The 461,373-nt window shown below is 44.4% G+C and carries 405 protein-coding genes, 4 tRNA genes, 3 pseudogenes, 3 riboswitches and 1 other annotated feature (2 of these 416 running past the window's edge); of the genes and pseudogenes, 75 read left to right on the top strand and 337 right to left on the bottom strand.

What is annotated here, in order from left to right; translation table 11 throughout:
* From BLHYD_RS07770 to BLHYD_RS07750, 5 genes are all read right to left on the bottom strand, one after another.
* A protein-coding gene (locus tag BLHYD_RS07770) for a hypothetical protein (RefSeq protein ID WP_005945408.1) crosses the window boundary here: on the bottom strand, positions 1-580 show its 5' portion. 191 nt of this gene lie to the left of the window's left edge; 580 of the gene's 771 nt are visible here — the first part of the coding sequence; it begins with the start codon at positions 578-580; its stop codon lies beyond the left edge, outside the window.
* Positions 581-628: 48 nt separating this feature from the next.
* On the bottom strand, positions 629-1,663 hold the full coding sequence (locus BLHYD_RS07765) for a DUF6077 domain-containing protein (protein WP_005945405.1): 1,035 nt from the start codon (positions 1,661-1,663) through the stop codon (positions 629-631).
* A 143-nt stretch (positions 1,664-1,806) separates the two neighbouring features.
* Positions 1,807-3,495, bottom strand: a complete 1,689-nt coding sequence (locus BLHYD_RS07760) for a [FeFe] hydrogenase, group A (protein WP_005945399.1) — start codon at positions 3,493-3,495, stop codon at positions 1,807-1,809.
* Between the two features lie 15 nt (positions 3,496-3,510).
* On the bottom strand, positions 3,511-5,382 hold the full coding sequence (locus tag BLHYD_RS07755) for an NADH-quinone oxidoreductase subunit NuoF (protein WP_005945396.1): 1,872 nt from the start codon (positions 5,380-5,382) through the stop codon (positions 3,511-3,513).
* Positions 5,379-5,858, bottom strand: a complete 480-nt coding sequence (locus BLHYD_RS07750; protein ID WP_021844740.1) for a complex I 24 kDa subunit family protein — start codon at positions 5,856-5,858, stop codon at positions 5,379-5,381. The genes BLHYD_RS07755 and BLHYD_RS07750 overlap by 4 nt, the downstream gene beginning before the upstream one ends.
* Before the next feature lie 409 nt (positions 5,859-6,267).
* Between BLHYD_RS07750 and BLHYD_RS07745 the strand changes: the two genes are divergently transcribed.
* On the top strand, positions 6,268-7,773 hold the full coding sequence (locus tag BLHYD_RS07745) for a 4Fe-4S dicluster domain-containing protein (protein ID WP_005945386.1): 1,506 nt from the start codon (positions 6,268-6,270) through the stop codon (positions 7,771-7,773).
* A 93-nt stretch (positions 7,774-7,866) separates the two neighbouring features.
* On the opposite strand, the gene BLHYD_RS07740 is transcribed toward BLHYD_RS07745, so the two are convergent.
* The 22 genes from BLHYD_RS07740 to BLHYD_RS07635 form a co-directional block, all read right to left on the bottom strand.
* Positions 7,867-9,039: a SpoIIE family protein phosphatase gene (locus tag BLHYD_RS07740; RefSeq protein WP_005945383.1), complete on the bottom strand. Its 1,173-nt coding sequence runs from the start codon at positions 9,037-9,039 to the stop codon at positions 7,867-7,869.
* The gene (locus tag BLHYD_RS07735) at positions 8,999-10,753 is read right to left on the bottom strand and encodes a [Fe-Fe] hydrogenase large subunit C-terminal domain-containing protein (protein WP_005945380.1); all 1,755 of its coding nucleotides are present in this window, start codon (positions 10,751-10,753) and stop codon (positions 8,999-9,001) included. Before BLHYD_RS07735 ends, BLHYD_RS07740 begins: the two co-directional genes overlap by 41 nt.
* A gap of 44 nt (positions 10,754-10,797) precedes the next feature.
* Positions 10,798-12,543, bottom strand: a complete 1,746-nt coding sequence (locus tag BLHYD_RS07730) for an NADH-dependent [FeFe] hydrogenase, group A6 (protein WP_005945377.1) — start codon at positions 12,541-12,543, stop codon at positions 10,798-10,800.
* Between the two features lie 15 nt (positions 12,544-12,558).
* On the bottom strand, positions 12,559-14,457 hold the full coding sequence (gene nuoF / locus BLHYD_RS07725) for an NADH-quinone oxidoreductase subunit NuoF (protein WP_081447101.1): 1,899 nt from the start codon (positions 14,455-14,457) through the stop codon (positions 12,559-12,561).
* A gap of 25 nt (positions 14,458-14,482) precedes the next feature.
* Entirely contained in the window at positions 14,483-14,977 is a 495-nt protein-coding gene (gene nuoE, locus BLHYD_RS07720; protein ID WP_005945372.1) for an NADH-quinone oxidoreductase subunit NuoE, read from the bottom strand.
* A gap of 632 nt (positions 14,978-15,609) precedes the next feature.
* On the bottom strand, positions 15,610-16,455 hold the full coding sequence (locus BLHYD_RS07715) for a CehA/McbA family metallohydrolase (RefSeq protein WP_005945366.1): 846 nt from the start codon (positions 16,453-16,455) through the stop codon (positions 15,610-15,612).
* Positions 16,456-16,473: 18 nt separating this feature from the next.
* Complete coding sequence (locus BLHYD_RS07710; RefSeq protein ID WP_005945364.1) at positions 16,474-17,586, bottom strand: glucosaminidase domain-containing protein; 1,113 nt, start codon at positions 17,584-17,586, stop codon at positions 16,474-16,476.
* Positions 17,587-17,915: 329 nt separating this feature from the next.
* Entirely contained in the window at positions 17,916-18,770 is an 855-nt protein-coding gene (locus BLHYD_RS07705; RefSeq protein ID WP_005945359.1) for a bifunctional 5,10-methylenetetrahydrofolate dehydrogenase/5,10-methenyltetrahydrofolate cyclohydrolase, read from the bottom strand.
* Positions 18,771-18,788: 18 nt separating this feature from the next.
* A complete protein-coding gene (locus BLHYD_RS07700; protein WP_021844734.1) occupies positions 18,789-19,418 on the bottom strand; it encodes a cyclodeaminase/cyclohydrolase family protein in 630 nt (209 codons plus the stop codon).
* Between the two features lie 72 nt (positions 19,419-19,490).
* Entirely contained in the window at positions 19,491-21,176 is a 1,686-nt protein-coding gene (locus BLHYD_RS07695) for a formate--tetrahydrofolate ligase (RefSeq protein WP_322141402.1), read from the bottom strand.
* A 113-nt stretch (positions 21,177-21,289) separates the two neighbouring features.
* Entirely contained in the window at positions 21,290-21,952 is a 663-nt protein-coding gene (locus tag BLHYD_RS07690) for a DUF3786 domain-containing protein (protein WP_005945353.1), read from the bottom strand.
* Between the two features lie 43 nt (positions 21,953-21,995).
* Positions 21,996-23,924, bottom strand: coding sequence for a corrinoid activation/regeneration protein AcsV (acsV, locus tag BLHYD_RS07685; protein ID WP_005945350.1), 1,929 nt, complete (start codon positions 23,922-23,924; stop codon positions 21,996-21,998).
* A gap of 657 nt (positions 23,925-24,581) precedes the next feature.
* Positions 24,582-25,370, bottom strand: a complete 789-nt coding sequence (gene acsE, locus BLHYD_RS07680) for a carbon monoxide dehydrogenase/acetyl-CoA synthase methytransferase subunit (protein ID WP_005945347.1) — start codon at positions 25,368-25,370, stop codon at positions 24,582-24,584.
* 36 nt (positions 25,371-25,406) lie between these two features.
* The gene (gene acsC, locus BLHYD_RS07675; RefSeq protein ID WP_021844524.1) at positions 25,407-26,753 is read right to left on the bottom strand and encodes an acetyl-CoA decarbonylase/synthase complex subunit gamma; all 1,347 of its coding nucleotides are present in this window, start codon (positions 26,751-26,753) and stop codon (positions 25,407-25,409) included.
* Between the two features lie 27 nt (positions 26,754-26,780).
* Positions 26,781-27,722 (bottom strand): acetyl-CoA decarbonylase/synthase complex subunit delta, encoded by a 942-nt coding sequence (gene acsD / locus BLHYD_RS07670; protein WP_021844525.1) that lies wholly within the window; start codon positions 27,720-27,722, stop codon positions 26,781-26,783.
* A gap of 77 nt (positions 27,723-27,799) precedes the next feature.
* The gene (gene acsB, locus BLHYD_RS07665; protein ID WP_005945338.1) at positions 27,800-29,926 is read right to left on the bottom strand and encodes an acetyl-CoA decarbonylase/synthase complex subunit alpha/beta; all 2,127 of its coding nucleotides are present in this window, start codon (positions 29,924-29,926) and stop codon (positions 27,800-27,802) included.
* 295 nt (positions 29,927-30,221) lie between these two features.
* The gene (gene acsB, locus BLHYD_RS07660) at positions 30,222-32,351 is read right to left on the bottom strand and encodes an acetyl-CoA decarbonylase/synthase complex subunit alpha/beta (protein WP_040350265.1); all 2,130 of its coding nucleotides are present in this window, start codon (positions 32,349-32,351) and stop codon (positions 30,222-30,224) included.
* A gap of 24 nt (positions 32,352-32,375) precedes the next feature.
* Entirely contained in the window at positions 32,376-33,140 is a 765-nt protein-coding gene (locus BLHYD_RS07655; RefSeq protein WP_005945333.1) for an ATP-binding protein, read from the bottom strand.
* 58 nt (positions 33,141-33,198) lie between these two features.
* On the bottom strand, positions 33,199-35,091 hold the full coding sequence (cooS, locus tag BLHYD_RS07650) for an anaerobic carbon-monoxide dehydrogenase catalytic subunit (protein WP_005945329.1): 1,893 nt from the start codon (positions 35,089-35,091) through the stop codon (positions 33,199-33,201).
* Positions 35,092-35,274: 183 nt separating this feature from the next.
* A complete protein-coding gene (locus BLHYD_RS07645) occupies positions 35,275-36,045 on the bottom strand; it encodes an ATP-binding protein (RefSeq protein WP_005945325.1) in 771 nt (256 codons plus the stop codon).
* 402 nt (positions 36,046-36,447) lie between these two features.
* The gene (locus tag BLHYD_RS07640; protein WP_005945316.1) at positions 36,448-36,630 is read right to left on the bottom strand and encodes a CooT family nickel-binding protein; all 183 of its coding nucleotides are present in this window, start codon (positions 36,628-36,630) and stop codon (positions 36,448-36,450) included.
* Positions 36,631-36,642: 12 nt separating this feature from the next.
* Positions 36,643-36,954 carry a DUF8180 domain-containing protein gene (locus BLHYD_RS07635; RefSeq protein ID WP_005945312.1) on the bottom strand — a complete coding sequence of 104 codons (312 nt, stop codon included), beginning with the start codon at positions 36,952-36,954 and terminating at the stop codon, positions 36,643-36,645.
* 366 nt (positions 36,955-37,320) lie between these two features.
* Between BLHYD_RS07635 and BLHYD_RS07630 the strand changes: the two genes are divergently transcribed.
* A complete protein-coding gene (locus BLHYD_RS07630) occupies positions 37,321-38,148 on the top strand; it encodes an aldo/keto reductase (protein WP_005945308.1) in 828 nt (275 codons plus the stop codon).
* Between the two features lie 111 nt (positions 38,149-38,259).
* On the opposite strand, the gene BLHYD_RS07625 is transcribed toward BLHYD_RS07630, so the two are convergent.
* From BLHYD_RS07625 to BLHYD_RS07610, 4 genes are read right to left on the bottom strand one after another with little or no spacing between them, the layout of a single operon-like run.
* A complete protein-coding gene (locus tag BLHYD_RS07625; protein ID WP_021844529.1) occupies positions 38,260-39,276 on the bottom strand; it encodes an NAD(P)H-dependent glycerol-3-phosphate dehydrogenase in 1,017 nt (338 codons plus the stop codon).
* Between the two features lie 11 nt (positions 39,277-39,287).
* Positions 39,288-39,938, bottom strand: a complete 651-nt coding sequence (gene plsY / locus BLHYD_RS07620; RefSeq protein ID WP_040350345.1) for a glycerol-3-phosphate 1-O-acyltransferase PlsY — start codon at positions 39,936-39,938, stop codon at positions 39,288-39,290.
* A complete protein-coding gene (gene der, locus BLHYD_RS07615) occupies positions 39,938-41,263 on the bottom strand; it encodes a ribosome biogenesis GTPase Der (protein ID WP_005945300.1) in 1,326 nt (441 codons plus the stop codon). The genes plsY and der overlap by 1 nt, the downstream gene beginning before the upstream one ends.
* Positions 41,226-42,608 carry a DUF512 domain-containing protein gene (locus BLHYD_RS07610; protein WP_005945297.1) on the bottom strand — a complete coding sequence of 461 codons (1,383 nt, stop codon included), beginning with the start codon at positions 42,606-42,608 and terminating at the stop codon, positions 41,226-41,228. Before BLHYD_RS07610 ends, der begins: the two co-directional genes overlap by 38 nt.
* A 187-nt stretch (positions 42,609-42,795) precedes the next feature.
* Here BLHYD_RS07610 and BLHYD_RS07605 point away from each other — a divergent pair, with 187 nt between their 5' ends.
* Complete coding sequence (locus BLHYD_RS07605; RefSeq protein WP_005945294.1) at positions 42,796-43,968, top strand: ribose-phosphate pyrophosphokinase; 1,173 nt, start codon at positions 42,796-42,798, stop codon at positions 43,966-43,968.
* 136 nt (positions 43,969-44,104) lie between these two features.
* Here the strand turns inward: BLHYD_RS07605 and pgeF are convergent, their stop codons facing one another.
* Genes pgeF through BLHYD_RS07590 form a run of 3 tightly spaced genes read right to left on the bottom strand, consistent with a single transcriptional unit; the run spans position 44,105 to position 46,094 of the window.
* A complete protein-coding gene (gene pgeF / locus BLHYD_RS07600) occupies positions 44,105-44,953 on the bottom strand; it encodes a peptidoglycan editing factor PgeF (protein WP_005945291.1) in 849 nt (282 codons plus the stop codon).
* Between the two features lie 21 nt (positions 44,954-44,974).
* The gene (locus tag BLHYD_RS07595; protein ID WP_005945289.1) at positions 44,975-45,328 is read right to left on the bottom strand and encodes a YraN family protein; all 354 of its coding nucleotides are present in this window, start codon (positions 45,326-45,328) and stop codon (positions 44,975-44,977) included.
* Positions 45,329-45,338: 10 nt separating this feature from the next.
* Positions 45,339-46,094: a ribonuclease HII gene (locus tag BLHYD_RS07590; protein ID WP_005945286.1), complete on the bottom strand. Its 756-nt coding sequence runs from the start codon at positions 46,092-46,094 to the stop codon at positions 45,339-45,341.
* 221 nt (positions 46,095-46,315) lie between these two features.
* On the opposite strand from BLHYD_RS07590, the gene BLHYD_RS07585 reads away from it, so the two are divergent.
* A complete protein-coding gene (locus BLHYD_RS07585) occupies positions 46,316-46,705 on the top strand; it encodes an FHA domain-containing protein (RefSeq protein WP_050769845.1) in 390 nt (129 codons plus the stop codon).
* A gap of 255 nt (positions 46,706-46,960) precedes the next feature.
* Here the strand turns inward: BLHYD_RS07585 and BLHYD_RS07580 are convergent, their stop codons facing one another.
* From BLHYD_RS07580 to ylxM, 11 genes are all read right to left on the bottom strand, one after another.
* Positions 46,961-48,583, bottom strand: a complete 1,623-nt coding sequence (locus BLHYD_RS07580) for a Na+/H+ antiporter NhaC family protein (protein WP_005945276.1) — start codon at positions 48,581-48,583, stop codon at positions 46,961-46,963.
* A gap of 200 nt (positions 48,584-48,783) precedes the next feature.
* Positions 48,784-48,955, bottom strand: a riboswitch (Lysine riboswitch).
* Positions 48,956-49,089: 134 nt separating this feature from the next.
* Entirely contained in the window at positions 49,090-49,932 is an 843-nt protein-coding gene (gene ylqF / locus BLHYD_RS07575) for a ribosome biogenesis GTPase YlqF (RefSeq protein WP_005945273.1), read from the bottom strand.
* Positions 49,933-49,936: 4 nt separating this feature from the next.
* Positions 49,937-50,536, bottom strand: a complete 600-nt coding sequence (gene lepB / locus BLHYD_RS07570) for a signal peptidase I (RefSeq protein WP_040350342.1) — start codon at positions 50,534-50,536, stop codon at positions 49,937-49,939.
* Between the two features lie 265 nt (positions 50,537-50,801).
* Positions 50,802-51,149 (bottom strand): 50S ribosomal protein L19, encoded by a 348-nt coding sequence (gene rplS, locus BLHYD_RS07565; RefSeq protein ID WP_005945266.1) that lies wholly within the window; start codon positions 51,147-51,149, stop codon positions 50,802-50,804.
* Between the two features lie 121 nt (positions 51,150-51,270).
* Complete coding sequence (locus BLHYD_RS07560; protein WP_005945263.1) at positions 51,271-52,050, bottom strand: ZIP family metal transporter; 780 nt, start codon at positions 52,048-52,050, stop codon at positions 51,271-51,273.
* A gap of 78 nt (positions 52,051-52,128) precedes the next feature.
* Complete coding sequence (gene trmD / locus BLHYD_RS07555; RefSeq protein ID WP_021844535.1) at positions 52,129-52,866, bottom strand: tRNA (guanosine(37)-N1)-methyltransferase TrmD; 738 nt, start codon at positions 52,864-52,866, stop codon at positions 52,129-52,131.
* 25 nt (positions 52,867-52,891) lie between these two features.
* Positions 52,892-53,398 (bottom strand): ribosome maturation factor RimM, encoded by a 507-nt coding sequence (gene rimM, locus BLHYD_RS07550; RefSeq protein ID WP_005945257.1) that lies wholly within the window; start codon positions 53,396-53,398, stop codon positions 52,892-52,894.
* An 89-nt stretch (positions 53,399-53,487) separates the two neighbouring features.
* The gene (locus tag BLHYD_RS07545) at positions 53,488-53,718 is read right to left on the bottom strand and encodes a KH domain-containing protein (protein WP_005945253.1); all 231 of its coding nucleotides are present in this window, start codon (positions 53,716-53,718) and stop codon (positions 53,488-53,490) included.
* A 56-nt stretch (positions 53,719-53,774) separates the two neighbouring features.
* Positions 53,775-54,020, bottom strand: coding sequence for a 30S ribosomal protein S16 (gene rpsP / locus BLHYD_RS07540; protein WP_005945251.1), 246 nt, complete (start codon positions 54,018-54,020; stop codon positions 53,775-53,777).
* A gap of 49 nt (positions 54,021-54,069) precedes the next feature.
* A complete protein-coding gene (gene ffh / locus BLHYD_RS07535) occupies positions 54,070-55,419 on the bottom strand; it encodes a signal recognition particle protein (protein WP_005945248.1) in 1,350 nt (449 codons plus the stop codon).
* Between the two features lie 3 nt (positions 55,420-55,422).
* Positions 55,423-55,746 (bottom strand): YlxM family DNA-binding protein, encoded by a 324-nt coding sequence (gene ylxM, locus BLHYD_RS07530; protein WP_005945245.1) that lies wholly within the window; start codon positions 55,744-55,746, stop codon positions 55,423-55,425.
* Positions 55,747-55,868: 122 nt separating this feature from the next.
* Here ylxM and BLHYD_RS07525 point away from each other — a divergent pair, with 122 nt between their 5' ends.
* A complete protein-coding gene (locus BLHYD_RS07525) occupies positions 55,869-56,975 on the top strand; it encodes a DUF362 domain-containing protein (RefSeq protein ID WP_005945243.1) in 1,107 nt (368 codons plus the stop codon).
* Positions 56,976-57,070: 95 nt separating this feature from the next.
* Here the strand turns inward: BLHYD_RS07525 and BLHYD_RS07520 are convergent, their stop codons facing one another.
* From BLHYD_RS07520 to pta, 23 genes are all read right to left on the bottom strand, one after another.
* The gene (locus BLHYD_RS07520) at positions 57,071-57,865 is read right to left on the bottom strand and encodes a DeoR/GlpR family DNA-binding transcription regulator (protein WP_005945240.1); all 795 of its coding nucleotides are present in this window, start codon (positions 57,863-57,865) and stop codon (positions 57,071-57,073) included.
* 170 nt (positions 57,866-58,035) lie between these two features.
* Entirely contained in the window at positions 58,036-58,977 is a 942-nt protein-coding gene (locus BLHYD_RS07515) for a 6-phosphofructokinase (protein ID WP_005945237.1), read from the bottom strand.
* An 18-nt stretch (positions 58,978-58,995) separates the two neighbouring features.
* Positions 58,996-59,856, bottom strand: a complete 861-nt coding sequence (locus BLHYD_RS07510; RefSeq protein WP_005945234.1) for a class II fructose-bisphosphate aldolase — start codon at positions 59,854-59,856, stop codon at positions 58,996-58,998.
* Positions 59,857-59,886: 30 nt separating this feature from the next.
* Positions 59,887-60,855, bottom strand: coding sequence for an ROK family protein (locus BLHYD_RS07505; protein WP_005945231.1), 969 nt, complete (start codon positions 60,853-60,855; stop codon positions 59,887-59,889).
* A gap of 21 nt (positions 60,856-60,876) precedes the next feature.
* Complete coding sequence (locus BLHYD_RS07500; RefSeq protein WP_005945228.1) at positions 60,877-61,863, bottom strand: ABC transporter permease; 987 nt, start codon at positions 61,861-61,863, stop codon at positions 60,877-60,879.
* 44 nt (positions 61,864-61,907) lie between these two features.
* On the bottom strand, positions 61,908-63,407 hold the full coding sequence (locus BLHYD_RS07495) for a sugar ABC transporter ATP-binding protein (protein ID WP_005945225.1): 1,500 nt from the start codon (positions 63,405-63,407) through the stop codon (positions 61,908-61,910).
* Positions 63,408-63,591: 184 nt separating this feature from the next.
* Entirely contained in the window at positions 63,592-64,587 is a 996-nt protein-coding gene (locus BLHYD_RS07490; protein WP_005945222.1) for a substrate-binding domain-containing protein, read from the bottom strand.
* A gap of 293 nt (positions 64,588-64,880) precedes the next feature.
* Positions 64,881-65,813: a 1-phosphofructokinase family hexose kinase gene (locus BLHYD_RS07485; protein WP_021844551.1), complete on the bottom strand. Its 933-nt coding sequence runs from the start codon at positions 65,811-65,813 to the stop codon at positions 64,881-64,883.
* Positions 65,814-65,816: 3 nt separating this feature from the next.
* Positions 65,817-66,461: a dihydroxyacetone kinase subunit DhaL gene (gene dhaL / locus BLHYD_RS07480; protein WP_005945213.1), complete on the bottom strand. Its 645-nt coding sequence runs from the start codon at positions 66,459-66,461 to the stop codon at positions 65,817-65,819.
* A gap of 60 nt (positions 66,462-66,521) precedes the next feature.
* Positions 66,522-67,520, bottom strand: a complete 999-nt coding sequence (locus tag BLHYD_RS07475) for a dihydroxyacetone kinase subunit DhaK (protein ID WP_005945210.1) — start codon at positions 67,518-67,520, stop codon at positions 66,522-66,524.
* Between the two features lie 627 nt (positions 67,521-68,147).
* The gene (ilvA, locus tag BLHYD_RS07470) at positions 68,148-69,359 is read right to left on the bottom strand and encodes a threonine ammonia-lyase (RefSeq protein WP_005945202.1); all 1,212 of its coding nucleotides are present in this window, start codon (positions 69,357-69,359) and stop codon (positions 68,148-68,150) included.
* Between the two features lie 33 nt (positions 69,360-69,392).
* Positions 69,393-70,334, bottom strand: coding sequence for a signal recognition particle-docking protein FtsY (ftsY, locus tag BLHYD_RS07465; RefSeq protein WP_005945199.1), 942 nt, complete (start codon positions 70,332-70,334; stop codon positions 69,393-69,395).
* 10 nt (positions 70,335-70,344) lie between these two features.
* Positions 70,345-73,905, bottom strand: coding sequence for a chromosome segregation protein SMC (smc, locus tag BLHYD_RS07460; RefSeq protein ID WP_005945196.1), 3,561 nt, complete (start codon positions 73,903-73,905; stop codon positions 70,345-70,347).
* Positions 73,886-74,599: a ribonuclease III gene (rnc, locus tag BLHYD_RS07455; RefSeq protein WP_040350339.1), complete on the bottom strand. Its 714-nt coding sequence runs from the start codon at positions 74,597-74,599 to the stop codon at positions 73,886-73,888. The genes smc and rnc overlap by 20 nt, the downstream gene beginning before the upstream one ends.
* Positions 74,600-74,707: 108 nt before the next feature.
* On the bottom strand, positions 74,708-74,935 hold the full coding sequence (gene acpP, locus BLHYD_RS07450; protein WP_005945191.1) for an acyl carrier protein: 228 nt from the start codon (positions 74,933-74,935) through the stop codon (positions 74,708-74,710).
* A gap of 18 nt (positions 74,936-74,953) precedes the next feature.
* Positions 74,954-75,961, bottom strand: a complete 1,008-nt coding sequence (gene plsX, locus BLHYD_RS07445; RefSeq protein WP_005945188.1) for a phosphate acyltransferase PlsX — start codon at positions 75,959-75,961, stop codon at positions 74,954-74,956.
* Between the two features lie 100 nt (positions 75,962-76,061).
* The gene (locus BLHYD_RS07440; protein WP_005945185.1) at positions 76,062-78,290 is read right to left on the bottom strand and encodes a polysaccharide pyruvyl transferase family protein; all 2,229 of its coding nucleotides are present in this window, start codon (positions 78,288-78,290) and stop codon (positions 76,062-76,064) included.
* The gene (locus tag BLHYD_RS07435; RefSeq protein ID WP_055165388.1) at positions 78,287-81,211 is read right to left on the bottom strand and encodes a bifunctional glycosyltransferase/CDP-glycerol:glycerophosphate glycerophosphotransferase; all 2,925 of its coding nucleotides are present in this window, start codon (positions 81,209-81,211) and stop codon (positions 78,287-78,289) included. The genes BLHYD_RS07440 and BLHYD_RS07435 overlap by 4 nt, the downstream gene beginning before the upstream one ends.
* A gap of 130 nt (positions 81,212-81,341) precedes the next feature.
* Positions 81,342-82,388: a glycosyltransferase family 2 protein gene (locus BLHYD_RS07430; protein ID WP_005945176.1), complete on the bottom strand. Its 1,047-nt coding sequence runs from the start codon at positions 82,386-82,388 to the stop codon at positions 81,342-81,344.
* A gap of 379 nt (positions 82,389-82,767) precedes the next feature.
* A complete protein-coding gene (rpmF, locus tag BLHYD_RS07425; protein WP_005945169.1) occupies positions 82,768-82,953 on the bottom strand; it encodes a 50S ribosomal protein L32 in 186 nt (61 codons plus the stop codon).
* A 3-nt stretch (positions 82,954-82,956) separates the two neighbouring features.
* Positions 82,957-83,484 (bottom strand): YceD family protein, encoded by a 528-nt coding sequence (locus tag BLHYD_RS07420; protein WP_005945165.1) that lies wholly within the window; start codon positions 83,482-83,484, stop codon positions 82,957-82,959.
* 58 nt (positions 83,485-83,542) lie between these two features.
* A complete protein-coding gene (locus BLHYD_RS07415; RefSeq protein ID WP_040350264.1) occupies positions 83,543-84,739 on the bottom strand; it encodes an acetate/propionate family kinase in 1,197 nt (398 codons plus the stop codon).
* A 29-nt stretch (positions 84,740-84,768) separates the two neighbouring features.
* A complete protein-coding gene (gene pta / locus BLHYD_RS07410) occupies positions 84,769-85,764 on the bottom strand; it encodes a phosphate acetyltransferase (RefSeq protein ID WP_040350334.1) in 996 nt (331 codons plus the stop codon).
* Positions 85,765-85,908: 144 nt separating this feature from the next.
* Here pta and BLHYD_RS07405 point away from each other — a divergent pair, with 144 nt between their 5' ends.
* Positions 85,909-87,144 (top strand): tRNA(Met) cytidine acetate ligase, encoded by a 1,236-nt coding sequence (locus BLHYD_RS07405; RefSeq protein ID WP_005945157.1) that lies wholly within the window; start codon positions 85,909-85,911, stop codon positions 87,142-87,144.
* Positions 87,145-87,459: 315 nt separating this feature from the next.
* Here the strand turns inward: BLHYD_RS07405 and surE are convergent, their stop codons facing one another.
* From surE to BLHYD_RS07340, 13 genes are all read right to left on the bottom strand, one after another.
* Positions 87,460-88,257, bottom strand: a complete 798-nt coding sequence (surE, locus tag BLHYD_RS07400) for a 5'/3'-nucleotidase SurE (RefSeq protein WP_005945151.1) — start codon at positions 88,255-88,257, stop codon at positions 87,460-87,462.
* A gap of 25 nt (positions 88,258-88,282) precedes the next feature.
* Positions 88,283-89,713, bottom strand: coding sequence for an FGGY-family carbohydrate kinase (locus BLHYD_RS07395; RefSeq protein ID WP_021844495.1), 1,431 nt, complete (start codon positions 89,711-89,713; stop codon positions 88,283-88,285).
* 21 nt (positions 89,714-89,734) lie between these two features.
* On the bottom strand, positions 89,735-90,520 hold the full coding sequence (locus tag BLHYD_RS07390) for an SDR family oxidoreductase (RefSeq protein ID WP_021844494.1): 786 nt from the start codon (positions 90,518-90,520) through the stop codon (positions 89,735-89,737).
* 214 nt (positions 90,521-90,734) lie between these two features.
* Entirely contained in the window at positions 90,735-91,619 is an 885-nt protein-coding gene (locus BLHYD_RS07385; RefSeq protein WP_005945139.1) for a damage-control phosphatase ARMT1 family protein, read from the bottom strand.
* A gap of 12 nt (positions 91,620-91,631) precedes the next feature.
* Positions 91,632-92,201 (bottom strand): glycerol-3-phosphate responsive antiterminator, encoded by a 570-nt coding sequence (locus BLHYD_RS07380; protein ID WP_005945136.1) that lies wholly within the window; start codon positions 92,199-92,201, stop codon positions 91,632-91,634.
* A 2-nt stretch (positions 92,202-92,203) separates the two neighbouring features.
* Positions 92,204-93,811, bottom strand: coding sequence for a BCCT family transporter (locus BLHYD_RS07375; protein WP_021844493.1), 1,608 nt, complete (start codon positions 93,809-93,811; stop codon positions 92,204-92,206).
* Positions 93,765-94,322 (bottom strand): hypothetical protein, encoded by a 558-nt coding sequence (locus BLHYD_RS07370; protein WP_005945132.1) that lies wholly within the window; start codon positions 94,320-94,322, stop codon positions 93,765-93,767. The genes BLHYD_RS07375 and BLHYD_RS07370 overlap by 47 nt, the downstream gene beginning before the upstream one ends.
* Entirely contained in the window at positions 94,316-95,302 is a 987-nt protein-coding gene (locus tag BLHYD_RS07365; protein ID WP_005945130.1) for an electron transfer flavoprotein subunit alpha/FixB family protein, read from the bottom strand. The genes BLHYD_RS07370 and BLHYD_RS07365 overlap by 7 nt, the downstream gene beginning before the upstream one ends.
* Before the next feature lies 1 nt (position 95,303).
* Positions 95,304-96,098, bottom strand: coding sequence for an electron transfer flavoprotein subunit beta/FixA family protein (locus tag BLHYD_RS07360; protein WP_040350262.1), 795 nt, complete (start codon positions 96,096-96,098; stop codon positions 95,304-95,306).
* Positions 96,099-96,101: 3 nt separating this feature from the next.
* Positions 96,102-97,511 carry an FAD-binding oxidoreductase gene (locus BLHYD_RS07355; RefSeq protein ID WP_021844489.1) on the bottom strand — a complete coding sequence of 470 codons (1,410 nt, stop codon included), beginning with the start codon at positions 97,509-97,511 and terminating at the stop codon, positions 96,102-96,104.
* Positions 97,512-97,513: 2 nt separating this feature from the next.
* Entirely contained in the window at positions 97,514-98,434 is a 921-nt protein-coding gene (locus BLHYD_RS07350; protein ID WP_021844488.1) for an electron transfer flavoprotein subunit alpha/FixB family protein, read from the bottom strand.
* Positions 98,431-99,249, bottom strand: coding sequence for an electron transfer flavoprotein subunit beta/FixA family protein (locus tag BLHYD_RS07345; RefSeq protein ID WP_005945115.1), 819 nt, complete (start codon positions 99,247-99,249; stop codon positions 98,431-98,433). The genes BLHYD_RS07350 and BLHYD_RS07345 overlap by 4 nt, the downstream gene beginning before the upstream one ends.
* A complete protein-coding gene (locus tag BLHYD_RS07340; protein WP_005945112.1) occupies positions 99,250-100,707 on the bottom strand; it encodes an FAD-binding oxidoreductase in 1,458 nt (485 codons plus the stop codon).
* A gap of 740 nt (positions 100,708-101,447) precedes the next feature.
* Here BLHYD_RS07340 and BLHYD_RS07335 point away from each other — a divergent pair.
* The gene (locus BLHYD_RS07335; RefSeq protein WP_021844487.1) at positions 101,448-102,695 is read left to right on the top strand and encodes an MFS transporter; all 1,248 of its coding nucleotides are present in this window, start codon (positions 101,448-101,450) and stop codon (positions 102,693-102,695) included.
* An 88-nt stretch (positions 102,696-102,783) separates the two neighbouring features.
* On the opposite strand, the gene BLHYD_RS07330 is transcribed toward BLHYD_RS07335, so the two are convergent.
* From BLHYD_RS07330 to BLHYD_RS07290, 9 genes are all read right to left on the bottom strand, one after another.
* Positions 102,784-103,557 (bottom strand): ABC transporter ATP-binding protein, encoded by a 774-nt coding sequence (locus tag BLHYD_RS07330; protein ID WP_005945105.1) that lies wholly within the window; start codon positions 103,555-103,557, stop codon positions 102,784-102,786.
* Positions 103,550-104,428, bottom strand: coding sequence for an ABC transporter permease (locus tag BLHYD_RS07325; RefSeq protein ID WP_021844522.1), 879 nt, complete (start codon positions 104,426-104,428; stop codon positions 103,550-103,552). The genes BLHYD_RS07330 and BLHYD_RS07325 overlap by 8 nt, the downstream gene beginning before the upstream one ends.
* A gap of 130 nt (positions 104,429-104,558) precedes the next feature.
* Entirely contained in the window at positions 104,559-105,575 is a 1,017-nt protein-coding gene (locus BLHYD_RS07320) for an ABC transporter substrate-binding protein (protein ID WP_021844523.1), read from the bottom strand.
* Between the two features lie 139 nt (positions 105,576-105,714).
* Positions 105,715-105,958, bottom strand: a binding site (T-box leader).
* Positions 105,959-106,321: 363 nt separating this feature from the next.
* Positions 106,322-107,686 (bottom strand): PFL family protein, encoded by a 1,365-nt coding sequence (locus BLHYD_RS07315; RefSeq protein ID WP_040350261.1) that lies wholly within the window; start codon positions 107,684-107,686, stop codon positions 106,322-106,324.
* An 11-nt stretch (positions 107,687-107,697) separates the two neighbouring features.
* A complete protein-coding gene (locus BLHYD_RS07310; protein ID WP_005945096.1) occupies positions 107,698-107,970 on the bottom strand; it encodes an ACT domain-containing protein in 273 nt (90 codons plus the stop codon).
* A gap of 9 nt (positions 107,971-107,979) precedes the next feature.
* Positions 107,980-108,777, bottom strand: coding sequence for an MBL fold metallo-hydrolase (locus BLHYD_RS07305; protein ID WP_005945094.1), 798 nt, complete (start codon positions 108,775-108,777; stop codon positions 107,980-107,982).
* On the bottom strand, positions 108,764-109,363 hold the full coding sequence (gene coaE, locus BLHYD_RS07300; RefSeq protein WP_005945091.1) for a dephospho-CoA kinase: 600 nt from the start codon (positions 109,361-109,363) through the stop codon (positions 108,764-108,766). The genes BLHYD_RS07305 and coaE overlap by 14 nt, the downstream gene beginning before the upstream one ends.
* Entirely contained in the window at positions 109,364-111,997 is a 2,634-nt protein-coding gene (polA, locus tag BLHYD_RS07295; protein WP_040350260.1) for a DNA polymerase I, read from the bottom strand.
* A gap of 54 nt (positions 111,998-112,051) precedes the next feature.
* The gene (locus BLHYD_RS07290) at positions 112,052-112,414 is read right to left on the bottom strand and encodes an anti-sigma factor family protein (protein ID WP_021844415.1); all 363 of its coding nucleotides are present in this window, start codon (positions 112,412-112,414) and stop codon (positions 112,052-112,054) included.
* A gap of 159 nt (positions 112,415-112,573) precedes the next feature.
* Here BLHYD_RS07290 and BLHYD_RS07285 point away from each other — a divergent pair, with 159 nt between their 5' ends.
* Positions 112,574-112,990: an acyl-CoA thioesterase gene (locus tag BLHYD_RS07285; protein ID WP_005945084.1), complete on the top strand. Its 417-nt coding sequence runs from the start codon at positions 112,574-112,576 to the stop codon at positions 112,988-112,990.
* 183 nt (positions 112,991-113,173) lie between these two features.
* Here BLHYD_RS07285 and BLHYD_RS07280 read toward each other — a convergent pair whose 3' ends face one another.
* From BLHYD_RS07280 to BLHYD_RS07265, 4 genes are all read right to left on the bottom strand, one after another.
* Positions 113,174-114,439: a DNA polymerase Y family protein gene (locus tag BLHYD_RS07280; protein ID WP_021844414.1), complete on the bottom strand. Its 1,266-nt coding sequence runs from the start codon at positions 114,437-114,439 to the stop codon at positions 113,174-113,176.
* 59 nt (positions 114,440-114,498) lie between these two features.
* Positions 114,499-114,792, bottom strand: coding sequence for a DUF2325 domain-containing protein (locus BLHYD_RS07275; protein WP_005945078.1), 294 nt, complete (start codon positions 114,790-114,792; stop codon positions 114,499-114,501).
* A 335-nt stretch (positions 114,793-115,127) separates the two neighbouring features.
* Complete coding sequence (locus BLHYD_RS07270) at positions 115,128-115,892, bottom strand: DeoR/GlpR family DNA-binding transcription regulator (protein WP_005945076.1); 765 nt, start codon at positions 115,890-115,892, stop codon at positions 115,128-115,130.
* Positions 115,893-115,910: 18 nt separating this feature from the next.
* Positions 115,911-116,921, bottom strand: coding sequence for a LacI family DNA-binding transcriptional regulator (locus tag BLHYD_RS07265; RefSeq protein WP_005945073.1), 1,011 nt, complete (start codon positions 116,919-116,921; stop codon positions 115,911-115,913).
* 273 nt (positions 116,922-117,194) lie between these two features.
* Here BLHYD_RS07265 and BLHYD_RS07260 point away from each other — a divergent pair.
* A tRNA-Leu gene (locus BLHYD_RS07260) sits at positions 117,195-117,278 on the top strand.
* 129 nt (positions 117,279-117,407) lie between these two features.
* On the opposite strand, the gene BLHYD_RS07255 is transcribed toward BLHYD_RS07260, so the two are convergent.
* The 12 genes from BLHYD_RS07255 to hemA form a co-directional block, all read right to left on the bottom strand.
* Complete coding sequence (locus tag BLHYD_RS07255; protein ID WP_021844413.1) at positions 117,408-117,770, bottom strand: VOC family protein; 363 nt, start codon at positions 117,768-117,770, stop codon at positions 117,408-117,410.
* Positions 117,771-117,964: 194 nt separating this feature from the next.
* Positions 117,965-119,248, bottom strand: coding sequence for a diaminopimelate decarboxylase (locus BLHYD_RS07250; protein ID WP_005945066.1), 1,284 nt, complete (start codon positions 119,246-119,248; stop codon positions 117,965-117,967).
* Between the two features lie 25 nt (positions 119,249-119,273).
* The gene (pyk, locus tag BLHYD_RS07245) at positions 119,274-120,710 is read right to left on the bottom strand and encodes a pyruvate kinase (protein WP_005945063.1); all 1,437 of its coding nucleotides are present in this window, start codon (positions 120,708-120,710) and stop codon (positions 119,274-119,276) included.
* A 25-nt stretch (positions 120,711-120,735) separates the two neighbouring features.
* A complete protein-coding gene (locus BLHYD_RS07240) occupies positions 120,736-121,575 on the bottom strand; it encodes a rhomboid family intramembrane serine protease (RefSeq protein ID WP_005945060.1) in 840 nt (279 codons plus the stop codon).
* Positions 121,576-121,602: 27 nt separating this feature from the next.
* Positions 121,603-122,544 carry a magnesium transporter CorA family protein gene (locus BLHYD_RS07235; RefSeq protein WP_040350259.1) on the bottom strand — a complete coding sequence of 314 codons (942 nt, stop codon included), beginning with the start codon at positions 122,542-122,544 and terminating at the stop codon, positions 121,603-121,605.
* Between the two features lie 221 nt (positions 122,545-122,765).
* Positions 122,766-123,833, bottom strand: a complete 1,068-nt coding sequence (locus tag BLHYD_RS07230) for a lactonase family protein (RefSeq protein ID WP_040350258.1) — start codon at positions 123,831-123,833, stop codon at positions 122,766-122,768.
* Positions 123,834-123,914: 81 nt separating this feature from the next.
* Positions 123,915-125,213 carry a glutamate-1-semialdehyde 2,1-aminomutase gene (gene hemL, locus BLHYD_RS07225; protein WP_260784514.1) on the bottom strand — a complete coding sequence of 433 codons (1,299 nt, stop codon included), beginning with the start codon at positions 125,211-125,213 and terminating at the stop codon, positions 123,915-123,917.
* Positions 125,213-126,196: a porphobilinogen synthase gene (hemB, locus tag BLHYD_RS07220; RefSeq protein WP_081447100.1), complete on the bottom strand. Its 984-nt coding sequence runs from the start codon at positions 126,194-126,196 to the stop codon at positions 125,213-125,215. The genes hemL and hemB overlap by 1 nt, the downstream gene beginning before the upstream one ends.
* Positions 126,156-127,703 (bottom strand): uroporphyrinogen-III C-methyltransferase, encoded by a 1,548-nt coding sequence (cobA, locus tag BLHYD_RS07215; RefSeq protein ID WP_055165358.1) that lies wholly within the window; start codon positions 127,701-127,703, stop codon positions 126,156-126,158. The genes hemB and cobA overlap by 41 nt, the downstream gene beginning before the upstream one ends.
* Positions 127,704-128,579, bottom strand: a complete 876-nt coding sequence (hemC, locus tag BLHYD_RS07210) for a hydroxymethylbilane synthase (RefSeq protein ID WP_005945035.1) — start codon at positions 128,577-128,579, stop codon at positions 127,704-127,706. It abuts the gene before it with no gap.
* Positions 128,576-129,043: a precorrin-2 dehydrogenase/sirohydrochlorin ferrochelatase family protein gene (locus BLHYD_RS07205; protein WP_005945032.1), complete on the bottom strand. Its 468-nt coding sequence runs from the start codon at positions 129,041-129,043 to the stop codon at positions 128,576-128,578. Before BLHYD_RS07205 ends, hemC begins: the two co-directional genes overlap by 4 nt.
* Positions 129,033-130,262 carry a glutamyl-tRNA reductase gene (gene hemA, locus BLHYD_RS07200; RefSeq protein WP_040350256.1) on the bottom strand — a complete coding sequence of 410 codons (1,230 nt, stop codon included), beginning with the start codon at positions 130,260-130,262 and terminating at the stop codon, positions 129,033-129,035. Before hemA ends, BLHYD_RS07205 begins: the two co-directional genes overlap by 11 nt.
* A 239-nt stretch (positions 130,263-130,501) precedes the next feature.
* Positions 130,502-130,675, top strand: a riboswitch (cobalamin riboswitch).
* 171 nt (positions 130,676-130,846) lie between these two features.
* Between hemA and BLHYD_RS07195 the strand changes: the two genes are divergently transcribed.
* From BLHYD_RS07195 to BLHYD_RS07175, 5 genes are read left to right on the top strand one after another with little or no spacing between them, the layout of a single operon-like run.
* Complete coding sequence (locus tag BLHYD_RS07195; RefSeq protein WP_005945025.1) at positions 130,847-131,593, top strand: energy-coupling factor ABC transporter permease; 747 nt, start codon at positions 130,847-130,849, stop codon at positions 131,591-131,593.
* Position 131,594: 1 nt separating this feature from the next.
* The gene (locus BLHYD_RS07190; protein WP_005945022.1) at positions 131,595-131,897 is read left to right on the top strand and encodes an energy-coupling factor ABC transporter substrate-binding protein; all 303 of its coding nucleotides are present in this window, start codon (positions 131,595-131,597) and stop codon (positions 131,895-131,897) included.
* Positions 131,898-131,925: 28 nt separating this feature from the next.
* On the top strand, positions 131,926-132,699 hold the full coding sequence (cbiQ, locus tag BLHYD_RS07185; protein WP_005945019.1) for a cobalt ECF transporter T component CbiQ: 774 nt from the start codon (positions 131,926-131,928) through the stop codon (positions 132,697-132,699).
* A 15-nt stretch (positions 132,700-132,714) separates the two neighbouring features.
* Positions 132,715-133,560 carry an energy-coupling factor ABC transporter ATP-binding protein gene (locus tag BLHYD_RS07180; RefSeq protein ID WP_005945016.1) on the top strand — a complete coding sequence of 282 codons (846 nt, stop codon included), beginning with the start codon at positions 132,715-132,717 and terminating at the stop codon, positions 133,558-133,560.
* A gap of 53 nt (positions 133,561-133,613) precedes the next feature.
* Positions 133,614-134,405: a sirohydrochlorin cobaltochelatase gene (locus tag BLHYD_RS07175; RefSeq protein ID WP_005945013.1), complete on the top strand. Its 792-nt coding sequence runs from the start codon at positions 133,614-133,616 to the stop codon at positions 134,403-134,405.
* A gap of 78 nt (positions 134,406-134,483) precedes the next feature.
* Here the strand turns inward: BLHYD_RS07175 and BLHYD_RS07170 are convergent, their stop codons facing one another.
* From BLHYD_RS07170 to cbiD, 11 genes are all read right to left on the bottom strand, one after another.
* On the bottom strand, positions 134,484-135,122 hold the full coding sequence (locus BLHYD_RS07170; RefSeq protein ID WP_005945009.1) for a precorrin-8X methylmutase: 639 nt from the start codon (positions 135,120-135,122) through the stop codon (positions 134,484-134,486).
* Between the two features lie 4 nt (positions 135,123-135,126).
* Complete coding sequence (locus tag BLHYD_RS07165; protein WP_005945006.1) at positions 135,127-136,641, bottom strand: cobyric acid synthase; 1,515 nt, start codon at positions 136,639-136,641, stop codon at positions 135,127-135,129.
* An 80-nt stretch (positions 136,642-136,721) separates the two neighbouring features.
* On the bottom strand, positions 136,722-137,759 hold the full coding sequence (cobD, locus tag BLHYD_RS07160; RefSeq protein WP_005945003.1) for a threonine-phosphate decarboxylase CobD: 1,038 nt from the start codon (positions 137,757-137,759) through the stop codon (positions 136,722-136,724).
* Between the two features lie 19 nt (positions 137,760-137,778).
* On the bottom strand, positions 137,779-138,750 hold the full coding sequence (gene cbiB / locus BLHYD_RS07155) for an adenosylcobinamide-phosphate synthase CbiB (RefSeq protein ID WP_005945000.1): 972 nt from the start codon (positions 138,748-138,750) through the stop codon (positions 137,779-137,781).
* Complete coding sequence (locus BLHYD_RS07150) at positions 138,738-140,168, bottom strand: cobyrinate a,c-diamide synthase (RefSeq protein ID WP_005944997.1); 1,431 nt, start codon at positions 140,166-140,168, stop codon at positions 138,738-138,740. Before BLHYD_RS07150 ends, cbiB begins: the two co-directional genes overlap by 13 nt.
* Positions 140,165-142,141 (bottom strand): bifunctional cobalt-precorrin-7 (C(5))-methyltransferase/cobalt-precorrin-6B (C(15))-methyltransferase, encoded by a 1,977-nt coding sequence (locus BLHYD_RS07145; RefSeq protein ID WP_005944994.1) that lies wholly within the window; start codon positions 142,139-142,141, stop codon positions 140,165-140,167. Before BLHYD_RS07145 ends, BLHYD_RS07150 begins: the two co-directional genes overlap by 4 nt.
* A complete protein-coding gene (cobJ, locus tag BLHYD_RS07140; protein WP_005944991.1) occupies positions 142,134-142,865 on the bottom strand; it encodes a precorrin-3B C(17)-methyltransferase in 732 nt (243 codons plus the stop codon). Before cobJ ends, BLHYD_RS07145 begins: the two co-directional genes overlap by 8 nt.
* Positions 142,858-143,907, bottom strand: coding sequence for a cobalt-precorrin 5A hydrolase (locus tag BLHYD_RS07135; RefSeq protein WP_005944988.1), 1,050 nt, complete (start codon positions 143,905-143,907; stop codon positions 142,858-142,860). The genes cobJ and BLHYD_RS07135 overlap by 8 nt, the downstream gene beginning before the upstream one ends.
* Complete coding sequence (cobM, locus tag BLHYD_RS07130) at positions 143,904-144,674, bottom strand: precorrin-4 C(11)-methyltransferase (RefSeq protein ID WP_005944986.1); 771 nt, start codon at positions 144,672-144,674, stop codon at positions 143,904-143,906. The genes BLHYD_RS07135 and cobM overlap by 4 nt, the downstream gene beginning before the upstream one ends.
* A gap of 3 nt (positions 144,675-144,677) precedes the next feature.
* Positions 144,678-145,367 (bottom strand): precorrin-2 C(20)-methyltransferase, encoded by a 690-nt coding sequence (gene cobI / locus BLHYD_RS07125; RefSeq protein WP_005944984.1) that lies wholly within the window; start codon positions 145,365-145,367, stop codon positions 144,678-144,680.
* A 19-nt stretch (positions 145,368-145,386) separates the two neighbouring features.
* On the bottom strand, positions 145,387-146,577 hold the full coding sequence (gene cbiD / locus BLHYD_RS07120; RefSeq protein ID WP_005944981.1) for a cobalt-precorrin-5B (C(1))-methyltransferase CbiD: 1,191 nt from the start codon (positions 146,575-146,577) through the stop codon (positions 145,387-145,389).
* An 819-nt stretch (positions 146,578-147,396) separates the two neighbouring features.
* Positions 147,397-147,503: riboswitch (TPP riboswitch) on the top strand.
* A gap of 430 nt (positions 147,504-147,933) precedes the next feature.
* Here cbiD and thiW point away from each other — a divergent pair.
* From thiW to thiD, 4 genes and pseudogenes are all read left to right on the top strand, one after another.
* A complete protein-coding gene (thiW, locus tag BLHYD_RS07115; RefSeq protein ID WP_005944975.1) occupies positions 147,934-148,452 on the top strand; it encodes an energy coupling factor transporter S component ThiW in 519 nt (172 codons plus the stop codon).
* A complete protein-coding gene (thiM, locus tag BLHYD_RS07110; RefSeq protein ID WP_040350255.1) occupies positions 148,445-149,269 on the top strand; it encodes a hydroxyethylthiazole kinase in 825 nt (274 codons plus the stop codon). The genes thiW and thiM overlap by 8 nt, the downstream gene beginning before the upstream one ends.
* Positions 149,256-149,816 (top strand): annotated as a pseudogene (thiE, locus tag BLHYD_RS17445) (thiamine phosphate synthase); the annotation flags it as partial. The gene thiM and the pseudogene thiE, both read left to right, overlap by 14 nt.
* A gap of 105 nt (positions 149,817-149,921) precedes the next feature.
* Positions 149,922-150,716 (top strand): bifunctional hydroxymethylpyrimidine kinase/phosphomethylpyrimidine kinase, encoded by a 795-nt coding sequence (thiD, locus tag BLHYD_RS17440; RefSeq protein WP_050769857.1) that lies wholly within the window; start codon positions 149,922-149,924, stop codon positions 150,714-150,716.
* Positions 150,717-150,803: 87 nt separating this feature from the next.
* Here thiD and BLHYD_RS07100 read toward each other — a convergent pair whose 3' ends face one another.
* Positions 150,804-151,223 (bottom strand): PPC domain-containing DNA-binding protein, encoded by a 420-nt coding sequence (locus tag BLHYD_RS07100; protein WP_005944967.1) that lies wholly within the window; start codon positions 151,221-151,223, stop codon positions 150,804-150,806.
* A gap of 260 nt (positions 151,224-151,483) precedes the next feature.
* Between BLHYD_RS07100 and BLHYD_RS07095 the strand changes: the two genes are divergently transcribed.
* Entirely contained in the window at positions 151,484-152,590 is a 1,107-nt protein-coding gene (locus BLHYD_RS07095) for an endonuclease/exonuclease/phosphatase family protein (protein WP_005944964.1), read from the top strand.
* A gap of 127 nt (positions 152,591-152,717) precedes the next feature.
* On the opposite strand, the gene BLHYD_RS07090 is transcribed toward BLHYD_RS07095, so the two are convergent.
* Together BLHYD_RS07090 and BLHYD_RS07085 are read right to left on the bottom strand one after the other, a co-directional pair.
* Entirely contained in the window at positions 152,718-153,140 is a 423-nt protein-coding gene (locus BLHYD_RS07090; RefSeq protein WP_005944962.1) for a C-GCAxxG-C-C family protein, read from the bottom strand.
* Between the two features lie 58 nt (positions 153,141-153,198).
* Positions 153,199-154,287 carry a DUF362 domain-containing protein gene (locus tag BLHYD_RS07085; protein ID WP_005944960.1) on the bottom strand — a complete coding sequence of 363 codons (1,089 nt, stop codon included), beginning with the start codon at positions 154,285-154,287 and terminating at the stop codon, positions 153,199-153,201.
* A gap of 231 nt (positions 154,288-154,518) precedes the next feature.
* Here BLHYD_RS07085 and BLHYD_RS07080 point away from each other — a divergent pair, with 231 nt between their 5' ends.
* A complete protein-coding gene (locus BLHYD_RS07080; protein WP_021844566.1) occupies positions 154,519-154,911 on the top strand; it encodes a phosphate-starvation-inducible PsiE family protein in 393 nt (130 codons plus the stop codon).
* Positions 154,912-154,979: 68 nt separating this feature from the next.
* Here BLHYD_RS07080 and BLHYD_RS07075 read toward each other — a convergent pair whose 3' ends face one another.
* The 4 genes from BLHYD_RS07075 to BLHYD_RS07060 form a co-directional block, all read right to left on the bottom strand.
* Entirely contained in the window at positions 154,980-155,873 is an 894-nt protein-coding gene (locus BLHYD_RS07075; protein WP_021844567.1) for a substrate-binding domain-containing protein, read from the bottom strand.
* A 163-nt stretch (positions 155,874-156,036) separates the two neighbouring features.
* On the bottom strand, positions 156,037-157,056 hold the full coding sequence (gene galE, locus BLHYD_RS07070) for a UDP-glucose 4-epimerase GalE (protein WP_005944951.1): 1,020 nt from the start codon (positions 157,054-157,056) through the stop codon (positions 156,037-156,039).
* Positions 157,057-157,084: 28 nt separating this feature from the next.
* Positions 157,085-158,197, bottom strand: a complete 1,113-nt coding sequence (locus tag BLHYD_RS07065; RefSeq protein WP_040350254.1) for a phosphotransferase enzyme family protein — start codon at positions 158,195-158,197, stop codon at positions 157,085-157,087.
* A gap of 5 nt (positions 158,198-158,202) precedes the next feature.
* Positions 158,203-159,126, bottom strand: a complete 924-nt coding sequence (locus BLHYD_RS07060; RefSeq protein ID WP_005944945.1) for a nucleotidyltransferase family protein — start codon at positions 159,124-159,126, stop codon at positions 158,203-158,205.
* 217 nt (positions 159,127-159,343) lie between these two features.
* Here BLHYD_RS07060 and BLHYD_RS07055 point away from each other — a divergent pair, with 217 nt between their 5' ends.
* Complete coding sequence (locus BLHYD_RS07055) at positions 159,344-160,279, top strand: AraC family transcriptional regulator (RefSeq protein ID WP_040350253.1); 936 nt, start codon at positions 159,344-159,346, stop codon at positions 160,277-160,279.
* A gap of 85 nt (positions 160,280-160,364) precedes the next feature.
* Complete coding sequence (locus BLHYD_RS07050; protein WP_005944937.1) at positions 160,365-161,825, top strand: arylsulfatase; 1,461 nt, start codon at positions 160,365-160,367, stop codon at positions 161,823-161,825.
* A gap of 50 nt (positions 161,826-161,875) precedes the next feature.
* Here BLHYD_RS07050 and BLHYD_RS07045 read toward each other — a convergent pair whose 3' ends face one another.
* From BLHYD_RS07045 to BLHYD_RS07025, 5 genes are all read right to left on the bottom strand, one after another.
* Positions 161,876-162,994 carry an anaerobic sulfatase maturase gene (locus BLHYD_RS07045; RefSeq protein WP_040350252.1) on the bottom strand — a complete coding sequence of 373 codons (1,119 nt, stop codon included), beginning with the start codon at positions 162,992-162,994 and terminating at the stop codon, positions 161,876-161,878.
* Positions 162,995-163,145: 151 nt separating this feature from the next.
* The gene (locus BLHYD_RS07040) at positions 163,146-163,313 is read right to left on the bottom strand and encodes a DUF6903 family protein (RefSeq protein WP_005944931.1); all 168 of its coding nucleotides are present in this window, start codon (positions 163,311-163,313) and stop codon (positions 163,146-163,148) included.
* Positions 163,314-163,326: 13 nt separating this feature from the next.
* Positions 163,327-164,196: a carbohydrate ABC transporter permease gene (locus BLHYD_RS07035; protein WP_005944928.1), complete on the bottom strand. Its 870-nt coding sequence runs from the start codon at positions 164,194-164,196 to the stop codon at positions 163,327-163,329.
* Between the two features lie 20 nt (positions 164,197-164,216).
* Positions 164,217-165,107, bottom strand: coding sequence for a carbohydrate ABC transporter permease (locus BLHYD_RS07030; protein ID WP_005944926.1), 891 nt, complete (start codon positions 165,105-165,107; stop codon positions 164,217-164,219).
* A gap of 78 nt (positions 165,108-165,185) precedes the next feature.
* Positions 165,186-166,586 (bottom strand): carbohydrate ABC transporter substrate-binding protein, encoded by a 1,401-nt coding sequence (locus BLHYD_RS07025; protein WP_040350251.1) that lies wholly within the window; start codon positions 166,584-166,586, stop codon positions 165,186-165,188.
* Between the two features lie 468 nt (positions 166,587-167,054).
* Here BLHYD_RS07025 and BLHYD_RS07020 point away from each other — a divergent pair, with 468 nt between their 5' ends.
* Complete coding sequence (locus BLHYD_RS07020) at positions 167,055-167,891, top strand: AraC family transcriptional regulator (protein WP_005944921.1); 837 nt, start codon at positions 167,055-167,057, stop codon at positions 167,889-167,891.
* Between the two features lie 61 nt (positions 167,892-167,952).
* Here BLHYD_RS07020 and gnpA read toward each other — a convergent pair whose 3' ends face one another.
* A complete protein-coding gene (gnpA, locus tag BLHYD_RS07015) occupies positions 167,953-170,121 on the bottom strand; it encodes a 1,3-beta-galactosyl-N-acetylhexosamine phosphorylase (RefSeq protein WP_005944919.1) in 2,169 nt (722 codons plus the stop codon).
* 483 nt (positions 170,122-170,604) lie between these two features.
* Positions 170,605-171,477: an AraC family transcriptional regulator gene (locus BLHYD_RS07010; protein WP_021845930.1), complete on the bottom strand. Its 873-nt coding sequence runs from the start codon at positions 171,475-171,477 to the stop codon at positions 170,605-170,607.
* A 222-nt stretch (positions 171,478-171,699) separates the two neighbouring features.
* Between BLHYD_RS07010 and BLHYD_RS07005 the strand changes: the two genes are divergently transcribed.
* From BLHYD_RS07005 to BLHYD_RS06995, 3 genes are read left to right on the top strand one after another with little or no spacing between them, the layout of a single operon-like run.
* A complete protein-coding gene (locus BLHYD_RS07005; RefSeq protein WP_005944907.1) occupies positions 171,700-172,341 on the top strand; it encodes a bifunctional 4-hydroxy-2-oxoglutarate aldolase/2-dehydro-3-deoxy-phosphogluconate aldolase in 642 nt (213 codons plus the stop codon).
* 1 nt (position 172,342) lies between these two features.
* Entirely contained in the window at positions 172,343-173,368 is a 1,026-nt protein-coding gene (locus BLHYD_RS07000) for a sugar kinase (protein WP_005944904.1), read from the top strand.
* Positions 173,369-173,385: 17 nt separating this feature from the next.
* A complete protein-coding gene (locus BLHYD_RS06995; protein ID WP_005944901.1) occupies positions 173,386-174,408 on the top strand; it encodes a sugar kinase in 1,023 nt (340 codons plus the stop codon).
* Positions 174,409-174,502: 94 nt separating this feature from the next.
* On the opposite strand, the gene BLHYD_RS06990 is transcribed toward BLHYD_RS06995, so the two are convergent.
* From BLHYD_RS06990 to uxaC, 8 genes are all read right to left on the bottom strand, one after another.
* Positions 174,503-175,897: an aspartate aminotransferase family protein gene (locus BLHYD_RS06990; RefSeq protein WP_005944898.1), complete on the bottom strand. Its 1,395-nt coding sequence runs from the start codon at positions 175,895-175,897 to the stop codon at positions 174,503-174,505.
* A gap of 24 nt (positions 175,898-175,921) precedes the next feature.
* A complete protein-coding gene (locus tag BLHYD_RS06985; protein WP_005944896.1) occupies positions 175,922-177,199 on the bottom strand; it encodes a nickel pincer cofactor-dependent isomerase, group 22 in 1,278 nt (425 codons plus the stop codon).
* An 18-nt stretch (positions 177,200-177,217) separates the two neighbouring features.
* Positions 177,218-178,123, bottom strand: a complete 906-nt coding sequence (locus tag BLHYD_RS06980; RefSeq protein WP_005944893.1) for an acetamidase/formamidase family protein — start codon at positions 178,121-178,123, stop codon at positions 177,218-177,220.
* 18 nt (positions 178,124-178,141) lie between these two features.
* Positions 178,142-179,647 carry a sugar ABC transporter ATP-binding protein gene (locus tag BLHYD_RS06975; RefSeq protein ID WP_005944889.1) on the bottom strand — a complete coding sequence of 502 codons (1,506 nt, stop codon included), beginning with the start codon at positions 179,645-179,647 and terminating at the stop codon, positions 178,142-178,144.
* 12 nt (positions 179,648-179,659) lie between these two features.
* Positions 179,660-180,622 (bottom strand): ABC transporter permease, encoded by a 963-nt coding sequence (locus tag BLHYD_RS06970; protein WP_005944886.1) that lies wholly within the window; start codon positions 180,620-180,622, stop codon positions 179,660-179,662.
* Positions 180,623-180,667: 45 nt separating this feature from the next.
* Positions 180,668-181,702, bottom strand: a complete 1,035-nt coding sequence (locus BLHYD_RS06965) for a sugar ABC transporter substrate-binding protein (RefSeq protein ID WP_005944884.1) — start codon at positions 181,700-181,702, stop codon at positions 180,668-180,670.
* Between the two features lie 212 nt (positions 181,703-181,914).
* Positions 181,915-182,514, bottom strand: a complete 600-nt coding sequence (locus tag BLHYD_RS06960; RefSeq protein ID WP_005944882.1) for a GntR family transcriptional regulator — start codon at positions 182,512-182,514, stop codon at positions 181,915-181,917.
* A 165-nt stretch (positions 182,515-182,679) separates the two neighbouring features.
* Positions 182,680-184,095, bottom strand: coding sequence for a glucuronate isomerase (uxaC, locus tag BLHYD_RS06955; RefSeq protein ID WP_005944879.1), 1,416 nt, complete (start codon positions 184,093-184,095; stop codon positions 182,680-182,682).
* Between the two features lie 298 nt (positions 184,096-184,393).
* On the opposite strand from uxaC, the gene uxuA reads away from it, so the two are divergent.
* Both uxuA and BLHYD_RS06945 read left to right on the top strand, forming a co-directional pair.
* Positions 184,394-185,467, top strand: a complete 1,074-nt coding sequence (gene uxuA, locus BLHYD_RS06950; protein WP_005944874.1) for a mannonate dehydratase — start codon at positions 184,394-184,396, stop codon at positions 185,465-185,467.
* A complete protein-coding gene (locus BLHYD_RS06945) occupies positions 185,464-187,077 on the top strand; it encodes a mannitol dehydrogenase family protein (RefSeq protein WP_005944871.1) in 1,614 nt (537 codons plus the stop codon). Before uxuA ends, BLHYD_RS06945 begins: the two co-directional genes overlap by 4 nt.
* A 274-nt stretch (positions 187,078-187,351) precedes the next feature.
* Here the strand turns inward: BLHYD_RS06945 and ppdK are convergent, their stop codons facing one another.
* The 11 genes from ppdK to BLHYD_RS06890 form a co-directional block, all read right to left on the bottom strand.
* The gene (gene ppdK / locus BLHYD_RS06940) at positions 187,352-189,976 is read right to left on the bottom strand and encodes a pyruvate, phosphate dikinase (RefSeq protein ID WP_005944868.1); all 2,625 of its coding nucleotides are present in this window, start codon (positions 189,974-189,976) and stop codon (positions 187,352-187,354) included.
* Positions 189,977-190,177: 201 nt separating this feature from the next.
* Positions 190,178-191,425, bottom strand: coding sequence for a 6-phosphofructokinase (locus BLHYD_RS06935; RefSeq protein ID WP_005944865.1), 1,248 nt, complete (start codon positions 191,423-191,425; stop codon positions 190,178-190,180).
* A 154-nt stretch (positions 191,426-191,579) separates the two neighbouring features.
* Complete coding sequence (locus BLHYD_RS06930) at positions 191,580-192,974, bottom strand: glycine--tRNA ligase (protein WP_005944863.1); 1,395 nt, start codon at positions 192,972-192,974, stop codon at positions 191,580-191,582.
* 156 nt (positions 192,975-193,130) lie between these two features.
* Complete coding sequence (recO, locus tag BLHYD_RS06925) at positions 193,131-193,883, bottom strand: DNA repair protein RecO (RefSeq protein WP_005944860.1); 753 nt, start codon at positions 193,881-193,883, stop codon at positions 193,131-193,133.
* 30 nt (positions 193,884-193,913) lie between these two features.
* Positions 193,914-194,819 carry a GTPase Era gene (gene era, locus BLHYD_RS06920; RefSeq protein WP_005944857.1) on the bottom strand — a complete coding sequence of 302 codons (906 nt, stop codon included), beginning with the start codon at positions 194,817-194,819 and terminating at the stop codon, positions 193,914-193,916.
* A gap of 16 nt (positions 194,820-194,835) precedes the next feature.
* The gene (locus BLHYD_RS06915; protein ID WP_005944854.1) at positions 194,836-197,754 is read right to left on the bottom strand and encodes an insulinase family protein; all 2,919 of its coding nucleotides are present in this window, start codon (positions 197,752-197,754) and stop codon (positions 194,836-194,838) included.
* A gap of 1 nt (position 197,755) precedes the next feature.
* Positions 197,756-198,346, bottom strand: a complete 591-nt coding sequence (locus BLHYD_RS06910; RefSeq protein ID WP_005944851.1) for a DUF6553 family protein — start codon at positions 198,344-198,346, stop codon at positions 197,756-197,758.
* Between the two features lie 13 nt (positions 198,347-198,359).
* Positions 198,360-199,472, bottom strand: coding sequence for a UDP-galactopyranose mutase (glf, locus tag BLHYD_RS06905; protein ID WP_055165434.1), 1,113 nt, complete (start codon positions 199,470-199,472; stop codon positions 198,360-198,362).
* A gap of 454 nt (positions 199,473-199,926) precedes the next feature.
* Positions 199,927-200,121 carry an EamA family transporter gene (locus tag BLHYD_RS06900; RefSeq protein WP_005944843.1) on the bottom strand — a complete coding sequence of 65 codons (195 nt, stop codon included), beginning with the start codon at positions 200,119-200,121 and terminating at the stop codon, positions 199,927-199,929.
* Positions 200,111-200,956, bottom strand: coding sequence for a helix-turn-helix domain-containing protein (locus tag BLHYD_RS06895; RefSeq protein ID WP_040350250.1), 846 nt, complete (start codon positions 200,954-200,956; stop codon positions 200,111-200,113). The genes BLHYD_RS06900 and BLHYD_RS06895 overlap by 11 nt, the downstream gene beginning before the upstream one ends.
* Positions 200,957-201,318: 362 nt before the next feature.
* Positions 201,319-201,846, bottom strand: a complete 528-nt coding sequence (locus BLHYD_RS06890; RefSeq protein ID WP_005944833.1) for a nitroreductase family protein — start codon at positions 201,844-201,846, stop codon at positions 201,319-201,321.
* A 153-nt stretch (positions 201,847-201,999) separates the two neighbouring features.
* Between BLHYD_RS06890 and BLHYD_RS06885 the strand changes: the two genes are divergently transcribed.
* Entirely contained in the window at positions 202,000-202,353 is a 354-nt protein-coding gene (locus BLHYD_RS06885; protein WP_021845947.1) for a winged helix-turn-helix transcriptional regulator, read from the top strand.
* Positions 202,354-202,675: 322 nt separating this feature from the next.
* On the opposite strand, the pseudogene BLHYD_RS17435 reads toward BLHYD_RS06885, so the two are convergent.
* The 6 genes and pseudogenes from BLHYD_RS17435 to BLHYD_RS06855 all read right to left on the bottom strand — a co-directional run.
* A pseudogene (locus BLHYD_RS17435) lies at positions 202,676-203,228 on the bottom strand (group II intron reverse transcriptase/maturase); the annotation flags it as partial.
* Positions 203,229-203,536: 308 nt separating this feature from the next.
* Positions 203,537-205,084, bottom strand: a complete 1,548-nt coding sequence (gene putP / locus BLHYD_RS06875) for a sodium/proline symporter PutP (RefSeq protein ID WP_021845948.1) — start codon at positions 205,082-205,084, stop codon at positions 203,537-203,539.
* A gap of 211 nt (positions 205,085-205,295) precedes the next feature.
* Positions 205,296-205,832: a DUF5662 family protein gene (locus BLHYD_RS06870; protein ID WP_005944811.1), complete on the bottom strand. Its 537-nt coding sequence runs from the start codon at positions 205,830-205,832 to the stop codon at positions 205,296-205,298.
* Positions 205,833-205,844: 12 nt separating this feature from the next.
* Positions 205,845-207,707 carry a Type II secretory pathway, pullulanase PulA and related glycosidase gene (locus BLHYD_RS06865; RefSeq protein WP_148391232.1) on the bottom strand — a complete coding sequence of 621 codons (1,863 nt, stop codon included), beginning with the start codon at positions 207,705-207,707 and terminating at the stop codon, positions 205,845-205,847.
* Between the two features lie 18 nt (positions 207,708-207,725).
* Positions 207,726-208,481, bottom strand: a complete 756-nt coding sequence (locus BLHYD_RS06860) for an exodeoxyribonuclease III (protein ID WP_005944802.1) — start codon at positions 208,479-208,481, stop codon at positions 207,726-207,728.
* Complete coding sequence (locus tag BLHYD_RS06855) at positions 208,478-210,106, bottom strand: ClC family H(+)/Cl(-) exchange transporter (RefSeq protein ID WP_081447108.1); 1,629 nt, start codon at positions 210,104-210,106, stop codon at positions 208,478-208,480. The genes BLHYD_RS06860 and BLHYD_RS06855 overlap by 4 nt, the downstream gene beginning before the upstream one ends.
* 231 nt (positions 210,107-210,337) lie before the next feature.
* Here BLHYD_RS06855 and BLHYD_RS06850 point away from each other — a divergent pair, with 231 nt between their 5' ends.
* A complete protein-coding gene (locus BLHYD_RS06850; protein WP_021845951.1) occupies positions 210,338-210,730 on the top strand; it encodes a DUF1292 domain-containing protein in 393 nt (130 codons plus the stop codon).
* 59 nt (positions 210,731-210,789) lie between these two features.
* Here BLHYD_RS06850 and BLHYD_RS06845 read toward each other — a convergent pair whose 3' ends face one another.
* From BLHYD_RS06845 to BLHYD_RS06800, 10 genes are all read right to left on the bottom strand, one after another.
* Complete coding sequence (locus tag BLHYD_RS06845) at positions 210,790-212,391, bottom strand: xylulokinase (RefSeq protein WP_005944791.1); 1,602 nt, start codon at positions 212,389-212,391, stop codon at positions 210,790-210,792.
* A 14-nt stretch (positions 212,392-212,405) separates the two neighbouring features.
* Positions 212,406-213,572 carry a pyridoxal phosphate-dependent aminotransferase gene (locus BLHYD_RS06840; RefSeq protein WP_005944788.1) on the bottom strand — a complete coding sequence of 389 codons (1,167 nt, stop codon included), beginning with the start codon at positions 213,570-213,572 and terminating at the stop codon, positions 212,406-212,408.
* Between the two features lie 28 nt (positions 213,573-213,600).
* Entirely contained in the window at positions 213,601-215,391 is a 1,791-nt protein-coding gene (locus BLHYD_RS06835) for an L-fucose isomerase (protein ID WP_005944785.1), read from the bottom strand.
* 234 nt (positions 215,392-215,625) lie between these two features.
* Positions 215,626-216,606 (bottom strand): dihydrodipicolinate synthase family protein, encoded by a 981-nt coding sequence (locus BLHYD_RS06830; RefSeq protein ID WP_196795154.1) that lies wholly within the window; start codon positions 216,604-216,606, stop codon positions 215,626-215,628.
* 47 nt (positions 216,607-216,653) lie between these two features.
* Positions 216,654-217,358 (bottom strand): ABC transporter ATP-binding protein, encoded by a 705-nt coding sequence (locus tag BLHYD_RS06825; protein WP_005944780.1) that lies wholly within the window; start codon positions 217,356-217,358, stop codon positions 216,654-216,656.
* Positions 217,355-218,128: an ABC transporter ATP-binding protein gene (locus BLHYD_RS06820; RefSeq protein WP_005944777.1), complete on the bottom strand. Its 774-nt coding sequence runs from the start codon at positions 218,126-218,128 to the stop codon at positions 217,355-217,357. Before BLHYD_RS06820 ends, BLHYD_RS06825 begins: the two co-directional genes overlap by 4 nt.
* Complete coding sequence (locus BLHYD_RS06815; protein ID WP_005944775.1) at positions 218,125-219,153, bottom strand: branched-chain amino acid ABC transporter permease; 1,029 nt, start codon at positions 219,151-219,153, stop codon at positions 218,125-218,127. The genes BLHYD_RS06820 and BLHYD_RS06815 overlap by 4 nt, the downstream gene beginning before the upstream one ends.
* Positions 219,154-219,162: 9 nt before the next feature.
* Positions 219,163-220,062: a branched-chain amino acid ABC transporter permease gene (locus tag BLHYD_RS06810; protein WP_005944772.1), complete on the bottom strand. Its 900-nt coding sequence runs from the start codon at positions 220,060-220,062 to the stop codon at positions 219,163-219,165.
* A 99-nt stretch (positions 220,063-220,161) separates the two neighbouring features.
* The gene (locus tag BLHYD_RS06805) at positions 220,162-221,328 is read right to left on the bottom strand and encodes an ABC transporter substrate-binding protein (protein ID WP_260784516.1); all 1,167 of its coding nucleotides are present in this window, start codon (positions 221,326-221,328) and stop codon (positions 220,162-220,164) included.
* Between the two features lie 173 nt (positions 221,329-221,501).
* On the bottom strand, positions 221,502-222,239 hold the full coding sequence (locus tag BLHYD_RS06800) for a FadR/GntR family transcriptional regulator (protein WP_005946547.1): 738 nt from the start codon (positions 222,237-222,239) through the stop codon (positions 221,502-221,504).
* Between the two features lie 493 nt (positions 222,240-222,732).
* On the opposite strand from BLHYD_RS06800, the gene dapA (BLHYD_RS06795) reads away from it, so the two are divergent.
* Positions 222,733-223,659, top strand: coding sequence for a 4-hydroxy-tetrahydrodipicolinate synthase (gene dapA / locus BLHYD_RS06795; protein WP_021845960.1), 927 nt, complete (start codon positions 222,733-222,735; stop codon positions 223,657-223,659).
* An 84-nt stretch (positions 223,660-223,743) separates the two neighbouring features.
* Here dapA (BLHYD_RS06795) and fabV read toward each other — a convergent pair whose 3' ends face one another.
* The 18 genes from fabV to BLHYD_RS06705 all read right to left on the bottom strand — a co-directional run bounded on the left by fabV (position 223,744) and on the right by BLHYD_RS06705 (position 244,160).
* The gene (fabV, locus tag BLHYD_RS06790) at positions 223,744-224,925 is read right to left on the bottom strand and encodes an enoyl-ACP reductase FabV (protein WP_005946544.1); all 1,182 of its coding nucleotides are present in this window, start codon (positions 224,923-224,925) and stop codon (positions 223,744-223,746) included.
* A gap of 261 nt (positions 224,926-225,186) precedes the next feature.
* Complete coding sequence (locus tag BLHYD_RS06785) at positions 225,187-225,699, bottom strand: dCTP deaminase/dUTPase family protein (RefSeq protein WP_005946543.1); 513 nt, start codon at positions 225,697-225,699, stop codon at positions 225,187-225,189.
* 12 nt (positions 225,700-225,711) lie between these two features.
* A complete protein-coding gene (nrdG, locus tag BLHYD_RS06780) occupies positions 225,712-226,203 on the bottom strand; it encodes an anaerobic ribonucleoside-triphosphate reductase activating protein (RefSeq protein WP_005946542.1) in 492 nt (163 codons plus the stop codon).
* A gap of 209 nt (positions 226,204-226,412) precedes the next feature.
* Positions 226,413-228,509, bottom strand: coding sequence for a polyribonucleotide nucleotidyltransferase (locus BLHYD_RS06775; protein WP_040350417.1), 2,097 nt, complete (start codon positions 228,507-228,509; stop codon positions 226,413-226,415).
* Positions 228,510-228,675: 166 nt separating this feature from the next.
* On the bottom strand, positions 228,676-228,942 hold the full coding sequence (gene rpsO / locus BLHYD_RS06770; RefSeq protein ID WP_005946539.1) for a 30S ribosomal protein S15: 267 nt from the start codon (positions 228,940-228,942) through the stop codon (positions 228,676-228,678).
* 133 nt (positions 228,943-229,075) lie between these two features.
* Positions 229,076-230,740: a Na/Pi cotransporter family protein gene (locus BLHYD_RS06765; protein ID WP_005946537.1), complete on the bottom strand. Its 1,665-nt coding sequence runs from the start codon at positions 230,738-230,740 to the stop codon at positions 229,076-229,078.
* A 38-nt stretch (positions 230,741-230,778) separates the two neighbouring features.
* Positions 230,779-231,693: a bifunctional riboflavin kinase/FAD synthetase gene (locus BLHYD_RS06760; RefSeq protein WP_021845964.1), complete on the bottom strand. Its 915-nt coding sequence runs from the start codon at positions 231,691-231,693 to the stop codon at positions 230,779-230,781.
* 17 nt (positions 231,694-231,710) lie between these two features.
* Positions 231,711-232,595, bottom strand: coding sequence for a tRNA pseudouridine(55) synthase TruB (gene truB, locus BLHYD_RS06755; RefSeq protein WP_005946534.1), 885 nt, complete (start codon positions 232,593-232,595; stop codon positions 231,711-231,713).
* A 5-nt stretch (positions 232,596-232,600) separates the two neighbouring features.
* Positions 232,601-233,557, bottom strand: a complete 957-nt coding sequence (locus BLHYD_RS06750) for a DHH family phosphoesterase (RefSeq protein ID WP_005946532.1) — start codon at positions 233,555-233,557, stop codon at positions 232,601-232,603.
* An 11-nt stretch (positions 233,558-233,568) separates the two neighbouring features.
* Positions 233,569-233,949, bottom strand: coding sequence for a 30S ribosome-binding factor RbfA (rbfA, locus tag BLHYD_RS06745; RefSeq protein ID WP_005946529.1), 381 nt, complete (start codon positions 233,947-233,949; stop codon positions 233,569-233,571).
* 14 nt (positions 233,950-233,963) lie between these two features.
* On the bottom strand, positions 233,964-236,630 hold the full coding sequence (gene infB / locus BLHYD_RS06740) for a translation initiation factor IF-2 (protein ID WP_005946527.1): 2,667 nt from the start codon (positions 236,628-236,630) through the stop codon (positions 233,964-233,966).
* A gap of 17 nt (positions 236,631-236,647) precedes the next feature.
* The gene (locus BLHYD_RS06735; RefSeq protein WP_005946524.1) at positions 236,648-236,965 is read right to left on the bottom strand and encodes a L7Ae/L30e/S12e/Gadd45 family ribosomal protein; all 318 of its coding nucleotides are present in this window, start codon (positions 236,963-236,965) and stop codon (positions 236,648-236,650) included.
* The gene (rnpM, locus tag BLHYD_RS06730) at positions 236,952-237,230 is read right to left on the bottom strand and encodes an RNase P modulator RnpM (protein ID WP_005946522.1); all 279 of its coding nucleotides are present in this window, start codon (positions 237,228-237,230) and stop codon (positions 236,952-236,954) included. Before rnpM ends, BLHYD_RS06735 begins: the two co-directional genes overlap by 14 nt.
* Positions 237,214-238,431, bottom strand: a complete 1,218-nt coding sequence (gene nusA / locus BLHYD_RS06725) for a transcription termination factor NusA (protein ID WP_005946520.1) — start codon at positions 238,429-238,431, stop codon at positions 237,214-237,216. Before nusA ends, rnpM begins: the two co-directional genes overlap by 17 nt.
* 20 nt (positions 238,432-238,451) lie before the next feature.
* Entirely contained in the window at positions 238,452-238,919 is a 468-nt protein-coding gene (gene rimP / locus BLHYD_RS06720; RefSeq protein WP_005946518.1) for a ribosome maturation factor RimP, read from the bottom strand.
* A gap of 130 nt (positions 238,920-239,049) precedes the next feature.
* Complete coding sequence (locus BLHYD_RS06715) at positions 239,050-241,296, bottom strand: DNA gyrase/topoisomerase IV subunit A (RefSeq protein WP_005946516.1); 2,247 nt, start codon at positions 241,294-241,296, stop codon at positions 239,050-239,052.
* A gap of 11 nt (positions 241,297-241,307) precedes the next feature.
* Positions 241,308-243,233: a DNA gyrase/topoisomerase IV subunit B gene (locus BLHYD_RS06710; protein WP_005946514.1), complete on the bottom strand. Its 1,926-nt coding sequence runs from the start codon at positions 243,231-243,233 to the stop codon at positions 241,308-241,310.
* Between the two features lie 90 nt (positions 243,234-243,323).
* The gene (locus tag BLHYD_RS06705; RefSeq protein ID WP_005946512.1) at positions 243,324-244,160 is read right to left on the bottom strand and encodes a PHP domain-containing protein; all 837 of its coding nucleotides are present in this window, start codon (positions 244,158-244,160) and stop codon (positions 243,324-243,326) included.
* Positions 244,161-244,402: 242 nt separating this feature from the next.
* On the opposite strand from BLHYD_RS06705, the gene BLHYD_RS06700 reads away from it, so the two are divergent.
* Positions 244,403-244,474 (top strand) — tRNA-Glu (locus tag BLHYD_RS06700).
* A 256-nt stretch (positions 244,475-244,730) separates the two neighbouring features.
* Entirely contained in the window at positions 244,731-245,066 is a 336-nt protein-coding gene (locus BLHYD_RS06695) for a hypothetical protein (RefSeq protein ID WP_005946510.1), read from the top strand.
* A gap of 279 nt (positions 245,067-245,345) precedes the next feature.
* On the opposite strand, the gene BLHYD_RS06690 is transcribed toward BLHYD_RS06695, so the two are convergent.
* Together BLHYD_RS06690 and BLHYD_RS06685 are read right to left on the bottom strand one after the other, a co-directional pair.
* Positions 245,346-245,561 carry a helix-turn-helix domain-containing protein gene (locus BLHYD_RS06690; protein WP_005946508.1) on the bottom strand — a complete coding sequence of 72 codons (216 nt, stop codon included), beginning with the start codon at positions 245,559-245,561 and terminating at the stop codon, positions 245,346-245,348.
* Positions 245,562-245,571: 10 nt separating this feature from the next.
* Complete coding sequence (locus BLHYD_RS06685) at positions 245,572-246,069, bottom strand: hypothetical protein (RefSeq protein WP_021845970.1); 498 nt, start codon at positions 246,067-246,069, stop codon at positions 245,572-245,574.
* A gap of 348 nt (positions 246,070-246,417) precedes the next feature.
* On the opposite strand from BLHYD_RS06685, the gene BLHYD_RS06680 reads away from it, so the two are divergent.
* A tRNA-Glu gene (locus BLHYD_RS06680) sits at positions 246,418-246,489 on the top strand.
* 207 nt (positions 246,490-246,696) lie between these two features.
* Here the strand turns inward: BLHYD_RS06680 and BLHYD_RS06675 are convergent.
* The 6 genes from BLHYD_RS06675 to BLHYD_RS06650 all read right to left on the bottom strand — a co-directional run bounded on the left by BLHYD_RS06675 (position 246,697) and on the right by BLHYD_RS06650 (position 253,668).
* On the bottom strand, positions 246,697-247,242 hold the full coding sequence (locus tag BLHYD_RS06675) for a RidA family protein (protein WP_021845971.1): 546 nt from the start codon (positions 247,240-247,242) through the stop codon (positions 246,697-246,699).
* A 29-nt stretch (positions 247,243-247,271) separates the two neighbouring features.
* Positions 247,272-248,456, bottom strand: a complete 1,185-nt coding sequence (locus BLHYD_RS06670) for an aminotransferase class V-fold PLP-dependent enzyme (protein WP_005946502.1) — start codon at positions 248,454-248,456, stop codon at positions 247,272-247,274.
* Positions 248,457-248,479: 23 nt separating this feature from the next.
* Positions 248,480-249,847 carry an APC family permease gene (locus BLHYD_RS06665; protein WP_005946500.1) on the bottom strand — a complete coding sequence of 456 codons (1,368 nt, stop codon included), beginning with the start codon at positions 249,845-249,847 and terminating at the stop codon, positions 248,480-248,482.
* Between the two features lie 318 nt (positions 249,848-250,165).
* Positions 250,166-251,617 carry a Na+/H+ antiporter NhaC family protein gene (locus BLHYD_RS06660; protein ID WP_005946499.1) on the bottom strand — a complete coding sequence of 484 codons (1,452 nt, stop codon included), beginning with the start codon at positions 251,615-251,617 and terminating at the stop codon, positions 250,166-250,168.
* 64 nt (positions 251,618-251,681) lie between these two features.
* On the bottom strand, positions 251,682-252,458 hold the full coding sequence (locus BLHYD_RS06655) for an HpcH/HpaI aldolase family protein (RefSeq protein WP_005946496.1): 777 nt from the start codon (positions 252,456-252,458) through the stop codon (positions 251,682-251,684).
* Between the two features lie 4 nt (positions 252,459-252,462).
* Complete coding sequence (locus BLHYD_RS06650) at positions 252,463-253,668, bottom strand: aminotransferase-like domain-containing protein (RefSeq protein ID WP_005946494.1); 1,206 nt, start codon at positions 253,666-253,668, stop codon at positions 252,463-252,465.
* 347 nt (positions 253,669-254,015) lie between these two features.
* On the opposite strand from BLHYD_RS06650, the gene BLHYD_RS06645 reads away from it, so the two are divergent.
* Positions 254,016-254,927 carry a LysR family transcriptional regulator gene (locus BLHYD_RS06645; RefSeq protein ID WP_021845975.1) on the top strand — a complete coding sequence of 304 codons (912 nt, stop codon included), beginning with the start codon at positions 254,016-254,018 and terminating at the stop codon, positions 254,925-254,927.
* Positions 254,928-255,108: 181 nt separating this feature from the next.
* Here the strand turns inward: BLHYD_RS06645 and BLHYD_RS06640 are convergent, their stop codons facing one another.
* The 7 genes from BLHYD_RS06640 to BLHYD_RS06610 form a co-directional block, all read right to left on the bottom strand.
* The gene (locus BLHYD_RS06640; RefSeq protein ID WP_040350413.1) at positions 255,109-255,732 is read right to left on the bottom strand and encodes a helix-turn-helix transcriptional regulator; all 624 of its coding nucleotides are present in this window, start codon (positions 255,730-255,732) and stop codon (positions 255,109-255,111) included.
* 103 nt (positions 255,733-255,835) lie between these two features.
* Positions 255,836-256,339 (bottom strand): NUDIX hydrolase, encoded by a 504-nt coding sequence (locus BLHYD_RS06635; RefSeq protein ID WP_005946488.1) that lies wholly within the window; start codon positions 256,337-256,339, stop codon positions 255,836-255,838.
* A 173-nt stretch (positions 256,340-256,512) separates the two neighbouring features.
* Entirely contained in the window at positions 256,513-257,019 is a 507-nt protein-coding gene (locus BLHYD_RS06630; RefSeq protein ID WP_005946486.1) for a DNA-deoxyinosine glycosylase, read from the bottom strand.
* Positions 257,020-259,173: an RNA degradosome polyphosphate kinase gene (locus BLHYD_RS06625; protein ID WP_005946484.1), complete on the bottom strand. Its 2,154-nt coding sequence runs from the start codon at positions 259,171-259,173 to the stop codon at positions 257,020-257,022. It abuts the gene before it with no gap.
* A 15-nt stretch (positions 259,174-259,188) separates the two neighbouring features.
* Positions 259,189-260,724, bottom strand: coding sequence for a Ppx/GppA phosphatase family protein (locus BLHYD_RS06620; protein ID WP_005946482.1), 1,536 nt, complete (start codon positions 260,722-260,724; stop codon positions 259,189-259,191).
* Between the two features lie 18 nt (positions 260,725-260,742).
* Positions 260,743-262,041: an ATP-binding protein gene (locus BLHYD_RS06615; RefSeq protein ID WP_005946480.1), complete on the bottom strand. Its 1,299-nt coding sequence runs from the start codon at positions 262,039-262,041 to the stop codon at positions 260,743-260,745.
* Positions 262,038-263,339 carry a bifunctional folylpolyglutamate synthase/dihydrofolate synthase gene (locus tag BLHYD_RS06610; RefSeq protein WP_005946478.1) on the bottom strand — a complete coding sequence of 434 codons (1,302 nt, stop codon included), beginning with the start codon at positions 263,337-263,339 and terminating at the stop codon, positions 262,038-262,040. Before BLHYD_RS06610 ends, BLHYD_RS06615 begins: the two co-directional genes overlap by 4 nt.
* Positions 263,340-263,577: 238 nt before the next feature.
* Between BLHYD_RS06610 and BLHYD_RS06605 the strand changes: the two genes are divergently transcribed.
* From BLHYD_RS06605 to BLHYD_RS06595, 3 genes are all read left to right on the top strand, one after another.
* Complete coding sequence (locus BLHYD_RS06605; protein WP_005946477.1) at positions 263,578-263,979, top strand: putative ABC transporter permease; 402 nt, start codon at positions 263,578-263,580, stop codon at positions 263,977-263,979.
* A 192-nt stretch (positions 263,980-264,171) separates the two neighbouring features.
* Complete coding sequence (pyrB, locus tag BLHYD_RS06600) at positions 264,172-265,092, top strand: aspartate carbamoyltransferase (RefSeq protein WP_040350311.1); 921 nt, start codon at positions 264,172-264,174, stop codon at positions 265,090-265,092.
* Entirely contained in the window at positions 265,086-265,523 is a 438-nt protein-coding gene (locus BLHYD_RS06595; RefSeq protein WP_005946473.1) for an aspartate carbamoyltransferase regulatory subunit, read from the top strand. The genes pyrB and BLHYD_RS06595 overlap by 7 nt, the downstream gene beginning before the upstream one ends.
* A gap of 87 nt (positions 265,524-265,610) precedes the next feature.
* Here the strand turns inward: BLHYD_RS06595 and BLHYD_RS06590 are convergent, their stop codons facing one another.
* The 21 genes from BLHYD_RS06590 to rluF form a co-directional block, all read right to left on the bottom strand.
* Complete coding sequence (locus tag BLHYD_RS06590) at positions 265,611-266,381, bottom strand: type III pantothenate kinase (RefSeq protein ID WP_005946471.1); 771 nt, start codon at positions 266,379-266,381, stop codon at positions 265,611-265,613.
* Between the two features lies 1 nt (position 266,382).
* A complete protein-coding gene (locus tag BLHYD_RS06585) occupies positions 266,383-267,051 on the bottom strand; it encodes an ECF transporter S component (protein ID WP_005946469.1) in 669 nt (222 codons plus the stop codon).
* A gap of 144 nt (positions 267,052-267,195) precedes the next feature.
* Positions 267,196-268,389 (bottom strand): bifunctional phosphopantothenoylcysteine decarboxylase/phosphopantothenate--cysteine ligase CoaBC, encoded by a 1,194-nt coding sequence (gene coaBC, locus BLHYD_RS06580; RefSeq protein ID WP_005946467.1) that lies wholly within the window; start codon positions 268,387-268,389, stop codon positions 267,196-267,198.
* A 136-nt stretch (positions 268,390-268,525) separates the two neighbouring features.
* On the bottom strand, positions 268,526-269,509 hold the full coding sequence (locus BLHYD_RS06575) for a hypothetical protein (RefSeq protein WP_005946465.1): 984 nt from the start codon (positions 269,507-269,509) through the stop codon (positions 268,526-268,528).
* Between the two features lie 40 nt (positions 269,510-269,549).
* Entirely contained in the window at positions 269,550-270,230 is a 681-nt protein-coding gene (locus BLHYD_RS06570) for a TM7S3/TM198-like domain-containing protein (RefSeq protein ID WP_005946463.1), read from the bottom strand.
* Between the two features lie 219 nt (positions 270,231-270,449).
* Positions 270,450-271,631: a transglutaminase domain-containing protein gene (locus BLHYD_RS06565; RefSeq protein ID WP_242648374.1), complete on the bottom strand. Its 1,182-nt coding sequence runs from the start codon at positions 271,629-271,631 to the stop codon at positions 270,450-270,452.
* Positions 271,632-271,800: 169 nt separating this feature from the next.
* Positions 271,801-272,763: a beta-ketoacyl-ACP synthase III gene (locus BLHYD_RS06560; protein ID WP_005946460.1), complete on the bottom strand. Its 963-nt coding sequence runs from the start codon at positions 272,761-272,763 to the stop codon at positions 271,801-271,803.
* 130 nt (positions 272,764-272,893) lie between these two features.
* Positions 272,894-274,684, bottom strand: coding sequence for a C40 family peptidase (locus BLHYD_RS06555; protein ID WP_005946458.1), 1,791 nt, complete (start codon positions 274,682-274,684; stop codon positions 272,894-272,896).
* Positions 274,685-275,014: 330 nt separating this feature from the next.
* A complete protein-coding gene (locus BLHYD_RS06550; RefSeq protein ID WP_005946456.1) occupies positions 275,015-276,229 on the bottom strand; it encodes an LL-diaminopimelate aminotransferase in 1,215 nt (404 codons plus the stop codon).
* A gap of 281 nt (positions 276,230-276,510) precedes the next feature.
* The gene (locus tag BLHYD_RS06545; protein WP_005946454.1) at positions 276,511-278,127 is read right to left on the bottom strand and encodes a CTP synthase; all 1,617 of its coding nucleotides are present in this window, start codon (positions 278,125-278,127) and stop codon (positions 276,511-276,513) included.
* A 204-nt stretch (positions 278,128-278,331) separates the two neighbouring features.
* Entirely contained in the window at positions 278,332-278,529 is a 198-nt protein-coding gene (locus tag BLHYD_RS06540) for a FeoB-associated Cys-rich membrane protein (protein WP_005946452.1), read from the bottom strand.
* A gap of 2 nt (positions 278,530-278,531) precedes the next feature.
* Positions 278,532-279,209 carry a YoaK family protein gene (locus BLHYD_RS06535; protein WP_005946450.1) on the bottom strand — a complete coding sequence of 226 codons (678 nt, stop codon included), beginning with the start codon at positions 279,207-279,209 and terminating at the stop codon, positions 278,532-278,534.
* Between the two features lie 21 nt (positions 279,210-279,230).
* The gene (locus tag BLHYD_RS06530; protein WP_005946449.1) at positions 279,231-280,631 is read right to left on the bottom strand and encodes a hypothetical protein; all 1,401 of its coding nucleotides are present in this window, start codon (positions 280,629-280,631) and stop codon (positions 279,231-279,233) included.
* Between the two features lie 39 nt (positions 280,632-280,670).
* Positions 280,671-281,855 (bottom strand): NAD(P)/FAD-dependent oxidoreductase, encoded by a 1,185-nt coding sequence (locus BLHYD_RS06525; RefSeq protein ID WP_005946447.1) that lies wholly within the window; start codon positions 281,853-281,855, stop codon positions 280,671-280,673.
* Positions 281,848-282,123: a (2Fe-2S)-binding protein gene (locus BLHYD_RS06520; protein ID WP_005946445.1), complete on the bottom strand. Its 276-nt coding sequence runs from the start codon at positions 282,121-282,123 to the stop codon at positions 281,848-281,850. The genes BLHYD_RS06525 and BLHYD_RS06520 overlap by 8 nt, the downstream gene beginning before the upstream one ends.
* Complete coding sequence (locus BLHYD_RS06515; protein WP_005946443.1) at positions 282,120-282,641, bottom strand: 4Fe-4S binding protein; 522 nt, start codon at positions 282,639-282,641, stop codon at positions 282,120-282,122. The genes BLHYD_RS06520 and BLHYD_RS06515 overlap by 4 nt, the downstream gene beginning before the upstream one ends.
* A complete protein-coding gene (locus tag BLHYD_RS06510; RefSeq protein ID WP_005946441.1) occupies positions 282,638-283,756 on the bottom strand; it encodes an NAD(P)/FAD-dependent oxidoreductase in 1,119 nt (372 codons plus the stop codon). The genes BLHYD_RS06515 and BLHYD_RS06510 overlap by 4 nt, the downstream gene beginning before the upstream one ends.
* The gene (locus BLHYD_RS06505) at positions 283,753-284,082 is read right to left on the bottom strand and encodes a (2Fe-2S)-binding protein (RefSeq protein WP_005946439.1); all 330 of its coding nucleotides are present in this window, start codon (positions 284,080-284,082) and stop codon (positions 283,753-283,755) included. Before BLHYD_RS06505 ends, BLHYD_RS06510 begins: the two co-directional genes overlap by 4 nt.
* Positions 284,083-284,257: 175 nt before the next feature.
* Complete coding sequence (metA, locus tag BLHYD_RS06500; protein ID WP_005946437.1) at positions 284,258-285,202, bottom strand: homoserine O-acetyltransferase MetA; 945 nt, start codon at positions 285,200-285,202, stop codon at positions 284,258-284,260.
* Positions 285,203-285,345: 143 nt separating this feature from the next.
* Positions 285,346-287,301, bottom strand: a complete 1,956-nt coding sequence (ligA, locus tag BLHYD_RS06495; RefSeq protein WP_021845992.1) for an NAD-dependent DNA ligase LigA — start codon at positions 287,299-287,301, stop codon at positions 285,346-285,348.
* The gene (gene rluF, locus BLHYD_RS06490) at positions 287,252-288,040 is read right to left on the bottom strand and encodes a 23S rRNA pseudouridine(2604) synthase RluF (RefSeq protein WP_005946433.1); all 789 of its coding nucleotides are present in this window, start codon (positions 288,038-288,040) and stop codon (positions 287,252-287,254) included. The genes ligA and rluF overlap by 50 nt, the downstream gene beginning before the upstream one ends.
* A gap of 453 nt (positions 288,041-288,493) precedes the next feature.
* On the opposite strand from rluF, the gene BLHYD_RS06485 reads away from it, so the two are divergent.
* Positions 288,494-289,801, top strand: coding sequence for a polysaccharide deacetylase family protein (locus BLHYD_RS06485; protein WP_055165241.1), 1,308 nt, complete (start codon positions 288,494-288,496; stop codon positions 289,799-289,801).
* Between the two features lie 172 nt (positions 289,802-289,973).
* Here BLHYD_RS06485 and BLHYD_RS06480 read toward each other — a convergent pair whose 3' ends face one another.
* The 11 genes from BLHYD_RS06480 to nrdR form a co-directional block, all read right to left on the bottom strand.
* Positions 289,974-290,870: an SH3 domain-containing protein gene (locus tag BLHYD_RS06480; protein WP_021845995.1), complete on the bottom strand. Its 897-nt coding sequence runs from the start codon at positions 290,868-290,870 to the stop codon at positions 289,974-289,976.
* Between the two features lie 52 nt (positions 290,871-290,922).
* Positions 290,923-290,994: transfer RNA gene (locus tag BLHYD_RS06475), tRNA-Arg, on the bottom strand.
* A 240-nt stretch (positions 290,995-291,234) separates the two neighbouring features.
* A complete protein-coding gene (locus tag BLHYD_RS06470) occupies positions 291,235-291,828 on the bottom strand; it encodes a DUF5688 family protein (RefSeq protein ID WP_005946425.1) in 594 nt (197 codons plus the stop codon).
* A gap of 292 nt (positions 291,829-292,120) precedes the next feature.
* Positions 292,121-292,678 (bottom strand): elongation factor P, encoded by a 558-nt coding sequence (gene efp, locus BLHYD_RS06465; RefSeq protein ID WP_005946423.1) that lies wholly within the window; start codon positions 292,676-292,678, stop codon positions 292,121-292,123.
* A 48-nt stretch (positions 292,679-292,726) separates the two neighbouring features.
* Positions 292,727-293,260 carry a shikimate kinase gene (locus BLHYD_RS06460; protein ID WP_021845996.1) on the bottom strand — a complete coding sequence of 178 codons (534 nt, stop codon included), beginning with the start codon at positions 293,258-293,260 and terminating at the stop codon, positions 292,727-292,729.
* A 51-nt stretch (positions 293,261-293,311) separates the two neighbouring features.
* On the bottom strand, positions 293,312-293,809 hold the full coding sequence (locus BLHYD_RS06455) for a YqeG family HAD IIIA-type phosphatase (RefSeq protein WP_005946420.1): 498 nt from the start codon (positions 293,807-293,809) through the stop codon (positions 293,312-293,314).
* Positions 293,810-293,826: 17 nt separating this feature from the next.
* Entirely contained in the window at positions 293,827-295,188 is a 1,362-nt protein-coding gene (locus BLHYD_RS06450) for a citrate/2-methylcitrate synthase (protein WP_005946418.1), read from the bottom strand.
* Between the two features lie 120 nt (positions 295,189-295,308).
* The gene (locus BLHYD_RS06445; RefSeq protein WP_050769854.1) at positions 295,309-295,740 is read right to left on the bottom strand and encodes a DUF2752 domain-containing protein; all 432 of its coding nucleotides are present in this window, start codon (positions 295,738-295,740) and stop codon (positions 295,309-295,311) included.
* Between the two features lie 11 nt (positions 295,741-295,751).
* On the bottom strand, positions 295,752-296,969 hold the full coding sequence (locus tag BLHYD_RS06440) for an aminotransferase class I/II-fold pyridoxal phosphate-dependent enzyme (protein WP_005946414.1): 1,218 nt from the start codon (positions 296,967-296,969) through the stop codon (positions 295,752-295,754).
* 30 nt (positions 296,970-296,999) lie between these two features.
* Positions 297,000-298,325: a Na+/H+ antiporter NhaC family protein gene (locus tag BLHYD_RS06435; RefSeq protein ID WP_005946412.1), complete on the bottom strand. Its 1,326-nt coding sequence runs from the start codon at positions 298,323-298,325 to the stop codon at positions 297,000-297,002.
* Positions 298,326-298,339: 14 nt separating this feature from the next.
* Positions 298,340-298,801 (bottom strand): transcriptional regulator NrdR, encoded by a 462-nt coding sequence (nrdR, locus tag BLHYD_RS06430; protein WP_021845999.1) that lies wholly within the window; start codon positions 298,799-298,801, stop codon positions 298,340-298,342.
* Between the two features lie 236 nt (positions 298,802-299,037).
* Here nrdR and BLHYD_RS06425 point away from each other — a divergent pair, with 236 nt between their 5' ends.
* The gene (locus tag BLHYD_RS06425) at positions 299,038-299,295 is read left to right on the top strand and encodes a YlmC/YmxH family sporulation protein (protein ID WP_005946409.1); all 258 of its coding nucleotides are present in this window, start codon (positions 299,038-299,040) and stop codon (positions 299,293-299,295) included.
* A 30-nt stretch (positions 299,296-299,325) separates the two neighbouring features.
* On the opposite strand, the gene BLHYD_RS06420 is transcribed toward BLHYD_RS06425, so the two are convergent.
* From BLHYD_RS06420 to thyA, 7 genes are all read right to left on the bottom strand, one after another.
* Entirely contained in the window at positions 299,326-301,278 is a 1,953-nt protein-coding gene (locus BLHYD_RS06420; protein ID WP_021846000.1) for a fructose-bisphosphatase class III, read from the bottom strand.
* Positions 301,279-301,332: 54 nt separating this feature from the next.
* Entirely contained in the window at positions 301,333-305,727 is a 4,395-nt protein-coding gene (locus BLHYD_RS06415) for a PolC-type DNA polymerase III (protein ID WP_005946405.1), read from the bottom strand.
* Positions 305,728-305,736: 9 nt separating this feature from the next.
* Entirely contained in the window at positions 305,737-306,792 is a 1,056-nt protein-coding gene (ispG, locus tag BLHYD_RS06410) for a flavodoxin-dependent (E)-4-hydroxy-3-methylbut-2-enyl-diphosphate synthase (protein WP_005946403.1), read from the bottom strand.
* A gap of 23 nt (positions 306,793-306,815) precedes the next feature.
* Positions 306,816-307,961 (bottom strand): toxic anion resistance protein, encoded by a 1,146-nt coding sequence (locus BLHYD_RS06405; RefSeq protein WP_005946401.1) that lies wholly within the window; start codon positions 307,959-307,961, stop codon positions 306,816-306,818.
* A 17-nt stretch (positions 307,962-307,978) separates the two neighbouring features.
* Positions 307,979-309,196, bottom strand: a complete 1,218-nt coding sequence (locus BLHYD_RS06400) for a 5-bromo-4-chloroindolyl phosphate hydrolysis family protein (protein ID WP_005946399.1) — start codon at positions 309,194-309,196, stop codon at positions 307,979-307,981.
* Positions 309,197-309,560: 364 nt separating this feature from the next.
* Positions 309,561-310,055: a dihydrofolate reductase gene (locus tag BLHYD_RS06395; protein ID WP_005946395.1), complete on the bottom strand. Its 495-nt coding sequence runs from the start codon at positions 310,053-310,055 to the stop codon at positions 309,561-309,563.
* A gap of 15 nt (positions 310,056-310,070) precedes the next feature.
* Positions 310,071-310,919, bottom strand: a complete 849-nt coding sequence (thyA, locus tag BLHYD_RS06390; RefSeq protein ID WP_021846005.1) for a thymidylate synthase — start codon at positions 310,917-310,919, stop codon at positions 310,071-310,073.
* Between the two features lie 277 nt (positions 310,920-311,196).
* Here thyA and BLHYD_RS06385 point away from each other — a divergent pair, with 277 nt between their 5' ends.
* A complete protein-coding gene (locus BLHYD_RS06385; RefSeq protein WP_242648372.1) occupies positions 311,197-311,718 on the top strand; it encodes a VanZ family protein in 522 nt (173 codons plus the stop codon).
* 40 nt (positions 311,719-311,758) lie between these two features.
* Here BLHYD_RS06385 and BLHYD_RS06380 read toward each other — a convergent pair whose 3' ends face one another.
* The 9 genes from BLHYD_RS06380 to BLHYD_RS06340 form a co-directional block, all read right to left on the bottom strand.
* Positions 311,759-312,472, bottom strand: a complete 714-nt coding sequence (locus tag BLHYD_RS06380) for a M15 family metallopeptidase (protein WP_040350405.1) — start codon at positions 312,470-312,472, stop codon at positions 311,759-311,761.
* A gap of 115 nt (positions 312,473-312,587) precedes the next feature.
* Positions 312,588-313,577, bottom strand: coding sequence for an ABC transporter permease (locus tag BLHYD_RS06375; protein ID WP_260784517.1), 990 nt, complete (start codon positions 313,575-313,577; stop codon positions 312,588-312,590).
* Positions 313,574-314,926, bottom strand: coding sequence for an efflux RND transporter periplasmic adaptor subunit (locus BLHYD_RS06370; RefSeq protein ID WP_005946368.1), 1,353 nt, complete (start codon positions 314,924-314,926; stop codon positions 313,574-313,576). The genes BLHYD_RS06375 and BLHYD_RS06370 overlap by 4 nt, the downstream gene beginning before the upstream one ends.
* A gap of 3 nt (positions 314,927-314,929) precedes the next feature.
* Positions 314,930-315,766: a carbohydrate ABC transporter permease gene (locus tag BLHYD_RS06365; protein ID WP_005946366.1), complete on the bottom strand. Its 837-nt coding sequence runs from the start codon at positions 315,764-315,766 to the stop codon at positions 314,930-314,932.
* On the bottom strand, positions 315,763-316,659 hold the full coding sequence (locus tag BLHYD_RS06360; protein ID WP_260784518.1) for a carbohydrate ABC transporter permease: 897 nt from the start codon (positions 316,657-316,659) through the stop codon (positions 315,763-315,765). Before BLHYD_RS06360 ends, BLHYD_RS06365 begins: the two co-directional genes overlap by 4 nt.
* Positions 316,641-316,781, bottom strand: coding sequence for a hypothetical protein (locus tag BLHYD_RS06355; RefSeq protein ID WP_005953693.1), 141 nt, complete (start codon positions 316,779-316,781; stop codon positions 316,641-316,643). Before BLHYD_RS06355 ends, BLHYD_RS06360 begins: the two co-directional genes overlap by 19 nt.
* Before the next feature lie 793 nt (positions 316,782-317,574).
* Positions 317,575-317,985, bottom strand: a complete 411-nt coding sequence (locus tag BLHYD_RS06350) for a PaaI family thioesterase (RefSeq protein WP_005946109.1) — start codon at positions 317,983-317,985, stop codon at positions 317,575-317,577.
* Positions 317,986-318,006: 21 nt separating this feature from the next.
* Complete coding sequence (locus tag BLHYD_RS06345) at positions 318,007-319,251, bottom strand: ATP-binding protein (RefSeq protein WP_005946108.1); 1,245 nt, start codon at positions 319,249-319,251, stop codon at positions 318,007-318,009.
* On the bottom strand, positions 319,251-319,964 hold the full coding sequence (locus BLHYD_RS06340; RefSeq protein ID WP_021846011.1) for a LytR/AlgR family response regulator transcription factor: 714 nt from the start codon (positions 319,962-319,964) through the stop codon (positions 319,251-319,253). Before BLHYD_RS06340 ends, BLHYD_RS06345 begins: the two co-directional genes overlap by 1 nt.
* 260 nt (positions 319,965-320,224) lie before the next feature.
* Here BLHYD_RS06340 and BLHYD_RS06335 point away from each other — a divergent pair, with 260 nt between their 5' ends.
* A complete protein-coding gene (locus BLHYD_RS06335; protein ID WP_005946105.1) occupies positions 320,225-320,971 on the top strand; it encodes an ABC transporter ATP-binding protein in 747 nt (248 codons plus the stop codon).
* Complete coding sequence (locus tag BLHYD_RS06330; protein ID WP_005946103.1) at positions 320,968-323,076, top strand: FtsX-like permease family protein; 2,109 nt, start codon at positions 320,968-320,970, stop codon at positions 323,074-323,076. The genes BLHYD_RS06335 and BLHYD_RS06330 overlap by 4 nt, the downstream gene beginning before the upstream one ends.
* 101 nt (positions 323,077-323,177) lie before the next feature.
* Here BLHYD_RS06330 and BLHYD_RS06325 read toward each other — a convergent pair whose 3' ends face one another.
* From BLHYD_RS06325 to BLHYD_RS06295, 7 genes are all read right to left on the bottom strand, one after another.
* Positions 323,178-323,927, bottom strand: coding sequence for an HAD family hydrolase (locus tag BLHYD_RS06325; RefSeq protein ID WP_005946100.1), 750 nt, complete (start codon positions 323,925-323,927; stop codon positions 323,178-323,180).
* 1 nt (position 323,928) lies between these two features.
* Positions 323,929-326,589 (bottom strand): calcium-translocating P-type ATPase, PMCA-type, encoded by a 2,661-nt coding sequence (locus BLHYD_RS06320; protein ID WP_005946098.1) that lies wholly within the window; start codon positions 326,587-326,589, stop codon positions 323,929-323,931.
* Between the two features lie 128 nt (positions 326,590-326,717).
* Entirely contained in the window at positions 326,718-327,308 is a 591-nt protein-coding gene (locus tag BLHYD_RS06315) for a TerD family protein (RefSeq protein WP_005946095.1), read from the bottom strand.
* Between the two features lie 9 nt (positions 327,309-327,317).
* On the bottom strand, positions 327,318-327,899 hold the full coding sequence (locus BLHYD_RS06310; protein WP_005946092.1) for a TerD family protein: 582 nt from the start codon (positions 327,897-327,899) through the stop codon (positions 327,318-327,320).
* A 15-nt stretch (positions 327,900-327,914) separates the two neighbouring features.
* Positions 327,915-328,496 (bottom strand): TerD family protein, encoded by a 582-nt coding sequence (locus tag BLHYD_RS06305; RefSeq protein WP_005946089.1) that lies wholly within the window; start codon positions 328,494-328,496, stop codon positions 327,915-327,917.
* A 105-nt stretch (positions 328,497-328,601) separates the two neighbouring features.
* Positions 328,602-329,747, bottom strand: a complete 1,146-nt coding sequence (locus BLHYD_RS06300; protein ID WP_021846018.1) for a toxic anion resistance protein — start codon at positions 329,745-329,747, stop codon at positions 328,602-328,604.
* A gap of 44 nt (positions 329,748-329,791) precedes the next feature.
* Positions 329,792-332,065 carry a YceG family protein gene (locus BLHYD_RS06295; protein WP_040350387.1) on the bottom strand — a complete coding sequence of 758 codons (2,274 nt, stop codon included), beginning with the start codon at positions 332,063-332,065 and terminating at the stop codon, positions 329,792-329,794.
* 380 nt (positions 332,066-332,445) lie between these two features.
* Here BLHYD_RS06295 and BLHYD_RS06290 point away from each other — a divergent pair, with 380 nt between their 5' ends.
* Entirely contained in the window at positions 332,446-333,426 is a 981-nt protein-coding gene (locus BLHYD_RS06290) for an HpcH/HpaI aldolase/citrate lyase family protein (protein WP_005946081.1), read from the top strand.
* A gap of 97 nt (positions 333,427-333,523) precedes the next feature.
* Here the strand turns inward: BLHYD_RS06290 and BLHYD_RS06285 are convergent, their stop codons facing one another.
* The 18 genes from BLHYD_RS06285 to BLHYD_RS06200 all read right to left on the bottom strand — a co-directional run bounded on the left by BLHYD_RS06285 (position 333,524) and on the right by BLHYD_RS06200 (position 349,454).
* The gene (locus BLHYD_RS06285) at positions 333,524-334,573 is read right to left on the bottom strand and encodes a cysteine protease StiP family protein (RefSeq protein ID WP_005946077.1); all 1,050 of its coding nucleotides are present in this window, start codon (positions 334,571-334,573) and stop codon (positions 333,524-333,526) included.
* Positions 334,570-335,679 carry a phosphoribosyltransferase domain-containing protein gene (locus BLHYD_RS06280; protein WP_005946075.1) on the bottom strand — a complete coding sequence of 370 codons (1,110 nt, stop codon included), beginning with the start codon at positions 335,677-335,679 and terminating at the stop codon, positions 334,570-334,572. The genes BLHYD_RS06285 and BLHYD_RS06280 overlap by 4 nt, the downstream gene beginning before the upstream one ends.
* A gap of 47 nt (positions 335,680-335,726) precedes the next feature.
* Positions 335,727-336,422, bottom strand: coding sequence for a 7-cyano-7-deazaguanine synthase QueC (queC, locus tag BLHYD_RS06275; RefSeq protein WP_005946073.1), 696 nt, complete (start codon positions 336,420-336,422; stop codon positions 335,727-335,729).
* A 12-nt stretch (positions 336,423-336,434) separates the two neighbouring features.
* Positions 336,435-336,932, bottom strand: a complete 498-nt coding sequence (queF, locus tag BLHYD_RS06270; protein WP_040350386.1) for a preQ(1) synthase — start codon at positions 336,930-336,932, stop codon at positions 336,435-336,437.
* A 35-nt stretch (positions 336,933-336,967) separates the two neighbouring features.
* Positions 336,968-337,474, bottom strand: coding sequence for a QueT transporter family protein (locus tag BLHYD_RS06265; RefSeq protein WP_005946070.1), 507 nt, complete (start codon positions 337,472-337,474; stop codon positions 336,968-336,970).
* 192 nt (positions 337,475-337,666) lie between these two features.
* On the bottom strand, positions 337,667-338,419 hold the full coding sequence (locus BLHYD_RS06260; protein WP_005946066.1) for a tyrosine-protein phosphatase: 753 nt from the start codon (positions 338,417-338,419) through the stop codon (positions 337,667-337,669).
* Entirely contained in the window at positions 338,416-339,276 is an 861-nt protein-coding gene (locus BLHYD_RS06255; RefSeq protein WP_155799523.1) for an immunoglobulin-like domain-containing protein, read from the bottom strand. The genes BLHYD_RS06260 and BLHYD_RS06255 overlap by 4 nt, the downstream gene beginning before the upstream one ends.
* The gene (locus tag BLHYD_RS06250) at positions 339,257-340,717 is read right to left on the bottom strand and encodes a polysaccharide biosynthesis tyrosine autokinase (RefSeq protein WP_040350292.1); all 1,461 of its coding nucleotides are present in this window, start codon (positions 340,715-340,717) and stop codon (positions 339,257-339,259) included. The genes BLHYD_RS06255 and BLHYD_RS06250 overlap by 20 nt, the downstream gene beginning before the upstream one ends.
* A gap of 2 nt (positions 340,718-340,719) precedes the next feature.
* Positions 340,720-342,138 carry a tyrosine-protein kinase domain-containing protein gene (locus tag BLHYD_RS06245; RefSeq protein WP_005946061.1) on the bottom strand — a complete coding sequence of 473 codons (1,419 nt, stop codon included), beginning with the start codon at positions 342,136-342,138 and terminating at the stop codon, positions 340,720-340,722.
* A gap of 12 nt (positions 342,139-342,150) precedes the next feature.
* The gene (locus tag BLHYD_RS06240; protein WP_005946059.1) at positions 342,151-342,972 is read right to left on the bottom strand and encodes an immunoglobulin-like domain-containing protein; all 822 of its coding nucleotides are present in this window, start codon (positions 342,970-342,972) and stop codon (positions 342,151-342,153) included.
* 42 nt (positions 342,973-343,014) lie between these two features.
* Positions 343,015-344,826, bottom strand: coding sequence for an ABC transporter ATP-binding protein (locus tag BLHYD_RS06235; protein WP_005946057.1), 1,812 nt, complete (start codon positions 344,824-344,826; stop codon positions 343,015-343,017).
* A complete protein-coding gene (locus tag BLHYD_RS06230; RefSeq protein ID WP_155799522.1) occupies positions 344,804-345,523 on the bottom strand; it encodes a hypothetical protein in 720 nt (239 codons plus the stop codon). Before BLHYD_RS06230 ends, BLHYD_RS06235 begins: the two co-directional genes overlap by 23 nt.
* 91 nt (positions 345,524-345,614) lie before the next feature.
* The gene (locus BLHYD_RS06225) at positions 345,615-345,974 is read right to left on the bottom strand and encodes a hypothetical protein (protein ID WP_005946053.1); all 360 of its coding nucleotides are present in this window, start codon (positions 345,972-345,974) and stop codon (positions 345,615-345,617) included.
* A complete protein-coding gene (locus BLHYD_RS06220; protein WP_005946052.1) occupies positions 345,956-347,050 on the bottom strand; it encodes a radical SAM protein in 1,095 nt (364 codons plus the stop codon). Before BLHYD_RS06220 ends, BLHYD_RS06225 begins: the two co-directional genes overlap by 19 nt.
* Complete coding sequence (locus BLHYD_RS06215; protein ID WP_005946050.1) at positions 347,047-347,367, bottom strand: PqqD family protein; 321 nt, start codon at positions 347,365-347,367, stop codon at positions 347,047-347,049. The genes BLHYD_RS06220 and BLHYD_RS06215 overlap by 4 nt, the downstream gene beginning before the upstream one ends.
* A complete protein-coding gene (locus BLHYD_RS06210; RefSeq protein ID WP_005946048.1) occupies positions 347,364-348,740 on the bottom strand; it encodes a sensor histidine kinase in 1,377 nt (458 codons plus the stop codon). The genes BLHYD_RS06215 and BLHYD_RS06210 overlap by 4 nt, the downstream gene beginning before the upstream one ends.
* Positions 348,741-348,750: 10 nt before the next feature.
* A complete protein-coding gene (locus BLHYD_RS06205; RefSeq protein WP_005946046.1) occupies positions 348,751-349,284 on the bottom strand; it encodes a LytR/AlgR family response regulator transcription factor in 534 nt (177 codons plus the stop codon).
* Positions 349,285-349,301: 17 nt separating this feature from the next.
* A complete protein-coding gene (locus tag BLHYD_RS06200; RefSeq protein WP_005946044.1) occupies positions 349,302-349,454 on the bottom strand; it encodes a hypothetical protein in 153 nt (50 codons plus the stop codon).
* A 210-nt stretch (positions 349,455-349,664) separates the two neighbouring features.
* Here BLHYD_RS06200 and BLHYD_RS06195 point away from each other — a divergent pair, with 210 nt between their 5' ends.
* Together BLHYD_RS06195 and BLHYD_RS06190 are read left to right on the top strand one after the other, a co-directional pair.
* Positions 349,665-351,134, top strand: coding sequence for an LCP family protein (locus tag BLHYD_RS06195; RefSeq protein WP_040350291.1), 1,470 nt, complete (start codon positions 349,665-349,667; stop codon positions 351,132-351,134).
* Between the two features lie 24 nt (positions 351,135-351,158).
* Complete coding sequence (locus BLHYD_RS06190) at positions 351,159-352,409, top strand: nucleotidyltransferase domain-containing protein (protein ID WP_260784519.1); 1,251 nt, start codon at positions 351,159-351,161, stop codon at positions 352,407-352,409.
* Positions 352,410-352,996: 587 nt separating this feature from the next.
* Here the strand turns inward: BLHYD_RS06190 and BLHYD_RS06185 are convergent.
* The 3 genes from BLHYD_RS06185 to BLHYD_RS06180 all read right to left on the bottom strand — a co-directional run bounded on the left by BLHYD_RS06185 (position 352,997) and on the right by BLHYD_RS06180 (position 354,998).
* Complete coding sequence (locus BLHYD_RS06185; RefSeq protein ID WP_021846033.1) at positions 352,997-353,842, bottom strand: ADP-ribosylglycohydrolase family protein; 846 nt, start codon at positions 353,840-353,842, stop codon at positions 352,997-352,999.
* A 254-nt stretch (positions 353,843-354,096) separates the two neighbouring features.
* Positions 354,097-354,246 carry a hypothetical protein gene (locus BLHYD_RS17515; RefSeq protein ID WP_416387549.1) on the bottom strand — a complete coding sequence of 50 codons (150 nt, stop codon included), beginning with the start codon at positions 354,244-354,246 and terminating at the stop codon, positions 354,097-354,099.
* Between the two features lie 173 nt (positions 354,247-354,419).
* Positions 354,420-354,998: a VanZ family protein gene (locus BLHYD_RS06180; protein ID WP_005945468.1), complete on the bottom strand. Its 579-nt coding sequence runs from the start codon at positions 354,996-354,998 to the stop codon at positions 354,420-354,422.
* Between the two features lie 479 nt (positions 354,999-355,477).
* Between BLHYD_RS06180 and BLHYD_RS06175 the strand changes: the two genes are divergently transcribed.
* The 6 genes from BLHYD_RS06175 to BLHYD_RS06150 all read left to right on the top strand — a co-directional run bounded on the left by BLHYD_RS06175 (position 355,478) and on the right by BLHYD_RS06150 (position 362,233).
* Complete coding sequence (locus tag BLHYD_RS06175; RefSeq protein ID WP_005945465.1) at positions 355,478-356,623, top strand: glycosyltransferase family 4 protein; 1,146 nt, start codon at positions 355,478-355,480, stop codon at positions 356,621-356,623.
* Between the two features lie 165 nt (positions 356,624-356,788).
* Positions 356,789-357,535 carry a CDP-alcohol phosphatidyltransferase family protein gene (locus BLHYD_RS06170; RefSeq protein WP_021846042.1) on the top strand — a complete coding sequence of 249 codons (747 nt, stop codon included), beginning with the start codon at positions 356,789-356,791 and terminating at the stop codon, positions 357,533-357,535.
* A gap of 96 nt (positions 357,536-357,631) precedes the next feature.
* The gene (locus tag BLHYD_RS06165) at positions 357,632-358,600 is read left to right on the top strand and encodes a glycosyltransferase family 2 protein (RefSeq protein ID WP_005944764.1); all 969 of its coding nucleotides are present in this window, start codon (positions 357,632-357,634) and stop codon (positions 358,598-358,600) included.
* 48 nt (positions 358,601-358,648) lie between these two features.
* Positions 358,649-359,581, top strand: a complete 933-nt coding sequence (locus BLHYD_RS06160; protein WP_005944761.1) for an alpha-1,2-fucosyltransferase — start codon at positions 358,649-358,651, stop codon at positions 359,579-359,581.
* A 78-nt stretch (positions 359,582-359,659) separates the two neighbouring features.
* Complete coding sequence (locus BLHYD_RS06155) at positions 359,660-361,117, top strand: oligosaccharide flippase family protein (protein WP_005944759.1); 1,458 nt, start codon at positions 359,660-359,662, stop codon at positions 361,115-361,117.
* 18 nt (positions 361,118-361,135) lie between these two features.
* Positions 361,136-362,233 carry an EpsG family protein gene (locus BLHYD_RS06150; RefSeq protein WP_021846040.1) on the top strand — a complete coding sequence of 366 codons (1,098 nt, stop codon included), beginning with the start codon at positions 361,136-361,138 and terminating at the stop codon, positions 362,231-362,233.
* A 164-nt stretch (positions 362,234-362,397) separates the two neighbouring features.
* Here the strand turns inward: BLHYD_RS06150 and BLHYD_RS06145 are convergent, their stop codons facing one another.
* The 12 genes from BLHYD_RS06145 to cps2T all read right to left on the bottom strand — a co-directional run bounded on the left by BLHYD_RS06145 (position 362,398) and on the right by cps2T (position 374,957).
* Positions 362,398-363,846 (bottom strand): lipopolysaccharide biosynthesis protein, encoded by a 1,449-nt coding sequence (locus tag BLHYD_RS06145; RefSeq protein ID WP_005944754.1) that lies wholly within the window; start codon positions 363,844-363,846, stop codon positions 362,398-362,400.
* Between the two features lie 12 nt (positions 363,847-363,858).
* Positions 363,859-363,984 (bottom strand): 4Fe-4S binding protein, encoded by a 126-nt coding sequence (locus BLHYD_RS17430; protein WP_242648377.1) that lies wholly within the window; start codon positions 363,982-363,984, stop codon positions 363,859-363,861.
* A 102-nt stretch (positions 363,985-364,086) separates the two neighbouring features.
* Positions 364,087-365,031, bottom strand: a complete 945-nt coding sequence (locus tag BLHYD_RS06135) for a Coenzyme F420 hydrogenase/dehydrogenase, beta subunit C-terminal domain (RefSeq protein ID WP_005944752.1) — start codon at positions 365,029-365,031, stop codon at positions 364,087-364,089.
* Complete coding sequence (locus BLHYD_RS06130) at positions 365,028-366,026, bottom strand: ATP-grasp fold amidoligase family protein (RefSeq protein ID WP_005944751.1); 999 nt, start codon at positions 366,024-366,026, stop codon at positions 365,028-365,030. Before BLHYD_RS06130 ends, BLHYD_RS06135 begins: the two co-directional genes overlap by 4 nt.
* Before the next feature lies 1 nt (position 366,027).
* Positions 366,028-367,128, bottom strand: a complete 1,101-nt coding sequence (locus BLHYD_RS06125; RefSeq protein WP_005944750.1) for a polysaccharide pyruvyl transferase family protein — start codon at positions 367,126-367,128, stop codon at positions 366,028-366,030.
* A gap of 29 nt (positions 367,129-367,157) precedes the next feature.
* Positions 367,158-368,477, bottom strand: coding sequence for an O-antigen ligase family protein (locus BLHYD_RS06120; RefSeq protein WP_242648376.1), 1,320 nt, complete (start codon positions 368,475-368,477; stop codon positions 367,158-367,160).
* Positions 368,478-368,535: 58 nt separating this feature from the next.
* Entirely contained in the window at positions 368,536-369,378 is an 843-nt protein-coding gene (locus tag BLHYD_RS06115) for a glycosyltransferase family 2 protein (protein WP_005944748.1), read from the bottom strand.
* Between the two features lie 29 nt (positions 369,379-369,407).
* A complete protein-coding gene (locus BLHYD_RS06110) occupies positions 369,408-370,646 on the bottom strand; it encodes a nucleotide sugar dehydrogenase (protein ID WP_005944747.1) in 1,239 nt (412 codons plus the stop codon).
* A gap of 21 nt (positions 370,647-370,667) precedes the next feature.
* Positions 370,668-371,807: a glycosyltransferase WbsX family protein gene (locus tag BLHYD_RS06105; RefSeq protein WP_005944746.1), complete on the bottom strand. Its 1,140-nt coding sequence runs from the start codon at positions 371,805-371,807 to the stop codon at positions 370,668-370,670.
* A 60-nt stretch (positions 371,808-371,867) separates the two neighbouring features.
* The gene (locus tag BLHYD_RS06100) at positions 371,868-372,818 is read right to left on the bottom strand and encodes a capsular polysaccharide synthesis protein (protein ID WP_005944745.1); all 951 of its coding nucleotides are present in this window, start codon (positions 372,816-372,818) and stop codon (positions 371,868-371,870) included.
* A 29-nt stretch (positions 372,819-372,847) separates the two neighbouring features.
* Entirely contained in the window at positions 372,848-373,696 is an 849-nt protein-coding gene (locus BLHYD_RS06095; RefSeq protein ID WP_005944744.1) for a LicD family protein, read from the bottom strand.
* Between the two features lie 13 nt (positions 373,697-373,709).
* Positions 373,710-374,957: a beta 1-4 rhamnosyltransferase Cps2T gene (gene cps2T / locus BLHYD_RS06090; RefSeq protein ID WP_005944743.1), complete on the bottom strand. Its 1,248-nt coding sequence runs from the start codon at positions 374,955-374,957 to the stop codon at positions 373,710-373,712.
* Positions 374,958-375,221: 264 nt separating this feature from the next.
* On the opposite strand from cps2T, the gene BLHYD_RS06085 reads away from it, so the two are divergent.
* Positions 375,222-375,680 (top strand): helix-turn-helix transcriptional regulator, encoded by a 459-nt coding sequence (locus BLHYD_RS06085; protein ID WP_021846062.1) that lies wholly within the window; start codon positions 375,222-375,224, stop codon positions 375,678-375,680.
* A gap of 3 nt (positions 375,681-375,683) precedes the next feature.
* Complete coding sequence (locus BLHYD_RS06080; protein WP_005944741.1) at positions 375,684-376,589, top strand: HipA domain-containing protein; 906 nt, start codon at positions 375,684-375,686, stop codon at positions 376,587-376,589.
* A gap of 679 nt (positions 376,590-377,268) precedes the next feature.
* Here the strand turns inward: BLHYD_RS06080 and BLHYD_RS06075 are convergent.
* Positions 377,269-377,697: a hypothetical protein gene (locus BLHYD_RS06075; protein ID WP_005944740.1), complete on the bottom strand. Its 429-nt coding sequence runs from the start codon at positions 377,695-377,697 to the stop codon at positions 377,269-377,271.
* A 2,417-nt stretch (positions 377,698-380,114) separates the two neighbouring features.
* On the opposite strand from BLHYD_RS06075, the gene BLHYD_RS06065 reads away from it, so the two are divergent.
* From BLHYD_RS06065 to BLHYD_RS06020, 10 genes are all read left to right on the top strand, one after another.
* The gene (locus tag BLHYD_RS06065; protein WP_005944736.1) at positions 380,115-381,371 is read left to right on the top strand and encodes a nucleotide sugar dehydrogenase; all 1,257 of its coding nucleotides are present in this window, start codon (positions 380,115-380,117) and stop codon (positions 381,369-381,371) included.
* Positions 381,372-381,391: 20 nt separating this feature from the next.
* Complete coding sequence (locus BLHYD_RS06060) at positions 381,392-382,159, top strand: glycosyltransferase family 2 protein (protein WP_005944735.1); 768 nt, start codon at positions 381,392-381,394, stop codon at positions 382,157-382,159.
* Between the two features lie 14 nt (positions 382,160-382,173).
* Positions 382,174-383,046, top strand: a complete 873-nt coding sequence (locus BLHYD_RS06055; RefSeq protein WP_005944734.1) for an ATP-grasp fold amidoligase family protein — start codon at positions 382,174-382,176, stop codon at positions 383,044-383,046.
* A gap of 77 nt (positions 383,047-383,123) precedes the next feature.
* Complete coding sequence (locus BLHYD_RS06050) at positions 383,124-384,176, top strand: glycosyltransferase family 4 protein (protein ID WP_005944732.1); 1,053 nt, start codon at positions 383,124-383,126, stop codon at positions 384,174-384,176.
* Between the two features lie 42 nt (positions 384,177-384,218).
* Positions 384,219-385,385, top strand: coding sequence for a glycosyltransferase (locus tag BLHYD_RS06045; protein ID WP_005944730.1), 1,167 nt, complete (start codon positions 384,219-384,221; stop codon positions 385,383-385,385).
* Between the two features lie 14 nt (positions 385,386-385,399).
* On the top strand, positions 385,400-386,542 hold the full coding sequence (locus BLHYD_RS06040; RefSeq protein ID WP_005944728.1) for a polysaccharide pyruvyl transferase family protein: 1,143 nt from the start codon (positions 385,400-385,402) through the stop codon (positions 386,540-386,542).
* Positions 386,517-387,863: an O-antigen ligase family protein gene (locus BLHYD_RS06035; RefSeq protein ID WP_040350247.1), complete on the top strand. Its 1,347-nt coding sequence runs from the start codon at positions 386,517-386,519 to the stop codon at positions 387,861-387,863. The genes BLHYD_RS06040 and BLHYD_RS06035 overlap by 26 nt, the downstream gene beginning before the upstream one ends.
* The gene (locus BLHYD_RS06030) at positions 387,841-388,371 is read left to right on the top strand and encodes an acyltransferase (protein ID WP_005944724.1); all 531 of its coding nucleotides are present in this window, start codon (positions 387,841-387,843) and stop codon (positions 388,369-388,371) included. The genes BLHYD_RS06035 and BLHYD_RS06030 overlap by 23 nt, the downstream gene beginning before the upstream one ends.
* A gap of 15 nt (positions 388,372-388,386) precedes the next feature.
* Entirely contained in the window at positions 388,387-389,574 is a 1,188-nt protein-coding gene (locus tag BLHYD_RS06025; RefSeq protein WP_005944722.1) for a Coenzyme F420 hydrogenase/dehydrogenase, beta subunit C-terminal domain, read from the top strand.
* A gap of 17 nt (positions 389,575-389,591) precedes the next feature.
* On the top strand, positions 389,592-391,016 hold the full coding sequence (locus tag BLHYD_RS06020) for a lipopolysaccharide biosynthesis protein (protein WP_005944720.1): 1,425 nt from the start codon (positions 389,592-389,594) through the stop codon (positions 391,014-391,016).
* A gap of 438 nt (positions 391,017-391,454) precedes the next feature.
* Here BLHYD_RS06020 and BLHYD_RS06015 read toward each other — a convergent pair whose 3' ends face one another.
* The 13 genes from BLHYD_RS06015 to BLHYD_RS05955 form a co-directional block, all read right to left on the bottom strand.
* Positions 391,455-392,918 (bottom strand): oligosaccharide flippase family protein, encoded by a 1,464-nt coding sequence (locus BLHYD_RS06015; protein WP_040350246.1) that lies wholly within the window; start codon positions 392,916-392,918, stop codon positions 391,455-391,457.
* Between the two features lie 14 nt (positions 392,919-392,932).
* On the bottom strand, positions 392,933-394,150 hold the full coding sequence (locus BLHYD_RS06010; RefSeq protein WP_005944716.1) for an O-antigen ligase family protein: 1,218 nt from the start codon (positions 394,148-394,150) through the stop codon (positions 392,933-392,935).
* A gap of 24 nt (positions 394,151-394,174) precedes the next feature.
* Complete coding sequence (locus BLHYD_RS06005) at positions 394,175-395,116, bottom strand: GT-D fold domain-containing glycosyltransferase (RefSeq protein ID WP_005944714.1); 942 nt, start codon at positions 395,114-395,116, stop codon at positions 394,175-394,177.
* Positions 395,117-395,128: 12 nt separating this feature from the next.
* The gene (locus BLHYD_RS06000) at positions 395,129-395,875 is read right to left on the bottom strand and encodes an acyltransferase (protein WP_005944712.1); all 747 of its coding nucleotides are present in this window, start codon (positions 395,873-395,875) and stop codon (positions 395,129-395,131) included.
* Positions 395,872-396,924, bottom strand: a complete 1,053-nt coding sequence (locus BLHYD_RS05995) for a glycosyltransferase family 2 protein (RefSeq protein ID WP_005944711.1) — start codon at positions 396,922-396,924, stop codon at positions 395,872-395,874. Before BLHYD_RS05995 ends, BLHYD_RS06000 begins: the two co-directional genes overlap by 4 nt.
* Before the next feature lie 27 nt (positions 396,925-396,951).
* Entirely contained in the window at positions 396,952-397,998 is a 1,047-nt protein-coding gene (locus BLHYD_RS05990) for a glycosyltransferase (RefSeq protein WP_196795153.1), read from the bottom strand.
* 15 nt (positions 397,999-398,013) lie between these two features.
* Entirely contained in the window at positions 398,014-399,432 is a 1,419-nt protein-coding gene (locus BLHYD_RS05985; protein WP_005944707.1) for a phenylacetate--CoA ligase family protein, read from the bottom strand.
* A 60-nt stretch (positions 399,433-399,492) separates the two neighbouring features.
* Positions 399,493-401,397, bottom strand: coding sequence for an alginate lyase family protein (locus tag BLHYD_RS05980; RefSeq protein WP_005944705.1), 1,905 nt, complete (start codon positions 401,395-401,397; stop codon positions 399,493-399,495).
* An 11-nt stretch (positions 401,398-401,408) separates the two neighbouring features.
* On the bottom strand, positions 401,409-402,506 hold the full coding sequence (gene wecB, locus BLHYD_RS05975) for a non-hydrolyzing UDP-N-acetylglucosamine 2-epimerase (protein WP_005944704.1): 1,098 nt from the start codon (positions 402,504-402,506) through the stop codon (positions 401,409-401,411).
* Positions 402,460-402,678 (bottom strand): serine O-acetyltransferase, encoded by a 219-nt coding sequence (locus tag BLHYD_RS17510; RefSeq protein WP_005944702.1) that lies wholly within the window; start codon positions 402,676-402,678, stop codon positions 402,460-402,462. Before BLHYD_RS17510 ends, wecB begins: the two co-directional genes overlap by 47 nt.
* Before the next feature lie 273 nt (positions 402,679-402,951).
* Positions 402,952-404,175 (bottom strand): nucleotide sugar dehydrogenase, encoded by a 1,224-nt coding sequence (locus BLHYD_RS05965; protein ID WP_005944700.1) that lies wholly within the window; start codon positions 404,173-404,175, stop codon positions 402,952-402,954.
* The gene (locus tag BLHYD_RS05960; protein WP_005944698.1) at positions 404,172-404,951 is read right to left on the bottom strand and encodes a WecB/TagA/CpsF family glycosyltransferase; all 780 of its coding nucleotides are present in this window, start codon (positions 404,949-404,951) and stop codon (positions 404,172-404,174) included. Before BLHYD_RS05960 ends, BLHYD_RS05965 begins: the two co-directional genes overlap by 4 nt.
* Before the next feature lie 474 nt (positions 404,952-405,425).
* A complete protein-coding gene (locus tag BLHYD_RS05955; protein WP_005944695.1) occupies positions 405,426-406,853 on the bottom strand; it encodes a sugar transferase in 1,428 nt (475 codons plus the stop codon).
* Positions 406,854-407,265: 412 nt separating this feature from the next.
* On the opposite strand from BLHYD_RS05955, the gene BLHYD_RS05950 reads away from it, so the two are divergent.
* Positions 407,266-407,943: a response regulator transcription factor gene (locus tag BLHYD_RS05950; protein ID WP_005944693.1), complete on the top strand. Its 678-nt coding sequence runs from the start codon at positions 407,266-407,268 to the stop codon at positions 407,941-407,943.
* A 214-nt stretch (positions 407,944-408,157) separates the two neighbouring features.
* Here BLHYD_RS05950 and BLHYD_RS05945 read toward each other — a convergent pair whose 3' ends face one another.
* Complete coding sequence (locus BLHYD_RS05945; RefSeq protein WP_005944689.1) at positions 408,158-410,458, bottom strand: extracellular solute-binding protein; 2,301 nt, start codon at positions 410,456-410,458, stop codon at positions 408,158-408,160.
* Positions 410,459-410,804: 346 nt separating this feature from the next.
* Between BLHYD_RS05945 and BLHYD_RS05940 the strand changes: the two genes are divergently transcribed.
* A complete protein-coding gene (locus tag BLHYD_RS05940; protein ID WP_005944687.1) occupies positions 410,805-412,100 on the top strand; it encodes a sensor histidine kinase in 1,296 nt (431 codons plus the stop codon).
* A gap of 311 nt (positions 412,101-412,411) precedes the next feature.
* On the opposite strand, the gene BLHYD_RS05935 is transcribed toward BLHYD_RS05940, so the two are convergent.
* The 4 genes from BLHYD_RS05935 to BLHYD_RS05920 all read right to left on the bottom strand — a co-directional run bounded on the left by BLHYD_RS05935 (position 412,412) and on the right by BLHYD_RS05920 (position 417,917).
* A complete protein-coding gene (locus BLHYD_RS05935; RefSeq protein WP_005944683.1) occupies positions 412,412-413,665 on the bottom strand; it encodes an ABC transporter permease in 1,254 nt (417 codons plus the stop codon).
* Between the two features lie 78 nt (positions 413,666-413,743).
* The gene (locus BLHYD_RS05930; RefSeq protein WP_005944681.1) at positions 413,744-415,714 is read right to left on the bottom strand and encodes a biotin/lipoyl-binding protein; all 1,971 of its coding nucleotides are present in this window, start codon (positions 415,712-415,714) and stop codon (positions 413,744-413,746) included.
* Entirely contained in the window at positions 415,711-416,391 is a 681-nt protein-coding gene (locus BLHYD_RS05925) for an ABC transporter ATP-binding protein (RefSeq protein WP_005944679.1), read from the bottom strand. Before BLHYD_RS05925 ends, BLHYD_RS05930 begins: the two co-directional genes overlap by 4 nt.
* Before the next feature lie 5 nt (positions 416,392-416,396).
* On the bottom strand, positions 416,397-417,917 hold the full coding sequence (locus BLHYD_RS05920) for an efflux RND transporter periplasmic adaptor subunit (protein WP_005944677.1): 1,521 nt from the start codon (positions 417,915-417,917) through the stop codon (positions 416,397-416,399).
* Between the two features lie 259 nt (positions 417,918-418,176).
* On the opposite strand from BLHYD_RS05920, the gene BLHYD_RS05915 reads away from it, so the two are divergent.
* Positions 418,177-419,382 carry a hypothetical protein gene (locus tag BLHYD_RS05915; protein ID WP_005944672.1) on the top strand — a complete coding sequence of 402 codons (1,206 nt, stop codon included), beginning with the start codon at positions 418,177-418,179 and terminating at the stop codon, positions 419,380-419,382.
* A 68-nt stretch (positions 419,383-419,450) separates the two neighbouring features.
* Here the strand turns inward: BLHYD_RS05915 and aspS are convergent, their stop codons facing one another.
* The 13 genes from aspS to BLHYD_RS05850 form a co-directional block, all read right to left on the bottom strand.
* The gene (gene aspS / locus BLHYD_RS05910; protein WP_005944670.1) at positions 419,451-421,250 is read right to left on the bottom strand and encodes an aspartate--tRNA ligase; all 1,800 of its coding nucleotides are present in this window, start codon (positions 421,248-421,250) and stop codon (positions 419,451-419,453) included.
* A 44-nt stretch (positions 421,251-421,294) separates the two neighbouring features.
* Positions 421,295-422,554 (bottom strand): histidine--tRNA ligase, encoded by a 1,260-nt coding sequence (gene hisS / locus BLHYD_RS05905; protein ID WP_021846097.1) that lies wholly within the window; start codon positions 422,552-422,554, stop codon positions 421,295-421,297.
* Positions 422,555-422,600: 46 nt separating this feature from the next.
* Positions 422,601-423,149 carry an HD-GYP domain-containing protein gene (locus BLHYD_RS05900; protein ID WP_005944666.1) on the bottom strand — a complete coding sequence of 183 codons (549 nt, stop codon included), beginning with the start codon at positions 423,147-423,149 and terminating at the stop codon, positions 422,601-422,603.
* A gap of 13 nt (positions 423,150-423,162) precedes the next feature.
* A complete protein-coding gene (hemZ, locus tag BLHYD_RS05895; RefSeq protein ID WP_005944664.1) occupies positions 423,163-424,647 on the bottom strand; it encodes a coproporphyrinogen dehydrogenase HemZ in 1,485 nt (494 codons plus the stop codon).
* On the bottom strand, positions 424,619-425,248 hold the full coding sequence (locus BLHYD_RS05890; RefSeq protein ID WP_005944662.1) for an MBL fold metallo-hydrolase: 630 nt from the start codon (positions 425,246-425,248) through the stop codon (positions 424,619-424,621). The genes hemZ and BLHYD_RS05890 overlap by 29 nt, the downstream gene beginning before the upstream one ends.
* A 10-nt stretch (positions 425,249-425,258) precedes the next feature.
* On the bottom strand, positions 425,259-427,568 hold the full coding sequence (locus tag BLHYD_RS05885; RefSeq protein WP_005944659.1) for a RelA/SpoT family protein: 2,310 nt from the start codon (positions 427,566-427,568) through the stop codon (positions 425,259-425,261).
* Positions 427,569-427,588: 20 nt separating this feature from the next.
* Positions 427,589-428,113 (bottom strand): adenine phosphoribosyltransferase, encoded by a 525-nt coding sequence (locus BLHYD_RS05880; protein WP_040350245.1) that lies wholly within the window; start codon positions 428,111-428,113, stop codon positions 427,589-427,591.
* A 141-nt stretch (positions 428,114-428,254) separates the two neighbouring features.
* Entirely contained in the window at positions 428,255-429,973 is a 1,719-nt protein-coding gene (recJ, locus tag BLHYD_RS05875) for a single-stranded-DNA-specific exonuclease RecJ (protein WP_260784520.1), read from the bottom strand.
* A 110-nt stretch (positions 429,974-430,083) separates the two neighbouring features.
* Positions 430,084-432,342 carry a protein translocase subunit SecDF gene (locus BLHYD_RS05870; RefSeq protein WP_005944653.1) on the bottom strand — a complete coding sequence of 753 codons (2,259 nt, stop codon included), beginning with the start codon at positions 432,340-432,342 and terminating at the stop codon, positions 430,084-430,086.
* 24 nt (positions 432,343-432,366) lie between these two features.
* The gene (gene scfB, locus BLHYD_RS05865) at positions 432,367-433,731 is read right to left on the bottom strand and encodes a thioether cross-link-forming SCIFF peptide maturase (protein ID WP_005944652.1); all 1,365 of its coding nucleotides are present in this window, start codon (positions 433,729-433,731) and stop codon (positions 432,367-432,369) included.
* A 725-nt stretch (positions 433,732-434,456) separates the two neighbouring features.
* Positions 434,457-434,597, bottom strand: a complete 141-nt coding sequence (scfA, locus tag BLHYD_RS05860) for a six-cysteine ranthipeptide SCIFF (RefSeq protein ID WP_005944645.1) — start codon at positions 434,595-434,597, stop codon at positions 434,457-434,459.
* Between the two features lie 121 nt (positions 434,598-434,718).
* Positions 434,719-435,069: a TIGR04086 family membrane protein gene (locus tag BLHYD_RS05855; protein WP_021846105.1), complete on the bottom strand. Its 351-nt coding sequence runs from the start codon at positions 435,067-435,069 to the stop codon at positions 434,719-434,721.
* A 56-nt stretch (positions 435,070-435,125) separates the two neighbouring features.
* Positions 435,126-436,790, bottom strand: a complete 1,665-nt coding sequence (locus BLHYD_RS05850) for a hypothetical protein (protein ID WP_040350244.1) — start codon at positions 436,788-436,790, stop codon at positions 435,126-435,128.
* A gap of 196 nt (positions 436,791-436,986) precedes the next feature.
* On the opposite strand from BLHYD_RS05850, the gene BLHYD_RS05845 reads away from it, so the two are divergent.
* On the top strand, positions 436,987-438,267 hold the full coding sequence (locus BLHYD_RS05845; RefSeq protein ID WP_021846107.1) for an HlyC/CorC family transporter: 1,281 nt from the start codon (positions 436,987-436,989) through the stop codon (positions 438,265-438,267).
* 83 nt (positions 438,268-438,350) lie between these two features.
* On the opposite strand, the gene BLHYD_RS05840 is transcribed toward BLHYD_RS05845, so the two are convergent.
* From BLHYD_RS05840 to BLHYD_RS05830, 3 genes are all read right to left on the bottom strand, one after another.
* On the bottom strand, positions 438,351-438,941 hold the full coding sequence (locus tag BLHYD_RS05840; protein ID WP_005944635.1) for a YdcF family protein: 591 nt from the start codon (positions 438,939-438,941) through the stop codon (positions 438,351-438,353).
* Positions 438,942-438,993: 52 nt separating this feature from the next.
* The gene (locus BLHYD_RS05835; RefSeq protein WP_005944633.1) at positions 438,994-439,767 is read right to left on the bottom strand and encodes an N-acetylmuramoyl-L-alanine amidase; all 774 of its coding nucleotides are present in this window, start codon (positions 439,765-439,767) and stop codon (positions 438,994-438,996) included.
* A 77-nt stretch (positions 439,768-439,844) separates the two neighbouring features.
* Positions 439,845-442,034: a DNA topoisomerase III gene (locus tag BLHYD_RS05830; RefSeq protein ID WP_005944631.1), complete on the bottom strand. Its 2,190-nt coding sequence runs from the start codon at positions 442,032-442,034 to the stop codon at positions 439,845-439,847.
* 232 nt (positions 442,035-442,266) lie between these two features.
* On the opposite strand from BLHYD_RS05830, the gene BLHYD_RS05825 reads away from it, so the two are divergent.
* Genes BLHYD_RS05825 through BLHYD_RS05815 form a run of 3 tightly spaced genes read left to right on the top strand, consistent with a single transcriptional unit; the run spans position 442,267 to position 444,734 of the window.
* On the top strand, positions 442,267-443,034 hold the full coding sequence (locus BLHYD_RS05825; protein ID WP_040350243.1) for a sugar phosphate isomerase/epimerase family protein: 768 nt from the start codon (positions 442,267-442,269) through the stop codon (positions 443,032-443,034).
* Positions 443,035-443,089: 55 nt separating this feature from the next.
* Positions 443,090-444,016: a diacylglycerol/lipid kinase family protein gene (locus BLHYD_RS05820; protein WP_005944626.1), complete on the top strand. Its 927-nt coding sequence runs from the start codon at positions 443,090-443,092 to the stop codon at positions 444,014-444,016.
* A gap of 52 nt (positions 444,017-444,068) precedes the next feature.
* A complete protein-coding gene (locus BLHYD_RS05815; RefSeq protein ID WP_005944624.1) occupies positions 444,069-444,734 on the top strand; it encodes a phosphatase PAP2 family protein in 666 nt (221 codons plus the stop codon).
* Between the two features lie 45 nt (positions 444,735-444,779).
* Here BLHYD_RS05815 and BLHYD_RS05810 read toward each other — a convergent pair whose 3' ends face one another.
* From BLHYD_RS05810 to sfsA, 3 genes are read right to left on the bottom strand one after another with little or no spacing between them, the layout of a single operon-like run.
* Entirely contained in the window at positions 444,780-445,796 is a 1,017-nt protein-coding gene (locus BLHYD_RS05810; RefSeq protein ID WP_005944622.1) for a glycosyltransferase family 2 protein, read from the bottom strand.
* Positions 445,793-446,857, bottom strand: a complete 1,065-nt coding sequence (mutY, locus tag BLHYD_RS05805) for an A/G-specific adenine glycosylase (protein WP_005944620.1) — start codon at positions 446,855-446,857, stop codon at positions 445,793-445,795. The genes BLHYD_RS05810 and mutY overlap by 4 nt, the downstream gene beginning before the upstream one ends.
* Before the next feature lie 10 nt (positions 446,858-446,867).
* The gene (sfsA, locus tag BLHYD_RS05800; protein ID WP_005944618.1) at positions 446,868-447,557 is read right to left on the bottom strand and encodes a DNA/RNA nuclease SfsA; all 690 of its coding nucleotides are present in this window, start codon (positions 447,555-447,557) and stop codon (positions 446,868-446,870) included.
* A gap of 296 nt (positions 447,558-447,853) precedes the next feature.
* Between sfsA and BLHYD_RS05795 the strand changes: the two genes are divergently transcribed.
* A complete protein-coding gene (locus BLHYD_RS05795; RefSeq protein ID WP_005944616.1) occupies positions 447,854-448,477 on the top strand; it encodes an HAD family hydrolase in 624 nt (207 codons plus the stop codon).
* Positions 448,478-448,548: 71 nt separating this feature from the next.
* Here BLHYD_RS05795 and BLHYD_RS05790 read toward each other — a convergent pair whose 3' ends face one another.
* The 5 genes from BLHYD_RS05790 to BLHYD_RS05775 form a co-directional block, all read right to left on the bottom strand.
* Positions 448,549-450,435, bottom strand: a complete 1,887-nt coding sequence (locus BLHYD_RS05790; RefSeq protein ID WP_005944614.1) for a L,D-transpeptidase family protein — start codon at positions 450,433-450,435, stop codon at positions 448,549-448,551.
* Positions 450,436-450,743: 308 nt separating this feature from the next.
* A complete protein-coding gene (gene brnQ / locus BLHYD_RS05785; RefSeq protein WP_005944612.1) occupies positions 450,744-452,033 on the bottom strand; it encodes a branched-chain amino acid transport system II carrier protein in 1,290 nt (429 codons plus the stop codon).
* 243 nt (positions 452,034-452,276) lie between these two features.
* Positions 452,277-452,567, bottom strand: a complete 291-nt coding sequence (locus BLHYD_RS05780) for a hypothetical protein (protein ID WP_021846114.1) — start codon at positions 452,565-452,567, stop codon at positions 452,277-452,279.
* Entirely contained in the window at positions 452,557-452,637 is an 81-nt protein-coding gene (locus tag BLHYD_RS17505) for a hypothetical protein (protein ID WP_412657357.1), read from the bottom strand. The genes BLHYD_RS05780 and BLHYD_RS17505 overlap by 11 nt, the downstream gene beginning before the upstream one ends.
* Before the next feature lie 29 nt (positions 452,638-452,666).
* Complete coding sequence (locus BLHYD_RS05775; RefSeq protein ID WP_005944608.1) at positions 452,667-452,837, bottom strand: hypothetical protein; 171 nt, start codon at positions 452,835-452,837, stop codon at positions 452,667-452,669.
* Between the two features lie 385 nt (positions 452,838-453,222).
* Between BLHYD_RS05775 and BLHYD_RS17500 the strand changes: the two are divergent.
* Together BLHYD_RS17500 and BLHYD_RS05770 are read left to right on the top strand one after the other, a co-directional pair.
* Positions 453,223-453,288 (top strand): annotated as a pseudogene (locus BLHYD_RS17500) (hypothetical protein); the annotation flags it as partial.
* Positions 453,289-453,314: 26 nt separating this feature from the next.
* A complete protein-coding gene (locus tag BLHYD_RS05770; RefSeq protein WP_005944604.1) occupies positions 453,315-454,004 on the top strand; it encodes a Fic family protein in 690 nt (229 codons plus the stop codon).
* Between the two features lie 123 nt (positions 454,005-454,127).
* On the opposite strand, the gene BLHYD_RS05765 is transcribed toward BLHYD_RS05770, so the two are convergent.
* Positions 454,128-454,550 (bottom strand): DUF6483 family protein, encoded by a 423-nt coding sequence (locus BLHYD_RS05765; protein ID WP_005944602.1) that lies wholly within the window; start codon positions 454,548-454,550, stop codon positions 454,128-454,130.
* A 283-nt stretch (positions 454,551-454,833) separates the two neighbouring features.
* Here BLHYD_RS05765 and BLHYD_RS05760 point away from each other — a divergent pair, with 283 nt between their 5' ends.
* Positions 454,834-455,706, top strand: coding sequence for a YitT family protein (locus BLHYD_RS05760; RefSeq protein ID WP_005944599.1), 873 nt, complete (start codon positions 454,834-454,836; stop codon positions 455,704-455,706).
* Between the two features lie 67 nt (positions 455,707-455,773).
* Here the strand turns inward: BLHYD_RS05760 and BLHYD_RS05755 are convergent, their stop codons facing one another.
* The 6 genes from BLHYD_RS05755 to pdxA form a co-directional block, all read right to left on the bottom strand.
* Positions 455,774-456,652 (bottom strand): MBL fold metallo-hydrolase, encoded by an 879-nt coding sequence (locus BLHYD_RS05755; RefSeq protein ID WP_040350242.1) that lies wholly within the window; start codon positions 456,650-456,652, stop codon positions 455,774-455,776.
* Between the two features lie 127 nt (positions 456,653-456,779).
* Positions 456,780-458,111: an SLC13 family permease gene (locus BLHYD_RS05750; RefSeq protein ID WP_005944595.1), complete on the bottom strand. Its 1,332-nt coding sequence runs from the start codon at positions 458,109-458,111 to the stop codon at positions 456,780-456,782.
* Between the two features lie 30 nt (positions 458,112-458,141).
* Entirely contained in the window at positions 458,142-459,131 is a 990-nt protein-coding gene (locus tag BLHYD_RS05745) for a hydroxyacid dehydrogenase (protein WP_005944593.1), read from the bottom strand.
* A gap of 27 nt (positions 459,132-459,158) precedes the next feature.
* Complete coding sequence (gene dapA / locus BLHYD_RS05740; RefSeq protein ID WP_005944591.1) at positions 459,159-460,067, bottom strand: 4-hydroxy-tetrahydrodipicolinate synthase; 909 nt, start codon at positions 460,065-460,067, stop codon at positions 459,159-459,161.
* A 21-nt stretch (positions 460,068-460,088) separates the two neighbouring features.
* Positions 460,089-461,342, bottom strand: coding sequence for a four-carbon acid sugar kinase family protein (locus BLHYD_RS05735; protein ID WP_005944589.1), 1,254 nt, complete (start codon positions 461,340-461,342; stop codon positions 460,089-460,091).
* Between the two features lie 18 nt (positions 461,343-461,360).
* Positions 461,361-461,373, bottom strand: partial view of a 4-hydroxythreonine-4-phosphate dehydrogenase PdxA gene (gene pdxA / locus BLHYD_RS05730; protein WP_005944587.1) — the 3' portion only. 1,031 nt of this gene lie beyond the right edge of the window; the window shows 13 of its 1,044 coding nt (coding positions 1,032-1,044); the start codon falls outside the window, past its right edge; the stop codon is at positions 461,361-461,363.

Raw genomic sequence — 461,373 nt, 5'->3', positions numbered from 1 at the left:
TCCTCTTGTACCATCCTCCGGCACCCTTTCCTCCCCTGCCATAGGGCATTCGGATTCCCGCGTCATATACCCTCACATAAGTGGCGATAGACTCTGTAGTCGCCATTCGTATCTCCCCATCAGGCTGATCCTGACGCAGAAGATCGCAAATTCTCTCCACTTGCTCCGGTACTTCCTCAGCGTTGGCTGACAGCTCATAAGCCCCATGAAAATATACATTTCTCCCGCAAAATACAATCGCCACTGCCAGCAATGCCACTATAAAACCATTCGCAAACCCTCCCTGAAACTTCTGCACGAATGAAGTACACGCCGCCGCAATCAAAAACATCGCTGGCAACAGCCAGAGTACTCTCCAGTACACCATTTCTCCGATACAAGCACTGATGACTTTTGCAGTATACGGAAAAAAGTACAAAAACAAGAATACCACTGTATATCCCGCCAAGGCTTTTCGATTCTTTCTCTCTCCCGGAAAAAGTAAAAGATATAGAAAACTGACAGCGGTCAGAATACTTCCGTAACCCTCACCCCAATAAGACTGCCAAGTTTCCGCCGATATCCGCAACATTTCCTCCATCTTCTCGCCCCCTCATTGCAACCATACTCCTTCTTTTTCTGTCGACTCTCAACCTTTTAGGACTAGTAAAATGTAAACCATCCCTAAGAGCAGGCACGGCAGAATACACAAGAAAGCCTTGCCGACTCTCATCCATTTCCACTCCAAAACTCCGTATAAAAACGCAAAAATCCCCACCATGACCGGCACTAGCATAATTCCCATACTTGAGGCCAGGCATGCCGCCATACAAAAAAATCCTAAAACCCACCAGGAAATCTCCCGTGTCGCCTCTCGAAAAAGCTCCAAACAAAGATAAAAGATCACCGGCAATAACACTGACGCCAAAAATGCTTTTCCTTGCCAAATCCGTACTAAAAAAAAGGTAGACGAAGTGTACACGCTATAGTAAAAACTCATCTGAATTAATGCACAGAATAGCAAAAACTGCCCCTGGGCCCTCGTATTCTTTTGAAATAACGTTTTACCCAGCAGATAATAAGCTGTATAGGCCAATACATAAAAAATAATCGGAAAAATTCTGTGGGCCATGACAGCAGGATGTATCCCTGTCAATTCACTCATTACAGATAGATAAATGGGAAACGGCGACAATATATAGCGAGTGGGTATTCCCTGATATTCCCCTCCCGTATAAGGATTGATCTGATACAGAGAATCCTCTTGCAGCGTCGTCGTCGCAGTCCCCACATAGAATGCATCGTCTGCATCCATATGTGCTCCAAATACGGACACGGCAATTTGAAACGCGATGACCAGCAACGCTATCCAAAAATAGATTGTGGAGATCTTCGCAGACTTAAAAAAAAGCAAAAGCTGCACTTTTCTTCCCACAATACTTCTGACAATTCCCCAAAGAGCCGCTCCTACTGCGACCACCACCCAAATCCACACTAGCCGATGAAATGGCTGTCTAAGGAAAGTCATCGTCAAAATCAGCAACTCAGACACAGCAAACAATAAGCCATACCCAAACAAAAAAGCTGCTGCCCAGATATTCTCTTTTCTATGTTTTGTAAAGATCAGCCCAGCTGCCGTTGGGACGATTCCTCCCCAAAGCAGCGTCTGCAGACAACTCGCCATATTCTTCTTTCCTCACTTCTTACTTCTGCACGATTTTACCATAAAACCCCATTCCGAGACAAGACAGAATTTACTGCCTCCCACCACACCAAAAAGGCGGGGCAATTTTTCATTGCCCCGCTTTTTTACTTTTCCAACTACTATCAATAACTATCGTTGTGCAATAATTCGTGTTCTTTTCCCTTCAGCAGACCATTGTACAGCTCCAGCACCAGAGGATTTTCATCAGACTTTTTGATAATCATCGTGTTGTCCGCATTATATAACCCTTTGGCTCTGGCTGCTTTGGTCCTCTCGCCGGCTCTGGTCGGCTGGCCACCACCCATGATACATCCACGTCTACAAGCCATAACCTCGATGAGATGATACTCTTTCTCACCGGATTTCACCTGTTCCATTACTGTGCGTGCATTGCCCAAGCCGTTAACTACGCAAATTTTCACTTCCATACCATTGTAAGGTACGGAGAACTCTTTGATTCCCTCTTCCCCTCGTACGCCGCAGGAAGCAATATTCTCAATCGTAGTCTTGCTGTGGTCTGGATTCAGGCGTCTTAACACTGCCTCGGTCACACCGCCGGTGACTCCAAAAATCACACCGCCACCAGAACCAAATCCAAATGGCATATCACAGGCTTCTGGCTCCGCAGCCGCAAAATCAATTCCTGAAGTCCGAATCATTCGAATTAGCTCTGTGGTCGTGATCACAATATCCGTGTCCTTTTCCCCTTTTGTATAGCTGTTTGGACGTTCTGCTTCCATTTTCTTTGCGGTACAAGGCATAATAGATACCATTACAGTCTTCTTTCCCTGTGCATTTTGCGGATCACGGAAATATTCTTTGATCACCGCTGATAACATTCCCTGAGGTGAACGGCAGGTGGACACGTTCTTCACATATTCAGGATACTGGTCTGTCACAAATTTCACCCATGCCGGACAGCAGGAAGTCATCAGCGGCAGATTCTCTCCTTTTTGAACTCTATTCAGAAACTCAGCAGACTCTTCCATGATTGTCAAGTCCGCGCTGAAACTGGTATCATACACTTCATCAAATCCCATCCGATGCAGCACATTTACAATCTTACCCATCACGCTTCTGCCCTTCGGCAATCCAAAGTAATCTCCCACGGCTACCCGGACAGCCGGCGCGATCTGAGCGACCACCCGAACATTCTCATCATTCAGCGCTTCCCAGACAGAACCAGTATTGGTACGGATGGAAATCGCCCCTGTCGGACAGTATACCCGGCATTGACCACAATTGACACAATCTGTCTCGCTGATTTTCTTGTCAAATGCCGGCATCACCATAGCCTCCGTTCCTCGGAAAGCAAAGCCAATACAGCCAATTCCCTGAATCTCTGAACAGGCTCTGACACAGTTTCCACAGAGAATACACTTGTTCGGATCTCTGACAATCGAAGGAGAACTGAAATCCAGCTCTCTTTGCTCTCTGGTATTCTCAAAGCGAACTTGTTTGACACCCAGACGGTGTGCTAGCTCTTGAAGCACACATTCCCCGCTTTTTACGCAGGTTGTACAGTCACGGCAGTGAGCTGCCAACAATAATTCCACAATCAATTTTCGATATTTTCTCAATTTTCCTGTGTTGGTATGAATCACCATTCCATCCCTGGGCTCCTCAGAGCAAGACGCAAACATTTTGCCTCTGCCGTCTTCCACTGTACACAGACGACAGGCTCCGAAAGTAGACAGTTCGGAATGATAACACAGAGTCGGTATATTAATTCCAGCTTTCCGAATCACGGAAAGCACATTTTTCTCATCGGTAAATTCAATCTTTCTACCGTCAATCGTCATTGTTCCCATTCTGTTCCCTCCTTCTTACGCTTCCACATAGACTGCGTCGAACGCACAGTTGTCCTTACAGTTGCCACACTTGATACACAGATCATTGTTAATCGTGTAAGGATGCTTCCGGGCACCGGTAATCGCCCCGGTCGGACAATTCTTCGCACACTTGCCGCAGCCCTTACAGAATTCAGGATTAATATGGAACTGACGCAGTGCTGTACAGACTTTTGCACGACATTTCTTATTTATGATATGCTCCTCATACTCCTCGCGGAAACGCTTCAGTGTACTGATGACGGGCAGCGGAGCACTCTTGCCGAGACCACAAAGAGCCATGCTGCGCACCATCTCCGCCAGCTCCTCTAGCTGGTCCAAATCCTTTAGCTCGCCTTTGCCTTCCACAATTCTCTCCAGAATTTCCAGCATACGTTTCGTCCCCTCACGACAAGGAACACATTTTCCACAGCTCTCACGCTGGGTAAAGCTCATAAAGAAACGCGCCACCTCAACCATACAGGTGTTCTCATCCATGACAACCAAGCCGCCGGAACCCATAATCGCATCAAATTTTTTCACCGCGTCAAAATCCAATGGCTGGTCGAGATGTTCTTCCGTCAGACATCCCCCTGAAGGACCTCCAATCTGCACTCCCTTGAAGGCTGCACCACTTTTTAAACCTCCGCCGATATCATAGATAATATGGCGCAGAGTCGTTCCCATAGGCACCTCGATCAGACCCGTCGTCTCAATAGAGCCAGTCAAGGAGAACGTCTTTGTTCCGGGGCTTTTCTCTGTTCCAATCGTGCGGAACCAATCTGCACCTTCCAAAATAATCTTTGGAACATTGGCATAGGTCTCCACGTTGTTGAGAACGGTCGGCTTCTCCCACAAGCCCTTTTCTACCGTACGAGGCGGTTTTACACGCGGCATACCACGGTTTCCTTCAATGGAAGCAGTCAGAGCGGAACCTTCTCCGCAGACGAAAGCTCCCGCACCACGGTTGATATGTAAATGGAATGAAAAGTCTGTGCCTAAAATATGATCTCCTAATAACCCATACTCTTCCGCCTGCCTCATGGCCTTTTTCAGTCTGGCCACAGAAAGAGGATATTCGGCACGCACATAGATATATCCTTCCTGTGCTCCCACTGCATAGGCAGCAATTGTCATTCCCTCAATCATCTTATAGGGATCGCCTTCCATCACGGAGCCATCCATAAAAGCTCCCGGATCTCCCTCATCTCCATTACAGACCACATATCTGGTTTTCTCAGGCTGCCCTGCCACCTGTTTCCATTTCTTTCCGGCAGGAAATCCTGCTCCACCTCGTCCGCGAAGCCCTGATTTATCCACTTCATCAATTACGGTCTCAGGAGTCATCTCAAATAGCGCTTTGGACAGTGCAGAAAATCCCCCAATCGCAATGTACTCGTCAATGGACTCAGCGTCAATATTTCCGCAGTTTTCCAGCACGATTCTCGTCTGGAGCTTCAAAAACGGAATGTCCTGCGGATGCTCATAAATATTTTCACCATGGCTGTAAAACAGACGTTCAATCGGAAGTCCGGCCATAATTGTCTTTTCCACAATCTCCCGACAGTCTTCCGGCTGTACCTTTACATACTGGTAATTATAAGGCTCAATCCGCATCAAAGGCCCTAATTCACAAAGTCCCTGACATCCGGTCTTTACTACACCCAGATGAGGAAGATCTTTTTGCATTTCGATTTTCACGCCTTCCAAATCTTTGCACAGCAGACTCATCTCATCATAAATTTTCTGCGCACCGGAAGCCATACAGCCGGTACCTGAACAGACAAGAACCCGACAAGTATAAGACTGAATCGAAGCCTGCGCTTCCTCTCTTTTTTTCAACAAATCTTCTCTACAGGTTATACTCATTTTTTCTCACCTCTCAATTCTTCCAACATCTCCAAAGCCTTCTCCGGTGACATTTTAGGATGGACAACATCATTCACATTTAATGCCGGCGCAAGTCCGCAAGCTCCCAGACAGGAGACGGTCTCCACCGTAAACATCATATCGTCTGTCGTATGCTTTTTGTGGCTTAATCCCAGTTCTTTCATCAAAGCCTCTTTTACAGGCATGGACTTCCTCACATGACAGGCGGTACCGTCACAGACCTTAATCACATACTTGCCCTTCGGCTCAAAAGAAAAGTTTTCATAAAACGTAGCGACGCTGTACGCTTTCGCTTCCTTCACACCGATCTCCTTGGCCACATACGTCAGCAGTTCCCCGGGAAGATAGCGATACTCTGCCTGGATGTCCTGCATAATTGGGATTAGTGAGGACTCTTTGCGTCCGTATTCCTCAATAATCTCGTCTGCTTTTTTGTAGTAGGATTGGTCTAACATTCTTTTCCCTCCTTGTAAAAAATTCATAAATCAGTGCCATTTTTTTGCATTCATGAACCTTCTGTCTATTGTAGAATTTTCACATATCCTTGTTAATAATGATACAATAAATTTACGTTTTTCACAAGATTTTCCGTCAGTTTTTTTCTGTTCTTTCATGGCGAAAACCCGCTAAAATCAAGGGCTTCCGCGTTTGTATCAAAAAAAGTACAATTCATTTTTATTAACGATCCTGTTAAAATAATGATTAATAAATGATGTTTTATTAACAATTTCGTTATAAAAATATCATGATCTCAGGTCCTCTCCTACGCTTTGTTTGCAACAAAAAACTTGCATAGTATTTCTGTATCCGTTAAGATTAGATTAAGAGTGCGTAAACGGAAAAAAGGAGTGAAATGATACGATTATGAGAGGCTTAAACACACCAGTCAAACAAATACGCCGGCAAATTTTTACAGAAATTGCTAAAATCGGTTTTTATTCCACAGATGAAAATTTAATTCACGATATCGAAGCAATCCCATACAAGATAGTCGAAGAAGAAGCAAAATACCGCGACAGCATCTACCGTGAGCGAGCAGTAGCCAGCGAGAGAGTGCGTCTTGCCATGGGCATGTCTTTAAGGCCCGAAAACCGTGCCGTTCATCTCACGGAAGGAATCGAGGCCAGCAATATTGACGAAAAATACTATGAGCCGCCGCTCATGCAGGTGATTCCTTCCGCCTGTGCAGCCTGCGCTCCCAACAAATATGAAGTCAGCAATATCTGCAAGGGCTGTGTTGCCCACCCATGCATGCTGATTTGTCCAAAAGGTGCCATATCTATGGTAGACGGATACTCTCACATTGACCAGACCAAATGTATCAAATGTGGCAAATGTAAATCTGTGTGTCCCTATGACGCGATCTCTCACAAAACCCGTCCTTGTGAGAGAGCCTGCGGTGTCAACGCAATTACCAGTGACCAGCAGGGACGAGCTACCATCCTCAATGACAAATGTGTTTCCTGTGGTATGTGTATGGTGAGCTGTCCTTTCGGCGCCATATCGGACAAATCTCAGATTTTCCAGCTTGCCCATGCGCTGCGGGAAGGGACTGAAATCATCGCTGAGGTAGCCCCCGCCTATATCGGACAGTTCGGAGAGAAAGTCACACCCCGAAAATTCCGGTCAGGTCTTATGGCCCTGGGCTTTTGCGATGTATATGAAGTAGCTTTGGGCGCTGATATCGGCGCCATCACGGAGGCCCATCACTACGCAAAAGAAGTGGCTACCGGCAATCTGCCTTTCCTTTTGACCTCCTGCTGTCCTTCCTGGATTATGATGACTCAAAAATTCTTTCCTGATATGCAGGACAACATTTCCCGGGAGCTGACTCCCATGGTTGCCACAGCCAGAAGTATCAAGAAAGAACACCCTAACGCAAAGGTGGTCTTTATCGGTCCGTGTGCCTCCAAAAAATTGGAAGCCTCCCGTACCAATATCCGCAGTGATGTGGATTTCGTGATTACTTTTGAGGAGTTGGCCGCTATGTTCGATGCCAAAGAAATCAATTTGGAAGCTTTTGAAGGGGAGGCTTCCTTGCACAATGCCACGGGAGCTGGCCGCGGATATGCGGTAGCGGGTGGAGTGGCAGGCGCAATCGAATCCTGCCTAAAAGAATACTATCCCGACATCTCAGTCCACATTGAGCACGCTGAAAGCCTGGCGGAGTGCAAAAAGGTTCTGACTCTCGCCAAGGCCGGTAAATTAAAAGGCTGTATGATTGAAGGTATGGCCTGCCCAGGCGGCTGTATGGGCGGCGCCGGTACCAACGCAGACATCAAAAAATCTTCGAGAGCTCTGGCAAAGCATGTGGCCGCATCTACCAGAAAAATCCCTCCCAAAGAACTGGAAGATATTCAGCTAAACTGATTACTGAGGAACATTTAAGGTTTACTGCAACATAAAAACGCCTGAGAGGTACCGCGGACAAATATCCCGCGGATGCCATCTCAGGCCGTTTTTTTAATAATATTGAACCGTAACCGTCTTTCCCATCTTTTCCATTGTCTCTTTGATCTGGGTCACAAGATTCTTTCTCACACTAATGTCAAAAGAAAGTTCTGAGTTCTGGTAAGCCTGGTTCGCCACAGTCCCCACCAATAGGTGAAGCTGTGTACACTCTTCGATCAAGGTTTTCGCCAACTTTGACGCTCCATTGTCCTGGTCCAACTCACGGAAAAACTCCTCATCAAATTCAGACCGTTCAAACTTCTGCAGCAGCTTCAAAGTCCCTGCCAAGGTCAGAGCACCCTCTGTCACCAGATCGATTCCTTCTATGGATGCCGTAGGAGGAATGAACGGGTCCGCATAGTTCACGTGGGTGACAATCTCTTTTCTCAGAATTCTGGCCGTGAGATTGGCAGAACTTCCCCCGGAGATAATCTTTTTCCCTTCGGATTCCATCAAATCCCGCACCATCCTCTCATCATCCTTCTCGTCCGCTGGCGGTCCGGTCAGAAGATTGACAATCTGCGCTTTTCTGGTTCTAACCACCACAACTGTAGTGTCATCTCTCGGACGTTGTTCGTACAAATCATTGCATGCCCCTGAGAGCATACTCACCAGACGGGACGCAGACATGGTATTTCTGGTACAGCGCAAGGTATACTCCGCCATACTCTCCCAAGTCCACCCATAGTTCAGCAGTTCCCCAGCTCCCGCGAAGATTACGCCGTCACTCATCAGTACAAAACAGTCATTTTCCTTCGCCTGGAACCGATATTCCTTGATTTTTTTCCCATCTATGATCTGTTCCTCGGCTTCATAGGCTACGATCTTTCTGTCTCTTATAAAGACACAGGAGGGATTGTCGTACTCCACCAGATAGGCCTGGCCATCCCGGTAAATCTGAAGAATTGAGAAAGTGGCGTAGGCCACATTTCTCTCTTGACAGATGGGCAGAGTTTTTGCGATGGTCTCCACACAGGACGCAATACTTGCTCCTTTTAAGAGCATCGTGGCCAGAATCTGAGAAGTCAGCGTGGCTAGAATATTGGCCTTTACTCCACTTCCCATACCATCTGCTAAAATCACAATATCGGAGTCCTTCGTCCTGACAATCTTTACCATATCCCCGCACAGCTCTTCCCCATGCTTATTCAGACTTTTCCAAGCAATGTCCGTTCCGAATGACATCCTGCGCCTCCTCCCCATCGTCCAGAATAGAATCCCTGAGCTTTGACAGCGTAACTTTCGTCTCCGCCGTAGTCTCCCCCAGCAGTCCAGCAATCTGCTGGGCAACTCTCATCTGCTTGTCGATGACATCCTGTGCCATCTCCACCGTCTCCAATTTTAATTTAAGATTTTTCACCTTATTAATTTCATCTTTTGAGACATCCTGGAACATCACCAGCAGAGACGCAGATTTTTCCACATAGATAATAATCTCCAAAGCCCAAATTCCCAGAGATTCCATCTTAACCTTTTTGTTGATAATATTCCTTCTAGTGTTCAGGACTTTTTCCACATCCTGCACATCTATGTATTCATACAGATAACTCTTTAGGATTTCTTCCCTGGAAATCTCAAGTACCTCCTGGCACTTCTTGCTGCACTCCATAATCTTCATATGCCTGTCAGTCAGAAAAATATAATTGGGAGTCTCGTCTATGATTACATTTGCCATGGACTCTGCCTTTGTGACCGCATAGGGAAGGCACATATCCAGCTCTGCCTTTCCATAGTAGACAGCCACTGCTTTGTCCCGACAGGTGGGATAGCCACAGGCTCCGCAGTTCAGCTCATCCTGCGGTGTGTACTTTCCTGTTCTTCTCAAAATTCTGTCTATCTCTACTTTGGTAGGTTCCTGGACGGGTATCTGCAAAGAAGAAAACTGTTTTTCCATGGGGACCTTCCAGTCTTCAAACACGAAGGGGCTTCGATGCCTCACCTGTCTCTGAATCTGCAAAGTGGGTACCACCCAGTTTTTATTTTTGGCGCTGCTGACCGGTCCTTTGACACAGCCTCCTTCACAGATATTCACCTCAATGAAACAGTGGTTCAGCTCCTGTCTCCTCATGGCCTCAAATAACTCCATACAGGAAGTCATGCCATCCACAGACAGCCACTGATAGACGCTTTGGTTCACCTCAGCTTTCACAGATGCCAGAATTCCTCCTTCCACAGGATAGAGCCGATTCACCATGGGGTTTGGATTGTCCATAGGAAGATCAGGACATTGAGCCATTTCCATCTCTTCTTGCGCCATCCATTCCAGTAGCTCTTCAAAGGTCAGAACTGCGTCTACTGCGAAAGCAACCCTTTCGTCCCCTTCCGCCTCTTGCTTCTTTGCAATACAGGGCCCGAGAAAGATCACCCGAGTGTCCCTCCCATAGATCTCTTTGATCAATCTCCCGTGAGCAATCATAGGAGAGACCACAGGCATCAGATACGGAGTGAGCTCAGGATAATACTTTTCCACCAAATTGTTGGCGCTGGGACAGCAAGTAGTTATCAAGTTCGCCATCTTTCCTTCTCTTATGAGCCTACCATACTCTGCCGTCACATACGCAGCTCCCTCTGCCGTCTCTCTCACCTGGTGAAAGCCCAGTTTTTTCAGAGCTCCCACCACCTGTCCCGGTTTTTCAAAAGGCAGCAACCCCAAATAAGAAGGCGCTATGGACACAACTGTTTTTTCTCCTCTCCGTATAAATCCCTGAATACGGTCCAGATCACTGGCAAAGGTTTTCGCGTTTTGAGGACAGACTTCGAGACAATGCCCACAGTAGATACATTCCTCCTCTATGATTCTGGCCTGCTGATTCTGAACAGATATCGCTTTTACCTCACAATTTCTCACACACTTATAACAGTGTCTACAGCTTGCATCTTTGAAGTTGATAACCTTCATCTTTGCTACCCATCCTTTTCCTTGTTTATAAAATATCCGCTTTCCTATTCGTTAACCACACGTTTTATATAGGATGTGTGCAGAATTTTATGCGCCTTGTGGCTTCCAGGTTCTCCCAGATATTCCGCGTACAGTTTTTGAATTGACGGATTCTCATGGGACTTTCTCAACGCTTTCTGTGTATCGTTTTGGTATAAAACTTTTGCCCTCAGTGCGCGTATATCCTGGAAATTGCGTACCTCAGCCGGTACCTGCGGCTGTCCGCCTCCATTGACACATCCGCCTGGACAAGCCATAATCTCAATAAAATGATAATCTGCTTCTCCCCTACGAATCTTCTCTAATATTTCCCTAGCATTTGCTAGACCAGAAGCTACTGCTACTTTTACTTCCAGGCCATTTACAAGATAAGATGCCTCCTTAATTCCCTCAGTCCCGCGGACTTCCTCGAAATCCAAGCTTCCTAAGGTCTCCCCGGTCAGAGTCTCCACTGCTGTGCGCAGAGCTGCTTCCATAACACCACCTGTAGCTCCGAAAATCACACCTGCTCCTGTGGACTCACCCAACGGATCATCAAACGTCTCCTCCGGAAGATTTACAAAATTGATACCGCAGCGTTTAATCAGACGTGCCAGCTCCCTGGTCGTAATCGCAATGTCTACATCTGGAACACCAGCTGCCGACTGATCTGGACGGCCAATCTCAAACTTTTTGGCAGTACACGGCATCACGCTGACACATACGATTTTCTCTGGATCCAGGCCCATCTTCTCTGCAAAATAAGTCTTTGTGACTGCTCCAAACATCTGCTGAGGAGACTTACAGCTTGAAAGATGGTCCAACAAATCTGGAAAATAATGTTCACAGTATTTCACCCACCCCGGAGAGCAGGAAGTAATCAATGGGAGAACACCTCCGTTTTGCACTCGGTTCAGGAACTCATGAGCTTCTTCCATGATTGTCAAATCTGCACTGAAATCTGTGTCAAAGACTTTGTCAAATCCCATTCTACGAAGTGCGGCTGCCATTTTTCCTTCCACATCCGTTCCAATGGGATATCCAAATTCCTCGCCTAAAGCTGCCCGAACCGACGGAGCTGTCTGAACGACTACATATTTTTCAGGGTCCGCAATCGCCGCCAGCACCTGATCTGTATAGTCCTTCTCCTGAAGTGCTCCGGTAGGACATACTGCAATGCACTGCCCACAGGATACACAACTAGTCTCACCTAATCCCATTCCATATGGCGAACCGATATAGGTAGAAAATCCGCGCTCATTCGCACCTATCACCCCGATTCCCTGAACTTTGTCGCATACAGCAGTACAACGACGGCAGAGAATACATTTGCTGTTGTCCCGAATCATATGTGCCGCAGAATCATCAATCTCGGATGGTGTTCTCTCACCCTCGTAGTAGGTCTCGTCGGTCACGTTCAGTTCCCGGCACAGATTCTGAAGCTCGCAATTCCCGCTTCTGACGCAAGAAAGACATTTTCTATCATGATTAGATAACAGAAGTTGCAACGTTTTCCTCCTGGATTCCAACACCTTCGGTGTGTTCGTCCACACTTCCATTCCATTGCTAACCGGATGCATACATGCTGCCACCAGTGTCTTAGCTCCCTTTACTTCAACCACGCAGATACGGCATGCCCCAATCTCATTGATTTCCTTCAAAAAACATAAAGTAGGAATCTGGATATCTGCCAGATGCGCCGCCTCCAAAATAGTGGCTCCTTTTGGAGCTTCTACTTCTATACCGTTAATCTTTAATCTAATACTGTCCATAACTGGCCTCCTCCCTTATTCCTTGTAAATCGCACCAAAACGGCATTTTTCCATACACGCCCCACACTTGACACACTTATTCGGGTCTATGGTATGAGGTTCTTTGACCTTTCCGATGACGGCGTCATTCGGACAGGTTCTCGCACACAGGGTACAGCCTTTGCATTTATCTGGATCGATCTTATAGACGAGAAGGTCCTTGCAGACTCCAGCCGGACATTTCTTATCTACAATATGGGCAATATACTCATCCCGGAAATAGTGAAGTGTAGAAAGTACCGGATTCGGTGCTGTCTGTCCTAGCGCACACAGAGCATTGTCTTTGATATAATAACATAGCTCCTCCAGCTTATCTAAATCTTCCATCGTCGCGTTTCCTGAAGTAATTTTATCCAACATCTCCAGTAGCCGCTTTGTTCCTAGACGACAAGGAGAACATTTACCGCAGGACTCATCCACAGTAAAATTCAGGAAGAATTTAGCAATGTCCACCATACAAGTCTCCTCATCCATGACAATCAGCCCGCCGGACCCCATCATAGATCCGATGGCCATCAAGTTCTCATAGTCGATAGGAACATCCAAATGTTCTGCTGGAATACAACCACCGGAAGGCCCCCCTGTCTGTGCAGCCTTAAATTTCTTGCCTCCTGGAATTCCACCGCCGATTTCTTCCACAATCTCTCTTAACGTGGTCCCCATCGGCACTTCCACCAACCCGGTATTGTGAATCTTTCCGCCCAGGGCAAACACTTTGGTTCCTTTCGATTTCTCCGTTCCAAAGGAAGAAAACCACTCTGCTCCATTCATGATAATCTGAGGCACATTTGCCCAGGTCTCTACATTGTTCAAAATCGTAGGCTTCTCGAACAAACCTTTGACTGCTGGAAACGGCGGGCGGGGCCGAGGCTCTCCTCGATGGCCCTCGATAGATGTCATCAAAGCGGTCTCCTCGCCGCAGACAAAGGCTCCTGCCCCAAGACGCAGTTCGATGTCGAAGTCAAAGCCCGTATTAAATAGATTTTTACCCAACAGCCCCATTTCTCTGGCCTGCTTGATTGCAATGTTCAGACGTTCCACTGCAATTGGATACTCCGCACGCACATATATGTAACCCTGGGTTGCCCCAATCGCGTATCCAGCAATCGCCATCGCTTCTAATACCACATGAGGATCTCCTTCCAACACAGAACGATCCATGAACGCGCCGGGATCTCCCTCATCTGCATTACAGCAGACATATTTTTGATCTGCATCATTGTCTTTGGCAAACTGCCATTTTCTTCCGGTAGGGAACCCTGCTCCACCTCTTCCTCTCAATCCGCTGGCTGTAATCACCTCGATGACATCTTCTGGAGACATGGTGGTCAAAACTTTTCCGAGTGCCTCATAGCCTCCAGTCCCAATGTACTCCTCAATCTTTTCTGGATTGATCACACCACAGTTTCTCAAAGCAACACGCTTTTGCTTTTTATAAAAAGGAGTGTCCTGTAAAGGGAGCACCATATTTCCTTTCACAGTCTCACTATACAGATATTTTGTATCCACCTTGCCATGGAGCAGATGCTGTTCCACGATCTCCGGAATCTCTTCCTCTTTTACCATGGAATAAAAGGCCCCTTCTGGGTATACAATCATAATCGGCCCTAATGCACACAGTCCAAAACATCCGGTCATTACCACAGAGACATCCTCTTCTAGCCCCTGTTTCTTAATTTCTTCTTTTAGTCTCTCGATTACTCTGCGGCTTCCAGAAGAAGTACAACCGGTACCTCCGCACACTAGAACCGCTTTCTTTTTATGGCCTATTCCTTCTTCTGCTTTCACCTCAATTTTGTGAGACGCATGCATACGAAGGTCCAGAATTTCTTTATACTGTTCTCGAATTTCTTTCAATTCATCCAAAGATTTCATCTTACCCCTCCAATCCTCTGTGTATTTACTCATATTTCGCCAAAATATCGTCGATATCGTCCACAGTCAGCCTCCCATAGACCTCATCATTGATCATCATGACAGGTGCCAGTCCGCAGGCTCCCACACAGCGGCAGGCATCCAGTGAAAATTTTCCGTCAGGAGTACACTCGCCTCCCACAATCCCCAATTTTTCCATCAATTTATTATAGATATCACCCGAGCCTTTTACATAACATGCTGTTCCAAGACAGACAGAAATACGATATTTCCCCTTTGGATTCAGCGTAAACTGTGAATAAAAAGTTGCCACCCCATAAATTTTTTCCATTGGAATCTGTGTCTCATCAGAAATAATTTTCATGACTTCTTTGGGAAGATATCCGTAAATGTCCTGAGCTTTCTGCAAAATCGGCATTAAAGCGCCTTTTTCTTCTTTCATTTCCTCAATTACTTTTCTCAACGCCTCTTCCTGTTCCTCGGTCCCAGAAAAAGCAACCGTTGTCTTTTTATTTGGCATCGCCTAACCTCCTCCTTGTTATGTTGTTAACAATATTGTTATTAAATTATCGAGTCTATTGCATTTTAACATATACTTTCAAATAATTCTAGTTAGCTTTTCAATTTTGTTTATATTTTCCTCTTATTTTTATTAACTATCAATAGTATACAAAAATTTCAGAATATTTTTGTCAATTCCTTATAACATAAAACGTATGATCTTTTATTTTCTACTTCCATTCGTCAATTAAAAGTCATTTTAAATAAAAATGTCTATTTATCAACTTTTTTCTATTATTAAGTTTTACTTTATAGTCACGCGTATAGTTTTCTAAATAATGAAATATGGATAAATTTTTAACATTAATTATTTATTCTCTATTTTCACTTAATTTTTAAAACCAAGAGGAATTTTATCTATTACTAATTTTTTCCAAATTTCTTCAATAAAAACCTTGTTACAGCATACGCATATTGAACGGAGTGTTTGTATAAGAAGAACTTTCACACTCTATTGTGACAAGGTTTTTCCTGTTAAATAAAAAAACTGCCACCGCATTAAGAGTCCAAACCCCTGAAAACTTCCTTTTCAGAGCTCCAACTCCTAACGCAGCAGCAGGCTTTTCAATCATGTCGCATTTCTCTAACAAACTATGAATCTTCTATTTTTTTCTGAATCTTCTCTTTCTTTTCTTTCTCCTTCTGCGTACTCAGCATATTCAGCCAGAAAATCTTTTCCAGATTCATCCGGCGGGTATGAGACTTCAACAAAGCCAGCCCGCGGTTATACACCTTCCATACCCCTCCTAGCGGAACCACTCTGAGAATAACATTTTTCTCCTTCGGCTCCCTCTCCTGTCCCCCGCATCCAACAACATAGCCGTTCTTTATAGCATAAATCAAATCGTCGTTATTTCGCACGGGGTAGGCAATATCCGTGTAGGCTGTCCCCACATAAGCGTCTCTATGGGCATCTGAACCGCCTAGTCCGGGCTTTTTATACTTCACTGTCATAGCCCTGGCCTTGGCATTGGACTCTGGCAGCTCACAAGTATTAAACGCTTCGATAAAATCAAACTCTTCCGCCAGACTCTTATCTCTTTCCATTTTCTTTGAACACATCGCACTCAAAAATTTCGCGCCGTAGGGGTGCGCAGGTCCTAAAATCCCGCCATACTGATGTACAATCCGTATCAACATATGCACTGGTAGTCCCCTCACCTCAAGAATTCGAAGATGAATTCTCTTCGGCATAATGACAATGATATGTCCTGCATCCAAAGTATCATATTCAATGCCCTTGAGCACTACAAAATCCGACCTAACTTTTCTTTGTCGTCTCAATTTCACCCAAGCTCGATATCCATTGTAGGAATTGTGATCTGTAACCAACATTCCTTGAAATCCCTTCTGCTTTAGTATTCTCACATACTCCTCAATGTCTATCTTGCTGTCTAGAGATCCATTTTTCGTATGACAGTGCATGTCAAATCTCATATTACCCCAGCTTTCTTCTTATTTAATTGCTTTCAAATCAGAAATTATTCTCAGCAGCTTAGCGCCATAGTCGGCTCCCGCTGCCCATCCTCCACCATAGGGATTCTCCTGTATTCCCAACCACTCCACATAGGGTGCCGTCTCTCGGGTCACCAGGTCAAATCTTTCGTCTACACATTCTTCGTTTAATTTATCGCTGGACGCATATGCTTTTAAATGCTGTACCTGTGCCCGCAGTCCTGTCTGAACATCCGGAAAATAGATTCCCTTCACTCCACCTCCCGTAGTGCCCAAGCCGGCGAAATTAAACTGTTCTACCTGTGAATCTCCTCGAAACTGCAACCAGCCAGTCTCCAACATAGACTGAGCAAAGGCTACCTCTGCCCGCACCCCTTCTTTTTCACACTCTTCGTACAAAATCTCACAGAATTCCTCTATGGTAGACGCACCGCCGTTTCCTAGTGCCTCTGAAGGATATTCGACAGACTGAGAATTATATTCTTTCACCATCTGTTCCACCGTTGCCGTAGAATTTCCCATAATCGTATAGTAGCCCAGCTCATTATTCGTGGCATCATCTACGAATGCGCTTTGACCATTGGCCGAGACGCTTGCTTCAGACTTTTCTTCTTTCTCATTCTCTTTTTCATCTTCCCTCTTTAGTGCTACTTCTTCCTCACTAATCAGAAACGCAGTCTTCCCCAGATAGATGCTGGATTTGTCTTCTTTTTTCGCATAGGCTTTCACTTCATATGCCACATCTGTCTTCAGCTCTGTTTCATCGAGAGAAATCTGAAAAATTTCCTGTGACTTTTTCTTTCCCTTATACCATTTTCCCTTGTCATCTATTTGGTCTCTCTGAATCAGGTGAAAAGTCACCTTCTCTACATCCCCAGGTATATTAGGCACAGCTGCACTGATATGACAAATGTCTTCATCCTTCTCGTCCAAAGCAGCACTGATTAGAATCTGGTCCTTCGTCTCCTCAAAGGCTTCATAGTCTTTTTCCAGATCGCTTTCCTCAGAAATCTCAGCCGTCTGCTGCACTGACTTCACACCTGCCCACGTGGGAGTCGCCATACAGAGCACACCCACCAACAACATGATTTTCCAAAATTTACTTTTATGCATAACTATTCCGTCCTTTATTCATTGATTGTCTCTGTAAAGTTTCCATTTCTAGTATACCATCTCTATCAAAGAAATCCAAGTGCTGAAAAAACAAAGTAGGCAAGTCCGGCAGCCGTCTGCTTGTGCGAACACAACAAGAGTCTCCGCTCTGCTACGGTCCGTGCTAGACGCGTGCCCCCGGCACGCAGCACCACTTGCCGGGCTTTTCACGCAAAAAGAGGCTGCACACCAACTTTTAGTCTGGTATGTAGCCTCTGATTCTTTTTCCAACACAGTCAGCGGACTGTTCTTAGTATATGCCCGCTCTCTCAATAAAATACAAAAAGAAATTATTCTCCGGCTTTTCTCATGGCAGCTTCCACAACATGGCCTACCAATACAGAAGTCGTAACACTTCCTACTCCACCTGGCACTGGAGTAATCGCATCTACGACCGGCTCTACTGCTGGGAAATCAACATCTCCGCAGAGTTTACCTTCCGCATTTACGTTAATGCCGACATCAATAACAGTCTGACCTGCACGCGCATAATCCGCACCCACAACTCCTGCACGTCCGGCTGCCACAATCAGAATATCCGCTTCTTTTGCAACTGCAGGCATATCCACCGTTTTCGTATGACAGATAGTCACCGTTGCATTTTTCTTAACCAGCATCATTGCCGCAGGTTTTCCAACTACAAGACTTCTTCCAATTACTACTGCTTTCTTTCCGGTGCAGTCAATTCCATAGTGATCCAGAATTTCCATACAAGCCTGAGGTGTGCAAGGCGGAAAACCTACTTTCTTTCCAGTGAACACGCCAGACATAGAGCCATCTGTCATACAGTCAACATCTTTTGCAGGATCCAGGGCATTCTCGATCACAGACTGATTTAAGTGTTTCGGCAGTGGACGGAACAGCAATACGCCGTGAATATGGTCGTCCTTATTTACTTTATCAATCGTAGCCAACAGTTCATCCTGTGATACGTCCGCTGGAAGTAAAATCTTCTCACAAGCAACCCCTAGAGTCTCACAACGCTTGGTAGCTCCTTTTTCGTAGGAGATATCACTGCCATTCTCACCTACACGAATAATACACAGAGTCGGGTTAATCCCTTTTCCCTGTAACTTTGCAACGTCCGCTTTGATTCTCTCATTGAGAGCTGCGGTTACTTCTTTTCCTAATAACTGTTTTGCCATGATATGTAATCCCTCCGCTTATTTTAATCTGGACAGAACACTGTCAAAAGTCTCATCCGCAATCTTTGTATATTTTTCAAGCATTGCATCTGCTTTTTTGTTTAGCTCTTCTGCATATGCCCTGTCTGCCATAGATTTTGTATTAATATATACATTCAGGCTAGCACCTTTTAAGGCCGCTTTACAAAAAGCTGCACCCACACCAGCATCACTGATCGCCAAAGTGGAGCCTTTTGCACCAAATTCTACAATCAATTCAATCGCCTCGCAGCATTTTTCCATAATTTCCATCGGCACAGAGCATGCTTCCTTCAGGACAATCTCCATTACTCTTGCCTTCTCTGCCTTCTCCTCTTCTGTATTCTTTGGCATGCCATAAGCTTTAGAAAGGGGTTCAAATACTTCCGCATCTCTCTCGATCAGACGTAAGAAATCTTTCTGAAGCTGATCGCATTTTGCTTTCAGCTCCCACATCTCATCCTCTACATCCGCATATTTTTTCTTGCCCACAGTCAGGCTTCCCACCATGTTTCCAAGAGCAGTTCCCACTGCTGCGACCAAAGCAGACGCTCCGCCGCCGCCTGGTACCGGCGCTTTAGAAGCCAGCACTTCCACAAACTCTGTACAGGTACTTGTTGAAAATCCCATTGTCTTCGTCTCCTTTTGTTTCATATTGAATAAGGGGATGCTGCGGTTCAAGCCCGCAACATCCCAACATATTTAGAACAATCCGCTAATCTTTCCAGTCTCGTCCACGTCGATTCTCTCAGCAGCCGGTACCTTTGGCAGACCAGGCATTGTCATGATCTCTCCGGTCAGGGCTACGATGAATCCTGCTCCAGCAGAGATCTTCAGGTTACGTACCGTCACCTCAAAGTCGGTCGGCGCTCCCAGTTTCGTCTGATCGTCTGTCAGGCTGTACTGTGTTTTTGCCACACAAATCGGGCAGTTTCCATAGCCCAGCGCTTCCAGTTCTTTTGCCTGCTTCTGAGCGTTTGCAGTCAGCACAACTCTCTTTCCTCCGTAGATCTTCTGTACGATCTGGTTCAGTTTGTCCTCAATGCTTCCTTCCAGCTCATAGGAGTAGGTGAAGTCGTTCGGCTCTTCTACCAGTCTGATGACTTCCTCTGCCAGTTTCACGCCGCCTTCGCCGCCTTTTGCCCATACCTCAGACAGCGCTACGTTTACGCCCAGCTCACGGCACTTGCTCTCTACCAGGTCTAACTCTGCCTTGGTATCGGTTGGGAATGCGTTGATCGCTACCACACACGGCAGTTTGTATACATTTTTAATGTTGCTTACGTGTTTCAGCAGGTTTGGAAGTCCTTTCTCCAGTGCTTCCAGGTTCTCGTTGTTCAGATCTGCCTTCGGTACTCCTCCGTTGTATTTCAGTGCACGTACAGTTGCCACGATTACCACTGCACTTGGCTTCAGTCCTGCCATACGGCACTTGATGTCCAGGAACTTCTCAGCACCTAAGTCTGCGCCGAATCCTGCCTCAGTGATCGCGTAATCGCCCAGTCTCAGTGCCATTTTTGTTGCGATGACAGAGTTACAGCCGTGTGCGATGTTTGCGAATGGTCCGCCGTGTACGATTGCCGGTACATGCTCCAGGGTCTGTACCAAGTTTGGCTTCAGGGCATCTTTTAACAGCGCGCACATTGCTCCCTGTGCGTTTAAGTCGCCTGCGGTTACCGGTTTCTGCTCGGAAGCTTTTCCGTAAGTATATCCTACAACGATTCTTGCCAGTCTATTTTTCAGGTCGTTGATATCGCTTGCCAGACACAGAACTGCCATGATCTCGGAGGCAACGGTGATGTCATAGCCGTCCTCACGTGGCATTCCGTTGGTCTTTCCGCCCAGGCCGTCTACCACGAAACGAAGCTGACGGTCGTTCATGTCCACACATCTTTTCCAGGTGATCTTTCTCGGGTCAATATTTAAAGCGTTGCCCTGATAGATATGGTTGTCGATCATAGCAGCCAGCAGGTTATTTGCAGCTCCGATGGCATGGAAGTCACCGGTAAAATGCAGGTTGATGTCCTCCATTGGAACAACCTGAGCGTATCCGCCGCCGGCAGCGCCGCCTTTTACGCCGAAGACCGGTCCTAAGGACGGCTCACGCAGAGCAACCATAACGTTCTTTCCTAATTTCTGAAGTCCGTCAGCCAGACCTACAGTCGTGGTGGTCTTTCCTTCTCCGGCTGGAGTCGGATTGATAGCGGTTACCAGAACGAGTTTGCCGTCTTTGCCTTCGGTCTCTTTTAACAGATTATAGTCGATTTTTGCTTTGTACTTTCCGTACTGCTCCAGATATTTGTCATCGATCCCAGCCTTCTCAGCAATCTTGGTGATCGGTTCCATTGTGCACTCCTGTGCGATTTCGATGTCACTTTTGAATCCCATAATTAGTTTACCTCCTTTAACTTGCGCGTAACAGCACTTCTATGTAAAAGCAGGGCTTTGCCTGCATTTACGCTTACTCACCACAACAGAAAACTTCGGTTTTCCACTGTCTGCTAGAGAATTTTTCCTATCTCCTTCATTGTCCCAATGGTCACATCTCCCACGACAGCCATATCTTCTGCGGAAAAAGAAGTGGGAAAGTTATCAGAAAACAGAATCTGAGACGATGGAGGGAACTCTTCATCCCCTTCCCACAAAATAAACTGGACGAAATAGTTTTTTACCAACTCAACCTCGTAAGAACAGTCTCCAAATTTTGTTTTCCTTGCCTGCATCCGCTCCATGGTCTTTTCAAATTGCTCCAAACGGTTCCCATAAGAAAATGCCAGCCGTTTGATGCATCTACCGTCGAATTGCCGCAGATAAACTTCTCCCCACGGCATCTCCCGGTAAGTCTTATAAGCGCCACTAGGTGTAGAATCCACTGCTTCCAACAGATAACGAATCACCAAAATCTTTGCGTAGATCATTTCCTCCAGCGGATAATATCCAACAGAGTCGTCTAGATGCGACACCTGAAAATCCGGCCAACTGATCTCATAAGTACTGCCCAGAAAATAAACAGTCAACACCTTTCGCGTCTCATCATAAGGAAGATTTAACCGACGGCTAATCTCCTCAGGGTCCGCCTTTTGATAAGCCTCTGTGTAATGTTCCCAGGGCATCCTCTCCTTGCTGTCTTTCTCATATCCCAAATCGTTTAAGTCAAAAGCCATGTGAATAATCTCCTTTTATCGTTGTCTGTACCCATTCCTGTCCTCATCTCTGCTTGACATTTGGAAACAAACCTGTGTCTGTATGCGGTATGAAACAGGAGCCCACAAACTCATCCATGTAAGTCGGCACTGTACTCAATTCCATGTACGTCATATTAGACGCCAATTCATAAGTTTTCTTCTCTGCCTTCGTGGACAACAACATAACATAAGCTCCGCTCAGAGACGAATTTCCAATATAGTGGAATTTATCCAACGGTACATCCGGAAACATACCAATATTAACAGCATTCTCCATATTGATTCCGCTACCAATGCCACCGGCCACATACACATGATCAATCATAGACACATCAAAATCCAGGGAACCAAGCATCGTGCGGATTGCTGAGAAAATTGCTCCCTTTGCACGGATAAAATTGTCAATATCTACTTCCGTAATCTCTACATCCTTCACGGAACCTGCCTCTTCTTCAAAGGCAATCACATAGCTTCCCATTCCATACTGATCGTGGCGAATGCGTTTTCCTTCTCGTATAAATTTTCCTTTCGGGTCTATGATGCCACACATATAGAGCTCACTGATGATATCAATAATCCCTGAACCACACAAACCAATAGGCTTCGTTCCTGGTTCTCCTACAATCTTGTAAGTGGGCTCCATGGTCTCTTTGTCGATAGTACAAGCCTCAATTGCTCCATCTGTTGCCCGCATTCCACAGCTAATATCTCCACCCTCAAATGCCGGGCCTGCTGAACAGGCACAACTCATCATAAAGTCAGAGTTTCCAAATACAAGCTCTCCATTCGTTCCCAAATCTATAAAAAGTGAAAACTCGGGTTTATTCCAAATCATACTGACCAAAGTACCGGCAGTGATATCTCCGCCCACATAACTTCCGATATTAGGCGCTACGATTATATGTGCATCCGGGTTAATCGCAATCCCCACATCTGAAGCAAACAGTGAATTTGTCTTGAAAAATGCTGGTATGTATGGTTCCATGCGCAGCGGATCCGCGTTAATGCCCGCAAACAGATGATTCATCGTACTATTAGCTGCTACACACATACGATAAATGGAGTTTCTGGATATACCTGCCTTTTTGCACATTTCCTGAATCATCGGATTGATTGTATCGTCGATAACTGCCCTCTGGAGTCTATTCGTGCCGCCTGGCTTCTGCTGCTCGATGATACGATTGATAACATCAGCCCCATAGCGAATTTGTCCGTTTCCAGCAGATGCCTTAGCCAAAATCTCTCCATTTTCCATATTGATAATCAACGCTGAAACTGTCGTGGTACCAATATCAATCGCCAAACCACCGATTAAAACATCCTCATCCTTACCAAAAATATCATAGACAAACATGTCATCTGGAGTCGTACGCACCACACATTTTACTGCGAAATCATTGTCTCTAAGCACATTCGGTAGCTTACGCAAAACAGAATATGGTATACGAACCCTGGATATATTCAAATATTTTCTCAGAGCTCTCATTAATCTTTCATTGTCAGGCATTGTATCATCCAGACTAGGCGGACTCATTTTTACATCCACCACATCTAAGCTGTTCGTCAGTTCTATACCTGCCAGTTCAATGTCACTCTTCACATTCTCAAAAATGGCTATTTCCCCTTTAGAGCTTAAATCTGCCACCTTCATTCTGCTCTTATAAGCCGAGGCAATATCGGGAACCAGCACAGTCACATCCGCACAGACCGTACTCACACAGGCAAGACGCCATCCCTCCTGATACTCCTCCTCACTGATATGAAGGGTCTTCTTTGAATCCAGCTCTCCGCTCTTTAGCTGCACTCGACATTTTCCACAGGAAGCATTTCCGGAACATGGCGCGTCGATAGCCACGTTGGCCTCTCTGGCAATCTCCAGAAGATTATCTCCTGTGTTTGCAAATGTTTCAACTACATTCCCGTCTTCGAATGCAAACGTTACCTTGTACATTGGGCAACCACCTTTCTCCTATCTTTCCTATAAGTCTGAGCTCAAACCTAAATCCCTTTTCAGCTATCAAAATAGCCCTTTTCTCGCTTCTGAGATCATCTTCAGGAATTCAAAAAATTGACAGAAAATATACAATCTTTCCTCGAAAAAACCTATCATTTTAGAATTGAAACGTCAATTTCCTACTTCTGGATTTCTGCTCATCCTTAACTGCCACATCTAAAATATATCATAAAGTTAAAAAATCGTCAATCAAATCACGGAGTTTTTCTGGCAAATTGCATAAAAATTTTGTTAATTTTATTGATTACCTATTCAAAATTTATTTTATAATAATTTTGTTATATTTTTCATTATCATGTTAAATAGTTCACAATGCTGTAATTTAGCACAAAGTGGGAAAGCCCACTTCAACTCCCCATCCCATCAATCTTTGAGGGGCGCGTCCCACTTTGCGCGCCGCCGCAACACCGCCTCGCGGTGAAATTCCTTATTGCGGCGTGCGCATCCTTAGCGGAGCGTTTTTGTAATAGGAAAGAGCTTTCACGATTCACCATGACAAGATCTTTCCTATTACAAAAAATCCCCTGCCTGAAAAAAACAGACAAGGGACTTTCTTACGCTTGAACACAAATCATTTTAGATAAACAAATTTTATTAGATCTCCAGATAAGAATCTGCGTACAGATTGTTATTCTTGATGATATCACAAGACTTAACAGTCTCCATCAGACGAAGATCGTTCGGATTTACGATTGCAGAAGTCAAGCCCTGCATCATAGCCATGGCAATCATCGCAGCGTCCATAATCGGACGAATATGTTTCGGCATACCGTTGGAATTATTGGAAAGACCACCGGTACTCTTCATGCCCATATCAGAGATCATTTTGATGAACTCGAGAATCTCCATCTGCTTGTCCTGCATTCCCTTGGTAACCAGGAATAGCGGGTCAAACCACATATCATTCTCCACGTCCATTCCATGCTCCATTCCGCGCTCCATCAACGTCTGCATATACATCATACGTTCGTCATTGTCTTTCGCGATTCCCTCGCCGTTGCAAAGAGCGATGACAATAGCGTCATTTGCAGCCGCCAAGTCCACATACTGAATTCTTCCTGACGCATCCGCGGAGTTAACAATCGGTTTTCCTTTATCACGATTGTATACGGAAATACCTGCCTCAATCGCAGCTGCATTGGCAGTATCCAATGCCAGCGGAACGTTGTCAAAATTGCTCTGAAGGAGCTGTACTGCCCATTTCATCAGATCTTCTCCGTCATTCTCAGCCGGTCCGATATTTACATCCAGATATGTAGCACCTGCGTCAAGCTGCTGTTTTGCTCTTAAGAGGATTGGTTCTGGATCTCTCTCGGTAAACGCCTTATTTACAGCAGGTGCTGTCGCTGAAAGTCTCTCCCCAATTACTACAAATTTTGCCATACTCGTTCTCCTTTACATTTCTTAGTTTTTATTCGATTAAGCCTGCATATCCTTCAAAAACTTGACTAACTGCACGGCTTCTCTCGGTCCAACAATTACTTCCCAGCCTGGAAGCTTTGCCTCGATATCCCCCTTCAGAACTGCCACTTTTCCTGGAATCACCAGTTTTCTGCATTTCACCTTAGGCTCTACTTCTTCCTGGATAAATTTCGCTATTGTGCCTCCAGAGAACTTGCCGGCTGCCCAGGATGTCAGAACAGACAGTCCACCTGCATCGCTGACAGTCAGGTTACACGGTACGCCGGAACGCTCCAGCTCACCGGAAACAACGAAGTAAGTCAAAGCAAAGTCAACCGTTGTCAGAACCAGAGAATTCTCATCTGCTCCGTTGATCGGATAAATACCAGGCTCTACCTTCATTGGCTTCTGAGGATCGGTAAATACATTCTGACGCAAGCCAAACAGCGCAAGCGCCTCTGCGTAGGTCATCTCTTCCATCACAATGACAGAACCATATTTCATAGTAAACATAGATGCCAGCGCTGCCTGTGCAAACTTATCTCCTCTAGCAATCTTAACCAGATTTACAATAGATGGATAACCAAAAGTTCTGTCTCCATCCTGGATAGCAGCACGTCTTACCAGTACTGCGTTCGCAAAAGTATCCTTAGCATTCTCTCCAGTTACATCCAATACCAGGTTCTTATTTCCAGCTTTCTCCAGTGCTGCTACTGTGTCATACAGCTCATTCAAATCTTTGCCAGAAACACCCAACACAACGCCTGCCTCAGTGGCAACTGCATTCATCGCCTCATAGTTGGAAGCATTTGCACCGTTTAACACCGGTTTGCTGTCTTTGCATACAGCCAAAGCTGCTTTGGCAATCTCAGGGTCTTCACATCCCAGAACCAAAGTTCTTCCCAATGCAGCTGCTTTCTCTACTAACGCAGTATATTTCGCAGCATCTGCACCTTCACCGCAGTTCACGTAGATCAGTTCTACATGCATTCTCTCGCCGATACGCTCGTAATCAACCTTCGGAATCTCAGCCAGTTTTGCTTCCACAGCTGCGTCATCCATATCTGTGCAAAGAGCAACTGCATATCTGGTCTTGCTCACAAAAGTCTTCTCATGTCTGAACAGAACAGTCTCTCCGCCCAGGCTGTACTCATTGTCGCCAACTCCGATTTTAATTGTCTTCATTGGCGGAGCAGTCGCCTCAGACAGCGCATCCAACGCATCCTGAGACATATGCGGACAAGCGGAAATATCCATTGCACCCTGAGCCACTTTCATGGAAAAAGCCATACAAGTAGGGCATCCGCACTCCTTACAGTTTTTCTTCGGGGTCATTTTAAAAATCTGAATACCATTCAGTGCCATAACTCTATCCTCCTATTATCTTCTCTATTACGCAAGTGCTTTGATCATTGCTGCAATGGTTTTTACAGACTGAGGATGTCTCAGAATCACTGCATCAGAACCTGCTGCCAGGTCTGCTGCTGCTGTGATTACTTCCATGCATACTGCACGGTCATCCTGAGCTCCCCATTCCGGCATATCCGCTTCAGAAGCCATTGCTTCTTTTACGCCATATGTCTCTGAAGAAACCGGTGTGATAATAGGCATCTGGAGCATTGCATCGTTCTGGGACAACGCAGCACCTTTGATACGGTCCATGGTGGATACCACGTACTCATATCCGTATCCTGCTGTCGCGGAACCTACGTTCATCACGATCTTCTCTGGTTTTACACCCAACTGTGTGGTAACTACATTCAACTGTTTTGCAAGGTTGATATCTACTGCTGACTCAGCGCCGACGATCTGGTCATAAGCCAGTCCCGCTGCCGCTCCGATCGCTTTGTAGTTCTCCTCTTTCTCAGAAAGCAGAAGCACATTTCTTCCCTGAAGAACATCTGCCACCTTCGGAAGAAGTTCAGCATCTTTCTCAACATTCTTACATCCTTCTACCACCAGTGGAGCGTCCACAGCGTTTGCTACTTCTTTTACCACTTCGATCAGCTCATCTATGGACTTGTCTGCTCCGTTTGGATCTCCGCCTTCCAAAGACAGAACCAGGAAGTCTGCTCCTTCCATCTCTACTGCTTTTTTGGCAATCTCAGCCATCGTGCTGGCACCTTCATAGTAAGCTTTGATACCATCGCACATACCTTCCATTCCCATATCAGAAATCTCAACGCCTACTTTTGGCGCGTTCTCCGTAGGAGCATCGAAAGTATAAAACGGAAATGTACTTTCTCCACCCAGAGTAACTGTCTTGTCTCCGCTTCCGATGGTAACAGTGTTAATCTTTGCATTAAACTTATGTGGTTTCTGATTAAACGGCATCTCTCGTTAGCCTCCTTATAAAATATTATGTATGGGATACACCTGGACACAGCATACCCCTAGTTACAACAATTATACTACATCATAGGTTCCATTGACAAGGCGGGATGATTATGTTCCGTTAAAAATGCAACGAGCGTTTCTGGGTCTGTCGCTACAGTCTCATCCCCTACTATATCGGTGAAATTGTCAATGCCATAGAGCTCTTTCGCTGTCTTATTCAAGCGGTCCGCAACCGTCTCTTTCAACTCTTTGGGCATCCACACAATTCTCTCAATACCGCCTTCCGCTTTCATAAATTTCTTTGAGGCAATAAAATGTTTTCCATGTCCCATAAAACCTGGAGTCTGGACTCCGCCACCGGTCATGGAAGCCATTTCCGGGAAAGTCATTCCCAGAGGTGTCATCCCCGCATACTCTCTATTGGCAATCACCACACCGTTGGAAAATGGCTCAATACCACAGATACACTCAAAGCATCCGCAGGAAGTCATAGGATCCTGCATAATGGAGTATAAAGTAACCTTCTCTAGTGCGCCTTGAGAATATTTCTGAACTGCCTCATTGACATCCTCATACGCACCCAGATTCTCATCAATCGGACGTTCTTTCGTGATAACCTGGCATGGACCGTTGGGGTCCAGTTCGTTCGTCGCCTTCGCGTCCAGCCATGATACCGCGCCGCACAGCCCTAGTCTCTCCGGTGTCACTACGCAGACATGAGAAGGAGAAAATGCCTGACACAAAATACAGCTATAGTACACATCCACGGATTCATCCGTCAGAGAGTCCAGTCTGGCATCTCTCTTATTGAAAGTGGGCACGGCCACCTCATGACGAATGCGGGTACACTCAGCCGGATCTGTATAAATTTTCACCTGGCACTTATCCACGACAGCTTCAAATTCATTCATCACCTGTGCGTAAAGTACCTCTCCGATATGTTTTGCACGGAATCCTGCCTCATAAGCTTCCTTACTGATTCGAATCCGGAACATATCTCTTTGTCCGGTATGATAAACACCTTCGATACAATTAATATAATTGTGGAATTTTCTCTCAATGACAGATTCAAAATCTGACTGCATCTTTCTTCCTGCTACTTCCACTACATAGGCCAGACTATGTTTGCTGCCCACTTCAAATGCATCCACATCTGGACCGATGAGCTCGATTTTGTGGTCTTCAATCTCATCCATCTCTTTTGTCTGAACCAACTCGCAGCAGTCTACACGGGAGCCGTCAAATTCTACCTGCATATCTCCGCGACGAATAATCTCGCCTTCAAACGCAGAAGCAAATGCCACCGGAATATCAATCTGTGTAATCTTAATCTTGATATTTCTAGCTTCTAAGGATACCTTGTTAAAACTCGAAACCTCTGATTCCGCAATCAACGCTCCCGGCACTTCCACGATATTTTCATCTTCATTGGATATCACAGGGAATCCCAATTTGATCGCTCCTGCCCCTGCAGCCAGAATCACATCATCAACAGGCTTAAAAGCATTGACAAATGCTGGTACTCTCTGCGAGGTATACTCAATCAGCGCCCCTGCATCCCCAGGCTGCACATTGCCGAATATTAAAGCCGCACGCAGCGCTACAGATACTACGTGGATCACAGATGTCACATCATACCCCAAAGGCACAATTCTAACATTGTATCCCATCTTTAACCCAAGATCCCTGGCTTGATCTATAATTCCTCCGACCAAAGTAACTAAAATGCCCTGTTTCTGATAGCTCTTAATCAGCTCCACACCTTCCTGGGCTGTCGGAGCTGCTCCTAAGATTACCGCCACTCCCGGAATGTCCCCGGTTACCAACGGAACACCCATCTCACGGATAATAGAATCCGCCAAATGGCCATAGCAGGGTTCTTCATATGGCTGCGCGCCATCCAGGTATTTCAATGCCTCAATAAACTCCGCACACAGAGCCGTTGCAACACCCGACATCAATGCGTCTTCCAGCTCATGTTCTCTGGTCATCAGAGATTTGACAACTTTCAGAGCTTCTTGCAGCTCTCCAAGCGTTTTAATTTTCACGCCTGTAACTGCATAATAACAAGGCAGACAATAAGCCGTATGCGGAAATCCCACTGCCTTGTCTGCACCATGCTGCTCCACCGCGCCGTTCACAGCATTTTCTGTTAATCCAAAAACTACGTCATTTCCATTGAAGATTCTGTTGATTAACATTCCTTTACATCTCCCATTTCATAATCTATGCAGGCAAACCGCCGTCTTAAAGGTGCGACTTTAAATACGCGATCAGCCCTACATACCTTAGGTATACGAAAAATCCATCATCGACAGCTTTTTCCATATACTCAGCTATGCAGAACGTCTACACATCGCAGACTATTCTACATACTAAAGTATGCAAAAACACACCTTTTATCCGGGGAATAGATTCCCCGGATAAACTGGTGTATAATTGCCGCAGTATTATTGGCAGAAGCAATCATCTGCACATTCTCTGCAAATCTATTTTTTACATCATTGGCTCCAGGCCAAGCGCTGGATGTCCTTTTTCTGTCAGGAAAGCTACCAGAGTCTCCGGATCTTCAGCAACTGTCTCATCGCCAATCATATCCGTGAAGTTATCAATTCCATAGAGCTCTTTTGCTGTCGCGTTCAGTCTGTCAGCGACAAATTCCTTCAGTTCTTTAGGCATCCAAACAATACGCTCAATACCACCCTCTGCCTTCATAAACTTCTTAGATCCGATAAAGTGTTTTCCATGTCCCATGAATCCTGGAGTCTGAACACCACCACCAGTCATAGAAGCCATCTCCGGGAAGGTCATTCCCAGAGGAGTCATGCCTGCATACTCACGGTTTGCGATTACCACACCGTTGGAGAATGGCTCAATACCACAGATACACTCAAAGCATCCGCAAGAAGTCATTGGGTCCTGCATAATGGAGTACAGAGTAACCTTCTCCAAAGCTCCCTGAGAATATTTCTGTACTGCCTCATTGACATCCTCATATGCACCCAGCTCCTCGTCAATGACACGCTCTTTGGTAATCTCCTGGCAAGGTCCGTTCGGGTCTAACTGATGGGTAGCCTTTGCATCCAGCCATGACACTGCTCCGCACAGTCCCAGACGCTCTGGTGTAACCACACACACATGGGATGGGGAGAATGCCTGACACAGAATACAGCTATAGTATACGTCTACAGACTCATCGGTCAGAGTAGCAAGACGGTCATCACGTTTGTTAAAGATCGGAATCGCCACTTCATGACGAATTCTGGTACATTCAGCCGGATCTGTGTAGATCACAACTTCACATTTATCTACAACCGCGTCAAATTCATTCTTAACCTGGCTGTACAGAACCTCTCCGATATGTTTGATCTTGAATCCAGCTGCAAAAGCATCTTTGCTGATACGGATTCTCTGCATGTCTCTCTGTCCGGTGTGGTATACACCCTCGATGCAGTTGATGTAGTTGTGGAATTTACGCTCGATAACCGGCTCGAAATCCGGCTGCATATTCTTTCCTGCAACTTTCACCACATAGGCAATGGAATTCTTGCTTCCAAGCTCCATGTCGTCTACTTCCGGTCCCACTACAGTGATCTTGTGATCTTCGATCTCTGTCATCTCACAAGTATGTACCAACTCTGCACAGTCCACACGGGAACCATCAAACTCTACCTGCATATCACCACGGCGGATAATCTCACCCTCAAATGCAGATGCGAAAGCAACTGGGATATCCACATTGGTGATCTTGATCTTAATGTCACGTGCTTCCAGAGAAGTAGCATTGAACTCTTCCACTTTCGGCTGCTTGATCAAGCTCTTCGGCACAGATGGTGTGTAATCCATATCGTTGGTCACAACCGGGAAGCCGTAGTAGATCGCTCCTGCACCACAAGCAACCGTCTTCTCATCCAAAGGAGCAAATGCATTTACGAATGCACGGAAACGATTGAAGGTGTACTCCTGAAGTCCCTTCTTATCTCCTGGCTGAATATTACCGAAAATCATAGCTGTTCTGCACGCAGCAGATACTGCATGACATACAGAAGAAATATTCTCGCCAATCGGGAAGACACGTACATTAAATCCGGTCTTATAGTTTGCTTCTTTCAACTGCTCAATAATTCCACCCACTAAGCAGACAAAGTTACCCTGAGACTGATAGCTCTTAACCAGGGCACAAGCCTCTTCTACCGTCGGAGCTGCATTGATAATAACTGCGATTCCTGGAATATCTCCGGTTACCAGCGGCACACCCAACTCACGAATCTGGGCATCTGTCATGTGACCCAGATATGGAGCCTCATATGGCTGAGCACCATCAATATATTTCATAGCCTCAATCAGCTCTGCTGACAAAGCAGTGGCTACACCAGACATAAATCCGTCATGAAGACGTCTCTCTCTGGTCATAATGCTCTTAATATATGTAAGAGCTTCTTTCGCCTCTTTCAAATTTGTGATTTTAGTACCTGTCTCCGCATAGTAACAAGCCAATGTATAAGCGGTATCCGGGAATCCAACTGCCTTGTCTTCTCCATACTTCGCAATGGCTTCGTTGACTGCCTGTTCTGCTTCTGCATACATGCTGTCATTTCCGTTAAATACGATATCAAATAAAAGCACTGTCATACCTCCTAATATATAAGATCACTGACGATCTATCTTCTCTTTGATTTTTCTAATTTCATCCGTTACGGTTTCACTGAAATCATAAGGGGATTTCCCCTGTCTATCCGCATCCATGACCTCTGTATTATAATGAATGATTCCCAGCAGATCTTCCGCTGGAATTTTATTCCGGATGAACTCTTCATCCTCCGCATTGCGCACTTTGTTGGCTACAACGCGCACCTGAGCCACTCCCAAATCGCTGGCAAGGCGTTTCACATTCTTATAGGTCTGAACACTCCTGGCTCCTGGCTCAATCACCACGATGAACTGGTCCATTCCCTCTGTCGTTCCTCGCCCCATATGCTCTAACCCGGCTTCCATGTCCAAAATCACCACGTCATCCCGGTGCAGAACCAAATTATTGATGATTCTCTTGAGCATCACATGCTCGGGACACACACAGCCAGCTCCGCCAGTCTCCACAGTCCCCAGCACTAACAGTTTCACACCATTACAGGTCTTTCCGTAAGTGTCCGGAATATCATCTACCTTCGGATTCAGCAGATAAAAGCTGTTGTCGGGCTTTGCCTGAGTTCTCTCCTCTACCAGCTTTCTCATTCTGGAGATCGGAACAATACTGTCTAAAGTCTCCTCATCAAATCCAAGAGCCAGGCCTAGATTTGCATCAGGATCTACGTCCGCTGCCAACACATGCTTTTCTTCAGCCGCGTACAGTCGCGCCAAAGTCGCTGCAAATGTCGTCTTACCTACTCCACCTTTACCGGTTACTGCAATTTTCATAATTGTTCGCCTCTCAGTTCATTATAATCAGTCATCTGAAGTTTGAGTTTTCTCTGGATTAAATTCCCAGAGCTGTTCTCTTCTCCTCGATTCTCTCAATCATCATATCGCCCAGCTTGTCGATATCATGCTCTACTGTGTAGCATGCCTCTACCCAGTCAGTCAAACCGCCTTTTAACAGACCGTCAACTTCCTCGGAACCATACGCATAAGGCTCAACTCCGAGGTAAGTATCAATACCGGTACCAACAACATAGTTACCGATAGATACCGCTTTTTCTGACATCCATTCTGGAGCACAGCCTACCAACGGAATCTGTGAAATGTTCCAGCCAGAATCCTTCGCGATGCGAGCTGCCAAAACCATCATACGGCTGATATCTACGCAAGATCCCATATGCAGTACAGGCGGAATATCTACCAATTCGCAGACACGCTTCAGACCAGCACCGCACAGATCTTTTGCTCTCTTATCCATCAGACCAGCTTTGGCAGCAGCCTGTGCAGAACAGCCGGAAACAACCAGAATAATATCGTTCGCAATCAGTTTCTTCATCAGTTCAATGTGTGCAGCGTCAGGACGAACCTTCGGGTTATTACATCCTACCATAGCCACTGCTCCACGCAGAACGCCCGCTTTCACACAGTCAACCAGAGGCATCATGGTACCAGTCTCATCCACGTGAGTATTAGTAACACCGTCCAGCTTCTTCTCGATCTGCTCCACAGAGTATCCTACAACTGCTTTCTGTTTCATATCCGGGATATGTACCAGCTCTGGCTTTCTGTTCTTAAAGTTCTCAATCGCCATCTTCACAATCTGTTTTGCGTTCTCGCCTGCGGTCTTCGCATTAAAGCGAATAAAGTCGGAATCTGGCATCTGCGCAACCGGAGAAGTTGTGATAAATTTAGTATGGAAGCATTTGCTCAGCGGTCCCAATGCAGGGAAAATACACTGTACGTCTACGACAATTGCCTCACAAGCTCCTGTCAAGACTACGTTTTCCTGCTGTAAAAAGTTACCAGCCATCGGGATACCACGACGCATTGCAACCTCGTTGGAAGTACAGCATACACCGGACACGGTAATTCCCTGTGCACCCATGGACTTCGCGTAATCAATCATCTCTTTGCTGTCTGCATATTCACAGATCATCTCAGACAGAGACGGATCATGTCCATGAACTACAATGTTTACATTCTCAGCAACCATAACGCCCAGGTTTGCTTCTGTCTCAACTTCTCTTGGAGTTCCGAACAGTACGTCAGAGAACTCCGTTCCCATCATAGAACCACCCCAACCGTCAGACAGTCCTGCTCTCAGAGACTGACGAATCAGTGCTTCCGGTTTTGAAGAACATCCCATGTGAGTCATATGCAGAGCGCAGGATACCTCACGGTCAATGGCACGCGGACGAATTTCCTCTCTGTCCCAAATTTCCTGTGTATGTTCTGGTGCTCTCTTGGTGAATACCTGATAACCAAATGGTTTACCATATTCCATCAGACCAGCTTCTGCCACCTCATGAGCTACATCATAGATGTCTCTTCCTTCGGTCTCAACACCGAACTCTGCCGCCAGACGCAGCAATTTCTCAGGATCTTTTACTTTGTAGTTTCCATCCGCAGCCGCCTCGTGCAGAGTATGCGCGATCTCACGTCCATGGTCAGAATGGGTAGCAGAACCACCTGCTGTAAAGCGAAGATAGTTTCTTCCTACAATACCATGCACATCACATCCGCAGATACCACGCGGTGCTTTTTTGGTGATACGGCAAGGACCCATAGAACAAATTCTACAGCAGACACCAGACTCACCAAATTTACAGTGTGGAGTTTGATTTTTTACACGCAATTGCCAGGAGTCTGCACCCACTTTGGCACCTGTCTCCAGCAATCGCTCAGTCGCCGCTTCAAATTCTTCCACTGTAGTTAGTTTGAATTCACTCATTATTGACCTCCTTCTTAAATGTACATTTAATTTGTACTTAATTATGATTTAGAGTAAATCTATCATAGAAAAACCCACGCAGAAGGCATCCCATCCTCCCCCACGGGTTATTTCTTCCAGAACACAGGGCTGCCACGCAAGTAATGTCTTCCAATTTGCTTCACGCAGCAGCCCCTAATGATCTTAAAGACCCAGATTGTCTACAATTTCCCGCAACGCTTTCTTAACAGGAGAATCCTCCGGCAATTCCACCAATGGTTTTCCTGCGCAGTCATATTCATATACGGTCTCGTCCTGCGGAACTACCCCTAAGAGATTCAGTCCCTGTTTTTCAATTTCTTCTCTTGTTCCTTCGTTGAGTTCCCCTCCGGGAGCTCGATTAATAATCAGTCCCACCTGATTCGGACGCATGTCGCATTCTTTAATCAACTGAGCAATTCTTCCGACCGCCTGAACACCTCTTCTAGAACAGTCACTGACTAAAATTGCGGTCTGCATATTCGGCAAAACACCTCTGCTGATATGCTCCATTCCAGCTTCATTATCCACTACCATATAGGGATAATGATTCTGATACTTGGCAAGCTGGGCACTCAAAAGTCCATTCACATAACAGTAGCAACCTTTCCCCTGGGTTCTGCCCATCACCAATAGATCAAAGTCATCATCCTCCACCAACGCATTGTTAAAACGAATTTCCGCATAATCTGCCTTACTCATCCCTGCCGGTATCGGTGTGTTTTTGTCCATCTCCGATCTCTCGATTTCTTCACGGACCTCACCAAGAGTCGTCTCAACTTCTACTCCAAGAACTTCATTTAAATTGGAGTTTGCATCAGCATCCACAGCAAGAATTGGCCCTTTGCCTTTCTGCCCTAAATACTGAATCAGAAGACCACATAAACTAGTCTTTCCAACGCCGCCTTTTCCTGCGACAGCAATTACATGTGCCATAAAAACGGGCACCTCCTAAATTTTTATTTTCTCAGTCTGCCTCAGTGGCCAGACCAAAACTATAATATCAAAATGTGCAAGAAAGGCTGCCAACGGCAGACTCCTCACATACTAATTACACTAAGGTACGAACACCCGATTGATCGATAATATCGGATACATCTTTCCACTGATTCAGCACATACAGATGAATCCCATTCATCCCCAGCGCACGGTATTCATCAGTCTAGTGAAAAACTTCAAAAGAAAGAAGCATCTTCTATCTCATAAGTTCTGATAATTTTACTGCTGCCATAACAATATACCTCCATTTTCTTTTCCGTCCTCAGCCGTTTGCACAGCCAAAGCGCATCTGTCTCAGACATCTGCCTATCAGATTCAAAATGCAGGATATCTCTCTACCTATTTGCAGCTTATTTTAACAATGCTGTTCGCCAGGTCCACCATCAGGATCTTTCCTTCTACAACAGTCTCCTGACCCATGATATCCCGCAGAATCAGCTTGTCACCCTCAACATCAATGCGACTGGTATTCTTTAAGATAACAGAGTCATCATCAGTTTTATACACAGTTGCCAAACACATATTTCATGCCTCCTATTTCCCCAGTTCTTCTTTTACCAAAGTAAGTGCCAACCCTAAACGCATGTTTCCTTTCTGAAAATCAGCAACTGCTTCCTTTATCGTCTTCGCAGCCGCGTCCATTCCCAATTTCAAGAGATTCTCTGCCATCTGATCTAACTCTGCCGCATGCTGTTCATTGTGCTGCTGCATATAGGTCAAAAGAGCAAGTGTCTCATTCTTGCAATCACCACCCTGACAATTCCCACAATGTCCGTGGTCATGATGATGCTCGTGGTCATGTCCGTGGGGAACCATATTGCCGTTCTCATCTTTTACCAAATGCATAGGTTTCTCCTTTCTAAGACTGTCCTCCTGTGAAATACAGTCTGATACATGATAAGAAATTATCAATTTCCTTCATTATACAACGATTCCTCTGTTTTAGCAAGGAATTATTCATAGATATTTCTATAATTCTTGGTTATTTAAGGCAAATTTTATACATTTTACCATAGATTGTATGAATTTTTAACAGGATTGATATATTATTAACATTATTTTACAGTTATAATTTCCTCTCACCAATGACAAATTTCATTTTGTTAAGTATTTTTATTTCCTTGTAGCACTTTTTTAATACTTTTCCTGTACATATTTCACAATTCTATGATATACTATTGCCGGTAATATTAGGAAGGGAGGCTTACATAAATGCGAAAAACTGTATTCTTAAATACCGATAGAGAAATGCCCTTATTGGGTTTAGGCGTATATAAAGCTACTGGTGAAAACGAAGTCGAACAAGCCATCTGCCATGCAGCCAAAGCAGGCTACCGCCTCATCGATACTGCTTCCGCCTACGCCAATGAAGATGGTGTAGGGAGAGGAATTGCACAATGCGGAGTTCCTCGAAAAGACTTATTTATCACCACTAAAATCTGGAACAATGCCCAGCGTCTAGGGGACGTAGAAGGAGCCTTCAAGAGAAGCCTAGAACGGCTGCAGTTGGATTATGTGGATCTCTACTTAATTCACTGGCCAGTCCCGGGATGTTTCCTCAATACCTGGAAAGAAATGGAAAAACTTTTGGAATCTGGCCGCGCACAGTCCATCGGCGTCAGCAACTTTGACATCCGTCACCTAGAAGAACTAGCCAAATATTCTGATATCATTCCTGCAGTAAATCAGATTGAATTCCATCCTTACTGGTATCAAAAGGAACTCTTGGAATACTGCAAAGATCGTGGAATTCAAGTACAGGCTTACGCGCCTTTAGCCAGAGGCGCCTACATGGATAACGATATTATGTGCGTCCTAGCCACAAAGTACGCAAAGACCCCTGCGCAGATCGGACTTCGCTGGTCCCTCCAAAAAGGTGTCGCGGTCATCCCAAAATCTACCAATCCAGAGCGTATCCAGGACAATAGCGAGATCTTTGACTTTGAGTTGGAAGAGGAGGACATGGCAATCATAGATACTTTGAATCAAAATCTCAGAACCGCAGGAATACCAGAGGACTTACGCGATGTTCCTTTCTAAAAAATAAGATTTTCTTAAAAGGACAAGTTTCTCCATCTCGAGAAACTTGTCCTTTTTAATAAAAATTGAAATCTATCTGCGCCCACACAAAGCGCGTAGCCTAAATAAACTTTACTCCTCATTCCAGGAGATCACTGGTGCCTCCACTTTCTTATCTCTGAGCATCAAATCCATAACCGCAGCCTTTGCAGACTTGCCCTCAAACAAAACTTTGTTGACTTCCTCTACAATCGGCATCTCCACCTGATATTTCTCAGCCAATTGTTTTGCTGCTTTCGCGGAGTATACGCCTTCCACAACCATTTGCACTTCTTTCATGGCTTCTTCCATCGTATAACCTTGTCCCATCAAATACCCAGCCTTGCGGTTTCTACTGTGGACACTGGCACAAGTCACAATCAAATCTCCCATGCCTGATAACCCGTATAAAGTCTCAAATCTGGCACCCATCTGAATGCCCAGCCTCGCAATTTCAGCGATTCCACGAGTGATAAGCGCAGCTTTCGTGTTATCCCCGTAGCCCAGACCATCCGCAGTGCCGGCTGCCAGAGCTATTACATTTTTTAGGGAACCTCCTAACTCCACACCTAGAATATCCGGCGAGGTATAAACGCGGAACACAGGACTCATGAAGATGCCCTGCAAATACTCAGCCGTTTTTCTGCTCCGGGCACTAACCACACAGGTAGTCGGAAGTCCACGTCCTACTTCTTCGGCATGACTAGGCCCTGACAACACTGCCACATCAGCTTGAGGAATTTCCTGCTCGATAATTTCACTCAAAGTCATCAATGTGCTTTCCTCAATTCCTTTCGCCACATTGACAAGAATCTGTCCGTCTCTCACTAGTTCTCGCATACTGTGGGCCGTACTTCTGGTAAACGGAGACGGAACTGCCAAAATCAGCACATCCCGGTCTTTGACAGAATAAGACAAATCAGAAGTAATCTCCATCTCATCCGGTAGCTTTACTCCAGGCAGTTTCGACTCATGCTGTCGCTTTTGCTGAAGCATCTTCACCTCGTCTTCTATAATTGACCACAGAATTACCTCATGTCCATTGTTGTGCAGCAACAATGACAATGCCGTCCCCCAGCTTCCAGCTCCTAATACACTAATTTTTGCCACTTTTATCACCTCTATGCTTTCTTTCCTTTTTTCAGGAATATTTTATTTTCATTACCATTTAGTAGACGCCTAATGTTTTGTCTATGTCGAAAGATCGCCAATGCAGTCAGACAGGCAAGCACTCCATCCATCTCCCACACCCGCGCTGTTTCCATACCATAATAGCCCAGCCAGCCAAAGATGCTCATAACAATCAGCGCAACCAAATAGGCGCTGATAGAACACAGAGAAACGTAATGTGTGGTAAAATAAAGCGTAAAAAACACCACAGCGCAGATCACAAACACGCGCCAGTCCAACGCAAGCACCAGCCCAACGGATGCCGCGACCCCTTTTCCGCCCCGAAAATTCAAATAGATCGGAAAGTTGTGTCCCAAAATACACCCAGCACCCGCATACATACTCAGCAAAGGCAAGATGTCTGCGTGATCTCCTCTATAGAGGATACGCACCACCCAGATTGCCAAAACACATTTTAAACAATCCCCCAGCAAAGTGAGCGCTCCTGCCTTTTTTCCCATCGTTCGAAGGGCATTTGTCGTTCCAGCATTGCCGCTGCCGTGTTCCCGGATATCCATATGATTTGCTCTTCCATACAAATAAGATGTCTGAAACAGCCCAAATAAATAACCGATTGCCACACAGATTACTCGTTCCAAAATCACTTCTTCTCTCCTCTTTCCCTCACTATAAATTTTAATGGAGTACCGCGAAAACCAAACGCCTCGCGGATCCGATTTTCCAGATACCTGGTATATGAAAAATGCATAAGCTCCTTGTCATTTACAAAAATCACAAAGGTTGGAGGTCTGACAGAGACCTGGGTCATATAAAAGATTTTCAGTCGTTTTCCTCTGTCTGACGGCGGCTGCTGCATCGCCATTGCCTCCGTCAATATCTCATTGAGAACCCCTGTCTGAATGCGGAGCGTCTGATTTTCCACTACCATATCAATGGTCTCAAACAGACGCTGCAGACGAAGCCCCGTCTTGGCAGAGATGAAGATCAGCTCCGCGTAAGGCATATATGCCAAGGTATTGCGGATTTTATCGGTATACCGATAGATCGTCTTGTCATTCTTTTCCACGGCATCCCACTTATTCACTGCTATGATGACACCTTTTCCCTTTTCATGAGCAATTCCCGCTATCTTCGCGTCCTGTTCTGTAACTCCTTCCACACCGTCAATCATAATCACTACGACATTTGCCCGCTCCACCGCAGTCACCGTGCGGATGACACTGTACCGCTCAATTTCCTCTTTGATCTTTCCTTTTCTGCGCAGGCCTGCGGTGTCAATGAAAACATATTCTCTGCCCTGCCATTTTACTTTCGTGTCAATAGCATCCCGGGTCGTTCCCGCTATATCTGAGACAATCACACGCTCTTCTCCCACCAGTTTATTGATCAGAGAAGATTTTCCCACATTCGGCTTTCCTACCACCGCAATCTTTGGAATCTCATCCTCCTCATCTTCTCCGGCATGTTCGGGAAAATGCTTTACAATTTCATCTAACATATCCCCTAGACCAAGCCGCGACGACGCTGAGACCGGAATTGGCTCACCGATTCCCAGATTATAAAACTCATAGACATCCATCATAAATTTTTCAAAACTGTCCACTTTATTTACCACCAATACCACCGGTTTGGTGCTTCTGCGGAGCATATCTGCCACCTTCGCGTCTGCGTCTACCATGCCCTGGCGCACATCCACAAGAAAAACGATTACATCAGCGGTGTCAATGGCAATCTGTGCCTGCTCGCGCATCTGCGACAAAATAATATCGTTGCTGTCCGGCTCAATCCCTCCCGTATCAATCATCGTAAACGATTTGTCCAACCAAGTCACTTCTGCATAGATTCGGTCTCTAGTCACACCCGGCGTATCTTTGACAATCGAGATGTTTTCCCCGGCCAACACATTAAACAATGTGGATTTACCCACATTAGGCCTCCCAACAATTGCCACAACTGGTTTGCTCATAGATTTGTCTCCTTTTATGTTCCTTATTTTGGGGCGGTTCCAAAACTGCTTCCAAAAAATCTTCCCCGCCGCTGTCAACCACTACAATGGGCACTTTAAGCTTTCTTTCCAATTCTCCGACAGTCATGTCATCCAAAAAGACATCTTCCCCCATACGGAACATATTGCACGAAAGTAACAGCTTTTCACCTAAATCTTTTTTTGCCAATTGCCTGTACAAGTCCTGTCCCGTCAAAAGCCCAGAAACGGTAATCTTTTCCCCAAAGAAATCATTTCTCAGTCCAAAAACCGTCACTTCTACCTGGGGGTACTTTTTCTGAACCATATTTACATACTCTCGAATAAACGGTTCTGCTAAAAGTCCCGTCGCAATCGAGGCATGTACTTTCCGTGAGTCTCCTTGCCTCTCCTTAAGTCCTGCCTTGATCTCTTCTTCCAGTAGCCGGAGCATACCCACTCCGTTTTCCAATTGAGGATATCCGTCATAATTCTCCTGAGACGGGAGCTGACGCCCGGCCAATATATACCACTCATCGGAGGCATGCACAAAATGGGAGCCACCTTTGTTCCACATTTTCGCCTGCCAGCGTTCTATCATCTCCAACACCTCTTCTGCATCCTCCCGATCAAACGCCTGTAAAGGATACAACCCATCCCGGTATTTTGTCAAGCCCACTGGAACCACAGACACACTTTGAAGTACAGGAAAATATTCGCTTAAATCCGACAGGCTTTTCTCCAACTCCTGTCCGTCATTGATGCCTTTACACAGCACAATCTGACCATTCATCGCAATGTTTCCCTCATACAGTCTGCGCACCTTTTCTAGTGCTTTGCCAGCAAAACGGTTGTGCAACAATTGGCAACGAAGCTGAGGATTCGTGGTCTGAAATGAGATATTAATGGGCTCTAGGCGGTACTGAAGAATGCGATCAATATCATGGTCACTCATATTCGTCAGTGTCACGTAGTTTCCCTGTAAAAAAGACAGTCTAGAATCATCATCCTTAAAATACAGCGTCTTTCGCATTCCTTTCGGCATCTGGTCAATAAAGCAGAAAATACATTTGTTAGAACAGGAACGATACTCATCCATCAACCCATTTTCAAACTCCATGCCTAAATCATCTTCAAACTCTTTTTCAACCTCCAAAACCCACTCTTCTCCGTCGGCTTTTTGAATCAGTAACTCCACGTACTCTTCATTCATAAGATACTGATAATCGAAGATATCCTCCACCGGCGTCTGATTTACTTCCAGCAGAATATCCCCTTCTTCTAACCCTAGTTCTTCGGCAATACTACCGGGAATCACAGAAGAAATGATATGTTTTCTATTTTTCATCTCAATTTAGCTCCTCCAAATTCTTCTTAATCATACCAATTTTAGACCTAAAAAGCAATAAATTCCTTGACGGTCGCAAGCTCGAATGTTATAAATATATTAGTTTGAGTACTTAATGCAAAGCGGGCAAACCACAAAGCTTGCTGTCTGTACAAATACAAAGGAAGGTTATAAGCGGAGGTAAATTATGCCGAACATTGAATTATTGGAAAAGTCGATTCCCGTGGCGCCTATCAAAATCGCCGCTCTCGCCGGATGCCAGGATCTGGCCCGAGAAGTCGACTCCAAACTGGTGCGTTTCCGAAAAGAACTGGCGGACCACAATCAGTCAGGTGTCAACTTGCAAGGTTACAGCGCCAACTCTTTCTTGATTGATTGTGAATGTCCTCGTTTTGGTACCGGAGAAGGAAAGGGATTCATCAAAGAGTCCGTGCGCGGAGTTGATCTATTTATCATGGTAGACATCACAAATTACAGTCTCACCTATACCGTCTGCGGACATGAAAATCATATGTCCCCTGACAACCATTACCAAGATTTAAAACGCATTATCTCAGCAGCTACTGGTAAAGCGCATCGAATCAATGTAATCATGCCTTTCTTATATGAAGGCCGTCAACACAAACGCAATAAACGAGAATCTTTAGACTGTGCGCTAGCACTGAAAGAGCTCAGTGATATGGGAGTCTCCAATATCATTACCTTTGACGCTCACGACCCAAGAGTGCAGAATTCCATTCCACTGAAAGGGTTTGACAATTTCTTCCCTACTTATCAGTTTCTGAAAGCGCTTCTGAGACATGTGCCCGATTTCAGAGCAGACAACGATCACCTGATGATTATCAGCCCCGATGAAGGTGCAATGTCGAGAGCTGTTTACTTCTCCAGTATTTTGGGTGTGGATATGGGAATGTTCTACAAACGCCGGGATTATTCCATCATCGTCAACGGCAAGAATCCCATCGTCGCCCATGAATTCCTAGGTGATTCTGTGGAGGGAAAAGATGTCCTGGTTATTGATGACATGATTTCTTCTGGCGGAAGTATGTTGGACGTGGCAAAACAGTTAAAAGAACGCCACGCGAACCGTGTATTCGTCTGCACAACTTATGGACTGTTCACAGACGGACTAGACAAATTCGACGAATATTATGAGAAAGGTTATATCGACCGAGTAATCACCACAAATCTCAATTATCGCGACCCAGAATTACTCACAAAACCTTATTACATCGAAGCAAATATGAGTAAATACCTGGCAAGCATCATCGACATTATCAATCACGATGTATCTGTAGAAAAAGTCAGATCCAGTAACGACAAGATTATCAGACTCATGGAAAAAGCAAGAAAAATTTAATTTTCAGCAAAGTCCACCGTTGACTCCCCTGAAAATAGAAAAACGCGGAACCCCGAAGAGGCTCCGCGTTTTTTCATATGATCGGTAAAACTTTGTCACACTAATGTACGAAAATTTGTTTCTATTTATTCTCCAACTATAGAAGCTCCAAAAAAGCCGCCAGATTCCCTCTCTGTCCCTTTGACGCGCGATGGGAAAACAAAAAGCTTGGATTACAGCACGTACACAGACCCGGGGTTAAAATTCTTTCCTGAGAAACCCCTGCCTCTAAAAGAATCTGCCGATTTGCCTCCCAGAGATCTAACTGATATTTTCCATTTTCTTTGATGTCATAGAGTTTCTCCCAAAGACCTTCAGAAAAATTCTGCCGAAACTGTTCAATCACATCCTCACTCACTTCGTAACAAGACCGGCAGATGGACGGCCCTATAGCCACCGTCAAATCCTCCGGCCTGGTGCCGTATTCCTGGGTCATCTTTTCCACAGTAATCTGTCCAATCCTGCCTACGGTGCCTCTCCACCCCGAGTGCGACAGACCAATCGCTTTTCGCACAGGGTCCACAAAATACAGCGGCACGCAGTCCGCATAAAAAGTAGTCAGAACAACTCCTGGCACATTCGTTACCATGCCGTCCACATCATGGAATTTTCTCTCCCTGACAATTCCATTTCCTCTATCTTCTTCTGTGATCTTTCTCACATTGGTGGTATGCGTCTGGTTAGAAGTCACCATGTTTTCATACCGAAATCCTATCGCCTGAGCGATTCTCTTAAAATTCTCCTCCACATTTTCACGCTGGTCTCCTCTTCCGAAGCCCAGATTCATGGATTTCCAAATTCCCTTACTAGTTCCACCCAACCTTGTAGAAAACCCATGACGTACAATTTTCAGCCCTTCCAATGCAGGGTAGCTCAGATAAACTACCCCTCCCTTCTCCCTCACCTCAATGTTATGAGGCAAAGCTCCCTTCCACTTAATCTCCATGATATCTCCTCTACTCTCTATTCATCCAATATACTCGAATGCATCTTGAATCCACTGAATTTGACCATCACATATGCCTACCACGTCAAAACGACAAGGTACCTCTTTGTCTCTGTAGGTCTGATACAGATACCAAGCAGCTGTCCGGCTGATCTTTCGCTGTTTTTCCAAAGTCACTGCTTCCAGCGGATTTCCGCAACCACTGCCCTTGCGATATTTCACTTCCACAAACACCAGATAATCGCCATCCCAAACAATCAAATCAATTTCACCTCTCGGACACCGATAATTTTTCTGCACCAGCCAGCATCCTTGCTTAAGCAGATAGTCTAGAGCTTTCTTCTCATATATCGCCCCAGTTTCTCTCTGATTCATACGATCTTCCTCATATAAAATGGGTAATAAAACTTTTTCTGTGAATCGGAGACGGCCCATATTTTTTCAAAGCTTCAATGTGAGCCGCCGCACCATATCCTTTATGGGACGCAAAACCGTATTCTGGCATTAACCGATCATACTCCACCATCAGCCGGTCCCTGGTCACCTTAGCAACGATACTAGCTGCCGCTATACTTGCGCTCTTAGCGTCTCCCTTAATGATCGGCACCTGAGGACAACTTACCCCAGGAATTGTCACTGCATCGTTTAGTAGTATCTGAGGCTTGATCTTCAATTTCTGAATTGCCTCACGCATGGCTTCATAGGTGGCTTGTAGAATATTGATCTCATCAATTCTCTGTGGACTGGCGTATCCCACGCCCACAGCGACCGCCTCTTCTACAATCTGCCGGTACAGCTCCTCTCTTCTCGCCGCAGACAGTTTTTTTGAATCATTAAGGTAGAGAATCCCACAGTTTTTCTGCAAAATCACCGCACCTGCTACCACTGGACCCGCCAGAGGGCCTCTTCCCGCCTCATCGATTCCACAGATGTATCCCAGATGCTCATACTCTCTCTCATAGGCAAACATCCCGTACATCCTTTGCCTCTCCGCCTCCAAAGCCTCCATCTTCCTTTGACAGCGCGTTACCAAAGCAGCTACTCCCTTTCTCCCGTCATCTTTATACTTCTCACACAGAGATGGCCAGGATTCCTCCCTGCTTTCCTCAAACTCTGCCCGTATCTCCTGTATTTTTTTCATACTTTTTCTCCTTCTGATCCCCTTCGTCAGTCCTCTGTCGTGTGGACTCTATTATATCCTAGTCCGCACCTGGACGCAACTGTCGTTCTGTCAGGATATCGCCATTTTCTTCTATATCTGAACAGCCGCTTAACCTGTTTCCTACAGAAATTCTCCTTGATTCCCATACATAACTTCTGTATACTAAAAAAAACAGATACTTACAGAAAGAAGGTAGTCCTATGTATTGTCCTCATTGCGGAGCTATGCTAGAGGAGGAAGGATTCTTTTGTCCCTTTTGCGGAGAATCTCTTCAAGAAGAACAAACGCCGGACATGACTCAGAATTTCCAGGAACCTTTCCGACCTTTGCCGAAGGCACAGTGGATGATAGGACGCAGCAGAACCTGTGATTTTGTAATCCCGGCCATCCGGGTCTCCAGACAGCATTGTCTGCTCACCCGGATGCCGGACGGCCTCTTTATCATAGAAGACCTCTCATCCACAAACGGTACTTTTATCAACGGGATACGCTTAAAAGAGCCTACCCCTCTCTATCCAGGAGATCAAATATCCCTGGCTGACACACATCTGACTTTTCAGGTCGACCAAGGACTCCCCGTCCTTTTTTGAGAACTAAGTAGGCAAGCCCTCTTCAACTCTCCCATCCACTCAATCTTTGAGGGTGCATCCCACTTTGCTCGCCGCCGCAATATCACCTTGCGGTGCACTACCCTATTGCGGCGTGCGCATCCTTAGCGGAGCGTTTATGTTATGGGAAAAACTTTTACGCATTAGCGTAACAAACTCTTTCCTACAACATAAAAATCTCCTAGAGCAAAAGAACGCCAGTCACATTATGTGCCTGACGTTCTTCTTTTTTATCATTTATGCACTCTGCTTCTTTACCAACATCTTAATCACAAACAAAGTGCCCAACATCAGGATGATTCCTGCTGGGAGTGCAATCCAAGCTGTTTTTACAAATCCTGCGATCACATAGGTGATGAAAGAAATCGCTGCTGCCGTAACCGCATACGGAAGCTGAGTAGATACATGATTCACATGATTGCACCGACCTCCGGCTGATGCCATAATTGTAGTATCCGAAATCGGAGAACAATGGTCTCCACAAACTGCTCCAGCCATACAAGCAGAAATAGAGATAATCATCATCTGCGGGTCTGTATTCTCAAATACAGCTACCACAATCGGAATTAAAATTCCGAAAGTTCCCCAAGAAGTTCCTGTCGCAAAAGCCAAGCCACAGCCTACCAAGAAGATAATCGCTGGAAGGAAATTCATGAGACTTCCTGCACAGCTTTCCATCACTCCTGCCACATACTCCGCAGCTCCCAGACTGTCTGTCATAGATTTCAATGACCATGCAAAGGTCAAGATTAAAATAGCCGGAACCATAGCCTTAAATCCCTCTGGAAGACAGGCCATGCAGTCTTTAAAACTCAATACTCTGCGGACCATATACAAGATAATCGTAACCACAATTCCAAAAAAGCTTCCCAACGTCAATCCAACAGAAGCGTCACTGTTAGAGAAAGCAGTTACAAAATCACTGCCTGAGAAAAAGCCTCCTGTATAAATCATCCCGATAACACAGCAGACAATCAGAGTAATGATAGGAATTAGCAAATCTATCACTTTTCCATTTTCATTCTCCGATTCCGCGCCTGCCTCCTCGTAAGGACGGTCAGGAGTTGTATAGATATCTCCTTTTTTTGCATTTGCCTCGTGAACCGCCATAGGACCGTATTCTACACGCATTAAAACCATCGAGATCATCATGACAATTGTCAAAAGCGCATAAAAGTTATATGGAATCGCATGGATAAAAATGGAAAAACCATCCTCCCCTTCCACAAAGCCAGTCACTGCTGCGGCCCAAGATGAAATCGGCGCAATGATGCAGACCGGTGCTGCCGTCGCGTCAATTAAGTAGGAAAGCTTCGCCCTAGACACATTGAACTTATCCGTCACAGGTCTCATCACGCTTCCCACAGTCAAACAGTTAAAATAATCGTCGATAAAAATCAGCACTCCTAACAAAACTGTCGCTAGCTGAGCACCTTCGCGATTTTTAATCTTTTTAGCAGCCCAGCGGCCAAAAGCTGCGGACCCACCCGCCTTATTCATCAAGCATACGATAGCTCCAAGCACAACCAAGAACACCAAAATTCCTACATTGTAACTATCTGAGAGAACACTGATAATTCCGCCCTGAAAAATATGAGTCACCGTTCCCTCAAACTGAAAACCGGAATAAAATAAAGCTCCCACAAGAATTCCGATAAACAGTGAACTATATACCTCCTTAGTAATCAGGGCCAGCACAATCGCCACAATCGGCGGAACCAACGCCCAGAAAGTCGCATACATCGCCGGCTGATAAGTTTCCGCCTCACTTGCCGCAAAAACGTTGACAGCGCTTAAAACTGTCAAAAGCAAAATTGCTAACAGAGAAAATACATATTTCTTTTTTCTAATCACTCTCATCCCTCTTCTCCTTTTCCTTAGTTTTCAAATAAGAATCCGTTCATCCCAGCAAACCACTCTCAGAGGAATCCTATAACGATCGGATAGGAAAAGCCTTTCTTCCCTGTCCTGCGCGATACTACAGCCAGGCTTATCGCGCAAAAGACCATAAGCTACACCTGTACGGAATGCGCTTATGGTCTCATTTTATAGACATCTCAAAACCTGATAGCGCTCCACAAACTGTGACAGTACGCCATATTTTCTATGACGTCCCAGAGCTGCAACACCCGGACCGGCGTCAAAACTCTTCGGCGGTTTTTCCTTTCCTCTAAAACGGCGATCCGGCCATTGCTTTAGAGTACTGATAAAACCCGCACCTCTATCTAAGATTATACAGAATCTTATTCTATTTTTTACAGTTACTAAAACTGCATTTTTTACATTTTATCACCTTTTTCGCCTTATGGATAGTACCTTTTTTACTTTTTTTCATTTCTTCTTCCAGATACTAATCCGGCATATTTCTAACTTGGCATCTCCAACGTAATTCTGCCGATTTTTCCGCTGCGAAATTCATCCAGCAAAATTCCCGCTGCCTTACTGTAGTCAAGCTCCTGGCCCCGCAGCAGACAGTTTCTGTTCTTTGCCACTTGCTCTAAAACTTCTACATCGCTGCCCTTCTCTTCAAGCTGGTAACGCTCTGCCAGAACACCGGGATAAGCTTCCCGTAAATAGTGTATCAGACTTAAAGACAGCTCATCCAGATTTAAGATATCATCTTTAATAGAACCGATCACTGCCAGGCGGACTCCCACCTCCTGATCTTCAAATTTAGGCCACAAAATCCCCGGTGTATCCAAAAGCTCCACATTCTTATTCAGTCGAATCCATTGTTTTCCTTTAGTCACGCCCGGCTTATTTCCGGTCTTTGTACATGCTTTTCCTGCAAATGTATTGATAAAAGTAGATTTTCCAACATTGGGAATTCCCACTACCATGGCACGAACCGGACGATTCTTGATTCCCCTGCGCCGGTCTCTCTCTATCTTTTCTTTGCACGCCACCTGAATCAAGCCGTTTATAGCCTTCACTCCAGCTCCCGAGCGCGCATTAATTTTATGGACATGAAATCCCTGTGCCTTGAAATAGGCCTCCCACTGACTATTTCCTTTTTCATCTGCCAGATCTGATTTATTCAGTAAAATTAGACGAGATTTATTTTTTCCTAACTCATCGATATCTGGATTTCTGCTACTCAATGGAATTCTGGCGTCCACCAATTCAACAATCAAATCAATCAGCTTGATGTCCTCCTGCATCATCCTTTTTGCCTTAGTCATATGACCAGGATACCACTGTACATTCATACTTCTACTCCTTCACAAAACCTATCTGTTTCCATGGGGAATTGACAAACCACAACTTTCCTTCTATGTACTTCTTATTTACGTTTCCAATGTCAGCATACCGACTGTCCTCACTGTTATTGCGGTTATCTCCTAACACAAAGTATTCTCCGGACTGCAACGTTACTCCATCCTTTGCCAATCCTTCATTCTCTATCTCTTCCAATCCTCGTCCCTCCCGGTATAGCTCACCGTCAATATAAATCTGTCCATCTTTGATTCGAATCGTCTCACCAGGAAGGCCAATCACTCTGCGGATATGCAAAGCTGCATCATCACTGGCATTGGTCCGAAAAACTATGATATCTCCACGTTTGGGCGAGCCAACTTTATAGGCAACCTTATTTACAAAAAATTTCTGCCCTACTGTATAATTCGGTTCCATGGAGCTTTCCTGCATTGTGACTGACTGAAAGAAAAAAATCGCGACCACCGCCGCAAATACCAGCACAACGACGATCTGAAAAATCCAAATCAATATTCCCCTCAACTTGGGATCAATATTCTTTTTCTTTATGACCTCATACCGCTCTCTTATGTTTTTCAATACTTTTTTTCTATTCATCTCATCCTCTTCGCATACCATTTTGCTCATAACAAAGTGGGCAATCCCACTTCAACTTCTCTTTCCCTTCTATCTTTGAGGGGCGCACCCCACTTTGCGCCGCCGCAACACCGCTATGCGGTGAAATTCCTCATTGCTGCGTGCGCATCCTTAGCGAAGCGTTCATACAATAGGAAAGAACTTTCACGAATTAGCGTGACAAGGTATTTCCTATTATATAAGAAAAACAGGGGACCGATAAACAGCCCCCTGAACCATGCACTTATTATTTTACCATCTCTTTTACCTTTGCAGCTTTTCCTACACGGTCTCTCAAGTAGTAAAGTTTTGCACGTCTTACTTTACCATGTCTTACAACTTCCACTTTCACCACATGCGGAGAATGCAGAGGCCAAGTTTTTTCAACACCAATTCCGTTGGAGTTCTTTCTCACGGTAAAAGTAGCACGGTTGCTTCCGCCTTGTTTCTTCAGAACAGTTCCCTCGAACACCTGAATTCTCTCGCGGTTACCTTCCTTGATCAGCGCATGCACACGTACAGTGTCTCCTACGCCAAATTCTGGTGCATCTGCTTTCAACTGAGCAGCTTCAATGTTTTTGATAATCTCGTTCATTTTTTCTCTCCTTATTCTGTGGATGTTCTTAATACATTTTCGTAACAGAGGACCATCTCTTTATTCACAACGTATGTTATTATACAATATTTTTTTTCGATTGACAAGTTTTTTTTGAGTTTTATCCAAGGGCCACATCTAAAATCATCATCAGCACGAATCCCACTGCAAAACTGATGGTTCCCACATTACTGTGTTTCCCCACACTCGCTTCAGGAATCAATTCCTCTACCACAACATAGATCATTGCCCCCGCCGCAAATGACAACAGATAAGGTAACACAGGCGTCACGTAAGAAGCTATCAGCACCGTGATTCCTCCAAAAATTGGCTCTACAATGCCTGACAAAGCACCGTAGGTAAAAGCTCTTTTTTTGCTCAGTCCCTCTTCACTCCTAAGCGGCATAGAAATAATTGCCCCTTCAGGAAAGTTCTGAATTGCAATTCCGATCGCCAATGCAAAAGCTCCCATTACAGTAATCTCAGGCTCAGAGGACAGCATCCCCGCAAAGACCACTCCAACTGCCATCCCTTCCGGTACATTGTGAAGAGTCACTGCCAACACCAGCATTGTCGTTTTTCTCATATTACAATGAATCCCTTCCGCACATTCACTTCCCATATGCAGATGGGGAACGATCTCATCCATCAGCAGCAAAAATCCTATGCCTAACAAGAATCCAATCGCAGCCGGTATAAAGGCAAACTTTCCCTTATCAACAACCATATCCATCGCCGGAATCAGCAAAGACCACACAGATGCCGCAACCATGACCCCTGACGCAAAGCCCAACAGGCCCTTTTTCACCAACGGCCCCAACTGCTTTTTTAGAAAAAATACACAGCCTGCTCCTGCAGTTGTGCCCACAAACGGAATTAACAGTCCTAATATAATGCTCATCCTTCTTCCTCTCTCCTGCCTTTCCTTTACTGTACCTTACCATAACATAGTTTCTCAACAATACACATTTCTATTCTCTTACTCGTCTTTCACCTCCTGTTCTCTCAGCCATCGCCTCTCCTTCTCAGTTAGTTCAGCTTTTTTTAATAAATCTGGCCTGTGCTTTGCCGTGCGCAAAATGGACTGTTCCCTCCGCCACTGGTCCACATTTTTATGGTGGCCCGACAAAAGCACGGAAGGGACCTTACACCCATGCCATTCCTCTGGCCGGCTATACTGGGGATATTCCAACAGATTTTCAGAAAAAGATTCTGTCTCCCCAGACTCCTGATTGCTTAAAACTCCCGGAACCATACGGGAAATCGCATCAATCATCACCATGGACGGAAGTTCCCCGCCTGTCAGCACATAGTCTCCAATAGATACCTGATCTGTCACGATCTCCTCCAAAACACGCTCGTCAATCCCTTCATAATGACCACACAGGAAAATCAGTTCCTCCTCTTTTGCCAATTCCCGAGCTAACTCCTGATCGAAAACTCGGCCCTGAGGAGTCAGGTAGATCACTCGCGGACACTTTCCCGTCTGATCGCATACAGCCTTATATGCTTGATACACAGGTTCCGCTTGCATCACCATTCCTGCTCCTCCCCCATAAGGATAGTCATCCACCTTCTGGTGCTTGTTAAAGGCATAATCCCGGATGTTCACCGCCTCCAGCGACAAAATCCCTTTGGCAATCGCCCTTCCTATGATACTGGTATTCAACCCCTGCCTAATCATTTCAGGAAACAGGGTGAGTACATGGTAATTCATCCTCATTCTCCTCGTCTTTTACTACCTAAATTAATCCTTTCATCAGATGAATCCTCATCTGATTACGCTCCACTTCCACCTGGAGAACACACTCTTTAATCGCCGGGAGTAATACCTCCTGCCCTTCCTCGGTCCGTACCACATAGACATCGTTGGCGCCGGTCTCAATCACATCCTCTAGTCTACCAAAATACTTTCCGTCCTCTAATACCACATCCATCCCAAGCAGGTCTGCAATGTAGTACTCATCTTCACTTAGAGGTACCGCCTGTTCTCTGGGAATCCAGAGGCTCTTTCCTTTATATTTCTCAATATCGTTAATATTATCAAAGCCTTTGAATTTTAAAATCGCAAATTGCTTAAAGAATTTCACACCTTCGATCTCCAAGGTGAGTCTCTCCTTGCCGGTATCCAAAATCACAGAATCCAAGTCCAAAAAGCGCTCTTTCTCATTGGTGGTAGGAAAAACCTTTACTTCTCCTCTCACCCCATGCGTGGAAGAAATCACGCCTACCTGCAAAAATGCTTCCATCTTCCTATTCTCCTATTCCAAAAACTAAAGAAGGAGCCCTGCACAATGGCACTGCTCCTTATCGCAACCTGAACTGTCACAATTATTCTTTACTGCAGGATGTCCACAATCACCTTTTTCGGACTCTTAGAAGACGCAGCTTTCACCACGGTACGGATTGCCTTTGCAATCCTCCCCTGCCTTCCGATCACTTTACCCATGTCGGAAGCGCCCACCTTCAATTCCACCACAATGGCATCCTCTTTTTCAGTCTCCGTCACAACGACCTCATCAGGATTTTCTACGAGTGATTTCGCAATTACTTCTACAAGTTCTTTCATCACACACCTCCAATTCTCTAGCGTCAACCAGAGAAATCTTTCCTATCCCGTTGTGATTATTTCTCAATACCAGCTAATTTAAAAATTTTGCTAACTACTTCTGTAGGCTGAGCGCCTGCTGCCAACCATTTTTTAGCTGCTTCTTCGTCTACCTTATATGCACTTGGCTCCAGATTCGGATCGTAGGTTCCGATCTCCTCGATACATTTTCCATCTCTTTTGGAACGGGAATCTGCCACAACAATTCTATAGAAAGGAGCCTTTTTCTGTCCCATTCTTCTCAATCTGATTTTTACTGCCATTTTACATTACCTCCATTGTTTATTTTTCATTTTGTATTCTTTATCTATGTTAAAAGGGAAGCCGAAAGCCGCCTCTTTTACCACCTCTGCCGCCCATCATTCCTGGCATTTGCTTCATCATCTTTTTCGTCTGCTCAAATTGCTTCACCAGTCGGTTTACCTCGCTAATATCGACACCGGAACCTCTCGCAATCCTCTGTTTTCTCGAGACATTCAAGATCGCGGGATTCGCCCGCTCCTGGGGAGTCATGGACAAAATCATTGCTTCTTTCCGAGCTAAATCCTTCTCGTCAATCATCCCCTCAATATCTTTTAGTTTATTGCCTCCGATACCCGGGAGCATATTCAGGATACTGGAAATTCCACCCATATTTTTCATCTGATTCATGCTCTCCAGATAATCGTCAAATCCAAACTCAGCCTTTTTGAATTTCTTTTCCATCTCTCGGGCTTTCTCTTCGTCGATGGATGCCTCCACCTTCTCAATCAGGCTCATCACATCGCCCATACCCAGAATTCTAGAAGCCATACGATCAGGATAGAACTGTTCCAAATCCGAAAGCTTCTCGCCCATACCTACGAAATAAATCGGCTTTCCGCTGACTGCCTTGATGGAGAGTGCTGCTCCGCCTCGGGTATCACCGTCCATCTTTGTCAGAATTACCCCATCAATTCCCACTTTCTCAGCAAAAGCAGAAGCAACATTCACCGCATCCTGGCCGGTCATCGCATCCACCACCAGAATTGTCGCATCCACATCTACTTGTGCCTTGATCTCTTCTAGCTCGCGCATCATATCTTCATCAATATGCAGCCGACCCGCAGTATCGATAATCACCAGATTCTGCTGGTTATTCTTCGCATGTTCCACCGCTGCTTTTGCGATATCCACAGGATGGTTCTTATCTCCCATGGAAAAGACTTCCACTCCCTGCTTCTCGCCATTTACCTGAAGCTGGGTAATCGCCGCAGGACGATAGACATCACAGGCCACGAGCAGAGGCTTCTTTCCCTTTGATTTCATCTTTCCAGCCAGCTTCGCCGCCGTGGTTGTCTTACCTGCTCCTTGCAATCCGGCCATCATCCAGATCGTAATCTCTTTTCCCTGCTTGGAAGGAATCTCTGTGGTCTCGCTTCCCATCAGATTGACCATCTCTTCATTCACGATCTTGATTACCATCTGTCCTGGATTCAGACCATTCATGACATCCTGGCCTACTGCTCTTTCCTGAACTGATTTAATAAACTGCTTTACGACCTTAAAATTGACATCCGCTTCTAGCAGCGCCATCTTCACTTCTCTTAACGCTGTCTTTACATCTGCTTCTGTCAGCCGACCCTTACTTCTCAGATTTTTGAATACATTTTGCAGTTTTTCTGTCAGACTTTCAAATGCCATCTATCATAACTCCTCTAATATTTCATTGGAAATCTTTGCGATATCTTCTGCTCCATACTTCTCCGTCAAAAGATGAATCTGATGTACTTTTCTGCGAATATGAAGGAATTTTTCTACAAGATGTAGCTTCTTCTCATACTCCTCCAAAGTTTTATTACATCTTTTTATCATGTCAAAAACTCCCTGCCGAGAAATCCCAAGCTCCTGTGCCACTTCACTGAGAGAGTAGTCCTCCAGCACGACAGACTCGTACACCTGCCGCTGCCGCTTTGTGAGCAATTCCCCATAAAAATCATATAGGAATGTCTGTTTTACGAATTCTTCCATCAGTCATCACCTTGGTTATCATAGCGCACAAGCTTTCTATTGTCAAGTACTTTTTCTTGACGTTTCAAAAAACCTATAGTATGATAGAAACGGTTTTAAGAAACAGAAGGAGGATGTAAACGATGAACAAATCGAAAGTATATTACACCAATCTCAGAGTCAAACCTGGCGACAGCTTGCTAATGAAATTAGAACGTCTAATACGCGCGGCTGGAATCGACACCATCGATTTCGCCGGAAAATTTACAGCTATTAAAATACACTTCGGCGAACCTGGTAATCTGGCCTACCTACGCCCCAACTACGCAAAAGCAGTGGCAGATGTAGTCAAATCCCTCGGCGGTAAACCTTTTTTGACCGACTGCAACACTCTATATGTGAGGGCCAGAAAGGACGCTTTGGAACACATGGAAAGTGCTTACACAAATGGTTTTTCTCCTTTCTCGACTGGATGCCATATCATCATCGCCGATGGTCTGAAGGGAACTGACGAGGTCTATGTACCGGTCAAGGGCGGTGAATACGTAAAAGAAGCGAAAATCGGACGCGCAGTCATGGATGCCGACGTATTCCTTACCCTCTCCCATTTCAAAGGACATGAATGCACCGGTTTTGGCGGAGCTCTGAAAAACATCGGTATGGGCTGCGGTTCCCGCGCCGGAAAAATGGAAATGCACAGTGCAGGCAAACCTCATGTAAATCAAAAGCTGTGTATCGGCTGCAAAAAATGTGCTCAAATCTGTGCTCATGATGCTCCGGAATTTAAGGACCTCAAAGCTGCCATTAACCATGATAAGTGTGTCGGCTGTGGCCGTTGTCTTGGTGTCTGTCCTAAGGATGCTATCTGTCCCGCCTCAGATGAATCCAATGACATCCTCAACTGTAAAATTGCCGAATATACCAAAGCTGTCATCGAAGATCGCCCTAATTTTCACATCAATCTCGTCGTCGACGTGAGCCCTTACTGCGATTGCCACGCTGAAAATGATGCAGCCATCGTACCGGATGTGGGATTTTTTGCTTCTTTTGACCCTGTAGCTCTGGATGTGGCTTGTGCAGACGCTGTAAATGCACAGCCTGCTATCTCTGACTCCTGCTTAGGGGAAGCCCCAAAAGAAGAAGACCACTTTCATGCCGTCTCTCCATCTACCAACTGGAAAAGCTGCATGGAACACGCTGTAAAACTTGGCATTGGAAATATGGAATATGAACTGATCCAAGTAAAATAAGTAAAAATAGCACCGCTACACAGTAAGATCTCTTCCTGAGCAGGTGTATTCATAATGGATGTTTTATAACAAAAATAGAGCCGTATTGTACGGCCCTATTTTTTTTCAACACTTTCTCCGTCATCTGCAACAATAAAATTTACATTCTCCTCATAAGGAGTATAATCCATAGATTTTCTTCGTTTATCCGTAATCAGATAGTCGACCTTACCCTCAAAATCTGCAATTTTAGCCAGATAAGAAACAGAGAATTTCGAGTGATCTGCCAACACAAACACCTGTTTTGCACTCTGAATCATCTCTACCTTCACTGCTGCCTCTGCAAAGTTGGTAATAGAATAACCATATCCTACTTCCACTCCGTTCACTCCCAGAAAAGTTTTGTCTACTCTCAGATTCCGTATCGTGTTCTCCGCTATATTCCCCACCGAAGAGTCAATCTCATACTTCACTACACCGCCCACATGCACAACAGTAATATCTTTTCGTTTAGCTAAAACGTTCACTACACTGAACGCATTCGTCAACACCGTGAGACCTTTTTTATTACCAGCAGCAATCAGTTTACACAATTCCAATACGGTACTAGAACCATCCATCAAAATCGTATCTAAGTCATCCACGTACTCATATGCCTTTTGAGCAATCAATCGTTTTTCCTCAATTCGTTCCACTGACAATTCACTGATCACATAATTAATTCCCGCAGGATATAGGGCCACTGCCCCACCATGGGTTCTTCGTATTTTCTTCTCATTTTGTAATTCATCCAGATCTCGGCGGACCGTAGCTTCTGTAATCTGCAATTCCTTACTCAGTTCTGAAACTCTGACTGCCTTTTTCTCGTTAATAATATTACAAATAAAGTTTTTCCGCTCCTCTGCTAACATGATAAATCACTCCAATACTCGTCCCATTTTCAAGATTCAAAGATACTTTGTTACAAATTAAAGTGGGCAAACCCGCTTCTTTTTATTTTACCACAACACAAACTACAGAACAACATTTCTTGTTACGAAAAGGGGCTGTCACTGAAAGGTAACAGCCCCTGAAATCATTCTTACAATTCAAACCAATCAAACTGCTTTTTATTAGAAGCCATCTGGATATCCATATAAGAATATTCGCCATTCTTATAGACCACATACTTGTTGGATATCCCCTGTGCAACCGCATTTACCGCATATTTTGCAAAACCAGCGGCATGAATTCGGTCTGTCGCAGTGGGAACACCGCCTCTTTGCGTAAAACCTAAGAGATTACACTTGACGTTTAGCCCCAGCTTTTCTCTCACATAGTTCGCCGCCTCAATCGTCTGATAAGTTCCCTCGGCAAAAGTCACCAATACATAGTCCTTCTTTGGATTTTCCATCAGTTTCTTGACCTTTCGGCAAATCTCCTCATTACTCATCGGTTTTTCCACCAGAACACTGAAATCCGCCATTCCCATCAAGACAGAACTGTGTGCAAGATAACCGTCCCATGCCCCCAGAGTTTCCACAAAAAATACTCTTCCCGGCATCGCAAGCCCGGTGTCTGTCATACCATCAATATAACGCACCTGCGTATTCAAAGCAGTGTCAAATCCAAGCGTATAATCGCTACCATAAATATTGTTGTCTATCGTCCCTGGAATTCCGATAATATTAATAGAGGAATCCACCTCATGGAGTTTCAGTGCCCCATTAAAAGAGCCATCTCCACCTATGACAATCAATGCATCGATTTCATTTTCCTTAAGATTCGCCACCAGCTTTTCCTGCCAGCTTCTCTCTTTTAACTCTGGAAAACGCCCAGTTCTCAGGATCGTTCCTCCCTGCTTATACCATCCGGTCACATCCTCTGGAAAAAGTTCTATGTAGTCCTCATCTCTGATTCCCAGAAAACCTCTGCGGTATCCGTATACTTTATATCCCAGAGCTGTGGCATTCTTCACCACCTGAGCCACACAGGGATTCATCCCCGGTGAATCACCACCGCTTGTTATCACAGCTATGTTCATCTTATGCCTCCGCTAAAATTAGAATGCTTTATTCGCACTTCCGAAGATATCAATCTTACCTTCCACTACTTTTGCACAAGCATCTTTTACCGGACCAACATATTTTCTCGGATCGAACTCACTTTCTGGATTTGCTGCAACTGCTGCACGTACTGCATTGGAATAAGTCGCTTTTAACTCTGTTCCTACGTTAATCTTGCTCATACCCATCTGCACACATTTCTTGAAATCTTCAACTGGAACACCAGAACCTCCATGCAGTACCAGCGGGCAATCTGTAATCTCAACGATCTTCTGCAATCTCGGGAAATCCAACTTCGGCTCACTCTTGTAAAAACCATGAACCGTTCCGATCGCAACTGCCAAGGCATCAATGCCAGTCTCGCTCACAAATCTTGGAACATCATCTGGATCTGTAAATGCCGCAGAAGCATCCTCAACCACGATATTTTCTTCTTTTCCGCCTACTTTGCCCAGCTCTGCCTCTACGGAGCAGCCATACTGTTTTGCAAAATCAACAATCATTTTAGAATCTGCAATATTATCTTCATAACTCTTCGCGGAAGCATCTACCATGACAGAAGTAAATCCACATTTGATTGCCTCTTTGATCAGATCATAATCTGTCGCATGGTCTAAGTGCAAGCAAACTGGAATATCAACAGACTCTGCCATTCCCTTTACCATTCCTGCCACCTGATGCAGTCCGATATATTTTACAGCTCCCATAGAAGCCATCAAAATAACTGGAGAGTTCTTTGCAACTGCACCATTGATAATTCCTTGTGCGTCTTCATAGCCATTGAAGTTAAATCCTCCAACTGCGTAATGTCCTGCTCTTGTACCTGCTAAGATTTCTTTTAATGTTACTAATGCCATAATTTTCTCTCCTCTTCTCTCATCATTGCGTTAATGATTAAGTTTATCTTTGATCAGATGGTAAGCACCGTAAAGAACAACGCGATCATTCATAACAGAATAACGAATCGAATCATCCTCTACCGGCTGCAAACAGCGGCTTCGAATCACTCTCATCATCTCATCGTGGTAGAACGCCTTTGCCTTCGTGACACCACCACCCAGAACCAACACCTCCGGGTCGTACAGGTTGAAAAGATTGGAAATTCCCACACCTAGATAATAGGCCTGCTGTTTAAAAAATGCCAGCGCATAGGTATCTCCTTTTTCAGCAGCTTCTGTCAGCAGCCGTCCCTCTATCTTTTTCGGGTCATGCTGTGCCAGTTCGAACACCATACTTTTCTTACCTGCCGCCATGTCCTCCCGCATCCGGCGGTTCATTGCCGTTCCAGATGCATAGAGTTCAAAACAACCTTTTCCACCGCAAGGACAATCCAGCCCTTCCGGATCAATGGACATATGTCCCACCTCTCCGGCTCCGTCATGCTTGCCATGATAGATTTCGCCGTTAATGACTAGTCCGCCGCCGCATCCAGTGCTGACTGTCATATACATGACATTGTCCAATCCTTTTGCCACTCCGCAGCGCTGCTCTGCCAACGCGCCTAAATTTCCGTCGTTGTCCAGTGCAACAGGAAGCTGAAAATCATGGGACAGACGTTCCACCAACGGAAAGTTCTTCCACCGCATCAACGGTGCATGGATGATAATCCCTTTTCTGGAATCCAAAGGTCCCGGACATCCCACACCGATCCCCAACACGTCTTTTAAATCCACTTGGAATCTCTCGACAATATGGTCCAAAACACCTCTGGTATTCTGATATACTGCCTCCTTCCCCTCAAAAGTAGGAGACTTGGAGACATAGGTATAGTCATCTACAATCTTTCCATCTTCCGTGAACAAAGCACCTGTCGTCTTTGTCCCACCGATATCCATAATCAGATAATATTTACTCATCGTCACACGTCTTTCTCTCGATTAGTTTTTGCCCTTATTCTGCTGTGCCATATCCAGAATTACTGCCAACAAAATGATGATACCGATTACGACCTTCTGCCAATAGGAAGAGATCTGCATCAGGTTCATACCATTATTGATTACCGCGATGACAGCCGCTCCGAACATTGCACGCGCTACCGAACCGCTTCCACCTGTCAATGAAGTTCCGCCCAATACCGTGGACGCAATCGCGTACATCTCATACGCATCACCTCCGGCCGGCTGACCATTCTGCAATTTTGAAGCCATCAGCACACCGCCCATAGCTGCCGTGATACCGCAGAGCATATGACAGATCAAAGTCACTTTTGGTACATTGATACCACTCAAGTGTGCTACGTTTGGATTACTTCCGCAGGCATACACATGACGTCCAAACACAGTTTTTGACAGAATGATATGCATAATCGCCACAATAATAATCGTGAAGATCACTCCCACAGGAATAATACCATTGGGCATACCCTCTGTCTTGATCAGACGGTTTGCTCCTAAGAAAGCAAAGCTGTTGGGAAGACCATACACAGGCTGACCGCCAGACACGATATAGGCAAGACCCCTAGCAATACTCAACATTGCCAGTGTAGCAATCATCGGTACTACTTTAAATTTTGCAATCATCAATCCATTGAACCCACCAATGATAGCACCCATCACAAGACCTGTCAATATTAGAACTGCCAGAGCAGTCGGAATTCCCATGTTTGGGAAAAACTTCAATCCCACCAAAGCAGCACAGACACCAGACAGACCAACCACGGAACCGACGGAAATATCAATTCCACCTAAGATAATTACATACACCAGACCAGACGCCAACAGAGCGTTGATACACATCTGGGACAATACGTTAATAATATTCTGGGGAGTAATAAAAGTCGGATTTCCTACCCCAAAACCAATACACAATAAAATCAACACAACGATCACGACGTTCTCGCTGATCCACTTCTTTACTTTATCCATCTTTCTATTCCTTTCTCTGTGTATATTCTATATCAAATATCGTCTCAGCTCGCGTCGCTGGTGATACTGGCCAGACCGATGATCGATTGCTCATTGGCCTCCTCACGGGTCAGCTCGCCGCTGATTTTACCTTCCCGCATCACAATCACGCGGTCAGCAACTCCTAAAATCTCCGGCATTTCAGAGGAAATCATGATAATGCATCCTCCATTGTCTACGAATTCATTCATCAACGTATAGAACTCAGATCTTGCATTTACGTCGATACCACGGGTAGGTTCGTCCAAAATCAAAATCTTAGAATCCGCCACCAGCCATTTTGCAAGAATTACTTTCTGCTGATTACCTCCAGACAGAGTATTCAGTATTGTATGAATATTCGGAGCTTTGATCTTCAGCTTTTTCATATAATCTTCGCTGACTTCGGTCTCCCATTTATCATCCAAAAATCCACCCTTCCTACAGTGGTTTGGTAGACTCGGTAATGCAATGTTTTCTTTGATCTTTTTCTTCAGCAACAAACCGGTGCGGCGACGGTCTTCCGTTACCAGACCGATATTCAAAGCAATAGCCTCTCTCGGATTATGAATCTGAACCTCTTTGCCTTCCACGAAGATTTTGCCGGAATCAATCTTTGTTGCTCCAAAGATCGCTTCCATAACCTCTGTACGTCCTGCACCTACTAGACCAGAAAAGCCCACGATCTCACCTGCATAAGCAGTAAAGGAGATATTCTCAAACACACCCTTCTGACAGAGATTCTCGACTCTGAGCATTTCCCTTCCGCGGGTATGCTCCTCTTTATTATAGTAGTCACCCATCTCGCGGCCTACCATGCTGGCCACGATATCTTTCTCCGTCACGTCCGCCACCATCATAGTATCTACTTTACATCCATCTCGAAGTACTGTCACACGCTCACAGATTTCTGTCAGCTCTTTCAGTCGATGAGTGATGTAAATAATCGCTACGTTCTTCTCCTTGAGCATTTTCACTTGAGTAAACAATGCATCAATTTCTTTTTCCGACAGAGATGAAGTAGGCTCATCCATAATAACCACTTTAGAATTCTTTGTGATTACTTTGGCGATCTCAATCATCTGCTGTTGAGCTGCATTTAACCTACCTGCAAGTGCCGTAGCTTTCAGATCAACTTTCATGAAATCCAAAACTTCCTGGGCATCTCTCTCCATTTTCTTGCGGTCTAACAGACCATTTTTCTTCTTCGGCTCGCATCCCAAGAAGATATTTTCTGCCACAGATAGGTGGTTTGCAATACTAAGCTCCTGATGAATAACAGTAATGCCTGCATCAATCGCTTGACCCGGAGTGTGAAAATCCATTTTCTTTCCTTCTAGAATTACCTCACCCTCTGTAGGTGTATATACACCGGAAATGATCTTTATCAAAGTGGATTTACCGGCACCGTTTTCACCAACCAGTGTATGTACTTCACCCGGGTAAAAATCGGCCGTTACATCCGTCAGAGCTTTTACGCCGGGGAAAACTTTACTAATATGTTTTACTTGTAAAATCGGCTCCATATTTTCTTCCTTTTCTATAATTTTTTCATGCTACATTCAGGGAATCTTCAAAATATATACCCAAGCAGGTTCCCCCACTTGGGTATATTGATTACTACGCCAGAAACCTGTACTGAGAACACAAATCCAGTGTTCTGTGCCTAATGATCCAGCCTTTCACTCTTCAGAGTATCTCGGCACTCAATTACATCTCGTCAGCTACGTTGCTGGCATCAATTACATATGGGTCAATCGGAATCTCAGCAGCGTCAACTTTACCCTCATCCAGGTATTTCTGCATCTGCTCAACGATTGTCTCACCAATCAGAGTTGGATTCTGAGCGATCTCAGATACCCACCATTTTCCATTTCCTTCGGTATCAGAGATTGCCTCCTTTGCCTCTGGGTTGCCGTCGAAACCGATAATCTTACAGTCAGAGCCCGCTGCTTTGATTGCAGCCAGAGCACCTGTAGCTGCCGGGTCTCCTACGCAGAATACCGCAGCCATATCCGGGTTAGCAGTCAACATATTTTCCATGATCTCCTGAGCCTTATTGGCATCACCCTGGTAGTCATTGTCATAAACTACAGTACGATCTTCGTCTTTCAGAACATCCAGCGCACCGTTCTGTCTGTCCAGGCAGGAAGAAGCAGTCGGATAGCAAATGATACCTACGGTATCTCCATCTTCACTGTATTTCAACAGCTCCTGGCCTCCCAACTGTCCACCTTTATAGTTATCAGTACCAACGAAACAATTGATCGCTTCGGAATCTGTACTACAGTCGAAAGTAAACATCGCAACACCCTCAGCGTCAGCATTCTCAATTGCAGGTTTTACACCAGCAGCGTCATTACAAGAAAGAGCGATTGCCTCACATCCCTGAGCAGTCAGATCCTGAACTTTATTTGTAGCAATGTTCGGGTCCAACTCTGCATCTGTCACGATTGCTTCCATACCCAGCTCTTTTGCCTTGCTCTCAATGCCGTCACGAATTGTCTGATAAAATACATGCTCGAAAGAACCTACTACAAATCCGCACTTATGGCTTCCGCTGCCTGCATCTGCTGATTCTTCAGTTTTTTCTGTGGTTTCTGCATCTGCACTGGTATCTGCGGAATCATTTCCGCCGCCACATCCCACGAACAAAGTAGATACCATTGCTGTGCAAAGAATTGCACTGAGTAATTTTTTCTTCATTATTTTGTTTCCTCCCTTATATAGTGTTCGTACACATTTTGTACATATTCACAGTATAGCACAGAATGTTCGTTTGTCAATTCGTTTATGTTCATTTCTATTTGATTCTTATTGATTTTGTCGTTTTTTCTAAATTAGATGCTCACTTTTTATCTAATATGCACAATAATTTTTCGTTTATTTTCGGTTTTTCGTGTTTCAAATTTTGTTTTTGTTCATTTTGAATATTCAGACAAATGGTTTCTTCCTGTCTTTCATCTATCAATTATGAATATTTTGTAAATCCAAAAACTTTACCTGATCTTTTCCACCTTCACAATTTCTCTAAAATATTCAAAATTTTCTTTCGTACACAGCTGTGTTCCCTCGCGAACCAAAGAACCTTGAGCCACCGACACCCCATACCGAAGCATCGTTCCTAAATCTCTTCCTTCTTCCATAGCAATACACATACCTGCCACCAGAGAATCCCCGGCCCCGGCTGTGCTCTTTACATCAATAGGAGTAGGCTTGCAGATATAGGCTTCCTGGCTGTTTACAATCATCGCTCCATCTCCTCCCATGGACAGACAGACAATCTCAACACCCTGGGCAATAATCTTGTCACAGATCTCCAAGATAGCTTTCTGTTCCTTGGTCTTCAGTCCAAAAGCCATCTGAAATTCATAGAGATTCGGCTTAATTAGATAGGGGTTTGCCTTTAGTCCTTCTAGCATCAAATCTCCTTCCGCATCCAAAATGCATTTTACTCTTCTTTCATTGGCGCGCTGAATCAGCTTATAATAGTAATCCTTTTCCACACCCTGGGGCACACTGCCCGTAATCACTAAGATGTCCAGCTCTCCCAGCACACTGTCCAAGAACTTATCAAAACGCTTCAGTGCTTCCTCCGAGACAAAGTCTCCTTTTTGGTTTAGTTCTGTTGTGACTTTCGTCTTCGTGTCATATACTTTATTGTTCTCTCGTAGCGTTCCTGGAACCACTAAGCTCTCGTAGCAAACGCCCAGCTGCTCTAGCGTCTCTCGAAATTCTTCACTCCCATTGGCATACTCCAATCCTAAAGTGCGCACCGGTACCCCAATCTGTGTCAAAGCAATGGAAATATTTACACCTTTTCCTGAGGGGTCCGCCCTTTTTTCCGTCACACGGTTCATTCCCCCATATGTAAAATCACTGATTGTCAAAGTTTTGTCCATGCATGGATTCATCGTAATTGTTCCAATCATCTCTCACGCCTCCTTGGAAATATTCTCGTTCACCCAGTCTGACATTGCCTGGAAAATCAAGTACACAGACGTAGCCCCCGCATCCTGAAGACCGATGGCTTTCTCTCCATAATATTTCGCACGCCCAAAACGAGCCTTACACTCCTTCGTGTATTCCATACCTCGCTTCGCTTCCGCTGCCGCGTATGCGAACCCTTCATGAAGACTTTTTCCCTCCTCTGCTGCCTTTTTTAGCCCAAGGCATGCCGGTTCCAAAGCGTCTATCATGGTCTTGTCTCCCACCTGGGCCTTTCCTCTTTTTTTCAGCGCGTTCAAGGATTTCACATATATATTCGCGAAATCCTCCAGTACAAATTCTTTTTTCTCCGGATAATTTACAATTCCGCTGATAAATACCGTGCCAAACAGCACTCCCGACGCTCCTCCCATCACACAGAGCATGGTCATGCCGATCGCGTGGAACACTTCATTGACATAAGTATAAGTCTTATTTTCTAGCTCCTGATATACCCCTTTAAAGCCGATGGCCATGCCGATACCATGGTCTCCATCTCCAATCTTATTGTCGATCTCTGTGAGAAATTCCTCGCTGGCCACCATCTTTTCCGCCACACAGAGAAACATCTGCTGAACCTGTCTTGCGTTCATGTTCTGACTCCTTTCTTCAATTCATCTATCTTCCGTTTTATCTGCCCCCAGACACACTCCTTAAAGTTCTTCCCTGTGATACAATGGAGTGTCTATCCTTCGGTTATAGTAGGGAATCAACTCATCATCCAGCCTCATCACAGAGATGGAAAAACCACCCGTTCCCTGAGGGCAAAAGATATTGTTCCACTCTGTGTGATAGACCTCGATTCCGTGACTTTGGGTGTATGCTTTGATCTCTCCGGCAGTGATTAACATTTCCAACTGACTGGTAAAGCCAAATCCATTCAAAAGAATCGCTATTTTTTCTCCGCTCTTATAATCTAAATCTCGAATTAGCATATCCATCATAGTCTCTACAATATGCTGAGCGGTTCCTAATTTTTCTCTTAGAATTCCTGGCTCTCCGTTAAAGCCCATGCCATACTCGATGACCCCATCTTCCATCTCGCACATAGCCTTTCCATTCTGAGGCATGTAGCCTGGAGAAGTGGTCACACTGATTGTACGGATATGATCAATCGCCTTTTGGGTAATCCGAGCAGTCTCATCCAGATCACAGCCCATTTCAGAGGCAGCTCCCGCCATTTTCACAGCCAGAGCAATTCCCGCGATTCCTCTCCTGTTTGTGATGTCATCTGGATCGCTGGCCAAATCATCATTGATAAACACGCAACGTGTGTGAATATTCTCCAACTCCGCCAGCTCTCCCACCAGCTCAAAATTCAACAAATCTCCCATATGATTGGTCCCTACATAGAGTATCCCTTTCTCATTATATACGGCTTTGCTCACATCTAAGATTGATTTCGCCGGAGGCGCAGCGTATACATTTCCTGTGGAAACTGCATCCGCCATTCCTTCTCCCACATATCCTAAACACCAGGGTTCGTTTCCGCCACCACCACCTACGATGACAGACACTTTCTCCTGCTGATTCTTTTTCACCATACCACCGAAGGTTCCTGGTACCATCTCATAGTCTTTTCCGTACAGGTAGAGGTAACCTTCCATAATATCTCTGGTAATGGTATCCGGATCATTAATGATTTTGTTCATTTTTCATTCCCCGCTTTCCTGCTATTTGACATTTTTGTATATGTTCATTATAGCTCCTGTTTGTTCTATTTTCAATTACATTTTATCTTATTTTTTCGTTTTTGTTCATTTTAAACCAATTTCCACTCTATTTTTTGTTTGTATTTTTTCGTTTTATATCTGAAAAGTGGAACGTCTCTGTTAGAACAAAGTGGGCAAGTCCACTTCAACTCCCCCATCCCCTCAATCTTTGAGAGGCTCGTCCCACTTTGCGCGCCGCCGCAACACCGCCTTGCGGTGTACTACCTTTTTGCGGCGTGCGCATCCTTAGCGGAGCGTTTATGTAATAGGAAATGGTTTTCACGCATTAGCGTGATAAGGTCTTTCCTATAACAGAACAAAGTGGGCAAGCCTACTTCAGCTCCCTCATCCCCTCAATCTTTGAGGGGCTCGTCCCACTTTGCGCGCCGCGCAACACCGCTTTGCGGTGAAATTCCTCATTGCGGCGTGTGCATCCTGCCCGGAGGGCTTTTTATTGCATAGGGAACGAAGTTTCCTATGCAATAGGAAAGAACTTTCACGCTCAGCGTGGCAAAGTCTTTCCTATAACAGAAAAAAGCCTGGATAATCCAGACTTTTCTCCTCTATTTATAAATTAGCAGTCACCATCTGCATTTCATACCCTGCTGCTTTCAGAGCCTTCATGATCTGCTGCTTGTGCTCAGTTCCAAATGCTTCCATGGTAATTTTTAACTCCACTGCAGCATTTCGATTCGTACTGACGAACTGATTATGATCCAATTTGATAATATTTCCCTGCTGATTGGCAATCACCGTAGCCACTCTCACCAGCTCTCCGGCCCGATCAGGCAAACGCACTGACACAGTGAAAATTCGATCTCTTTGAATTAGTCCATGTTGGACTACCGAAGACATGGTAATCACATCCATATTGCCTCCGCTGAGAATCGAGACAATCTTCTTGTTTTTCACATTCAGATGTTTCAACGCTGCCACAGTTAACAATCCTGAATTTTCCACGATCATCTTATGGTTCTCCACCATATCTAAAAACGCGGCGATCAATTCATCATCATTGACTGTGATGATATCATCTATGTTCTCTTGAACATATGGAAAGATCAGATCTCCTGGAGTTTGAACTGCTGTTCCATCTGCAATGGTACTTACATGGGGAAGAGTCGTCACCTCTTCATTTTTCAAGGATACCTGCATACAATTCGCCCCTGACGGCTCCACTCCAATCACTTTGATGTGGAAATTCAAAAGTTTCGCCAAAGTCGAAACACCCGCTGCCAAACCGCCGCCACCGATAGGCACTAAAATATAGTCCACCAAGGGGAGCTCCTGTATAATCTCCATGGCAATCGTCCCCTGTCCAGTAGCCACTGCCAAATCGTTAAACGGATGAATGAAGGTATATCCCTCTTGGTCTGCCAGTTCCAGAGCATGGGCACAGGCTTCGTCATAAACATCACCGTAGAGAATCACCTCTGCTCCATAACTTTTGGTGCGCTCTACCTTAATCAAAGGTGTTGTGGTAGGCATTACAATCACGGCCTTTACCCCATAACATTTAGCGGCATAGGCCACCCCCTGCGCATGGTTGCCAGCTGAGGCAGTAATCAGTCCCTTTTGGCGCTCTTCCTCCGACAGCGTACTAATTTTATAGTACGCTCCTCTAAGCTTGTAAGCACCAGTCAGCTGCATGTTCTCCGGTTTAAAATAGACTTTGTTTCCTGTCTGTCTGCTGAAATAATCACTGTACACCAGCTTTGTCTGCTGAATTACCTGGTGTACTACTTCTGACGCCTCTTCAAATTTTTCTACTGTAAGCATTAATGTCTTTTCCCCCTATATTTTTTTCATGTATTATCCTTCGCTGTCCTTCACGTCAAACAGTGCATTGACAAAGGATTCCGCATTAAATTTTTCCAAATCTTCAATACTCTCTCCTACGCCAATGTATTTTACTGGAATATCCAATTCCGAGTGAATCGCGACAGCAATTCCCCCTTTGGCCGTTCCGTCCAGCTTCGTCAAAATGATACCGGTGACTTTCGCCACCTCCGCAAACTGCCTCGCCTGCGCCAAAGCATTCTGCCCTGTCGTCCCGTCCAACACTACAAGAGTTTCCAGATAGGCTTCCGGATATTCTTTCTCCAAAATCCGATAAATCTTTCTCAGTTCTTCCATCAGATTTTTTTTGTTGTGCAGCCGCCCTGCCGTATCACAGAGCAGAATATCTGCGTTTCTGGCCTTTGCTGCCGCCACTGCATCAAACACCACAGAGGCAGGGTCTGCCCCTGGCTGTCCTCCAATCAACTCCACGCCGGCCCGGTTCGCCCACTGTATAAGCTGCTCCCCAGCCGCCGCACGGAACGTATCAGCCGCAGCTAAGATCACTTTTTTCCCTTGATCTTTTAGTTTACCCGCCAGCTTTCCCACAGAAGTCGTCTTTCCCACCCCATTGACTCCAATCACCAGAATCACGGATTTGCGGTTCTCAAACTCATACTCTGTATTTCCCACAGTCATCTCCTGCTTGATGCTGTCGATCAGCAGCTTTTTGCACTCCGCAGGGTCTTTAATTCTCTTTTCCTCCACTTGCTTTTTCAGATTTTCTATAATCGATGTGGTGGCGTTGATTCCCAAATCCCCCATGATGAGAATTTCCTCAATTTCCTCATAAAAATCCTCATCTATGCTGGAAAAACCGCTGAAAATCGAGTCAATGCCAGAGACGATGTTAGCTCTTGTCTTAGACAAACCGCTCACCAACCTCTTAAAAAAACCTTTCTTTTCTTCTCCCATCGCTTTCCTCCTATTTGTCCAGATCTTTTTCCACCAGATCTACCGACACCAAAGTAGAAACACCTTTTTCTTGCATGGTTATACCATATAACCGGTCTGCTGCTCCCATAGTGCCGCGTCTATGTGTAATTATAATAAACTGCGTGTTTTTCGTCAACTTTTTCAGATAACCGGCAAATCGGCCCACATTGGAGTCATCCAAAGCCGCCTCAATTTCATCCAAAAGACAAAAAGGCGAAGGTTTCAAATTTTGAATTGCAAACAGCAACGCAATCGCCGTGAGAGCTTTCTCTCCACCTGACAACTGCATCATATTTTGAAGTTTTTTCCCGGGCGGCTGAGAGATAATCCGAATCCCAGCTTCCAAAATATCTTCCTCTTCCATCAGCTCTAGCGTACCTTTGCCGCCGCCAAACAGATCTTTAAACGCCTTGTCAAACTCTCTTTGTATTTCCTTAAATTTCTCAGCGAACTGTCTGCGCATCCCTTCATCTAATTCCTGGATAATTCCTTGAAGTGTGGCCTCTGCCTGAACCAAATCCTTATATTGATCTGACAGAAACGTATGCCTCTCCTTCAGTTCTTTGTAATCCTCAATGGCATTGACATTGACGGTGCCTAGTTTTCGTATCTTCTCCTTGATCACTGCGATCTCTTTCTTGACGGCGGCGGCGGATATCTCCTCCTGCTGACGGTAAGAATAGGCACTGTTGGGTGTGATCTCATATTCCTCCCACATATAAGCGATCTTTTGCTCCTGGGACTCTTCTAACTTCTCTAGCTGCTGATTGAGCCTGAAAACCTCTTTGTCCAACAAATTCATCTGCCCTGACAGCTCATCCCGCTTCTCAAAGAAAGATTTATGTACAGCCATCGTGTCCTCTTTTTCTTTCAAGCATCCATCCATCACAGCTTTTTGGCTTTCCTCACTTTGCCGGGTCTGAACGATCGTCTCACGTATCTTTTGGATATTCTTTTCTTTTTCCTCTATATCCAGGGCATCCCCAGCCAGATGTTCCTCCACCTCTTTTAATTCCGATGCCAATCTGTTCAGTTCTTCTTCCACACGAGAAATATTCCTGGCAGCAAAATCCTTCTTCTGTCCCAGAGCAGAAGCCTCCATGCGAATCTCCTCCAAGCATCGGCTGACGGAAGCTTCTTCTTCCTGCCACCGTTCCAGCTGCTTTTGACGTATCTCGATAAACTCCTCCAATTTTTTTTCGTCCTGTTTGGACTCTTCCAGCTTAGCGGCAATCGCACTCTTATTCTCCTCCACCTCTTTGATCTGTTGGAGAATATCTCCGCCTTCCTGCCTGATCTGTTCATAACCCCGGGAAATTTCCCGTTGTTTTTCTTCTTTCTGCTGAATTTCCATCCGCACAGTGTTTTCCAGCAGACACTGTTCCTGCATCAGTTCTTTTAACCCGGCCAGCTCATCTCGAAGCTGATTTCTCCGCTCACGGCTGCCTTCCATCGTTTTTTGGAGATCCTTCATCTCTTCTTTCAGCCGTTCCACACAAGCTTGCAGCTCTTCGATCTCTCTCCTTCGTCCCAGAAGATTGCTGTTGTTTCGAAAGGCGCCTCCTGTCATAGAACCCCCAGGGTTTAAGGATTCTCCCTCAATAGTCACCATTCTCAGACTGTGACGGTACTTTTTCCCGATGGCAATCGCATGGTCGATATGGTCTACCACCAAGGTCCTTCCTAAAAGATAACTGGCCAGATTCTCATAGCCTTTTCCCACCGTCACCAAATCACTGGCAATTCCCAGCACGCCGGGCTCTGCAAGCGCTTCCCTCGGACCAAAGCTGCCTCTGCCGCCAATACTGGTCAGCGGCAGAAAGGTAGCCCGTCCATAGCGATTCTTCTTTAAGAAAGCAATCATCTGTTTTGCCGTCTGCTCATGATCAGTCACAATATTTTGAATACTGCCTCCCAAAGCTGTCTCGATGGCTATCTCGTAATCCTTCTCCACCTGAATCAGGTCTGCCACAACGCCTTGAATACCCGGCACGCGCCTCTTCTGCTCCATCACACGTCGAATACTGTTGCCATAGCCGTCGTAACGCTCTGTCAGATTCATCAGGGATTCCAGTCTCGACGCCTCTCTGTGGTAAGTGGCATTCCCCACCTCTAGCTGTCTCTTTTGATTCTCCAAGTTTTCCTGCAGTGCCTTCAGTTCAGAATTTTTCTTCTCCTGTTCCTGCTGGTAATTTTGAATCTTTTTTTCAATCTCCTGATACTGAACTCTTGCCCGGGTCAGCTCCTTGTCCTGCTGTGCTTCCTCACTTTTCAAAGCCAGTTTCTGCTGATTTAGCTGCGCTCTTCGGATGTTGATCTGCTCTAGCATGGTGTCAAACCGCTGTACCTTCCCCTTGGTATTGGCTCTGCTGTTCAACACCTCAATAATCTCATTCTTTCCTTCTTCCACAGCCTTGACACAAGCCTCGATCTGATCTGCCATCTGGCGCAGGCGCACTTCTTCTTTCAACTGCCTTTCTTGAATCTGTACAAACTCACCTTTTAGACTAGAACGCTCCTGCTGATAACTCTCTAACTCACATTGGCGTTTTTCCGTGTCCGACAATATGGAAATTTTTCTGGACTTGTAGTGCTCTTCATTTTGCTTTGCTCCGTGAATCTGTTCTTTGAGCACCTCTACCTGCCCTTCCAGCTGCTGCCTTCTCAGAGCATCCTGCTGTGTCTCCTCTCGGATTTGCTCAATCCGGGTATTCAATTTTTGCAGTTTCTGTTCTAGTTCCTCGTACTCTTCCTTTACCTGACCATAAGACTCTTGTGTCTTTTGAAGCTGCTCTTCTGTCAGGGATTTCTTCTGTTTTTTTTCCTGAAGCTGCTCGTCAATCTCTTCCATCTCCAGCAAGAAAAGTCCGGCTTCCTTTTCCTTCAACCTGGATTTTTGTTCCAAATAAATCTTGGCAGTCTCAGACTGCCTCTCCAATGGTCCTAATTGCCGGTCTAGCTCACTTAAAATATCTGTGACCCTCACCAGATTCTGTTTTTCTTCCTCCAGCTTCTTCAGAGTCGTATTTTTCCTTCTCTTAAATTTTACGATTCCCGCCGCCTCATCGAACAGTTCCCTTCTCTCCTCAGGTTTTCCACTCAGGATCTTATCAATCTGTCCCTGCCCAATGATAGAATACCCTTCTTTTCCAATTCCGGTATCATAAAAAAGCTCCTGAATATCTTTCAGACGACAACTGCTCCCGTTCATCAGATACTCGCTCTCACCAGAACGGTACAGCCTTCTGGTGACTGTAACCTCCTTGTAGTCCACGGGGAGTTTTCTGTCTCCATTATCCAAAGTGATCGACACGGAAGCATAACTCAAAGGTTTACGATTCTCTGTACCTGAAAAGATGACATCCTGCATGTTTCCGCCTCGAAGCTGCTTTGCACTCTGTTCACCCAGAACCCATCTGACCGCATCTCCCACGTTACTCTTTCCACTGCCATTCGGCCCGACAATTCCTGTAATCCCATTGTGGAATTCAAAATTTATCTTCTGGGCAAAAGACTTAAACCCATATACCTCAATGTTTTTTAGATACATACTTCACCTTCGTTTTTCTCAGCGCCATCACCGCCTGATAAGCCGCTGCCTGCTCTGCCGCTTTTTTTGTATGTCCTTGTCCCACACCCAACACTTCCTGTTTCACTCTGACCTCCACAGTAAAAATCTTGTTGTGGTCTGGCCCATCCTCCCGAATCAGCTGGTAAGATACCGGATTATTTCCATGCTCTTGCACAATCTCCTGCAAGATAGTCTTGCTATCGTAAAAGAGCTGTTTATGTTCCATATCATTCAGCACATGCTTTAAGATAAACTCTTTCGCACTAGCAAGTCCACCGTCCAGATATATAGCGCCTATGACCGCCTCCAAAGCATCCGATACAATGGAATCTCTCTTTCTCCCGCCAGTGTTCTCCTCCCCATGTCCTAAAAGCAGATAGTTGTCCAGACGAATCTCCCTGGCGCACAGCGCAAGCGTTGGCTCACAGACCATACTTGCCCGTTTCTTTGTCAACTCCCCCTCCTGGAGAATGGGAAATTTCTGATACAAAAATTCACTGCTGATTACCTCGAGCACCGCATCCCCCAAAAATTCCAGTCTCTCATTACACCCCAATTTTCCCATGTTTTTCTCATTGGAATAAGAACTATGTGTAACGGCTTGCTTGAGCAGATTGATATCCCGAAATTGATATCCCAACTCTTTTTCTAATTCTTTTAAAGTCTCTGTCATTTTCATTTTAATCCCTCTCATAAAACGTGGGGCTTTACAGCATGTCCATCCATGCGGCAAGCCCCTTAACTCTCAACATTCTAAATACCGTACTCTTTGGCGGCACTGTCACATCACATTCTTGATTGCCTCTGCCGCATCTCCCACTGTGACAATCCGCTCAGCAGCGTCATTGTCTATCTCCACATCAAACTCTTCTTCGATTCCCATGATAATCTGAAAAATATCCAGAGAATCCGCTCCCAAATCGTCCACAAAAGTGGTATCCTCTGTGATTTCCGCAGTGTCTACATTCAGAACATCCGCAATAATCATCTTAAGTTTTTCAAGTTCCACTCTTTCCTATCTCCCTTCTTAGATATCATTGATATGCTCTTGAATTTTTTCATTGATCTGTTGTTCTTTAAATTGAAGGCACTGAAAAATTGCGTTTTTTTGCTCCACCGCAACCGCGCTTCCATGAGTCTTCACCACCAAGCCTCTTAGTCCTAAAAGCGGTGCCCCCCCATGTTCACTGGCATCAAAAGTTTTTAGAGTTTCTTTCAGTGCCGGTTTTACCAACAATGCTCCAATTTTACTGCGCAAATTTGTCATCAACCCCTGCTTAATCTGAGAAATCAGAGTACTCCCGACTCCTTCGTACAACTTCAGAATCACGTTTCCCACGAAAGCTTCACAGACAATCACATCCGCATAGCCGTCTGGGATATCCCTCGCTTCGATACTGCCGATAAAGTTAATTCCTCTGCATTCTTTGAGCAGCGGAAACGTCTCCTTGACCAAGGCATTTCCTTTCTCTTCCTCTGCTCCATTGTTCACAATAGCCACCCGGGGATTCTGAATCCCCACGACATTCTCCATGTAAATAGAGCCCATCTTCGCGAATTGAACAAGATGAGAGGAACGTGCATCTACGTTGGCGCCACAGTCAATCAACAGAGAAACTCCCTTCTTGGTAGGCAACAGTGGTGCCAACGGCGGACGTTCTACCCCTTTAATTCTGCCCACGATCACCTGACCGCCCACCAGAATCGCTCCACTGCTCCCTGAAGACACAAATGCGTCGGCTTCTCCCTGGCGCACCATTTGCATTCCGACCACAATGGAAGAATCTTTCTTTTTGCGGATGGCCATCACTGGCGGTTCCGCGGTTTCAATAACCTCCGAGGTATGAACAATCTGAATCTTCTCCCCCGGATACTCATACTTTGACAACTCCTGTTCGATGAGCTCCCGCTTACCTGTCAGGATAACCTGTATATTGTCTTTCTCCCGCACAGCCGCCACAGCCGCTTTCACCGGCTCAGCCGGTGCAAAGTCTCCACCCATGGCATCCATAACTATTTTCACTGGCTCTGACATCTTATCCCTCCTGTCATTTGTTGATCTTCTCCGAAGGTTTTTCACTCTTCCCAGATACTCTATCCCACATGATACTAGAGATAAGATCAAAAATCAATATTTAATTCTTTAAGTCATTATACTCTCTCAAAAGAGAGTTAATTGGTTTCTCATCCATCAGGTCAAAAATCTCATCCCGAATACTGTGATATGGCGACGGACAACGGTGATTTTTGGCAAAGACATCCTGCATACTGCTCTGCCGGACATCAAATTTATCTGAAATCGCTTTCCAAAGCTCTTCACCCTTCTTGTTATGCATAAGAACACAGCTCGCCCCTTTATCATCAAAAAGCTCCGGCATCAGATACTGAATTCCCCAGAAATCTCCGATTGTCAGATCTCCCTTCCTGTGATCATAGACATACTCACAGTGATTACAGCACTCCCGAGAAATATAATCATTCAAAAATGCCCTGAAATAGTTATTCTTCCTTGCATTCACTCTCAGAACCTGGCCATTCTCAAACTTTACCACCAGCTGTGTGCGGTGAATCAGCCACCCTGTCTCACTTTTATCTCGAAAAGTCACATCAACGATTCTCGATTTAAATTTATTCTCAAGGTAATCCAGATATTTTCTGAGAATCTTAGGCGAGGGAGCTGCATGGCAGAGAATCTCACAGACATACAAATTCTCGTAGGGCTTTCGAAGATAAGATTGAAGTGCCGCGCACTCACACGGAAGCCCACTATACAATACGGTCTCTCCTCTGTCCAATAAGTCTTTGATCCTTGGCCAAATATCCTTCAACTCGCTTTTCACATATTTTGAGCCACGAAAAGCCATCGCTTCCTCTATCGTATGGGCAATATCCGCCACAGCCCTCATCTGCTCATCCCAGCGGACTCCAACCACATAGCCACTCTTCTCTTCGATGATATATCTGGCCAACTCAGGGAAAACTCCACCGGATGAGCTCTCGATTCTAGCAGACATATCTTTATTCACAGCCCCATAGACCTTTGGCTGCAAAATCTCCTGCGGGAAATGCTCCGCCAGCCGAATACAGACTTTCTGGCACAAACCGCAGGAAATACATTTTTCATGGTCAACTGAAGGGTAGTAAAAACCCTCCTCATCCGTTTCCATGGAAATTGCATCCTTAGGACAGATCTCCTTGCAGGCATAACAGCCGTAGCACTCTTCTTTCAAAATTCCCGTCGGACAATCTACCTTTTCTTTATCCGGCTCTAATAACCCAAGAGATTCCCCCAGATACTGACGGGAATCTTTTCTCAATTTGGCAATCCTTGCCCGAAGTTCCTCCACGTTTCGAATCTGAAACTTCTCCATGTCATAGAACTCTTTTTCATCCCAGACAATGTGATCTTCCATTCTCAGATTTCTCAGCAAATCCACCGTACGACTTCCTGTGTCTGAATGTAAAAGCGAGATGAACGGTTTTTCGTAGATCAGAGAAAACACTGTGCCATGGAAGGAATTTGTGATTACATACTCCGCATTGGACACCAAACCGATGAACTCACCCGGAGTCGCCGTATAGCAGCTCTCCACTTCATTGACAAATTTTTCTACCGGTCTCCTCTGCACGATGGGATACCCCAACGTTTTAGAAACCCGATTCGCCAGTTTTTTTACCTCCTGGTTCTCTTCCATCATGTAGACCAAAATATACTTTTCTTTTCTCCGCTCGTCCACCCGTATCTCGTCATAGTCTTCTCTGCGAAGTAAAAATGTAGGGTCTGCCACCACCTTCACCGGCACTTTGGACAGTTTTTCGATCGCCGGTGTCGTACTGACCTCCCGCAGAGAAACTGCGGCGTAATCTTTCAGCGCGTTTTTGATCTGCTCTTTGTAAGCTGGAAGCACATAGTTCTTTCCCACACTGGCTCCGTAGGATATCTTTCTGGATCCTTCCGGAGCAAATTCCAGGTAATAGGCAGGATCATAACCGCCGATATGAGAACTGTTCCACACCTGATCGCTGCCGGTAATATAGGCATCCAACTTGGGAGGATTTTTCTCCAGTTCTTCATAAGTCTTGTAATCTCCAGCCAAAGTCAAATTCTTTTTCAGAAAGGCAGAATACCGCTGAAAACGTACCAGCCGTTCCGGCGCTGTCAGCTTCAAATACCAGTACCGTTTCGTCCGGTCAAAGCCGCTCTTTCCCTCATAAGGATCGTATAGACTATCAATTACCTTAGGATGATAGTTGATCACGCAGGACTCTGCACCCAACTGCCGCAAAGCCTTCTGCAAAGCCCAGGTCTGCAAAGTCGCACCGAAGTTAAAAGCACTGTGAAAAGTCACAACTCCTACTTTCATCGCTCTTCCTCCCTCCAGATTTCTTCAAAGTCAGCTCTTCCATCACAGACAACAATGTTAGAATCCTTTTTCAGTCCTTTTTTCTTTGCCAGTTCCTCAGATAGGACCACTCTCTCAAAATCAGCTCTTCGCTTCAGCAGATAATCTACCTGCCTGCGAAAGCTCTCATCCGTATTGTACAATCCTTCCTGTCTTCCAAGGCAGAGAATCCTGTGATCTGATGTACAGCGCAAAATCCAGTACAGACGCTTTGTCCTACAGGAGAGAATCACCAGTTTGTCAAACTCATAGCTTCCATATATCTTCTGGTATTCTCTCAGAGCCAGTCTGTTCGTCAATTTTGCCAGAGGGCCTTTATCGATATCATAGCGAAATACAATTTGACTGGCAATCAGCTCCAAAATCGTGTAATTTGCTTTGATCTCAATGGGGAAATAATAGATTCTAGGATCCAGCTCTGACAGCACAGAACTTGTCTGTCTCATGACATACCCTGGAAACGAAAGATAGTACTCTCTTCGTTCTCCATCTCTTTGCACCTGAGCATTCAATTCTTTCACCAAAGCTCTGTCCACCGCTCTTTGGGTAAAGACAAGCACTTTCTCTTTTCCATTATTTGAGATTTTCTGTACCGGCAGCTCACCTCTCACACCTCGAATCCACTCGTCACAGACCATAACCGCATTGTCCTTTCTGTCATAAGGACAGAATTTTGCTCTGAACTCAGACAGATCATATTCTGGCTCCCTGAGAAGCTTCTGAAGCCTTGTGACACCCTTCGCCTGAGGCAGACCTATTTCGTCCAAGTCCACATACAGACCACGATCTTTTAAGTATTCCTCTTTGTCATAGACAAACAGGATAATCTTTTTGTTGGAGACCGCATAATCAAACATGATGCTAGAATAATCCGTCACAAGTGCATCACTGGCATTCAGAAAATCATAAGTCTCATACCGAGATGGAAATTCCTTAATGTGAGCAAATCCTTCCAGATTGATTCCTTCCTTCACATACGGATGCAACTTCACATAAAAAATCTGGTCCTCACCTAAAATCTTATCCAACTTCATCAAATGCTGGACCAGGATCTGAATCTGCTTGGCATTTTCCTTCTTATGCAGCATTCCCCGCCAGGTTGGCATATAGACGACAACCTGTTTGTCCTCAAGTCCCATTTCCTTTCGAATCTGCTCATATCTCTCTGTGGAGAAAAATGCCACATTTCTGGGATACCCCCAGGTGAGAATTTTTCCCGGATAAATATGTTCGATCATATAATCCCGCAGGAAGATATCTCTAGAAAATTCCTGCTGATACAGAAGATAATCCGCGATGAAAAAGTTTCTCTGAACATTTCCCAGTCCATACTCCCGATTCGGGACAATACGTCCCATCGCTTTGAGAGGAGTCCCATGCCAAGTATTCAGATAAACCTGGTTTTCACGTTTAATATAATAAGGCGGAAAACTAGTGTCTGTAATCAAAAATTTAGCCGTCGCTAACAACCTTTTGTATGTCTTCGTGCCTGTCTTTACAAACATGCAGTGTTTCATATCATATTGAAGAAGCACTTCCCTGTATTTTGGAATATACTCCTCTTTCATCGAGACATAAACCGGATACATTTTATATTTCGGATCTTTCAGTTCCTTAAGAATCTGGAACATATTTCCTGCAAGGTCTTCTCCATGCTTAGACTCTATCAAAATTGTCTTGTCATCTACCTTGTGACGAAGCAGATATGCCGTATAATACCGGTAGCTCAAAACACTCAGCTTTTTTTTCACAATTTTCGGCGCACGTTTTTTCACCTGAAGACATTTTGATACAAGATAAGCTAATTTTTCATCTGAACCCCAAAATCCCTTCCAGATCTCCTTCACCTTTCTCCGATGAGAGTGCACTCTGAGCCACTTCTTTTTTCTTTTCATTCCCTTTCCATCCGTCTGCCTCACAAAATTCAGCATTTTCTTGCGCGTATCACAGACTCTCAGAAAGTCTTTCATCTCTTTTGTCATGGAATAAATCACATAGCGATTCTCAGACCAGGAGGGAAACTCCTTATCTAAAAAGTCAAAAATCTCGTTGATCAGCCGTACCTGCAAATCCAGTTTTCCGGTCTCCTTAAAACGTTTGAAAGTCAGAAAGCGGTAATAACAGTGCCGCACACAGATGTATTCAATCTCCTCTCGGTATATTTCCAAAAGTTCTCTTTGACGCGCATAGTCCACCAACAGCTTCAAAGATGTGACAATGTCCAGCGTCTCCTCTGTGAGAGTACTCAAAAACCCTCCCCTTATCCGATAGTTATACAGGCACTTGCGGACCACTCCCATAGACTGGGCACTCATAGAAAGCATATGAGCCACGGGCAAATCCTCAAAACGAATGCCTTCTGGGAATCCGCCGATTTGCGCAAACAACTCCCTGCGGATTAACTTATCCCAAGGAAACGGTGAGATTTTTGTCATCTCATATTTCCGATCAATCAGTTTAAAATTCTGGTTCCATGGCAGTGTGATATTTTCCTTGCGTATTCCGTCTTGTTCGTTGTACCGCGCAAAAAAAACCAAGTCATTCTCATCTCTCTTCGCCTTTGCGTACAAAAGCTCACAAGTCTCCCGCTCAATATAATCATCGCTGTCCACAAACAGCAGATATTCGCCTGCTGATTTGGAAAAGCCATAATTTCTCGCATGGCTGACTCCTTGATTCTCTATAGAAAAAACCTTCACTTTTTTAGGATATGCCTTCTGATACTCCTCTAAAATTGCAAGACTTCCGTCAGGACTTCCATCATTCACTGCAATGATCTCAATCTCTTCTAGAGTCTGATTCACCAAGCTGTCCATACACTGTCTCAAGTATTGCTCCACATTGTACACTGGAACAATAATACTTATTTTATATGACTCCATAGTTCCTCCAACAATTATTTCATTCTCCCCAACTCTTTCGATTCTCTGCCGTCTTCTTCGTAGACAGAATCTTTATCAAAGTTCCACTATTAAATATACCACACTTGTAATCTTTTCGCAATCTTTCGTATTAATTCCGTAATAAATACGGGAAATACCGCACCCAGACCCAAAGTTTTTTTCGCAAAATGGACTTTCCATCTGTTTTTTGAACAAATTTCATCATCAACTTAGGCCGCTCACACACAAACAAAAAGTGTTTCATTCCCACCGCCATCTTTCTTCGAACATAGGGATTTTCTCTCCATTTGGGAAACTCCGATTCCAAAAAGTCATAGACCAATTGAACCAGGCGCATTTGCAAATCCAGTTTTCCTTTCTCTGTGAATTTTCTAAGATTCACAAACCGATAACAGCAGTGCCGTACACAGATGTATTCCACCTCTTGGTGGTACTCCTGATATAACCCCTTGTCCTTCAAAAAATTGACTAAAATTTTCAGAGCTGTCACAATATCTAAAGTATGCTCTGTCAATGTGTTCAAAAACCCCGCCTGCACCCGGTAGTGATATAAGCACTCCGAGACCACTCCGATCTTCCTCGCGCTGACAGCCAACATATGAGCTACGGGCAAATCCTCAAAACGGATTCCTTCCGGAAATCCGCCAATCTCCTGAAACAATTCCCTTCGAATTAACTTATCCCATGGAAACGGCGACAAGCGTGCCATTTCCTCCTTGTATTCTCTCAAGGAAAAATCCTCCACTACCGGCAGGTACAATTTTTCCGTCTCTCCGCCTTCTCTCAGATTATAGCGCCCAAACAAAACCAAATCGTTGTCGTGGAGCTTCGCATGCTCATAGAGCTTTTGACAGGCATTTTTCTCCAGATAATCATCGCTGTCCACGAACAGAAGATACTCCCCTTTTGCCTTGGAAACCCCATAGTTTCTCGCATGGCTGACTCCCTGATTTTCTATGGAGAATACGTTCACTTTTTCCGGATCTCTGTCCCTGTATTCCTGCAGAATCGCTAGACTATTGTCTGGACTCCCGTCATTCACTGCGATGATCTCAATCTCCTCTAGCGTCTGTCCAACCAGACTGTCCATACATTGTCCCAAATATTGTTCCACTTTATACACCGGCACAATAATACTTACCTTGCAAGTATCCATACACTCCCTCCGTCACCATCCTGTTTTTATACAAAAACATTCATTTAATCCTAAATATACCACGAGTGTCCACTCTCTGTAAACCGGCAGCTTCTTACTCTTTGCGGTGAGATTCCTTATTGCGGCGTGCGCATCCATAGCGAAGCGTTTATATAATCGAAAAGACCTTTTGCGCATTAGCACGACAAGGCCTTTCCGATTACATAAAAAAGAATCCTGCTTGCAGGATTCTCCGCCTGCGGCGGGACGAAAGCACCAGCCTCCACTCCGCCGCAGTGCGATCCACGCGGATCGTTTTATTTTTTCATTGGAACGCAGTTTCCTATGAAAAATAAAATAGACCTCACAGTCATTCCTGCAAGGTCTATCACTTTACAATTTAAGCCTCATCCATTTTAATGATCTCTCTCTTGTTGTAAGAACCACAAGCTTTGCAGACTCTGTGAGGCATCATCAGAGCGCCACATTTGCTGCATTTTACCAAATTCGGAGCACTCATTTTCCAGTTTGCTCTTCTTTTATCTCTTCTCGCTCTGGAAGTTTTATTCTTTGGACAGATGGACATAGGTTACACCTCCTTAAACTTGCTAAATATATCACTGATAGCCGCCATACGCGGATCCAGACTGCCTTTTTCACAATCACATTCTCCGTGATTGAGGTTCTGACCACATTTGCTGCAGATTCCCTTACAGTCTTCCTTACACAAAACCTTCAAAGGCCATTGAATTAGGATCTCATCACAGACTAGACGGTCTCCGTCAAGATCCATACCTGTGATATAGTCACTTTCATCTAAGTTCTTTATCCGATCTTCCTCCGATTGCTTCATATCCAGCTTTCGCTCGATCTCAAGGGAAAACTTCCAGTCTACTGCTTCCAGACAACGGCTACAAGGAATCCGGACCACTACATCGGTCCTACCCTTCAGCTCCAATACCTTATCACCGGTATTGACAATCATCAGCTGCAACGGCTTCTGTTCCACAACCTTATAAGTATCTCCTACGGCAACAATCGTCTCCAACGCAAGAGGAATCTCTGTCTTCAGACATTTCCCCTCCTGAGATACAATATCTGACAAATGAACTAGCATAATAGTCTCCTAATCACACCTAATGAATTATATCGGTTTCTTCGGCTTTTGTCAACCATTATTTTACAAGCGCCAGCGTTTCTCTGGCAATTGCCAGCTCTTCATTGGTCGGAATCAACATCACTTTTACTTTAGAGTCTGCTGTGGAAATCACCGTCTCTTTTCCTCTCACATTGTTGGCCTCATCGTCAATTTTGACTCCCAGATATCCCAAAGCGTCACAGATCAGTTTTCTGGCCTGAATGTCATTCTCACCCACACCTGCTGTGAATGCGATCGCGTCAACTCCATTCATGACGGCAACGTAAGCTCCGATATACTTGATTACACGATAGCGGAACGCTTCCAGAGCCACCTCAGCCAGATGATTTCCTTCTTTTCCTGCTTTCTCCACATCACGGAAGTCACTGGATACACCGCCGCTCATTCCCAGAATACCGGATTTCTTATTCAGGATATTCAGCACTTCGTTTACATCTTTATTCTCATGGTTGCAGATAAACTGTACTACCGCTGGGTCCACATCACCGCTTCTGGTACCCATAATCAGACCTTCCAAAGGTGTCAGGCCCATGCTGGTATCCACACATTTTCCGCCGATGGAAGCAGAAATACTTGCCCCATTTCCCAGATGGCACACGATAACCTTCGCATTCTCTGGATCCAGCCCGCCGAATTTAATCGCCTCACCAGACACAAATTTATGGCTGGTTCCGTGGAAGCCGTATCTGCGGATGGAATACTTCTCATAGTACTCTGTAGGAATCGCGTACATATAAGCTTTCTCCGGCATGGACATACCAAAGGCCGTGTCAAATACAGCCACATTCTTCTTTCCTGGCATAGCTGCCTCGCTGGCCTCGATTCCAATCAAGTTCGCCGGGTTGTGCAGAGGCCCCAGATCAAAGAACTCGCGGATTACTCTCTTAACATCATCATTTACAACGATGGAATCGCTGTACACAGTACCACCGTGCAGTACACGGTGTCCGATGGCTGAAATCTCATCTGTGCTCTGAATCACGCCATGCTCAGCGTCCTGCAAAGCATCCATCACCAGCTCCACGGCAACCTGATGGTCTTTCATCGGTTTTTCCACCACATACTCATCTTTTCCTGTCGGCTTATGAGTCAGCTTAGAACCATCAATGCCGATTCTCTCACACAGTCCTTTCGCCAGCACACTCTCATTGTCCATATCAATCAACTGGTATTTCAGGGAAGAACTTCCACAGTTCAGTACTAAAATTTTCATCTCTTTAATTCTCCTTCTTTGGGGTTCTATTACTGGTTCTGACACTGCACAGCTGTGATTGCCGTAACACCTACGATATCACTTGCAGAGCATCCTCTGGACAGATCGTTGACCGGAGCTGCGATTCCCTGAGTCATCGGACCGTAAGCTTCTGCTTTTGCCAGTCTCTGTACAAGCTTGTATCCAATATTTCCTGCATCCAGATCTGGGAAGATCAATACGTTCGCTTGTCCCGCAACCTGGCTGTTCGGTGCCTTAGAGGCTCCCACAGAAGGAACAATTGCCGCGTCAAGCTGCAATTCGCCGTCCAGCATCAACTCCGGAGCAGTCTCTTTCGCGATCTTCACTGCCTCAACAACCTTATCAACATCCGCATGTTTCGCACTGCCCATGGAAGAATGTGACAGCATAGCCACCTTTGGCTCTTTACCCACCAGCATCTTGAAGCTCTCCGCAGAAGACACTGCGATCGCTGCCAGCTCTTCAGAAGTAGGATTCTGATTCAGTCCACAGTCACCAAATACGAAAGTTCCATTCTCACCGTACTCACAGTTCGGTACTTCCATCAGGAAAAACGCAGATACCAATTTTGTTCCTGGTTTTGTCTTCAGAATCTGCAAGCTTGGTCTCAAAGTGTCTGCGGTAGAATGGCACGCACCGGATACCATTCCGTCTGCATCTCCCATCTTTACCATCATAACACCATAATACGTTCTCTGATTCAGCATGATTTCTCTCGCCTGCTCCTGAGTCATACCCTTTTTCTGTCTCAATTCTACCAGTTTATCAATATAAGCCTGGGTTTTATCACTGGTTGCAGGGTCTACAATGATAGCTCCTGCGATATCCAGATCAGCTGCATCTTTTTTGATCTGTTCTTCGTTACCTATCAAAACCACATTCGCCAATCCTTCTTTCAAAATTGTAGCGGTAGCTTCTAAGACTCTTCTGTCCTCGCTCTCTGGAAGAACAATTGTCTTCTTGTCAGCTCTTGCTTTTTCTTTAATTACGTCAATAAATCCCATGATTAATTGGCCCCTTTCGTATTTATTCACTTTTCTCATGGTCAAACCACCATCATTGCCCTAATTATACCCCCTGCGCCCTTGTATTTCAAGCATTTCAGTGGTAGAATACGGGGTATTAGACTGTATTTTTTGAGGTGCAATATGAAGAAAACCGCAGGAATCATTGCAGAGTACAACCCTATCCATCGTGGTCATCAATATCACATCCAGCAGACACGCCTTCTCACCCAGGCAGACTATATCATCGTAGCCATGAGCGGTGATTACGTCCAACGCGGAACTCCTGCTGTCTTTGACAAATATCATCGAACTCGGATGGCATTGTTGTCTGGGGCTGACCTGGTGGTGGAGCTTCCCGTCTGTTATGCTACCGCAAGCGCGGAATATTTCGCCCTGGGCGGTATTTGGACCTTAGATAGCCTGGGTATCGTCACAGATCTGTGCTTCGGAAGTGAGTCAGGAGATCTGGCTTCCCTTCTCGCACTGGCAAAACTTCTCTCCCACGAACCAGAGGATTATCAGACCCTGCTTCGCGCCTGCTTAAAAAAAGGGGTTTCCTTTCCTGTTGCAAGAAGAGAAGCTCTTTTGTCTTATATAAATACCTATCCTGATCTTCCAAAAAGCCAATGGAATAAGCTCTTAGAATCCCCCAACAACATCCTGGGAATCGAATACCTAAAAGCACTGAACCGTCTGCACAGCTCCATCCACCCCCACACCGTTCTGAGAGACGGCGCCTGCTATCATGAGACACAGTTGCCGGATTCTTCCATATTTACGTCTGCATCAGCACTGCGCCGCGCCCTCGCAGACTCTGCTCCTTTTAAGCAGTTAGCCCCCTATCTTCCCAGCGATTGCCGGACTTATTTTCAACAAATTCTTGCATCTGGCGAATTGCTCTGGACAGACGATTTCTCTTTGCTGCTGCATATGAGGCTCATTCAGGAAAACGCGGATTCTCTCACATGCTATGTAGATGTAACTCCTGAACTTGCCAACCGCATCGAAAACCGCAAGACAGAATACCGCTCTTTTTCCCAGTTCACCGAACTGCTCAAAACAAAAGAACTGACTCACACCAGGATTCAAAGAGCTCTACTGCACATTCTGCTGGGAATCACTGAGCTCTCCTTTCCACCCTACATCCGTCTTCTCGGAGTCCGCAAGGAAAGCCGTGAGCTGCTCTCTCTGATTCAAAAGCACAGTTCAGTTCCTGTCTGCGCGGGAACCGGCCGTGCGCTTCGCGATCTTCCTGCTTCCAGTTATGGACTAATACGCCAGCAGCTCTACCCTTCCGAGCTCTACCAAAGCGTCCTGAGCCACAAGATCAATGCCCCTTACGTCCCTGAGCATTCTAGGCCTTTGATTGTACTTTAAAAAAGAATCCTGCCCCGCTGGATTCTTCGCCTGCACGTATTAGCCTGACAAGGCTTTTCCAATGACAGAACAAAGTGGGCAAGCCCACTTCAACTCCCCCATCCCCTCAATCTTTGAGGGGCGCAGTCCCACTTTGCGCGCCGCCGCAACACCGCCTTGCGGTGCACTACCTTATTGCGGCGTGTGCATTCTTAGCGGAGCGTTTTTGTAATAGGAAGGAGCTTTCACGCATTAGCGTGACAAGGTCTTTCCTATTACATAAAAAAACAGCCAGTCTGGACATTTTCCTGGCCAAACTGACTGTTTAAATTTCACTTAGATCTTAACCTTGTCCACCGGAAGAGACATGACTGTACTCAGAGCTGTAACTGAAATAATTCGCTCTTTATATACCGCATAGATATCGCTGTCTCTCTCGAGAAGCTCTTCATTTACACATTTTCGAGCCTGAAGCTCATAAGGCTTTGTCCGGTCTCTGTCCCCTGGAGCACAAAATTCAAAATAATTCTGCCTGCTCTGGGTCGTAATTCGATATTTTTCGGCGTCCTGAATTCCAGCCGGAATATTGATATTCAGCACATCCATACCGTCTCGTCCTAAGTTCTTCAATGCCCATCCCGCCCATTTTTCTACCACGGCCTGAGGCACTGTCCAGTCATATTCCTGAAAATCTTCGCTACGCTGAATGGACAAGTCCGCCTGAACGGATACTGCGACCGCAGGTACTTTCTGGCTGCTGGCTTCAAAAGCTGCTCCTAAAGTACCGCTACAAGTAAGCGTCATTCCCAGATTTTCTCCATAGTTAATACCACTGACACATAAATCCGGTTTTCTCGGCGACAATTCCAAAATTCCATAGGCTGCTGCATACGCGGGAGAACCGTGAATCGCATACGCTGGGACCTGGAAATGGTCCACTTCATAGGGAACTTCCTCAATAATACCTAAATCTTCTGTTCTCGGAAAGGCTCTCCCCATGCCTGTCTGCTGCCGGCAGGGAGCTGCCACGATCACATCCGCATACTTTAGCACCCCTCTGACAGCCGCCTTCAGTCCTGGCGATGCGATTCCATCATCATTGGTGACTAAAACCAAAGGTCTTTGCTTCTCCATAGCCCCTCCTCGGCAGCCCGCCGTTTTACTCAAAAATCTCGTAGGTTTTCTTCAATATTTCATCCGTATGCCTGGTAATATCCGTATAGATCGGAAGTATCTTCTGATACAATTTGTGATTCTCTTCATTCGGCAAAAAGCTGTCTTTGATTTTCACCATATTATCCACAGCTTCCTCAAAAGTAGCATACGCGCCGCTGGCAACGGCAGCACAAATTGCTGATCCCAGACCAGCGGCTCCGTTCACCACATTTCTCACCATCTTGATTCCGAACACATCTGCGAAAATCTGCATAAACAGGTCGCTGTTAGAACCACCTCCCGTGATGATCACCTGATCTAAAGACACGCCCATCTCCTGTGTCATGTCATCCACATGACGCTTCATCGTCATTGCAACAGCTTCCAGAATTGAACGATACATATGTCCTCTGTCAGACCGTCCGTCAAATCCGATCATCATGCCTTTTTTATAGCGGGCATCCACAGGCGCCAGCCAATCCAAAACTGTCATCAAGCCATCACTGCCTACCGGCACAGACTCTGCTTCTTTGCTCAATAATTCTTCCGGAGACATTCCCTGTTCAGCAGCCGCCTTCGCAAAACCGTCCCCTAAAATATCCCTGAACCAGCTAACCGTCCACATTCCTCTGCGGATTCCATTGCTGTCATAGAGATATTTGTTTGGCATACAAGAAAATTTCGGCCACACAGCCTTCGTATCTCTCAGATATTCTTTTCCCTCCATCATCGCAGCAGTATAGGTTCCTAAAGATACACAAGCCGTCTTATCACCCATGCAACCAGTACCCAATCCTTCTACTGCCTTGTCATTGGAAGTCGCCACCACTGGAAGTCCTTTTGGAAAACCTGTCGCTTGCGCTGCCTCATCCGTCACATATCCCAGAATATCTCCCGGCATCACTAGGTCAAACAGCATTTCCCTCGGCATCCCAGTCTGCTTATAAGCTTCCGGGTCCTTGGACCAATTCCAGGTATCTACATCCACCGGCCATCCGCCCTCATAGTTTGCCACAGTGTCTTTTTTCTCACCAGTCAGACGGTAGGTGATATAACCGGAGGAGGCCACTACATATCTGACATCCGGGTTTGAATGTTCATAGGGCTGGGAGACACGCACATCCATCCAGCTCAAAGCCGGCTGCGCGAGACTTCCGTCTTCCTTCAGGTAGGCACGACAATACCGAATGGTACACAGGCCAATCCCTAAGATATCTTCTGGATTCCCCTGAAATTTCGCCATACATTTCTTACTGGCTTTGCAGATCGCATCCCACCAGTCATCATCTGGATGCTCCACATAGCCGGGACGAGGAAGATGATAAGGCCGCAGAGGATGCTTGTCTTCGCAGACGATGTTCCCCTTTAAGTCAAAGATCAATATTTTAGCACTCTGGGAACCTTCATCAATCCCGATTACATATTTCTCGCTCATCTCGCTGTCCTCTCCTTCAAATTATCTTACCAAGTATCCGCCGTCTACGACCACTACCGTACCATTCACATAGTCGGAGGCATGGCTGGCCAGGAATACTGTCGTCCCCATCAAATCCTGTCTCTCACCCCAACGGTCAGCCGGAATATGTTCTTTGATCTTAATGAATTTCTCATCGTTTGCACTGCCAGTACCGGTAGTCATTTTGGTCTGGAAATATCCTGGTGCGATACCGTTTACACAAATTCCATATTTCCCCAGCTCATCCGCATAGGCTTTGGTCAGTCCCATCAGACCCGCTTTCATCGCCGCATAGGCCGGTGAGCCTAAACCGCCTAAGAAGGAGAACAGTGAGCAGATGTTGATGATTTTTCCGCTCCTTTGAGGAATCATATATTTGGCCACTGCATGGCTCAGATCAAATGCTCCTGTCAAGTTGATCGCAATCATCGGATCCCACTCTTTTCTTCCAAAGTCGAGCACATCCGCAATCTTGCAGATACCCGCACAGTTCACCAAAATATCAATCTTGCCGTAGGTCTCCACGCACTTTTCCGCAATTTTATCGCACATACCATCTTCTGTCAGGTCTCCCTGCATAAAAGTATATTTCACACCACAATCTTCAATCAATTTCCTGGTTGTCCCGTCATCATCCACATAAGCAAACGCGAAAATATTTGCTCCCGCTTTCGCAAGAGCTAACGCGAAAGCCTGTCCTAAACCACTGTTTCCTCCTGTGACAATCGCATTTTTACCTTTCAGACTAAAAAAATCCATAGAAAATTCATTAATATCGTAGCCCATTTCTCGTACCTCCATGTTTGATCTTATTTTTGAGAGCGTTTTGGCTTCTGCGCAGCATGCCAGAATTTTTGCTTTTTTACATAAAAAAAGAGCAACTTCCATTCTTGAAAATAGAAGTTACTCTCTCTCGCGCTCTTTAAGTAACTGTCATTAGTATAAATCCTAATCCAGTCCTTGTCAACCTGTACAATTTATCAAAATACTAAAACTTTTTTTATGTATATTGCACAATTCTCTTTTCATGGACAATCACTGGCGAAAAACGAGGAACCTGAAATTTTTTCACAAACAAATCACACTTGCACAAAAACAGATAGTAGACATTCAGGCCGCAGCCGTGGAGACTCTCGAAATTCCCCTGTCCTTTCGCGATACATACGTCCGCCTGAAGCAGTGCTTCCCTCGCCTGGGAACTGATCTCTTCCATGGAGGTCCCGGGAATCTTCGTCCCATTGGAGATCACCTGAAAGCTTTTGTCCAGGTTCACAAAAGCAGCATCCTCCTCTGCGGCGTCATTGAGAATCGCCCCACCTCTTACCAATACAGTGATATCCAGCTGTTGGTTTTGCTCTTTTATGATCTGAAGCCACAGGCTGTCCAGGACAATCTCTCCTGCATTGTCCGTCACATATACCAGCCTTTTCGCCCTAGCAATGTCTTCCTTGAGTCGGCGCGCTTCCACTTCGTCCACGGTGATCTCCTGACACTTTCCCAACAGCTCGTCCAGTTTCTCTTCACTCACGGTATCCATAGCTCCAAAGTCGATATAGTTCCCTGTCAGCGCATAGCGCAAGCCAGTCATAAACGGCTCCTTCGAACCGTCGATCTCCCCCTTAATGTCGTGGGAACGGCGCAACAGCTCCTGGTTATACTGCCTTTTCGGTCCCTCATAGGCGTCGGAAATCCCCACGTTCGCGTCCAAAATCCCCATCATATCCGCCATCAAGATAGGAGCCGACACTTCTTCGTCAGCTCTAGAAAAACCACCGTATATCTCCTTCATCAGACGCACTGCCTTTTCCTGTGGAACCTGATACTGTTCCAGCAAAGACATCGCCTTTTTTGCGCAGCACAAAAAACACTGCTGATCAACCTTCATCCCCTCATCTCCTTAACAGTCCCATAAATCCTTATTCGTCGTAGATACCGCTACCGCTCCGATTTTTAGCGCTTCCATGATATCCTGCTTGTCCAGAACCAAACCGCTGGCCACAATCGGCTTATCCACATCTTCCATGAGATAGCCCATTGCCTTGGTCAGACCGGCCGGCATGAACTCTACCACATCAGGCCCCGCGAGGCGAATGTGTTTTTCCACATTCCTATAAGTCAGAACATCCATAATATAAAACCGCTGAATCGTCAGAAATCCTAACTCATTGGCATGGGATATCAAATTTGATTTCATGCTGATAATCCCGTCAGGATGTACATACTTGTCCATGAAATCCAGTGCAATTTCTTTCGTCGCCAGCCCTCCGACCAAATCCACATGGACAATTGCTTTCTTGCCGGTCTCTTTGATTCTGGCAACAATGTCCGTGATGTTGCAGATATCCCCATAGAGTACATAGATCAACGGACTTTCCGTCCGCAGTGCTATTTCCAGCCTTTCTTCGCTGTTAACCGCCGGAATGACTGGAGAGATTTCCGTCGCTTCTAAAAAAAAGTCTTTTGTCATAATCACCCTTCTTTATTATGTACTGGAAGACGTTCAGACTCAATAGGCCTTCCGTCCTCTGTGTAATCCTCCTTAAATGTATCATACTTTGAAGGGTTTTTGCAAATTTTTAATAATCCTACAATCATAATGATCATCAAAAACATGGTGGGGAAACCACCCAAATTGGATGCAGCCTTGATTCCATCAATCCCCGCAAAGCTGATAAGAATCCAAGTCATCACTGCTATTGAGACTCCCCAGACCACTTTCAGCCAAGAAGGCGCCTCCTGCTCTCCGTCCGTGATTCCGTACGTACACAGCCCTGCCATCGCATTTGTGTTGGAGTCCGACGCAGTCACAAACGAGATAAAGACAATGAACAGGTAAAAGACAATCAGAACCGTAGACAGAGGCATCTGATTGAAAACCTCATAGACCACAGATTCCGTTCCCTGTGTCTGCATGATTTCATAAAATCCTTCACCATTCAACTCATAATAGATCGAGGAGCTGGCAAAAACTCCCATCCACAACGTGCTGAACAAAGCAGGAATCACAAAGTTGCACTTGATAGCGTCTCTGATTGTATAACCCCGCAGAATTTTGGCCAGGAAAATTGCCGTAATCGGCGTCCAGGACAGCCAATTGCACCAGTAGAACACCGGCCAGGATCTGGCCCAGCTCTCCCCAAAAATCTCCCCGGTACTAAGACTCATGGGCAGAAAATCACGAAGGTATTGCCCATAGGATTCCACGGAAAAATTCAGCATAAACGCGGTCGGCCCAAAGATGAGCAAAAAACCCAGCAAGATAATATAGACCTTCGCATTGATGCTTGACAAGACCCTGATTCCTTTCATAATACCGGACACACTGGAAATCACAAAGGTAGTCACGATGACCACGATGATAATCCCCCATAAAAACGGGGCGCTCTTAATCCCAAAAACCTTCTGCACTCCTCCTGCAATGGTCAAAGTACCTGTGCCCAGAGAAGAAGCCATGCCCGCAACTAACGAAAACAGACAAATCACATCAATCAAGTTATTAAAGCGGGCTGCTTTTGGCCCAAAGGCTGGAATCAGCACAGACCCCACGGAATATTTCTGTCTCATATTATAAAAAACAAAGGCAAAAATCAGCGTTGCCGTGGTATAGATCGCATAAGGAGACCAGGTCCATTCCAAAAACATCGTTTTCATGGCAAAAACCGCCGCGCCCGCGCTCCCTGCCTCGACGCCCTCAAAAGCCGCCGGCTCGTACAGATGATACATCGGTTCCGCGCAAGCCCAAAAGAGAATTCCCGCAGCGATCGTCGTACACAGGGTAATCCACACCAGATTGATGTAAGACATGATCGGCCTGGCCTTCCTGCCGCCGATCCTCACCTTTGCAAGAGGCGAAAAATATACGATAATCACAGTTGCTACGCAGGCAACTGTAGTCAGGTTAAATGCCCAGGTAAAATTGCTCAAAATCCAGTTCGTCACAGCGTTCAGTCCTGCCAAAAAAGCCTCCTCGTTTGTCAAACTGACTGCCACCATCGCGGCCAGGGCCAGCCACGGCGGAAAAAACACGATTTTATTTAACTTCAGGTTCACCGTCTTTTCTATATTTGGTTTTTCCATACACTTTCTCCTTCCCTGTGATAATATTCCGATACCTGCATTCTCCAGCTTTTTTTAAAGCTTCCAATGCCTCCTCTTCTTCCATCGGTATCACTCTTTTGGGGATACAGAAAACCTCTTTGTCCACTTTTATCGTATAGACATGCTCCGAATTTAGCATTTCCCATCTTCTATCTTTCAATGGATAAAACGTCCAATCCTTACCCGCACAGATACCATTCTTTCTGATCTCGACTCCATAGATACCCTTTTTCTTTGCTAAACGGCAGGCCCGTCTTCTTCTCACAATCCTCAAAAGATAGGAGTTACAAAACAGTAGAATTACCACCGGAACAGCACACATCATCAGGTAAAATCTATCAGGCTTCCTGGCATAGGCAAATACAAGCCCCAGAGCAATCACAGTCAGAAGTAACTGATTCCATTTTTGGAATATCCCGACGCGCCACTGAGCACTTATCCAAGCTTCCTCGATTTCCTCCGGTCTTAGCTGATAGGTGATTTTCAACATATCCCCCCTTGTCTGAGAAGCTTTGGCACAACCTCATACAAATCTGCACAGATCGGATCGTGGGCAATCTGAAAAATCCTCGCTTCAGGGTCCGTGTTCACGGCGACAATATGGTGCGTGTTTCTCATCCCTGCCATAAACTGAACCGTTCCGGACACGCCGAACGTAAACATGTAATCCGGGTGAACCGTGTTCCCCGACAGTCCGATCTGATCTTTGGGCTGCATCCAGCCTTTTTCCACCAGAGCTCTGCTACTAGCCAGCCTCCCACCCAAGCTCTCAGCCAACTTTCTCAAAAGTTCCAAATCTTCTCTCTTTTTTACTCCACGTCCCGCGACCACCAAAAGCCGCGCGTCCGTGATATGGTCCCCCTGGTCCAAAACTTCCTCTGTAAGGACTTTCATCCTGCCCTCAGTCCCATTCTCAGTGTCCAGCTGGAACTGACAGATCTCTCCTGGAAATTCCTCTCTCTCCATCACACCTGGACGTACCGTCGCGAACTGAGGCCTAGCTGTTTCTGTCACAATTTTTGCCATCAGATTTCCACCGAAGGCAGGGCGAATCTGTACCAAGCAGCCGTCTTCTTCCATCTCCAGCTTTGTACAGTCAGCTGTCAGTCCGGTTCGAAAGCGCACGGCAAGTCTGGGGGCTAATGCCCTCCCCTCCATCGTACCTCCCATCAGCACAGTGCCTGGACAAAGCCTGCGAATGTACATTTCAAAAATCCTCGCGTATTCCTCAGACTGATAAATCTGAGAAGTCTGACACAGGATTACTTTCTGTGCACCACAGTTTTTCAGCAGGGAGACTCCTTGATGAATTTCTTTTCCAATCCCCACCGCATATACTGGCTCCTTGCTGATCTTAGATAATCTTCTCGCCTCGCTCAGAAGTTCATAACTCACCGGATGAAAAGCTTCTCCCTCCCATTCCAGATAAACTAGGATTCCTCTCCATGTCTTTTGCCCAACTTTTTCCATGTCAATTCCTCCCCTTCTGATACTCGTTTAAAATTTCCCGAATACAGACAGCGGCCTCCTGTCCTTCCATCTTACGCACCTCTTTGCGCTCTACTTTACTGGGCGGAAAAATTTTCCGAACTTTGGTGGCCGACCCCTTCAAGCCATAATGAGTTCTGTCCTGATCGGCCATCTCCTGAAGCGTAATCTTAATGATCTCTTTTTTTCGGCTGGCCATCCGAAGTTTCAACGAAGGCATACGAGGAGTCACACTGTCTTTTTCCACAGACAACAGACAGGGATAGGTGCTGAAAAGCTTTCTTTTCACTCTCTCCGTCTGCTGCCAGAACACGATGCCATCCTTCTCGGCGCTTTCGATCTGACATACCCAGTTGCAATGAGGCAATCCCATCCACTCTGCCAACTCCCCGCTTACCTGCGCAGTATCTCCATCCGTAGTCTGACGCCCACAGAGTATCAGCTCAAACTCCCCCTGGGACCGAATGGCCTGCATCAGAGTATAGGAAGTCGCCAGCACGTCTGAGCCAGCAAAGGCCGAATCACAGATCAGACAACCATAATCCGCTCCTCTTGCAAATGCTTCTCTTAACACTTGCTCTGCACCGGACGGTCCCATGGTGAACACTGTGATCTCGCCTCCGACGGCTTCACGGATTTGAAGGCCTGTCTCTAGGGCAGCCATGTCATAGGCATTGACTACAGCCTCCAACCCACTGCGAAGCAACACCCCCGTCTTTGGGTCCATGTTTCCCTCTGAATAGGCCGGAACCTGCTTCATACACACCGCTATCCGCATTTCCTATTCCTCCCTGTCCAAAACGTCTTCCCGATTCATCAAAAATTCTGGGTCATAGAGCCGCTTTAATTCACGGCATAAATTCTCCCGTTCCGGATAAAGGCCCCGAAGAATTGTCTTTTTCAATTTTCCGACCCCGTGTTCTCCCACTGCTTTTCCTCTCTCGCTCACACAGTTTTGAGCCCATGTACGCAGCAGTTCGCAGGCTTTTTGATACTCCTGCTCCGTCTGAGGGAACAAATTCACATGGAGATGACCGGACTCTAAATGTCCGAAAACAGCACTTTCTATAGAAGTTTGCGCCAGCTCCTGCCGGTAAAACTTCAAAAGCTTCGAGAATTCTCTTCCCTCCCAGATAAAATCTGTGGACAGTTTGGTAATCTCTGGTGTCTCTTTGCGATTTGCCTCCACTCTCAAATTCGCGGACTCTGCCGCCGCATGGCGAAACGCCCTCAGCTTTTCTACCTCTGCTTCTCCGGACAAAGCCCAGGCCACATCTGGATCGCTGCCATGTTCTGCTGCCAATTCCATCAAATCTGCTGCCAACTCTTCCATACAGTCAGAGGAACCTTCCAATTCCAAGTATATCATACCGTCAAAGTCTTCGTCTACATCCGGTAACTCCCGAATTTTAGCCATATCCTGTTTTCTTCGCTGAATCATTTTGATGGTATCACGGTCCAAATACTCCTTCAAACTCAGATGCGCCTCCTGATTTTCCCATTTCCTACCATTAAGCGCATCTGAAAAATCCGCCAGCTCTTCCTCCTTCTCAAAGAAAAAGCAAATTCCCCAGACATCCTCCGGTTTCTTCACCAGTCTTAAAGTGAGCGCGGTAAACACCCCTGCTAAGCCTTCAAGCCCTAGCAAACTCTCTAACTTTTGTGCATCTTTTTCTCGGTCAAATTCCACGATCTCTCCGCCAGCACAGGCCATTCTCACCTTCGCAATGTACTGACTGCTCTTCCCATACCAATATCCATTGGGTCCCTGGGCCGACGTGGCCGCCACTCCTCCAACTGTGGCGGATTCCTCCGTGGGCTGCACTGGCCAAAAGACTTTTTCTTTTCCAAACAGCCGAAGAACTTCTTTCTTCAAATCCATAAGCGGAATTCCCGGTTCCACGGTGATATAGATCTCTCCTGTACTGCATTTCTCCCAGTCTAGTACCCGGTTCATCCGAGACAGATTTAAAATATGGCCTCCATGCGGTACCGCACCTCCCACAATTCCGGTCTTTCCACCTTGAATCGTGACAGGAATTTTCCGTTCTTTCATCTGACGCAGTATCTGGCACACTTGCTCTTCGCTCTCTGGAAAAGAAATGCTATCCGCATATCCTCGATACTTGGACTCGTCGATCAGAAATTCTTCGTATTTCTCACCCATACTTTCAATCAAATTTTTCTCCATCTTCACTTCTCCATCATACGTTCCAATTCTCTCATAACCTCCATACAATCTCCCTGTATGGATACGTCTGCCTTTTTCAAAAGCTCAGCTTTCTCGTCCGTATTCACTGCCACAATAAAATCGCTCTTCTCGATACCGGTATAAAATGCCGGTGCTCCACTGGCTCCAACTGCAATACAGATCTTTGGCTTCGTCAACGCTCCCGAGACTCCCACCAGCCGGTCCATAGGTGCCCACGCTGACATGGCTACCGGTCGACTCACACCGAAATCTGCTCCGATTTTTTTTGCAATTTTCTCCATCTCCTGCACCTGCTCCTTGGAACCTGCTCCTCGCCCCGCGGCCACTAAAAACGAAGTGTCTTCTAAGCCCGCCTCATCTGGTATCTTCTCTACAGAATACTCTTGTAAAGTTCCAGACAACTCACAGAACTCTAAAATCGGTTCCGTCTGTGATTCCAAAATTTCCCCGAGGACTCCTCCCGGAGCCAGGGAGAGACAGCAAGGCGTCTTATTTACAGAAAAAGTTCCTGTCATATGATTGGAGTAGACGGATTTTTCTATATATTTCCTTCCGTCTTTTTCATAATAACTTTTTACCTTTGTCGCACTGACTCCTTTTTTCCGATAGGCCAGCCGGACCGCCAGCTCCTCTCCGGCATATCCGGAATCAAAAATAATCAGTTCCGCGTCTCCCGACTTCTCTTCCAAAACAGGAAGTAACGCTTGCGGATCATAAACTTCACAGGAAATCACAGTAACTTTTCTCGCAGGCAACTTTTTCAGCGCATCTTCCGAAAAGTCACTCCTACACAGAAAGATTAGATTTTCAAACGCCTTTCCCGCGAAAAAACCGGACATCTCCTCTAGTCGCCTTTGGTACCGCTCGCAAAAACCATTGATCACAATCACCGGCTCTCTCATAACCTCTCCAACCTCTCTTTTAGATACTCCTCATACAAAAGCTTTACTTTCTCTCGAATATCCTCGCCTTCAATCCTTTGTCCGTCCCGCTCCTGTCTCATCGGCTCTAAAGCCTCTAATGTAATACCCTCCCTGTCTGTCTGGTCCTGAATTCCCAGTTCTTCCCAGGAAAGATATTCGATGGGTCTTCTTCCTCTTTTCATCCGGTCTTTTAAAGTCGGAACCCTCAGATAGGAACAGGGAGCATTCCCCACAGAAAAGACACAAGGAAGAGTCACCACCTGTGTAACTTTCCCCTGATCCTGCATACTTGTTACCCTCAGATGTCCTTCATCCACCAGTTCCATCTGAATCACTTGTGTCACACAGGGCCAGCCTAATTTTTCCGCCGTCAAAAGAGGCGTCTTTCCATTATTTCCGTCAGAGCTTACACTTCCCATGACTACTGCGTCCACCTCGCAAGCCCTTCTCACATACGCTGCAATCACTTCCGCCGTCCAATCCGGCCAAAAGCGCAGTTCTTTTTTTTCTTCCTCGATCCGAATCGCCCTCTCATACCCCAGTGCATACAACGTACTGAGATAGGAGTCCGCATTTTTTTTGCCCACAGTCAATGCCCACAAGTTCACCAATGAGCAAAAGCCTTCTGACAAATCAGAAAGCTTCAGCAACATTTCCAATGAACTCTCGTCAAAGCAATTCCAGATTGGCCGCACATAACTTAAGTCCACGGACAGGGAGTCATCAACCTCCCAGTCCGTGCTGTCTATCGCCTCCATATCTGGAACAATCTTAAAACACGCTAGTAAGTTCATCTATTTCCTCAGCGGAATCAAAGTTCCCATATTCATAATGCCGTTCGGATCAAATGCCTGTTTCAATGTCTTAAGCATATAGTAGGAAGAACCGTATTCCTGGGTCACATAGTGGGCTCTTGCTTTCCCCAGGCCGTGATGATGGACAATAGATCCGCCATATTTCAATACCTGCTCACAAATAATCTGATTAATCGGATTGTGATATTTATTGATCTCTTCTTCCGGTGCACAGTCTACCACATTGTAGTAATAACAGAAATACATATTCGTACCATTGATGTAGCTATGTGAAGAATGTCCTCCGATCATTGTGATATCCGGTATCTCGTTCGCAATTCTCTCACAAGAAGTCTTATAAATCTCATAGATGCAATCCCAACATCCTGAAACCTCTGTGGTGATACCAATATTCTTGGTCTCCTTAATCTCAATGGCCTCCTGGGCAATGTTTTCCGGCCCCCAGTTCAAGCCTACATACCATTTCTCGATCAATTTGGGATCTACCACTTCCAACTCTGGATGCTTAGACATCAACTCTTCGATTCCGTCACGGATTGCCGCCGTAATACTAGCAGGTCCCTCTGCCATCCAGATCAAAATCGCTTTGTCCGGCTCCAACCAACCACTGAAATGCTGCTGTGCATCTGCTGCATCGTACAGACGCGCAAAGGATGGTTTATATCCTGCAACCATAACCTCTCTGAGACAGTCAAAGCCTAGTTTCATCTGAGAATCATCCAGCTTATAAGCGATATAACGATTATTCTGAGGCAAATATGGGAACAACTTCATGGTCACTTCGGTGATAAAGCACAACGCTCCTTCATTTCCGCAAATGATATGACGGATATCTGGACCTGCTGCACGTCTCGGAATGTTCTTAATCCGGCAGATCTTTCCATTTGGGAAAACTGCTTCTAAGCCTACAATCATGTCTTCAATTCCGCCATAGAGTGTGGAGAACTGTCCGATACTTCTGGTTGCCACCAGGCCTCCCAACTGTGCCAGCGGTTTAGACTGCGGGGAATGTCCTGTGGTCAATCCACGCTCTCTAAGCATGTCGTCCAGGGACTGAAGTGGCACACCACACTGACAGGTAACTTGCATATTATACTCGTCTACCTTCAGGATTTTATTCATATGAGAACCGTCAATGACAACGGAATCCTTCAACGCCGTCTCCAAACCGCCCTCAATCGCTGAATGTCCAGTTCTCGGCACAACGTTAATCTCATTGTCATTGGCAAACTGCAATACCTCAGAGACCTCCTGTGCAGACTCTACATAGATCACAGCAGCCGGGATAGGCTGTGTATATACTTCCATCACTTGCTCATATTTACGATAACGGTCTAAGCTACTCTCTCTTAAAACCTGCTCATCCGTAATTACTCTGTCTTCACCCAGGATTTTTTTTAATCCCTCTACAATTTCCTCTCTACCAATAATTGCCATAACAAAAAACTCCTTTCTCTTTTATCTTGGTTATAGCATAACGCGGCTCACTTTCGCGCCATTGCAGCACTGCTCTGCGGTGAAATATCTCTTTAGGCGTGCGCGTCCAGCGGAACGTTTATAGCGAGGCATTTACTTTATAGGGACAAGCCCTCTCACAGCAGCTTACTAAGTCCTTCCCTGTAAAATAAAAAAAGAGAAAAGAAACTCTATGCATTTATAGACACAAACGCATATCGTTACTTTTCTCTCCTCACTCTTTTGTAACTGCGAACAGTATATCCGATTTTTTAGTCTGTGTCAATTATATAATTCTCCCATTTTTGCAGCATAATTTTTATACATTTTCTACAAGTTTCATGTTATCTCTTCCTTTTCTACCTATTTAATTATCTTTTGTGCATGTTTCCATATACTCAGAATTTTTTCATTTTTCTCCTATTTTCTAGTATATTTCACAAACCACCTCTGACTTTTTTAGATAATATATACAAGATTTCAATTTTTCCTTTAAATGAATTGACAAAATTTTATAATTATTTTATGATTACCTCAGTTACAAGAGCGAAGAGAGAAGTAACGCCGTATGGCTTGCTTCTCTTTTTTCTTTGTCTTCTTTTTCACAAAGGAGATTTTTCAAAAGTAAACAGCCCAAAATACAAGTCTTGCTGCAGCGTCTTATATTTTTCTTCTGTTTCTTTCTGATGAACAACAAAATACGTACATATGGAGGTTTTATTATGAATCAGTCATTCGTAAAAAAATATGGTACGCTTCTGCTTCTGGCAGCGGGAGCCGGTATCATTTTTCAGCTACCCTATATCCGTGAAACTTTTTATCCCCAGATTCAAGCGGCAATGAATCTATCCAATGCGCAGATGGGTCTTCTCTCATCCGGCTATGCCACAGTCGCTCTTTTGTCCTATTTTATCGGCGGTATTGTCGCAGATAGATTTTCCGCCAGAAAACTTTTGACGTTTTCTTTTCTGGCGACAGGCGCCCTAGGGCTTTGGTTTTCCACCTTCCCCAGTTACAATGTAGCCCGCGTTATCTTCGTGCTAATGGGTATCTCCACGATCATCACCTATTGGTCTGCCTGCATCAAAGCCACCCGTATGCTCGGAACCCCTGAAGAACAGGGCCGTCTTTTCGGTTTACAGGAAGGACTTCGAGGAATATTAAACGCACTTTTGGTCTTCGGCATGACTGCCGCTTATAGCTTCTTCGCTGTCAAAAGCGAAACTCTCGGCACTTCCATGGCCATCAAAGTTTGCTCGATCACCGTCATCATTATCGGAATCCTAAACTTTATCTTTATTGAAGACACCAAAAAAGAAGAAAACACAGAGAGCTTAGGTAGTGTTGTCAAAGGTATGTTCAAAGCTCTTACCATTCCTCGCGTATGGGTATTGGTAGCCATTATTTTCACTGCTTATAGCGTCTATGGTCTGATCGGTTACGTAAACACCTACGCTGTGCAGTATTATGACCTCTCCGCCGCAATGGGCTCCACTTTAGGTGGTATCCGTTATCTACTCCAAGGCGTAGGCGGTATCATCGGTGGATTCTTAGCCGACAGACTGCACTCTCGAATTAAGGTGATCGCTGGCGGTTGTATTCTGCTCGCCATCTCATTCGGTCTGTTTATTGTTCTTCCGGTAAAAGCCAGCTTACTGGTAGCAGTCATCATCAATTTCTTCTTCGGATTGATCTTCATCTATGCAGTCAGAAGTCAGTATTTCGCTGTGCATGATGACGCAGGCATTCCTCTGGAGATGAGCGGACGTGTGTCTGGAATCGCTTCCGCTTTGGGATTTGCTCCTGATCTTTTCCTGTACACGCTGGTCGGCGGCTGGATGGACACCTACGGAGCTGCTGGATTTAAGATGACCTGGGCCTACGCAGTCGTAGCGTCTCTGCTGTGCGTGGTGATGGCCTTTGTCCTGTCCAGAATCATCAAGAAAAACGCTTCCAAAGCAAACGCTTGATAAAAAAAGATTCTGCGCTAAGTTTTTTCTTACAGTCACAAACGGGCGATATCCCTTCCGGATGATCGCCCGCTTTCTTTTTATCCCACTAATTTCCACACTCAATACTGATCTGTGTGAAACGCTCTAAGATATCGTCTACCGTCAATTTACTTTTCTCTTCTCCCGCCTTGTCCACCACGCATTCTCCCTGGTGCATCATCAACAGACGATCCCCATACTCCACAGCATAGCGTAGATTGTGAGTGACCATAATCGTCGTCAGCTTCTTTTCTCTGACCACCTTATCCGTAAGTTCCATGATTAGATCTGCCGTCTTAGGGTCCAAGGCCGCCGTATGCTCATCCAAAATCAAAAACTCTATGGGAGTCATCGTGGACATCAGCAACGCCATCGCCTGGCGCTGCCCTCCTGACAAGGAGCCCACCTTCACATCCATCTTGTCTTCTAGTCCCAGATTCAGCTGCCGAAGCTGATCCCGGTAAAAACCAATTCTCTTCCGGTTAATTCCCCTGCGCAGACCAAAAGACTTGCCCTTGTTGTCAGCCAGACACATATTTTCCAAAATTGTCATGCTGGGACAAGTCCCCATCGCCGGATTCTGATAGACTCTTCCGATCTTAGAATTCCTGCGGAATTCTTTCTGTTTGGTAATCTCTTCTTCGTCAATAAAAATAGCGCCTGCCTCGATGGGAATACTTCCGCAGATAATATTCAACATCGAAGTCTTTCCGGAGCCGTTGCTTCCGACCACCGAGACGAACTGCCCTTGTTCGATTTCCAGATTGAAGTTCTCAAACAGACACATCTCATTTACTGTGCCCGGATTATAGTATTTATGAATTCCGCTCAATCTAAGCATTTCCCTTCACCTTCTTCTTTCTCTCCATACTCAGCACCAAAACCACCAGGAAAAGTATCGCTGTAATCAGTTTCATATCCTGCGGCTCGAAATTACGAATTGCAACTGCCACGCAGGCTTTGTACAGGACAGAACCTATAATCACTGCTGTTGTCGCTTTGAGCAGACTTAAATTTTTAAAAATACTGGTTCCAATAATCACACTGGCCAGGCCAATCACAATCGCCCCCGTACCCATGGAAACCTCAAACACTCTCTCTTCCTGGCAGAAAATACTTCCTGATAAGGCAATCAGACCGTTGGAAAGCGCCAGCCCCATAATCTTGACATTTCCCTGATCCTTTGCCAGTGAAGTCACAAGAGTAGAGTTATCTCCCACGGCCCGCAGTAAGAAACCGGACTTTGTATTCATATAAAGGTCTAAAAGTATCTTTGTGACCACCACCAGCACGATCACAATCAGCAAAGTGCGGTACGGCTTGATCGCCCCTGGCAGCATATCCAGAAAATCATTGTGAAAGATACTGTCCTTTGAGAAAATCGGCACATTGGACGTTCCTGCAATCCTCAGATTGATGGTCCAAAGAGCTGTCATCATGATAATACCCGACAGAAGGTCCCGAACCTTGCATTTCACATGAATCAGCCCTGTACAGCAACCTGCAGCCGCTCCCGCTGCAAACGACACCAACAAGGCAAGATACGGGTTCATACCTCTGCTGATCATCGCCGCACTGATGGCTGCCCCAAGAGGGAAACTTCCATCTGTGGTCAGATCAGGAAAATCCAATATTTTGTAAGTAATATACACGCCCAGTCCCAATATCCCGTAGATCAGGCCCTGCTCTAAAATTGATATGATAAAATCCATTTCAACTATTTCCTCCATTCATTTTCACAGACGGCAGGCTGCCGCATAGGAAAATTTTTCATCTCACCTCATGCGACAGCCTTTTTGCTCCCGAAATACCCTTTTCAGTCTGTGAGCTTCTCTTTGACACTCAGCTCTCTGAAATTGCATCAAATACTTCTGCCTCATCCGCAAATCCATCTGGAATCTCAATTCCCAACTTTTTGGCAACCTCCGTATTCAGATAACGCTTGCTTCCTTCAATGGTCTCGTAGGCCATTTCCGACGCTTTTTTCTCACCTTTCAAAACCTGAGCCGCCATCTTGCCGGTCTGCTTTCCAAGCTCTACATAGTCCAGACCTTCCGCTGCCAGACAGCCGATTTTTACCTGTTCAATCTCACTTCCAAACACCGGAATTTTCTTGTCATTTGCTTTTTCCAAAATAGTCGGAAGAGAGCTTACCACTGTATTATCCGTCAGATTCGTCAGACAGTCTACCTTCTCCAAAAGACCATCCGCCGCCAAAGAGATATCCGCTGTTGTGGTAACACCTGCGGTCTCCAGGGTAAATCCATACTCTCCCACCAATTTCTCGTATTCCGCGATCGTAGATTCTGAATTCTTCTCGCTGGTGGTATATAAAATTCCAATCGTCTTTGCGTCCGGCAAAAGCTCACGAATCATTTTAAGCTGTGCCTCCACCGGCAGCTTGTCGCTGGTTCCAGTGACTTCACCTACCGGCATTCCCTCTTCATCTACAAGTTCTGCCGCTGCTGGGTCGTTAACCGCCGTATAAATCACCGGAGTCTCACTGTCCATCGCCGCATTGAAAGCACTCTGAGCGCTGGAAGTAGCGATTGCGCAGATTAAATCTACTTTGTCCGCCACAAAATTGTTGGCAATCTGTGCGTCTGTACCCATATCAGCCGCCGCGTTCTTATATTCCACGGTGAGATTTTTTCCCTCTTCGATGCCTTCCTCTTTCAGCCCTTCCAAAAATCCTTCCCGGCAATTATCCAAAGAGCCATGTTCCGCAAACTGTTCAATTCCGATGGTATAAGATGCTTTTGCGCCATCTTCACTCCCGGAAGAGCTTCCCGCGCATCCTGCCAGTAAACCTGCTGTCATTGTCATCCCTAAAATTACCGCTGCAATTCTTTTTTTCATTTTTTTCTCTCCTTTTTCTACTAATAATTGTGCTTTCAAAGGCAGTTTGCCAGCCTTCGAAATAGTGTTAGTAAGAAAGGAGTTCCATTGTTCTGAGTGCTATCCGCTCCCTATGCAATAAAAAACGCCTCAAGCTCCTGCTTGAGACGGTAATAATTTCTTATTATCGCGGTACCACTCAAATTGACAAATGTCCTCTTTCTCATGTACTAACATACATTCCGCCTTGATAACGGGTACGGCTCCCGTCAGCGCCTACTCTTCAAAAATTTCAGGCTGCCCTCGAAAGGCCATTCATCTGCCGGCTCCATACGACAATCCCACCACCTGCCGCTCTCTGTGATTTCATCCGATAGACTACTCTTCTTTCTCAACGGTTTCTCTCTGGTTAGTACTTTACTATAAAAATTGGGATTTGTCAATCACCTAGCGAAAAAATCGTTGCTGTTCAAATCTCCAATATCCCGCGAGGTGTTTTTGTACATTTTGTGCAAAAATCCCGAGACATACTCGCGCCAAACCGCTGTTTACAGCAGTTTGTGTGCATCGCGAAGCGTGTTACTGTTCACAGACTGCAAGTGAGTGAACAGTAACAAAAATCCCCTTCCGGGGGCCTTAATAGTATCTGCTCGTTCCTTTTGTAACGAGCAGCAGCGAAAAAATCCCCTTCCGGGGCCTATAATAGTATCTGCTCGTTCCTTTTGTAACGAGCAGCAGCGAAAAAATCCCCTTCCGGGGATTTTTTCTTAGTTTTTGAAGCTGTGGATGGGGGCGGGGATACGGCCGCCGCGGTTTACAAAATTCTCACAGGAAAACCGGTTGACCGGCATAATCGGCGCATAGCCAAGAAGGCCTCCAAATTCCACAATCTCTCCCACATCTTTTCCAATCACAGGAATCACGCGTACCGCCGTGGTCTTCTGATTCACCATTCCAATGGCAGCCTCATCGGCAATGATGCCGGAGATTGTAGATGCCGGCGTATCTCCTGGAATTGCGATCATATCCAGGCCCACAGAGCACACACAGGTCATTGCCTCTAATTTTTCCAAAGTCAGAGCCCCGGCATTGACAGAGTCAATCATCCCCTGGTCTTCGCTGACAGGAATGAACGCACCGCTGAGTCCTCCTACTGCGGATGACGCCATGACTCCGCCTTTTTTAACCTGGTCGTTCAGTAAGGCCAACGCGGCTGTCGTGCCCGGCGCTCCCGCATACTCCACGCCGATCTCACGCAGAATATCGGCGACACTGTCTCCGATGGCCGGTGTCGGCGCCAGAGACAAATCAATAATTCCAAAAGGCACCTCCAACCTCTTAGAAGCCTCCTGGGCTACCAACTGCCCCACTCTCGTAACCTTAAAGGCGGTCTTTTTAATCGTCTCACACAGAGTCTCAAAATCTGCGCCTCTTACCTTCTCCAACGCAGTTTTCACCACGCCAGGACCACTGACGCCCACATTGATGATAGTATCAGCCTCTGTGACCCCATGAAAGGCCCCTGCCATAAATGGATTGTCATCCGGAGCGTTACAAAAGACCACCAGCTTTGCACAGCCAAGAGAGTCCTTCTCCTTCGTGGCCTTCGCAGTCTCCAAAATCATCTCTCCCATCAGTTTCACAGCGTCCATATTGATACCCGTCTTTGTAGAGCCCACATTCACGGAACTGCACACTCTCTCCGTACAGGCCAAGGCCTGAGGAATGGAACGGATCAACAGTTCCTCCGCCGGAGTCATTCCTTTTGAAACCAGGGCAGAATATCCGCCGATAAAATTCACCCCTACTTCCTTAGCCGCCCTGTCCAGAGTTCTAGCCAAAGTCACATAATCCTCGGAAGTCTTACATGCCGCACTTCCCACCAACGCAATCGGGGTGACAGAAATTCTCTTATTCACAATCGGTATGCCGTATTCCGTCTCTATCTCTTCTCCGGTAGCTACCAGATGCCTTGCCTTCTTTGTGATCTTCTCATAAACTTTTCGATTGACCTCAGTCAAATCTGAATCCATACAGTCCATCAGGCTGATTCCCATTGTGATCGTACGCACATCCAGATTTTCCTGATCGATCATCTTATTTGTCTCGTTTACCTCAAAAATATTTATCATCGTCATTCTCCTCAGATTCGGTGCATCATATTAAAAATGTCTTCATGCTGACAACGGATCACCACGCCGATTTCCTTTCCCAGCTCCTCTAGTTCGCCGGAGAGTTCTCCTATGTCTTTGCTGGATGCGCTTGTGTCTGTAATCATCATCATATTAAAATATCCCTGCACAATTGTCTGACTGATGTCCAAAATATTTACTCCGTTTTCCGCCAGATAGGTGCAAACTTTGGCGATGATACCTACTCTGTCATTGCCGACAACTGTTATAATTGTTTTTTTCATAATGTCCTCCTAAATCGTAATTAGCTCTGATACCTGTTCCCTGCTGGCCACCTGTATCCGAAAATCCTTTGACTGATAGGGATTGTCCCCCATAGTCACTTCCTGGCAGACCGTCTCGTAGGCCAGCTGTTCGTAGTTGTTCTCCTTACTTAAGTGTCCTAGAAAAACTGCCTTCAGGCGATCATGGAGCAGTCGGCACAATAACTGCCCTGCATTTTCATTGGATAGGTGTCCCTGGTTTCCCAGTATTCTCCGCTTCAAGTAGTAAGGGTAGCTTCCTACCTGAAGCATCCTCACATCGTGGTTTGCCTCCAACAAAAGGGCATCCAATTTTTGAAGATTTCTCACTGTATAATCGTCATAAGTACCCATATCTGTGGCAATTCCCACGGACTGTTCCTTACAGTTCAGGCGATAACCCACCGGCTGAGCCGCGTCGTGGGAAATATGAAACGGCCGTACTGTCAAATCTTTAATCTGGAATTCCTCGTCTTCTTGAATCTCATGAAAAAGCCCTTCCGGCATTCTCCCTACGGAGGCCATCTCCTGAATCGCCTCTATGGTTCCCCGAGTGGCGTAAATCGGCAGATGATATTTCCGAGACATCACTCCTAGACCTTTCATGTGATCGGAATGCTCATGGGTAATCAAGATACCGTCCATATCTCTCACATCCATATCAATGGAACGAAGCCCCTCCTCAATCCTCTTCTTGCTGATTCCCACGTCCACCAGAACATGGGCACAGTCACTTCCCACATAGATGCAGTTGCCGCTGCTTCCGCTGGCTATACTACAGAGTCTCATAGCTATGTATCCTTTCTTCGATCTGGCGGCAGGTAAATTCCAAATCTCCATTGTTCTCCACTACATAATTGCAGTGCGAACGAAAAAAATCGTCCGCCATCTGATTGGAAAAAATACCGTCTATTTTTTCCTTCGAGTACCCTCTGGAACTCATCAGACGCTGCCTGCGCACCGACTCATCTGCATAAATATACCACAAATCATCACAAATTGCATCATAATGATCTTCAAAAAGCAAGGCAACTTCCAAAAAAAAGTAACTATACCCCTGCTCTCTCGACTGAGTAATTCGTGAGAGAATCTCCTTCTTCACTGCTGGATGGACAATCTTATTTAAAGCCTCCAGCTTTCCTTTGTCAGCAAATACCACAGCAGCCACCTTCGCTCTGTCAATGCTACCATCCTTTCGCTGGACCCTTTCTCCAAACAGCTTTAAAATAGGGCCGCAACACGGCCCGCCCGGGGCCATAACCTCATGCCCCACTAAATCTGCCTGGACTACCTGCGCTCCTTTTCTCTTACTCAAGTAAGACAAAACTGTACTCTTTCCCGCGCCCACTCCGCCTGTAATTCCTATGACTTTCATCTATTTCGCCTCATACCAATTCTTTCCTGTGTGCATATCTACTTCCAGAGCCACGTCCAGAGACGCCGCTTGACGCATCTCTTCCAGAAGAATCTCTGACACCTGCTCTAGCTCCTCTTCCCAAGTCTCAATCAGCAATTCATCGTGAACCTGCAAAATCAGCTTCGATCTCAATCCTTCCTGTCTCAGCCTAGAATAGACGCGATTCATGGCAATTTTAATAATATCCGCCGCAGTGCCCTGAATCGGAGAATTCATCGCGATTCTCTCTCCAAATGAACGCTGCATAAAGTTACTAGACTTCAGCTCAGGAATCGGGCGCCTGCGACCAAACATCGTGGTCACATAGCCATCTTCCTTCCCCTTCTTTACAAGTCCATCCAAAAAGCCCTTGATCTTCGGATAAGTAGAAAAATACCGTTCAATATAGTCCGCTGCTTCTTTTCTGGTAATACTCAAATCCTGACTCAGCCCAAAGGAACTGATGCCATAGACGATTCCAAAGTTAACCGCTTTTGCGTTTCTCCTCTGTAAATCTGTCACTTCCTCAAAGGGGGTATGAAACACTTGAGAAGCAGTCAATCGGTGAATGTCCTGGGCCTCCCGGTAAGCCTGAATCAGTTTCTCATCCCCAGACATATGAGCCAGCACACGCAACTCAATTTGAGAATAGTCCGCATCCAAAAAGATACACCCTTCTCTCGGCACGAACACTTTCCGAATCAGTCTTCCCAATTCCATCCGAATCGGTATATTCTGTAAATTTGGTTCCGTGCTGCTGATTCTTCCTGTGGCGGTGATCGTCTGATGAAAAGTGGAGTGAATCCGGCCATCCTCCCCGATATATCCTGCCAATCCGTCTGCATAAGTGGACTTCAACTTTGTAAGCTGTCGGTACTCCAAAATATCACGCACAATCGGATGTTTCGGTGCAAGCTTATCCAGCACGTCCGCCGCCGTGGAATAACCGGTCTTCGTCTTTTTACCTCCAGGCAGCTTCATTTTCTCAAAGAGAATGGCCCCCAACTGTTTTGGAGAGTTAATGTTAAAATCCTCGCCTGCCTGTCCACAAATCTGCTTCTCCAGCTCACCAATTCGCACCTGAAGCTGCTCTCCGTAGACTCGAAGCGCCTCTCCCTCCACCTGAATCCCTTCTTTTTCCATGGAATTCAGAGTAAACACCAACGGCATCTCAATCTCCTGAAAAATCCTCTCCATACCTGCCTCTCGCAGAGCCTCTTCCAGCGGAGCTTTCACAGCCAGCGCCACATAAGCCATAAAACAACCCAGCCGCTTCATCTCTTCCGGCTTCTCCGCCAGGGCATCCTTGTCCCCTTTCTTGCCAACCACCTCCTGGCGTCCTGGGAAAATCTGCCCCAGATATTCCTTGCCGATATCCTCGTAGTCGTAGGCCGTCTTCAGAGGATTGAGAAGATAAGCCGCCACTTCCGCACCAAAAGTCTGCGTCCAGGTTTCCACGTTCACATATTTCAGAAGAACTTTCACATGAAAAGCTGCAATCTGTGTCTGCTTTGCCACCTGCGCCAGCTTGTCCGCCAGGTACTCTCCGCTCACAAAGCCTGATACCTCCACATAATAGATCTCCTCCCGAGAGACAGCAATCGCCACTCCCAAAAGATCCCCTTCCTCCGCAAAGATCTGCACACCAACCACTTCCTGGGCTTTAGCTTTTTCAAAAATCGTTTCCGCTCCTTGCAGATCTTCGCAGAAAAAAAAGTTTTTTTCCAAAGCATTTTCCTGGGGTTCGCACGCAAATCTTTGAAGCAGATTTTTAAATTCCAGTCTCTGAAACATCTCATAGGCTCTCTGGGTGTACAGTTCGCCTAGCTTGGCCTGATCATAGTCAAAGGATACCGGGCTGTCTGTATGGATAGTCGCCAATGCCTTGCTCATCTGCGCCAGATCATAGTGATCTCTCAGAGACTCTTTCGCCTTATTGGGCTTGATCTCCTCCACATGCGCATAGGCATTCTCCACGTTCTCATAGGCCAACAGAATCTTCGTCGCCGTCTTTTCCCCTACCCCTGGAATTCCAGGAATATTGTCTGAGGAATCCCCCATCAACGCTTTTAAATCAATGATCTGTTCCGGTCTGAGTTGATATTTCTCTATGACTTCCTGCGTGTGATAATTTTCAATCACCGTCTGCCCTTTCGTCGTCTTTGGAATCCGAATCAACACGTGATCTGTGGCAAGCTGCAACAAATCTCTGTCCCCGGACAGAATCGTCACTTCCATCCCTCTTTGTTCACTTCGTCTGCCTAACGTGCCAAGCAGATCATCCGCCTCGTACCCTTCCAAAGAAACGATAGGAATTTCCATAGCCTCAAGAACCTCTTTCATCAGCGGCACCTGTTCCCTCAATTCTTCTGGCATCGCCTTTCGTGTTCCCTTATACGCCTCATACATCTGGTGACGAAATGTGGGCGCATGAAGATCAAAAGCCACTGCCAGATACTGCGGCTTCTCCTCCTCTAAAATCCGAAACAGAATATTGAGAAATCCATAAACCGCCCCTGTGTGCTTTCCTTCTGAGTTTGTCAAGTCAGGAAGTCCATAAAACGCCCTGTTTAAAATACTGTGTCCGTCAATCAATAAAATTTTTTCACTCATCATTTATATCCAGCCTTTCGTTTTTAAGGAAGTTACTAAATGCCTCCAAGGCGTTCAAACTAAAATTTTGATATGCCCCAGCTGCACGGCGGTAAAAATCAACAATCCCATCACCACCAACAGAAAGAACACCAGCAGGAGCAGGCGCAAAACCTTCTGAATTTTCTTTCTATGTACATAAAGCTCACGGTTATGCAAATCCTGCTTCAGCATCTTGTACATATCCAGCGTCACATTATTTTCTTCGTTCTCATCTTCCAAATGCTGGATAGCAAAATGAACGATATAGTAAGTCTCCAGCTCTTCATAACAGGACGAACAGGAGCGTACATGATCGATAAACTCCTCCAATTGATCTAGCGGTAAGGTCCGATTGATATATGCGTTGACCAAGCTCTCCGCTGTTCTGCAATCCATAGCGGTCTCCTCCTTATGGACTCTATTATATCCAAATCCCCCAAAAAAAGAAAGCATCATCTGAAAAAATATGATACAATAGAAACAATTTGATTGTTGGCTGAAATCCATTTCAGAAGTTTTTCACACCTAATTTTAATAGATAAGGAGTAGATTGCTATGAAAAAATGTGTCTGGAAACATAAGGTTCAATACTATGAGACCGATCAAATGAAAGTTGTACACCATTCCAATTATATTCGCTGGTTCGAAGAGGCAAGAGTCGCCTTCCTAGAAGAAATCGGCTGTCCCTACGACTTAATGGAAGAAAAAGGAATTATCAGCCCTGTCTTGGAAGTCACTTGCCAATACAAAGAAATGGTCCGCTTTGGCGACACGGTGGAGATTTCCGCCTGGATTTCCTCCTTCAACGGCATCAAATTCTGCCTTTCCTATGAGATTCATAATATAAAAGATGGAAGTCTGTGTACATCTGGCACCAGCAAACATTGTTTTATAAGTCCAGAGGGAAAACTGCTCTCCTTAAAACGGGAGAACCCAAAGCTCTACGAACATCTAAAACAACTCACTGAATAACTTCAACTTCCCCTTAGCGGAGCGTTTTTGTTATAGGAAAAGGCTTTGACACATTAGCATGACAAGGTCTTTCCTATGACATAAAAATCCTCCTGGATTCTTCACAGATTCAATCCAGGAGGCCGTATATGATTCACTGCTGCTCCCCGATAAATACTCAGGGTGCCTTGTCAAATTTGTCTTTTATTCTATATGAATTTTGCTGTAGTCAACCTTTCTCTTTTCCCGTGTTGCTCTCCCGCACATATGGTCAATCGGGCTTTCCACAAACACCGCCCTTTTCACAGAATCTACCCCGTATCTCTCTCGAATTCTGTCAATCGCCGCATCCAACCTTTCCTGTTTCTCATAATCGCTTCTGTCAAATAAATTCAGCTGACGTGCCTCCTGCTGGTCTCTTAGATGTGACGTGTGAATTCCCAGAAGCCGAATTGGTTGTCCATTCCAAAGCTCCTCAAACAGCTCACAGGCCGCCCGATGAATCTCACTGGTGATATCTGTGGCAAACTCCATGGTCTTTTGATGACTGACTGTACAAAGCTGAAAATCTTTAATCTGCACCGAAATCACTTCGGCTTTTCTTCCGTCTCTGCGTAGTCTGGACGCTACAGTCTCCGCCAAGGACAACAAAATCATCTTTGCAGTGGAAGCATCCGTCACATCAAACGGTATTGTTGTGGAATTACCGTATCCCTTCATCTGAGGCGGCTCTTCTTCCACCAAAGAGACATCCTTTCCATTTGCAAAACTCCAAATTACTTCCCCATGTTTTTTCAAATGTTTTCTTAAAATCTGCAAGTCTGTTTCAGCCAAATCCCCAATCGTATGAATTCCCAAAGTATCCAGCTTTTTCTCCGTCGCTCTCCCCACAAAAAACAATTCTGACACAGGAAGCGGCCACATCTTCTCCTGTATCTCCGAGACAAACAACGTATGAACCTTATCCGGTTTTTCAAAATCAGAGGCCATTTTTGCCAGCAGCTTATTGCTGGAAATTCCGATGTTTACCGTAAAGCCCAATTCCTGACGAATGCGGTCTTTCATCTTCTTTGCCGCCTGTCTGGGTTCTCCCCACAGACATCTTGTCCCTGTCATATCCACAAATGCTTCATCAATGGAATATTGCTCCACACACGGAGAGTATTCTCTCAATATCTTCAAAAAAGCCTGAGAGCACCTCTGGTATAAGGGATAGTTCGCAGGAACCAATTCCAGATTCGGACACTTTTTTCTAGCTTCCAAAATGCTCTCTCCGGTACGAACCCCGTACTTTTTAGCCCCTATGGACTTTGCCAAAATAATGCCTCTGCGCGAGGCAACATCTCCGCCTACCGCACACACTTTTTTTCGGAGATCCACCTTGCCACCTAGGACCTCCATTCGATAGACAGCCTCCCAGCTCAAAAATGCTGAATTCACATCTATGTGAAAAATCACTTTATCGAACATATTTTCTCCACCTTCTGTCTCATTATACAGAAAGTGTTTAAAAAATTCAAGTTTAGATTTTACGCTGTAACCGCTCCCATCTGACACTCTAAAATATCGATAAGAGCGGTACCACTGCTGGTATGGCACCGAACTACCTGGGCCTTGCTTCTCTTCGCCTCATCCAAGGCACATTTCACCATTTTATGGGAAACTGTATTCGTAAACAGAATAAACAAATCCGGACTACCCATCTGCTTATTCAGCTGAGCCGACATTTGCGTAAACACTTTCGCTTTGCAGTTATACTTTTTACAAATTCTTTTGTATTGGCAGACCATACGGTCATGTCCTCCCACAATTACTACGCTCATATACACCCTCCTTTAAGTTAGTTATTACTAACTATTGATGTTTAAAACAACAGGCGGCATCCATCGCGAACCGCCTATTACTGTAAATACCTTTGCGCACGGAAAACTTGTCAAAAACACACTTCCCGCTCGGGATACCAGTCGCGTCCGGTATCCGCCCAGTTCTATTTTTGATTTATGTCTTCAAGTATCCTAAAATTAGTATTAACCGCTCCACCGCTTCTCACACGTTTTCAACTATAGATTCTCGTTTTTTAGTTAGTCGCCATTAACTATCTATAAGTTAGCATTATCTAAGTCATTTGTCAAGATAAACTGGATAAAAATACCTACAATTACAATGCCGTCACCAGCTTAACTTTTTTGCTGTAAGGAGTATAGTCCAGTTTTGGCGTATGACAGTCCGTAATCAGATAATCTACCCCTTCTAACGAATCTGTCACTTTTGCCAGATACTCAGAGGAAAAACTACTGTGCTCTGCCAGTACAAAAACTTGCTCTGCACTCTCCATCATCACATGTTTCATGGAGGCCTCAGCGAAATCCAGTACAGAACAACCATAACGAGGTTCCACACCCTGTACACTGAATATCGCTTTGTTCACCCTCAAAGAACGGATTACATTCTCTGCAATCGTTCCCACGCTGATACAACTACCAGAATTGACATTTCCTCCCACATGTATCAATACAAGATCTCCGTCCTTCAAACTTTCCACAACCTGGAAAGAATTCGTGACCACAGTGATTCCCCTTTTCTTACCGGTTTTTAAAAGGCCGCAAAGCTCCAATACGCTCTCCGAGCCATCCAAAAGAAGAGTATCCCCCTCCCTCAAAAAACTATAGACTGCCTCCGCCATAGCTCTGTACGCCCGCCTCTTTTCCTCTTGCCGCTGTTCCTTTTTCTTATCCGCTTTGAAAGAGACTGAGACAGCTCCTCCGTGAGTTCTCAACACTTTTTTCTCATTTTGAAGCTCTGAGAGATCTCGTCTCACGGTTGCTTCCGTAGTATGCAGACGGCGGCTCAGTTCTGAAACCCTGACCCTTTTCTTTTCATTGACAATTTTACAAATTAATTCTCTGCGCTCCGTTGCAAGCATTTTAAACCTCCAAAACTCTTATCCCCCATTATATGCCTGGCAGGATTTCCTGATCTTCAAAGACGGTTCTAAGATTATTCTATTCTGTCCCCGTTCTTTCTCCTGAAAAAGCATTTTCGCTGCTCTTCTGCCTATCTCGTATCCTGGCTGGGCAATGGTAGTCAGAGAAATCTGTGGAAATCCCGCGAAATCAATATCATCACACCCAATCACAGATACATCTTCTGGCACGCGATAACCGTCATGGTACAATGCTTCCATCACCCCGATGGCCATCATGTCATTCGCAGCCGCAATCGCAGTCGGAAGCTTTCCCCGACGAATCAGTCTCTGCGTCTGTTCATAGCCTGATTCTCTTGGAAGAGGGCACATAATCACCCGTTCTTCTATATCTGTGTATCCCTGTTCTTCCAGTACTTTCCGGAACCCTTGAACCCTTCTGCATATTCCCTGATTTTTTTCATCGCCGCCCATATACAATATTTCCCTGTGTCCCAGACTCAGCAGATATTCCGCCACACACCTTCCAATGGAGTAATCATCAGAAGCTACACATCTCTCTCCATATTCCGAGGTATCCGCACACACAAAGACCAGAGGAATATCTTGACAGAGCTCTTTGATCTTCGTCAAATTGTCCACTGACAGAGGACTAACAATCAATCCCTCGACCCTCTGCTCTAGCATTGTCTTCACCAAATTCAGCTCTTTGCCTTCCTGATATCTAGATTGAGCCAGAATCATACACCGACCGTTTCCATTAAGGTAATCTTCCGCCCCGTCCACCACCCGATCTACAAACTGGTTGTCCATGTCTGGAATAATCATGCCAACACAATTAGAGCGGTTCGTCACCAATCCCCTTGCGATTCCATCCGGAATGTAGTTCATCTGTCTAGCCAATTCGTGAATCCTTTTTCGAGTCTCAATATTGATTTCCCGGTGATTATTTAAAGCTCTCGACACAGTCGCATGAGATACCCCTGCTTCCCTAGCGATATCCCGAATCGTCACCCTACTTTTTCCCATCTCGTTCCCTTCCAGTCGGAATGTACCAACTTTTAAATTTTATGAAACTCTTACGTACTTTATCTCACATTTTATTGTTTTTTCTTATTGTACACGTTTTAAATAAGTATGTCAATTAAAATACCTTGCGGGATAATTTTGCGCAAAAATCAGCTCCAAAAATATCAGATAATTGATAGCATTTTGTTAAATGTTTACGAAAATAAAAAAATTAAAAAAACGCTTGCAAAGATACAGCAATTATGGTATTATAATTCTCGGTTCAAGAAATACGCCGGCGTGTCGGAATTGGCAGACGAGGCAGACTCAAAATCTGTTGTTGGCAACAACGTATGGGTTCAAGTCCCATCGCCGGCAGTAAAAAATCCGAGTTTTAAAAAAACTCGGATTTTTTTATGTGCAGGCTGCAATACTGAAGTAGGATTACCCACTCTCTTCTATAATAGGGAAGACCTTGTCACGCTAATGTGTGAAAGTTCTTTCCTATTACATCGGAGTTCCCACCTCTATCAAATTTCCGTCCAGGTCGTAAAATCGAATTACTTTTTGTCCCCAGCTGTGTGTCATAAGCCTGTTGACATATTTAACCGAAGGATACAGCCTTTCGAGCTTTTGGACAAAGGCCTCTATATCACGTTCTTCAAAATATAGTTCACAGGAATGATTCTCTGGAATGATCTCCTTTTGGAGAAACTCTCTCCAAATTTTTTCTTCTTGGAGTACGAGGCCCTCCGTTAAAATCATATTGCCATCGTTGTCCAGCACCATGTCGAGCCCAAACAAATCATGATAAAATTGCTTTGATTTTTCGATGTCCTTTACAACAATCAACACATTTCTCAGTTTCATCCGCATTCACCTCCAAAATTCAAAGTCGATAAAATGACAAAACACCAGACCCGACTTCGTCCCCTCAAGCTTGAGAAGAGCAGCCCATTTTTAACAGCTTAAGGCCATGTCTCGCTGAATTTCCAGCGGCCATGGCCTTAACAACAACCTCCCGGCGGTGTCAGAGAAAACTGCCCAAAGTTTAATTATCTACTCTATTTTTCAGCATCCTCCGTCAGCTTTTCGTAAATCGGAAAACAGTCAAAGGTAGCAAAATAATCCTGCGGCTTCTCAGCTCTGCGAATCATCTGATAGCTGCCGTCCTCCTTCAACAAAATCTCGGCGGATCTCAGTTTTCCGTTGTAATTATATCCCATGGAAAATCCATGTGCACCGGCATCGTGCAGAAACAGAAGATCTCCCATCTCGATCTTTGGAAGCTTCCGGTCGATTGCAAATTTATCATTGTTCTCACACAGAGACCCTGTCACATCATAAGTATGATCGCAAGGTGCATCCTCTTTTCCCATGACCGTGATATGATGATAAGCTCCATACATCGCAGGACGCATCAGGTTTGCCGCACAGGCGTCACAGCCGATGTATTCCTTATAAGTATGTTTCTCATGAATGGCCGTCGTCACCAGAGCACCGTACGGGCCCATCATAAAACGCCCCAGCTCCGTATACAAAGCGACATCACCCATTCCTGCCGGAACCAGAACCTCCTCGTAGACTTTGCGCACACCCTCTCCGATAACACGGATATCGTTGGCTGTCTGATCTGGGCGATAAGGAATGCCGATTCCTCCCGACAAATTGATGAAGGTAATCTTCGCACCGGTCTCTTCCTTCAATTTTACAGCCACCTCAAACAGCACTTTTGCTAGAGTCGGATAGTAGTCATTGGTCACTGTGTTGCTCGCCAAGAAAGCGTGAATTCCAAATTCCTGCGCCCCTTTACTCTTTAGAATCTTAAATGCCTCGAAAATCTGCTCCGTAGTCATCCCGTACTTCGCATCCCCGGGATTATCCATAATATCATTGCTGATTTTGAACAATCCGCCTGGATTATAGCGGCAGCTAATTTTTTTTGGAATGCTCCCTGTCACTTTTTCCAGAAAATCAATATGCGTGATATCATCCAGATTAATAATCGCCCCGATCTTTCTGGCATACTCATACTCATTGGCAGGCGTCGCATTGGAGGAAAACATAATATCGTCCCCTTTGCAGCCCAAAGCTTTCGCCATCATGAGCTCAGTCAGCGAAGAGCAGTCACAGCCACAACCATACTCCTGAAGAATCTGAATTAGATATGGATTTGGTGTAGCTTTTACTGCGAAGTACTCTTTATATCCCTTGTTCCACGCAAAGGCCTCTTTTAGAGCCTTCGCATTTTCACGGATTCCTTTTTCGTCATAGAGATGAAAGGGTGTCGGATATTCCTTTGTGATCTCTTTTAATTTCTCCAATGTTACAAATGGTTTTTTCTTCATATCTCAGATCTCCTCTTTCGACGTATTATTTTGCCTCCACAATGTGAAGCATATTGGTCACGAAGCCCTCACCGGTTCTCACATTTGTGGCCGGATCTCCGCAGGTGAAAACCACCAGCTCACCTTTCTCAACCAGACCATTTTGACGGACGACCCCCATAGACTGGGCAATGATATGCTCCGTGGTCTCTCTCTGATACCCTCTGAGCGGGCAGATTCCCCAATACAGCTGAAGCTGATGCTGTACCACCTCGTTAGGCGTAACCGCATAGATGGGAACATCCGGACGGAAATTAGAGATCAGCTTCGCGGTCTCCCCAGACATTGTGGGCGTCACAATACATTTTGCTGACAAATCATGAGCTGCGTTTACCGCCGCATAACCCACTGCGCTGGATACCATCTTACCGAGAAACATTTTCCTGTCACGAACAAACCTGCGGTGACTCACATAAGGCTCTGTGGTCTCAGCGATCTCCACCATGGTTCTCAACGCCACAACCGGATACGCACCGGCAGCCGTCTCCCCGGACAGCATGATCGCATCTGTCCCGTCGTAGATTGCATTCGCCACATCAGCCACTTCCGCCCGAGTAGGACGCGGATTTCGAATCATGGAGTCCAGCATCTGGGTCGCCGTGATGACCGGCACATAATTCTCATTACATTTTCGGATGATTTGCTTTTGAATATGTGGAACCTGACTGGACGGAATCTCTACTCCCAAATCCCCTCTGGCCACCATAATGCCGTCTACTTCCTGAATAATCTCGTCAATATTGTCTACACCTTCCGCATTCTCTATCTTTGCGATAATCCCGATATGTCCACCGTTGTTTTCGTTCAGTAGTTCACGAATCTCACGGATGACCTCTCCATTTCTCACAAAAGACGCCGCTATATAGTCAAATCCCTGAGAAATTCCAAAGAGAATGTCTTCTTTGTCCTTCTCGGTAATCCCGGGCAGGCGCACTTTCACATTCGGCACATTGACTCCCTTATGCTCTCCCAGCTCTCCACCATTTTCAACCCGGCAGACAATATCTTTATCTATAATCTTTTCTACTCTAAGACCAATCAGACCATCATCAATGAGAATAGTCCTTCCAGGCTCCACATCTTCACAGAGCCCTTTGTAAGAAATGGCCACCTTCTTCTCATCTCCCACATAGTCGCCAAGTGTCAGGACAAACTCTTCTCCCTTTTTCAGAGTCACTTTTTTTCCGTCTTTCAAAAGTCCAGTCCTGATTTCCGGCCCCTTTGTATCCAAAACAGTGGCAATTGGCAGACTAAGCTCATCTCTGACTGTCTTCAACCGATTCATCCGGCCTTTGTGTTCTTCGTGGTCTCCATGGGAAAAGTTAAATCTGGCAATATCCATTCCATTCTTTACCAACTCTTCCAGGACATCCTCCTTGTCCGTTGCCGGTCCCAAAGTACAAATGATCTTCGTTCTTTTCATTTTCTAATCCCTTTCTTCTACCCTCTCATTTCACATGTTCATGTGTATACAGATGATCTTGACAGTACTCATAATTTCCATTGCACTTTGAACAGAAACGAAACTCCAAATTCTCTCCGTCCCGCTCCGTCCTACCACAAACTGCACATTTGTGTTTTGTGATCGTCGTCACCTTCGTCGGGTTGACTGCTTTTTTAAACTCCTGCCTGCGCTTGACTTCTTTGGGATGATAACGCTGTATATCCCGTGTAGATAAAAAGAAGATGATAAAGTTTAGCAGAGAAGCCACAATCGGAACTGCCATCTGCCAGACACCCATCCTCACATAGTTGAAGATATCGTATCCTATCATCGCCACATAGACAAAAGCCATCCACTTCATCTTAATTGGAATTACAAAGTACAGCAGCACCCGCATATCCGGATAGGAAACCGCAAATGCCAGGAGAATAGACATACTGATATAATATGTTGAAAACATTCCGGCAAAGAGTACATAGCCTCCCTCAATGAAATACAGAAGAAAAGCACCGATCACGGTAAATAGCAGTCCTGAAAATATATACAACGTATACCGGAATGTTCCCCAGGTACGCTCCAGCGTCGTTCCGAGGGAATAATAAAACATCAGCATAATCAGCACAAAAAGAATATTAGACATTCCCGGCGGGACTAATACCCAAGTAATCAACCTCCAGATCTGACCCTGCAAAATCAGCCCAGGTTCCAGATAAAGATAGGATATCAGCGAGGTCTTTGTCATGCTGAGCAGATATCCTATCACATAACACACAAGAATATAGTTGGTCAAATGCGGAATTCCAAATCGTCCAAATTTACGCTCTAATTTGTTAATGATCTTCATAAGTCTCCTTTTTGTAAATTCATATTCCTAGAAAAATTTCTTTTTCGACAATATCAAGGCAGCTACAAGGCTGATAATCACAGACGCTAGAATAATAATCAAAAATCCCCAATGGCTGTCGGCAAAGGGCATACCAGATATCTTCACATTCATGCCGTAAGCACTGAATACAATCGTCGGAATAGACATTACGATGGTGATAACAGCTAATGCCTTCATCACAATGTTCAGGTTATTGGAGATAACCGATGCAAACGTCCCCATCATGCCATTTAAGATGCCACTGTATATGTTAGCCATCTCCATAGCCTGCTTATTCTCGATGATGACATCCTCTAAAAGATCTGTGTCGTCAGGATATTTCTTAATAGACTCTACCTTCAACAGTTTTTCTAACACTACCTCGTTGGACCTCAAAGACGTGCTGAAGTATACCAGAGATTTCTCCAATTCCAGTAATTCCATCAGCTCTCGGTTTCTCGTGGACTTATGCAGTTTCTCTTCTATCTGCTCACTTTTCTTATCTATAATACGCAGATAGCGCAGATACATACTCGCGTTCCTGTGGAGAATCTGCAAGATAAACCGAGTTTTCATATAAGTATAAAAACTCCTTACCCGCCCTTCCATAAAACGTGTCAAAACTGGCGTGTCTTCCAGACACACCGTGATAATCATATCTTCACTCACGATAATACCCAGAGGAATCGTGCCGTACCAGTCTTTCTCGTTTCGCTCTTCAATCATAGGAACATCCACCAAAATCAAAGTGTAGGTGTCTTCCACCTCGATACGAGAACGTTCTTCCTCATCCAAAGGGGCACGAAGATCGTCCACTTCTATCTGAAACCGCTCTGAAAGCTCAAAAATTTCAGTTGCCGTAGGATTTGTCAATGCAATCCAGCATCCCTCCTCAGGTTCCTCCACTTGATGGATTGCACCGTCTACCGTCTTAAAAATCCGAATCACAACGCTCACTTCCTTTCTTCTCGCTTCCAGTTCGCTGTCCTTGTCTTTTTGCAGAAATCATTTTCATTATAGTTTCTGCCCTATCATTTGTCAATTCTTTCCCCCTCCTTCCCCGGCAATCTTTACCTTTTCTTTACAAACCAGGACAGAGCATTTCTCTGAGAAGGCTTTTCCATAACAGAAAAAGGAGAATCCCTTCTTTCGAGATTCTCCTCTCCCATTTATTCCTCCGGTACCTGGATGATGCTGATACAGTTGGGGGTCTCCACCTTCAGAGGCCTTCCATGCATCACCAAGATGTCCTTTTCATAGTCTACAGTAAACATCGTGATGCTGTTGCTAGCATGATTCGCGACGGCAATATGTCTGCCGTCCGGAAAAATCGCCAAATCCTTCGGGTAATCTCCACTGATGGGGAGCACAAACCTTTTCTCTAGCATCCCACTTTCCTCATCAATTTTAAACATGGATACCGCATTCTCTCCGGCCGTAGAACAGAAAATATGCTTTCCATCTGCTGTCATCGCAAAACCTGAAGCCGCATCATGCACTGCGTCTTGCGCTCCATTCTCTGACAAAGTACTTATCACTTGAATTTCCTCGAACTGCGGGTCTTTTCCGCTTCCGTCATAGGTGTAGACCCGAATCTCATTACTCAGCTCAAACAGAATGTAGGCAAATCTCCCGTCTTTACTGAAACGAATATTTCTAGGTCCAGACTCTCTTGTACACCGCAAAATATCCGCCAACATCAATTTCTTTGTTCTCGGCTCAATCCGATACAGTTTCACTTGGTCAATTCCGTTATCCACAGCACACAGATACTGATTGTCTTTCGTCGGCCGCACACAGTTTACATGCGGTCGAAAATTTCTCTCTGCCACGCTTCCCAATCCACGATGGAACACCCCATCCAGCACCTTTCCCAGCCGTCCGTCCGGAAGGATTTCAACCAAAGTCACTTTTCCATCGTGATAACCGCCCACAAACAGATAGTTGCCGCTGTAATCGGTGGATAAAAAGCATCCCCTCATACCCTCAATGTCCACACTGTTCAGACGTTCCAAATCTCCATTGCCGTCACGCTTAAATACAGCCACACCGTCATCTTCTATGGAATACAGATATTTTAAATTCCGGGACACTGACACATAGGAAGAATTGCTGACCTCCACCTCGTTGCGCGGAGTCAGGATTCCATTTTCTACATCTACATCATATACATTCAATCCCTTGCTGCTTCCATGGACGTAGGTTCCCACATATGCCACGTATTTTTTCTTATTCACCGAACAACCTCCCCGTTTCTGATATCGAGCGTCTATCTTCTGCCGCTCACTTAAAGACATTTTATCACAAATGACTTCTGACTACAATCTTTTTGTCTGCGCAAACCTCACCACATAGCTCTCCACCGCATCCAAGGTCCTCCTCAAGTCCTCTTCTCCGTGTGCTGCTGACAAGAACATCGCCTCAAACTGCGACGGCGCAAGATGAATCCCTCTGCTTAACATATACTTAAAATATTCCGCAAAAGCACTCGTGTCCGACGACTTTGCCGACTCATAATTCACCACATCCTCTTGTGTAAAAAAGACACTTCCCAAAGACCCAAGCCAGTTCACCTTACAGGGTGCCTGATATTTTTTCAGAATCTCTTGAATCCCTTCATAGAGCTTCCGTCCCCTTTCTTCTAACTGTGTATAGATCTCAGGATGCTCCTTCAGCAATTTTAACTGTGTCAAACCAGCCGTCATCGCGATGGGATTTCCGCTCAATGTCCCTGCCTGATAGACTTTTCCCACTGGAGCAATCAATTCCATAATCTCTCTTCGTCCCCCGTAGGCCCCCACCGGCATCCCGGCGCCGATGATCTTTCCGTAAGTCACCAAATCAGGGCACACACCGAAATATTCAGCAGCACCACCAAAGGCCAAACGAAATCCAGTGATCACCTCGTCAAAAATCAGAAGCACTCCATTCCCATCACAGAGTTTTCTCAAACCTTCCAGAAATCCTGGAATCGGTGGTACCACTCCCATATTTGCTCCCACCGGCTCCACAATCACAGCAGCCACCTGGCCCTGGTTGGATTCCAGCAAGGTCTCCACACTGGACAGATCATTGTAAATCGCTGTCATAGTATCTTCCGTACAGCCTTTCGGCACACCGGCACTGTCTGGAACTCCACTATTCATCACCCCGGAGCCTGCGCTCACCAGCATAGCGTCGCTGTGTCCATGATAACAGCCTGCAAATTTTATGATCTTAGTTCTCCCAGTAAACCCTCTCGCCACCCGGATAGCGCTCATAACTGCCTCCGTACCTGAGTTTACCATTCGAATCATCTCAATGTGCGGGATATTTTCACAGATGAATTCCGCCATCTCCACCTCAATCTGGGTGGCACAGCCAAAACTCAACCCTTTTTCGCAGGCTTTGGCCACGGCCTCCCGAATCTCCGGCCGGTTATGTCCCAGAATCATCGGACCCCAGGAGTCGATATAGTCAATGTATTCATGGCCATCCACATCATAGATATGGCTGCCTTCCGCCCGGTCTATGAACCGCGGAGTCTCCCCGATGGCACCGTAAGCACGTACCGGACTGTTCACTCCGCCCGGAATTCTCTTTACTGCCCGCTCAAATAACCGCTCCGATTTCGTCATCAGCCAATCCTCCCTTCTTCCATAAATCTGGCCAATTCCTTCGCAAAATAGGTCAGATAGATTCCTGCGCCGGCACGGTAAGTTCCCACTGCCATCTCGCAGATAATCTTATCTTCCTCAATCCAGCCCATCTTAGACGCAGCCTTGACCATCGCGTATTCTCCGCTGACACTGTAGGCTGCAATTGGAACACAGGTTGCCTTCGAGATCTCTGACACCAGATCTAAATAGGACAGCGCTGGCTTCACCATCAGAATATCCGCTCCTTCTTCTACATCGGTCAGGGCCTCTTTCATCGCTTCCCTACGATTGTGATAATCCATCTGATAACTCTTTCGGTCCCCAAAGGAAGGCGCAGAGCCTGCCGCATCACGAAACGGACCGTAGAACGCAGAAGCGTATTTTACTGCATAAGACATAATCGGCGTCTCTTTATATCCGCTGGCATCCAGCGTCCGTCGGATTGCCCCTACCCTGCCATCCATCATATCGGAAGGAGCGACCATATCCGCGCCAGCCTGCACATGGGACAGCGCAGTCTTAGACAGCAGCTCCAGCGTGGCGTCATTTTCCACCTCATGGCCGCACAGCACTCCGCAGTGTCCGTGTGAAGTATACTCGCACATGCAGACATCTGTGATGTAGTAGAGGTCCGGAACCTGCTTTTTCGCCTCCCGCAGAGCTCTCTGAACAATGCCGTCTTCCGCGTACGCTTGGCTGCCCATCTCATCCTTGTGTTCAGGAATTCCAAATAACATCACGCTGCTGACTCCCGCCTCTGCGATCTCTTCCAGCGCATAAGGAAGCTGATCCACGCTGTAGCGGAACTGTCCCTCCATCGATGGAATCTCCTCTTTGATATTCTTCCCATCTTTCACAAAAATAGGATAAATCAGAGAAGATTTGTCCATTCTGGTCTCACGCACCATTTTTCTCAGTGTCTCATTTCCCCTCAATCGCCGGGGACGTCTCGTCATCTCCATCTTTTTTTCCTTCTTTCATCTGTATTACTAAATCTACCAGACTGTCCATGGTAGCCTGCTTTGCCATATAAGTTTTCATGCCATACGCATCTGCTGCCGCCTTCGTCTGCTTTCCAATGCAGGCTGCTCTCACTTTCGCATAATCCAGTCCAGGAGTGCCTTCCACAAATCCTTTTACCGTGGACGCACTGGTAAAAACTGCACACTGAATTTTTCCATTTTCAAACTCATCCACCTCCTGGATAATTTTACTTCTGGCGTAATGCGTATCATAGGTAGGCACATCGTCCACCTTCGCTCCCACTGTCTTTAAAGACTCTATCAGACTTTGATTGCCCCTGCTCGCCCTGGGAATCAAAACCCTTTCTCCTGCCTGTACCTGACGGGACAATGCTATTCCTAAAGCCTCACCATCATAGATTTCCGGCATCAAATCCACAAAAAGTCCTCTCTCTTCCAAGGCTTTCTTTGTCCCAGAGCCGATCGCCGCGATTTTTGCCCTTCCCAGACAACGGATATCACAGCCTGCCTCTCTCATCTGCTCAAAAAAGACTTTCACTCCTGTCGGACTGGTAAAAACCACCCAGCCATACACATCCAATTCTCCCAAAGCCCTCTTAAGACGACTTTGATCTTCACAGGGACGGGTCTCAATCGCAGGCAGCTCCAGTACCTCCGCCCCCTTTCGGCGCAACTTCTCTGACATGGCGGAGATCAAATCCTTCGGCCTGGTCACCAGTACTTTCCACCCTGCCAACGGAAGCTCTTCATACCAGGAAAAACGCTTTGCCAACTCGCAGACTTTTCCCACCACGATGATCGCCGGTGTCTCAATTCCCTGACGCTTCACCTGCTCTGGTAAAGTCTCCACTGTGGCCACAATGCGCCTTTGCCCCGCCGTCGTCCCTTTCTGTAAAATTGCAGCCGGCATATCCGGCTCCATTCCAGCTTTCAAAAGCCCCTGACAGATATCTTCCAGAGCTGTCACCCCCATCAGAAAGACCAAGGTCCCCTTCGTGTGCACCAGCGCCTGGAAGTCGATATCATATTCCATTCCTTTTTTCTTATGTCCCGTGATAATATGGAGGGAAGAAGTGAAATCTCTGTGGGTCACCGGTATCCCATTGTAAGCTGGAACTGCCAGCGGTGAAGTCACACCTGGCACCACCTCATAGGGAATATGATGAGCTTTCAAAAGCTCTAGTTCTTCGCCTCCCCTTCCAAATAAAAACGGATCTCCGCCCTTTAGGCGAACCACTCGGAATCCTTTCTGTGCCTCCTTTAGAAGCACTTGATTGATTTGCTCCTGAGGCATCGTGTGATTTCCTGCTCTTTTTCCCACATTGATGCAGCGCGCCTGTTCCGGTATCATCGAGAGAACTCCTTGACCTACCAGACTGTCGTAGACCACTACCTCTGCCTCTCTTAGCACTCTTTCTCCTTTTAGGGTAAACAGTCCGATGTCTCCTGGGCCTGCTCCCACAAGCCATACTTTTCCTACTGCCATCTATTCATATCTCCCTTTCATCCGTTTCGCCAGCTCAACCCCCAACATCTTGGCCTGGGAAGTCTCTCCCGCGATCTGTTCTTTATGCCACTGTCCCGTTAGATCATGATAGTAAAGTCCTGTCATCTGAAGCCTTTCTCCCTGGCAGACCGCGTGAGCCGCCACCGGGGAAGAACAGCCGCCGTCTAGCCAACGGACAAATGCACGCTCCGCCAGCGCCTCTGCCTGGGCCTGCCGGTCATTGTACGCTCCCAGATAGGAATAATCCTGACCTGCCTTTCCCTGAACTGCAAGAATTCCCTGACCTGCCGCCGGAAGCATTTCTTCTACTGTGAAATAACGACTGATTCTCCCCTGAAGTCCCAATCGCTTCACTCCTGCCGCTGCCAGCACCAGAGCGCTGTACTGGCCCGAGTCCAGTTTTTCCAGCCTGGTCAATACATTTCCTCGAACACTTTTGCACTCTGCCTCTGGGAATAATTTTTTGAGCTGAATGCATCTGCGCAGGCTGGAACTTCCAATAGGCTTAGATAAGTCCAGTTCTTTCTCTCCCTGGGGCAAAATCAACACATCCCTGGGATCTTCCCTCTTAGAATAAGCCACCACCGGAAGATCCTGCGCTACCTCCATCGGAAGATCTTTCAAGCTATGTACAGACAGATCGCTTCTGCCATCCAGCAAAGCTCTATCCAGCTCCTTGACAAACAGACCTTTTCCCCCTATCTGATCTAAGGTCCTGTCTAAAATAATATCTCCCGTCGTCTTCATTGTGATAATCTGTGCATCCAGACCCTGAGCTCTCAGATAATTCTGGACAAGTTCACTTTGAATCACTGCGAGTTTGCTCTCCCGGCTCCCAATTCTGATTGTATTCATATATCTTCCTCCATCAATACTTTCTCAATAGCTTCCCGCACTCTTCTCGCTTTTTGATGATCCAACCCACTGGCATTGATACCAATCACCATCTCCTTATATCTCACAATACCAGGAAAATAGAAATCACACTTTTCCTTATCGCTGGCCACATTTACATAGATTCCCTCTTCCTTACAAATACGGTAAATATCATCATTGACTCTGCGGTCATCTGTGGCCGCAATCACCATATAGGCATCTGAAAGATCAGATCTTCTGCACTTTCGGTTTATCCAGGCTACTGCGCCCGCCTTAGACAGATCTTCCAACTCCTGAGTCACCTTAGGGGATACCACTCGAATCTCTCTTGTAAACTGGCTCAGGGCCTTTACCCTACGGGTCGCAATTTTTCCGCCTCCCACTACTACTGCCAATTTTCCTTCCAAATTTACATACAACGGAAAAAAGCTTTTACTCTTCATACAATTTCTCCAGTCCAGCCACACACTCCAAAAACGCCTCCTGCTCCAAGGCATCTCTCAGTCCAAATATCATCTTATTGACTACTTTGCCCGCAGCAGTGTCAATTACCTGTGTCAACCGCTCCCTATCGGAATCCTCCATAGGCGTATTTTTAAGAATCTTTGCAATTCTCAGATTTAAATCGTGAACTGCCTCTGCTTTGATCTCCTGAATACGCGGAATCACGTCTCGTCCATCCAGCCACTGATAGAATTCCTCCATCATTTCATGGACAATCGCTCCCGCTTTTTGCATACTTTCTTGCTGCTCCTCGCAGGCTGCTTCCATCTTAAAACTATCCATATCATACAGAGTCACCTGTGAAAGCTGCGCCAGCGCAGGTTCCACATCTCTCGGTACTGCAAGATCAATGAGAATCACTGGATGTCCCAATTCTATTCCTTCAAACAGCTCTCGGCGCAACGTGTAATTAGGGCTGGCCGTAGCACTGACTACCAAGTCACATTTTGGCAGATATTCCATTCTCTCTCCATAATTAATGCGCTTGCATCCCATCGGTATATTCACGACACCGCTGCGATACTGGCGAACAGTCACCGTCACATCTGCACCGTTTTCTCTCAGAGTCTGAGCGGTAATCTTTCCCATCTCACCATTTCCAATAACCATACAGGTCTTTCCCTTGACCTCATAGCCTTTTTCTCTTAGGCAGGCAATCGCCTGATGAATCACAGAGAGATTGCCTCTAGAAAATGCAACTTCTGTCTTAATCTTTTTCCCGGCAGTGATCGCCATACGAAACAACACTTCCAGCACACTATCCGTAGTAAAATGCTCTCTCGCCAAAGACAGGGCATCTTTTACCTGGGTCAGAATCTGATCCTCCCCTAAAATCTGTGATTTTAATCCGCTGGTCAAATAGAATAAATGTTCCACGGCCTCTGCGTCTTTTCTTTCAGTAAAACAATCTCTGTACTGTCCCGCCGGAACTTCTTTTATCTTACAAAGACTGGCATAGAGATCCCCCTCCCAGTCTTCGGCAGTGCTGACCCACACCTCCATGCGGTTGCAGGTTGATAAAATAATGCAGCCTGATATCTCATTCTCCTGAAGCAATTCTTCCATAGCACTGCTGGCATCCTTCTTTGTAAATGCAAATTTAGCCCGAATATCCACAGGTGCCATACTGTGATCAATTCCGATCATGGAAATACTCATAGTTCTTCTTCCCCTAACTTTCCTTTGTCTTTCTCATAAGACTTCTTCTGATCTTATTTCGCTTTTTTTATCATATCATAACCCCATTCAATGTCAATTCTATGGTTTCTTTTTTTCAAAAAATTCTCCCTCACAAACTTGGATCTGTCAGGAAAAATCATCTGTGAATAGCTGTAAAACGTTTAAAAAAACACTGTATAATAGTTGACAATTCATAATCGAAAGCCTATAATAAATTTCGGCAATTTCTTGTATATGGTCCTTAAACAGGATAAATGGGAAAAGAGTGCAAATCTCTTACGGTCACGCCGCTGTAAAGGAGGAGCGTTCCCCACAATCCACTGGTTCGCCGGGAAGGAGGGGAAATCGCAGAGATTCCTAAGTCAGAATACCGCCATATACAAGCTTCGCACATGGTTACGAACGATGACCTGGTGCTTATGTTTCTTCTGCCAAAAGAGAAGGAACCGCTGCGCCTGTCTGTCGCTCAGACAGGCTTTTTGTATATCAAAAGCGACTGACGACAGCTCTTATGCCAGCCCTGTGCCTTTGTCTTACTTCATTTAAAGAAAGGGGAACTAAAAATGACCAAAAAACAAAAAAAGATTGTATTGCTATCCACAATCTTTGCCTTGACTTTCGGAATTACTCCCGCAGTCAGCGCCATGCATATCATGGAGGGATATCTTCCCGGCACCTACTGTATCGCCTGGGGTATCCTGTGTATTCCTTTCCTGGCAGCAGGCTTTTTCTCCATGAAAAAGACAGTGGCTGCTAACTCCCGGCTACTGCCGCTTCTAGCGATGGCCGGCGCTTTTGTGTTCGTGATTTCTTCACTGAAAATTCCGTCTGTGACTGGGAGCTGCTCCCACATGACAGGAACCGGATTAGGTGCCATTCTTTTTGGACCATCCGCTGTCAGCATCCTGGGCATTATCGTCTTACTTTTCCAGGCTATCCTGCTGGCTCACGGCGGGCTGACTACCTTAGGAGCAAACACATTTTCCATGGCTGTCGCAGGCCCGTTTGTCTCTTACGGAGTCTTCCTTCTCTGCAAAAAAGCCAATGTAAATCGAAAAGTCAGCGTCTTTTTAGCAGCCACTTTGGGAGATCTGTTTACCTACTGTGTAACCGCTATCCAGATGGCTTTCGCTCACCACGCGGATACTAGCATTGCAGGCGCTATGGGAAAATTTTTGACAGTATTTGCACCAACACAGATACCTTTGGCAATCATCGAAGGAATTTTGACGGTTCTGATTATCTCCGCGTTGGAGACCTATGCAAAACCGGAGCTGCGTTCCATCGGATTTTTAAAGGAGGTGCACTGATATGAAAAAATCGACGGTGCTCATTTTAATTATTGTTGTCATTCTCATGGCTTTTATTCCACTGTTTGCCATGCCTGATAAGGAGTTCGGCGGTTCTGACGATGCGGGAAGCGTTGTTGTCGAAGAAGTCGACTCTAGCTATACACCATGGTTTGAACCAATCTTTGAAAAAGCTCTCGGTCATGAACTTCCCGGAGAAGTCGAAAGCCTGCTGTTTTGTCTTCAGACAGGTATCGGCGTGGGTGTGATCGCTTTTGTCATGGGCAGATATGTAGAACGGAAAAAATGGCTCAGAGAAGAATAATTTCTGTATCCCGGCGAAAGGAGTACTTATGATTGCCATCGATCAGCTATGTTACCGCTCTAAACTTAGATATCACAATGCCGGAGAAAAATTTGCATTTACAACCCTGACCCTTTTATTTTGTGTGGTCAGTCGTTCTGTTGTAATTGCTGGAATTGTCCTGGTAACGACAGGGATTCTCACCATATACAAGGGTGGAATCCCTTTTTTCCGTTATCTGAAATTCCTCACAGTCCCTCTAGTCTTCCTGATTCTGAGTACTGTGGCCATCGTCTTAAATGTCTCAAAGACACCGTCAGATCTCTTCGCTCTTTCCATTGGAAGCTGGTATTTGACCGGCAGCAAAGCTTCCTTATTATATGCAGTACAATTGATTTTGACTGCACTGGCAAGTGTCTCTTGTCTGTACTTTTTTTCATTTAGTACTCCTATCACAGATTTTATCCATGTATTGCAGAAACTGCACTGTCCTCGGTTAATCATCGAACTCATGCTTCTGATCTATCGATTTATTTTTATACTTATGGAGATATCCTCGGCAATCACAACCGCCCAGAACTCTCGTCTGGGCAATAAGGATTTCATCACCTCATGCAAATCCTTCGGTTTCATGGCCTCAGCTCTCCTAATCCGGGCAATCAAAAAATCCAATCTTCTCTACGATGCCATGGAATCCCGTTGTTATGACGGAACCATCCGCGTACTTCATGAGAATTTTCCGCCCAAAAGACGTGAAATCCTCTATATCTTACTGTTTGAAACATTTTTACTTGCAGTCACTGTGATTTTGCGGCTGCGATAAGAAAGGCAAACCCATATGAAAGATATTATACTAAAAGCCCAAGAACTGTATTTCTCCTACGATGACGAAAACACCCATTCTCTGAACGGACTTTCCCTCGAAATTCAGCGAGGAAAAAAAGTCGCCTTTATGGGAGCGAACGGCTCAGGAAAATCCACATTCTTTCTGTGCTGCAATGGTATCCACCGCCCCAGCAGCGGTACCCTTTTTGTAGATGGAAAACCCATAGACTACTCTAAAAAAGGACTGTTGGACCTGCGCCAAAAAGTAGGGATTGTCTTTCAAGACCCAGACAACCAGCTTTTCTCAGCCAGCGTCTATCAGGAAATTTCTTTTGGTATTCTGAATCTGGGAATCTCAGAAGAAGAGGCACAAAAAGAAGTGGAAAAAGTCATCGCAGATCTGGAAATCACTCCTTTCAGACACAAACCCACCCATGCCCTAAGCGGCGGTCAAAAAAAGCAGGTTTCGATTGCGGACATTTTGGTTATGCATCCGCAAATCATCATTCTAGACGAACCTGCCGCAGCCCTTGATCCAAAACACACCCAAAAAGTCAATCATATCGTTGACGAAATGACACAGCAGGGAATCACAGTCCTAATGTCCACCCACGATGTGGACTACGCATACCAGTGGGCCGATCAGATCTTTCTATTCAAAGATGGACGAGTACTCTCACAGGGAACTCCCACGGAAGTCTTTGCCGATCAGAACGCCCTAGAAGAGACGAATCTGCATCAGCCAACTGTGATGAAACTCTATTTTCGACTCTGTGAAAAAGGCATTCTTGACCCGTCTTTCCCGGTTCCGAAAAATTTACAAGAACTGGAGCAATATATTGAAAATATTCATCTGTAATCATAGAAAAACACGACACACATCAAAATTTCACAAAGGAGGAACACTCAAACATGAATCAATCAAAAAAACAGGCCATTTTAGTGGTAAGTTTTGGAACTTCCTATAATGCAACCAGAAAGGTCACAATCGACGCCATCGAAGGCGATATCGCAAAAGCTTATCCAGAATATCAGATTTACCGTGCCTGGACCAGCAAAATGATCATCGCAAAGCTTAAAAAACGAGACCAAACTCATATCTTTACAGTCAAAGAAGCCATGGAGAAAATGGCCGAAGATGGAATCACAGATGTAATCGTTCAACCCACCCATGTCATCAATGGCATCGAAAATGACCAAATGAAAGAAGACGCCCTCTCCTGCCGCAGTCAATTTCACTCTATCCGATTCGGCGCTCCGCTTTTGACCACAGAAGAAGACAACCGAGCAGTGATTCAAGCTATCGCTCAGGAATTTTCTGAGCTTCAAGAAGACGAAGTGCTGGTATTCATGGGACACGGTACCACTCACTACGCTAACTCTGTCTACGCTGCTTTGGACTACATGTTCAAAGACCTCGGACACAAAAACATTTTCCTGGGAACTGTCGAGGCTTATCCAAGTATGCAGTCCCTGCTCCGTATGGTTAAAGAGTACAGCCCCAAAAAAGTCATCTTAGCCCCATTTATGATCGTCGCCGGAGACCATGCCCGCAACGATCTGGCCGGAGACGACCCGGAATCCTGGCTCTGTCAGTTCCAGGAATGCGGCTTCGAGGTCATGCCCGTTCTGAAAGGTCTCGGACAGTATTCCGCAGTGCGTCAAATGTTCATTGACCACATAAGAGAAGCTCTGGAACACTGATTTTTCCTGTTATAGGAAAGCCCACTTTGTTCTAAAAACCGGCATCGCAGCCTTCTAAAAACAGCGATGCCGGTTTTTCTATCTCCGGTTATCGATCATATACAGCAGTGCATTGCAGATGCAGGCTGCGATGTTGCTTCCGCCCTTTCGGCCTCTCGCCACAATATAGGGAGCCTGAGTCTGCATGATTAACTCCTTGGACTGTACTACGTTGACGAAGCCCACGGGAACACCGATCACCAGTTTTGGATGGATTTTCCCCTCGCGTATCATCTCATAGAGATGAATCAGCGCGGTAGGAGCGTTTCCAATGGCAAAAATCAAATCCTCACCCATAGCCGCCGCTTTTTCCATGCTGGCCACAGCCCGGGTGGTGCCGTTTTTCTTCGCTGTCTGGGCCACATCCTCATCGGACATAAAACAGTACACCTGACCGCCGTATCTGGCAAGCGCCTTCTTATTGATTCCGGATTTTGCCATCTGTGTGTCCGTCACAATGCTGGCTCCACCCTTGATCGCTTCTAAGGCTTTCTCCACGACCCCTTCCGAAAAGCACAGATTTTTCGCATAGTCGAAATCCGCACTGGTATGGATACACCGCTTTACAATCAGTTCTGTACCCGGAGCCAGCACCGTATTCCCCAATTCTTCTGTGATGATCTCAAAACTTCTGGCCTCGATCTCCATGGGTTTTACATTTTCCAGTTCTACCTTCATACGCTCACTCCTCTACTCCCGCATTTAAAATCTCATAAATTTTTTCCATATCCAGATGTTTTCTCAGGCCATCGGCCAGAAGATCGTACTGAGTCTCCTTAAACGCCGCGAAATCCACACCGGTCATCTCAGACACATCGACACCTTTCGCCTTGCCGATGGCTTCCATCAATCCTTTGGTGACTTCCTCCCGGTCAAAAATTCCGTGGATATAGGTTCCATAGACATTCCCGGCACACAGACCGTCCACCTTTTTCGCTCCGGTCACCTGGTCGGTAATCCTGGACATACACGCCGTCTCTTCTCTGGGAACGCTCTCTCCCATGTGAATCTCATAGCCCTCTAACGGCACGCCGGACATTTCTTTTAATACGCCTGTGAGCTCACAGAGCTGTCCGCAGACACGGGTTCGAGTCTTCGCCTCCTCGAATACGGTGTCCATCGGCAAAAGCCCCATACCTTCGATCTGGCCGCCTGCTTCCACATGGTGAGGGTCTGAGAGCGTCTGCCCAAGCATCTGATACCCTCCGCAGACTCCAAAAATGACCTTCCCCTTGGCTGCCTCCTTCAGAATCGCGGCCTCCAATCCGTTTTGGCGCATCCAAAGCAGATCTTCCATCGTGTTCTTTGTACCCGGAAGCAAAATCATATCCGGGTTTTTCAGTTCACGGACATGTCTCACATAGCGCAGGGACACTCCCGGAATACTCTCTAGAGGATTGAAATCCGTAAAATTGGAAATTCTCGGAAGCCGAATCACCGCCAAATCTATCAATCCCACTTCCCGGTTTCCCTCAAAACGCTCCGTCAAGCTGTCCTCATCCTCCACCTGGATGTCCAAGTAAGGCGCCACACCTACTACGGGAATTCCAGCCTTTTGCTCCAACATTTCGATACCTGGGTCCAAAATCGTCTTGTCTCCCCGGAACTTATTGACAATCAAGCCTTTCACCAGCTTTTTTTCCTCTTCCTCCAGAAGCATCACCGTGCCAATCAACTGGGCAAACACCCCGCCCCGGTCGATGTCTCCCACCAGTAGCACCGGAGCCTTCGCCCGTTTTGCCATTCCCATGTTCACGATGTCCTCGTCTTTTAGGTTAATCTCCGCAGGGCTCCCCGCCCCCTCGATGACAATGATGTCATTTTGGGCGGCCAGTTCCTCATAGGCTTCCATCACCTTGGGAAACAGCTGGTGTTTAAATTTGAAATAATCCCGGGCGCTCATCGTTCCCAGAACTTCCCCGTTTACGATCACCTGGGACCCCACGTCGTTGGTGGGCTTTAGCAGAATCGGATTCATCTTCACCGAAGGGGCGATTCCCGCCGCCTCTGCCTGCATCACCTGAGCCCGTCCCATCTCCAGCCCCTCTTCCGTGATAAAAGAATTCAGTGCCATATTCTGGGATTTAAACGGAGCCACCCGGTATCCGTCCTGCTTAAAAATTCTGCACAGCCCGGCAGCCAGCAGACTCTTTCCCGCATTGGACATCGTACCCTGCACCATAATTGCTTTTGCCATTTCTTCTCTTCCCTTCCGTCATACTTTTCTAACCGTCATTCCTCTCCTGTATCTGAGGTCCTGCGTCTACTGCTACCGTTTCACAGGTATAGTTCCCCTAGCGCCTTCAAAAGCCTGTCATTCTCTTGGGGCATCTTTACCGCCACCCGGTAATAGCCCTTGGAAAGTCCGGTATAGTTACTACAGTCTCGAATTAGAATCCCTTTGTCCAGGCACTTCTCCCACAAATCCTTGGGGCCCTCAAAGAAGAGATAATTTGCCTGGGAGTCATAAGTCTTTATCCCCAGCTTTTGAAACTCCTGTTTCATTCGCTCGATCTCTTGAAAGACGATCTGACGGCCGCGGCGGACGTAGTCTTCTTCCTTAAGAGCCGCAATTCCTGCTTTCTGTGCAATCACCGACAGATTCCAAGGCTGGGTCATTCTTCCCATTCTCTCCAACAGGTCCAAGTTCTGACACAAACCGTATCCCAGGCGCACTCCCGCCATGGCATATCTCTTGGTGAATGCTTTGAGCAAAAACAGATGGGGGTTCTCAGATAACTCTTCTTTCAGAGAATACTTCTTTGGTTCCTTTACAAAATCCAAAAAGCATTCATCCACCACCAGCATGGTCTGGTGCTTGTCACAGATATCCAGAACTCTCTCCAGAAATTCTCTCTCCAACAAGAGCCCTGTGGGATTGTTGGGGTTGCACAGAAATACCACATCCACCTGGGGCGTCAATCTGTCAAAAAAATCGGACTGCGGCTGAAAGCTGCATTCCCTCTTTAATCCGTAATAGTCTACCCGGCATCCCAGATTTTCCAATGCCTGCTCATATTCCGCAAAAGTAGGGGCCAAGACCAGGGCCTGTCTCGGTCTCAAAGCCAAAATCAGCGTATAGATCAGCTCTGCCGCCCCGTTTCCGCAGATCACCTGCTCCTTGTTCACCTGTTCGTACTGTGCGATCGCCTTTTTCAGACTCTCGTATCCCACCTGGGGATAGTTTACCAGCTCATCCAGACTGTCCGCCACTGCCTGCCTCACTTTGCCAGGAGTTCCCAAAGGGTTGCAGTTCGCGGAAAAATCCACGCATCCTTGATGGTGGTAGACATCTCCGCCATGTATATGTTTCATAGATTATTTCCTCTCATTTCTAAGCTAAAATCAGCCCCAGCACCGCAAACCTCGCCAGAGCAAAGATCAAAAGTCCTAGGCCTGCGGTGACATACAAAAGCCGATTTGATCTGGGAATGTCTTCTCTCTCAATGGGCCTGACCGAATCCCCAATCGTGGGCTTCTCATACAATTTCCCAAAATAGTATGCGTTTCCCGCCAGCTGCACGCCCAGAGCTCCGGCCATCACAGCTTCTGTCTGCGCGGAGTTCGGACTCGCGTGGTTTCTCCGGTCCCTCAGATAAATCTTCTTTGCGTTCTTTCCGTCAAAACCGGCCAGAAAGCTGGCCGCCACCATCAGCCAGCCACTGATTCTGGCCGGCACATAGTTGGCCGCATCGTCCAGCTTCGCCGCGCATCTGCCAAAATTTAAGTATTTCTCATTCTTATACCCCACCATGGAATCCATCGTATTGATTCCCTTGTACAAGAACATCAGCGGCACACCGCCGATAGCCATATAAAGCATGGGGGCAATCACTCCATCCGAGGTATTCTCCGCCACAGTTTCCACAGTGGCCTTGATAACTCCTTCCTCGCTCAAAGCCTTGGTATCCCGTCCCACAATCATGGAGACTGCATACCGGCCGTCCTCTAAGGTTCCCGTCGAAAGTGCCTCATAGACTTTCATGCTCTCTGTCTTCAAAGACTTCGTCGCCAGCATCTGATAACACCAAAAGGTTTCCACCGCCAGACCTGCCCAAAAATTCCACTGGTACAAAAGCAGCAAAACCGCCATAGGAATGGCGCCGCAGGCCAGAAGCACCAGAAGCACCAGTGCTATTCCTGCCGCTCTCTCCCCTGCCCCTGTCTTTGGAAACCAACGCCTTAGCTTCTTCTCCCAAAACGCTATCCATTTGCCGATCGCGCATACTGGATGATATAGCCACCGCGGGTCTCCCAGCCCCAAGTCCGCCAAAAAGCCTGCGCAAAGGGCGATCACTCCTGCCATTTTCTTTTCTCTCCTTTCGCCCCCATAGGATTTTCACACCTTCGTCTGGCCTGCGTTTTCCCACACTGCTTTAAGAAAGCCGCTGCCACCTGAGGGCTGCCGCAGTAATACAGATGGGGAAATCCGCACAGCTGGCTGTCCGTCCCATGCATGCACCTCCAGCCCCGGCTGCCAACCGGCTTTTGCGCCTGAAAATCACAGCCGCAGTTCTCCGAATCAAAGTAATGAAATTCATGGGCGCGTATCGTTCCTAAGTCTTCTCCTAACACCGGATGTTCTGCCCTTAGATTCACATAGCCAAACCGGTTCAGCTTCGGCGTCCGGTAGGCCGAACCTTCAAAGGCCCCTGCCATGGGATAGAATTTTCCATCCATTCCTTCCATCTGCTCATGCAGATACATAAAGCCTCCGCACTCGGCCAGACAGGGAAGCCCCTTCTTCAGCCAGTCTCCGATTTCTCTGCGCATACTCTGGTTTTCCGACAGTTCCTTTGCGTAGAGCTCCGGGTAACCGCCGTACAGCAAAAGCCCATCCAAATCCTCGGGCAGATGGCTGTCGTGAAGGGGCGAAAACTCCACCAGTTTTGCCCCCATGCTTTCCAAAAGACGCAGGTTATCTTCGTAGACAAAGCAAAAAGCCTCGTCTCTTGCCAGCCCCAGGCGCACCGGCCATTCAAGCTGAAACCCAAAAATCTGCGCCTCCTCCGTCAGATCAGAAGGGGGTAAATCCTGTGCCTGACCGGCCAGCTTTAGAATCCCATCCAAGTCCAAAGTCTCTTCCAGCACCTGTGCCAGCTTCTGCAGCTTTTTTTGCAGGTCCTGTACCTCCTCAGGCATCACAAGCCCCAGATGGCGGCTCTCAATCCGGCACTCCTCCACCTTGGGGACATAGCCGTAAGCCCGGATGCCCAGCTCTTCCTCCACCAGTTTTTTCATTCTTGGATAGAGCATCGGAGACATCTGGTTAAAAATCACACCCTGTATCTGGCTGTCTGCCCGGTATTCCAGAAATCCTTTCAGATAGGCGGCCAAAGACACGCTCATCCCTCTGGAATTGACAATCAGTATCACCGGCGTCTTCGTCTCCCGCGCAAGATCATAGGCACTGGCCTGGGTGGTGATGCCGCCTACACCGTCATAGTAGCCCATCACGCCCTCCATCACGGCCAGCTCCATCCCTCTCATATTCTCCTGCAGCAGCCAGCGCACGGTGTCGCCGCCAGCAAAAAAAGTGTCCAGGTTCCGGGATTTTGCCCCGATCACCTTACTGTGAAACATGGGATCTATGTAATCCGGCCCGCATTTAAAAGAGGCCGTCTGAATTCCCCGGTTTTTCATCGCCTGCAAAAGTCCGCAGGTAATCAACGTCTTTCCGCTGCCGCTGGCTCCCGCGGCCAGCAAAATTCTGGGTATCTTCATAGCTGCTCTCCTTTATGGCAGGTAATGATGTAGATGGGATTTTCTCCCATCATCATGTGATACCGGCCTAGATTTTTGGAACGGGACACGGCGACCTGCACCAAATCCGTACATTCCAGCTGCCATTCTTTGATTACGCGAAGAGCTTCAGAGACCGTCTCCAGCGTAATACAGTTGATCACCATCCGCACCCTGGGATTCTTCTCCAATAAGCATTTTACAATCTCACCCAGGTTTCCTGAAGAACCTCCGATGAACGCATGGGTGGGAGGTTCCAAAGCTTCCATAGCCTCCGGCGCCGTCCCCTCCACAATGGTCAGGTGATCCACCCGAAATTTTTTCTTGTTTTCCCAAAGAAGGCGAACCGCCTCTGGGTTCTTCTCGATGGCATAGACCCGGCCCAAGGGCGCGCGAAGGGCCATTTCCACAGATACCGAACCTGTGCCTGCTCCCACATCGTAACAGATGGAATCCTCCCTCAGCATCAGTTTTCCCAGGGAGACACAGCGCACCTCCGCCTTAGTCATGGGCGCTTTTCCCCGCAGAAAAGCCTCGTCCGGCAGGCCATGAGTGCTGCACCCGGCATCTGCCCAGGGATTTTCCACGCAGACTACGCTCAGCGGGTCAGAGGAGTACTCCAAAAGCTCCCCGGCCCTGGCCGAAAAAATTTTTTCATCCGGATAAGACAGGCGTTCGCCCACATGGAGCACCGCTTGGGAAAGTCCGTACTCTGTCAGGCTGCGGGCCAGCATTTTGACACTGTCCCCTCTTCCCAGAATCGCGAAAACCTTCCGGTGCCTCTGAATCTGAGCCAACAAATTGCAGTCTCTTCCATGGGCACTGACAATCTTCGCATCGTCCCAAGACAAGCCAATCTTAGCCATAAAATACACTACGGAAGAAATTCCACAGATCACTTCCACCTCAGCCTGTTCCCTCAAAAGCTCCAGAAGCTTTCTGGCACCGCTGTAAAAGCCCACATCTCCGGACAAAGCCACCACAATCCTCTCAAATTCTGGATGTCCCTTCAAATACTCGCAGATTTTATCGGCGCGGTATTCATAGCAGACAGCTTTTCCAGGCTGCATGGCCGCTTCCGCCATTCGGCGGGCTCCCACGATCAGGTCGGCCTCCTGGCAGGCCCGCCGGCCTTCCACCGTCATCGTCTCAGGACTTCCCATGCCGATGCCCAGAAGCGTTACCTTCTGGCGGACAGACAGGTGAAATCTCTTGGCCAGCTTCTGCTTCACCAAAAACACGTCGTCGCCCTCTTCCTCCCGGGGTCGGCCAATCACCACCAGGGTAGCTTTTGCCTGCATGGCCGCCTCGTATTTCTCCCAAAAACCGCCTGCGGTCCCGGAATCCTTCGTCACCAGATACCTGCACTCATACTGGCGCAGCATTGCCAGGTTCATCTGCGTGGAGAAAGGTCCCTGCATACCGATCAGATGCTTTCCCTCCACGCCTAGCGCCGCGCAGTCCGCAATCACCGACGGCAGGCTGAGCACCCTGGCATAGATTCTCTCCTGGTAATCCGAAAGGGCGGTAAAAGCTCTCAGCTCCTTGCTTCCAGTGGTCAAGAGAATATTTCCCTGCGTCCTCTCCAGGTAAGCCACGGCTTCTCCCGCGGATTCCACATAGACGGCTCCGTTCTCATAAACGCTTCTGCCCCGCAGCAGGCGCTGGTAGTCGCAAGCAGTCTGCACACAGGCTGTTTTGATATTCTTCGTGACCTCCACCGCATAGGGATGGGTCGCGTCGACGACCAATTCCGGTCTCTCCTCTTTTAAAAGTTTTTTCATCTCTTCCTGGTCCAGTCGTCCGGCCTGGACTTTCAGATATTCCGATTCCCTTAGCGCGCGGGCCCCGTATTCCGTGGCCACACAGGATAATACAGAAACCTTTTTCTCAGACAGCCATCTGGAAATCTCATACCCTTCTGTAGTCCCTGCAAACACTATGACTTTATACATTCCGATAACCTCTTGGCGTCACCATTTTTCCATTCAGATTCCGGGTCTGGGAATTTCCCACGAACACCGTCGTGAACATGTCTGTCTGTGTGTCCCGAAGCTCCCTCAAAGTCAGAATCCGTCCCTGCTCTCCTTCTCTGCCGATCTGGGATACCAGCCCGCAGACGGTATCTCCCGATTTATACCGAAGCATCAAATCGCAGGCCTTCTGCAGATAGTCATGCCTTTTTTTGCTGGATGGATTGTACAGGCAGATCACAAAATCCGCCTCGGAAGCATGCAGCAATCTCGCCTCAATCTTCTCCCAGGGAGTCAGCAGGTCACTTAAACTGATCAGACAAAAATCATGAATCAAAGGAGCTCCCAGCACAGACGCTCCGCCTGTAGCCGCGGTCACGCCGGAGACGATCTCCAGCTCCACCTCAGGGTAATTCACACCCACCTCGTACATCAGTCCGGCCATCCCATAGACCCCTGCGTCACCGCTGCAGATCATCGCCACTTTCTTCCCTTTTTTCGCCTCCTCAAAGGCCATCACACACCGGTCCACCTCTTTTTTCATCGGTGTCGTGAGAAATTCTTTTCCTGCAAAATGTTCTTTCACCAAATCCACATAGACGGTGTAGCCAATGATCACATCACAGTTTTTCAAAACCTCTGCCGCCTTGACTGTCATCAGTTCATAGGCTCCCGGTCCAATTCCAACTACCCAAATCTTACTCAAAACGTATCCTCCAATCTGGAAGAGCCAGTGCACAGGTCACACCGTCCTCCGCTGTTTTCCTCTGTATCAAACGGCCTGCATTTCCTGCCTTTGCCGCGCTTCTCTCACAGACACTGTCCACACCTGTGATTCCTCTCACAAATTCTGACGAGGTGAACTCTCCCGGCACTGTCAAAAGCTCCTCCCTGGTATAGGTCTCATAGGGAAGATCTGCGCTTTCACACCACTGCTGGATTCCCTCTTCCTCGGCTTTCAGGCAGATGCTCGCTGCACGGCCCAGAGCCTGCGGCCAGATTCCCGCCTGCTGCACAGCCTTTCTCACTCCCCGTTCAATGGCCTGCGTGTCCTTTCCTTTTTTGCAGCCCAAGCCGACAGCGACGATCTTAGGAACTAAATACACGGTCTGCGCAAAGGGCTTGCAGTCCTTTCGCACCGTCACCGCCGCACCGATAGCCGGATTTTTTGACGGAGCCTCTTCTCTTGCCAGAACCATGCCCTCTGGCAATTCACCCTCCCAGGGAAAATCGCTGTAAAAGCCCACCGGTTCCCCGGCCAGCAAGGCAGCAGAAAATGCCTTTGCAGCCGTCATAGGAAAGATCGCGCAGTCGTTTTTCTTTGCAAACACATCCACCGCAAACTTCCCGTGCAGATCTGTAGCCGTGGTGACTACAGCATTTGCTCCCAAAATCTGTGCCGTCTCTTTCGCCAGCTCGTTAGCGCCGCCCAGATGACCGGAGAGCAAGGCAACCACATACTGCCCGCACTCATCCACAGTCAGTACCGCCGGGTCTGTCTTCTTACTCTTTATGAAAGGAGCGATGCTGCGCACAGCAATCCCGCAGGCCCCCACAAAGCAGATGGCCTCGCAGTCCGCGAATCTTTGCCGGGTCCACTCCTTCAGAGGAAGCTCTAAGGAGTCCGGCAGATAGACACTCTTGACGGCGGTCTTAACCTGCCAGCCGCAGCTCTTGAAATGCTCACGGATTCTCTCTGCCAGCACACAGCCTGTCAGGCTGAAGCTGATTACTGCCAGTGTTCTCATTGTTCTTTCTGCTTCTTCCCTTCTCTGAATTCTGTGGTAAATTCCGGGTGATATAAAAGGGAACGGTCATAGTGACTGGCGTTTGCCGCCTCCCCGATAATCATCAACGCAGTCTTCGTAATCTGATTTTCCTTCGCGGTCTGAGCCAAGGTACCTACGGTACAGACAAATTTCTTCTCATCCTCCCAGGTGGCCTTGTAGACGATGGCCGCCGGGGTATCCGCCGTATAACCGCCCTCGATCAGACGCCGGCTCAGCTCTTCCAACATACCGGTACTCAAAAAGATCACCATCGTTGCCTGATGGGCCGCAAAGGATTCAATGCTCTCTTTTTCCGGCACTGGAGTTCTGCCGGCCATCCTGGTGATAATCACGCTCTGAGAAATATCCGGAAGTGTATATTCCAGATTCAGCGCAGCAGCAGCTCCACAAAAAGAGCTGACACCGGGACAGGAATCATAGGAAATTCCCATTCGGTCCAGTTCGTCCATCTGCTCTCGAATTGCCCCGTAGATACAGGGGTCTCCTGTGTGAAGACGGACCGTCACCTTTCCCGCTTGTTCTGCCTGTTCCATCACCTCTAGAACCTCCTCTAGAGTCATCTTCGCACTGTTATATACCTGACATCCCTCTTTCGCGTAGTCCAAAAGCTGTGGATTCACCAGAGAACCTGCGTAGATAATCACATCTGCCTGTTCCAAATAGGTTTTTCCCCGCAGCGTGATTAAATCCGGCGCCCCAGGACCCGCTCCCACAAAATGTACCATTCTTTACTCTCCTTTCTCTTTGGCAATAATCAGGGAATAATAGCCTGCGTCATCAGGAATCTCCTGAGCGCTCCGGTAAATCTGTTCCCCTTCCATTCCGCAGTTTTCAATCATCACAACGGTCTCTCCTCGCCTTAAAAGCTCTTCTCTTACCTGTCCGATCTTCTTGCCGGCTTTCATCAACACCTTGGTTCCCGGCAGCTTCAGCGCTTCCTCGATCTGATAGGAGGCTGGAATTACATGGAGCGGCTCTGCCTTCTCCACTAATCCTATGTTCAATCTCGCCGCCACCGCGCAAAACGACGTAATGCCGCTGACAATCTCTGCCTCAAAGCCCATGGCCAAAATCCTTTTATGTACATAGAGATAAGTCGCGTAGACGGTAGGGTCACCCAGAGTCAAAAATGCCACGGATTTGCCTTCTCTTAATTTCTCCGCGATCTGGGAAGCCCCCAGTCGATGGCTCTCCTCCAATCTCTCACTGTCTTTCGTCATGGGAAAGTCAATCGGCAAAACCTCCTTGTTTTCGATCTGTGGATAAGCCTGTCTGGCGATTTTATAGGCCACACTCTCTTCTTTTTTCTTTCCCGGCACCGCAATAATCTCACTTTCCTTGATGCGACGCAGCGCCTTCAAGGTCAAAAGCTCCGGGTCTCCCGGTCCCACTCCTAAACCGTACAATTTTCCTACCATAGTGATTCTCCTTGTTCTTTTATTGATGTTGAGAACAACATTCTCCCTTAGTACCTCTTATCTTTTCTATCAGATATCCGGCATCTCTCGTCTGTCCCAGATACCCATGGACATTGGAAAAAATCACCGCTCCCAGGGTAATCTGCTCGTAAGAACGATGGTCCAGATAAAACTGAATTTTCTCTAGCACCACAGCCATGGTCCGATGCAAGTATCCTCCTTGTTCCAACAGCGCAAGCGCTTCGTCGGTGGTACCACACTCCAAAATTTCTCTCACTAGTTCCAGACCGGCTCCCGCACGCACTGCGCTGGCGGCCAGAACCTCCATCCTGCCATCTGCACTGTGAGAATGCGTATTCATAATCCCTGCCGCCACCTTGATAAATTTTCCAATATGGGCCACAAAGAGAATTCCCTTTACCCCCAAAGAAACTGCCATGTCAATGGTCTCTCCCACATAATTGCTGCACTTCATATTTCTCTCAAAAGGCAAATCCATGTGGCCCCGCAGATAATCAGCTCCATAGTTGCCCGGCGTCACCAGCAGGTATTCCTCCCCGGACTGATGCTTCATCTTCATCTCCACCTGAATACTGGAAATCAGCGCCGCCTCACTCATGGGTTCTACAATGCCGCTGGTTCCAAGAATGGAGATTCCACCTTCGATTCCAAGCCTGGGGTTAAAGGTTTTCTTAGCGATCTCCTTTCCCTGGGGTACGGAAATGGTCACCGTCAGTCCCCCCTCATAATCCCATTCACTGCAGACTGCTTCCGTTTCCCTTTGTATCATCGCCCGGGGAACCTTATTGATCGCTGGGCTTCCCACCGGCTGTTCCAGGCCAGGCTTTGTGACCCTGCCCACGCCAGCTCCTCCTTCCAGCAAGAATCTGCCCTCTAAATTTTTTTGGACCTTTGCGTACACTAAAATTCCATTGGTGGTGTCCGGGTCGTCTCCGCCGTCTTTTCTGACGGCGCACTGAGCGCAGCCTTCTTCTAGCTGAACCTCTTCCAGCTTCAGATGCAGCAGGATTCCCTTTGGCGTCATCAAATCCACCTGGGAAAGCTTTCTCTGCCCCAGCAGCATAGAAGCCGCTCCTTTAGCGGCGGCGGCAGCGCAGGAGCCCGTCGTATAGCCATATTTCATCTTCTTATTGTTTTTCATTACATAGTAATCTTCCAGCCCTGTCTTCCAGGTCTTTTCCTCGTCCATAGACCATCGCTCCTTCCCGTCCAGATTGTAATATAAAAATTTTCATGCATCCTTCCCGGAGCGTTTCTGTTATAGGAAAATTCTTTCCAGTGACAATGCAAAGTGAGCAAGCCTATTTCCGTTTCCTTCTTCCCTCAGTCTTAAAGGAAGCTGCTCGCTTTGCGCTCCGCCGCAGACCGCCTTGCGGTGATATTCCTCATTGCGGCGTGTGCATCCTTCGCGGAGCGTTTCTATGTATAGGAAAATTTTTTCCAGTGACAATGCAAAGTGAGCAAGCCTGATTCCGTTTCCTTCTTCCCTCAGTCTTAAAGGAAGCTGCTCGCTTTGCGCTCCGCCGCAGACCGCCTTGCGGTGATATTCCTCATTGCGGCGTGTGCATCCTTCGCGGAGCGTTTCTATGTATAGGAAAATTTTTTCCTATACATAGAAAAAGGGCAATGCAAAACAGAGCTCCTGTCTCCTCCGCTTTGTTTTACATAGCCCTTACTCTCAAAATCACTGCGGCATCCGCACTCACAGCCGCAGAAATTCTGCTCAGATATTCTTACTGAATCCATTGCCTATTATATAGATTTCCCTCTGAAAAGTCAACCGAATGCCCATGTTTTAAAGGAAAAAGCATGCAGCAAATTACAGTTCAGATCTTCCACATCCCAAGACATACTCTCGCCAAACTGCTGCTTACAATGGTTTGTGTGCATCGCGAAGTATGTTACTGCTCACGAATTGTAAGTGAGTGAACGGTACCAATCGTTCCCCGCCCGACTATATATTTTTCAGAATACTTGCAAAAATCAAAATACAAGTGTATAATGTGGTTAATAAAAACAGGGGAGCTTGTACTTACAGGCTGAGAGGAAGTTTTGAACTTCGACCCTTTACCTGATGCGGATAATGCCGCCGTAGGAAGTCATGAACGAGAGATTTTTTACAGGAGGCATTCGACAATGCCTCCTGTTTTTCTGATATAGGAAAATTCTTTCCTATATCAGAAACGCTCCGCTAAAGATGCATACTCGCACAAGAGGTAATCACCGTAGGTGGCTGTGCTCGGCGTGTAAAGTAAAATGCACCCTCAAGATTGAGGGGATGGGGAGCTGACGTGGGTTTGCCCACTTTATACAGTTCAAGGAAAGGAGGTATTTTCACGGTCAATCCGTGACAGATTGAGGGGGAGCGCCCTGAATCTTGTATGACAGCGATGGGAAGCCGTGTTCCGGCGTGAGAGGAAGCCAGCAAGCTTCGACCGACCTTCCAAGGTTTTTCCATTTTCTCGGGAAAACCGTACTGAATTTTTGTGCAGGGAAGTGTCGGAAATATCGGCTGTTTTCTCTGTACCGCAAAGGAGCATCTTAAATGAAAACAAAAAATACTACAAGAAAGTTAATGTTGTCTGCCATGTTTGCATGTCTAGCCTACGTGTTAAACACCTTTGTCTACTTTCCAGCAATGGCACCTTTCCAGCATTTCGTGGATGTGTTGGCGGCCGTGTTTGTAGGCCCTTGGTATGGCTGCGCCAGCGCGTTTTTATGCGGAGCTTTACGTATGATGTCTGGACGTACCATTCAGGCAATCACCGGAGCAATCTTTGGCCCCATCATCGGCGGTCTACTCTATCGGAAAACCAAAAAGATTTACCTCGCCTATGTGGGAGAAATCATCGGCACTGGTATCTGCGGCGCACTGGCGTCCTACCCACTGATGAAATGGTTCTATGGCCTAGATCTTCAAAATTGGTACTACTACATCCCTTTTTATACCCCCGCCGCTGTGGTCGGCGGAGCGATGGGCGTCGCCGTCCTGCTTCTTTTAAGACGCAGCGGTGTCTTTCGCAGAATGCTCAGTGAATTGAATGGAGGCAACGATCATGTATGACTTTATCACCCCTCTGCACTGTGTGAGACAGAACCAACCTCTGATACAGTGCATCACAAATTTTGTAACTGTCAACGACTGTGCCAATATCATCCTTGCTACAGGCGGTTCCCCGTCTATGTCCCAGGACATCCGTGAGGTGGAAGAATCCGTATCAGGGGCTGACGCCCTGGTCTGTAACCTAGGAGCCATCGACTTTACCGCTTCCATGGTTGCAGCTGGAAAAAAAGCCAATCAATTGAAAAAGCCCGTCATCCTCGACCCAGTGGCCGCGGGCACAACCCAGCTTCGCCGGGAAGCATCCCGTACCCTGCTAGAACAGGTGCACTTTTCTGTCATCCGAGGAAATGCCTCTGAGATTCGCTTTCTATCCGGCCAGCAGTCCAGCGGAAGCGGCGTAGACGTAAGCCCAAAGGACGCTGCCACCATAGACAATCTTCCCGATGTCCTGGAAATGACTAGGTCCCTGGCACGAAAGGCAGGCAGCGTCATCGTCCTCTCCGGAGCGCTGGATGTTATCTCCGACGGGACGCGCAGTGTCGTCCTGCATAATGGCTGCCCGACCATGGCCCGCATCACCGGAAGCGGCTGTATGCTGACCGCCTTGATCGGTGCGTTCTGCGCGGCGACACCTGAAGATCTCTTCTGCGCGGCAGTTTCCGCGACGGCGGCAATGGGAGTCTGTGGAGAATTGGCAGAAAAAAGAAGACTCACGAACCAGACAGGAAATGCCACGTTCCGCACCGATCTCATTGACGCAATGTTCAACTTAACTGAAATACAGCTCAGGGAGGGAATTCACTATGAACTTTTCTAAAGAAGAAATCCGGCATTCCATGCTGCTCTACGCGATCACGGACCGCACATGGTTAAAAGAAGGGGAGACGCTGACATCCATCTGCGAGGACGTATTGAAGCATGGAGCGACTTTTTTGCAGATCAGAGAGAAAGATTTAGAACCGTCGGCTTTTCAAAAAGAAGCATTAGAACTAAAAGCTCTGTGCGCCAAATACCAAGTCCCCTTCGTGGTCAATGACAGTGTAGAGATCGCGCTGGCCATCGACGCAGACGGCGTCCATGTAGGGCAAGGTGATATCCAGGGTAAAAATCTGCGCGCTCTCATTGGAAAAGATAAAATCCTGGGAATCTCTGCGGCTACGGTAGCAGAAGCCGTCGCTGCCCAGGCCGCTGGAGCCGATTATATCGGTGTCGGCGCCGTATTTGGAACCAGCACAAAGAAAAACGCCCGCAATCTGTCCGTGGAAAAGCTAAGGGAAATCTGTGCTGCTGTCACGATTCCAGTGGTGGCCATCGGCGGCATCCATGCCTTGAATCTGCGAAAACTTTCCGGCAGTCAGGTAGACGGCGTTGCTGTGATCTCTGCGATATTCTCCTCGGACAACCCGGGAAAAGCGACCTCAGACCTACTAAGCTTAGCCAGACAGCTAGTACAACCTACCCCTCGCCTGATGAGGACGGCGCTTTCCATCGCCGGCAGTGACTGTAGCGGAGGCGCCGGTATTCAGGCAGACTTAAAAACTATGACCATGAACGGTGTATATGCCATGAGTGCCATCACCGCTCTCACGGCCCAAAATACAACCAAAGTGGAAAAAATTGTAGAAACCAGCCCCGATTTTCTCAAATCACAGTTGGACATGATTTTCACAGATATCTTCCCGGACGCCGTAAAAATCGGAATGTTGCCCAATGCCAGACTCATAGAGGTCCTCGCAGAAAGGTTGCGGTTTTATCAGGCCAAACACATCGTGCTAGATCCTGTCATGGTCGCCACCTCCGGTTCCATTCTGATGGAGACCAGCGCAGTCTTAACCCTAAAAAAAGAGCTACTTCCCCTAGCAGAGCTGGTGACTCCTAATATCCCAGAAGCCGAAATCCTTAGCGAGAGGAAAATCACAACCCCAGAAGAAATAGAAGCTGCCGCCGAATTTATCGGCAAAACCTACCACTGTGCAGTCCTGATCAAAGGCGGACACAGCGTCAACACTGCCAACGATTTGCTCTGGGCAGATGGCCAGATGGAATGGTTCTACGGCAGATGCATTCCAAATCCCAACACCCATGGAACTGGCTGCACGCTTTCTAGCGCCATCGCCGCGAATCTCGCCAAGGGCTATTCTCTGTCGACTTCTGTCCAACGTGCAAAGAAATATCTCTCCGGCGCTTTATCTGCAATGCTGGATTTGGGCGCTGGCAGCGGCCCCATGAATCACGCCTTTTGTCTGACGGGAGAATTCTCCTGATTGCCGTCTTTCCTAAACCCAAGAGGGACAGGTACACCTCCTGGTATCCCTGTCCCTCCTGTATAAATGGAATTCTATTCTGCTTTCTTAAAACTCAAACAGATTCAATCCAACACTGTCGCTGAATTTTCTGCCGACACTTCCCGGAATCACCTGAAGAATAATCTCTGCCGTGGCACTGACCACTGCCCGGTTCAGATGGCCGCCGTATACGTTTCCCTTACTGTCACCTGCACTCAAATGTGCATGCAGATACACTTTCCCTTCTTTCCGAGTGAGGGTCCCTGTCAGGGATACAATCTCCAACGCTCCCTCAAACTGATTGGCATGGTACTCTTTCGTCACCGTGTCAAATACCCCTGTGGTCAGCTCTTTGACCGCGCCCAGTCCACTGATCGTTGCAAGCTGAATTTCTTCCTTGGCGGCAACCTCCGTCAGCTTTTCACAGACTTCCTCCTCTGGGTCCAGTCTTAAAACAATCGTATTTTCAAAACGTCTGTATTCCATAACTTTTCTCCTCTCTTAACTATTTTTTCGTCCCGTCCTTTGCGGACACAAAAACCTTATGGCCTCGGAAAGTATCATACCACAGAAACGGCTCCGTGTCATGGACTCAGTTTGGGGTTGATCCAGTTCCTATCATTACACACTCTCACCTTTTGTGAGCCCTGAATTTTTCGAAATTTTTTCTTAGAACCATCAGAGGTTTATCTTGTTGAATCTCACCGGGTATGATAGAGTATAAGTAGAAGTTATCGGAGGTTTTTATGAAAACAAAACGTATCAGTATCCGCATTTTGATCGGAGTTTTATTCTTCCTGCTGCTCTGCGTGGGAGGATATCTTCTATATCTGGAAGTCACCTACTACCGAATCGACGACGAGGTCTCCCTAAAGACCCAGAACAACCGCCACACCGACCAGCTTCAAGCCGGACAGTCCTACACCCTGACCACCTACAACATCGGTTTCGGAGCTTATGAACCCACCTACTCCTTTTTCATGGACACAGGAAAGATGAAAGACGGAGACAAGACTCGGGGCAAATACTCCCGGGCCTACAGTCGGGAACGAGAGCTGGCCAACACCAAGGGTAGTATTCGCACACTGATGAATTTAGACTGTGACTTTTATTTCGTCCAAGAGGCGGATGTAAAAGCCACCAGAAGCTATGAGGTCAATCAGGTGCAGATGCTCCAGAATTCTTTAAAAGACTATGGCTCTATTTACACCAGTGCCTTCCACTCCGCCTACTTGTTCTACCCTCTGACAGAACCTCACGGCAAGACGGAAAGCGGATTGGTCACGTTCAGCCGTTACCCCGTCACCAAAAATATCCGCTATCAGTTTCCTGTCACAAAGAATCCGATCGTAAAATTCACTGATCTGGACCGCTGTTTCACCGCCTCCTATCTAAAAGTAGATACCAAACGAGATTTAGTCCTCGTAAATTTACATATGTCCGCCTATGACAAAGGCGGTGTTATCCGTCAGAAACAGTTAAAACGTCTCAATGAATTCCTGAAGTCCGAGGCAGAAGAAGGAAATTACGTCATCGCCGGCGGAGATTTCAATCACGATATCGCCGGAAGCAAAGATCTCTATGAGTCTGGTCAGGAAATTCCAGAGTGGATATACCAACTCTCTGACTCCGATCTGGCTGAGGGCTATTCTTTTGTGATCCCTGAAAATCTGGGTGAGGTTGCCAGTTGCCGAGGCGCTGATATCCCCTACCAAAAGAATGTGACCTACACCGCCGTGGTAGATGGTTTTCTCGTCTCCGACAATGTAAAGGCCACCAGCACTGTAATCAGTACCGGATTCGCCTACTCGGACCACCAGCCGGTGAAATTGACTTTCTCTTTACTGCCTTAGGAACGAGAACTCTACTACACTGCAAAATACCCAGCGATCACGCATGGAAACGCGTAACCGCTGGGTATTTTATCTCTTTCGATATACTAATTTTACAATTTCACCTTTTTCAGAGTCTCTAACCTTCTTACTCTTTTATCAGCTCCGCTTCTTTTAACACTTCCTCCAAAATCACCACAGCATCTTCAATGCATCCATCGCAGCTTCGAAGCGGTGTCCCTGTCTGAGCACCTTTGAGTTCCTCACAGATCGTTGACTGATTCTTCTCCTGAAATTTGCTGAGCAAAACCTTAGACAATTTGTAAGTTTGAGCCTTACTCTTACACTGCTCCTTTCCCTCACTTCTTAAAAGTCCCGCCACTGCGCAGGCTCCTGAGATGGCACCGCAGGTCCCTTTCATGCCGCCCATGCCACCACCAAAAGCCTCGGTCACACGAAACAAGGTGTCCTCATCCATCTGCACCACATCACAGAAGGAACAGGCTACTGCCTGCGCACAGTTATATCCTTTTTTGTGAAGTTCCATTGCCTTTTCTACTCTCTTTGTCATCCTCTTACTCTCCTTTTCTTTTGAATTTTTGTAACTGTAAAAACTGAACTGCTATGAATTATCTCTCCAGGAACTCCTTTAGAAAGTCATAAATCTGATTTTCTGTGGGCGGACAACCCTCTAGACTGTGCCGAAATTTCCTGGTACAATTTCCGATTCCCAGCTCCCCGGTTTTCCCACGATACCCCTGACCAATGCAGATTTTCTCCCGAAGCATAGAAAACTTTCCTTCCTCTCTCAGCCGATCCAAGGCAGGAATCAAATAGCCATAGCAGGCGCTACAGGATTCCACTTCCTCAACCGCGTCTCGCAGCTCTACAATTTTTCTGGCATAGGGCAGTTCTTCCTCCACCTCCTGGCAAGAATGCAGAACTAGCTTTGACAAATCCGCACTGCCCACTCCCAAATCCTGAGCCAAGCCGACATAAGGCACCTCTTCCAGACGATAGTGCATCTTCTCACAGACATAGGCATCGCAGAGAACTGGATCCCTAGCCGTCAGAATCCGGTCACAGACCACAGGATTTCCACCGTCCTCAAAGTCCAGATCTCCACAGATATGGTCTACCACAATAAAATCCTGATGAATGCCACAGTTCAGGTGCGCAATGGGCGCATGAAGACCCATAGAATGAAATCTTCTCTTTTCCGAGTTTGGAATCAGTCCTTTCAGGTTCTTCAGTGCACAGGTGATCTTCGTCTGACAGTGCCCCTTCCAGACCGGAACATTGACGAGAAATTCGATTTTCCTCACACTGTCACAGAGATTCAGTTTCATTCCCCGACATTCCTCTTGGTAAGAACCATCCTTTTGCGTGTCCCAAAATTCCACACCATACCTCTCACACAGACTCCGATAACCACAGATTTCCAGCGCGTCACTAGTCCGATCTCCAACCCAGGAACCTTCCAGAATTACCATTCTTTGAAAACCATTCTCCTGAAGATACTCCAAAATCCCTGCGACGATTTCCGGGTGGGTAGTCGCTCCGTAAGAAGCCTCACTAGGAGAAACCAGATTAGGCTTAATACCCACCAGAGTATCCTTGGATGGTATCAGTTCCGCCAGCTCTGAGGTTCTTAAAATTTTCTTAGTCATCTCTTTATAGTCTTTTCCATAGATGACACAAATCTCGTTTTTTTCCATTCACTCTACCTCAAACGTGTTCACTTTTTTTCATTATACGTCTCCAATCTTTTCTTGTAAATCTATTTTGGCGACAAATTCCGGCAATCCACTAACACAATTTCTTTCTATATTAGAACTGCCGTACAACCAGATGAACATATAACTAATTTTTCATAGCGCATCTATAAAATATATGATATACTTCTAAGCGTACAGTTTTATCCACAAATCAATCATCAGGAGGTAACTGTGAAACGTTTAAAAAAATCTCATGAATACATGTATAAAATCACCCATGTCGGTGAGCTTTTGCTCGCTATTGTCATTCTCATCGCTATTATCATATCTGGCGTCTCCCTGGTATTAGAGCTGACACAGTTTTCATTCACCCATTTAGACATCTCAGCATTCACTCAATTTCTCGCCAACGGGCTCTCATTGGCTGTGGGAATCGAGTTCGTAAAAATGCTCTGTAAGTACACGCCGGAGACTGTAGTGGAAATTCTAATGTTTGCAATCGCAAGACAGATGATCGTAGAACATCTACAGTTGTCACAGATGTTTATCGGTGTCTGTGCCATCGCTGTATTGTGCGCAGTTCGCAAATATCTGATCTCTGTATCAAAAGATTCCGAATCATAACCAAAGAGGACAGGTTCATCTTCAATTTCCTATTAAAACAGACCTCTCAGCTAAGAGAGGTCTGCTATTTACTGCTTCTTTTCTTTTTCCAATTCACTCCACTCAGAGAGCTCTCCACCGTAGATCGCTTTTAACTGTTCCATATGGATATTTTCTAGAGGATTCTCGCGGTTGACCGCAATCCCAATTCCATCCTTTGCGATCCTCTCATAATTGAACACCTCTTTTTCATAGTATTCTAATTCTCTAGAGACCATCGCAAAATCACATTCGCCTTTCAATAAGTCCAAAACTCCCTGCTCGGAGTCCGACGCCTCCACTTCTACCACTGCGTTGGGATTTTCCTCCATATAACCTTCTGCCAGCTTTTTCAACAACGGTGCCATTGATGTGGAACCGTGGACTTTTACAGTTCCCTTCGGCCGTTCTGTCAGAAATATCTCAGATTTTCCAACAGGTACGAATTCCTCAGCCACAATATCCTGCCCCACTCCAGCCACATAATTCAGAAAGTCCTGCTCTGCCTCCTTTAGTTTTTCCGAGTGTGCCAAGTAAAACGATCTGCTCAAATCATACTTTCCACTGGCAATATTCTCTTCACTGAGCTTAACTCCCCCTAAATCCAGCAGTTTCACCTCCGACAACTGATCGCCTAAACTGCCGTAAGAGACATAACCGATTCCGCCTTTAGTCTCCCCCACCTTTCTTAAAACTTCGTCGGAAGACTTCGCAGTATCCACATCCTCCCTGATCAGGTCTTGATATTCTCTCCCGCTGCTTTTCTCTCTCAACCCTGTCAAATCCGCAAACACAGTCCGGGTACCGGAGCCTTTTTCTCTGGTAATCACAGAAATCTCTCCCATCTCAGAGAGTCCCTCTACTTCTTTTACTGTTTTTTCAGACGCACATGCTGTCAAAGTCATAACTACACAGACAGCTACCAACATCCACCATCTCTTCATCTTGTCCTCCCAATTTATCACCTTTCGAACCTGTCTTTTCAACAGAATTCCCTTTTCATATTCTAGCATTTCGGTGTAAAATCTCGGTAAAGTCAAGATATAATCTGCGTAAAATTACAATTTTTATAGCTGCCCCGACACGTCTACTCAAAACTGGCTGCTTCTATTTCCTGTATCCGTCCGGATTTTGACTCTGCCATCTCCAGGAGTCTTCACACATCTCTTCCAGTCCTCTCTTTGCCGTCCAGTTCAGCTCCTTCGCTGCTTTAGAAGCGTCACAGTAACAAGTAGCGATATCTCCTGCACGGCGCGGCTTGATCTCATAAGGAATCTCTTTGCCGCAGGCTTTTCCAAAGGCTTTCACCATATCCAACACAGAATAGCCGTTTCCAGTTCCCAAATTATAGACAGACACACCTGCCTTTTCTCTAAGTTTCTCCACTGCGCGTACATGACCAACCGCCAAGTCTACCACGTGAATATAGTCTCTAACTCCGGTACCATCCGGGGTATCGTAATCATTGCCAAACACTCCCAGACGTTCTAACTTACCGATCGCTACCTGAGTAATGTAAGGAATCAAATTGTTGGGAATTCCCTTGGGGTCCTCACCGATTTTTCCGCTCTTATGAGCTCCAATAGGATTAAAATATCGAAGCAGCACCACATTCCACTCCGGGTCTGCCGTGTGCAGATCTGTCAAAATCTGTTCTAGCATCCACTTCGTCCAGCCGTACGGATTCGTGCAGACACCTTTCGGGCACTCTTCTGTGATCGGAATAAAAGCTGGGTCTCCGTACACAGTCGCAGATGAACTGAAAATAATGTTTTTCACACCGTGATTTCTCATGGTATTACATAGAACTAACGTGCCTGCAATATTATTCTCATAGTACTCAATCGGTTTTTCCACAGACTCGCCGACAGCTTTCAAGCCTGCAAAGTGAATGACGGCCTCTGTCTCATTTTCCTTGTCAAAAATCTCATTCATAGCCTTCTCATCCCGAATGTCCGCCTCATAAAATCTCACCTGCTTTCCAGTGATCTCTTCCACTCTTTTTAAGGATTCTCTGGATGAGTTATACAGGTTGTCCACCACCGCGACATCATATCCTGCGTCCAAGAGCTCCACACATGTATGACTTCCAATAAAGCCGGCTCCTCCGGTCACTAAAATAGACATATCTCAATTTCCTCCTGTCAAATTTTTCTTATTGATATTTTTTTACAATCTGCTGCATCATATCCCACTTTCGTTCCATGTCCTCCACCAACTTAAATTGTGTTCGGCACCGGTCCAAATTGTGCTCCTCTCGATGAATCTTAAAGTAATGGTCCCCTTCCAGATAGTCCGTCAAAAATCTCATACCGCACTCGAAGGTCATTACCTTTGCCCCCATAGGTAGAAGCTCCACTTCCCTTGGGGTAAGCCTGCCTGCACAGCCCTCTAGAAAACCTTTTACATAGATCTCAAACAGTTCCATGCTACAGGACACCTTACTCAAATCCTGCTCGTCTTCCGCGGCAGTGCTGGCTCCGAATCTAATGGAATCACCGAAATCATTCATAGCAAGTCCCGGCATTACCGTATCCAGGTCAATGACACAGATTCCCTTCCCGGTGCAATTGTCAATCATGATATTGTTCAGCTTTGTGTCATTGTGGGTCACTCTTAGAGGAAGCTCTCCTTTTTCCTGCAAGTCAGAAAAAATATTTGCTACCTCCTCATGGGCCAGTACAAACTCAATTTCCTTTTGAACCTTCGCTGCGCGTCCACACACATCTTTTTTCACTGCCTCACGGAAAGTCTGAAATCTAGCCTTCGTGTCATGGAAGCCCTGGATAGTTTCATGTAGAGTCCCCGCCGGATAATCTGAGAGAAGTCTCTGAAAATTGCCAAATGCAACCGCGCTCTGGTAAAAATCTTCCGGTTTCTCCACCTGGTCATAGCTGGTTGCGTCTGTAATAAAGATATAGGAACGCCAATAATCCCCTTTGGAATCGATATAATAAGGCTTCTCCCCCACCGTTGGAATCAAATTCAGAGTCTCTCTATCAGGATCGCCGCCATTTTCTATAATTTTTTCCCGAAGATAGGAAGTCACGCCGATGATGTTCTCCATCAGTTCTTCCGGTTTCGTGAAAATTTGCTTGTTCATTCTCTGCAAGATGACTTTCATTCTTCCCATAGAGGCAATCTCAAAAGTCAGCAGATAAGTATCATTAATGTGACCGCTTCCATACGGTCTTGTATCAATTAACGTTCCTTCAAACTTAAAATTCTGAATCGCTTCTTCTACCTGCCTATTTGCCACACGTTCCATGCGCCTTAATCCTCCCATAATTTCTGCGGGTAAACCCCTGCGTCTTTCAATGCCTGAATCGCTGCTACCACAATCGGTTTGTCCTCCTTATAGGTCACACCGTACCATTTATCCTCCGACTCCAAAACTGTCACAGAAGCCCGATCTTTTTTCAGAAGCTCACTCACTACAGACGGAAGAAAATACTCGCACTTTAGAGGGTTCTCCTTTAGCCCTTGTTCCAAAAATGCTGGGAATCCAGCTTGAATCTCATCCAAAATGCTTCTGGTAAAACCCCACATATTCATAGATACCAGAGTGTCCCCGTCCACAGTCACCCAGGATTGTCCGTCATCCTCAGAGTATGCAATCTGACCATCCCGCTTCTCGATTCTGGTTCTCTCGTGAATTCCCACCAGTTGTCTGTCTTCATTGATATCACAGATTCCTCTAGCCACATGTCCATTATCAGTCACAGTATTTTTCAGCCGATAGCCCACCATCGTGTAGCGGAATTTCTCATCATCCTCATGGGTAGTCAGATAGCGATAAATCGTCTCAAATGCATGACGTCCATAATAGTCATCTGCGTTGATTACCGCAAAAGGCCCGTCCACCTCATCAATCGCACTGAGTACCGCATGGGCAGTTCCCCAGGGTTTCACACGTCCCTCCGGGACAGAAAATCCCGCCGGCAAGCTCTGCAAATCCTGAAACGCGTAGGACACATCCATAATCTTTTCCATACGGTTTCCCACCGCTTCTTTGAAATCGGCCTCATTCTCTCTCTTGATGATGAAAACGACTTTCTCAAAGCCCGCACGCTTTGCGTCAAACATCGAAAAGTCCATAATAATGTGGCCTTCTTTGTCCACCGGATCAATCTGTTTTAATCCACCGTATCTGCTGCCCATTCCTGCTGCCATAATCACCAACACTGGTTTATTCATATCTGCACTCTCCTTTTTATTGACTCTTTGTCCTTTGGGTTTTCGTTTGATCTGAGATCATTGTAAAATATCCTGCTGAAAAAATCTTTGTCTTATACTCTATTTCATTTGCACAATCTGCATTTTCGCTTTGCATTTTCAGCATAGATAAGCTATGATATAGATAAATAGTATCTATACTTTGACAACACAGACTAGCAAAAACGAGGTATCTCTTATGAATTATCAAGGTATTCCCCTTCAAAAAGAATTTCAGATTGAGGAGCTGTTTTCTCTTCATTACTTTGAATACATGAGCACTTTTTCTTTTCCCGGGGAAACACATGATTTCTGGGAATTTGTATGCGTCGATAAAGGAGAAGTAACCATCGGCGCCGATAACCACACCTATGTACTCCGAAAAGGAGAGATCGCCTTTCATGAACCTAATGAATTTCACTGGGTCAAGGCAAATGGAAATATTGCCCCTAACTTGATCGTGATCTCCTTCTCCTGCACAAGCTTGTGTATGGATTTTTTTCGAAAAAAAATTCTACAAGTGGACGATCTAGAGAGAGGAATCCTGGCGCGTCTGATTGCAGAAGCCGGCGAATTTCTAAAAGGCAGGCTGGATGACCCCTATCAGACCGTTTTAGAGAGAAATCCCTCGGCATCAACGATGTCCGGTCAGCTCATTCAGCTATACCTGGAACAGCTGTTGATCAATCTCTATCGCAGATACACGGTACTCTCCAAACCGGCCTCCTCTTTTCAATCCCTGGAAAATACTGTCCGGGAAAATACTGACACTGAGATCTTTGCCCAGGTCACGAATTATCTGAGCCAAAATCTAAATTCCCGCGTCACAATCGAAAAGATCTGTCATGACAATCTAATTGGTCGGTCACAACTCCAAAAAATTTTTCAGAGAAAAACTGGTCTTGGTATTATCGAATACTTTTCCAGAATGAAGATTGACACTGCCAAACAGCTGATTCGCAGTGAACAGATGAATTTCACCCAGATCTCAGAAAAACTCGGCTATGCTTCCATCCATTACTTTTCAAGACAGTTTAAAAAGGTAACTGGAATGACTCCGTCGGAATATGCCTCTTCCATAAAGGCTATCGCAGACCGAAAGCAGGAACGTTTTTTTGACTCTCCTCATCTTTAAAGTCACCCAAAACAGTCAAGCCCTCTTTGAAATACCTGACCGCTGCATCACGATTTCTTATCATTAAAACAAGGAGATAACGTATATGAAACAGCCAAATATCATTTTAATTATGACAGACCAGCTTCGAGGAGATTGTCTGGGGTATGCCGGTCATCCAGACGTAAAGACCCCTTATCTGGATACTCTGGCCGCCAAAGGCGTATCTTTTGACCGTGCTTACAGCGCCTGCCCCAGCTGCATCGCCGCCAGGGCCGCTCTGCATACCGGAATGGAGCAGTCCCACCATGGCCGTGTGGGCTATGAAGACAATATTCCCTGGAATTACTCTCACACTCTGGCGGGAGAACTCTCCAAAGCAGGATATTATACCCAATGTGTAGGGAAAATGCACGTACACCCTCTTAGAAATTATCTGGGCTTTCACAATGTGGAGCTCCATGACGGTTATCTTCACGCCGCCAGATATGGAAGCGTTCCCTACCGGGAATCTCAATTCGTGGCAGACGATTATTTTTACTGGCTCAAACAGGAGCTGGGCGTGACCACGGATGTGACAGACACCGGAATCGACTGCAACAGTTATCTGGCACGTCCCTGGATGCATGAAGAAAAGTATCACCCCACCAACTGGGTGACCGAGCGCAGCCTGGATTTCCTGAGGAGAAGAGACCCCCGTCAGCCGTTTTTCCTGATGGCTTCCTATCTCCGTCCTCATCCCCCATTTGACGCGCCCCAGTATTACTTCGACCTGTACAAAAGCAAAGCGCTGCAGCCTCCTTTTGTGGGGGATTGGGAGACAGATGAATTTTTGAAACGAGACGGCCGCATTTTCGACTCTAAGACCGGGCCTCTCGATCCTGAACTGGTCCGTGAAGCCCAGATCGGCTACTATGCCTGCATTACTCACCTGGACCACCAGATCGGCCGCCTCATCATGGCACTGGTTGAACAAGAGTTATATGACGACTCAGTTATTCTCTTCACCGCAGATCACGGAGAAGAACTTTGCGACCACCATATGTTCCGCAAATCCCGGCCCTATGAGGGCAGCTGCCGTATCCCGCTGATTATCAGCGCCGGCAAAAATGTCCTTCCCCTGCTGAAAGCCTCTGAGACCTGCCATGCAGTGACGGAACTGAGAGATGTAATGCCCACTCTTTTGTCCATTGCGGGGAGAGAGATTCCAGATACCGTGGACGGTTTCAACCTACTGACGCTCACAGAAAATCCCAAAAATTCCATACGTACATGGCTTCACGGAGAGCATTCCTATGGGGACTTTTCCAATCACTGGATCGTCACCGAAACTGACAAGTACATCTGGCATTCGCAAACCGGACAGGAACAATATTTCTGCCTGGAAAACGATCCTCACGAACTCAGAGACCGTATCAAAGATTCCGACTGCCGGGAACGAGTACGTATTCTGCGCGGCCATCTTATTGAATCCCTCAAAGGCCGCCCTGAGAAATTCACAGACGGGGAAAAGCTCATAGCTGGCCGTCCTTATCTCCCTACCCTTTCCTCAGCTACAGCCAGATAATGGGAAAGCCTTTTAAAACGAAATTCAGGAGACGCATCTGCGTCTCCTGATTATCTCTTTCCCATTCTTGAGACCAGCCATTCCAGTCGTTCAACAGCATATTCGAAAAATTCCTGGTATGCCTCACAATAATAATTTCTCCGCCTCTCCCCCTCATCCACACAGTCTCTTCTGCATCCGCCTCTGCACAGAGGATACCATCTGCACCTTCCGCAGCGTTCGTCTCTCCGGTCAGCCGACTCAAAAAAGCTCCCTGGTCGTTCCTCCTGCGCTTCCTCTCGTAACCTGGCAAAATCCGTCTCCAGAATGTTTCCCATATAATACTCGTCCAGCGCATAAAAATCACAAGGATATACACTTCCATCCGCCTCAATCACATTCTGAAGGCTACATCTGCCGTACATGGCGCAGGCTTCCGGCTGTTCCCCTCTAAGTATGTCTAAATAGTTGGAAAACTGCCGTATATAGATAGGTTTTCCCATTCTCTGATCTTCAAACCATAAATCAAAAAGCTTTTTCATAGCCTGCGCATACAATTTCGGCCCCAAAGAATATTCCTGCTCTCCTCTGACATCTCCAATAGAGTCTAAGCACGGAATATACTGCTGATACCAAAACCCTTTTCTGCAAAAGAAGCGGTAAATAGCCTCCGCCCGTTCTGCCGTCTGCCTGTTCAGAACACACAGTACATGAAATGGTACCTGCATCCGCTGTAGCTTCCTCACATTTTCAAATACGGAGTGAAAAGTTCCCTCTCCGCCGCTGTCCTTGCGATTGGCATCATGAGTGTTTCGAACCCCATCCAGGGAAACTCCGACTAAAAAATGATTTTCTCTAAGGAAACCAACCCAACTTTCATCCAAACGGCAGGCATTTGTCTGAATAGAGTAATATATCTGCTGTTCCCGCCCTTTTCGGGTATTTACCAACTCCACAAATTCTCGGTAAAAATCCAGGCCAGCTAGCGTAGGTTCCCCGCCCTGGAACGCAAACGTGCAAGTATCCGCAAATTCCAGAGCTTTCTCAATCACCGCCAAAGCTACCTCTCTCTTCATATATCCTGCGTTCTCTGTTTTTCTGTGAGCTGCCTCATCCCTATAAAAACAATAAGTACATTTAATATCACATGCTGATGATACCGGTTTCAGCAAAACCTGTAATGTTTTCAATCTTCACCTCCGAAAACATCTCCGTCATACCTGTTTTCAATTCTGATATATAAATATACCCCTCCTGCCGCAGACTGCTCTGACTTTAGTCAGACAGCCTGCCGCAGAAGAGGTATAACCGATAAGTCGTTCAGATCCTTCTAAACATTGACTACTTATATTTACGGTTGTAGACAAAAAGCAAAGTCAACAAGCCCACCAGCCCCACAAGTTCCATAGCCAGGCCCGTCGCACTGATATTTTTCTGCCCCACAAGGACAAGAGCGAGGCAAACAACAAACACAACCAGCATGATAACATTTCTGATCACAGGATTCATTATTATTTCCCTCCTATCCTTTTAATCCGCCAAGAGTCATTCCCTCTGTCAGCTGCTTCTGAACACAGATATACAGAATCAATACTGGGAGCATTACAACCACCAGTCCGGCATACATAATACCATAATTTGTCGCAGTTCTCTCCACTGCCATCAGATTCTTTAAGCCCATTGCTAACGTCCCGTGTTCATCCATCAGAGTATATGCAATGATATATTCATTCCAGAATGCCAGGAAACTGAACAGAATCACGGTAATGATGCTCGGCTTTGCCATAGGGATCATAATCTTTGTCATTGTCTTAAAGTATCCGCAGCCATCGATATATGCCGCTTCTTCAAAGCCTTTTGGCAAAGTACGGAAATAGCTGCTGAGCAGGTAAATTGTAAACGGCAGATGCGTCGATGCGTAAATCAGCGCCAATAAAAATCGGTTGTCCAAGAAAATTTCCACATGAAACATTCTGTTCGCATCGCTGAGCATCAGGAAAATCGGAACTACTATATAGTTCACATTGATGAATAGTCCTGCCATAAATGCCAGATTTAAAATTTTTCTCCCTTTAAACTCAAAACGCGACAGCGCGTAAGAAGCCGGCAGCGCAATAATCAGCAACAAAATTAAAGCCGTAGCCGTCACCAGCACTGAGTTTAAGAAGAATTCCCCCATCTGCGCATCCCGGAAAGCCACAATAAAGTTCTGATAGAAAAATTGTTTCGGCAGCGCCCAAGGGTTTACATCCGCTCCAATAAATTCCGCATTTTTCTTTACGCTTGCCATAAACACCCAGGCCACCGGCACTATGATCGATATTGCCAATGCAAGGAGAGCTACGTAGATGAACACTTTGTAGAGAATTCGGCTTGCGTTGTTCTTTTTCATACTTCTTTACACTCCCCTTTCTAAAACTCTAAGACTTCTCTGTCTGTAATTCGATTCACAATTGCCGCCAGAGCAAATGAGAAGATAAATACGACAACACCAATCGCCATACCATATCCATACACGCCTGCTCCGTAGGCCTGTTTGTACATGTAGTTCAAAAATACTTCTGTCTTTCCATTCGGCCCGCCATTTGTCATAATCTGTACAAACAGGAAGCTTAAATTTATCGTACTGATAATATAGAAAGTTAAAGTCGTTCGAATATTCGTCCAGATCAGAGGCAGAGTAACTTTGAAGAAAGTCTGGATTTCTGTGGAGCCGTCCAAAGAAGCAGCCTCATACAAATCCTCAGGAATCGCCGCCATACTAGCCATGTACATAACCATGTAATATCCAATCGCCTGCCATACCAGGGCAAAAATAACAGAATACAATACAATTTTCGGATCGCCCATCCACTGATGAGCCAGTCCATCCAGATGAATAGCCCTTAAAAAGGTATTCAAAAGACCATTACTCGGGTCATAGATTGCTCCGAAAATACCTGCAATTACCACGATACTCAAAATATTGGGAATATAAAAGATAACTCGGAAAATGTTTTTTCCCTTGAAATTTCCTCTTGACAATAGTGCCGCAAAAAGTACAGCCAGGAAAATTGTACAAATTGTCACCATTACGATGATAACAATGGAGTTTTGCATTGCCTCCAGGAAATTTCTGTCTCCCAGCAGAGTTTTAAAATTCTGCATCCCCACAAATTCTTTTTTGTTTGTAATACCTCCCATTCGAAACAAAGACATACGGAATACGTTGACCGTCGGAATGAACATAAACAGTATTACTAAGATCACTGCTGGAGCTACACACCCAAAAACAAATCTTCCCTGTGACCGTTTTCTATTCATTGGTTTTCCCCTTTCTTTTAAAAACGGTGAGTTATGATAACTCACCGTTTTCTGCGCCCACTGATTATAACTGTCTGCCTACTCCAGTGCAGCCGCACATTTCTCCCAGGTCTCCACCAACTGTTTCTGCCAGTCGTCAACCGTCATCTCTCCAGTATTGATGGATTCAACAGGGCTGTAAACTGCTTTCTTCATATCCAGTCCTTCGATTGGCTGAGTAGTTGCCCATTTTCCAGTAACTGCAACCACATCGTCTGCCGTAGATGCTTCATAGCAGTCTTTTGTTGTTCCTTCTGGCAATTTCTCAGCCGCACCTTTTACAGGAGCCACAATCGGCGCTGCAGTCGTCTCGCCAGTCTCCTTATTTGTCGTCGTATTGTTCAGCAGAATATCAACTACTGTATCAGAATACATAAATTTCACAAACTCTTTTGCCAAATCTATATTTTCCGCATCAGCCGGAATCCACATCTGCTCAGTGAACGTATAGACAGCCTGTGTGGTGTCTCCTTCCCACTTCGGCGCCGGCATCATACCCCACTCATAATCATCCGGTGTGGAAGCTGCCATCTCTCCGATTACCCAGTTACCGTTCGGCATAAACAAAGCTTTTCCGTCAATGACATTTTGCTGATTAATCTTAAATCCACCGTCAGCATTTGCATTTGCAACGGTGTCCGCCTGTGTATAATCCGGAGTCACCAATTTTCCAAGCGTATCCAACACCTTTCTTCCTTCGTCGGAAGTCCAGGTATTCTCATCATAAGTAAGAGCTGCATTGTAGAAATCAATTCCGCCTGCCTGCTCTAACATGGAATACATGGTAGCATCAAAATAGCCAGACTGCGGGAATGTAAACAGCGCAATTCCGTCTTCCTTCGCCTGATCTCCCAGAGCAAAGAACTCGTCCCAAGTAGTGGGGAGTTCATATTTCTTGCCCTCGCCAATCAAATTCTTATTATACCAAAAACCAGTTGGCGTATAGAAAATCGGTGCAAGGTAAATGCTTCCGTCCCCATATGGCTGAGCATCTGTGCCTTCTAAAATACCATCAATCAGTTTTCCTTTCAACTCATCATCAAATACGTCCGAGATATCGGCCACTGCTTTTTCTTTCAGCATTGTCTCAGTAAAGCCGCTCTCCTGTCCCAGGTTATAATATACAACGTCTGGAACTTCCCCATTTCGGATCTCTTTTGTCAAATCCTGGTCCAGCTGAGAAGACATTTCCAACTCAACGGTAACTCCCTCATTTTCTTCCTCAAAGGCAGTCTTAATATCTTCCCAAATCTGCGTTCCATTTCCTCCCTCGAAAGCTGCAACCTTCAAAACCTGTCCATCGCCGCTGCCATCCGCCTCACTGCCGGTATCACCGCTGCCGCTGCTGCTGTCGCCGCCGCCGCATGCTGCCAAACCGGTAACTGTCATTGCAGATACGAGAGATAAAGCAAGCAATCTCTTAACAACTCTCCTCTTCATATATTTTCCTCCTGTTCTTTGATACATTCATCATAAATCATTTCTAATCAGTTTTCCACACGGATATTGGCTTTTCTTTTATATATCTTGCTATTTTATCGGAAATATTTTATATTTTAAAACATTTTTCGGCAATAATGTTTGATACTTTCCCATGAATCATCTTCACCCCTTATACATTATACACAAATTTTTTAGTTATTTTCCCTCCGCAGATGTATATATTCTTGGCTTAGTAATTCTCTCATATCCAACACATTTTTTACTAACTTTGTTTTTTTAACCTGAAACATGACATTTACCGCAGACAAAAGTTACCTTCTCCTCATTTTAGAAACACCAAAACCACGATTCCCAACCTCTCAGAGAAATACTTCTATTATTTGTACATATGTATTGTCTTTTTCAATAAATCTATACTATAATAATAGTTAATATCTTTTATCTAACTGTTTTAAGGAGGTATACATGAGCTATCGTCATTACTCCATCAAAGATACCGATATCCCCAAACTAAACACACGGCTTTTATCCATCTCCTTAGTTAAGGATGACAAAGATTGGAATAGCGTATTTCACACCCATCATTTCACTGAACTTTTTTACGTTGTCAGTGGAGAAGGAAAATTTCTGTTTCGCAATGAAACTCACCATATTAAAACTGGAGACTTGGTAATCATCCCACCTTATCTGGAACACACTGAGCAGTCTGTCAAAGGTAAATCTTTGGAATATTATGTAATCGGTATTGATAAAATTTCATTCCTAGCTGAGAACGGGCAGACTGGTATTCAGGCATTCTGCAATTTTCGAGACCAATCCTCAGTCTCTGACATATTCGCCCAAATGCTCTACGAGATGCGCAACGATGACTATGGGTCCGAAATCATCTGCCAAAATTTGTTAGAAATCCTGATTTTGAGAATCATCCGCTCCCAGCGCTTGATTCCCATCTCAATCAATTCTGAGCGTATGACGAAAGAATGTGCGCAAATCAAGGAATATCTGGACACTAATTACACTGAGCGCATTACGTTAGACACCCTGACTAGTCTAACCCATATGAATAAATACTATATGGCTCATTCCTTTGCAAAATACGCTGGCCTCTCACCCATACAGTATTTAAACCGACGCCGGCTAAAAATCGCCTGTACTCTGTTAAGAGATACCGATCACTCTGTTTCCGATATTGCTTCATCTACCGGTTTCTCTTCCCAGTCTTACTTTACTCAGAGCTTCCGCAAATATTATGGAATGACTCCCCTTCAATACCGGCAACAAAATGCCGAAACATCTGTCTGAAAACTAAAAAAATATCTGCCAAAAGGACACCAGGAGATATCTCCGGTGTCCTTTTTCTCAACTAAATCTCATACCATATAATCTCATTGGCATCTAAATCCAGCTCAAAGCTACTGCCGTCACCTTTATAGACAGTCGTACTCTGGGGTTCATAGGTATTGTTTACCACACAGTACTTTCCGTTTTTCACATAGGCGTGTACTTCCACATTGTAGTTGCTGCTGAACCACTTATGCAGATCTTTCTCATCATGTGATGACCAGATAATGGACCGGTACAAAAGCCGGCTATTCTCAAAACTGTAAGGAAGTCCGCTGATGTAGACGCAGCGTCCTTTTCCAAACTCATTAACCGCAAGCTGCACCTCTTTGTCTTTCTGCTTTAAGATCATCGTCCCTTCGTAGGCATAGACGTTTTTCTTTCCTTCGCCGAAATCAATCTCGCCCTTGCAGTCCTCAGTGATAAAGTGCTCGTGCTCCTCCCAGTTATATTTATCCATATTCAGTGTGAAGCCGTTTTCCTCCTCCACACCCATAATAGTCGCAAGCTGGAAGAAGTGACCCTCATACTGATGCGCAGCAGGCTCTCCTACACCGATAAAGCCTCCGCCGTTATACACGAACCGCTTAACCGCTGTGATAATCCTCTCGTCCGTCCAGTTTTCACCGCCCGTATATGCTGTGTCCGCGTCGCCCACGTTCAAAATCACGTCAATATCATCCAAAATCTCCGGATTTTCCCGGATATCGTCAAAGCTGATAAACTTCACGTCGAAAGGTGCCCCACTCAGCGCCTCGATCACACCTGCATAGGAGTAATTCTGTTTGTAATAGATTGCGTGATGAACCATATGGTTTCCCCAGGCACGCATTTTTCCCCAGCAGTTTAAGACTGCCACCTTCTTAATGCAGTACGGCGTCGTTCCCTTGATATTCTCATACAGTGTTCGGAACTCTTTGCATACGCTCTCCACATAGTCGATAAACTCCGGAAATTCCATCGCCAGCTTCAGATATCCGCCGTATCCGATACGGTCAATGGGTTTTCGAAGGATTGCCCTTCTGGCAGTCACCCAGTTTACCTTTGCCTCCTTTACCGGATCTCCGCCCTCATGGAAGGTATCCGGGAAGAAGTAAGGCAGGAATCTTCCCTCTGTATACTTCACTCCTTCAATGTCGCTGATCAGCCGCAGGGTACAGCCATTTCCCACGCTGCCCACAACGGCGTCCAGACCGATCTCCTTGAACTCGTCCATGAAAGGCTCCATTCCAATCCAGTGGTCTCCCAGGAACATCATCGCCTCTTTCTTGCACTCGTGGGTGATATCCACCATCTCCTTAGCCAGCTTTGCGACCTCTCTCCTCTGAAATGCCTGGAAATCCTGAAATTCCTTGGAAGGAATCCGGTACGTATTGTTCATATAACCCTGATCGATGATAAATTCCGGACGGAATTTATACCCTACTTCCTTCTCAAACTGCTCCAGAATATAAGGGCTCACAGATGCCGAATAACCATACCAGTCCACATATTTCTCACGGGCCAGCTCATCAAAAATCAGCGTAAATTGATGGAAAAATGTGGTAAACCGAAGCACGTCCACATGTGGGTTGTCCTCAATATATTTTCTGAGTCTCTCCATAGAATATGCATGAGTCTTTGGCTGACGCACATCAAAGGTGATCTGTTTTTCAAAATTGGTCCAACCGTTGGTCACAGCGTTGTACATGTGCACCGGGTCCCACATAATGTACGCCAAAAAGCTCACCGTATAGTCATGGAACTCTTTCGCGCCGCCGATCACCACATCCCCGCTGGCTGAATCATAACGCCACTGACTGACAGGAAGCACCTCTCCTGTCGTCCGGTCGATGACTTCCCACCATCTTGTGATATCATCCCGGTCGTTCACCTTCAGCATATCCGGATAGAGATGATTCATCAAGTGTATTCTCAGCTCACCCCCCACTGCTGTGTAAAAAGGAGTCATAATGTACATCTGCTGAATCTCATCCGGGTTCGCCTTTGCCCATGCATTGTCTTTTCTCGTGGTGTAATAAGTGGAATACACCTTTGCATTCACATTTTTCAATTCTTCCGGGTAATCTGTGCCGTCACAGTCACGAATCGCGTCCGCTCCCCAGCGTTTCACCAATTCCAAAGTCTCTTTCACCACGTCCACATCTGTCGGTATTGTCACTCTCCCGCTCGTACATTCTCTCACAGCCATTCTCCTTTCTCGATGTGAAATTTCCGTTCCTCATATATAACCCATCATACGTAAAAACATTTCCTGCGTCAATTTTCATATTGCTGTCATTTTTATGATTCTTGCTAAGATACTGTATAAGCTCCCGGACAGCGGCTGTGCATTCTGGCAAGCAAGTTTGCCAGGACGTACAGACATTGGACGGGGCAACAGGTATGAACACGCAGGCGTATGCGTCGCAGTGTGAATACCTGTCAGGATTGCGGGAGTGCAACGCACGGAGCAATCCGCTGCTTATAGCTCCCGGACAGCGGCTGTGCATTCTGGCAAGCAAGCTTGCCAGGACGCACAGACATTGGACAGGGCAACAGGTATGAACACTCAGACATATACGCCGGAGCGCGAATACCTGTCAGGATTGCGGAAGTGCAACGCACGGAGCAATCCGCAGCTTATACCTTTGGGGAGGCGCCGCCGACAGGCGACATGAGGGTTGAGTGATAACTACTCTGTCCGCTGCATCGTTTCCCGGTACTCTCTTGGCGACATGCCAAATTCTCTCCGGAATGCTCGGTAAAAACAGGAATAGTCCTGAAATCCCAGACGCCGGCACAGCTGCGTAAGATTCTCCTCCCCTGCCATCGCCTCTTTACAAGCCAACAGCCGTTTCTTCAAAATGTACTGGCAGACGGACACCCCTGTATTTTCCTTAAAAACATGTGCGATGTGATATTTGCTGAGAAAGAAGACAGAGGCAAGCTTTTCTAGAGACAGCTCCTCTCCTAGATGCTCTTCAATATACCACAAAAGATTTTGGTACAGGCTCTCCCCTTCCCGCCTCCGTTTGGGATTTTCCGTCTCACTGCCCAATCTATTTAAAATCAGCAGCAAATCTCTGACACAGATGGTAACCTGCTCCTCTTTTCCAAATCTCTCTGAATGCAGTTCTTCTATCAACCGAAATACCTTGGACTGAATTCCGTGAAATGCTATCACATCGTTGTGGAATCTGTATTTTTTATTCTCTGTCGCCTGACGCACCAGATAGCCGTAGGACAGCGATTGGTCTATCAGGCTTTTTAGATAGCTAGATCCTACCCAAAACACAAAACGACTGTACGTTTCCTTAGGCTCTTCCACCCTCGCGTAATGGGATACACCGGGAGGAATCACCACCACATCTCCTTTTTTCAGTGAAATGGGTTCCCCTTCTATCACCATGGAGACCTTTCCCTCCAAAAAGAGATAAAATTCACAGTAAGAATGTGTATGATTTTCAATCTTCTTTACACACCGGTCGCTGTAATAGTAAATTTCAAAGTCCTCTGAGAGCATATATTGGCGTGTGCTGAATTTCGTCTTCAGAGATTCTCGCAATAAAATCTTCCTTTCTTTGTCATTTTTTCTTTATTATTCCATATTATGAAACCATATTTTTCCTTTTTAATTCCACAAAATATCATTTATATACAAATTATTTCCTTTATTTTCAACATATTTCCCATTGACTTTTCATTTTTATCAAATATACTTATAATATACCCAATCGCATTTTCAAATATTTGTTTCATATTATAAAACTATAAGAGGAGGTATTTCATGAATCAACTACTGGAAAAAATCAAGGAATTTGGAATCGTTCCTGTGGTCGTGCTGGATAACGCAAAGGACGCCATACCACTGGCGCAGGCTCTTTGCGATGGCGGACTGCCCTGTGCGGAGATCACCTTTCGTACCGATGCCGCTGAAGATTCCATACGGATTCTGGCAAAAGAATTCCCACATATGCTCATCGGAGCAGGTACTGTCCTGACGACTGAACAGGTAGACCGCGCCGTCTTAGCCGGCGCAAAATTTATCGTCAGTCCTGGTTTGAACTCGAAAATCATCTGCCACTGTGCTAAAAAGAACATACCGATCATCCCTGGCTGCTCCACTCCTAGCGATGTGGAACAAGCCATAGAGCATGACTTGGATGTGGTAAAATTTTTTCCCGCTCAGCAAGCTGGCGGGCTCGCCTACATCAAAGCCATCGCCGCTCCCTACGTGGGAATGAAGTTTATGCCGACCGGAGGAATCAATGCTCAAAACGTAAAAGAATATCTTACATATGACCGGGTGCTAGCATGCGGCGGCAGCTGGATGGTCAAAAATGATCTGATTCAGGCAGGTAACTTTGATAAAATCAAGGCTCTCACAAAAGAAGCTATAGAAATCGTAAAAGAAAGCAGAGGTAACTAACATGAAGAAAAAAATCATTACATTTGGAGAAATAATGTTACGCCTGGCTCCTGAAGGCTATCACCGTTTCATTCAAGCCGACTCCTTTGGCGCTACTTACGGCGGAGGTGAGGCGAATGTGGCCGTCTCTCTTGCCAACTATGGTTTTGATGCTAGATTCGTCACTAAGCTTCCGAATCATGAAATTGGGCAGGCGGCCGTCAACTCCTTGAGAAAATATGGAGTAGATACCACCCATATCGTCCGCGGCGGTGATCGGATTGGAATCTATTTTTTAGAAAAAGGGGCCTCCCAACGCCCCTCTAAGGTGATCTATGACCGAGCGAATTCTTCCATCTCCACAGCCACTTCCTCTGATTTCGACTGGGAAGAAATTTTTCACGACGCAGATTGGTTTCATTTTACCGGAATCACTCCTGCTTTGAGCGACAGCGCTGCCGCTACCTGCCTGGATGCCTGCAAAGCAGCCAAAGAAGCTGGCGTGACCATCTCCTGTGACCTAAATTACAGGAACAAATTATGGTCAAAGGAAAAAGCCCGTCAAATTATGGGGGAGCTCTGCCAATATGTGGATGTCTGCATCGCCAATGAGGAGGACGCCGCCGATGTCTTCGAAATCCGGGCAGCAGACACAGATGTCTCAAAAGGTGCGGTTTCCCGGGAGGGATACAAGGATGTGGCAAGGCAGCTCATGGAGCGATTCCATTTCTCCAGGGTCGCCATCACCCTTAGAGAATCACTTTCGGCCAGCGACAATAACTGGTCCGCGATGTTATATGACGCAGAACGCTTCTGCTTCAGCAAAAAATACCAGATGCACATCGTAGACCGTGTGGGAGGCGGCGACAGCTTCGGTGCCGGCCTCATCTGTGCACTCTTAAACGGTTGTTCTTCTCAGGAAGCAGTCGATTTCGCAGCAGCGGCATCCTGCTTGAAACATTCTATAGAGGGAGACTTTAATCTGGTCTCTGCCGATGAAGTTCAAAAACTGGCAGGTGGAGATGGCTCCGGTCGGGTTCAGCGATAAACTCAGGAGGTATCGTCATGAACAAAAGGTTTGATCTTCTTGCCCTGGGGGAAGTTTTGCTGAGGCTCTCTCCCCAGGGCGGGGAGCGCCTCACGCAAGGCGAAACTTTAAACAAACAAGTCGGGGGTGCAGAACTAAATGTAGTCTCCGGTGCCTCTTTGTTGGGACTGCATACAGGAATCATCTCAAAACTTCCAGCCAACAGCATTGGCATTTATGCCAAAAATAAAATCCGTTTTTGCGGTGTCAGCGATGACTACCTGGCATACGACAACTCCTCTGATGCACGTTTAGGAGTCTACTACTATGAAAACGGTTCTTTTCCCAGAAAACCCGGCATCGTCTATGACCGGCTACACACGTCTTTTCAAAAGATCTCCGTCTTTGATTTCTCAGAGCGCCTGTATTCCTCAGCCAGATGTTTTCATACCAGCGGCATTACCCTCGCTTTAAGCCAGCTTTGCCAGGACACCGCCATAGAAATGATTCGTCTCTTCAAAGAACACGGGGCACTCATCTCCTTCGATGTAAATTACCGCCAAAATCTGTGGTCCGGTTTCCAGGCCAAAACCTGCATTCAACAGATTCTCCCTCTGGTAGACATCTTTTTTTGTTCTGAAGACACAGCTCGTCTGACCTTCGACAAAAAAGGGGACACGAAATCCATCCTCAAAAGCTTCACCCAAGACTACCCCATCTCCATCGTCGCGTCCACAAAGAGAGTAGTCCACAGTCCCCGTTTCCATACCTTTGGTTCCGTCATCTATGATTCCCGCACAGATACCTTCTATGAAGAGGAACCTTATCGGAACATCGAAGTGATTGACCGAGTCGGCAGCGGCGACGCCTACATATCCGGTGTTCTCTACGGTCTGCTCAGTGAACCCCAAAGCTGTCAGCGTGCCTTAGAAATTGGAAACGCGGTAAGCGCTTTGAAAAACACTGTTTTTGGCGACCTGCCCTCCTTTACCCCTCAGGAGATTGACTCCGTCATCCAAGCCCACAAGACTCCAGAGGTACAGTCTGAGATGAATCGTTGAATCCGAAAAAACCTCCCTGCGGCAGATTCTTTGATCTTTTCATTTATCTGCCGCAGGGAGGAAAATCCTATCGCATTTCCAATTGTTTTTGTTTCTATCCCAGCACTTCGCTTACTGCTTCCTCAAAGGTGTCCAAACCTTCCCTTAGAATTTCTTCTGAAATCATCAAAGGGGGACACACTTTAATCGTTGCGCCGCTTCCCACTGGTGCAAAAAACAGTAAGCCTTTCTCAAAAGACCTCTCCACCACATCACAAGCGGTTTCACAGTCCATCTCCTTTGTCCCCGGTTTTGTGAAAATCACAGCCCATGCCAGTCCGACCCCGCAGACAAAACCAATATGATCTGGATATCTTCTCTGAATTTCTCTCAGTTTTTTCTCGCACACCTCTCCCATTTTTGCAGCATTCTCCACCAGTCCATGGCCAACAATATAATTCATACTTGCCAATGCAGCTGCTGAACACACAGGATTTCCCGTATGCGTGCTAGTCATCTGATTCGGTCCATATAGATTCATCACATCTGATCTTCCCACAACACAGGACAGCGGAAGGGAACTGCTGATGCCTTTTCCGCAACAAATTAAATCCGGTGTCACCTCAGCATGCAAAAAGCCAAACATTTTTCCAGTACGTCCAAATCCCGCCTGAACTTCATCAAAAATTAATAAAATATCGTGTTCTGTACAGAACTTTCTCAGTCTTTGCACAAATCCTTTCGGCATCAGCTGACACCATCCCCCCTGGAAGGTCTCTGTCATGACGCCGGCGATCTCCTTCGGGTTCACCCCAGCATCCTCTAGGCTTTTCAGAAACATGGCAAAACACCGATCATCCGAATAATCCTCATCCTTCTCGTCTGCCCATTGATATTTAAAAGCGTTTGGAAAAGGAACCTGCAGGATATCTTTATCCAAATTTTTAATCCAAGCTTTTCCCGCCGGACTTCCTCCCGCTTGCTGCGAGCCCATCGTCCTGCCGTGAAAAGCATCCTCAAACGTCACAATTTTAATCTTAGTATCGCTTTTTAAAGCTCCATATGTACGCGCCAGCTTAATGGCACACTCGGTACTCTCCGCACCCGTAGTCAAAAGAAATACTCGGTTATCCGGAATCGGAACCAGCTCAGAGATTCGCATCTCTAGCCTCCCTCTTTGTTCCGTCGGGAAGCAGTAACTGTGCAAAAGCCCATGTTCCACCGTCTCTAAAATTGCCTTTTGTACTTCTGGATTACAGTGCCCGGCATTCGTCACGACTACTCCAGACGAAAAATCAATCCAACAATTCCCTGATTTATCGTACACCTGACACCCCTTTGCTGCATCCCAAACAATCACTGGCTGCCCGCTCATGGATACTGGCTCACACGTTCTCATCCGACGCACCAAACTTGTAGACTCTGGATTCGGAATCTGTGTCTTGATTTTCCTATATTTTGTATCAACTAGTTTTACATTTCTTGGTTCCAATGAAAATTGTCTCCCCATAGTCAATCACTCCTTTCTGCTTTCTCACCATAGATTCCCTTTTTCATCAAAGGGCAGTTCCATTAACTCCGTCATCACTTCCATATAGGGATGTTTTTCCACCTCTGGAATCAAAGCTTCCGAAACCCAAATTTCCCCCATATGCAAAGTATCTTTGATTCTGATCACCCGCGGACGTTCCTTATCGTTGTCGCCGCAGTACTTCAGGCAAGCGCCAATCGCCTCTCTATCATTCTTCAGTATCAGAGGAATTCGAAAAGGAGAAAACGTCGTAGAAGTAAGCGCATTGGGATATGACGCCTCAAGATCACATTTTTCAAAAGCCCTACGTGTCGTTGTATCGCCATATCCAATTCCTACCATCTGCCCATGGCTATCCTCGGAGATATCCAAAACAGCCATCTTTTTTGCGTTCATTCCCCCACTCACATAAGGGTTGCAAAATCTCCCCGTAATATTCGGGTCCATCCCATCTCCGGAGATATCCTTTCCTACCTGATCGACAATCAGCAAATCCACATCCTCAATATAGCTTTTTGCCATCAACCTTTTGGCCTCCTCTAGCAACGGTGGTTCCTTTCCCTCAATCTCTTCCCTGGGCATTACCTCGATCTGCGCGGTCTCATCGTAAGCATTCTCTATAATTGCAAAACCAAACAGGATTGGCGCATGTTCTATAATCGCCTTTCCAAACAGCGGGATGTTATGAGCCATATGCTTAGGACCGCTTCTGTGAAATACCTCAGCACCATGCTGTTTTCCAAGCCCTATGACCATCATCTTCATCACACCGCTCTCATATGGCCCTCGAAAATCTGTATGAGGTTTTATTCTGCCAACGACAATAATTCCATCTGCCCCAGCAGCATTCTTGTCAATGTAAACTTCCTGCCCTTCTTGCGTATATCCAATTTTAACCACTTCCATGGAAGATTTAATGGGAGCTTGACAGTACTCTTCTGTCACGCCGTATCCTTCAATAATCTCTCTTTGTCCTTCTGCAGTAGCACCCCCATGACTTCCCATTGCAGGTATGATAAACGGATGCGCTCCTAATTCTTTTGTGCATACGCAAATTTCCCTTATAATTTCTTTCAAATTTGCGATTTTGCGGCTTCCACAGGTCACAGCTACAGACATGCCTGGTTTTACCATTTTCCGTATTTTTTGTTGAAAATACAGCTCTCGAACCCGCGCCGCCGGATTCTCAACCAACGGCCGTGGAAAATTTTGTCTTACTTTTGCCATCTTTGGAATATACGCGTCCTGAAGTAAGATGCTCACTACGCTCTTTTCTTTCATCTTCCACTCTCCCAAATCTTAAAACCTGATATCTCCGGCAATTGATTTTGGCATCCCAAATCTAGCGGTCTGCTTAGGATCTACGATCTGGCAAATCTCAATATTTCCCACAATTCCCATCATCATGAGCCATTCGATTTTATCCAAACCCGCGCCTCTCTTAATCAGAAATTCTGCCATAGCCTCTAACGCCAATGGATTGGCCTCATCAATGTCTTCACCCGAAGTCAGGACATACCAACAGTCTTCTGTCTCCAAAACCGGCCACTGTTCCTGTCTGCCCGGAATCACCTCGATAGTAACCGTGATCTTAGCCGGGCATTCCAGGGAAGCTAGGACCTCCCCGTCTCCTTGCAGAGCATGAACGTCACCCATCCCCAAAAGTGCACCTTCTACCGCAACCGGCAAATACAGAGTAGTCCCTTTATTGATATACTTGCAGTCCATGTTGCCACCGTAAGTTCCAGGAGTACTAGTTGGCGCCGCATCCCCCTTAGGAGTAACTGCCAGGACACCTACCATAGGTTTTACGGGGATTTTCACCTTACCGCCAAAAAACTCAGCAATGCCATCAATAATAGGAACTTTTACCGTCTCTTCTTTCTCAAAATACTTCCCCAGCACGCCGAATTCTTCTGCGATCAAAGCCATCGTACCATACCGATCCGTCAGCTCAATATCATCGATATGCACCTTCAGTGTATCTCCTGGCTTTGCGCCATCCACATATACCGGCCCATTGGAAGGGTTGATAATAACTCCCTTTTTCAGCAGATCACTCTTTACAACCGACTCATCGGTAAGCAGATTCTGAAAACAATCCTCCGATTCAAACTGAATCTGATCGCCGGACTTCACATGCATAACCGGTTCTTCCGCTTCATCGTAATAAAAAAATTTATGTTTGATATCTACTTTTTTCATACCACCGTTCTCCTTTTTTCAATTCACCATGGAGTTCAACAATCGTGTCTTCTCCGTAGAACGCTCCTGGTTGTCATATTCTTTTGTCACCCTGCCTTTTTTCAATACTAGAATTCTGTCGCTTAAATTGATCAGTTCCTCCAGCTCATCCGATATCAGAAGAATTGCTGTTCCTTCCTCTGCCAGCTCATGAATCAGCTCATAGATTTCTTTCTTAGCCCCCACATCTACTCCTCGTGTGGGCTGGTCCAAAATCAATACAGCCGGTCTGACACTCAGCCATTTACCCATGACCGCTTTTTGCTGGTTGCCTCCGCTCAGAGAGGTAATCTCCTGATTCATAGAGTGGCAGACAATCCCCATATACGATTTCATCTGCTCTGCTTTTTTCCTAGCAGCCTGATAATTGATAAACCGGCCGTGCAGATGATTGTTATAGTCGATCAGGCAGATATTGTCGTAGATACTTCTCTTTAAAATCATCCCTTCTGTTTTCCTATCTTCTGGAATCAAAGCCATTCCCAGTTTCACGGCCTGCCTTGGGGATTTTACCGTGACATCCTTCCCAGAAAACTTCATACTGCCGCTTTCCTTTGGCATTGCGCCGAAAATCAGCTTTGCCAGTTCGCTCCTGCCTGCGCCCACGACTCCTGCAATCCCAAGTACTTCTCCGCTTCGCACAGACAAAGACACATTTTGTACAATTCCTCCTTTTTGAGAAAAGTCCTGTATAGTTAAGATTTCATCTCCAGGAGGATTCTTTCGAAAGAATTTTTTTCCTATATCTGTCTTCTTTCCAACCATCCATTCCACCAGCTTATTCTGTGTGCACGCTTCAATCCGTTCACTGGTAATCATCTGTCCGTCCCGCAAAACACTGACCGTGTCGCAGACTCGAAAGATTTCCTCTAAATAATGTGAAATATAGATGATACTCTTGCCCATCTCTTTTAATTTTTGAATTTCCGCAAACAACTTTTCCGTCTCAGAATGAGACAAGGAAGAGGTCGGTTCGTCCATAATGATGATCTCTGCTCCCATGGACACGCAGCGGGCCACCAAAATCAATTGTTGTTTTGCTGGTGAAAGCTTTCCTACCTGGACATCCGCCTGGATGTCAAATTTTAGGCTGTCCAACAGTTCTTGAGCCTCCTGATACATGCTGTGCCGGTCCAAGGAGATCTTTCCGGTTCCCATTTTTTCCCGTCCGAGATAAATATTGCTGCACACATCCAGGTTTGTCACCAAATCTAATTCCTGATGTATCATGGCAATTCCTTTATTTTGAGCATCCCATGGATCTTTGAATTTTACCTTGCTTCCACGGATATACAACTCACCTTCATAGTTCGTGTAAACTCCATCTAAAATCTTCATCAGGGTGGATTTCCCGGCGCCATTCGCGCCGATTAATCCGTGTACCTCACCTTTTCTCACATTGAGATTTACTTCTTTTAGTACCTTATTTGCGCCGAATGCCTTAGACACCTGTACAACCTGCAGTATGTAGTCAGATTCTGCCATCGAAATACCCCCTTACTCTTTCCGTGTATTGGAAAAACGGTCGATTCCAACAGCTACAATGATAATCAAGCCCGTCACCGCCTTCTGCCAGTAACTGGATACCCCCATAAGCTGCAAAATATTTAAGATCAGTCCCATGATGATCGCTCCAACCGCAGAACCGACAATATTTCCTTTACCGCCGTCAATCGCCATTCCACCAATGATACAGGAAGCAATAACCGTCATCTCATAACCATCTGCCGCATCTGCTGTAGCCATTAAAACCCTAGTGTTCAAAATCAAACCTGCTATTGCACACAGAAATCCTTCCAGTGTAAAAGCTATAATCTTCATTTTATCGGTATCGATTCCAGACAGCCAGGACGCATTCTCACTTCCACCGATTGCATATAAGTACTGTCCCAACCTTGTATACTTCAACACTGAGTACATCACAATCAGCGCAATTAGCCAAATCAGTGCCGCTACTGGAACCACCCCGATTTTTCCCATACCGATCACATTGTATTCGCTGGGTACCCCCTGAATAGGGACCCCGCCAGTGATGATATAAACTGCCCCTCTCGCAATAGACATCATTCCAAGCGTCGTCACAAAATATCCGATTTTTCCCTTTGTGATAATCAGTCCATTGATGAGCCCTAAACCGGCTCCCGTGGCAAGTCCCCCAAACAGGCCTGCCACAAATCCATAATCCCGAAACAGCGGTGTCGCTATGACGCCTACCAAAGCCACAATGGAGCCGGCTGAGAGATCAATTGCCCCCGTAAGAATCACACATCCCATTCCCAAAGCCATAATCCCATAGATGGCATTTTGATTTAGAATATTCAGCACATTATTGACAGAGCGAAACGCCGGTGAGATGACAAATCCCACTGCAAACATTCCCAGCATTACAAAAAACATTGTGATTTCACGCCGATTTTTGCTTATTTTAAATCGCTTCCGTATACTTGCATGTTCACTCATATTCTCTATTCCTTCCTCTTATTTGTCAGCCCTTCTTTGCTCTGTTTACCAAGCAGGATCATATTCATCCACATTATCCTTGTACACAATCGGAAGCTCTGTAAAGGTATTTTCCTCTATACCGTCACTACCTTCTGTAAAATACTGATACACGGTCTCCATTGCAAGTACCCCCTGGTCATAAGGAGCCTGAATAACACTGCCATACATGAGGCCCTGGCTGATATAGTCTTTCACCTCTTCCGGATAATCAAAGCCAATCACTTTTTCATACAATTCTGTTCTGCCTGCATCTTTGATCGCATCACAAGCACCAATCGCTGAGTACGGGTCCTGAGCCACCACAGCGTCTATCTCCCCTTCCGCGTATTTTGTCAGGAAATTCTGCATCACCGTAATTGCCTGAGTCTGATCTTGATTGGACGCCTGCATATCCACAATCTCAATCCCCGGGGCATTCTCAGCCAAATAATCTTCTAAGCCTGCCTGCCTTTGCGTGCACATAGAAGTTCCGAGTGTTCCTTGAATCAACACAACCTTGCCACTATCTCCTAAGAGCTGAGCCAACAGCTCTCCTTGCTTCTGGCCTCCGCTGTAATCATCGGCTCCTACATAGGTAATCATATCCACCCCTACATCTTTGGCGCTCTCGGCACTCAGCATACGGTTCACCGTCATGAATGGAATCCCCGCATCATTTACTTTCTTAGCCGCTGGTATCAAAGATTCTAGCTGCGTAGGCATCATGATAATCATATCCACACCTTGCTGAATAAATGTCTCCACCTGATTCACCTGCGTGTTGGTATCATCATTCGCATCTTGAATCTTCAAAGTAATATTATATTTCTCAGCAGTCTCTTCCATACCGGCATTTAACCTTGCAAAAAATGGAACTGCATTGTTCGGCGTAGCCACTCCGACTGTCCATCCCTCCTCGTCACTTTCTGTATCCTCTGTCTTTGCTGAACCCGCGTTCTCATCTGTCTGTGCAGAAGAATCCCCAGAACTACCACACCCCAACAAAGTTCCAGCTACTAAAGCCGTCGATAACACCATTGCTAAAATACGCTTTTTCATAAGTAAATAACCTCCTTTGTTTATGTATGTATCACCTGGATATGAAAAAACTCAGATAATACATAGCTTCTCTCTTTTCGTTCCTTTTATACTATCCGCACCCATATATGAATAAAATCACCGATCTAATATCTGATATATCAGATATCTCAAAAAAATAAATAAAACCTCCCTTTCCCCCTTTCAAAGCAATTTTAATATCACCACTTTTGTTAACTTATCGAAAGTTCCACTCTGTCTAAATGTTTAGCCAGAGCACGAATGGTTCCCTCCTGGTCATTTGAAAAAATGTTTCTCAGAATATCTAGATGTTCTTCTCTAGAAACAAGTATATCCTCCATACTGCTGTCTCGAATCATAACCATCGCGAACAGCGGTTTTAAACGTATATACTCTCTTTTTAAGAATGCATTGGGAATTCCCAAAACAAATTCACTGTGCAGAGCTAAATCAGACTCCTGATATTTGATATTACTGAATTTATCTCCTTCATTCTCATAAATCACGTCATAAATCTCGCGTAGTCTGTCTAAATTTAAATATGAAAAATAGTTTTTTCGAGTTCTGGAAATATCCAGCATCTCCTGATTCGTAAAATCTCGGACAAAAAAACCTACTCTCGCCTTATTGAGTACAATTCCGTTGTTCGTCAGCTCTCTCAGCGCCAACCTCACAGGCATCACACTAATTCCATTATCCTCTGCAATTTGCTTTGTTGGAATCTGTTCTCCTGGGAGATACTCCTTATTCAGTATTTTCTTCCAGATCAAATCATAACATTGATCTGTGATACTCTCTGTATGAATACTCACGTTTTTCTCCTAACACAAATTTTATTTTCTTAGATATCATATCTGATATTTCACATGTTAGCAGCAAAAAGCAGAGTTGTCAATTTATTTTTCCAATAACTTTATTTTTTGTCGATATTTTCTAATATTTTTCTGTGAATTATGGATAAATAGGAGAAAAATTCTTTATATTGTATTCAAATTGAAGCCAAAATATCTCACTGCATTTTTACAGCAGATATCTCTGACAATCCTATTAAGATGCCTCTTATCTCTAGGGCACTCTCCATCTTCTACCCACTTTCCTAATAGATTACACAAAATTCTTCGGAAGTATTCATGCCTCACATAAGACAGAAAGCTTCTGGAATCGGTAAGCATACCCACAAAATTTCCCAAACTCCCTAAATTTGCAAAGACCTCGAGCTGCTTCTCAATCCCCGCTTTGCAGTCATGAAACCACCAGGCCGCTCCTAATTGCACTTTCTGAGACAAAAATGGCTCTGAAAAACAGCTCACAGCCGCACCTATCATTTCATAGTCAGCTGAGTTCAAACAATAGATCAACATCCGCGGCAAATTTCCCCTTATGTTCAGTTCATCCAAAAAACCGATCACGTGTTTGGAAGAAACCTCATTATTGATACAGTCAAAGCCAGTATCTGCCCCCAATCTCTGAAACTCTCGCGTATTGCTGTTTCTATGACACCCCAGATGAAGCTGCATTGTCCAATTTCTCTTTTGGTACTGCGATGCAAAAAATGAGAGCAACTCCATCTTATATTTCATAATTTCTTCCTCGGCGATACTTTCTCCGCGCAGCCTTTTTTTTAACACGGCTTCCACTTCCTCTCTCGACTGCCTTACACAGTAAATATTTTCCATTCCGTGATCTGCAAGCTTACATCCAAACTCCTGAAAATAATCCATTCTTTTCTCGGCTGCTGACTTCAAATCAGCGACTGACTGAATCTTCACCTCACTGAGCTGTTCCAGCTTCTCTATATACTGCAAAAAACCATCTTTTTCAATCTCCAACAGTCTGTCCGGCCGCCAGGTAGGCAGAACTTGGGTTACAAACTGTGTATCCTCTCTCAATTCCCTATGCCATCTCAGAGAGTCCGTAGGATCGTCCGTTGTACAGATGAGTGCTACCCGAGATTGCTTAATCAGCTCCCTCGCCCCTATTTCTCCTCGAGACAGCTTTTGACTACAAAAGTCCCAGACCTCTTTTCGATTCTCTGTGTTCAGCACTCCATAATATCCAAAATATCGCTGTAACTCCAAATGGCACCAGTGATACAGCGGATTTCCCACACTTCGTTCCAACGTCTCCACCCACTTTTCAAACTTTTCCCAGTCACTCGCCTTCCCCGTAATATATCTTTCCTCTACCCCACTCATCCGCATCAGACGCCATTTATAATGATCTTCCTTGAGCCAAAGCTGCGTCAGATTCTGAAATTTTTGATTCTGAGCGATCTCCCTTGGGTTCACATGACAATGGTAATCTATAATCGGAAGTTTAGCGGCGCACTCATGGTATAGTTCCTTAGCGGTATCCGTCTGCAACAAAAAATCCTGATCCATAAACAGTCTCATCCCTCTCTCCTCTCTTTTATCCAATCTTTTTTCTATAGGATATCACAGAAAGTCCCCTGATAAAACGACTCTGGTCCACTCCTAAAAAAACAGCAACATTTGCAATCTTCGACACAATCCTATCCCTTTGCTTTTTCGCCGCAAAACGTATAATAAGATTCAAATTACCGATATATGTGTCAGTTTGTCAGTTTTTTTCTGTTCACTCTGGCTCGCTAAAACGGCAGGGCATATAACACTGCCCTGCCGCCGTACCCAAAAATCGCACAATAAGAAGAAAAGGAGACATGAATCATCTATGGAAATGACATTGAGATGGTACGGCAGTAAATTTGATACCGTTACCTTAAAACAAATCAGACAGATTCCCGGTGTCACCGGCGTCATCACCACCTTATATGACACCTCTCCCGGTGAAATCTGGAGCCGTGAACGCATTCGCTCGCTAAAAAAAGAAATTGAAACCTCCGGTCTGCACATTTCCGGCATTGAAAGTGTCAATGTACACGACGCCATCAAAGCAGGCTGTTCAGACAGAGACTTCTATATTGACAATTATATCCAAACACTGGAAAACCTTGGCCTAGAAGACCTTCACCTGGTCTGTTATAATTTCATGCCTGTGTTTGATTGGACCCGGACAGAATTGGCCCGTGTAAGAGACGACGGTTCCACTGTCTTAGCCTACACCCAGGAGGCCGTCGATGCACTTAAGCCAGAGGAAATGTTTCATTCCATCTCCAATCATACCAATGGAGCTGTCATGCCGGGTTGGGAACCTGAGCGTATGGAACATATCAAAGAACTGTTCTCACTCTATCAAAATATAAATGAGGAACAGCTATTTCAAAATCTCCAATACTTTCTAGAGAGAGTCATGCCCGTCTGCGACAAATACCAGATTAATCTGGCGATACACCCCGATGATCCTGCATGGAGTGTATTCGGACTTCCTCGAATTATCACAAACAAAGAAAATATCCTTCGTATGCTGAAAGCAGTGGATAATCCTCATAACGGCGTGACCTTTTGTTCTGGTTCCTATGGAACCAATCTGGAAAATGATCTTCCGGATATGATACGTTCATTCAAAGGCCGCATTCACTTTGCACACGTGAGAAATCTGAAATTTCATTCTCCCACAAATTTCGAGGAAGCTGCCCATCTGTCCTCTGATGGCACTTTTGATATGTATGAAATCATGAAGGCCCTATATGAAACTGGTTTTTCCGGTCCAATACGTCCGGACCATGGACGCATGATCTGGGACGAGGTAGCCATGCCCGGATATGGACTCTATGACCGTGCTCTAGGAGCCGCGTATTTAAATGGCCTCTGGGAAGCCATTGAGAAAGGAGCTGGCAGTATATGAAATTAGACAAACTGGGACTGAGCTTTTACAAAGACTGGGAAGAAAAGGGATACTCACTTCCTGAATATGATCGTGAAGCTGTCGCCGAATATACACATGAGCATCCTCAGTGGATTCATTTTGGTGCAGGAAATATCTTCCGCGCCTTCCAGGCCAATCTTGCGCAGACTCTTTTGAATCGCGGCGCTATCCACACCGGACTGATTGTCGCAGAAGGATATGACTACGAAATTATCGAAAACATGTACCACCCCCACGATGGGCTCAGTATCCTAGTCACTTTAAAGGCCAATGGAACTATAGAAAAAACAGTAATCGGCAGTATTGTAGAAGCTCTCACTTTAGATTCCGATCACTTCAAAGAATTCCAACGGCTGCAAGATATTTTCAAAAAAGAGACCCTTCAGTTTGCCAGTTTTACAATCACAGAAAAGGGGTATAACTTAAAAGACAACAGTGGAAATTTCCTGCCATCCGTTTTACAAGACATGGAACACGGCCCTAATCTGCCAAAAAGTTATATAGGAAAAATCACCGCTCTTTTGTACGCCCGGTTTCTCGCGGGTCAAAGCCCCCTTGCCATGGTAAGTATGGATAACTGTTCCCACAATGGAACCAAACTGTATCGTGCCGTACGTGCATTTGCTCAGAGATGGACCGATTTAAATTTCACAGAAAAAGAATTTCTCTCTTACATTGACACGCCTCAAAAGGTATCTTTCCCCTGGACCATGATCGACAAAATTACACCTCGTCCTGATCTTTCTATCAAAAAACTGCTCACAAAAGACGGTATCGAAGATCTAGAACCTTTCATCACTGGTAAAAATACCTACATCGCGCCGTTTGTGAACGCGGAGGAAAGTGAATATCTCGTCATAGAAGATAGCTTTCCTAATGGCCGGCCATCCCTTGAAAAAAGTGGCGTAGTCTTTGCCAGTCGAGAAACTGTAGACAAAGTTGAAAAAATGAAAGTATGCACCTGTCTCAATCCGCTGCACACTGCCCTAGCCATCTTCGGCTGCCTACTGGGCTATGAACTCATCTCCACAGAGATGAAAGACTCTACCTTGCGCAGACTCGTGGAAGGAATCGGTTATCGCGAAGGACTCCCTGTCGCGGTAGACCCTGAGATCTTAAATCCACAAGAATTCCTGGACACCGTTTTAACCATCAGAATCCCCAATCCTTTTATGCCCGATACGCCACAGCGTATCATGACAGATACTTCTCAGAAATTAGCGGTTCGTTTTGGAGAAACCATAAAAGCTTACGCCAATTCTCCAGATCTCTCTGTGTCTGACTTAAAACTAATCCCTCTCGTTCTGGCAGGTTGGCTCCGTTATCTCATGGCTATCGATGACAACGGCCTTCCCTTTCAACTAAGCCCAGACCCCATGCTGGATACTCTGTGTCCCTATTTATCCGGCGTGACACTTGGCTCGAAATTTCAAGCCAAAAAACTTTTGGAACCTATATTGAAAAGTCAGCAGATCTTCGGCGTCGACCTTTTCGAGATCGAAATGGCAGACCTTGTCTCCACCTATTTTGAAGAAATGACCTCTAGCACAGGGGCAGTTCGAAGAACCTTGGAAAAATATGTCCAATGACATAGAATCTTTCATGCGCCACCAAGCGCACCACCAAAAAACCCCAGAGCCAACACTTTCGTATTGTCTCTGGGGTCTTTCAACCGTTGGAACACATTTACACGTCACTCACCTTTCGGTTCGTGAATCCAGGAACCCACGCAATTCTCTCTGCGAATCGCGTGGTAGCGAGTTATCACTCACCTTTCGGTTCGTGAATCCAGGAACCCACGCAATTCTCTCTGCGAATCGCATGGTAGCGAGTTATCACTCACCTTTCGGTTCGTGATAACTCTTATTTATTATTCAAAGCTGCCTGGGCTGCTGCCAGTCTTGCGATCGGCACACGGAATGGAGAGCAAGATACATAGTCCAAGCCAATCTTATGGCAGAACTCTACGGAGCTTGGGTCTCCGCCGTGCTCACCGCAGATACCGATGTGCAGGTTCGGATTTACTGGTTTTCCTAACTGGATAGCCATCTCCATCAGCTTGCCTACGCCAGTCTGATCTAATTTTGCAAATGGGTCGTTCTCGAAGATCTTAGCGTCATAGTAAGCATCCAGGAATTTTCCTGCATCGTCACGGGAGAAGCCATAGGTCATCTGAGTCAAGTCGTTGGTTCCGAAGCAGAAGAAGTCAGCCTCTTTTGCAACGTCGTCTGCGGTCAGACACGCTCTCGGAATCTCGATCATGGTACCCACTTCATATTTCAAGTCGCTTCCTGCTGCTGCGATCTCTGCGTCAGCAACTTCCACAACCACTTTCTTCACAGTTTTCAGCTCTTTTGCATCGCCTACCAGCGGAATCATGATCTCTGGGCACATATCCCATTCTGGATGTGCTTTCTGAACATTGATTGCAGCGCGGATGACAGCCTTCGTCTGCATTTTCGCGATCTCTGGATAAGTAACCGCCAGACGGCAGCCACGATGACCCATCATCGGGTTAAACTCGTGCAGAGAATCAATGATTGTCTTAATCTGCTCTACTGTCTTGCCCTGAGCCTTCGCCAGCTTCTCAATATCCTCTTCCTCTGTAGGAACAAACTCATGCAGAGGCGGATCCAGGAAACGAATGGTAACTGGGTTACCTTCCAGAGCCTCATACAGCTTCTCGAAGTCTCCCTGCTGTACCGGAAGAATCTTCTCCAGAGCAGCCTCTCTCTCCTCAACGGTATCCGCACAGATCATCTCACGGAACGCGTCGATTCTATCACCCTCGAAGAACATATGCTCGGTACGGCAAAGGCCGATTCCCTCTGCGCCCAGCTCACGAGCTTTCTTAGCGTCAGCAGGAGTGTCTGCATTGGTACGAACTTTCAGAGTTCTGTATTTGTCTGCCCAAGCCATAATTCTTTCGAACTCACCAGCGATGGTAGCGTCAACCGTATCAATGACACCGTCATAGATTTTACCGGTGGAACCGTCGATGGACAGCCAGTCTCCCTCGTGGAATTCTTTTCCAGCCAGAGTAAATTTCTTGTTTGCCTCATCCATAGCGATCTCAGAGCAACCAGATACACAGCAGGTACCCATACCACGGGCAACTACGGCTGCATGGGAAGTCATACCACCGCGTACAGTCAGAATACCCTGGGAAGCTTTCATACCTTCGATGTCTTCTGGAGAGGTCTCAAGACGAACCAGAACAACCTTCTCGCCTCTTGCAGCCCACTCTTTTGCATCCTCTGCTGTGAAGACAATCTTACCACATGCAGCTCCTGGTGAAGCAGCCAGAGCTTTCGCGATCGGCTCCGCCTTCTTCAGAGCTTCTGCGTCGAACTGCGGATGCAGCAGAGTGTCCAGGTTACGAGGATCAATCATGGTAACTGCCTTCTCCTCGGTAATCATTCCCTCATCAACCAGGTCGCAGGCAATTTTCAGAGCTGCCTTTGCAGTTCTCTTACCATTACGTGTCTGCAGCATATACAGTTTTCTGTCCTCGATGGTGAACTCCATATCCTGCATATCTCTATAGTGATCTTCCAGTTTATGGCAGATACCTACGAACTGATCGTATACTTCCGGCATAACCTCTTTCAACTGGTCGATTTTCTGCGGTGTACGAACACCAGCAACTACGTCCTCACCCTGAGCGTTCATCAGGAACTCGCCCATCAGGTGCTTCTCACCGGTAGCTGGGTCACGGGTAAACGCGACACCGGTACCAGAAGTCTCACCCATGTTACCGAATGCCATCATCTGTACATTTACAGCGGTTCCCCAGGAATATGGAATGTCGTTGTCACGACGATATACATTTGCTCTTGGGTTGTCCCAGGAACGGAATACGGCTTTGATCGCCTCCATCAACTGCATCTTCGGATCAGTCGGGAAGTCCTCGCCGATTTTTTCTTTGTATTCAGCCTTGAACTGGTCTGCCAGATTCTTCAGGTCCTCTGCGGTCAGGTCAACGTCCTGAGTCACACCTTTTTCTGCTTTCATCTTGTCGATTAACTCTTCGAAGTATTTTTTACCTACTTCCATTACAACATCAGAGAACATCTGGATAAATCTTCTGTAGCAGTCCCAAGCCCAACGTGGATTGCCAGATTTAGCTGCCAGAACCTCTACAACTTCCTCATTCAGACCCAGATTCAGAATAGTATCCATCATACCAGGCATAGAAGCTCTCGCACCAGAACGAACGGAAACAAGCAGTGGATTTTCTTTGTCACCGAATTTCTTTCCGGTAACCTCTTCCATCTTTGTAATTGCTTCCATGATCTGGCCCATGATCTCATCGTTGATCTTTCTACCATCTTCGTAGTACTGGGTACAAGCTTCAGTGGTGATGGTAAAGCCCTGCGGTACCGGAAGACCCAGGTTGGTCATCTCAGCCAGGTTTGCACCTTTTCCACCAAGCAGGTTTCTCATGGTAGCATTACCTTCTGTAAACATATAAACCCATTTTGCCATTTTACATTTCCTCCTGTTATTTGTCTTTACACATGAATATTTTTTGCACATCCCTATTTTAAAGATTCACATCTAAATAGTCAAGGGCAAATATACCAAAAAAAGGGAGAATTCTTCAGTAATTCTCCCTTTTTACCAATTAACAAATTATTTCGAACTTTTACTGTACCTTAAAATGCACTTTGCCTGAAAACCCTTGTTTTATTTTCTTTTCAGCACCAAATGCCGAGGCAGACCATTTACCATAATTGGCTGATAGTCCCCCTGAATCAGAGGCTTCACATAGTCAATAAAATCCTTGGTCACATAAGTCGCATCCCGGTTCATCCAGTTTCTCGGCACCAGCTTCTCCTCATTGGCGATTCTGTGTACGTCGTAAATTCCAGTCGCACTCATATATGGGTCATCCGACACACGGTCAATCACCACCATTTTTCCAGTGTCCCCTTCGTCTGCCGCCTTGACCGCAGCTCCGCCTACCATAAACGCCTCATCGATATCCACACGGGAGGCCATATGCGAAGCACTTCTTTGCAGAGTGGATAATTCTACCCCTCTGGTCTTGCAGCCTAGCTCTGCTCCCAGGAAATTGGCCAGATACGCAGCGGTTCCCTGAAGCTGTTTATGGCCAAAGGCATCCACATAATCACCCACGCTTCCCAGCTCACAGACGTAGCGCCCATCCTCCAGCTTAATGCCTTCCGAGACTGCCACCACAATGGAGGTCTTCTTTTTTAACAGCTCTCTCACCTTTGCGAGGAACTTGTCAATATGAAACGGAACCTCCGGCAAATAAATCAAATCTGGGCCGTCACAGTCCTCAGACTTTGCCAGGGCTGTCGCTCCTGTCAGCCATCCCGCGTTTCTACCCATGACTTCTATGATGGTAACCATATTCTTCTTGTAGGTCAGCCCCTGTGCATCCCGAATCACCTCTTTTGTGGAAGCACCAATGTACTTCGCCGCACTTCCAAAACCAGGTGTGTGATCAGTGAGTGCCAGGTCATTGTCGATGGTTTTCGGAACTCCCAGAAATTTCTGTTTCTGTCCGGTCAGTATCGCGTAATCCGACAACTTCTTGATGGTATCCATGGAATCATTGCCGCCGATGTAGATGAAAGCCTCTATCCTCAGCCGGTTTAAGATCTCAAAAATTTTCTCATAGATCTCACGGTTTTCATGAATCTCAGGAAGCTTATAGCGACAGGATCCCAAAAACGCAGACGGCGTCCTTTTCAGCAGCTCAATGTCCAACTCCGAGTGAATTTGCGTGGATAAGTCCACATACTGTTCATCCAATAGCCCCTGAATCCCATGAAGCATGCCATAGACTTTGTGAAACCCACGCTCAATCGCATTTTTGTACACACCGGCAAGGCTGGAATTGATGACCGAGGTCGGCCCCCCTGACTGCCCCACAATAATATTTCTCTTCTTAGCTGCTGCCATAAAATCCCCTCCTCAATTTTTATATGTACTCCCGGAATTCCGAACACAGAGAAATTACGGAAGTATATTTACTTCAAATTGTCTGTCTCCCTCCAAACATCCTGTACTTGAAAATCCACAGCCCACAAATACCCTAAAGTACAGCTTACGACACCTAGAACACAAATTTATCCGCAAAATAAGCGTCTAGTTCCTCAATTTTGACGCGCACCTGCTCCATGGTATCTCGGTCTCTCACAGTCACTGAGCCGTCCTCCTCGGAATCAAAATCGTAGGTCACACAGAAAGGTGTTCCGATCTCGTCCTGTCTACGGTAACGTTTCCCGATATTTCCCCGGTCGTCATACTCACAGTTATACTTTTTGGACAACTGCTCATAAATCTTGAGCGCACCTTCATTCAGTTTCTTAGACAGTGGCAACACGCCAATCTTCACCGGTGCCAGAACCGGATGGAAATGAAGAACCGTACGTACATCATTTTTCTCCTCGTCCAAAACCTCCTCATCATAAGCACTGCACAGGAAAGCCAAAACCATTCGGTCTGCTCCCAAGGAGGGCTCAATGACATAAGGAATATATCTCTGTTTCTTCTCATCGTCAAAATAAGTCAGATCTTCCCCTGAAACATTCTGGTGCTGAGTCAGATCGTAATCCGTACGGTCCGCGATTCCCCACAGCTCACCCCAGCCAAATGGGAACAGAAATTCCACATCCGTGGTAGCCTTGCTGTAGAAGGACAGCTCTTCCTTCTCGTGATCACGATAGCGCACTTCATCCTCCTTCAGTCCCAGAGAACTCAGCCAATCTAAGCAAAACTTCTTCCAGTATGCAAACCACTCCAAATCCGTATCCGGTTCACAGAAAAATTCCAGCTCCATCTGCTCAAACTCTCTGGTACGGAACGTAAAGTTACCGGGAGTAATCTCATTTCGGAAGGATTTTCCAATCTGGCCGATTCCGAAAGGCAGTTTTTTTCTGGAAGTTCTCTGAACATTCTTAAAGTTCACAAAAATGCCCTGAGCAGTCTCTGGTCTCAAATATACGGTATTCTTGGCATCCTCAGTAACACCCTGGAACGTCTTAAACATCAGGTTGAACTGGCGAATGTCCGTGAAATTGTGCTTGCCGCAGGTGGGGCAGGGCACGTTGTGTTCCTTGATAAAATCCATCATCTGTTCCTGAGACCAGGCATCCACGCTGCCCTCCAACTCAATCCCCTTCTCGGCACTATAGTCTTCGATCAGCTTGTCAGCCCGAAAACGCTCATGACATTCCTTACAGTCCATCAATGGGTCTGAAAAGCCGCCCAGATGTCCAGAAGCCACCCAGGTCTGCGGGTTCATTAAGATCGCGCAGTCCACACCCACATTGTAGGGGGATTCCTGAATAAATTTCTGCCACCAAGCTTTTTTTACATTATTTTTCAGCTCCACGCCCAGGTTTCCGTAATCCCAGGTATTTGCCAGGCCGCCATAAATCTCAGAACCCGGGTACACAAATCCTCTCGCTTTCGCCAGAGCCACAATCTTTTCCATCGTCTTTTCCATAGTCTGAATTCTCCTAATATTTTTCTTACTTGCAGTTTTCCTGCCTTACATGCCTAAAATTATACCGTTCTGCAGTTACTTTTTCAAGAGTCAAATAGCCCCCTGAAGCATCAATCTTCAAGGGGCATGCCCACTGTCTATCTAGAATTCGCATCCTCAGTCCATCTGACTCATCAGCTTTAGAATCTCCAGACTCTTAAATCTTTTCTCTGTATTTCTCTGTACATAAGTATGTACCAGCTTTCCCAGTGCTCTTTGCACCTTGTCACTGACAGTAAAAGTATACAGTTTTGCCAAAGGCACCGTAGCAATATACTGAAGCGTATACCGGACACTCTCATCCACATAACTCAAATCCGAAGCTGTCTGGCGGCAGTTATGACACACCATCCCGTGAAGACTCTGGGAAAAATACGTGAGTTCTTCCTCCCTGCTGCAGCTGACACACTGAAAAATCTGCGGATACTCCCCTTGAATGACCAGCAACCGAAATTCATAGATACTTCTGACCAATTCATCAGGAATCTTCGGATTCAACAGCGCTTTCAGACTCACATAGAGTAAATTCACTGTCTCATGGGCATCCACGCCCTCTCTTCCATAGTAATCCGCCAGCTCTAGAAAATAAAATCCAAAATAGATTCCTGGCTGTTCCTGGGCTAGTTCTGTGAAATAATGGCTGGGAGCGGCCTGATTCACAGTGTAGCTGCTTCTGCCTTCATACAGGGTAAAGCTTCCCAAAACAAACGGATTCGCGGCCGCCAGCAACGGACTATTCGGTCTTCTAGCTCCCTTGGCAAAGGCCGAGATCTTTCCTCTCTCCCTCGTCAACAAAACCAGGCGCTTGTCATACTCTCCCACCGGAATCGCCGAGATTACCATCCCCTGCACTGTCACCAAATCACTCATAACTTTCTCTTTCCACAGACAAAAGGACGCCTAAAGTTCTTTTTTGTCATATCCAAAATTTTTAATCAGAAAATCGCTGTCACGCCAATCTCTCTTTACCTTCACCCAGAGTTTCAAATTTACCTTGCTGTCCAGCATTTTTTCCAATTCATAGCGGGCGTTGCTGCCAATCTTCTTCAGCATCGCTCCCTGCTTTCCGATAATGATTCCCTTATGAGAATCTTTCTCACAGATAATCGTCGCATCAATGTCAATCAGGTTCCCGCTGCCTCTGTCTTTCATTCGGTCGATAGCGACGGCAATTCCGTGGGGAATCTCCGCGTCCAGCGCATGCAGAGATTTCTCACGGATAATCTCCGCGGCGATCTGGCGCACAGGCTGATCTGTCACTGTGTCCTCATCATAGTACTGAGGTCCATAGGGAAGATACTTAAAAATACAGTTCATGATATCCCCTGTGTTCCTATTCCGAAGAGCCGAAATTGGAATAATCTCATCAAACTCATAGAGTCTCCGGTAGACATCTATCGCTTGTAAAATCTCTCCTTTTTCCACGGTATCCACTTTATTGATAATCAGTATCACAGGAAGGTGCAACTCCTGAAGCTGCTGAGCAATACGACGTTCCCCCGCTCCCACGAAGGTCGTCGGTTCCACCAGCCATAAGATCACGTCCACCTCTTTGAGTGTCCGCTCTGCCACCTGGACCATATACTCACCCAGCTTATTTTTAGCCTTGTGTATTCCCGGTGTGTCCAAAAATACCACCTGTCCCTCAGGTGAGGTATACACCGTCTGAATACGATTTCTGGTAGTCTGAGGTTTTTTTGAGGTGATTGCGATTTTTTGGCCAATCAGATGGTTCATCAGCGTGGATTTTCCCACGTTTGGCCGTCCGATCAGCGCCACAAAACCCGATTTATAGTTCTCGTTCATAGATACTCCTTGTATTTTACGATATTAGATGCTTTACTTCCTGGAAGACGTCTTTTTCTCTCTCAATCGCTTCCTCACTGCCCACCACACAGATCTGATTCTGTGACAAAATTGCCTCTACGATAGGCGCCAAGGCCTGAATATCCTCCACTGTCGCATCTAAAATCTGCTCTCTTTCTCTTTGCACCATCTCCTGCGTGGTGCCGGTATAATAGGCCGTCCTAGAGACAGCCCCCTTCATCTGAGGAGTCTTTGGGGCATCCTTCGCACTGATAGTCCCAATAATATATTTAGTCATATTTCTCTCATCACATTGAAAACCGCGGATATACGCTGGAATTCCCTGATAGATCTCTAAAGTATTCTTCAGGTTCGGGTCGCGGTAAGAGACAAAGTATCCCTCACCATTTCGCTTAAATCCACTCATACAGCCATAGGCTCCACCCTTCACACGGACATTCATCCACAGATACTCATAACTCAACGCCACCTTCAGAATACTCAACGCTCCTGTGTATTCCAGTCCTGCTTTCTTAAAATTGCCCGTCTGGGCCACATACTGAACCTGTCCCGCAGTCTTAAAGCCTTCGTTTTTCTTTGCGCACGCAGCACAAAAGCCTGGTTTTTCCACAGGTTCTGTATAAAGTTTTTTCTTCAGGTTATAAACCTGCTCTGTCACCACCATTTTCTGGTCAGCCTGTGCTGTGAAACTCACTTTTAAATTTTCAGGACGGAAAATACATCTAAGAAGCTGCTTCAGATTTTCTACAGTCTGCTCTTTTCTCTGGTCAAAATTCTTCTCTAAATTCTCCAAAAAGTGCACATAAGAAATACCCGCAATCTGCTCCTGGAACCATGCCATCGGTGAATCATAGGAGGTGGCCCGGAGTACAGCCGTTCCGTGCCCATTGCTGACCAAGCTTGCCTCACCTCTAGATTTTCCCTGAGCAATAATCTCATAAAGCCGTTTAGTATCCTCCAGATTTGAGCCAAACAAAATTTCCTGAATCATTTGAAACACAAACGGAATCTGCGAATATAGTGCTTTGGCCCGTACACCAAACATGGGGAGATATCCCAGTGGAGCATCGCTGTTCTCATACACTTCAATACCACAGTTGATTCCCCCGCTTCCTGCGTTGATTTCATTGAAAAGCTCTCCGTAGGTATAATTCTGCGTGTCCACATAACCCAAAACATTTTTCAGCAGGCTGACATAGGGCAGAAGCTCCTGAGATATTCCCGCCAAATCAAACTGCAAATCCAAGTACCCAATCCCATTCGTCTGGATATCGTGCCACAAAAGCAGGGTATCCTCCACGTAACACTCCTCATTGAAAAAGTGTCCCGCTTCTCTTCCTATATCAGTTCTCGACAACATCGGTATGCATTTCAAGGCTTCCGGCAGTTCAGAAGCTTCCTGATATTCTTTGAGTTCTCTGGTTTTTCTCACCAAATCCTCGATCTCATCCTGAGTAAGCTGCGCCTTGTAAGCCGCCAGTTTCTCTGCCGTCTGATGGTCTTTTTCCTGCGTAAGTCCCTTTTTAGGCACCAACATCAAAGAGGAGCCATGGGTATTGTCCAATAAATATTTCTGTATTAGCCCTTCAAAATATCCTGTCTGAGTCTCCCCTTTCAGGCTCTCATACACCGCCCGCCTTTGAACCGCGTCAAACGGCTGTCCCGGCTCATACAGCCAGGTCTCCAGGATATCCAGCCCATAAATCAGCCCCTTAGGAAATGACGCATAATCGGCCTCCAGATAGCGGAATTCATAGAAATTAATTCCGGCCTCCAGAGCTTTCGGGTCAATTCCATCTCTGACGATCTGCTCTAAAGTCTCGCGGATGATACGCTGAAAGTCTTCCATCTTCTCAGGATCACTAGACTTTGCAATCACTGAAAAATAGGGTTGATAAATCCCATCCTCATAAGAACCATAGATATCTTTTCCAATATTTGCATCCAACAACGCTTTTTTCAACGGTGCTCCCGGTGCACTCAACAGCGCATAGTCCAAAATTTCAAAAGCTGTACACAATTTTGCATCCAGGGCAGTTCCCACCACACGGTTGAATGACAGATAGGTATTTTCCCTCTCCTCTTCATTCTCCGCAATCGGATATTTTTCTGTCAGACTTTTCACCTCTGAAAACTCTTTCTGAAGAGGAATTTCAGAATCTACCTTCAACTCCTCGTATTTGGACAGATACTCCTCGTCCAAGAAACGCAGCTTCTCCTCAAAGTCCATATTTCCATAAAAGTAAATAAAGCTGTTGGATGGATGGTAGTAAGTTCTGTGAAAATCCAAAAACTGTTCATAGGTCAGTTCTGGAATATGCTCAGGGTCTCCCCCGGACTCCCACCCATAGGTCGTGTCTGGAAACAGGGAATCCATAATTTTTCTTTCCAGCACTTCGTCTGAAGAAGAGAACGCCCCTTTCATCTCATTATAGACAACCCCGTTATAAGTCAGCTCATCTTCCGGTTTTTCCAGCTTATAGCTCCATCCTTCCTGGCGAAAGATCTCCGGACGCTCATAGATCATCGGAGAAAAAACCGCGTCCAGATAAACATGCACAAGATTTTGGAAATCCTGGTCGTTACAGCTCGCCACAGGATAGCAGGTCTTATCTGGATAAGTCATCGCATTCAAAAATGTATTCAAAGACCCCTTAACCAGTTCCACAAAGGGGTCCTTCAGTGGAAAGTTCTTGGAACCGCACAGCACGCTGTGCTCCAAAATATGCGCCACACCAGTACTGTCTGAGGGACGCGTACGGAAAGAAATATTGAAGACCTTATTCTCATCGTCATTGGCAATCACCAGCACATGTGCTTTGCTCTTCACGTGTTGAAGAAGGTAGCCCGTAGAGTGAATATCTTCCAGCTTTTCTTCCCGCAACAATTGGTACTTCTTTTCATAATCTTTCATGCTATTCCTCCTCTGAGCTTCTCTTGGATACTTCTTTTTCAGCCTCCTTAGCCGCGCTCAACATCAGTTCCAAAGGTTTTGGTATTTCCACCACCTTAGGCAGATCTTCATACAATTTTTTTAAGTCCTTTGACACCTTATCCTGTACTCTGCCCTCTTTCATCGGCATCATTCCCAGAATCATCGAAGTGTAATTTCTGTCTGAAAAACAAAGCTTCACGTACAGACGTGCCGTGTGCAGACATTCTTGAAAAAGAAGCATCCGGCTTTGCTCACTCTGGTCATAGAACTGGAAAAATCCCAATTCTTCCAACTCTCTTTCCAATCTCTTCTGCGTTTTTTTTACAGAAAAACGTCCAGGTGGATTCTCTGCCAGATATCTCAGGTCCATCCACAGCTTCAAATAACCGTCTGCCCGTCCGCTCTTTCCGTTTTCTCTAGCTTTGGCATATCGCAATTTCCAGATCTGAAGCCTGATCTCGTCCGCCTCCGGGTCTGACTGCGTCTCCATCGCCACGTTTAAAATCTGCCTTCTTCTCGCCGGACTGCTTTCGACATAATAATCTCTAAGCTCTCTTCTGTCCTCTTCCATCTCAACTCTCCTGTTAGTTCTCGTAAGTAGTCTCACTTTCAGCCAACGCCAATGCCTCCTCAATCACCTGGTCCATATCCATATAGCGGTACAAGCCCAGTCTTCCGCCAAAGAGCACATTTTTCTCTTCTAGAGCTTTCTTTTGGTACTCCGCGAAAATCTCATTGTTCTTAGGATCATTCACTGGATAATACGGCTCTTTTCCTCTCACCCAGGTATCGGGATATTCTCTTGTGACCACCGTCTTCTCCTGCCTTCCAAACTCAAAGTGTTTATGCTCAATGCTTCTGGTATAAGGAATTTCATAGTCTGTGTAATTCAAAACCGCATTTCCCTGATAATTCTCCATCTCCAATATTTCGTCTTCAAAGCGTAAGGACCGGTATTCCAGCTCTCCAAAGCAATAGTCATAGTATTGATCGATCATTCCGGTAAACACAACTTTCTCCGCTTGCTTCACCAGCTCTTCTCTGTGCTTAAAAAAGTCTGTCTTCAGGCATACCTGCACTCCCTCCAACAACTTTTTCACGATCTTCGTATATCCTCCAATGGGAATTCCCTGATAAGGGTCTTTAAAATAGTTGTTGTCAAAAGTATACCTCACCGGTAACCTTTTTATGATAAACGCGGGCAACTCTTTGCACTCTCTGCCCCACTGCTTTCTAGTATATCCATCCACCAGCTTTTCATAGATGTCTTTTCCCACCAGTGCCAGTGCCTGTTCCTCCAAATTATGGGGATGCACAATGTGCATCTGGGAAATCTGCTCTTGAATTTTGGCCTTGGCCTGAGCCGGTGTCTTCACTCCCCAGAGCTGATAAAAGGTGTTCATATTAAAAGGCAAATTATACAATTCATCTTTGTACACTGCAACCGGTGAGTTGACAAAGTGATTAAATTTTGCAAACTGGTTTACATATTTCCAGACTCTCTCATTGGAGGTATGAAAAATATGTGCCCCATATCTGTGTACCTGAATACCTTCTATCTCTTCTGTATATATATTTCCCCCAATATGTTCCCTCTTATCAATGACCAGGCAAGTTTTTCCTACCTTTCTCACTTCATGGGCAAAAACCGCACCGAACAACCCCGCGCCGACAATCAGATAATCATATTTTTTCATCGTCATCCCGTCCTTTCCGTGAAAAAATTTTTCGTCGATGCTACCTATTATAGCAGATTCTCTTGGAAAAAAATACCCCCAAAGGAAATCCACCCAGCTAGCCGCTCGACTCCTCAGAAATTTCCCCCTTTTTTCAAACAGTACGTGATTTAAATCCAAAAAATATACGTTACTTAACTCATCTCTGGAATTGGAAAGGTTGACTCTGCCGAAATTCTTGCTGAAATCGATTCTGTCAAGACGTCACTCTTTTGGAGAACAAAAAAACGGCGGCCTTGATCTTCTCAAAACTGCCGCCGACCATTGCAAAGGTTCGTTTAATTGTTGCAAGGAGACGAAAGTGATATCAAATCACTCTCGTCTGATAAAATTTTTTCCAGATCTCCTTTTCCATATTTTCCAACAAATAGTATACACAAATCCCGCAAAAACCGGTTGCCGCAAAGGTAAGTTCCTATTTTGCGGTTGTTTCTTTTATACAGTAAGGATAGACAATCAAAAGAACCAAAAAACCCATGACAAAGCGGAAAAACAGAATTCCTACAGACTGAACGTCTACCAACAAAACTTTTGTTGAAATAAAGATGATTCCCCAAATCAGGATGGTCAATAAAACTGCCAAATACCCGATTGTCTTTTTATACTCCATCTGAAGTTCCTCTCAACCCCTGTTTTTCTAAAAATATATCCCGATAAATGCCAGGGGCCAAACCAATGAAGCTATTAAAATAGTTTGTAAAATGACTTTGATCGGAAAAACCTGTCTGTAATGCTGCGTCAATCGGTGCTATGCCCTGTTCCAATAATTTTCTCGCGGCTCCAATGCGGATATTCTCAAGGTAACGATATGGGGTAACCCCCTTTGATTTGGTAAATGCCCGTAGCAATGTGGATTTACTCAGCCCTACCTGGCGGCATATCTGATCTAAATAAATATGCTCTGTAAAATGTTGATTGATATAAGCACAGGCCCATTCAATTTCATCCCGGCACTCCGGAATACAGTTTTCAAAAGGCTGACCATATTTTTGAATTAACAAGGACAAAAGCAAAAGCAAATCTTCTTCTTTTTCAAATTCCACGGAACCATTCATCACCATTTCGTGAAGCGGACACAAGTAACAGGTTACTTCTTCATCATAAATGACATTCCTCGAAAAACCAGGAAGCTCTCGTTTCCCAGTCACTTCCTCGGCTAAGTTCAACATAGTTTTTTTTGAGATATTAAATCCCCGATAGTCCAGCGTGCCGTCGTCACTCTGGATACAGGAATGGCTATCACCAGGATTAAACAAGACAACATTTCCCCGGTTAATGGTATATTCTCTATTTTTACAGGAAAGACAGCGTTCTCCCTCTTCCACAAAACCAATCACATAATATTCGTGAAAATGATTTGGAAACGGCTGCACAATTCCCTCAAAACGATAGGCTTCTATTCTCAAATCATCGTCATAGACCACAGTTCTAATCTCTTTTCTCATGTGCATTTCCTCCTTGCTATTTCCTATTTTATCATCTGATTTTTCAAAAAGCTTGTAAAATATCTTCATCTTACAGACCTAACAGAAAATACAGTCACCTGTCTACGCATTTAAACGAGTAGAAATCCCATCGGAACAGACTGCTAAATACGTAAGATAATCTTTCTAACTCCGGTATTCCCGACTCATCTGCGGTATGCTAAACAAAGAAAAAAGTCATAGATAGAATAGCCATGGACGAAGATATGGAGCAGCACCTTATCTTGAAACTTCAGGAAGAACTGCCACACTTCCTATTTGGAATAAGTAAAACAGTGTGGGACACAGATGCTGTACAACATCTTTTTTATTGTGTAGTGGATTTAAAGTTCTTCAAATGATACTGTCGCAGACAACGGAAGCCTCATTTTATTATGGCGATTGGAAGGAAGAACTGTTTCGTGACTCGTATCAGCATAGCCGATAGCAAGAATATTAATAGGTTCAAGGTTCGACGGGAGATTAAATTCTGTCTTCAATACGCTTGGCTTAAAATAACACACCCAAACACTTCCCAAACCCAAATCCGTAGCCTCCATCATCATGTGATCCGTAATAATACTTGCATCAATATCCGTCAGCTTTTTTCCGTCAAATGGACGTGTCCAAGTTTTTTCAATATCACTACAAACAATAATTGCCAATGGTGCGCCATAAATGTTAGCAGCCTTTCCAATTTTACTGAGCCCATTCTCACTTTGAACTACAATTAAGTGCTGCGGCTGACAATTTCCACCTGTTGGTGCAACATGAGCCGCCTCTAAAATTGCATTTAATTTTTCCTTCTCGACTTTTTGTTTTGTGTAAGCCCGTACACTGTACCTTTTCTTTGCAAGAGTCAAAAAATCCATGATATAATTATCCTTTCTAAAACTATGAATTTTAGGAAGCCTTGATAACCTTGCCCTCCTATGCTATAATTTTATCAATTATTTACAAAAAGACAAGAATGTACTTTTTTGTAATATAGTATCTAAAAAGATAGTGTGGAGGAAAAGACTACAATGAAATGTCCCAATACCTTTAATTGTCCTGTGGAAGCAACACTTGATTTAATCGGTGGAAAATATAAAGCTCTTATTTTGTGGCATTTAATTGATACCACTTTGCGTTTTAATGAAATTGGAAAACTTATTCCACAGGCTACCCCAAAAATGCTCACTCAACAACTTCGAGAATTAGAAAATGATAGTTTAATTATCCGGACAGTTTATCCTGTTGTCCCCCCAAAAGTTGAATATTCTCTTAGTGATTTTGGAAAAAGTATTATACCTATACTAGACGCTATGTGCAAATGGGGAGAAAATTACCTGAATGGCCTTGATAACAAATCTGATTGTAATGATAAAAAGAAATAATAGTTTATAAATCAAAAATCAGTGGCAGGCTTCTCAATATAAAATCTTAATACAAGATTGTATATAGTTGTGTCCAATCGAGTAAGAGAGAGTAGCTAGCTCCCGTCCTCTCACAACACCGTGCGTACCGTTTGGTACATGACAGTTTCAATAGTTAACGTACACAGACTGATAGTCTGCAACTAACTCATAAAGCCCCAATTTATGAGTCTTTCTTATTTAAGGCCCAGTTGACTGCTTTATTTCTAGCGTTAAACCAGTATCCTTTGCGGTCATAGGCTATCTTTGCCGCATCAGGCTGTCTACTCCCAGTCTGATGAGTTTTCTCATCCTTGTCTTCGGTAGTTTCCAGATACACATTCGCTAACAGTGGGAACAGCTTCCCTCCTTACGGGGAGCCTTCCTCCATCTCTTTTACAACTCCATCACTCCTCTTTTCAGGTATCGCTTTACCATTTGTATGATTCTTATATCATTTACCTGTTTTCTCAGCAGTATCGTATGATTCAGCATATCAAAGTACTTCCTCAGGTCAAACACAACTGCCCTCGTATATCCCTGTTCCATATACTCTTTCATACTGTCAATGGCGTCTTTACCCCACACCCCGGACAATAGCCAAAGCGGTTGGTTTCCTTTAGCCACAGCAGTTCCGCTTCGATGGTCATTCCATTGATACCCGGCGCTCTCTTGTTTACCTTCACTCTTTTGTAAGCCCTGTTCAGGTTGTCCTTGTCCAGCATCTTACCTAAGATGTCCGAATCTGTACTGTCCCTTTCCTTCCATATCCGGTTGAATGAGCGGTGCGCTCTCACATACTCTTTGCGTTCTGCGCTATCTCTTTGTGAGCAGCTCTCCTTGTTTTCTGTATCCATCTGCCGCATTTACTATACATGATTCCGTGTAGATACCGGGCTTCATCTTGTGTGGCAGACTTCCCCTCACGCACAGCCTTTAATGCGATTTCTGTCCGTCAGACCAGAGGTTTACCCGTGGGTTACTAAATTCCCACATCCAGCTTCCTTCAGATTCCACCTCACGATGGACACCCTTGTTTTCAGTTATTCTTTCCCGCTACCGGACAGACTTGGGACTTACACCTTTAAAAAACGTGCGCCAAAAGTCCGCCACTATGAAAAGGACGAGGAATTATCCCCGTCCTTTTTGAAATATGAATATACGTCTATTTCTGATTTTTCATCGCCTTTACTCTATCAAACTCATCCAAAATTTCCTGATCGGGTGCCTTCGTCGCCAGACTGAACACTACAATCATTAAGACACTGATGAGGAAACCTACTGCCAGTGAGTACACCCCTGTGGCAACTCCCAAAGTCTCACCATGAACCAGAGGTAAATAATCCCACACCAGAACTGTAACTCCACCTGAAACAATACCCGCAATGCCTCCAGCCAAATTCGTTCTTCTCCAAAATAGAGACAGCAGGACAATTGGACCGAAAGCAGAACCCAGCCCTGCCCACGCATTGGACACTAATCCCATAATACTGCTGTCCGGATTCCAGGCAATCAAAAAAGCCAAAACCGCTACAACCACTACCGTGGCACGGCTGATCTTCATAATCGTACTGTTTTCGGCATCTTTTTTAATAAAATTGTGGTAGATATCCTCGGCCACAGAAGATGCAGTCACCAACAGCTGAGAATCCGCCGTAGACATAATTGCCGCCAAAATACCACACAGGAAAATTCCGCCAATAAATGGAAGTGCATAGTCGACCGTAAAAATCTTCGTGATCATCTCAATAAATACGTTTTCGTTGGAAACCGCCCCTTCTGTTCCCAAGATCGTGGGATAGAGATACGCACGTCCCAAGACACCGATGGTCACTGCTGCGGTCAAAGACAGAGCCACCCAGGTAATTGCAATTACTCTGGATTTTTTTAGCTCTTTTTCATCCCTCACTGCCATAAAACGAGTCAGAATATGCGGCATACCACAGTATCCCAATCCCCAGGCCAGTTGGGAAAAAATCTCAACGGGAGTAAAGTTTCTCTCACCATTTGTCATCATATTTAGGAAAGACGCCGCTCCGCCTTCCACTCCGCTTTGATTCAATATCTCAGAGATATTTCCATGCATCACACAATAGGCCACGATCGGAACTGTCAGAAGCCCGATCAGCATCAAAGTTCCCTGTATAAAGTCTGTCACACAGACTGCCATAAAACCACCCATAAAGGTATAGGCTAAAATTACAATTGCCCCAATCGCCAGCGCGATATGGTAATCTACATGAAATACAGAATTAAACAATTTGCCACCAGCAGCCAGCGCAGACGCCGTGTATACCAAGAAAAAGATTACAATCACAATCGACGACACCAGCAATAAAATTCTCTTTTTATCGCGAAACCGATTTTCAAAGTATGCTGGTATTGTCAGTGAATTGTTCGCCACAATCGTATAGCGGCGTAGTCTAGACGAAATACAGACCCAGTTAAACACGGTACCTAAAAACAATCCCACAGCAATCCATGCCTGACCGGTTCCCATCGCATAGACCGCACCCGGAAGTCCCATCAAAAGCCAGCCGCTCATGTCAGAAGCCTGAGCAGACAAGGCTGCGACCCATCCACTGAGTCCACGCCCTCCCAAAAAATACTCCTCCGTATTATTAGACCGCTTCATATAGACCGCGCCTACGACAATCATCATAAGCAGATAAGCCACGAAAGCGGACAAAATTATGACTGTTGTACTGTTCAAAAAATCTCCTCCCTTTTTTATAGTATCTCACTCCACAAAGCTTTTATCTGCGGCGGGCTATATTGACACCCTCTTTTCCCCTTGCCACAGCGCAGTTCCCGTGGAACGTTTTATTATGAATCGAATAGGGGAAGAATTTCTTCCCCTATTCGACAGTAAAATAATTTCTTTCATACTTTAACATACCCGACTGTGATCGCGCAAGGAAAATTCATCTTCTTTTTAGATATACTCGCCTGATATAATCCAAAGTCTTTTTTTCCCCGTGGTCTGCCAATATCCTCAGCATGGCTTCCAGATCTCTTTTCGTCTCTGGATGGATAAACCACAGTTTTTCTTTGCTTTTCAGATAGTATTTCAAAGGCTCCTGATCTGTATAGGCATCTCCCAGATAATTTCTTGAAGCACTAATCCGGTCCACCACCATCTCCGCCACATATTTCTTCGGCATTTTTGCTCCCATGATTACGTGCTCTCCATCTAAAGAGTAGTCCACCCAGTGTTCATAATGGTGCTTATTTCTCCCTTTGTGGTGCAGCCACGCCAGAGAAACCCCTCGGTCCTCCCTCTCCGCGTTGTTGGGACTACGGTTCCCCTGATAATATTTACAGCCCACCAGAAATTCTGTGGGAGAATACTTGGACAAATCATGCAAAAGCCCCTGTTTGTACAAGCCTATCCGAAAACAATATTTCATCACCAGCAGTTTATGCCTTGTAATTGTCTTAAAATGCAGCCATGGATGCATCCTCTCTGCCTCCTATTTTCCAATCAATATCAGAATTCTTCTCGGTTTTACAGTAAAAACCCTTCTCTCCTTCAGTTTTTTCTCTTCTCCCTCTGGCAAAAATCCACAAGATTCCGTATCCGAGGTGTCTGCCGCCAGATACCACTGTATCTCTTCTGGGATGTTGGGAAGCGCAAATTCCTGAGATTCCCAGTGAAAATTATAAGCGACATAGAGAAATTTCACAGTTTCTCCAGGAGCATAATCCCCACAGTACAACACGCCTACACTGCGGCTAGTACTCTCCATTTTACAGTACCACGCCCTCTGGCTGTGATAGGAGATATCTGGAAAACCATAAGAGCGATAATCACTGCCCTGCAATGGTTCTGCGCAGTGCAGTATTGGATGCCTTCTGCGAAAAGCAATGGCTTCCTTTACGAACTCCAAAAGTCTGGAATTTTTCCTACAAGCCCCCCAATCTACCCAACCTATAGGATTATCCTGACAGTAAGCATTGTTGTTGCCTTCCTGAGAATTTCCAAACTCATCTCCTCCATAGATCATCGGAGTCCCCTGGGAAAGCAGCAATAAAAGATACGCATTCCGAATTTGCTGCATCCTCAGTTGGCGCACTGCTTTGCGCCTGGTAGGACCTTCCACTCCACAGTTCCAGGAATAATTATAGCCGGTTCCATCCTCATTATCCTCACCGTTCGCCTCATTATGCCGATAATCATAGGACACCATATCCATCATCGTGAATCCATCCTGACTCGCCATATAGTGAATCACACCATGGGCAGACGGATTCTCCCGAATCAGTCCAAGAGCCGCAGGGAGCATATCTTCATCGCTTTTCAGCAGTCGCCGCATGGTCTGTTCAAAACCATAATGGGAAACCGCCACATTGCGCAGTTTCGGCGGTCCATCTGGATAGACGGCATGATTGTCAAACCCTCCCACAATCAGCTTTGTGTTCCTCAACATAGGATCTCTAAGAATCATATCTGGCCATACACCTTCCCCTAACAGATGAAAGCCATCCACATGGTAATTCCACTTCCAAAAACGCAGAACCTCCAGCACTGCAACAGGATTCACTTCTTTAGGAAAAAAGAATTCCATAATCAGCTCAATCCCAGCGTCGTGGAGGCTACGCACCAGCCTTTGAAATTCTAAAATTGGATTAGCAGACGATGCATAGGAGGATTTTGGCGCAAAATAGTACCCTGCTGTATAGCCCCAGAAATTCAGCCGCCCCCATTCCTGACGCATTCGAATCATTTTCCCATTCTCCAAAGCAGCAGGTACAGGGATTTCCCAGAACTCATAAGCCGGCATGATCTCCAACCCATTGATTCCCAGTTCTTTCAAATAAGGAATCTTTTCCGACAGTCCCCGAAAAGTTCCCTTATACCGTCCTTTCAATTTTGGGCTGCGTGTATATCCCCTCACATGCACTTTATACAAAATCATTTCTTCATAGGGAATCTGTGGACTACGGTCTCCCTCCCAGATCTGTTGCGAACCATCCCAGAACCCACAGCGCACTTGATGGGGGTTCTTTTCGGACAACGATTCCGCGAATTTTTCTTTTCCCACAATCTTCCTGGCATATGGGTCTGGAACCACCACACCGTCGATCTTATAATTATATTCATAACCCCTGGCATTAAACCCTGGCAAAAACACCGCAGCAATATCTCCGGTCCGAAACTGGTCGGAAAGTACAATCTCCTGCTCCGGCAGTTCCTCTCCCCTGCGGTACAAAAGCAAAGAGGCTCTTTTCTCCTGAGGTACTTCCACCGCGAAATTATACCCGCCGTCCTGTTTGACTGCTCCTAGTGTCTTTGGCACTCCGGCTTTTATCGGTCGTTCTTTTCTGTCTATCACCTTGTGCACGCTCCTTCCTTACAGTGTAATGTCCAGCTCCACCGGGCAGTGGTCGGACCCTAGCACCTGTGTGTGAATCTTTGCATCCACCATTTTCTCCCGCAGAGACGAAGAAACCAGGAAATAGTCAATTCTCCACCCCGCGTTTTTTTCTCTCGCCCGAAAACGGTAAGACCACCAGGAATAAATTCCTTCCTGATCTGGGTAAAAATACCGAAAAGTATCAATAAATCCACTCTCCAACACCTTGGTAAAGCAAGCTCTCTCTTCATCGGTAAATCCCGCGTTTTTCCGGTTCGTCTTCGGATTTTTCAAATCAATCTCCTGGTGAGCTACATTTAAATCCCCGCACCAGACAACAGGTTTTCTCTCTTCTAGTTTTGTCAGATATTCCAGAAAATCTCTCTCCCAGTCCATCCGGTAAGACAATCTGGCCAGCTCATTTTGGGAATTCGGCGTATAGACTGTGACAAAATAAAAGTCCTCATACTCAAGAGTAATCACTCTTCCCTCCTGGTCATGTTCTTCTATTCCAATTCCGTAGCTTACCGACAGAGGTTCTCTCTTCGCAAATATTGCCGTCCCTGAGTAGCCTTTTCTCACCGCCGAATTCCAGTACTGATGGTATCCCGGCAGCGTCAACTCCACCTGTCCCTCCTGACACTTCGTCTCCTGAATACAGAAGATATCCGCGTTGGCCTCCTGAAAATACTCCTCAAAACCTTTTTTTAGACAAGCTCGAATCCCATTCACATTCCAAGATATAAATTTCATTTATGCCCTCCTCCGGCTGTATTTTTCTTCTTTCTTTCCCACCACTCTTTTTGCGGTTTTGTCTCAGCCTTATGATAACACAGCTGAACCATCTCGTCATAGACTTTTCCTTCACATCTGGCAGGGGTCATCACCACCAGTGTATCACTGGGAAGAAGATAGGTATCCCCATTCGGCAAAACCTCCCTCTCCCCTCGCTGAAGCGCCACAATCAGACTGTCCTTCGGCCATTCGATCTCCTTAATCTTATTGTCCGCCGCTCGTGAACCGTGACGAATTACAAATTCCATCAGAACTCTCTCCGCCCCAGCAGGAGGTTCCTCGACACCTCGTCTTTTCAACAAGCTGTTCAGCAGACTCTCATAAATCGGTTCAGATTTCAGCAGCGTTGCCACCACATAGGCTACAATGGACACAATAGCCAGAGAGAGCATTTGACTGAGAGAGCCCGTCATCTCAAAAATTAAAATGATCCCCGTCATAGGCGCCCGGACTATAGCTGTGAAATATCCTGCCATCGCCAGGATGATAAAATTACTGATGTACTCTGGACTCATGCCAAAATACTGAACTCCCGCTGTGGCAAAAATTGTGCCGATCATAGAACCCAACACCAGAAGCGGAAAAAAAATCCCTCCTGGCGCTCCAGACCCAAAACTGCATAATGAGAACAAAAACTTCAGCGCTAACAACGCCACCAACACTCCCAAAGCCCTCTGCCCGTCAGCCAAGTCCATCACTAAATCATGACCACTGCCCAAAAGCTCCGGCAATGTAAAGCCGATCACCCCAGCCATCAAAAATGGAATAAACAGTCTCGTCGTCTCATTCAGGTGGGGAATGGACTGAAAGATCTGCTGTACCTTCAACGTCGTCTTGTTATAAAAGACACCCAGCAGTCCCAGTATCAGCCCCAACAACAGCAGCGCCCAGTAATACTGTACCGGCAGCTCCTGGCTCAATTGAAAACGAAAGACTGGCTCAAACCCTAAAAACTGTGCGGAAATAAAATCTGCCGTCACAGAAGAACACATCGCAGATACCAGCAAAGATACCGAAAAACTCTTATGAAGCTCCTCCAAAGAAAACATCACTCCTGCCAGCGGAGCATGAAACGCAGCCGACAAGCCGGCACTCGCTCCACAGGTCAGCAAAAATTTTTCTTCTGTAATCCCTCTCTTCGTCAACCTGGAAACCCCTTTTCCCGCCATGGCTCCCAACTGTATGGAAGGACCTTCCCGCCCCAGAGAAAGTCCTGCCATCAAAGAGAGAAAGCCTCCTGCGAACTTAGCCGCAATCACCCGCCACCAACACTGGCGTAACTTTCCCACCATTTCTCCTTCCAACTGCGGAATCCCGCTGCCTGAGATCAATGGCTCCCATCTCAGCAGCCTCCCCACAATCAGGGCAAGCAACAATAGTATCAGAAACCACAGAACAATCGTGACCGGAGATCTCTTCATAAAATTTAAGATCTCCGCTAACCACTCATCTGCATATTTTAGCGCCACACGGTACAATAAAACGACCACCCCGCTGACCGCTCCCACGGCTATGCCTTCCCCAATCAGCACAACAGGCAAAAATTCCGTCCGCTTCAGCGCGTTGGGCGTACTGTTCTTCAACCTTAATTCCTCCCTCTGCTTTGCACTTTCTGGCATCTCGCCATCTCAAAACACCAGAATACTGAAAGTATATTGTATTTTCATTATACGCAAGTCCCATAAAAAAGCCAAGGTAAAATTTTTCATTCGGTTGATTTTGCGCCCGCTTTCTGTTAAAGTTATAGACAGCTAGGAATTCTGAAATATACCAGAATCAGAACTTCTAAATACTACAAAGCGAGGATAAACGATATGGATTTAGAAAAACACTCAGCGGCCTGCTCTGCAAGCGACTGTGCTTCCTGCTCTTCTTGTTCCTCTTGCTCTTCTTGTGAACCTCAAGATGCCGGCGGATACAACACCGTCCTTTTGCCAATGGAGGACGGCCGGGAAGTGCCCTGTGCCATTCTGACTGTATTCAGTGTAGAGACCAATGAATATATCGCCCTTCTTCCTCTGGAAGAGGACGGCAAAAATCATAACGGAGAAGTCTACCTATATAAATTCTCCCGCACGGAGAACGGTGATCCAATCATGGACAACATCGAGGACGACGACGAATATACCGCTGCCGCTGAAAAATTTGATGAGATTCTCACAAATGCCAGAAAAGCAGAGATGGCCAACGCACCGTTGGAGGACTAACATAAAACCCGCACAGACCTCAGTCTTTACGACATCCAAGGTCTGCGCGGGTTTTTCTCTCAACACAGATGGTCGACAGCAGCTCTCTCTATTTTCAGTCCCTCTCGGTATCTCTCCATAAATCTCTCAAACGCTTCCACTTCTCTTTCCTTTGGCCAGATGTATGTTTCCTTTGCCTTGACAAAAACTTCTCCGTCCAGAAACTGCTCTAAGGTCTGCTTGTTAGCTCCCCGGACCAGGTAATCCGCCAACAATGCAATTCCCCAGGCTCCGCCCTCACCAGCCGTCTCCATCACCGACACCGGTGTATCTAAGGCCGCCGCTAACATACGCTGTCCCACATCCTTAGTCTTAAAAAAACCACCGTGTCCCAAAATGTATCTCACTGGAATCCGTTCTTTTTTTAACAGGATATCCATCCCTGTCTTCAAAACCGCCAAGGAGGTGTACAGGTGCACTTTCATAAAATTAGCCAGATCAAACCGACTATCTGGTTTTCTCACAAAGAGAGGTCTCCCTTGTTCCAGCCCTGTGACGTGTTCTCCTGACAGATAATTGCAAGCCATGAGATCTCCGCAGCTCTCATCCCCCTCTAAGGCCTTCCGGTACAACCTGCCGTAGAGTTCCTCTTTTGTGACATTCATTCCCATAAGGTTGGCGAACTCCGCAAAAATCTGAATCCAGGCGTTGAGATCCGACGTACAGTTATTACAGTGAGCCATCGCCACTGGCTTTCCATCCGGAGTGCTTACTAAGTCTAATTCCCGATATACGAAAGACAACTCCTCTTCTAACACCACCATCCCAAAGGCAGAGGTTCCCGCCGACACATTTCCTGTGTGTCCTGCCACACTGTTGGTGGCCGTCATACCTGTTCCGGCATCTCCCTCCGGCGGACACATTGGAATCCCTGCCTCCAATCTTCCTGTCACATCCAAAAGTCTAACACCTGTCTCGGTAAGTCTTCCTGCCTCCTGTCCTGCCAGCAGCACTCTCGGCAGCAGCTCTTTCGTTCTCCACGGATATCCTCTATCTGCAATCAGAACATCAAATTGTGTCAGCATTTTCTGACTGTAGTCCTTGGTCTTCGGATCTATGGGCATCATCCCCGCCGCGTCACCAATCCCTAAAACCTTCTGTCCTGTGAGACACCAGTGAACATAGCCTGAGAGCGTCGTGAGAAAACGAATCCTCGCTGCATGCTCCTCTCCATTTAAAATAGCTTGGTATAGATGGGCAATACTCCACCTCTGGGGAATGTTGTACTGAAACAATTCGGTCAACTCTGCCGCCGCCCTTTCGGTCATTGTATTTCTCCAGGTCCGAAAAGGGGTCAGCAGCTCTCCATTCCTGCCAAAAGCTAGATACCCGTGCATCATAGCACTGACCCCCATCGCTGCCAGACGACTAAGCTTTACCCCATACTTTTCCTCTACATCTTTGGAAAGATCTTGATAACACTTTTGAAGCCCCTGCCACACCGAGGAAAGCTCATAGGTCCAGACGCCATTCACAAATTGATTCTCCCAGGCATATTCCCCCTGAGCAATCGGCTCCCTATCCTCTCCGATTAACACTGCTTTTATCCGGGTGGAGCCAAGCTCAATGCCGAGCACCGCCCTTCCTTTCGAAATCCAAGCTGTTGTCTCTTCCCTATTCATATCTGCCTATCACCTCACTGACGCAGACTCTTTACAAAAGTCTCAAACCGTTCTAGCCCCTCTTCGATGGTTTTCTCAGAAACCGCAAAAGAGAACCTCAGAAAGCCTTCTCCGTCCTCACCGAAAGCGGTCCCCGGTACCACGGCCAAGCCTACCTCATCCATCATCCGCTCCACCAATTCATCGGAAGGCACTCCCAGCTCTTTCACATTGGCAAACGCATAGAAGGTTCCCTTAGGCGGAACACAACTCACTCCCGAAATCCTATTCAGCCCTTTTACAAGAATCTCTCTGCGCTTTGCATACTGTTCTAGCATTCTGCCTGTTACTACTTGGTCCATGTTAAGAGCCGCTAAAGCCGCATATTGTGCCGGAACATTGCAGCAGGAGGTCTCCAGCTCATGAAGCTTCACCATAACCTGCATCAAAGCTGCCGGGGCCATCATAAATCCCACTCTCCACCCAGTCATCGCATAGGATTTTGAAAAGCTGTTTATGATAATGGTCCTCTCTTTCATCTCCGGAAGAGAAGCAATACTGATATGCTCATTTCCATCATAGACCAATTTTTCGTACACCTCGTCAGACAGTACCCACAAATCAAATTCCTTCGCAACTTTCGCCACCATCTCCAAGGTGGACCGCCCAGCCATGCCTCCTGTCGGGTTACAAGGAGAGTTCAAAATGAGGATACGGCTGTTGGGCGTGATCGATCTGCGCAGATTTTCTTCTGTGTACTGAAACCCGTCCTTCTCATGGACTTTGCAAATCACTGCCTTGCCATGGTTTAAAGTGGTAAGCATAGGATAAGGAGTCCACTGAGGCCCAGGCATAATCACCTCGTCTCCTGGCTCAACGATCGCTTGAAGCGCCAGATAAATAGCCTCCGTTCCCCCGTTTGTAACCATGAGCTCTGTCTCTGGATTCACCGTCAGATGTTGATCCTCATAAAATTTTTTCGCCAGCTGCTGCCGAAGTGGAAAAATCCCGGCATTGTGAACATAATGGGTATTCCCCATCAAAGCGGCCTGGTACGCTGCCTCAATAATCGTCTGGTCCGTGTCAAAATCCGGCTCTCCCACCGTGAACTTCACCCAGTCGTCATGTCCCAAAGATTTGTTAAAAACTCTTCTGATTTTTGAGCTGGGCGTTTGAGACGCCCGCCTGCTAATTTTCGGCATTTCTCTACTCTCCTCTCTCCCTCATAACCTATGCTTTATAAAGAGGTCCGAACGCCTCACACGCCCGGTAATCTGCCCCTTCTAATTCCTGAGTTCCAAAAGCCGCCCAGACCGCAGGGCGGAAAATACGCTCCTTCTCCACGTTATGCATGGAAACCGGTATCCTGAGCATAGACGCCAGAGTAATCAGCCGGTCTCCCACATGGCCATAACAGAAAGCCCCGTGGTTCGCTCCCCAGTTAGACATGACAGAATACACATCTGTAAAAGCGCCTTCCCCAGTAAGCTTCGGCGCAAACCAGGTAGTTGGCCAAGTGGGGTCCGTCCTCTTGTCCAAAATGTCATGTACTTTCTTAGAAAGCTGACAGGTATATCCTTCCGCAAGCTGCATCACCGGTCCGACTCCATGTACAAGATTAATTCTCGCCATGGTCACCGGCATCTGTCCCTTCGTCCCGCCGATGAAATGACTGGAAAAGCCGCCTCCTCGGAAATAGAAGAGGTCCGCTGGACACCAGTCTGTGGCTTCTAGGCAAGCTTTCGCTTCCTCATCCGTCATCTGATAGAAAGGTTTTATCATTGGTGTGCCGTCTTTATCCAAGACTGCGCCTGTACCCTCCAAAGCTGCCGCTCCTGAATTAATCAGATGGATAATTCCATCCTTCGCGTACCCTTCTAGCTTCTCTCCCGTGACCCGTTCTACCGCCTCTGGGCTCCAGTAGGTGCGAACATCGGCAAAGATTCCAGGGCAGTCTGTCAACAGGTGTTCAAAAAGCATCGTGATTGCATTCAGAGTATCGTTCTCCGTGGCAATCACATAGGACTCTCTAAGTCCATTCCAGTCAAACTGGCTGTTCAGCATCGCCTCCAAAAAATCAAAGTTTGGCCTGAAATCTGTCCACTGGCGCTGTCCCTGAATTCCGGCGGCAATCGCGTTGTGCCCGCAGGACTCCTCGATAAATCCCATCTTCGCCAGCTTAGGATTTCCCACCATCAAGTCTCTGACGATCAGCATATTCTTGACCACAAATTCCCACCAGGCTTCGTAGCCTTCTTTATTCGGCCGCAGTTCTTCTGGATTTTTGTCCCATCCCTGTGTACAGTTTTCTTTCGTCCAGGCCAAAGCTCTCTCGAACTCCTCCGGATCATAGATTCCCTGTTCCATGCGCCGCAGAATCTCGGATTCATCCACAGACTCTGAGCGCAGGCCCAGATACTGCTGCATGAAATCTTGATTCAGGATGGAACCGCCGATTCCCATACACACAGAACCGATCTGTAGATAACTGTTCCCACGCATGGCTTTCGCCGCAACCGCTGCCTTTGCAAATAGCAAAATTTTCTTTGAGACATCCTCCGGTATCTCAGTATCCGTACAGTCCTGCACATTACGTCCATAGATTCCAAACGCAGGCAAGCCTTTCTGTCCGTGAACTGCCAGGACCGCGGCCAAAAATACCGCCCCAGGCCGTTCCGTCCCATTAAATCCCCAGACGGCTTTGATGGTCTGAGGGGTCTGGTCCATCACCTCCGTACCATAGCACCAGCATGGGGTGACTGTCAGCGTCACTTCCACTCCCTCCCGCTCAAATTGATTCTGGCATCTAGCCGCTTCTTTGACCCCTCCGATGGTGGTATCTGCGATTACCACCTCGATCGGCTCACCATTTGGATACCGCAGCTGCCCTTGTATCAACTCTTTGGCAGCCAACGCCATCTTCATAGTCTGTTCTTCCAGACTCTCACGAATCCCTTTTCTGCGCCCATCAATCACAGGGCGGATGCCGATTTTCGGAAAATCTATCTGGTATCTGTTCATTCTTCTCTTCCTTTCTGTCACTGAATAACAAAGTGAGCAAGCCCACTTTAGCTCCCCATCCCCTCAATCTTTGAGGGGTACAGTCCATTTTGCGCTCCGCCTCACGCCGCTATGTGGTGAACTACTTTATTGCGGCGTGCGCATCCTTGGCGAAGCGTTTTTGTTCCATAGGAACTCAATTTCCTACGAAATAAAAAGAATCCTGCCCCGCTGTCTTTCCTATAACATAAAGATTCAAATCCATCCGCATCGTTCCATGACTGCTCTTAATTCGTCGATTTCCGGTCCCGTCAAGTTTTCCAGAGGTTCTCTGACTACACCGCCCGGCAGGCCCCGAAGCTCCATGGCACATTTTAATACGGACTGGTACAGCGCAGTCGCCCGACCGCCGATCTCCGGGTCATTGGTGGACGGAATGTTTCTTCTGGCAACACAGTCCGCAATGAACTCATGGTAAGGAATCACACAGTCCATCAACCGGTTCGCCTCCTGAAACTCCTTTTTCTGGCAAGCATCGTAAAAGGCGAAAATCAATTCCGGCGCCAATAGCATCAATTCCGTCACCATAGCTGGACAACCAAAGGGGGCTTCATACATATAGTTCAGATGCCCAATTCCACAGCACACCTTAAACTCCTTGGAGTCTGTCTTTGCTCTCATCCAATAATATTTTTCAATGGTCGTAGCGTTCTCCTTGGACGCAATGATGTTGGGAAGCTTAGAAAGCCGTCCCATAATGTGTGGTGGTACGAACATCTTCGAAGTGGAAGGGTTGTTATAGATCATGATTCCGATATCCAAAGCCTCAGCAATCATGGAGAAATGCCGGTAAAGCCCCTCATCCGTGACCTGCATATAATAAGGATTCGAGACCAGAGCACAGTCAATTCCCAGTTCCTGCGCTCTTTTACTGATGTCGACAGTCAGCCTCGTCGCCGCGCGGCCAGTTCCTGCGATCACGGGAGCTCTTCCGTTCACAGTCTTGACCACCGCGTCAATCATTTGCAGCGTCTCTTCATCCGTCATCGCATAAAATTCCGAGGTGCTCCCTGCGATCATAATCGCCCCATCATGGCCCTTTAACTGCTGGCAGGCATACTCTGCCGTCTCTCTCATTGCCCCCAAATCCAACGACTCATCCCTGTTAAAATGAGTGGGAAGCAGGCTGATTACACCTTTTGTCTGTTCAAACATTTGTTGATAAGATAAGCTCATTCTTCCATACTCCTTTTTTAATCTCTGTCTTTTTTGTGTCTTTGTACTCAGCATCCTAGATAAGCTTCCTTGATGGAAGGGTCCGCCAATAGTTTTTTCGCATCCCCACTCTTCGTCACCTTTCCGGTCTCCAACACATAAGCCCGGTGAGCCGTCGCCAATGCCATCTGCGCATTTTGTTCCACTAAGAGAACCGTCCTGCCCTGCTCATTAATCCGTCTGATTACTGCAAAAATTTCATTCACCACAATGGGCGCCAGTCCCATAGACGGTTCATCCAAAAGCACCAAAGACGAAGTCGTCATCAGCGCGCGGCCCACGGCAAGCATCTGCTGCTCGCCCCCAGAGAGAGTTCCTGCTGGCTGCGTCCGTCTCTCCTTCAGCCGCGGAAAAATATCATAGACATTTTCTAAACTCTCCTTCACTCCCTCCTTGCGGCGCTGCGCAGCCATCATCAAATTGTCGTACACCGACAGCTCTGTAAAGATTCTGCGTCCCTCCGGCACATGGGCAATTCCTTTTTGTGCCGTGATATAGGCTTTCTGGCGAATAATCTCCTTTCCTTCAAAAAAAATGGACCCGCCTTTTGCCCGTTCCAGTCCCGTGATCGTGCGCAGAATCGTAGTCTTTCCCGCTCCATTGGCTCCAATCAGCGCCACAATTTCTCCTTCATTCACCTCAAAACTAACGCCGCGCACTGCATTGATCGCCCCATAGGAGACCGACAAATTTTCTACTTTTAGTTTTATCACTGTCCACTCTCCCCCTTTCCCAAATAGGCCTCAATGACATAGGGGTTCTTTTGAATCTCCTCCGGAGCTCCTTCCGCGATGGTTTCCCCAAAATCCAAAACCTTGATTCTCTCAGCGATTTTCATCACCATGCTCATGTGATGTTCGATCAAAAGCACTGTAATATCAAACTTCTGCCTTACCTGAGCAATCACATTCATCACGTCCTCAATCTCCACCTGATTCATTCCCGCTGCCGGTTCATCCAAAAATAAAATCTTTGGGTCAGTACCCAATGCACGGATGATCTCTAGTTTTCTCTGTTCCCCATAAGGCAGGTTCCCTGCCTGAAGGCCGCTGATCTTTTCCATGTGAAACAGCTCTAGCAGCTCCGACGCTTTTTCCTCAATCATCTGTTCTTCCCTTCTGTATTTCTGGGTACGGAAAATCGCGTCTGCAAACCCATAGGTGGTCTTGCACTTCATAGCCACCTTTACATTGTCCAGCACACTCAACTTGCCAAACAGACGGATATTTTGGAAAGTTCGGGCTACTCCCATCGCGCTGATTTCATGGGGCTGTTTTTTTAAGATCGACTGACCTTCGATCAAAATGTCCCCGTCTGTGGGTTTATAGATTCCGGTCAGCATATTAAAGCTTGTAGTCTTTCCCGCCCCATTTGGCCCAATGATCGCCACAAGTTCTCCCTGCTCCAATGTGAGGTTAAAGTCGTTGACCGCTCTTAGACCACCAAAGGTAATTCCCACATTTTTTGCCTCCAAAACACTCATCGCTGTGTTGCCTCCTTCTTCCTTTTCCGTAACCTTGACCACAAAGATCGATCTTTGCCCGTAAATGTCTGGATTCCCAAAAACTTCAGTTCTCTTCCTCCACTGATTCCGTAAGGACGCCAGATAATCACATACAGCAATACTAAGGCATAGATCACCAATCTCCAATCATCCAGGAATCTTAATAGCTCTGGCAGTAGCGTCATCAAAAACGCTCCAGCAGCAGCTCCTGTGATGGTCCCCACGCCTCCAGCGTACAGATATACCAGAAGATCTGTGGATTTTGAATAGGCGAAGGTATCCGGGCTGATAAACATCAACAGATGAGCAAACAGACCGCCGCCGATTCCAGCCCAGAAAGCTGAAAAAGTAAACGCAATGGTCTTATATTTTCTTGCATCCGTCCCCATGGCCTCCGCCGCAATCTCATTTTCCCGTATCGCCAGACAGGAACGACCATAAGTGGATTTTATAAAATTCCTGGACGAGTACACTGCCAACAGCACCACCAGAAACACCCAGGTGAAATTGGTAATCTTTGGAATGCCGATCATTCCCCTCGCTCCTCCTACATAATCAATCAGCCGAATCACAGAACGGATAATCTCACCAAATCCCAAGGTGACAATCGCCAGATAATCTCCTTTTACCTTTAAAGTAGGACGCGCGATCAAAAAACCTCCACCTGCGGCAACAAGACCGCCGCCGATCAGTGCCAGCAGCAGAATCCCATTTGCCAGGAAATCTTTAGACGAAATTTCCAAAGCCGACATAAGCGTCGTGGAGATCACCGCAGCTACATAGGCACCGACAGCCATAAATCCCGCATGTCCGATAGAGAACAGCCCTGTGACCCCATTTACCAGATTCAGACTCAGCGTAACAATGATGTTCACCCCCGCCAGCATGATGACTTGAAGCAAGTAATTGTTTATCACTCCGGTATAGTTTAAGATAAGTACCAACAAATACAGACCAATAAAAATCAGGTACTCTCGTTTCATCCATCCTTTTACTCTACTCATATGGCCACCTCACACTTTTTCTGTAACAGTAGTTCCCAGTAAACCTGCTGGTCTGTACAGAAGAACCAGGATTAAAATCACAAAGGACGCCCCGTAGGAAATACTCGAGTCAAAGGACTGTAACATAACCTCGATCATTCCCAGCAAAAGACCACCTAGCATAGCTCCTTTGATGTTTCCGATTCCACCAAGCACTGCTGAGATAAATGCCTTATTTCCAATGGTCGTAGCCATATAGACATGGATAGAAGGATAGACACTGGCATAGAGAATTCCGCAGACTGCCGCCAGAGCGGAGCCAATGCAAAAAGTGATGGAGATCACCTTGTTCACATTGATTCCCATAAGTGCGGAGGCATCCTTATCACAGGAGACTGCCACCATCTGTTTTCCGATAGCAGTCTTGGAGACCAAAAACTGCATAAACGCCATCAGCACGCAGGACACACCGATCACGACGATCTGAATCGCTGAGACAGTGATTGGCCCCAAAGAGAGGCTTCCCGACGTAAACATGACAGGAAATGCCTGAGGAGTCGGCCCTACTGCCGGAATACAGCGCAGGAAATTTTGTAGAAACATACTGACGCCAATGGCTGCAACCAGACTTGACAGAGTCGGCCGATTACGCAGAGGCTTGTACGCCACCCGTTCCACGAAAACCCCAATCAAGCCGACAATTGCCATTGTCAGCAGTGCGATAAGAATAGACAACCACAACACGACACCGGAGCTTGTCAGCCACTGACAGAGAAACAGAGCTGTAAATGCCCCTAACATCATAAAATCCGCATGTGCCAGGTTAATCATTTTGATAATTCCATAGACCAGTGTATAGCCGATTGCCAGCAGGGCATAGATACTGCCCACCTGAAGGCCATACACTAAAAGCTGCACGACTTGTACCATAAATCATACCTCCCGCGTCTTCGCTGCCGTTGACTTTTCTTCAACAGACTGCCAGCAGCAGCGAGAATTTTTTTTGCCACACAGATATTTTTCAGGCAACTATTCCTTCTGCTCTGCGGCGATCGTCGTCACGTATTCTCCGACTCCACCTTGATACTGAAGAATCACAGCCCCTTTTTCTGGGTCTCCGTTCTCATCCATCGTGACTCTACCTGATGGCAGAACCATATCTGTTTCAAATAGGGCATCCCGCAAAGCGGAGCCCTCGAAGGTCTCGATTTTGGTAAGTGCATCTAGAACAATATGTAAAGCTTCATACGCCAAGGTCGCGTGGGACCCTGGATTCTCACCGGCTACTTCATTGTAAGCCTCAACCCAGGACTGAGCCGCCTCGCTGCTGTCCGAACTGCTGAACGGAGCCACATAGTAGGCGCCTTCCACCATATCTTCTCCGGCTACCTCCACCAGCGTATTCAAATCCCAGGAATCTCCGCCCAGGAACGAAGCTGTAATTCCCATCTGACGGGCCTGCTGTATCTGAAGGGGAAGCTCACCCACCTGGTTGGGCAAAAACAAGACTTCCGGTTTTTTTGCAGCGATGTTGATAAGCTGAGCATTGAAGTCTTTTACATCGGCTCCAGCATACTGCTCGATAGCCACAACTTCACCGCCCTTCGCCTCGAATTCCTCTACAAAGGCGTCTTTCAAATATTTCGAGTAAGCATCTGCATTGCTGAACAAGACCGCCGCTGTCTTTGCCTTCAATTCAGAAATCGCAAACGACGCGGCAACTTTTCCTTGAAAATCGTCCACATAGCAGGCACGGAAAATGTAGTCTCCGACGTTTGTCACCTCTTCATTGGTGGCAAAAACTGCCACTGTAGGCACTTCCGCCTCCTGAGCTACCGGGCATGCTGCCAGTGCACTAGAGCTCTCATTGGGACCGACAATCGCAGTACAATCATAGTCATCAATAAACTTTCTATAAACATTCGTGCAGGTGTCAGCCTTTGCCTCAGTGTCCTCGAGAACAATCTCCACCTTCACTGGTTTTCCCATAATCTCAATACACCCATCATTTTCGGCTAACTCATTTTCCACCACTTTAATCGCGTTTTTCTGGTACTGTCCCACAAGTGCATTCTCCCCTGAAAGTGTCCCTGCGAACCCAATTTTCACCACATCTGGAGTCTCGTTCGTCCCGCAGGCTGCCGCATTCAGCATTAGAACCGCACATAACGCAATCCCCACCAGTTTTTTCTTCATGTCATTCTCCTCCCATCTTTTCAGACTCCTTCCAGACTTAAACAAAGCAGACAAGCCCACTTCGGCTCCTTGCTGCCTGTTCACAGCCTGTAAAGCATCTTTTTCTCGTAAATTTGCTGCTTCACCGGCTTTTCGTGCCCATCTCCGAGGAAGAATGACGATCACTGTCTACGTTATTTTGTTACATCCACCTCACTGCTTTCTCTCTCGTCCCCGCTCTTCTCCGCCGCCGCTGCAATGTCGGCCAAAGACCCGTCGATGTGTTCCTCCACCGCCTGTACTCCTGCGCCGAGGTCTCTTTCCTCCAATGCCTGAATAATTTTGCCGTGGGGAACCAGCGCATGAATCGCGTTTTCAGAAATTCCAAAGGACTTTCTGCGATATGGACGCAATGCCTTTGCAATGATGCGGTTCATCTCGATCAGCAGAGAATTTCCGCTGACGCGCGCCAGCTCCATGTGGAATTTCTCATCTAGGACAGACATTTTTTCCGCGTCTCCCCTCATGATCGCATTTTCAAACGCATTGTGAATCTGTTTGATTCTCTCAATATCCTCGTCAGTTCTACGCATAATCGCATACCTGATATTCATGACCTCCACGGTACAGCGGACCTCAAAAAAATCATTCAGCTGCGATTTTCGAAGCGCAAACCACTCTTCGACACTCTCTTTGGTCTCCACATTGGTGGCGATGACATAGGAGCCACTTCCATGCCGTGTCTCGATATAGCCCTTGGCCCGGACGATACTGATCGCCTCCCGGAGCGTTGACCGGCTCACCTCAAACATCTGACACAGCTCTTTCTCTGTAGGAAGCTTATCTCCTATGGAATACACCCCATCTTTGATACGCTGTATCAACTCTCCCGCCACATTATCAATTACATTGATTTCTCTCTCTTTTTTCATCAGTATCCCACTCTCCAATCCGTACAATGTTATAAGCTATTCCTCCGGAACCTGTCTTTTTCATAGGTTCCGGTAACTTTTATATGAGTAATCATATCACATCACACTTAATTGTCAATGTTATCTGATGATTTTCTTGAAAACCAAAAATGTTATCCGATGACTGTGTCTATTATAGGACGACCACGGAATTCTTGCAACAGATGTCTTTTATTCTCTTGCGTTTCGATGTTTCTGACAAAAAAGCGTTTTAACTTTTGTATGTTTTCTATAATTAACAAAATTCATATAAATATTTTCTGTTTTGAGCAGAAAATTAATCGTGATATTTCATAAGAAATGTAAACTTGTTTTATGAAAAAGTAACTATTGATTTTTCTTTTTTCTTGATATATCATAAATTCATCTGATGAATATTAAAAATTCATCAATCAATTTATCAAATGCCCTCTCAGAAAGAGAGTGCCTAAAACTCAAAAGGAGGAAATGAAACATGACAAGAGAAGAATTCACTAAGAAATATGGAAAGGTATTGGTACCTGTTCTCACACCTTACGATGAAAATGAAAAGGTCAATTATGAGGCCTATGCACAGCTCATCCATTATCTGATTGAGACAGGCTCCTGTGATTCCGTCATTGTGACCGGTACCACCGGCGAAGCATCCCTGCTCACCTTTGACGAACGCGTGAAACTGATGGAGACTGCTCTGAAAGCCGCCGACGGACGTGTTCCTGTCATCGCCGGCACCGGATGTGCTTCCACAAAAGAAACCATCGCACTGACAAAAGCGGCTGAAAAGCTGGGAATCGAGCTGGCTATGGTTGTTTGCCCATTCTACAATAAGCCTACCATGGACGGAGTTTACACCCACTTCAAAGCAGTGGCTGAAAGTACCACCTGCAAAATCATGCTATACAACATCCCTATTTTCGTAGGTATCAATATGGAGGCGGAAGTGGTACACGAACTGGCCAAAATTGACAACATCATCGGCATCAAAGACGAAGCCGGGGTAAATCCCACTCAGGTGACAGACTTCCTGCTGGCCACCCGCGATGTGAATCCAGAATTCGTGGTCTTCAACGGCGACGATATCATGCTGCTACCCACCATCATCCAGGGTGCCATGGGTATTGTCACCGGAGGCGCTCATATCTTCGGAAAAGAGATTCGTGAAATATTCAAAGCCTTCGAGGAGGGACGAAACGAGGATGCCAAAAACAGCTTCGAACCGTTGTATCGCTTCTGCAAGTCCTGCGGACAAAACGGAAGAATCCTCCCTAACTCCATCCTTAGACCTGCTGTGGAAAAAGTCTCAGGTGTCAAGATCGGCCCTAGCCGCCGCCCTTTGGCTCCCGCTACAGAAGAGGAATTGGAAGTGACCTTAGGAATTTTAAAGGAGATCGGAAAGCTCTAAACTTCAATCGAATGGGAGAAAGTTTTCTTTCTTATTACAAAAAGGACAGTCCTTTTCCAGACTGTCCTCTTTCTCGATACAGATTCAATTTTCTTCTAAACTCGGAATTCTCACGTCCACATCCACGTCTTGGCTGTAATCCACCTGTTCAAAGCGAAATCCGAACATCTTGTAGAAGTCCTCCCAATATCCGTCGATATCGGAGACCTCTTTCAGATTTTCCGTTGACATCATTGCCCAGACCTTCATCACCTCAGCCTGCACTTTCTCGTCCAACTCCCAATCGTCCATGCGAATCCTTCCTTCTTGGTCCACCGGCATGGGATTCTCCAAAAGCTTTGTGCGGAATAGACGGTCCATTTGCCGAATGCAATCCTCATGGCTACCCTGCTCCTTCATGATCTTATAGAGAATTGACAGGTACAAGGGCACAATCGGAATCGCTGAACTCGCCTGCGTCACCAGAGCTTTATTTACTGAGACCACCGCTGTGACCCCATTCAGCTCCTGGTTCATCTTCTCAGCAGTCTTCTGCAAATGATTCTTTGCCTGCCCGATGGTTCCATGAGTATATATCGGATAAGTCAGTTCAGGGCCAATATAGGAATAAGCCACTGTCTTTGCATTTTCCGCCAAAACACCTGCCTTTTGAAGCACTTTTATCCAGTCCTCCCAATCTTCTCCGCCCATGACTTTTATGGTTCCTTCGATCTCTTTGTCTGTGGCCGGCTCTACACTCTTCGTCACGATTTCATTGGTTCTAAGATCAATACTCTTTTCCGTAAAAGGGCTGCCTACCGTCTTCAGTGTGGAAGAATAGGTAACTCCATCTGCCGATCTCCTAGGCGCCGCTAGACTGTAGACCACCAAGTCCACCTGTCCCAAATCTCTGCGGATGATATCAATCGCCTGTTTCTTCACCTCAGCAGAAAACGCGTCTCCGTTGATGGACTTCGCATAGAGACCGTCCTGCGTTGCAAATTTCTCAAAAGCCGCGGTGTTGTACCAGCCTGCCGTCGCCGTTCTCTTGCCACTGGCCGGGCGTTCAAACATAATCCCCAGAGTCGCCGCCTGACATCCAAAGGCTGCCGTGATGCGGGATGCCAGCCCATAGCCCGTGGATGCTCCGATCACCAACACCTTCTTAGGCCCCGCTTTCGGCCCTTGAGCTTTTACATAGGCAATCTGCTCTCTCACATTTTCCTCACATCCTGCCGGATGCGCCGTCGTACAAATATATTCCCTAACTTTTGGTTCCACTATCATCCTTTATCCCTCCCGGATTATTACTTTGAATACCAAACTATTTTAGCAAAAGGAAAAAGTTTTTTCAAGAACTTTCCCAAAATCCATTTCAGTAACCGTAACAGGTCAGCCAGCGCCATTCGTAAAACCGTGCTGCGTGCTTATCTTGGCTGACGCCACTGTTTTTCTCATAAAAAGGCGCTCAGTTTATACAGATGTCTGCTCACAAAAATATACAAGTATGTTTCCCGTACACTGTATGGCTGAACTGTTACCAGCAGCCTACTTTGTCGTGCTTCCCAGGCCGCCATTTCTTATATCCGTCACATCATCGTCAAAGGTAATACCATATTCCACGAAGATTCCCTGCATGAAGCCTGTCCCAGCCTTCAACGCTACCGTCCTCTCCTCGTTCGTATCATTGGTCAGTTTCGCGAAGATATGCCCTTCATTGTCTGAATAAAAATAATCACTGTCAATAATTCCCACCGTATTGTTCATCTGAAGACGAAATTTAAATCCCAAGCCGCTTCTAGGGTAACATTTCAAAACCCAGTTTGGTTCCATCTCCACGCGAATTCCTGTGGGAATCTTCACAGTCTCCCCCGGCTGCAAAGTAAAATCCACCGGTGAAAAAAAATCATATCCGGCAGAACCCGACGTAGCTCTCTGAGGCAGCCTAATATCTCCGTAGATTTTCTGAACCTCTTCTTCCTGCACTTCCCCAAAAGTATCCTTCCAGTCCTCCAGAAACCTCTTCTCACTCACCTTATGAAATCTTCCGACTCTCTTCATTCACAGCCTCCTCTATTCTTCCTGAAGTACAATTTTACCTTCTTTTAAAGTGGACGGAACATCTATCACTTTCTGATTGCTGCTGCCCCTCCAAGGCAGTGTGATATCTTTCTGAGCTGAGATAAATTTCCCATCCACCACGACATCCAAATAATTCACAATCTCCAAATCTACAATCTCTTTCCAGAGATAACCGGTATACAGCCAGATCGTCTTCTCTGGATATCTCTGCCGTATTTCCCTAGCTAAAGCTGTCACCTCCCGAATATTGGCGGGATGTAGAGGGTCCCCTCCACTAAAAGTAATCCCAGAGATATAGGCCTTATCCAACTCCTGAAAAATCTCTTTCTTTTCTTCCTCCGTAAACGGCAATCCACCTTGGGGGTCCCAAGTAATGGGATTCTGGCAATCTTTGCAGCCATGACTACAACCCGCCACCCACAAGACGACCCGAAGTCCGTCGCCGTTTAGCATATCATCTTTGGTTATGTTGTGATATCTCATGATTCATCTCCTAAAAAGACTCTTTCTGAAATCTAATGACGATTTGAGCGCATCCTCAGCCGAATGTTTTAGGTTACAAAAATGAACTATCATGCATCAGTATGACAAGATCTTTCCTATAACCCAAAAAGGGAAGTCCAGGGACTGCCGCCCTGTATAACTCCCCTTTTATATGCTGAAACACCAATGCCAACATTTACGATAAAGAATTACGCCTCTTCCTTTGGCACATCCTTCATACTGAAACTGAATCTGCCCATCTTGTCCTTGCCCAGACATACGACTTTTACCTTATCACCCAAAGTCAATACATCCTCCACGCGATTAATCCGCTCTTTACAGATCTTAGAAATGTGTACCATTCCCTCTTTTCCAGGAGCAAACTCTACAAATGCACCAAATTCCTTAATGCTTACCACTTTACCCGTAAATACCTGTCCAGCCTCAAAATCCGTGGTGATTACCTTAATCAGACGAACGGCCTCGTCCATATCTTTTTGATTCAAACCACAGACAGACACAGCGCCGTCATCGGTAATATCAATCTTCACGCCAGTCTCATCAATAATCGTGTTGATGGTTTTTCCTCTCTGCCCAACCACATCGCCGATTTTCTGGGGATCAATCTGGATCTGCACAATCTTCGGCGCATAAGGCCCAACACTGGTTCGCGGCTCATGGATACATTTTTCCATAACTTCCGTCAATATATACTCCCTTGCCTCTTTTGTCCGGCGAATCGCTTCCTCAACAATCGGTCTAGTCAGACCATGAATTTTGATATCCATCTGAATGGCAGTGATACCGTCATGAGTACCTGCCACCTTAAAGTCCATGTCACCAAAGAAGTCTTCCAGCCCTTGAATGTCCGTCAGCACTAGATAATCGTCATCCGTCTCTCCCGTAACCAGACCTGCGGAAATTCCTGCAACCGGTTTTCTGATTGGCACGCCAGCCGCCATCAAAGACATCGTAGACGCACAGATACTCGCCTGAGAAGTTGAGCCGTTGGACTCAAAAGTCTCAGAAACCGTACGGATTGCATACGGAAACTCTTCCTCTGTCGGAAGCACCGGAACCAAAGCACGCTCTGCCAGAGCTCCATGTCCGATCTCACGGCGTCCCGGACCACGGGACGGTTTTGTCTCACCCACAGAGTAGGAAGGGAAGTTATAGTGATGCATATAGCGCTTAGAAGTCTCAAATTCATCCAGGCCATCCAATCTCTGAGCCTCGGACAGCGGCGCCAATGTGGTCACCGTGCAGATCTGCGTCTGACCGCGTGTGAACATCGCAGAACCATGAACTCTCGGAATAATATCCACCTCCGCCGCCAACGGACGAATCTCGTTAATTGCTCTGCCATCAGGACGCTTGTGGTCTTTTAAAATCATCTTGCGCACAGTCTTCTTCTGATACTGATAGATTGCCTCCCCGAGGACTTCCAGCCACTCCTCGTTGTCGGCAAATTTTTCTTCTAATTTATCCGTAATTTGACGGATGTTCTCATCGCGAATCTGCTTCTCATCGGCAAATACCGCAACTTCCATCTCTTCCGGAGGCACAATCTCCTTGATTGCCTGGAACAGTTCTTCCGGAACCGCACAGCTCTCATAACTATGCTTCTCTTTTCCGCACTCTTCTACAATTTTGTCGATAAACTTAATAATCTCCTGGTTCACATCGTGTGCCAGATAGATCGCCTCGATCATTTTATCTTCTGGAAGCTCATTAGCTCCAGCTTCGATCATAATCACCTTTTCTCTGGTGGAAGCTACCGTTAACTGTAAATCAGAAATTTTTTTCTGTGCCAGGCTGGGATTGATGATAAATTCTCCGTCCAAAAGTCCCACCTGCGTGGTCGCACAAGGACCATCAAATGGAATATCTGAGATACAAGTGCTGATTGCAGACCCTAACATAGCTGGAATCTCAGGATTACACTCTGGATCTACAGACATCACCATATTACTCAACGTCACATCGTTGCGGTAATCTTTCGGAAACAACGGACGCATGGGACGGTCAATTACCCTCGAAGTCAGGACAGCATGTTCGCTGGCCTTTCCCTCTCTTTTGTTAAACCCACCTGGAATTTTGCCCACAGCATACATTTTCTCCTCATACTCCACGCTCAGAGGAAAGAAGTCGATTCCCTCTCTCGGCTTATCAGACGCCGTCGCGGTGGAGAGCACTGTGGTATCTCCGTAGTGCATCAGCGCAGCACCGTTAGCCTGTTTTGCAACTCTGCCAATATCCACAGTCAAGGTCCTGCCTGCTAATTCCATTGAAAAACTTTTGTACATGTTCTCTTCTCCTTTTCTAAAACTGCCGACAGAAGTCCGAAACAACTGAAAAATCCACATCCATTTCCTAAAAGATATAGCCTTTTCAGTAGTCTCGGAAATTACTTCCGTCTTTGCGCTAAAGGGGCGGATAAAATACATCCGCCCCCTGCCTTACGTCTTACTCTTATTTTCTTAAACCTAATCTCTCGATTAAAGCACGATATCTCTCGATATCTTTTTCTTTCAGGTAAGCCAACAGTCCACGTCTCTGTCCGACCATTTTCAGAAGACCTCTTCTGGAATGATGGTCTTTGTGATGCTCTTTTAAGTGTTCTGTCAGTTCCTCGATTCTCGCTGTCAGAATAGCAACCTGTACCTCTGGTGAACCTGTGTCACCTTCGCTTCTTGCATATTCTTTCATAATTGCTGCTTTCTTTTCTTTTGAAATCATTTTGATTTCCTCCTCATAAATATTTTCTAATCGCCATGCACTAAGAGGTGGTCGGAGTGTCCAGTCTCTGAATGCGGGCTAAACTCGTACTATCCGAGTATACCATAGCTCACAGAATCTGTAAACAATTTTTTTAACCGGCCGCTGTCGCATTTTTCTGCATCTCATCTGGGTCTTTCTCCAACAGGGAAAACGCAATGTTTGTAGCATGGTCAGACACACGCTCCAGACCGGAAATAATATCTGAAAAAATCATTCCCGCAGACGGCGTACACTCATTTCTCGTCAGACGCTGTACATGATTCTCCTGAAACATACGTTCCATCTCGTCCACTTGATTTTCCAAATCTAAAATCTCCTGCATATGTTCTTGATTATTATTGGAGAACATATCTAAAGCATAGGCCGTCACCTTAATCACCAAATCCAGCATCTCTCCCATCTCTTTTTGAGCCTGAGGACTAAACACAATATTCTGAGACTTTCTCATAGCCGCGGCTTCCGCCACATTTTCTGCATGGTCTCCAATCCTCTCAATGTCATTGGCCACATGGAACAAACCTCCGATACTCTTTGCGTCGTCCACTGGGAGAGTCGTCTGGTTCAGTTTCACCAGATAATCTGTGATTGCATGGTTGAGATAGTCAATATTCTTCTCAACCTTGCAAACTTCCTGAATTTCATCCTCATCCAGAGTAATCAAAGAGTTCATTGCTCTTTGCAAATTGGTAACTGCCATGTTGCCCATGTGTTCTAGCTCTCTGGTGGCATCAAACACAGCTGTAGCCGGAGAGAGAATAGATTTCGCTCCGATAAATTGTAGGCCATAGTTGTCTTCTTTCGGCTGCGCATTTTTATGTTTCTTCTCCGGCAGGATATAATGCGTCAAATGCACAATCTGTTTCACAAAAGGAGCCAGAATAATAACTTCCGTAATCTTAATCAACGTATGCGCATTCGCTACCTCACGTCCCGGATTATGTCCTGAAATATTCTGAATAAATGCAGTAATCGGCTCTAGAGCAACCGTCAACACAAGGAAGATGATGATGGTCCCTATAATATTGAATAAAAGATGAATCAACGCTGTCCGCTTCGCATCCCTCTTTCCGTTCAGACTCGCTAACATCGCTGAGACACATGAACCGATGTTGCATCCCAAAATGATAAAAAAGCAAATACGAATGTCCAATAGCCCCTGGTTAGCTAACAGCAGCACAATTCCTACAGTCGCAGATGAACTCTGTAAAACTGCTGTCACTACAATTCCCACTAAAATCGCCAGATAATGATTCGTCAGAGAACTCATGGTCTCTAAGACTACTGGATCTGTTTTCAATGTAGACATGGAGCTGGACATGGTGGTCATCCCCATGAACAGAACTCCAAATCCCAGAATTACCATTCCTATGTTCTGTATCTTTTGTCTTTTACAGAACATATACATCACAACGCCTGCGATCACGAACAGTGGCGCTAGCGCTGAGAGGTTAAAAGAAATCAACTGGGAAGTAACTGTTGTTCCAATGTTTGCACCCATGATGACACCTGCTGCCTGATACAGGTTCATCAGCCCGGAATTCACAAAGCTGACCGTCATGACTGTCGCCGCGCTGGATGACTGGATAACTGCCGTAAAAAACGTTCCCACAAGGATTCCTCTAATTGTATTTTTTGTAAAGAATTCCAAAATACTTCTCATTTTGGCCCCGGCTGCTTTCTCTAAGCCATCACTCATCAGCTTCATGCCAAACAGAAAAAGCCCTAAGCCTCCCATTAATCCAAGTAATATTTCCATTCTTATACTTTCTCCTTGATGTATATCTGTTTCACAGCCTAACAGTCGACATTTTTCGAAGTCTCTTCAAAGTAGTTCTGAGCTTTCTCAATGTCTGCCATCAACTGCGCTTTTAATTTTTCTAAAGAATCAAACCTTCTTTCAGGCCGCAAAAATTTCAAGAATGATACCACTGATTTCTGCCCATATAGGTTCTGGTCACAGTGAAACAGATAAGTTTCCACTCCCAAAAACTCTTCAGCCCCGACTGTCGGTTTATAACCTACATTGGTTATCCCATGGAATTGCTGATCTCCAAATCTGGATTTCGTAATATAGACGCCATTAGGCGGCATCAGCTTTTCCTTCGGCGGAACCAGATTGGTCGTAGGCATCAATTTTCGGTGTCCAAGCCCACGGCCATGAAGAACCTCTCCGGTAGTGGAAAAGTATTCTCCCAACAGCTCGGCGACCTTTTCCACCTTTCCCTCGTTCAATTGTTCTCTCACATAGGTACTGCTAATCTTTCGTTTCCCATCTGTCTCATCTGGAATCACTTCCACCTGAAAATCATACTGCTGCCCCATTTTCTGCAACAACTGAGCATTTCCTTTTCGCTCATATCCGAATCGGAAATCCTGTCCCACGGCTAGAAAACCCACATGAAGCCTGTCTACTAGAATCTCCTTCACAAAAACTTCTGGCAACATATGCCGCAGCCTCTCATTCAAAGGACATTCCAAAAAGAGGTCAACTCCCATGGTCTCTAGTTTTGCCCTTCTTTCCTCGTGGCTTAGTATCATTCGATTACTCTGATCAAATGCGAATACTACCGCACTCAGTCCCTGTTCTTTTTTCTCCAAAACTCTTTGTATTAATTTTTGGTGTCCCCGATGTAGACCGTCAAATTTGCCCAATGTCACTGCACACCGTAAGACTTGGGGTATCTTTTCTATGTTCTTCTGATAGTCCATAATAACTCCTGTCATTTTCAAGGATAAAACATCTTGACAGGATAATAACGCTTCCTGTCCTCTCTCCACTGGTAAATCCCAATGAAAACGCCATGGCTGTCACACATGCGAATCTGTCCTTGAAAGTATCTCCCCAGGTCACTGACCGAGACCGGATTTCCATTGTGAACACATTTATCCAAACTCTCCGGACAGCAGATTCTCAAAAGCCCCTGGAACATCTCTTCCACCGGAACCACCTCCTGTTCCAGTGTTCCCTCCCGGGCCAGCCTTTCCACCTGTGCTAGCGTCAGACTGTCCTCCAGATAAAAGGTTCCGACTCTTGTGCGAGTCAGCTCCTGCATACAACCGCCACAGCCCAGCTTTTCACCAATGTCATGGCATAGGGTCCGTATATAGGTCCCTTTAGAACAAGTCACTTTCATCTCCACCAGTGGTAACTCTATTCTCAGAATCTCTATCTCATAAAAATAGACTTCCCGAGCCTTTCTTTCTACTTCCCGTCCCTCCCGGGCCAGCTCATAGAGTTTTCTTCCATTGACCTTCAGTGCGGAATACATGGGAGGAAGCTGCATCTGTTTTCCCTCAAACTCCTCAATCACTTCCCTGACCTGTTCCTCAGTCACGTCAACGCTTCGTTCTCTCAAAACCTTCCCCGTGTGATCCTGGGTATCTGTGGTAACTCCCAGGCGTAGGACTGCCCGATAAGTTTTATCCTCGTCTGAGAGAAATTCACAGATTTTTGTACCTTTTCCCAGACACACGGGAAGCACACCCACAGCATCAGGGTCAAGGGTACCTGTATGGCCGATTTTTTTCTGTCTGAGAACCCCTCTTAGTTTTGCTACCACATCATGAGAAGTAAAGCCTCTCTCCTTATAGATATTGATTACGCCGTCCATAGTCCTTACTCTCCCGAGAGCTGTCTTTCCACATGCTGGCTTACATTGTTAATCACATCATAGAGAGTTCCCTGCATCTCAAACCCTGCCGCATACATGTGGCCGCCGCCACCAAAATACACGGCGATCTTGCTGACATCCACATTTCCGTTGGAACGCAGACTCACCTTAAAGCTCTGGCTGGCATACTCATATAGGAACATGGCCGCCGCCACGCCCTTAGTCAGACGAAGCTGGCTGACGATTCCATCTAGGTCTTTGGAGGTAATTCCGTAAAAATCCATATCCTTGTGCTTTAGATATCCTATGATGAAGGCTCCATCCATAATCAAAATGCTCTCAGCCAGAACCCTTCCCATTACCTGATTTTGGACATAGGTCTTTTCATAAAAAGAGCTCTCGATAATCCGCTTAAAATCCAGGCCGGTTTCCATCAGACATGCAGCGATTCTCATCGTTCTCGGCGTTGTGGAGGAATACTGAAATACACCGGTATCATGAATCATCCCAGTATACAGTGCCTCCGCAATTGGACGCGTCACCTTCTCAGGCTCCAAAAGTGTGTAGAGCACCTCACAAGCCGACCCCACATCACCTTCAATATGATTGATTTTCGCAAAGCCTGGATTGCTGACATGGTGGTCAATACACAGGGTATTTTTTGCTTTCTCAAAACATGTGCCTGCTAAAGCTAAACGGTCTAAGCTGCTGACATCCAAAGTAATGAATAAATCATATTCTTTTTCACCAGAACACTCCGTCCGTATTTCATCCATGCCGGACAGATAAGAAAACACCTCCCTCGGACGGTCTAGATAAACATCCGCCTCAATCTGAGGATACCATTCTTTTAGATACAGATACAGTCCCATACAGCTTCCCACACAGTCTCCGTCTGGTCTGACATGCCCGGCGATTCCCACTGTCTTAATATTCTCTAAGATATCTGCAATTCTATTCATAATACTTACCTTTATTCCTCTATCTCCGTCCCAGAAGCATCCTTTTTTGCCACCTCATCGATCAGCTTTGACATATGAACTCCATATTCAATGGACTGATCTAAGAGAAAACGAATTTCTGGCGTGTTGCGCAGATTCAGATTTCTGGCTAGCTGCCGGCGCACATAGCTCTCCGCACTTTTTAAGCCGACCATGGTCTCTTCCTGCGCTTCCTGATTTCCCAACACACTGATGTATGCCTTACAGGTCTTCAAATCCGGTGCCACCTCCACCGCCATGACCGAAGTCATAGGGTGGATTCTGGGATCTTTGATTTCATTTCGGATAATGTTGCTGAGCTCTCTGAGCACCTCGGTATTGACACGGGTATTTTTTATGCTGTTCTTTCTCATAGTCACTCAATCCCCTATCTTGGTACTTCCACCATAATGTATGCTTCTACCTGGTCTTCCTCTTTGATATCATTGAAGTCTTCAAATACCAGACCACACTCGTAGCCTGCCTTTACTTCTTTTACATCGTCCTTGAAACGTTTCAGAGAGGCCAAAGCTCCCTCATAAATCTGCTCGCCTTCCCGTTTGATGCGAATCTTGCAGGCTCTCTGGAAGATTCCATCTAGCACATAGCTTCCCGCGATGGTTCCCACTCCGGACGCCTTAAAGGTCTGGCGTACTTCCGCATGACCGATCACTTTCTCCTCATAAATTGGGTCCAGCATTCCCTTCATAGCGGCTTCCACATCCTCAATCGCCTGATAAATGACGCGGTACAGTCGAAGATCTACGCCTTCCTGCTCTGCCAACTGCTTCGCCAAAGCGTCTGGACGCACGTTAAATCCAATTACAATTGCATTAGAAGTCGCCGCCAAAGTGACATCTGACTCATTGATGGCACCCACGCCGCCGTGGATGACCTTCACCACAACTTCTTCATTGGACAGCTTGGTCAGACTCTGTTTTACTGCCTCCACAGAACCTTGCACATCGGCTTTAACGATGATTGGAAGCTCTTTTAAATTGCCCGCCTGAATCTGACTGAACAGATCATCCAAAGACAATTTCGCCTTCGTGTCTTCCAGCAGACGATTTTTGTTCTCAGATACAAAGGTACTGGCAAAGTTTTTCGCCTCTTTATCGCTGTCAAAGGACACCAGGATTTCTCCTGCGTTGGGCACATCAGAAAGTCCTAAAATCTCCACCGGCGTGGATGGTCCGGCCTCTTTCACACGGCGGCCCTTGTCATCCATCATCGCGCGTACTTTACCGGAAGACGCTCCGGCTGCGATGAAATCGCCCACATGCAGAGTACCCTTCTGCACCAGAATCGTAGCAACCGGTCCTTTTCCTTTATCCAGCTCTGCCTCAATGACCAACCCTCTCGCCGCACGTTTTGGATTTGCTTTCAGTTCGCAGACCTCCGCAGTGAGCAGTATCATCTCTAGCAAATTGTCAATTCCTTCCCCTGTGTGAGCAGACACCGGTACAAAAATCGTACTTCCGCCCCAATCCTCTGGAATCAATTCATACTCTGACAGCTCCTGTTTTACACGCTCTACATTCGCGCTTGGCTTGTCGATTTTATTGATCGCTACAATGATTTCGATTCCCGCCGCTTTCGCATGGCTGATTGCCTCCACTGTCTGAGGCATCACTCCATCATCTGCCGCCACCACTAAGATAGCGATATCTGTGGCATTGGCGCCACGCATCCTCATCGCTGTAAAAGCCTCATGTCCCGGCGTATCCAGGAAGGTGATCTTCTGTCCGTTGATCTTTACCACATAGGCTCCAATATGCTGTGTGATTCCACCGGCTTCTCTGTCAGTTACATTGGTGTTTCGGATTGCATCCAACAGGGAAGTCTTACCGTGGTCTACGTGTCCCATAACACAGACTACCGGCGGACGTGACTGCAGCGTAGTCTCATCTTCCTCTTCCTCTTTTAGCAGCTCCTCGATCACATCGACTTTCTCTTCCTGCTCCGCGATGATATCGTATTCTAAAGCAATCTCCTGAGCTTTTTCAAAATCAATCTCATGGTTTACTGTCACCATGATTCCTTCCAAAAACAGCTTTTTGACAATAACGGAAGGCTGCATTTTCATCTTCTCTGCCAATTCCCGGATGGTAAGCTTCTCTGGAAGCGTAATCTCCTTGATCTCCGGCTTTTTCTCCTCCGGCTTTTGCTGAGGCGTCGGTTTCTGCAGAGCTTTTGGAAGACGCATATTCGGTCTTTTTCCGCCCTGATTTGGCCTGCGGCTGCTCTTATCGTAATCTTTTTTCTTATTATCTCTCTTATTGTCTCTGTCTCTCTTGCCTTCCTTAGACGGCTTCGTCATCTCAGCTACAAAGACATCCTGCTCCTGGCGTTTTACAGGTCTTCCACCGCTGCGGCTCTGCGGTCTTCCCTGGCTTTCCTGGCGGTTATTCGGTCGTTCCTGGAAAGAACGGCCGGAGCTGTTTCCTCCATTTCTGCCCTGCGGTCTTCCCTGCCCTTCCTGACGGCCGCCTTGACGGTCCTGGGAACGGTTACTGCTATTATTATTTCTGTTCTGCGGCCTTCCCTGGCCCTCCTGGCGTCCGCCTTGACGACTCTGTGCAGGACGGCCTTCACCGTTTCTGGGTGCGCCTCCTTGATTATTGTTTCCTCTAAAATTATTTTCCCGGTTTTCCGCTGCCCTTTCTCCCTGAGGCTTTCCTACAGCCGCATTCTGGGCCGGTCGATTTGAATTCTGCGGTCTTCCTTGTCCCGGTCTTCTGTCGCCTTTCTTGCGCTCGCCCTGCTTTCTCCTGCCGCCGTCGCTGGCATTTTGCGCGTGGTAAACACGGATAATATTTTTCTTTTTCTTCGGAGTCTCCTCCTGCTTGTTTAAGTTCTTTTCGTTATTTGGTGATTCCACTTTTTGTTCCTTTCCTGTCATCTTAAATTTTTCTCTGATTTTCTCTGCCTGTGTATCTTCCACATTGCTCATATGGCTCTTTACATCAACGCCAATTCCTTTCAGCGCGTCCATAACCTCTCGATTCGTCCGCTCCAGTTTCTTGGCCAACTCATGCACTCTTATTTTTGCCATGCCGGACTCACTCCCTCCTAATATTTCGGGTCATCCTTCGTGATCTTCAAAATTGCGCCTGCAAAATTTTCATCCAACACTGCCAGACTGGCACGATACTCTTTACCCATACAATGGCCAAGTTCCTCCTTTGTATGGCTCACTTCGAAAGGTACCTGGTAATACGCGCACATATTTCGAAATTTCTTTTTCGTATTGTCAGACGCGTCCTCGGCAATCACTACCAGTTTTGCCTGACCGCTTCTTACCGCCTTCTCCGTAGAGAACTCACCGCTGACCACCTTTCTGGCTTTTGTTGCAAGGCCGATCAGAGATTTTATCTTATTTTTGTTCAATCTCTTCGAACTCCTTCTCGAGTCTTTCATAGACTTCCTGGGGAATCTCTGTCTTCAGCGAACGCTCCAGCCCCTTATTCTTCCTGGCCTTTTCCAGACATTCCAGACTATAGCACAAATATGCGCCCCGGCCGTTTTTGCGTCCCGTCGTGTCCAGCAGGATCTCCCCTTCTCCAGTCTTCAGCACCCGCATCATTTCTTTCTTATTCTTCATCTCCCTGCATCCAGTACACTGGCGCATGGGCACTTTACCTCTCGTCTTCATCTTCCCCGGTCTCCTTTTCGTAACCGTATTCATTCAGATCAAGAACTTCCCCGTCTTCGCTCAGCTCTTCTGCTGGCCTAGCAAACTCTTCCGCTTCTTCTGACTCTTCGAACTCTTCATACTCATCCTCATATTCATCGTCTTCATAGTCATAGAAGTCTCCTGCCTCCTTGGCCTGAGTTTCACTCTTAATGTCGATCTTAAATCCTGTCAGTCTGGCTGCCAAGCGCGCATTCTGTCCTTCTTTTCCGATTGCCAATGAAAGTTGGTAATCCGGCACCACAACCAGAGCCGTCTTCTCATCCGGGTCCGCCATCACGGCGATAACCTTCGCAGGACTCAGAGCATTTTCAATCAAGATCGCAGGATTCTCACTCCAATTGATGATATCAATTTTCTCTCCTCGAAGCTCACTGACAATCGCATTCACTCTCGCCCCGTTCATTCCGACACAAGCTCCCACCGGATCTACGTCCGGATCGTTGGACCACACTGCAATCTTAGTTCTAGAACCAGCTTCCCGGGCAATACTCTTGATCTCCACAATTCCCTCTCTCACCTCAGCCACCTCTGACTCAAAAAGTCTCTTTACCAGCTCAGGGTGTGTCCTGGACACCAAGATTCTCGGACCTTTCGGCGTATCCTTTACTTCCAGGATATAAACTTTGATTCTCTCTGTCGGATGGAACACCTCTGTCTTAACCTGCTCGTTCTCGTTGAGAAGAGCATCCGCTTTTCCCAGATTGATACTCACATTCTTGCCCAGATTTCTCTGAACAATACCCGTAACCACATCCTTCTCTTTGCCGTAATACTGGTTGTAGAGTACCTTTCGTTCCTCCTCGCGGATCTTCTGAAGAATCACATTTTTGGCATTCTGGGTAGCAATACGGCCAAATTCTTTGGAGTTAATCGGCACTTTAATCACATCGCCGACTTCTGCCCTGGCGCTGATCTTCAACGCGTTCTCCAGGGAAATCTCCATCACGGGATCTTCTACCTGCTCCACCACTGTACGCTCTGCGTACACACTGAAATCACAAGTTTGAGGGTCAATGCTGACCTTGACATTGTCCGCCTTTCCATAGTGATTCTTACAGGCCTGGATTAAGGATTGCTCAATCGCATCCAACAAAGTGTCTTTGCTGATGTTCTTTTCTTTCTCCAAAATCTCCAATGCTCCCAATAACTCTGTGTTCATTTTTCTTTTTTCCTCCTAAACTAAAAATCAATGGCCAGGCGGATTAGGGCGATCTCTTTTTTTTCGAAGGTCCTCCTGGTCTTATCTTGTTCTTCAATGGTCACACTATTATTATCATATGCAAGCAAAATACCATAAAATTCTTTTTGTTTATCGATGGGGCGATAAGTTCTGATCTCCAGCTCCTTCCCCATGCTTCTGGCATAGTCCTTCTCTTTCTTTAAAGGACGTCCAAGTCCCGGGGAACTCACTTCCAGAATATAACTGTCTTCAATAAAATCCGCCTCATCCAGTAGATCGCTGAACGCACGGCTGATCAATTCACAGTCGTCTACGGTGATTCCTCCTTCTTTGTCAATATACACTCTGAGATACCAGTTTCCGGCTTCCTTGACATACTCTACATCCACCAGCTCAAATCGCTGAGCTTCCACTAGAGGGAGTATCATCTCCTCTGCTCTTTGCTCATAGACTTCTTTTCTGCTCAATTTCTCACCACCTATCTTTCCCTCTCACATAAAAGAGTGGACCTCTCGGTCCACTCCTACGTTGTCAGTCTCATTTACATCTTATTCATTGTAACACCAACGGACCAGAAAATCAAGCAGCATTTTCCAGCTATGCACGACTCTTGGTGCCCTTGGTGTCTCTCTTCGCCAGACGTAGTCTATTCAGCGTAAGTTTCTTTTCCTTATACTCAATCGTATACTCCGTATGTCCTTCCAACAAATAGGCATGTTCCAGTTGGTCTTGCTCTCCTAAGCGCATTCCCCTCACGCCGATGGCCCCTTTTTTCTTCTCGGGAACCTCCTGCTTCAGAAAACGTAGAAAATACCCTTGTGTGCTTTGCAAAACAACATACTCCATGGCATCTGAAGGAGCTACAAAAATCACCTTGTCGCCCTCTGTCAGCTTCGTGGCCATAATCGTCCGCTTGGTCACATCGAACTCCTGTCCGCTCACCTGCTTCAGCATGGCTTTCTGTGTCGCAAACAAAAGCTGAGAGTGCTTCAGCTCCTCCATACCCGCCACGTAGAGAATCTGTTCCTCCTGGCTGTTATAGTTGCTCAGATTATCCACTGGAACCCCCTTATCTCGGAACTTCACCAGTGGAATATCCAAGACCTTGACTGCGTGCATCCTTCCTGCATCCGTAAAAATACAGATCCGGTCCGTGTTCATGCAGGAAAACAGATACTTACTCTCGCTGCAGGCATTCTCCTTATTCCTCTCATAAGTCTGCCGGTCTATGGTTTTCACATAACCAAAACGGTCCATCAGGAACCACACTTCCATCTCCTCGATCTTTTTCTCCTCAAAGACCGCTTCCTGCGCATTTTCCAGAGCGGTCCTGCGCTTCCTTCCAAACTCTTTTTTCACCGCGTCCAGCTCATTCATGATCGCCTGAGCCATGGAATCATAGTTATTCAGCAAGTCCTCATACTTGGCTATGTGCTCTAGCGTAGCCTCATGCTCCTTCAACAAAGCTTCCATCTCCAGACCAATCAGACGGTACAGCCGCATCTCTAGGATTGCCGTGGCCTGGCGCTCTGTGAATCGAAGCTGAGCCGCCGCTTTCTGGCTTGCCTTGGACTTAAAACGAATCCCTTCCGTCTCACCAGTGGTCAGACATTTCTTCACCTGCTGCTGATTCTTGCTGCCTCTCAGAATTTCGATAATTAAGTCGATGACATCTACCGCCTTCATCAGTCCCTCTTGGACCTCTTTCTTTTCCAGCTCCTTGTCCAACAAAGTCCGGTACTTCCGATTGGCAATCTCAAACTGAAATTCCACATGGTGTTCCACCACCTGCTTTAAGCTCAGCGTCTCCGGCCTTCCATCTGCCACCGCCAGCATGTTCACTCCGAAGGTGTCCTCCAAACGAGTCTTCTTATACAGCATATTGACCAGGTTGTCCACATCCGTATCCCGGCGCAGCTCCAGCACAATGCGAATTCCCTCTTTGGAGGATTGATTGGAAATGTCTAAGATATCAGTCGTCTTCTTGGACTCCACCAAGGTGGCCACATCATTGAGAAATTTTCCGATGTTGGCGCCGATCATGGTATAAGGAATCTCTGTGATAACCAGGTGGAGTCTGCCTCCCTTGGCTTTTTCTATCTCCACCTTTCCTCTCAGACGAATCTTTCCGCTCCCAGTCTCGTAGATTTTTCTCAGCTCATCCTGATTTACTACGATTCCTCCCGTGGGAAAATCCGGCCCTTTGATGTAGCGCATCAGCCCTTTCGTGGTGATGTCGTTATTCTTCATGTAAGCCTTGACCCCGTCGATCACCTCCCCCAGATTATGGGGCGGGATGCTGGTAGCCATTCCCACGGCGATTCCGTCCGCTCCGTTGACAAGCAGATTGGGAATCTTCACAGGCAGCACTTCCGGTTCCTTCTCCGTCTCATCGAAATTTGGTATAAAATCTACCACGTTTTTGTCCAGGTCAGCCAGATAGACCTCCTGAGTCAGCTTTTGAAGCCGTGCCTCTGTATATCGCATGGCAGCCGCTCCATCTCCCTCGATGGAACCGAAATTTCCATGGCCATCCACCAAAGTCTGGCCTTTTTTGAACTCCTGGGCCATAACCACCAAAGCTTCATAAATCGAGCTGTCCCCATGGGGATGATACTTACCCATGGTATCTCCCACGATTCTCGCACACTTACGGTAAGGCCGGTCATAACGTATTCCCAGTTCATACATATCGTACAACGTTCTTCTCTGTACCGGTTTTAAACCATCCCGGACATCTGGAAGCGCTCTGGCGATGATGACGCTCATGGCATAGTCAATATATGATTTCTGCATAATCTCCGCATAATCTGTGCGGATAATCTGATCGTTTTTCTCTTGCATCTGTCACCCTCCTATACATCCAACTGGGCGTCCTGAGCGTGTTCATAGATAAACGCCTTGCGGGGCGGCACTTCCGTCCCCATCAGCACCTCCGTCACGCTGGAAGCCAGCCGTGCGTCCTCGATCTCCACCCGGCGCAGAATTCTCGTCTGGGGATTTAAGGTTGTCTCCCAGAGCTGCTGCGCATCCATCTCTCCGAGTCCCTTGTATCTTTGCAGTGTAAAAGTCCCGCTCTTGTGGGTCTTTCGATATCTCTCCAATGCCTTATCATCATACAAATATTCTTCCGCCCCTTTCTTCGGCATCACCTTATACAGAGGCGGCATCGCAATATATACATGACCCTCATAGATCAATTCCGGCATAAAACGATAGAACAACGTCAGCAAAAGCGTGGAGATATGAGCTCCGTCCACATCTGCATCTGCCATAATAATAATCTTGTCATACCGCAGCTTCGTGATATCGAAATCATTTCCATACCCTTCGGAGAAACCACAGCCAAAAGCATTAATCATCGTCTTGATCTCCGCATTTGCCAAGACCTTATCGATCGTGGCCTTTTCCACATTCAAAATTTTGCCCCTTATGGGCAAAATCGCCTGGTAATTCCGATCACGGGCTGTCTTCGCGGACCCACCAGCAGAATCTCCCTCCACAATGAAGATTTCACAGACAGAAGGGTCTTTCTTCTCGCAGTTGGCCAGCTTTCCATTGGAGTCAAAGGAATACTTCTGTTTGGACAACAGATTCGTCTTTGCTCTCTCTTCGGTCTTTCGAATCTTCGCGGCCTTCTCCGCACAGGAGAGAACTGCTTTTAACTCCTCTAAGTTCCGATCAAAATATAAAACTAGCTGTTCTCCCAAAACCTTCCCAGTCACCCGGGCTGCATCCTGATTGTCTAGTTTCGTCTTGGTCTGTCCTTCAAATCTAGGAGCAGGATGCTTAATGGAAACTACCGCCGTCATACCGTTTCGGATATCCGCCCCGGTAAAGTTGCTGTCCTTCTCCTTTAAAACGCCCAATTCCCTAGCATAAGTATTCATCACACTGGTAAACGTCGTCTTAAATCCTGTCAGGTGTGTTCCTCCTTCTGCGTTATATATATTGTTGCAAAATCCCAACACATTTTCATGAAATTCATTGGTAAACTGAAAGGCAGCCTCCACGGAAATGCCTTCTGACTCCCCTTTCAGAAACACAGGTTTGTGCAGTACTTCTTTGCTCTGATTCAATTCCCGGATAAATCCCACGATCCCTTCCGGCTCATGGTAAACCACCTTTTGTGCCGTCTCTGCACGCGAATCTTCAAACTCTATCGTGAGGGCAGGATTCAGATAAGCGGTCTCATGCAGACGGCTTTTGACCTCCGTGGCAGAAAACCGGGTCTTTTCAAAGATCTCTGGGTCTGGTGAAAAATTCACGCAGGTCCCCGTCTCTTTCGTCTTTCCGATTCGGGGCAGCAATCCGTTTTCCAACTCAATGGTCGGTATTCCTCTCTCATAATGATCGTGGTGAATATAACCGTCCCTGCTGATTTTTATATCTAAATAAGTCGACAGCGCATTTACTACAGAAGAACCTACTCCGTGAAGACCGCCGCTTGTTTTATAGGCAGAATCATCAAATTTTCCTCCCGCGTGGAGCGTGGTAAACACCAGTCGTTCCGCGGACATTCCTTTCTCATGGAGATCCACCGGAATCCCCCTGCCGTTGTCAGACACCGTACAGGAACCATCTTTCTCCAACACGACCCGTATATGACTGCAGTATCCTGCCAAATGCTCATCTACTGCGTTGTCAACAATCTCATAGATTAGATGATTTAATCCTTTGCGAGATACACTTCCGATATACATTCCCGGTCTTTTTCGAACAGCCTCTAAGCCCTCCAGAACGGATATGCTGGCCGCATCGTAAGTATTCTTTTTTGCCATTTTTTCAATCCTTTCTTTCTATCCGGCACAATCCCTGGCCTTCGATAACTGTTCCATATTATAACAACATTTTCCTTTAAAATGCAAATCCTATCTCTTTAAATTTTCCCAAATCTCATAAGGGATGCTTAAGTTTCCTTTTCCGCACCCCATCTCAATCCCCGGTTTGTTGGCTCCATGATAGTCAGACCCCCCTGTGATCTTTAACCCATGTCTTTTAGCCAATGCACGCATCTGTCCTTCATCATTCCACCGATTCTGTGAATAAATCGCTTCAATACCGTCCAAACCAAAAATTTTCAGCTCTTTAACCAGATTCTCCAATTTTTCCTTAGCCATTCCATAAATCAATGGATGAGCCAGCACTGCATACCCACCGTTTTCTTTAATCAAACGCACTGCCTGGACCGGAGTCACCTTTTCCCTGGGGACGAAACAGCAGGCATGGTCTCCCAGATACCGATCAAAAGCCTCCTGGTTCGAACCGACCAATCCTTCCTCCTTCAGATAGCGGGCAAAATGCGCCCGTGTCACCACCGCCCCGGGAAACTTCTTCTCCAAAGCTTCCTGGCTGATGGGAAGTCCCTTTTCCTGCATTTTTTGGATAATCTTCTCATTGCGCCTCTCTCGAGAAGTCTTGAAATATTCCAGCTGTTCCTGAAAGCTTCGGTCCTCCGGGCAGATTCCCAGACCTAATATATGCACATCCTTCCCTTGATAAGAGGTGGAAAACTCGATTCCCGGAATCACCTCCAAGCCAGTGCCCCTTGCCGCCTCCGCCGCCAACGGGATTCCCTCTGTCGTATCGTGATCTGTCAGTGCAAAAGCTCTCAGGCCTTTTTCCAGGGCTATCCTTACCAGCTCCTGCGGAGTGTAGGTCCCATCTGAGTAATTCGAGTGAACATGAAGATCTATCTTTCCTCTCATTTTTCGTCTTCCTTCCTGCGGCACGCTTCTTCTCTCCACCGCTTTGTCTTTTCCTTTGCTTTCTCACATCTGAGAGCATTCACACACCACTAAAGCTTTGTGCAGCGCTGCAAATCCGCCTGTGTCTTAAGCAAAAATTTTCGAGACACAGAGCCCGATATGACAAAACATGTAATTTTTTGAAAAAAGTACTTGCATATTATAAAAGAATGTAGTATTATATGCAAGTACCGTTGATACGGGGTCTGTTGGTCAAGTGGTCAAGACGCTGCCCTCTCACGGCAGAATCAGGGGTTCGACTCCCCTACAGACTGTTTTCAGAGCTCTTGGAGATCAAGAGCTCTTTTTCGTTTGATAGGAAAGACCTTACTACGCTGATGTGTGAAAATGCCTCCCTATTACACCAAAAATAACAGACAGATAAAGATTCCTCAAAATTTCTAAAAGCGCAATAATATGGGATAATATCCCTAAATATCACAAAATCAATCCGAGGAAACTAGGAACCCTCGGGCTTGCTTCAAGAAAATGAACTATCCAGTGATTTAAACCTTTTAGGGGAGAATGTCAATGACTAACAAACTGAAACGTAAAAAAAAGTCAAAATCAAAGAGTTCTTCATGGGGAAGTGCAATAAAATCTTTTCTCAAAGAATTCTTCTTAAACGATGTCAACGGTTGTTACATGGAATATGACGAAAATCTGACAAAAGAAGGAAAACGTAAAAAAACTCTAATATGGGCAGTTATTTTTATTACTGCCGGGCTATATTTAATTTCTCTGCCTTTCGGACGGCGAAGACTCTATGCAGAATATCCTTTCTTAACATTAATAATAGAAATCACTGCAATCGCCATCTTAATCCTTGGAATCTTAAAATTAAAGCACACAAGTCATCATTCATAGTTTTAGATTCAAGTGTAAACTAAAATTTGAAAAATCTTTTATTAATAAATTTTATATCTAATTTTTGATGATCCGCATAAACACTATACTTTCAAGCATTTTGAAATATAAAAAACATTCATTTTACCACGAATTTACCACAATTGAATGAGCCTTGATATGACTTATAAAATAACACTCAAAAGACATCATTACACCTAAATGATGTCTTTTTAAAAAGCAGTCCATCCTAAGACTAACTGCTTTGTGTGTATGGATATGAAGTTGTAAAATTGTATTTTATTCTTCTATGTCTTTCTGATATTCCAATATATCCCCAGGCTGACAATCCAGTGCCTTGCAAATAGCATTTAACGTGGAAAAACGTATTGCACTCACTTTTCCTGTTTTAATTTTAGATAAATTTATATTTGCAATCCCCACCTGCTCTGCTAAATCTTTCAAGCTGATTTTTCTATCTGCCATTACCCTGTCTAATCTTAATATAATAGCCATAGCTCTACTCCTACAATGTCTCATCAATTTCTTTTTGTAAACTGCAACCATATTTGAATATCAACGTGATACTTCTAAAAATTAAAACTACAAATATGCCCTCTATAATTGATAAAAAGCTAATAGGATAATATGGATACAAAGGACAAACCATAGAAGCAAAAGTAAAAATAACAATTATATTGATACATTTTGTTGTATTGGCAGTAAATGGGGACTCCTGCTTTGATATACAATAAAATAATTTTTTTGAATACCTAATAGCCAGAAATATACAACTGCATTTTATAATAAAGCAAACTAAGAAAGCAACCCATTCGCTAAACACTAATTCCATTTCTGCATTTATTATTTGTTTTGCTAAATATCCAGGACGTGTAATCTGGCTTAATAATGTACCGCCTAAAAGTATTACAGCTCCAATATCCACAATAATTGCAATTATACTGGCAACATTGAAGATAACGGATATAAAATGTGTTGTTTTTTTTAATGTATTCTCGTTCATAATACATATCTCCTTTCTGATTATGCCATGATTATACATTTCAAATATATGTTTGTCAACCATAAATATACGATAAACATATATTTATATATTTTTTAGATGAATACAGAAAATGTACGAAAGTATAAAAGTAATTCATTAAATTACTTTATGAAAAAGATCTATGAAAGACAGCACCTAATTCAAAACCTACAACGTTTCCACTGCTTTGTCTTGTTATGGAAGGAAAACGAATCGCCTCTCAAAAAGTAACTAAATATTCAAAATATATATACTTTATATTTTTTTAAAAAAGTACTTGCAATTTGTAAAAAGATCGTGTATGATATGCAAGTACTGTTGATACAGGGTCTGTTGGTCAAGTGGTCAAGACGCTGCCCTCTCACGGCAGAATCAGGGGTTCGACTCCCCTACAGACTGTTTTCGAGTTCTTGGGAACCAAGAACTCTTTTTTATGTCATAAGAAAGACCGCAGGTATTCACCTGCGATCTGATTCCGCGTAATTTACATAGTCTGTGTTGGCGTATTATCCGCAACAGCTTATTCACTGACAATGGAAAGATACTCATCCAGCCTGATTTCTTCTAAGCCTGCAATCATTTCCGCAAATGTAAAGCAAGCGATTCTCACTCCCTCACTTTCACAATCATTTCTACCTCCAGAGGAAGCCCAAACGGCAATACATTCGTCCCCAGAGCAGTTCTGGCATGGCGTCCCCGGTCCCCCAAAACCTCCACAAATAAATCTGAAACCCCGTTAATCACTTTTGGTTGCTCATAATAGTCATCTGTACTAGAGACAAAGCCTTGTACCTTTACAATCTGCTCTAAGCGCTCCCAATCCCCGTTCAGTTCTCTCTTCAAGGACGCCAGCAGCACAATTCCTGCTTCCCGGGCTGCCGCATAGCCCTGTTCTGTCGTCAGATTCTCTCCCAGGCGGCCAGTCACCGTGGCCTTGCCGTCTTTTAAAGGACCGGCTCCCGAAAAGAACCAAAGTGTCCCGGCTTTTTGGACGCTCACATAATTTGCCATTGGCGAAGGCCCTGCTGATAGTTCGATTTTCAGTTCTTTCAATTTTTTCTCTACATCCATCTTTTTCACCGACAGGAAGATGTCTTCCCATCTCACTCCTTCTTTATTTTGCCGCAGGATAGATATTTCTCGCTCTCTCACTTGAAGTATTTTCCCGCCAATCTTTTATTTTATTCTCTACAACCTTGAATCGCCTGACACAAGGCTTTTACATCCTCCCAGTTGTTATAGTAGTGAAAGCTAATACGCATACTCCGGTCCGCCCCATACAGGGCGCCATCCTGAACATGAGCCGCGACACGCGCCTTATCGAGCTTCTCCTGGTCCACCTGTAGTTCTTTAGACAATAACACCACTACAATCGTGGAACGGTTTTTTCTCTCATATTTATTCCACACAGACACTCCAGGAATTTTTTCCAGCGCTTCACAGGCTTTCTCTACGAAGTCCAGCATATAGTTCTCCAGACGTTTTCCACCCAGATTCAGGTAGTGCTCCGCCACCATCCCGAGAGCGAAAATTCCAGAAACGGTGGGATATCCCTGCTCGTATGCACCGGCGTCTCTTCGAAGCACCAAATGTTCCTTCGACGTATTAAACCGGTCCACATCTGACATCCATCCTGCTCCCCAATGGTGCAGATGCTCTCTCAATTTCGGATGAATATACGCATATCCCAAACCACTGTAGTGCATCATCCACTTATAATCATTTCCCACTAAAAAATCTATCTGGTCCCTTTCCACGTCCACAGATAAAATTCCCAGGGCCTGTACCCCGTCGACGGCAAACCAAATTCCCTTCCTGCGGCACCATGCTCCAATCTCAGCGGCATCGACGCGAAATCCCGTCGTACTCTCCACATAGTTTACTGAGACTGCCTTTGTACATGAATCGCATTTTTCAAACAGCATCTGGGGAGTTACAACCCCTTTAATTGGTTTGACATACCGAAGCTCTACTCCATAATTTTCTTGAAGCTGCCACGCATAACGGGTTCCAATCCATCCGCCCTCTGCCAAAACCACGTTATCCCCACTTTTCAGTCCAATCCCATTTACAAACAAATTAAACATTTGAGAAGAGTTATTACCGAATGCAAGATCTTCCGGGAACGCATTGATCATTTTAGCCAAATTTTCTTTTGCCTCAGCAATCATCGTAAGAGTCCCTTTTCCTTCGCCCCATCTGGAATCTCCGCCGATCAAATACCTATCGTCCTGGTATTTTTTTACCCCTTCATACACATAATCTGGAATCAGGCCAGTACCAGCAGTCTCCAAATAAGCTGTATTTTGCAAAACAGGAAATCTCGCTCTTTCTCTTTCCAACTGTTCCAGAAAATTTTTCTCCATTTTTTATTCCTCCAAACTGTTGTTCACAGAGATTTTTCTCTCTCCATCCAACGCTCATACGGTTTTTTCAATTCTCCAATCAAATCGTAATTTTCTTTCTGTCTCAGATAGCGAACCCGCACAAAAAAATAGACATATCCCAGAAGATAGACTGCTGCCGTCAGAGCAATCTCCTGTATTCCGAGAGTTTTCACCATCTCCACACACAGATAGATACAGATTAGGAAAGTAATCACCGACAACGCTGTCGCCACCTTACTGGACATTCTCACACTGGAATTGTCACAGCTTTTTGGATATTTTTTGTAGGCAAAGATCGGAGAGATAGTATTAGGCAGCTCTCCGATGGTATTCGTCAGAGAAAATACAGTCATCACCACACCAAAAGTCGCGCCCGTAGCACAGATTCCAATAGAAATTGCTGATACAATCAGCAAACTCCAATAGGGCACTCCATACTTATTCTTCTTAGATAACACCTCTGGATAAATACGGTTTCTGGACGAAAAATCAAAAACCGCTACACAGGCCAATGCGACAGGAATCAAAGAAGTGATAATCCCCGCAATCGGTCCTCCCACGATAAAGAAAATCATCAGTTCAGGTGACAAAAAATGTCTGGCCACCTGTGCCAGAGATTCCAGATTCGCGTAGGGCACCACTCCTAACGTGACTACCGCCATCAAAATATACGTCAGACATACCAATACTGGACACACAATCAAAGTAATCGGCACATTTCTGCCCGGGTTTTTTACATCATCTGCAAGCTCCGCACAGGAACTGGCACCAGACAAAGAAGAAGTCAACACTCCTGCTGCCGCGCTGACAGCACTCACGGAAATTCCCGGTTTGATCACAGACATAAAACTGATATTCTCCGGGTTTAAATGAGGAAGACCGCAGACTATGTACACAGCAATCGCTGCCAACAGAATTATCACGATGATATTGCCCACAGATATCGTAGACTTATTTCCAAACCAGGCCAAAACCGCAAATGCCGCTAAAAGGCATACACTGACTGTTGTACTGCTAAGAGGACACCCAGGAAACAATTCCTGAAAGTATGTCGCAAACAAAACACCAAACAACGCTACCATAGTAGGCTGCAAAAACGCATTGACCGAAATCAGAGCCCCTACATAGGGATGCATCAGTTTCGTAGCATGCATAAAGGTAGATGCGCTGGTAGGTAGAGCCGCAATCGTATACATCCTTGTAATTGACCTGAGAATAATCACAATGGCCGCTAAAATCAACGCATAGACAATACCACCCCCTGTGGTGCTGATGATCTCTGGCAGAGAGCCAAAGATTCCTGAACCCACGATACAACCGATTCCCATTAAAATGCAACCAGTCAAACCGATTTTCTTCTTTTCTTTCACTATAGTCCCTCCTCTTTTTGTAAGCCTTAGACGTTTTCCGCACAAGATTTTTTCATCTCAATTACGGTTGCAATTTATTATGGCATAAATTAAACAATTAGTCAATTTGTTTTTTACATATTGTTTAATCATATGCTTATTCATTTTTCCAGAAAGAATAAGAATCTTATAAAACCTTCCAGAATATATGACATAATAAATTCCCTCCAGGTAAACAAGTAAAATCATTTAAACTTGTTTATCTAGAGGGAAACTTATCAGATATTAACCAATACCCTTTTATACCTATGATATTCTTTCTTATTTTTCACGGAATTTTTATTTTTTAGTTCTTCTCATAACTTCGCCATTTTCACCTTCATACTCCCGGCCCCATCCAGTAAAAATTGAAACTAGAAATACTAATGGAAAGACAATGCAGAAAAACATATATGGAGGAAGAGACAACGGACTCACCGTTCCAATAAAAGAATATTCCTCACAAACACTATTTACTGCTCCCATAGCCAATATGATAAACAAGCTTGAGAAAGGATTCATAATCGGTAAAGACGAAGTAAAGGCAGCAATTAAATTAGCTCTACGATAAGGATGCAATTTTGCCTTTTTCCCTAGTTCATTGCCTATGGTTCCAAACATTAGACAAGCCGGTCCATTTGCCGAGCCAATCAAAAGACCAGTAAGTGCTGAACCAAACGAAATAATTAACTCTGTTCCGACTACTGATCCTGCTGCTTTGCTGTTTGACAATTTTTCTACCATAGCACCCATCATACCGCATTTTTTCAAAATTCCTATCATTCCAACCAACGCATATACAAATAGGATTGTTCCGACTACATTATTTATACCATCAATGATAAACCCACCTAAAACGCCATCGGATACAGTCAAAATATCTGCTGGTGTCATAATTCCAGTAATCAGGCCTACCACCGTTCCGCTAATAATCCCCACGGTAGCTGCCAGAAAAATATTTCTGGTCTTAAACGCAAATGCCAAAAGCAAGACCATCGGTATCAACATAAACAGTCCGCGCGGGTTCGAATACTTGGCCATCAGGTCTTCTTCCATCACCCCGATCGTCCCGTTAGAACCAAAGATAAAGAACAAAGCCATCGTAATCACAAAAGCAGTCAGGGAATACTTCAGTCTCGCTTTTACAACCCCGCCGATATCTGGTCTGCCGCTTCGGTTTGCGTATTCTTGAGTCTGAGACGACGCAATCGTTACATCCGAAACCGGTCCGATCGAATCGCCAAACAAAGCTCCACTGATTACTGCCCCAATAAATACCGGTATATTGGCGTTCATAATCGCTGCCACTGGCATTAAAATTGGGATCATTGTCAGAATCGTGCTAACTGAAGATCCAGTGGACGTAGCAATAATCGCTGTAATAATAAACGTGAAAACGCAAATTGTGCTCCCTCCTATATGAATAATATCCCCAAGCCAGATAAACCCTTCGGTAATCTGCCCTCTCGACATCATTTTTCCGAAAATCCCGACAACAACCAAAATCAGTGCCAAAGTATTTCCTAATTCGTCTGACATTCCAGAGATAACGGCATTCCAGTAGTTCTCCACACCCTTTGCAAAGAAACTTCCCAAAATCAATGCTACAAAACTTCCCAGAGCCAAAGCAATGGTATCATAACACCCTGCAAACCCAAAAAAGTAAATCGCAAATATAATCGACAGTATCAATGGCACTAAACTCATTCCTTTACCACCATGAAACTCTAATTTATCGCTACTTTCGCCCATATTTATCCTCCTGTTCACTATACTTCAGACTGCATGTTTTTGAAATCTTTTCCCTCTCCATGCTTTATATAGATTCCTTCAAATTTTCTACAATTGTCCGGTATCCTTCTATTAAAACTGTGGAGTCAATAGTGTGAGCAATTCCATCAAAACCTTTTTCCATATATTTTTTTGCATCCGCAAGATTCCTCGTAAATATGAAAGTCAGTTTACTTGCTTTTTTACATGCTCTTAAAATGCGCTCAATTGCAGCTGTAAAATCTGGATGGTCAAATTGCGCAGGTATTCCCATTGCAATAGACAAATCAAACGGCCCTATAAAGATACCGTCGATACCTTCTATTTCTACCACATCTTCAATGATATTCAAACATTCTACCGTCTCGCACTGAGGAAGAACCAGCAATTGTTCATTGGACGTTTCCATAAACTCTCGAATATCTTTCGCCCATTCCTTGTAACCAAAGCCGCAACCGCGTCCTTTAATAAACCCTCGGTTTCCAACCGGCGAGAATTTTGCCAAATTCACCAGACTTTTCATCTCATCCATAGTTCTGAGACAGGGGACAATCAGCCCTTTTGCCCCAATATCGGCAGCTCTTTGAATTTCTTTATGAGAAACATCTGCAATACGCATCAGTGGAGTCAAACGCACATTTTCTGCTGCCCGTATCAAATTCATCGCCGTCTCCGTGTCAAAAGGTCCATGCTCCGTATCCACAATCACAAAATCTAATCCCGTATAACCCAAGCATTCCATTGCACTCATATTTCCCATTGTAAAAAAAGTTCCGAGCACCTTCCCCTGATTGTTTATTTTCTCTTTTAGCTGATTTTTCATAATTTTATCTCTCCTCCTGCAAAAACTCTCCCAATTTTTTTACGTTTTCGCGAATTACTTCTTGCTCAAGACCACTGAAATTCATACGCATACAGTTTCTTCCTGCGCCTTCTGGTGCCCCCTCTGAATAAAATGCACTTCCGATTCCATAGCATATATTCAGCTCTTTTGCAATTCTCGACGCCAGCTCCGTCGCATCAATCGATTTTGGAAGTTCCACCCATACATAGTACCCACCATCAGGACAGGTATGTTTCGTTCTTTCTGGGAAATACGCGTCAATGCTCTCCAGCATAACATCCCTTCTTCCGCGATAAATATCACAGATTCTCTTCAGATGATCTGGATAATATCCTTTTTTGAAAAACTCTGTACAGATCGCCTGAGCTATCGTATTGGTACAGGTATCTGTCCCCAGTTTAATGTCGCTTAATCTGCGGATCATCTCGTCACTGGCCACCAAATATCCCAATCGGCTGCCCGGAGAGAAGATTTTTGAAAAACTGTTGGCAAAGACTGTATGCCCTGTGGTATCAAAGGCTTTAATCGGCAGCAAATGTTCGCCGCTATAACGAATCTCACGATAAGGATCATCTTCCAGAATAACGACGTCATATTTGCTTCCCAATTCAGCCAGACGTCTTCTTCTCTCCAAAGACATGGTAATTCCCGTAGGATTCTGGAATGTTGGGATCGTATACACCATCTTAGGTCGATACTTTTTTATCTTTTCTTCTACATCTTCCAGAACCATCCCGTCATCATCCATCACACATGGAACCACTTTTGCCTGAAACATTTTAAAAATCATAGTAGTGTGTACAAAAGTTGGTGTTTCCACCAAGATCACATCTCCTGGATCAATCAACAACTGGCACAGAAGATTCATCGGCTGAATTCCGCCGCTTGTAATCATAACGTTCTCTGCCTTCGTGTGAAGGCCTCTAGGTGTAAGCAGTTCCTCACACACCATTTCTCTCAAACTAGGAAATCCAACTGCCGAGCCATATTTTACCGATTCATAGCCCTTTGCACTTTTCTGGAAAACATCCTGTGAGATTTCACGCAAAGCATCGAATGGATAAGCTTCTTTAGCCGGCGCTCCCGCTGCAAAAGAAATGATGTCGTTGCTGGTTAAATTTCCAGTCAAAGAATCCAACTTTTTTGCTTCTTCCTCCATCACGTACACTCGCTTCGCATATTTCGTCATCTCAATACCTCCTCTTCATAATCGTCCGTATTTTTATTGCAGATGTTTTCTTGGGCCCATAATACATCTGTGTTGTAGATAGATTAAGTTTAAGTTATCTCTTTCTTCTTGTAAAACGCAATTTCCAATAAGATAAGTTGAAAAACCATTCATCTTGTTTTCTTTTTTCCACATATTTTTTGTAATAAATTTTCTCCATTATCAAGAAATCCTTTTAAACAAATCCAAAACTTTTCTTGCCGCAGTTCATCTTAATATGAATACAATTTCATTTTAATAATCTTTACATGTCAAATTTCTTCAAGTACAATAAACTAAAGGAGAAGTGATACGGGATACCCTAAAATTTGATCTGTATCACAACACGTGATATGTCTCTATATTCCTGGCAGATTTTTCTTGAAGTCGTAAACTATAAAAGTTTTGTAAAAGCCGCACGCGCACTCAATCTCACTCCTTCTGCAGTCAGTCATATGATCGCCAAAATGGAAGACGACTACGGCTACCCGTTATTCATTCGAAACAGGAACAGTATTGAACTCACCTCAAATGGCAAAATTCTTCTGCCCCATGTGAGAAATCTTCTGCAATGCAATGATACTTTAACACAAGAAATTTTTAGTCTCAAAAACACAAATTCCGGCGTGGTTCGTATTGCTTCTTTTAACAGTACGACACAATTATGGCTCACGGCAATCTTAAAAGAATTTTATAAAAAATATCCGGAAATCAAAGTCATCGTCCGCCAGTCCGGGGATCTCAAGATAAAGAAATGGATTGACCGGGGAGAAGTAGACCTTGCGATCACGCCCTCCAGTGTGATACACGATAACACCTTTTTCCCACTGCATAAAACACCTCTTGTATGCATGGCTCCTAAAGACTATTTCCCCCTAAACGGGAAAACTATCACAATAGAGGACTTAAAGACGCTTCCGATTATTCTTCAATCGGAAGGATATGATACCGAGCCCCTAAAATATCTGCTCGACAATGGTCTTTCCATTGATTCTAACTTCCGTATTGAGTCAGACGACGCCTGCCGAGCTTTGGTTGAACACGGCTTTGGATTTTGCATCACTCCTAAAACAGCTGCTTTATGTAACTCTCAAAACATAAATATCTTTTCTCTTGTTCCTGTCTCTTATCGAACCATCGGCCTTGTCACCGTCTATCCAAAATACATTTCTCCTGCAGCAAAATTATTGCGCCAACAGATTTTTCAGTTTATCTCTGACTCAGATTTGATGAACGTATAATTAGTACTACTCACTTAACGTAATATAAACTTTAAAAATTTATTTTTATAATTGCTGCTTTTTATTCAAAAAAATCACAAAAAAAGTCCATACTTTTCCTGACAGAATTGTATGGATCTTTTTATCACTTTTTAATTATTTTTATCTGTTTCATTCTTTTTCTGTTCTATTTTAAGAAACTCTACGGCTCCAATTGATTCAGATAATTATATACTGTATACCTGGTCACTCCCATTCTATTTGAAATGTAAGGAACTGCTTTATAAAACTCAAATGCATTTTTCTCTTTCAACAACTTCACCAATCGCAGCCTTTCTGCTTTATTCATGGTTTTTGCTGATTTTCCCATAAGCTCCTCACACCCATCGAAAATTTCCTGAAGGCTCCCCTGAACCTCCTCAGTCACCGCTTTTTCTAAATCTGATCTGACATGTAAGAGATCTTCCTGAATTTTTACCGCCTGATAAAGCTCTGTGAAGTCAAAATTCACACCCAGCGCGTAGTGATAGTCTTCTCCTTTCAGCAAAAAAGTAGAAGACTTAATTCTGCGCCCTTTTTTACTGATTACCAGATGATTTACCAAATCATGCTTCAGGTCCAAAATGGTCTCCTCCTCAGACACTGCACCGTAGACATCTTCCTTAGATCCCACTTGACGCCCCGTCACATGGCCGTGATAGATTGCCAAAATTGGATGATTTTTCTGCGACATATCTTGAATCAGCGCCTCACAAGAATTCCCAAAAGTCTCCGCAATCCCTTCTGCCACTCTACATAAAAATTCCAATGCCTGCTCTTTTTCCATAACTGCTCCCTTTTTCTTCATAAACTAAGAAGAAGCCGCCGCTTTAGACTCTCTTTTGCAACAGCTTCCTCCTATCTTCGCGAAATATTCTCAAAAAAACCTATTACACCAGTGTTTTTTCATAAGAAAACACGTCCTCGTAATAATTTAACATAGGCATCAAACACCCTTCCCGTGCGCACTTACGAATCTCATTTTCATTCATCCAGCGCGCAGCTACCACTTCTTCTGGCTGTAAAACCAAAGGTCCCTCTTGGTCATATTGAAACAGCCAGACATCGTAGAATACTTTGTGGGACTCCTGGCATTCTGACTTGAACAACACCCCTTTGTCTCGGTCCAGGGTCACACCAAGCTCCTCTTTTACCTCCCGCATGGCTCCCGTAAGGCTGTCCTCTCCTGCGATCACAGCCCCACCCGTACATTCCCACATCAGTGGAAAAGATTTTTTTGGGTGTCTTTGAGACATCAGGTATCTTCCTTCTCTGTCTCGAATCCACACATGAATGATAATATGTAAGTACCCCTCTGGAACCGGCTTCCCCCGCTCATGAAACCGGCCTGTCTTTTGTCTGAATTTGTCATACAGATCCCATAATTCTGTCATAACCTTCCTCCGTCTGTGACGATTTACTTTTCATCTCTAGTTTAGTCCTTTTTTTCGCTCTTTTCAATCGTTTACTTGAAAATCTTTTGCTGCAAAAGCAACACTTCTGCCATAACAGCTCCGATTAGCTGCTGCGCAGCTTATATCGCCGCATATTCGACTGAATAGTTACGTTACAAAAAAGGAAAAATTTCTCTGCCCCACTCCTCGGTCAGTTGTTCCAAACGCCAAACCGCGTTTGCTGGACTTGTGGAAGGCAGACAAACTGCCTCCACCCCCGTGGCTTTCTGGCAATACTTTTTATAAAGACGATAGGCAGTTGTTCCATTGGTAAAGATTTTCTCCACCTCAGAGTCCCTTAAAATTCTGTCGATATCGGCTGGAACCACATTCCGTATACTGCTGTCACTGGAACCTTTAATCTGACAGCTTTGCACTACATCCCAGATGGCAATATGGTGATTCAACAACAATTCTTTCTTATCAGAAATTGTCTGGGGCAGCCTCTCCTTAGTCAGCGCAGCCATCACTTTCCAAAATCGATTTTGAGGATGGTGATAATAAAACTGCCCTTCTCTGGATTTCACAGAGGGAAAAGTACCTAAAATCAGCACCTTCGATTTTTCATTGTAGATTGGCTCAAATTCATGATATACCTGCTGAAAACTGTTTTTGCACATCTAAACTTCCTCTTCCCCCATCTGAGCAGGTTCTGCTGGGATAAAAATTTTGAGCCTATCTTTTTTTCCAGGGTCTTTCGCCTGTTCCTGTGCCTCTGTGCAGAATTCCTGCTGCGAATTTATCAGCACCTTTCCTCTCCGGTCAGGCTTTATATAAGTGCCGTCTGGCTGCAGTATATGGGCTTTTCGGTTGTCAGCGAGCTCCACATCCAGGATATGAATGACTTCTCTTTTGATCTTTTCATCTTCCACAGGAAACACAATCTCAACTCTTCGGTCTAAGTTCCTAGGCATCCAATCCGCACTTCCCATGAAAACTTCTTCCGCCCCATTGTTATAAAAATAGAAAATTCTGCTGTGCTCCAAAAAATCGCCTACAATGGACCTCACTGTGATATTCTCACTCACACCTGGAATTCCCACTTTTAGACAACAGATTCCACGAATGATCAATTCAATTTTTACCCCACAGGCAGAGGCATGATAGAGAGCCTCCATAATCTTAGGGTCACACAGAGAGTTCATCTTCGCCATAATCCTGGCTTCTTTCCCCTCTTTCGCATGGTTTGCCTCCAACTCTATCATTTTCAAAAATCGGTCTTTCATCCACAGAGGAGCTACGATCAGCTTATTCCAGTATTTCGGTTCGGAATAGCCGGACAGCATGTTAAAGACTGCCGTAGCGTCCTCCCCGATTCTGGCATCGCAGGTAAAAATTCCGCAGTCCGTATATAGTTTTGCTGTGGAATCATTATAGTTTCCAGTTCCCAGGTGGACGTAACGACGAATGCCGTTTTCCTCCCGACGCACCACCAGAGTAATTTTACTGTGAGTTTTCAGACCGACCAATCCATAAATCACATGGCAGCCGGCTTTTTCCAGTTTTTTAGCCCAAACGATGTTATTTTCCTCATCAAACCGCGCTTTCAGCTCAACCAACACGGAGACCTGCTTTCCATTTTCCGCCGCCTGAGCCAGAGCCGCCACGATGGGTGAATGACCACTGACCCTGTAAAGGGTCTGCTTAATTGCCAACACACTGGGGTCTTTCGCCGCCTGCTGAACGAATTTTACAACGGGGTCAAAACTCATGTACGGATGATGGACAAACACATCCCCTTCTCTGATACGGTCAAAGATACTCTCATAGCCTCGAAATGCAGCCACAGGAGCAGGCGTATACCCTGACGCCTTGTAATCTTCAAAACCGTCCAATCCATACAGCTTCATCAACACTGTCAAGTCTAATGGGCCAGGAATTGTGAAGATGTCCTCTTCTTTGATCTCGAACTCTGACTTCAAGATTTTCAGCAGCCGGCTGTCCATCTTTTCCTCCACTTCCAGCCGGATTACCTCTCCCCATTGACGTTTTTTCAGCTGCTTTTGAATCTCCACCAGAAGATCTTCCGCCTCGTCCTCATCAATACTCAAATCCGCGTTTCTCATAATTCGATAAGGGTGGGCACAGACCACATCATTGTTCAAAAATAGTTTTCCGATGTTGCGCTCGATCAGTTCTTCCAGAAAAATAACACTCTGTTTGTCATTTTTTCCGCCTGGAATTAGAACCACTCTAGGAAGCACGGAAGGCACCTGAACGGTGGCAAATTCTAAAATCTTTTCCTCTTTTTTCCTGTCCTTTTTCGCAATCAGAGCACCAATATTCAATGTCTTATTCCGAATCAACGGAAATGGTCTGGAGGAATCCATCGCCATAGGTGTGAGTACCGGATAGACGTTTTCTTCAAAATACTGATCCACATATTCTTTCTGCGCGTCCGTCAGCATTTCGTGTTCTTCAATCACATGAAGCCCTGCCTTCTTCAGTGTAGGAAGCAAAGACCGATTATAAGTACTATACTGAACCTGTACCAACTCATGTGTCTTCTCGCTGATACTTCTCAGTTGTTCTCTGGGAGTCAGCCCCGAAATGTCCGCTTTCGTGTACTTTGCATGAACCTGATCTTTCAAAGAAGCCACACGAACCATATAGAACTCATCCAAATTTGACGAGGTGATACTCAAAAACTTCAATCGTTCAAACAGAGGCAAAGTCTTATCCCTAGCTTCGCTGAGCACCCTCTCATTAAATTTAATCCAGCTCAGTTCCCGGTTCACGTAGTATTCCGGTTTCTCATAACTTTTCACGTCCATCTGAATGCTCCTCCCTTACATTTTTCTTTTGCGTTTCATCACTGGACGAATTCCAAATATCATCTCAAAGAAATCCAGCTTGTCCTTCAAAAGCCCCAGTTCCAAACTGAAATCTTTGTTGGAGTCCACAATCAACTGTAACTCGTTCTCTTTGATTACCGCCTTGATCGTCTTCACTTTTTGATAGTGGCTGCGGTCCATCGCGTTTGCCAGTCTCAAGATTGCCACCAACTTTGCCACCAACAGATAACTCTGCCTGTCCAGACCTTCCAAACGGTTAATCTCCTCAAAACTCGCAAACTCTTCCTGATTATAGAGTACCGTGTTCGCAATAATTTTTTGTTCCCGCTGTGACAGTCCGATAATCTCTGTAGACATGACAATGTGATAGGAGCACTCCGCTACATTCGTCATACTGATATATTTTCCACAGTCATGAAGAAGCACTGCGATCTGTAAAAGAAGTCTCTCTCTTGGTCCCAGTCCATGCACCCTTTTCAACCCGTCAAATACCGCCAGAGCTACACTTGTGGTACCCTGAATATGACTTTTCCCGCTGGAATAACGCTTTCCAATATTTCTGGCTGATACCAATATGTCATTTTCAAAATTGTGCTTTGACTTAATGATTTTGTGTTTCTCACCGTAATCATAGGCAATTCCATCTGCCAAACTGATGCCTGGCGCCCACAGCGCTTCGGCTCCCAAAATATCAATAATATTTTTATAGATGACGACCATGGGCACCACAAGAGTTGCGTACTCTGACGGTATATTCATCTCCATCGCCAGAGAATCAGCAGTCTTATGGACAATCTGTTCATAGCGGCGATTGAATTCTTCTTTCGTAATAATCCGGTCTGCCAGCTCTTCCCGAAAAATAATATCCTGCAAAAAGTCTCCCAGAAGAATCACATTTTGAATATTTCGTTCTTTCAAATACAGTCTTTGGAATACCAACAGCTCATTTCGGATAAATTCCTCTACCAGACGGTCATAATGTGTGGTCTCTTTTTCCAATTCCCGAAGCCTTTCGCGAATCCGCAGACTACCTATCCTAAGATTCTGCGTTGTCACTAAAGTATCTTTGTCAAAGAGTGATACCTGGGTATTTCCACCACCTACATCCACAATCGCGGTGCCTTTTTGGATAATCTTCTTAAAACCTGCCTCAATGGCAGCAATAGATTTGTATCCCAAAAAGTGCTGCTCTGAACCGCTCAATATTTCAATCTGTATTCCCGTTCTCCGGTACACCTGTTCCAGAATGATGTTGGGGTTTTCCACCGCACGAAATGCACTAGTCGCACAGGCACGGTATTCCTCCACTTGATATTCCTTCATAATCTCTCGAAATCCATCAATTACCCTACACAGCTCCTGGATTGTCCGGTTTTCGATTTTCCCCTGACTGTAGGCATATTTCCCTAAATCCAACCGATAGCGGACATGATTGATTTCCCGAAGTCCGTACTTTTTGGACATCTCAAAAATCTTCATGCTCACTTCATAAGATCCAAGGTCTATGGCTGCAAAAGTTCGAATGGCCATTCGTCGCATCTCTCCTCTCTATTTTTGCTGTCCCAGTAGATAGTCTATAAACTGCTGTGCAGTCCGTCCTGTCAGTCCTCCATGCTGTAGCTCCCACCTGTTTGCCTCCAAAAGCAAGTCTTCTTCCGGCATTTCAATTTTATAGCGCGAAGCCAAAACTTTTACAATGTTTTGAAACTCTTTCTTGTCCGGAGCTCCAAAGTAAATGGTCACACCAAACCGATACACCAAAGAAAGTTTTTCCTGGACAGTATCTGAGGAATGCAAATCTTCTTCATCCATTCTTTCTAGTTTATCTCCCACACGTTCCCGAACGAGATGACGGCGGTTTGAGGTAGCATAAATCAAAATATTTTCTGGTTTTTTTTCTAATCCACCTTCGATCACCGCTTTCAGATATTTATACTCAACTTCAAACTCTTCAAAAGACAAATCATCCATATAGATGATAAACTTGTAGTTACGATTTTTGATCTGTGAAATGATTTCGTTTAAATCCTTAAATTGATGCTTGTACACCTCAATGATTCGTAATCCCTGATCATAGTACTGATTCAGAATTCCTTTGATGCTGGAAGACTTCCCAGTCCCTGCATCTCCGAACAGCAGACAGTTATTCGCTTTCCTGCCCTGAACGAAAGCCTCCGTATTGTCGATCAGCTTTTTCTTGGCAATCTCATAACCCACCAAATCATCCAAATGGACATGCGCTATCTTTGTGATCGGTTCAATCACCGCTCTTCCATTCTCATCATGGCCTACCCGAAAGGCTTTGTGAAGTCCTAATTTTCCCACACCAAACTCCCGGTAAAAGGCCACCATGTCTTCCATAAACTCTCCGGCGCTTCGTGTGTTTCCCAATTTTCTGCTCAAGTCACAGATTCGGTCCCGAATTCTTTTATTAAACAGTTTGCTGTTCTCGTTGATATTTTCATAGCCGGACAAAAGCTGGCTATAGATTCCTCCAAATGTCTGGTCAAACACTGAAAAATTATAGTCGAACAACTCTTTAAAGATCTCGAAATCATGAAGCGCGATCTGATTGATAGTTCCTTCCACCGGGCCCACAATCTCGCTGGAGGTACTAAAGGCATTCTCATGGTTGACCAATAAAAAGGTAAGATAATTGTGCCAAAGATTTCCCGAAAAGCCGTAAGCTCCTGCCAACTCAATCAGCTGATTGACACAACTGAAAAATTCTTTTTTACAGAATCCCAATTCTTCTTTACTCTCTAAGTCCATCAGTTCTGTCATCTGTTCCAGGACTTCTCCATGTTCAAAATTTCTGTAAAGTATACATTCATTTACCCTTGTCATCTTTCTCCCTCATCATCTGTTCTCTCTCTTACAATCCGTGTGATCTCCCCCAGATACGACAAAGAACCAAAAGCGACAATCACATCCTGTGGACCTGCCACCTCATATGCTCTTTTGACTGCCTCTGTCAAATCTGAGACTGCCTCCACCCGGTCATGATATTTTCCTGCATCCTCTGCCAGCTCTCGTGCACTTAGAGCTCTCTGGGAATTCGGCGTCTGTACCGTAAAGATTCCCTTAGCGTAAGGCGCTGTAATCCGAAGCACTTCATCATAATCTTTGTCCCGAAACATTCCCACAATGTAGTAAATATTTTTATGGGAGAAATATTGGCAAATCGACTCTTCCAATCTACGGGCCGCATCCGGATTATGGGCGCCATCTACCACAAACAGAGGTGACTGACCTATGACAGTAAAGCGGCCTCCCCAACGGGTATTCGACAAACCTCTGGAAACCGCCTCTTTTGGAATCTCATATCCCATCTTTCGCAATTGTGTCACAGCTGTTAAAGCCAGCACTGCATTATCTATCTGGTAGACTCCTGCCAAAGAAACCTCATAATTTTCGCCTTCCCATTGAAAAGTCTGTCCAAAACAAGAGGTTTCCTTTACTTTCAATGTCTTAGTATCAACCCATATAAGTTCGGAATGTTTTTTTTGACATTCCTGCTCAATAACCTCTCTCGCCTCCGCCTTCTGACACGAGCAGACCGTCACACAACCTTCTTTGATTATCCCTGCTTTTACTGCTGCAATCTCAGACAACGTGTTTCCCAAAAAACTCATGTGGTCTAACCCGATGGGAGTCAACACGGCCATTCTCGTATTTCTCACCACATTGGTCGCGTCCGTGGCTCCTCCCATTCCGGTCTCTAATACGACAAAATCACATTTTTCTTCCCGGAAAAACAAAAAAGCCACGGCTGTCTCAATCTCAAAAGGCGTCGGATGTGGACGCCCCTGCGCTGCCATCTCTTCCGCGACGGCGGCGACTTTCGTCAGATGCCGGGCAAATGCCTCTTTGCTGATTTTCTTTTCTCCTATCGACATCCGCTCCCTGTAGGAATAGATCGTGGGAGAAATATATTTTCCCACTTTATAACCTGCCTCCTGCAATATCGTGGACAGATAGGCTATTGTAGAACCTTTTCCGTTGGTTCCTGCCACATGAATCACATTTAAATCTTCCTGAGGATTTCCCAGTTTTTGCGTCAATTCTTCAATGTTCTCTAAGCCCAACACCCGGCCGTAACACTCGACCTGATCAATGTAGGCTCTGCTCTGTTTATAGTTCATAAATGCCTCCAAATTGGTCTTCCTTTTACTTCAGTATATTATACGAGACTTTATTTTTCAAGGAGCAAGCAGGTAACAACAGCCTACAGAGTGTAAAATTTTTGTAATATCAAATAATTCCAAGTCAGAATAACCTCTTATCCATATAGTCCTGATTATGTATAGAAACCAAGTCTGTGGAAATACTTTGTACTGCATACTTTTTACTACATCACAGAAATCTACAAAGAGGTGCTCTATGAAAAATCAATTTTTACTTTGCGGCGGTATTGGATGGTGTCTGGAAATCTTATGGACCGGACTTCACAGCCTGCAAAAAGGAGAATCCACTTTATGCGGAACTTCCTCAATCTGGATGTTTCCCATTTATGGGCTTGCCTTCGTCATCGGTCCAATCTCCCAGCATCTAACCAGACTTCCATTTTTTTTAAGAGGGACTTTATACACAGCTGGAATTTATTTTATTGAGTACACCAGTGGTACTCTCCTTCGACATTTTCATGCCTGTCCTTGGGATTACAGCAATTCCCGTTGTCATTACAAAGGACTTATTCGGCTAGATTATGCTCCCCTTTGGTTCTGCACAGGGCTTTTCTACGAAAAGGTACTGAATATTGGAACAAACAGGGAATCTTTCTAAATCTTCTTTTTTCCTTGAAAAATAATCCCAAGTATTATATGATGGAGATCAGGGAACTGCCTTGCTTTTTAAGGCAAAAATATGTGACAGTCTAGCCATACAGCAGGGCAAACACATCAATGTACATTGTTTGATTTGCTCTGATCCATGGAAATGCTGTGACAAATCATACAATCCATCAGGAGGTAATACATGAGACATATAATGAGTCCCTTAGACTTGTCCGTCGAGGAACTAGATCAACTCCTTGACCTGGCAAATGATATTGAAAAAAGCCCTGAAAAATACGCACATGCCTGTGCAGGCAAAAAGCTAGCCACTTTATTTTATGAACCCAGTACCCGTACCCGTCTGAGTTTTGAAGCAGCAATGTTGAACTTAGGCGGCAGTGTTCTTGGTTTCTCCAGCGCTGATTCCAGCTCCGCTGCCAAAGGCGAAAGTGTCGCTGACACAATTCGCGTCACATCCTGTTACGCAGACATCTGCGCTATGCGTCATCCGAAAGAGGGAGCTCCTCTCGTCGCTTCGATGGCATCTTCTATTCCCGTTATCAATGCCGGAGACGGCGGTCATCAACATCCCACCCAGACTTTAACCGATCTGTTGACCATTCGTTCCCTCAAAGGACATCTGGGCAATCTGACCATCGGTCTGTGCGGAGATTTGAAGTTCGGCCGTACTGTTCACTCACTGATTCAAGCACTCGTTCGTTATCCGAACGTGAAATTCATCCTGATTTCCCCAGAAGAGCTTCGTCTGCCAGGTTACATCCGCGATGGTGTACTAAAAAAGCAGGATATCCCTTACGAGGAAGTGGAACGTTTAGAAGACGCTCTTCCGAATCTGGACCTGCTGTACATGACTCGCGTGCAAAAGGAACGCTTCTTCAACGAAGAAGACTATGTTCGCATGAAAGATTTCTACATATTGGACAAAGCCAAGATGGAGCTGGCCAAACCAGATATGTACATCCTTCACCCACTTCCTAGAGTCAATGAAATCGCAGTCGAGGTGGATGATGACCCCCGGGCCGCGTATTTTAAGCAGGCTCAGTACGGTGTCTATGTCCGCATGGCTCTGATTCTCATGTTATTGGAGGTGAAAGTATGTTAAACGTAGGTGCATTAAAAGAAGGTTATGTACTAGACCATATCAAAGCTGGAAAAAGTATGACAATCTATCACGATTTGAAATTAGATAAATTAGACTGCACGGTCGCAATTATCAAAAATGCCCGCAGCAATAAGATGGGAAAAAAAGACATCATCAAGGTAGAATGTCCCATCGACAAGCTGGATTTAGACATTCTGGGTTTTATCGACCACAATATCACCGTAAATATCATCAAGGATGAGAAAATTGTGGAGAAAAAAGAGCTGCGTCTACCGAAACAGGTTGTCAACGTAATCAAGTGCAAAAACCCCAGATGTATCACCTCCATCGAGCAGGGACTAGACCAGATCTTCGTTCTCTCTGACGAGGAGAACGAGACCTACCGCTGCAAATACTGTGAGGAAAAATACCGGGGCAGCCGCAGAAAATAAATTTTCTTTTACCACGCAAAAGGGCGGATCTGAATCAAAAACAGATCCGCCCTCTTTACATATGTCTGAACGCCTCATCTTCACCGGTTATGAGTTCCGGTTCTTGTCGTATATGATCTTCAGCCCCTTTAGGAGCAAATCATCATCTAAAATAATGTTCTGGCGGCAGTGCGGTACTATGTTTTTCGCAAGCCCTCCTGTCGCTACCACAGTCGCTTTCTCGCCTAGCTCTTCTTCAATCCGAGTGACCACTCCATCCAGACCTGCGGCGCTGCTGTAAATTACGCCGCTTTTCATACACTCGATTGTGTTCTTGCCAATGATGTGGCGTGGTGCCTCCAGGCTGATGCCATGCAACTGAGAAGCTCTGGCTGTCAGAGCATCCAGAGATACCCCCACACCCGGCAGAATCATACCACCGATATAGTTCTTCTTTCCATCTACCACGCAAACTGTCGTAGCCGTCCCCATATCAATTAAGATCAATGGAACCGGATACTCTGCAATGCCGGCCACAGCCGCCGCTACCAGATCACTTCCAAGCTGTGCTGGGTTGTCCATCAAAATATTCAGCCCGGTTTTTACCCCAGGACCCACAACGAGGATCTTTTTACGAAGAATCTTTTCCGCTGCGAGATTGATGATGCTGGTAATCTGCGGAACTACGGAACACACAATCCCGCCTTCGATATCTCTTCGATGAATTTTATAGATATCCAGCACATTTTTCAGATCAATAGCATATTCCAGCTCCGTTTTCGTTCTCACTGTGGCAAGGCGCTCAACAAAATAAGTTTTTTCATCGTCAATACACCCCACCACAATATTTGTATTTCCCACATCAATGACTAATATCATGTTACACTCCTAATTTTGCTCTCACATTTTTATTCAGTAATACTCTTCCAATCAGCACTGTGATGATACCTGCTACAATTGCTTCAGGCACCCCGTTGATACCGATGACTGAAAGAATAAATCCATACACAGCGCTGGCCGCCACCCCATTCGCAGAAGCGTATGCATCCCGAAAAAACACAAAGATCAAATTCATCACCAGCAAAGTATTGACCAACGCCCCGCTGATTCCCGCCAGTGCTAAACCTGCTGTGGATGCCTTTTCTTCTCTCTGCAATTTTTTCACTCCACGATACACATAAAAAGGAATCACACCTACTAGAATTCTAGGGACAAAACAGATAATCATACTCCCGACTCCACCGCTGTACTCACCCAGGGAATAAAATGGCGTGAAAACAAAAGAAGTCACTGTCGGATTTATCGTGTTATTGATAAAGCTGGTCAATCCAAATACAAATCCAAGCCCAGCCCCCTTTTTCGGCCCCAACAGCAGCGAACCGATAATCACCGGTATATGAATAATGGTTGCACGAGTAAATCCCAGCGGGATATACCCTAGAAATGGTGTAAAGGCCATCAGTACAATCAGTGCAGCGAAAAGTGCCACCTGTGCCATGCCCTTTGTCTTGGATACACGAGCGTATCCTGTTACTGTGTTGTTTTTCATTTTTTCCTCCTTGTTACTATTCTCACACAGAGATACAATACAATGAGTTTTCCAGTTTCTCTACCCTCAGTGGGAAAGGGTAGCGTTTATGTTATAGGAAATATCTTCTCACGCTAATGCGTGAAATGCTTTCTCCCAAAACATCTACACTGACATAGATAAAATCTTATCCAGGATATGATCGGCTGCCTCCTCCTTGCTCATAAGTTGGAGTGAGACTTCCTCATCCTTCGTAATCAATGTGACCACATTCGTGTCCCCGGAGAATCCTGCCCCTTCCACCTTGAGGTTATTCGCGACCACCATATCCAGGTTCTTTTTCTCCAATTTTTTCCGCGAATTGGCCACCATATTTTCTGTCTCCATGGAAAACCCACAGAGAAATTGTCCTTCTTTTTTATTCTCCCCCAGAAATTTCAAAATGTCATCTGTCTTCTCCATTTCCAAGCTCATCTGGGTATCTGATTTTTTAATTTTCTCTTCTTTTACCTCTCTCGGTCGATAGTCTGCCACAGCCGCCGCTTTGATAATAATGTCCTGCTCCCCGGCCAGAGCTGTCACAGCCTCGAACATTTCCCGGGCAGTCGTCACTTCTATCAAATCAACAAATCTCGGCTTTGGCAAGTTGGTTGGTCCTGTCACCAAAGTGACTTTTGCCCCTCTTTGCATACATACCTTGGCTATCGCATATCCCATCTTTCCAGTGGAATGATTCGTCACATAACGCACCGGGTCGATGGCCTCCTGAGTTGGACCTGCTGTCACTAGGATTTTCTTGCCGAGCAGATCTTTTTTTCTGGCAACTGCTCTGTAAATATATTCCAGAAGCACCTGAGGCTCTTCCATTTTTCCTGCTCCTTTAGCCCCGCATGCCAGATAGCCCACAGCCGGCTGCACAATCTCATAATGGTATTTTTCCAGAATTTTCAAATTATCCTGAACTACCGGATTCTCAAACATATTCGTATTCATCGCCGGCGCCAAAATCTTCGGACATTTACAGGCCATCACTGTGGTTGTTAGCATGTCGTCTGCAATCCCGTGAGCAAGTTTTCCGATCACATTCGCACTGGCCGGAGCAATCATCACTAAATCTGCCCTCGATGCAAGAGCTACATGCTCCACCTGAAATTCAAAATTCCGGTCAAAGGTATCCACCAGACACTTATTGCCGGTCAAAGACTCAAATGTGATGGGATTGATGAAATTCGTGGCATTTTGTGTCATCAACACATGCACCGTAGCGCGCTGTTTCTTTAACGCACTGGCCAGATAAGCAATTTTATAAGCGGCGATGCTTCCGCTCACTCCCAATAATATGGTTTTTCCTTCTAACATAGTAAGTTCTCCTTCTTGGGACAGTTCTCGTCACTGCTACTATCTTTTTCAAGACAGCCATCTTTATCCATTATAAAAAAACAAGCGCCGAAAAGCAACTACATTTTATAAACCTCCAAGGTATCAACATAACCGTTCAGCAGATATAAATTCCATCTCCACCCATATATTGTTCCCGGTCCAAAGTCTCCTGCCAACACAGTTGTTGAATACAATCTTCCAGACCATTCTCCCCGTCTCTGACACAACTCAAAAGTTTTCGTGATATCCCCACGCGCAAAACCCTGTTTTTCTCAGCCTCGCCTCCCGAAAACAGCGGTATCTCTGTCACGATTCCATCTTCATAGAATTTTTTATCTCTGCGATAATTCTGCCTTTCTCCTTCCTTGGAAAACAACTGGCACACACACTGGTAATAGGCTCTAAGATAGCTCTTCCTCTCAAAATCTACGGATACCTGTCTGCTTTTTTCCAGATAAGATTTTCCTGGAATCTGAACCGCCGCATTCAGATATCCTCCATCATAGTAAGTCATACAAACTGCTTGGATTTCCGGTTTGCCTCCGCTGATTGCCTGAAAGTCGCAGACTTCCCTGCATCCGATTTTCATCGCGTTTCGACTGTTTTGACTGCGCCCTTTGACAGACCAGACTCGATAGCCATTTTCAGTCAGTTTCGCGCCGATCATGTCATTCCGATTACTTCCCGGAGAGTTTAAATATCTCCCATCTGCCTGTCTGATTGCTGACAAATGTGTCAAATAGTCTGTCTGAAACAGCCGTCTAGCAATCATCTTTGTGAGAGCTGTCCCCAGATAATAATGTATCAGGCTTTTCTCTGAGGAATCCAAATGCGCGATTCTGCCTGATTTTTTCAGAGTGTCTTTCTGCACTTCTAGTGCCATCTCTAACAGATATATCCGGTATGCCAACTCATATCTGCGCTTTTGGCAGTCATCCCCTGGAAGTCTCTGCTGGGGAAGAGAGCTCATCACAATCTCATGGAGCAGTTCCAAATTAGAAAAACTCAGTTCTGTCAAATTTCTAGGTGACTCTTCCTCGCCTTCCCCCTGTCGAATATCCACATATAGCTTATAATCTCGTTTCTCGGTCAGCAACATTTTCTTTTCCTCTTCTCGTATTGTTTGATCTGTCCGTCTATCACCACTGTTCGATTCTCTCGTCCTGCTCCTTCCTTTTTCTTTGACGTCGTCCTAGCTCCTGGTCATCGTCCTCATCCTCATCATCCTTGTCATCACCACTGTGAAGATTTGTAAGTACCTGGAATATCAATCCCAACACCGCGATTCCAATCCCCAGAAATCTTCCAGAAAAAGTATCTCCTAGCTGTAACAGGGGAACTATTGCAGCCCCCGCTGCCAGTCCTCCCTGGATGGATGTGGTGACGATTACAATGGGCTTTACAAAGACCACACCCAAAGCGCCGATTCCCACACTGACCAAAAGGCAGATAAAGAAGACTACGGAACTGCGGGGATGAATGACATAGATACAAATTGCCAGACCAACACCTGCACACAGCAGGAAAATTCCCGCCTTATAAATGTAAAAAGCCAGCCCAGCTAGAATCAACGCAGCAACGCCGGCGATAATCACCGATACAATAGGATCCGCGTGCAAAAAACGGTAGCCTGCTAACAGACCTCCGATACCACCCACGGCCAATCCCACTACTGTCACCCACAGACGCAGAAGCTTATATCCTAAAAAACAATTGAGCAGACCTAACACTGCCACCACGATTAGAAAGCTCTTTCCAATCTGTTCTAGATGCTGCAGTAAATCTCCCAGTTTCAACATAATCTGCATCATATCTTCCATACTTTTTCCCCCTTTAGATCCTATCTGCTTTGCTTAATCGCCAAGAGTACTAGAACCTCAACCTACTTATCTATGACATAAATTTCAATTCTACTCGCAGGATTCTCCGCCTGCGGCGGGGGCACAAAGTGCCATCTTCCACTCCGCCGCAGTGCGATCCACGCGGAACGTTCATGTTATAAAAAAGGAGTTTTACGCATTAGCGTGACAATGTCTTTCCTATAACATAAAATAAATCGTGTTAAAATCCTCCAGGACTCCATAGTGATACTCTATCTGTTGCATACCGTAATAACTCATGTAATACTGAGCAATCTGCTCCACAGCTTTCCCTTCAATCAAGTCTGCAATTGCCTCCTCATAGGACTGCCTGGAACGAAATTTAAATTGAATCATGTCGCTCCCCTGGTCTATCTGCTGACACGCATATTGATAGATCGCCTCACTGTCGTACGCCTCAAAACAGCTACCATTTCTCACATAATAATTATACTCTGTGTCCACACAGTCCGGCAAACTAAATTCTGTGTGGATCTGTGCCATACTCTCGTATTCTTCTGGAAAGGGGCACAGATAATCATAGAGTACCATATCCTTTACAGTTTCTGCTTCCTCTGACTGAAGAAAATCCGGCTGATCTCCATTTGTCGCATCCAGATAATAATAGGTTCCATTGAGATTGGCAATATTCCACGCATGGCCGTCAGGAGATTCCTGGGTATCTCCCGTCACATACAGACATTCTACTCCCAGACGTTCCAAGAGATATTGCACTGCCCCGGCATAACCTGCACATACAGCCTGATGATCTCGAAACACCCCTGCAAGACTTTGATCGTCCTCAGAATATCCGTAATTCGTATTCAATATTACATATTCATATACTGCTTTCGCCTTTTCATAGTCCCCTGCGTTTTCCAGTAGGCCTCCCGCCACTGTCTGGTAAGCAGCTTCCATCTCACTCTCCACGGCAGGAATCTCGTCTTGTCCAATCTGATATCCTGGTTCAAATACTGTATAGGTGGAATAGACTGTTTTATAGGTAGTCTCCCGATTGTGAATCCAAAAAACTTCTGGGTGATCTCTGAGAATTGCGTGGTACGTCTTATCAATAGCTTCATTGTCAGCACTGCTGACATAAATCTGCTCCTGATACTGTTGGACACCCTCCAAGATTTCCCGGTAGATACGCTGCTCTTCCTCCGGCAGCTGCTGAAAAAAATATTCTGAACGTTCTCCATCACTTTGAGCAACCTCTTTTTTGCGAAGCTCTTTCACCTCTTTGGGTTCAAAAGAGCTAAGCTTTCTCTCTGCTTGATGATTTTCCTGACTACATCCTGCTACCAGTGCCGCCAAACTCAGCAAGAGAACCGCCCAAAATCGCTTTTTAGATATTCTCATATATTCTCCCTGTATCGTCCTATATTCTCTCCTATCATACCGGATTTCTGCGGAATTTGCAAACAGTGAAAACTTATAATAAATCTTTCTTTCCAAATTGGATAGGGAAAAGGCAGGCGTAATTTTCATCAATCACGCCTGCCTAAAATATTCTCAAAACTTCAGACAACTACCACTCTATCAAAGCCGCTCCCCAAGTCAATCCAGCACCAAAACCTGAGAGAACACATTTATCTCCTCTCTTAAGACGCCCTGACTTATGAAGCTCATCCACTAAAATCGGAATCGAAGCTGCCGACGTATTGCCATATTGATCTAAATTAATTGGAAATTTCTCCTCCGGCTGCCCCAGTCGTTTCGCTACAGACTGTATAATCCTTCTGTTTGCCTGATGAAGCAGATACCATTGGATATCATCCACCTCTGTACAATTTCGCTCCAAAAGCTGACGTATGCAGGCCGGAACTTTCTTCACCGCAAATTTGAATACCGCTTGTCCATCCATATAAATTGACTGGAATGGAGCACTTTCTGAGATCGGGGAGGCAAAAGTAGCCGCACTACAAGTAAGGACATGCCCCATACTTCCGTCTGTCTGCTGAAGAAAATCAATCACTCCAGTCTCCTGCTGTTCTACCACACAGGCACCCGCTCCATCTCCAAAAAGCACACAGGTACTTCGATCTTCCCAGTTAATTAAATGCGACAGAGTGTCCGTTCCCACCAACAAAGCTCTTCTGTAGATACCGCTTTTCAGATAGGCATGAGCGGTATTTAACACAAACAAAAAACCTGAGCACGCCGCACTCACATCCATAGCCACCGCATTGTCAAGCCGCAGAATTCCTTGTATCTGACAAGCCACACTTGGAAAATAGAATTCACTAGAGCTTGTCGCGACCAGAATCAGATCAATCTCTCCAGGAGAAACTTTCGCATCCTCCAACGCCTTTTGAGCCGCTTTTGCTCCCAAAGATACCGTGTTCTCATCAGGATTCACAAGTCTGCGCTCCCTGATTCCAGTTCTGCTGCTAATCCACTCATCACTGGTGTCAACCAATTTTGAGAGATCATCATTGGTTACAACAGCTTCTGGAAGAGCACTTCCTGTTCCTATAATTCTTGTAGTCATATTTATTCACCTTTATATTTATTACTTTGACTTTCAAAGTATATGTCGTTTTCGTCTATTTGTCAAGTCCCTGACCTAACAATAAAAATGTACCGCACTCCCTCTCCCTGAGGTTATGCGGTACCTTTCTTTAGTCTAGCACTTCCAATCCCTGGAACCCATCTCCAGCTTCCGTGTCGTCATCTTCTAAAATTGTCAAAGTCTTTTTCGGGCTAGAAGATTTCGAATCCTCTTCCTCAAGCGCCGCCAAAATAGAAGTATTTTGACTCTTCTCTTTTTCAATCTCGTCTAACTCTTCCTGAGTTGGATAGAAATCTGGCTGGCGAATATAGCGAAAGCTTGCGGAATATGCCTCGCCCACGGTAACTCCGTTTTTGCTCGAAGAACAATGTACGGCAATCCAGTCTCCGGCATCTGTCTGTCCACAGATAATACCGACATGATTATCGCTCCCAGCCTCTGGTCCTCTCTGAAATACAAGATCTCCCGGCTGTGCATCTTCCTCGCTGACCGTATTGGCCTTCAACCATTGGTCAGAGGTGCCATCACCAATTACTCCTTGCATTTCCTGATCCTGATACCCATTGATCACCGCCCAGGTCACAAAACCACTGCAATCCAGGCCATACGCGCGCAGGCTTCCCGTCGTTCTGCTGCCATCCGCATCCACTGTTGTGGCAACTCCCCAACTGGGGTCCATACCAATGGTCGTAGATTTACCTCCCCAGAAATAGCCTACTCTACCTACCAACGAATAAGCCGCCGTAATCACATTCACACGCTCTTCCGACACTTCCTCTCCGACGCTCTGACGCACAAACCCCTTTGCACCCGTCACAACGGCACACAGTAACTTACAATCTGTCTCTGTGTACTTTTTCAAAATCTCACGATCGTCTTTGGAAATCTTATTCTTCTTGATATAATAATTGATATGATAATTTCCATAACTCACTTTCGTTATGTTCTTCTTATCACGGACCACAGGATTCATCTGTGCAAAAATCTCTGCCAGCTCCTCCTTGGCGGTTTCGTCTAATGTAAAGGTATCCGTCCCTTCTTTAGACTGCTGGTATATGTAAACAGCCAATATATCCTGCCAATTTCTCACCAACAGGTTGTCTCGCGAACTGGTCAAGTGATCTTCTTCTGTGTCTGATACATCCACCAGTTTGTTCGCGTCCTTATACTCCTGTTCAATCTCCTCCATCACCTCTGCAAAATCATCGGAAAATGAGAGATTGTAATTTTCTTCTAGACTATCCAAATAAAAACCTTTTCCCGCATGAAGATTTGATATGGAAGAAGAACCAATCGTCACCTTTTGGCCTACCTGAACATTTGTATTTTCGCTGCTAAAACTGTCCCCTGAATTACTATCGCTATCGTTAAAACTATTTTCACCGTCAGAACCATCCTCAGGTTTCTCCGCCTCATTCTCCTTCAGCTCGTCCAAAAGCTCCCTGGCCTGTAGCAAAGTCACATAATTGTAAACCATCGCTTTCTCTTCATCTGAAAGATTCTCATAAGCTTCCTCTGCTTCGACAATAATTTCTTCACAGTCCAACGTAATATTGCTCGGGATAGAGTCAATCAAATCAATGACTTCCTGAGTTTCCTTTGAAATCTCATCGGGTTCCGGAGTCTCTGTTGGCTCTGGACTTGGAGTCGGGCTTGGGCTCGGAGTATCCGTTGGCGTCGGGTCCGGAGTTCCTGTCGGTTCTGGACTCGGCGTACCCGTTGGGTCTGGTGTCGGAGTCTCTGTCGGCTCCGGACTCGGTGTCTCTGTGACACTGCCTGCATCCTCTGAGTTAACAGTAAAACCTTCTTCTGCAGAAGCCATGATACTAACAGGACTCGCCAATACCATCGTGGAGATTAAGGTAATACATAAAATTTTCATCAGATATTTATTCTTCATCCTAAAAAACTACTCCCTTCATCTGCTGAACCTCACCTTTACTCCCCTGTATAAAGGTCTGTGTCATCACAAAATTGCATAATAAATACCAAGTATTATTCTAGCATAGAGTACCTTTAAAATCAATAAATTCATATATAATTCATAAAATTCACAAAACAATTTAGGCATATAGCGCATAGACATAAGCAAAGACTCCGACGCGTATGTGACGGACTGCCTTAGTGCGAAGCCCCGCTCGTGCGAGCATGGCAACCGTTAGCCGGGCTTATCGCACAAAAAGTATCGTCATCTGCGAATCTGAGCTTGCATGACCAAAACATTACAAATTTACATTCTTGCAATCCGCTCCAATGCTTTTTTTGTATTCTCATGAGTTCCAAACGCAGTAAGACGGAAATAGCCTTCTCCATGAGGGCCAAAACCACTCCCTGGAGTTCCCACCACATTCGCATTCTTAAGCAACTCATCAAAAAATTCCCAAGAAGACATTCTACCGGGTGTCTTTAACCATATATACGGAGCATTCACGCCGCCGTAGACTTGATATCCCGCTTGTTTTAAACCTTCTAAAATCATGCTTGCATTTTCCATGTAATAAGAAATCTGATTTTTTATCTGAGCCTTTCCCTCTTTTGTATAAACTGCCGCTCCTGCTTTCTGTACAATATAAGGCGCTCCATTGTATTTTGTTCCATGCCTTCTAGCCCAGAGATCATGCAGTGACACTCCGCCGCATTTCAGTTCCTTGGGGACCACTGTATAACCCAATCGAACCCCTGTAAAACCAGCATTTTTGGAAAAACTATGAAATTCTATTGCACAACTTTTTGCCCCTTCACACTCATATATAGAATGAGGAATCTCATCACTGGCAATATAAGCTTCGTAAGCCGCATCATATAAGATCACAGCTCCTACCTTCTGAGCATAATCTACCCATTCCTGAAGCTGTTCTTTTGTAATTACCGCGCCAGTAGGATTATTGGGATAACATAGATAGATCATATCCGGCACCTCTTTAGGAAATTCCGGCACAAAGTCATTTTCTGCCATACAAGGCATATAGATCACACCTTCATATCCCTGTATCACAGCATCGTATTTCCCGGTTCTTCCCGCCATTACATTCGTATCCACGTACACCGGATAAACCGGGTCACATACTGCAATTTTATTGTCTGTGCTGAAGATCTCCTGAATATTTCCACAGTCGCATTTTGCTCCATCCGATACAAAAATCTCCTCCGCACTGATCTGGCAACCTCTACTTTGATAGTCATTTTTCGCAATTTCACTTCTCAAAAACTCATACCCCAAATCTGGCGCATACCCATGAAACGTATCCGCACTTGCCATCTCCTGCACGGCCTCTTGTAGGGCGTTCACCAGGACAGGAGCCAGCGGCTGAGTCACATCACCGATTCCCAAGCGAATCACCTCTTTATCCGGATTTTGTTCAGAAAACTCCTGCACCTTTTTTGCGATTGTAGAAAACAGATAATTCCCCTGAATTTTTAAATAGTTCTCATTGACTTTATACATGATCTTCCTCCTTACCAAAAAATAACAGGGCGCACTTACCTCAGACTTCCCTCAGTAAGAACACCCTCTCTTCTATAACTAGAGATTATAGCAACAGTTCTTTTTTTTGTCAATATTTTTCTCTGTTGCTTTACCCAATTAAAGAGTTCCTGCGTTACTGTTTAGGCTTCCAATACCCCACGAGGAGGTTTTGTACAAAAGCCCCGAGACTTACTTACGCCAAAGTGATGTTTACCGTTACGTTACTGCTGCTAATTCCGTTCAACGCAATTGGTCAAAATTCATTTCAGATTGCCTATGGCAATGGATCTCGACTTATTCAGGGCCGCCTCCACGAATCCTCGAAATAGAGGATGTGCACGATTCGGTCTGGATCTAAACTCCGGATGTGCCTGTGTCCCAATAAAAAACGGATGTTCTTTAAGCTCAATCATCTCCACAACACGCTTATCCGGTGACATCCCACACAAGCTCATACCCGCGTCTTCCACAGCTTCCCGGTATTCGTTGTTGAATTCATACCGATGTCTATGCCGTTCTTGCACGATTTCTCTTCCATAGATACGATATGCCTTTGACTGAGCATTCAGCGCACACGGATAGGCCCCCAGTCGAAGTGTTCCTCCCCTGTTTTCCACGTTCTCTTGATCCGGCATCAGACTAATCACTGGATATTCGGTTTTTGCATCAAATTCCACACTGTTAGCCCCTGTATAGCACAAAACATTTCTCGCAAATTCTACCACTGCCATCTGCATTCCGAGACAAATTCCCAGATACGGTACCTTGTATTCCCTGGCATACCGAATTGCCAGAATCATTCCTTCTATTCCTCTGTCTCCAAAACCACCCGGCACGATAATTCCATGAACTCTCTGAAATTTCTGCCTCAGATTTTTTTCTGTCATTCTCTCAGAATCCACCCATTCTATTTTTACCTTTGCCTGGTTTTCAATGCCTCCATGCTTTAACGCCTCCACAACACTTAAATACGCATCATGCAATTCAACATATTTTCCAACCAGCGCTACAGTAACTGTGTTTTTAGGGTGGCACAGACGTTCCACCATCTCGTTCCACTCCCTTAAATCCGGTTCCTGGCAGGGTAATTTAAGACAGTCACAGACAACCTGAGCTAAATTTTCTCTTTCCATGGCCAAAGGTGCCTCATATAAATACTCCACATCCAGATTTTGAATCACCCTTTTGGAGTCAATATTGCAAAATAAAGCAATCTTCTCGCGAATCCCATCTGTCAGAGGATATTCCGAGCGACACACCAAAATATCTGGCTGGATTCCCATTCTTTGCAGTTCCCGCACGCTAGCCTGTGTAGGTTTTGTCTTCATCTCTTGGGAAGCTCTCAGAAAAGGAATCAAAGTGACATGAACTAGAACAGCATTTTCCCTTCCCATCTCCTGCTGAAATTGACGTATAGCTTCTAAAAATGGCTGACTCTCAATGTCTCCCACAGTGCCTCCCACTTCGATGATGACAATGCGTTCCCCAGAATGATAAAAACGACTCTTGATCTCATTCGTGATATGTGGAATTACCTGAACAGTTCCTCCGCCAAAATCTCCACGCCGTTCTTTTTGTATAACGGACCAGTAGATTTTTCCTGTCGTCACATTGGAATGAACTCCTAAATTTTCGTCAACAAAACGCTCATAGTGTCCTAAATCCAAATCTGTCTCTGTTCCGTCCTCAGTAACAAACACCTCACCGTGCTGCACTGGATTCATCGTTCCAGGATCCACATTGATGTAAGGATCAAATTTTTGCATCGTAACCGCGTGGCCTCTTGCCTTAAGCAGCCTTCCCAATGAAGCCGCCGTGATCCCTTTTCCCAACCCGGAAACCACTCCACCTGTCACAAACACATATTTCGCAGCCATCCGATTCTCCTCCTGTCTTCCTTAAACTACCTACAGTATCTCCATAAATACTCGAAGAATTCTTATAAGGTTTAAAACAGCAAAACTGCCCATGGATAACATTTTTAGTGTAAAACACATCGGTATAATACACTCTTACCTGATAATAAAAACGTCAAAAACCCTTAAAGAGTTCTTGACGTCATTGTAAATCATTATTTAATCCTATCGTTTTATTTTGCTTCGTCTTTTCTTTTTGGAGGTGCCGCAACGTCCTAAACACCCGCAGCAGTCTCCCGTGCAACTGCCTCCACAGCCATACACACTCTTTCGTCTGATACTTCGAACTGCCAAAATACCACTTCCCAGCACAATCGCAGCAACTACTATCGTTCCTAAATTTTCTTCCAGAAACACCAACATCCTCAGTTATTCTCTCCTTCTTGAAAAAACATCACCAGAAACGCCAGTATCAAGAGCAGACAACTCACAAAAACCGCCTTCTCTCTCCACCAAAAAGCTCCCACCGTTCCAGCTGCCGCTCCTATCAAAAATACCAGATCTACCCCTAGATATCCAAGCCCTTTTTGGCGCATCTGAACATCCCCAGTCCGAAAATACCGATAAATCGCCTCTGTGCCACTGCGCAGATTTCCCGTACACATCGTAGTAGCACAGGTAATCTGGTGAATTTTTCGAAAAGTCTGCACTTGCAAAGAGCAGATAAAAGAAACCATCACATTGGCCAACATATTCATGGACTGCGGAAGGAAAGCAACCCCCGCCAGCAAAATCACTTCTATCAAAATCACTATCTGCCGCCAGTGAAACGCAGTGTTTCCCTGTGTTTTAAATCTCTGCTTAATCAACTCCGCTATAATCACCCCAACCGCGAACGCCGCAATGGGGATGACATACCGCGCTGCCCGGCTGTATTCTCCCTGAGCCAGATACACTCCCAGAAGAACAATGTTTCCTGTCTGGGCATTGGCAAAAACGCCCCCTCTGGTCAGATAAGTATAAGCATCCAAAATCCCTCCTGTTAATGCCAGCAGAATCCCCATCTCCATGGATTCCGATTTTTGCCAGGCCGTCTTGTTCATCTTTTTTACCTCATTTCTCTTCTATATGTAAAGGAACAAAATACCAATCGCTGCCAGCAGAAGACACATCGGCACGCAGTAAAACATAGATTTGAGAGGGTCAACCTTCTTGCCCAACAGACCGCCGACAATTCCAGCTACGGCAAACGTGGTCAAATCCGCCGGCGGCAGCCCCTGACCTGCACTAGCCAGATGCGCGCCTGCAACAGCCGAATGAATTTTACTGACCCCTGTATTTACCAGCGCCGGTCCAAAGAAAGAGAAGACCACATTCTGTGAAGTAGACTGTGAACCGGTCAGCATTCCCATGAGTACCATTGCCATCGCTCCCCCTATTTTCAGAAGGTTCGTATCCAGCCCCAGGGCAAATTCCTGAACTGCCTCGATCTGCCCGCCTGCATAGAAACTCCCTAGCATAAACGCTGCGCACAATTGAATCAATACCGTCACTTTGACATTCTTGACACCGGTGGAGAGAGTATCTTTCCAGTCACTGCGTACCTTTGGAAACAGAAAGGCAATTATTGTGACAAACAAAATAGAAAGAACAATTCCATTCGTCACACCGTTTAAAATAGTGATGTTTTTCAGGACATCCAGAATGGACAAATTCTCTGACACTTTGATGTATCCCAATATATCCGGAACAAAATCAAACTGAATCTGAGGAACACCGATAGTCCGAAAGAAAATCACCACCACTAAAACCATTAAAGGTACCAGTGTAATCCAGTTATTTTTCAAAATTTGCCCAGCCGTCTGTCCCTGATGCGAGGCAGCTGCGTCTGGGGACAATTTTGTCCCTTTCTTTACGAGAAACAATCCCACATACAGACAGATAAACAGGACGATCACCGCAATAGTCCCATAACCCACTCGAACCACTGCGTCGGGATTCGCCTCTACCAAGGAAGAAGAAAGCGCAAACCCTTGGGAAATCGGAGGCATAATAGAACCTGCACTGGCTCCCATGACGATAATTGCACAGATCTTTTCCCCAGATAGTTTCATATCGGCCAATACGCCGATGGTCAAGACTCCTATGATTGTAGAAGCTGCAATCGCATCGCCCAGCAAAGATCCGGACACCACGAGCGCCAGTACGATGCTAACAGTCAATGCTCTGGGCGAATTGTGGAATTTCGCCTTCAAAGCCCCCATGATCGTCTCCATAGTTCCCAATTTTACTTGTGTCTCAGCATAGATGCTTCCTACGATGGACAATGCAATTACCCAGGCAATCCGGTCAATTCCATCCACCCAAGCTCCTACCCACTCAACAACTGAGTACACGCCACCCATGAGAAGAGATAAAATCCCAGCCACAATCAGAGCTGCATGGATATTTCCTCCTATCTTGGGTATTTTCTTCCATAAAATAATCAACATCATCACGGCGACAGGAACTACTACTTTAATCATAAAAGTCTCCTCCTTAACTTTGTCTGGTTAAATAGTTGCTTATTCGAAGTCTCCCTCTGACCATCTCCGAAAACGATTTGGTGAAAATGCCTCCAGAGAATAGGAGGATTTGCCTTGTACCAGTAATTCAGCCATCAGTTTTCCCGTGATTGGTGCCAACGCAATCCCATCTCCCTCGTGGCCCGCTGCCACAAAGAAGCCTGGCAACTTCTCTACTTCCCCTATAACAGGGATTCCATCCGGTGTAAACGGCCGCAGTCCTGCGAACGCCCGGATAATATTTACATCCTTCAGCGCTGGAAAGAAACGCATCGCTCTTCTCATAGTCACTTCCATCGCCTCTAGTGTATTCTCTCTGTCATAACCTACAAACTCTCTGGTGCTACCGATTACCAGCCCTCCGTTTTCTGTCTGCTCAATACTCAGACTCGCTCCCATGCGGAGCACCGCTTTATCTCCGACAGCTTCCGGTTTAAATTTTATCACATTATAGCGAGCACACTGTAAAGTCACATCCATAAACGGCCCTAAGGGTTCCGTGATAAACAGCTGCCCTTTTCTGGGTCTGATGGGCAGGTCTACACCTGCCATCGCCGCAATTTCCGCAGCCCAGGAACCAGCCGCATCGATCACTTGGTCTGCGTAATAGGTTCCTTTTGAAGTCTCCACCCCCATCACCCGGCCCATTTTTACCAGAACATCTGTCACTTCAGTATTGGAGAGCACCTGAGCCCCCAGCCGTTTTGCTGCCTGGACATAGGCAAACGTCAATCTTATAGGATTCACCTTGCCACTGGTAGGAGAATATAATGCCCCATACAAATCCGGGTTTAACTGCGGCTCTATCTTGCAGGCCTCCTCTATAGAAATCATACGGATATCCACTCCGCTTTGTCTCTGCTCTTTCACAATCTCCGAGAGAATTTCCCACTCCAACTTTGTCTCTGCCGGCTGCATTCCGCCGCAGTCTTTTCGGTACTCGATATCCATACCCAGCTCTTTTGAGAGTTCCTCGAACATGGCGATACTTCGAATTGCCAACTCCATCTGAAGACCTGGTTTCTTTGTATGATAACCCACCACACCATCAGAAGCCCCAGCGGACCCGCTACAATTATCTTTTTTCTCAATCATCAGAACTTTCTTTCCCATCTTGCTCAGATAGTACGTGATCGAGCTTCCGATCACTCCGCCTCCGATGACGATAATCTCTGGCCTATTCATCTTCGCTACCTCCAAGGATACCAATCTTCACTGGTCTGACCGGCATTCTTTTGGTCTGCGGCAAAATCTGTTCCATAGGAATTCCAGTCTCCTGAGAAATAATCTTGGCCACCAGCCGCTCACAGGTCTTTCCCTGACACAGTCCCATTCCGGCACGTGTCCTTCTCTTCACCCCGTCCACTGTCGTTGCCCCTTGCTCGATAGCATCCAAGATTTCTTGCCTGGTCACTTCCTGGCAACGGCAAATAATAATGTCATTTTCCATCATTCCCCCTCCTGTTTGGCCCTAAGCCTCTGAATGCTTCTGACTTCATCCACATATTCCATGGGCACTGCGATGCTAATCACCGTTGTCCCCTGATAGGCCTTCTGTTGTCTCACTTTCAGAACCCTCGCGTCACAGACCACTTCTCCGCCGCGGTTAACTGCTTTCACCCAGTCTCCCTCTTTCGGCAAAGGCAAATATTCAAATGGAAAGTCAATCGTACCTTCTTCCTCACTGTAGCTCTTATCTACAATCGTAATCGCCAAACCTGGACAGGCTGCCACACATAGGCCGCAACCCGTACATTTCTCTTCTTCTATACAGGGAAGATTTGTGATCTGCTCTCCGATATGTATCGCGTGAAACCTACAGGCACTCTCACAGGGATTGCATGGAATCTCCTGCACACATTCAATTACCGCCACGCGGCCTTCTTTCATTCGTTTCTGGGAGGGAACCCCCGGTGCGCTTTGCAGCTCCTCCTGGGAGGGGATTCCAGTGTACACAACTCCTTCTCTCACAGCACGTTCCCTCCTTCTCTATAAATACGCATGTCTTCCAGCTGTTTTTCCTTAGATGCCCTTCGTCTCTCCCCAAAGACCCCAGAGCGCAGTGTATTTAGCCTTCTCTGTATCTGTTCTTTTTTCTCCTGTGCTTCTTCCTGACTAAGATATCCCAAAGCCCAGGCTGCACAGACTCCTGCCATGTTTCCCTCTTCCATCGCTGAGGAAGCCTCCTCGACACCAGTGATATCTCCCGCCACGTACACCCCCTCTACAGTTGTCTCCATATTGGAATCGTGAAGGGGAACGTGGCCACCGAAGGCCGGAATGAAATCAAATTTACAGCCGACCATCCAGGCAAGTTCTGTCATTGGATTTAATCCTACCGCAAGACAGACGGTATCCACTTGAAAATTTTTCTCTGTCCCCTCGATTAAATTCCACTTCTCATCAACAGCCGCGATCTCCACACCTTCTACCTCTTCCTGGCCATAGACACGCTTAATGGTATGTCCCACATAAATAGGAACACCTGCCCGCCTGATTTTTCCTGCATGAACTCCATAACCCCCGATCTTAGGAGCTCCCTCCACGAGAGCCACCACCTCAGCTCCTGCCTGCATCAGCTGATACGAGACAATCAGTCCCACATTTCCAGAACCGACCATAAGAATCCTTTTTCCTGGAAGCACACGGTTTACATTGACCATGGTCTGAGCTGCCCCGGCTCCCATGACCCCAGGCATCGTACTACCTGGAAATGCCATATAGTTTTCTTTGGCCCCGCTGGCAATAATGATCTTTTTCGCGCTCACCGAATAGTTTCTTCCCTCATGAACAACACCCATGCTTTTGTCCGGCAAAAGACCATAGACCAAGCTATCCAGCATTACATCCGCTCCACTGTCTCGGACCTGGCACAGCAACTCTTCTCCAATGAAATAGCCCCTCACACCGGCATGGTGCTCTTTGGACCCAAAAAACTTGTGAATCTGCTTAAACAGCTGACCTCCCGGACGTTTATTTTCATCAATCAGAGTCACTTTGGCACCGGCACGAGCCGCCTGATATGCCGCTGACAAACCGGCTGGACCAGCCCCAATCACCGCCACATCCGTCGTAATCTGTCTCATCTTTCGCCCTCCCCCTCAATCTTTAAGGCAGAAAGACCCTCCTGCTTCTCCACCCGCATTCCATCTCGCACATAAGTGACACAGGTTCTGGTATTGGGAACTCCATCCACAATCATCATACAGTCTGTGCACCGCCCTATAGCACAAAAGATACCTCTGGGCTCTTTTCTGCGTGCCGTTGTGCGGAATACACGAATTCCCGCATTCATCAATGCAGATGCCACCGGTTCTCCTTCATAGGCCTCTAACGGCTGTCCATTGTAATACAGCGTTACTCTTTTTTGATCTGGAAGATCTCCCAAAATAGGGTGCTTCTCCACTCTCATCGCTTTGTATCCTCTCTTTTCAACTTTTGTATAGATTCTATGGCTATTATTGTATTTAAAAATTGCACAACCTCAGAACTCTCCCGAACCTATTGCATACGAGGCATCTCAAAAGTGAAAGTTCAAAAATTGTGCAACGCCCTTATCCACTGAGGGTATCTCTCCAGCATGAATCTCAATCCCTGGTAAATCCTTTCGCAAAGTCTGGAGTTCCATGCAGATCATAAGGTGTTATCTGATACACATAATAATTCAGCCAGTTCGTATACAGATTATTCGCATGTGCCCTCCACATCAGCAACGGTTTAATCTGCGGATCATCATTCTGATAATAATTTTTCGGCAACTCTATAGGCAGCCCCTTCTCCACATCTCTTTTGTATTCCCCATCTAAAGTCACACGATCATACTCTGGATGACCCATCACAAAAATCTTTCGTCCCTCTTCCGCCATGGCCAAAAACAGACCTGCTTCCTCCGATTCTGCCAAGACAGTTAGTTCCTTACATTTGCGTATTTCCTCCATGGGTACTTCTGTATGACGGGAATGAGGTGCCAAAAACATATCGTCAAATCCTCTGACCAGAGGAATTTTTCGATTTGACACCCTGTGCCAGAACAGGCCAAACATCTTTTTTTCCAGCGGCCTTTTCTGAAGTCCATAGTGGTAATAGAGACCCGCCTGGGCCGCCCAGCAAAGGTATATTGTGGAAGTGACACTGTTATTCGTCCATTCCATAATCTCCTTGAGCTCCTCCCAATAGTCTACTTTCTCAAACTCCATCTGTTCTACAGGCGCTCCTGTTATAATCATACCGTCAAATCTACGGTCCTTAATCGTCTGAAATGTCTCATAAAATTTATTGAGATGGCTCATGGACGTATTTTTGGACTCATGGCTCTCCACTGTCATAAAAGTCACATCCACCTGAAGAGGTGTGTTGGACAGAGAGCGCAGAAGCTGCAATTCCGTCTCCTCCTTTAAAGGCATCAAATTCAAAATCAAAATCTGAATTGGTCGCACATCCTGGTGCACCGCCCGCTTTTCATCCATCACAAATATATTTTCTCTCTCTAAGATCTCCTTAACTGGGAGATCACTCTGTATCTTAATTGGCATACTTTCTCCTGTCCTTTTCCTTTTTTGTATATTCTGTTTAGCTACAAGCTTTCGTCCATTCTCCTACCTGTAACAGTTATGTCTCATTTTACTCCCATAAGCCTGTCATTGACAAGATTTACTTTTATTTTTTCAGGCTCCTGTTACGGATTCAGCATCTCTAAGAACTCTTCCTCCGAGATGATAGGTACTCCCAATGCTTTCGCTTTCTTATTTTTAGACGAACTAGACGCTGTATCATTGTTAATCAGATAACTCGTCTTAGAGGTAACTGTCCCGGTCACCTTGCCTCCCTGCTCCTCTATAGCCTCCTTCACCGCATTTCTGTTGGGAAAATGCTCCACACTTCCGGTAATCACGAAATTCAGTCCTTCCAGCGATTTTTTCAGCGTCTCCGCAGGTTTCTCGAGGCGCAGATGACTCACAAGATGTTCCAATTTTTTCTGATTTTCCTCATTTTCCAAAAATCGAACCAAATTTTTAGCGATCACAGGGCCAATTCCATCGATCCCGCTGACTTCGTCCTCCGAGGCATTCTTCAATCGCTCCAAGTCATAGTCAAAGTGACGACAGATTACCTTGGCGTTGGCCAGACCTATGTTGGGAATTCCGAGGCTATATATCATCTTTGGAAGCGTAGTATCTCTCGCTTTCTCGATACTGGACACCAAATTGTCAAAGGATTTCTCTCCTAGTCCTTCCATCTCCGTGATCTGTTCCCTATAGCGTTCCAGTTCAAAAATATCTCCAAAATCATGAATGAACCCTCTGGCAATCAGCTTCTCCAAAGTAGCCTCAGAAAGTCCTTCCACATTCATCGCATCCCGGCTCACAAACAGTGTAAATGCTTTAATTCGCTTTGCCTGACACTGGGGATTCATACAGTACAAGGATTCCACTTCATTTTCTTTGATCACTCTGGCTTCCTGACCGCAGACCGGACAGGCATCTGGAATGGTCAGATTTCCGCTCCTTGTGAGATTCTCTGCGATCTGCGGAATAATCATGTTCGCTTTGTACACCTGAATGTGATCTCCGATGCCTAGTTGCAGCTCCTTTAAAATACTGATATTGTGGACACTTGCTCTGCTCACTGTCGTCCCCTCCAACTCCACAGGCTCAAAAATCGCCACTGGATTAATCAGACCTGTTCTAGAAGGGCTCCATTCCATCTCCTTTAAAACCGTCTCTTTCGTCTCATCCGCCCATTTAAAAGCATAGGAGTTTCTGGGGAACTTTGAGGTACTCCCCAAGGAATCCCCGTAAGCAATATCATCGTAAATTGCAACCAGTCCGTCGGAAGGAAAGTCATTCCGCTCAACCGCTTCTGAAAAATATTGAACAGACTCCTCTAAATTCTCTGAGGTGACAATCCGATATTCCACTACATCAAATCCCTGGGATTTTAGCCATCTCATTTGAAAATCTCTGGAATTTCGAAAATCCACGTCTTGAGCGCTCACCAAGGCAAACGCCAAAAACTGCACATTTCTCTTTGCTGTAATTTCATTGCTCAGCTGGCGCACAGAACCGCTGCAAAGATTCCTCGGATTTTTATAGCGAGCCTCTATCTGTGCGATGGAGGCGTTGATTCTCTCAAAATCTGAATACGTGATAACCGCTTCTCCCCTCAGAACCAACTTCCCTTTATAGGGAATAGTAAGCGGAATATTTTGAAATACTCTCGCATTGTTCGTGATAACCTCACCGACGATTCCATTACCTCTAGTCACTGCCTTTGACAGCTTTCCCTCCTCATAAGTCAAGACAATTGTTAGGCCGTCCAATTTCCAAGACAAAAGAGACCTGTGATCTCCAATAAACTCTCGGAGCTCCTCCATATCCTTCGTCTTATCCAACGATAGCATCGGAGTCTCATGGGTCTCTTTCGGCAATTCATCGAGAGCCTGATATCCTACCTGTACCGTGGGACTATTGGCCAAGATCACCTTCGTCTCCTGCTCTAGCTTTACCAGTTCATCATAAAGCCTATCATACTCTAGGTTACTCATAATCTCCCGGTCTTCCTGATAGTAAGCCTTCGATGCCTCATTTAACTTTTGTACCAGCTCTTTGATTCTCTCCACTGCTGTGTCCATAGATTCCTCCTGTTTTTCTGCACGGTACACTCGAAGAGTCTACCAGCAATCTTTGAAGTTCTCTCCACTCCTCGGAAGTCACTTCTCTATACGCTCCCACCGGAAGCTTACCTAGTTTCAGATTCATAATCCTAGTTCGATTCAGTCTCACCACCCGATATCCAAAGTATTCGCACATACGTCTTATTTGGCGATTCAGTCCCTGAGTCAAAATGATCTGAAAGCTTTTTTCCCCCGTTCTTTTAATCTGGCAGGGACGGGTGACCGTTCCCAATATAGGAACTCCCTTAGCCATCTTTGACAAAAACTCCTTTGTGACAGGATGGTCGACCGTAACCTGATACTCTTTCTCATGGTAATTCCCCGCTCGCATAATTTTATTCACCAATTCTCCTTGATTGGTCAGTAAAATTAATCCCTGAGAGTCCACATCCAGACGTCCCACGGGATAGACACGAATCGGATAATTCACAAAATCCACAATATTATCTTTCTGATTTTTCGCCGTACATATAATTCCTCTGGGTTTGTTCAAAAGTAAAAGGACTTTAGGCTGTCCCTGTCTGATCTCGCGATTATCCACCCGTATTTGTTGGTCAACAGACACCTTCTCCCCGGTCACAGCCTTTCTGCCGTCCACCGTTACACGCCCTTGCAGTATCAGAGAATCTGCCTCTCTGCGGGAACACACGCCAGCGTCGCTTAAATATTTATTCAATCTGATCTTTTCCATACTCATTTTTTTATTATATTATTTTTTGAACCAATGCGCAACGTAAAGTCAAAAATTTGTCTTACCGTCACTGACACCCGCATAACAGTTCTGTTACTATTCATTCACTTGCAGTTCGTGAGCAAGTAACATCCGTTAGTAACTATTCAGCCATGCGATTGATAAGAACAAAAATCCGGAGCAAGCTTGCTTGCAGAAACGTTTGTCTCTTATCAGGCAAATGGCGCTTAGCCATAAGCGAGGATTTCGCCGCATATGCGACGATATAAGCTGCGCAGCAGCTAATCCGAGCTGTTATGGCTGAATAGTTACATCCGTTCTGCCATCTTTTTCATCCAGTATTGTGTTTTGACAAAATTCGCTGTATTATTATTGTATTCTCGTAATTTCTTGTATCTAACTTTTCGAGAACGATTCATGTACTCTTGAAAAATCACTTTAGAAAAAGGAGGAAACAAAGTGCCAGGTCGGAAAAAACGAACTAACCGGGTACTGATTCTGATTACCGTGCTGCTCTGCTTAGCTTTCGGCACGATATTCACACAGTCAAGCTCTGCCGTGGAACCAAAATCAAATCAGGATACCCTGCCGGATATTATCGTAGCCGATGATGCTGACACTGCCGGCAATGAGCACTCTTCAAAGAGGGAATCCCAAAAAATCTCCCAAGAAAGAACAGAAGAGGATGCTGTCCCCCAAAAGCAAAACTCAGAAAATGAAATTTCAGGCCAATGGGCTTTCTCAAAAGATCAATGGTACTACTACGTGGACGAAAAACCAGTCACTGGCTGGAAAACCATCGGTTCTAACACTTATTATTTTAATAAAAAAGGAGTCATGAAAACTGGTTGGATCAAAGTAAAAAACACCCGTTACTATCTGGACGATGATGGAATTATGCAGACTGGCTGGATAAACTTGGATGGCAAATCTTACTATCTGCGCGACGACGGCAGCCTTGACACTGACGCTTCAAGAACCGAAAAGGCCAAAAGCAGCTATGCACAGATAGAACTTCAGAACTCTTTAAACCCTTTGAAACCTTCTGAAAAGACAAAAAGCGAAAATAGAGCTGTTAAAAAAGCCACGAAAAAAAAGTCTCCCCGTAATACACCAAAGCAGAAAAAAACAGAGAACTCCAACACGGTCACCATGGACAAAGCTCCCAAAGGGGCACAGGTCGCTCTTACTTTTGACGATGGCCCCGGTATATACACCGACCGACTTTTGGACGCTCTGGAAAAAAACAATGCAAAGGCAACTTTTTTCATGGTCGGTACCAATGTGTCTGATTTTCCCGACACGGTCAACCGAATGGAAAAATTAGGCTGTGAGCTTGGGAACCATACTTATTCCCATAAAGACTTGACTTCCTTAAGTTCAGACGAAATCTCCGACCAGGTAGAGGATATGAATTACGGATTAAATGAATTTCTGGGACACGGATCTAGTTTGGTACGTCCCCCTTACGGTTCTGTCAATGAGGCCGTCCAAAGCAACGTGAATTATCCACTTATACTCTGGTCTTTGGATACGTTAGACTGGGAAACTCTCGACACACAAGCCACCGTTAAAAACGTCTTTGAAAATGTTCAAGATGGAGACATCATTTTAATGCATGATATTTATGAAAACTCAGTGGCGGCAGCCGAAATTCTCATTCCTGAGTTAATAAAACAAGGATATGAATTGGTGACAGTTAGCGAACTGGCACATTCCAAAGGAGTTGACCTACAGGCAGGCCAAGTTTACGGTTCGATAAACTAGAGCTTCTCCTATCTGTCGCGATGCCATAGCCAGTTCGCAGCACTACTGCGTTACCCGGCAAACGTTTGCTCGTGCAAGCACAGTCGTCGTTTGCCGGGCTTATTACACAAAAAAGACCTTGCCACTTTTATAGTGACAAGGCCTTTTCTGCCATATAACCTTATTTTATTATTTATTCAAGTAATTCCCCGTAAATGTAACCGGTCTGACCCTCATATTCGATCTGTACCCAATCACCTTCTGTACTCAACCGCGTCACTTTGCCTCCTGCTTCTACGCCTCCAATCACTTCAGAATCAGAGGATGCTTCTGCACGAATATTGGCATCTTCTACCGCAGTCATAGTCTCTTCGTCTGCACTCTGGCTCTCTTCGCCAAGACCTTCCAAAAACTCTTTCAATTCCTCGTCTTCTTCCTGAACCTTCGTGTAATCACTTTGAACTTGATCCACCAGCTTTTCGACATCCTCATCTTTCAAAAGACTATCCATGTATTTCTGTACTTTTTCGTCTTCTTCAGCTTTTGAGTATATCTTCAGCGCCCCCTCCGACTCAGTCTTCACATAGAGCTGACTCAGTGCTGGAACTGGAGTATCAATTCCTGTACAGACATAATCATACTGTGCATATACGACATATTCCCCAGAATCAATTCCTTTTTTCGTATATACCTCCAGATTCTCGTATCCATCAATATATTTTGCGTTGGTAACTTTGGCCTCCTCGGTGGGATCCAGTTCATCCACGACAGTCCGAATTGTATCCACATCTTTGTTTCCCAAAGCATCATAATATTTCTGAATTAACGCATTTACTTTCGGATACTTGTTTTTCTCAATGGGATTTGCATTTTCATTCTTCTCGTCTGACTCCCCACTATTTTCCGGAGAAGAAGGATCATTTCCCTTGTTATTCTCTGTAGACTCATCCACCACCTCAGCAGCGTCACCCTTCATGGCGCTGGAGCAGGCACGAACTCCAAAGAATAATCCAGCAATAATTACCAGAACACCCGCGCCAAGAAGAATATAGCGAAGGTTATCTGATAACCACTCTCTAAAATTATCCAAGTTCTTGTCCTCCTTATGAATCGAACACACAGGTCATCCCTACCCCGTGCAACACACCTGGAGGGAATCGAACCCCCGCACATGGTACCGGAAACCACTGCTCTATCCCCTGAGCTACAGGTGCACATGTTATAGTATTTCTCCCCGAACCCTATTAAATTGGCATTCAGAAAGCGAAAGCACTCTCATAACACTTCTCATACTATAACATATTTCTCCTTTATTGTAAAGCTTTTTTACCTATCCCCCCACTGTGACAGCAAAATCCCTTTCTTATCCCCATTTATTTGGTCTTATTCTCCTCAAATTTGGGATAGAGTGATTTTCTATTACACATATGCTCCTCTGTGGACGCGCATGAAGGTTACCCGTGTATACTATCATCTACCCGATCGTAATAATAAACCTTCGAGGACAAAACTTCCGGCTCCGGGACCTGTGTCTCATTCACCTCCTCCACCATTTCCTGTAACATTTGCTTGGAGCATCCCATTCCTTCCGGAACAAGAATGCACTCATGAATGCTGCTGGGAAGAATAAAAAAATTTCGTCTCATCCATCGTGCGATCTGCCGCAATGTTCCCGGATACAAAATCGCCGCCGCTCCTAAAAATTTTTGGACATTAGTCAGCAGATACATAGGAATTCCCGAGTTCTCTTGAGACACCTCAAAATCCATCTGAGTCCCTAGTTCTCTGATCACTTCTTCTAAAGGGTGAAAATATACCGGACATATCCTCGGCGTATTCTCAGCAGCTTTCTCCTCCAATTCATTCACCTCAATCCGAAAAGCCTTGATCTCCTCATTGGTAATCAGTCTGCGGTGCGTGCCTCCGTCTTCCACCCTTGCAAACACAATCGCCAAATCCAGGTAAGAAATATAAGGTACTCTCTGCAACAATTTTTCATTCTTCTCATAATTTAACAGCTGGTATACAACAACGGATTCGTCTTTCATTTTCTACTCCTTTCCGTTCTCACGACAAATAAGCCCTGCAATGCGAGGCTGTTACTATGTGTTAGACAAGCGTAAAGGAAAAAAACTTAGGAAACTTAGATAAACACTATGATTTAAATTGGGGATTTTTATAGATATGAAATAAGAATTTGATCTGTGGGTCTGCCCTGCGAGTGCGCATCCATGGCGGAGCGTTTATGTCATAAGAAAGAACTTTTACACATTCTCGTGACAAGGTCTTTCCTATGACAGAACAAACCCACAGCAATGTTTTTGATAGATCTGCGAGTATTTATGCTCTCGATAAATACTCTCCTGTTCTGGTATCAATTTTAATCACATCGCCCTGGTTTACAAACAACGGCACATTTACAGTAGCGCCTGTCTCAACCGTAGCCGGTTTGGTAGCACCCTGAGCTGTGTCACCTTTAAACCCTGGCTCAGTCTCTGTGATCTCTAACTCAACAAATAAAGGCGGCTCAATGGCAAAGACATTTCCATTGTGTGAACATACCTTCACACTTTCATTTTCTTTTACAAACTTCAAAGCATCGCCCACTGCATCCACAGAGAGAGCAATCTGCTCAAAAGTCTCATTGTCCATGAAATTATACATCTCACCATCAAAGTACAGATACTGCATATCCACGCGCTCAATTCTAGCCTGTGGAAATTTCTCTGTAGGGCGGAAGGATTTCTCTAAAACCGCACCGGTGATAATGTTTTTATATTTGGTTCTCACGAATGCCGCACCTTTTCCTGGCTTAACATGCTGGAACTCTACGATTTGACATACGTTTCCATCAATTTCCAGTGTAATTCCGTTCTTGAAATCGCCTGCTGAAATCATAAATTTTCCTCCTTAATGTACACTTGACTATGTTCCATTCTATAATATTCACTGAATTTTTTCAACTGTTTTTTGGTAGTTTTCCAGTTTCTCCTTAATTTCACAAATTAACCCTTCAAAAGGTTTCACCCCAGTCACCACCTGAATATCTGACATTTTCTCGTACACAGGGTCTCGAACTGCGAGTAATTTTTTAATTTTTTCAGGCAGATTCTCCCCGGCGTGAAAACTACTGCTTCCCTCCAGCCTCTTAGCTAGAGTCTCCACCGAGGCTTTCAAGTAGATCACGATTCCTAAATCTTTTAAGTACTTCTGATTCTGTTCCTGAATCGGAAGCCCTGCCCCGATAGAAATCACCAACGGCTTGTCCAGTTCTATCAACTCTTTAATTTCTCTCGTCTCCAAAGCCCTGAAAAACGGCTCTCCAAATTTTGTATAAATCTCATTCACACTCATCTTCATGTGACTCACAATACTTTTATCTACGTCCAGATACGGAAGATTCAGATCCTTGGCCAGACGTTTCCCCACTCTCGTCTTACCAGAGCCATTAAATCCCATAATGACTATATGATTCTTCACTTTCGCCCCTCCTCTTTGTATGGCAGCCTCATCCGCTGCAAAATCTTTTGTTTATCTTTTTTCTTTCAAATAGAAATGCAGAACAATTTTCTCCAGATACCTCTTCAACACAATCTGTATCTCTTCTTTGGGATGAATGGGTTTCACCAGAATATTCCGTATTCCGGCTCGTTTCGCTCCCCAAATATCTGTAAAAAGCTGGTCTCCGATAAAAACTGTGTTCGTTCGGTCTGTTCCCATAAGCTTCATTGCCCTGTTATAGTTTTTCACGGAGGGCTTATGGGCATTCTCGATGAATTTCTGTTTGATCGGACGATTGAAAGACTCCACTCTCTCTCTTTGATTGTTGGATAGAAAACAACACTGAAATCCCAAATTCTTCAGTCTCGCAAACAGCCGCAAAGATCTCTCGTCTTGGGGCTTCCCGTGGGGAACTAACGTGTTGTCAATATCAAAAATTAACCCGCGGTATCCTTTAGCATACAGCCCCTCAAAATCTATCTCATAAGCCGAATCCAGATATTGATCTGGAAAAAAACATTGAAACATGCATCTGACCTCTCGTTCTATCTCTTTTCTAATGGCACGTATGGAATTTCCTCCATGACATTTTTATATGCCGGACGGATGATTTTATCCGTATTAATCAACTCTTCCATACGATGAGCGCTCCATCCTACGATTCTTGCAATGGCAAACATCGGCGTATACAGCTCCAGAGGAAGATCTAGCATACTGTACACGAATCCACTGTAAAAATCCACATTGGCGCTGACTCCTTTATAGATTCTGCGCTCCTCAGCAATAATCTTCGGAGCGAGACGCTCTACCATCGCATACAGATTGTAGTCTTTCTGGCGTCCCTTTTCCACAGCCAGTTCTTTGACGAACCCTTTGAACACCTCAGCACGCGGATCTGAAATGGAATAAATTGCATGCCCCATACCATAAATCAAACCTTTTTGATCAAATGCCTCTTTATGGAGCAGTTTTCTCAGATAAGCACCAACTTCCTCCTCATCATTCCAATCTTTCACATGATGTTTCAGATCATGGAACATCTTTACCACCTTTAAATTTGCACCGCCGTGTTTCGGGCCTTTTAAAGAACCCAAAGCCGCAGCAATGGCTGAGTATGTATCTGTGCCTGATGAAGACACCACATGGGTCGTAAATGTAGAGTTGTTACCACCGCCATGCTCCATATGAATCACAAGAGCTAAATCTAAAATCTTAGCCTCCAGCTCTGTATATTTCCGATCTGGTCTTAACATCAGCAGCAAATTTTCTGCCGTGGACAGCGAGCGGTCTGGGTGGTGAATATACAAACTTTTCCCCTTCTCATAGTGATTATATGCCTGATATGCGTAGACAGACAGAAGTGGAAATACACTGATTAGATTGATACACTGACGCAGAACATTTGGCAGTGAGACATCATCTGGGTTATTGTCGTAGGAGTATAAAGTCAACACGCACCTGGACAGAGCATTCATAATGTCCTTGCTCGGTGCTTTCATAATCACGTCTCTCACGAAATTTCGAGGAAGAGAACGCTGATTTGCCAGAACCTTCTGGAAATCTTCCAGCTCTTTCGCGTTCGGCAGCTTTCCAAATAGCAATAAATAAGTAGTTTCCTCAAATCCGTATCTGTGATTTTTCAAAAATCCCTGTGTCAAATTTTTGATATTGATGCCGCGGTAGAATAAATTTCCCTCACATGGTACTTCTTTTCCGTCGACCACTTTAACAGCCTGCACATTGGATATTCTGGTAAGGCCCGCCAGAACCCCTTTTCCATTTACATCTCTCAGACCTCTTTTTACATCATATTTTCCGTATAACTCCACATCGATCTTGCTGTTTTCCTTACAGATGTCTGTGAGATGTTCGATTTCCGGTGTTACTTTCATATTAAATCCTGACATTTCTTACGTCCCCTTTCTTTTTGTTTTCTATCTTTTCCCTCCCTGAAAAAATACATACTTATGGAATCCCTTAACATAGATCCACATTTCTCTCATTATATCATTATTTTCCATCTGGGTCTAGTGCATTCCCAATCTCTCAGCGACTCCGAGAATGCCAAACAAAGACCGCTCCTCGTACAGCATAGGCTCCACATTAGGAAAATAAGTCTTCATACGATAAATATAATAAATCAGCATTCCAATACCTAAAATCATCAACGGATACTGCATCCATCGAATCTCTCTTCCCAGAACGTATCTGAACAGAATCGCAATCCCTGCCAACAGCAATACTCCAAAAAAGAACGGATGTATCTGAAAAGCTCCTTGAAAGTCCCCTCTCAGAAAAAGCAGTCCTGCCCGTGTCATTCCACAGGCAGGACAAGGCAAACCGGTAATTCCGCGAAAAGGGCAGACGCTCACATGTAAAAAGCTGTTCATAAATACGATATAGGCTGCTATAAACAGCAGAGGCTGAGCGTTATCCCGCAAATCACGATAAATTCTCATCCATATTTTTCTCATTTTTGACGATAGGTACTTAAGAAATCTTTCAGCTTCCCGGTAGCTTCCTCTAGCTGTCTTATGTTTGGCAGATACACGATTCGGAAATGATCCGGCTGCGTCCAGTTAAAGCCTTTTCCATTGACCACCAAAACTCTCTTCTCTCTCAAGAAATCCAGAGCGAACTGCTCGTCATTGGTGATATGAAATCTCTCCGTGTCAATTTTGGGGAAAATGTAAAAAGCAGCTCTTGGTTTTTTCACTGTAATTCCTGGGATGTCCTTTAACGCGTTATAGATAAATTCTCTCTGCTCATAAATTCTACCGCCCGGAACCAGGTACTCATTGACGCTTTGGTACCCACCCAGTGCAGTCTGCACGACACTCTGCGCCGGAACATTGGAACAAAGTCTCATATTCGAAAGCATATTCAAGCCTTCGATATATCCTTGTGCCGCAGCTTTATTTCCACTTAAGACCATCCAGCCCACGCGGAAGCCCGCAATCATGTGGGACTTCGACAGACCACTGAAGGTAACACAGAATACATCTGGAGCCAAAGAAGCAATCGAGGTATGTTTTAGTCCGTCCATCACTAAGCGGTCATAAATTTCATCCGAGAATATAATCAGCTCATTCTCCCTGGCCACCTGTACAATCTGTTCCAAAATCTCGTCAGGATACAAAGCCCCTGTCGGATTGTTCGGATTGATAATGACAATGGCCTTAGTACGGTCCGTGACCTTGCTGCGAATATCATCAATATCTGGATACCAATCTGCCTGTTCATCACAGATATAATGGACAACTTTGCCCCCTGCCAATGTCGCACTGGCTGTCCACAGCGGATAGTCTGGAGCCGGTATCAAAATTTCATCCCCATCATTTAAAAGCGCCTGCATGGAAATACTAATCAGCTCGCTGACTCCATTTCCCGTATAGATATCCTGCATTCCCACATTTGGAATATTTTTCTGCTGATAGTATTGCATAATTGCTTTTCTTGCAGAAAAAATACCTCTCGAGTCTGAATATCCCTGGGAATTTCGGATATTACTCATCATATCCAAAATCACCTCTTCCGGTGCAGAAAATCCAAAGGGGAAGGGGTTGCCGATGTTCAGTTTTAAGATCTCTTTTCCATCCTCCTCCATTCTCGCGGCCTCGTCCACCACCGGTCCGCGGACATCATACAGTACATTGTCCAACTTAGAAGATTTTCCAAAAGCTCTCATTTTCTTCACTCCTTCCAAAAATATATTTATTTATGCAGAAAGTCCGCTTTTCGTGGGCTTTCTGTTTTTGACAAACAGAATAAAAACCAATCCGCTGACCGCCATCAAAATCGGGTAGAAACAGTAAGGTATAATCTGATATGGCGTCAGTTGTGTGAGGCTGGCCGCTGACAGAAGCTGTGCCCCATATGGAATCAATCCCTGCCCCACAGAAGTAAACATATCTAAAAGTGACGCTGATCTTTTCGGGCTGATTTCAAACTCATCACTAATCTCTTTCGCGATAGGACCAGCCATGACGATCGCCACCGTATTGTTGGCCGTACACATGTCTACGAGTAGGGACAAAAACGCAATACCCAGTTCCCCGCCTTTCTTTCCTTTGATACGTTTCTTGATGAATTCCAGGATAAACTGAATACCGCCCATCTCCTTTACCAGAGACACAATACAGGCCACTACCATCGAAATTACTGTGATGTCATACATTCCCATAATGCCGCCGCTGCCATCTGCACCCTGGGCGATCACACGGAACATGTCCGCTGGCAGAATACTACCCGTGGCGATTCCCACAACCAAAGACAGGATAATACCGGCCAGAAGAACCAAAAACACGTTGAAACCGATCAAAGCTCCTACTAACACCACCAAATATGGCAGAACTCTCCAGATATTGTAGGAGAGATCTCCGCTAAGCTGAAAACTTCCATTTCTTGTCAAAATCACAAACAAGATGATCGTGATAACCGCCGCCGGAAGCACAATGAAGAAGTTCTCCTTAAATTTGTCCTTCATCTCGCAACCCTGTGTCTTTACCGCCGCGATCGTGGTGTCTGAGATCATGGACAGGTTATCTCCAAACATAGCGCCGCAGACCACCGCACCAATGCAGATTGGCATTCCAAAGCCAGTCTTCTCACTGATTCCCACTGCAATTGGAGCCAGAGCTGCAATCGTTCCCATGGACGTTCCCATGGATATTGAGATAAAACATCCAATCACGAATAAACCTGCCACTGCTACCGAAGACGGCAGAATCGACAGTCCCAGGTTTACGGTGCTCTCAACGCCCCCGGCCGCTGTGACTGCCCCGGAGAAACCTCCCGCCACTAAAAAAATCAGGCACATCGTGATGATATTGTCATCGCCCACACCCTGGGCCACAATATGTATTTTTTCATGAAAATCATGCTTTCTGTCCTGGATAAAAGCCACAAGCAGAGCGATTAGAAACCCAACAATTGCCGGCATACTGTTAAAATCACCGCTGACAAATCCAGAGCCCAAAAAAATCACCAAAAATACGATAATCGGCAGTAGTGCCCTGCCGTTTGCTTTTACTTTTCCTTCCATGTATCTTCCCCTCTCTATTCTTGTTTTCCCTCCAAAAGCTTACTCAGTTCTTCCATAAAAGTATTGACATCTTTGAATTCCCGATAGACAGACGCAAAGCGCACATAGGCCACTGCGTCCAAATTCTTCAGTTCTTCCATCACAATCTCGCCAATTCTTGTACTGGAAATCTCTCTTTCTTCTGTATTAAAAATCTTCCCCTCGATTGCATCAATGGCAGAATTAATTTTCTCCACCGGAACCGGACGTTTATAACAAGCCCTCAAAATACCTGCTTCAATTTTAGACCGCTCATACTGCTCCCGGTTCTGGTCTTTCTTGATTACAATCAACGGAATTGTCTCCACCTTTTCATAAGTGGTGAACCTTTTTCCACATGCATCACACATGCGCCTTCTACGGATAGAATTATTTTCCTCCACTGGCCTGGAGTCCACAACTCTGGTGTTATCCTGATTACAATACGGACATCTCATATATTTCTCCCCTCATATTCCGAATCAGTCTCAGACAGCTATCATGGAAATCGCTGCATTTCTTGTAAGTATACTGAAAATTCCAATTTCCGTCAAGAAAATTTCCAAAATCAGTTTATTATCTGATAACTATTCGTTACAGTTCAGTCCTCCAATGTCTCACAAGGCGTTTTCTAACTGAAACGCATAAACTGTCTTCCACCCCCATAGGTTTATAAAAAAGGATGGATCAGTCTATGCGTTTGTTCGAACTGCGTCAAAAAGAAATCATCAATATCTGCACCTGCAAAAGCCTGGGCTGTCCCGTGGATATAGACTTTGATATCTGCACCGGGCGTATGCTGGCGCTGATCGTCCCCGGTCCAGCCCGAATCTGCGGTTTTTTCGGCAGAGACAGCGAATATATCATTCCCTGGGAATGCATCCGCCAAATCGGCGAAGATATCATTCTGGTAGAAATCAAGGAAGATCGCTGCCTGAATAAAGATTTTTAGTACAGCGAATTTATAATTCGCTGTACTAGTTTATTTTTTCTCGATAATCAAGCCATCCCGGTACGCCTGAAGAAGCATCTTCAGCTCCCGAATCCGCTCTTTCAGCGCAGCTCCGTTGTCAGTGTCTCCCACAAGCCGCCTGCGCTGACTTCTGCGGACCGCCACCTGACGGGAAACGATATCCGTCTCTTCCCTCACCGCTGCCTCAGCCGACTTAAAAGGTTCATGAGCAGACAACAACAGACCGTAAGAATTGTAAATCAAGGTATACCCAGCAATTCCAGTTTCTTTCTGATAAGCCCTAGAAAACCCTCCGTCGATCACCAGAACTTTTCCATTACATTTTACTGGGCTCTCCCCATCCTGCTGATGTACTGGGACATGTCCATTGACAATATGAGCACCGGAAGTCTCCAAACCAAATTCCTTAAAAATCTGGTCCACCACCTTCTCATCTTCTAACAAGGAATAATATGGATTTTTCTTTTCTACATGCGTCTGCTTGTCCGCGATGAAATATCTCTCAAAAGTAGTCATCCGATCTTTTCCAAACAATGGGGAATTTGGCCCAGTCCAGATATACCAACAGATATCCTTTCCTTTCTCCTGTTCCACTGGGTCTAAAGCAAAAAATGCCTTTCTCACATAGACTTCCAGAGCATCGTACAGTGCTTTTCCATGATAACTCTTATCAAAGACCCTAACCTGTTTAAAGCTTCCATCTTCATTCAAAGGCACACAGCCATGGTATAACAGGTTTCCATTGTACACTTTGTAGAGATTCCCTTGACTGAGCAAAAGCTTCATGTGTCTTTGCAGTTTCTCACAGTTGATGAACGCTGAGCTCAGTCTCTCCATCACATCCGCCTCTTCTGGGGTCAGTTTGTAAGGATCTTTAGGATCTATTGTCGGAAATAAATTGTCCTTCAGCTTATATTCTTTTCCATAAATCTTGATCGTACCTTTTTCATAGTCAATTCTGTGCAGAAGTCTTCGGTCTTCCATTCCAAAGCCCGGATATTTCTCGATCAGTTGTCCCTCCAGCTTAAACTGTATCACTGAGATCGCCTTGTGCATTTTCATCCCCAAAGCTGCCTCAGTCTCCGTGGTATTTTTATCCCCTTTCAGCTTAAAACACTCACAGGGGTCATCCCGATACACATTCATTGCCAATCTGCCTAAAGGGAACATATTAATCCCGTATCCGTCTTCCAAAATATCCAGGTTTCCATAGCGCACACTGATTCGCACAATTGTGGCGATACACGCTTTTTGACCGGCGGCAGCTCCCATCCAGACAATGTCGTGGTTTCCCCACTGAATATCTAGAGAATGGTAATCACACAGCCGGTCCATAATAAAGTGAGGTCCTGGCCCCCGGTCATAGATATCCCCCAGAATGTGAAGATGGTCCACGACCAGTCGCTGTATCAGTTCTGCCAAGGCAATGATAAAATCCTCTGCCCTGCCAATGTCGATGATCGTATTGACAATGGCATTGTAATAGGCTTCTTTGTCCAGCACTTCTGACTTTTCCGTAATCAGCTCTTCAATGACATAGGCATAGTCCGGCGGCAGTGCTTTTCTCACCTTTGAGCGGGTATACTTGGAGCCTGTAATCTTGCACACCTCTATGAGCCGATAGAGCGTGATCTTATACCAATTCTCCATATCTTCTTCCGCTTTTTTCACCAGTTCCATCTTTTCCCTGGGATAATAGATCAAAGTCGCCAAGGAACGCTTATCTGCCGTGCTCAGCGTGTGCCCAAAAACATCGTCGATTTTTTTCCTCACAGCCCCGGAACCATTTCTCAACACATGGGAAAATGCCTCATACTCCCCATGAATATCTGTCAGAAAATGTTCCGTTCCTTTTGGCAAATTCACGATAGACTGAAGATTTATAATCTCCGTGGAAGCTTTTCCGATCGTGGGATACAGTTCTGCCAGACACTTCAGATAGCGCAGTTCTTCTTTGCTCATACCTTTCTCCTCCATAAAAACCTTTTTTATATAACTGTTTTTGCTTGCATCACTCTATATAAAATCCATCAGCGACATCTGATTAGAATTTGGAATATCTCCAAACAAGTGCATATCATCCATCAAATCAATCACCGTTTTGCTGACTTTCGTACGAATTCTGAAATCATCTTTAGACAAAAACGTTCCCTCATTGGCCGCCGCCACTACCGCATCCGCGGCTTTATCCCCCAAACCTTCAATGGCGTCCAAAGAAGGCATCAGTTTTCCATCAATAATCTGAAAGCGATGAGCCTTTGCCTTATACAAATCCAAAGGCATAAACTCGAACCCCCTGGCGTACATCTCCTGGACAATCTTCATGTCCTTGACCATATCCTGCTCCTTCTTCGTGGCCGCATCTCCCTTCTTATGTATTTCATCCATATAATATTCCAGCTTCTCTTTTCCCATACACATCACCTCATAAGAAAAGTTCGTCGCACGGATACTGAAAAAAGCCGCGTAGTATGCCAGCGGATAAAATATCTTATACCAGGCAATTCGATAGGCCATCATGACGTAGGCTGCCGCGTGGGCCTTAGGAAACATGTAGGAGATCTGTTTGCAGGACCAGATATACCAGTCCGGTACATGATTTGCCTTCATGGTCTCCTCCCATTCCGGCTTCAGCCCCTTTCCCTTACGCACACTTTCCATAATCGTGAAAGCCTGGCTGCTCTCCACTCCCTGGTTAATCAGATAGCCCATAATATCATCACGGGTACAGATCGCCGTGGAAATCGTCGCTTTTCCCTGGCGTATGAGCTCCTGGGCATTCCCCAGCCATACATTGGTCCCATGAGACAACCCAGAAATTCTGACCAGGTCAGAAAAACAGGTGGGCTTCGTATCCTGAAGCATTCCAATAACAAAGTCTGTGCCAAATTCCGGAATTCCCAGACAGCCCAGAGGGCACCCTCCAATATCCTTGGGCTCAATCCCCAGCGCTTTCGTACTGGCAAACAAAGACATTACCTCTGGATTGTCCAAAGGGACCTCCTTTGCATCGGTGCCAGTCAAATCCTCTAGCATACGAATCATCGTCGGATCGTCGTGTCCTAGAATATCCAACTTCAGCAGATTTCCATCAATAGAGTGGTAATCAAAATGTGTTGTGATAATGTCAGAGTTCACATCGTTTGCCGGGTGCTGCACCGGTGTAAACTTTTCAATCTCTTCTCCATGAGGAAGCACAATGATACCACCTGGATGCTGACCAGTGGTTCTACGAATCCCAGTACATCCCTTTACCAATCGGTTAATCTCGCAGTATCGTTTAGGTTGTCCATGTTCCTCAAAATAGTTTTTTACATAGCCAAAAGCTGTCTTCTCCGCCAGGGTTCCGATCGTTCCTGCCTTAAAAGTGTGTCCCTCCCCAAAGATCACCTCTGTATACCGGTGAGCTACCGCCTGGTACTCTCCGGAGAAATTCAAGTCGATATCCGGCTCTTTGTCCCCTTTAAATCCCAGAAAAGTCTCAAAGGGAATATCAAAACCATTTTTGTTCAGCTTAGTCCCACATTTGGGGCAGACTTTATCCGGCATATCACAGCCTACCTTACCCACGAACTTTTTCACATCCTCCGAGTCGAAATCACTGTACTTACATTTAGGGCAGACGTAATGAGGCGGCAAAGGATTTACCTCCGTGATTCCCGACATGGTAGCTGCCAGAGAAGAGCCCACAGACCCTCGCGAACCCACCAGATACCCGTCGTCATTGGACTTCCACACCAGCTTCTGAGCAATGATATACATGACCGCATAACCGTTGGAAATAATAGAGGTCAACTCTTTTTTTAAGCGCTCTTCCACAATTGGCGGCAGCGGTTCTCCATAAATTTCATGTGCCTTATTGTAACAAATATCTCTTAAATCCTGATCGGAATTTTCAATTACTGGAGGACACTTATCCGGATGAATCGGAGACACTTTGTCACACATATCTGCAATCTTCAAAGTGTTGGTAATCACCACTTCTTCTGCCTTCTCGCTGCCCAGATAAGAAAATTCTTCCAACATCTCCTCCGTAGTTCGAAGGTAGAGTGGCGCCTGATCATCCGCATCCCCAAATCCTTTGCCACTCATGATAATTCTGCGGTACACCTCATCTTTAGGGTCCATAAAATGCACATCGCAGGTAGCCACCACTGGTTTCTGGAACTGTTCTCCCAGTTTCACGATCTTCCGATTCATCTCTTTGAGATCTTCCATGGAATGAACCTTGTCGTTCTTTTCATCAGCAATCATGAATTTATTGTTCCCCAATGGCTGAATCTCCAGGTAGTCATAAAAGTTCACCAGCCTCGCAATCTCCTGGGGAGACGCATCCCTTAACAGTGCCTGGTACAACTCTCCAGCTTCACAGGCACTACCAATAATAAGACCCTCTCGATGCTGTTCAAACACACTTTTAGGCACTCTCGGCCTGCGGTTGTAGTACTTCAAATGTGACAGTGATACCAGCTTATACAGATTAATCCGTCCCGCCTCGCTAGAAGCAAGGATAATCGCATGATAAGTAGGCAGCTTCTTCACCGTGTTCTCAGACACAGAGCCCTGACAGTTAAGTACATCCACATTCTCAATCTCACGGTCTGCCAGCATCTTCACGAACTTCACAAAAATATCCGCAGTACAGGCAGCGTCATCCACCGCCCGATGGTGATGTCCCAGCGGAATCTCCAGCGCCTTTGCCACGGTATCCAACTTAAACCGATTCAGAGAAGGCAACAAAAACCTGGCCATGCCCACAGTATCTATGTAGGTAAAATCATGGGGAATTCCCAGCCTGTCACAATTAAATTCCACAAAACTCATATCAAAATCTGCATTGTGCGCCACCATCACAGCCCCGGAACAAAATTCCAGAAATTTCGGCAGCACCTCCTCAATCACCGGCGCGTCCATGACCATACTGTCATTGATACTGGTCAGCTGCTCAATTCGAAATGGGATTGGGACCTTCGGATTTACAAAAGTCGAAAAGCGCTCCACAATTTTTCCATCTTCCACTCGGACCGCCCCAATCTCAATAATCTGGCAGCTCATGGGTGAAAAACCAGTAGTCTCCAAGTCAAAGACCACGAAAGACCCTTGAAGGCTCTGGCCTTTGCCGTTCACCACCATCCCTTTCATGTCATCCACTAGATAGGCCTCCATCCCATACAGCACCTTAAAATCTGCATCCTTGGGAATATTCCAGGTTTCATGAAACGCCTCTGGGAATGCCTGCACCACACCGTGATCTGTAATCGCGATTCCCTTGTGTCCCCACTCATAGGCACGCTTTACCAATTCTTTTGCGTCGGTCACTCCGTCCATATCACTCATCTTTGTGTGACAATGAAGCTCTATGCGTTTTACTGGGCTGTTGTCCTGGCGTGCCGAGCGAAAATCCGGAATTTTCTTAATGCCAGTCAATGAGGCAATCGTCAGCTCCCGGTCAAAACGATCAATGGCCGTAATTCCTTTTAATTTCAAAAAGGCTCCCTTTTTTATGCTCTCTCTCATCTCGGGCACTAACTCATTTCTCATAAACAATTTGACCGTGATACTGTCCGTAAAGTCTGTGACAGCAAAAATAAATATCGTCTTCTCGCCGCGAATTTCCCGCTCATCTATCTCCATCACCTGCCCACGGATGACTACCTCGCCCATCTCCCCGGTCACATTCTCCAACGGAATGCTTTCCTCGTCAAAGTCCCTGCCGTAGACCAAATCGGCAGGCCGCTCTCTCCTGCGGTTCTTTCCAAAATCAGAAAAACTATCTTTTCTGCCTTTTTTCTCCTCCTCTTCTTGCTTCGCCTGCTGTACTCCTTGATTCTCCTGGACTTTTCGCACCATTTGGCTGACTTCCTGCTGAATCTGAAGCGCTGAATTCTTACGATATTTACTCTCCTCCACCTTCACATAGACAGACTCCACTTTTAAGTCCATTCCACAGCGCTCGCAGAAGACTTTTTCCAGATACTCCACCAGAATTTCCCCTTTCTCATGGGAAATTAATGAATCCGGAAGTGTCAACACCAGATCATGACTGCCTTTAAACTCTATCTTCGCCTGCTGAAACAGATTATACTCCAGCATATTGTAATTTTTCAGCTCCAAGGCCATACTAGAGTGATAGATACCCCAAAAATTTTCAGGGGTGTATTGTTCAGACAGCCGAAACTTCTCAATGACCTTCACCTCGATCGAAATTCCCGGAAAACACTGGCGTAGGATTTCTTTCTCCAACGCCAGGATATGTTTTTTGTGAATCCATCGCTCACTTCGAATATATACTCTCAGGCAAGTCTTATCTGGATTGCAGGCCACCTTTGTGACGCGGACCATTTCCAGCCATTCCTTTAATTCCTCTCCCACTTTCAAACGAGGGAACACCTCAAAGAAATCTTTTTCCATCCTGCCCTCCTACTGCTGCCAGTTCAGCAGTTCCTCTCTAAGACAGTCTAAAAGGTCTGTTTCGGGAACTTTCTTCACAATCTCACCCTTCTTAATCAAAAGTCCATTGCCTTTGCCTCCGGCAATTCCGATATCAGCCTCTTTGGCCTCTCCTGGCCCATTTACCACACAGCCCATAACAGCCACCTTTAAGTCCAGAGGAATGTCCTGTACCATGTTCTCCACCTGATTTGCCAAACCAATCAAATCGATCTGGGTCCGTCCGCAGGTAGGACAAGAGACTACCTCAATGCCTCCGTTACGAAGCCCCAGGGTTTTTAAGATTCTCTTCGCCGCCTTCACTTCCTCTAGAGGAGCTCCGGTCAGTGATACCCTTATGGTGTCTCCGATCCCCTGATTCAAAATAATTCCCAGCCCCACAGCCGATTTAATCGTGCCGGAATACAGCGTTCCCGCCTCCGTGATTCCCACATGCAGCGGATAATCTGTCTCCCTGGCAATCAGCTCATGAGCTTTCGCGCACATCAACACATCTGAGGATTTAATGCTGATCACCAGCTGATCGTATCCCATCTCCTCAATCGTTCTGACCTTATCAAGTGCACTCTCCACCAAGCCTTTCGCGGTCACTCCGTGATACTTCTCCACCAGTTCTTTTTCCAGAGAACCACTGTTTACACCGACTCGAATTGGAACTTTCCGTTCCTTCGCCACGTCTACCACAGCCTGAATTCTCTCACGGCTGCCGATATTTCCCGGATTGATTCGAATCTTATCCGCTCCGTTTTCCATGGCCTCAATAGCCAGTCTATAATCAAAGTGAATGTCCGCCACAAGAGGAATATGAATCTGCCGTTTAATCTCTGACAAAGCCCGGGCAGCCTCATGGCTCGGAACCGCACAGCGGATGATCTCACAGCCCGCCTGTTCCAGCGATAAAATCTGTTCCACCGTCGCCTTCACATCCTCCGTCTTTGTGTTTGTCATAGATTGAATCAGCACAGGATTTCCCCCGCCGATCACCCGGTCGCCAATGGCGATCACTCTGGTATGATCTCGATACATAATCTTCTCCTTCTATTCTATACTCAGCGAATCTCCAGCAATTTCTTCTTCAATTCATCCTCCATCTGACGAATCTCAATCTCCGCCTGCCTGCGCTTCTCGCGTCCTTCCTGCTGAATTCTCATCACTTCGTCCAGCGTATGGATTAAAGAATCGTTCGTATTTTTCAGAGTCTCCATATCCACAATCCCTCGCTCAGCCTCTTTCGCCGTCTCAACAGTGGCCATCTGAAGCGTCTGTGCATTCTTTCTCAGCAGCTCATTGGTCATATCTGTGACCTCTCTTTGTGCTCTGGCAGCCTCTGTGGAATGCGCAATTCCAAGCGCTAGCACCATCTGACTTTTCCAGAGAGGAATGGTATTGACGATCGTTGTCTGAATTTTTTCCACCATAACCGTATCGTTGTTCTGAACCAACCGAATCTGCGGAGCTGTCTGAATGGAAATCATTCTCGTCAGCTCTAAATCATGCAGCTTCTTTTCAAACCGGTTACACATCGTATCGAGATCTTTTGCCTCCTGGGCATCCTCAGGACGTCCTCCCATCTGCGCCTTCGCCATCAGTTCCTTTAATCGTCCCTCTCTCGTTTCTTTCAATTTCTTCTTTCCCGCCAGAATATACATGGAGAGTTCCTTGAAATACACCAAATTCTGGGCATACATCTTATCCAAAATCGCAGAGTCCTTCAAAAGACGCATCTGATGTCCTTTCAGTGCCTCCACAATTTTGCCCACATTGACCTCGGCCTTCTCATAGCGGATTTTCATACTGTTGATACGGTTCGACTGTTTCTTAAAAAACCCAAAGAATCCTTTTTCCTCTTCTGCGTCGAAATTCTTCAACTCATTGACCACACCAGCAATCAGCTCTCCCACTTCTCCTAAATCCTGAGTCTTTACATTCTCCAGAGCAGTCTCAGAAAAATCAGCCATCTTTTTTTGTGTCCCTGCCCCGTACTGGAGAATCTGATTTGTATTTGTCAAATCGATCTGGGCTGCAAACGCATCCACCATTTTTCGTTCTTCCTCAGAGAGAATACTCTCATCCATAGGTTCTGGCTGCCGTTCTTCTGTCAGCACCTGGGATTTTGTTTTTTCTTCTTTTAACATCCCCGGGTCCAGCGTCAAAGTAGGCACATCCTGCTCCAAATCTTTCCATTCTTCTGTCATCGTTCTCTATCCCTTCTTTACTTCATTTTCTGAAAATCGTCTCTCGTAAGTCCCTCCTGGGCCAAAATCGTGTGCAAAACACTGATATCACTGGAGATATCCCAGGCTTCATTCTGAAAAATGGAGTCCAGAATTTTCTCAAAGGCAATATTCAACGTGTCCAGAGTATCCTCAATCTCTTTCTTGGAGTTTCTGATATTCTCCCCTTGCACGGGCTGGGAGACCATCTCTTCATAGGCATCCAAAAGTTTTACCGTGGTGGGAAGATAGTAATCCATTAATTTGTCCAAATCTTTAATCACCTCAGGATGCTCCTTGGCCCTGAGCAGAATTCTCTGCACCACCGTCTCCATGTGGGAAATCTTCTCAGAAATCAGTTCTCCCGGAATCGCTTCGTTGCTCTCTTTGATCTGTCTCAGATAATGAGTCCCTCGCTCTAGCACCTCCTGCACTTCCTGGTCGGAACCAGTCATGGAACTTTTCTCCGCTTCCTGCTCCCTTTGAAGCTCTTCCCGCTGCTTTTGAAGCTTCTGATACTCCTCATAGGTCTGGTTGCTGGTAATCAGCGTAGTTCCACTGGAATCCAAGTGTCCCTGACGGAACCATCCCTTGGAAATCATGTAACAAAGCTCCCTGCGAATCTCTTTTTCGCTTTTTCCCACATATCTGGAAAGCTCCTGAATCTCACAGTAAGTACGTCCGCGCAGTCTGGTACAAAACCATCGAAAATGGTTCACCATTCGGTTCAGCCTCAGTCCCCGCGACAGTACAAATCCTCCCGCGCCTGCGACCAGCAGCATGACCACACCGACGACCAGACCGCTTCCCGCCGACAATCCGCTAAAAAAAGCCACCAGTATTCCCAAAGCCGTAAAGCCTCCGAAAGCCAAAAGCACAGCTCCTGCCATAATTTCCATAATTCCCTGGGCCTTTGGACCGCCGGTTCTGGAATATAACATTCTCTGCATCCTAGGCTGAAGCTGAGTCTCAGCGTTTCTCCTTTGTTCCGGCTGCGCAGGTCTTCTAACCGTTCTGCGCGTATAACCTCTACCCCTTGAGCGTTCTTCAAACTCCTGTCCAAAGACATTCCTTAAAACTTCTCCGCCGTCCCGAACTGCCCTGTCTAGAGTCCTTGTGATATTCTCGTTCAATTGTCTGAAATCCTTTGAATTTATTGCATCCTGAACAAGATTTTGTACTTTATCTCCAAGATCATACCAATCTTGATTTCTCATAACTTGCCTCCACCGTCCGTACATCAGATTTTAACTTTAGATTTATTATAACGGATACCATCGGATAGGGCAAGCCTTCCTTCCCTATCTGTCGCGATACCACTTCCAGCTTATCGCGCAAACCCATATGCCGCCTGTCGGCGGCACTTCCAAAAAGTATAACCTGCGGATTGCCCCGTGCATCGCACTCCCGCAATCCCGACAGGCATTCGCACTCCGGCGCATATGCCTGCGTGCTCATACCTGTTGCCCCGTCCAATGTCTGTGCGTCTCGGCAAGCAAGCTTACCAGTCGCCCAGCCGCTGTCCGGGAGCTTATACAGTAAAAAGGCAACGCAGCCCCACCGCCGCATTGCCTTTTCTAATCACTTTTTCTTTCGCTGATATTTCACAAACGTATACTCCAAATCAAAATAGGTCTGTTCTTCACTGGACGCCGTGACTTCCCACTGTGGGTCCTCGTCCAGATTTGGAAAATAGCTGTCTGCCTCATAGGCATAATCAATCTTTGTCACATGGGCGATGTCACAGTATGGAAGCAGCTGCCGGTACACACTGTCTCCTCCAATGACATAGACATTCTCAGAGTCGTATTTTTTCAGCTCCTCCAAAAGCTCCTCCACACTGTGTACCAAGACCGCGTCTTTGACCTGGTAATTCACATCTTTGGTCAGCACAATATTTGTCCTGCGCTTCAGCGGAAGGCCACCTGGAAAACTCTCTAAGGTCTTTCTTCCCATTACCACCACGTTTCCCGTAGTCGTCTCCCGGAAAAACTTCATGTCTGCCGGAATGCTGACAAGCAATTTATTGTCCTTCCCAATTCCCCAATTCTTATCTGCTGCTACGATGATATTCATCTCGTCCCTCCATTCTTAAATCGCAATCGGTATATTCTTTACCTGAGGTCCTGCCTGATAGTTTTCCACAACCAGATCATCCACCGTAAACTGATAGAAATCTCTCACCTCCGGGTTTAAGTACACCGTCGGCGCCGGATAGACCGGTCTTTGAATCAGCTCCTGAATCACTGGAACGTGGCGATCATAGATATGACAGTCCGCGATCACATGGACCAGCTCTCCTGCCTGCATACCGCAGGACTGCGCAAACATATGCACCAGCAGCGCATACTGGCAGACATTCCAGTTATTCGCCGCCAAAATATCCTGCGACCGCTGATTTAAAATCGCATTCAGTGTCAGCTTCTCACAGCCTGGCTCCTTCGTCACATTGAAAGTCACAGAGTAGGCACAGGGGTACAAATGCATCTCGTGCAAATCTTGGTGCACATAGATGTTGGTCATAATCCTCCTGCTGTAAGGATTGTTCTTCAGATCATAGAGAACCCGGTCTACCTGATCCATCATCCCTTCCTTGTACTCGTGCTTTACGCTCATCTGATACCCATAGGCTTTCCCTATGGAACCCGTCTCATCCGCCCAGCTGTCCCAAATATGACTGTGCAGATCATGAATATTGTTGGATTTTCGCTGCCAAATCCACAAAATCTCATCAAAAGCACTCTTCAGCGCAGTTTTGCGCAGAGTCAGAGCTGGAAACTCTTTTCGCAAATCGTAACGGTTCACAACACCAAATTTTTTGATTGTATAAGCCGCAGTGCCATCCTCCCACACTGGACGTACCTTCTCACCTTCTGTGCTGGTTCCATTTTCCAGCACATCCTTACACATAGAAATAAATACATGATCTGCCAAACTCATCGTCATTTCCTCACTTTCCGTTTTGCCTGCTGACAGTCTGTCATGACGCTGCTTTTGTGTTCTGACAGTCTGTCTCTCCCTTGCCGATGGAGGGTAAGCTATGATTAGTAGTAAGTATTCAGCCATAACAGCTCGGATTCGCTGCTGCGCAGCTTATATCGCCGCATATGCGGCTGAACAGTTACGATTAGTATACCGTAAGTCTCTTTCGCACACAAGATCAAAATAGACAAAGCCGTTTTTTCATGTTATGATAGAACCTATGAGATATCTATATATGATTTTAAAACCTTTTTCTTTTCTTCCGGCACTCGCCATCATGTATCTTATCTTTACGTTTTCCAGCCAGACCGGGGAGGTGTCCGGCGCATTAAGTTACAAGGTAAGCTACAAAGTCGTGCAGATCGCCGAGGCAGCCGATCAGGTCATAGATCTTGGAATCGAACCTGGCAACACCGACTACTATGTTGAAAAAATTCACCCTTATATTCGAAAAATCGCCCATATGACAGAGTATTTCTGTCTTGCTGTGGCCGTAGCCTTTCCCTTTTATGTCTATGGTCTGCGGGGTTTTTTGCTTCTGCTCACAGCAGGCGCAATCTGCATAGGTTTTGCCGGGCTGGATGAATATCATCAATCCTTCGTGGATGGCCGCGGGCCCTCTCTGCGTGATGTGGGAATTGACAGTATCGGCGCGTTCTTTGGAATCATGGTGGTAAAACTTTTCTGTTGGACGACACTGCAGATGCTGCCCAAGCCTAAGAAAAAGAAACGCAGACAGAAGGGTGGTTTTGGTTAATACCAATCTTGGCTCATAACCTCAACCACCCTCTTATACTTTATTTTTCTTCTAGCAAGTCTATATATTCTTCTAAACAAATTCCCATAGAATATATCTCAAGAGCAACTTTCTTGCCGACATATCTGTAATGCCACGGTTCATTGATAACACCCGTTATATCCGTTTTGTCTGATGGATAACGTTTTATAAAACCATATTTGTGAGCGTTTTGGGCAAGCCAGCCATACACACTATCACTAGAGCTTTTTGTGGTATCTGCGTTTATATCAACCGCAATGCCTAACTGATGCTCACTCGTACCTGGTACTGCTACCCACTGTTCTGCAAGTTTTTTCGCCTCAGATTTGGGTTTTCCCTCATTTCTATACGCTTCCATCTTTTCCTCTAACAACTGCTGCTGTTCTTCCTGCGTTCGATACCCCTCTCTGACAAACAAACCATAACCTTGTGCTCGCGCGTCATCAAACATTTCCTGCAATTCTGGATAAATTCTGGAATCTACTTTTTTCCCATTTGATAATTCTGTAAGCGTCATTTCATAATCGTCAGGAATATAATTATCACGATTCACAAGAATCAGATTCCATCCATAATCTTCAGTGGCTGCGTGACGTGTCATACTGTTCAAAGAGAAAGCGGTAAAATCCGAATTGAGAATCAACTTACCCGCAATGATACATAGCAGAATAAAAACCAGAAGACTAAAAAATATCTGAACTTTATGACTTTTCCGTTTTGCATATCGCTTCATCATGCTTTATCTCCGTTCCTTTATAAACTCTATATAAAGGTTATCAATAACTCTTTTAAGAAAATCTCTTTCTTTTCATCGTTCCCACTCTTTTTCCGACATAAAATTTATAACTTCATCGGACATGACTTCTTTTTTCGCTTACTGCCGCAAACAAAAGCGTCATCACACAGGCGCCAATTCCTTTCCCAAAGCTTCGAAGCTGTTCCATCGCCCAGAAAGGTTTCTCTGACTGCAAAAAACGATAAAACTTTTCTCCCTGCTGGTCAAACAGCTCACTCCAAAAAGAAAAATCGGACCACCGGGATGGAATCATCTGCGGGTCTGCCAGATATCTGACAAAAATATAGAAAAGGCCAAAAATCCCTAAGAATAAAACACCCCAGTACAACATCCCTGCGCTCTCTCGAATCTTTTTATGGGTCTCCCTAACGAAGTCTCTGCGAAAAAGCTGTACCCAGAGTGCCAAAACCAGAGTCAACGCCAGCACAAACCCCAGACTTCCCTTCAAAAAACTTCCGTCCACAATCTCACCTTGACAGTTATTTCTCATCAAGAATTCCTGGGCTGCTGTCCAAGAAGCATCCTCCCCTCTGCTCAGGTTCACCCAAGTAAACTGCTGTTCGTCCCCCGCAGAAAACAAAGCCTCTCTTTCCCTAGTACGCAGAACCTGCCTGACTGTATAAGCTCTCCCACCCATGGTGATCTCTTTTCCTACCGCCTGTACTGTGCCGAACAGCTCCACAGCCGTCTTCTCATCCAGAATGCAACCGTCTAAATCTTCTTTAGACAACGTGTGAATCCTCTCATCATAGAGATTCCCATCTCCGTATATTCCCACACAGGAAACTTCCGTATTTCTCATAAGGGTCGGATTTTCCATCTGCCTTTTTCCCAGGCTTCCCCAAAACAGGCATCTGAAAGGTTCCTCCAATTTTTCTTCGGAATGCAGAATCTGCTCCGCCTCTTGTACATCCAAAAAATAATTCTGAAGCTTTACACAGATTACGTTTTCATTTTGCCCCATCTCACCTCTGGCACTCACTGCTAGCAGATAAAAAGCTGCCGCCAGCGCCAGGCACAGTCCCTGCCAAATTTTTTTCATTCCTCTTTCAGCCGGACCCGGCTGCCCTCCTGAATCTCCCTGTCCGTATCTACCACAACCTGCTGATCTTTGCTCAAAACCCCACTTTTCAGGGCCGCTGTCGTCTCATTTTTTTCTTCTACTTCCACTGAAATTTTCCGGACTTTTTTTACTGTTCCCAGCACGGAATCCGCATCCTCAATCACATAGACAAAATATTTAGAGTTCTCTTCATAAAGGGCTGTCAACGGCAAACAACTATCGTAGACCTTTGACTCCTTGATCAGTTCAAACTCTACATTCTCTCCAATCTCTATCTGCGAGGCAGGTACAGAAAAAACAAGATCTAACAAAGCCGCATCTTCCTCATTACTCTTCACACTCATTAACGTGGCTTGAGTATCTAGCTTTTTGCCGTCCGGTCCGGTCAGCTCTGCTTTTGCCCCCACATCCAAATATTTCTCCAAGCTAGAATCAATGGATGCCCTGATTTGATAATTTTTCGATTTTTTTGCCAAAAGAGCGGCCGCTTCCTCTGAAGTCACCCCTCCTGTCTTCACATTCCACTTGCTGACCGTCCCGTCTGCTGGAGCGTATACTTTTCCTTCTTTTTGCCAAAGAGCATTTATCTGGTCTAATTCCAACTGCTTCTGTTCCACATTCAATTGTTGAATCTGCGCCGTACTGTTCTTCTCTATGGGAAGAGATGCACTCTCTAGAGCCTGTCTGGCTGCGGATATACTTTTTTCCCGCTCCGTGAAAGCCAGCTCCAATGCCTTTTCTTTCTCATAGATTTCATCCAGCAGACTCTGTTCCGATTCCTGAGCAGACTGCCCTTCCCCAGAAAAACTGCTTTCCGAAGTATTATAAAAATCGTTCAGCTTTTCCCTAGCCAAATCCAAATCCTGCTGAGCCATAGCCACTGCCTGGTCCGCACTCTCCACTGCCTGGTCGTAATTCTCCCTGGCATGGGAGATCTCTTCCTCTTGCTTTTCTTGTGTAGTCTTAGCCTGACTGTCTGCGTCTTCTTTGGTTAGCTTCGCCTGCTCTAATTCCGTCATCAGAGAACTTCTCTTTTTCTTTAACGTATTTAAATCCACTTGAAACAAGAGCTCTCCTTTTTTCACCTGTTCTCCCTCTTGCACATTCAAAGAAGAGACCTTCATCTCTGGGACTGTGAATACCGCCAGCTCTCTACTGCTCTCAACTTTTCCATTCCCACTGACACTGTAGTCGAGCACCGTCTTCGTCACCGTTTGCGCTGTCACCTGAGCCACTCGAAAAGAATCCATACTCCTTGAAAATACAGTCAGAAGACACATTGCCAAGAAAAAAATTCCTAAAGACTGTACTGCTTTTTTTCGATTCATACTTTACTCCTTTGTAGCTGTAGCCAAAATCCCCTGTTCCAGATACTCCTGTCCAGCCAGAAAGACCAACAAAGCTGGAATCAAGACCACGATAGACGTGGCAAATGCTAACCCCGCCTGCTCCATTCCGATATTTGGAAGAAACAAAGACAACGGCCACAGAGACTTCGTTTTTAAAAACGCCATCGGCTGCTCAATCAGATTCCAGTACTCCAAAAAACCTAATACCATTGCCGAGAGGATTCCCGGTGAACCCAAGGGAAGACCAATTCTCCAAAAAATCTGAAAATTTCCAGCACCATCTAGTTTTGCTGCTTCAATCAGACTGTCCGGCACTCCTGCGAAAAACCGATACATGATGAAGACTGGAAAAGTTGAAAACACCGCCGGAAAAATAATCCCCGCCTGTGAATCTAAAAGCGACAGCCCATCCAATACCAGATAATTTGACAGCATCAGTACTTGAAACGGCATCATCATCAATGCAATGTACAACGTAAACAAAAATTTTCTCCCGGGGAATTGAAACTTTGCCAGCCCCCAAGCTGCAGGCACAGCTACTAACAGCTGTCCTGCCAAAATCCCCAAAGTCATTTTCACGGAATTCCAAAACATCACAAAAAACTCCGGTGTGTCCAAAAGAAGTTCCACATAGGATTCCATAGTCGGATATTCCGGCAGCAGTCTTCCCGCCACATAGCCTTTTGTCTGACCAAGTACCGGAGCTAACAATTCTTTTAGTTCCCCCTTTCCCATCAAAGAGCCTACCAGCAAATACAGAACCGGAATCAGCATAAGCAGCCCAAAAACGGTTAAAATTATCGTACGGAACGTTTTCATCTTTCTTCCTCCTTTACATTCCAAGCCTTCTCCAAAAAGCATACCAATACAAAAATTACAATACCTGTGACAACTGCAGCGGCAGCCATCTTATCGAAAGCCATATCCCGATACCAATTGTTAAACAAATGCTGGAGTAGATACATATTCTCATTGGGATAGTCCCCTGCCACCAGATAAGCCTCCCGGAAAACTTTAAAAGAATTCAGCAAAGACAACACCGTGATTGTAAATAAGGATGGCAGTAAATTCGGCAGAGTAATTCTCCAAAAGCACTGCCAGGAACCGGCGCCGTCTACTTTGGCAGCTTCATAGATACTAGACGGAATAGACGCCAGCCCAGCCAACCATAAAATTACATCGTACCCTAAATTTCTCCAGATATAGCTGAAGACCAGCACCCAAAAAGCACTGGAAGAATTCATCCAATCCACTTGCGTAAGATTTAGGCTGTGAAACAGTCCGTTCAAAAGTCCCTGGGAATGAAACGCCACCTTCCAAAGAAGAACTACCGATGCCACCGGAATTGCCATAGGCAGTAAAAAAGCACTTTTTAGTGCCTGCCTGTACTTGATCTGTCCATATAACAGCAATGCCGCTCCCAACGACAATGCCAGCAGCAGAGGAATACAAATTCCCACAAAGCGCAACGTATTTTGGGCTGCTAGGCGAAAAGCAGTATTCTCAAAGACCATACGGTAATTTTCAAGTCCCGAGAATCTTCCTGTCACTGCCTCGCAAAAGGAACGCCGAATCACATCCAAAAAAGGCAGAAACACAAAAATCCCCACTCCCAACAAGCTAGGAAGCATAAACAGCAGCCCCTTCCACTGGGGTCTTCCTTTATATGTCGCATTTCTTCTCCTGGACAGCTTCACTCCTCCATGCTCCATGCTCTCACCGTCTTTCTCCTTTGATTTCCATACTCCAAAAGTACCATACCTATCTCTAAAGATTCTCTAAAATATTTCCCGCAATCGGCAAACGCTTTTCCTGCAAAAGCTCTACCTGGCATAACCTTTTTCCCAAGAGGATATACTACTATTAGAAGCTCTTACACTGCCAGATCAAAAGGAGGTGTCCTTATGCTTTTCCTGATTTTGTTTCTCTTTGTCGCTTTTATTGACCTCTGTTTGATTCGTTGTTTCTCAGAGTATGACCGTGAACAATCCGACCGTTCTCAGGAAGTCTTTGTACAAAACCATTCCAAAAAGCTCTCCCGTTCCTCCTCCCGAGACAAAAAGTAACTTTTGCATCAGCTAGCTCACAGCTTTGCTGTTCGCTGTCTGTTGCCCGGCAAATGCCTGCCCGTGCAAGCACGGCAGGTCTTCGCTCCGCTATGGTCCGTGCTAGACGCGTGCCACCGGCACGCAGCACCGTTTGCCGGGCTTATCGCGTAAACCCTCATGCCGACTGTCGGCGCATACGCCTACGTGCTCATACCTGTTGCCCTGTCCAATCTCCGTGCGCTTCGGCATCAAGCTTGCCAGCCGCTGTCCGGGAACTATAAGCTACGGATTGCTCTGTGCATCGCACTCCCACTGTCCGGAAGCTTGTACAGTAAAAAAAGACTGCCGCACCCTAAATTTTGGACACACAACAGTCTTTTTCAATATTTTTCTTCCCTCGCAATTCGTAACTATTCAGCCATAACAGCTCGGATTAGCTACTGCGCAGCTTATATCGCCGCATATACGGCGAAATCCTCACTTATGGCTAAGCGCCATATGCCTGATAAGAGACAAACTTCTCTGCAAGCAAGCTTGCTCCGGATTTTCGCTCTTATCAATCGTATAGCTGAATAGTTATCACAATTCAATTTGCTTTCCCAAATTATAGTAGGTATAAGTTCCCTGAGCCAGAAGTCTTCCGTTCTCATCCGTGATCTTCACCTCAAAAACACTGATTCGTTTTCCATACTTTATCACTTGTGCCTGAGCAATCAGCATCTTCACATTCATCGCCGGCGACAAATAGTGAATGTTTCCATCGACCGTGGTGGAATAATAACCGTAGGAAGAGGAAGCAGCCCCTGCTACCGTATCTGCCAAACTAAACAGACAACCTCCGTGAACTGACCCCACGAAATTCATATGCTTTTCTTCTACCCGAAGGCTCACCCTCGCATATCCTTCCCGAATCTCTTCTGTGCAAATTCCCAGCTCTCTCGCAAAACAGTTCTTTTCATCTCTTACCTGAATTAATTTCTCATAATCCATCTCCTAGGACCTCCTTCTCCTCTATTTTTGTTCCTTAGACAGTGGAAGATAGAGAAACAGAGAAAATTGACCATCCTTCGCTGAAATCTCCATATTTCCCTGGTTGTTTCTCACCACTTCCTGAATACTCTTCAGTCCAAATCCATGCAGCTCTTTATTCTTCTTCGTAGTTTCGAACTCTTCTTGCTTTTTCACTCCTAAGCATGAACACGGATTGCTGATATTGAGAGCAAAAATTCCTCTTCTCATCCGAGCCTCCAAGCAAATTTTCCGTCTCTCCTCAGATAATTTATCACAAGCCTCGATGGCGTTGTCCAGCACATTCCCAAATATTGCACAGATTTCCACCTTCTCAAAAGGCAGTTTGGCCGGAATGTCTACCTTCACCTGAAACTGAATCCCCTTTTGTTCCATCACAGATTCCTTCATGCTCAATACCGCATTGACCACTGGGTCCTGACAATACCGCAGGGTATGCGTAAACACCGGTTTTTTCAAAAGTTCTTGGATATACCCATCCTTTTGCTCTCCTGGCAGCGCAGCTAACGCAGTCAGATGATTGGCCATATCGTGTTTTAGTCTGCGTATCTCAAAATTTTGTCTTTCTATAGACTCATAGTAGTTTTGATTGATCTTAGCGACCGTGTTCTCCCACTCTAGTTTCTGCTGCCCAATCAATACGGTGACTGTCCACAAAAGTCCAATAAAAGAAAACAAAGCCAGAAGTAAAAGTACCAGTGGCAAAAGTTTCTCTCCATCTTCCATGCCCCAGTATCTCTTCCCGAGAAGTACAACACTGCTCACAATCCCAATGGGTGTAACCGTCAGGAGCAGCAAAAGTCTCCACATCCGCGCGGAAAGCTCGTACCCCCTTTCAGGAGCAAACTGCCGCACTCCCAAAAACATTGCTCCCAAAAACAGCATTTTAAACAAAACTACTCTCCAGTCATGAAAACCAATGAAATTATCATTTAAACTGTTAAAGGAAAAAACTGTACTAGCCACCATCAATCCAATCGTCAACTTTTTTAATACACTTCCCTCACAGGCTACCAGGACACAAATCAAAAACGCAAAAATCGTGGGAATGAAATTGATCCAATCCTGAAAATAAATGACCATGTTGGCCTGTAGCCAGCACCCGAACAGGAGGAGTATTTTTTTAGGACAGCTGCGGCACTCTAACAGACATTCTACAACTCTCTCCAAAAGAAATCCAGACAGCACTGTAGAAAGCAGACTCAGGAGAAATCTTTCTATCTCCATCAATAACCTCCTTTCAACATCGCTCTGGCCAACTTTTCCATCGCATTTTCCTTAAATCCCCGGCTCACAGGCAGTTCTTTGCCTTCCACAGTCACCGTGCTACAGCCGATATGTTCCACCCACCTGGGATTTACCAGATATCTCTGATGAATACGCACATAATCAGTTCCCACCTGCTGCTCAATCTGGTTTAGCTTTCCATAAAAAGAATATTCTCTGTCCTCCAAAACCAACGACACTTTTCTGCGGTCGCTGTAAAAATACCGAATCTCTTTGATGGGCATCCGAAACATCCCTTCAGCGTTTCTAAAAGAAAACATTCTATCTTCCTGCACACCGAGAATCTCCTGTGCTCTATGCAAAAGACTTTCTAGTCTTCTTTGGTCTACTGGCTTGATCAGATAATCCATCGCCCCTACCTGATATCCATCAAAGACGTAGTCAGAATATCCCGTGACAAACACCAGCAAAAGCTCTCTGCTGAATACCCGGATTCTTCTCGCAGTCTCCATTCCTGACATTCCTGGCATTTCCACATCTAAAAACAACAGGTCAATCTCACCTGGATGATTTTTCAGCCAGCTTAAAGCCACCGTTCCGCTGGAGAACTCATAGACAATCTCCCAGTCTTCTTCCTTTGCAGCCTTCTCCAATTCAAATCGAAGAGCATCTCTAGCATTGCTCTCATCGTCACAAATTCCTATTCGAAACACTATTTTCACCGCCTATGATTCCTATCTAAATTTCATGGGCTCATTATATCATCTCCTTTGGTATTCATAAAGTTTAAATTTTCCCCTCTCCTCAAAACTTTACACACAGTCTGCAAAACTTGACCATTCTCACAAAGCGTTACAAAACTTGACATCCAGACTGCCATACTTGACACCCGTAATTTAATTATTCTTTTTTTTGTGATAAGTTCTAAACAGTTCCCTCACAAAAATAGAAAAAGAAAGTTCAGGTGATAATTATGTTATATGTAAAAGATCTTCACAAATCTTACATGAGCGGAAAGAAAACTTATCCAGTGCTAAAAGGAATCAGTTTTTCCGTTGCAAAAGGAGAGTTCGTCGCTGTGATGGGGCCTTCCGGCTCTGGAAAAAGTACCCTTTTAAACTGTATCTCCTGTTATATTCCTTTTGAACAGGGTACGATTACTCTAGGCGGTACGGAACTAAGAGGACTAAGCGAAAACGAATTGGCCAAAATCAGAAATGAAAAACTGGGATTTGTCTTTCAGGATTTTATGCTGCTAGACGGTTTGACCGTTCGAGAAAATATTCTAGTCCCCAGAATTATCCAGGGAAATATAGACACAAAAGCCGCTCTGCTGGCAGATCAACTCACAGTTCTCTTCGGAATCGACCATATTCAGAACAAATACCCTGCTGATATCTCCGGTGGAGAACGTCAACGCACTGCCGTGGCTAGAAGCCTCGTCAATAATCCTCTCCTGATTCTTGCTGACGAACCCACTGGCAATCTAGACAGCAAATCCAGCCGGACCGTCATTGAATCCTTTGAAAATGCGAAAAAACAGATGAATGCCACAATTCTGATGGTAACCCATGACAGTTTTTCGGCTTCTTTCTGCGACCGAGTAATTCTTCTCAAAGACGGTATCGTCTATCGAGAACTGCAAAGACTTGGGAGGCGCAGCGCTTTTCACGATCAACTATTGACAGCAATCAAAGAAATGAGTGGTGATGAATTATGATTACAACGATGGCACAATTAGAACAAAAATTCCAGAAAGCAGACCGGAAACAGGCTATGCTCTACCTCTTCTGCAATTTTATCTCCTTGATGCTGATCACTGCATACGCTGCAATGATGTTCTCCAACACCGTACAGACGATCTTTCCAGAAGGGGGAGACAGCCGAAAGCAGATGACTGCCATTTTTGTCTTGACACTTTTTGGATGTACTGTGTTTACTGTCTACGCCTCCAGTCTCTTTTTCCGAAAAAAATCCAGACAGCTAGGCGTGCTTATGGCTCTTGGAGCTTCCAAAAAGAAACTTTCCCGCGGACTTCTCAGAGAAGTTTTCTGGCTGAGTATCGCCTCGTCCCTCTTAGGGATTCTCGCAGGCATCCCTTTTGTCCTTCTCCTGTGGAATAGTTTTCGTCTATTCTTGGCAAATACCGATGAAATGAGGCTCTCGTTAAACCCTACGTTTTTGCTGATCTCTCTTTTGTTTTTCCTGCTGATTGTAGTCTGCTCCTGTATCACTGCCCTTCGCTATTTGAGACGCACAGATATTCTAGACACCATTCAGGAGGAACACAAAAACGAACCGGTAAAAGATCTGGGAAGATGGTGTGGTCCATCCGGTATCCTCCTATTGTTGGCAGGAGCTATATCTGGTTATTTCGCTCCCGGTATCTATATGGATCAATTCAACGCTATGCCGCCCCTATGGACCAAGCTCTTTTATGTTCCAGTGTTTATCGGCCTGTACATGATTATGCTTCACACGATTGTCCACGGATGGATTCCTCATAAAAAGGCACTCTACAAAAATGTCATATCCAGAAGCATGATGAAATTTCAAGGAAAACAGACCGTGAACAGTCTTCTGGTCTGCACCGTCCTGATCGCCGGCAGCGCCTTCGGCATTTTTTATCTGCCTATCATGCTCAGCGGCAACATGACAAAAACGTCCGGCTATCCCTACTCCTACAGCTTTGCCTATCGCTCCGACCAGGATATTCCCGGACAGGAACAGATTCGCGAGATCGCTTCTAAATACGGTCTCGGAATCAAAGACTACAAAGCAGGGGACTATACTGTCCTGGGAATGGACGGTACACAGGAAGTCAGTGACTCTGAGACCACCTGGCACTATGAGTACAGCAAGCTGCTCTCCGAAGGAAGGTTCTGGCCTGAGTCTGACTACCGGCGTATGACCGGACAAAATATAGACGTCGCTCCCGGAGAATACATGGCAGTGCGAGGTACGGACGGTACTGGCTCCTACAATATCAGCTCCGCCTCCACATTGCTTACGAATATGAGTACCCGCCAAGAACTGCCAATCTCCTTTGGCGGCTACCTGGCATTTAATTCCATGAACACTATGGCTCCCTTTTATGTCCTAGACGACCAGGATTACGCCTCAATCTCCCAGGGGGCCACTCCTGACTGGAAAGAGCGTCTGGTCCTTTTCAATGTGGACGGGGAAGACAGCTATGAATTTGCTGATGAACTCTTTTTGACCATCGTCAACGCTAACGGACCAGAGTGTGAACTCCCCTTCTACTATGACCGTGTTCAGAAAATTGCTTCCCAGGAGAAAGGCGAGACTTACTGGGGAGATACAGATGCAATGACACAAATTAGTTTTCAAGCCCCTGACTCTACTGACTTTCGTTCCGGCTGGGTCTATATGCCCCTGTTTCGAATGTTAGACCAGCATGATTTCCTGAGAACTTTCGCCGTCTTTTTGATGATGTTCCTCTTTATCGCTATCGTCTGCCTCATGGCTGCCCTGATTATCAGCTACACCCGTTGCCAGACCATTGCATTAAACAACCGATACATCTTTGACGACTTATACCGCCTAGGCGCCTCCCCAGCCTTTCTCACCAGAGAGATCAAAGTACAGTGTTCAAAAGTATTTCGTATTCCCGCAGTTGTGGGTATGACTATCATCTATGTTTTATTCTGCGGAATTTTGTACGTCAACGATAACCGCTTCACTGCCAGTGAACTCTTAGGTCTTCTGTTTTCTCTAGGAGTGCTGCTTCTGTTCACAGTAATCATCTACTTGGTATACCGTTTCACAGTCAAAAAACTTAAAGTACAGCTGGGAATCCAGTAGCTGCTCCCTTCGAGTGTTGCCGCAACACCGCTGTACGGTGAAAAGGAGTTCGGATTTCTCAAACAGAGAACCGAACTCCTTTTCTATGTACTCCTCTATACCTATTTTGCGTCTATTAACCTCTCCATTAGTAAATCTGAGAATACACCGCCGCTTAAAAATTCCACATTCTTGACACAGCCTGCTTCTTCTCTCAAATCTAACGGTGCAAACCCTACATTCACCACATCCATCATGGACAGATCAAACAGACTATCCCCAGCCGCAATCGCTTCCTTACAGTCTAAGATCTCCTGAAGCCTTCGCACTGCTGTTCCCTTCTCTAACCCTCGTGGAACCACATAGACCTTTTTGTGATTGCAGAATACATTTACTAACTTTAAATTCAACCTTTCCCGCAACCTTTCGGCTGTCTCCTGTGGCTTTGCACTCTTCGTAAAGACAAACAGCTTCTCTACGAACCTCACCTCAAAACAGACCTTCTCATCCGCTCTTAGCAATTCCATTCCAAGTTCCAGTTCCGTTCTTGCCTCCTGAATTCTTCTCAGTGACTCTTCGTACCAACATCGGTCTGGCTCGCCGTCCTTCAGCAAAATACCGCCGTTGCAGACCAGTGCATAAGAAGGCATGGAAATTCCTAACTGAATACGCTGGTACTGTTCCAACGTCCTAGTGGTAACAGGAACGAACAGTAGCTTCTCCATCAACGTTTTTAAAGCCCTCCAGGTGAACTCTGTCATGAAGGAAATTTCTCTCCCCTGGTATACCTCTACACATTTTCTGCGCTCTCCAATCTCATGTTTATAAGAATAGATTAAGGTATTGTCCAAATCTGAATAGAAAACTTTCATATCAGCTTTTAGAACCCACGATACATTTTCTGATCAAATCTACCGGTATCATGGTAACTGCCAGCAAGATTGCGACAACCCATCCTTGAACGCCAAAAGGAACACAGCTAAACATCTCTCCAATCCACTGACAAGGCGCAAACGGCACCAACGCCGCATTCACAATCAGTGCCTGTACCACAATGATTGCAAAGAAAACCTTCAGAAAACCAGTATTCTCATTTAATCCTTTGAAAATCCCAAAGCCATCATCTCTCACATTGAAGCCGTTAAACAACGCGCTAACAATAAACAATACAAAATACGCAGTCAGCTGCTGCTCCTGATTCTCATAAAACGACGCGAAAAACGGAATTTTCAAGAAGGCAAAACTCAAAACCGTCAGCCAAAGTCCCATCGTCAGAATCTGTGCCATCATCTTTTTACTCACAATGCTCTCGTCCCGACGCCTCGGCTTCTCGTGCATATATTTTTCCAAGGCCGGCTCATTGCCCAGCATGATCGCGCCTAAGCCGTCCATCACCAGATTCACAAACAGCAGATGAGTAACTTTTAAAGGTTCCTCAACACCAAAAAACGGTGCGATTGCACTGACCACCACAGCCGCCACATTGATGACCAGCTGAAATTTACAGAATTTCAGGATATTGTGGTAAATGGTTCTTCCATACCAAATTGCATCTTTGATAGATTTGAAATTATCATCTAAAATCACTATTTTTCCGGCTTCCTTGGCAGCCTCCGTTCCACTGCCCATGGCAAAGCCTACATCGGCACGCTTCAAAGCCGGCGAATCGTTGACACCGTCACCAGTCATGCCTACAACCAAATTCATCTCCTGACACAGCCTTACCATCCTGGATTTATCTGTGGGAAGGGCTCTGGCGATTACCCGGATATGAGGAATCAATTCTTTGACCTCCTCATCGGACATCTCGTTTAACTGAGAAGAAGTGATTGCCCGATCAGACTCCTCTTTTAGAAGGCCAGCATCCTTCGCGATGGCAATTGCAGTCTCCAGACGGTCTCCAGTAATCATGACCACCTGTATTCCCGCATTTTGCACCTCTTCAATGGCCTCCCGGGCCTCTGGTCTTACATCATCTCGAATTCCCACAAGTCCAATCAAGACTAAATCGTCGTTAATCCTATTCTCCTCCAAAGACTGTTCCGAATAGCCAAAAGCCAATACACGCATGGCCTTTGAGGCCATCTCCTGAATCTTTTTGTCCAATACCTCTTTGTCCAGAGAGTGAATCTTTCCGTCGGCATCCAGGTATCTGGATGCGGCGTCGATCAAGCGTTCCGGTGCTCCTTTATAAAAAGTCTTTCCCATACTGTCAATATTGGCCTGGCTGAATTTGTTGGAAGAATTAAAGCTCTGACAGGCAGTCACTTCGCATTCTGTGTTCCTCGCCAGTGCACTGTAAGTGTCTTCTCCCAAAAACTTCATCAAAGCCTGGTCCGTGGCGTTTCCGCCGATGACCCGATGCTCCGAGTCAAACATAGACTGCGTATTCTTTCCAATCGCCAAATCTACAAGCTCTTTCACTTTGCCATGCTGACCAAGCTGTGAGAGTTCTATATTTTTTCCATCAGCTGTAAAAAACTCTACCACTTCCAGCATTCCTTTAGTTATGGTACCTGTTTTATCACTGAACAAAATATTCACAGAGCCGGAAGTCTCGATACCTTCCGCTTTCCGAACCAACACATTGTGGTCCAGCATCTTGCTGGTATTCTGCATCAGAACCAGAGAGATCATCAGCGGCAGCCCCTCCGGCACGGCACAGACGATGATTACAACCGCCAAAGATACGGCTTCCACGACATCACGAATCACCTCCGGCGCTCCGATAGAAACATACGCCTCAAAACCTCCTGCCGACAACACAAAATAACCAAAGTACAAAATCGCGATCACAATCGCTCCAATATAGCCAAAAGTAGAAATCTGATGTGCCAGCTTTGACAATTTCACCTTCAGCGGAGAATCTGGCTCGTTTTCTTGCATCTCTTCAGCCATCTTTCCCATCATCGTGCTCAGGCCTACTTTGCGCACGTCTAAAATACCTTCACCATCAAAAACCACAGCTCCGCGGAACAAAGAATATCTATCCACAAAGGTATCGCCTGTGATGTCCTCTGGAAGCTGAAAGCTTTCCGGAGCTGCTTCTTTTTTACATTCTTCTGCCTCACCGTTCAAAGCAGAGTTATCCACTCTCAAACTTCCTGAAATCAGAACACCATCTGCCGGAACTTTGTCACCGGATTGCATCAAAACTTTGTCACCCACGACCACGTCATCCACATCAATCACCGCAATAACGCCGTCACGATATACCTTACACTGGTCTTTCTTCGTGCTGTCTTTCAATTCTCTGTATTTGGTGTCGCTAGCAACCCCAGTTTTCGCCGATACAAACGCCACAATCAGCACTGCTACAATCGTACCAGCCGGCTCGTAGATCTCCGCATAGCCAAAGAAAAACATTACGATCATCAAAGCCGCAATCGCCAGCAAAATTTTAATCATCGGATCTCCAAAAGTCTCCTTAAATTCCTGCCAAAAGGTAGTCGGCTCGGAATCCGGTATCTCATTGGAACCATATTTTTCTCTGGAAAGCTTGACTTCTTGTTCCGTCAGTCCGTTAAATTTCATGTCAAATCTCCTTTGTTTTTCACTCTTTATTTCACCGCACAGCAACGATCGGATAGGAGAAGGAAACCTTCCCCTATCCGCCGCGATATCTCAGCCAGCTCACAGCATTGCTGTTCGCTTACAAAGTCTTATGAAAATCTGTCCGCAAGTTCTCCCAACCCTGGATCATTCGTCCCCTGCCCAATGGCGTTGAACTTCCATTCTCCGTTGTGACGGTAAACCTCACCAAAGATTACTGCGGTCATGCCAGAATAATCATCCGTCAGATTATATCTGCACATTTCCTTGTTCGTACTTCCATCCACCAAACGAATAAATGCATTTTGAATCAATCCAAAATGCTGTTTCCGTTTCATTGCCTGATAGATATTGACTACCAGCACAATCCGGTCATATTCCTGGGGAACTCTTGCTAGATCAATCACAATCTGCTCGTCATCCCCATCTCCTTCTCCTGTCAGATTGTCTCCCATGTGCATAACTGTATCGGTAAAATGACGCAGGTTGCCAAAATACACGATGTCCTTCTTACCTTTTAATTTTCCATTCTTCAGCATCAAGGCAGAAGCATCACAGTCAATAGACTGGGGCTTCGGTGCAAAAAAGCCTAATTTCTTCCTCTGTACTTCATCCCAGCCCAATCCTACGATCACTCTGGTGAGTTTTTCGCTCTCCTTGGTCAAGCTGACTTTTTGTCCCTTCTGTAAACTTACTGACATACAAACCTCCTATTCTACTTCCACTCCATAACTCGCACACAGAGCTGCCAAACCACCCTGATAGCCGCATCCAATCGCATTGAATTTCCATTCTCCATTGTTTTTATACAGTTCTCCGAATACAATTGCGGTCTCAATGGAGAAATCTTCTCCCAGATCATACCGAAGTATCTCTTCCCCGGTCAGTTCATTATAAATCCGGATAAACGCGTTGCTAACCTGACCAAAGTTCTGCCTTCTGGTCTCGGCCTCATAGATCGTCACTGTAAAGGCAATCTTGCTGATATTCTCAGGCACAGCAGAAAGATTAATTCGAATCTGCTCATCATCTCCGTCTCCTGCTCCTGTCAGATTGTCTCCCATGTGTTCCGCACAGCCAGACGGATGCTTCAGATTGCCATAGAAGACAAAGTCCTCAGAGCGCGACACCTTTCCACTGTCTGCCAGCAAAAACGCTGCCGCATCTAAATCAAAAGCCCCTCCCGTGTCATACTGGTTTACATCCCAGCCCAGTCCGACCACTACCTTCGTCAGACCTGGATTTTCTTTGGTCAGACTGACCTTCTGTCCTTTTTTCAAGCTAATTGGCATAGTCTCTCTCCTCTCTTAAGCCACTTCTATCCCATAATGTCCGCACAGCGCCGCCAGACCACCTTGGAATCCGCTTCCAATCGCATTAAACTTCCATCCGCCGTTATGACGGTATAGTTCCCCTACGACAACCGCAGTCTCAATGGAGAAATCTTCCCCTAGATCATAGTGAATCAGCTCCGTGTTCGTAACCTCATCCACAATTCGGATAAAGGAATTGGACACCTGTCCAAAATTCTGTCTTCTTCCCTCTGCGTCGTAGATCGTAACGGTGAACGCAATCCTCACGACATTAGACGGTACCTTGCTCAGATCAATCTGAATCTGTTCGTCGTCCCCGTCCCCTTCTCCTGTCAGATTATCTCCCATATGCTTTACAGAACCACTTTTGTGTTCTAGATTACCATAGAAGACAAATTCCTTCTCAGTGGGGCACTTGCCATTCTCCCCCAGCATAAACGCTGATGCATCCAGGTCAAAATCTGCCCCTGTATCAAATGCGTTCACATCCCAGCCCAGACCGACCATAAGCTTTTTAAGGCCCGGATTTCCCTTAGTCAAGTCTACCTTCTGTCCTTTTGATAAATTAATTGGCATAACCTTTTTACCTCCTGCTCATTATATGTCCCTCAAAAAGTTTCACGAGGGATAGATCTGCCGCACAATGACTCAGCTTTCAAGTGCATTCCTCTCGCCCGCCTCTCACTTTCTGTCCGGCATGTTATATCTTTGATTAAATTCATTTTTAATTGTCTGAAGTCTCGCCTGGTCTTCCACACGCTGTTTTCTCGCATTCTCCTGTATTTGTTTCGTCTCGTCAATACCATTGACGATCGTCCTCCAAGTCGTCTCCAAAGTCTCAATCTTAATGGAGCTTCCAGAAGCCATTCTCGCCGTCATCTTAGACTGTTCCACTGTATTTCTAGCATTTTTAATCAGCATCTCATTGGTCTTTTGGTCTAATGCTGACATAGCTTCTGCCTGTATTTTCTGGCGCTTTAGCATAATCGCCTGCGCCAAAGCCTGCTTAAAGACCGGCAACGTAATGATAAATGCAGAATTGATCTTTCTGACCAGATTCATGTTACTAAATTCCATTGTCTTAATCATGGGAATGGACTGCATCGCGACACTCTCCGCTGTCCGTAAATCCTGTACCCTTTGTTCCAGCATCATCTGCGCCTGTTCCAGAGACTGAAGCTCAAATTGAATGGAATTATCCCCCGAAGTCTCCACATCTGAACGTCTCTGAGCAATATATTCCGCCAACTCCCGGCATCCTTGTTCACCGGCCAAGATATATTTTACCAACTGATGATAATAGGTCACATTTGCCTGGAACATCTCATCCAGCTTGCGGTTTGACTGCTTAATCTCCGACTCATACTGCTTTAACTGTACATAGATCTTGTCCACTTCCTCCCCCATTGTATGGTATTTAGCCAAAATCTTATCCAGCTGTTTTCTTAGATTTCCAAAAAGCTTGCCGAACAGTCCAGGATTTTCTTTGATCTCCTCAATGTCAAACTTATTCATGATTTTTGCCAAAGTATTTAGCATTTCACTCGAATCGTCCAACTGAGACATGTTCATACTGTTCAGAACAATATCGGACGCTCTTGAAATCTCTTCCGCTGCCTCTGAACCAAAAGACACGATGGTTTCCAAATTAAACACCTCAATCTGGCTACACAGGTTATCCACTTCCGGGGAATTGACCAGCTCTGTGTTCATCTGTTCCCGGTCTGCCACAATGTCATACGGCTGAACCTCCTCAGGTTCTGTCTGTGATTTGAATCCTCCTGTTGAAGCTGTCACAGTTTCTGCTCTGTTAAAATCTAATCCCATAAATTTCCTCCATTCCTCTTCTTGTGCCCTGATATCTACATATTTCATGTAGTTCTTTTAAATATTTTACCAATGAGACTTTGATAAACACCAGACAAGGATGACTCAAAATCCGGTATCTGCAAATCATACAGATACTCTCCTAGCTGATGTTCTTCCATCATAGCTTTTGCAAAATACTTCTCCACGTTTTGATACCCTGTCGGGATATAAAATACCACATCAAAACCTACCAAATTTAAATACATCACCAAAATACTGTCTTCCAGAGTAATCATTCTCTCTGTGGTATTGATATAGACCAATTTAGGATTCTTCTTGGTAAAATCGAATTTCTGAAGCAGCCTTATGGTGTCCCGCCCCATATTCAAAACAGTAGAGACAATCGTATACTCTGTCCCATTTTGAAATGTCCCTTTAATCAACCGCTGGTCGATCAATGTCTGCAGCTTATCCAGAATGTACTCCTGCATTCCCTCCCTGAGTACCCCATACTGATAGCTTTTATGATTCTTAATCTTAGCTCTTTGCAGCTTTCCATTTTTCAAAAACTCTGTGGCAAACGGCTTCACTGGATTGGCATCCGTTCCCTGCACCATAGGCCGGTTTTTCACCACCAGGGTATTCTCAACCAGCAATTCTTTGATCTTAGCCCAGTATTGGGGAACTTCCGCGTTTTTCACTCCACAGACTTTCGCAAAAATCACCGGAAGATTCACTGTCCCGTCCACAATGCTAAAATTCGGTCTGTATTTTACCTCCTGATTCCACAAAATCGCAATTTCTTCATAGGTCGTCTGCAAAGAAACCGTCACTGCCTTATCATACTGCATACTTCGGTACATTCCTGAATCCTGATATAGAAGCGTATCCAGCTCTCTTTGAGCATGGTAAGCAGCCGTTCCCACTTTGACCTCACCGCTCTCATCTGGAAACTCCTCCACTGTCATGGACTCAGCATTATGAATTTCAAATAAAACGGCATCCTGAAGTTTACATTTATTCCCCAAATCTGGCGTCAGGATGACCACGTCCACTGGAAGCTTGGCCATCATTTTCAAAAATAAAGTCTCCTGAAGATTTCTACAGCCGCCCAAGTAGACTAGACACGCAATCTGAGACATTTTCCAGTCAGAAAACAAAGGCCCCTGATACCGTTTCAGCCAGCACAGCAAATATACAGCTTGATTCGTCAATTTGTGAAGATTGAACTGAGAGCTTTGACTCTCCTCCAAAATCACATCCACAAAAGCTTTCACCATCAGCCTTTGAAGTTCTGTGTTGGCAGGATACTGTATATTGGCCGAGAGGTGGGCAAGTAACTGCTCCACACTTCCGTAAGTTTCTCTGTGAATCTGTCCGATCTCATCCATATCCGGCAGCGGAATTTTTTTCTCTAAAATTACGAGCTTCCTTCCACTGTTTTTTAGCTGCTGATGAAACTGAAACAATTCATTAATATAGGTAAGTTTATCTTCCACGCCCTCGATTCTAAGAAACGAATTGTAAAAAAATCGCTTGTCTTTTCCCCTAGCATCACCGCTAAGCAAAACTTCTTTCAGTCCCTCTCCCTTCATCCAGGCATTTGTGCACCGAGACAACTCAGGGGGGATCCCATAAAGCCTCTGAATCTGTTGATCTCTCACAATCTCTTTCCTGAGCATTTGCAGGCTGAAATCCTCCGGAAATGCTGCCATACCGTTTTCTGAATAAATGCAGGAAATCTCCGACTTAGGGTCTAATTTTAAATACTCATCATCTCCATGGTACTGCAACAACACAATGTCACAACCTGCCTTTGACAAGACGTGCAGAAATTTTAACTCATAATTGCTGATGTTCGCTTCATAGAGAATTTTCGGGACCTTATTATCTCCAAGGCAATTCACAATTCTCTCAAATTTATAATACAGCCAGCACATAAACTTAATATATGCATTTTTCAACATATTCTCATTTTTTCCCGACCGTCTCATCTCGTCTAGAACATCATAGATACAGATTGCCACACTCTGCCTTTGCTGTTGATTCATCCGCGGCAACCACTTTCCCAGCCTCTCTGAGAGAAAACCCGGATTCATCTGAAATTCCATACCCATCATCTCATTATAATAGGAAAGGTTTCCTTCGCTGGGATTTGGAATTCTTCCTTCAATTACGACACCTGAACGCCTTGCCTCCTCGTAATATCTGGAAATGAATTTCTGAATTTCTAAACTGTATCCACATATCCGATAAAAAAAGACATTTCTGTGTGGCCGTTCACTCAAATCTCTAAAAAAATCCTCTAAATTTTGCACCCTTTTGTGCTCAAACATATCTTCTGCCTCTAACCTTAAATTCTTTTTCATATTTAAACACAATTATACTATTATCCCCTATTTATTTCAATAAAAGCGCTCTGATTCTTTCGAAAAAGTGTAACAGTACATTACAGTTCATGCCTCCAATATCCTGCGAGGTATCTTTGTACATTTTGACAAAAATCCCGAGACATACTCGCGCCAAACTTCTGTTTACAGCAGTTTGTATGCATCGCGAAGCGTGTTATTACTCACGAACCGCAAGTGAATAACCAGTAACAACAGTACCTGCTGCATTTTACGGAGTGCCATCTGGCCCCATACAAAAAAATTCCAACTACCATTCTCACTACAATGATGCTATAATATTCTCTGTACATCAAAGGAGAAAATCTATGAAAAATTCTAACATATACTATAACATAGGACCACTGCTTTACTGCCCTGCATCCAGCCAGACCATTGCACACTCTATTGTTACAGAACAGTTCGGCCATCATTTTTCCCTCGCTCTGTGTCTGGAAGATACCATCGCCGATGATTTCATCCTAGAAGCGGAAAACCAATTAATCCACTCTCTTCATATCATAAAAACTGCTCTCTCGGAAGCTAATTTCTATCTTCCGCAGATATTTATCAGAGTCAGAGATTCCCTGCAGATTTCTCGCCTATTTCAAAAACTAGGCTCCGCCAGCGATCTACTCACGGGGTTCATTCTGCCTAAATTTTCTCTATCTAACGCAGATGCCTATCTCAACGCATTCCAAAAGCTGGACTCAGAATGTAAAAATCTATATCTTATGCCAGTAATTGAAAGCCCTTCCATCGTGAATTTAAAAACCCGCAGCCAAATTCTCTATACCCTGAAAGAAAAGTTAGAGGATATCGAGGAAAAAATACTAAATATCCGAGTAGGTGGCAACGATCTGTGCAATGTATTCGGTCTGCGGCGCCAAGTCTGCGAGAGTATCTACGATCTGCGTCCTATAGCCGACATTCTCTCAGATATTATGACCGTCTTTGGGCAGGATTACGTTCTGTCCGGTCCTGTCTGGGAGTATTACAATGGAACGAACTGGAAAAACGGCCTATCAGAAGAGCTCTCGAAAGACAAAACTTTCGGTTTCGTGGGAAAGACCGTCATTCATCCCAAACAGATCACATTGGTAAACCAAGCCTTCTCAGTCTCTTTGGAAGATTACCAGGATGCCTTAGAGATCTTAAATTGGAATCCCGGTCACGCTAATCTCGTCAGCGGCAGCCACCGAAATATCCGCATGAATGAATATAAAACTCATTACAACTGGGCCCTGCGTACCAAATATCTGGCTGATTCTTACGGTATTTGCTCTGCTGTTCAGAAAGCCTGCCACTGACATTGCCTCAATCTTTGAGGGGCGCATCCCACCTTGCGCGCCGCCGCAACGCTATTTTGCGGTGAACAACCTTTGACAAAAAAAATCGGCAGTGCTGTCATGCATCTGCCAATTTTTTTATAATTCCACATGCTTTATAATTTTTCAAGGGGTAAGTCTGTACTGGAACATTCTTCTCTTTTGCAAGACGAAGAATGTGCTCCAAAGCCTTATCCCCCATATACTTTTCATGTACTAACACTTTCCATGGCACTCTGCGCAGCAAAACCCTAGTGGTCTCACCGATTCCTGGCTTAATAAGATTGACATCTTCTATTTTAAACTCTCGACCAATCCGTAAGACTTCATCAAGCCCTTGGCCTGAATCTCCGGTATCCTTTTGAGAATATTCTTTCTGGAAACGCGATTGAATCTCAGAGATAAATGCATAGGATAAGTCCTGCGCTTCCAATTCCCCATAGTACACCGCACCATGAAAGTCTGTCTCACCAATAATATCATCCCGCAAAAAAGTTCTGCTCACAAGCCCCGACACTGTACAATTTAAGCAGGAACTGGGAATCAGAATATCTTCGTGGGTCCCGCACAACTTAGTGACATTCGCAGGGTCCGCCAGCACTGCCAATTCAGGTGAGACACCTGGAAAATCCGCTACGGCTTTTCTAAGCTCACTCAAAATCGCCCCCTTGCCAATCCAGCCGTCCACAAACAACATGTCTTCCGGTCGGTAACGACAGAGCAGGTAGCGCATCGCATTTTGATCAATCCCTCTTCCACGTATAATCGAGATGGAATAATGAGGAACTGTAATCCCATACTTCCACCTGAGATACCGCTTCAGCAAAATCCCCACAGGAGTGCCTGCCCTAGCCAGAGAAACCAAAACCACACTTCTGCCTTTTTCTTCCATAATCTTGTCCGCGAGTACTCCCACAGCCTCAGACGTGGAGTCTGCAAACACCTTCAAGGCAGTCTCGTAGGCCTCCATATACGCCTCCGAAGGTGAATACTCAATAGGAAGCATCTCACAATAATGCCGTCCCTGCTGAATCAGTTGTTCTCTCTCTTGGGTGGACTGCGGCTTTACCAGCCCCGTAATGTCCTTTAACAAAAGTTCCACATCTTCTTTTTTATACGTTGTTCTCATTCGTTCTCCCACCTAATCCAGTGCACTGCAAAATTTCCAGATTGACTCAATGCATAAGCCAGACTGTCCGTCCCTGCCTCTTCCTCCTGCCAGGCATCCGTGACCACATACACCTGGTCATACTTATCCAGATCGTAGAGATAAGTCGCCCTTTCTCCATCATAGAAGCTGCGCAGTTCATAGCGGCATTGAAACGGATAACTCTCATCTGCGCTCACTGCAATCGGACTTCTGGTAGTCGCATGGAAGCTAACGTCTGCTCCTTTTCTCTCCATCCAGGCCGCTATGCACAGAGGCGGGTACATGAATTCTTCCGTCCCGAGAACTAGAATACGCTCTCCTGCCTTTACCGGATATCTCTCCAAAACTGCCTTTCCCAATCGCTCGCACTGCTGTCTCATCCTCGTGCTGTCCACCAATCTCCGGGCATCGACCCTGCCCGGTACCAACTCCCATGGTTCCCGAGCCATTCCAGCTGCTCCCACACAGTCCACCACTTTTCCGTCTTCCGGATAGCCAGCGGCAATCTTCTCAAAGCCTTCGTGATCTGTCTTTACCAAATAGTGTACCGAGATTCCCAAATCGCAGAAACTTTTCAGGTCTGCCTCCTTCATACCATTTAACACAGAAGCTACAGAATATTGGAACTTTCCAGGATACCTCTCTTTTAAAATCTGAACAATCTTCCCAATGGTATTACCTGTAGTCACCTCATCTTCTACAAAGACAATTCGCGTACATTCCTCTGCCGCTTTTTCCACATCTTCTCTCACCAGCTTCTGCTGCGTCGCATGGCTGTGGGATTCTGAAAAGTACAGCCAATCCACGTCATCCAATTTCTCTCTGGTTGTCTGCATATATCTACACCCCAAAGCTGCCGCCACTGCTGCTCCAATCGCCGTAGCTGTTTCCGCAAAGCCGACCAGCAGCAGAGAATCTCTTCCATACTCTCCTTGCAGTACATCCGCAAGACTCTCAAACAATTCCAGGGCCTGAGCCGGCCGTACAGGGATATGCTTTCCCTGAAGGCGGTTTACCACCAGATAGCCTCTCTTCTTATTGTTCAGCCTTTTCGCAACGCAAACCAAATCGCTCTCTCGGTACATATTTTCTCTCCATTCTGTCTACACCCAGACCACAGTGCAAAACTCTCTCAGCTTTCACCTCTGTAGGCAGGGTCTTCCACCCCATTAACTTTAAAAGCCTCACTTCTGTCAATACAGGTTCCACATACCCCGCAAGGCTTCTCTTTTCCCTCATAACAGCTCCAGGTAAACTCATAAGGAACTTTGAGCCTTAAGCCCTCTGCTACAATCTGTGCCTTATTCATTTTGATAAACGGAGCCTCAATTCTGATCTGCTGACCACTGCCCTCATAAACCGCCCGATTCATACTTTCAAAAAAGCTCTCGCTACAGTCCGGATATGCACTTCCCGCGGCATCATCCCTGTGAGCTCCATAATAGATACAAGAACATTCTCTCGACAGTGCGATACTCGCGGCGCAGGCCAAAAACAGCCCATTGCGAAACGGTACGTATGTAGAGACCGGAACCCCCTCATTTTCCCTGAGCTGTTCTGCATAAGAAGCCTCTGGAATCTCCTTTTCGGAATGAGAAAGCAGCGAACAATCACTGTAAGCAAAAATCGGCGTCAAATCCAGCTCCATCCCTTCGATTCCGTAGTATTCGAGAATCCTGCGGGCGGCTTCCACTTCCTTTTCATGCTTCTGCCCATATTGAACGGAAAGCGGAATCACATTCTGGACCCCATACTTTTCAATTGCAAGTCCCAGACAGGTAGTGCTGTCCACACCTCCGCTGAACAGAACCATCGCCTTTTCACTCATCTTCTTAGCCTCCTATCGATTATCCACTTTTTCTGGGTAAAGATCGTGGTGAGTCAGACGCTCAAAGGCCACCTTTTCCCAACAAGTGCCTGGTTTCCCATAATTACAGTAAGGGTCAATGGATATCCCTCCTCTGGGAGTAAATTTTCCCCATACCTCAATGTATTTAGGGTCCATCAGACGAATCAGATCTTTCATGATAATGTTTACACAGTCCTCATGGAAATCTCCATGGTTGCGGAAGCTGAACAGATACAGCTTCAAAGATTTACTCTCCACCATTCTCTCTCCTGGAACATAAGAGATATAGATTGTCGCAAAATCCGGCTGTCCAGTCATCGGACACAGGCTAGTAAACTCTGGACAATTAAATTTCACAAAATAATCGTTTTCCGGATGCTTATTCGGAAAAGTCTCCAGCATCTGCGGCGCATAGTCCGTCGGATAAGACACTTTCTTGTTTCCCAAAAGAGACACCCCATCCAGCTCCGCTTTTTCTCGTCCACTCATACTTCTCTCTCCTTTTTTGTTTTTTATCTGCCTGGTCATCTGGATGTACTCACCCGCGCAGGCCGCCATACTCTCTCTAGAGCCTTCACCAAAACCACACCGACCACAGACGGCAGAAGCTGTCCGATACACAGGTTCAATGCCATCAGCTGATACGGCATGTTCAGGAAATATGACAGATAGGTAGCCACTCCCAGCCCCGGCACCAGTACAATCGGTACTGCAATCAAGACACGATTCCAGCCTTTTTTTCGAATCAGCACAATCGACGCTGACGCCACAATCCCAACGATACAGCCGCCCAACATATCGACGATGCCAAATCCTCCAAAAAACATATTCGATATAAAATTAGCGAGACCAAGAGGAAAAACCAGGAACGGAAAGAGATAAGACAAAGCGTACAAAGACGTCGCAATTCGAATTTGGTACGCTCCGAATGAAAAGCTCTGTGTAAAATAAAGAACGACGATATAAATCGCCATAACCATCGCAGAAAAAGTAAGTTTCTGCACACGACTCATTTTGTCAATATTCTCCATATTCGTTCACCTCCAAAAAAACTCCCGGACAGTATCTACAATACGACCCGGGAATGTCAACAACTCAATTTTTACTTTGTTGTCCCTAGTTTTGTTTAATGACAGGATGGTCTCGAACTGTCAATTTTATATCTGGAAGTAACTCTGTCTGTCTTAGACAATTAATTATTATATTATATCTGAATTGATAATTCAATAAGAAATGCAATTTTTTTCTTTCCTGATTACGTTTTTGCCCTCGAGGATTCTCCTTGGGTTCTCCTCCAGGAGCAGCCAGGGACATACTTCCCCGTACCTTCTCGCCAAAACCCGGCCGAACTCCTCCATGGAGGTCGTGCGGCGGATTGGGCTGTGAGCGTCAGAGGCAGCCACGCACGCCAGCCGACGGCGCAAAATATAGTCCGCAGTTCTCAGCGCGCCCTCCCCGAAGCCTCCCAGCACGCTCCCTTTGTTGACCTGAATTACGGCTCCCATCCCGTCCCACTCATAGAGATGCTCCGGCGTCCTCTGGGCGGCCAGATACCTCTCCGGATGCGCCAAGATGGGCCTGTAGCCCGCCTCCAGCAGCCGGTTCAAAATCCTGTACACATCATACGCCCGTACGTCCAGGGCAAATTCCACCAAGACATAGTCCGTCCGGTTTATGGTCAGGAGGTTCCCACGCTTCAGCCCTTCCACCACGCCGTCGGAGGCGAAGATCTCCATCCCCTCCACTACCTGCAGGGGAATTTCTTCCTTCCTCAGCATTTCCCTGAATTTCTCCAGCCTCTCCCGGTATCTTTGGGGCCAGCCTTTCCCGTCCCAGCCGGGGTAATTTCCGTGGCAGGTTGCGGCCAGAACCTTGGTCCCGGTCTCTGCTGCCGTCTGCGCCATTTCCAGCGCATCCTCCCAGGACTTCGCCCCGTCGTCCATCCCCGGAAGGATGTGTGTGTGCAAATCGATCATTTGTCTCCTCCCGTCACCGTCACGCTCAAAACCGCCTCCGCCGTCTGCGTGCCATCCAGAGAAACCGCCGTGTACACCACGGAATATCTGCCCGGCACGCTTACATTCACCGAGCTACTGACCTGTAGCCGGTCAATGACACTGCCGCTCAGAGGGTCCCGCGCCTCCTCCACATAGACCAGCGGGTCAAAATCCGCCCCCACCGGTATCTCTATGTGGTCTTGAACCAGCGTCAGGACCAGGTCGCTGACTTCCCCTTCGATCTGCGCCTTGACCGTCTCCTGGGCCGTGTCCAGATAGGCGTTGCTAAGCTGGAAAGTCAAAAGGTAGCTGCCCTGGGAGAGTTTTTTCCTCGTCCAGGTAATTTGGTTGGTCACATCCTTACCGAACCCATCGTCCCCTTTGATCTTCCCTTTTTCTTTCAGAATTTCTATGAGATCATCCAGCCAGGACGCCTCCAGATTCAGCTGCCCATCCAAGGTGATCTTCGGCCCCTGGTAATTTTTCAGGACCAGAGTTCTCTCCCGGGTCAGCTCCCTGCCCTCGGCGGTAAAAAGAGAATACCGGACTTTTTTCCGATTCCGGGTTCCTGAGCCAGTAATCAGGGCATTTACCTCCCGGGTAATGTCGCTTCCATCCACGTCCGTGCCCCTGACGCCCTCCAACAAATCCAGTCTTCCCGACCCATCGTAGACAATCTCCTCCGTCTGAAACTCCAGGGCCTCCTGTCCAACTTTTTCTCTCTTCGCCGGCTTCTTCTCCTGTCTCTTGTCCTGATATGCCGCTGCCGCCACTATGGCGATGAGCAGAAGAATCCCCGTGATTCCCAGCACTAGCCTAACTCTGTGTCTCCTCATCTTGCTCTCCATAACCGTATTTTCCATAATAGCCATAACCATACCGTCCATAGCCATAATAACCGTATCTTCCCTTGTGTAACGGCACACCGTTAAAAGCATAGCCCAGAATCGTCGTCCCGCTGCTCTCGAGCCCCGCCAGACTCTCCAAAATCCTTCGCTTCTGGACAAAATCATGGCGGATGACATAGCAAATCCCGTCTGAGAATTCCGCCATCAAGCTGGCATCCTCGAACATCTCCGCCGGAGGGCTATCCAGAATCACCAGATCATACTCTCCTCGGACTCTTCTTAAAGTCTCTTGAAACTCCGGGCGGTTCAAAACCGCGGGCACATTTCTCACCGGCAGACTCCCGCACAGGAAGGAAATCCCGCTGCGCCCGTCCTTTTCCACTGCCTTTTCCAGGCTGCACTTCCCTGTGACCACGCCGTAGAGCCCCTTTCCCTCCGTCTCGGTCAGACAGCGCCGGTCAGTCTGTTTGCGCAAATCCGCGTCGATGAACAGTACCTTTTTCTCATGTAAGGCCGCGGCGTAGGCCATGTTGAGGGCCACCGTGGATTTTCCCTCCCCAGAGATCGTACTGGTAACCAAAAGAATCTTACCGTTCTTATCCTGCAACTCTCTCTCCGCCTTCAGCTCGATGCTTAAGAGGCTTTCCTTGAACCTTTGGGAAAACTCCTTGTTCAAAATGGAGATATCCCGTCTCCTCTTCTTTTTTCTGGCCTTTTGCTTCATCTCTGGAAGATTCCCTAGGCAGGGAAGACTCATGACGTTTTTCAGCTCGTCAGGCGTCTGAACCGTCTTTCTGAAAAAGGCGTACAGCACAATCAGGAAGATTCCCGCTGCCGCCCCCAGGAGTGCCCCTTTGACGGCCTTTTTCACAAAATTCGGCTGGTTGTAAGGCTCCTTTGGCGCCGTGGGCACGTCAATCATATTAAACTTCGTCTCCCCAATCACGAACCTGGACACCTCTGGGTAAACCTTGATCGCGGATTCCAGAATCGCCTTGGCGTCCTGCGGGTCACTGCTGGTCACTGTCATAGTGATCAGGTTCGAGTCTGACACCGCCTGAGCGGAAATGCTACCGTTGATCGAGTCCACGCCCAGGTCCTCCTTTATGGCATCCGTCAGAAGGCTACTGCCAAGAATATAGGGAAACGTCTTCGCAAGCTGTCCGGCCGTGGTCGTGTCGTAGTAAAAATTATAGCTGCCTTCCTCCTGACCGTTCTCACTGTTTCCCCCTGTCATAACCGTAAACGAGGCCACGGACTGATACATGGGCGTATAAAACTGGGAATTTTTTACGTAGTAAGCCGCGCTCCCCAGCGCCGCCAGCAGGATAACCAGCCACCAGAATCTGGCGAGGCCCTGCAGAAAGTTCCACAGCAAAATCCCCAAGTCGATCTCCAGCTCCTCCCGGTCTTCCAATCTCTCGTCCACTGTCAATCCCTCCCTTCTGCTCTTCTGCCAAAGCGGTATCCATAATAGCGGTACTCCTGCCCATTGCGAAACAGACTCTCTCTTTGAAATACATTCAGCACAAAGCCCGAAAAATCCGTCCCAGACTGACCGATATTGTCCACTGCGTCATTCACCGCCCGTATGTCCGTCCAGTCCTGTCTGACTATCAGGACCGCCGTGTCCGCCAGCTTCATCAGCAGCTCCGTGTCGCTGGCCAAGGACATGGGCGAGGAATCTAAAATCAGGTAGTCCACCAGATTCCTGCTGTCCCGGATGAACTGCTTCATCCTGCCGCTGTCCAGATATTTGGCCGAGTTGTGCACCCCTGTTTTCTGAAAGATCGTAAAAATTTTCCCGTTTTTCTGGTAAGACATCACCTCGTCCATGGATGCCTTGCCGTCCAGATAATCCGTCAGGGACTTTCCCTTGCTTCCCGGCTTTTCAAAGATTTTATGCTGGGCGGGCTTTTTCAGGTCCGTGTCCACCAACAAGACTCTTCTGCCCTTCTCCGCCAACGCCAAAGCCACGTTCGACGCTATGGAGGATTTTCCCTCGTTCTCCGCCACACTGCTGACCATGATTACCTTCTGTCCCTTTCTCCTCATCCGGTGGTCCAGACGAGTCGCCAGCTTTCGAACGGACTCCAAATACCCGGAACTCACCAAAGAAGAGGTAATCAAGATGGAGCGGCGTTTCTTCCGGAGGAATCCCAGAAACGTCTTATTTTTCCTCTCATAGGGAAGAACTCCCAGAATGGCGCCGTCTAAATTCCTCCTGGCTCCCGTCCTCGTCTTCACTGTAAACCGCAGCAAAGAGGCCAGCACAATCAGGGCTCCAGCCCCGGCAATGGCCCCCAACATCGCCAACTTCTGAATTCTTGAGAAGTTCGGCACATTAGAGGGAGACACCGGCACCGTGGGCTCCTGCACCATTTTCAAAACCGCGTTGGAGAACAGATAATCCGACACGGTATCATAATTCTCGATGGCAGACTGGATAATCAGGTATGCCTGCCTAGGATTGACGGAGGTGACGTCCAGTACGATCAGGTTTGTCTCCTCGATAATGCTAGAAGAAATCTCCCCCTTAATCGTCTCCTGTCCCAAATCCTCCGCGATTTTTTCCCTCAGCACATTGCTGTCAAAAACCTCACTGAATACCTCCGCCATCTGGTTCGCCATCGTCAGCGAGGAGTAAACGCTACTGTTGTTGCCTTTGGCACTGACCGCCATTGTGGCGGTAGCCGTGTACTCCGGCATGTAGAGCAGCCCCGCCGCGCCGTTGACTGCCAGATACGCCGTCGCGGCCGCCAGTATCAGCACCCAGAAGTTTTTCAGGATATCTCTGACGACACAAAACAGACTGACTTCGTCCAAATTAAATTCTCTCATCTCATCCATGATACCACTCCTTTACTCCCGGACAATGACCGTCAGCCATGTCTCTCCGCTAAGCCCCTGTTCATTTGTCACCTGATAATGTACTTCGTAACACCCGGCCTCCTGGTTGTTCACGCTAGATTCCACCGTCAGAGAAGGCCCCTGCACCAGATTCCCGTCGGCGTCCTCCACGCTCTCCACATAGAGGTTCGGGTCAAAGCCTTCTCCCTTTTTCACATAGACCAGAGGCTCCATCAGTTCAATCTCCAGCGCGGCATTGGAGCCCTCCACGATGTGTACCGGCAGACTCGCCTCTTGCGTATCCCCAAAGCTGTTGGACACCTCCACCTGGATGGAGTACTCGCCCTCCTCCCGGTAGTTCACATCACTCTCCACCAGTCGTACCAGAGAGGTCAAATCGCCATCCAGCACATCGTTCGCTCCCACCTGGGAGACTGCATTGCTGCCTGCCCCGGCTCGGAACACCAACGGCTGCGACAGCGTAAACTGCGGGGAACGGTAATCTGTAAAGCGGGTCTTCCTGGTGAGAACCGCCGGCTGGTTCACAGAGTCAAAGACCACATAGGAGACATTGCACACCCCCGGTTCCAGAAACTGGGAGAAGCTTCCCACAATAATCTGATCTGTCAGATCTCCGTCCTTCGCGTCAGAGGCTGTCAGCCCTTCCAGTAGGTCTCCCTCCTCATAGTCCACGGAGAGCTCCATCTCTTCTCTGTCGCTCGTGAGCGAAGGCTTCGTGGAGTCCTCGAGCTGCTTTTCCTTCACCCAGGAAAGGCCATATAGCCCCAGGCTGACCACAAATAAAAACATCATTGTAATTCTTATATATTTCATTTCTTACCTCATTTCTCAGAGTCCTGCCCCTCGGCAAAGCAGTCAAAAAGCTTCCAAAAACTCCTGCAGTCCCCTCTCGTCCACCTGGGAGAACCCGCCATCCTGAATCTTATATACGCGGCTGCACAGGGTGAATACACTCGGCCTGTGGGCTGCCACAATCACCGTGCGGTACGGTTCTCTCTTTATGATATTGTTCAAAACTCTCCTCTCCGTGACCACATCCAGCGCGCTGGTGGCCTCGTCTAGAATCAGCACCGGGGCGTCCGCCAGCAAAGCTCTGGCTATGGAAAGCCTCTGTTTTTGCCCCTCAGAAAAACGCTGCCCCCGCTCCCTCACCTGGGTCTCCAGCCCGTCCTCCAGCTTTTGAACGAACTCCCACGCGCAGGCGCTTTTAAGCGCCGCGATGATCTCTTCCTCGCCGGCCTGCGGCTTCGCCATGAGCATATTCTCACGGATTGTGCCTGAAAAGAGCGTATTCCCCTGAGGAATATAGCTGAACATACACCGGGTGGAGGAGGAGATCTCTAGCGACTCGCCTCCGGGATTTCCCAACCGGATATCGCCGCTGCTGGGATGGTAGAGTCCTAGCAGGAGATTCAAGGTGGTGGTCTTTCCCTGGCCGGAAGGACCGATCAGAGCCACGATCTCTCCGGGATTCGCCTCGAAATCCGCCTTTTGGTAGACCCATTTTTGTCCTTCATAGGCGAAGTCCACCGCTCTCATCTGGACGTAGACTCCAGTCTGTCTTCCAGTCTCCTTCATCCTCTTTGCCGCCTCTTCATCCTCTAGAAGCTCCCGGGGGAGGCTGACCACCTCCATAATCCGTTCCGCGCTGACGCAGGCACGGACCGCCGTGGGCGCCAAGCTCAGAATCGAATTGAAGGACCCTCTCAGGGCTCCTGCCATCCCCACGAACATAGTCATGGTTCCATAGGTGATCTCACCCTGCCACAGGCGATAGATCGCAAAGCCGTAGCAGGCATAGCCGATTCCCTGTCCAATCAGAGAGGTCAGCATCATCCTGTACGCCTGGAACCGGTTCTGACGTGCCGCCACGTCCATGGCCCTCCTCTGGATATGGTAAAACTTCTCCGTCACCTGGTTCAGCATCCCAAAAGCCTTGATGAACTGGAGATTCTGAAATGTCTCCTGGTCAAACACCGTGCGGTCGCTGGCCACCTCCTGGTTTTCCCGCTGAAACCGGCGCAGCCTGCGGGTGGTGCACCTGGTGGCGAGAAAAGAGACTGGGCCCCCAGCCAGAGCCAGCGCGGCCATCGCCGGGTCATGGCTCACCATGATGACGAAAGCGCCTCCGAAGCTAATCAGCGCTGTCACTGCGTTCGGCAGAAAGGTCAGCACACTGTTGGCCACAGCGCCGGCATCGCCGTTTACCCGAAACAGGAGGTCGCCGGAACGATATCCGGCCAGGCTGGCCCAATCAGTGTGAAGCACCTGCTCATAGATGTCCGCCCGTATTTCGTTGGTCACCTTCAGCCGAATCTGAAAGGATATTCGGGTCTTGACCGCGTTGACGAAGATCTGCCCCACGCCCACACCTACGTAAAGGGCAACCACCCGGCCGATTCCCTTGGTATTCATCCCCGTCACCGCGTCCACCAAATCCCGGGTGACCAGAGAAAAACCGAGACTTAAGACGGAGCCCGACGCTCCCAGCAGGACGTAAAAAGCGATCAGCAGCCAGTAACGTCTCACATACAGATACATCCAGAGCAGCTGGGCGGTCAGCTTTTTTAGTTTTCCTTCCTTGATCTTTTTCCACACTCGGTTCTGTTTCCTCATTTTCTCCCTCAAAAAGAAAAAATCCCGCTCAGCGAGATTTGTATTCTCCAAATACGGCCTCCTCTGTCAGCCTCACCGCCTCCTCGTCCGGCCGGCACGAGAGCTCATAGACCGGAATCCTGCCCAGCAGGCGGTCCAACAGGTACAGGCACAGCTCCATCCCACCGTCCAGCCATCTGGGGTAAAAGACGCTGCCGGACACCGCCGCCACCTTCTCAAAGCCCTCCAATCTCCGAATCGCGTTATGCTCCGCCTGCTTCAGGACGATCATGGCCCAAAGGGGTACTCCGATATTCTCACAGTAGGCAGACGAACCGTGCCACGGAGTTCCCCAGCCGAGAAATCCCGTCCCGATCTCCTGGGCAAACACAAGATCTCCGTTGACGATCACCGCGCCCCTATGGCAGTTCCAAAGCTCCGCCTGGGTCGTCTTTCCGATTCCCGACGGTCCCAGGAACAAAAGCCCCCGGCCTTCTGGCGCCGCGAGCGCCCCATGAAGCTGAAGAAGGCCTCGCCTCACAGCCGTCGAGTAAAACATCTGAATCAAAAACGCCTGGAGGTTACGCGGATTTTCCAGCGGCAGAATCCTGCCGGCGCTCCAGTCCCCGGAGACCAGCATCACGTCTGCCTCTGTCCGAAAGATCTGGGAGGTTCCCGGCCAACTGTACCCCTGCACGCCGTAACATACGCTCTCCGCCTCTGAAAACAGCGTCACCGCAAGATCACTCTTCCTTCCATCCGTTTCCACCTGAAATTTCCTCCAGCTCTCTGCCGGGAAGTTTCTCCCCGCCTCCCAGCCAAACCGGATTCCCGCAATGTCGAAATTTCTCTTCATTTGTTTAAGTTGGAGTTGTACAGTTCATAAATATGTTGGGATTTTCCTGGATAAATGCCCATTTCGCCTCCGAACTCCAACCGTAACCATCCAGCCATGGATCCAGATTATCAATTCCAGTGCTGACATAAGCTATAAAGTCCTCATATGTGTTCCCATATCCCGCTGCCGGATTATTGGTCCACGCACCACTAAGAGGAACATTGGAGCTCCCCCACGCAGTCTCCCATCCGGTATCAGTAAACCCTCCGCTGGCAGTCCAGGTCAGCCAATATGTACCTTCCGTCCCACCCCCAGACTCTGCCATCGTCATGATTCCGCCGTTGGCAACTTCCCCCGTCACTTCTACGTATACTTGTCCCATATATCTTCGTCTCCTTTCCATTCATCGTAATACTGTTTTATTCTTCCACAGAACTCATCCGTGACCTGGCGGGGGCCTCCGCACTCCACCGCCAACGTCCCAGCGCATTTTCTACACACGCTGCGCGCTCTGCAGGTCTTACATTCCTCCGGCCAGTCCAGAGTCTCTTCATAGATGAGCAGCTCCTTCCATGCCTCCGAAAACACCTGCCCCCGCACGGGAATGTCCGGTTCGTTCATAAAACTGCAAAATCTCATGAATCCGTTCCAGGTCACCCAGTACCCCAGCCGATAATCCCGGCAGTAGGTACAGGGTTTTCTCTCTATTTTTACCGGGCTGCCCTTCAGGCAGTGCAGGATTTCTCTTCTCTTCGCCTCATTCAGCTTCTCCTGGACGCGCGCCTCCCTGGCCTGGCTGTCCGGCGTTCGCACCGAGGGCTTGACGTTCCCGGTCGCCAGGTAGGGCAAGCCGTTATCCCGCGCATAATCCGCCATCCTTGGGAGGTCCGCCTCATTCTGGCGAATCACCGTGCTCACCAACTGTACAGGAATTCCCAACTTTCTCAGAGTCCGGAGGCCCCGGTCCGTTTTGGAAAATCCGTCTCTCACCCGGCACACCGCCTCGTAGACTTCATCGCTGGCCCCGTACAGAGTCGCCTTCACGCCCACCGGCGGGCATTCCTCCAGAAGCTTCGCCGCCCTCTCGTCGATCAGCGACGCGTTGGTCTGCAGGGTGATAAAAAATCCCATGCCGGTCAGCCCGCGCCAGATCGTCTCGAACTCCGGGTGCATCAGGGGCTCCCCGCCTGTGACGCACAGCCAGACCGTCCCTGCCGCCCTTGCATCCTCGGCAACTTTCAGCCACTCCTTGGCCGAGAGCTCTCTTCCATATCTCGGCATCTCCTCCGGCTTAAGATGGACATAGCACATTCGACAGTCAAAATTACAGCGGCAGGTCAGCTCGAAAGTTCCCGATATGGGAATCGCGTCGGCAAACGCCCGCTCTCTCACCGCACGATAAAAAGGGTCCGCCCCTTCGTTTCTTTCGCACACCGGTTCGAACCCGCCGCCCGTCACTGTTTGCCCTCCGGCATCCGCACCAGGACACTGCCGTGGGCCACCCCGTCGTCCAGAATGTTGTTGGCGGCAAGCAGTTTCAGAAATTTGCCGATATCCTCCGCCGCCTTCTCCCGGGTGACGCCCTCATAGCGCTCCATGACTCGGTTCACCAGATCTTCCTTCTCGAACTCCTCATCCTTCATGTAGTCCCATAGGTAGGCCGCCGAAGACGAGATATAGACGATGGAGGTGACTTCCTTTACCCGTCTGCCTGTGGGCACAATCACAAACTGGCCTGCCACTTCTCTCAGTATCAACCCATCCTTCAGCCTCATCTGTCGTCCTCCTTCTCCCGGTCGTTTATCACAACTCTCAGTATAAATCTTTCCTCTTCCTTCCATGCCTCGACGCTGCCCTGGTATTTTCTCGTGACCAGCTCGATGCTCTCCATCCCATAACCTCGGATATTTTTCACCAACCTTTGGTTCCGTCCGAAGTCCTCCGCCTCGGAAACGTCGTTTTCTAGCTTAATCAGAATACTCTTTTTTAGCTGCCGGATTGCCACATGGATGCACCTCCTCTCCGGCGGGCATTCCTTGCAGGCGCGGATGGCGTTTTCCATCGCATTTCCCAAAAGGACCGTCATATCCATGATGTTAAAGGGATAACTGTCCTGGACCTGGATGTCGCTTTTCACCCGGATGCCGTTTTGCTCCGCCTGGATGATGTAGTAGCTTAGAACCCCATTTAACACAGAGTTTTCCGAAAGCTTCCGGCTCTCCGCCTTTTCCAGCTCCGCCAGATAGCTACCGATGTACTCCTGTAGCTCTTCGGTCTTGCCGCCGTGTACTAGGGTGCCCATCGTCCGGAAATGATGCCGCAGATCATGCCTTCTTCGCTTTTCCTGCTCCATGCTGTCGCACATGCTCTTATACTGCTGCTCGTAGGCCTTCAGCTTCGACTCCATATCCTTCTTTTCTTTTTCCAGGACCAGGCACCCCAGATAGATGAGGTAGGCCAGAATATCTCCCGCCATAAAGCAGAACATCCAGACACTCAGGTAGATCTCATATCCCAGTCTTTGCATCTGCATATTCAGCTTCGTCTCAATCATCAAGGCGATAATCAAAAGAACCAGAATCGCGATGGAGCAACCGGTGGCCAGCTTGATCTCCCTGTGGTCCAGGTAGGTGATCTCCCGTACCGCGCTGCGGCGCAGAAGCCAGAAAAGCGGCGGAAACGTAAGCAGAGTCGCCAGTGCGTAGCAAATCAGGGTCATCCCGCTGTAAGGAGTAAAATATCCGAATGGAGCGATCTCCAAATAGAATTTCGCCGCTATCTTGTTTATCACATAAATAAAAACCCCATACTGGACGACGAGCAGATAAAACAGCAGTTTTCCTTTCGTCCCCTTTCGAAAGCTGAGAAAGTAGACAACGCTGCCCAAGGCCAGACACAGGCTGAACAGCAGATTGGCTGAGGATGTGAGCGTCATCTCGCTGGCCCCGCCTCCGAAGAGCCTGCCCAGATAGCAGGCCGATAGGCAGGCCAACAGCAGGTAACCTATATTTAAAAAAATCAGCAGCCTCCGCTTGGAAAACCGTAGAACCGACTCGCCAAAGGGAGCGTAAAGTAAAAATATCATCGACAGAATCTGAAGCAGATAGCCGAAAAACTGCACCACTGTATAATAGATCTGAACACGCATACTCTCTATCCTATTCTTCCATATAATGTCTAAAGATATAATCGTTGTATTTTCTTCTGCTGTCGGCTCTCTGCCTCCGGCTTAGCATAAAGATCATTCCTCCCACCTCGCAGGAATCTGTGTTCATTCTGTCGACCGCTTCCATATTCACGATGACGCCCCGGTTGATACGCAAAAAACGCTCGTCCAAATTCTTCATGACCTCCTGAAGACTTCCCCGGACTCTCACCACCGCCTCAGTAGCCAGATGGATATACAGGTAATTATGGATACTCTCTATATAGACAATCCTGCGGTATGGGATTTTCTGATTCTGCCGGATATCCGCGTCATAGACCTCCAGCTGCGGCATGTGTATTCTATGGAACCGCTTCTTGATCTTAAACAGCAGGCCCCTCCGGTACGGCTTCACAAGATAGTACAGCGCGTCCAAGTCTATTGCCTCCGGCCCGAACTCTCTGCTAACGCTGACAAACACAAGCTCCGTCTCCGGAAAGCGTCTCCGTATCTCGCCACCGATCTCCAATCCGTCTGTCTCTTCCATAAATATGTCTAAAAAAATCAGACCGTAGGCTTCCCCCCCCCCTCGATTTGACTGAGCAAATCTCGGCCCGCGCTATATTCATCCACCTCTGCATCCGGCCAGACAACTTCTAACGCTTCGCGCAAATCCATACGATCTTTTCTATCATCATCACAAATAGCTATTTTCATATCATACCTCTATTGTCATTATAAGAGAATATACCAATTTCTTCCAGTGCCATTTATCCCATTTCTCTGCCATTCATCCCTCTTTTTCCTGAACTACTGGACATTTCCCCCTGCTTCCTTTACTCTGGATAGATAAGAAATATTCGATCCGCGCCCTGCGGCGGCGCGCCTATGTTATAGATCATAACCCGTCAAAAGGAGAGTGTTTAGATGTCCCATCATACTGCAAACAATACTGGTAAAAAGCTAAAAAGCCCCGGAGTAATTCTCTGTCTTTTCCTGCTGCTGGCCTCCGCCGGCTTTATCGCCGTCCTCCTGCATACAAAGATGTTGCCTGGGCTCTATATCGCCGTTCTTTCTACCGGCATCCTGGCGGTTCTGTGTCTCATCTTTTGGCTGACCGGAGATTTTCACCGCAGGGACCGCTTCGTGGCCGGTTCCGTGCTGGCCCTGCTCTGCATGGCCCTGTATATTTTCACGGGCTACCACGTCGGCTTGACCCAGCAGGCTCTGCTCCAGGTGACCAGCCCTTCCGCCGAGAAGTCGGTGATCTCCTTCTATGTCCTGGACAGCGACCCGGCAGAAACTCTCTTTGCCGCCGCCGGATATACCTTCGGCATTCTTAAGACCCAGGACCGTACAAACACAGATCAGACCCTCAGACTGGTAAGCCAGGAACAGGAGCTGACGCTGAAGACCAGGGAATACGACGGTCTGGCTCAGCTCGCCGACGCCCTATCTGGTGGCGAGATCGGCGCAATTCTGCTGAACCAGGCGTATCTGGCCCTTTTCGACGAGCTTCCAGGATACGAGGATTTTCCTGGACAGCTCCGCGTGCTCTCCACCCAGAACGTGGAGCAGCCAGTGGAAATTCAGCCGGTAAAACCCCCCTCCCAGGAACAAGTGATTAACGTGTACATCAGCGGCAGCGACACCCGCGAGGATACCCTTCCCGGACTCAGCCGCAGCGACGTCAACATCCTGGCCAGCATCAACACCACCTCCAGGGAAATCCTGCTGGTCTCCACTCCAAGAGACTACTACGTGCCCCTATCGGTTTCCAGCGGCGTTCCCGATAAGCTGACCCACGCTGGTATCTATGGGGTACAGGTCAGCATGGATACCCTCTCCATGCTCTACGATGTGGAGATTGACTACTATTTCAAGGTGAACTTCACTGGCTTCGTGGACATCATCGACGCCTTAGGCGGCATCGAGGTGCAGTCCGACTACAGCTTCGACGCCTATGGCTATCACTACGACAAGGGGACCAACCTGCTAGACGGGGACGCCGCCCTCGGCTTTTGCCGCGAACGCTACTCCTTCTCCAGCGGCGACAGGCAACGGGGAAAAAATCAGCTAGCCGTCATAAAGGGAATCATCCAGAAAGCGGTCAGTCCCTCCATTCTGTCCACTTACACCTCCATCCTGGAGCACGTGCAGGCCTGTATCGACACAAACGTTCCCTACGACCTGATCGCCTCCCTGGTCCGACGGCAACTATCCGACGGCGCCTCCTGGACTGTGAACAGTTACAGTGTGGACGGCACCGGAGATACTCAGGTGCCCTATTCCATGAGTTCCCCGGTCTACGTCATGGTCCCCGATATGACCACTGTGGAACACGCCAAGGAGCTACTCAAAAAGACTGCCAGAGAGCCGGCGCCGGATGAAACCTAAAAACCTATCAAGGAGTGATAAAGTATGAACTGTCAGACTGAAAATTTCTTGCATCTGTTAAGATCTTTTTTGTGGGGGAACACCGCCAGACTCGACTCCCCAGACTGGGCGAAGCTGTGCGAGCTGGCTGGACTGCACAATCTCATTCCTGCCGTATATTCCGCCGCCAGCCGGACCGAGGAATTCTCCCGGGCCGATGCCTCCGCCCGGACCCAGCTTCTGGAGACAACTCTCGTACAGTCCAGCCGGCAGTTCATGAGGACCCAGGAGCTTTTTCGCATCTACGAAAAGCTGCTCAGCGCAGGAATCCAGCCCCTCATCCTCAAAGGCCTGATCTGCCGCAGCCTGTATCCAGAACCGGAGCTGAGAGTTTCCTGCGACGAAGACCTCTGGGTGCGAAAGGAAGATCTGGCTGCCTGCGACCGGATCCTGAGAGCTTGCGGCTACACCCCTGATTTCGACGACGTGACGCCGATTCTGGACACCGTGCAGGAAATCACCTATGAAAACGGCGTGCTGGTCATCGAACTCCACCTGAACCTTTTTGGTACGGCAAACTCAGATCGCTTTCAGATGACCCAGGTATTTTGCCGCTCCTTCAGCCAGAATATGGAGCTGGAAATCCAGGGACATAAGGTCTTCACCCTGTGCCCCACTGAGCATTTTCTGTTCCTGTTTCTACATCTGTACAAGCATTTTTCCGTAAGCGGCGCAGGAATCCGCCACATCATGGATTTTCTCATGTTCCTGGACAAGTACAACGAGGACATAGATTTCACCCGAATCCGGCTTGTGGTCTCCCAATTCCGAGGGGAATTGTTTTACTGCTCCCTGCTGGAGATCGGCAAGACGTACCTGGGTTTTTCACCGCAAAAATCTGCGGAACTATTCAGCTTGTCCATCTCCCGGCCAGAACTGGAGCTGCTGTTGGAGGACATCATACAAAGCGGCTGCTTCGGAAACGCCTCTAAAGTCCAAAAACTGGGCTCCACCTATGTGATGTCCTATGCCATCTCTTCAGAGACCCACAGGCCTCAGATACTGCCGCTGCTCTTTCCAAAGGCAGAGTTTTTGTACCCGTCCTTTCCCCTTCTCATCCGGCACCGGTGGCTTCTCCCCTTCGCCTGGTGCGCCAGAATCCTGAAATTTTTCTGGAAAACCTGCCGTTCAGACAAAAAGGAGGTCTCCGAAGGCATCCGATACGGAAAAAAGCGGGTCCGTCTGCTGAAAAAATACAAAACGTTTCCCGGGACTGTTGCAAAAGTAGATAAATAATCCACCGAATGAGTGAAAGGACATTAAAAGTCCGGCTTCGCCTATACAATATCTTTGGGTGGAAAGGACTGGTAACCACCAGCAGGGTAAGGTATTATTCTTCCGATACCCAACAAGCAATAGTGGAGGATTGTCTTTCGGGAAGCTTTACTGGACTGGAAGTACTAAAAATATAAAATCCAATGAGAAATTCAATTCAGAAAGTAGATTATAAGGTATAACGGTCATAAGGAACTGAAATCTTCTGAAACAGGAGACTGTACCATCATGACTGATGATGTAACAAGTATCTTAAAGGTCAGTGAGGGCAGATTGAAGACTGTAAGAGATATCTAGTTTGCTGATATAGAGAAACAGGGATTTATGCCCGTATATGAACGTCAAAAAATCACAGATGAACTTCATAAACTATGCAGTTTCCGGACGGACTATCAGGTTATAACAAAACCAAAAATGAAAGAGATTCAGAAAAAAGTAAACGGAGAGAAAGCATTATTATATTTCAGGTATAGGACACCAAATGCCACAACCCCAGTATCTTCAAGGATTGTGGCACTTTTTTTCTTTACTAATTGTCAAAGACGAGATTATATCTGATAAGTCAATGTCTGTTCTTCCAGCTCCTGAGGTATTCCATAATAAGCCCCTGCTATGCTTCCACAAATGGCAGCGATTGTGTCACTGTCCCCGCCAATAGAGATTGCATTTCGAATTGCATCTTCAAAATCCACGGATTCAAAGAATGCCTCCAGTGCCTGGAGTACAGAACCCTGGCAGGAAACATCAAACCGATATTTTTTGCGGATACTGTCCAAAGTAAAGTCCAAAGAATAGTATTCCGTCTCTATAACTTTCCTGATCTCTCTCAGACTTTCCCCTTCATTCGCTAGATAGACAGCCACCGTTGTCGCTTCCGCACCTTTTATGGCTTCTGGATGACTGTGCGTAATCTCAGTAACTGCTTTCGAGAATCTTTTCGCCTCGCTCAAACTTCTTGCCGCCTGACCGCATCCCCCAACTCTCATGGCTGCTCCATTTCCATAACTACCATAAGATTTCGGAGAATCTGAAAAAATCCATTCATAGAACTTTTCGCCATAGCCTGCATCCGGATATCGCCGTCCCAACTGCTGCATATCACTTACAGCATTTTCAGCAAGATTAAAAAAAGATGGTGCGCTTTCCATCATTGCTTTCGCGACAGCAATCAACATTACGGAATCATCCGTGAAAAAACATTTGCCAGTCATCAAATGATACCCCGTCTTCTTTTTATAATTTCGAAACTCAAATCTAGACCCTGCAATATCACCTATGACTGCGCCGAGAAGTACGGATTTCTTATCTTCTTTTTTTGTACATTTTTGTTGGAGACGCCCAGGCCAGCGCGATTCTCTGGCGTTCCCCACCGGACAGATGGCTGCCCCGATCATCACAACGGTATCGTAGTCTTTGGGAAACTTCCGGATGAAATCGTGACAAAAGACAGTTTTTTGCCGCCACCTAAAGACCCCTGGGACCAGTAGGCGATCTGCCTCCACCAGCCAATGGAAAAATTCACATTTTCTTTCACGGTATTGCTGAATGTTTAAAAGAAACGGGAATCGTGATTAAAGATTTTGATCACTTCAGGACCATAGATATATTCCGCCAGCGAAGCGTTCACTTTTGGGGCAAGTAATATCTGTCATTGAAAATTTTCGCTGTAATCCCGAAAGGTGAAAAGAATTAGAACAAAACCGACCGGGAGTATGGACAAGGACAGTAAGGCAACTCTCCAGCCTAAAATAAACATGTAAATCAGGATAAAAGCCAGCACAAGGACATTTGCGGTCATTTCCGAAATGAGATGAGACAGCGTGGTCTCTAACGATTCGATTCTGTCGATAACATATGAAATCCTCCATTTTCTACGATAGTTACCTCAAACTAACCCGCGACATAAGCATAGCACAGAGGAATAATCGCTTCTATTCCTGCGGGTTTTATTTATTCCACAGGACATTAAGTTTAATCTTTCCGTTTATGTTTATCCCCGTCTACAGAACATAATATATCATGAAGTCTCTTTATCATCCGATAACTCACCCATCCCACTATTGTCCCCACAGTATTAGTAATCACATCATCCAGTTGGCAAAACCCTCTTTGCGTCACAAGCTGCACTAATTCCAGGCACATACTGAACACGCAGCCGCCTCCGACACAAAATCTCCAATCTTGGAATCTGTAATCTGCCAAAGGAAAGAGGAAACCAAAGGGTATAAACATAATAATATTTTCAATAAAATATGCCTGAGAAATTAAAGAAGAATTCCAGGTTCCAAACAATTCCAAATCTATCCCCATTCTTGAACCCGGTTCTCTTGAAAATAATGCCAATTTTAACAAAACAGTTAAATAAACCACACAGAAAAATAAACTCCATTTCTGCCTTAAATTCCTCTTCTGTCTCCTCGCCTTTTCGTGGTATCTTACTTCCCACAGCAGTAAAAATACTCCTCCCACTGCCATTCCCCAAGGCAAATAACCAATCGGCTCTAGCATATCTTTGCCTACAAGTAATAAAAAATCAATTATTCTATTCAATATTTTATTTTCTCCACATTTTATTCAGATTTCTCCTAATATTTGTCATATCTTATCACTTTCCACGTGCCATAACAAGCCTTCATGAAAATCCCCTTTCTTGTCATTCTCAACTTCTCCCTCCTGCAACTATTTTATCTCTTTATTTACTTAATCAAAATTACGGCAACAAATATTATTCAGTGTGAACTACAAATAGTAACAATTATTTGGAGTTGATAAGTATTTTTTCTCAAAAGACAGAAGGAAATTAATTATAAGATATACGAAATCTTTTCGGATATTTACAGTGCGTTTTAAATAATGGGAATTTAACATTTGAGGAAATAATATCCCGTTGAATCTAACTGGTAAAGATCAGAAATGGCTTAGGATAAAAAATACTTTCAAATCCATATTTATTGAGTGGAGATTTGTATCGTGAAAGGTAAGATAAGAATGTTACTCGTTAATCACTGTGCTGCTGTAAAGGCGGTGGTATGATGAAAAGAATCAAAGTTATGCATATCGCTCAAGCAGCTGGTGGAGTAGATCGTTATCTCCGAATGCTTCTCAAATATTTAGATAAAGAAAAATTTGAGAACATTGTTGTACTATCACAGGACTTCCATGGAGATGATTATGTGGGAGTGGTATCTGCATTTGAACAAATTCATATGACTAGGGCAATCAGTATTCATGATTTTAGGACTATATATAAAGTTAGGAAAATGATCAAAAAATACTGTCCGGATATTGTGTACGCACATTCCAGTAAGGCTGGAGCGATTGCACGAATTGCTAATATTGGAATGAAAAACCATTGCGTCTATAACTCACATGGCTGGGCATTTAATATGAAAGTCTCGCCAAAGAAACAGAAGTTGTACATATTGATCGAGAGGATGGCTGCATTACTTTGCGACAAGATTATCTGTATTTCTGATGCTGAGAAAAAGTCTGCACTATCTAAAAATATTTGTAGAAAAAACAAGCTTCAAGTCATTTTTAATGGTGTGGATATCAAAGCATATGAATCTTCTATGCATGGCCCTATCCACAACACAGACTTGGGAATTTCAGATGATTCTATTATAGTGGGAATGGTAGGCCGATTATGTGAGCAGAAAGCACCAGACGTATTTGTGAAAGCCGCAAAATTGATTAAACAGGATATACCTTCCGCACATTTTGTAATTGTCGGAAATGGACCGCTAGAAACAATGATAAAGGAATATGCACTTCAGAATGAATTAGATGATTGCCTGCATATTACAGGTTGGGTTGAAAATCCAATGAGTTATATAGAACTTTTTGATATTGCTATGCTACTGTCACGTTGGGAAGGATTTGGTCTGGTTTTGCCAGAATATATGATGGCAGGTAAACCCATTGTGGCAACCAATATAGATGCTATACCTAATATTATTCGAGATGGTGAAAATGGATTGCTGGTGGAACCTGATAGTGAAATGGCGGCTTACAAGGCAGTAATGCGCTTGCATACAGATTCTAAGCTTCGTGAACGACTCATAGATCGTAGCCGTAAAGACGTTCACAAACGTTTTGATGTCAGAAGAGTGGCAAGAGAACATGAGGAGTTGTGGACGGGTTTAGTGAAAGAAACTATGAAATTAGAAGAATAGGAATGGACACGATATTGTTTCGGGTGTTTTAAGAAAAAATCTGCACCAGAAAATTGGTATGAGTAAATATCGTATTGATATTTTTTTTGTGTGAAGATGGTGGAGTTAATGCTTTGCATTACATAAGTTAAGTACAATTTGTACAATGAGAAGCGAGGTATAGATGTGAGATATACGTCTAAATTTTTTAAAGAAGAAATGCCAGAGTGGAAAAGAAAAAAAGATCCTATTTTGAGTAGATTTTTTTATCGAAAGATTGCCTTTAGAACAGCAGCTTTTGCAGCTAATGCGGGAATCTCGGCGAATTCTGTTTCGTATTTTTCAATAATAATAGGGATTGTAGCGTGTTTATGCTTTTTGCCAGTTAGCCACACGGCTCACATTATAGGTGCAATATTAATTAATCTCTGGTTGATTTTAGACTGTACAGACGGAAATTTAGCAAGAAGTGTTAGAGCTCAGCCATTTGGAGAATTCGCGGATGGCATAAGTAGCTATATTTTAGTTGGACTGATGTGTACTATGATGGGAGTAGCAGTTTATCACGAGGGAGGACTTCTTGTTCCGGCTCAATGCTCATGGATTATATTGATTGGAGCATTAGCATCCAGTGCGGACAGTCTTATGCGTTTAATTTATCAGAAGTATAAAAATACAGAACGTGAGATGGCGGATAAAAAAATTTTAGAAGTTGAGAACGATGTACGAATAGACCATAGTCAAGTTGAAAGTTTCAGAGTAAGGATAGAAACAGAACTTGGAGTTGGGGGATTATTACCTGTAGCTATTCTTTTGGCTACCTTATTGAAGATGCTTGATCTTATTGTAGTATATTGCTTTTTGTATTATGGAACATCATGCTTAGCGGTAACTCTGATATATATAAAGAAAGCAGTAAACGCAGCAAAATAGTTGAGTGAAAAATGTTAAACAGTGTACATGGTTAACATATTACAAGACGCCATGTATTTTTACTTTCTATACTGTTACTTTATGAGGTGAGATAATATGGGCGGTCTAGTTTCAATAATAGTGCCTGTCTATAATGTAGAGGCTTATGTAGATAGAAGTATTCAAAGTTTGACAAATCAAACATATAGAAATATAGAAATCCTGTTGGTAAACGACGGGTCTATAGATAATAGTTCTGTTATATGTGATCTTTGGGCTCAAAAAGATAAAAGAATTAAGGTGATTCATAAAAAAAATGGCGGACAAGGATCGGCAAGAAATAAAGCTCTTGATATAGCACGTGGAGAGTACATCTGTTTTTTAGATTCAGATGATACAGCTAAAAAAGATTACATTGAATTTTTGTATAACATGATGAAAGAAAAGCATTTAGATATTTCAGCGTGTAATAACGAAATTTTTGATGAAAACGGAACTTTCTTACGAGAAAGAAAAACAGGGGAGGGATATGTTGAACTGACAGGGACTGAGGCGATTAAAAGTTTATGGACAGATGGTGTGATTAACATAGGTCCATGGGGAAAATTATACAAAAAAGAATTGTGGGAAGATATTCGATTTAAGGAATGCTTCAGTGAAGATTGGGCAACTATGCATTTTATATATGAGAAAGCAGACCGAGTGGGATATTCTTATGAATGTAAGATTGAATATTTAATAAGATCTAATTCATCAATAAGAAAATTTCAAGAAAAGAAATTAATAATGTTAGATATAGCCAAAGATAACATTCAATATGCTCAGAGTCATCCTGAATTATTACCTGCATCTTACCAAAAAGCTGTATCTGTTTACTTTCATATTCTATTTCAATTACCTAATGATAGTAAATATGATATTGTACGTAAACAAATAAAACTATTAATAAAAGAGATTCGATTGTCAATCATTGTAAGTAGAGAATGCAGAAGCAAGACAAAAATTGCCGTGTTACTATCATATTTTGGATTTGGATTCACGAAGAAGCTTTTTTATGTGGTAAAGCAAAAAGACGCGGCGTTTTAACCATAGATATGCGCAGATATAAAGTGAATGGTGAGGAGCAACAGATATATGGAAATTCATGTTTATTTGACCGGAAGACTTGGAAATCAACTGTTTCAGTATGCGTTTGCCAGGCATTTACAAAAAGAATACGGTGGAAAAATCATTTGCAACATTTATGAGTTAGAACATAGATCTGAAAAAGCAGCGTGGGTTCCAGGAAAATTTAATTATGAAATGAGCAATTATAAGTTAAATGACAGTATTCTTATTGAAGATATAAAATTGCCTTGGTTTGCTGATTTCTCCAATCCTATTATCAGGATAGTGAAAAAAGTTATACCTAGGATATATTTTAATCTTATGGCATCCAAAGGATATCTGTTGTGGCAGAAGAATAGTTATATAAATATTCCTGCAATTCGAAACAATGAAATAATTGTAAATGGATGGTGGCAGGATGTTCGTTTTTTTCATGACGTAGAAGCGGAATTGTCAAATGAAATTGTACCAACAACTAAACCAATATCAGAAAATGAATATTTGTATAATATAGCGGAAAGAGAAAACTCGGTATGTGTTTCTATTAGAGGAGGCAACTATCTCGTACCTAAAGTAAAAAAGAAACTTTTTGTGTGTGATAAGGAGTATTTTTATAACGCAATAGAACTTATAAAAAGTAAGGTCAGAAACGCTATATTTATCGTATTTAGCGATGATTTAGAATGGGTAAAATCTTATATAAAATTAGAAGAAAAATTTCCGGAATGTAAATTCTATTATGAAAGTGGAAAAGATACTGTAGAGGAAAAACTTAGAATGATGACAAAGTGTAAACATTTTATCATTTCAAATAGCTCATTTAGCTGGTGGGCTCAGTACTTAGCCAAAAATGAAAATAAGATCGTTATTGCACCTGACGCATGGTTTACAAATGGGGATAAAAATGGTTTATATATAGATGATTGGATATTAATTCCTACGCAAACGAAAGATATGTAAAATGTCAAACAAACTTAATGCAAAAAGCGATGCACTGGATGTAAAAACGAATTTAAAAACTTGGAAAAATGAGCCTAGATGATGACTGGAGAAATACATAATATGAGTGGGAATAGCACGCTTAAAAATATAGTAAAAGTATCTTTGAGTAATTTATGTATAGTGATTTCGGGAGTATTTGTAGGTTTTCTTATACCTAAGGTGCTAGGAGTCGAAGAATATGGTTATTATAAAATTTTCACTCTATATGCTACTTATATCGGTATTTTTTCTTTTGGAATATCGGAAGGAGTGTATTTAAAATATAGCGGAATAGAATATAGCAGACTTAATAAGCAGAAAATACGCTGCTTTACTAAACTCATATTTTATATACAAATAGCAGTACTAGCAGTAATTATATTGTTCTCATTATTTTTTTTAAACGGTGAATATAAATATATTTTTATTGCTCTTTCCATTTATTTGGTTGAACTAAATATGACTGCCTATTATCAATATGTTGCTCAGATGACGTTGAGATTTAACGACTATTCTATGAGAAACATAGTTAAATCTATGCTTACAGTCGTATCTGTTGTTTTGATGGTATGTATATATTACATCAATTCTAAGCAATTATTATCGTATAAATGGTATTTAACCTTTGTGTTAATAATAAGCACAGTTTTATACGTATTATACTTGAGAAAATTTTGCGATATAACATTCGGAAATGCAGAAAAGGGCACAATATTCACATATGAAATCAAAGAAGTAATAAGAATAGGAATGCCTTTTTTAATTGCTTCAATGTGTTCAACATTAATCTTGAATATTGACCGACAATTTGTTTCAATATATTTTGATACCAAAACATATGGTGTATATTCGTTCGCATACAACATGCTTTCACTTGTAACTGTTTGTACCTCTGCAATTTCTACTGTTATATATCCAGTCTTAAAGAAGACGAGCGAATGTAAGATAAAAGAAATATATCCTTCTCTTGTTTCTTATATGGTATGCTTTATATTTCTTTCTTTAAACGCTTATTTCCCGTTATCTATTTTTGTAAAATGGTTTTTACCGCAATATACATATTCGCTTGAGATTTTTAGAATTGTTTTTCCTGGTCTTGCATTTAGTTCTGTTATATCTGTTGTAATGCAAAATTATTACAAGCTAATGAACAAAAATCATTTATTCTTTTTTAAGAATGTACTTGTTTTAGGAATTTCAATAGCAGCAAATTTTATTGCTTATTATTGGTTTAAAACTCCAGAAGCGATATCGTATGCTTCTGTTGTTACGTTAATAATATATTATCTGCTTGCTGAATCTTATTTTAGAAATAAATTTGCTGTTAAGTGGCATAAGAATTTCCTATATTGTATTTGTATGACGGCTGGATTTTATATCATTAGTAGATTGAACAATTTGTATGTTAGTTTTCTGCTGTATCTAACCATATATTTGTTATCGTTATTCATATTTCATAGAGGAGTCGTCAAAAAAGTAATCTATATATTGTTTCGAAAGATAAAGAGATTATAAAGATGGCAGGTGAAGAATATGCTTTATTTTTTATGGGGTGTTGTTTTTATTGGAACGGCATTATATGAAATTCAGGTGGGGAAGAGTAATAGATATAAGAAGTTTGTTTTGACGATCTTGTTTATCTATATGTGGATTTTACTTGGTTGGAGTAAAGGCGCTTACGATGTAGACATCGGAATCTCTCGATATATTAATTATGAAAATTATCAATCCTATACAGAAATCGGGTACACATTTTTAGTTATGCTGGGACATAGACTAGAGATTGGATATAGAACTTTTTTTGTAATATGCTCGTTCGTTGAAATTTTTTTCATGGTATGGTTTGCAGAAAGAAATAGCACAAAATCTCCAATCGTGTTAGGGCTTTTTCTATTGTACCCGTCAGTAGTGTATTTTCAATATATTAGAAATTTGGCGGCTATTCCGTTTGTCTTGATTGCGATGGATAGTTTGTTAAATAAAAGAAAAAAATATATTGCAAAGTATATAATTTTTATACTAATTGCATCAACCATACATTTTAGTACATTATTCTTTCTACTTTATTTGCCTATTTCCTTTTGCAAAAAGAAAAAAACTGTAGCATTGGCAACAATTATTGGATGTATTGTTTTACAAGTAGGAGCGGCAATAAGTACTTTTAACAATTTTGTTAGTCAATATTTAGGGGACACAAAAACCGATATATTAATGCGATCAACAGATGCTTCTGGAAATTTCGGAAGGATCTTTGCAGTTGTATTCTGCATTATGACATTTTTCGGTATGTATTTTTTACTTAAATATGTATATAAAATAAAAATGAACAATGATAAAGACAATTTATTCTTTAATATCAATTTGCTATCATTTATATGTATTCCCTTGACCCTGAATTATGGGGTAGGATTTGCACGTATTCCCACACTATTATTATTGGTTAACTACACTTTTCTGGTAAGTAAAATCAGCATGATAGAAAGTCAAAAAAAGCGCTTACTAATGTACTGTATTTTGGGGATTTTTCTTCTGGGATTATTTATACTAGCCTTTAGGAATATCGAGTACCGGAATCTTGTTTTATATCCTTTTTTTGAACAGAACGAACTAATTGAATGGCTATTTAATTAAAATACCTGGTTTATAAAAGTACCTCTGATCTGTCGTGGTGTAAATTTTTAATATAGAGATAGGAAACCACCGATTCAGAACAGAGGTACTGCCAACTGTTGGCTATTTTTCGGATAGAATTGATCCAACAAATTTTTTCCCGGAATCATCATATAACCCTGCTGTTATTTCCTTTGTACAAGTTTCGATATATTAATTATTTGCTTCCGTTTAAAGTAAAGAGTTCCTAACCCACAAATAATGAAAAGATATCTAATTATTATTTTATCATACAGTCCTATCAAAATTAATCCGACAAACAGTATTGATACAGCTAGAAGGCTTATCCTTTTTGTGTTAAATACCTTAGAGACAGCCAACATTTTCTTAACGCTTACCGTCATGTAAATATAATGGCTAACAGTAAATACTATGTAGCAAAAAAGTGTTGTGTATGCAGCAGCAATATAGCCAAATTTCTTAATGCATAGATAATTCAGACTAATATTCAAGACTGCTCCTAACATAGAAATATACATTGTGAATTTATTCTGATTAAAGAAAAACTCTACATTCGCAAATGTTGTATATGCAAATGAGAAAAACGTTCCTATAGCTACAGGCGGTATCACATATATAGCTTCATAATATTTTTCATCTGCTAAAATTTTCATTATTTCTGGTGCAAATGCAGAAAATATTAAAGCACATCCCCCGATCAGCAAAAAGACTGCAAATAAAACATTGTCAATCTCTTTGAAATTTTTCTTTTCAAGCTGTTCATACTGCCAGGGCACCAGTGCATTGTTAATACTCTGGGTCACAATTTTCATCATTATTCCTGCATTATAAGCGACGCTGAAGATTCCCGCCTGAGCTATACCTACCAGCTTTTGGATCATTACCCTGTCAAATTGTTCCAAGATATATTGAGAAATGTAGTGCAGAAGCAATGGAAGATTGAAACTTAATGCGAAAACAACGTATTCTTTTTTTAACCAAATTTTGCCGTGCCTGCGATTATATATAAACAAGACAGTACCAAAACAAATATTCACCAGAATACAGGTGAGAATCCTTGCATATCCCTTTTCTTCTGACAATAAAACAGCCACGATACCGATGCTGGCATTTAAAACGGCCATAATCAAAGTACGTATTACAACCGGTTTATATATATACTCATATCTTTTTCGAATTGTCCAAAAGTCTATTGCGGGAGTCACAAAAAGTTCAAGAAATAGAGCTACCATAACAAAGGTAGGCAATTCTGTTATTGCATTAATCTGATTATGAAAGAGCAAATAAATGAGAAATACAATACCTGTTATAATAAAGGTCAAAGACTGCATTGTCGATGTATAGCCATCTCGATCGTCTTTATATTTGCTCATTCCTTTATTAAAAACGGCATAATTGAGCCGTAAGGTAGTAATGATCGTAAAAATCTGCAACCAGGAATTATAAACACTAAACTGACCATATTGTTCAGTATTCATAATTCTAGTGAAGACAGGCGTTGTAATCAGAGAGATACATTTTTGCAGTGTACTGCAAAAAACAAACCATATAGTAGCTTTAGCAGCTATCGGCAAAGTGTTGTATTTTTTTAATAGTCCTTTTACAATATTCATCAAATAAGTGGTTCAGCTCCTCTCAGCCTTGAATAGTGTCTTTTTTGGGAAAAAACATATCTTCAAACATTTTTTGCATTTTATACATTTATGCTCATCAATAACTGGATACAAAAAACCTTCCGTGTCATATTCCATATTAATTGCTTGAGATGGACATACGGCGCAGCAAAGAGCGCATCCGCAGCATTCCTCTTTACTACTATACAATATAGGAGATTTTGATGTTTTTTCCATAATTTACCCTCGCCGGACTACCTGTTTAATAAATTTTTTGAACCGATTAGTTCGTGTTTCTGTTGTATAATGCGAGATGATATAAGAAAATGATCTTTTTTTATAATTTTTCCAAAAAGCTTCTCTATTTTTCTGAGGTTCGACCTGCGTATGCAGTGAACGTTGCTTACATCTGGTAATATCAATTCTTATACTTTCTGTTTTTGAAGCAGAGGCATTGAATATTTCCTGTCCTTTATCTGAATTCACTAAAACCAGAGAAATACCGTCATAATCATTAAACGGAAGTTTCATTTGTTCATCTGTCCATAGATCGCCCAGTGTAAGATCTCCTTGTCTTTGCATATTCTTGTATGGGCAGCTATAACAGGATGGTCTTAGAATATATCTGTTGGAAATTAAATCTCTCATTATTCCACTATGGTACTCTTTCTTATTCCCATAAAAGGATTCTATATGCGATTTCCAGCCAAATTTTTTATTACGAAATGAAACGCTGACAATTGGTTCTTTTACTTTTTTTGAGACATAGGCACAGTAATCTTCCCATACTTTTGTGCTGGCAACTCCCTGACAGACGATGTCGATCAAGATTAGATTCTCATATACTTTATTACCTATATATTTTTTAATAGCATGACATTGACAAGGGGTTCCTGAAAAAAGGACTATTTTTTGGGCATCCAAGTCTTTTTTTACTTGTAGGTAGATATTTTCGATATTGCTTTGTATATATTTTGAATTTCTCATTCGATCTCTGCCTTCTTTAGAGACAGCGCGGATGTGTAAGACCTTTAAACCTTCAAACACACAGCCGTAAATTACACCGCCTTTTTCTAATACATCATCTGAGAATGCTGTAAATGCTCCTCCTGACCGGGACTGTGCAACTATGTCTATATTTTTGTTCTTTACAGCGTAACAAATTGGATAATTTGTATTAGTCATTTTGTATCTCGCTCCAACTTCTTCGTACTGTCCTCTGAATTACTTTTCGTATCAATGTCCCATAAATTTCCGAGCATAAGATCAGCAGATGGAGGTATAATTTTCTCAAAACCGCTTCCATTTGTGAATGTCATTTCACCAAAATAAATTTTTCCATCAATATTATATAGATCTACTCGAACATGAGAAAATCCCCGAGAAAGTTTCTCAGCAAGTCCAATCATTTGGTCAAAATTTTTTGGTTTTTCAATTTCATATTCCGTATTTCCATAAGTAAATTGATTCCAATCCTGTAAATTCCAATTCAAATCATATACATTTCTTTTATGTTTCGTATACCTTCCGATATCTACCCAACAAAAATATGGTTTGCCGGAAAAACATAGAAATTTATAATCTTGCAAATCTGTTTCGCCAGAATCAAGAAACTTTTCTGCTATAATTTTAGCAGGAATTTTTCCATAATGAAGTTCACAGTATATACTTCCATAATCTCTTTTTAAAGAATTTGTTATTTTTCGTCTCATTTCAATTTTTTGAGCTAAAGACAATTTCGATTTGCTACGAACGATCACAACATCGTTTGATCCATGATTTGTTTTCATTACAAACTGTTCTGGAAGTACCTTAAAATTTATATCCTCGTATTTGTCCCAAACTCCAATTAAGGGTATTAAGTATTCTTCACCTATAGTTTCCGAGACCCAAGCTCTTACTGCATACTTATCGGATAAAATAACTTTTCTGGGATCCTTGTCATACAGCTTTGCCCACTGCATCTTTTCTGTATAGGTTAATAAGTGATTCCAATCCAATACTTTTCCCTGAGCTTTAAAGTACAGCTCAGAGTCTAATTGGCGTATTTGCCAATCGGCAAGGGAATAAAATTTGTTCTCAGCAGATTTTATTTTTTGAGCATCCTTTATGTCGGTTAATATTTTATAGAGTTGATATAATAAAGGACACTCAGACTTTATTTTTGATTTAATACTCATTTTAATCCGTCCTTTTGCTTGCCATTACAACCTTTTTCAAATATTTAAAAGCATCCTGCTGTTTTTTTTCAATGACAACGTCAATTTCATTATATGGAAGTTCATTTTTCAGCTTTTCTATTTGGTTTGGCGAAAAGATAATTTGGTCGGACAAACATAGTCCATCGAGAAGGTCAAGTATTCTTCCGCCAGTCCCTTGTGGTAAGAACGAAAGAAAGGGTCTGTGAAATATTATGGAAAATATAGTTCCATGAAAGGAGGAGGTGACAACTGCTTCAGAATCCCTAATTAAGCTCAGGAATTCCTTTGGTCCTGCATCTGCAATTTGGACATCACCTATACGCTTCGTTCCTAAATCCCCATGCAGATTTACTATTAAATGATCCGGATATAAAGTCTTTAATTCTTTTATATATTGTTCAGGAGACGACGGCATAATCAAAAAGTACAGTAGAATAAATGGCCTTTTGATTTCTATATTGGCAGAAAGTTTATTATATTGTTCAGACTTCAGAAGCAAAGTTGGGTCAATGTGAACTGAAGAACAGATATTCATCCCCAGCAGCAATTCTCTTGAAGAGCTTTCACGTACAGAGCGAAATGTAATATTCTTCACTCTCTTTTGAAATTCTGAGAGATATTTTTCTGGTATTTGGGATATGCCCAAAGAAGCAGCGTATGAGGCACGCACTGTATTCTCAGGAGCAAACATCAAATAATATGCTTCGTCAAAATTGATGAGAGGATTCCATACTTGATCGCTTCCTGTAAAATATATCTGTGCTTCAGGAGGATCCTGTAATAACTCTTCAAAATTGTGATATTCTTTTGTAAAATTGAAATACTCATCTCTAAATGACAAAAATTTTTTTATACTCCGTTTCTGAAACCGGTATGTCCCTAAACCTGCCAAGAATCGGCGCATAGATTTAAAACCGGTTATTTTAGGATAAGGCTCATATGTCGATACTGTACTTGGCAAAGCATAATTTAAAATTTGAACATTACAATTTAAAGATTCTATCGCGCATTTTAGGGCATAAGCCTGTAATAGAGCTCCATAATTTTTCCCTATTTTGGTTACTATAAGAACTTTTTTCATACTCTATACTCCTTGTATAATAGGTACTCTCAGCATGGCCTCTTTCTTATAATCCTGTTTCGAAATTGAAGATTATAAGTATAACCTGCAATACAGCAGACAAAATATGGAATGTAACACTGCTCATCGTACAATGAATTGCCTGACAATCCATACATAAGGAAAAACAACTGATATACAAATGCTTTTTTGAGATACAATACTTCATGAGCATTGGAAGAATATGATCCAGTAATCTTTTTAATCGTAGTATAAGTAACAAATATGGACATTGCAAAAAAGCAAATAAAAATTGTGAGGCCGATTATTCCTGTGTCTGCCAGAAGCTCTAAAAATATATTGTGAGCATCGTTTGTTCCAATAATACCGCCGGAATAGTGCTCTATATTATGTCTGAAAAATCTCCAGCCATTTCCAAATAAAGGTTTTTCCAAGAACATAGAAATCGCATTGACATAAAAATAATCCACACGTCCGCTTGAAAATGAATTGATGTCGGAGCTCTCAACTATAAAGCGATTAATTGTACTTTGTACTTGAGGAATTTTATAATAAGCCACCATAATCAATGCAAAGATAAAAATTAGTCCTGCAAATACTCTGAACAATTTTTTCCTGTTCAACAATTTATTCGTTGTCAGATAAACGATAAGTAATGCTAACACAACGGCCAAAAGAGGTCCCCGTTTACCTGTGAGTAACAGTCCTAAAAACATCGAAAAAAATCCAATTTTTTGGATCCAGGTCGATTTCTGAAGCAAAAGCATGTCTGAAAATGCAACGACTCCCAATGCCATGTACATGCCCATCGTGCTATAATGGTAACACAATCCGGTCATATATCCATTTTCAATGGCTTGATATAGCAGCCTGATTACATTTTCATCTACCTGAAATAACGGTATGATATTGTTTATAAGCATTGACTTATTGAACAAGAAAAAAATTCCTGTGATAAGGTGAAAAGTACAGAATATTTTCACTACTCCCCAGAAAAATTTTACCCAAGTTATGGTTTGACTTAATATAAAAAATAAAATAAAGAGACTAATATAGCAAATGGGCTGTCTGGCTGTGATGCTTTCTTTTAAATCATAATTATGCATTAAAACGATAATTATAATTAACATCCAGACAAGCCCTGGTTTTTTTAACAGCTTAGGGATAGATATTTTCAGGCATATTTTCCCGCAAGATGCATAAAAATAAGAAAAAACTAGACTTGCAGCCATCCATAGATAAATACTTGCTCCTGGAAACAGGTACCCTGCAAAAGAAATCATAAATGTAGGCATGAGCAAACAAAAAAAGCCACTGTATATCATTAAATTCCATTTGTTAATTTTCATTCCGTACACAGCATAAGCCTCCATTCTGATCTCATATTTTTTACGAAGTTAACTCTTTTTACCGACCGACAATCCATTTTACAAAAACTTTTAAGTGAAACTGAGTTTTTAAACTCATTTTAAAGAAATATCGAGACTTTTTCCTGTTGCTGTTTCTATAACTGTTTCCTATTTTTTTATAAATAGCTGCGAGAGCTCTGGGATTTTTGTTATATAAATCCATGTGTTTCTCTATTAAGTGTTCGTAGGCAACCCCTTCTTTTACATTTGCTGAGATACTGTTACCCTGAATAGTAGAATCAACTAATCCTTCTGCTAAATAGGCTATCTTAATACCTGAACTTGCTGCCTGCAATGCAAAATCCCAATCCTGATACCGTTTAAAAGTGACATCAAATTTTATTTTATTTATTACTTCTCTTTTTATTAAGATTGTCTGCGTACTCACTGCATTATTTTCCAGCAGTTGAGCTAAAATATTTCTATCTGAGCGGAAAGTCTCATCTGGATAATATTTGGAGGTTTTATGAATGGGATCTTTTCTATTCATCCCACAAAACACCATATCAGCATTTTCTTTTTTTAAATAGCTTAATTCTTTCGCGAGTTTAGTTTTTTTCCAGATGTCATCACTGTCCTGAAAGGCAATATATGCCCCAGAAGATAATTCAGCCCCCAAATTTCGAGCGTAACATGCGCCCCTGTTTTCTTCATATCTGAAAAATTTTACTCTGTCATCGAAAGAATCATTAAATAATGTATAGGTATAATCTGTGGAACCGTCATCTATCACGATAACCTCTAGATTACTATATGTCTGCTCCAATACACTTCGAATACAAGATAGTATTGTGTTTTTTCGATTATAACTTGGAATGACGACTGATATTAATTCATTCATTTAATTATTTCCTTCTTATAGTTTAATCTTTAGTCTCTGAAAAAAAGATCACGCGTGTATACTTTGTCAATGATATCTTCCAAGCATTCATCATAGCGGTTTGCTATAATTGCGTCACATTTTTTCTTAAACTCCTTCAAATCATTGACAACCAAAGAACCAAAAAATGTACTTCCATTTTCCAGAGTCGGTTCAAAAACTATCACCGTGGCGCCTTTTGCTTTTATACGTTTCATCACACCTTGGACGCTGCTGTCACGAAAGTTATCGCTATTACTTTTCATCGTTAATCTATAAACACCAATAACAACATGTTTTTCCAGCATCTCGTTATAGCTTTTGTCATCACTGTAATCATAGTAACCCGCTAAATTCAAAACACGATCGGCGATGAAATCTTTTCGAGTACGATTGCTTTCTACAATTGCCGCAATAAGATTTTCTGGTATGTCTGCATAATTTGCCAAAAGCTGTTTTGTATCCTTAGGCAGACAATACCCGCCATATCCAAAACTCGGATTATTATAACAGTTTCCAATTCTGGGATCTAAACATACGCCGTCTATGATTTGTTTCGTATTCAGTTTTTTTATTTCCGCATAAGTATCCAATTCATTGAAGTAGCTTACTCTCAATGCAAGATATGTGTTGGCGAACAGCTTTACTGCTTCCGCCTCAGTAAATCCCATAAACAAAGTTGGAATTTCTTTTTTTATTGCACCTTCTTTTAAAAGAGCAGAAAAGCTTTGTGAGGCCTGCATCAGCTGCGGATCTCTCAAATCTGTACCGATAATAATTCTTGATGGATATAAATTATCAAAAAGCGCTTTGGATTCTCGCAAAAATTCAGGACTGAAAAGAATATTTTTTTTGTTAAGCTTTTTTCTTATATTTTCCGTAAATCCTACAGGAACGGTGCTTTTAATGATTACAGTAGCTTTTGGGTTATATTTCATCACAGTCTCTATCACTAATTCGACTGCTGATGTATCAAAATAATTTTTCTTGCTGTCATAATTCGTTGGAACCGCAACTATCACAAAATCAGCGTCTTCATACGCAGTCTTTTCATCCAACGTGGCTGTTAAATTAAGTTCTTTTTCCAGCAGATAATTCTCTATGTATTCATCTCGAAGAGGAGATTTTTTGTCATTGATTAATTTAACCTTTTCCGGAAGTATGTCCACCGCTGTCACCTGATGGTTTTGCGCCAACAAAACAGCAAGTGATAACCCTACATATCCAGTTCCAGAAACTGTAATCTTCATAATTTGAATCTCCTTATATTTCTAATTTGTCAGAACCTCTCTTAAAGCTTCAATATATTTATGTCCGAATCTCAAATCCGGTTCCATATAAGCACCTTCTCCCCACTCATTCCACGCATTCAAAAAAATCAAACGGTGATTTTTATCTCTCTTTTCAACACATTTCACTGCATTCTCGGCTGCTAATTTGAATAATTCAGGAGTGCTGTCGTAATAAATCATAGCTTTTCGTCCAGAACGCGGAGAACGGTCTCTTCGTGGAATCAACTGCGGATAGATTCTCTCGCTATAGTCCTCAGGTGTTATAAAATGCTTTATGATATCTGAATATCTGTACTTATCCAGAACCATTCCGCCAAAATATTTTCTTAAAATGGAGTGAATGCCTTTATGTATCATCCCTGCGGATTTAAATTCTGCGTATTTTAATGTCACGGAATTTACACCGTCAAATCCTCTGGACAGTAGCTGTTCATAACGAGGCTTGGTCAATGAATCAATATGCTTTATGTTCGACTGGTTCAAGGAAGGTAGTGCATCACATCTGCCGACAAAAAATATTCCTTTTAGCCCGTTTTCCAAAGCTAAATGATTCCAAAGTTCTATAAAATGTTCAGAATCTGGAAGATCATCAGGTTGAAAGATAACGAACAGCGGTTTATCTTCAACGGTAATGTATCTTTTGTCTTTGAAAGCTGGAAGTACATCGTAAAAATGTGCAATATAATCTTCATCACCAGGATAAAGCTGTTGAAAAATCATGGTTTCGGAAGAAAAGCTCTTTCCTTTTTCCCAGGTTTTCGTGGTCCAGCTATGATTTGCCCATCCTAAGCAAAAAGGTAAGTCAGGCTCACCACTTTTTAATACTTCTTGGAACGGCATGTCTAACACTTTTTTTCCATTTCCAAACCAATAGTGCCAATAGCAAAAACCTTCTATACCTGCTTCTTTTGCAAGCTCAGCCTGCGCTTTCCGGATTTCCGGCAAGCGTAAATCATAAAAACCTAAGTCAGCAGGAATCTGAGGCTGATAATGCCCCTTAAATAACGGTTTCGCTTTTGCCACATTCGTCCACTCAGTGAATCCTTTCCCCCAAAACTTGTCATTTTCTGGAATGGGATGATATTGAGGCAAATAATATGCAATTACTCTAGCTCTCATTTTCTAATTCCTTCCGTGATGCATATTTAAAACTTTTAATCGTCAAATAATGATGAAATTTTAATCTTTTATATCAAATAACTTTCTATAATAAGTTCCTTCAAGTGCTTCTTCTTTTTGAGTGAATTTATATGTCAATTTATGAAAACAATTTTGTGCTTTAACGCTTTCCCATACTCTTTCATCATACTGCTCAAATAGCCGTAATAATAATATGTGAGGTGTCGCATTATCTCTTGGCACAATCTGTCTCCATTCTTCCGGGTAATAGTCTAAGACTATAGAAAAGAAGCTGTGTAACAGGAAGTAATCCATCATGTTATTGTTTTCTTTCCAATATTCATAGCAGAGATGGCGTACAGCCATCAAAATTTTGTTATTCGTTTTTGCACTTATAAGCCAGCTAGAAATATAAATTGCATGTCCGTCCCGCCCCGGTTTTAAACACTGGTAAAAAAATAAATCAGAATCAAAGTAATAATCGGGTATTTCTTTTCCGCTGCAAAAAACAGTAGCATCCAGCCACATACCACCATAACGAATTAATAATTCAAGTCTGAGTAAGTCTGTCATATGTGTATGGGTGATAATATTGTTTTTCCATTTTGACAAAATATACTCAGGAAATTGAACATAATCTGCAAGATTATCTTCTGTTAAAACGATTATTTCTTTATCAGGTATGTTTTCTTTTATAGATTGATAGCATTTTTGAACTATATAAGGTGCATTTTCTATTCCCTGGAACCAGCAAATCCATATTTTCTCGCTGCTTTTCTGAGATAGAGTCCTATCAAACTGCCGATCAAAATCCAACAAATTTTTTTTGTATTTTTTTTCAAGCTTTTTTTTAGACTTCAGCTGTGCAGACAGTCTTAAAATTTCGAGAGCTGTCCGGCTCTTTCCTAAAAGTAAAAATTCTGCCGCTGCTGTAAAAAATACCCCGCTTTGCCAATACTGCTTCAGCAGTTTACTTCCACCTTGTTTTTTTAGTATATTTTTTAATTTCATAACGAATAAGCGTGCCTTCCCATTGCTTATTAGACGTTTACCTTTTTTCCGTGAATCTCTATGAGTTTAAAATGAGTCTTTCTTTTTTCCTCTGGCGGCCACTTCATATAGTCACCGTATGTGTAAGTCAGATACTCATCGTACATATCTACTCCTCGAAGTTCTATGTCTTCAAATGAATACATTTTTCCTGTGCCGTAATATTCTGCTGGAACGATTTCCCTGGTTCTGTAGGCTCCCATAATATTGCCTATGAAGTTTGACGTTTGAATGTCCTGTTTTCTCAATAATTTATCAATTTTACATTTTTGCTTGTATGGAGTAGTTAGTTTTTCTATTGGTAAGCGTTCCATAATCCAAAGGAAAATTTTTTCCACTGTACTTCTGTTACGTTTGCGATCAATGGAATCTTTATAACATAATGACATCAAGGCCCTATGAAAGAGTACCCGCAAAAAATAAAATTTTCTTAAAAATCTATTGTTTGGAGTGCCATCAATTGGAAAAATGTCAATGGAAACATGAGTGTATCTACTGCTGTTACCGATTCTTTCTTCTATGACTTTCGTATGAGTGTCTAAAATACGGGTAATATAGTATTGGTAATGCGGCGTATTCCTGTAATTAACTACTTTCAAATGTTCGGGAAGCTCTTTCGGAGCAATCATAAGCAGTTTCTCATAGTCTTTTCTGGGCATACCCAGATCAATATCATCATCCCAAGGGATAAATCCTTTGTGCCGTATTGCTCCCAGCATGGTTCCGCCTATCATATAATATGTAAGATTGTGTCGATCGCATAACGATGCCACAGCTTTTACAATTTCCAGATCTACTTGCTGAAGCAGTTTTATATTAGATATGTCACTTTTATTCATCGCTTTTCATTTCCTATATATCAATATTTTTAAGAAAGATGTTTTCATATTGAGATACGATATGCTGCCAGCTGTATGCCTCTGTTATTCTGGCTTTTGCTTTTTTTCCATATTCGTTAATCTCTTGCGGACACATTTGATCTGCTTTATCAATTAACGCTGCCAAATTCCCGTTTTCTTTTGTCCAGTAAAGAGCGCTATTTTGTGCGACTTCTCTGTTAAAGTTTACATCCAATAGTAAATTCAAATTTGTACTGCCGAGGGCTTCTAGCAAAGATGGATTTGTTCCTCCTACTTCATGTCCATGAAAATACCCGTAAGCTTGTTCTCTGATTTTCTTTAATAATTCCTGATCGTATACCGTTCCCACAAACTTGATACGTTTATCCTTATGAAATCCGGTTTTGAGTTTTAACTCCTCTAAAAATTTCTCTGTTACATTTGTGACTAAAACAAAATCATGTGAAGTTTTTGATTTCATGAATTCTTTAATCATAGTCTCATAGTTGTTCTCGGGTACGAATCTTCCGACAACCAGATAGTAATGGTTCGCTCTCAGATTCTTTTCAGACAGCCATTTTGTGAAAGTTTCACTATTATCAGATAATATAGACGGCGTTGTATCTGAGCCATATGCTATAAATGTCGTTCGGGGATTATACTTGGGAAAGGTTTCTCTGATATATTTTTCGATATTTTTGCTGTCGCATATGAGAAGATCTGCATGTTTTACCATCAGCTTCTCAGAAATTTTCCAATATTTTCGAACCGATGCGCTCCATTTTGCTCTTTTCCACTCATGTCCGTCAGGATTAACATACAAAGTACCGCCAAGTTCTGCTATTTGTTTTTTCAGCGTTCCAATAAATGGTCCAATCCGGCAGGCCAGCACATAAAAAATAGGCTTTTGAATCGATGGCCTCACTTTACAGTAGTTAATACAGTATCGAAGAGCAGCAATATCATAATAAATTGCTTTTGCTGCTCCTATATCTGGAACGTTCACATTGAAGCATTTTGCGCCATTGTATTCATAACGCATAGTATCGTTTCCTATACGAGAAACATGGTAACGGATTCTAAAATTCGTCTGATACTCTGTCAGTTTTTCAACGAATGTCTCAAAACCGCCATAAGAGGCCGGAATACCTTTTGATCCGATAATAAAAACCTGTTGTTTGTTTGTACGATATGCTAGGTTAGTCTTATGCTGTTCCAATTTTTTTACTATTTTATTATTAACTTCTATTGTTGTACTCATTAATAATTCCTCTGGAAGTGTAGAATCTATCTGCCAACTCCAAATAATTGTTATTATTAAAATTTCTTCAATAGTTTTATAATCCTTTTTTCAAATGTAGAAAGTCAAAAATGTCTAATCCCCAAATAATAATTTCAATTTATTTTTATCGAATTTAACTGATAAATATAAGGAAGTGAAGAATAATAACATTTTTGTACAATCTTCTCTCCTTGACAGAAGGTCGGTATACCGATACAATATAAAAAGGAAAGGATGAGAGTTATGGATTTACAAGCTTATCTTGATAAAAAAAGCATCACTAGATATCGTCTTTCTAAAATCAGTGGTATTCCTAAAACCACGGTTACGGACATATGTTCAGGAAAAAGTTCTTTACAAAATTGTTCAGCCCGAACAGTTTTTCAGCTTGCAAAGGCACTTGGTTGTACAATGGAGGAAATTATGACATTGGACACTCAAAAAAATTATGATTGTGATACAGGATTACCTACAAATAAAGAATACCTTGAAAGAGGATTACCTCCCTACCTGCAAAGATCATTAAAAAATATGATTGCGTCTTGGGTAATTGAAGACAGTGGGAAAGTAGATTATCATTGGGATATTGCATGGAGCGAGTTAAATGCTGATATAAATTCGGCAGAGGTAGAACAAGAAATTTCGTCTGAACAAGCGTGGTATTTACGAGAAAAATATTTGAGAATGAAAAGAGGTGACTAACGAATGATTGACTTCTCCAACCTACCGGTTCGAAACAAAACTTATGCCGGAGCAAATGGAAGTAAGATTTCCGTCATTTATAATGGAGAGCAGTATATGCTCAAATTTCCCTCGCTGCCTTCTAGAAACAGGGAAATGAGTTATACAAATGGTTGTATTTCTGAGTATATTGGCTGCCATATTTTTGAAAGCGTAGGAATTCCCGTTCAGAAGACTCTGCTCGGAACCTATACTAAAAATGGTAAAAAAAAGATAGTTGTGGCTTGTAAAGATTTTACAGCAACAGGCTTGATTCTTCAGGATTTTGCGTCTTTGAAAAACACGATGATAGATTCCATGCATAATGGATACGGCACGGAATTAAGTGATATTCTCACAACACTAGAAATGCAGACGGCTATCGATCCGCCAATACTTATTAAATGGTTTTGGGATATATTTATTGTAGATGCTCTGATTGGAAATTGGGACAGACACAATGGAAATTGGGGATTTCTTTATAATAACGCTACAGATGAAATCAAACTTGCACCAGTATACGATTGCGGTAGCTGTCTGTTTCCACAGGCTAGTGAAGAAATTATGAAAAATACCTTAGAAGATCCAGAAGAGAGAAATCTGCGAGTATTTGAAATTCCTTTATCGGGAATTAAAATTAATGGAAAAAAAATTCGATATTTTGACTTCATATCTTCTCTTCAAAACACTGATTGTAACCAAGCTTTAAAACGTATTTTAGCGAGAATTGATTTGATTAAAATAAATAAAATCATAGATGAAACACCATTTATATCTGATCTACAGAAAACTTTTTACAAAACTATATTGAAAGAACGGAAAGAACATATATTAAATTTCTCATATGAAAAGCTTTGTAAGAGCAAAAGTAGTTTATCAAATGAAAATTAGTAATTTTTTTAACATCATTTATACATTTCCTTATATTTTCTGGTATAATAGTTTTAGGGAGAATCGTATCCAGAAGTAGAGAAAAAAAGATACCTTATACAAAAGATAAAATGCTCTAGATATGATTCTCTCATATTGATACTCAGATCACCTTGTTTTTCTTTTAGATTGAACTAGGCGATTTTATCAAACCTTAAACTGTTATCAGGGAATAGAGAAATGTTGAGATATTGAAACGTTTAAGAGTACAGGTCAGTTACATTTGGAATCGAATATAAAAGTATGCTGATCTATAATGAAGAAATGAATTACAAGATGATATTCAGTCAGATTGACTTAAACATTATTTATCTAATTATGTAAAGAAATGTCTATAAGTTTTAAATTTAACTAGAAAGAATCATATCCAGAGTATTTTATCTTTTGTAAAAATAGTGTTTTTTCTTATTACTCTGAATACGATTCTTCTATAAGAAATTATATCCTAGAAAAGAATAAAATGTGATAGGAAAAATTCACAAAATTTCTCTCCTAATTTTTAACATTATAGTACATTTTTGTACAACCTACAATTTATTATTACTTTAAAAAGTTTTATACAGTCACAAAAATGAACCCTGCTTTGAACCTATTCATTCACAGCAGGGTTCTGTCTGTTTTTTATTTACTTCAGTTGTTACTACTTACTTCCCATTAGTTCTATTATCGCTCTGGCTCCGACTTTCATTCCTTCTATGAAAGCTTCGCGTTCATACTCGGAGCATGCCGCATTGACATAATCGATAAGCTGTTCCTCCGTTTCTTCTGTACAAGAAATTTGGCCCAGAGCTAGTCCGTGCAACAAATCGAGTAAACCGTTATAGTTTTTTCTCACACTGGCATTTTCTACCGGATTGAAGTCCATATAACAGAAATAAATTTGTTCCAACAGTGATTCAATGCCAGGTTCGTAGTTTGCAGGGTGTTGTGAGAGATATTGTTTAATAAGATTGACAATCTCTTCTGAGTTGCCTACTCTCGGACCTATTGGAGCATTTGACGTTCCATTACCTGCATCTTGTTTTAACTTTGTGTTATAATTTTCGTAGTTGCCATGTTGTTTTTCCATTTTATGTCACCTTTCCTTTTGCCAGCGACTTTATTTACAATATGACTATTTGGTGTCAAAACTATATGATTAGAAAGACATTTGGAAAATGATGATATGAATTCTCAGGAAAACTTACGATTTCTTAAATCAACATTTCAAAAAATTTCTAAATACATTTTTGAGTAAATATCATATTACACAAAAGTTACTGAAAATATTTAGTTATTCTTTTATGGGTTGCAGATCAGTTACTTTTTTCGTTTCAAGTAGTACTCGGCAGCTTTTTCTATTGCAGGCAATACCTTATTTCAATATCGTACGAATACCAGCCTGACGCAGATTCTTCACGTATTGATTAACGTTGCTATAATTAAGAACTTTTAAGCGCACAGCTTCAATATTTTCATCGGCGTATTTAATTTCTATAATAATTCCAACATCCTCATCATCATTGAAATCATAATGTTTTTAAACCATTTCCCGATTCTTTATTAGAAGTCATAACCCATCCAGACTTAAAACCCAAAATGCCAAGCAAAATTCTATGATAAAAATTTTCTTTCGTAGGTTCTTTTCCAAAAGTATCTCGGACGCTGACTATCTTCTCAATAAAGCAGCAAATTGTTGTTTCACTTCCTGAGGATTTCCAACTACCAAAGAAGTGTAAAAAGTCTCCAACGCCGCATCATATATTGAAACTTGATTTTTAAATATTAATAATATCTGTTCTGCATAAATATTTGGTATTTCTCGATTCGGAATCACCGAACTGAGTTCATTGCTCACTAATTTACCCGTTGTGTGAGATATCCCGTCATAAAGAGCGCATTCCTAATATTATCAATTGAAGAATATAATTCAAGATATGTTAACTCTTGATGAATCACTTTTTGAATATTTTCATCATTAATTAACTGTTCCATTTCTATTTTGGTAGATTTTTCTGAATTCCCGTTCCATCTATTAAATGTTTAACCACATCATTCTCACTGGTATCTAATCAATATTTTTGGTGGTAAATTTTTATTGCTTTTATGAGTTCTGCAATAACAGACCACATCCCATGGATAATATATGTCTACCTTTCTAAAGCGGTAACTGTCATACCATTCTTGTACAGTATCATAAATACGCTCTTGACTCTTGTAGTGGAGCATATATTGGACTTCCGTATCTGTAAAGCAAAAATATTCGTCAAATTCAACATCCTTGATTGAAAACACATCAAAATTATTGAGTCTAGTAAAATATCTTCTTTATCCATACGTAGACATCCCACTAAGACAACAAAAAAAGATTTTCATTGGTTTTTAAAACCGCACCGGATAGGCTGCGAATCAACTTTACTATTTTTTTATAATAGCTAGTTCATTTGTTTTTGCCAAAGACACGTCATATTCACCAATGAATATAATAGTACGCTTTTAATAATGTTTATTGAAATATCAAAAAAACTTTAGTCTCCTGGCTTCTTGGTTTGTTATTTTGATTGTCGTACCTTGCGCAACTTTATAACTGTTTGCATCAACATCTTTTAAGCGAATATACACGATGGGAAAAAGCTTTACTTTTCCCCAATTCTCAAGCAGTTCTTTAATAAGACCTGCCTTATCCACATAGTAAAAACCATTCCTGTGAATTTCTTGAAACTTCCAATTCCAACAGAAAGTTTTTTTCATGGTTAATCTATTAGCTCCACTCCCTTCTTAACAATACGCTTCTGCTTTGTCAAACCTTTTTTGTATAAAAAATTGTAACTAAACTCCTGTAGCTACAATTCTAACATTGCTGTACCCAAATAGCAATACAAAAACCTTATTGTTTACCGATATTTTCCATAAAAATCATTTTTTTTATATTTTCATTAGTAATACAGCCAAAGAATTCTGATCTAATTAGTTATTTTTTATATCAACAAATAAAAATAACTGATAATCTGATTTTTATAGATACTTTTGTAACTATACAGAATACATAGAAAAAATATCCGGTGAAGAGAATAAAAATTTTATAATTAGTTTTTGTGAAATAATAACAATTATTTGGAGTTGGCAAAAGCGAAATTATAAAAATAATATTGAGTTCAGTTGATGTGTTTTGAGTTGGGGTGATTGCAAGATATTTTGTAGATATAAGTTTCAGTTTAGAAAAACACCTTTATGAAAATTATAAAGATGTACTAATTGCCGCTATCGATAATATGAATGGTTATTATGATGCGCAGTTGAAGGATGCAAGGTTTGTAGAACCGTCCGAACATCCTTCATTTATTTTTATGAAAACCCATATTGCTGATAAAGAATTTTGTTAACCCTGTGCTGATATCAATACATCAGAGGCTAATTTGGATTATAAGCTCGGTACAACCCGTAATATACAGATTTTACAAAGACAGAGAAAAATAATTGTGTAGTGTAATTAGGAGAATAGCAAATATGAGAAGTTTTACAGATTTAAAAATTGCTGTAGCCGGTACTGGCTATGTTGGGTTATCTCTGGCAGTGTTGCTTGCACAACAACATCAGGTGACTGCCGTTGATGTAATGAAAGAAAAAGTAGAGCAGATCAACAATCGTAAGCCTGTGATACAGGATGAGTATATTGAAAAATATTTGGCAGAAAAGGATTTGAATCTAACAGCCACGCTTGATGGGAAAGCTGCATATAGCGATGCTGACTTTGTGATTATTGCAACACCTACCAATTATGACAGCAAAAGAAATTTTTTTGATACTTCCGCGGTAGAAGCTGTTATAAAGCTGGTCATTGAGCATAATCCAGAAGCCATTATAGTAATTAAATCTACGATTCCTGTTGGTTATACCAAAAGTATCCGTGAAAAATTTCATTTTGACAATATCCTCTTTAGCCCAGAGTTTTTGCGCGAAAGTAAGGCATTATACGATAATCTGTACCCTAGCAGAATCATTGTTGGTACAGATATAGAGAATACCCATTCGGTAAAGGCTGCTCATATTTTTGCGCAGCTTTTACGTGAAGGTGCAGTCAAAGAAAACGTTGATACATTGTTTATGGGTTCTACTGAAGCCGAAGCGGTTAAGTTATTTGCTAATACATATTTGGCTCTGCGGGTAAGCTATTTTAATGAATTAGATACCTATGCTGAGATGAAGGGGCTGAATACGCAACAGATTATTGATGGGGTGTGTCTTGATCCGCGTATTGGCAGTCATTACAATAATCCCTCATTTGGATATGGCGGTTATTGTCTTCCCAAGGACACTCGTCAACTGCTGGCAAATTATAACGATGTGCCGGAAAATTTAATTGAAGCTATCGTGGAATCCAACCGCACTCGCAAGGACTTCATTGCCGACCGTGTATTGAAAATAGCTGGGTATTACGGTTACGACGGAGATAATCAATATAGTAAAAGTAAAGAAAAATTGGTAATAGTTGGTGTCTACCGTCTGACTATGAAAAGTAATAGTGACAATTTCCGCCAGAGCAGCATCCAAGGTGTGATGAAACGTATTAAAGCAAAAGGTGCAACTGTGATTATTTATGAGCCGACGTTAGAAAACGGTAGTACGTTCTTTGGATCGGCCGTAGTCAACAATTTGGATGAATTCAAGAAACAGAGCCAGGCCATTATTGCAAACCGCTATGACGATTGTCTGGATGATGTGAAAGACAAAGTGTATACGAGAGACATTTTCCAGAGAGATTGAGAAATCAGTGAGGAAAGAGAATGCAGGATAAAGTTTCAATAATAACCCCTTCGTGGAATAGTGAAAAATACATTGTCGATACAATTAAGTCAGTTCAGAATCAAATATATAAGAACTGGGAAATGATTATAGTTGACGATTGTTCAACAGATCATACTGTGGATATTATTGAGGCAATAGCAAAAGAAGACCCAAGAATAAAATTGATAAAACAACCTGTTAATGGTGGCGCAGCTAAAGCTAGGAACATATCGCTGAATGAAGCTACAGGTCGTTTCATTGCATATTTAGATGCAGATGATATTTGGAAACCCGATAAACTAGAAAAGCAAGTCTCTTTCATGAAATCCAAGCCTTGTAGTTTTTCATGCACATCTTACGAAGTAGTTGATGATGATGGGAAACCATTGAATAAACAAGTACATATGCTGCCCGAAGTAGATTATGTGGGATTTTTGACAAATAATTTGCTTCAAACAGTAGGAATTATGGTGGATATAGATATTGTTGATAGAAAATATCTGGAAATGCCGGATATTAGAAGAAGACAAGACGCAGCAACTTGGCTTCAAATTCTAAAAGCAGGATATAAATGTTATGGTCTTGATGAAATTCTTGCAGAATACCGCAGGGCAGGAAATTCATTGAGCAGCAATAAAATTAAAGCGATAAAAGGGGTATGGAATCTTTATAGAAATATTGAACATTTATCTTTGCTATTTAGTTGTTATTGCTTTATAAGATATGCAGTCTTGGCAGTTTGGAAACGGGTTTACAGGAAACGGTAGGGAGAAAAAAGTATATGAAGTTTGTACGGACAATGCGTAAAACAATATCGCGTATTGATATAGAGTTATCTTCAAAAATAATGTATTGGACTTTTGTTCATAAGAAATTAAATCTAAATACACCCACTACATTTAACGAAAAATTATGCTGGCTAAAATTGCGAGAATTCCCTAAAAATCCGCAAGTTATTCGCTGTACTGATAAATATTTAGTTCACAATTATATACAAGAAAAAGGATATAAAGAATTACTTGTAAAGATAATTGGAGTTTGGGAGAAGACGGAAGATATTAATTGGGAAAGTCTTCCTAATAGGTTTGTATTAAAGTGTACGCATGGATGCGCATACAACATTATTTGCACCGACAAAGACACATTGGATAAAAAACAAGCCATAAAAAAATTGAATACTTGGTTAAAAGAAGATTTTGGCTTAGTATCAGGTGAACCTCATTACAGTAAAATACAAAGAAGGATCGTTTGTGAGGAATTCCTTGAAGGTGAACTGAAGGATTACAAATTTTTCTGCTTTAATGGTATTCCAAGGTTTTATTATGTTGCGATTACACCGAATGGAGACTTTCATAATATGAGATGTGATTTTTTTTGGCCTAATGGAGAACCTGCTGATTTTTACCGTCTTGACCACAAACGTTTTGAATCACTTCCTGAAATGCCGAATAATTTGGAACAAATGCTTAAAATAGCGAAAAAACTATCAGAGGATTTCCCTTTTGTACGGGTTGACTTAATGAATGTTAATAATAAATTATATTTTTCTGAACTGACATTTACGCCTTCTGCTGGCATTATGCCATTGGCACCTGATAATGCAGATGCAAGGATAGGAGAATGGTTGGATTTAGGTGTATATAATCGTATGTAAAATAATAGTGAAAAAATGAGTAATATATATTTTGATTTTATTATAATTAATCAGTGCATTTATTTTGGAGAAAAAAGATGACATATGGAATAATAGGCCGTACGGCGGAAGGTACGGATTTATGCGATGGACAAACGATAAAAACGAGAACTTTGGTTGAAGAAATCACTCACATGGATCCTAACTCGAAAGTTTTAATTGCAGATACTTATAATTATAAAAAAAGGGCATTCAATATCTTTTTCAAAATTATAGAGGTGTTGAAGAAAAGTGATGTTGTTTTTATACTTTTGTCAAGAAACGGAATGAAAGTTATTTTTCCTGTTGTGAACAGACTGAACACACTGTTCAAAAAACCAATTTTGCACGATTGTATAGGAGGTTCTATAGACAGCCTTATAAAACAACATCCACAACTAATTGAACAGTTGAATAAGTTCTCAGTTAATTGGGTGGAATCTGTACAGCTAAAAAAACGATTAGAAGATTTGGGAGTAAAGAAAGTTGAATACCTTCCCAATTTTAAACGGCTAAAATGTATAGGGGAAGACAGTTTAGTTTTATCTTATCCTAAACAGTTCCGATTCTGCACCTTTAGTAGAGTTAATGAAGCAAAAGGAATTGGACGAGCCTGTGAGGCAGTTATCAACATTAATACAAAATGTGGTTTTATAAAAGCTAGATTAGAAATCTATGGGCCGATTGAGGATAATTATGACGTTGTCATAAAAAGGTACATTGCTATATCAAATGGAGCGATAAATTACAATGGCGTGATATCAGCGGACAAAAGCGTTGAAATCCTCACAGGGGCATATGCATTACTATTTCCAACTACATTCTATGGTGAGGGTTTCCCAGGAACAATTATTGATGCTTTTTCTGCCGGAGTCCCTATTATTGCAACAGATTGGCACTTAAACGGCGAGATAATTCAGGAGGGCTATACAGGATTGTTGTATGATCCTGAAAAACCTGAGAAATTAGAAGAATTAATGGAGTACTTGATGAGTGCTCCAGAACTAGTTTTCACTATGAGAAAACAATGTTTGAAGGAAGCAAAAAGATATGATCCTGAAAGAGTTATGGAAACTATCCAGAAAAAAGTTGGATTTGTACTAAGCAAATAGAACCTTACATATTATTTTATCCTTAATAGGAGAAACAGTATTATGCAAAGAAACGGGCAACTAGATACTGAAAAGAAGAATGTTGCAATTATTGTACCTACTCTCAACAAGGGAGGGGCAGAACGTGTCGCGGCAAATATGTCTTTGGAATTTGCGAAGCACTATAATGTTTTTCTTATTGTTCATGATGGAAAAGACATTACATATCCATACGCAGGACGGTTGATTGATTTGAGGCTGCCGCCAGCAAAAGGGTTATTGAGAAAAACAATTACTCTGTTTAGAAGAGTTCAGCGTACGAAAAAAATCAAGAAATTAAACCATATTCAATTTACAATTAGCCATTTGCCAATGTGCAATTATGTCAACATTTTTTCGAGGTATAAGGATAAAGTAATTACATATGTACACACGATGGAAACGCCTTCTCGAAAAAATAAGATTCGGGGATGGCTGGTTTCTGTTTTATCTGACATAGTTGTATGTGTGTCAGAGTGTGCTAGGCAGAACATGATTCGAAATTTTGGTATTTCCGAATCAAATATAAAGACAATTTATAACTTCTGTGATATTTCTGTTAAACCACATCAAAAAGATATTAAAAAGGAAAAAATCGAAGTCGTAAACATGGGACGATTTGTAAAGGAAAAAGGTCAATGGCATTTGATAAGAGCAATGAAAAAAGTCCAAGAAGAGTATCCCTCTGCGCATTTGACAATCTATGGAGACGGTGAATTGAGGGGGACGTTTGAAAAGCTGACAGCGAAACTGAAACTGGAAAATGTCATTAGTATGCCAGGTTATGTACAGAACCCCTACCATCAGATAGCAGAGGCTGATATTTACGCAAATCCAGCAGAAACAGAAGGGCTTCCTATGGCACTGATTGAAGCGGGAAATTGTGGCGTTGCAATTATTTCAACTGATTGTGATGCAGGTTGTCGGGAAATACTGGCGCCATCCACGCCTGTAGATTGGAAGACATCTGAAGTGGAATTGGCGGAATTTGGTATACTTGTTCCCGTGAATAATGATTTTGACTACGAAAGAGTAACTTTATCTGAAGCGGAAGATAAATTGGCAGATGGAATAAAACAGCTTATTAAAGATGAAATCCTTTTAGAGAATTATGCAAAAAAGGCGATTGAAAGAGCAAATCAGTTTAGGCCAGAACACATTATGAATGTGTGGGAAGAACTATTGCGGTAAAATTGGAGTGAACTATGAGAGTAGGATTACAAACAGTGCATTGTTCAAAGAATCCAGGAGCATCTTTGCAGGCACATGCATTGGCAAAAAAAATTTCGGAGCTAGGTGGGAATGTAGAAATAATTAATTATTGCCCTATTTATTTTTTAGATCCAATGGATCCGTTGAAACAGAGACAGTGGTCTTTAAAAGAAAAACTCAAAGCAATAATCAATGGACATGCACAGAGAGAACGATATAGACTATTTCAGAACTTTAACAAAAAGTATCTACCAAGAATGACTATGCGTTATAATACTCCGAATGATTTAGAAACAGCAGAATTGGACTATGATGTCTATATTTGCGGAAGCGACCAAATTTGGAATCCAGAGAATGTCAAACATGATACAAGTTTTTTCTTTGATTATGTAACTAAGAACAAGGCTGTATTGGCATCTTATGCGGCGAGTATTGGACAGGATCGCTTGAGTATGCAGGATCAAGAATGGATTCGCAAAGGTATTGCACGTTTTGACAATATTAGTATCAGAGAAAAGTCCGGCGTAGACCTTGCGTGTAAATTATTAAATTCAGGTCGGATTGTGCAAAGTATTGATCCAACATTATTGTTTTCTGGAGACTATTGGCGCAGCGTAAGTCAGAAACCTACGGAAAATTTGCCAGATCACTTTATTTTGTATTATCCCATTCAGAATACGGACTTTAGTCTCGATGTGATTATGAGGGTAAAAAAGGAAACAGGACTTTCTTGTATAGCACTGGATGGGGGAATCAAAAAGAATCCACATGCAAGTATGCAGATTCGTTCATATGGGCCTTGTGAATTTCTATGGTTGATTGACCATGCAGACTATATTATTACCAACTCTTTTCATGGAACTGTTTTAAGCCTATTGTTGAAAAAACAAGTAATCGTCTATCGCCATTCCACAAGAAACAGTCGGTTGGAAAGTGTTTTAAACCTATTAGACCTGAATGAAATTCAAATTTCTGAGATTGAAAATTTAAAAAAATTGAATTGGAAATTGGTTGCAGAAAAAGAAAACAGAATTGATAAATTGCTGAAGGAAGAAAGGAGAAATGCTGAAGAGTATTTGAGGTCTATTTTAGAAAAGAAGGTGGATCTAAGTGATAACACTAAGAAAAGTGAATAATAAAAAATACATTTATACAGAATTTGTTTTATTAATACTTCTGAGCATAAGCCAGTTTTTTGGGGTGACAGGTGCAAATTTAGGTATTGTATTATGTATAATCTGTTTGTTCTGTCTACTTCCTGAAAAAAAAGATACTGAAGCTTTGTTTATTGCCATGCCGGCTTTCAATATGTTTTCCTATTCTCTTGGAAAGACAAGTTTATTTTACCTCTTGATTATTCTATATTCTGTTAAGTATCTGTGGCATAAAAACTTTCGTGTGAATAAAAGAAAAATGATTATATTTTTCCTATGCTGCCTTTTTACCATAACAATACAGGATGTAGAAGTATGGGTGAAATGGGTACTTCAGTTCTGGCTGATGATTCTGCTTTTTAATGATAAAAATTTAGATCAAAATTTTGAGAACATTATAAAGTACACTTCTGTATCAGCAGTTCTTTCGTCGATCGTTGGATATGTTATGCAGATAAATGGAAAATCCATATATACTAGATCCTATGTCTACATTCAAGATGCTGGATCGACAACGCGGTTTGCAGGCCTGATTGGGGATTCTGTATTTTATGGTCAGTTCATTGCTGTATTGATAGCAGCAAATTTGACGCTAGCTTACAGGAATAAGAAATACACTATGTTTGCATATATTGCCAGTGCAATTATGGCCGCTTTTGTATTACTTTCTTTTTCAAAAACGGCCATTCTACTTATTGCAGTGGAAGTGACTGGATATATTGTATTTCTGATTGCAAGAAATTCCAATAATAGGAAAAATATCTTTAAAAATATTCTGCTTATTTTTGGTGTATGGGCGGTTATTATGTTATTGTATCAGTATGTTATGACACATACGGATAATATATTAATCAAAGGTTTTTTGACACGTTTTTCCGCAAATGACTTATGGACCGGGCGTACATCAATTGCAGAAACCTATTTTGAGTGGTTGAGCACGGATTGGAAATATTGGTTATCCGGTATGGAATATAGCCAATATACAAGTGGAATCCAAAACGGTAATTTGTTAATTACACGAGCTCATAATATTTACATTGAAACTGCCTGCTTGTTTGGCATAATCCCTGCGATTATTCTCCTGGTTGCCTTGGTTTGCTATTTTTACAGGCTTCAAATCAAGTACCGCGTATCTATGATGTCATATTTACCGTTATTGGTTTTGGCGGCCAGTGGCATATCATTACATGGACATTTTGAATGGCATTACTATTTCCTGTGTTCAATTACGTTTGCTTGTGTACATTCTGATATTAGAAAAAGAAAGGAGATACGTTCCAATGAAATTAATGCAATATATTAGTCACATACGGGAGGGCGGGACAAATATAAAAAAGGCCAAAAAGAATGGCATGATAGTTGGAAAAAATTTTCATTGTGCTCCAAGTGTATTTATTGATCCAGCTCACTGCTTTTTGATCTCGATTGGTGATGACTGTACGTTTACTGCGAAAGTACATATTTTAGCCCATGACGCATCTATAAAAAGACACCTCGGTTATACTAAAATCGGAAAAGTATCCATTGGCAATAGAGTTTTTTTGGGAGTTGGAACAGTTATTCTTCCGGGAGTTATGATTGGTGATGATGTAATCGTTGGTGCCGGCTCTGTTGTAACGAAAAGTATTCCGCCAAGAGAAGTATGGGCTGGAAGTCCAGCAAAGAAGATATGTTCATTGGAAGAATATTTGGCGAAACACTCTGGCAAACAGCATTTTGGAAAGGATTACTATCTGTCGTCTAACTTGTCAGAAGGAAAGAAAAATGAGATTCGACAGGCAGTTGAAAATGGAACTGCCTACATTGTTTAGAATGGGGTAAACGCTATGGGAAATTTTTCTGCAATAAATAAGAATGACTGTTCGGGATGTGGCGCATGTGTTCAAATATGCCCTCAGTCTTGCCTTGCGCTGAGGCCAGATAAAGAAGGCTTTTTGCATCCTATTATGGACAGTCAAAACTGCGTGAATTGTGGGAAATGTATCAAAGTGTGTCCTGTAGAAAATCCAAAAAAATATGTACCGCTGGCTTCGTATGCAGCAATTAGTAAAGATAATACGATGCTGAAAAAATCCTCCTCCGGTGCTATTTTTCCTCTTCTTGCGCAGGCGTGGATTCAAGAAGAAGGATATGTCTGTGCAGCAGAAATGACAAAAGATTTGTCTGTAAAGCATGTAGTTACAAACAAAATTAATGAATTGAGAAAGATGCAGGGTTCAAAGTATGTTCAGAGTTATGCGTTCGATACATATGAAGAAATGAAGCGACTTCTTGAAAAAGGGAAAAAAGTGTTGTTTATTGGCACACCATGCCAGGTGTCAGCTGTAAGAAATATGTTTAAAAAAAATCTGGACCAACTTTTATTGGTGGATTTGATCTGTCATGGCGTACCCAGTCAACTTTTTTTCCAGCAGCATTTGAGTAGGACATATAATCAATCGAATCGGCTTCAGAAAGTGCTCTTCAGAGATAAACCTTTCTACGAGGCAAGTAGTTTTCGGTTTACAATGAAATATGGAAATCATGTTCGACATATTCAACCTAATAGGGATGCATATTATAATTTGTTTTTAAAAGGAGCCAGTTATCGAGAAAGTTGCTATACCTGTAGATATGCTTGCGCAGAAAGAGTTGGCGATATTACACTTGGCGATTGCAGCACCGGAAGTACATATCCATGTTTTCCGTATTCATCAACCGTGAGTACGGTTATTCTTTCCACTAAGAAAGGACAGTTGTTTTGGGATAAGGTTAAATCAGATGCCGTATATTGCAAACTAAATTTTGAAGAAGAAATCAAAAGAAACCACCAACTGTGTGAGCCGAGCAAAAGACCGAAAATCAGAGATGCAGTATATCAGGACTTTCAGGAATTACCAAAGGATGAGTTTGAAAAGAGGTACACTTATCAACTTCCGTTGTACCAAGCAATAAAACAGCAATTCAGACATATGATTCCATTAAGTGTAAAAGGAAAGATTCGAAAATTCCAATTCACGATCCGAAAAAAGTAAATGTAGGGGTTTTACCTATGGGAAAAATAAACAGTAAAAATACAAGCAAAGAGCTTTTCAAAAATACAGGAATTATAGGCATTGGACAAATGAGTACTAAGCTTGTCTCTTTTTTGCTGCTGCCGTTATATACAGCTCTTTTAACGACAGAAGAATATGGTACGGTTGATTTGCTGACGACTTATTCTACTGTATTGATGATTATTGTTGGATTGCAGATGAACCTTGCAATCTTTCGATATTTAGTAACAAACCGCGACAACGAAGGAAAAATCAGACAAGTATGTTCATCGGTTGCATTTGCATCAATCATTACATTCTCTGTATATGCAGTGACTTTCTATGTGATTCAACCGTATCTTACGATTGCATATAGTTGGTACTTGCTTTTTCATGTTGGTGCAGCTCTTTTTTTGAATATAGTTTGCAACATATCACGTGGACTGGGAAGAAACGCGGATTATGCATTTGGAAATTTTCTTTCCAGTACAATAACCATTGTACTAAATATTCTATTTATTGCAGTGCTGCGGCTTGATTTGAAGTATATGCTGATTGCATATATTACAGGTCCGATTACGGGAGGTTCTATAGTTTTTATAAAATGCAAAATGTGGAAAAATTTCTCTATAAAGTGCATTCATATACGAGAAATAAAACAAATCTTACAATATTCGTTGCCGTTAGTACCGAATGAGCTCTCATGGTCTGTAATACATGCTTCAGATCGGATGATAGTTTCATGGGTATTGTCAGTCGCCGTTAATGGTCTGATTGCCGTCGCTGTAAAAATATCCTCTATTTACACAACTGTATTTTATGTTTTCAACGCTTCTTGGACTGAGCAAGTCGTGCTGCATTATAAAGATGAAGGCGGAAAAGAATACATTAATGAGATGTTTGATAAAATGGTTAGTTTTTTCGCATGTTTTGCCATTGGAATTATTGCAGTTCTGCCTTTTGCTTTTTCTTTATTGGTAGGACCGGAATTCGCTGATGCCTATGGACTTCTTCCGTTGTATCTTTTGGCAGTATTTTTTAATGCAGTTATCGGCTTAATAAGTCCAATCTATTTAGTAAACAATGAAACAAAGAAGGTTGCATCATCTACAATGGTTGCTGCATTTATCAATGTTTTAGTAGATTTATTATTAATTAAAGTGATTGGTATGTATGCTGCTCCGGTCGCATCAATATGTGGTTACATGACGATCAGTTTCTGGCGGTTGTGGGATGTAAACAAACGACACTGCAGAATTTGGATGGCAAAAAAGAAGATTGTTTCCCTGGTAATTCTTTTTGTCGTGGCAACAGCTAGCTTTTACTCTAAACAGTGGATACTGCAGGTATTGGTTTTTATAATTATAGTGATCATGATTCTCAAAATAAATTTCAGCATCTTAAAACAACTTGCTGAGATGTTTATTAGGCGAAAAAAATAAAGAAAAGGCAGGTCAAAGTTTTGGTGTGCTCAGCAGGGCTGAAAAGTTCCGCATTCAAACTTTTATAATTAAGAGCTTTATTCATAGATTATATAAATTTTATCATAGAAGAGCCCTTCAATCACATACTTATGTAAAAATTTCATCTTGCCGATTAATAAATTATGGACAAAACATTATGGGCAGAACCATATTTGAAGCTTCTGTCTTGCTTGTATGATAATGTCGTTTTCACAGAACCAGTCAACATCTGTTACATCGTTTTGGCCTGATGTGTTCTGGCATTGAACCTCGGGTCTTGTGAGTGCTTGCTTTAGTCCATCCTATATAATAGTGTAGTAAATAGTCTAAATATCTATTGACTATAATTACAGGAAAAAAGAAGATTATAAAATTCGTTAAAATACTTTGTACTTGTCTTATAATTTACACTCATTATTAACTTCTTCTGTATAAAATGTTTGAAAAATTTTTGTCTATCTTTCTTTTAACAATCTCCGCTAATTCATTTTTAGTAATTATAAGAGTTAGAAAATAGATAAATACTGCTATTATAATTTCTGTCAATAACTTAATATATGTCTCCAGACAGGTTATAAAGCACTTAATTACTAATATACTAACCAGCATAGATCCAGACGAAACCAAAATAGATATAAAATTCCTTTTTTTACAGCTTAATTTAATTATTTTGGTTGAGAAGAAATACATCAATAAGCAGACAAACAGTTCTGCGACTATAGAAGCTATAGCAGCTCCATTTTGTTCTAAATATTTAATTAGATTTGCATTAAGAATAATATTGATAATAGCTCCGCTAAGGACGCAAATTAGGTACTTTTTTTCATTACCTGATGTCAATAATAATTGGCAAAATACTCCTCCAGACAAAGGCATTAAAATAATTAAGATGCTTAATATGCGTATTGTATCCACTGCTGGTTCGAATGTATTTCCTAAAAGGGTAATTACTAATTCAGGTGCAATAAGAAAGAGCCCAACACAACTAGGAATTGATATAGCTATTGTGATATTTAGGAAACTTTGAGATACAGATTTTATTTTACTATATTCCTTGTTGTAAAAATAATTACTTAATCTTGGCATCAAAACAGCCGAAAGAGCCGTCAAAGTGTTTGCAGCCATCTTAATTATTTTAGTAGAATTTGAATAATATCCTACAACTTCTGCATTAGTCATTGCAGTAAGCATTGTTATATCTACAAGCGAATATATTTCAATAGCGACAACGGACGCAAAAAAAATTAATATAGGTTTCAAATGCATTTGTAAATCTATATGGGAAAAATCAAATTTGACATAAGATTTTAAGTTTACCATATTCAGTAAATAGTTTCCAAATGTGCCGAAACACAATAATAAGGCATATCCCACTAAATCTTTCTCTGTCCTAACCAAGAAAAACATAAGACATACAGAAAGCAATTTTATGATAAAGCTTCTTAGTGTTATATAACCGTATTCTTCAAATCCTTGATAAACCCACTCAAGATTGAATATATTGAAAATAACTAATATTACAAATATCGTATACAGTTTATTTGTTGTATAACTATTTTGTAATAGCCAAAGAGTGAAAAAATAAATGATAACACAAAAAATAGTCGAGAATAAATTGATCGTAAACAACTCGGTAAAAACTTTATTACATTTTTGGGGATTTATCTTTGACTGAGCGATAGCTTTTACACCATAGGAAGGTATCCCCATCGCTGCAAGCATAGTAAAATAATTCGAAAAATTTTGTGCCGAAGCGACGCTCCCTATACCTGCAGCTCCTAATATTCTTGATACGTAGGTTATTGTAATTAAAGGAAATATTATCGTTAATCCTCGATTTATCATATTAAATATCGCATTTTTTGCAACTGATTTCTTCATAATGTCTCCATTTTTTACGAGCGGCATTTATAGCAAATGTTTTGACAGTTTTCGATAGATGCACCTAATAATAGGGCAAGCCATATTATATAAAATGTTCTATTTAAAGTTATTTCCACAGTCGCAAATATAGCTAATATATATAATACTGTACAAACCTGTGCAATACCGTTTCCATTCCAATTTTTATCAGCCATTTTAAAAATCACCCAAACTAACAGAAGAAAAAATATTGTTGAAGTAATTCCACCTTCAATCAGCCATTCCATTAAACCGTTTTGAGTATTGGGGGCATGCATAAAATTCATCATCACATCGTAACTGCTACTATATCCATTTCCCAAAAAAGGTTTTTGAAGAAGAACTTTTCCAATTATACTATATATCCACCCTCTGCCAGTTAGATCATTTTGTGTATTTAATATATTTGTTAAAATATATTCTATTGCAGGTATTTTTAAAATAATGTTGTATGTTAATACAAAAAGAGCACTGAATGCAATGAGAATCAAATATTTCCAAGGAGAAGTAATACTTTTTGGCTTTTTCTTGAATAAGATGTCCATAATAATAAAAATAACTATACCTATTAATCCAGTCATACAATCAACCATAATTGCAATAAGAATAGACCATATACATGCACAATATAATAAAACATTTGATAATAGATGATTGCTTTTCTTACATAAGCGATATAATATAAGCATAAATATATGGCTGTAAACAACATTAAATTTTGTTCCTAAAAAGTATACATCTTCATATTTGATTACCATTTGTGGATAAACTATGATAATAAAATCACATAATAAATTAAATAAAGTAGTGAGCTTAAAAAAAATTCTATATATATCCTGCATTTGCCCATGCATGGCAAAGAACTCGATCAAAAAAAAAGATTCGACAATACTAAGTACAAATATAATACTTCTATATAAATAGTCACCTGTGCTTATAGAACTACTTCTATTAAATAATGAGGTCAATATTAGGCAAAAAGATAAAAGTAATAAAAGTATATTAATTATTAAAACTAACGAAGGAATTTTATTTCCAAAAAGGAAAGTAAATTTATTAGCAAGATATAATGCTATAAGCGCCAATAATATGTACTTTATGAAGCCATAAAAAGGTAGATAAACATCGGCAATTGTGGAGAAACCTACAAAGTATAATAGTACTATAATAATAGTAGACAGCTTGATTTTCCAAAACTTTTTCATTTTCATGATATATTTTTACAGTCTCCTTGTTCATAATACTTTTTCAATTATCGAAGACAAATATGTCGAATCATCATCATATTTATTGGTACATATTCTGTCACTACTTTCATTAACGTATTTTCCTTCTATTGATTTTCTTAACAAAGTTCCTGATAAAAACCACATATATTCGATATCAATATGTCCAATATCAATAGCTTGAAAACCCATTTGGCAAGCTCTTGCAACAAGAATGGTGGCAGTAGGTCCCAAAGCTGCAAGAATTAGTTCATCTTTATGAACATATTTTCTAATGGCCTCCATAATCCTGTCAATTTTCTCATAAGCATTTTGTGCTGGGCAAATAATTCTTTGTATAGAAATTGTATTATCAAAAAGATTATTTCCCATTCCTAATTTTGTTTTCTCGCCTTCTACGATAACAACTTTCCGTTTATCCCATATTCGCTTTAAATTGTTAAAGCTATTTTGACTAAACACTTTATTATTATAATCAATATATGGTCGCGTGATACTTGCATCGCAATACCGTCTACTTGGATTAAGGTATTTAAGAATATCAGAAAAATCTTCATTCTTAACAATGAGCCAGTGCATCCTTGCTTGCAGCCTACATTTAGAAGAGTCTATTATTCCCCCAGGTATTCCAATTAGCAAATTCTTGTCATTGCTTTGTAGTGTTTCCAAAAGCTCTTGGGCAAGTTGTGGACTGTTATCCTGATATGAATTTTGATTTTTATCTAATATCCACATAAATTCACCATCACCAAATCTACTTAAAGATTTGTTTTCGTTAATAATTAAGTTTACTGTCTTTTCATTAGGAATAATTGTAAAATCGGGAAAAATTTTTTTCTTTATTTCTTTTTTTGCCCTTAGATAATCAGGAATTAATTTTATTATTATGTAGAGATAAATTATTCGATCGGGCAACAGCTTTTTAATTTTGTATTTAATTTTCGTCTTCATACAATGTTTTAATTACTCCTCATTATTTAAGCAAAATGATAAAAATTCATCATAGGTACTAAATCTTCTACAATTCTGTTCCATATATTTTTTTGTATCTTGTCCATTATTACATAATTCAATTTGCATTTTAAAATTTGCATTTTCGCTGGCACTATCAAAAGAGTCGAAAAGCATGAAATACTCATTAAAAATCTCTTTTGGTGGGTTTTTCCCATATCGTTTTTGATAACAACGAGCAAGATTTCGAGCTTCTTCTAACTGTTTATTTTTCCGTTTTTCATAAAATTCAGTTATTCTCATTATAAAGTGTGCTGGATTTCCCCCATATACTCCATTTGCCGCGCAGTCTTTCGTTACAACACTACCTGCACCTATAATAACATTGTCACCAATAGAAACACCTTTTGTAATAATTGTGTTCATCCCAATAAAAACATTATTTCCAATATTCACATTCCCACTTGAGCCAAATATAGCTCCCGGCACATTTCCTTGTAATTTTGTAGGAAGTTTCTTTAATACTGACCATGAGAAATCGTGTGTAAGAATAATAACGCCATGTGTAAGTCGTACATGGTTTCCTATAGTAATCATCCATGGATACTGTGTATCAATAAAGCAATTACGTGGTGAATAAATAATACAATCTTCGCCAATCTGAACCCCTTTTTTTCGTAAATATTGAATATAGCTACTTGAAGTGGCACGTTCTTGGTATAAAAATTTTTTCATAATGTATTTTATATTATGTTTCATACCTGTCCTTTCTTAATATTCGAAATAGCATATATTTTATATAATATATACATCAAATATGCGAATTTTAATCTCATTAGCCAATAAATAACTTTTCCTTTTAAATTCATATTACTTCTTTTACATTTTAGTAAAGAGATTTCACATTCCTTACAATTTAAAATTTTTTTAATATTCTGAACTGCGTATTTTGAGGTTTCATTCCAACAACAGCATTCGTTTGATATACAAGCATAAAAGCCGTCTACACATTCACTGTAATATGGAGTCTCATATCGTTCAAATAAACCATTCCGTTCCAAAAGTAATTTATATTCCCTATGTAATTTTAATTTCCTTTCAAATTCATTTGTTATATATCTTTTTGATAAAGAGCCTTCTCTATAGTCATAGTAATATAATATATAATGAGTCACTTCTAAAGATTTTGCATAGAGTAACGTATGTAAATTGAACAGGTAATCCTCATTGAGAATTTCTCTTTCGGAAACAAAACGTATATTATTCTCTCTTAAAAAATTTAACGAATATACATGTGACCAAACAGATTTACAAGCATTTTGCTCATAGCAAAACAGTCTCTTAGGTCCTATCGTATATGGTAAAATTGTCTCTTCTATTTGTCTCCTATCATATACCCCTATATTAAAATACGAAAAGAAGGTGTTCTTATAATTTCCCTCTTGCATTTTCTGGAATCCAAACTTTAATATATCAACATTACTTTTGTTTAAATGATTATGCAGAGATATTAACAATTTTTCATCAACCCAATCATCTGAATCAATAAAAAGAATATAGTTTCCTTTTGCCCTATCCATGCCATAATTTCTAGCATCAGATAGCCCACCGTTCTCTTTATGATAAGCAAAAATATTATTATTTTTATCAGCTAACTTATCACATATCGATCCTGAGGAATCTGTTGATCCATCATCTACTAAAATAATTTCATAGTCTGTATACTCTTGTCTTAATAGAGAATTAACGCACCTTTTCACATATTTTTCGACATTGTATACAGGTAATATTAATGAAAAATATGGCATATATGTTCTCCTTACAATATGATTATTTCATAATGATTTAATAATATCTTTATATTCATCCAGCCTATATCGAATGCGCGATTGAAATGAAGCAGTTTTTATCTGATATAAAAGATTCTTATCATTTTCTAATTGTTTTATAATTTTATACATTTCACAAGGATAATCATTATAGACTAAAAAGCCTTCCTTTTTGTTAATTTGTATTATTTCTTTATTATAACTGCAATTACTTGCAATAATAGCAAGCCCGGCCATTTTAGCTTCTATAAGAATCCCTGGAACGCCTTCCGTATCCCAATGGGTAGGAAAAAGTAATATGTCATAAGTATTTAACTTTTGATATACATTACTTTTTGTCGAGTCAAAAATGCCGCAATATCGAACATATGGAGATTCTTTTATGAATTCACAAAATTCTGTTTTTATATCATCTTTAATATGTCCATAAAAATCCAAACAATACGATACGGTTTTTCTCCTATCAAGTAGAGAAACTAAATCTATAATATCCTTAACACCTTTTTCTTTACTGATTTGTGAAAAATATACAAGGCGTAATGGAGCATTTGGCTTTGAAATCTGAGGTGGGCAGCTTCCAGTCTCGGATTTTGGATTTGGGAAAACTTCAATATTTGAAAATCCCATTTTTTCAAGTTCTGCCTTCATACCTTCCGTTTCAACATAATGTGTTTTCATTTGAATAAGTAATTTTTTTAAACATTTCTGTGTTCTGATATAATCCTGAAAAACTCCTCCCATTACAATATTTTTTGACATGCGTAGACTTTTCTTTCCACCACAAAGTCGTTGGAGGTATATTACTATTTTAAGTCGCTTATAACTTCCAAATCCGTATATGATTCTTCTTTGGGTTAGCATTGAGATTATAATTTTACCGAATGTTTTTAACACACTTTTCTTGTTTCGCTTACATTCATACAAATCAATGATGTCTATTGGTTTCTGCAGTTGTAAAGTATAATTTATTATAAGCTGATTTTTTACTGTTACTCCCCCATATGGCGGCGGCAACTCGCATAAAAATATAGGTATATTATTTTTTTGTCTCATTTTCATAAAATCCTTTTAATATTTAAGCATTTGTACGATGAGCTCTCGTTTTCCGCTTTTCTTTTTTGATAGTTGCTGATGAGCCTCTAAATAAAAATTAATTTTCCCATTAGCGTCCTCAGTCAGGGTTGTCAGAACAAATTTTCTGTCATCTTCATTAAAACCTTTTTCAGGAACAAATTTTACAATTACTTCCCCTATAGTTTCTTGATAGAATTGGAATGCTTTTATGTGTTTATCATAAAAGGAATATCTAAAAGCAGTTAATGAAATTTTATTTTCCTTTTTGTCTACAAGATATTCTGTTGATCTCCCTTCTATTTTCTTTAACTGTAAATAATTTCTTCCGCACTTACACTTGGTTAAACTCCATTGCGCTAAGTCCCCCGTTTTATAGCGAATCAATGGCATTGCCGTATTGCAAAAACCTGTTGCCACAATTTCTCCGGTTATTCCTTCTTCATAAATATTATTACCTTGCTGATCCACTAACTCACAGTATCCATATAATGGTTCAACATGGTAACACTCAGAACATTCACATTGTCCTGCCATAACTAATCGTTCTGTATGCCCGTAAAACGATAAAACAGGACATTTTAAGACTTTTTTTATGTAAGAAACCTCATCATCGCTCATTCCTTCGCTAGATGGAAGTACTCCTTTAAATTGATGGTTTAAGCCGTGTACTTCAATATACCGGCATAGCTGAAGTGTTGAAGAAGGATAACCATGTATATAATCAGGTTTATATTTTTCAACTGCCTTACAATAGATTTCCAAATGTTCATCATCCATATTCGATATGTCAACGCACAATTCATTTTTTAAAACATCGTAATAACAAATACCTTTCGACTTGTCTTCGATCTCCCGCATTAAAATTCTGGAGCTTTTGGCATTGAAACCGATTCGTTTCCATATATGAACCACAAACGCCCATTCTTTAAGAGTTGTATCATTATTCATATAAACACCCAAAGGCATTCCTGTAGAGCCAGAAGTCTTTTTCATAATAAGATGCTTTTTATCGAACTGTGTACTTATAAATTGATCTTCATACTGCCTGACGATAGTCTTATCGATAAAGGGGAATTTTGCGATATCCTTTAATTCTTTAAAGTTTTCTACGTCATATTCAGAGTACTCATTTTTATAATATGGGACATATTTATAAGCATATTTTATTTGAGATGTAAGTTTTTTTAAGACCAGTGAATTAAGCTCTTCCCTAGACAAATATTCCGTATTTTCAAGCTCTTCATAAACCTCGGAAAAGGTTTTTCCATATCGTAAATGGTATCCAAACTGATTTCCTATTTTCCCTATAACAAATACAAAAGGGAAGGGTATATGGCTATAGTTCTTTTTTAACCAATTTATCAAATTATTTTTTATGCGCAAGGATTTTAATGTCTTAAGGGTAGGATTCATTCTAAACTCCTTTAGTCACGAAGGTACTGTTACTTTTGTTATAACAAAAATAGTCTAAACCTAGGATTCTTTAAATTTAATTGACGTTTTTATTTTTGCCGTATGCTCTCTAACATCGGAGACTGTATAAAATAATTTAGTATTAGGCAAAAGCTGATTATAAACTTCGGAATATTCATTCTTTTGACAATTTCTTTTTGCGGTTGATTCGATATCTATAAAGTTATCTTTACACAATATTCTATTATTTAATATAGTACACATGGAACCTAACATAAAGACTTGTTCAATTATTTGGGGCTTATACGAAAGTTTTATCTCATCAAAAATGGTTATTTCAAAAGTTTCATTATCTTTTATAAGGATTGTTCTGGTATGAAAAGAATCATCATATTTTATTTTAGATTTTAGTAAGAATACATTTTCCTTTATCGAAAACTCTGTATTCATAACTTGATGCCTTTTCCCCCACAGAAAGGGCCCACAAATTTCGCTTTGGTTTTTTCGATCGATGCAAATAGTGTTGTGTTCCTGCGTAGATCTAAATTTATCGCGGAAACCTTGGGGAACATGATAGTTATAGGTTCCTGGATCAACAAACACAGGCACCCCTCTAAAAAACAGTTGAAAACTTAATGCGTCAGCATGTCCGTGAGCTGCAAGTGTACCATATCCTAGATCAGCATGGTCAATGGCAATAAAGATACCCCTCTTTTGATCTTTTATCAGAGTATAGCCTCCCTCACGGTAACATTTAGCATCAGGAGAAACATAAGCACTTTTCTTTTTTGTCCGACACAGCTGCTCTCTTGAGACCATCCAACGAATATTCTCATAAAAGCCCACTGTTTTATTATATTTTTGCGGCAATACGCAACTCATTAATTCCAAAACATAATGATAGTGATTAAAATGTTTTCCTGTTAAGTCCAAAATTTTCCCTTCATCGTTGTCCCCAAATACAATAGTTTCGCCATAGTCGCCACAGCAGTCTGCAACAAACTCGCTCATTTTTGAAATATATGTATACCATATATCTGGAATTTTTATCTCATTTTTTTCCATGGTAAGCATAAGTAATCCATATGCTTCCATAATAAAGGTCTGGTAATGAAGGGACATTTCTTTGTTGACGCCGTCTTTATAGTTCTGGCGGACTAATTCTTCTGTCAGCTGTTTTAAGGATGTTTCTTTCCATCGCTTGCAGTTAAATAGAATTCCAGACATGGCGATGGCATAAAGTTCAATAATCAAATGATTATTCGCAGATGAAAATCGTGACAAATGAGCACTGATATAATCTGTCATCACAAGAACTCCATGAATTAACTGATTTTTCAAATTTGTTATTGAATATTCAACGCCATGTTTTTTTTCTGCCATACATAGAAAACAGTATGTAAATATCCATGAATTAACGCGAATCGCTATTTCCATGGCACTTGTCCATTCTACTCCGTGCAAAAACAAATTATGGTGATTCCAGTCTTGAAATAAATCTGTCAATTCATCGAGAAATGATTTTTCTCCTGAAACATAGTAACTTTTTGCCAGTGCTGAAAATTGATAATGCCGATTTAATTCCCAATTTGTACGAATATCTCCAATATCTATACGCCCAGCACAATTAATTTTATAAGAGAAGGTATTTTCATCCCACGTGTTTTCTGTCTGAAAACCTGCATTCCAACTTTTTTTATATTGCTGATATGAGAAACTTCCCTGAAATAAATCCAGGGAAGAAAACAGCTCTGTGTTAGTACAGCTTTGCTCCAGACCAATTCTCAAATAGTCCGGAGAAAGGGCAGATGTTGCACTATTGATAACAATTTCCGTGACTGGAAGGTTTTGCGTATAATACTTTTTATATTCTTTTCTTTGCAGGAATTTTTGCTGTGTTCTCCAAAGAATTTCGCCAAATCTCATAGCCTTCAGGCGATGAACATACCACGTTATATTTCTCATAGCCAGACCCTCTATAAGTGATCTTCCAGTATATCAGCAATCCGTTTACACGCAAATCCGTCGCCATAAGGATTACTTGCTTTTGACATCTCATCATATGCCTTTGTATCTTCCAAAAGCAGCTTAAAATTCTCGTAAATAGCCTTTTCATCTGTGCCTACCAGCTTTAGCGTACCTGCCTCAATTCCTTCAGGTCGCTCCGTTGTATTCCGCATAACTAAGACAGGTTTTCCAAGAGACGGGGCTTCCTCCTGAATACCGCCGGAATCTGTTAAAATCATGTAGCTTCGGCTTAAAAAATTATGAAAATCTAGAACGTCTAGCGGTTCTATGATTCGGATTCTATCGTCATTTCCCAGAATCTCGCTTGCAATTTTTCGTACGAGTGGATTCATATGTATGGGATAAATTGCCTTTACATCGTCATGCTCGTCCATAACGCGGCGGATTGCACGAAACATATGCTTCATGGGTTCTCCGAGATTCTCTCTACGATGAGCCGTAATCATAATGAGGCGGCTGCCTGCTGCCCATTCTAAATCAGGATGGGCATAATTTTTGCGCACAGTTGTTTTTAACGCGTCAATCGCGGTATTTCCGGTAATATAAATGGAAGCTTCTTTTTTTCCTTCTCTTAAAAGATTTGCTTTTGACAACTCTGTCGGCGCAAAGTGGAACCGGCTGATAATGCTCACTGCCTGTCTGTTAAATTCCTCCGGATAGGGACTGTAAATGTCGTAAGTCCTGAGCCCGGCTTCCACATGTCCTACAGGAATCTGCAGGTAAAAGCAGGCAAGCGCTGTAGCAAAAGTTGTGCTCGTGTCGCCATGCACCAATACAACATCTGGTTTTTCTTTGTCCAGTACTGTCCGAATACGATCTAAAATATTTGCTGTTACGTCAAACAAAGTCTGTCTATCTTTCATAATTGACAAATCATATTCGGGAATCACCCCAAAAGCATCTAAAACCTGTTCCAGCATCTGTCGGTGCTGTCCAGTAACACAGACTACAGTTTGTAGAGATTTTCGTTTTTTTAATTCCTTAACCAACGGACACATCTTAATAGCTTCCGGACGCGTTCCGAATACAAGCATCACTTTTTTCATTTACTTTATTCCTTCGGTTTTTTTCTATAATTCTGGCTGGAACACCGACGGCAATACAATTATCAGGGACATCTTTTAAGACAACTGCACCCGCACCAATGACCGCGTTATTTCCAACATGAACAGGACCTATAATATTCGCGCCTGCACCAACGGAAACGTTGTCTCCCAATACAGGAACCTCATAAATACCAGAAGTTCCTCCAAGAGTAACATTTTGTGAAATATGGCAGTTTGAACCAATGATACAACGTTTATGAATGACAATCCCTAATGCCTGATAGCCTAAAACTGTACCTGTACCAATCTCTGCCTGATAGGGGATTACCCCCCCCCCACAAAATTCTGATGAGAGCTTTAATCATCCCAGGGATTACAGGCACATGGTGTAGATATAGCCACCTGGATATTCTATACCATTTGTATATATCCATTTTCTTTCTCCTTAAATATGATAGGTACCTTCTAATTCGCAAATATGACGTGTATCTAATACAATTTTATTGTTCAGCTTTTTCATATTCTGTTTGATTTCATTGTGCCCAACCATAAGCACTACCAAATCAACTGCCTCAAGAAATTCGTCCAGGCTGTGCATCTGGTTAGGGACTACGTCTTTCACAATAAACGGATCATAAATCTTAACTAAATTTCCACATAGATGTTTTTCCATAGACTCTAACATTTGAAGAGTGGGAGATTCCCTCATATCGTCTACGTTTTCTTTATATGTAAGTCCATAAAGGCCAACGCGCCGCACATCTGTCATTCCTTTTTCCTTCATAATGTCATGAATACGTTCTAATACAAATTCCGGCATAGAATCATTGATTTTTCTTGCGGCAAGAATAATGTTGGCAAGACCGGGATAATCACCTACAAGAAACCAGGGGTCAACGGAAATACAATGCCCACCCACACCGGGCCCCGGGGATAAGATATTGACGCGGGGATGTTTATTAGCAATTCTGATTATTTCATAAACATCCATGTTATCAGAACGGCAAATTTTTGCCAGTTCATTAGCGTAGGCAATATTGATATCCCGGAAAGTATTTTCCACAACTTTGGTCATTTCCGCTGTTCTAATATCTGTAACAATGATTTCTCCCTGGCAAAAAGAAGCATAGATCTTTTTGACTTTTTCTCCAATTTCTCGCTCGTCAGCACCAATGGTTCTGTTATTATGCAATAATTCATAAACCATATTTCCTGGAATGATTCTTTCCGGCGCATGAACTAGGTGCAAATCTGTTCCAATCGAAAAGCCAGCGGATTCCACGATAGGGCGTACGTATTTATCAATGGTACCTGGAGACACGGTTGACTCAATAACCACTGTAGCTCCTTTTTCACAGACAGCTAAAACTTGTTTTACAGCTGCCTCAATATATTTTGCATCTACTTTTTTACTGAAAGAATCGTAAGGAGTCGGAACAGATACAATATAAATGTCAGTCCGTTGATATTCCGTTGTAAATGTGATACCATTGTCAAGAGCCTTCTGAAACAGTTCTTCGATTCCCTTTTCTTTAAAAGTCGTTTTTCCTACCTTTAAAGTATCAATTAATTCTTTACTGTAATCTGTTCCAACAATATCCATACCATGAGCTGCCAGCATCAGTGCAGTGGGAAGACCAATATATCCAAGTCCGATTACATTAATCATTTTATTCCTCCGCTTATCTTTGTGTAATTTCTTTTGGTTTTGTATGTTAAATGTATGAATTTTATATTTCCGATTATGTAGCGTTTCCACATTCTCCGAGGTTCTTGGATAAATCTGTAAAACCATTCCAGCCCATGATTTTGCATCCATTTCGGAGCGCGGTCAGTGACTCCCGCAACCACATCGAAACTGCCACCAACCCCCATTACAAAAGGAATATTTAGCTGATGAATGTATTGATTCACCCAATACTCTTTCTTAGGAGAGGAAAATGCTACAAACATAATATCCGCACCTGATTCAGACATATTTTTTACAATTTCAAGCTCGTCGTCTTTGGTAAAATACCCATTTCGATATCCTGCAATTTGAAGCCGGGGATATTTCTCTTCAAATATTTTTTTTACTTTTGTTACGACTTCTTCTTTTGCCCCAAAAAGATAAATCTTATATCCTTTTCTTTCTGATAAAGCAACTAACTGTGAAAAAAGGTCAATTCCAGTAACTCTTTCTCTCAAAGGAACACCGAGTTTCTTTGCTGCCCATACAATGGAGGCGCCATCTGCATTAATCAAAGGGCACTTATTAACAATCATTCTTAATTTAGAATCTTTTTCCATCAAATTGACCTTTGAAGCATTGATAACAACATGCTGAGTCGGAATTCTTTTTTGTATTATCTTTTCTATTTCGCGAAGGGTTTCTTCCATTGAAATTGCATTTACATAAGTATTCAAAATAGGATATCGTTTTCTTTCCATATATTCTGTACCCATGAAAATCCTCTCATCTCTTAGCTTTTTAAAATTTTTGCCAACTCCAAATAATTGTTATTATTCGTAGTTCATCGCCATACAGCTTCTCTCCCACTGCTCTCCTACTACTTTCTGGCTGCTTTTCTAAAATTATCCAACCATAGGGCTTAAGAAAAACCCACCAGGGGCTTTTCTTAAACTCATATTCACAAATGAAAACAGCAGTATGCTCTACATTATATTTGTTTTGTTTCTATCAAAATAACACAGCTGTCGAGTAAAATCAAGTTTTCCAATCAATCTTATAATTCAACATCTGGCTAATTGCTATTGTTCACTCACTTGCGGTTTGTGAGCGATCACATGCTTCGCGATGCACACAAACTGCTGCAAACAGCAGTTTGGCGCAAGTATGTCTCAGAATTTTTGTGCAAAACGTTCTAAAACGCATCGCGGGACATTGGAAATCTGAATTGTAACGACTAATTTCCTTTTTTATGCCGCTCCTCGTCCTTTCAGAACGATCAGCACCGTTTTCAGTAGAATCAGAATGTCCAATTTAAAAGACCAATTCAAAATGTACTTAGTATCCAACTCCACAACTTCTTCAAAATCGGTGATGTTATTTCTGCCACTCACCTGCCACATGCCAGTGATTCCAGGTTTAATTGCCAACCTCTTTCGGTGATGAAGTTCATACTGTTCCCACTCATCGAGTGTCGGCGGTCTAGTTCCTACCAGACTCATGTCTCCTTTCAGCACATTCCAAAACTGTGGCAACTCATCAATAGAAGTTTTTCGAATGAAACTTCCAATGCCTTTGATAATTCTGGGATCGTTTTCCATCTTAAACATAAATCCCTGCATTTCATTTTGAGCCATCAACTCTTTCTTCCTCTCCTCAGCATCCATATACATGCTTCGGAATTTATAAATTTTAAAGAGTTTGCCATTTTTACCTACTCTAACTTGAGCAAAGAAAATTGGACCTGGAGATTTTACGTAAATGCACGGAGCCACAAAAAGGAAGACGATTCCTGTCAAAATACAACCTACAAACCCACCACAGATATCAATAATTCTCTTAAAAAATAGCTGCTTTGTGGTTATCATATTTACCCCGCTAGTTGAAAGCACAGTGTATCCAGCAAGAGTTTCTATGGACTGGTTACGGGAGTTGATAATATTTTTTGCCAGCTTCCGATGCACTGTAATTCCCATTTCCATACAACTGTCCACTAGGCGCTGGGAAATTACTGCATCTTGCATTTCCGTCGACATCTCTATGAATACTTCGTCTACCCAATTTTGTTTTATCCAATTCAACACGTTGTCTACATTGGCTACAACGGAAACTCCTTCAATCTCTCTGCCACATATATCTTTGTCCAAAATCCCCACACCTGCAAACTTTAAATACTCATAATTGTTATCCTTCATAGTCTTGATAACTTTTTGAGCCCGCTCACTGGTAGTAAGAAGAAGCAACGATCTATGGCCTTCCCCTGACTCAGATAACCTCTTAATTCTTTCTTTCCATAGAATTCGAAACAGATAGGTCAAACCTATCTGAATTACCCACATAATCAAAAAAATAATTCTCGAATAATTCTTTGACGTCTGGGTAAAAAATAAATAACACAAAAGCAAGCCAACAATATAAGTAACATGCTTCACACTCGCGACTAACTCTTTGTAGTACCCCCTTCTCATAATGCCTTTATGACTTTGTGTTAAAAAGATTACAACCAGGTACAAAAGAGAAAGCACAATAGCGATATTGCGGTAAAACGAATCTGCATAGGGCAATGCAGCTCCTTGGCGAATAACAAAGGCAATTACAAATGCCAGATGCATACTTAATAAATCCAGAATAATAAAATCGACGTGCTTAAGCCAACCATCCGGTTTTCTCTTGTACATCAGTAAGCCTCCATTACATTTCTAAATGCTCTCTATTTGTTTTGTCGAACCGTAATCATTATAGCATAACTTATGCAATCCACAAGCGCTTTCTTACGTTTTTATTCTTTTCGACATAATTAGTTTTTAACTTGTAATTTTTTTATACACTTTTATCGATTCACTGCGAATACTTTTTACACACTTTTCCTCTTATTCCAGCCGGTTTCCTCCACTTTAGAATTTTTCTATCTATACACAATGGAAATCATTTCTACGATTCAGCAATGCCGCATTTCTATCTAGGGGGTAGCTGTTTTTCTTTGCCTTTTCTATTGTATTAATTTCTACATTATCTTGGTAATTTTGAGAAATTTTAGAGACTCTTGTGCTATACTTCAGCTGATATTATAATAATAGGCGAGGTGACTTTATGCGCATTTTACTTGTAGAAGATGATGAAAATCTATGTTATACCCTTCAATATCAGCTCGAGCAGGAAGGTTTTTTGGTTGATACCTGTATGGACGGAGAAGATGCACTTTTCTTCATACGGGAGCGGGTACATGATCTCATCCTGTTAGATCGAATGCTTCCTTCCATGGATGGAATTTCAGTACTAAAAGCTTTACGTAGAGAAAAGATTTTTACACCGGTTATTTTCCTAACAGCTCTCTCTAGTTTGCAGGATAAAATAACCGGTTTAGACTGCGGTGCTGACGACTATATGGTAAAACCATTTGCCTTTGAAGAATTGATGGCTCGTATCCGCTGTCTCAGCCGCCGTCCCCAAAAATGGGAAGGTTCCTCTGTAATTTCTCTCGGAGACATCTCCTTTGACCCTGACCAGAAAAAGCTCTTTTGCCATACCAAAGAATGTTCTCTCTCCAAAAAAGAGGGAGCTCTGATGGAGATTTTTCTGCGCAATCCTGGACAAATTCTACCTCGTCAGACACTTTTGTCACGGGTGTGGGGCCCTGATTCTGAAGTTGAAGACGGTAACCTAGATAACTATATCTATTTTTTGAGACGCAGACTCCGATCTGTGGACAGCAGGTTAGAGTTGAAAGCCGTAAGAGGTGTGGGATATCAGCTAGAAGTATATCGTTGAAAAGACTTTTGCCTAGGAATTCAAATAAAATAGACGAGCCCACTTCCGTTCTCCTTTCCCTTCAATCTTGAGGGCATCGCCCCATTTTGCGCGCCGCCGCATGACAAATACCTTCCTAAAAAAGAAAGGATGGGCAGTTTACCCGCACTCCATCCTTTCTTTTTATGTTCTTTCCACATACTAACAGAATATCTGTTTTCAAAATTATCTTTCTCTATTCTGCAAGATATAGGTTTACTTTTTGAATTACGTTTTGAACTGCCTCGTCCAGTTCTATTTTTCCGTCTATATAGTCGGTAAGCTGTCCTCTCACAGCTTCCATCACCGTTTTATCTAGCTGCGAAGGCGTATTCAGGCTCTTTCCTATTTCCTGAATTTTCTTCACCTGATCTGCGGAAGAGTTTTCCATATTCAGGAAAACCTGCCTCTCCACCCCATCTCCGTCTTGGACAGTATATCCTACGGTGGTTCCATCTCCGACTGCCCAATACTCCTGGGAGTCATAGACTTTCTCGTTCACAGTGAGTCCATATCCCATGGACAATCTCTGAGCTTTCTCTGAATACAAGAACTCCAAAAAGGCTTTTGCTTCCTCTTGATTTTTGCTTTTACTATTTACCCCCATCAGCATCACCGGCGAGAAACAGCCTTCTTTTTGACCGTTCCATACTTCGTAATCGATTTCGGTATCTTCCATGTTATTCATGCAAGACGTAATCTGCGAAAATCCATCCGGTGAAGCCAAATTTCCAACCGCTGCGGCACACTCTTTTCCATAAATCTGCAGGACCATCCCGTCGACATAGGAAAGTTCCAAATGAGGATAATTCTGCATCACGACATTCTCTCTTAACTGTTCATCATGACTATCTGTATCATAGAGTTTCTTCACAGACTCAAAATACTCTTTTAGTAAATTCTCGTCTAAAGTTCTGTCTTCCTGAATCCATGCGGCGTAAGCCCCATCCACCAAACTTTCCGACAAGAATTCTGGGGTCATATCACTGAAAAGTCTCACAGAATCGTTCGTCTCAGAATACCTTTCAGCCACCTTCGTCAACCCTTCCAGAGTCTGCATAGCCTCTATTTGATCTTTTGGCCCTACCACAAGCGGAATAGAGAATCTTCCTGGGAATTCATAAATTTCATTCTCCTTCGTGTATGCTTCCTGAATGTTATCCAAAATCCCCTCTGACTTATCTACCTTCTCAATCACATCGCTGATGTCTGACAGCATTCCTTTCTCCTCATAAGTAGAAACCGGCATTCCGTCTAACATAAGCAGGTCAGGCCCTTTTCCAGCCATGATCTCTGTGTTCAAAGTCTTCAACGCATCTGTGGCTGTGATGGAATTGTCCTCTGACATTCCCACTTCCAGAGAAACATAATAATCTGGATTCTCTTTTTGGAAAAGTGATATCGCCTGTTGTAGTTCCGCATTTTCTTCCAAAGCATAGATCTTAATCTCTTTCGAAGGTACGGAAGGTGTGTCTTTCGAGTACGCATATTTTAATAGTTGGTGTTCTTCCCCTGTAGATACAGCCAGATAAATTGCATTTTCATCTCCCAAAAACATACCCATGAGTCCGACACTCGGATCGCCTATGGAATTCAGTTTTCCATCTACCACCTGTTCCATCGCATTTCCCTTTATCACATGGGAGTAAATTCCCGTGGAATCACAATAAAATAGCTTGCCGTCTTTCCCCTTCTGGCAAATCAGCAATGGTGACGTACCATAGCTGGTCAGATTTTGATCGGCCCCACTATTTTTAATCTGTTCTGTCAAGGCCGAATCCTCTTCCTCGATTTTGCCTGTGTCCAGATCATAGTACGAAATCTCATCTGCTCCCACAACAATTAAGTAATTTTCGACGATTCCGAAAGTGGTAAAGACCTGGCCTTCTTCAATAAATTGATTTTTTACACTTCCATCTGAGAGATCCATTTCATAAAGACCGACAACGGAATCCTGAACGATTACTTCCTGATCTGACAACCACTTTATGTCGATGGCCTGAGTAAAACCGTCTGGATACTTCATATTGACCTCTGTGTAAGTTCCATCTGTATTTCGTATATAGGTCTTGTCTTCTACTACATCCGCCGTATCCACATCATAGGTAGTCACCACGCAGAGAACCGCTCCGTCCTGTCGGATTGCCCCGACAGACATTGCAGTCTGTTGTTCCCCGTCGGCCAGCTTCAGCTCCTGAGGCATATTCCCTTGCTCTTCCCAGGTTTCCCCGTCATCTGCAGACTGCCAGTAATGTGTCATATACTGCTCATCGTATCCTAGAAGCGCTAGTTTTCCATCGGAAAGCCGAGTAGCCTCCACAATTCCTTGCGCTCCTTCTGGGAGCGGAATTTCTTCTTCTAGATACCTTCCCATGACCACTTCCTTTTCTTTTTCTTCTTTTTCTCCTCCTTTACAGCCCGCGGTTCCCATAAGAAGTACTCCCGCCATCGTACCTGCCAAAAGACGGCAAAAAAGTTTTTTCCAGTTTTTTTTCATAATATATCCTCCCCTGTCTCATTGTTTTTATCAGCATAACATTGATTTCTCTATCTTTTCTCTAAACCCTCAAAAAGTTATAGTAGCAGTTCAGCCATACAGTGTACGGAAGGCATAAAACATACTTGTATATTTTCGCGAGCGGACATCTATCAGCTGAACGCCTTTTCATAAGTAAAACGACAGCGTTAGTCACAATAGGTACGCAAGTGCGTTTTACGAATGGCTCTGGCTGAACTGTTACAATTTATGCTTCGTCACCGCATATAGATAGAGACATTTTAGAGAAAAAACAGTATACTATACCTATGTAATGGTTAAAAACCTGTAGAAATAGGAGGATGATATGTTTCGAAAACTTCGCATACAGCTGACTATATTTTTTACCCTTGGAACCGGCTTCATCTTAGCTGCTATGTCCGGTGGCTGTCTTTACATTTCTCAAAAAAGCATAGATCAAAACAGCTACAATAATTTCTTGAATTCCACCAGTTCCATATATTCTTACCTGGAAGCACAATCCATGATTCCCCATCAATGGCTGCTAGAACAGGAACTCAATAACCATTTTTCCATCAAAATCTTAGATAATCAGCAACCACTTTTTTTCACTGATTTAAAAGAAGAGCCTAAGCTTACGCAACTCTACACTCAGGCCCTAAAAGAAGCCCAAGAAAAACATTCTTTGAATCTGGACACCTACACTGCCAAGAATATTCTTTCACAACACGTGGAATTTTCCATGTCTGGCACTGATCAGAAAAAATACTATGCTGGCGTCGCCTTTCTTCCTAAAGAAAATGGTTTCCTGACTGCAATCATCCTATACCCTTTAGATTTGCTTTATGCCCAGAAAAACCACCTGCGTTTTATCTTTCTTGCAGCCGTTCTTCTTGGTATTGTATGTCTAGGTATTTTTTCTTGGTTTTTCACCCGCCATCTTCTCTCTCCTATCGAGGAAAGCAGAAGAAAACAGACACAGTTTATCGCTTCTGCTTCCCATGAGCTGCGTACTCCGCTGGCCGTTCTTCGTTCCTGTCTTTGTGCTGTACAAAAGTCTGCCCCGTCTAAGACAGAACATTTCTATGGAATTATGGAACAAGAAACTGAGAGAATGACACTGTTAATCCAGGACATGCTTCTTTTGGCCAACGCTGATAACCATTCCTGGACTGTCTCTATGGCTCCTACAGAGCTGGACACTTTACTTTTAGATATCTATGAAAAATACGAACCTCTGTCCAAGGAAAAAAATAAGCAGCTTTGCATTCAGCTTCCTGAACTGTCATGTCCGCCGTATAAGTGTGATAAAAACCGCATACAGCAGGTCCTTTCAATTTTTATAGACAACGCCCTCTCTTATACCCCTGACGGCAGTAAAATCACCCTCCTGCTGAAACAGACCAAGGAATATTTCATCCTTTCTGTTGCTGACAATGGGCCTGGCATTCCTCCCGAGGAAAAAGAAGTGGTTTTCCAACGTTTTTACCGTTCAGATCAATCTCGCCATAAAAAAGGGCACTACGGCCTGGGACTTTCTATTGCCCTAGAAATCGCCCGGCTTCACCACGGTTCATTAAAATTGTCCGATACTCCTGGCGGTGGAGCTACTTTTACGCTGCTACTTCCGTTTGTCAAATAGATCGCAGCCAGCTCACAGCTTTGTTGTTCGCTGTCCGTCGCCCATCAAGCAGCTGCCGTGCTTATCTAATAAAGTAAGCAAATACACTTCAACTCCCCATCCCCTCAATCTTTGAGGGCGAAACTCGCTTTGCACGTCGCCGCAACATTGCCTTGCGTTGAAATTCCTCATTGCGGTGTGCGCATCTTTAGCAGAGCGTTTGTGTAATAGGAAGGAACTTTTACGCATTAGCGCAACAAAGTCTTTCCTATTGCATGACAAAAAGGGTGTCTCACCATGAACTATAACTTCATGGTGAGGCACCCTCTTTCTTATTCGCTTCTCAACGCATCAATAGGATTCAGATTCGCAGCTTTTACTGACGGCAACAATCCAAACACCAGACCAATTACCATAGAAAACAATACGGAACCGACAATCGCTGAAATACTGATTGCTGTAGGTGTCTTAGAAATCTGAGATACCACCTGCGACAATACCAACCCAGCCAATACGCCTAACACTCCTCCGATACTAGTCAGCACTGCTGCCTCTGTCAAAAATTGTACTAATATAGACTTTTTCCTGGCACCGATCGCTTTCTTCAATCCGATTTCACTGGTACGCTCTGTGACAGAAACCAGCATGATGTTCATCACGCCGATGCCGCCAACCAATAAGGATATACTCGCAATCCAAAGCATCTGAGAATTCGTGCTCCTGCTGAGTTCCTGAAGATTTCTCGCCGTCTCCATCACATCGTTAGCCTTGTATTTCATCTTCGAGCTGTCGCTGTCAATATTGCTGTTTAGAATATCCTCTGCTTTTTTTCCAACACTGCTCATCGTATCTGTACTGCTGGCCTTTACTACCACATTCTGCGGCTCGTCAAACTGATATACGACAGGCCAGGAAGCACTGGGAATCAACACAAGTCCCGTGCTGTCCTGCTCGTAAGTATAGTACTCGTCGATCGTGTTAATCACCGGCTCAAAATCATCCGACTGTTCTATAATCCCCACTACGACAAAAGGCTCCTGCTTAATCTCAATCGTTTTTCCTAGCGGGCTTCCATCTGGAAACAGACTTGCAGCTGCCACACTATCTAGGATAGCAACCTTCTTATATCCATCATAGTCCTTTTCCACAAATCCTCTGCCTGTTTGTACAAGATATCCGCAAGCATTCAGATAATGCAAATCCACTCCTAATACTTTTCCACCTTGAAGACTGGAATTTTCATAGTAGATGCTGTCGGCATAAGCCCTGCTATAGTAGAAGGAAGCGTCCTCTACATCCTCTAAATCCATGATCTCTTCCTTCTGCCCATCCGTCAAAATTGGAGTCTTTGAGCCTGTGCTGCCATACTCAGCGTCATATTCCATATCTCCCTCATAGAGACTGACCGTCACCGCATTGTTACCGGCACCGATTAAATTCTCTTTTATCTGCTCACTGGTCCCTTTTATCGTGGATACAATGGATATGATCGACGCGATACCGATAATAATTCCCAGCATCGTCAAAAAAGAACGCATCTTATGAGACCAAATTCCCTGAAAAGACAGCCTTATATTTTCCAGCATATGTTCTTCTCCTCTCTGGCTCTATGTTCATCCAAATTCCCTGAGCAAAACAAAAGTTTGAACTTTCTCTTCTGACACTTAGTACCCATAGATATCATCGATTGTTCCTTCCTGTGTCTTCGCCCCTTCTTTGACACCTTTTCCATAGGGAAAAGCAATCTTATCTTCCATAGATAACCCACTTTTTACTGGGATACTGTATCCATCTGTACTGACACCCACGTTCACATACTGTTTTTTCAGCTTCCCATCGTCATCAATCATCACATAGCTTTGTCCATTTTCCGTGCGCACAAAAGCTTTGATCACACTCATCTGATTTTCACCAGATGAACTCTCAAAGGAAAGGCTTATATATTCATCCGTTCCTAAGTCCACATCCCCTTCCACCTCAGCAATAAAGGGATAGTAAGACACATTTGGATTTCCATAACTGTATTGAATAGAGTCTTCCGGATAGTCTGCCACATCTGTCACCTTTGCCTGAAAAACATTTCCAGTCTCGTAGGAAGAGCCATTGATCGTCATTCCTTCCTGAAATTCCTCCAACAACAGCTCACTCACTGCTCCTTTGATGTACAGCCCCTGATCACTTACAATCTCCATAAAAGAATTTCCCGTGTATGTCCCCGTCTCGGGATCTCCCATCTTCGCAACCGTCCCATCTACTTTACTGGTCACCGTGCGGTTCTCTAACTTCTTCTCTAGCTTGGAAATTTTGATCGCGCTTTCCTTGATATCCAGTTCTAAATTTTTAATCTCACTTTTCTTACTCTTGATTGCCTCTTCCCTGGTCATCCCCGAAGGCTCTTCCTCAATGCCGCCCTCATCTTCCACATAACCGGGGTCTTCGTAGACATCTGTTTCCTCATCATCAGCAAAAATATCACCGATCGCCGAAAAATCATTTTCATCCCCATCTTGCCCTTCTGTCTTTTGAAACACCACCTGAGGATCTTCAGAATCTTTACTCAGCGGAAACTCAATCTCTTTAAACCTTTCAGCAGAATTCACGTGGAGCACCTTTAAGTCACCTTCTGAATAAAAGATAATCTGAAAGTGATAAGGAGTCACCTCCTCATATTTTTCCTTTCCCCCCGGGCTGTATCCCATCATCAAATTCAAAAAGCCCTTGGTAACAGTCACTTCCTCAACTCCACTCTTACAAATATATGTATATGGGTTTTCCTGCGTCCCATCCCCTGAAAAAGCCACCGTGTCCGCCGTCAGCTTCGTAATCATCTCGGCTTCCCCGGCATCCACCTTTGGCCTTCTAATTTCTGTCTCCTGGGAATCCTCCGGTATCGGTGTGATTGACGGTTTCTCAGTGAGCTCCGGTGAAGGCGTTTCGGTCAGCTCCGGCTCTTCTGTGGGGTTTTCATCCTCCTCCGGTTCCTGGGTCGGTTCCGGTGTTCCTGTATCAGAAAATTCCGATTCTTCCTCTGTTTCTTGTGAGGCATCCATTTTTTCTATCATCGCAAATAAGGGATTTCCCCAGGACGCAGTCAGCAGCTCGACCGGCTCTCCATAGGAAGCGCTCGCATCCGTCTCTTCAATCACTTCACTGCCGTCTTCTTCTATGACCTCATCGTCCTTCATTTCTTCTTGCTGCGCGTCAATATCGTCCGCATTATATTCTTCCTCCTCAATAGGCCCTCCATTTTCCAGATTTGTCAAAGATTTCTTGGCCTTATCCAACTGAAGCTCCTGACTCTTTTTTGTGAGCTGAGCGATAGACAACTCCAGCTCTGTCAGCGTCATATCGAATGTGACAAGTTTCTCTCCTTTATGCACTCGGTCTCCCTGCTTTACATAAACCTGCTCGATCGTGGTATCCTTTGCCACCTTCACTTTCTGAGTTGCAGACGTAGCCACATTTCCCTCCACATTCGTGGATTCCACGTAGCTCTCCATATAAATGCTCTCCACTGGGATAACCGTAACCACACTCTCATTCGCCTTCTTTGCGACCACGGCCACAGCACTTGTCAAAAGGCAGATCACCAGCAGTACCGATACCAGGAGAATTCCCTTTTTCTTTCTGGTCATCCTATTCCTCCCTTCTCACTGAGCACTCCGTCTCGGATTGTCACCACCCGCTTTGCAAAAGAAGCGATCTCCGGATCATGAGTTATCATCAACACCGTTACCCCCTCTTTGTTCAAACTCTGGAACAATTCCATAACCTGTTCGCCGGACTTCGTGTCCAGCGCTCCTGTAGGTTCATCTGCCAACAACAATTTAGGACTGTTCACGATCGCTCTGGCAATCGCCACTCTTTGCATCTGCCCTCCTGAAAGCTGATTAGGCCGAAAGTCCACACGATCTGCCAATCCCACTCTTTCCAAAGCCCGCAAAGCTTTTTCCCTGCGTTCCTTTTTCGGAACCTTTGCGTAAGTCAGAGGCATCTCCACATTTTCCAAAGCAGTCTGTTTTGGCAGCAGATGAAAGCTTTGAAATACAAAGCCAATCTTGTGAAGACGGATATCCGACATCTCATTTTCCGTACATTTGTTGATATCCTGTCCATCCAAATAAAAATCTCCTGATGTCGCCTTGTCCAGACAGCCTATAATGTTCATCATAGTCGTTTTTCCGGAACCGGATGGGCCCATGATAGCGGTGTATTCCCCTTCCTCCATGGAAAAATTCACATGCTTTAAGACAGGCACAACCAGCTTTCCTTGCTGATAATCTTTATAGATCTCTCTCAGTTCCAAAATCATTCCGGTTATTCTCCTTCCGTCGGCGGTCCATCTACTTCCTCTAAGATTTGTCCTTCCTGCAGCTCCTCCCCTGAGTCACCACTGTCATAATCATCGTTGATATCTGCGTCAACGCCGGCATCCTCCTCTATCACTTCATTCCCAGCGCTTTCTTCTATCACTTCATCCATTCCCACATCTTCCTCTATGACATTCTCTTCTATCACATCTTCCTGAGGAGAGCTCTGCACATCCTCTTCCAGTATCTCCGGCTCACTTCTCGAGCCTTCCTGCTGCCCCTGCCCGCTGTCCGTCGGAATCTGAGCCTCATCGTTGATCGCGGTGAGCATTCCCTCTTTCAGATCATCTGTTGGAAATGCAATGCAGTCTTTTTTGCTGAGTCCTTTTTTGATCTCGTATTTTCCCAGCTCCTCATCGTACCCACCCAAGGTAACGCTGCGTTTTTCCAGACGGTCGTCTTCATCGGCCGCCCAGACATAGGGAGCCCCTTCAGGGTCAACGATATAATACTCATCCAGCCACAGACCATCTCTCGCATCCGTCTGCCCGTAATCCATCTCGATATATACGTGCTGTCCCAGCATCAGGCCCTCACTGCTGTCCATCTCCACATAGAACGGATAGCTGGAAGAAGCTGTCTGGGAGGTGTCATTGCCGTCCATCGTATCTACCATCATCGCGGAATCATTTTTTACAGGATTTTTCATATCCACCGAACCCATCACACCTTTCCAGGTCTGTTCTTCATCTACTCTAGAGCGTATGATTACCGGGGCCCCTTGTACAATACTCTGTACGTTCTGCTCATTTACCGTGCCCTTGACCCGATAAGAACCTGTGCTCAAAATTGTGATAAACGCCTGAGAATCCGAAGTTCCATCCACGCTGCCGTCCTCCATCTCACTGGCCTCACCAGTTCCATCACCAATCTGACTGCTGTCAATTTTTTTGATAATTCCATCAATCTCGCTGGTCACTTTTGTCTGTGTGGACTCTCTTTGCAACTTCTCGATCTCTGCCTGCTTGCTTTTCTGATTATATTCATTTTTCTTCAAATCCATCTTGGCTGTCTGAATCTGAATGGTATAGGAAAGCTGACTCTCCTCTTCCTGGGCCTCCTGCTTTTCTTTCTCATAAGTCTCCATCTGCTCTTTCAGGCTCAGAGCTTCATTTTGGAGACGCTCCAAATCTAACTGTGCTTCCGCCAGATCATCCTCGTTGCTACTCATATCATACTCAAACAACACATCCCCAGTTTTTACACTCTGTCCTTCTGATACTTTTACATCTTTTACCTTTCGTTTGCTCTCCAACTTGATTTTTACTGTTTTCTGTGGTTCCACCACTCCAGCGTAGCGGTTCTCCGCTCCCGAAGCCGTCTCTGTCAAAGAGCTCACTGTAGAGACATAGACCTCAGCCTTATCTGATGACCTTTCGCTTCTCATCCAAAAAAAGATCCCTGCCCCCACCACAAGACAAACCGCAGCAGCAATTCCACCCACGGCAGCAATTCGTTTTCTATTCATATAACGTCCTCCTGCATTCGACATCCAATTCTCACAAAATGATTGACAGCAGGCCTTATAAATCTGCCCACTAATGATTTCTCCATATAACTTACACCGGCAAAATCCCACACAGTATTACCGGAGCGTTTTTGTTCTATCATACCAGATTTCCTCTCAAAGATCAAACTTGCCTCACATAATTCACACAATGTTGACATTCTCTTCCTTTTTCTGGTACACTGTAACATATCTTGTTTTTTGAAAGGATTTATTATGTATGAAACTAAAAAGACAAATTTCTTTTTTGCTGCTATGTTTTCTGTTTCTTCTCACCGGTTGTGGAAATTCCGTAAAAAAAGAAGTGGAAAAAGTAGTCAGCAATGAACTGGATCTTTTGAAAAACTTCGATTCAACCACGACACAGGGATATATCCCTTATGAAGACCTGTTTCCAGACGCAACAGACACCTCCCATCTATCTGCAGAAATGGAAGAAGTGTTTTCACTCTTTTTCAAAGATTTTGACTACAAAATCATGGAAGTCAAGGTAGATCAGGAGGCCCAAAAAGCCACTGCTTCCGTCCGACTGACTACCATAGACTCAAGAGCTCTGGCGAAAGATTTCGCTGCTGCACATCTAAAGCAAAGCATCCTGGAAAACGCCGACACTGTTAGCAGCTCTACAAATTCTTCTTCCCTGGAAGACCATTACCTTCTTCTGGGAAAGATGTTAAAAACTCAAAAATATGAAGAAGTAGAGACTAACTGTACGATTCATTTGCTCCAAAACGGGGACGACTGGATCATACAAAAAAATGAGAATTTAGAAAATGAACTCGTCGGCGGTCTTCTCACTTATCTGTCTGATCCCAATATTTTAACGCCTTCTGAGACGGTAGATGTCTACATGAAAACTCTCAAAAAAATGGATACGGAACAATTAAACACCTACCTAAACTTAGATGCCGTATTAAACACAGATGAGGAGCGGGAGAAAGAAATAGCCACTGCCCTGGTTAAACAGGTACATAAATGTTTCAACTACGAGGTAAAAGACGCAACAGATCACGGGTATACAGCCAATGTCAAAGTGGCGATCACTTCCTTTGACAGCACTTCTATTCTCGAAAAATACGAAGCTGAACTGGATAAGTATCTCGCCACCCCTGAAGCAGTGATTGACGGGGAAGAAGGACGTCTGGCAAAGTCTCAGGAATATCTCCTAGATGCCATCAAAAACAATAAAGCGACTTCGAAGACGGATGTTCCCATTGAACTGGTAAACGACGGCAAAACCTGGAATGTGGAACTGAACAGCAAAATCGGACAGGCTCTTTTCGGAAACCTAAGCTCTAGTAGCGCCAACATCGTCACAGATAAGGAAGTGACTTCCGAGGACGACCAGACCGATACGGAAGACGCGGAATATGAAGATAGTTCTTATGACATCGACAATTATGACGAGTCCTATGACTATGAATAACCCTAAAATATAAAAGGCCCTGTGCTGTCGAGAGTTCTTCTCAGACAGTACAGGGCCTCTTCCCTTATTCAATTCTCAGAAATATCTTCTTTTGCGATCTTTAGTGCCAACTCTTCTAGCTGTGCTTCACTCACCGCGCTTGGTGCCTCAGACATCAGACAGGAGGCATCTTTTACCTTAGGAAACGCAATGACCTCTCGGATGGAATCTGCCCCGGCCATCAGCATTACCAGACGGTCCAAACCGTAAGCCAGTCCCGCATGAGGCGGAACACCATATTTAAACGCGTTCAGAAGGAAACCAAACTGTTCATAGGCTGCCTCTTTCGTAAAGCCCAAGACTTCAAACATTCTCTCCTGGACGTCGTTCTGGAAAATTCTCACACTTCCGCCGCCGATCTCATTTCCGTTCAATACGATATCATAAGCCTTCGCTCTTACTTTGCCAGGTTCCGTATCCAGCAGAGGAAGATCTTCATCCATCAGCATGGTAAATGGATGGTGCATCGCTGTATAGCGTTCTTCTTCCTCAGACCATTCCAGCAGAGGGAACTCCGTCACCCACACAAAGCGAAATTCATTCTTATCCATCAGTTCCATCTGTCTACCCAGCTCCAGACGGAGAGCTCCCAAAACATCGTAGACCAGCTTATTTTTGTCTGCCGCAAACAGCAGAAGATCGCCTGGTTCTCCCTTCATGGCTTTGACCAGACCGCCCATCTCTTCCTCTGTCATGAATTTTGCAAAGGAAGATTTATAAGTGCCGTCCTCATTTACAGCCAGATATGCCAGTCCCTTCGCCCCATAGCCTTTCGCGAATTCTACCAGCTTATCAATCTTCTTTCTCGGCATTTTCCCCTGGCCTTTCGCGTTAATTCCACGAACGCTGCCGCCATTTTCCAAAGCGCCTTTGAACACCGCAAACTCACAATCCTTGACTACCTCAGATACATCCTGCAGCTCCATTCCAAAACGCATATCCGGTTTGTCAGAACCAAATCGGTCCATAGCCTCCTGCCAAGTAATTCTCTGAATCGGCAGAGAAACCTCCACTCCCAGAACTTCCTTGAACAGAAATGCCAGAAATCTCTCATTCACGTCAAGCACATCATCCACATCCACGAAAGACAGCTCCATGTCAATCTGGGTAAACTCCGGCTGACGGTCCGCTCTCAGATCTTCATCTCTGAAGCATCTGGCAATCTGAATATATCGGTCATAACCGGAACACATCAATAGCTGTTTAAAAATCTGCGGAGACTGCGGCAGCGCATAAAAACTTCCCTGGTGTACACGGCTTGGCACCAGATAATCTCTCGCTCCCTCCGGAGTACTCTTGGTGAGCATCGGAGTCTCAATCTCCAAAAAGCCCTCCTGGGCAAAAAACTGACGGGTCAAAGTCGCGACCTGGCTTCTGAGCATCAAGTTTCTCTGTAAATCTGGACGGCGCAAATCCAGATAACGGTATTTCAGGCGAACCTCATCTTTGGTCTTGCTGTTCTCCTCGATAGGAAACGGCGGTGTCTCCGCTTCTGAGAGAATTCTCAGCTCCCTGACGCGAATCTCAATTTCACCTGTCAGCATGTTGGGATTCACCGCGCCTGAGCGGGCTTCCACAGTTCCCACCACAGCAATCACAAACTCACTGCGCAGTTTGCCTGCTTTCTCGAAACCACTCTCGTCGATGCTTCCATTTTCAAAAATTAGCTGGATCAAACCGGAACGGTCTCTCAAATCCACAAAGACAATACCGCCTTTGTTTCTGCTCTTTTGAACCCATCCCATCAAGGTGACTTCACTGCCTGTCATCTCTTTTGTCACTTCTGCACAGCGATGACTTCTATGCAGTCCACGCATACTCTCTGCCATATCTTTTCCTCTACTTTCTCTCGAACTTAAGTTAAATCGCCACTTTATTTCAGAGCTGTCCGATAAAACTCCTCGAACTCTTCATATCCATCTCTCATCAGCTGCTCTTTTTGGAATTTCTTATTTTTCTTCATAATCGCCAGATTTACCTGTACTCCCTGAGCCCTCTCAGACTCAGCCTTCTTCAAAATCTCCAAAAGCTGTACTGCCGGCATATTTTTCTCGATCAGATAAGCTTTTCTTCCGCTTGCCGATGGAATTGTGTAGCCTCTCTCTAACAGCAACATGACAATGCGCTCAAACCCAATGGAAAATCCGCATGCACACACATTGTTTCCGGTGAATTTTCCAATCATCTCATCATATCGGCCACCACCGCCCACAGACCCTCCGAACTCATCCATTGCAATCTCAAAGATGGGGCCTGTGTAATAAGACATTCCTCGCACAAGTGTCGGGTCAAATTCCATCTTAAACTTAGCCGTCTTCACCGCGTCCACGCTTGTGATGATGGTCTCCAAATCCTCAGCCACCTTCGCGTCCATCACATCTTTTAATTTTTCCTTGCAGTACCGTACACCTTCCACATCCTTGGTGATCTCCTGAAACAGTCCCAGATAAGTCTCAACACTGCTCGGTTCAAAGCCTTCCCGCTTTAGTTCCTCAGCCACACCATTCAGACCGATCTTGTCCATCTTATCCAGGATAATGAACACCGTGTCATAGCTCTCCTCTGGAAATCCGCTGTACTGCGCCATCGCTTTTAAAAGCTTCCGGTCGTTGACCCGAATCGTAAAATTCTCAAAATCCAGTTTCCCCAAAAGAGTCGTCGTCGCTAAAATCAGTTCGATTTCTGCCAGATAAGTCGACTCTCCCAGGATATCAATATCACACTGCATGAACTGACGAAAACGTCCTCTTTGCGGACGGTCCGCTCTCCACACATTCCCCATTTGCAAAGCCTTAAAAGGTGCCGGAAGCTCGTTAGCATTATTGGAATAATAACGGCTGAGAGGAACTGTAAGATCATAGCGCAGTCCACTATCCACCAGATCACTCTCATTTTCAGCCTGATCTAATTTCAATTTCTCTCCGCGTTTTAAAATTTTAAAAATCAGTTTTTCATTCTCTCCGCCTTGTTTGCTGCAAAGATTCTCAATATGCTCTACACACGGGGTCTCAATCGAGGAAAATCCAAATGTCCCATAAGTCTCGCGAATCATATTCATCACATAATTTCGTATTTCCATCTCTCTAGGCAAAATGTCTTTCATCCCGGTAGTTGGTTTCTTCTTTAACGCCATAATTGTCTCCTTTATATTTTTTGGTTTTATAACGTCTCCTGGCACATCATTTGTGTATCACTCTTTGAAATGCCAAAAATATCCGCATATCAAAATTTTTAATTTCTTCGATCATCAATTTCATAATCGAATCCTCGTCTAGAGCCTTCCGATACGCGCGGTCCGAACGAAGGGCCGCGTATACGTCGCAAACTCTCAGAATCCTTGCTCCCAAAGGAATTTCCTCTCCCCGCAGATTAGAAGGACATCCGCTTCCGTCGTAATTCTCATGGTGATATAAGACACTCTCCAACACAAGCTGCGAATACCCCTGATCTTTCAAGACCAGATAGCCTAAGTTAGAATGCATCCGCACATACCTAAGTTCCTCAATCGCCATCAAATCCTCAGCGCCTTCAATATATCGCACCAATTTAAACTTACCGATGTCATGCACCATTCCCGCTATGGCCAGCTGATAGCAAAAATCCTCAGAGAGTCCAAGTTCCTTTGCCACATCATAGGCCAGGTTACTGACGACAATTCCATGCTCTAGCTCAGCTGCAAAACTTATGTCCAAGAAGCGGTCCTGAAGATCGTCTCTTTGTGTTTTCACTGTCGCATGCTCCTTATAGATAAGTGGTTATTCCAATTCTCTTTCGCTCGATCATCTCATCGATTCGCTCGATATAGTTTGCCACATCCTTTACATTTTCCACTCTCTCAATTCTTCTTCCATGGTCAAACACCAATTTCGTCGAGCCACCTGCTCCCAACGCGATGATCGGCTGCTTCTCTTCCATAATAAGTATATTGTAAATTCCGGCTTTGTCAACCTTTGCATATCCCACATTCTCAAAATTTCCAGCCATATTTTTCTGGCGGTAAAGATAATACGGTCCCATTCCCATCTCATAGGCACACCAGGCAGTCATATCCATAATCTCCTGATTGTTCTCAAAGGTCATCTCCTGATACTGCTCCCGGAACATATTCAGCCTCGCCGCCCGCTTAACCGCCAGAGAGTGAACGGTTAGGCTGTCTGGAGATAATTTCTGAATTTCCTCCAATGTATGGGCTACCTCTTCTTTGCCTTCCCCCGGAAGGCCCACGATCAAATCCATATTGATATTGTCAAAACCGCAGTCTCTTGCCAGTTTAAAAGCGTCTATGGTCTCCCTAACCGTATGGCGTCTTCCGATAACCTCCAGGGTCTTATCGTTCATTGTCTGCGGATTCACAGAAATCCTGCTGACCGGATGTCTGCGGACAGCTTCCAGCTTCTCCCTGGTGAGACTGTCAGGACGCCCAGCTTCCACAGTGTACTCATGAAGACTCTCACACGGAAAAGCTTCTTCTATGCAAGTCAGCACTTCATCCAGATATTCCGGCGGCAGTGTAGTGGGAGTACCGCCTCCCATATAGACCGTATCCAGCTTCCGGTTTTTCATCATCCCGGCCACCGCCCAAATCTCTCTTTTCAAGGCCTGCACATACTCTCCTGCTCTCTTCTCCCACTGTTTATAGGGATATGAGCTGAAGGAACAGTACAGGCAGATGCTGGGACAAAACGGTATTCCTATATATAAACTGTAGCCATTTTCATAGTCGATATCCTTTAAAATCTCTCTCTCCCGGTTGGCAATCGTCACACTCAGGGCTGTTTTTTGAGGGCTGACGTAGTACTCTTCCCTCATAAACTGTGCAATTTCCGAATTACTCATGCCTGACTCAAGCATCCCCATCACCAATTTCGTGGGTCTGATGCCAGTCAAGGTTCCCCACGGCTGACTTTTGCCGGTCTGCCGCTTCAGCAGACAATACACCGCCTGTTTCAGCTTATCTTTCGTCGTTTTTCTGTCCCAGGCGCAATCAAGGGCAATCTCCTCTCGATCTTTGGATTGCCCTTTGTCCTGATACTCTATTTGAATGCTGTTCTCCCAATAACACACGGAAATTTCCTGGGTAAATTCTTCGCCCTTCTCCTGCCCATAACAAATCTGAACGTCAGTGCCGGGATAGAATTCTTTCACCAGAGAATATACATCATACTCAAAATTCTTCTCATTAAAGCGAACACCAATCTTACACAAAGGGATTGTACCTCTTTTCATGTCCTATCGTCGTTTGGCAGTCATGTCCCGGAAAGACATCTGTCTCATCCGGCAAAGCTTTCAGCAATTTATGTAAGCTTTGTACGATCTGAGCAGTGCTTCCTGTCGGAAGATCGGAACGTCCTACCGACTCATAAAACAACATATCTCCGCTCATCAGCACATTCTCATCTGCAATGTAATAACAGCAGCTTCCCTTCGTATGCCCTGGCGTGTGAATTGCCTGAATGCGGAAACCTGCCTCCTCAAAAATTTCCAGATCTGTCAATAGTACATCCGCTTTCACCACGTAATTCGCGTCTTTGTAGGAGGTGAGACTCAACTGAGGATTCATCAGCATTCCCTCCTCCTCTTGACAGGCATAAAGCTTCGCCCCATATTTTTCCTTCACTTCATTGGCGGCCAAAATATGGTCAAAATGCCCATGAGTCAGGAGAATCGCCACAGGTCTTCCTCCCATCTGCAGAACTTTCTGCTCGATTAACTCCGGGCTATCCGCTGGGTCCACGATAATCATTTCTTTTGTTTCTTTGTTCATCAAAAAATAACAGTTTGTAAATACAGAACCCAGTACACTTTTCTGCAACTCTAAATTTTTCATCTCATACTCCTTAACCGGTGGTTCGTTCCACGTCCAAAACGCTTTCTACCTGCCTGATCTTTGTAATCAGGCTGTTGAGTTCCTCTTTGCTTCCTATATCAAAGGACATTGCTATGGATGCCTTTTCTCTCTTGCTGGTACGGCTGTTAATACTGCGTAAATCCAGTTTTCTCTCCGTAAATATTTTCGAGATATCTGCCAGCAGACCCGTACGGTTATTGGCATAAATCACGATCTCAGCCAGGTATTTTTCCGGAGCCTCTGCCTTGTCTTCCGGCTGCTGCCATTCTGCCTCTATCAATCTGTACCGGTCTATCTCTGTCATATTCAGAACATTTACACAGTCTGTCCTGTGAATCGAAACTCCTCGTCCTCGAGTGACAAACCCCACGATCTCATCTCCTGGAATCGGACTGCAACATTTCGAAAACCGCACGGCCACATCGTGAATCCCTTTGACTACAATTCCGCTCTTGGTCTTACTTCGCCGTTCTCTTTCTTGATTGGAATTCATCTCAGCCAGAATCTGCTCATCTGTAATCTGCTGAACATGTTCTTTCTCATAGGCTTCTCTCAGCTTATTCAGCACTTGCCCTTCCTTCAGGCCACCATGTCCAATGGCCGCCAGAACAGAATCCCAATCTCGAAAACCATATTTTCTCATCACCGCTTCCATATATTTGGATTTGGTATACTCACTCAGGTGGTAGCCTTTCGCCTTCGCGTACTGCTGGAGCATCTCTTTTCCCTTTAGGATATTGTCCTCTTTCAGCTCTTGCTTAAACCACTGGTTAATCTTGTTCTTCGCCTGAGTGCTTTTTACGATCTTCAGCCAGTCACGGCTCGGTCCCTGGGAATTCTGAGAAGTGATGATTTCAATTCTGTCTCCATTGTTAATCACATACTCGATGGGAACTAATTTTCCATTCACTCTGGCACCAACCATATTATTTCCCACGGCACTGTGAACACTGTATGCGAAATCGATCGGTGTGGAACCATTGGGCAGAGTCTTCACATCTCCTTGAGGAGTGAAGCAATACACATTGTCCGCAAACAAATCCAGATCATTTTTGAGAAGGCTCAAAAATTCTTTGTTGTCAGACATATCTTTCTGCCACTCCAAAATCTGACGCAGCCAATTGAGCTTCTCTTCTTCCCGTATACCAATCGGTTTTTTTCCATCTGAGGACTCTTTATACTTCCAGTGAGCCGCGATACCATATTCCGCCGTCTTGTGCATCTCAAAAGTACGGATCTGAATCTCAAAGGGCTGACCTTTCGGGCCAATTAAAGTTGTGTGAAGAGACTGATACATATTGGGCTTCGGCATTGCGATATAGTCTTTAAAACGCCCCGGAATCGGTTTGTACATCTCATGGATGACTCCTAGCGCAGCATAGCAGTCTTTCACTGTGTCCACGAGGATACGAACCGCAAACAGATCATAGATCTGGTCAATCGTTTTGTCCTGGTTCACCATTTTTCGGTAGATACTGAAGAAATGCTTGATTCTTCCATCTACCTGCGCTTTGATGCCCGCGTCTTCCATATGGCGCTTTACCTGTCCTACGACCTGGTTTACATAGTCTTCCCGCTCGCTCTTCTTTAAATTGATCTTTTCTACTAAGTCATAATACACATCCGGCTTTAAATATTTCAAAGCCAGATCATCCAATTCTACCTTGACTTTAGAAATTCCCAGACGCATGGCAATAGGAGCATAGATATCCATGGTCTCTCTTGCCTTTTCCTGCTGTTTCTCCGGCTTCATATACTGCAAGGTCCGCATATTATGTAGCCGGTCCGCCAATTTGATCAAAATAACCCGAATATCTTTGGCCATAGCCAAAAACATCTTCCGCAAATTTTCAGCCTGTAGTTCCACTTTGTCCGCTGAATAGGACAACTGACCTAGCTTCGTGACACCATCCACCAGGAGAGCTACTTCTGCTCCGAATTCCTGCTGAATCTCCTCTGTAGTCATAATAGTATCTTCCACAGCGTCGTGCAGAAGTCCTGCCACAATCGTCTCCTTATCCAGTTCCAAGTCTGCCAAAATGATTGCTACACACAACGGATGTATAATATACGGCTCTCCTGACTTCCTAAACTGGCCTTCATGAGCGTTTTTCGCAATCCGATAAGCCTTCTCGATCATCGACAGATCTGCCGACGGATGGTATTTTCTCACGCAGGCAAGTAGCTCTTCATACAGGACCTCCGGACTGGTAAAGTCGCTCATTTTTTTTACATTGGCATCCGCTTTTTTCATACTCTCTAATTTTTCCTGATCAATGGCCAAGTTCTTCTCCCCCATGAACGATTCACCCTCCTTTATTATTTTCCTTCATACCGTATGACAGATTCCACCTGATATCCTTTCAGCCGATCTCTGCCATGTAAACCTGCTAGTTCCATCAAAAATACAATCTTCACAACTTCTCCGCCTAACTTCTCCACCATTTTCACCGCTGCCTCCACAGTTCCACCGGTGGCAATCAGATCATCCACAATCGCCACTTTCTGACCGGGCTTAATAGAGTCCTTATGCATTTCGATCACAGAACTTCCATACTCCAGATCATATTCTTCGGAGATTGTCTCACAGGGAAGTTTTCCTTTTTTCCTCACAGGTACGAAGGGTTTGTGAAGATTATAAGCAATGGGGACTCCAAAGATAAAGCCTCTTGATTCCGTCCCCACAATCACATCCACATCCATCTCCTCCAAACATTTTTGCATGGAGTCAATGGCAAGTGCAAGCCCGTCCGCGTCCTGCAGTACACTTGTGATATCTCTGAATATAATTCCCTCCTCTGGAAAATCCGGGATACTTCTTACATAATCCTCTAACCTTTTCATTACCATTCCTCCATTATCTGTCGATTTTTGCAATATTAATAGTATATCATTTTTTCCCCAGGGAATCAATGCCAACTCCGCGGTATAATCCTCTTGAGATTATAGCCGAATCTATATATTTTAAACAGGCCCTGCCCGTCATCACCGGTAATTCTGTATAATCACCTGAAGCTTCTCTCTTCCTTGATATCGGTTTATTGCCGGGTAATAAGTTACTGACAACGGTTCATTCTGAGAAGCTCTATCCAAAAAAGGTTCGGCCTCTCCAAAATAAACCGCGTCCATCCCACAGCCGTCTTCCGTCACCGCCTGCATTTTCACTACATTCCGGCTCTGTCCAAACACACGACATCCCAAAACTCTTACCCCTTTTTGGGCAAAAACTGGCTTTGGATTCCCTTTTCCAAAGGGCTCTAACAAATCTAACTGTTCCACCAGTTCCCGACGGATATAAGAAAAGGGCATTGCCACATCTATCGTAATTTTCGGACATAAATCTTCCTTTGTCAGTTTGCACTTCTCATTCAATTGTTTCCTCAGCCTCGGAACATTTTCTTCTTCCATGGACAACCCCGCTGCCATAGGATGTCCTCCATACTGAATCATCAACTCCTTACATTCTGTCAAGGACTCAAACATAGAATAGGCCTCTATCGAACGCCCCGAACCTTTTACACACTGTTCCCCTTTGGTGAGTACCAGTACTGGACGGTAGTAACGCTCTCGAAGTCTGCCGGCAATAATTCCAGCCAGACTTTCATGACAGTCTGGAAGATATACGACCAGCACCCGGTCTTCCCTCAGCGATGTCGTCTCCACCATCTCCACAGCCTGTTTCACCCCTTGTGCTGTCAACGCTTTCCGGCTCTGATTGATCGCCAGCAAATCACCAGCCAGCCGAGCAGCTTCTTTCACATCCTGAGATTTCAGCAATTCCAAAGATCTGGCAGCCGTGTCCAGCCTTCCGCTGGCATTCAGGCACGGACCTATCACAAAGCCGATGTGGTAGGCTGTAATTTTCTTGTCTTCCAGCCCATTGGCCCGTATCAGCTCCCTCAGTCCCAAGTTCCAAGTGTTTTCCAGTCTCTTCAATCCTTCTTTTACCAAGACTCTGTTTTCTCCTTGTAAATCCATCACGTCGCCCACAGTGGCAATGGCGGCAAGTTCAATGAATTCTTCCCCCTCTGCCTTTGGAATCCCATAACGCTCATACAATGCCAAAATCAATTTATAAGCTACCGCTGCCCCGCACAAATTCTTGTTCGGATAAGAACAATTGCGTTGTTTTGGATTCACAATTGCGTCTGCTGGCGGAAGCACTTCTTCTTTTTCGTCTGCCTTCTTTGTAAAAGGTACTTCATGGTGATCTGTGACGATGACCGTCAGTCCCCTCTCTTTGGCATAGACAATCTCATTGTAAGCCGCAATCCCATTGTCACAGGTCAGTATCGTATCAATCCCATCCTCCAATGCCTTCTCAATCAACGGCAGATGGATTCCATATCCATCAGCCACCCGGTCCGGGATATAGGTATCCACCTTTGCCTTCAGTCTATCTAGTCCTCTCAACAATATGTAAGTAGAAACTACACCGTCAATGTCATAGTCTCCAATAATACGAATCAACTTTCGTTGCCGTATTTTCGCTTCGATAAGATTTACAGCTTTCTCCATATCCTTAAAAAACCATGGCGATGGCAAGTCTTCCACTTTCCCATTCAAGTACTGATCTATCTGCTCCGAGCTTTGTACCTCACGGTTACGAATCAGTCTGGCTATCACCGGGTCTATCCCGTATTCCTGTCCGATTTTTTGAAAATCTGCTCTCTTTGCCGAGACTACCCACTTTTCTTCTCTCATTTTCCATCTCCTCGTCCTTTTTCTTATCGGATAGAGGAAGGCTCCCTTCCCTATCCAACGTGAACCGCAACAAAGGGTGCCGCGCTTACTGCACGGCACCCTCCCCATCACTATTTTTTCTTAGTTACCACTTTATTCTCTTTCATTCCTCTCGTCTTCATTACATACCACAACGCACCGGTAATGCATACAGAAGAATACGCACCGCAGACAATACCGACGATCAGCGGCAGTGCGAACTCCCGAATCGAGGAAACACCCATGATATACAGTACTGCCACCATCACAAAAGTGGTAAATGAAGTATAGATACTTCTCGTCAATGTCTGAGTAATACTTGCATTGACCACCTCTTTGAGCTCTTCCTTCTTTTTCTTTCCACGCATATTCTCACGAATACGGTCAAAGATGACAATGGTCGCATTGATAGAATAGCCGACGATCGTCAGCATACACGCGATAAACGTATTTCCCACGGAGACCCTGGCAATTGCATAGAACGCCAGTACCACCAGCACATCATGCACCAAAGCCAAGACTGCACTGCTGGCAAAACGAATATCCTTAAAACGTAACCAGATGTACAGCAGCATACAGATGGTAGCCACAATCACCGCCATAATTGCATCATTTCTCATTTCCGAACTGATCGTAGATGAAATACTCTCCGCAGTGATCTTACTTTCATCCACACCAAATTCATCCACAAGAGCTTTGTTTAAAGCCTCTCTCTCATCCAGATTCAAAGATTTCGTTTTGATGATAACCTGGTTAGTTCCCACCACTTTCGTAGGCTGAACATTCTTGTCACCTGTCACTCTCTCCACCAGAGGCGTCACTTCAGAATCAATGGTCTTGATATCCATGTCTTCATTAAACGTCACGTTCGTAGACGTTCCGCCTGAAAATTCAAGACTGTAATTCAACGCTTTGCCCTCAGAGCTGTGATGAACAACCATGAAAATCGGCGCGCATAGAATCAGACAGATCGAGACTACAAAAAAGAATCTTCTCTTTCCAAGGAAGTCGATAACTTTCCGCTGTTTTGCTCTTCCAAAGAATTTTTCATCTCTCACTCCCACGGCGAACAGAGCCTGTACAATATAGCGCGAAACCACCAGCGCTGTGAACATAGAGATCACAATGCCTAAAGCTAGAGTATAGGCAAACCCCTTTACTGTACCTGAGCCCAACCACATCAACACAAAAGATGCGATCAATGTCGTAATATTTCCGTCAAAGATTGCTGAAAACGCTTTCTTAAATCCATTTTGTATGGAACTTCTCACAGAGATTCCTGACGCAATCTCTTCGCGGATACGCGCATAAATAATGACATTCGCGTCTACAGCCATACCGATACCCAGAATAATACCAGCGATACCCGGCAAAGTAAGTGTGATGTCAAAGGCATTCAGAGTAATCAGCATAACATCTGTATAGATCACCAAAGCCACACTGGCCACAACGCCCGGAACGCGGTACATCAGTATCATGAAAATCATGACAATTACCATACCGATCGCAGCCGCCACGACGCTGGTGGAGATCGCCTCTTCTCCCAGCTGAGCGGCAACAACGTTAGAGCGCAGCTCTGTCAATTCCAGTTTCAAACCACCGATTCGGATTGTGGAAGCTAAATTTTCCGCCTCTTGTGCATCCGCCATCCCAGAAATCTGTGCGTTTCCACCGGTAATCTCTGCCTGTACATTCGGCACACTGACAAACTCGCCATCATAATAAATTCCGATACTGTCCCGATTATCCTCGTAGGCCTTTTTCGTAGCCTCCGCAAATTTCTTCGCACCCGCTTTCGTCAATGTCAGATCTACGACATTCTCTTTGTTCTGCATGTCGTCTTGGGCTATGACCGCCTTTGCCGTCTCCACATCCGTACCTGTCAGAACTATGGAGCCATCCTCCTGCAGTTCATCCAGTTCTTTATTCAGCACATAGCCCCCTGTTGAACTGTCAAAACTATAATTCTCATTCCCCTCGCTGTCCTTGTGGGCGATAAAGTACAGAGAGCCAGGTTTTCCCAATTCCTCCAAAATGGAATTGGCGTCTGTCACACCAGGAATTTCCACATTAATTCGGTTGCTGCCTTCCTGATATACCTGGGACTCCGTACTGTACTGTTCCACACGCTGCTGTAGTTTGTATATGGTATCTGCCATATCATCACTGCTTGGATTCTCCACCGTCGTCTCGTAAGTGATGCTCACACCGCCAGCCAAATCCAGCCCAGTATTGATGTTCCTCGCCGCACCTGTACCCGTGGGGCCAATCCCTACCGCTGCCACAAAGGTTAGAAACGCTGTGATAATCACCGTCGCAATTAAAATAATAATACCTTTGTTTTTCTTCATTTTTGCCTCCTAATACGCTGACCTTTACTCTTCTGCCAACGCTGCTTTCAACATGATCGCGCACTCAATCCGTTTTCGCTGCAATTCGCAACCAATATCGTAGGCATCTTGAATCGTCCCGTGAAAATTGTAAGAATTCGCCGCGCAGCCGCCGCTGCAATAGAAGCGTGCAAAACATTCCTTACATTTCTCCTTAGTATATACGTTACAATGCGAAAACTCTTCTCTGATCTCAGGCGCTTGTATTCCGTGGAATACATCTCCCATTTTAAACTTTTCTTCCCCTACGAACTGATGGCAAGGATAAAGGTCCCCCCACGGAGTCACAGCCAAATACTCCGTACCAGAACCGCAACCAGACAGCCTCTTATACACACAAGGACCTCCCGTCAGATCAATCATAAAATGGAAAAAATTAAATCCTCTGCCTTCTTTTTCCCGGACAATCATCTCTCTTGCCAGCTTATCATACTCCTCAAAAATGATTGGAAGATCTTCTTCTCTCAAAGAATATTCCGCCTCGTCCGGAGCTACCACTGGTTCCACAGAAATCTGCTTAAAGCCCAAGTCAGCCAGATGCAACACATCCTTAGAAAAGTCCAGATTATGCCGAGTAAAAGTACCTCTCACATAATACTTGTCCTGATTTCGGCTCTCTGCAAATTTCTGAAATTTGGGGAGGATTAAATCGTAGCTGCCAGCTCCTTTCGGGAAAGGCCGCATAAAATCATGCACTTCCTTTCTTCCATCCACGCTTAACACTACGTTTCCCATTTCCCGGTTACAAAATTCCATAATCTCATCATTCAGGGCGACACCGTTAGTGGTCAATGTAAACCTAAAATTCTTATCGTGAAGTTTTTCCTGTTCCCTGCCATATCTTACAAGTTCCTTGACCACCTTCCAATTCATCAGTGGCTCGCCACCAAAGAAATCCACTTCCAGGTTTCTCCTAGAACCTGAATTCGCAATCAAAAAGTCCAGGGCCTGCTTTCCCACCTCATAGGACATCAATTCCCTATGCCCATGGTACTCCCCCTCCTCTGCAAAGCAATACCTGCATGCTAGATTACAGTCATGAGCGATATGGAGGCAGAGAGCTTTCACCACAGTCTCATGCCTGGTAAAATTCTGAATTGCCTCCTTATAGATATCTTCAGTAAAAAGCATTCCTCCTTCTATCAGTTCCTCACATTCCTCGAGAGCAGTCTGAATATCTCCCTCAGGAAATTTTCCTCGAAGAGACTCCAAGATCTCCTCTTTGTCCTTTCCCTGATCTAACAAAGCAACTGTTTCATAGACTACTTCGTCTACCACATGAATGCAACCACTGTTTATATCCAAAACAATGTTGTAACCATTATTTCTATATTGATGAATCAATCCCATCGATCTTTAGCAATCCTTTCCTACTTAGTTTAGTGCGACAAGGTCTTTCCTATGACAGAACAAAGTGGGCAAGCCCACTTCAGCTCCCCCGTCCTCTCGATCTTGAGAGGCGCGTCCCTCTTTGCGCGCCGCCGCAGACCGCTTTGCGGTGATATTCCTCGTTGCGGCGTGCGCATCCTCGCGGAGCATTTCTGTTATAGGAAAGGACTTTCATGCATTAGCGTGGCAAGGTCTTTCCTATAACAGAACAAAACGGGCAAGCCCACTTCAGCTCTCCCGTCCTCTCGATCTTGAGAGGCGCAGTCCCTCTTTGCGCGCCGTCGCAACACCGACTTGCGGTGTACTACCTTATTGTGGCGTGCGCATCCTCGCGGAGCGTTTATGTTATAGGAAAGGACTTTCTTGCATTAGCGTGGCAAGGTCTTTCCTATAACAGAACAAAGTGGGCAAGCCCACTTCAGCTCTCCCGTCCTCTCGATCTTGAGAGGCGCAGTCCCTCTTTGCGCGCCGTCGCAACACCGACTTGCGGTGTACTACCTCATTGTGGCGTGCGCATCCATAGCGGAGCGTTTATGTAATAGGAAAGGGCTTTCACGCATTAGCGTGACAAGGTCTTTCCTATTACATAAAAAGAATCTCGCTCAGCGAGACAAGCCCTTTCCTATGATAGCACCAAGAATAAGCAGCGGATTTAACCCCGCTGCTTATCACCTCTGCACAGCTGCTTATTTTTGCTCGCAACTTTGATTTCCGACCGTACAAGATGTCTTGCACGCAGATTGACAAGATGTCTGACATTCTCCACAGCCACCTTTTTTCACTGTATTCTGCAAATTCTTCGTATTCAATGTCTTGATATGTTTCATTTATGTATCCTCCTTATTTTCCATGAAATAATACTATAACATGGTAAGTATATCACACCTTTTCTATTTTTCAAAGTATTTTTTTAGGTTCCCAATGGCAAAAGTACCGCCCTAAAACCTTTCAGGAAATCATGCCCCCAAGTGTCCCCCCTGCCAGGCACATACAAAATGTTGTAATCATGTGCTGAACAGACATATCGATTTGCTTTTCCACAAACCACGAGACACCTATCAGCAATAGGAAATAGGCGAACCCCACAGCCATTCCCCATAGGTACTTCTGAGTTTTCACACACTTCCCGGCAACCATACCTCCCAAGAAACAGGAGAGGATATAGACAAGTACAATGCCCATAGAGATCACGTTCTCCTTCAGATCAAACTGAAAGAGCAAAAACGCCAGAAGAAGCAGCAAAGCCCCTGTCATCCCGTATGCCAGCAGCAGCGCTTTTAGCACACCTTTTACTTTCATATAAAATAACCCTCCCATATCACATTATATGGAAGGGTTGTACGTTGTATGTGTAATTATTTTCTCCGCTTACTGTTTAAGACCAGTATGATAATAACAATCGCCGCCACCACTACGAGACCGGCAATCGCCAAGATCACAAACGGCAGAATTGCTGTCGTATCTCCAGTCTGCACTGCTTTCGCCGTAGTATTTTTGTATGTGACAGTTCTCTCCACACTGCTGCTGTTCTTAGAGGAACTATTACTTTCATTATAGTTTATGTTTTCAGTATTCTCCGCACCAGAATTCTTCTCGGATACAACGTTGCGGTCTGAAGTGCCAGCAGATGGCTTTGCAGTAGGCGTCGGCGTATCCTTTTTATACCCGTTCTCCGCGATCTCATCCCCCACCAGAGGCTTACTTCCCGCAATTCCAAAGGGGCTGAAAGAATCCACCGAGAAAACCATTGTGCTTCCATAGACCGTAGGGATAATCGTCTCAGAACTTCCATCCTCAAGTAAATGTTCAATCGTGTACTCATATCCCTCTCTCACTGGAATACTTACCGTCACATATTTTCCTTCTGGAATCTCATAGGGCTGATTATTCATCAAATCCCAAAGCTCCAACTCATAAGACTGAAAAATATTCGCCTCGCTCTCATTGCTGAATTCATAGCCGTCCCCGCTAGAGACACGGAACTGTACATACCATGGTAGAAAATCACCAGACACATTGATTCCGTTGCAAGTATGATTCTGAGTGGCCACTGTAGCCTGATCTTGTGGAACAGCTTCAGGATCAACCGTCTGCGGCTGTTCCTCTGCCACTTCCTTCAAATCTTCCTCTGTAATATCATTGATTCCCTCTTCTATGTCGTCTGCAGCCTCATCTTTCTCATCATCGTCCTCGTCTGTATCCGTCTGGGCCTGATCAGCATCTTCTCCGCTGTTTTCCTCTCCTTCTGACTCCTCTTTCTCTCCATCTTCAGAGCCCTTGTCAGGTTCGTTTTTTTCTGAATCCTGATCGTCAGGCTGCTCATCGGAATCATCCGTATCTTCTTTACCAAGTTCTCCTTGTTCCTCCTCACCATCGGAACTGGAATCTCCATTTTCTTCTGTGGCACCATCTTCAGAATCCTTGCCTTCATCTGCTGCATCCTCTTTCTCTGAATCTTCACCATCGCTGTCTTTCGAAGGTTCCTCTCCCGTGTTCTTATCAGGCTCCCCAGTATTCTCAGGTGCCGGTGTTTCTTCTGGTTCCTCGGTCGTCTCAGGAACCGGCGTCTGTGTTGGCTGAACAGTCACCTCAGGTGTCACTTCTGCTGTGGGAGACGGGGTAGCCGTAGGCGTAGGCTCCAGGCTCTTTACCACCACGCGCACTGTACCTTTTAGAGTGCCGCTTCCTGCATCATATCCTGAAATTTGGGAAAGATCTCCTCTCCCATTGCTCTTAAAAATCACGGCATAAGTTCCCTCATAGGAATTTGGAACCGCCGAACCGTTCTCCCATGCCAGAGAACCGTACTCACTTTGAGGCAGAGAGATATTAGAAAGCGCTATGGGAGCTGACACCACCACCGACGATGGAATCAGCGACTCTTTGCTAAGCTTTGCCGGCTCATCTGCCAGAATCCTTTGCAGACTCACCGTGCTCATCAACATACACAATATCAAAATTACACTCATAATCCGAAACATTTTTCTTGTCCCAGAATAATTTCTTTCTAATTTTCTCATAATATTCACCTCGTATATCCTAATCAAGCTAACAAAATGCGATAAAATCATTAATAAATTGCTACTGTATTATAGCACAGTTTTCTCATTTTCGACACCCCCTATTCGAAATTTTTTGAAACTTGCTTTTTTCTCTGAAATCATGTATATTGTATTATACCTAACAACAATATGATTAAAAAAGGAGTGAACTTCATTGGACTCAAGTGTCCCTATACAGCTAATTGTTCTGCTGATTCTTGTTTTACTTTCTGCTTTCTTTTCATCCGCAGAAACCGCGATGACGACCGTCAGCCGAATCCGCATCCAGACACTAGTGGAGCAGGGTAACAAGCGGGCCAAAATCCTTTCTAAAGTAATAGAGGATTCCGGTAAACTGCTCAGCACAATTCTGATCGGCAATAATATCGTCAATATGTCTGCTTCCTCCCTTATGACAGTGATGGTAGCAGATTTATTTGGAAGCACGGCTGTGGGAGTCGGAACCGGTATCATTACCCTGTTGATTCTGATTTTTGGAGAAATCACCCCTAAAACTTTAGCTACCATACACTCAGAGGGGTTGTCTCTAAGTTACGCACCCATCATTTACGGTCTCATGAAAATTATAACTCCGATTATCTTCTTAGTCAGCAAATTAGCCAACGGTGTTATGCTTTTGCTCCGTATTGATCCCAATGCTCAAAACAACACCATGACGGAGCATGAACTCCGTACGATTGTCAATGTGAGTCAGGAAAATGGCGTCATCGAGGACGAAGAAAAACAGATGATCTACAATGTCTTTGATTTTGGTGATTCCGTGGCAAAAGATGTGATGATTCCCCGTATTGACATGACTTTTGTGAACGTGGATAGCACTTATGAAGAGCTGATTGAGACATTCAAAGTACACAAGCACACACGTTTTCCTGTCTATAAAGACAATACAGACAATATCATTGGTATCATAAATGTAAAAGATTTGATTCTCCTCTCCCCAAATACGGAATTCTCAATTCAGAATATTTTACGGGAGCCTTATTTTACCTATGAATATAAAACTACCGCATCTTTGATGGTGGACATGAGGAAAGCATCCGTAAATCTTGCTATAGTCTTGGATGAATATGGTGCGACTGCAGGATTGATTACCCTAGAAAACCTCTTAGAAGAGATCGTCGGAGAAATCCGTGACGAATATGACGAAGACGAAGAGGAAGATTTAAAAGAAATTATTCCTGGCAAAGAGTATTTAGCTCTCGGTTCTGCCAGATTGGATGATATCAGTGATGAATTGAATCTTAATCTAGATTCTGAAGATTATGATTCTATTGGAGGTTATATCATTGAGCAGCTAGATAAACTCCCAGTACAAGGTCAGTCTGTAACTCTGGACAATGGACTAAGACTGGTTGTAGAAAAAACCTCCAAAAACCGTGTAGAACTGGTACACATTTATCTTCCTGAACCTGCTAAAATCGAGGAAGAAGATTAATTTCATGCACGGACAGAACTCCAGAAACCGGACAATAACACCCGGCATCTGGAGTTCTTTTTTCGTCAGCAAACCAACACATCTCAATCCTCTACCAGCAGAGAAAATTGATAGATAATCCGCGTAACTTCTCCCGTCACTGCCAAAACACCTTCCTTCGTCTTATTCCAATTATTTCGGTCTATCCCATCTACACAAGAAGGAAGCACATGAAAAACCGTGTTGGGAAAATATTGTTGATAATAAAGATACGCCCGCCTGGCATGATAGTTTTTACAACACAGCATCGCTCTTTTCACCGTTATCCCTGCGTGTTCAGTCACTCTTCTGGAATATCGTGCATTTTGTTCTGTGTAAGTAGCCTGATCTTCTCTTAAAATGGCATAATCAGGGACCCCATTTTTCACGAGGACTTCTCTTAAAAACTCCCATTCTGTGGAAAATGTTCCCTGGTATTCCTCTTTCTTATCCAGAACTCCGGAAAATTCCCCAAAAGCAGTACTATACTTTCCGCTGGGGAGCACATACGGGGCAAAACCCGCTTTCCACAGTTTCGCCGCCCTCTCTGCCATCTGTGGATAGCCATTTCCCGGAACAAAGATGATATCTGCCATGCAGGGACTTCCCTCCATGAAAATAAAATCCGCTGTCTCCTCAATGAAGGATAAACGCATAACTGTACCTCCGCAAATTTCTCTCTTGCACACTGAGTCTGTCTCTTATAGATTATACCGTAATTATCGTGCTATATCCAGCCATACGCAGTCTCTGTTCCATAGAAATCGCGTTATCTATGCTCTGATAACCACCTACCTGGACGCGAAAATATCCATCTTGATCTAAGATGAAGGCGGGATATCCCTGCCCTTGCAGCTCATATAACATCCGGTCTGCATTCTCTCTGTTCTTAAAAGACCCTGTCTGTACCCGGTATGTGGCTGCTGCTGTCGTCGCTCCACTCACATTTCCTTCATTTAAAGTCCCCTGTATGGCATCTGCGATATTCTCCGCCAATTGGTCAAATTGACTATCAAATAGCTCATTATCTTTGTCTGAATTAATGAATCCAGCCTCAATCAGCAAAGCTGGCATCTTAGTCCTACGTAAAACCACCAACCCTGGCCTTTCTTTTACACCGATTTCCCGAAATCCCACTTCTCCGCTGGCTCCAACAATATTCTCCGCCATGTCCAATTTTTCGCCGTTTTTATCATAGACAAGGACCTCCACACCATTGTACTGGTTCTCTTCAGGACTAGAATTGCGATGAAAAGATACGAAAAAATCGGCCCCTGACTCATTGGCAATCGTCGCCTTCTCAAAAGGCGTCTGGTAGACATCCGTAGTTCGGGTGTACTCCACATCCACTCCACGATTTCTCAATTCTTCTCCAACTGCCAAAGTCAATCGAAGATTGTCGTCCTTTTCCTGTCTTCCTTTAAAAACCGCTCCCGGGTCACTTCCTCCATGCCCGGCGTCTAATATAATTTTTTTAGCCATTAATAGCTCCCTGCAACCGATCTCTCTTCAATATATGCAGCAATCGGCCAGAAAGTGAGTTTTTATGATTTGGGCCGTTACTGCTCCAGCTTAATACCCGCCAGCGCCTGGGCAAAAGCATTGTTCACCGGTTCCTGTGTCTCTTTTTTCTGTTGATTCAGATATCTTTGGACATCTTTCTTGGTCACACCCGCTCCCTCTTTCTCCCTTCTGGCCTGAAAGGAAGACAATTTTTCCTTATAGCCACAGACACAGATGAAGGTTTCTTCTTTTCCTTTCACATACAATTCCATCCTCTTGTGGCACCTAGGACACCTGGCGTTTGTGGTTCTAGATACAGTTTCCCTATAGCCGCACTCTCTATCCTGGCAGACCAGCATCTTACTGTTTTTTCCATTTACAGCCAGAAGTCTTTTTCCGCAGTTAGGACAGATCTTGTTCGTCAAATTATCATGCCGAAACGTCCCGTCTCCGTCTTTGATCTCCTGAACAATCTCCTTCGTGTATCCACGGATACTTTTCAAAAAGACTTCTTTTTTCATCTTTCCTTTCGCGATGTGCGACAGCTTCATCTCCCAATCCGCAGTGAGTTCCGGTTTTTTCAAATCTTCAGGGACCAGTTCCAAAAGCTGCCGCGCCTTTGAAGTCAGGTAAATCTCCTGTCCTCTCTTTTCCATCAAAAAAGAGTGGAACAGTTTTTCTATGATATCCGCTCTGGTAGCCACAGTACCCAGACCGCCAGTCTCTCCCAGCGTCTTCGCTGCCTGAGCATCCTTGGTCTGCATAAATCGCACCGGATTTTCCATCGCTGCCAACAAGCTTGCCTCATTAAACCTTGCCGGTGGCTTTGTCTTCCCTGAAGTAAAATCAATTCGGTCCACAGACAGCTCCTCCCCCACTTTTCTGGGCGGCAAAATCTGATCCCGAATCTCTTCGTCTTCTGCTTCCTCCTCAAGCTCTTGTTCATAAGCCATCTTCCAGCCTTGATTCTTTACGATCTTTCCCTTGGCCAAAAAGCGATGCCCCGCCACCTCTGCTTCCATGGTCACCTGTTCATACTCAAAGGGAGGGCACAAGACGCTTAAGAAACGTCTCACCACCATATCATAAATTTTCCGTTCCTCGCTGCTCATATGATCCAGCTGGACAAACTGTTCTGTCGGAATAATCGCATGATGATCACTGACTTTTTTATCATCCACAAAACTTCCATTTACACGAATTTGCTTTGCTGCCAAACTTCCCGCCAGCTTTCGGTAAGGCCCTATCCCACATGCCTGAAGCCTTTCCTTGATCGTCGGCACAATATCTTTTCCGATATATCGTGAATCCGTTCGGGGATAGGTGAGGACTTTATGATTTTCATAGAGTCGCTGCATGATATTCAGTGTCTCTTTTGCAGATAATCCATATCTTTGATTGGCCTCTCTTTGCAGAGTCGTCAAATCATACAGCCCCGGCGCGTAGGATTTTTTATCCTTCTTCTCTACCTGTACAATTCGCAGCACTTTTCCATTTGCCTCTTTTTCTATCTGTAAAGCCTGTTCCTTCTTGAAAGTCCGAAAGTTTTTACTTTTATTGTCCTGCCAATTCCATTTCACACCGCCTGCGTAAACTGCCAATCCATAGTATTCTTTCGGCTGAAAACTGCGGATTTCCTCTTCACGTTTTGCTACCATCGCCAATGTAGGAGTCTGTACCCGGCCGCAGGACAGTTGGGCATTGTATTTGCAAGTCAATGCTCTCGTTCCGTTAATCCCCACTAACCAGTCCGCCTCTGCTCTCGCCACCGCCGCGCCATAGAGCGGAAGATACTCTTTTCCATCTCTCAAATTGGAAAATCCTTCCCGTATCGCTTTATCGGTGACTGAGGAAATCCAAAGACGTTTCAACGGTTTCTGACAGTTTGCCTTCTCCAAAATCCAACGGGCTACTAGCTCTCCCTCTCTTCCCGCATCCGTGGCAATGATAACCTCCTGTACATCCTTTCTGCCCAACTGAGTTTTTACTGCCTGATACTGTTTTGAAGTCTGGCGTATCACAACCAGCTTCATCTCTTTCGGTATCATTGGTAGCGTACTCATCTCCCACTTTGTATACTTTTTATCGTACTCTTCGGGGTCTGCCAGCGTAACTAAATGTCCTAGAGCCCAGGTTACCACATATCTATTGCCCTCTAGACAGCCATTTCCTTTCTGACCGCAATGTAAAACCCGTGCTATATCCCGTGCTACAGACGGTTTTTCCGCAATTACCAGTGATTTCATATTCTTCTCCTATATCTGTCATATCTTCTATAATCTCTAATCTGTTTTTTCTTACTGATTATAAGATACTTCAGACAGAAAAGCAACAACTCACATTTGTTCACAGTAGCCCGCCCCCTGCACAGCCGTCATCTGAGACATTGATTTTTAAATCCCTATCTCTTATAATAAAGAGAGTTCTGCGCCGCAGTGCAAACTTTGCGGCACATTTTATGCGAAAGGAATGCCCATCATGATCTACATTTCAAACCTAATTTCCGATTCACAGCTGGCAGAGCTTTTAGCAAGGGAGAACCTCGGAATTGAGACTATAGACTTCAGCATTGGTGAAAACTTAGATGACTTGTCTCGTTTAATTGATCTTTGGAGAAGACGGATGGATTCTATGCATTGTACTCATGTCAGCATTCACGGCCCCTTTTTGGACCTGAACCCTACCAGCTATGACTCCTATATATATCAGGCTACCTGGAACCGTTTCTCTCAGGCTTACAGAGCTGCTATGGCTATCGGGGCTGATAAAATTGTCTTTCACACCTGCCGTATTCCCTTGGTTAACTATTCTCAGGGATGGGCTGAACGCATGGCAAATTTTTGGAGCAAATTTCTAGAAAATCATTCTCAATTGCCAATTTGTCTAGAAAATGTCTTTGACGACAATCCCAAACTGCTAAAGCAAGTGTTGAAGCTTGTAGAACACCCGCATTTTACCTTCTGTCTGGACGCTGCCCATGCACACTGCTTTTCTTCAGTGCCAATCACCGAATGGGTAGATGTGCTTGGCCCTTACACCAGTCATGTCCATGTTCATGACAACCTAGGGGACCGAGACGCCCATCTTGCGGTAGGAGACGGCAATCTGCCCTGGGAAGATCTCATCACACATTTTCAAAACATGTCTCAGCCCCCTACCTGGACAATCGAAAATACCTCTTTAAAAGATATCCGAATTTCACTGGATTTCCTTAAAAAGCACTCGTTCCCTGCCGGCCCATCCTGAAAATCCATTTTCCAGACAGGCTGTCAAATTCATCTGTTTCCTGGAGGTAAGACCTATGTACTATTTTATCGTAAACCCAAAATCACGAACCGGTCACGGTGAAAAGATATGGGCAGAAATACAAAAAAAGCTTCAAAAAGAAAAAATCCCCTATCATTCCTTTTCCACGGAATATGCCGGGCACGCTAAAACTATTGCAGAAAAAATCACCCAAAATCTGACCGTCCCCGGGAATCTGGTAGTCCTAGGAGGAGACGGTACCCTAAACGAAGTCTTAGAAGGAATCAAACATTTAAACAAAGTCTATCTCTACTACATCCCAACTGGTTCCGGAAATGACTTTGCTCGAGGCATGGGGATTCCCTATGAGCCCCTCAGGGCCTTTGACCTACTCAAAGCCAATTCCCGTACAGTTCCCATAGATCTTGGCATTCTCCAGACAGACGGAAAATCGCGCCGTTTTGCAGTCAGTGCTGGAATCGGTTTCGACGCCGCGATCTGCCATGAGGCACTGACTTCTCCTCTCAAAGCCTTCCTCAACAGGCTGCACCTCGGAAAATTGACCTACCTACTCATTGCCGTCAAACAACTGATACTGTCCGTTCCAGCGGACATGGAATTGGAAATCGACGGCAAAAAGAAACTGCATTATCCCCACTCATATTTTGTAGCAATCATGAATCAAAGTTACGAAGGCGGCGGAATCAAATTCTGTCCTAATGCCTGTCCTTGGGACGGCAATCTAGATGTCTGTCTGATTGGTGGTGTCAATCGTATAAAATTTGTCTTTCTTTTGCTGATGTGTTTACTAAAAAAGCATGAAAATCTCCCAGGTGTGCATATTTTTCGCTGCAAATCTATAAATATTAAAAGCAGTCTGCCGCTTCCTGTCCACACGGATGGGGAATCTGGTGGTACTCAAAGTGAAATTTCTGTGAAATTAGAAAAAGAACCTTTAAATGTAATTTTACCTATGATATAATTCAACTAAATTTAAGGGGGAAAATCAGAAAGATTTCAAGGAAGGTGAAAGTTTGAAATTCTTAAAAAAATATCAACATGGTCTGGTGATAACCATCTATGCACTGATTTATCTCCTGCTATTTCAATATTTGGAGCAGCGGCCGATTTATCAATATCATGTAATCCACACCGTATTTGATGATTATATTCCTTTCTGTGAGTATTTTATCATCCCATACTTGCTTTGGTTTCCTTACATGTTCTGTGCAGTTGCTTATTTTATTTTCTGGAATGATAACAAACGAGAATATTATCAGCTCACAAAAAATTTATGTATGGGGATGACTATATTTTTAATTGTCTCATTTATATACCCCAATGGCCATATGTTAAGGCCGGTTACTTTTGAGCACGACAATATGTTTGTTCATATGGTTCAATGGCTGTACGCATCAGATACCCCCACAAATATTCTGCCAAGCATCCATGTGTTCAACTCTTTGGCAATTCACAGGGCAATTACTTCCTGTCAGCGGCTACAAAACCATCGTGGAATACGTATGGCATCCTGGATACTGACATTATTAATCGTACTATCCACGATGTTCCTCAAACAACATTCCGTTGTGGATGTCTGTCTCGGGGTTACCATGGCATTTGCCGGATATCTGATCTTCTATCGGGAAAAAGCTTCCGAGAAACAGCCCTCCCGCCGCTATGTACATTCACGAATGTAAGACAGACACGAAAAAAGAATCCTGCCAGACAGGATTCTTTTTTTCTCAATTAAATCCGTAAAATTTTTGACATACCTTATAAACCGCTACAGACATCTTCCTTCCGCCTTTTCCTGGCAGATTTACGGCCCTTCCTAACAGTCCATACCGCAGCTTTCTGTACAGCCTACGGTCTTCACAGCGAATAAACTCCCACAACTCTTTCTTCTTTTTCATAGCATCCTCTGTACCGGACCGAATCAGCATCATAGAAGATACCGTTGTAATGATATCCAAATAACTAATCATATATTTATTGATCTCTTTTTGGCGCAAATCATATCTTGTGTACGCTTCCACCATCAAACGATTCACTCTAAGCTGCTGGTCTATTCTCTTAATCATCACCGATTCATGAACCGATTGGTCCTCTCTGCCGATGAAATACCGATAAAAATTCACGTCCAAATAATACATATTTTTCACAAAAGGCAGCGGTTCAAACGCAAATAAATTGTCCACATAAAATGTATGTTTAGGCAATTTCAGTCCACAATCTTTCAGAAGCCTTGTCCGGTAAATCATAGAGTGCATCAGCAGATATTTCCCCTTAGGCATATGACGAATCTGCTCCCATCCAAACATCTCCTCTACCGGAAAACATCGCCGGTATTGCATCACTTTCTTGCGGCTAGCTCCCTGTTTCTCATAGACGAAATTGCTAATCAGCATATCCAGGCTTTTATCTCCCCCCAACAGATGTTCCAGAGTAGACAAAATCTTCAGATACGCTTCCTTATTCACCCAATCGTCACTGTCTACAACCTTAAAAAAAATACCGGTGGCATTTCTAAGCCCTGTATTGACTGCCTCCCCATGTCCTCCATTTTCCTGATGAATCGCTCTCACAATCGTCGGAAACTTCTCGGCATACTCGTCAGCAATCTGAGCTGTCTTATCACTAGAACCATCATCTACAATTAATATCTCTACATTTTCCCCACCTTCCAGCAGAGAATCCACACACTTTTTCATGTAATTTTCTGAATTATAGCAAGGGACCGTAATTGTCAACAGTTTCATCTAATCTTTTCCTCCTTCAAATAATTCGCATAAACATCAAAAGCCGAGGGAATTGCATATTGCTCAGCTGTCTCCTCCGGTTTTACAAATATCAACTCTTTCCAAAGAGGTTGTTCCACAGAAGCCACACGAACCTGATACCCTCTCATCCACCACTCTACATGAGAAAAAACATGTTTCGCCTCCCCTATTGGAAGAATCCGTAAAGGCTCTAATTCCAATTCTCTCAGGTATTTCAGTATCTCCTCCTGTGCCAACCAACCATCCAGATTGGGAAGTTCATACAGCCCAGCCAGCAGTCCCCTAGACGGCCGTCTGCGTATCGCCACAGAACGGTCGTCTTGAATCACCAATATAGTCTTCTTTTGAACAGCCCTTGGCTTCTTCGCCGCTTTCTTAGGATAATCCATCTCCCGTCCATGTGCATGTGCCTGACAAAATTCTCGAATGGGACACAGCTGGCATTTGGCCTGTCCGTTTGGCACACAAATCACAGCTCCCAATTCCATCAACGCCTGATTAAAGTCTCCCGGCTTTTCTCTAGGTATTACCTCTCTTAATTCCTCCTCAATCTGCCTTTTCACAGACTGTTTTCGAATGTCTCCTCCGTTTTCCGTAACTCTCGAAATGACTCGAAGTACGTTTCCATCCACAGCCGGAACCGCAATTTCATAGGCAATGGAAGCAATGGCGCCTGCCGTATAATTGCCTATTCCTTTTAATTCTCTCAGCAGCTCATAATTTCTGGGTAACTGTCCACCATATTTCTCCATAACCTCCTGAGCTGCTTTTTGCATATTTCGTACCCTATTGTAATATCCAAGTCCCTCCCACAATTTCAGAAGTTTTTCCTCAGGACATCTAGCCAAAGCTTCAATATCCGGAAGCTCTTCCATAAATCTTTGAAAATACGGCTTCACCGCCTCCACTCGAGTCTGCTGAAGCATAATCTCTGATACCCAGGTATAATACGCATTATTTTGGTCTCTCCAAGGCAGAACTCTTTTATTTTCCTGATACCATTTCATCAATGGTTCCCCGATTTGTCTTAGACTATTCATCTCTTCCTCTTTATTCTCCGCCCATCACTACCGGCACCGGCTGATCTATGAATATTTTGTCCGGCTCCACCTGACAATCGTAGGCCAAAATCTTCACTCCTGCCCTTTTTGCCCTCAACAAGGTCTCCCCGAACCCTCTATGTGTCTTCCAATTCGGTTCCAGATAATGGACACCTTTTAGCTGTATCAAAAAAATGAGATAAGCCTCATATCCATCGGACAGACACTGAATTAACTCCTCTAGATGCTTAATTCCCCTCAGAGTCGGAGCATCTGGAAAACGCGCCACACCGTCTTCCTCCAAGGTTACTCCTTTGACTTCCACAAAGGCTCTACGCTCCCCATCCTGTACATATAAATCAAATCTTGACTTGCCATATTTCTTCTCACGACAAATCTGACATTTTTCTGAAAAGAAGCCGCTAGAAGCTATCCACTGTTCGACTATCAGATTGGGAATCTGAGAATCTATATTAACCCATCTTCCCGCTTTTTCGACAGAAACAAGATCATATCTTGTCTTTCGTTTTGGATTCGCGCTTTCTTCCACTGCCACTTTTGCTCCCGGAATCAGAAGTTCTCCACAGCGTCCCGTATTTTTTACATGACAGACGATCGACTCTCCATCCTGCTGTATGTTAGCGATAAAACGGTTAGGGCGACTTTCAAAGATCCCAAACTTCACATTTTGATATTGCATCCTCTACTCCTTATTTCCTGCGCGAAGTTACTGTTCACTCACTTGCAGTTCGTAATCAGTAACACGCTTCATGATGTACACAAACTGTCGTAAACAGCAGTTCGGCGCGAATATGTCTCGGGATTTTTATATAATATATACAAAAACACCTCGCAGGATATTGGAAGCCTAAACTGTAACTGCGCAACTACGTTTCATGATAGCATACCTCGAAAAGAATTTCAATTTTTTCAGAAATGTAGTAAAATGAAAAAATAAACCTAAATACATAAATGAGAAAAGGAGACCAATAGTCAATGGACAGTATTATTTTTGACGTAGACGGAACGCTGTGGAACTCTACTGAGATTGTAGCAAAAGCATGGAGTGAAGTAGTTCGTTTGGAGCCTGATATCCATGTGGAAATCACGGCATCCAGTTTGACCCCTCTCTTTGGCAAGATTCTTCCTGAAATCGCACAGGCTTTGTTTCCTAAAGAATCGAAAGAACGCCAGTTAAACCTAATCAATAAGTGCTGTGAAAAAGAACACCAATTTCTACTAAAAGAAACCGCTCCAGTTTATCCACGCTTAGAAGACACACTGAAAATTCTCTCTCAAAAATATCCTCTCTACATTGTCAGTAACTGCCAAAGCGGATATGTAGAAGTCTTCTTGCAGTCCACTGGATACGATCACTATTTTAAGGGACATCTGTGCTCTGGCGATACAGGTATGCCAAAAGGACCGAATATTGTACAGCTGATGAAGACACACCGCCTGAAGTCTCCTATCTATATCGGGGATACTTTGGGAGACTACACTGCCTCAAAAGAAGCCGGAATTCCTTTTGTCTACGCCTCCTATGGTTTTGGTGAAGTTCCTGATTATGACTATACCATAGCCGAACCCTATGACCTAGTTTCTCTATTCTCCAAATAGCAATGATTTTCTGCAACAAAGGGGGCGCAAAATCATCAAAAACAGATGATTTTGCGCCCCTTTCAGTCCACTTAATAGAACATCAAAATTGGAATTCCCGTATCTATAATATTATACAATTCTGCGGCTTTCGCCGGCGGAAGGTTAATGCATCCATGAGACCCGTTGGTCAGATAAATATCACCGCCAAAAGAACTCCTCCAATTTGCGTCGTGAAATCCAACGCCTCCACAGAATGGCATCCAATAAGTAACCGGAGACTCATACTCATAACTTCCATCTGGAAGTTTTTTACCTCGAAGTACATCCGGACTTTTCTTATAATACAGACTATAAACACCTGTAGGTGTTGCTCGGTCCGAATAGCTCATATTTCCTGACACGAACTCTGAGTCAAAAATTATAGAACCATCTTGATAAAAATACATGTGCTGTGCACTCAAATCTACCTCGATATAAGTATTCCCAATATCATTCTCTCCATGGACTCTTCCATAAGAAGAATAGTTCGGTTCTCTTGTAACTGTCTGGCCAGTCGTAATCTCACTATACAACTGTTCGACTTCTGCACTTTGGTTAATCTGCCAACCATACTCTCCTCCACCCACTGTCACAGTTCTGCCAGATGTGGCCGTAATTGTCCGGTTAGTTCCTAGCGTGTCATGACGCTGTGCAAGTCCTGCCACATACTCTGTAATCTTTTGACGAAAAGCTGCTTCGTCATTGATGACCTGTCCATTCTCATCAAATTGTAACCAGTCTTTAATGGTGTTAGCATCCAACGTTTCTGTCTGATCTCCGAAAGTATACGTGATACTGGCTTTCGTGTAGTTATTACACTCTTCCAACGTCTTTGCTAGATTAGGATCGTCCTGAGTCACTTCCGCTTTCTGATACACAGGTTGAGCACTAAAGTCTACCTCGTTTACACTGTCTGCCACCGCATCTTTCAGTGTCTGATACGCCTTTTTTATTTCAAGCTTGCTGCCCTCCGTCTCCGGCACAATCACGAATTGATTATCCTGAAACGCCACGTATGCATTGGCTGGAGCCACCTGATTTTCCTCTTTTGCACAATTTAGACTCATCATCTGGTCTTTCAGCTTCTGCTTATCATAGGAAATATTCTCCTCTGCTGTGTAAGTCGTATCCTTAAAAAACCCCTGAACCCATTTATACGGCTTTTGCTTATCCAATAATTTGTCAACAGCTCCATCGGGTACATACTGATAATCAATGCTGCTACCCTCGATAATCTGTGGCTCTTGATCCCGAGCTTTCACCTCAATGGAATAATTTTCCACCTTCCTGGCAATCATGTTTTCCACTTCAGACGCCGTCATCTGGGAACAGTCGATCCCATTTATACTAGTGCCAACAAAAAACTTGTTTGAAAAATAATAGGTTCCGGCTCCATACACACATCCTGCCAACACAACCAGCATCGCTGTCGTAATTCCTGCTATTTTCAGCCCCTTATACTTTTTCTTCATCTTATAAGGCGCTTTGCCTTGAATTCTGGCTGGTTCTGGTATACCTCTCATCGCTCGGTATCTGGCATATGGTCTCACCGGCTGAATTGGCTGCGAAACAGGCTCCTCTCCTGCCGTGTCAGCAACAATTTTCTGCATTGCCTTATCCACTTTATCTTCAAACTCGCCTGTGTCTACCTGACTTTCTGTATTCTCCGCGATCTCACTGTCCTGAGCTTTTTCTTCAGATTGTGCTTTTTTCTCTGACAAATCCTTGTCGACTTCTGCTTTCAACGCCTCTTGTGTCTGAGCAAGAGCACTGGAAACTTCCGGCGGGTCGTCATCGGCACTATTTGTCGTATTCTGTACCGCATCTTCTAATTTCTGCTGTAAATCCGAAATATCCTGTGTAGAAAACAGCCGTCCCTTCGAGGATTCATCATCAACATTTTCTGGTTCTTTTTTGATTTCCTCTCTATCACTCATTATTTCTCATTTCTCCTCGACAAAATTTCCTACCTCATTTTTTAACTTTTTCATTATAGCACAAAACTTTCCATTTGCACCCCTTTTTTGAAAAATTTCACAAATTCATCGCGTTACTCCCTTCACCGTTCAGTCCTATAAAAAAGTTCATAAAGCCCCTTCCGTACCGAGAATCAACGACGTACTTCGATAAAAAAACAGTTTATCTGTCAAAACTTTTCATTCATCAGAGTATACGGATATCGTTTCTATAAAATTATCATTCCCTATTTAAGTAATCTCATCCCTGCCATATAATTCTCTGCCTATTAGACATTTTTTTTGCATTTTTGGATGCAAACCCCCACCAATCCAAAAACAACGGCTGGAAGCATCCATTCCAATCCCAGTTCATTTAAAGGCAACATATTTAAAGCGCCTATCTCTACACCAAAAGATTCTAAAACAATACAAACACTTGTCAGCAAAGCCCCCAAAGCTGCTCCTTTTGGAAAATAACTTTTCTTCATGTCTTCACTGAGGAATGAACACAAAATCAAAGTCACAACCACGGGATACACCAGATTCAAAATCGGATTTGCGATCTGAATAATTGTTGACAATCCAAAGTTTGAAATAATAATACTGAACAGCGTAATCACAGTGACAATTACCCGATAATTCACTTTTCCTTTGAACAATTCTTCAAAATATGAGGCAGACGCAGAGATCAGTCCAATCGCCGTCGTCATACACGCCAGTCCTACAACAATTCCTAAAAGCTGCATTCCCCGATAGCCCAGAATATTTCTGATAATCTCCATAATCAGTTCCGCCTGACTGATTGATGAATCATACTGTCCTGAAACGGTAGCACCAAGATAAGTCAATCCTCCATAGACAAACGTTAAACCTGCTCCTGCAATAATACAAGCTCCCATCATTGCCCAGTTTCTCTCCCGCGTTTCTTTGTATCCTTTTTCGTGGACACTTGAAATAATTATGATCGCAAACGCCAAGGCCGCCAAAATATCCATTGTCTGATATCCCGCTATGATTCCCTCCTGAGCTGCCTCTGTATATGGAACTCCCGGCTGAATCTCTCCGATCGGCGAGAAAATCCCCTTAAAAATCAAGATCGCCAGCGCTATCACCATCACAGGTGTCAAAAATTTACCCACGATATCCACAACTTTTGACTTACGAATTGTCAACAAAAATGCAACCAAGAAAAACGCGATATAAAAGACAGCTCTGTAGTTTGCTGATTCCGGTACCAATGGAAGAGCTGCCATCTCAAAAGTCGTCGCTGCTGTCCTGGGAATCGCCAAAAGCGGCCCAATACAGACAACAATCGCCGTATTAATCAAGACAGCTGTTTTCCTACCGATAATCCCTGTCACAGAAGCGATCGTACCGTCTCCTCTAGACATCGCGAAAACCGCCACACAAGCCATTCCCACATCTACCAGCACAAAGCACAAAAGCCCTATTCCCCAGGACTTTCCTGAAATTAACCCCAAATAAGGAGGAAAAATTAAGTTTCCTGCTCCAAAAAACATGGCAAACAGCGCCATCCCAATCACTGCTATGTTACCTTTTTTCTTTTGTTTCGTCATCCCCGCACTTCTCCTTATACATTACTTGATTCAAAACTATTTTTCCCTAAAAATCTCTGTTAAATCTATTCCTAATTTTCTAAAATATACTATTATAATACTATACCATGAATCTATTCCTCTGCACAAGACAAAGAACTTCCATACTTTAAACAGTACAGCAGATCCTCGCTCACGCCTCAATTTGGGAAAAAATCAAAATTTCTATTTTTTGTACAGGAATCCCCTCGCAGACGTCAAATTTCATCCAATACGTTTGACAGCTTTTCCAGACATTTTTTCGTCTGTGCAATAGTTCCAGTACTGATACGAATCCAAATGGTTCTCTTCGCAATAATCTGGAATCAATTCTAAAGACTCATAATTCAAATCCACGGCTTTTTTCACATGTTCCTCGTCTTCTAGAAGTCCCACAGCCGCTACAAGAGCCAAACTTTTCACATTAAAGGTCAGTCTACATTTATTCATTGCACTGTCAAAGTATCTGAAGAAAACTTGTACCCAATACGTACACCTGCTAATTCTACCTGACACTTTCCTTCACCTCTTCATCTGAGGTAAGCATATCACTGTTCACCAGCACAATTCCTCCTGGTTTTACCATATCCTCGAATTTCATATAAGCCGGTGTATTCATAACCAAGAGCAAATCTGGTGTCTGCTTACCGGGATTTTAATCTCCTCTTCTCCATATTTTACAGTACAATTAACAGTACCTCCCTGCATCGCCACACCGATAGCTGCTATCACATTCTTATCCTGTCCTAATTCTATGAGCACCTTGCCAATCAACCGCAGCAACACTCCACATCCTCCGCAGAACTTGGCATAATTTACTTAAAATAATTATTGTTTATATAATTTTTCTATCTCCTTATTGTTTGTTTTTTCCAGTTTTTTATGATATTCTATAAAAAATTACAAAAGTGGTAATCATATAAATTCTACATATAATCGGAATATCATCATACAGACAGCCAAAGGACTGATGAAACTTATGGGTAACAATACTGAGATCGTACTGCATGATTTATTAGAAAAAAATTATTTTTATCTCCAACGGCCACATTGTTGGCCGTTCTATAGGATATCATTTAAAGGAAAATCTGCTGATCGATACCATATTAGAATCTGTGGATGAAGATGGACACAAGGAGTATTTGACGTCAAAGACTGCTTTTCCCAAGTCTGCGAGTCGTTATCCATTTCTCAGGCCGTTTTATACAATTACCTAAGAGAATCAAGACAAAAATAATTTTTCACTGGAAAGGAAGAAATTCCATGAATAAGCAGTTACTGCAAAACATTGATTTCTACAGACAAAAGCTTCAGACATACTACCGACTTTCCCCAGACGTGCATAAAAACCTGAACAGACAACTAAAACCTCACTTACTTTCCACCTGTTGCGCACTGGAAGAAATCCCTGCCACACAAGAAGACCGCATCCTTGGACTTTCCAAAGCTTATGATTACATGGTACAGACTGTTCAGACTGAACTCGGTGAGGACACTCTGCTCTCTCTTCACAGTCTGCTCTATGCGGATACAGATAAAGGACAGGCCGGTCAATATCGCTTTGATGACCTACATGTATTCAGAACAGCTTACACACCGCCTGCGTCTGAGGAAATTCCTCACCTGATACAACATTTTTTCCAACAGATGGATTATTCCAGGAAACAGTTTCATCCTATTGAGTTCGCTTCGCTCAGCCACAAGCGAATTCTAGACATCTGCCCTTTCAGTCATGGAAATTTCTGTGTGGCATACCTGTTCTTAAATCTGCTCCTCCTAAGAGACGGATATGGAATCGCCCTGCTCCCCGCCTTCCGCTGCGGCGAGTATTTCGAAGCCATAAAAGCCTCCCAGAAACCAGTCTTTCCGGAAATTGACTCTCTCACAGAACTGATCACCGTCTCCGTCTTAGAGGGCGAAAAACTCTCTTGTAGCCTTCTTCCCCTCTCCTAAACAGATAAACCCCAAAATGGCGTTGGAAAGATAACATCCAACGCCACTTCTTTCTTAAATATCAGAGAAAGAGTCATTCCATTCTCTTCCCTTTATAACTGCTTTCATTCCCGTTAATATCTATTATTGAAACATATCAGTCTCTGAATCATATCCCAGATTATCTATATAGGTAAATACGTCATCCAGATTACACATTTTAGAGATTTTTATAAGGCCAGAAAGTATTTCATTCCTAGAAAAGTTACACTCTCTCAGCTCTAATTCTGTCATTTTATTTATCTTATAATAAAACAAAATGGCAGCTTCTATTGAATCCCTATCATTTTTATTGTCCAGCATCTCATATATAACATTTTCTGCTTCACATATTTTATTTTGTTCTATTAACTTACATACCTTTTTATACACTGTGTTTTGAGTCAAAGACATTTGTTCCAATTCATACATTGACATTTTCTCATCTTTGTATCCATTAAGTAATCGCCTTAAAAATAATCCGAACACTTCTATTTGACGCAATAGCCAGTCATCTTGATAATACATAAAAACACTTTCTATCTTTAAAATATATTATTTTAAATTATCACATAAAAAACATAGAATCTGTGAAAAGAATCTCCTGTAACACGAATTGGTTAGAATTAACTTTTAAGTATAAATACCCACATATCAGCTGTCAACTATTTAATGTCAACAATCAGAAAGACATTTCCCAATTTTTGTGATAAGATGTTCTTGCCCTCCACTGGCAAGGACATCATCTTCGTCTCCTGTCAAACATGTGAACAATCATCCGTGGAGGACATAACAAAAGAGAGGAGAAATTATGGAAAAAATACCATTCAGAAAACCATTGATGCTAATCGTTGGCTGTCTACTCTGTAGTATAGCCACAAACTGGGTCGCGATTCCCAATGGCTTCGCTGTCACTGGCGTCACGGGACTTTCCATGACGCTCTCAAAATTCATCGGGGTAAATTATGCTCTGATTTATTATGGAATTACCCTGCTAATTCTGTTTATTACTTGGCTGACTCTGGGGAAAAAAGATATGTCCAATATCGTAATCCTGTCTGTCATGTATCCAGCAGTACTTTGGATATTAAACTTGGTGGATATAAAAATCATCTTCCAGGAAAAGCTGATTGCCGTAGCTTGTTTCGGTGTAATCTACGGACTGGGTGCAGGCATTCCTTATCGCCTTGGTTATTCATACGGGGGTTCCGACACCCTGGCAAAAATTTTAAAAAAATGTATATTCAAAACCACCGATCTAAAAAATGTCATGCTCGCCATAGAATGTGCGATCATGCTGATTATGCTGACTGCATTCAGCCTAGACATCGTAGCTTATTCGTTCGTAGGAGAACTGATCTTTATCAACTGTATGAATCATATTGTATTCAATCTCGGCCCTAAACTCTATGAAGTACAGCTAATTGGAACAGACATGGGAAATATCGAAGACTTTATCATCAACAAGATTCAAAAAAGCGTCACCATCGCCAACGTGATCGGAGGATATACAAGAAAAGAAAAAATACAGATGGACTGTGTCTGTAATTCAAAAGAATATATTCAGCTCAGAAATTTTATAAAAAATGAGAAGTCTGACTGTTTCATAAAAGTAGTTCCCCTGGTCCACGTATTTGGAGAAAACAAAGATTTTCATAAACTGAACGACGAAAATATTGAATAAAAAATCCCTGCCGGTATTCCACCACACCGGCAGGGATTTCCTGTTTAAAGCAGTTCCATTACCTATCTTAGTTCTGTCTCGGATCATTCATCAACTGCAACAACTCTTCATACTTTTCATCCAGATATTCTTTCCAAGCTTGGCTGTCCAAAAAAGGATTTTTATCTGGGTGTTCCTGCATATATTTACGCTTGGCAAGTAAATCCACATTAGCGGTATGGTTGCCCATAAACAATTCTACCTCTTCATCTCTCACTTTTTTCAAAGAATTCAGATACTTCCTTCGCATCTCAAAAGTCATATCTCCAATCTCCATCAAAAAGTCTTTTTGGAGCGTGTTAAAACCAAATCCACCATAATATCCCACACGTTTTTTCTCTTTGCCGTCTGTCACATCGAAAAAGCAGGCGATACACCCTTCTGTGTGCCCCGGTACCAGATAAAACTGAATTTCTGTACTGCCAAATTTTAGTCGCTCTCCATCATGAATTTCCACATCCGGCTCAAACAACTCATCCATACAATTTCCACTGATCTGCACCATAGACTGTTCTGGATGCTCCCGGAACATCTTAGCGTCTGGTTCACTTAAATAGATTTTAGTTCCAAACATTCTTTTAAAAAAATTAGCTGCTCCAAAATGGTCCATGTGTCCATGGGAGAGAATTATCCATTTTACATCAGCTGGATCAAATCCTGCCTTCCATATAGAATAAACCAACATGGCCTGAGCACCGCAGTTTCCCGCGTCGAACATCAGCAATCCATCTCCTGTGTCCACAAGATGTACACATACCCACGAATCTCCCACATAGTATAGATTTCCATAAATCTGAAAAGGCTCTGTATACCTGCTTTCCTGGTCTGTAAAAAATCGACCGTTTCCGCTTGCCTTTAGCGCATTCTGCTGCTGCATATAGAACCCATACTCTGATTTCATCGACATTTGGTATCACTCCTCTATCAATAAAGGGGCAAAGCCACATCGTTCATGTTATAGGAAGGACCTTGTCCCGCTAATGCATGAAAGTTCTTTCCTATAATGTGTCAGCCTTCGCCCCTTATCACTTATGTTAAAATAAAATCATATTTGCAGTAATTGCAACGACGATAATAGAGATAATCAACAATGGTCCGCCTATCTTTACAAAATCCATGAATTTGTAGCCTGCCGGCAGAATCTGAATGTTTACCGCTGTTCCATAAGAAGTCGCAATCGCAAAGTTGGATGTAGCCGCAATCAGGATTACCCATGGAATCGGGCTGATTCCCAGAGCAATAGCCATCGGAATACAAATCGGGCAAAGCATAGCTGCCGTAGCATTGTTGGACATCACATTGGTCAGAACACTGCACAGCACTGCGATAACTACTGTCAAAATCGGAACCGAAGCATTGGAGCCTCCAAAGAATCCCAGCACAAAATCGGCAATCATTTTTCCACCGCCGGTAACGTCCAAACCGGTCCCCAACGTACTTACCGTACCAATTACGATGAATACATCCCAAGGAAGATCAGCATAGGCTTTCTTCACAGAAATACAGCCAGTTCCAATTACAATCACCGCACCGATCATACCTACCAAACCAATGTTCAGGAAATTACTGAAAGGTTTGAATCCCTGAATTACAAACAGCACGATACATAAAAGCATAGTCCCCAGAGCAACATTTCCTTTCCACTTTGGAACATCTGCATATTTATCTGCTCCTTGGTCTGCAAATAGCTCTTCTGCATACATATTTCCATCATTAAAATGAGGATCTTCCGGTTTCAGTACTTTTTTCAGCAGCCAGTAACCAATCGTTCCCCAGAAAATGATCTGTACGATACAAACGGGCAGCATAATCTTCGTCATGTCAAATACACCCAGGCCTGCTTCATAGCCTTTGTATCCCTGAAGCACAGAGTTCGCAGCCAACTGAGAAGTAGAGCCAATCAATGTAGTACCTCCACCGATAATAGCGCCGGTTCCTGCTGCAAAGATAACAATTTTCGAACGAATTTTTCCTGCAGAAGCTGCCGCTACTACAGCGATCAGAGGCATCCAGATCGCTACCGTTCCATTGTTGCTCATAAACGCAGACATAATCGTACAACACGCACTCGCAGCCACCACGAAACGTCTCTCAGATTTAGCCCACCAAGAGTTTCCAATCGCATTTCCAATACGGTCTGCGACTCCTGTCTCAAACAAAGCCGCACTCACGACACACATACCTACTACCATAATCCATCCAGGAGCAGAAAAGCCTTCGTATACTGCCGATAGCTCCACCTCCGGCACTAACATTGCCATCGCCACGGCTCCTGCCATGGAAACAACACTCATCGGAAATTTATTCCAGATAAAGAACGCAATCGTAACTGCGATGATAATAATTGCAACTGTACTTGAAGCCATTGTTTCTTATCCCTCCAAACAAACGTTTTTTTATCCTTCAGCCCACACAGCATCCTTCCACTTCGGATGATCGTAGACCGCTTTATCCGCTACATACGGCCATTTTTTCCCTTCTGCCACAGCCAGGCAGCCTTTAACGCACATTCTCGCCATCTTAATTACCGCCTCACGTGTCTGTGCCGCAGAGTGCGGGCTAACAATCAAGTTCGGACAATTCAACAACGGATCATCCATCTGTGGCGGTTCGTTGCAGTACACATCCGTGCCTGCACCTGCGATCGTCCCATTTTTGAGAGCTTCCACCAGGTCTGCCTCATTGACGATTCCTCCGCGGCTGCAATTGATAATCAGCGCAGTTTTCTTCATAGTCTCCAGCTGTTCCTTTGCAATCATATTTCTGGTCTCTTCCGTCAACGGCACATGAATGGTCACTACATCGCTGATCTTCAGCAGTTCCTCATAACTCTCATAGTATTCAGCGCCGAAGCCTTCGATCTGTTCCTTTGACATAAAAGGGTCATAAGCCGCGATCTTCATGCCACATCCCTGACAGATCTTGGCCGTCTCTCTTCCTATCGCCCCCAGACCTAAGATGCCCACAGTCTTTCCTTCCAGTTCAAAGGCTTTTTTCGCATCTCTGATTTTCCAGTTTCCTCTGCACATCTCTGTCTGAGCCTCCACCAGATTCTTGGACAGAGCGAACATCATGGCGACTGCATGTTCAGCGACACTGCGGTTATTTGCTCCTGGCGTAATCACAACTGGAATTCCGTGTGCAGTCGCAGTTTCTACATCGACAGAGTCATACCCCACACCGGTACGTCCAATCACTTTCAAATTCGGACTGTTTTCAATTGCATGCCCGTCACATTTTGCGATACGGACAATTAGCGCGTCCGCCTCTTTCATCTCATCCAGATAGTTATTCGGGTCTGCATTGTCAGCTACATAAATGTCAGCTTTCCCTTCCAACATCTCGAATCCTTCCGGGCATACTGCCTGTGTCATCACGAACTTCATGTTCCTACCTTCTCTCCTTCCTGTATTTTAGTTCATTCCTTTATCTGCGTTTTCTTTCAGCACTTTTTTCAAAGCCTCTACGCCTTCCTCACACAGATAGTTGAAAGGTCTACGGCAGTCACCGACAGGATAACCCAGCATAGATACTGCTTTTTTCACAACTGTGTTTGGATTTCCATATTTAAATACCGCACGGAAGCTGGCAATAGATTCCTGAGCTGCCTCAGCTTCCTCAATTTTGCCCTCTTTAAACAGATTATAAATAGAAGAAAGTACATGCGGATATACATTAGAACAGCCTGCAATTCCGCCGAATCCACCTTCTTTCAGACTAGGAAGAATCAGAGAATCGTTGCCTGACAACACGTAGAAATCTTTTTCTAGATCACGGGTCTGCTGGATATAGGCTTTCAGATTTTCCCAATCACCGCTGGAATCCTTCGCTCCCACAATCACATCTACATCCTTTGCCAATTTCGCCACAGTCTCAGGCAACAATTTGTTTCCAGTACGAGCCGGAATATTGTACAGTACAATCGGCGTATCCACATGCTTTGCCACTTCCACATAGTGGTCGTACAGTTCTTTTTGAGAGGCAACCGCAAAGCTTGGAGTGATGATGGACAATACATCAGCGCCCAATTCCTGTGCTCTTACACTCATACGGATGGTATCTGCGGTAGAGATGCATCCTGAGCCAGCATATACCGGCACACGTCCTTTGACCTGGTCAATCGCAGCCTCAAGAACCGCCTCTTTTTCTTTTTCGTTCAGAATGTACCCTTCTCCATTGGTGCCAAAGGGGAAAATCCCGTGTACACCACCGTCAATCAGACGCTCGATCTGATTGCGCAGTTCCTCAAGATTTACGCTCTCGTCCGCATTCATAGGAGTCAAAATTGGTGTAATAATTCCTTTTAATTCTACGTTCTTCATTTCTTTTATCTCCCTTAAAATTTATTTTACTATTTTCTGTGCAATTCTTCCCATGATATCTTCCGTGCCAAAACCGCCTGACTTCGAGATCACCTGCTGCCGGTATCCATTCCAAACCAGCATGGACACGACCACCCCTGGTTCGATTTCGCAGACTGGCTCTAGCTGTGTACAGCCGATCAGCTTCATATATCCCATCAAAGTGTCTCCGCCAGTCATCAAAATCGTGACATCCATCCGCCGGTCTACAATCTCCTTCACGATATGTCCGTGTGACTCTGAAATCAGAAAACGCACATCCGCCTGAGGAATTCCATGGATCATCCTATATTCATGGATATCTTCTTCTCCGTCAAAAGTATCGACCACTATTTTCTTCTCTGTCTCGCAGAGCTTTACTATTTCTCCAATAAACGCTTTTCCCTCCGGAGTCTCATAGTACGCCGGACATAATTTCTGCTCCATGGTCAGATGTCTGCAGGCAAAACCGCATTCCTTCACAGCATATTCCACCTGTTCCCGGGTAATCTGATTCAAGCTTCCGCATGCCACATACAGACTGTCTGTCTTTTGAAACATTTTCCTTTTTGCATAGTGAAAAGGAATGATCTCCACTAGGCGGTCTGCCAAAGCTGCACAGCCTGCCAGAAGCTTCAGCCTTCCCTGTGCTTTCAGCTCTTCCAAACGCCGATCAATGTCCTCTGTACAGGTCACATCACAGACAGCCACTCGGCAGTTATCTGCCCCGCAGATCTCAATGGGTTCTTCTCTTCTCAGACACCGGACCGGTATCTCACTCTGGTCCGCTATGATGTCCGGTATGTAAGATTTCTTAACTGGCTCAAAGGGGTCCGCGCCAAAGACACTGTCTTGTAGCAGCTTTCCTTCGATGTAGTGCGTTCCGTTCTCCGTGATTCTCCCAATTGTCGGATGACCTGGCATAAAAAACACCGTCTCATCTCTGTCCGTGTCAGCGACTGCTTGTAGCTCAATCCCAATATTGCCTCTAAGCGCGGAGTCTGTTTTTTTAAAGATAATCCTCACACCTCGGCGGACCGCCCAGGCCGCAATCTCATGTACAGCCTCATAAGCTTCCGCTTTTTCCATCGGCCTGGACTCGGTGTCAACCACAAGGACCTCCGTCTCAGGTCTGACATCCGCATCCTCCAGTTTTTGCTTTGTAAAAATCTGAGTACAGATTCCTCGTTTTGCAAATTGAACACCTGTGTCTAAAGCTCCGGTAAAATCATCTGCTATCATTAACAGCTTTACCATCTTATTTCCTTCCTCCTGCTACTTCTTGTTA

The sequence above is a fragment of the Blautia hydrogenotrophica DSM 10507 genome (genome assembly GCF_034356035.1).
Taxonomy (GTDB): domain Bacteria; phylum Bacillota; class Clostridia; order Lachnospirales; family Lachnospiraceae; genus Blautia_A; species Blautia_A hydrogenotrophica.
The sequence above is the reverse complement of the archived record's forward strand: the minus strand, read 5'-3'. Positions and strand labels throughout refer to the sequence as shown.

Coding starts and splice junctions, on each gene's coding strand:
- BLHYD_RS05790 (WP_005944614.1), bottom strand. CDS start 450,435: ATGAGTGATAGAGAGGAAATCAAAAAAGAACCAGAAAATGTTGATGAT.
- rpsP (WP_005945251.1), bottom strand. CDS start 54,020: ATGGCAGTAAAAATCAGATTGAGAAGAATGGGACAGAAAAAGGCTCCT.
- BLHYD_RS07195 (WP_005945025.1), top strand. CDS start 130,847: ATGACCAAAAAACAAAAAAAGATTGTATTGCTATCCACAATCTTTGCC.
- wecB (WP_005944704.1), bottom strand. CDS start 402,506: ATGAAAAAAGTGATGCTTGTATTCGGAACGCGTCCGGAAGCTATTAAG.
- BLHYD_RS06655 (WP_005946496.1), bottom strand. CDS start 252,458: ATGAAAAATCAGCTAAAAGAGAAAATAAACAATCAGGGGAAGGTGCTC.
- BLHYD_RS06995 (WP_005944901.1), top strand. CDS start 173,386: ATGAACAAAAGGTTTGATCTTCTTGCCCTGGGGGAAGTTTTGCTGAGG.
- BLHYD_RS07305 (WP_005945094.1), bottom strand. CDS start 108,777: ATGAGACTCTGTAGTATAGCCAGCGGAAGCAGCGGCAACTGCATCTAT.
- BLHYD_RS07490 (WP_005945222.1), bottom strand. CDS start 64,587: ATGAAGAAAAAATTACTCAGTGCAATTCTTTGCACAGCAATGGTATCT.
- BLHYD_RS07745 (WP_005945386.1), top strand. CDS start 6,268: ATGAGAGGCTTAAACACACCAGTCAAACAAATACGCCGGCAAATTTTT.
- BLHYD_RS06115 (WP_005944748.1), bottom strand. CDS start 369,378: ATGAATGAATTAATATCAGTCGTCATTCCAAGTTATAATCGAAAAAAC.
- uxaC (WP_005944879.1), bottom strand. CDS start 184,095: ATGAGACTGTTTATGGATCAGGATTTTTTGTTGCAGACGGATACCGCT.
- hemL (WP_260784514.1), bottom strand. CDS start 125,213: ATGACGAAATCGGAGCGGTTATTTGAGCGGGCAGTAAAGAGAATTCCG.
- BLHYD_RS06400 (WP_005946399.1), bottom strand. CDS start 309,196: ATGAGAAATCAAGATTGGTATGATCTTGGAGATAAAGTACAAAATCTT.
- BLHYD_RS07020 (WP_005944921.1), top strand. CDS start 167,055: ATGAGCTATCGTCATTACTCCATCAAAGATACCGATATCCCCAAACTA.
- BLHYD_RS06130 (WP_005944751.1), bottom strand. CDS start 366,026: ATGAGTATTAAATCAAAAATAAAGTCTGAGTGTCCTTTATTATATCAA.
- BLHYD_RS05840 (WP_005944635.1), bottom strand. CDS start 438,941: ATGCGTTTATCCTTCATTGAGGAGACAGCGGATTTTATTTTCATGGAG.
- BLHYD_RS06535 (WP_005946450.1), bottom strand. CDS start 279,209: ATGAACAAGACGGCCTGGCAAAAATCGGAATCCATGGAGATGGGGATT.
- BLHYD_RS07065 (WP_040350254.1), bottom strand. CDS start 158,197: ATGGAACGTGTGGCAAATAGGCAGGTAGAAGAAGCGATTCAGAATTTT.
- BLHYD_RS05965 (WP_005944700.1), bottom strand. CDS start 404,175: ATGATTAATGTAATCGGACTTGGATATATTGGTCTTCCCACTGCACTG.
- BLHYD_RS05955 (WP_005944695.1), bottom strand. CDS start 406,853: ATGTACAAGAGAAAACCGGATGGTTGGCTTAAGCACGTCGATTTTATT.
- dapA (WP_005944591.1), bottom strand. CDS start 460,067: ATGAAGAACGTAGAATTAAAAGGAATTATTACACCAATTTTGACTCCT.
- BLHYD_RS07690 (WP_005945353.1), bottom strand. CDS start 21,952: ATGGCTTTTGACTTAAACGATTTGGGATATGAGAAAGACAGCAAGGAG.
- cobM (WP_005944986.1), bottom strand. CDS start 144,674: ATGGTACATTTTGTGGGAGCGGGTCCTGGGGCGCCGGATTTAATCACG.
- hemC (WP_005945035.1), bottom strand. CDS start 128,579: ATGAATACAATCAGAATTGGGAGCCGGGAGAGCAAACTCGCAGTGATT.
- BLHYD_RS07495 (WP_005945225.1), bottom strand. CDS start 63,407: ATGGAGCCGATTTTACAAGTAAAACATATTAGTAAAGTTTTCCCCGGC.
- BLHYD_RS06890 (WP_005944833.1), bottom strand. CDS start 201,846: ATGGATTTTTTGACTCTTGCAAAGAAAAGGTACAGTGTACGGGCTTAC.
- BLHYD_RS07750 (WP_021844740.1), bottom strand. CDS start 5,858: ATGTTAGACCAATCCTACTACAAAAAAGCAGACGAGATTATTGAGGAA.
- BLHYD_RS06965 (WP_005944884.1), bottom strand. CDS start 181,702: ATGAAAAAGCGTATTTTAGCAATGGTGTTATCGACGGCTTTAGTAGCT.
- queC (WP_005946073.1), bottom strand. CDS start 336,422: ATGAGTGAAAAGGCGATGGTTCTGTTCAGCGGAGGTGTGGACAGCACT.
- BLHYD_RS07485 (WP_021844551.1), bottom strand. CDS start 65,813: ATGATTGGAACAATTACGATGAATCCATGCATGGACAAAACTTTGACA.
- BLHYD_RS05995 (WP_005944711.1), bottom strand. CDS start 396,924: ATGCCATATTTTTCATTAATATTACCTGTATACAATGTCGAAAAATAT.
- BLHYD_RS07435 (WP_055165388.1), bottom strand. CDS start 81,211: ATGGAGTCATATAAAATAAGTATTATTGTTCCAGTGTACAATGTGGAG.
- BLHYD_RS05935 (WP_005944683.1), bottom strand. CDS start 413,665: ATGCTGGAAAATATAAGGCTGTCTTTTCAGGGAATTTGGTCTCATAAG.
- BLHYD_RS07545 (WP_005945253.1), bottom strand. CDS start 53,718: ATGAAAGAACTTGTAGAAGTAATTGCGAAATCACTCGTAGAAAATCCT.
- BLHYD_RS07025 (WP_040350251.1), bottom strand. CDS start 166,586: ATGAAGAGGAGAGTTGTTAAGAGATTGCTTGCTTTATCTCTCGTATCT.
- recJ (WP_260784520.1), bottom strand. CDS start 429,973: ATGAGAGAAGAAAAGTGGGTAGTCTCGGCAAAGAGAGCAGATTTTCAA.
- brnQ (WP_005944612.1), bottom strand. CDS start 452,033: ATGACGAAACAAAAGAAAAAAGGTAACATAGCAGTGATTGGGATGGCG.
- BLHYD_RS06205 (WP_005946046.1), bottom strand. CDS start 349,284: ATGGAAGAGACAGACGGATTGGAGATCGGTGGCGAGATACGGAGACGC.
- cobI (WP_005944984.1), bottom strand. CDS start 145,367: ATGGTAGGAAAATTGTACGGTTTAGGAGTGGGACCGGGAGACCCGGAG.
- surE (WP_005945151.1), bottom strand. CDS start 88,257: ATGGAGAAGCAAAGACCTTTGGTTTTAGTCACCAATGATGATGGAATC.
- BLHYD_RS07735 (WP_005945380.1), bottom strand. CDS start 10,753: ATGAAGGTTATCAACTTCAAAGATGCAAGCTGTAGACACTGTTATAAG.
- BLHYD_RS06335 (WP_005946105.1), top strand. CDS start 320,225: ATGTTATATGTAAAAGATCTTCACAAATCTTACATGAGCGGAAAGAAA.
- BLHYD_RS06145 (WP_005944754.1), bottom strand. CDS start 363,846: ATGAATATTGTAAAAGGACTATTAAAAAAATACAACACTTTGCCGATA.
- coaBC (WP_005946467.1), bottom strand. CDS start 268,389: ATGTTAGAAGGAAAAACCATATTATTGGGAGTGAGCGGAAGCATCGCC.
- BLHYD_RS07365 (WP_005945130.1), bottom strand. CDS start 95,302: ATGGAAAAAGTTGGGCAAAAGACATGGAGAGGAATCCTAGTTTATCTG.
- polA (WP_040350260.1), bottom strand. CDS start 111,997: ATGAGTGAAAAAATTTTATTGATTGACGGACACAGTATTTTAAACAGG.
- BLHYD_RS07145 (WP_005944994.1), bottom strand. CDS start 142,141: ATGTATAAAGTCATAGTGTTTGCAGGGACTACAGAAGGGTATGAGATT.
- BLHYD_RS06900 (WP_005944843.1), bottom strand. CDS start 200,121: ATGGAGTATAAAAAGACAATCGGGTATTTGGCAGTTTTATTGACCATC.
- BLHYD_RS07005 (WP_005944907.1), top strand. CDS start 171,700: ATGAATCAACTACTGGAAAAAATCAAGGAATTTGGAATCGTTCCTGTG.
- BLHYD_RS06065 (WP_005944736.1), top strand. CDS start 380,115: ATGAGAAGTTTTACAGATTTAAAAATTGCTGTAGCCGGTACTGGCTAT.
- BLHYD_RS05870 (WP_005944653.1), bottom strand. CDS start 432,342: ATGAAGAAAAACAAAGGTATTATTATTTTAATTGCGACGGTGATTATC.
- acsC (WP_021844524.1), bottom strand. CDS start 26,753: ATGGCACTGAATGGTATTCAGATTTTTAAAATGACCCCGAAGAAAAAC.
- scfA (WP_005944645.1), bottom strand. CDS start 434,597: ATGAAACATATCAAGACATTGAATACGAAGAATTTGCAGAATACAGTG.
- BLHYD_RS07760 (WP_005945399.1), bottom strand. CDS start 3,495: ATGGGAACAATGACGATTGACGGTAGAAAGATTGAATTTACCGATGAG.
- BLHYD_RS06320 (WP_005946098.1), bottom strand. CDS start 326,589: ATGAAATTTAACGGACTGACGGAACAAGAAGTCAAGCTTTCCAGAGAA.
- nrdR (WP_021845999.1), bottom strand. CDS start 298,801: ATGAGATGTCCGTATTGTAATCAGGATAACACCAGAGTTGTGGACTCC.
- BLHYD_RS06555 (WP_005946458.1), bottom strand. CDS start 274,684: ATGAAGAATAAATATCTGATGAAAATTTTATGTATTACCTTAATCTCC.
- BLHYD_RS06710 (WP_005946514.1), bottom strand. CDS start 243,233: ATGGCAAAAAAGAATACTTACGATGCGGCCAGCATATCCGTTCTGGAG.
- BLHYD_RS06640 (WP_040350413.1), bottom strand. CDS start 255,732: ATGGAAAAAGAGCAGGCATTGGAATTTTTATGTAGAGTGGCAGAAGGG.
- cps2T (WP_005944743.1), bottom strand. CDS start 374,957: ATGAGTACAACAATAGAAGTTAATAATAAAATAGTAAAAAAATTGGAA.
- BLHYD_RS07075 (WP_021844567.1), bottom strand. CDS start 155,873: ATGAAGAGATGGTGGATGTTGGTAGCTGTCTGTGTAGTTATGACTTTG.
- BLHYD_RS07640 (WP_005945316.1), bottom strand. CDS start 36,630: ATGTGTTTGGCAACTGTGTATAAAACTGATGATGACTCTGTTATCTTA.
- BLHYD_RS06210 (WP_005946048.1), bottom strand. CDS start 348,740: ATGCGTGTTCAGATCTATTATACAGTGGTGCAGTTTTTCGGCTATCTG.
- BLHYD_RS07520 (WP_005945240.1), bottom strand. CDS start 57,865: ATGTTAGCAGAGGAGCGGAAAAACTTTATTTGTAATATTATTAACGAG.
- BLHYD_RS07285 (WP_005945084.1), top strand. CDS start 112,574: ATGAAAAAATGTGTCTGGAAACATAAGGTTCAATACTATGAGACCGAT.
- BLHYD_RS07560 (WP_005945263.1), bottom strand. CDS start 52,050: ATGAGCATTATATTAGGACTGTTAATTCCGTTTGTGGGCACAACTGCA.
- BLHYD_RS05795 (WP_005944616.1), top strand. CDS start 447,854: ATGGACAGTATTATTTTTGACGTAGACGGAACGCTGTGGAACTCTACT.
- BLHYD_RS06345 (WP_005946108.1), bottom strand. CDS start 319,251: ATGGAGATAGAAAGATTTCTCCTGAGTCTGCTTTCTACAGTGCTGTCT.
- BLHYD_RS06110 (WP_005944747.1), bottom strand. CDS start 370,646: ATGAAGATTACAGTTTCTGGAACTGGATATGTAGGGTTATCACTTGCT.
- BLHYD_RS06975 (WP_005944889.1), bottom strand. CDS start 179,647: ATGGCAGAATCTGACTACATACTGCAGGTTGTACAGGTGTCTAAGGCA.
- BLHYD_RS07710 (WP_005945364.1), bottom strand. CDS start 17,586: ATGCATAAAAGTAAATTTTGGAAAATCATGTTGTTGGTGGGTGTGCTC.
- BLHYD_RS07695 (WP_322141402.1), bottom strand. CDS start 21,176: ATGGGATTCAAAAGTGACATCGAAATCGCACAGGAGTGCACAATGGAA.
- BLHYD_RS07350 (WP_021844488.1), bottom strand. CDS start 98,434: ATGAGAGAGCCGGTGATTGTGATCAATGGTTTTTGCGAGCGGTACCAA.
- infB (WP_005946527.1), bottom strand. CDS start 236,630: ATGGCAAAAATAAGAGTGCATGAGTTGGCCAAGAAACTGGAGCGGACG.
- BLHYD_RS06150 (WP_021846040.1), top strand. CDS start 361,136: ATGCTTTATTTTTTATGGGGTGTTGTTTTTATTGGAACGGCATTATAT.
- BLHYD_RS06310 (WP_005946092.1), bottom strand. CDS start 327,899: ATGCCAATTAGCTTGAAAAAAGGACAGAAGGTCAGTCTGACCAAAGAA.
- coaE (WP_005945091.1), bottom strand. CDS start 109,363: ATGAAAGTCATAGGAATTACAGGCGGAGTGGGCGCGGGAAAGAGTACA.
- BLHYD_RS06670 (WP_005946502.1), bottom strand. CDS start 248,456: ATGGAGAAAAATTTTCTGGAACAGTTGGAAAGAGAAAGAGCGAGATTT.
- dapA (WP_021845960.1), top strand. CDS start 222,733: ATGACAAGAGAAGAATTCACTAAGAAATATGGAAAGGTATTGGTACCT.
- BLHYD_RS07655 (WP_005945333.1), bottom strand. CDS start 33,140: ATGAAAATTGCAGTAACCGGTAAAGGTGGAGTAGGTAAGACGACATTT.
- ftsY (WP_005945199.1), bottom strand. CDS start 70,334: ATGGGAGAAGAAAAGAAAGGTTTTTTTAAGAGGTTGGTGAGCGGTTTG.
- BLHYD_RS05830 (WP_005944631.1), bottom strand. CDS start 442,034: ATGAAATCACTGGTAATTGCGGAAAAACCGTCTGTAGCACGGGATATA.
- BLHYD_RS06930 (WP_005944863.1), bottom strand. CDS start 192,974: ATGGAAAAGACGATGGAAAAGATTGTGGCTCTGGCGAAAGCGAGAGGA.
- BLHYD_RS07755 (WP_005945396.1), bottom strand. CDS start 5,382: ATGAGTATAACCTGTAGAGAAGATTTGTTGAAAAAAAGAGAGGAAGCG.
- BLHYD_RS06010 (WP_005944716.1), bottom strand. CDS start 394,150: ATGAAAATGAAAAAGTTTTGGAAAATCAAGCTGTCTACTATTATTATA.
- BLHYD_RS06775 (WP_040350417.1), bottom strand. CDS start 228,509: ATGTACAAAAGTTTTTCAATGGAATTAGCAGGCAGGACCTTGACTGTG.
- BLHYD_RS07380 (WP_005945136.1), bottom strand. CDS start 92,201: ATGACAAAAGACTTTTTTTTAGAAGCGACGGAAATCTCTCCAGTCATT.
- BLHYD_RS07320 (WP_021844523.1), bottom strand. CDS start 105,575: ATGAAAAAAAGAATTGCAGCGGTAATTTTAGGGATGACAATGACAGCA.
- BLHYD_RS05925 (WP_005944679.1), bottom strand. CDS start 416,391: ATGATTTTGGAACTGAGAGAGATCTATAAAGATTATCAGCAAGGAAAG.
- BLHYD_RS07385 (WP_005945139.1), bottom strand. CDS start 91,619: ATGAAGGTTGATCAGCAGTGTTTTTTGTGCTGCGCAAAAAAGGCGATG.
- BLHYD_RS06365 (WP_005946366.1), bottom strand. CDS start 315,766: ATGAAAACGTTCCGTACGATAATTTTAACCGTTTTTGGGCTGCTTATG.
- BLHYD_RS06100 (WP_005944745.1), bottom strand. CDS start 372,818: ATGAAATTAAAAAATATACTAAAAAAACAAGGTGGAAGTAAACTGCTG.
- BLHYD_RS05920 (WP_005944677.1), bottom strand. CDS start 417,917: ATGAATAGAAAACGAATTGCTGCCGTGGGTGGAATTGCTGCTGCGGTT.
- BLHYD_RS07635 (WP_005945312.1), bottom strand. CDS start 36,954: ATGCATTTGGTAAAAGATGAGAACGGCAATATGGTTCCCCACGGACAT.
- BLHYD_RS07580 (WP_005945276.1), bottom strand. CDS start 48,583: ATGAGAGTGATTAGAAAAAAGAAATATGTATTTTCTCTGTTAGCAATT.
- BLHYD_RS06945 (WP_005944871.1), top strand. CDS start 185,464: ATGAAATTAGACAAACTGGGACTGAGCTTTTACAAAGACTGGGAAGAA.
- cbiD (WP_005944981.1), bottom strand. CDS start 146,577: ATGGACGAGGAAAAGACCTGGAAGACAGGGCTGGAAGATTACTATGTA.
- aspS (WP_005944670.1), bottom strand. CDS start 421,250: ATGGCAGAGAGTATGCGTGGACTGCATAGAAGTCATCGCTGTGCAGAA.
- BLHYD_RS06830 (WP_196795154.1), bottom strand. CDS start 216,606: ATGAGCTTATCTTATCAACAAATGTTTGAACAGACAAAAGGTGTAATC.
- BLHYD_RS07035 (WP_005944928.1), bottom strand. CDS start 164,196: ATGAAAAAGAACAACGCAAGCCGAATTCTCTACAAAGTGTTCATCTAC.
- scfB (WP_005944652.1), bottom strand. CDS start 433,731: ATGGGATTGATTCATCAATATAGAAATAATGGTTACAACATTGTTTTG.
- BLHYD_RS07525 (WP_005945243.1), top strand. CDS start 55,869: ATGAACAAATCGAAAGTATATTACACCAATCTCAGAGTCAAACCTGGC.
- BLHYD_RS06545 (WP_005946454.1), bottom strand. CDS start 278,127: ATGGCTGCGAAATATGTGTTTGTGACAGGTGGAGTGGTTTCCGGGTTG.
- BLHYD_RS06650 (WP_005946494.1), bottom strand. CDS start 253,668: ATGACGAAATATGCGAAGCGAGTGTACGTGATGGAGGAAGAAGCAAAA.
- thyA (WP_021846005.1), bottom strand. CDS start 310,919: ATGAGTTTGGCAGATCATGTATTTATTTCTATGTGTAAGGATGTGCTG.
- BLHYD_RS06040 (WP_005944728.1), top strand. CDS start 385,400: ATGAGAGTAGGATTACAAACAGTGCATTGTTCAAAGAATCCAGGAGCA.
- BLHYD_RS05915 (WP_005944672.1), top strand. CDS start 418,177: ATGAAACTAAAAAGACAAATTTCTTTTTTGCTGCTATGTTTTCTGTTT.
- nrdG (WP_005946542.1), bottom strand. CDS start 226,203: ATGAGATATCACAACATAACCAAAGATGATATGCTAAACGGCGACGGA.
- BLHYD_RS06315 (WP_005946095.1), bottom strand. CDS start 327,308: ATGTCAGTAAGTTTACAGAAGGGACAAAAAGTCAGCTTGACCAAGGAG.
- BLHYD_RS17430 (WP_242648377.1), bottom strand. CDS start 363,984: ATGGAATATGACACGGAAGGTTTTTTGTATCCAGTTATTGATGAGCAT.
- BLHYD_RS17515 (WP_416387549.1), bottom strand. CDS start 354,246: ATGACCGCAAATGTCCTTGTGCTGGCTTTTATCCTGATTTACATGTTT.
- BLHYD_RS06075 (WP_005944740.1), bottom strand. CDS start 377,697: ATGGAAAAACAACATGGCAACTACGAAAATTATAACACAAAGTTAAAA.
- cooS (WP_005945329.1), bottom strand. CDS start 35,091: ATGAGTGAATTCAAACTAACTACAGTGGAAGAATTTGAAGCGGCGACT.
- ylqF (WP_005945273.1), bottom strand. CDS start 49,932: ATGAATGTACAGTGGTATCCTGGTCATATGACTAAGGCAAAAAGGATG.
- BLHYD_RS06860 (WP_005944802.1), bottom strand. CDS start 208,481: ATGAAATTTATATCTTGGAATGTGAATGGGATTCGAGCTTGTCTAAAA.
- acsE (WP_005945347.1), bottom strand. CDS start 25,370: ATGGCAAAATTTGTAGTAATTGGGGAGAGACTTTCAGCGACAGCACCT.
- BLHYD_RS07175 (WP_005945013.1), top strand. CDS start 133,614: ATGAATCAATCAAAAAAACAGGCCATTTTAGTGGTAAGTTTTGGAACT.
- BLHYD_RS05765 (WP_005944602.1), bottom strand. CDS start 454,550: ATGTATTATCAAGATGACTGGCTATTGCGTCAAATAGAAGTGTTCGGA.
- BLHYD_RS06810 (WP_005944772.1), bottom strand. CDS start 220,062: ATGGTACAAGTCGTGCAGCTTTTAGTGTATGGCCTTCAGGTGGGCAGT.
- BLHYD_RS06120 (WP_242648376.1), bottom strand. CDS start 368,477: ATGAAAATTAACAAATGGAATTTAATGATATACAGTGGCTTTTTTTGT.
- rplS (WP_005945266.1), bottom strand. CDS start 51,149: ATGAACGAGATTATCAAAAACATTGAAGCTGCTCAGTTGAAAGCAGAT.
- ylxM (WP_005945245.1), bottom strand. CDS start 55,746: ATGGAAGAATTCGTAAAACAGACATTCCTATATGATTTTTATGGGGAA.
- BLHYD_RS06935 (WP_005944865.1), bottom strand. CDS start 191,425: ATGGCAGCAGCTAAGAAGAGAAATATTATTGTGGGGCAGTCAGGGGGG.
- BLHYD_RS06105 (WP_005944746.1), bottom strand. CDS start 371,807: ATGAGAGCTAGAGTAATTGCATATTATTTGCCTCAATATCATCCCATT.
- BLHYD_RS06360 (WP_260784518.1), bottom strand. CDS start 316,659: ATGGAGCATGGAGGAGTGAAGCTGTCCAGGAGAAGAAATGCGACATAT.
- BLHYD_RS06160 (WP_005944761.1), top strand. CDS start 358,649: ATGGAAATTCATGTTTATTTGACCGGAAGACTTGGAAATCAACTGTTT.
- BLHYD_RS07390 (WP_021844494.1), bottom strand. CDS start 90,520: ATGGGCTACGATATTAATGAATTTTCTATGGATTTTTTTAGTCTGAAA.
- BLHYD_RS06375 (WP_260784517.1), bottom strand. CDS start 313,577: ATGAAAAAAATTTGGCAGGGACTGTGCCTGGCGCTGGCGGCAGCTTTT.
- BLHYD_RS05990 (WP_196795153.1), bottom strand. CDS start 397,998: ATGAGACAAAAAAATAATATACCTATATTTTTATGCGAGTTGCCGCCG.
- BLHYD_RS07375 (WP_021844493.1), bottom strand. CDS start 93,811: ATGGAAAAACCAAATATAGAAAAGACGGTGAACCTGAAGTTAAATAAA.
- BLHYD_RS06000 (WP_005944712.1), bottom strand. CDS start 395,875: ATGAAACATAATATAAAATACATTATGAAAAAATTTTTATACCAAGAA.
- BLHYD_RS06845 (WP_005944791.1), bottom strand. CDS start 212,391: ATGAATAGGGAAGAGACAACAGCTTGGATTTCGAAAGGAAGGGCGGTG.
- BLHYD_RS06245 (WP_005946061.1), bottom strand. CDS start 342,138: ATGGATGAGATGAGAGAATTTAATTTGGACGAAGTCAGTCTGTTTTGT.
- BLHYD_RS06915 (WP_005944854.1), bottom strand. CDS start 197,754: ATGAAAGATTATGAAAAGAAGTACCAATTGTTGCGGGAAGAAAAGCTG.
- BLHYD_RS07475 (WP_005945210.1), bottom strand. CDS start 67,520: ATGAACAAAATCATTAATGATCCGGATACCATTACCAGAGATATTATG.
- smc (WP_005945196.1), bottom strand. CDS start 73,905: ATGTATCTAAAAAACATTGAGGTATATGGGTTTAAGTCTTTTGCCCAG.
- BLHYD_RS07325 (WP_021844522.1), bottom strand. CDS start 104,428: ATGGATTTTATCATATCAATTTTAGAGCAGGGCCTGATCTACGGGATA.
- BLHYD_RS07315 (WP_040350261.1), bottom strand. CDS start 107,686: ATGATAAATATTTTTGAGGTAAACGAGACAAATAAGATGATCGATCAG.
- BLHYD_RS06085 (WP_021846062.1), top strand. CDS start 375,222: ATGGATTTACAAGCTTATCTTGATAAAAAAAGCATCACTAGATATCGT.
- BLHYD_RS06510 (WP_005946441.1), bottom strand. CDS start 283,756: ATGAGACAGATTACGACGGATGTGGCGGTGATTGGGGCTGGTCCAGCC.
- hemB (WP_081447100.1), bottom strand. CDS start 126,196: ATGGAGATGACGAGACGTCCCCGGCGATTGAGGGGAAATGAGACACTG.
- BLHYD_RS06585 (WP_005946469.1), bottom strand. CDS start 267,051: ATGAAAAACAACACAGTAACAGGATACGCTCGTGTATCCAAGACAAAG.
- BLHYD_RS06815 (WP_005944775.1), bottom strand. CDS start 219,153: ATGAGTAGAGTAAAAGGATGGATGAAACGAGAGTACCTGATTTTTATT.
- BLHYD_RS07705 (WP_005945359.1), bottom strand. CDS start 18,770: ATGGCAAAACAGTTATTAGGAAAAGAAGTAACCGCAGCTCTCAATGAG.
- BLHYD_RS06840 (WP_005944788.1), bottom strand. CDS start 213,572: ATGCCGAAAATTAGCAGGCGGGCGTCTCAAACGCCCAGCTCAAAAATC.
- BLHYD_RS06685 (WP_021845970.1), bottom strand. CDS start 246,069: ATGAACGAGAATACATTAAAAAAAACAACACATTTTATATCCGTTATC.
- BLHYD_RS06660 (WP_005946499.1), bottom strand. CDS start 251,617: ATGGGCGAAAGTAGCGATAAATTAGAGTTTCATGGTGGTAAAGGAATG.
- BLHYD_RS06635 (WP_005946488.1), bottom strand. CDS start 256,339: ATGACAGAATTATGGGATCTGTATGACAAATTCAGACAAAAGACAGGC.
- BLHYD_RS07510 (WP_005945234.1), bottom strand. CDS start 59,856: ATGGCATTAGTAACATTAAAAGAAATCTTAGCAGGTACAAGAGCAGGA.
- BLHYD_RS07430 (WP_005945176.1), bottom strand. CDS start 82,388: ATGGATACTTGCAAGGTAAGTATTATTGTGCCGGTGTATAAAGTGGAA.
- BLHYD_RS06280 (WP_005946075.1), bottom strand. CDS start 335,679: ATGTACCGAGAGAGCGATTTGGTTTGCGTTGCGAAAAGGCTGAACAAT.
- BLHYD_RS06760 (WP_021845964.1), bottom strand. CDS start 231,693: ATGGACTATCAGAAGAACATAGAAAAGATACCCCAAGTCTTACGGTGT.
- BLHYD_RS06060 (WP_005944735.1), top strand. CDS start 381,392: ATGCAGGATAAAGTTTCAATAATAACCCCTTCGTGGAATAGTGAAAAA.
- BLHYD_RS05825 (WP_040350243.1), top strand. CDS start 442,267: ATGATCTACATTTCAAACCTAATTTCCGATTCACAGCTGGCAGAGCTT.
- BLHYD_RS06805 (WP_260784516.1), bottom strand. CDS start 221,328: ATGAAGAAAAAACTGGTGGGGATTGCGTTATGTGCGGTTCTAATGCTG.
- BLHYD_RS07370 (WP_005945132.1), bottom strand. CDS start 94,322: ATGTTGAAAATCACCTATCAGCTAAGACCGGAGGAAATCGAGGAAGCT.
- BLHYD_RS06455 (WP_005946420.1), bottom strand. CDS start 293,809: ATGTTTCAATGTTTTTTTCCAGATCAATATCTGGATTCGGCTTATGAG.
- BLHYD_RS06300 (WP_021846018.1), bottom strand. CDS start 329,747: ATGGGATTAGATTTTAACAGAGCAGAAACTGTGACAGCTTCAACAGGA.
- BLHYD_RS07335 (WP_021844487.1), top strand. CDS start 101,448: ATGAATCAGTCATTCGTAAAAAAATATGGTACGCTTCTGCTTCTGGCA.
- BLHYD_RS05940 (WP_005944687.1), top strand. CDS start 410,805: ATGTTTCGAAAACTTCGCATACAGCTGACTATATTTTTTACCCTTGGA.
- BLHYD_RS07355 (WP_021844489.1), bottom strand. CDS start 97,511: ATGGAGAAAAATTTGATTGAAAGTATGGGTGAGAAATACGAAGAATTT.
- BLHYD_RS07585 (WP_050769845.1), top strand. CDS start 46,316: ATGTATTGTCCTCATTGCGGAGCTATGCTAGAGGAGGAAGGATTCTTT.
- BLHYD_RS06265 (WP_005946070.1), bottom strand. CDS start 337,474: ATGGAGAATATTGACAAAATGAGTCGTGTGCAGAAACTTACTTTTTCT.
- ilvA (WP_005945202.1), bottom strand. CDS start 69,359: ATGCTTACAGTAGAAAAATTTGAAGAGGCGTCAGAAGTAGTACACCAG.
- BLHYD_RS06165 (WP_005944764.1), top strand. CDS start 357,632: ATGGGCGGTCTAGTTTCAATAATAGTGCCTGTCTATAATGTAGAGGCT.
- BLHYD_RS05885 (WP_005944659.1), bottom strand. CDS start 427,568: ATGGGGGAGAAGAACTTGGCCATTGATCAGGAAAAATTAGAGAGTATG.
- BLHYD_RS07715 (WP_005945366.1), bottom strand. CDS start 16,455: ATGAGATTTGACATGCACTGTCATACGAAAAATGGATCTCTAGACAGC.
- BLHYD_RS06225 (WP_005946053.1), bottom strand. CDS start 345,974: ATGGGACAAGTATACGTAGAAGTGACGGGGGAAGTTGCCAACGGCGGA.
- BLHYD_RS06910 (WP_005944851.1), bottom strand. CDS start 198,346: ATGGAAGAGGACAGAAGAGAGCTTAGAGATTATTATGTCGAAAGCAGT.
- BLHYD_RS07595 (WP_005945289.1), bottom strand. CDS start 45,328: ATGAATCAGAGAGAAACTGGGGCGATATATGAGAAGAAAGCTCTAGAC.
- BLHYD_RS07645 (WP_005945325.1), bottom strand. CDS start 36,045: ATGGCACATGTAATTGCTGTCGCAGGAAAAGGCGGCGTTGGAAAGACT.
- uxuA (WP_005944874.1), top strand. CDS start 184,394: ATGGAAATGACATTGAGATGGTACGGCAGTAAATTTGATACCGTTACC.
- BLHYD_RS07135 (WP_005944988.1), bottom strand. CDS start 143,907: ATGAGAACACTGGCAGTAATCAGCTTCAGCCTGACAGGCTGTGTGCTG.
- mutY (WP_005944620.1), bottom strand. CDS start 446,857: ATGAATAGTCTAAGACAAATCGGGGAACCATTGATGAAATGGTATCAG.
- BLHYD_RS05930 (WP_005944681.1), bottom strand. CDS start 415,714: ATGACCAGAAAGAAAAAGGGAATTCTCCTGGTATCGGTACTGCTGGTG.
- BLHYD_RS05755 (WP_040350242.1), bottom strand. CDS start 456,652: ATGTCGATGAAATCAGAGTATGGGTTCTATATGCAGCAGCAGAATGCG.
- plsX (WP_005945188.1), bottom strand. CDS start 75,961: ATGTCAGAGCCAGTGAAAATAGTTATGGATGCCATGGGTGGAGACTTT.
- BLHYD_RS06420 (WP_021846000.1), bottom strand. CDS start 301,278: ATGAGCAAAGAAGAACTGCGCTATCTGAAGTGTCTGGCAGAACTGTAT.
- BLHYD_RS17505 (WP_412657357.1), bottom strand. CDS start 452,637: ATGGTAAAACCAGGAGGAATTGTGCTGGTGAACAGTGATATGCTTACC.
- BLHYD_RS05850 (WP_040350244.1), bottom strand. CDS start 436,790: ATGAGAAAATTAGAAAGAAATTATTCTGGGACAAGAAAAATGTTTCGG.
- BLHYD_RS07765 (WP_005945405.1), bottom strand. CDS start 1,663: ATGGCGAGTTGTCTGCAGACGCTGCTTTGGGGAGGAATCGTCCCAACG.
- BLHYD_RS07340 (WP_005945112.1), bottom strand. CDS start 100,707: ATGGCAATTATTGGTAGAGAGGAAATTGTAGAGGGATTAAAAAAAATC.
- pyk (WP_005945063.1), bottom strand. CDS start 120,710: ATGAAAAGAACGAAGATCATTTGTACTTTGGGACCGGCAACGGACAAG.
- BLHYD_RS06445 (WP_050769854.1), bottom strand. CDS start 295,740: ATGAGAATTTATCGTGATTTGCGGGATAACGCTCAGCCTCTGCTGTTT.
- BLHYD_RS06450 (WP_005946418.1), bottom strand. CDS start 295,188: ATGTCAGGATTTAATATGAAAGTAACACCGGAAATCGAACATCTCACA.
- BLHYD_RS07395 (WP_021844495.1), bottom strand. CDS start 89,713: ATGAGCGAGAAATATGTAATCGGGATTGATGAAGGTTCCCAGAGTGCT.
- BLHYD_RS06355 (WP_005953693.1), bottom strand. CDS start 316,781: ATGCCAGGTAGAGCTTTTGCAGGAAAAGCGTTTGCCGATTGCGGGAAA.
- BLHYD_RS06990 (WP_005944898.1), bottom strand. CDS start 175,897: ATGGGGAGACAATTTTCATTGGAACCAAGAAATGTAAAACTAGTTGAT.
- BLHYD_RS06470 (WP_005946425.1), bottom strand. CDS start 291,828: ATGAAAGACGAATCCGTTGTTGTATACCAGCTGTTAAATTATGAGAAG.
- BLHYD_RS07740 (WP_005945383.1), bottom strand. CDS start 9,039: ATGTCATTCGGAACGGACATTGCTTGGAAAAGTCTGAATAAGCATGGG.
- BLHYD_RS06850 (WP_021845951.1), top strand. CDS start 210,338: ATGGATTTAGAAAAACACTCAGCGGCCTGCTCTGCAAGCGACTGTGCT.
- BLHYD_RS06750 (WP_005946532.1), bottom strand. CDS start 233,557: ATGAATAGAATTGCAGATATCTTAGAGAATATTAAGACAGTGGGAATC.
- BLHYD_RS05770 (WP_005944604.1), top strand. CDS start 453,315: ATGAATAAGCAGTTACTGCAAAACATTGATTTCTACAGACAAAAGCTT.
- BLHYD_RS06870 (WP_005944811.1), bottom strand. CDS start 205,832: ATGCATCCATGGCTGCATTTTAAGACAATTACAAGGCATAAACTGCTG.
- BLHYD_RS07280 (WP_021844414.1), bottom strand. CDS start 114,439: ATGTTCGATAAAGTGATTTTTCACATAGATGTGAATTCAGCATTTTTG.
- BLHYD_RS07255 (WP_021844413.1), bottom strand. CDS start 117,770: ATGAAACTGAGAAATGTGTTGATTGTTGTAAAGGACATCGAAAAATCA.
- BLHYD_RS07505 (WP_005945231.1), bottom strand. CDS start 60,855: ATGAGTAAATATTATCTGATTATGGATATCGGTGGGACAAAGACGACA.
- BLHYD_RS06800 (WP_005946547.1), bottom strand. CDS start 222,239: ATGAAAAAAGAGAGAGAAATCAATGTAATTGATAATGTGGCGGGAGAG.
- acsB (WP_005945338.1), bottom strand. CDS start 29,926: ATGTTAATCAACAGAATCTTCAATGGAAATGACGTAGTTTTTGGATTA.
- BLHYD_RS06155 (WP_005944759.1), top strand. CDS start 359,660: ATGATGACTGGAGAAATACATAATATGAGTGGGAATAGCACGCTTAAA.
- BLHYD_RS07275 (WP_005945078.1), bottom strand. CDS start 114,792: ATGAGCGTAGTAATTGTGGGAGGACATGACCGTATGGTCTGCCAATAC.
- BLHYD_RS06305 (WP_005946089.1), bottom strand. CDS start 328,496: ATGCCAATTAATTTATCAAAAGGACAGAAGGTAGACTTGACTAAGGGA.
- BLHYD_RS06030 (WP_005944724.1), top strand. CDS start 387,841: ATGAAATTAATGCAATATATTAGTCACATACGGGAGGGCGGGACAAAT.
- BLHYD_RS05855 (WP_021846105.1), bottom strand. CDS start 435,069: ATGAAAGTAAAAGGTGTGCTAAAAGCGCTGCTGCTGGCATACGGGATG.
- BLHYD_RS06610 (WP_005946478.1), bottom strand. CDS start 263,339: ATGAACTATAAACAGAGCAGAGCCTACATTGATCAGGTCGAGTGTTAC.
- BLHYD_RS07150 (WP_005944997.1), bottom strand. CDS start 140,168: ATGAAGATACCCAGAATTTTGCTGGCCGCGGGAGCCAGCGGCAGCGGA.
- BLHYD_RS07055 (WP_040350253.1), top strand. CDS start 159,344: ATGAATTATCAAGGTATTCCCCTTCAAAAAGAATTTCAGATTGAGGAG.
- BLHYD_RS06395 (WP_005946395.1), bottom strand. CDS start 310,055: ATGAATATCATCGTAGCAGCAGATAAGAATTGGGGAATTGGGAAGGAC.
- dhaL (WP_005945213.1), bottom strand. CDS start 66,461: ATGAACGCAAGACAGGTTCAGCAGATGTTTCTCTGTGTGGCGGAAAAG.
- metA (WP_005946437.1), bottom strand. CDS start 285,202: ATGCCAATTAAGATACAGAGTGATCTCCCAGTTAAGGAGATCTTAGAG.
- BLHYD_RS07030 (WP_005944926.1), bottom strand. CDS start 165,107: ATGAATAGAAAACGGTCACAGGGAAGATTTGTTTTTGGGTGTGTAGCT.
- BLHYD_RS06590 (WP_005946471.1), bottom strand. CDS start 266,381: ATGATATTAGTCATTGATGTGGGAAATACAAATATTGTGGTGGGGTGT.
- BLHYD_RS06530 (WP_005946449.1), bottom strand. CDS start 280,631: ATGATTAAAGTAGTAGTTCCTGTCGCCGTGATGATGTTGATTATTTTA.
- BLHYD_RS06015 (WP_040350246.1), bottom strand. CDS start 392,918: ATGAAGAAATCAGTTGCAAAAAATGCGATATTTAATATGATAAATCGA.
- cobA (WP_055165358.1), bottom strand. CDS start 127,703: ATGGCAGTAGGAAAAGTATGGCTTGTGGGAGCAGGCCCAGGAGACATC.
- BLHYD_RS07310 (WP_005945096.1), bottom strand. CDS start 107,970: ATGAAAAAAACAATTATAACAGTTGTCGGCAATGACAGAGTAGGTATC.
- BLHYD_RS06005 (WP_005944714.1), bottom strand. CDS start 395,116: ATGAAGACGAAAATTAAATACAAAATTAAAAAGCTGTTGCCCGATCGA.
- BLHYD_RS06295 (WP_040350387.1), bottom strand. CDS start 332,065: ATGTTTGAGCACAAAAGGGTGCAAAATTTAGAGGATTTTTTTAGAGAT.
- BLHYD_RS06095 (WP_005944744.1), bottom strand. CDS start 373,696: ATGAATAAAAGTGACATATCTAATATAAAACTGCTTCAGCAAGTAGAT.
- BLHYD_RS06715 (WP_005946516.1), bottom strand. CDS start 241,296: ATGCAAGAGAAAAACGATCAGATTATCCGCACAGATTATGCGGAGATT.
- BLHYD_RS06560 (WP_005946460.1), bottom strand. CDS start 272,763: ATGACTACAAGAATTATAGGAACAGGAAGTGCTCTTCCAGAAGCTGTT.
- BLHYD_RS06570 (WP_005946463.1), bottom strand. CDS start 270,230: ATGGAAGATATGATGCAGATTATGTTGAAACTGGGAGATTTACTGCAG.
- BLHYD_RS05820 (WP_005944626.1), top strand. CDS start 443,090: ATGTACTATTTTATCGTAAACCCAAAATCACGAACCGGTCACGGTGAA.
- rbfA (WP_005946529.1), bottom strand. CDS start 233,949: ATGAGAAAGAACAGCATAAAAAATACCCGTGTCAATACCGAGGTGCTC.
- BLHYD_RS07605 (WP_005945294.1), top strand. CDS start 42,796: ATGCCGAACATTGAATTATTGGAAAAGTCGATTCCCGTGGCGCCTATC.
- BLHYD_RS06370 (WP_005946368.1), bottom strand. CDS start 314,926: ATGAATCGAAAAAAAGCAGTACAGTCTTTAGGAATTTTTTTCTTGGCA.
- cbiQ (WP_005945019.1), top strand. CDS start 131,926: ATGATTGCCATCGATCAGCTATGTTACCGCTCTAAACTTAGATATCAC.
- BLHYD_RS06885 (WP_021845947.1), top strand. CDS start 202,000: ATGAAATGTCCCAATACCTTTAATTGTCCTGTGGAAGCAACACTTGAT.
- BLHYD_RS05880 (WP_040350245.1), bottom strand. CDS start 428,113: ATGAAAAGGTTAGAGGATTATGTAAGAAGTATCCCGGATTTTCCAGAG.
- BLHYD_RS05890 (WP_005944662.1), bottom strand. CDS start 425,248: ATGAAAAATTTAGAGTTGCAGAAAAGTGTACTGGGTTCTGTATTTACA.
- BLHYD_RS05945 (WP_005944689.1), bottom strand. CDS start 410,458: ATGAAAAAAAACTGGAAAAAACTTTTTTGCCGTCTTTTGGCAGGTACG.
- BLHYD_RS07730 (WP_005945377.1), bottom strand. CDS start 12,543: ATGGACAGTATTAGATTAAAGATTAACGGTATAGAAGTAGAAGCTCCA.
- BLHYD_RS07085 (WP_005944960.1), bottom strand. CDS start 154,287: ATGGAAAAAAACGAGATTTGTGTCATCTATGGAAAAGACTATAAAGAG.
- acsD (WP_021844525.1), bottom strand. CDS start 27,722: ATGCCGTTTAATCAGAAACCACATAAGTTTAATGCAAAGATTAACACT.
- BLHYD_RS07440 (WP_005945185.1), bottom strand. CDS start 78,290: ATGAAAGTAGGAGTTGTGACTTTTCACAGTGCTTTTAACTTCGGTGCG.
- BLHYD_RS07515 (WP_005945237.1), bottom strand. CDS start 58,977: ATGAACATAGCTGTGATAACAAGCGGTGGTGATTCACCGGGGATGAAT.
- truB (WP_005946534.1), bottom strand. CDS start 232,595: ATGGACGGCGTAATCAATATCTATAAGGAGAGAGGCTTTACTTCTCAT.
- BLHYD_RS07290 (WP_021844415.1), bottom strand. CDS start 112,414: ATGGATTGCAGAACAGCGGAGAGCTTGGTCAACGCATATATCAATCGG.
- BLHYD_RS06895 (WP_040350250.1), bottom strand. CDS start 200,956: ATGAGAAAAGAGATTAGAACTGTGGTCTATGACGATGATTTGAGAATA.
- BLHYD_RS06550 (WP_005946456.1), bottom strand. CDS start 276,229: ATGTATAAAGTCAATGAGAACTATTTAAAAATTCAGGGGAATTATCTG.
- BLHYD_RS06835 (WP_005944785.1), bottom strand. CDS start 215,391: ATGAACAGATACCAGATAGATTTTCCGAAAATCGGCATCCGCCCTGTG.
- BLHYD_RS06970 (WP_005944886.1), bottom strand. CDS start 180,622: ATGAGTGAACATGCAAGTATACGGAAGCGATTTAAAATAAGCAAAAAT.
- der (WP_005945300.1), bottom strand. CDS start 41,263: ATGAGCAAACCAGTTGTGGCAATTGTTGGGAGGCCTAATGTGGGTAAA.
- BLHYD_RS07630 (WP_005945308.1), top strand. CDS start 37,321: ATGCGAAAAACTGTATTCTTAAATACCGATAGAGAAATGCCCTTATTG.
- BLHYD_RS06135 (WP_005944752.1), bottom strand. CDS start 365,031: ATGACTAATACAAATTATCCAATTTGTTACGCTGTAAAGAACAAAAAT.
- BLHYD_RS06565 (WP_242648374.1), bottom strand. CDS start 271,631: ATGAGAATATCTAAAAAGCGATTTTGGGCGGTTCTCTTGCTGAGTTTG.
- efp (WP_005946423.1), bottom strand. CDS start 292,678: ATGATTTCAGCAGGCGATTTCAAGAACGGAATTACACTGGAAATTGAT.
- sfsA (WP_005944618.1), bottom strand. CDS start 447,557: ATGCAATATCAAAATGTGAAGTTTGGGATCTTTGAAAGTCGCCCTAAC.
- rnc (WP_040350339.1), bottom strand. CDS start 74,599: ATGACAGAGACTTTAAAAGAATTAGAAAAAGAGTTGGGATATCAATTT.
- BLHYD_RS07050 (WP_005944937.1), top strand. CDS start 160,365: ATGAAACAGCCAAATATCATTTTAATTATGACAGACCAGCTTCGAGGA.
- nusA (WP_005946520.1), bottom strand. CDS start 238,431: ATGAACACAGAGTTATTGGGAGCATTGGAGATTTTGGAGAAAGAAAAG.
- BLHYD_RS06985 (WP_005944896.1), bottom strand. CDS start 177,199: ATGAAAGAAAAGAGCGTAGTGAGCATCTTACTTCAGGACGCGTATATT.
- BLHYD_RS06215 (WP_005946050.1), bottom strand. CDS start 347,367: ATGAGGCTGAAGGATGGGTTGATACTGAGAGAAGTGGCAGGCCAGTTT.
- nuoE (WP_005945372.1), bottom strand. CDS start 14,977: ATGCCAAATAAAAAGACAACGGTTGCTTTTTCTGGGACCGAGGAACAG.
- BLHYD_RS06385 (WP_242648372.1), top strand. CDS start 311,197: ATGATTTTAAAACCTTTTTCTTTTCTTCCGGCACTCGCCATCATGTAT.
- BLHYD_RS07060 (WP_005944945.1), bottom strand. CDS start 159,126: ATGAATAAACCAGTGTTGGTGATTATGGCAGCAGGAATGGGCAGCAGA.
- BLHYD_RS06190 (WP_260784519.1), top strand. CDS start 351,159: ATGAACTGTCAGACTGAAAATTTCTTGCATCTGTTAAGATCTTTTTTG.
- BLHYD_RS06520 (WP_005946445.1), bottom strand. CDS start 282,123: ATGATGGAAAATGACATTATTATTTGCCGTTGCCAGGAAGTGACCAGG.
- BLHYD_RS06620 (WP_005946482.1), bottom strand. CDS start 260,724: ATGGCCATTCGAACTTTTGCAGCCATAGACCTTGGATCTTATGAAGTG.
- gnpA (WP_005944919.1), bottom strand. CDS start 170,121: ATGGCTGTGAGAGAATGTACGAGCGGGAGAGTGACAATACCGACAGAT.
- BLHYD_RS05750 (WP_005944595.1), bottom strand. CDS start 458,111: ATGGCTTCAAGTACAGTTGCAATTATTATCATCGCAGTTACGATTGCG.
- BLHYD_RS06125 (WP_005944750.1), bottom strand. CDS start 367,128: ATGAAAAAAGTTCTTATAGTAACCAAAATAGGGAAAAATTATGGAGCT.
- BLHYD_RS05985 (WP_005944707.1), bottom strand. CDS start 399,432: ATGAATCCTACCCTTAAGACATTAAAATCCTTGCGCATAAAAAATAAT.
- pta (WP_040350334.1), bottom strand. CDS start 85,764: ATGGGATTTATTGACGTAATTAAAGAAAAAGCAAGAGCTGACAAGAAG.
- BLHYD_RS05950 (WP_005944693.1), top strand. CDS start 407,266: ATGCGCATTTTACTTGTAGAAGATGATGAAAATCTATGTTATACCCTT.
- rluF (WP_005946433.1), bottom strand. CDS start 288,040: ATGAGTATGGAAAAGATCAGATTGAATAAATATTTAAGCGACGCTGGC.
- BLHYD_RS05835 (WP_005944633.1), bottom strand. CDS start 439,767: ATGGCTAAAAAAATTATATTAGACGCCGGGCATGGAGGAAGTGACCCG.
- BLHYD_RS06575 (WP_005946465.1), bottom strand. CDS start 269,509: ATGTTGCTGACCGAGAAACGAGATTATAAGCTATATGTGGATATTCGA.
- BLHYD_RS06765 (WP_005946537.1), bottom strand. CDS start 230,740: ATGGAAATATTACTTGGATTAATGGGAGGCTTAGGGCTTTTTCTGTTT.
- hemA (WP_040350256.1), bottom strand. CDS start 130,262: ATGAGTATTTCCATGATCGGAATTGATCACAGTATGGCACCTGTGGAT.
- BLHYD_RS07180 (WP_005945016.1), top strand. CDS start 132,715: ATGAAAGATATTATACTAAAAGCCCAAGAACTGTATTTCTCCTACGAT.
- era (WP_005944857.1), bottom strand. CDS start 194,819: ATGAACGAGAACTATAAATCGGGTTTTGTGGCGCTGATCGGACGGCCA.
- BLHYD_RS06405 (WP_005946401.1), bottom strand. CDS start 307,961: ATGACAGAAGAATGGAAAGATTTGGAGCAGGATGTGCCTACTTTGACG.
- BLHYD_RS06505 (WP_005946439.1), bottom strand. CDS start 284,082: ATGAGAGTGGAGAAGCACCCTATTTTGGGAGATCTTCCAGATCAAAAA.
- rimM (WP_005945257.1), bottom strand. CDS start 53,398: ATGGAAGCATTTTTGCAGGTAGGCGTGATTTCTTCCACGCATGGGGTG.
- thiD (WP_050769857.1), top strand. CDS start 149,922: ATGAGGACGGCGCTTTCCATCGCCGGCAGTGACTGTAGCGGAGGCGCC.
- BLHYD_RS07170 (WP_005945009.1), bottom strand. CDS start 135,122: ATGAAGGTAGAACTGGAAAATGTAAAACCCATGGAGATCGAGGCCAGA.
- BLHYD_RS06625 (WP_005946484.1), bottom strand. CDS start 259,173: ATGGACGTGAAAAGTTATGAGAAACCGGAATACTACGTGAACCGGGAA.
- BLHYD_RS07415 (WP_040350264.1), bottom strand. CDS start 84,739: ATGAAAATTTTAGTACTGAACTGTGGAAGTTCTTCCCTGAAATACCAG.
- BLHYD_RS06290 (WP_005946081.1), top strand. CDS start 332,446: ATGAAAAATTCTAACATATACTATAACATAGGACCACTGCTTTACTGC.
- BLHYD_RS05735 (WP_005944589.1), bottom strand. CDS start 461,342: ATGGTAAAGCTGTTAATGATAGCAGATGATTTTACCGGAGCTTTAGAC.
- BLHYD_RS05980 (WP_005944705.1), bottom strand. CDS start 401,397: ATGAGAAATATAACGTGGTATGTTCATCGCCTGAAGGCTATGAGATTT.
- BLHYD_RS06330 (WP_005946103.1), top strand. CDS start 320,968: ATGATTACAACGATGGCACAATTAGAACAAAAATTCCAGAAAGCAGAC.
- BLHYD_RS06240 (WP_005946059.1), bottom strand. CDS start 342,972: ATGAAATATATAAGAATTACAATGATGTTTTTATTTGTGGTCAGCCTG.
- thiM (WP_040350255.1), top strand. CDS start 148,445: ATGTATGACTTTATCACCCCTCTGCACTGTGTGAGACAGAACCAACCT.
- BLHYD_RS07190 (WP_005945022.1), top strand. CDS start 131,595: ATGAAAAAATCGACGGTGCTCATTTTAATTATTGTTGTCATTCTCATG.
- thiW (WP_005944975.1), top strand. CDS start 147,934: ATGAAAACAAAAAATACTACAAGAAAGTTAATGTTGTCTGCCATGTTT.
- BLHYD_RS06820 (WP_005944777.1), bottom strand. CDS start 218,128: ATGAGTGTTTTGGAGGCAAAAAATGTGGGAATTACCTTTGGTGGTCTA.
- nuoF (WP_081447101.1), bottom strand. CDS start 14,457: ATGAAATCTTTGGATGAATTGAAAGAAATTCGAGAACAGTATAAAGAA.
- BLHYD_RS05960 (WP_005944698.1), bottom strand. CDS start 404,951: ATGGGTACAGAATATATGGAAAGAAAACGATATCCTATTTTGAATACT.
- BLHYD_RS06595 (WP_005946473.1), top strand. CDS start 265,086: ATGTTAAACGTAGGTGCATTAAAAGAAGGTTATGTACTAGACCATATC.
- BLHYD_RS06020 (WP_005944720.1), top strand. CDS start 389,592: ATGGGAAAAATAAACAGTAAAAATACAAGCAAAGAGCTTTTCAAAAAT.
- BLHYD_RS06055 (WP_005944734.1), top strand. CDS start 382,174: ATGAAGTTTGTACGGACAATGCGTAAAACAATATCGCGTATTGATATA.
- acsV (WP_005945350.1), bottom strand. CDS start 23,924: ATGTACAAGGTAACGTTTGCATTCGAAGACGGGAATGTAGTTGAAACA.
- BLHYD_RS07345 (WP_005945115.1), bottom strand. CDS start 99,249: ATGAACTTACTAGCGTGTTTTAAGATTGTTCCAGATATGGAGGCGATA.
- queF (WP_040350386.1), bottom strand. CDS start 336,932: ATGAGTGGACGAGAAAAAGCGGAGCTGGATGGGGTGTCTCTTTTGGGA.
- BLHYD_RS06325 (WP_005946100.1), bottom strand. CDS start 323,927: ATGAAAGTTTTCTATTCAGATTTGGACAATACCTTAATCTATTCTTAT.
- BLHYD_RS06080 (WP_005944741.1), top strand. CDS start 375,684: ATGATTGACTTCTCCAACCTACCGGTTCGAAACAAAACTTATGCCGGA.
- BLHYD_RS06705 (WP_005946512.1), bottom strand. CDS start 244,160: ATGAGAGGAAAGATAGATCTTCATGTTCACTCGAATTACTCAGATGGG.
- cobD (WP_005945003.1), bottom strand. CDS start 137,759: ATGAAACATATACATGGCGGAGATGTCTACCACCATCAAGGATGCGTG.
- BLHYD_RS07205 (WP_005945032.1), bottom strand. CDS start 129,043: ATGAAGAGTAAAAGCTTTTTTCCGTTGTATGTAAATTTGGAAGGAAAA.
- BLHYD_RS07095 (WP_005944964.1), top strand. CDS start 151,484: ATGAAAACAAAACGTATCAGTATCCGCATTTTGATCGGAGTTTTATTC.
- BLHYD_RS07420 (WP_005945165.1), bottom strand. CDS start 83,484: ATGCTAGTTCATTTGTCAGATATTGTATCTCAGGAGGGGAAATGTCTG.
- BLHYD_RS06185 (WP_021846033.1), bottom strand. CDS start 353,842: ATGATCGGGGCAGCCATCTGTCCGGTGGGGAACGCCAGAGAATCGCGC.
- BLHYD_RS06415 (WP_005946405.1), bottom strand. CDS start 305,727: ATGGAAAAAGATTTCTTTGAGGTGTTCCCTCGTTTGAAAGTGGGAGAG.
- BLHYD_RS07590 (WP_005945286.1), bottom strand. CDS start 46,094: ATGAAAAAAATACAGGAGATACGGGCAGAGTTTGAGGAAAGCAGGGAG.
- BLHYD_RS06425 (WP_005946409.1), top strand. CDS start 299,038: ATGCGTTTGTTCGAACTGCGTCAAAAAGAAATCATCAATATCTGCACC.
- BLHYD_RS06350 (WP_005946109.1), bottom strand. CDS start 317,985: ATGGATTATGAGAAATTAATTCAGGTAAGAGATGAAAAGAACTGTTTT.
- BLHYD_RS06045 (WP_005944730.1), top strand. CDS start 384,219: ATGCAAAGAAACGGGCAACTAGATACTGAAAAGAAGAATGTTGCAATT.
- BLHYD_RS07330 (WP_005945105.1), bottom strand. CDS start 103,557: ATGCTTAGATTGAGCGGAATTCATAAATACTATAATCCGGGCACAGTA.
- rpmF (WP_005945169.1), bottom strand. CDS start 82,953: ATGTCCATCTGTCCAAAGAATAAAACTTCCAGAGCGAGAAGAGATAAA.
- BLHYD_RS06785 (WP_005946543.1), bottom strand. CDS start 225,699: ATGAAGAGAGTCGGAAGATTTCATAAGGTGAGTGAGAAGAGGTTTCTG.
- ispG (WP_005946403.1), bottom strand. CDS start 306,792: ATGTATCGAGATCATACCAGAGTGATCGCCATTGGCGACCGGGTGATC.
- ppdK (WP_005944868.1), bottom strand. CDS start 189,976: ATGGCAAAATGGGTTTATATGTTTACAGAAGGTAATGCTACCATGAGA.
- rnpM (WP_005946522.1), bottom strand. CDS start 237,230: ATGAAGACGAGAGGTAAAGTGCCCATGCGCCAGTGTACTGGATGCAGG.
- BLHYD_RS07700 (WP_021844734.1), bottom strand. CDS start 19,418: ATGGGATTTTCAACAAGTACCTGTACAGAGTTTGTGGAAGTGCTGGCT.
- BLHYD_RS06260 (WP_005946066.1), bottom strand. CDS start 338,419: ATGATCGATTTGCACACACACATCCTTCCGGGGATGGACGACGGGGCG.
- BLHYD_RS06525 (WP_005946447.1), bottom strand. CDS start 281,855: ATGAATAGGCCAGAGATTATCGTCATCGGAGGCGGAGTGATCGGAAGC.
- BLHYD_RS06690 (WP_005946508.1), bottom strand. CDS start 245,561: ATGGCTATTATATTAAGATTAGACAGGGTAATGGCAGATAGAAAAATC.
- BLHYD_RS06195 (WP_040350291.1), top strand. CDS start 349,665: ATGTCCCATCATACTGCAAACAATACTGGTAAAAAGCTAAAAAGCCCC.
- recO (WP_005944860.1), bottom strand. CDS start 193,883: ATGAGTGATTTGGTGACAGTGCAGGGGATGGTAATCTCGGCGATTCCG.
- cbiB (WP_005945000.1), bottom strand. CDS start 138,750: ATGGCAGGAGTGATCGCCCTTTGCGCAGGCTTTTTGGCGGACTTGGGG.
- BLHYD_RS06615 (WP_005946480.1), bottom strand. CDS start 262,041: ATGACAAGGGTAAATGAATGTATACTTTACAGAAATTTTGAACATGGA.
- BLHYD_RS07100 (WP_005944967.1), bottom strand. CDS start 151,223: ATGGAATACAGACGTTTTGAAAATACGATTGTTTTAAGACTGGACCCA.
- BLHYD_RS06980 (WP_005944893.1), bottom strand. CDS start 178,123: ATGAAAAAAGTAGATATCAAACATAAATTTTTTTATTACGATGAAGCG.
- BLHYD_RS06440 (WP_005946414.1), bottom strand. CDS start 296,969: ATGAGAGCTTTTGGAAAATCTTCTAAGTTGGACAATGTACTGTATGAT.
- BLHYD_RS06285 (WP_005946077.1), bottom strand. CDS start 334,573: ATGAGAACAACGTATAAAAAAGAAGATGTGGAACTTTTGTTAAAGGAC.
- BLHYD_RS07405 (WP_005945157.1), top strand. CDS start 85,909: ATGAAGAAAACCGCAGGAATCATTGCAGAGTACAACCCTATCCATCGT.
- BLHYD_RS07610 (WP_005945297.1), bottom strand. CDS start 42,608: ATGAAAAATAGAAAACATATCATTTCTTCTGTGATTCCCGGTAGTATT.
- BLHYD_RS06200 (WP_005946044.1), bottom strand. CDS start 349,454: ATGAAAATAGCTATTTGTGATGATGATAGAAAAGATCGTATGGATTTG.
- hemZ (WP_005944664.1), bottom strand. CDS start 424,647: ATGAAAAGAGGTACAATCCCTTTGTGTAAGATTGGTGTTCGCTTTAAT.
- BLHYD_RS07265 (WP_005945073.1), bottom strand. CDS start 116,921: ATGGGAAAAAGTAGGGTGACGATTCGGGATATCGCTAGGGAAGCAGGG.
- BLHYD_RS05810 (WP_005944622.1), bottom strand. CDS start 445,796: ATGAAACTGTTGACAATTACGGTCCCTTGCTATAATTCAGAAAATTAC.
- trmD (WP_021844535.1), bottom strand. CDS start 52,866: ATGAATTACCATGTACTCACCCTGTTTCCTGAAATGATTAGGCAGGGG.
- glf (WP_055165434.1), bottom strand. CDS start 199,472: ATGAAAAAATATGATTATCTGATTGTCGGCGCGGGGTTGTTCGGTGCG.
- ffh (WP_005945248.1), bottom strand. CDS start 55,419: ATGGCATTTGAAAGTCTGACAGAAAAACTGCAAAATGTATTCAAAAAT.
- galE (WP_005944951.1), bottom strand. CDS start 157,056: ATGTCTATTTTAGTGACCGGAGGAGCCGGCTTTATTGGAAGTCATACA.
- BLHYD_RS07270 (WP_005945076.1), bottom strand. CDS start 115,892: ATGCTTGCAACGGAGCGCAGAGAATTAATTTGTAAAATTGTCAATGAA.
- BLHYD_RS07165 (WP_005945006.1), bottom strand. CDS start 136,641: ATGGCAAAAGCAATTATGGTGCAGGGTACGATGTCCAATGCGGGAAAG.
- BLHYD_RS06540 (WP_005946452.1), bottom strand. CDS start 278,529: ATGTTGGTGTTTCTGGAAGAAAATTTAGGAACGATAGTAGTTGCTGCG.
- BLHYD_RS06050 (WP_005944732.1), top strand. CDS start 383,124: ATGACATATGGAATAATAGGCCGTACGGCGGAAGGTACGGATTTATGC.
- BLHYD_RS07360 (WP_040350262.1), bottom strand. CDS start 96,098: ATGCGGATAGCGGTGTGTATGAAGCAGGTTCCGGCCTATTCAGAGGGA.
- BLHYD_RS06025 (WP_005944722.1), top strand. CDS start 388,387: ATGGGAAATTTTTCTGCAATAAATAAGAATGACTGTTCGGGATGTGGC.
- lepB (WP_040350342.1), bottom strand. CDS start 50,536: ATGAATAGAAAAAAAGTATTGAAAAACATAAGAGAGCGGTATGAGGTC.
- hisS (WP_021846097.1), bottom strand. CDS start 422,554: ATGGCGTTAAAGAAGAAACCAACTACCGGGATGAAAGACATTTTGCCT.
- rpsO (WP_005946539.1), bottom strand. CDS start 228,942: ATGATTTCAAAAGAAAAGAAAGCAGCAATTATGAAAGAATATGCAAGA.
- pyrB (WP_040350311.1), top strand. CDS start 264,172: ATGAGACATATAATGAGTCCCTTAGACTTGTCCGTCGAGGAACTAGAT.
- BLHYD_RS05745 (WP_005944593.1), bottom strand. CDS start 459,131: ATGAAGTTCGTGATGACACAGGCAGTATGCCCGGAAGGATTCGAGATG.
- BLHYD_RS07500 (WP_005945228.1), bottom strand. CDS start 61,863: ATGGATAAAGTAAAGAAGTGGATCAGCGAGAACGTCGTGATCGTTGTG.
- BLHYD_RS06380 (WP_040350405.1), bottom strand. CDS start 312,472: ATGAAGCGATATGCAAAACGGAAAAGTCATAAAGTTCAGATATTTTTT.
- BLHYD_RS07040 (WP_005944931.1), bottom strand. CDS start 163,313: ATGAATCCTGTGATCAGAAATGTTATCATGCTGGTTGTGTTTGTTGTT.
- BLHYD_RS07240 (WP_005945060.1), bottom strand. CDS start 121,575: ATGAAGATCATTAACAAATTAGAGCGTAAATTTGGACGATTTGGAATT.
- BLHYD_RS07000 (WP_005944904.1), top strand. CDS start 172,343: ATGAAGAAAAAAATCATTACATTTGGAGAAATAATGTTACGCCTGGCT.
- BLHYD_RS06695 (WP_005946510.1), top strand. CDS start 244,731: ATGACTAACAAACTGAAACGTAAAAAAAAGTCAAAATCAAAGAGTTCT.
- fabV (WP_005946544.1), bottom strand. CDS start 224,925: ATGATAGTGGAACCAAAAGTTAGGGAATATATTTGTACGACGGCGCAT.
- BLHYD_RS06255 (WP_155799523.1), bottom strand. CDS start 339,276: ATGAGGAGACACAGAGTTAGGCTAGTGCTGGGAATCACGGGGATTCTT.
- BLHYD_RS06175 (WP_005945465.1), top strand. CDS start 355,478: ATGATGAAAAGAATCAAAGTTATGCATATCGCTCAAGCAGCTGGTGGA.
- BLHYD_RS06605 (WP_005946477.1), top strand. CDS start 263,578: ATGAAAAATCAATTTTTACTTTGCGGCGGTATTGGATGGTGTCTGGAA.
- pgeF (WP_005945291.1), bottom strand. CDS start 44,953: ATGGAGATTAAGTGGAAGGGAGCTTTGCCTCATAACATTGAGGTGAGG.
- BLHYD_RS07090 (WP_005944962.1), bottom strand. CDS start 153,140: ATGACAAAGAGAGTAGAAAAGGCAATGGAACTTCACAAAAAAGGATAT.
- BLHYD_RS05760 (WP_005944599.1), top strand. CDS start 454,834: ATGGAAAAAATACCATTCAGAAAACCATTGATGCTAATCGTTGGCTGT.
- BLHYD_RS07250 (WP_005945066.1), bottom strand. CDS start 119,248: ATGAAGAAAAAACCATTTGTAACATTGGAGAAATTAAAAGAGATCACA.
- BLHYD_RS06630 (WP_005946486.1), bottom strand. CDS start 257,019: ATGTGCAAAAACAGTTTTCAGCAGGTATATCATGAATTTGAGCCAATC.
- ligA (WP_021845992.1), bottom strand. CDS start 287,301: ATGGACACAGCAGTGGAGAGAATCAAAGAGCTGGTACAAAAGTTAAAT.
- BLHYD_RS06435 (WP_005946412.1), bottom strand. CDS start 298,325: ATGGAAGGAAAAGTAAAAGCAAACGGCAGGGCACTACTGCCGATTATC.